Source organism: Bradyrhizobium jicamae (assembly GCF_018130215.1).
Lineage (GTDB): Bacteria > Pseudomonadota > Alphaproteobacteria > Rhizobiales > Xanthobacteraceae > Bradyrhizobium > Bradyrhizobium jicamae_A.
Window position 1 is genome coordinate 115,344 of record NZ_JAFCKQ010000001.1, and the last position, 457,384, is coordinate 572,727.

The following is a 457,384-nucleotide window of genomic DNA, read 5'->3' on the forward strand; positions in this document are numbered from 1 at the left end:
CGTCGCGCAGGTGATGACCGCGGTGCTGAAGAATTGCAACGGCGACTACAGCCGCGACAACATCATCAAGCAGGCTGCCAACCTGAAGGCGCTGGAGCTGCCGATGCTGCTGCCGGGCATCAAGGTCCAGACCGAGCCGGACAATGTGACGCCGATCCGGCAGATCCAGATGGCGCGGTTCGACGGCAAGTCCTGGGCACTGTTCGGCGACGTGCTCAGCGACAAGTAGTCAAACAAGCGCAAACCGGGCCTTCCGGCAGAGCGGAAGGCCCGGTGCGATAGTCGTGGCTCAGCGCAGGCTGGCGTTGATCTTGTCGAGCACTCCAGAGCCGGGGCACAGCGCCACTTCGTCGAGTGTGTTGAGCGGCGTCTCGACGGTGTCGAGATGGGTGTGCAGGTCCTCGGCATCCGGATCGACATAGAGCAGGCCGGTGACGATCTGGCCCTTGGCCGCATGCTTCTGCAGGAAGGTCATGGCGCCCAGGCGGTCATGCGGATCGTAGTCGGCATCGAGCTTGCGCAACGCGAGCTTGGTGCCGTCATGCTGTTCGACCACCTGCACCGTGCCCGGCGCGTAGTCGACGTTGATCGGCTCGCGGCCGACCACCACGTCGAGGCGGTTCACCGCGTCATTGTGCTCGCGGACATAATCGAAGCTCTTGGTTGATCCGGCGTGATTGTTGAAGGCGATGCAGGGGCTGATCACGTCGATGAAGGACGCGCCCTTGTGGCGGATCGCGGCGGCGATCAGCGGTACCAGCTGCGTCTTGTCCCCGGAGAAGCTGCGCGCCACGAAGGTCGCGCCAAGCTGCAGTGCGATCGCGACGAGGTCGATCGCGTTGTCGGTGTTGGTGACGCCCTTCTTCGACTTCGAGCCGCGATCGGCGGTCGCCGAGAACTGCCCCTTGGTCAGGCCGTACACGCCGTTGTTCTCGACGATGTAGGTCATGTTGACGGCCCGCCGGATCGAATGTGCGAATTGGCCGAAGCCGATCGAGGCGGAATCGCCGTCACCAGACACTCCAAGATAGATCAGGTCGCGATTGGCGAGGTTGGCGCCGGTCAGGACCGACGGCATGCGGCCGTGCACCGAGTTGAAGCCGTGCGAATTGCCGAGGAAGTAGTCCGGCGTCTTCGACGAGCAACCGATGCCGGAGATCTTGGCTACCCGGTGCGGCTCTATCGAGAGCTCGTAGCAGGCCTCGATGATCGAGGCGGTGATCGAGTCGTGGCCGCAGCCGGCGCACAGCGTCGAGATCTTGCCCTCGTAATCGCGATGGGTGTAGCCGAGTTCGTTCTTCTTCAGGCCGGGATGATGGAATTTCGGCTTTGCAATGTAGGTCATGACACGGCCTTGCGGAGAGGGGTGACCTTGAGATGGTCCTGATGGTCGCCGATCGCGTTCGCGATGAAGCGGGCGGTGATCGGCGTACCGTCATAGTGCAGGATCGGCACCAGCCGGACCGGATCGATCCCGTTTTCGTTGACGATCAGCTGGCGGAGCTGCGCATCACGGTTCTGCTCGACGACGTAGACGAAGTCGTGATCGGCGATGAAACTCGCGACGCTGGAGTGGAACGGAAAGGCCCGGATCCGCAGGCGGTCGAGCTGATGGCCGCGTGCCTCCAAGAGGCCGATTGCCTCGTCCATCGCCGGCGACGTGGAGCCGAAATAGATTACGCCGTATTTGGTTGGCTTCGCCGCATTGGCCTGCAACGGCCGCGGCACCAAGTCCTGCGCGGTCTCGAACTTGCGCACCAGGCGCTGCATGTTGTCGGCATAGACGGCGCCTTCCTCCGAATACCGCGCGTAGCGGTCGCGCGACGTGCCGCGGGTGAAGTAGGAGCCCTTGGTCGGGTGAGCGCCGGGATAGGTGCGGTAGGGGATGCCGTCGCCGTCGACGTCGAGATAGCGGCCGAAGTCGCGGCCTTCGTCGAGCATCTCTGCGGTCATCACCTTTCCGCGGTCATATTGCCGTGCGTCGTCCCACTTCAGCGGGCGGCACAGCCGGTGGTTCATGCCGATGTCCAGATCGAGCATCAGGAAGATCGTGGTCTGCAGCCGCTCGGCAAGATCGAAGGCGGCCGCGGCGAATTCGAAAGCCTCGGCCGGATCTTCCGGGAACAACAGCACATGCTTGGTGTCGCCGTGCGAGGCATAGGCGCAGGCGATGACGTCGCATTGCTGGGTTCGGGTCGGCATGCCGGTCGAGGGGCCGGCGCGCTGGATGTTCATGATCACGGCAGGGATTTCGGCGAAATAGGACAGGCCGATGAACTCGGTCATCAGCGAGATGCCCGGACCTGACGTCGCGGTGAAGGCGCGCGCGCCGTTCCAGGATGCACCGATCACGATGCCGATCGAGGCTAACTCGTCCTCGCCCTGCACGATGGCATATTTCGCCTTTCCGTTTTCGGGATCGTGGCGATACCTCTTGCAATGGCTGGTGAAGGCTTCCGCCACCGACGATGATGGCGTGATCGGATACCAGGCGCAAACGGTGGCGCCGCCATAGACGGCGCCGAGCGCCGCCGCGCTGTTGCCTTCGAGGAAGATGCGGTCGCCGACCTTGTCGGACTTCCTGACGCGCAGCCCGATCGGGCATTTCAGGTTCTGCAGCGCCCAGTCGCGGCCGAGATGCAGCGCATGGACGTTGGAGGACAGGAGCTTCTCCTTGCCCTTGTATTGCTCGCCGATCAGCAGTTCGACCACCTTGGGGTCGAGGTCCAGCAGCGCGCACAGTGCGCCGAGATAAATGATGTTCTTGAACAGCTGGCGCTGCCGCGGATCTGAATAGGTCGAGTTGGTGATCGCGGTCAGCGGCACGCCGATGACCGTGATGTCCTCGCGGAATTTCGACGTCGGCATCGGCTTGGTCGAATCGTAGAACAGATAGCCGCCGGGCTCGATCGAGGCGACGTCCTTGTCCCAGGTCTGCGGGTTCATCGCGACCATCATGTCGACGCCGCCGCGGGCGCCGAGATGGCCTTGCTCGGTGACGCGCACCTCGTACCAGGTCGGCAGGCCCTGGATGTTGGAGGGGAAGATATTGCGTGGCGAGACCGGAACGCCGTGGCGCAGGATCGAACGCGCGAACAGTTCGTTGGCGGACGCCGAGCCCGAACCGTTGACGTTGGCGAAGCGGACGACGAAGTCGTTTACGCTGCTGAGCGGGCTTTGGACTGACATGTTGAACCTGCGTGAGCCATATCGATGAGGTATTTCTGCATGTCCCAGGCGCCGGTCGGGCAGCGCTCGGCACACAGCCCGCAATGCAGGCAGACGTCTTCGTCCTTCACCATGACGCGGCCGGTCTTCAGGTCGCCGGAGACATAGAGTGCCTGGTCGTGGTGCGGCGAGGGTGCTTTCAGGCGCTGCCGCACGTCATCCTCTTCGCCGTTCTGGGTGAAGGTGATGCAGTCCATCGGACAGATGTCGACGCAGGCGTCGCATTCGATGCAGAGCGGGGCGGAAAATATCGTCTGCACGTCGCAGTTCAGGCAGCGCTGCGCCTCGCCGAGCGCGAGCTTGAGGTCGTAGCCGAGTTCGACCTCGGTACGGATGTCCTTCAGCGCGATCACCTTGTCGCGATGCGGCACCTTGAAGCGCTTGTCGGCGGAGATGTCGTTGTCGTAGCTCCACTCGTGGATGCCCATCTTCTGCGAGGAGACGTGCACCTCGGGCAGTGGACGCTCGGTGATGTCCTCGCCGGACAACATGCGGTGGATCGAGAGCGCGGCGTCATGGCCGTGCGCCACCGCCCAGATGATGTTCTTCGGCCCGAACGCCGCGTCGCCGCCGAAGAACACCTTCGGGTTGGTCGACACGAACGTGCCGGGATCGACCTTCGGCATGTGCCATTTGTCGAATTCGATGCCGCAATCGGCTTCGATCCAGGGGAACGCGTTCTCCTGGCCGACCGCGACCAGCACATCGTCGCAGGGAATGGTCTGATCGGCTTCGCCCGAGGGCACCAGATTGCGGCGGCCTTTCGCGTCGTATTCGGCCTTGACGTGCTGGAAGGTGACGCCAATGAGCTTGCCGCTGACATGCTTGAACGCCACCGGCACCATGTAGTTGAGGATCGGAATATCCTCGTGGAGCGCGTCCTCCTTCTCCCATGGCGAGGCCTTCATCTCCTCGAAGCCGGAGCGGACGATCACCTTGACGCTCTCGCCACCAAGGCGGCGGGCGGTGCGGCAGCAATCCATCGCGGTGTTGCCGCCGCCAAGCACGATGACGCGTTTGCCGATTTTGTCGACATGGCCGAACGACACGTTGGCCAGCCACTCGATGCCGATATGGATGTTGGCGGCGGCTTCCTTGCGGCCGGGAATGTCGAGTTCGCGGCCGCGCGGCGCGCCGCTTCCGATGAAGATCGCGTCATAGTTCTCGCCGAGCAGCTGCTTCAGGCTGTCGACGCGCTGGCCGCCCTTGAACTCGACGCCGAGGTTCAGGATGTAGTCGGTCTCCTCGTCGATCACGCTGTCTGGCAGCCGGAATTTCGGGATCTGGCTGCGCATCATGCCGCCGGCCTTCGGATCGCCGTCGAACACGGTGCAGTGATAGCCGAGCGGGGCGAGATCGCGCGCCACGGCAAGCGACGCCGGGCCGCCGCCGACCAGCGCGATGCGCTTGCCGTTCTTCGGGCCGGGCTTCGGCAGCCGATGCTTGATATCGTCCTTGAAGTCGGCGGCGACGCGCTTGAGGCGGCAGATCGCGACCGGATTGTCCTCGACGCGACCGCGGCGGCACGCCGGCTCGCAGGGACGGTCGCAGGTGCGTCCCAGGATGCCCGGGAACACGTTCGACTTCCAATTGATCATGTAGGCGTCGCTGTAACGCCCCTCAGCGATCAACCGGATGTACTCGGGAACGGGGGTGTGTGCGGGACAAGCCCATTGGCAATCGACTACTTTGTGAAAGTAGTCCGGCGCCGAGATATCAGTCGGTTTCATTCCTACCTTTGACCCGCGCGAAAAATGCCTGACCTTGCGCGGCCTTATCGTTGATGACGAACGCTCACGCGACGTTGTTGTGGTTTTTAAATTGGATCATAGGCTTATCTTATTAGAGCCGTTCCAGTGAAGGCAAAGGCAAATTTGCGCGATCATCCGCTTTCGCGTGTCTGATGTGCGTCTAGCGTTAATCTCGCTGGTTTCCCATGTGGCAGTGCAGCATGCGTGCGCTGCCACATCGTCGCATCAGCGGCGCGGAAGATCGCTCTTCGCCAGATCCCAGAGCAGGCGATAGATGCCGCTCGTGACGATCAGTGGCTTGAATGCGGCGTTGCCGGCGAAGCGCGCCGCCGCGGCGGGAACGGCACCGACATCTGTGGCGTCGATCAGCACGAACCAGTCGCCGGCGCCGGGATCAGCCTTCGCGGCGTCCGAGGTGAGCGGCTTCGACAGCGCCGGATCGTTCTCCAGGAGATGCATCGAGATGACGCCGTCGAGCTTCGACGGATCGAACTGCTCGCGCGTCGCGTCGCGCAACTTGTCAGCGCCGCCGCCGGGCGGACGCAGGCGGATGATGCCGAGCACAGCACCACGTCCGGTGCCGCGGCTGAGCGTGATGCGCGCAACGCCGCGGATCATGTTCTCGAAACGTGCGATGTTGGCCTTCGACCATTCGGTCTGGCTGGCGAGAGCTTTGCGATAGGCCGGGCTGTCGAGCACGTCGAAGGTCTCGGTCGAGTACAGGCTCAGATATTTCGGCTTCCCTTCATGGGCGACGTAGCGGCGCGCTTCCAGGAAGCCGTCGATGGCGACTCGCTCCTCGATATGTTCGCGGTCGTACCAGCGATTGAGTTCAGCTTCGTGTAAGGGATCGACATCCATCGATGTCAGCAGCATGCCTTGTGCGGCGATCGGCATCGTTTGCTCCTGCGTGCCTGTTTTGATTGCCGAATATCGCTGAAGCGGTCGGGCAACGGAAGCCGGTTCCGCGGCTCTGGTCCGGTAACGACCAAGGATTGCCACAATTACTGCAATTCTGTTCAGCACGGGTTCACGCGGGCAGGATTTCGATAGACCGCCAACAGCTAAAGAGGCCGGAAGCCGGCCACATGAGGTCTACCATGGCGCGAATAGTGTGGGCTTTGATCGTCGGTCTCCTGTCGCTGGCGTCGCTACCGGCACAGGCGCAGGACCAGGAGAAACGCCTCGCGCTCGTCATCGGCAACGGGGCCTATCAGGCCGGCGCGCTGCAGACGGCCGCTAATGATGCGGGGCTGATCGCGCAGACCTTGCAGGCGGCCGGCTTCGACGTGATCGGCGCGCGCGACCTCGACGGCGAGACGCTGCGAAAATCCTTCCGCGATTTCATCCAGAAGGTGCAGGACGCCGGCCCCAACACGGTTGCCTTCATCTATCTCGCTGGCTACGGCGTGCAGCTCACCGGCGAGAACTACTTCGTGCCCGTCGACGCCAAAATCGCGCGCGACACCGATGTGCCGGTCGAGGCGATCAGGATATCCGACTACACGCACCAGCTCTCCGCGCTGCAGATAAAGGCCGGTGTGATCGTGCTCGATGCGGCACGCAGCAATTCCTTCGCCAAGGACAGCCAGCCGCTGGCCGGCGGCCTCGCCCTTGTCGATCCGGATCCGAAGATGCTGATCGCCTTCAACTCTGCGCCCGGCACCGTCGCCCCCGATGGCGCGCCGCCCTACGGCCCCTACGCCCAGGCGCTGGCGGAAATGATCCGCACCGGCGGCCTCAGCCTTCCCGATGTGTTCGACCGGGTCCGGCTGCGGGTCAACGAGATGACCAAGGGTGCGCAAATCCCATGGGACGCGCAGAAGATCGATGCGCCCTTCGTGTTCTTCGAGCGCAAGCCGGATGCACCGCCGGTCCAGGCCGATGCCGCATTGCGCAGCAAGCCGATCCGCGACTACTCGGCGCAGGATGCCTATGCCGCTGCGCTGGAGCGCGACACCATGCAGGGCTACGAGGATTACCTGCAGGTCTATCCGAGCGATCCGCTTGCCAAGCGCGTGCGCGCGATCATCGCGGCGCGGCGCGAGGCGATCACATGGCGGCGCTCCTACAATGCCGACACACCGGACGCCTACTGGTCCTATCTCCGCCGCTATCCGCGCGGCCCGCATGCCTATGATGCGCGGCGCCGGCTGGCCTATCTGTCGTCTGCGCTGGAGCCGCCCCCGCAGTTCGCGGCGATCGATTATGACGTGCCGCCGCCGCCGCCGGACGAGGTCGTCTATGTCGATCGCCCGGTGCTGTACTACGGCGACCCGGTGTTCGCCTTTGCGCCGCCGCCCCCGCCGCCGGTGTTCTTCCTGCCGCCGCCGCCCCCGGATTTCGTGGTGCTGGCGCCGCCGCCGCCGCCGATCGGCCTGTTCGTGCTGCCGAGCCCGCTGTTCGTCGCGATGCCGGCCTTCGTTGCCGCGCCGGCCTATGTCGTGCCGCCGCCGAACAACATCGTGTTCAACAACATCCACAACACCACCATCATCAACACGGTCATCAACAACCCCAGTCCGACCCCGGCGCAGCTCGCCGCAGCCGGAGCGAGGCCGGCGCTCCCCGGTGGACCGGTCTCCGTGGCGCCGTCACTGCCACCGGCCGCGTTGCAGCGCGCGAACCTGACTCAGCCCGCGGGTCCGCAGGCCGCGCGGCCCACTGCCGCTCCCATTGCACCGGCACACACCCTGCCGGGTGCCACCAACGGGCCGCCGCTGCCGCAGACCGCGACGGCTCCCGCCGCGCGCCCCGCCGTGGGCGCAACGCCGACAGCGCCTGCAACCGGGCCTGCTGCCGGCCGGCCCGCGACCGCGCTGGCGCCTGCCAACACCCGTCCGCAGACATTGACGGCGAAACCGCCGACGGCCGGCGCCACGACGACCGCGCCTGCGACCGCAGGCAGGCCGCCGGTGACGCCACAGCAGACGCATGCCGCGACGGCACCGACCGCGAATGTGAAGCCGCCAGCGGCGCCTGCGCGGCCAGCGCCGGCAGTGCGATCAGCACCCGCGCGTGCCGCCGTGAGCCCGCCGCCGGCTGCGCGCCCGGCGCCACCGCCGCGTCCTGCCGCCCCGCCGCCGCCCCGTGCGGCAGCCGTCGCGCCGCATCCGGCTCCGGCTCCCCGTGCCGCTCCGCCGCCACCCCCGCGGCCGCAGGTGGTACAGGCTCCCCGACCGGCGGCCCCGCCACCAAGGCCCGCTCCAGCGCGTGCGCCGCCGCCGTGCCCACCGAACAAGTGCAAGCACTGAGGGTGGGGCGCCATGAGCCGCCGCTCAGCATCCATGAGATCAATCCGATCTCAGGGGTTGCGCTCGCTATCGACGCTCGTGATCAGTGCGATCACGGGGCTGGCGTTCAGCCACCAGCCCGCGCGAGCGGCCGAGCTCTCCGCGCAGGACATCGCGCTGCTTGATCGGCTGACCTGGGGCGTCAACGCCTCCAGCCCCGCGCATCTGCGTGACATCGGCACCGAGCGCTGGCTGCAGGAGCATTGCATCCGGCGAACTCGACGCTGCCGGACGCGGCCCGCAGGCAGATCGAGGCGATGCCGGACGTGCATCGCTTCCCGTTCGACATCGCGGCGTCATTCGACCAGCAGGCGAAGTCCGCCAACCAGGTGGCCGACCCGGAGCAGAAGAAGGGTGCGCAGCAGGTCTATCAGCAGGCCATGAACGACCGCGGGCGCTTTCCGCGAATCCAACTGTCACCGTGCTTGCGGAGATAGCCCCTCACCCCAGCCCTCCCCGTAAGAACGGGGCGAGGGGCGCAGTCCCGTCGCGACCGCAACTCGATCAAATCTCAACCGTTCCTCGACGCCAGATCCGCGATCGCCCTCATCACCGCGTTGCGGATGCCGGGGTCGTAGAGGATGTGGCCGGCATCGTCGATGATGCGGACCTCGCTGCCTGGCCAGCGTGCGGCGAGCGCGTGAGAGGTGGCGGGCGGGCAGAGCAGGTCATAGCGGCCCTGCACCATGATGCCGGGAATGCCGGCGAGCAGGCCTGCGTCGTCCAGGATCTGGCTCGGTCGCATGAAGGAGTCGTTGGCGAAGTAGTGCGCTTCCATGAACGGCGTCGAGGGCAGGGTGCGCGAGGATCTGATCGACACCAGATCGAGCCGCGTTTGTTTTGGCGTGTGTTCCGAAAGCGTACGTTCGGTGTCGTGCCAGGCGCGCGCGGCGATGGCATGCACGGCATCGTCGGGATCGAGGATGCGGCGATAATAGGCCGATAGCGGCGAGGCCCGTTCGTCGTCCGGCAGCACGCTCAGAAAATCTTCGTACAGGCCGGGATAGAAGCGCGGCAGCGTGCGCAGGAAGGCGCTTTCCAGCTCCTCGCGCGTACCGAGAAAGGTCGCGCGCAGCGCAAGGCCACTGACGCGCTCGGGATGCGCCTGCGCATACGCCAGCGCCAATGTCGCGCCCCAGGAGCCGCCGACCACCATCCAGCGCGCAAAGCCGAACCGCTCGCGGATCTTCTCCATGTCGGCAATCAGATGCGCCGTCGTGTTGTTGTCGCGACTTCCCTTGGGACGGCTGCGGCCGCAGCCGCGCTGGTCGAACAGCACCGCGTGGAATCTTTCGGGATCGAACAACCGGCGATGATCGGGCTGGCAGCCGCTGCCGGGACCGCCATGCAGGTAGACCGCGGGAATGCCGCCGGCGCGGCCGATGCTTTCGACATAGAGATCATGACCGTCGCCGACATCGAACTGTTCCGAGGTCAGCGGTGCGAACGGGTCGGAACGCTTGGCCGCCTTGCCGGCGTCGGCGTCAGGCGCCATTGCGTTCGTCCTGGCGTTCGTCCGGCTCCAGCGTGCCGCCGGCGAAATTGCGGTAGAGGAAGCGATTCTCGGCGCCTTCGGCTTCGCGCTCCGCCTGCTTGAAGATCTCCTCATGACGCGGCGACAGTGCGCAGGCGGGGTCGGTGTTGCCGGCGTCGCCGGTCAGCGCAAACGCCTGGCAGCGGCAGCCGCCGTAATCGATCTCGCGGAATTCGCAGGACTTGCACGGCTCCGGCATCCAGCCCGTGCCGCGATAGCGGTTGAAGGCCTCCGAATTCTGCCAGATCCAGGCAATCGAATGGTTCGAGCGCACGGACTCGAATTCGAGCCCGGTGATGCTTTCGGCCGCATGGCACGGCAGCACCTTGCCAGCCGGCGAGATGTTGAAGAACTGGCGGCCCCAGCCGCCCATGCACTTCTTCGGGCGCAGGGCGTAGTAATCCGGCACCACATAATCGATCGCGAGCGTGCCCTTCAAGCGTGCTTGTGCCTCCTCGACGATCCGGCTGGTCTCCTCGATCTGCTCGATGGTCGGCATCAGGGCGGCACGGTTCTTCAGCGCCCAGCCGTAATACTGCACATTGGCGACCTCGAGCCGGTCGGCGTCGAGATCGACCGCCATCTGGATGATGTCGGAGAGCTGATGCAGGTTCTGCCGGTGCATCACCGCATTCACGGTGAGCGGCAGCTCCAGCTCGCGCGTCCATTTCGCGACTTCCAGCTTCTTCCTGTGCGCGTCTTTCAGGCCCGCGACGCGGTCGGCGACAACAGGCTCGTTGCCCTGGAAGCTGATCTGCACATGGCTGAGGCCGGCATCCGCCAGCGCTGCGAGTCTTTCCCTGGTCAGCAGCACCGCCGAGGTGATCAGGTTGGAGTAGAGACCGACATCGGTCGCGTGCTGAACCAGCTCGACCAGGTCCTTGCGTGCGGTCGGCTCGCCGCCGGAGAAATGGATCTGCAGCACGCCGAGCTCGGCGAGCTCGCCCAGCACCTTCTTCCATTCGTCGGTCGTGAGCTCGGTGCTGCCGCGGTCAAGCTCGACCGGGTTGGAGCAATAGGGGCATTGCAGCGGGCAGCGATGCGTGACCTCGGCGAGCACTGCGAGCGGGATGCCGTAGGTTTCGGCCGCCGAGCGGCGGCTCTCCAGCACGGTGAGCCCGTCGCTCGGGCCCGCGGTCGCGGTCGTCTTGTTGTCGGCGAGCGTGTCACTCATGGCGTGTTCTCGCGCGCTTCGGTGAGAAAGCCCTTGTCGGCGAGGTCCTGCAACATCGCGATGACGTCGGTCAGGATCGCTTCGCGCGGGGCGGCGTATTTGGCGGCGAGCAGATCCGCCATGTCGGCGACGTTGCGTACGCCGTCGCAGAGCTGCAGCACCTCGACCGCAATCTCGTCGGGCGCCAGCACACGCTCCGGCGCCAGGATCACCCAGACCTGCCGCGTCTCGTCGAACTTCAGCCTGGCATGGCGCGGCAGCTTCGGCCGGCTGGTCTCGCTGACGCTGATGTTGCGGCTGGTCATGATCGAATCCTTACGCCGTCTTCGGCACGAAGGCGCCGGGCGGGATGTGGCCGTCGACATAGGCGTGCGAGAGCGCATCGAGCTGCACCCACAGCACGTTGGTCTTGAAGATCAGCGCGTTGCAGACCGATTCGCGCTCCGCCGGCGTCTTCGCGTGCTGTTTGACGTAATCGAGCGCGAAGTTCGCATCACGCGGCGCCTGCGCCAGGCGCCGGCTGAAATAGCTCATGATGTCAGGGTTGACGAAGTCGTAATGCTTCAGCATCCCCGAGATGCGTTCTTCGTGCAGGTTCGGCGCGAACAATTCGGTGAGCGAGGAAGCGATCGCCTCAAGCGGCGTGCGGTCGCGGCAGAAATGCACGTAGGCCTCCACCGCAAACCGCGTCGCGGGCAGAATCCCTTCGGTGGATTCCACATAGGCCGTATCGAGGCCGAGGCCCTCGGTCAGCTTCAGCCAGCGATCGATGCCGCCTTCGTTGCCGGGATCGCCGTCGTGATCCTCGATGCGGTGGCGCCACTCAATCCGCGTGTTGCGGTCGCGGAAGCGCGAGATGACCATCGCGTCCTTCAGCGGGATCGTGCTTTGATAGTAGTAGCGGTTCAGCGCCCAGGCCTGCACCTGGCCCTTGTTGAGCTTGCCGCCGTGCAGCAGGCGATGGAACGGGTGCAGGCTGTGGTAGCGCGTCGCGCCGATCTGGCGCAACGTCGCCTCCATCTCCTCGGCGCTGTTGAGCGTGATGCCCCTGCCGATCGAGAGCGCGGTCATTCCGTTCGTACGCACGACGTTCACAGCACGATCTCCGTTCCGTCGGAGGGAATCTGCCAGCCCGCCTGTTCGGCCGCCTTGCGCTCGGCCGAGGTCCCGAGCAGCACCGGGTTGGAGTTGTTGATATGCAAAAACACTTTTCGTCCGATGTCGAGACCGGCGAGGCTCTGAATCGCGCCCTGATCGCCCGACATCGCGATATGCCCCATGCCCTGGCCGGTCTTGGTGCCGAGCCCGGCCGCGATCAACTCGTCGTCGCGCCACACCGTGCCGTCGAAGAACACCAGCGGCGCGCCCTTGAGTCGCGACCTCAGATCGTCGGTCACCCGGGCGCAGGCGGCCAGGAAGTAGAAATATTTGCCGCTCGCCTTTTCCGCAATACGCAGGCCGAGCGTGTCGCCGACGCCATCCTTGCCGGCCGGATGCGCCTTGCCCTCGAGATACCAGGCGCCCTTGCCGGGAACCTCGAAGGGCAGCACCTCGAGCCCGGACGGCGCGCCGTCGGGCAGGATTGGCTCGAAGACGCGGTCGACCGCAATGGGCTCACGCCTGACATTCTTTTCGCTCAAGACGTTGAAGATACTGTTGGAGCGCAGGATCGCCAGTACGCGCTCATGCGCGTAGATCGCAAACGGCGAGCCTTCGCGCATCGACAACAGCCCGGCGACGGCATCGATCTCGCCATTGGTGAGGATCACGCCTGATATCGGGCTGTGACGCAGCGCGCCCTGCTTCGGATGCAACTGCGGCGTCGCGATCAGTTGCTGGCGCAGATCAGGGGAGGCGTTGACCAGGAACCAGTGCGCGCCATCGCCGCTGAACGCGATCGAAGCCTGCGTGCTCTGCAATTGCGGATGGTCGCGCCGTGCTGCCTGGCAGACTGGGCATCCGCAGTTCCACTGCGGAACGCCGCCACCCGCTGCGGCGCCCAGGACGACGACGCGAAGCATGATCCGTCCCCTGGAAGATAACTCGACCCAAAAACGTTACGAGGTGGAGTCTGGACCTAGCACGCGCTTCCTGCTCGGGAGCACGCCATGCCCGGACATCCACCTGCGTCAAACGCAAAACGTGTATATGGAACGCTGCCGCTTACTTGCGGGTGGCGCACATATACATGTTGATTTCCATGCCGACCGACACTTCGACGATCTTCGGTGCTTTCCAGGCCATTTGGCTCTCCATTTGCAACCGGACGAACTTCCGCCCTGCCTGATAAGGTACCGTGGATGAAAAAGTTCGCCAGTAAATTTTTCGCAGGATTGCCCTGCCAGGCCATGCTGCGTTGCAGTATTTCGCTCGGTGGCGCTCACGGAGTTGTGCGCGCCTTCCCGTCAAAAGCCCGTGGCGTCAGGTCTTTTTCCTGTTGTTCGCCGTTGGCTGAATGGTGATGTTGGGGGCAGTTGGGGCCGCGCGCCTCCTCCCAAGGTCCTGGTGACGATTTCGCGCCTTGTGGCGCCCAAGCGAGCCGAGTTCAGCCGATGCCACGCTATTTCTTCAACACCCGTATCGGCGACGAGCTGATTTCCGACCCTGACGGCGAGATCCTGCGCGATCCCGATCGTGCCTGGGAGATGGCGCGGGCGATGATTCGCGAGTTGCTCAAGACCGAGGGGGCCGACGGCGCATTGATGAGCGCGGTCATCGAGGTCACCGACGACGAGGGCGAGATCGTGCTGGAATTCCCGTTCACGGAGGCGATCCTCGATCGCCCGGATCGCTCGATCACGAGACATTGACGCGCACTGACAAGGCGTCCGGCGCGTTCTTCCGGGGACGCGAGACGTCGGCGCATGTTTCCGATTGCATTTGTCCGGACAAATCCCCAAGACTAGGACTTCGGCAAAGCCGCCGGCGCCGGCGGATCACACCGGCGCCAAGCAAGACGGCTTCCGTCCAGGGGAGAACACCATGATCCGCGATTCGTTTGCGCCGCGCAGCCTATTGCTGGCGGGGGCTTTCTTCGGCGCCTTCACGCTTCAGGCCGCGGCCCAGCAGCCGGCCAATCCGCCGGCGTCCGGCGCCGCACCGGCTGCCCAGCCGTTACCGCCGGGCTCGCCCATGATCGGACGTCCGGACAATGAGGCGGCCGCCAAGCTCGCGCCCGTGGCGCCGCCGCCGCTGCCGGCCTCGCCCGACAAATTGCCGGTCGCCAAGCTCAAGGTGCCGGCCGGCTTCAATGTCGAGGTCTATGCCGCAGGGATGGCCAATGCGCGCTCGCTGGCCCTTGGCGACAAGGGCACCGTGTTCGTCGGCAGCCGTCTCGTCGACAAGGTGTATGCGATCGTCAACAAGGACGGCAAACGTTCGGTCAAGGTGATCGCCTCCGGCCTCTACCGCCCGAACGGTGTCGCCTTCAAGGATGGAACGCTCTACATCGCCGAGCTGTCGCAGGTCTCCAGGATCGACAAGATCGAGGACCTCCTGGACAACCCGCCGAAGCCGACCGTCATCTACGACAAGCTGCCGAAGGACGAGGCCCATGGCTGGAAGTTCATCGCCATCGGTCCCGACAACAAGCTCTACGTCCCGGTCGGCCAGCCCGGCAACAACGTGCTGCATGACGACGCCCACGGCCAGATCCGCCGCATGAATCTCGATGGCTCCGGCGCCGAGGTCTATGCGCTCGGCGTTCGCAACTCGGTCGGCTTCGACTGGAATCCCGCGACCAGGCAGATGTACTTCACCGACAACGGGCGCGACTGGCTGTCGGAAACCGTGCCGGAAGACGAGCTCAACCGCGTCACCAAGGCTGGCGAGGATTTCGGCGCGCCGTTCTGCTACCAGGGCAACATCATCGACCAGGAACTCGGCTGGGGTAAGTCCTGCAAGGACTACACGCCGCCGGTCGGCCTGATGGGCGCGCACACCGCCTCGCTCGGCATGCGCTTCTACACCGGAAGCATGTTCCCGAAGCGCTACAAGAATGCAATCTTCGTCGCGCGTCACGGCTCCTGGAACAAGACGCAGAAGCAGGGCGGTGACGTCGTCGTCGTCAGGCTGAAAAGGGACGGCACCGTAAAGTCGATAGAGCCGTTCATGACCGGCTTCCTCGAGGACAACAAGTATATCGGCCGGCCGGTCGACGTGATGCTGCTCAAGGACGGCTCGCTGCTGGTCTCCGACGACTGGAACGGCGCGGTCTACCGCGTCAGCTACAGCAAGCCGAAGGTCGCGAACGAGTAAGATGGAGCGGCCTAACCTCCGTCGTCCGAGGAGCCCGCGACAAAATTGCAATGCAATTTTGCGCTGAAGAGACGAAGCAATCCATATCTCCGCAACTGGCGGTATGGACTGCTTCGCTTCCCTCGCAATGACGCTGTGGAGATGAATCGATGCGTTGCATGATCGTTGCGGCTCTGGCGCTTGCGTCAATCGCATTCCCCGCCAGTGCCGAGACCATCCAGGAGCGCGCCGTGCCGTGCTTTGCCTGCCATGGCGAGCACGGCACGTCGGAGACCGAAAACACGCCCTCGCTCGGCGGCCAGCAGGCGCCCTACGCGCTGATCCAGCTCTTCATGTTCCGCGAGAAGCTGCGCACCTTCGAGCCGATGAACGAGATGGCGAAGCCGCTCACCGACGACGATCTGCGCGCGTTTTCCGACTTCATCGCGACATTGCCAAAGCCGGTTCCGCCGGCGGATGCGGGCGATCAGGTGCGGATGGCGAAGGCGCAGGCGCTGGTGCAGCAGAACCGCTGCAACACCTGTCACAACACCGATTTCTCGGGCAAGGAGAACGTCCCGCGCATCGCCAGCCAGCGCGAGGATTACCTCGCCAAGACGCTCGCCGAGTACAAGGACAACAGCCGCCACGGCTATGACGCCACCATGGCCGACGTGATGCAGACGGTCACCAAGGAGCAGATCGCGGACCTTGCCTATTACATCGCTCACGTCCGCTGACAGGTCGGGCAGCGGGCGGCTGGTCTTGCCCTTCATAGGGAGCTAAAAGGCCTCCGTCATACGGAGTGTCTCATGCAGGATCTTTGGCGTCTGTCGGCCACCGAGCTGGCCAGCCTCATCAAATCCAGGAAGGTCTCGGCGAAGGAGGCGGCGGAGGCGGGGCTTGCCCGGCTCGATGCGGTCAATCCGAAGATCAATGCGGTGGTCGATCATCGTCCCGATGATGTGCTGGCGCAGGCCGCAGCGATCGATGCGGCGATCGCCCGCGGCGAGGACATGGGACCGCTCGCCGGCGTGCCGGTCACGATCAAGGTCAATGTCGACCAGGAAGGCTATGCCACCACCAACGGCCTGAAGTTGCAGCGCGACACCATCGCCAGGGTCGATAATCCCGTGGTCGCCAACCTGCGCAAGGCGGGTGCCGTGCTGCTCGGCCGCACCAATTGCCCGGCCTTCTCCTACCGCTGGTTCACCACCAACCTCGTCCACGGCGACACCAAAAATCCGCGCGATCCTTCCATTACCCCCGGCGGCTCCTCGGGCGGCGCAGGCTCAGCGGTCGCGGCCGGCATTGGCCACGTCGCGCACGGCACCGATATCGCGGGCTCGATCCGCTATCCGGCCTATGCCTGCGGCGTGCACGGCCTGCGGCCGAGCATGGGCCGCATCCCGGCCTTCAATGCCGCGCTGCCGGAGCGTCCGATCGGACCGCAAATCAGCGCCGTCTCCGGGCCACTCGCGCGTACGATTGGCGATTTGCGCATCTCGCTGGCGGCGATGTCGGCACCGGACCATCGCGATCCCTGGTACGCGCCGGTGCCGCTGGACGGACCGCCGCGAGAGAAGCGCGTCGCGATGTGCTTCAACCCCGATGGCCTCAATCCGGTGCCCGAAGTGGTCGCCGCGGTCGCCGACGCCGGCAGGCGGTTGCAAAAGGCAGGCTGGATCGTCGAGGAGATCTCCGACACGCCTCCGCTGCGCGAGCCGGCCGAGATCCAGACCTGGCTGTGGCTTGGCGACGGTTACGAGGCCCAGCTCGAGGCCGCTGAACGAGAGGGCGATCCCGGCGCGCTCGCCTGCCTGCGCGGCAACCGCGCGAAGGTGCATCCGTTCGACCTGTCGAAGGCCCTGGCGCGGCGCGCCACGCTGACCCGCGAATGGTTCGCCTTCTTCGACAAATATCCGGTGCTGCTGATGCCGGTGTCCGGCGAGCTGCCGTTCCCGGACCATCTCGACCGCAAGGACGATGCGTCGTTTGCCCGGGTGTGGCATGCACAGCTCCCGCAGATCGCCATTCCCTTCATGGGGCTTCCCGGGCTAACCGTCTCCACCGGCCTCGTCGGGCGGATTCCGGTCGGCGTGCAACTCGTCGCCGGCCGCTACCGCGAGGATTTGTGCCTTGCGGCAGGGGAAGCCGTTGAGGCCGGCGGCACGCCGTCGGCCGCGATCGATCCGGCAAGCTAGCGAGAGGGACAATGCCGACCGTCTACGATTTCTCTGCCAAGTCACTGGCCGGCGACGATGTGCCGATGCAGCGCTTCGAGGGCCAGGTGCTGCTGATCGTCAACACCGCGAGCGCCTGCGGTTTCACGCCACAATACAAGGGCCTGCAACAGCTCTACGCCGATTTGTCGCCGCGCGGCTTCGCCGTGCTCGGCTTCCCATGCAACCAGTTCGGCGCGCAGGAGCCGGGCGATGCGAAACAGATCGCTGACTTCTGCGAGACCAACTATTCCGTGACGTTTCCGATGTTCGCCAAGATCGACGTCAACGGCGCCAACGCGCATCCATTGTATGCGTATCTGAAGCGTGAGAAGTCGAGCCTGCTCGGACCCTCGATCAAATGGAACTTCACCAAGTTCCTGGTCGATCGGAACGGCAAGGTGGTGGGACGGCATGCGCCGACCGCCAGACCCGAAGGATTGAGGAAGGACATCGAGGCGTTGCTATGAGCGAGAATGACACCAACGACCAGTTGCCGGATCGTCTGTCGATCGATCCAAACAGCCCATATTACAACGCGGAGGTTCTCCAGCGCGAAGTCGGCATCCGCTTCAAGGGCGTCGAGAAGACCAATGTCGAAGAATATTGCGTCAGCGAAGGCTGGGTCCGCGTCACCGCGGGCAATGCGAAGGACCGTCACGGCAATCCGCTGACGCTGAAGGTGCACGGCCCGGTCGAGCCGTACTTCCGGGAGAAGCCGAAGGCCTGACCGCGCGCCTCGTTGTCGGCATCCGCGATTTGGATTGCTTCGCTTCGCTCGCAATGACAGTGGACGAACACTGCTGCCACAACCCAGAAAGCATTCCCCATGTCCGTCCGCATCGTCGACGTCCGCGAGGTGACAAAGCCGATCTCCTCGCCGATCCGCAATGCCTATATCGACTTCACCAGGATGACCTCGAGCCTGGTTGCCGTGGTCACCGACGTGGTGCGCGACGGCAAACGGGTGGTCGGCTACGGCTTCAACTCCAACGGCCGTTACGGGCAGGGCGGCCTGATCCGCGAACGCTTTGCGCCGCGGCTGCTCGAGGCTGATCCGAAATCGCTGCTTGATGCCGATGGCAGCAATCTCGATCCCGACAAGGTGTGGTCGACCCTGATGTCGAACGAGAAGCCGGGCGGCCATGGCGAGCGCTCGGTCGCGGTCGGCACCATCGACATGGCGGTGTGGGACGCGGTTGCGAAGATCGCGGGCAAGCCGCTATTCCGCCTCCTCGCCGAGCGCCATGGGCTATCAGCCAATCCGCGTGTCTTCGTCTATGCCGCGGGCGGCTACTACTATCCGGGCAAGGACCTGAGCGCACTGCGCAGGGAGATGCGCAGCTATCTCGACCGCGGCTACAACGTCGTGAAGATGAAGATCGGCGGCGCGCCGATCGCCGAAGACCGCGAGCGCATCGAGGCGGTGCTCGACGAGATCGGCCGCCACGCGCAGCTCGCCGTCGACGCCAACGGCCGCTTCGACCTGGAGACCGCGATCGCCTACGCGAAAATGCTGCGGGAGTATCCGCTGTTCTGGTACGAGGAGGCCGGCGATCCCCTCGACTATTCGCTGCAGGCCGCGCTCGCCGAATTCTATCCGGGGCCGATGGCGACCGGCGAAAACCTGTTCAGCCATCAGGACGCCAGGAACCTGATCCGCTACGGCGGCATGCGCACGGATCGCGACTGGCTGCAATTCGACTGCGCGCTGTCATACGGGTTGTGCGAGTATCAGCGCACGCTGGCGGTGCTGACCACGCATGGCTGGTCGCCCAGCCGCTGCATCCCGCATGGGGGCCATCAGATGTCACTCAATATCGCGGCCGGCCTCGGCCTCGGCGGCAATGAGAGCTATCCCGACCTGTTCCAGCCCTATGGCGGGTTCCCGGACGGTGTGCGCGTCGAGGGCGGCCACATCACGATGCCGGACCTGCCGGGCATCGGATTCGAGGGAAAGTCCGATCTTTATAAGGAAATGAAAGCGCTGGCGGAGTGACGCCGGGGACCGCGCACACAGCCGGAGCAAGTCCGCTTACGGGGTCTTTTGAGCGTCGCTCATATTTTTCTTGAACGTTGCTCATACTTCCGTATACTCATCTGCAATTCCACGACGATGCATGCGCGACACGCGACACGCGACACGCGACAGGGCGTGCGCGGGCGCTCACCTGGCAGCGGAGGATTGCGGCAATGCGGTATTCTGACGATGATCTTCGGACGGCGGCGAATGCCGGCGTGATCAGCGCGACGGATTTGCAACGGCTCGTGGCGTTCCTGTCGGAGCGGGCAGCGGTCAACGATGTCGCGCCAGCGGCGAAGTTCGATGCTGCCCATCTGCTCTGGTACGCCGGCGCCCTGATCGTGATCGGCGCCATGGGCCTGTTCTCGACCGTGGCGTTCTCGCAAATGGGGGGCCGCGCGCTCATGCTCTCCGCGATCGCCTACGCGACCGTCTTCACCGCGGCCGGCCACTACCTTTGGCATCGGAAGAATTTGCGCGTCCCGGGCGGCCTCCTGATCGCGATCGCGGTGTCGATGGCGCCGCTCGCGGTTTTCGGCATTCAGGAGGAACTCGGCTGGTGGGGGAGGTTCGGAAAGCCAGGCACAGTCCAGGACTTCTATGCCTGGATCAAAGGCAGCTGGGTGTTCATGGAGACGGCGACCATCGTCGCCGGTGCGCTTGCGCTGCGCTACTACCGTTTTGCCTTCATCGTCGCGATCATCGCGGTCGCGCTGTGGTTCATGTCGATGGACCTGGCGCCATGGTTCAGCGGCACGGCCTACGCCGATTTCGCGACGCGGCGCCGGGTCTCTGTCTGGTTCGGCCTGCTCGTGCTCGCTCTGGCCTGGATCATCGACTATCGCAGCCGCAACGGCGACTTCGCATTCTGGCTGCATCTGTTCGGGCTGATGGCGTTCTGGGGCGGCATCACCGCGTCCGATAGTGCAACCGAGCTTGGAAGAGCGCTCTATTGCCTGTTCAATGTCGGCCTGCTCGCGCTCGCCGTGATCCTGATGCGACGTGCCTATGCAGTGTTCGGCGCATTCGGCATCTGTCTCTATCTCGGCCATCTCGCCAACATCGTGTTCAAGGACTCGCTGCTGTTCCCCTTCGCCCTGTCGGTGATCGGGATTGCCGTGATCGCAGCCGGGCTGTTCTATCATCGCAGGCAGGATGAAATCGCCGCATCGCTCTCCGCGCACCTGCCCAAGGCCGTGCTGCGGCTGCGGCCTTCGCATTGACCGGAGAGGGATTGTTGCGAACAAGCCGCCCGGAAAAGCGGGCGGCTTGCGATTTCGGATCATGCCTCAAGCACGATGAGATAAGGCCGAATCGTCATCGCGCTTTAGCTCTTTGTTTGAGCATGATCTCCGCGCAAACGCGTTTCGCGTTTGTCGCGAGGGAAAACCGCTGCACACTTTCCGGATCGCGCTCTAGTACTTGCTGATGCCAGTCGCGCCGAAGCGATAGTTGATCCGCGCGGTGACGAGGTCGATGTCCTGGCCGATATCCTCGTTGCGGGTGTTGACGCCGAGATTGGCCGCCGTCACGCCGGTGAAGGCGACGTTGTCGGTGCCCATGAACAGATGGTCGTATTCGAGGGCCACCGACCAGTCCGGCGCAAAGCCGTACTCGAAGCCGACGCCGACGGTTCCGCCCCATCGGGTGTCATTGGCCGAGGAGAGCTCGGCGCCCGTTGGTATCGACCAGCTGGAATATTGATTGCCCGTGACGGCCGCGCCACCCTTCACGTAGAGCAGGACGTTGTTCCAGGCGTAGCCGATCTGGCCGGTGAACAGGCCGAATGAATCGACGTTGCTCTGGTTCGAGATGTTGGGAAACACCAGGCTGGTGCTGGACCCGGACAGGTTGGCCCAGTTGCCTTGCGCTTCCACGCCGAACACCCACGACGCGGACTGCCAGCGATAGCCGATTTGTCCGCCGACCGTGCCGCCCGATCCGGTGCCGCAGCCCTCGGCCGCGCTCGGGATCACCGCAGTGCCGAAGAAGCTGGTGTTGCTCCAGCAGTTGCGATTCCATCCGCCGCCGCCGTTGATACCGACGTAGAAGCCGCTCCAATCATAGGCGGGCGAAACCATCGGCGGCGCCTTGGTCGGCACGTAGCTGCGCGGAGCGAGGTCAGCCGCAAAGGCCGGTGTGCCGATTGCCGCGAGGCCGGCAACGCTGAGCAGAATTCTTTTCATGATGAGTCCCCATGCGGTTTCACTGCCAACCCCGCTGGCAAGCATAGGAAGAATCCCGCCGGTGTATCGTGAAATTGTCGCAAGCTCGATGAATGTCGATTTGGTAATCACGTTTCCGCTTTTGTCTGCGAGAGACAGAAGTTGCGCGTGTGAACCAGGCAAACCCACGAAGCCGCGTCAATCGCCGGTTTTTCGCGATGCCTGCGAAGCGGTTGGCAAATCCGTGAACTGCGGGCCTGCGGATGTCGAATGTATCGCGATCGACACACTTCTGCGCAGCGACGCTTGGGCGGAGACGTCAGTCGAGGCGGAGTCGCGCTAAAACGTTTCTGTGATCGCGGCTCGATTGCCCCGCTCAAGAGCGCTGGCGGCTGCAAGATACCTGTCCGCCATGATCAGCATCGCGGTGCGCAGCTCGGGCATTGTGGACTCTTCTGCCAGTTGTCGGCAGATGCGCTCCAGTCGTCGATAGTCGCCGATCTCCGCACGACGTGACCGCGAACGACCCAACCGCCGGATCAGGCCAATGCGGCACTGCACGGCCTTGAATGATCCGCTCGTCGGCTGCTGGCGGCGTTCGATGTTACAGTTCTGAAGCATTGACATATCTTGTCTTGCCCGCACTGGTCCCGAGCCGACGCGGCACTTTCTTCCTTGTGGTGCGATCGGCAAGTGAACGTTTGGCAACCTGACCGCAGCCGCACGCTTCCCAAAGACGTGAATGCCCGGGACAGGCCCGGGCATCAGCAAGGCAGAGAAGTGGCTCGCTTTACCCGAGCCGCATGTCCAGGAGTCGCCGGCCGTCGCCCTTGAGCAGCTTCTTCACTGCGCTGGAGGCGATAACCTCGCCATTGTTGGCGTAGGCCTCGTGGTTCTTCTCGATGTCGTCGAGGCGGTAGAGATAGTTGACCATGACGCCGGCGGATTCGCGCAGGCCCTTGGGTGAGAGATCGCCGAGCCAGTTGATCCGCTCCAGCCGCGCGCCATTGCCGAGATGGAAGCGCGCGACCGAGTCGATCATGCGTCCCTTGTTCGTGCGCGCCTTCAGGAAATAATACGCCGCGAGCGGCTCGAGCACGGCGCGCAGCTGCGTCGTCAGCTCGGCATCCTCGATCCAGTCCGACTTGTCGAGGTTTCCCAGCAGCGTGCGTTCCTCGTCGGTGGCGGGGACGTCCTTGGCCTCCTTGATCCACTGCATGAAGCCCGGCACCGGCGACAGCGTGACGAAACTGTCGAGCTTCGGCAGCTCGCGGCGCAACTCCTCGACCACCTGCTTGATCAGGAAGCTGCCGAACGAGATGCCGCCGAGCCCGCGCTGGGTGTTGGAGATCGAATAGAAAACGGCCGTGCGCGCGCGCTCGGTCGGCACCACCTGGCGCTCCTCGGCGAGCAGCGGCGCGATCGCGCCGGGGATTGCCTCGGTCAGCGCGACCTCGACGAAGATCAGCGGTTCGTCCGGCAGCGCCGGATGGAAGAAGGCGTAGCAGCGGCGGTCGACCGGATCGATGCGGCGGCGCAGATCGTCCCAGTCGCGGATTTCGTGCACGGCCTCGTAACGGATGATCTTTTCCAGAATATTGGCCGGCGACGACCAGTCTATCCTGCGCAGCACGAGGAATCCCCTGTTGAACCAGGACGAGAGCAGATGCACCACGTCGCGGTCGAGCGCGGCGAGGTCCTTGTTGCCCTTCGTCAATGAAAGCAGATCCGTTCGCATCGACACCAGCTCGCCGGTGCCGCCCGGCGCGCGGTTGAGCCGGCGAATCAACTCCTGTCGCCGCGGCTCGGAGGCGAAGTGCAGATCGCTGGCGTCGTCGCCATTGGTCTGTGCGCGCCAGCTTTCGATCGCCTGCAACAGCTTGCCGCGATCGGGTCCGAAATCGCGGGCCAGCGACTGGAAGAAAGTCAGGCGGCCTGATGCATCAAGGTGGTGGTAGCGGTCAAGCACCTCGCGTGCCATGGCGGTGCCGGACGCCTCGCCGCGGCCCGACAGCAGCGCTTCGCACAATTCCACGAGTTCGGAGGCGTCCTGCCCGTCGTCGGCCGCGCTGGCGCGCCGCAGCAGGGTGCGGCCGCGTTCGGAAATCGTCGAGAGCAGATCGGAAAAGAAGGCGTTGGCCATAGGCAGTTCATGTCCGGTGTTGCCGAACCTTACACGGATTTAAGGTCGGGGGTATCGGAATCAAGCGCATGGATCGTACGGAAATATGTCGCGGCTCGCGGCGGTATAATTCGTCACGGCGTGTCATGCCTTCTCGGCAAATTCCGTCGGCGTCTTGCCGGTGACCTGGCGAAACGCATGCGAGAACGCCGGCACGCTGGCATAGCCGAGGTCGGCGGCGACCTGCTTGACCGAGACATTGGTCCCGGCCGACAGCCGCTCGATCGCAGCCGCGATGCGGGCGCGCTGGCACCAGCTCTTGAAGGAGAGCTGGGTCTCTGCCGAGAACAGCCGCGACAGCGTTCGTGCCGAGGTGCCGACCTGGCCGGCCAGCGTCTCGATCTCATGGTCGCGGGTCGGATCAGCCAGCACGATGTCGGCGGCGCGGCGGCAGCGCGGCTCCTGCGGCAGCGGAATGAAGGTCGCGGAGTCCTCCGCCTGGTGCAACTCCAGCATCACCAGCCTGATCAGGAGCTCGATGCGTTCGTCGCTGCTCGCCGCGTCGAACAGCGCGAGGATCGCCTGGTGCAGCAGCGGCGAAACCCGTACCACGAACTCATTGTCGAGGCTGCCGCTGCGCTCCTCGCGCGCCAGCCAGGCCTGGTCGAAATACAGGGTGCGCATCTCGATGTCGGCGAGCACGTCGATCGCATGGCCGAACAGGGCAGGCACCCAGACTGCGCGGTCCGGGGGCACCAGCCAGCGGCCCTTCGGCGTCGTCACCTGCATGGTGCCCTTGGTGGCGTAGACCAGTTGCGCTTCGCGGTGCATGTGCGGATCGAGCCGGACGCCCCTCGCATAGCTGCGTGCGACCAGGTGCACGCCGTCGCTGGTGACGCGCCGCTGCTCGTAGAGGGCTTTGATTGGCGGATCAGCGATAGTCATTGGCGACATCCCGTCAGGGCTTCTCCCTATAACCTATTTCCCAGCAATTGAAGATTCGAGCGAGAAAAGTGCCCATGAACAGCCCCAGCCGGGTGATCAGCTTCGTCAATTCAGCCCATTTCATCGACCACTATGCGATGCTGATTTTCGCCGCCGCCGTCATCATCATGGGGCCCGCGCTCGGGATGGCCTATTCGGAGCTGCTGCCCTACGCGACCCCGGGCTTCATCGCCTTCGGCGCCGGCTCGCTGATCACGGGCTGGCTCGGCGACCGCTGGAGCCGCCGCCACATGATGTTGATCTTCTTCGTCGGGATCGGCCTTGCCATGATCTCGGTCGGCTTCGTCTCGAGCCCGCTGCAACTCGGGGCGGCCTTGCTGGCGATCGGCATCTTCGCCTCGATCTACCATCCGGTCGGCACCGCGATGATCGTGTCCTATGCCGAGAAGCTCGGCGCCGAGATGGGGATCAACGGGGTCTGGGGCAATCTCGGCGTGGCCTCCTCGGCGCTGGTCACCGGCGTGATCGGCCAGTATCTCGGCTGGCGCTGGGCCTTCATCGTGCCGGGCGTGATCACGGTGCTGATCGGCCTCGCCTTCGCGATGACAGTCGTGCATGAGGACCGCAAGGGCTCGAAGCAGGCGGCCGCCCAGGTCCGCGTCGCCAAGGAGGACATGTGGCGGGTGGTCCTTTCGCTGCTGATCGTGGTGATCGCGATCTCGACCACGTTCAATGCGGTGACGGTGGCGCTGCCGAAACTGTTCGCCGAACGGCTCGCCGATTTGACCAAAAGCCCGGCGCTGCTCGGCCTGATCGCGGCCGGCGTCTACGTGTTCGGCGCGATGACGCAGTACACGATCGGGCGTCTCCTGGACAGGCATTCGCTGAAGTCGGTGGCGCTGCCGCTGTCGTTCATGCTGGCGCCGTTCCTCTACATGGCCGCGACCCTCTCGAACCTGCCGCTCATCGTGGTTTCGATCGGGATCGTGATGGGCGCCTTCGGCCAGGTCACCGTCAACGACGCCATGGTCGGAAAATACACCACTGAGGAATGGCGCTCGCGCGCCTATGCGGTGCGCTACTTCGTCGGCTTCACCGCAGCCGGTGCGTCGGTCGGTCTTGTCGCCTGGCTCTACGACCGGGGTGGCTTCACGATGATGCTGCACGCGTTCGCGGCGCTCTGCCTGCTCGCGATCGCGGCTGCGATCATTCTGCCGCGCGAGATCAAGGCGCCGGCCGCGCGGGCAGGCTAACCCCATCCCGCACGCCACCAGCGTCGCGCTTCTAATCGGAGAAAAAGCCGGCGCCGATCAAGCCGCTCACGCCGTCAGCCTTGAAGCCCTTCACATAGCTCCACTTGTGCGACGGCTGGGTCTGGCCCGGCTTCGGGAACATGTAGTCGACCCAGCCGGCCCCTTTCGTCTGCACCATCTTCAAGAACTCGTCATGGAACATCTTGCCGTTTGCATCCTTCTCGCCGTGCGGATTGGTGCCCTCGCGCTTGGGAAATGCCGGGTTCAGCAAGACGTTGAGATGCTCGTCATATGCAAACAGGTAGGTGTTGCCTGACCACCACTCGCTGTCACGCTTCCTGAATTCGGCAAACGCTGCCTGTCCGCGTTGCTCGACGAGAGCCGCCGCCCGATTGACCAGGTCTTCGATCCGCTTGGCTTGATCGGATGATGGCGGCGTTTCCTGCGAATGTGCAGCGCTTCCCGTCATGAAGCTGGCCAATGTGACGCAGACCAGCAGTGACTTGATCATGGCGATGTTCCTGTCCCTGGGCGTGAGCCACCGTAGCATCGGCCGCGAAACTGCGGAAGGTCGCAGCTCGGCTTGAATTGACACCATTGAGCCCGTGCATAGAGAATGCTCCACCAGGTCGAGTGGGAGCGCCGCAATGCGGACCAGTTTTTGCGAACGTGTCGGTGTCGAACTGCCGATCATCCAGGCTCCGATGGGCGGCGCGGTAGGGCCTGCGCTGGCGGCTGCCGTGAGCAACGCCGGAGGATTGGGGATGCTGGTGCCATGGCGCGCGGACCTCGACAATGTCCGGCAGCAAATTCGCCAGACGCGCGCGCTGACCTCCAAGCCATTTGGCGTAAACCTCAACCTGGAATTCCCCCAGGAGCAACGTCTTGAGATCTGCGTCGAGGAGCGCGTGCCTGTCATATCCTTCTTCTGGCGAGACCCGAGCGCCGTGGTGCAACGCGCGAAGGCCGCCGGGGCGATTGTCTTGCATACCGTCGGTTCGGCCGAAGCTGCCAAACGCGCAGTCGACGCCGGCGTGGATATCGTTGTCGCGCAAGGCTGGGAAGCCGGTGGTCACGTGCGCGGCACCGTCGCGAGCTTGCCGCTCGTCCCGACCGTGGTGGATGCCGTCTCGCCCACGCCGGTGATCGCCGCGGGGGGGATCGCGGACGGCAGGGGTCTTGCGGCCGTGTTGGCGCTTGGAGCGGCAGGAGCGTGGATCGGGACACGCTTTCTTGCGAGCGAGGAAGCGGCGATTCACCCTCGATATCGCGAACTGCTGTTCAAGGCGACGGAAAACGATACCGTTTTCGCGGAAGAGTTGTTCGATATCCGATGGCCAAAAGCGCCGCATCGAGTCTTGCGCAACAAGACTGTGGATGCGTGGGAGGCTGCGGGGAAGCCCGTGTCCGGCAAACGTCCCGGAGAGGGAGAGGTCGTTGCGACGTCGAAGACAGGTGGGCCGATCGTTCGCTACCAGTCCGTCACGGCCGGCCCGGATGCCGAGGGCGACATCGATGCTCTTTCGCTGTGGGCCGGCCAGGGTGTGGGCCTGGTGTCGCGGGTGCAGCCGGCGGCCGAGATCGTGCGCGAGATTGCCGAGGAGGCCAGATTGGTCCTTCGACGCCTTGCCTCCTGACCATTTGGATGTGGCCGCGCCAGTCCGATTTACCCGTGGGAAGCGCGGATCCGCCGCAAGCCGGGTGCCGTTCTTCACTTGTCGCGGCACGATGGTGTGATACGCTTTGCGAGGGTTTCGGGAACTGAGGCGCCGGTTGCGACCTCAGCACTGCCATATTTATTTATTTTTTAGAGCAACCGGAATCATGGGTGAAATCCGCGATTTCAAGTCAGGCAAGCCGGGCAAGCCTGGCGGGCCGCCGTCCGACGACGCGGCGCCGCGTCGCCTTGCGGCGATCGTGGCGGGCGACATCGCCGGCTACAGCCGGCTGATGCAACTCGACGAAGAGGGCACGCATAACCGCGTCAAGCGAATCGTGCGCGAACTCGTCGAGCCAACCATCGCCGAGCACCGCGGGCGGCTGGTGAAGACCACGGGCGACGGCTTTATCGCGATGTTCGACAGTCCGGTCGAGGCGGTCAGGTCCAGCATCGTGATCCAGCAGAACCTGGTCGGCCGCAATGCGGCGGTGCCGAAGGAGTTCTGGATCGAATACCGGATCGGCGTCAATCTCGGGGACGTCATCATCGAGCCCGAGGACATCTATGGTGACGGCGTCAATGTCGCCGCGCGTCTGGAGGGCATCGCCGACCCGGGCGAGGTCTTCGTCTCCGGTGGCATCTACGAGCAGATCAAGCACAAGCTGGTTTGCGGCTACGAGTCGCTCGGCGATCGCAGGGTCAAGAACATCACCGATCCCGTCAGGGTCTATCGCGTGCTGCCGGATGCCGCGGCATACAGCCGGACCCGCCGACGCCGCGAAAGTCTGCTGATCGGCCTGCTCGGTGTCTCGATCACGATCATCGCAGGCGGCGTGCTCTGGTACCTGCTGGCGCAGCCACGCGGCAATCCGCGCGAGGTGGCGCTGGCGCCATCGTCATCTTCCGTTCCGGCACCCAAGCCGGCCGAGCCGTCGCCTGCCGCCGGGCCGGTCGCGCCAAATCAGGTGCAGAGTCCGGTTCCGGCGCCGACCGCGCAGCAGCCGCCAGCCCAGCCACAGCCTGTGCCCTCCGCGAGTTCTGCCGCGGCAGCACAAGGCGCGGCCGCACCCGAGCCCGAAATGGTGTCGTTGACCGGCGGCAGTTTTGCGATGGGCAGCAATGATGATGCTTCTGAGCGGCCGATCCACAGGGTGACCGTCAAGCCCTTTGCCATGGGCAAGTATCCGGTCACCGTGCGTGAATGGAATGCCTGCGCGGCTGCCAAGGGCTGCGGCTTTACGGCAACCGGCAACGACGACGCGCCGGTCACCAATGTGAGCTGGAGCGATGCGAAGCAATATGCCGCCTGGCTCGCGGACAGCACGAAGAAGCCGTACCGGCTTCCCAGCGAGGCCGAATGGGAATACGCGGCTCGCGGCGGCACGCAGACCAAATACTGGTGGGGCGATCAGGTGCAGTCGGGTATGGCGAACTGCAAGGATTGCGGCGGCGACGCCGCAGCCGCGCAGCCGGTCAAGGTCGGCAGCTTCAAGCCCAATCCGTTCGGCCTGTACGACATGGGTGGCGGGGTCGATCAATGGGTCGACGATTGCTGGCACCGGAATTACCAGGGCGCGCCGGCCGATGGTGAGGCGTGGCGCGGGGGCGACTGCTTTGCGCACGTGATTCGCTCCGGCTCCTGGAAGAACGACGCACACTATGTGCGACCGGCCAATCGCGACAATTACGACGCCAACGTTCGCTATCCGACCCATGGCTTCCGGGTCGCACTGTCACCTTGAAGCATGATCCGAACCCCGAACGCCACGACATCGGTGTTCGATGAGATGCTGCCAAGACGCACAATCAGGGAGCCGTCGATGAAAGGTTTGTTTCCCCTCCTGCTCGCGGCGGTCGTGCTATCCGCAAGCCCCGCCTGCGCACAAGGCAAGCCCGCGCCCAAGGACGCGGTGCTGTATTTCGTCTGGCCACGCAATGGGGCGATCGTCAAGGGCGCGTTCTGGTGCCGCTTCGGCCTGCGCAACATGGGCGTCACCCACGCCGGCGACGACTATCCGAACAGCGGCCATCATCACCTCTTTGTCGACGTCAGCGAGCCGCTGAACCCCAACGAGCCGATCCCGTCGGACAAGTCGCATCTGCACTTCGGTGCCGGCCAGACCGAGACCCAGCTCGATTTGCCGCCGGGCAAGCATACGCTGCAACTGGTGCTGGGCGATGCCAAGCATTATCCCTTCAATCCGCCCGTCGTCTCCGAGAAGATCACCATCAGGGTCCGCTAGACACTGCACGAGGTGCGCCAGGGCGACAGGCACCAGGACCTGTTCGCTTACTTCGACCCGCCACGGTTTATCTCGTAGGTCTGCAGATTGCATCGGGCGGCCGTCAGAAGCGGCGCGCTGACGGAGGCTTGCGCCGCCCGTTCGACAAGATCGCCGATGGTATGTTCGCCTTCCGTAGGTCGGCCGTCTTCCATGTCGATGAGCATGGACGGCCCGTATGTCGAGCTCGCTTGTGAAAACAGTCCCGATATTTGAGCAGCAGAATTGAACGCAGGGAGAGGAGGGTGGCCCAACGCAGTCACGACCCGCGTGCATTCGTCGATGACGGCGGAGACGAAGGAGGCCCCCTCGGCAGCCTGCGCGATCGCTCCGGCGCGTGATCGGGTTAGCGAAGCTATTGCTGCGTTGCAGGTGAACCCGAAGAACTTTTCCCACATCAGCACCAGGATGCTTTCCGAGATTTGGACCGGAATGCCACCTGCTTCAAGCGCTGTCTTGATGGCGGTGCAACGGGAGGACAGTCTTCCGTCGAGTTCACCGATCGCGGTGAGGTTGATACGCAGTTGGCTCTGCTGGATCGATCCGTCCGCCATCAGCGCAGCATTGATGATCGTGAGGCAGCCCAGCACGCGCTCCGGACCAAATTTCTCCTTCAGGACGTCGATATGCCGCACGCCGTTCAGCAAGGGGACGATCGCGCTCCCGCTGCTCATGGCCGGGGCGATGGCATCCATGGCCGGGTCGAGATCGTAGGCCTTGCAGCAGAGCAGGACCACGTCGTAGCTGCCGTCCAGCTGGCCTCTCTGAACGACCTTGACCTGAGTGCGCAGTTCGTCGCCGTCCTGTGTTTTTACTATCAGGCCATCGCGTCGAAGCTGAGTCGCACGCGCTGGCCGGACGAGGAACGTAACGTCGGCCCCGCCCCTGATTAGCATGCTGCCAAAGTAACCGCCCAGCGCGCCAGCGCCCAATACGAGATATCGCATCAGCTACCCCGTGTGCTCAAATGCATCAAATATGCCGGGTAGCATTCTGGCTAAGCCCGCCTCGGTCAATACCGGCAAGGCTCCGATTGAGTAAAAAATTCCAGGACCCGGAGACCGGCGCCCGACACTCTGCGAGCACAACGGGATCCTCCGCCAAAAGTTATCTGCGACACCGGAAATTCGGGTATCAACACCGCCGAGGATTGACGACAATGGCCCGCAAGGCCCGTTGATCGATTGAACCAAGCGGAGCAGGCGCGATGTCCAGTCAGCTGTTGGGCCTGGTGGGCCTCGTGTGTGGAGTGATTGTGATGGCCGTGCCAGCCCACGCCGATGCGCTGAAGGATCAGATTGCGCCGACCGGCAAGCTCCGTGTCGCAATCGGGATCAGCCCGGCCGGTGGTGCGTTCTGGTCGACCAGGACCGCGAGCGGCTATGCAGGCGTCCCCGTCGATCTCGGCCGCGAGATGGCGGCGCAACTCGGCGTACCCGTCGAATATGTCGCGTACCAGAATTCCGGCCAGATCACCGACGCCGCGGGCAAGAACAGCTGGGACGTCACTTTCCTGCCGAAGGATCCCGAACGAGAGACCAAAATGACGTTCGGTCCGATCTACGAGGTCGCCGACGCCACCTACATCGTCAGGCCGGGATCGAAGATCACGAATTTCGCCACCCTCGACCAGGACGGCGTCAAGGTCGCCGCCGTCAACAACACCACGACCATGCGCGGCGCGATCGCGCATCTCAAGCACGCCAGGGTCACGGGCTATCAGACCTATGACGAGATCTTCCATCTCCTGGAAAGTGGCGAGGTGGACGCCTTTGCGTTGTCGCGCGACCAGCTGATGGCGATGGCGAAGAAGATCCCGGGCACCCGCGTGCTGGATGAGACCTTCAAGCAGACCGTGACCGCAGTCGCGGTGCCGCTCGACCATCCGCTCGCCGCCGCCTTCGTCACCAGGTTCATGACGGAAGCCCTCGCCAACGGCACCCTGCGCAAGGCCTATGACGATAACGGCCTGAAGGACGCCCCGATCCGGACCCAGACGAAATAGCTCCGATCCCCGCCGGCTCCGGCGAGGCGCCGCCGCAGCGGGGGCCTGCCGTTGTCCGGCTCATTCCGCACTGCGGGGGTGACATCTGGGCAAACTGCCCAAATACGCGGCATCACCGCCAGCGAGGGACCAGAGGGGTGCGCAAAACCCTCGAATTTCAACGTTTTTCGGCGCCGCCTTGGGTGGCGGCCGTTGGCATGTGCATTGCTTTTAATTGTTTCAGTCAATGACGACTGCCGTCCTCCGGACTGCCAAGGCCACCGCCGGCCGAGGCAAAGGGATCAAGGTGACATCCGTCGCCGCGAGCAGCCGTGACCAAAATCTCCGCGAAGGCTTGCGCATCCCTGCCGAGACCGAATGCCCGGCTTTCCTGCCGGGTTGCGGATCGCGGCGCGCGTTCCCGGGCGGACGAGCCTTTCAACCAGCGGCGTCGCGACATCGGCGCTCGAGATTGCTTAGGGGACTTGAAGAATGGCCTACCTCGCTCCTTCCGAATTCGTCACCAAGATGGTCGACGCTGGCGAATCCAAGATCTTCATGTCGACGCGCGACACCGTGATCCGCGCCTACATGGCCGGCGCGATCCTCGCGCTGGCAGCCTGGTTCGCGGTGACGATCAACGTCAACACCGGGCAGCCGATCGTCGGCGCGCTGCTGTTTCCGGTCGGGTTCGTCATGCTTTATCTGCTGGGCTTCGATCTGCTGACCGGCGTGTTCGTGCTCTCGCCGCTCGCGCTGCTCGACAAGCGGCCCGGCGTCACGCTCGGCGGCGTGCTGCGCAATTGGGGCCTCGTGTTCATCGGCAATTTCGGCGGCGCGCTGACAGTGGCGTTCATGATGGCCTTCGTGACGACGTTCGGCTTCACGCAGGATCCCGACAAGGTCGGCATGACCATCGGCAATATCGGCGAGAGCCGGACACTCGGCTACGCGGCCCATGGCGCGGCCGGCATGGCGACGCTGTTCATCCGCGGCATGCTGTGCAACTGGATGGTCTCCACCGGCGTCGTCGGCGCGATGATCTCCACCACGGTCCCCGGCAAGGTGATCGCGATGTGGATGCCGATCCTGGTGTTCTTCTACATGGTGTTCGAGCACTCCGTGGTGAACATGTTCCTGTTCCCGTCCGGCCTGATGCTCCATGCCAAGTTCTCGATCCTGGACTACTTCATCTGGAACGAGATCCCGACCGTGCTCGGCAACCTCGCCGGCGGTCTCGCCTTCACCGGCCTGACGCTCTACACGACGCATGTGAAGACGGCGCCGAGCCGCGATCGCGAGCGTCTCGCGGCTTGATCTCGACACGCATCCGGGTCTCTCCTGCAGGGGAGGGACCCGGAAAGCTCTTGCGAAGCGATGCCGCGCACACTGAAAATCTCGGTCGGGCAGTTTTCTGATAAGGGCCGCAAGGACACCAATCAGGATTTTCATGGAGTGCTGATCCCCGAGGAGCCGTTGCTCGGGCTCAAGGGCATCGCGGTGGTGCTTGCCGACGGCATCTCCTCGAGCACCTTCGGCCGCGTCGCCGCCGAATCCGCGGTCAAGGGATTCCTCACCGACTATTACTGCACATCGGAATCCTGGTCGGTGAAGACCTCGGCGCAGCGGGTGCTGGAGGCGACCAATTCCTGGCTGCATGCGCAGACCAGGCGCAGCCAGAATCCTTACGACAAGGACAAGGGCTATGTCTGCACCCTGAGCGCCATGGTGATCCGGTCGACCACGGCGCATCTGTTCCATGTCGGCGACAGCAGGATCTACCGCGTCTCCGGCAGCAGCCTCGAGCAACTGACCAATGACCACCGCGTCGTGATCTCTTCGGAGCAGAGCTATCTCGGCCGGGCGCTCGGCGTGAACCCGCAGCTTGAGATCGACTACCAGAACTTCCGGCTCGAGCGCGGCGACATCTTCCTGCTGGTCACCGACGGCATCTACGAGCATGTGCCGCCGCGGCAGCTCGCGCGCACGATCCTCGACGCCGCCGCTGATCTCGACAAGGCCGCGAAGTCGATCGTCGCGCAGGCGTTCGAGCACGGCAGCCAGGACAATCTCACCGCGCAGATCATCCGCATCGACGAACTGCCCGACGGCGACGCGCGCGAGGTGTTCGGGCAGGGTACGGAATTGCCGCTGCCGCCGTTGCTCGAGGCACGCATGCGCTTCGACGGCTACCGCGTCGTGCGCGAGCTGCACGGCTCGAGCCGCAGCCACATCTATCTCGCGGTCGACGAGGAGTCCGGCACCACCGTCGCAATCAAGATCCCGTCGATCGACCTGCGCGACGATCCGGCCTACCTGAAGCGTTTCATGATGGAGGAATGGGTCGCCCGGCGCATCGACAGCCCGCATGTGTTGAAGCCCTGGCTGCCGCAGCGCCGGCGCAACTTCCTCTATGTCACCACGGAATATATCGACGGCCAGACGCTCAGGCAGTGGATGATCGACAATCCCGCTCCCGACCTGGAGATCGTGCGCGACATCACCGAGCAGATCGCCAGAGGCCTGCGCGCCTTCCACCGCAAGGAGATGCTGCATCAGGACGTCAGGCCCGACAACATCATGATCGACAGGACCGGAACGGTGAAGATCATCGATTTCGGCTCAACCCGGATATCAGGTGTCACCGATGCGGCGCCGTCCGGCGCCGAGGACATCCTCGGCACCCAGCAATACACCGCGCCGGAATATTTCTGCGACGAGCGCGGCACAGTTCGATCCGACCTGTTCTCGCTCGGCGTCATCACCTATCAAATGCTGACGGGGCGTTTGCCCTACGGCGCCCAGATCGCCCGTGCCCGCACGCGATCTGATTTCAACCGGCTGGTCTACGGCCCCGCCACCCACAGCGGGCGCGACATTCCGACCTGGGTCGACGGCGCGCTGGAGCGCGCCGTGCATCCCAATCCGCTCAAGCGCTACGACAGTTTCTCGGAATTCCTGTTCGACCTGCGCAACCCGAACGCAAAATACCTGACGACGTCGTCGGCCCCGCTGATCGAGCGCAACCCGGTGCTGTTCTGGAAGTCGACGACGTTGCTGCTGGCGCTCGTCATCATTGTTCTGCTCGCCTACGGTGCGCATCATTTTCGGTGAGGATGGACGAAGCCCGTCCCCATCATTGCTTCGTCGCTTCGCTCGCTGGCAATGAAGGTGGGAAGCCGCGCGGGCAACCTAATGCGTTGCGCTCGCCGGGATCGGATCCAGCCCGCTCTTGACCAGCGTGTCATGCGCCTCTGACGAGGCGAAGAAGCTGATCAGCGCCTTGCCGGCCTCCGGCTCCTTCGAGGCGGTGGCAATGCCGGCGGAGAACACCGTGATCTTCTGCAGGCTATCCGGCAGCGGACCCACGATATCGATGCCAGCGACGGGCTTGAGCTCGCTGATCTGCTGGAAGCCGATCTCGGCTTCGCCCTTGGCGACGATCTCGCCGACAGGCGTTGCAGGAATCTGCCGTGCCTTGCCCTTCATCTGGTCGAGGATACCGAGCTTCGAGAACATTTCGGTCGAGACATAGACGCCGCTGGCGCTGTCGGAATAGGCGATCGTTTTCGCCGCCAGCAACGCCTGCTTGACCGACTCTGCCGAAGTGATGTCCGGCTTCGGCGCGCCTGTCTTGACCGCGACGCCGATCGGCGACTTGACGAGGTCGACGCGGCTGGAGGCCTCCACCTTGCCCTGCTTGATGAGGTCGCCGAGCGCGTATCCGACCATGATCAGCACGTCCGCCGGCTCGCCGCGCTCCAGCCGCACCGGAATGGCGTTTGTGGTGGTGCCCATCGATGGCCCGAAGGCGGTGACGACCTTGTGCCCGGTCTTGCGCTCGAACTCCGGCACCAGCGCCTTGTAGGCCGCCGTCAGCCCGCCCGAGATCATGACGTGGACTTCGGCGGCGGAGGCAGCCGAGGTGAGGGCGAGGGCGCTGAGAAAGGCGAGCGCGAAGGTGCGGAAGGCAGGGCGGCGCATGGAGGTTTCTCCCGGGACGATTCTTGGAAGCGAGGGGGTCGTCGTGGCGGGGAGACTATCGTTGGGAAAGGGGCGTGACTAGGCGTTCGGCCTATCCGTCATTTCACATCGTCGGATGCATGGATTGCCGCCGTTTTCGCCAAGGCTTCGGCGGACAAGTCAGGTCGCTCGCAATGACGTCGATAGAGCGATCACAGAACGCGAGATTCCGCAGCCCGGATGGAGCGCAGCGAAATCCGGGGCCTGCTTCTCCGCGGAAACGCTTTCCCGGATTGCGCTTCGCTCCATCCGGGCTACGGAAGAGCGCAAGCCCTCTCACGAATTCACGTGCACGAAATCGCGCAGCAGCGGATAGATCTCGTTGTTCCAGCGTTTTCCGGAGAACACGCCGTAATGACCGACGCCGGCCTGCATGTGGTGCACCTTGCGATAGGTCCGCACCCCCGTGCAGAGGTCCTGGGCTGCGAGCGTCTGGCCGATCGAGCAGATATCGTCCTTCTCGCCCTCGACCGTCATCAGCCCCATGCGCTTGATCGCGGCCGGGTTCACCGGGCGGCCGCGATGCATCAACCGGCCCTGCGGCAGCAGATGCTCCTGGAATACGTCGCGCACGGTCTCGATGTAGAATTCCGCCGGCAGGTCCATGACTGCGAAATATTCGTCGTAGAATGTCCTGATCACCTCGGCCTTGTCGGTCTCGCCCTTGGCAATGTGCCGGGCGAGGTCGATGTGCTGCTTGATGTGCCGCTCGAGGTTCATCGAGACGAAGGCTGTAAGCTGCACGAAGCCGGGATACACCTTGCGGAGCGCGCCGCGACACTGCATCGGCACGTAGTTGATCAGGTTGTGCTCGAACCACTCGATCGGCTTGGCCTTGGCGAATTCATTGACCTTGGTCGGCTGGATCCGGGTGTCGATCGGTCCGGCCATCAGCGTCAGCGAGGCGGGCCGGGCGGGATGGTTATCCTCCGACATCACGGCCGCCGCCGCCAGCGCCGAGACCGAGGGCTGGCAGATCGCCACCATATGCGCGCGGGGGCCGAGCTTGTCGAGGAAGTCGATCAGGTGGTCGGTGTAGTCCTCCAGCCCGAAGCGGCCGGCGTCGCGCGGGATATCGCGCGGATTGTGCCAGTCGGTGATGTAGACGTCGTGGTCCTGCAGCAGCGTTTTCACGGTGCCGCGCAACAGCGTCGCGAAATGCCCGGACATCGGCGCCACCAGCAGCAGCCGCGGCTGCTCCGGCCCGTCCACCTTCCTGAAATGCAGCAGGGAGCCGAACGGCGTCGCGTAGGCGACCTCTTCGGTGACCTGCAATTCCCTGTTGCCGACCACGACGCTGCCGATCGCGTAGTCCGGACGGGTGTAGGTGAGGGTGGAGCGGGAGATCAATTCGAGTGCGGCGGCAAGCCGGCCGAACACCCGGTCGGAGACGCCCTGCGGCACCAGGTTGAGGTATTTCAGCGCCGCTGCGGCCCCGGACCGCCAGGGCGCCGTGAGGTCCATGTGGTTCTGATAGGCTTGGTACATCATTGACATCATACGCCATCCGCCCTTGCCCGGCTGGCCATGCAATATCGACGCCAGAGCGGAGGCAGGCCGCCCGGCAAATTGGCACGTCGCTTGCTGCAAAACCGACCGGTGCCCGGGTCTTCGGCTCGGGTCTGGGCTCAAGTGCCGGGCGTGCAGGCGTGAGGAATGGGCATGGCGACAACGACACTCACCATCAGCAGCAAGAACTACTCGTCCTGGTCCCTGCGCGGCTGGCTGCTGGCGAAGTTCTCCGGCCTCGACTTCGAGGAGGTCGTCACCGCTCCCGATGACGCCTCGGCCCGTGCCGAGCTGTTGCTGCTGTCGTCCTCGATCCTGGTGCCCTGCCTGCGCCATGACGGCGCTACCGTCTGGGACACGCTGGCGATCGCGGAATATCTCAACGAACTCGTGCCGCAGGCCGGCCTGCTGCCGGAGGACCGGGTGCAGCGCGCGCATTGCCGCTCGATCTCGGGTGAAATCCATTCCGGTTTCACGACCCTGCGCGCCTCGCTGCCGGTCAACCTCAAGGGGCACTTTCCCGGCTTCAAGATCTGGTCGCGCGCGCAGGCAGATATCGACCGGGTCTGCACCATCTGGCGCGACTGCCTCGCCGGATCGGGCGGGCCGTTCCTGTTCGGCGAGCGCCGCACCATGGCGGATGCGATGTATGCGCCCGTGGTCACCCGCTTCATGACCTATGATGTGAAACTCGAGCCGCTTCTTGCGGCCTATGCCAAGACCATCATGACGATGCCCGAGATGCTCGAATGGATCGAGGCGGCCAAGGCCGAGCCCGCCGATGTCGAGGAGCTCGAGGTCGAATATTAGGCAGTCCGTTGCCCGACCTCTCCGCAGCGGCGGCTCACGCGCCGGGCAGGCGTTGCTCAGGCGATGTGCCACCAGCGGCGCCTTTCGGCGGCCGCGCGGATCATGCCGTGAAGCCACACGGTATCAGCAGAACGCGAATTCACGCTTTACGGCAAATGCTTCCGCGGATAGGGCCATGGCGCGGGCGCTGGATCGCCGCAGTGCAGCGCGGCTGGCAAGGATTTCGCATGGCAGTCGCGAAGCTGTGACCGCGACGATGCGACGCTGCCGAAAATTTGGACGCCGAGCCGCGCCGCGATCTCGCTGATACGAGAACCGTGGAGGCTCCGATGAACCAACCAGCCGTCGTCAGTAAATTCTCCCACGTCAAACCCGGTGACACCGAGTTCAAGGGCGGGGGTCTGCGCGACTTCTTCCTGTATCGCGATCTCGGGATTGCCGACGCCACCGGCGGGCAGGTGATCTGCCATCTGGTCAAGGCCAATCCCGACCTGCCGCCGGAAGTGGGCACCGGCTGGCACAAGCATCTTTGCGAGTTCCAGATCGTCATCATGACCAAGGGCTGGGCGCGCTTCATGTACGAGGACAAGGAGACGCTGGTCCAGGCCGGCGACGTCGTGCATCAGCGTCCCGGCATCACCCACTACCTGTTCGATTACTCCAAGGACATGGAATACCTCGAAATCGTCAGCCCTGCCGATTTCAAGACCATCGACGTCGATCCGGGCACCGACAAGGTGCCTCCGCCCACGCCCTGGGCGTGAGTGCAATAGGAGCTGCCATGTCGTCAGCGGAAGAATTAACCTTTGTCGTCGGCCGCTGGGTGCGGCCGATCGTCATGCTTCTGTATGTGGTGCGCCGTCTCGGCCTCATGGCCACATCTAGCCGTGAACAACGGAGTACGGCGCTCAATCAGTGATTCGGACGCGGTTCGTTCCAGCCGCGTTCCGATTCTTAAGAAGACAGGTGGTCGCGTCGCGTTTTGAAACAGCGCAGCGGGCTTCAGGCCACGCCCGCTGGCTTCTCGGCCTTGTCGCGCGGCATGCGCCAGGCGATGACATTGGCCTCCAGCGCGCCGCCGGTCGCGTCATTGCGCCACTGGCCGTCGACAAAGCGGCAGGCGAACGGCAGCTGATACGTTCCGCTGTGATCCTCACAAAGCACTTCCACGCGCTGGTTGGGTGAAGGCTCGCCATTGCCATCGAACTGCGCCAGCCGTTTTTCGCGGGTTGCCATGTGATTTGTCTCCGGTGCCCAAGGTCGAGCCAAAAGGGATCGAACCAAATAAGTTCCCAAGCTCCCGTCCCAACACGGGAGTTTCGTCATCCCCAAGCACACCGCTTGAATGCGGTTTCAGTGTGGTATGTCTGCCGTGCTTTCCGCGCCGCATGCACAAAGCTGTGAACGGCGCGCCTGGTTGGGGATGGTGATGATCGCTCGTCTGGTTGTTCGTGTGGCTCCTGCCGTGGGCCTTGCAATGTTGATGCCGCTCGCGCTCGGCGTCGGCGGACGTGCCGGCGCGCAGGATGTTCCCGGTATCGAGATCTGCACCGTCGAGAAAACCATGGAGCGGCGCACCAGCTGCCTGCAAAGCAATGTCGACTTCCTGCAGAAGACGATCAGCAAGCTCACATCGGATCATCAGCAGAAGCTGGATGCGGCTAATCGCCAGATCGAAACTCTGAAGGGCACGGTCGCGAGCTTGCAGAAGCTCGTCGCGGATCTGCAGACCGCGCAGGGCAAGCTCGCCGACGATCTGAAGAAGAAAGCCGACGCATCGCCGGCGAAGGATGCCGTGCCCGCAGCGAAGGAGAGCGCGAAGTAGGTCCCGTCATTGCGAGGAGCCCGCGACAGAATTGCAATGCGTTGACCCGACCAAGCAATCCATCTCTCCTCACTCGTGGACAGGTGGATTGCTTCTGAGGCCCGGAATGCGCTCACGCCACCCGATATTGCTGCATCACATCCCTGTCCGGCTCGTAGCCCAGTCCCGGCCCCTGCGGCACGGCGACGTGGCCGCTCTCGTCGACGTCGATGCGGCCACCCCACAGACAGGCCGGGCGATTCATGAAGAACATTTCGATCAGGCCGGCATCGCGGATCGCCATCAGGTGCAGGGTGGCGAGGAAGCCGGGCCCGAAATAGGGCGAGTGCGGAATGACCTGAACGCCACGCTGGTCGGCGAGCTCGGCCACTGCAAGGAATTCGGTGATGCCACCGACCTTGATCACCGAGGGCTGGGCGTGGCTGACGGCACCGGCCTCGATCATCTGGCGGAATTGATGCACGGTGCAGGCGTTCTCGCCGGCGGCGATGTCGAGCCCGCCCTGCTTGCGCACCTCGGCCAATGTCGCAAAATCCTCAGGCGGCCAGACCGGCTCCTCCAGGAACATGGGTGCGGACGCTCTGCAATCATGGGCGAAGCGGATCGCGGCCGGCCCATCGAGCGGGCAGTTCATGTCGACCATCAGCGGCACGCCGGTGCCGATCGCCTTGCGCGCGGCGGCGACCGCAGGCACCGTGGTTTCGTGCAGCTTGATCGCGGAATAGCCTGACTGGATCGCCTTGCTGCATTCGCCCGCGATCTGCTCCGGCACCCCGATCCGCATCAGGCTCGCATAGGCCGGAATCGTGGTGCGCTTCGCGCCGCCGATCAACCGGTGCAGCGGCACGCCCTTCACCTTGCCGGCGAGATCCCACAGCGCGATGTCGAGCGCCGAGATCGCGAACATCGTGATGCCGTAGCGGCCGAACAGATGCAGATTGCGCTGAACCTGCTCCATCGCGGCGGGAATTGCCGTGGCGTCCGGCACCTCGAGGCCACGTGCCTGCGGTGCGATCATCTCGGTCACCGCCATGCAGCTCGTCTTCGGGCAGACATAGGCGAAGGCATCGCCCCAGCCGGTCAGGCCGCCATCGGTCGAGACCTCGACCACGACCATGTCGAGCGCGGAGATCGCGGAGGCGCCCTGGCGGAAGCTCGCAGGCCCTGCGTCATAGGGGATGCGGATATGGTGGGCGCGGACGTCGGTGATTTTCATCGTTGTTGCCCTCTCTCGCGCAAGTGCCACCGGATCGTCATTGCGAGGATGCGACGAAGCAATCCATTCGTCCTCCTGCGAGCAGGCAACGGATTGCTTCGCGTCGTTCGCAATGACGGCAGACGCCTGGCCGGAGCCCTACGCGCCCTTCTCGCCGCTCATCATCGGGCCGAACAGCTCCCAGCTCTCGCCCTTGAACCGCATCATCTGCAGCTGCTCGATCGGCGCGAAGTCATCGGCGCTGGTCTTGATCTTGGTGCCCGGCAGGAAGATGCCGATCTCGAAGTTCATGCTGGCTGCCTGCTTCATCACGTTGGCGCGGGTCAGGTTGTCACCGCACTGCTTGAGCACGTGCTCGAGACCCTTGGCAACGCCGTAGCCGAACACGGTCGCGGCGTCGTCCTGGTCGCCTTCGGGATACCACTTGGTCATGAAGGCGCGCCATTCGACCATCGCCGGGTCGTTCTTCCAGCCGGGATCCTTGGGATCCTTCAGGTACTGCGTGGACAGCACGCCCTGGCTCGCCTCATACCCGGCCGGCTTCATCACGCCACCGATCGAGGCGGAAACGTTGGTCAGGAACTGCACCGGATGCCAATCGAGCTCCGCGACCTTCTTGATCGCCTGCGCGGCGAATTTGGGCGTCGCGATGTTGATGAAGATGTCCGGATTGGCGCCCTTGATCTGCACGATCTGCGAGTCGACCGTCGGCGACGACGTCTCGTAGGATGATTCGATCACGATCAGCTTCTTGGCTTCGTCGCCGAGCCCTTCCTGCAGGCCGATCAGGTAGTCCTTGCCGAAATCGTCGTTCTGGTAGAGCACGCCGATCGTCTTGCCCGGATAGTTCTTGAGGATGTACTTGGCGTAGATGCGCGCCTCGACCTGGTAGCTGGGTTGCCAGCCCATGGTCCACGGGAAGTCCTTCGGGTCGTTCCACTTGGCGGCGCCGGTCGAGACGAAAAGCTGCGGCACCTTCTTGGCGTTCATGTATTTCTGGATCGCCGAGTTGCCGGGCGTGCCCAGCGGGTTGAAGATCAACAGCACCTCGTCGCTCTCGACCAGCTTGCGCGCCTGCTCGACCATCTTGGGAGGCGAGTAGGCGTCGTCATAGGAGATGAAGCTGATCTTGCGACCATTGATGCCGCCTTCGCTGTTGACCTTCTTGAAATAGGCCGCTTCGGTCTTGCCGATGGTGGCGTAGGCGGAGGCCGGGCCCGAATAGGGCATGATGTTGCCGATCTTGATCTCGGTGTCGGTCGCGCCCGGATCGTAGGCTTTTTGCGCATTGGCTGCGCCTGCGACGCCGATTGCAAGGCATCCCGCAAGCGCAGCGGATCGGGCATAGCTCAAGAGTCGCTGGTGCATCATTGTCCTCCCTGACATGCTGGCCGCGGCTCATGCAGTCTTGATTGTGGGGCAGCTTGGGTGAGCCGTCGGATCGATGCAGCGTCAAGTATGCATGGTTGCGGCCATGTTACCAGCGATGCCTTCGGAGTAGATTTCCGTGGAGCGGAACCGCAAGGACTGTCAAATGCCACGTGCAGCACGCGAGCATGATGTGAGTGCTTCGAAAGAGAGTTGTTGCGGATGAATCCAGCCCAGAAAGCGCTCTGGTATATCGAGAGCCATCTCGGCACGGCGTTGACGCTCGACGAGATTTCGACGATCGCCGGCGTTTCGCGCTTTCATCTTGTCCGCGCATTCGCGGAGGCAACGGGATTTTCGGTCATGCGCTATGTGCGTGCGCGTCGACTCAGCGAGGCGGCGCACCAGCTCGCCGCGGGCGCGCCCGATATCCTGACCCTGGCGCTGGATGCGGATTACGGCTCCCACGAAGCATTCACCCGCGCGTTCCGCGACCATTTCGGTGTCACGCCCGAGACGGTCCGCGCGACGACGTGCCTGAAGAAGCTCAAGCTGCAGGAGCCGATCACCATGATCTCGACAGCCCTCGATCATATCGACCCGCCGCGCGTTGCTCACGGCAAGGCGTTCCTCGTCGCCGGTATCGGCGAGCGCTACAATCATGCGAACGGCTCTACCGCCGGCATCCCGAACCAGTGGCATGAATTCCATATGCAGCACGCCGCGATTCCGCGGCCCGTCGGCAAGATCGCCTATGGCGTCTGTTGCAACGGCGACGATGCCGGCAATTTCGATTACATCGCCGGCCTCGAGGTCGCAGATTTCTCCGACCTGCCGCGCGAATTCGCCCGCGTCCGGATTCCCGAGCAGAAATACCTCGTCTTCACCCATGCGGACCACATCTCGACCATCCGCCGCACCGTCAACACGATCTGGAATCGGTGGCTGCCGCAGTCCGGCATGAAGGTCGCCGATGCGCCGAACTTCGAGCGCTATGACGAGAAATTCGATCCGAGCACCGGCTATGGCGGATTGGAGATCTGGGTGCCGGTGGTCTAGACAATGCGCGGGTGATGACACCGTGCAAGTGCCGGGCAGCGTTGCGCCCGCGATTGCTTGGCAAGGCGGAACGACTTTGCCATAACGGGGCGAAACAACATGTTGCGCGTGCGGGACCCCTGGACTCCGCCGGCAGCCAACGAGCCGGGAGGATGCCATGGCCAATATCCGTGTTCTCGCCACTGATCTCGAGTTTCCTGAAGGTCCGGTCGTCATGCCCGACGGGTCGGTCGTGCTGGTCGAGATCCGAGGCCAGCGTCTGACCCGGGTCTATCCCGACGGCCGCAAGGAAATCGTGGCGAAGGTGCCGGGCGGCCCGAACGGCGCGGCGCTCGGCCCGGACGGCAAGATCTATGTCTGCAACAATGGCGGCTTCTCATGGATCCCGACCGGCAAGATGATCATGCCGGGACCGCAGCCGGGAGATTATCTGGGCGGCTCGATCCAGCGCGTCGACCTGCAATCCGGCAAGGTCGAGTCCGTGGTGACGAAATGCGGCGAGCATGAGCTGCGCGGGCCGAACGATCTGGTGTTCGACCGCCAGGGCGGGCTGTGGTTCTCCGATCTCGGCAAGCGCCGCGCCCGCGACATGGATGTCGGCGCGTTCTATTATCTGAAGCCGGGCATGAGCGAGATCGTCGAGGCCGTGCACGGCGTGCTGCCGGCCAACGGCATCGGGCTGTCGCCGGACGAAAAGACCGTCTACATCGCGGAAACCCCGACCGCGCGGCTTTGGGCCTACGAGCTCTCGGAGCCCGGTGTGGTCAAGCCGCGCGACGTGATCTATCGCGGCGAGCGCGGCAAGCCGATCGCAGGCCTCGGCGGCTATCAGATGTTCGACTCGCTGGCGGTGGAAGCGAGCGGAAATGTCTGCGTCGCGACGCTGGTCTCTGGCTGTATCTCGGTGATCGCGCCCGACGGCGCCCTGGTCGAGCAGGTGCCGACCGGTGACCGTGTCACCACCAACATCGCCTTCGGCGGCCCCGAGCTGAAAACCGCCTACATCACGCTGTCGGGCAAGGGCGAACTGATCGCGATGGACTGGCCGCGGCCCGGATTGCCGCTCAACTTCTTGAACAAATGATGTAACAACGTCATTGCGGGCGAAGCGAGGCAATCCGTGCTTCAACATGTGCGGAGCGATGGATTGCTTCGGTCATCGCTCCTCGCAATGACGGAAAGGACGACAGAATGCCCTGGCTTGAACCGGTGACCCTGCGCGGCGAGCATGCGCGGCTTGAGCCGCTGTCGCACGATCAGATCGAGGGACTGACCGACGCCGCTGAGGACGGCGAGCTGTGGAAGCTCTGGTACACCTCGATTCCGAAGCCGGAGAACATGAAGAAGGAGATCGACCGCCGGCCGGGCTTGCAGGCGGCCGGCTCGATGCTGCCGTTCACGGTGTTCGACGCCGCCGGCCAAATCTCGGGCATGACCACCTACATGAATGTCGACACGCCGAACCGCCGGGTCGAGATCGGCTCGACCTGGTACGCCAGGCGTGTGCAGCGCAGCGCGGTCAATACGCAGTGCAAGCTGCTGCTGCTCACCCATGCGTTCGAAACGCTCGATTGCATCGCGGTGGAATTCCGCACGCACTTCTTCAATCATCAGAGCCGCCGCGCCATCGAGCGCCTCGGCGCCAAGCAGGACGGCATCCTGCGCAGCCACCAGATCTCGCCCAACGGCTCGTTGCGCGACACCGTGGTTTACAGCATCATCGCCAGCGAATGGCCGACAGTGAAGGCCCATCTCGACTATCAGCTCAACGAAAAGGCGCGCTGACCGCGACGTCAGCGCCAGAAACGAGACGATGGAAACGTTCGATTATGTGATCATCGGCGCAGGCTCCGCGGGGAGCGTGCTGACCAACCGCCTGAGTGACGACGCTGCGATGCGCGTCTGCGTGCTGGAGGCGGGGCCGAGCGACTGGCATCCCTACATCCATTTGCCGGCCGGCTTCATCAAGACCTTCCACATGAAGAGCGTGAACTGGGCCTACCAGCAGGAGGTCGGTCCCTACACCGGAGGGCGCAGCATCTATGCGCCGCGCGGCAAGACGCTGGGCGGCTCATCCTCGATCAACGGCCATATCTACAACCGCGGCCAGCGCCAGGATTTCGACACCTGGGCACAGCTCGGCAATCGCGGTTGGGGCTATCCCGACGTGCTGCCCTATTTCCGGCGGATGGAGCGGCGGATAGGCGAGGGCGACGACACCTATCGTGGCCGCGACGGCAATCTCACAGTCACCACCATGGACTGGCAGGACCCGCTCTGCGAAGCCTTCATGAACGGCGCCGTCAGCCTCGGCATTCCGCGCAACCCCGACTACAACGGCCAGATCCAGGAGGGCGTCTCCTATTGCCAGCGCACCATCCAGAATGGATTGCGGGTCAGCGCGGCAACCGCCTATCTGCATCCGGCGCGCAAGCGGCCGAATGTCGACGTGCGCACCCATGCGCACGTCACCGGCATCATCTTCGAGGGCAAGCGCGCGGTCGGCGTTCGCTACAATCGCGGCGGCAAATACGGCGATCCGCTGGAGATCCGCGCCACCAAGGAGGTCATCCTCTCCGGTGGCGCCTACAACTCGCCGCAGCTGTTGCAGCTCTCCGGCGTCGGTTCGCCTGATCTGTTGAGGTCGCACGGCATCGAGGTGCGCCACGCGCTGCCGGGTGTCGGTGAGGGCTTGCAGGACCACTACGCGCCGCGCTCGGTGGCGCGGGTCAAGAATATCAGGACCATCAACGAGCTGCGCCGCGGCCTCAGTCTCTGGGTCGAGGCGCTGAAATGGGCGACGACGCGGCGCGGCTTGCTGTCGCTGTCGCCGACCATGGTCTACTGCTTCTGGCGCTCGGGGGAGACGACCGAGAGCTCGGATTTGCAGCTCACCTTCACGCCGGCGAGCTACAAGGAGGGCGTGCAGGGCCAGCTCGAGGACGAGCCCGGCATGACGGTTGCCTCCTGGCAGCAGCGGCCGGAGAGCCGCGGCTACGTCCGCATCCGCTCGGCCGATCCGTTCCAGCCGCCGATCATCCAGACCAACTATCTCACCGAAGAGCTCGACCGCCGCGTCGTCGTCGCCGGCATGAGGCTGGCGCGGCGGCTGCTCGCCTCCGATCCGCTCAAGCCGTATTTCGCCTACGAGGATTTTCCGGGCCCGAAGGTGCAGAGCGACGACGAATTCCTCGCCGCCGCGACCGAGCGCGGCACCACGACCTTCCATCCCGGCTGCACCTGCCGGATGGGGCCTGCGAATGCGTCCTGGGCCGTGGTCGACGACCAGCTTCGCGTCCACGGCATGGAGGGCCTCCGCGTGATCGACGCCTCGATCATGCCGCGGATGATCTCGGCTAATCTCAATGCGTCGACGCTGATGATCGCCGACAAGGCCTCCGACATGATCCGCGGCAAGACGCCGGAGGCGGCGGCGAAACTGCCGGAATATGCGTGAGGGGTTTCGCTATCGCCCCGCGTGCGGGGAGAGGTCGAAATTCGCGAGACGCGAATTTCGGGTGAGGAGACCGTCCACGCACTGAGTTCGTTGAGGGTCCCCCTCATCCCGACCTTCTCCCCGCAAGCGGGGAGAAGGGCAAGATCAGGAGCTCAGCCGTAGACGAACGCCTTGTCCTTCAGGTCGATCGCCGGGAATTCGTCCTTCTCCGCCCAGTAGTCCTGGTTGTGCTGCCATTCCGGCTTGTCGCCGCGCTTCGGCAGCAGGTGCATGCCGCGCATCATGTATCCGGGGTTGAAATTCTCCGGATCGATCCACGGCAGCAGCGGCATGTTGTGATCCTCGGGCCGCAGCGCCGGCGTTACCTTGTTCGCGCCGGTCTCCTTCATGTGGTTGAGCATGCGGCAGACGAAGTCGGCGACGAGGTCGACGCGCAAAGTCCAGCTGGCGCGGAAATAGCCGAACACCCAGACCAGGTTCGGCACGCCGGTGAACATCATGCCGCGATAGGTCACGGTGTCCTTGAAATCGAGCGGCTTGCCGTCGATCTCGAAGTCGATATCGCCGTTGGCCGAGAGATGAAAGCCGGTCGCGGTGATGATGATGTCGGCCTCGAGTTCCTTGCCGGACTTCAGCAGGATGCCCTTCTCGGTGAAGCGGTCGATCTCGTCGGTGACGACGGACGCCTTACCGCCCTTGATGGCATGGAAGAGGTCGGCATCGGGGACGAAGGCGATGCGCTGTCGCCACGGCCGGTAGCTCGGCGTGAAGTGCGTCGCGATATCGTAGTCCTTGCCGAGAACGGCCTCGACCGCCGCCAGCAGATCCTTCTTGGCGCCCTCGGGGTCGACAAACGTGCGCTTGGTGAAGGCGTCCTGCTCGAACAGGATCTTGCGGCGGGTGATCTCGTGGATCCAGTGCTCGTCGACCTGCAGCCTGCGCAGCTCCTCGGCGATCTCGATCGCGTTGCGGCCGGTGCGGAAATAGGTCGGCGAGCGTTGCAGCATGGTGACGTGGCCGGCATCGTCGGCCATCGCCGGGATCAGCGTCGCGGCGGTGGCGCCGGAGCCGATCACGACCACGCGCTTGCCCTTGTAGTCGAGATCCTCGGGCCATTTCTGCGGATGGATGATCGGGCCCTTGAACTTCGCCATGTCGGTCCATTCGGGGGTGTAGCCCTCGGCATGGCGGTAATAGCCCTGGCACATCCAGAAGAAGTTGGTGGTGAAGCGCAGCCGCTCGCCGGTGTCGATCCTGACAGCATCGATGGTCCAGAGATTGGTCTCGTTCGACCATTTCGCCGCGGTGATGGTGTGGCGATAGCGGATGTGGCGTGCGAGATCGTTCTCCTCGATCACCTCGCCCATGTATTTCAGGATCTCGGCTGCGCTCGCGATCGGCGCGCTGGTCCACGGCTTGAAGCGATAGCCGAACGTGTGCAGGTCACTGTCGGAGCGTATCCCGGGATAGCGGTGGGTGGACCAGGTGCCGCCGAACGTCTTCTGCGTCTCCAGCACCACGAAGCTGGTGCCCGGGCATTGCGTCGTGAGGTGATAGGCGGCGCCGACGCCGGAGATGCCGGCGCCCGCGACCAGGACGTCGAAATGCTCTGTGGTGACGGGCTCGGCGGCCCGGATCTGGGTCTGGACGTTCATCTTCCCTGTCTTCTTGTTGGTTCGGACGTGGACGCAAAACGCCGGAGCGAGGGCCCCGGCGGTTGCCGATCTCGGAACTAGACTTCGCGGCGGCTCAGGAACGCCAGCCGCTCGAACAGATGCACGTCCTGCTCGTTCTTGAGCAGCGCGCCGTGCAGCGGCGGGATCAGCTTGCGCGGATCGCGCTCGCGCAGCATCTCGGGGGTGATGTCCTCGTTCAGGAGCAGCTTGAGCCAGTCGAGCAACTCGGAGGTCGAGGGCTTCTTCTTCAGGCCCGGCACCTCGCGCACCTCGAAGAAGATGCGCAGCGCTTCTTCCACCAGGCGTTTCTTGATGCCGGGGAAGTGCACGTCGACGATCTTGCCCATGGTGTCGGCGTCGGGGAACTTGATGTAGTGGAAGAAGCAGCGGCGCAGGAACGCGTCCGGAAGCTCCTTCTCGTTGTTCGATGTGATCATCACGATAGGGCGAAGCTTCGCCTTGATGTTCTCGCCCGTCTCGTAGACGTGGAACTCCATGCGATCGAGCTCGAGCAGGAGGTCGTTGGGGAATTCGATGTCGGCCTTGTCGATCTCGTCGATCAGGAGCACCGGACGCTTCTCATGGGTGAAGGCGTCCCACAGCTTGCCGCGCTTGATGTAGTTCTTGATGTCCGAGACCCTGGCGTCGCCGAGCTGGCTGTCGCGCAGGCGCGACACCGCGTCATATTCGTAGAGTCCCTGCTGCGCCTTGGTGGTCGACTTGATGTGCCAGGTCAAAAGCGGCGCGTCGATCGCCTTGGCGACTTCCTCGGCCAGCACGGTCTTGCCGGTGCCGGGCTCGCCCTTCACCAGCAGCGGGCGCTCGAGCACGATGGCGGCATTGACGGCGACCTTGAGGTCATCGGTGGCGACGTAGTCCTTGGTTCCCGTGAATTTCATCTATCTGTTTGCCTTGGTTCGTTCGCGGGACGCCTCGGCCTCCACACGAAAAGACCGCTCTCGCAGCGGTCACTTGTCCTGTCCAATGTCTTGTCACATACAATTCTAGTTGAAAAAGCCGGGCGGTCTAGCGCGGATTCCGCAGCGCAGCGGTACCAGGGCGGCGGCCCGTGCATAGTATGTCAGGCGTACTGTTTCCGCCCTGCGGAATGACCGCCGCCCGTGAGCGAGGAGGCAAGCACGGTACGATTGCGTCCCGAGTGCTTGGCCTCGTAAAGGGCGGCATCGGCCTCGCCGAGCAGGGCGGCCTCATCGGCGGTCGTGGCCGTGCGGCTCGCGATGCCGAGACTGATCGAGACCACGCCACAATCCGCGGCCGGGTTGGCGATCGCGAGCGAGCGCACAGCGAGACGCATGACTTCCGCAACCATGAACGCGCCTTGTTCGCCGACGCCGGGCAGGATCACCGCGAACTCCTCGCCGCCATAGCGCGCCGCCAGCGCCGACGTGCTGTCGGTGGCGTCTGCGATCACGCGGGCCACGCGACGCAGGCATTCATCGCCGGCCTGATGGCCGTTGCTGTCGTTGAAGCCCTTGAAGTGGTCGATATCGATCATGATGATGGAGATCTGCTCTCGGTCGCGGAATTCCCGCGGCAGCGCATTGTCGAAGCTGCGCCGGTTGGCGAGCCCGGTCAGGCCATCGGTGGTCGCAAGTTCGGCGAGGCGCACATTCAGGGCGTTGAGTTCGTCCTCCATCTTGCGCCGCTCGGACACGTCGCGCAGTACGCCGACGACCTCGATGGCGCGGTGATCATCCGCCGCGCCGGCAAGCTTGAAGTTGATCTCGACCCAGATCTCGGACCTGTCGGCGCGGAAGGTCCTGAACTGCACGGTCTTGGTCGTGGTCCAGTCCCTCAATTCCGATGTGGCCCGCGTCACGTCGGCGAGGTTGTCGCGATGCACGAACTCGAAGCAGGATTTGCCGATCAGTTCGTCGGCCTTGAGGCCGAGGATGGTCTCGACGGACTGCGACACGAACAGGAAGTAGCCGTTGCGGTCGAGCAGGATCACGACGTCGGCGATGTTGTCGGCAAGCAGCCGGTAGCGCGCCTCGCGCTCGCGCAGCATCCGCGCGACCGTCGCGCGCTTGCCGAATTCCTTCGCAAGCAGGATCGCAAACAGGACGACGCTTCCCATCAGGATCACGGCGACAAGCAGGTCGTTCTTCAAGTCCTCATGCCACGCGGCGAGGACCTGCTCTTCCGGCAGCGCCACGGTGACCACGATCGGGTATTGGGACGCGCGCTCGAAGCCGAGATATTTATCGCGCCCGTCGAACGGCGACGTGGTCTTGGTATAGCCGGCTCGATCCTGCTCGATCGCGGCCCTGAAGTCCGCGGAGACCTCCCTGTTCCATCTGCCTGCCGGCCAGTGCGCGAGAACGACGCCATCGAGGCGAAGCAGGGTGATTCCCGCGTGCGGACCGAATTTGAAGGCCTGGTAGAAGTTGTCGAAGTAGCGGCTCTCGATGGTCGCGAACAACACGCCGCCGAAGCTGCCGTCTTCCCTGGTGATGCGGCGCGAGAGCACGATGGTCGGCTGACCGGTCAGGCGCGATTGCAGCGGCTCGCTGATGTGCAGCGACGGATCGGGCGAATCCCGATGCGCGATGAAGTAGTCGCGGTCCGCATTGTTGTGCGCCGGCAGCTCCGCGGCGGACGAATAGATCCTGACGCCGTCGGGATCGATCACGCCGATTTCCCCGATCTGCGGCAGCGCGTCGGCTGTCTTGCGCAGCGCCGCGTTGAAGCGGTCGACGCGCGGCTTCTGATATTTCAGGAGGTCGACCATGGCGCTCATGGCCACATCGATGGCCTGGATCGAATGCGAGGCCTGCTCGGCCAGCGAATGGGTGAGATTGCGGATGTCGCGTTCACCCTGGGCCAGCGCCATCGTTCGCGCCTCGACCCCCTTCCAGACCAGGAGCCCCAGCACGCAGACGCTCATCGCCGTCACCACGGCCGCGACGATCGCGGTCGGCGAAAACAGTTTCGGCAGCTTGGAGTTAGTGCTGGGCAAGGCGGCCGGGTCCAGGGGCGTCGTGTAGCCTACTTTGATCAACGTTCCATCTTAACGTCACGTTTCAGGGGCGCAGACCGAAGGTCGCGGGGGTGGTTAAGTGAAAGTGAATGGCTGATCCGCGGGCCGGGCCGGGGCCGGAGCCCTTGACGCGACCGGCCCGGCGGGCGATTTAAGTAACCATGTTCCTGCAGTTTTTCACATCGCTGCGCGATGCCCAGGTCCCCGTGACGCTACGGGAATATCTGACGCTGATGGAAGCGCTCGACGCCGATCTCGCCGAACAGACGGTCGAGAACTTCTACTATCTGTCGCGCGCGGCCCTGGTGAAGGACGAGCGCAATCTCGACAAGTTCGACCGCGTGTTCGGCACCGTGTTCAAGGGGCTCGAAAGCCTGCTCGACGCCATGGGCAAGGCCGAGATCCCCGAGGAGTGGCTGAAGAAGCTCGCGGAGAAGTACCTCACCGAGGAAGAGAAGAAGCAGATCGAGGCGATGGGCTGGGACAAGCTCATGGAGACCTTGAAGAAGCGCCTCGAGGAGCAGAAGGGCCGTCACCAGGGCGGCAGCAAGTGGATCGGCACGGCAGGAACCTCGCCGTTCGGCGCCCATGGCTACAATCCCGAGGGCGTGCGTATCGGGCAGGAGAAGAACCGCAACAACCGCGCCGTGAAGGTGTGGGACAAGCGCGAGTTCAAGGATCTCGACGGCAATGTCGAGCTCGGCATCCGCAACATCAAGGTCGCGCTCAGGCGGCTGCGCAAGTTCGCGCGCACCGGGGCGCCCGACGAACTGGACCTCGACACGACGATCAAGGAGACCGCCAACCACGGCTATCTCGACGTGCATATGCGTCCGGAGCGGCGCAACGCGGTCAAGGTGCTGGTCTTCTTCGATATCGGCGGCTCGATGGATTCGCATATCGAGCAGGTCGAGGAGTTGTTCTCGGCCGCCAAGAGCGAATTCAAGCACATGGAATATTTCTACTTCCACAACTGCCTCTATGAGGGCGTCTGGAAGCAGAACAAGCGGCGCTTCACCGATCGCACGCCAACCTGGGACGTGCTGCACAAATATCCCCACGACTACAAGGTGGTGTTCGTCGGCGACGCATCGATGTCGCCTTACGAGATCATGGTTCCCGGCGGCTCGGTCGAGCACGTCAACGAGGAGTCCGGCTCGGTCTGGCTCGACCGCATCATCCGCACCTATCCGCATTCGGTGTGGCTCAATCCGGTGGCGCAGAAGCATTGGGATTATTCGGAATCGACCACCATCATCCGCCGCATCTTCTCCGAGCGCATGTTCCCGATCACGATCGAGGGTCTGGAGAATGCGATGCGGGAGCTGGTGCGGTAAGCGCACAACGCGCGGCGCGTCGGCGGGTGCGCCACCAATATCGAGGGAGAGTCCGATGGCCCAGACCATTCACCGCGGCATCAAGGCGATGATCGACGAGGCCAATGCCGAGATCGAGACCATCAGCGCCAAGGATGCGATCACGCTGATCGGGAAGGACGATGTCGTGATCGTCGATATCCGCGATCCGCGCGAGATCGAGCGCGACGGCAAGATCCCGGGCGCGTTCTCCTGCACGCGCGGCATGCTGGAGTTCTGGATCGATCCGAACAGTCCCTACGCCAAGCCGATCTTCCAGGAAGACAAGAAGTTCATCTTTCATTGCGCCGGCGGCCTGCGCTCGGCACTCGCCGCCAAGACCGCGAAGGACATGGGTCTGAAGCCGGTCGCGCATATGGGCGGCGGTTTCGCCGCCTGGCGCGATGCCGGCGGCCCGATCGAGGCGTGGGAGCCGAAGAAGAAAGGCTGACGGCTGTTGCCATTCCCTTCACCGTCATTCCGGGTTGGCGACTTGGTCGCGCCGTGGAATGACGAAAAGAAAGTGCTTCCATGACCACTGCCGACGATCCGCTTGTTTCGACCGACTGGCTTGCCGCGCATCTCGGTGACGCCGATGTCAAGGTGCTCGACGCGACCTTCAAGCTGCCGGGCGTATTGCCATTGCCGAAGGACGACTACCTCGCCGCGCACCTGCCGGGCGCGGTGTTCTTTGACGTCGACGCCATATCCGATCATTCCAATCCGCTGCCGCACATGTTTCCGAGCGCCGAGCAGTTCGGCCGCGATATCGGTGCGCTCGGCGTCGGCAATTCCGACACCGTCGTCATCTACGACGCCGGCGGCTGGGTCGCCGCGCCGCGGGCCTGGTGGATGTTCCTCTCCTATGGCCATCGCAATGTGCGTATCCTCAATGGGGGCTTGAAGAAGTGGCGCGCCGAGGGCCGGCCGGTCGAGAGCGGCGAGGTGACGGCGAAACCTGCAACCTTCAAGGCGAGCTACGATCCGAAGCGCGTGCGCAGCATCGAGCAGATGATCGCCAATGTCGGAAACCGTGCCGAGCAGGTGATCGATGCGCGTGCCGCCGATCGCTTCGAGGGCCGTGCGGCCGAGCCGCGGCCGGGCATCCGCGCCGGCCACATCCCGGGCGCCCGCAACGTGCCCTATGGCAACCTGTTCGACGCTGCGACTGGGGCAATGAAGCCGCTCGACGAGTTGCGCACGGCGTTCACCGGTGCCGGCGTCAGGCTTGACGCCCCGATCGTGACGAGTTGCGGATCGGGCGTTTCGGCCGGCGTGCTGACGCTTGCGCTCTACCGGCTCGGCGTCACCGACACCGCACTGTATGACGGCTCCTGGTCGGAATGGGGCCAGGCGAGCGGCCCGCCGATCGCGACGGGGCCGGCCTGATCGAGGGTCATTGCCGCTGCGCGGTCGGGACCGGCTGGCCGAATGGATCGATCTGTTGCGCAACCGCCGGCTGCGACACGTGCGCGCGGGCGATCCGCCGCCGTTCCTTGCGATGCGCCGGCTTGTTGCTCGTACTGTGATCCCGCTTCTTCCTCTTCTTGACCTTCGGTGTCGCCGCCGGCTGCGCAATGGTGACTTCGGGGCCGCCGAGCGTGGCGATCCTGCTCTCGGCTGCGATCGCCTCGGGTGATGGCGAGGCCGCGGGTTCAGGCTCGACTGCGGGCGCCGGAGCAACCGGCACGGGCTCGCTGGCCACCGCCGGAGCCTCGGCCACGACGGCAAGCTTGGGTTCAGCCGGGACCGGCGCGACGTCGGTGGAGGGCGGCGAAGGTTGCTGAACCGGGGCCGCATCCGCCTCTGCGTCCACGGGCGATGTCGGAGCGGCAGCCTCGACCGGCTGCGCCGGCGGGGCTGTCTCAGCAGCCTGCGTGTCCGGCTTATCCGCTGCCGGGGAGGGCGGATCATCAGTCTTCACGGCGGCGATCTTGTCGGGCTCGGCGGGCGGGGAGATCTCAGCGGCTGCCGCAGGTTCGGGCGTTGCAATGGCGACCGGCGCCGGGCTCTCGGCTGTCACGTCGTCGGCTGGCGGCGGATCGACGCGCAGCATGGCGAGAACAGGCGGAGCTTCCGGCTGTTGCTGTTGCGCGAATTGCGGCTCTGGCGGAGCCCGGCGCGCCGGAATGCTGGCAAATTCCTCATGAGCGGCGCGGAACAATGCCGCCGCACCCAGCCCGAACACCAGGAGCGAGGTCGCCAGCACGATCGCCACGAACAGGAAACGAAGGCCGGGAAGCATGGGCGCGGGTTCCCTCTTCTACCGGGAGGTTCTGATGGAAGGGAACGCGGTGACCACACGAATGCCGTTGTCGCAGACGCGAATCAGGCTGATTCGAGAATATCGCAAGGTCGGAAGCGTGTTTGTTACAAAATGCGCGCGACTCATGACTTTGGGCACGTGGACAATCTTTGCCAAGTCGTGAGACATCTTTGCCGCAAACGTCACGGCCAATCACAAAGTGCCCGAATTGGGCTGAATTTCGCGGAATTGTCTTGAATGCGCCGCGATCTTCCGTCATCTGGCCGTTAACGGTCCGGTGTGGCTTGGGGACTATACAAATACGATGATGATCAATCGCATTCTGACGATTTGTGCTGCCGCGGCGCTCGGCGTGGCGGCAACCTCGCTTGCGCATGCGCAGGGTTACCCGGCTCCGCAGGCCCCGGTCTATTCGGCCGCGCCCCAGCCCTATTCGCCGGGCAACCTGCCGAATTTCGATTCACTCGACGATGACGATGCGCCGCAACAGGGTGCAGCCGCTCTGCCGCCTCCCGGCCCGGTGATGTCACCGGATGATCCGCGTTACGGCCGCCCGATGAATGCTCCGCCGGTCTACTCCGACCGTGCGCCTCCGGGCCCGGTGATGTCGCCCGATGATCCCCGCTACGGCCGGCCGATGGGGCCGCCGCCGGTGATCTATGCCAACCGTCCGCAGGGCGCTCCGCCGCCGGCCTATCCCGACAACGGTGTTCCGGCGGCAAACGTCGTCTACCCCGCCAATCCGGGCGGCGATGATCGTGGTGCCATGCGTCCGCCCGAAGGCGTCGCCGCCGCGGGCGTCACCGGAACGGTGCCTCCGCAGTCGGCTCCCGTCGACGCCAACGGCAGACCGGTTCAGATCGCGGCGCTGCCGCCGGATGAGCAGCCCGAAGCCGGCCCAGCCGAGTTGGCGCCAAACCTGCGCCGCCAGGAAGTTTCGTTCGTGACCAAGGAGCCCGCGGGCACCATCATCGTCGATACGCCGAACACCTACCTCTATTACGTCCTCGGCAACGGACGGGCGATCCGCTACGGCGTCCGCGTCGGCCGCGATGGCTTCACCTGGACGGGCGTGCAGAAGATCACCCGCAAGGCCGAATGGCCGGATTGGCATCCGCCGCCGGAGATGATCGAGCGCCAGCCTTACCTGCCGCGCTTCATGGCCGGTGGACCCGGCAACCCGCTCGGCGCGCGCGCGATGTATCTCGGCTCGACCGTGTACCGCATCCACGGCACCAACCAGCCGTCGACCATCGGCAAGTTCGTCTCGTCCGGCTGCATCGGCATGCTGAACGAAGACGTCTCGGACCTGTTCGACCGCGTCAAGGTTGGGACCCGCGTTGTGGTCTGGCCGGGCAACCCGTCAGCCGGCACCGCAACGGCTTCTGCTGCGCCCGAAAGCCCGATGGCATCAGCTGCACCGGCCCCGGTCGTGCCGCTGCCGGGCACGCAGCCGACTTCGGTGCAGCCGCTGCCCGCGCCGGTTACTGTCCGATAAGCCAGCTGTAGCTCTCTTGAAAAAGGCGCGCCGACAGCGCGCCTTTTTTGTTGGTCGATCCGGCGCGATCTCAGGCCAGACGCCGCGGCGGCTCGGCGTCCTTGGTGAAGGCATCGATGCACTCGACCATCTGGCCGTAATGGGCCTGCAGGCCTTCGCGTGTCGCGTAGCCGAGATGCGGCGTGATCACGACATTGTCGAGCTTGCGGAACGGATGGTCTGATGGCAGCGGCTCGACCGCGAACACGTCGATGCCGGCGCCGGCGATCCTCTTCTGCTTCAACGCTTCGACCAGTGCGTCCTCGTCGACGAGCGGCCCGCGCGAACTGTTGACCAGGTAAGCCGTCGGCTTCATCCGCGCGAGATCGGCGGCACCGACCAGGCCGCGCGAGCGCGGGCTGAGCACGACATGGATGGTGACGATGTCGGCGGTTGCGAACAACTCCTCCTTGCCGGCATAGCCGACGCCCGCCTCCTTGCATTTCTCCGATGTCAGGTTCGGGCTCCAGGCGATCACGTTCATGCCGAACGCCTTGGCCATGCCGGCCACCTTGCTGCCGAGCTTGCCGAGCCCGACGATGCCGAGCGTCTTGCCCTCGATCTCGGTGCCGGCAAAGGTCTGCCAGGGCTCGCCGGCATGCATCCGCGCGTTCTCGCGGCCGATGCCGCGCGTGAGTTCCAGGATCAGGCCCATGGTGAGCGCGGCTGTGGGATCGCGGCCATATTGCGTGCCGCACAGCACGACCTTGCGATCCCTGGCCGCCTCCATGTCGATCGCGGCGTTGCGCATCCCCGAGGTGACCAGGAGCTTCAGCCGGGGCAGCGCATCGAATAACGCGCGCGGAAACGGCGTGCGCTCGCGCATCGCGCAGATGATCTCGAAACCCTTCAGTTTGGCGGCGGCTTCGGCTTCGCTGGCGAACGGCTTGTCGAACACCGTGACGTCGACGTGGTCCTTGATCCTGGGCCAGTCGGCCACCGAGAGGGCGAGGTCAAAATAATCGTCGAGGATTGCACAGCTGAGCCGCGTCATCGGGAGGTCCATTCGGGGCAAGGATAACGGCGGCAAACGTCGCCGGAGAGCCCGTCATGGTCGCGCGCAAAGGGCGGGCGCGCAAGCGGTCGCGGCTGCAAAAAGGACCGGCTGTTATGCCGACGGAGACGCCTTGCGCGCCTTCGCGCTGCGGATCTCGGCGAGCATCGTGTTCACTGCCGGCGACAATGCCTTGTGCTTGGCGCGCCAGGCCGGGCCCGGGCCGCGCATGTAGTGCAGTTCCGGCCGGTAGGGGCTGAATGCCTTGGTCACGAAAGCGTGCCAGGAGGCACGGAGATCGGCGAACAGCGTCGTCTCGCTTTTCGAGCGCGGGAGAGATGGTGAAGTGATGCTAGCCATGACGCGGCCTCAACTGTTTGGTCGCGGTTTTGCCGCGAAAATTGCCGTTTTTCGGCGTTGAGAACGAGTTTTGGCCTGATTTATTAAAAGATGGTTTCAATTGTCGTGATTCGGCGCACACATGGTGTCGAACCCGTAATCGCCCGTGGTGGACCGACGAAACGTGGTGAACGGACGGAAAACGCCGGGCCCCGCGGTTGCGCTTTCGAGGGCCGGCCGCTACATCGGCGGCAGCAAAATTTCCTTACATCGGATCAATTCCAGGGACCGCGGATGGCTCGCCAGTTCGTCTATTTCATGCAGGGTCTGACCAAGAGCTACCCGACCCGCAAGGTGCTCGATAACATCCATTTGAGCTTCTACCCGGACGCCAAGATCGGCGTGCTCGGCGTCAACGGCTCGGGCAAGTCGACGCTGCTCAAGATCATGGCGGGCCTGGACAAGGAATATACCGGCGAGGCCTGGGTCGCCGAGGGGGCCCGCGTCGGCTATCTCGAGCAGGAACCGCAGCTCGATGCCACGCTTACCGTGCGCGAAAACGTGATGCAGGGCGTCGCCAAGCAGAAGGCGATCCTGGACCGCTACAACGAGCTTGCCGTCAATTATTCGGACGAGACGGCGGATGAGATGACCAAGCTGCAGGACGAGATCGAGGCCCAGGGCCTCTGGGATCTCGACAGCAAGGTCGATCAGGCGATGGACGCGCTGCGCTGCCCGCCCGACGACGCCGATGTGACGAAGCTCTCCGGCGGCGAACGTCGCCGCGTCGCGCTGTGCCGCCTGCTGCTCGACCAGCCCGAGCTCCTGCTGCTCGACGAGCCGACCAACCATCTCGACGCCGAGTCGGTGTCATGGCTGGAAGGTCATCTGCGGCAGTATCCGGGCGCGATCCTGATCGTCACCCACGATCGCTACTTCCTCGACAACGTCACGGGCTGGATCCTCGAGCTCGACCGCGGCCGGGGCATTCCCTACGAGGGCAACTACTCGTCGTGGCTGGTGCAGAAGCAGAAGCGGCTCGAGCAGGAGGGCCGCGAGGACGCCGCCCACCAGAAGACGCTGGCCCGCGAGCAGGAGTGGGTCGCATCCTCGCCGAAGGCCCGGCAGGCCAAGTCGAAGGCGCGCTACCAGCGCTACGAGGAACTGCTCAAGAAGGCGAGCGAGAAGCAGACCCAGACCGCGCAGATCATCATTCCGGTCGCCGAGCGGCTTGGCGCCAACGTCGTCGACTTCGAGGGCCTCAGCAAGGGCTTTGCAGACCGCCTCCTGATCGACGACCTCACCTTCAAGCTGCCGCCCGGCGGCATCGTCGGCGTGATCGGCGCGAACGGCGCCGGCAAGACCACGCTGTTCAAGATGATCACCAGGCAGGAGCAGCCGGACAAGGGCACCATCACGGTCGGCGAGACCGTGCATCTCGGCTATGTCGACCAGTCGCGCGACGCGCTCGAGGGCAACAAGACCGTGTGGGAGGAGATCTCCGGCGGCAACGAGCTGATCCTGCTCGGCAAGAAGGAAGTCAATTCGCGCGGCTACTGCTCGGCCTTCAACTTCAAGGGCGCCGACCAGCAGAAGAAGGTCGGGGCGCTGTCCGGCGGTGAGCGCAACCGCGTGCATCTCGCCAAGATGCTGAAGTCGGGCGCCAACGTGCTGCTGCTCGACGAACCGACCAACGACCTCGACGTCGACACGCTGCGTGCGCTGGAAGAGGCGCTGGAGGATTTCGCCGGCTGCGCCGTCATCATCAGCCACGATCGCTGGTTCCTCGACCGCATCGCGACCCATATCCTGGCCTTCGAAGGCGACAGCCATGTCGAATGGTTCGAAGGCAACTTCCAGGACTATGAGAAGGACAAGATGCGCCGGCTCGGTCAAGACAGCATCATTCCGCACCGCGTGAAGTACAAGAAGCTGACGCGGTGATTGCGTCGCGCGGTCGAAACCGGGTGCCGCGATCGACCGCCGCTTCATTTGCAGGATCGTGACCGCATCGCGGCGCAATCTGCGGCCAGTTGTCACTTTGCACGCGCGCGGGATTGCGTAGATAGAGCGCTCCGCAAATCGAATCCCGCGAGCATTCCAACATGTCCGTCATGTCGGCTGCGCCCGCCCGCGCGAAGCGCCGGTCGCTGCGTCCCGTTCCCATGCTGATCTTCGGATCGCGCTGGCTGCAAGTGCCGCTCTATGTCGGCCTCATCATCGCCCAGGGCATCTATGTCCTGCTGTTCCTGAAGGAGCTGTGGCACCTGTTCGCCCATTCGTTCGATTTCAGCGAACAGCAGATCATGCTGGCGGTGCTCGGCCTGATCGACGTCGTGATGATCTCGAACCTGCTGGTGATGGTGATCGTCGGCGGCTACGAGACCTTCGTGTCGCGGCTCAATCTGCAGGGACATCCCGACGAGCCGGAATGGCTGAGCCATGTCAACGCCAGCGTGCTGAAGATCAAGCTCGCGATGGCGATCATCGGCATCTCCTCGATCCATCTGCTGCGCACCTTCATCGAAGCGGGCGCGCTGATGTCGGGCAGGAGCAACTTCACCGAAACCGGCGTGATGTGGCAGACCATCATCCATTGTGTCTTCATCCTGTCGGCGATCGGCATTGCCATCGTCGACAAGCTCTCGAACGATTCGATCGAGGGAACCAGGCAGCAGGCCGCGCATTGAGCGCTTCCGGCTCCGCGGTTCACAGCAATCCGGTGTCGTGATAAGGCTCACGGCACGAATGGACGGGCATCAGTCAAATGGCGCCCATTGGATCGCTGCGTGAACGGGCTGCCCGATTTGACTTTCCTCCGCGCGCTTGCCTTCGGGCTCCTGCTTGCATTCTTGGCCATCGTCCCGCCCGCGCGCGCGGGCGACGCCGCGTTCGCCCGGTTCATCGCCTCGCTGTGGCCGGAGGCACAGGCCGCCGGCGTTTCGCGCCAGACGTTTGACCGCGAGACGAGCGGGCTCGAGCCTGATTACAAGCTGCCCGACCTGATCCTCCCCGGGCGGCCGAAAACCGGCGCGCCGGCGCAGGCCGAATTCGTGCAGGTGCCGGCCGACTACATCAAGGAAGCCTCGATCGCGCGGCTCGCGACGGAGGGGCAGAAGCTCCTGCAGAAATATCGTCCGGCGCTCGATGCGATCGAGAAGCGCTTTGGCGTACCGGCCCCGATCGTGCTGGCGATATGGGGCCGCGAGACCGACTACGGCCGCTACGCGCTGCCCTACGACACGCTGCGCGTGGTGGCGACCCAGGCCTATGTCGGCCGCCGCAAGGAGCAGTATCGCACCGAGTTCATCCTCGCGCTGAAGATCCTCGGCGAGGGCGTGGTGAAGCGCAGGGAGATGACCTCGTCCTGGGCGGGCGCCACCGGCTACACCCAGTTCCTGCCGTCGGAATACTACAAGCACGGCGTCGACCTCGACGGCGACGGCCGTGTCGATATCTGGCACTCGGTGCCTGACGCGCTTGCCTCCGCCGCGCAGCAGCTCGTCAACAAGGGCTGGCAGCCGGGGGTGCGCTGGGCCTACGAGGTGAAGGCGCCTGCCAATGTCGATTGCACGATGGGCGTGCCCGAGGTGACCAGGCCGATCGGCGAATGGTTGCACGCCGGGTTCGTGCCGGTGCGCGGCGAGAGGCTAAGCGCCGCCGAGCAGGCGCAGCAGGCCTCGTTGTTGCAGCCCGAGGGCATCTATGGACCCGCCTTCCTGGCCACGCCGAATTACTTCGTGATCAAGGAGTATAATTTTTCCGATCTCTACGTCCTGTTCGTCGGTCACCTTGCCGACCGCATGACCAGTCCGCTGCCATTCGCAACCCCATGGTCCGCGTCGACGCAGCTGCGTTCCGCAGACGTCGAGGCGATGCAGCGGCATCTGACGCAGATCGGCCTCTACAAGGACAAGCTCGACGGCAAGGCCGGAATGCAGACCCGCGCCGCGCTCGGCGCCTATCAGAAGCAGGCCGGGTTGAAGGTCGATTGCTGGCCGAGCGAGACGGTGCTGCGCTCGATGAGCGCGGCGCGTTAGCGAGCCGCGACAGGGGGAACCGAGATGCGGGACAGGCTGTTTCTTCTCAGGCCGGGTTTCGAAGATCCCGCGTTTCCCGGCCAGCGCTTCTATTGTTGGCACTGCGCCTTGCTGGAAGGTGTGCTTGCATCATTCCCGGAGCTCGGAGACGCGATCGCGGTCGAGCGGATCGCATGGCCGCAGCCGAGGCGGGAGGTTGTCGATCTCATCGGCGTCGAGAACCAGTCGCTGCCGGTGCTCGTGCTTGCCGATGATGCCGCCGCCGGGCTCGAGACCGGGCGGGCCAATGGCAACAGGTTCGTCGAGGGCAAGGACGCGATCCTGCGGGTGCTTCGCCTCAGGCACGGCATTCCCGAAGCGCACCCTTGACCGAAGAAAACCCGACCGAAGAAAACCCGACCAAAGAAAAACCCGACCAAAGAAAACCCGGCCGAGAGGGCCGGGTTCCGACAGCGGATCGAGACGCTGCGTCGATGGATCAGTCGCAGACCTGGATGCGGCGGAAGCGCCAGGCGTAGCCGTCCCAGAACCGCTCGCGAACCCAGCGGCAGGGGGCTTCTTCGACATAGGTCGGGGCGGGCGCAACGTAGACCGGCGCCGGACGGCTGGCGGCGATCGCGCCGCCGAGCAGGGCACCGCCGATCAGGCCACCGGCAACACCGGCTGCGACCGCGCCGCCGTCTCCGGCCTTGGCGGCCGGAGCAACGACCAGCGAACCGGCGATCGTGGTGACGGCGACAAGGGCGGCTAAAGTCTTCTTCATGTCTCTGGCACTCCTGGAGAGGATGGCGCCGTGGTTCGGCGCCGGGTTTGGGTGACTGGCACGCTGGTTTCGAACTGCTGTCTGGCTAAACAGCGCAAAACAGTCAATTGAAAGTAAACGTCCGTATCATGGTGACGAAAAAAGCGGTTTTTTCGGGCCACCACACGTAGATGTCCCGGAAAACCGTCCGTTTTCCGGGACATCTTGTTCGAATTACTCGAAGTGTACGGTGATTAGCCGCAGACCCTGACGCTGCGAACGCGCCAGCCGTAGCCGTCCCAGAAGCGCTGGCGCTGCCAGTAGCAGCCGGGGGCCGGATAGTAGCCAGGGCCGGCGACATAGGCCGGCGGCGGCGCGTAATAGCCGGGGCCGTAATAGTAGCCGTTCTGCGATGCGATCGCGCCGCCGACGATTGCGCCGCCGATCAATCCGGCAGCCACGCCTGCGGCGACACCGCGTTGTGCATGGGCGGGGGCGGGCACCGCCACAGCCGAAACCGCCAACGTGGCGGCGGCGCAAAGCGCCAGCAATGTCTTCTTCATGACCTCACCTTTCCCGGGTGCTGCGACAGCGAGCAAATCAATCTGTCCAATGAAACGTTCCATATTTCGCTTGAACGATCAATGAACGGACCGACCTCATTTGGTGACCAATGATGGCGAAAGATGGATGTTTTTTTGCTGTGCACAAACCACGAACGCGTGGGTGCGGCGGGAGATCCAGGGCATGACGATCAGCGCAATGGTGGGCTTCCTGGTCGCGGTCGCCGGCACCGCGCTCGTGATCTATGCCCTCATGACGGCGAAGGAGCGCCGCCTCGCGGGGCGGAGCAGCGGCTCCGCGGACGACACAAGCGGCTTCGCCGGTGATTCCAGCGATACGGTCTGGGGTTTCGCCTGGTTGGGTGGCGGCGGTTCCGACGCCGGTCATTCCGGGAACTGCAGCAGCGATGGTGTCAGCAGCGACTTCGGCGGTGCCGGCGGAGACTGTGGCGGTGGTGGCGGCGGTGGCGGAAGCGGCGATTGATGCCGGTCAATACGAAAGCCGCGCATATCGGGAAATGGCACACGCGAATTTAGACCCGTTCCAATGTGAATCCTGCATCAGTTTGGAATTGCTTCAAAAAGCGCTTTTTCCTTTTGCAACCGATCGAGCCGTTCAATAGATCATTTGCAGCATCACCGATGGACCCGCCTTTCTCTGATGATTGTCTGTTCCTGTAACGTCCTGAGCGACCACGATGTCCGCACTGCCGTGAGTGCCGGTGGGCCCGTGACACGCAATGCCAAGCAGGTTTACGGCTGCCTCGGCTGCAGTGCCGAGTGTGGCCGCTGTGCGCGTACGATCAAGGCGATCATCGACGAGGCGCTCGGCCCCTGCGCCAAGGCCTGCTGCGCCGGCTGCCCGCACAGCCATCCCCAGGCCGCCAACGAAGACCACGCCGAGCCCGCTGAATTCGCGCTCGCGGCCTGCTGAACAGTCCAGCTCGCCGGACTTTCCTTTATCCACGCCACGCTTCCGCGGAGGGTTGCCCTATGAGGTAATCTGACTTAGAAGCGTTCTAAACTATATTCTGGCCGATTTGGCCGTGATTAGGTGGAGTGGATCATGCAAGGCGACCCGAAGGTCATCGACTATCTCAACAAGGGGCTGCGCAGCGAACTGACCGCCATCAATCAGTACTGGCTGCACTACCGGATGCTGAACAATTGGGGCCTCCTCGAGATGGCCAAGGTCTGGCGCAAGGAATCCATCGAAGAGATGGAGCACGCCGACAAGTTCGTGGACCGCATCCTGTTTCTCGACGGCTTTCCGAACCTGCAGGTGCTCGATCCGCTGAGGATCGGCCAGGACGTCAAGGAGATCCTCGAGGCGGATCTCGCGGCCGAGATCGGCGCGCGCACGCTGTACCAGGAAGCGGCGACCTATTGCCACGGCGTCAAGGACTATGTCAGCCGCGACCTGTTCGAGCAGCTGATGAAGGACGAGGAGCATCACATCGACTTCCTCGAGACCCAGCTCGACCTGATCAAGCGCATCGGGCTTGAGCTCTACACCCAGAAGCACGTCGGCCATTTGCAGGGCGAAGACTGAGCTCTGACCTGAAGCTGTCTCCGGAATCACGAGAGGCCGTCCTTGCGGACGGCCTCTTTTCGTTGTCGCGCGATGTCGCTTCGACGCAGTCCGGTCAGTAGCAGCGCGTGATGTTGACCGTCTGGTCTCCGCCGCGTCCGGGCACCGTGACGGTCTCGGTGGGGCAGCTCGACACATAGGGATGGTCCGAGGGCGCCACTGCCGGTGGATAGCGATGCGCCCAGTCCCAGGGAACGTCATAGGTGTAGGTATAGCGGACGTCGTTCGAGAGCGGCGGCGCGCCTTCGGCGACGGGCTCGCCGGTCGGACCATAGTAATAACCGCCATCGCCAGGCCAGAAAGTGCCAGGCACGCGGCCGTGATGGCGGAAAGCGGGGAAAGCGGGATGCGGCCCGGCGAACGCGCCGCGCGGCGCCGCTCCTGATCGCGCAAAGGTCTCGGTCGAGGAAGCAAGCATCAGCGCTGCAACGCTGACTGAGGCGACGAGCGCCCCGCTCATTCTATACGCCATGGCACGCACCAACTCTTTGACTACGGAGCCTTGTGCGGACGCTAAGCCGTGCCCCGTGGCGCCCGCAAACACATACTTAATTATTGGTTAAGAAACATGGTTAACAAGGTGCTACGGTATCGCTGCATGCCTTAGAGCTGCGTCTTGTAGCGTTCGTAGACGACCTCCTGGCTCTCCGGCTCACCCAGCGTCGTCTGGTCGTGGATGACCTGGCTGATGCTCGGGAACACCTTGCGCTCGACGCGCGTATCCGCCGACCACAGCTTCGAGCGCATCAGCGCCTTGCCGCAGTGGAAATAGGCCTCCGTGACATCGATGCGCAGCGCCGCGCGCGGCGGCTTGCCGAACTCTATCATCGACGCCAGCAGATCGGGATCGGCCGACACCCGCCCCTTGCCGCCGACCCGCAATGTCTCGTCGATGCCGGGCACGAAGAAGATCAGCTGCAGCCGCCCTGTGCCTTCGACGATGTTGCGGAAACTGTCGATGCGGTTGTTGCCGGCGCGGTCCGGCATCAGGAGCTGGTTCGGGCCGGCCACGGTCACGAAGCCCGGCATGCCGCCGCGCGGCGATGCGTCGACGCTGCCGTCGGAGCCCGAGGTCGCCAGCACGCAGAACGGCGACATTTCGATGAACTTCCGCGCGTGGACATCGATATCCGGCCGCGCCTTGGCGATGACGCGGGCGGTCGGCTGCGGGTAGATCGTGGTCAGGTCGGCGGAAGCAGGATCGGTCACGGCGTGTCTCCGGTCACGTTGCAGGTGAGCCTGAGCGCTTTCGAGCGAAGCCAGTATCGGTTCGCGTGAAGAACGCGTCAAAACGAAAATCCAGGGCTCCGTTCCCGTCGGAACGAAAATAGCTCTAGCATCCTGCGCTGCAGCCGTCATCTCGATGTCATCTAGGCTGCATCCGCCGAACGAAGCACCTGATGATGGTGCTGCCGCGATGATGCACGTGCCACATGACGGCCTCGCTGACCGGATTGTCGTGGCCGCGGACGTCCGCGCGAGATCGTCGATCGAGCGAGCCAAGACGCCCCGCACGCAGGCTTCCAGTATCACGGCGGTCGCGGCGGGATTCGCTTTTGAATTCGCAGAGTCACAAGCGCCGCTGATCGGGAGATATCACGAGATACGATTTTGCGCGCCGACCGGCATGCGGAAAAATGATCGCGAAGTCTCCGGGCGATTCAACCTCGAAACATCGGGCGTTTGAGCATGTTCCGGAAAGGGGGGGAAATGCCGGTTTTTTCGACCATGCGCAAGGCGCATGGCATCGCGCATGGCTGTGGTCGGCAGCCATTCCGATCGCAGTGCGTTGCTTTCTGCCGGCTGATCGCGACGGGGCAGTGGTTGCGCCGCGCCTGGCATGCCTTGTCGATGGTCGTCGCGGTCAGCCTGTTGATGGTTGTCACGGCGACAACTGCTCGTGCTCAGTCCTGCGTGACTGTGACCGGTCCTCCCAATACGCCGAGGAATGAGACCACCATCAATTTCTCTGGCGCGGGGCTGAACTCCGTCGTTACGTTTGACGTTTCCCAGTGTCCAGCCAACATAAGGGCCGGCATGTACAGTGTCCCAGGGTCTGACCCGTTCTTCGGGCTTGACGCGCTTCACGAATCTAACGGCCCCGTGACATTAACGATCAACGGGGGGGCCCAATTCGTCGTCAGGTCGAGCACGCGCGACCGCAATACCGGGTTTATCGATAGATACACCTTCACGTTGACGAAACTGGGCAACCAGTCCAGCGGCGGGTTTTTCTTGTATTTCATATCGAACGTAACAGATCCGAACAAACCTTCCCCACCGAACGCGCCATTCTGGATAGACTTTACTAACCTCCCAGTCGCCGCCCCGCCAGGGCCAACCGCGCCTTCCATTGTCGCCACCTTCAGTCCGACAGTTATCACAATCTCGCAGACATCGACGCTGACACTGACGATCACCAACACGAATGCCTCGACGAGCCTCGCCGGCGTTGCGGTCGCGCCGTCTGCGCTCCCGGCCGACCTGTCCGCGTCGGGCCTCAACGCGACCTACACCAGCGGCGTCAACGGCACGGCCACCTACGATCCCGGAACCCGCCAGATCAGCTACTCCGGCGGCACGCTCGCTGCAGGGACCAGCGCGACCTGCACCATCACCGCGACGATATCGGACAAGACGGACACGTCCTTTAGATACCGGACCGAGTACACGACCGGCGCGGTCTCGTCGTCATCGCCCGCGACCACGGGAACGACGGCTACAGCGGACGTGAGCGTGGCGTCCCCTCCGCCCACAGTGGCCTCGATCTCGCCGGCGTCGGGGCCGCTCGCGGGCGGCACGACCGTGACGATATCAGGCACCGATTTGGCCGATTCGACATTTGTGATGTTCGGCTCTGAACGTGCCGATGCCTACACGGTCAACTCGGCGACTTCGATTACGGCCGTCGCGCCGAAGGGAAGGGGAACGGGAACGGTCGACGTTCTTGTGTTCACCTCGAGTGGCTCGTCAGTCACCTCCGCGGCGGATCAGTTCACCTATGCGGACGCGCCAATCGTGAATTCGATCTCGTCCACGTCTGGGCCGGTGTCGGGTGGAACGTCGGTGACCATCACCGGAGCCAACCTCACTGGCGCGACCGCGGTGAAGTTCGGCGCAACGGCTGCAACCAGCTTCACGGTCAATTCGGCGACCTCGATCACGGCGATCTCACCGGCCGGCACCGGGACCGTCGACATCGCGGTGACGACCGCAGGCGGCAGGTCCGCTGTGTCGGCCGCAGATAAATTCACCTATACGACTGCACCGAGCATCACATCGATCTCGCCGGCAGGAGGTCCAGTTGCGGGCGGCACGTCGGTGACGATTGCCGGCACAAATTTCACCGGCGCGACGGCGGTGAAATTCGGCGCAACGGCTGCAACCAGCTTCACGGTCAATTCGGCGACCTCGATCACGGCGACTTCGCCGGCCGGCACCGGCACCGTCGATGTCACGGTGACCACCGCGGTCAGCACCAGTCCGGCCGCGGCCGCCGACCAGTTCAGTTACGCCGGACTGCCGGCGGTCGCGTCGATCTCGCCCGCGTCAGGACCGACCACGGGCGGAACGTCGGTTACCATCACCGGCGCCAATTTCGCTGGTGTCAGCGCGGTCAAGTTCGGTGCCACCAATGCCACGAGTTTCACGGTCAACTCGGCGACCTCGATCACGGCGGTCTCACCGGCCGGCGCCGGCGCTGTCGATATTGTCGTGACCGCGGCGAACGGCACCAGTGCGGTTTCGGCAAGCGACCGCTTCACGTATAAGGCGATCGCCACCAGCGTGGCGCTGGCATCGTCAGTCAATCCCTCCAGCTTCGGTCGGCCCATCACCTTCAACGCGACCGTCACCGGCTCTGGCGGAACACCCGCCGGCACCGTGACCTTCAAGGATGCCGGCGCAGCCATCGGCACCGCCACATTGTCTGCAGGCATCGCCTCCTTCACCATCACGACGCTCGCGGTCGGAACGCACGCGATCACGGCGAGCTACGGCGGCAGCGCTATTTTCGCGGCAAGCACGTCGCCTGCGCTCAACCAGACCGTCAACATCCCCTCCGACAGCGTCAAGCTGCATCAATTGCAGGTCAGCGTCACCAAGATCGTGGCGCAGAACTCGGGACAGGCGATCTCGAGCGCGATCGACCAGGCGATCGACGAAGGCTTCGCAGACAACTGGATCTTCGCGACCCCGGGTCAAACCGGCGTCCGCTTCAATTTCGCCGCGGATCCTTACGCAGAGAATGCTGACCACGGCGATGCACCATCCACGTCGGCCGGCACGGGCCGGGGCGGCAGCATCCTCGGCATCGGCATCGACAATGCCTACGGTCCCGGCACCGCCTCCGACAGCAACAGCGGTGGACGCACCGTCGGCAACCCCTCGAAGCGGGTCAATGACGCCTTCGCGGCGATCGATCAGGAGATGCCGCGCAAGGCGCCGCCAAAGAAGTATCAGGAGCCGAAGGATTGGCTGTTCTGGGTCGATGTCCGCGGCGCCGGGCTCAATCGTCTGACCTCGGCGCAGACGGCGGCCGGCCTGACGACGAGTGCTGCGCCACTCTTCGGCCTTCAGGTCAATGCGCTGGCTGGATTGACGTACCGGATGCGGCCGAACTTCCTCGTCGGCGTGATCGGCGGCTATGAGAACTTCAACTACACCGAGCAGGACGTCAACGGCAAACTGACCGGCGACGGCTGGACCATCGGCTCCTATATGGGCTGGAAGATCACGCCGTCGCTGCGCTACGACGCGGCCGTGACCTATTCCGGCATCGGCTACAACGGCGTCGCTGGCACCGCGCAGGGCAATTTCAGCGGCGAGCGCTGGATGGTCTCGACCGGCCTGACCGGCACCTACAAGGCCTGGGGCTTGATCTTCGAGCCGTCCGCCAAGGTCTACGCGCTCTGGGAGCATGAAGGCGCCTACGTCGACTCGCTCGGAACGGCGCAAGGCAATCATGATTTCTCGACCGGCCGTGTCTCTGGAGGCCTCAAGGTGGCCTATCCGTTCGCCTGGACCGACAGCATCGAACTGGCGCCCTATGCCGGCATCTACGGCGACTACTATTTCAACCAGGACAATGCCGCCGCGATCGTGCTTGGGGGCGGCGTGCCGCTGGCCTCGACACCGCTGCTCCAGGGCTGGTCGGCACGGGCGACGGCCGGCCTCAACGCCAAACTCGAAAGTGGAGCGATGGTCGGCGTCGGTGCCGAATTCGGCGGCATCGGCTCCGATTTCCAGACCTGGACCGTCAAGGCGAAGGGCCAGCTGCCCTTCAGCGCGCAGTGAGGGTCGAGAGCCACGCATGCACCGCGATATGCGCGAGCCGTCGCATTGCGTTCATCCGCCTGATGCGTGACGCGCGCGACGCCTGGCGCGGGCGAATCCGTCAGGTAAGAACCGCGTGCGGGACGGATGCTCAAACAAGCGAACCGTGCGGAGCTTGATACGCTGTGAAATCAGGATCGCCCGGCGGCGCGAGCCCTTTTGGCCGGCCTTGCCGCGAGGTTGTCCCGGGCCATCGTGAGCGCGCTTCGCAGCGTGGTGGCATCGGCCTTGGCGAGACGGACATTGGTGCTGCCGCTTTTGCCCCAGCCGCCCGGCACCGGCCGGAAGATCTCGGGCTCGGCAGCGACCACGATCGCCTGCTGCTCCGGCGTCAGCTTCACCATGCCCCAGCCGTCGTCGGGGTAGCCGAGGGTCGCGAAGATCCGCGTGCCGACGCGGAAGTCGGCGTGGCCCTGATGTGCGCCTTCCACCGTGTCGGGCAGGCTCAGCGCAATCTTCCGGAAGCGGCTTTGCGACATGGCTCTGCTCCGCACAGCCTCACATCGATCGCTGCGGCGCCGTCTGCAGCAACTCCTGCAATTGCTTCGCGTAGAATTTGGCATTGCCGGTGGTGAGATGGCCGCGCGTTTCGGTGCTGGCCGGTATCAGATAGATCCTGCCATTCTTGATCCGCTTCACGGCGGCCTCGGTGACGCCGGTCTCCGGCGGGTTGCGCTCATCATCGGCGGCATTGATCGCAAGCAGCACAGCTTCGATCTTCTCCAATCCGGCGGATGGATCGTAATCGTGCGACGCATCCCACTGATAGATGTAGTCGTTGGCGTCGGCGGTGACCGGCAGCGCCAGTTGCTCGTCGACCATCTTGTCCGCCTGTGCTGCTGATGGCGCCAGCGTCTGGTAGCCGAGCGTGCCGCCGGCGCTGGCGAAGCGATAGGCCGCGATGGCATATTTCATCATCCGCGGCTGGCTCGTGTAGTTGCCGTTGTTGTAGTCCGGATCGTTGCGGATGGTCTCCAGCATGGTCCGGCGCAGGATCCAGTTGCGCGCCGCCATCGCGGTCGGCTGCGAGGCCATCGGCACCAGCGCATCCATCATTTGCGGATAGCGGATGCCCCAGATCCAGGTGTGCATGCCGCCCATCGAGTTGCCGATCACGAGCCGCAGGTGCTTGATGCCGAGGCCTTCGGTGACCAGCCGGTACTGTGCATCGACCATGTCATCGTAGTCGTACCTCGGAAAGCTCGACCGCATCACATCCGACGGCTTTGCGGATTGGCCGTGACCGATCCCGTCGGGGATGATGATGTAGTATTTCGTGGCGTCGAGCGGCTGGCCGGGGCCGAACAATTCGCCGGCGAAGCCCGGCGTCAGCATGCTGGCGGCCGAGCCGCCGGAGCCGTGCAGTACCAGCACCGGCTGCCCGGTCGCAGCGCCGACCGTGGTGTAGTGCAGGCGCAATTCCGGCATGACCTCGCCGGTGTGGAACTTGAAGTCCCGCGCGATCCACTCGCCGTCCTGCGGCGCGGGATAGTCTGCAGCCATGGCCTTGAGCGGGATCGAGACGAGAGCGATTGCGAGCGCCGCGCACAAACGGATCATGGTGGTTCTCCCCCGGGCGCGCCGCGTTTGTCCGGCCGCCTCGACGCAGCCTATCATGACGGGCCGGATCGTCCGAGAGGCTGCGCGAGGCGGGAGGCGGTGATCCGCTAGCTGCCCCTCAGCACGTTGAGCGCGTACCATCCCCAGTAGACGCGGTGGCGCTGGATCAGGCCGTTCGCGATCTCCATGACCTCGACCAGGTCCATCTGGTCGCCGTCCGGCGACTGCCTCGGATACTCCCAGGTGATGACCCGCCCGTCGCTGAAGAAGCCCTGCTTGAATCGCTTGCGCTGCGGCGGATTGGTGCGGAACACGCGCGTGATGAATTCGCGCAGATTGTCCGTGCCGCTGACGACCCCATGTTTCGTCTGCATCAGGTGCTGGACCAGCGGGCTCTCGATCGAGGCATCGGGCGCATAGAGCGCCAGCGCGGCCTCGAGATCCTTGCTGCCGAGGGCTTCATCCCAGAGCCTGTAGATCCGTTCCGCATCGTTCCTGGTGGCCGTCATGGCGGGTTCCTTGTCTTGATTTAACCTGCGCCTATCTCAGCCAGGGGAGCGGTGCGTTGTTTCAGGAAAATCTGAAATGAGTTCCGTACCGGCTCGATTGCGGGTACGACGTTCCCGGTCGAATTGGAGCGCGTGCGGTGGGATCATCCCAATCAATGCAGACGGGGTTCGCGCGGATCGCCGAGGCGCTCGGCGATCCAGCGCGCGAGGCGATGGTCAGCGCGCTGGCCGACGGCAAGGCGTTGCCTGCCGGCGAGCTGGCCGCCGTTGCCGGAGTTTCACCGCAAGGCGCGAGTGCGCATCTGCAAAAGCTCGTGGACGCGCGTGTGCTGTCGGTCTGGCCGCAGGGCAGGTTCAGGTACTACCGGATCAGGGACGATGACGTCGCCGCGCTGATCGAGAGCCTGGTCGACCTCGCGGCCAGGACGAGTGCCGCGCGCAAGCGTGTGATGCCGGCAGAGCAGCTCAGGCAATCGCGCAGCTGCTATCATCACCTCGCGGGCCAGCTCGGCGTGCTGTTGTCGAATGCGCTGATCCGCCGCCGGCTTGTCGTCGTCGATGGCCGCACCGGTCGCGTGACCGAGCAGGGGTTGGCATGGTGCTGGGCCGAGCAGATCGATTTCGACCCCGCGCGGCAGCCGCACCTGCGTCTCTGCAACGACTGGACCGAGCGCGTGCCGCATCTTGCAGGCCCCTTCGCGAACGCCGTGCTGGCGCGGCTGCTCGCGTCGCGCTGCGTGGCGCCGCATCGCATTCCACGCGCGCTGCGCGTGACAGACAAGGGGCGGGCGTTCTTCGACCGGCTCGGCGTGCAGGTTCCGTTCTGACGATCACCAGCGTGCGGCTAGCGGCCGTCCTCGACCTCGGTCTCCGGGCGATCATCGCCGGCGGCGGTCTCGGTCCGCCATTTGCCGTCCGACGTCTCGTACTGGATCGCCTCGGTGCGCCCGGGCACGCGTTGCTCGGTGGCGGCGCGTCGCGCGGCGGCAAGCGCCACGGCATGGGTCGGAAACGGCTCCGAAAATACCCCGTTGACGGTATAGGCCCAGCCGCCATCGTGCTGGACGACCTTGTAGGTCACGTGGCTCATCGGGAACCTCGCTGCCGTGGACGATCAGCCTGCCAGAATAGACCACGATGTCGTATTTTGCAGCAGCCGATCGTCTTTCAGGGGAATAGCCCCGTCGCCGGGCCAGGGAGACCAACATGTGCCGCAACATCAAGACGCTGTTCAATTTCGAGCCGCCCGCCACTGAAGACGAGATCCTCGCCTCGGCGCTGCAATTCGTGCGGAAATTGTCCGGATTCAACAAGCCGTCGCACTCCAACGAGGCGGCGTTCAACCTAGCCGTTGCCGAGGTCTCGGAGGCTGCGCGAAAACTCCTGATCTCGCTGCAGACCACGGCGCCGGCGCGCGATCGCGAGGTCGAGGCGGAGAAGGCGCGGGAGCGCTCGCGGCTGCGGTTCGGCTGAGGCGGGCGGCCGTCCGTGACCTGGCTCACGGAACTGGAGCACGGCATCAGGCAGGATCGCCGTTCACCCCGGCCCCTGGAGCGCCGCCATGAAGCCTGCCGTCCCGCTTATCTTGTGTTCGATCGCATTCGCCGCGCTGTGGACCGGCGGCATGCTGTGGTCGAGCGGCACGATCGACCGCGCCAACGTCATCATCCTGTCGATCTGCGGGGCGTTCGCGGGCGTTGCCTGGTATTACGCGATGCGCTGGATGTGTCAGCTGATCAGGTCCGGCCCGCCGCGCGATCCCTGAGATCGCCGGCGGTCGAGCTCTGTTCGCGGCGCCAAGGACGGCAGGCGCTATTTCTTGTCCTTCTTGTCCTTGTGACGGTGCTTCTTCTTTTTCCTGTGATCGTCGTCCTCGTCGTCGTCTCCGTCAAAATCGACGGCGTCACCCTCGTAGGCGATCGCTTCGGCCGCCGCACGCTCGACGGCATCACGCTCGGCCTGCTCGGCGGCCTCGCGCTCCCTGGTGCGCTTGTAGTCTTCCCAGGCGTCGAAGATCATGTGCAGCCACGGCATCACCTGGTCGATCGACGGCAATTGTCCTGCGGGCCCGGGCTCTCCGCGCGGGCCAGCCGGTCCCTGGGGACCTTGCGGACCGACGTCTCCGCGTGCGCCTTGTGCGCCGGCCTTGCCCTGCACGCCCGGCTTGCCCTGCGAGCCGACCTTGCCGACCGGTCCCGGCTTGCCCTGCGGCCCCGGCTTGCCGCGCGCCCCTTCCGGCCCCGGCCGTCCGGGGTGGCCCTGCGGACCGGGACGTCCCGGCTCGCCCTGACGGCCCTGCGGTCCCTGCTGTCCCCGTTGCCCCTGGCGGGAAGTTGTGTCGTCAGCCACTGATATGCTCCGTCGAGATGTGAAGCCGCTTGTAACAGAGGTTCGATGACGGCTTCAATTCTGCCGGTCCGCGCTGATGCAAGCGATCAACAGTCATAATTCGATCGATCAATGGCGAAGGAGAGTGCGTTGCGGGTCCTGAAGGGCATCGAGGCTCCGCTCGAGATCGTCGTGACGCGCGACGACATCTCCGACGAAGCGGCCTTTCGCGGCACCGGCGTGCTCGAGCTCTACGCCGAGCTGTTTCCTCCGAACGAGCGCGATGATCCCGACGATCTCGTGCGCTGGGTACTGTCCGACGACGTCGGCGAGCCGCAGCACGTCACCATCGACGGCCGCGAGATGTCGTACCAGCTCGACTCGCGCTGCTTCATCCTGCGCGCCGGCGAACGCGCGGTCGGGCTAGGCTTCTTCACCCATGACCACGCGAGCCGTTTGATCTTCTGCAACCATGTCGGCGTTGCGAAAGCCCGGCGAGACGGCGGTCTCGCGCTCGCATTCTATCGCGGGATGGTCGACATGCTCGACGAACTGTTTCCGCGCAACATCGGCGTAGTGCTCGAGGTCGAGCGCTTCGATCTCGTCATGCTGCGCGGGATCATCGGCCAACGTGAGCGTGCTCCCGAGCAGCGGATCGGCGCGGATGAGGCGACGGAGATCCGGAAATTCCTCCGCGTCGGCTGGTACCACAAGCTCGGCTATCGCTTTCTCTGCGACGCGACCACGCTGCAGCCATTGTCATGCCGCTCGCCCTGCCTCGATCCGTCGTTGCCGTCGTCGCGCTGGGCGGACGGGGAGGAGGACTACTGGCTGATGTGGCAGCCGCGAACCGGCGCGGCTGTGCTCGACGCCGGCGAGCTGTGGCGACGCGCGGTCGAGACGATCCATCTCGAGATCCTCGCGAAGTCGCTCGTCGCTCTCGATCCGGTCGGACGCCGCGGCTACTGGCACTACGCGGCTACGCTGGTGGCGCGGACGCTGCGCGAAAGCGCGATGATGCGGATCCGCCTCGCACGCTATCCCGGCACTGATGACCTATTGTCGCGCTGGCGCCGTCTTGCGATCGATCTGCCGATCTGAACGACCATCCGCCGCGTGCTCGCAACAGGGCACCTCGATGCCGTCGGCCGAGTATTCGCGGATCTTGTTGCGCAGCGTGCGCACCGACAGACCGAGCACGCGCGCCGCGCGGGTGCGATTGCCGTCGCAGCGCGCCAGCGTCTGCAGCACGAGCTCGCGCTCGACCTCGCCGACGGTCGCACCGATCAACAGTGGAACGATTTCATGAGGGGCCAGCGACGGCAGCGCAGCTTCCGGCGACGGCAGGGTGAACGCGTATGACATGACACCTCCCGATCAACGCCCGTCTCGTCGATGAGACGGAAACATCGAGTACCCAACTACCCCAAGCCCGTATTTCCACGGTCGGCCGGTTTGGTTAACAAATCCTTAACGATGCTCTAACCACCTGTGCATCAACGAAAATACCCCGAAATCGCCATGATTGGGTTCCGCGGCTCAAATCGTCCGGTAGCCGCCGTCGACCATCACGATCGATCCCGAGACATAGGCCGAAAGATCCGAGGCGAGGAAGATCGCGGGCCCCACGATGTCCTCCGGCTTGCCCGGACGGCCGAGCGGCGTGTGGTCCATGAACACCTTCACGAGATCGGGATTGGCGGCGCGCACCTTCTCGTTCAGCGGCGTCTCGATGAAGCCCGGACCGATCGCATTGACCCGCACGCCATCCTTGCCGAGCTCGGCGGCGAGCGCCTTGGTGAAGCCGAGCACGCCATGCTTGGAGGCGGTGTAGGCCGGCGAACTCGGCGTGCGAAGATGCACGAAGGACTGGATCGAGCCGATATTGACGATGCGTCCCTTGCTCTTGCGCAGCGGCGGCAGGAAGGCATGCGTCACGTTGAACACGCCGGTGAGGTTGATCGAGATGATGTCCTCCCAATCCTTGATCACGGCCTCGTCAGCGCCGAGCATGCCGTTGCGGCGGGCGATGCCGGCATTGTTGACCAGGATCGAGACGGCTCCGACCTTGTCCGCGACTTGCTTCGCCATCGCGATGCAGGCGGCGCGGTCGGTGACGTCGAGCGCGAAGCTCTCGGCCTTGCCGCCGGCGTCGCGGATCTCCTTCGCCGCCACGGCTGCGGCCTCGCCGTTCATGTCGAGCAGCACGACGCGCGCGCCCTCACGGCCATAGCCGGCCGCGATCGCGCGTCCGATACCGGAGCCTGCGCCGGTGATGACGGCGATGTGATTGTCGAGAAGGGGCATGGCGTTCCTCGTCCGGTTCTTGTTGTCGACAACACTATTCAAAACTGTGCGAAGCGAAACGCCAAGCGGGGTTTGCGCGTTGCTGTCATCCAGATTCGGATGACAGCGGACCCGAACATGGACCCGACAATCAGACAATGGAAACTCGCGATCGAGCGCGCTCGCGCCGCAAGCGACCCCGACTTTCGCGAAATGGCACAGCTGGTCGCCGAGATCGCCGTGACCGACATCGACGAGACGCTGCGGCAGGCGGCCGCGCAGGTGCTGCCGATCCTGCGCCAGGCGACGCAGAAATCCGCCGATCGTCGCACGAAGGAGATGGCGCAGCGCCGGCTCGGCATCATCATCGATGCGCTGCATACGCTTTCGGTGCCGCGCTTCGGGCGCCGCGGGCTGACGCCGAAGCCGCTGACGCAGGAGGAGCAGTATCGCCAGCTGCTCGGCCTGCCGCTCGGCCGCCGGCTTGCCGCGACCGAGATCCATCAGGCCTTCAAGCGCGCCGCCAAGACGGTGCATCCCGACGGCGGCGGCAACGGGCAGGCGTTTCTCGAACTCGCCGCCGCACGCGACGCGCTGATCAGGCACCACTAAAGCGCGATGAGATAAGGCTGAAATCGTCATCGCGCTTTAGCTCTTTGTTTGAGCATGATCTCCGCGCAAACGCGTTCCGCGTTTGCCGCGAGGGAAAACGCTGCACACTTTTCCGGATCATGCTCCAGACGGGCTCACCGCCGCGTGGATTGCGCGGCAATGCCGCACGATGTTGTCGTGGGCGACCACGAACTGCTTCAGCGGCGTGTCGATGTCGTAGAAATAGATATTGGCGATGAAGCCATAGAGCCCGGCATCGACGGCGGTCGGTCGGTTGCCATGCACGTAGCCTTGCTGCGGGATAAGCGTCGCGATCGCGCCGAGATCGGCAAGCCCGCGGGCCATCGCCGCATCGGGATCGAAGCGGCCGATGCCCTGGTAGTAGTAGCGCTGGGCGTTGAACTCCTTCGCCTTCAACAAGCCCTCGTCGGTCAGCGCCGGATGCTCGCGCTTGAGCGCATCGCGGAACAGCGGCCAGTAGCGCTCGTCCTTCCAGCGCGAATACGACATCACCCAGTAGAGATCGTCGAGCATCCGCGTGACCAGCAGATTCTGCGCACGCTGCGCCGGCGTCAGCCCGGCGTCGATCGCCAGCCGATATTTTTGCGTGAGCCAGGCGAGGATGGTCTCGCTGTCGCCGACCGTCTCGGTGCCGTCGACGATGTAGGGAAGCTGGCCGCGCGGCGCCTGCGAGGCGTCGAAGATATGCGCGTGCTGGAACGGCAGGCCGGCGAGCTTCAGGAAGGCGTAGACCTTCAGGCCGTAGCCGTTGTTGTCGGCGACGCCAAACAGCGGTGGATAGGAATAGAGCGTGAGCATGCCGCACCTCACCTGGAACGTTCGAAGGCTGTTCACCAGCATATCGCAGGATGAACGAAGCGCCAGCGCCGGGCCATCGCGCATTCCGACGCATGGGGTGGGCAGCGCGCCGGCAAGCCCCGGAACTGGTTCAAGGCGAAGGCCGCGGAAAAGCAGCACGTCCGCGAACGGCCGTGCCAAATTGCGCCGCAGCGCGCACTTGCTACAGTCGCGCCGATTGCGATTCGTTTCGTGTCGCGACTGGACGCAAATTCTTGGGGAGACCGCATCATGAGAATCTCATCCACCCTTCGTGCCGCGCTGGTCGCGCTGATGGCCTTCGCCGGCCTCGCAGTCTCGACCGCCGCGCGCGCCGACTCCGGCTTCGTGCGACTGACGATCTACAAGGCCGGCTGGATCATCGGCGGCTCCGGCGGCAGCGGCACGCTGACCTTCCGCGGCCGCACCTACCCACTCTCCACCGGCGGCCTCGATTACGGCCTGGTGTTCGGCGGCTCGAAGACCGTGCTGCGCGGCCGCGTCAGCAACATCAACCGTCCGGGCGACGTCGCCGGCGTCTACGGCGCCGCGGGCGCAGGCCTTGCGATCGGCCGCGGCGCCCGCGCGATCGTGCTCACCAACCAGAAGGGCGCCGTGCTCGAATTGACCGGCAACCAGTTCGGCCTGATGGCGAATGCGGATCTGAGCGGGCTTGCGATCACGATGCGGTAGGCCGCTTTGCGTTGCGCGAGCCATCATCCACATCGTCGTCCCGGCGCACGCCGGGACGACACTGAAAATGTTGCAACAGCGAGAGTCATACATTCGCGCTCTCGCGACATGATTTGTCCGAGCTTTGCATTTCGTTCCGCCCTCGATTCTCGCAGAGGGCGCAGGGAAAGCCGGGTGCCGATCGCACCCATGGGCCCCGTGCAGTGTAGAAAGCACGGGGGTAGGACCACAGGTGTAACCGGGAACAACCCGGCTTTCCCCGCGCGATGGGTTACGGCTTATACGTGCTCTCCCCGGCGAGACTGGGCTCTTTTGTCACCGTCGCCAGCGAGAGACATTGCCCTCGCTGATGAGACACCTGCCACCAGGGCGTCAGGCCTGCACGATTTCGCCGTCCGCCGCATGCGCTCTCGTCAGTCACGCACGCAGCGTCCACCGCATCCCACCGCAACGTTCGTGACGATCGCGAGCGCCCCTCAGGCGGATGAGACGGACAAATCTATACATTGATTTGCTGTTACGATAAACCGAATTATTTTTGCGGCGCGCGCTTGACAGGTTTTGCCTGATTTGCCCGTCGGGTTATTTTGTCGCACCGGTCGGATCAAGATCATTGTCGCTGAGACCGTGCAGGAAACTCCTGCCTACGGCTTGACCCAGCGCTCTACGGCTGCCGCTGTATCGGCGGGATTGGTGTTGAAGCAGATGCTTGCATCGGGGGCGAGCCGGTGCACCAGATTGAGGATCCTCTCGAACAGCAGCAGCCGCTCCGGCGGTTCGCGCAGGCCGGCGCCGATCACGATGCAGTCGTAGCGTCTCGCGTTGAGCGCTGCCGCGGTCACCGCTTCGGCGGTTTCGCCGAGATCGGTGAGACAGCTTTCCGCGTCGTAGCCGAGCGTCCGCAGGCCCTCGATCTGCGCGTCGATGTAGCTGCGCACCAGTTCGGGCGTGAATTGTGGAAAGGCGGAGAGATCGACGAAGGCGGGATCGAGGCCGATCGCCAGCACGGACGGTTTCGTCATGATCTCTCCCGGTCCGATGATCCTCAGCCCAGCATGCGACCGGTTTGAGTCGAAATCGCGGACGTGTCAGCGGCTGACGCGATCCCGCGCGGCGCGTTCCGCCATCGCCGCGCGACCCTGCAGCAGGTCGCGCTCCAGCGGCTCGCCGGCCTCGGTCACCGTTCAGCCTCCACGGTTTTCAGTGACCAGCCGAGTTTCTTCAGCTGACGCAAATCCTGGGATGCTTCAGCAAGCAGCCAATCGCGGAAGGTCACGATCTTGGGCAGGCTCGCGGTGGCCTTCGGGCAAACGATCCAATAGGTCTTCGATATGCGGATCGAATCCGGAAAAGGCCGCACCAGCCTCCCGTTGATGAGATCCCAGGCCGCCAGCGTCGTTCGCGCCAGCGCAACGCCCTGCCCGTTGATGGCGGCGTCGATGACCATGCTGGCGCGGTTCAAAACCGGACCGTGCGTGACGTCGGCATCACCGATGCCGACCGCCCGCAACCACTTGGTCCAATCGGTTCGGTTGTCCAGGTGAAGCAGAGGGAATTTGAGAATGTCAGCCGGCTTGCCGAGCCGCCGCCGGCCCGACAGCAGTTTCGGGCTGCAAACCGCGAACAGCCGCTCAGAGCTCAACTGCGCGGCATCAAGCCCCGGCCAGTTGCCGTCGCCATGACGTACCGCCATGTCGACGTCCTCGCGCGCGAAGTCGACATGATGCATCGTCGCCGAAACGCGCAGGTCGATGCCGACATGGGCTTCCGCAAAGTGGCCGAGGCGATGCACGAGCCATTTTGCCGCGAAATCGGGTGACGTGCTGACGGTGAGGACGCCGGCATTTTGCCGCTGCAAAAGGCGTTCGGTACCAACGGCAATCCGGTCCAGCGCATCGCGGACGATCGTGAGGTAGTCCCGGCCGGCCTCAGTAATGATGAGGCGCTGGCGCTCCCGATTGAACAGCTTGATCGCCAGTTCGGCTTCAAGCGCCTTGACCTGCTGGCTCACCGCGCCCTGCGTGACACAGAGTTCTTCAGCGGCGCGGGTAAAGCTCTCATGCCGGGCCGCGGCCTCGAAGGCCTTCAAGGCATTCAACGATGGCAGGCGTGGCCGCATCGCACGACTTCATCAGAAAAACTGGGGCACGCAAGAGAAAGCATGCTTTGCGGGCCGACGCCCGCAGGCGCTACTGAAAGCGTCAGGCCAGCATTTCACGAGTTGTGGAGCCTGTCGATGCCAACCTTGATCATGCGACTTGCACGCCCGGCTCAATTAAACTGGGGAGCGTACCCGGCCGCCGCATGGCGTGCCTTGCGGCGATGGCCCGCCCGGCGTCGACAGCGCACGGCGCTCCGCGACATCGCCAACAACCCGCATTTGCTCAGGGATATCGGCGTGACCCGGCAACAGGCGCTGGGCGAAGCCGACAAGCCTTTCTGGCGGTGAATGACAGCGGCACTTCGCCTTCAAGGACGCCATCGAGCGCGATGCCTCGGCATCCGCAAACAGAGAATCGTCATGAGCAAATCGGCTCTTCTCGTGACAAATCACCAGAGGTTCGGCCAGTTCGGACGAGCGCTTGGCCAGATCGGCAAAGTCCTCCGGATATGGCACCACCGATACGTGATGCGGTGCGAACTGGGCCGGTTGTCCGAGCACGATCTCCACGACATCGGCAGGTCCTGGAGCGATGTCGTCGATGAGGTTGACAAGCCCTTCTGGCGGGAATGATGCGGCGGCGCCTCGACTGATGCGCGCTACGGGTCTCGTCCTGCCGCTTTCGCCGCCATCGCCGCGCGACGCTGCAACAGGTCGCGCTCGCGCGTGTTGCCGGCGAGTGCTGCGGCCGCTTCGAACGCCGCGCGGGCCTCGCCATGGCGGCCGAGCTTGTGCAGGAGGTCGCCGCGCACGCTCGGCAGCAGATGATAGGCCTTCAGCGCCGGCTCGTGCGCCAGGCCGTCGACAATCGCGAGCGCCGCGAGCGGCCCCTCCGCCATGCCGACGGCGACCGCGCGATTGAGCTCGATGACGGGCGAATGCACCAGCGCAGCGAGATCGCCATAGAGCGCGGCGATGCGCGTCCAGTCGGTCGCCGCTGACGTCTCGGCCTCCGCATGGCAGGCGACGATCGCGGCCTGCAGCGCGTAGAAGCCTCCGGCACCGCCGAGTTCGCGGGCGCGCGAGAGCGCCAACTGGCCGCGGCGGATCTGCAGACGGTCCCACAACGCGCGGTTCTGATCCATCAGGAGGATCGGATCGCCGGCCGGGTCGGTGCGTGCCGCCATCCGCGAGGCATTGAGCTCCATCAGCGCGAGCAGCCCGTGCGCCTCCGGCTCCTGCGGCGCGATCGTGGCCAGCACGCGGCCCATGCGCAGCGCCTCGCTGCAGAGCTGCGGCCGCAGCCATTCATCGCCGCGTGACGCGGTATAGCCCTCGTTGAAGATCAGGTAGACCACCTCGAGCACGGAGGCTAGTCGCTCGGACAGCTCCTCGCCGCGCGGCGTCTCATAGGCGAGACCGGACTCCGACAGTGTGCGCTTGGCGCGCACGATGCGCTGGGCGATGGTCGCCTCCGATTGCAGGAAGGCGCGCGCGATCTCCTCGGTGGTCAGGCCGCAGATCATCCGGAGCGCCAGCGCCGCACGGGCCTCGCGCGCGAGCCGCGGATGGCAGGCGGTGAAGATCAGTCGCAGCAATTCGTCGCCGATGTCGTCGTCGAGCGCGGAATCGAGATCGGGCATGGTCTCCTGCTCCCGCGCCAGGTCGTGCGCCAGCATGCCGTGCTTCCGGGTGCGCATGCCGGCATGGCGCAGATGATCGAGCGCCCGCCGCTTGGCGGTCGCCATCAGCCAGGCGCCCGGCTTCTCCGGCACGCCATTCGTCGGCCAGTGCTCCAGCGCCGCGACCAGCGCCTCCTGGGTCAGATCCTCGGCGAGCGGCACGTCGCGCAGCATCCGCGACAGGCTGGTGATCAGCCGCGGCTGCTCGATGCGCCAGACGCCGAGGATGGTGCGATGGATGTCGTCGGTCACGGCGGCCACCGGGATGCGTCGGTCAGGCGCTCATGAATGGGCGAACCTCGCATGACAATTCCCAATCCGGCATGTGGTCGAGATGGAGCTGCATGAACTCGACCGCGCGCGCCACCGCCTCCTCCTTGTCCTTCAACTCGAAGATGGCGTAGCCGCCGACGACTTCCTTCGTCTCCAGGAAGGGGCCGTCAGTAACGGTGAGCTTGCCGTCCTTGATCCGGACCTCGGCCCCCGCCGTGCGTGGCAGCAGCGCGCCGGTGTCGATCATGCGACCGGCCTGCACCTCGCGCTCGGCGAGCTTCCGGATCTCTTCCCTCAACGCGGAATTCGGCAGCATCGGCTTTTCCGCCACCAGCACATACATGAAGCGCATCGCACACCTCCGTTTGTTGTCATGAGCACTCGCCGGCAAAGCCTGCGAAGGCGCGGACCTCGCAGGTGCCTTCCCAGCCGGGCATGTGGTCCTTGTGCAGCTGCATGAACTCGACCGCGAGCGCCACCGCCTCCTCCTTGCTGCGCAGCTCGAAGATCGCGTAGCCGCCGACCACCTCCTTGGCCTCGACGAACGGGCCGTCGACCACGCTGAGCTTGCCGTCGGCAATCCGCACCTGCGCGCCGGTCGCGAGCGGCATCAGGCCGCCGGTATCGACCATGCGGCCGGACTTGATCTCGCGGTCGGCGAGCTTGTGCATGGCCTCGATCAGCTCCGGCGTCGGGCGGGCGTCGGGCTGCGGCGAGGTGACGATCGACATAAAGCGCATGAAAGGCTCCTGTTTGGGGCGAGCGGCGGCAACAACGGGGCAAGATCGGCCCGCTATGGGAGACGACGATCCGGCGGGCGGCGGATCGACAGGGGCTCGGGAATTATTTTCGTCGGATCCGGTCCGGGCATCCGTGGCTTCGTAGCCCGGACGCAGCGAAGCGAAATCCGGGGCTGCACTCTGCGCGGCTCCCGCGTTCCCGGATTACGCTTCGCTGCATCCGGGCTTACGGGAACGCCTTACTGCTCCCGCAGCAGGATCAGCGGATCGGCGCTGTCGGGAACGCGGCGCCATTGGGCGTTGTCGTCGGCCTCGAACTGCCAGGTCTCGCCCTTGGTCGACATCAGGATGATCTGGCCATGCTCGAGCCGCCACGAAGTCGGGTTGAAGGCGGCGACCGCGGGATCGCATTTCGGCTTCAGGAAGACCTGGAAATTGTCGTTGCCGGCATCGGTGTTGGTGAGCGTCAGGCCGCAGATCGCCTGGCCGTTGCCGCGCACCATCGACCAGTCGCCGATCATCTGATCCATCGACTTGGCGAGCGAGCGGGCCGCGGCGAGGTTCTGCAGGATGTAGACTCCCTCGTTGGTGCGCAGCCCCTCGAAGATGCCGGTCTCGACCTCCGTGAAATCGATCACGGCCTCGCCGGCGGCGTCCTGCAGCCGAACGATGTCGCCGAGGCCCTTGATGCTCCAGCCGACGATGTCCTTGGTGAAGGGCAGCGCGGTGGCGCAGGCGGGTTCGAGCTCGAGCCTGAGACCTTGCGGCGTCGTATCGCCCTTCATCGTGACCACGCAGGTCTTGCTGCGGTCGGTGGTGGCGAGCTCCCACTGCCCGATCATGTCCTTCTTCAACGTCGTGACGTCCTGCGCGACGGCCGGAGCAACAAGTCCGGCCAGCAGCAGCACGAGCACGAGGTCGATGCGGGCGGACATCAGCGGCCCTTGACCGGGGTCTCGGTCACCGGCGTCAGCGGCGGCTTGCCGGCGAACCAGTTCTGGATGTTGTCGACCACGAGCTGATCCATCGCGTTGCGCGTGACGACCGATGCCGAGCCGATATGCGGCAGCAGCACGACATTCTGCATCGCCTTCAGCTCATCAGGCACGTTCGGCTCGGCCGCGAACACATCGAGGCCGGCGGCGAGGATGGTGCCCGATTTCAGCGCCGCGACCAGCGCCGGCTCGTCGACGACGGAGCCGCGCGCGACATTGATCAGGACGCCGCGCGGGCCGAGTGCCTTCAGCACGTCGGCATTGATCATCTTGGAGGTCGAAGCGCCGCCCGGCACGATGACGATCAATGTGTCGACCGCCTTCGCCATCTCGATCAGGTCGGGATAATGCTTGTAGGAGACATCCTTGGATGGATTGCGCGAGTGATACGACACCGGCACGCGCGAGGCCTCGAGCCTGCGGCCGATCGCCTGGCCGATCCGGCCCATGCCGACGATGCCGATCTTGCGGTCGCGAAGCGAGCCGGCGCTGAGCGGATAGTTCTGGGTCTGCCACAGGCCGGAGCGCACATAGCGGTCGGCCTTGACGAATTCGCGCAGCGTCGCGATCAGGAGGCCCATCGCGACGTCGGCGACCTCCTCGGTCAGCACGTCGGGCGTGTTGGTGACCACGACATTGTGATCGCGCGCGTGGTGGGAATCGATGTGGTCGTAGCCGACGCCGAAGCTCGCGACGATCTCGAGCCTGGGAAACAGCGCCATCGCGGTTCTGTCGGTCGCCATGGTGTGATAGGTGACGGCGATGCCGCGGATCCTGTCCTTGACCTCCGGCGTCAGGCGCTCGAGGTCGCCGCGGCTTTCGGCCTTGTGCAGCACATATCGATCGGGAAAGCCGTTCTCGAGGATTGGCCGGATCGGTCCGTATATCAGCAGATCGATCTTTTCGGACGAGGTATTGGCCATCAGCTTTCCTTTCCAAGCGCACTTTCGTGCCAGCGCCGCAACAACAGGTGCGAAATTAGCGCCAGCACCCCGTAGATGACAATCCCGGCCACCGACAGCAGCAGAAGCGCAGCGAACATGCGGGGGATGTTCAGCCGGTAGCCGGATTCAGCGATGCGAAACGCGAGCCCCGAGCCGGCGCCGGCGCTGCCGGCCGCGATCTCGGCGACCACGGCGCCGATCAGGGACAGGCCGCCGGCGATGCGCAAGCCCGCGAGGATGTAGGGCAGCGCGGCCGGCAGCTTGAGGAACAGCAGCGTCTGCAGCCGTGACGCGCCATAGAGCTGGAACAGGCCGGCAAGGTTGCGGTCGACCGAGTTCAGCCCGAGAGTCGTGTTCGACAGCACCGGAAAGAACGCGACGATCCAGGCGCAGACGATCACGGCGGTGCCTTGCTGGAGATAGATCAGCAGCAGCGGCGCGATCGCAATCACCGGCGTGACCTGGAGGATCACGGCATAGGGGAACAGCGAATATTCCAGCCATTTCGACTGATTGAACAGCAGCGCCAGCGCGATGCCGCCGAGCGCAGCCGCGATGAAGCCCTCGAGCGTGGTCAGCAGCGTGACGCCGAGCGATTGCGACAGCACCGGCCAGTCGCCGACCAGCGTCTTCAGCACCAGCAGCGGGTCCGGCAGCACATAGGGCTTGATGTCGTTGATACGGACGATCGCTTCCCATAGCAGGATGCCGGCGGCAAAGACTGCGACGGGCGCCAGGAAGCGGACGATGTGCTGCGGAGACTTCATGCGCCAGCCTGCCCCGCATAGGACGGCGCCATCGCATTCGAGACCTCGCGGCAGAAGGCGGCATATTCGGCCGAGGTGCGGAACTCCTCGCCTCGCGGCTCTGCTGCCGTGATGCGAAACTCGGTGCCGATCCGGCCCGGGCGCGCCGTCATCACGATCACGCGCTGCGAGAGGTAGACCGACTCGAACACCGAATGCGTCACGAAGATGACGGTCTTGTGCAGGTTGCGCCACAGCGACAGCAGGTCGTTGTTGAGGCGGAAGCGCGTGATCTCGTCGAGCGCCGCGAACGGCTCGTCCATCAACAGGATATCAGGGTCCGTGACCAGCGCGCGCGCCAGCGACACCCGCATCTTCATGCCGCCGGACAATTCCCGCGGATAGGCGCTGGCGAATTCGACGAGCCCGACCTGGTCGAGCGCCTCGTCGATGCGCGCGTCGGCGTCGTTGCGAGCGGCATGCGCGAGCTTGAACGGCAGGCGGACATTGTCGCGCACGCTCGCCCACGGCATCAGGGTCGGCTCCTGGAATACGAAGCCGATCGGATGGCTGCCGCGCCGCGCGGCGCCGTGGCTGTTGACCTCGACCGTTCCGCTGCTCGGCGCTGACAGCCCGGCGATCAGCCGCAGCGCGGTGGATTTGCCGCAGCCGGACGGCCCGAGCAGGGCGACGAACTCGCCGCGTTTCACGGCGAGGTCGAGCGGCCCGAGCGCCGTCACGCCGGTGTCATAGGTCTTGGTGACGCCGCGCAGCCGCACGGCGAGATCGGCGGCATCGGCTTCGGTTTCGGTCAATGCAGACCCCGCTATCACGCGCGCGAGACCGTCAGTTCTTCGGCCGGAGCTCGACGCCGACCGCCTTGTTGACGAAGCGCAGCGTGAAGCCCTGGCGATAGTCGATGGTGCTCTTGACGACGCCGGCGCGCACCATCTTGTCGAAGAAGCTTGCCATCCGCTCGTCGGTCATGGCGCCGATGCCACCCTTGATCGAATCGCCGGAATCGACGATGCCGTATTCGCGCATCTTGGCGACGCAATAGGCGAGCAGCTCGTCGTTCATCTCCGGATTGAGCTTCTTGATCATCGCATTGCCGGCCGAATTGTCGCCGTAGACATAGTTGTACCAGCCGATGATCGACGCATCGACGAAGCGCTGCACGAGGTCAGGCTTCTTGTCGACGATGTCGCGGCGGGTCTCGATCAGGGTCGAGTAGGAGTTGAAGCCGAAATCGGCGAGCAGCAGCACGTTCGGCTTGAAGCCGGCCGCCTTCTCCACCGCATAGGGCTCCGATGTGACGTAGCCCTGCATCGCGGTGTCCTTGTTCACGATGAAGGGCTGCGAATTGTAGGTGTAGGGCTTCACCTTGCTCTCGCTGAAGCCGTATTCGGATTTCAGCCACTGGAAGTAGCTGGTGATGCCTTCCTTGGAGATCAGAAGCGTCAGCGGCTTGAGATCCTCGATCTTGGAGACCTTGAGCTCGGGATGGGTCAGGAAGACCTGCGGATCCTTCTGGAACATGGCGGCGACCGCGACCAGCGGCACGTTGTTGGTGACGGCGTCGAACGTCTGCAGCGAATTCGCGCTCATGAAGAAGTCGAGCTTGCCCGCGATCAGGAGCATGCGGTTGTTCTCGTTCGGACCGCCGGGCACGATGGTGACGTCGAGGCCGTATTTCCTGTAGGTGCCGTCGGCCAGCGCCTGGAAGAACCCGCCATGCTCGCCCTCGGCGACCCAGTTGGTTCCGAACGAGACCTTGTCGAGCGTCTGCGCGCGCGCCGGGACCATGGCTGCCAGCAGGGACATGGCGCCAGCCAGCAGGCCGGTGGTTAACGCTCGCGGCAAAAAGGTCCGCTTCATGGTTGGACTCCGTCGATCATTCTGGCCCATGATGGAAGCAGGGAGCGGATCACGCCCCCGGGATGGACGGACAAACTACCCTGCAAATCCGTCCAATGAAACGCTTGTCATGAAAAGCCCGGCCTGATGACCTCTCAGCTTCCGCCCCGTGACTGGACCGCAATCCACTGGCCCGACATCGCCAGGGCCGCGGCCGCGCGCTGGATCGCGGTGCTGCCGCTGGCCGCGACCGAGCAGCATGGGCCGCATCTGCCTGTTGGAACCGACGTCATGATCGGCGAGGCGTATCTGGCGCGCGTGCGCGAGCAGCTCGCCGCAACCGCGCCGGTAACGTTCCTGCCGCTCGAGCCGGTCGGCATCTCCACCGAGCACATCGACTTTCCGGGCACGCTGACGCTGCCGACCGAGGTCGCTCTCAGGAGCTGGATGGCGCTCGGTGAGAGCGTGGCGCGGACCGGCGTCAGGAAGCTCGTGATCGTGACCAGCCATGGCGGCAACTCGGCCGCGATGTCGCTGGTGGCGCAGGATCTGCGTGCGCAACACGGCATGCTGGTCGTGACCACGAGCTGGTCGCGCTTTGGCGCGCCCGACGGGCTGTTCGGTGCCGACGAGTTGCGCCACGGCATTCACGGTGGCGCGGTCGAGACCTCGATCATGCTGGCGCGATATCCGCAGCATGTGCGGAAAGAGGCGATCGCGGATTTTCGACCGGCGAGCGTCGAGATCGAGAAGAACAGCCGCTGGCTGTCGACGCAGCGACCGGCACCATTCGCCTGGCAGGCCCAGGACCTGAACCCGAGCGGCGCGATCGGCGATGCGACCAAGGCCTCGGCCGACAAGGGCGAAGCGCTGCTCGACCACGGCGCACGCGCGTTCTGCGAGCTGATAGGAGACCTCGACCGGGTCGATCCCGAAACGTTTCTGGGCCATCGATAGAGCGGCAATTGTCGCCGGTCAGGCGGTCACCACGAAACAATTCACGAAACCATATTTCCTGGCCCTTCTTCGAACCGGAACCGAAGAGCCTCCGTCCAACGGCCATGCGGACCACACCGGCACCGCGCCCAAGACAAGGATGGAGTTTCTCATGTCGATCAAGACCAGGCTTGCCGCAATCGCCCTCGCCGCGCTCGCGGTGACCGGCACCATCGCGTCCACCACCTCGCAGGCCGAGGCAAAGCCGTTCGGCTGGGGCTGGGGCGTTGGCGCAGGGATCGTCGGCGCCGCCGTCATCGGCAGCGCGATCGCAGCGTCTCAGGACGGCTACTATTACGACGGCTATCGCCGCTGCGGCTGGGTGCGCCAGTACGACGCCTACGGCAACTACATCGGCCGCGTGCGCACCTGCTACTGATCGGCTCACGCATCAAGGCTGCGGATCCTGCGTTCGGCACGGGTCCTCATCCACCCCGTGTCGCGCATCGACCCGCCCGGTCGTCCCCCGGGCGGGTCGAGCTTCGTCACTCACAGATATTTCGCGATCAACCTGAAATCCCTGAGCACGGCCCTGCCCTTCGGGCCCGAGGCGCGCAGTGTCGCTTCCAGGCTGTGGCCGATATGGTCGTGGATCAGCGCCTTCTTGGCGCTCTCGATCGCGCTCTCGACGGCCTGCAATTGCTGGGCGATCTGTGCGCATGGCCGGCCCCGCTCGATCATCTCGACGATGCTCTCGAGATGGCCGTTGGCGCGCTTCAGGCGCCGGGCAATGGCGGCGTGCGGGTGGTCGTCGGACATCGGTTTCTCCTATCCTCCGGGGAGGATAGCCATGAACCCCCCAGGGGGATAGCCGAATCGGCTTGACAGCATTCTGCCTCGGGCTTACTTGCCGTCCTGTCGGAGCGTCTCGCTTCCGCAACCGGGGATCCGCCCCGGCCACGAGCCAGCAAAGAAGGCAAATGGGAAGTAGCAACTCTGGCGACTCGAGCCCCGCGATGACGGGTCTCTTGACGCCGCAACACAACAAGACTGATCGCGCCAGCGCCCGCTGCGTGGATCGGCGGCCGCCCCTCGGCTGACCGCCTGCTCCTCACCGGCCTGCCGCGACCAGCGGAAGTGGAGGTGAGCGATGTTCGAAAAGCTCGCAAAATTCCGGCCGTTCGAACCCCGGCGCGTGACGCCGCGGGCGGCCGTCTACTCCAATGACAACCTCCCGGGCTTTCGCCGCCCGGAGCGCCGCCGGCGTCGGGCACCGGCATGTCATTGGATCCTGATCGACGGCCGCCTCGAATGCCGATGGACCGTCGACGATGCCAGTGGTGATCTCGATCATCAGCGACACGCGGGCCGGCGATCCGGCCCGCGTGCAACAACCGGCGGTCCCGCTGTGGTGAAAATCACCGCGAGCGCCATTGCGAAAAGTGGTTTGGCGGCCACAGCGGTCCGGCAATGCGCGGCAGAGGATGAAGCGGGGCGCCGTGTTGCACAGCCGTCATAATGGCGTGCAAATCCAGCAGGTAGCAGGGGGCGCCCTGTTGCTATTGCGAATGACTTGCAATAAGGAGAAAGCGACGGTCAGGACCTGGTCCAGCTTGGTATCAGGGCGGTGCGGACGCGACCGGGGGCGATGGGCGATGACTTCAATTCTCGGGTGGCGCGCGGCTGCCAAATCTGCAGTGATGTCGGGCGATTCCGCCAGCATCCGCGCGCCGAGAGCCGTGCCATGACCTGCGCCCGCCTGTTCCGGGTCCATATCGCCGCAGGCGCGGCGCTCGGCGCGGCCGCGTTCGGCGCGTCCGCCAATGCCGCTGACCTCGCGGTGAAATCACCGGTCGCGAACACCGTCTACAATTGGACCGGATTCTATATCGGCGGCCATTTTGGCTATGGAGACGGCAGCCTCGGTCCCGGCACCAATCTGCTTCCCGCCCAAGGCGTTTTCTTTCCCCGCTCGACGACCGGCGCGCTCGGCGGCTTTCAGGCCGGCTACAACCACCAGTTCTCCAATCGCGTCGTGCTCGGTGTCGAGGCCGACGCGACTTTCCCTGACGCTCTCGACCTGGTCCGCCGTCCGACCACTTCGTTCAACACCTCGCTCGACTATGTCGGGACGGTACGCGGCCGGATCGGCTACGCGTTCGGTTCCTGGATGCCGTATGTCACCGGCGGCTTCGCCTGGGGACACAGCGCGGTCAGGGTCAACGATGCCGCCGGCAACGCGATCTCCGAACCGGGCCTGTACCAGACCGGCTGGACCGCCGGCGCCGGTGCCGAGTTTGCGCTCAGCGGCAATTGGACCGCCAAGCTCGAATATGACTATGTCGACCTGTCGCGACGGACGCTTGACCTCGCCGATTTCGGGATGCCCGGTGTCCCGATCGACCCGCGCCTGCATCTTCTGAAATTCGGCCTGAACTACCAGTTTGGCGACTCGCCATGGTCGGCGACGCCGACGCAAACCAGGTTGCCGGAATCCAGTGACTGGAGCGTGCACGGGCAGACCACGTTCATTGCCCAGGGCTATCCCGCGTTCCGCGCAGCCTATAGCGGCACCAACAGCCTTCCGCCCGGTGGACAGATCCAGCAGACCTGGACCACGACGGCGTTCCTCGGCGTGCGCCTGTGGGAGGGCGGCGAGTTCTACTTCAACCCGGAGACCGCGCAGGGCTTTGGCCTCAACGGCACGCTCGGCCTTGCCGGTTTTTCGAACGGCGAAGCCCAGAAGGCCGGCGCCGAGTACCCGAAGATCCGGCCGCAGCGCTATTACTTCAAGCAGACCTTCGGCCTCGGCGGCGAGCAGGAGGACGTCGAGGAGGGGCCAAACCAGGTGGCCGGCAAACGCGACATCGACCGCGTCACGCTGGTGGTCGGCCGTTTCGCGGTCGGCGATTTCTTCGACGGCAATTCCTACGCCAAGGACCCGCGCGCAGACTTCATGAACTGGGCGATGTGGTCGTCCGCAGCCTACGACTTTCCGGCCGACCTGCCCGGCTACACCCGCGGCGGCTTGGTCGAACTCAACCGCAAGGACTGGGCGATCCGCGCCGGCCTGTTCCAGGTGCCGGATGCGCCGAACAGCGACGTCCTCACCTTCAGCACCAACGGCGGCATGACGGCCGGCGGCGTGGTGGAATTCGAGGACCGCTACGAGATCTTCGCCCAGCCCGGCAAACTGCGCGTCGGCGTGTTCGGCAATCGCGGCAACACCGGCAATTACAGCCAGGCGCTCGCAATCGAGGCCACCGATCCGTTGCAGGACATCAACACCGTGATGGCCAGCATCCGGAAAGACAATCTGAAATACGGCTTCTACATCAATGCCGAGCAGCAGGTTGCGAAAGACGTCGGCGTGTTTGGCCGCCTGAGCTGGAACGACGGACGGAGCGAGATCCTGTCATTCACCGACATCGACCGCAGCCTGTCGGGCGGCGTGTCAATCAAGGGCAGCTTTTGGGGACGGCCGAACGACACGATCGGCGTCGGCGGCGCGATCAACGGGTTATCCGCCTCGCATCGCGACTTCCTCGCGGCCGGCGGCCTTGGCCTGTTGATCGGCGACGGCGCGCTGAACTATCGCAACGAAGGCATCTTCGAGAGCTACTACGCCTATCAGGTCAACAAGAGCCTGACCTTGACCGCGGACTATCAGTTCATCGCCAACCCCGCCTACAACGGCGACCGCGGCCCGGTGCACATCTTCTCCGGCCGCGCGCACGGGGAGTTTTGAACTGAGAAGCCTAGCGCGGATGCAGCTAAGCGCAATCCGGGGGCCCCTCATCCGCGCGCGACAGCTTCCCGGATTTCGCTTCGCTGCATCCGGGCTACGAAGGTAGCGCGGTCCTTGCGAGCGAAGCAATCCATCGCCCCGCAGAGCTGAAGCAATGGATTGCTTCGTCGCTTCGCTCCTCGCAATGACGGTGAAATGGAGAACCCCTCTCCCCACTTAGATATATGTAGACCCCCCGGGCTTGCCGCAAGCCCGGGGTCATCCCGTAGAACGCGCGCCCAATCGAACGAGGGAGTGCGGGATGCGGGAACATTCGGTGGTGATTGCCGGAGGAGGTCCAACCGGGCTGATGCTGGCGGGTGAGCTGGCATTGGCCGGTGTCGATGTCGCGATTGTCGAGCGGCGCGCCAGCCAGGACGTCATCGGCTCGCGCGCGCTTGGCCTGCACATACGCAGCATCGAGGTGTTCGATCAGCGCGGGATCGCCGATCGATTCATATCGCAAGGACAGCGGCATCCCGCCGTGCACTTCCAGATCGCACTTGCCGTCGGCGACCTTCCGACCCGGCACAATTACACGCTCGGGCTGTTGCAGAACCATATCGAGCGCATCCTGTCCGAGTGGGTCGGCGAACTCGGCGTTCCGATCCATCGTGGACGTCAGGTGACCGGCTTCACGCAGAACGAAACCGGCGTCGACATCCTGCTCTCCGATGGTGCATCGCTCCGAGCAGAATATCTGGTCGGCTGCGATGGCGGCCGTAGCCTGGTTCGAAAGCTGGCCGGCATCGCATTTCCCGGCTGCGACCCGACGATGAGCTGGCTGATCGCCGAGGCCGAGATGGCCGAAGAGCCGAAATGGGGCTTTCACGAGAATCAATTTGGCACCCATGCGATTGGCAAGGCGGGAGACGGCAAGTCAGCCCGGATCGTGCTCGCCGAACCGCAGCTCCAGCTCGACACCAACCCCACGCTGCGCGATGTCAGCGAGACGATGGTCGCAGCCTACGGAACCGATTTCGGGATCCACAGCCCGGTCTGGATCTCGCGCTTCACCGATATGACGCGGCAGGCCGAGACCTATCGCGACCGGCGCGTGTTGCTGGCCGGCGACGCGGCGCATGTGCATCCGCCGATGGGCGGACAGGGCCTCAACCTTGGTGTGCAGGATGCGGTGAACCTCGGCTGGAAGCTCGCCCAGGTGATCCAGCTGACATCACCGGACAGCCTGCTCGACACCTATCATGCCGAGCGCCACCCGGTCGCCGCCCGTGTATTGCACAACACCTTGGCGCAGAGCGTGCTTCGTCGCACCGACCCGCGCACCAGGGCGCTGGGCGACATCGTGTCCGAGTTCCTTCGCATGGACGAGCCGCGCAGGCGCGTCGCCGCGATGATGTCGGGGCTCGACATTCATTACGACCTCGGTGACGGACATCCGTTGCTCGGACGCCGCATGCCCGATCTCGGCCTCCTCACTGCAGAGGGCCCACGGCGCGTCTTCAGCCTGCTGCACCAGGCCCGGGCACTGCTGCTCAACTTCGGCGAGCCTGGCGGCGTCGAGATCGCGCCCTGGGCAGACCGGGTTCAATCGATCGACGCCGGGTGCCGCGGCGCGTGGGAGCTTCCGGTGATCGGCAAGGTCGCCGCGCCGACCGCCGCGTTGGTCCGGCCTGATGGGTATGTGGCGTGGGTGGGAGAGGCGGGCGAGCAGCCGGGACTCACCGAGGCGCTGATCAAGTGGTTCGGAGCGCCGGCCGCGACAAGGCAGGCGTAGCCCGGACGTTTGGCGAAGCGCAATAAGGGGACAATGCGTCCGCGCGCGACAGCCCGGATTTCGCGTCGCTGCATCCGGCTACAGGCTACGGATGCGCCGCGCCCCTACCCCGCCGGTTGGAACGTATCGGCGCGCGCCATCGCCCACGCATCGCGGAAGCGGCGGTCCTGGGTGCCTTCGAGCAGTTCGCCCGGCCGCAGCGCCGGGTAGAGCTCGGCGAAGGTGCAGACCTCGGTGGTCGAAACGCGCTGCGAGAAGTGGATCGGCCGCAGGTCCCGTGTGTGCTCGAGGCCGGCGGCGGCGAGCAACTCGGTCAGCGCATGCAAGGTCGAGTGATGGTAATTGTACACGCGCTCGATCTTGCCCGGCACATAGAGCGCGCGGTTGCGGATTGGATCCTGCGAGGTGACGCCGGTCGGGCAACGGTCGGTGTGGCAGCTCAGCGACTGGATGCAGCCGAGCGCGAACATGAAGCCGCGCGCCGAATTGCACCAGTCGGCGCCGATCGCCATCGCGCGCGCCATGTCGAAGGCGGTCGCGATCTTGCCGGAGGCGCCGATCCTGATGCGGTCGCGCGCGTTGATGCCGACCAGCGCGTTGTGCACGAAATTGACACCTTCGCGCATCGGCATGCCCAGATGGTCCATGAATTCCAGCGGCGCAGCACCGGTGCCGCCCTCATTGCCGTCGACCACGATGAAATCGGGGTAGAGCCCGCTTTCCTTCATCGCCTTGCAGATCGCCAGGAACTCCCAGGGATGGCCGATGCACATCTTGAAGCCGGCCGGCTTGCCGCCGGACAGCTTTCGCATGTTGGCGACGAATTCCATCATCTGCAGCGGGGTCGAGAATGCCCGGTGATAGGCCGGCGAGATGCAGTCCTCTCCCATCGGCACACCGCGGATCTTGGAAATCTCCTCGGAGACCTTGGCGGCCGGCAGCACCCCGCCATGGCCGGGCTTGGCGCCCTGGCTGATCTTGAGCTCGACCATCTTGATCTGGTCGTCGCCTGCCACGCGCGCGAACTCATCCGGATTGAAGGTGCCGTCGCGGTTGCGGCAGCCGAAATAGCCCGAGCCTATCTCCCAGATGATGTCGCCGCCCATCTCGCGGTGATAGGGGCTGACGCCGCCCTCGCCGGTGTCGTGCGCAAAGCCGCCCTTCCTGGCACCGGCGTTCAGCGCCCGAACTGCGTTCGGGCTGAGCGCGCCGAAACTCATCGCCGAGATGTTGAAGACCGAGGCCGAATACGGCTTGGTGCAGTCCGGACCGCCGATGGTGATGCGGAATTTCTCGTCGGCACGCGGCTTCGGCGCGACCGAGTGATGCATCCATTCATAGCCCTCGCGGTAGACGTCCTCCTGGGTGCCGAATGGCCGCTTGTCGAGCACCATCTTGGCGCGCTGATAGACCACCGCACGGGTGTCGCGGGAGAACGGCATGCCGTCCTTCTCGCTCTCGAAGAAATACTGCCGCATCTCGGGGCGGATTTCCTCGAGCAGGAAGCGGACATGCGCCGAGATCGGGTAGTTGCGCAGCACCGCGTGGTTCTTCTGCGTGAGGTCGCGGATGCCGAGCAGCGTCAGCGCGCCGAAGATGATCAGCGGGATCATCACCACGCCCCAGATCTTCGGGTTGTGATCGGACATCCCGACCGCCAGCAGCAGCGCAGTGACGACGGCGCAGATCGTCAGCACAATGAAGCGCGGCGAGAACGGAAGCAGTATCGTTTCCATGGAATCCCTCAACCAGTCTGCAAGACCACTTTACGACTGAGCCTAATCCAACTCCCGGAACAAGCGCTACACGGTTATACCGCCGAGCAGTCACAGATGTGACAACCGCCCGAATGGGCGGTGTCGCTGCCAAATTGAGTCGATGCAGCTTTTGCAGTGCAACGAAGGGGGCGGCGGGGCTCTGCTCCCTCGCCCGCTCTTGCGGGGAGAGGGTTGGGGTGAGGGGCAGCCTCCAGGAGTTGTGCACGCGGATCGACCTGTACCCCTCGCCCGCATCGCATCTGACGATGCGATGCGACCTCTCTCCCCGCAAGCGGACGAGGTGATCAGTCCTAATGCTGGTGCGGCTGCAATTCGTGCGGGATGTGTCCTTCCTTGAGACCGTCGCCCGCGAGCCAGGCATCGGTGGCGTCGGTCGCGCGGGCGATGTGATCGGAGGTGCGCGAGAAATCATAGGGCGAGCCGACCAGCGGGCAGAGCGGCGGCACCACGAAATACTCGATGTCGGACCCGATATTCTCGAGCTCGTTGACGAGCTGCCGCGCGATCAGGAGCGTCAGTGCATGCAGCGCATTGGCGAGCGCACCGACCGGCGGCGCCTGGTTGGCGCAGGCATGCCCGGTCGGCAGCACGATCAGGCGCCTGGCGCCCTTCCTCACCGCGACGCGGACCGGCGTGTTGCTGGAGATGGCGCCGTCGGCGAGGAAATGATCCCGATAATGCACCGGGGTGAAGGCGCCCGGGATCGCCGTCGACGCCACGATCGCCTCCGCGGTCGAGCCTTCCGAAAGCACCACGCTGTCGCCGGAGATGATGTCGGTCGTGACGATGTGCAGCGGCAGCCTTGCGTCCTGCAGATTGCCGAACGGGATGTGATCGTCGATCAGCTTGCGGATGCCATCATGCGAGATCAGGAAGTCGCGCCGCCACAGGAAGCTGAGCAGGGTCTTCCAGCTCACCGGGAAGACGTCCTGGCGCTGCAAGCCGCGCCAGATCGCGGCCAGCCGCTCGACCCCCGACAGCGTCGGGTCGCCGGCATAGAACGCGCCGTTCAGCGCGCCGACGCTGGAGCCGACCACCATGTCGGCCGTGACGCCATGCGCCGCGAGCGAGCGCAGCATGCCGACCTGGACCGCACCGAAACTGCCGCCGCCGGCGAACACGAAGGCGGTCTTCGGTGCGTTGGGATCGGTGATCGACAAGGTGCTGCTCCCGCGTCGCCGCGTTCGGGATGCGCGGCGTTGGGAGCGTTATAGCAGCAGGGAATCGGGCAGCGCCACAAACCATCGTCGTCCTGGCGGAAGCCAGGACGACAATCTCAACCCCACGGAGATCAGCGCTCGACGAACGCCTTCTCGATCACGAAATGGCCGGGCGTGTTGCCGCTGCCTTCCTTGAAGCCGCGGGTCTCGAACAGCACCTTGAGGTCCTCCAGCATCGCCGGGCTGCCGCACATCATGATGCGGTCGGTCTCGATGTCGAGCGGGCCCTGGTGCAGATCGCTGAAGAGCTGGTTCGTGGTGATGAGGTCGGTGATGCGGCCGCGGTTGCGGAACGGCTCGCGGGTCACGGTCGGATAGTACGAGAGCTTCTCGGAGAGCATCGGGCCGAACAATTCGTCGTCGCGGAGTTTCGCGACCAGCTCCTCGCCATAGGCAAGCTCGGAGACCTGGCGGCAGCCATGGACCAGCACGATGCTGTCGTAGCGATCATAGACCTCGGGGTCCTTGATCAGGCTCGCGAACGGCGCAAGGCCGGTGCCGGTCGACAGCAGCATCAGCCGCTTGCCGGGGATCAGATTGTCGGTGATCAGCGTGCCGGTGGCCTTGCGCCCGACCAGGATGGTGTCGCCCTCCTGGATCTTCTGCAGCTTGGAGGTGAGCGGTCCGTCCTGCACCTTGATCGAGAAGAACTCGAGCTCTTCCTCGTGATTGGCGCTCGCCATCGAATAGGCGCGCAGCAGCGGGCGGCCATCGACCTCGAGGCCGATCATGGCAAACTGGCCATTCTGGAAGCGGAAACCGGAATCGCGGGTCGCCCGGAAGCTGAAAAGCGTATCGGTCCAGTGCTGAACAGAAAGAACCTTCTCTCGATAGAACGCGCTCATGTGTTTTCGTCTTCTCGATTGACCAGATTTGGAATGGATTGATTTTTCGGGATCGATTTCTCGTCTGCCGCGACAGCGCAAAAGTGCCTGAGATCATTGACGATCTCGCGTGTTCATTGCGCCCGGCTGTTACATAGTCAAGTTCACGTGCGGTGCAATTGCGATCTCAGAATGGCAGTCGATCGATTTCGGAAAGACGCTCGCCACGACATCGTTAACGCGCCGTGACGCGGGTAATTTACTTGCTGGGATCGCAGCCGATCTGGCAAATAATTGCTGCGAAAACCGTGTTGAAGGGAAATTGATCTCGTGGTCCTGATCAGCCAGCGAATCTTCCTGGAAACCATCAAAAAATATTGTCTGGCGCGCCGGATCGCGGTCGAGATCAGGTCCGGCGGCTGGCTGGTCATCATGCAGCGGGACGGCGAACGGCGGCTCGCGATCGGCTACGATGTCGGGCTGAACAGCGCGGTCGCGCACCAGGTCGCGAGCGACAAGGCGGCCTGCGCCGAGGTGCTCGCCACGGCCGGTATCGCCGCCATTCCCCACACGCTGTTTCTCGGCGCCAGGCTCAGCGCGCATATTCCGGGATCGGACTCATCGGACGCGATGGCGCGGCTGCTCGACGCGCATCCGGGCGGCCTCGTCGTCAAGCCCAATGAAGGCACGTCGGGTGACCTCGTGTGCCGCGTGACCACGAAGGCGCAGCTGGAGACGGCGGTCGCGCGCATCCTTGCGGCCTATCCGAGCCTTGCGATCTCGCCCTATGTCGAGATCCAGCATGAGGTTCGCGTGGTGCTGCTCGATGACCGTCCGCTGATCGTCTACGGCAAGACGCGACCGCAAGTGATCGGCGACGGCAGCCGTACCATGCGCGAGCTCGCGCAGACAGCGACCCCGGCCGGGCAGCTCAAGACCATGCTCGAGGGTTTCGATGCGGCCGAGCTCGACGCCATTCCGCCCGCGGGCGAGCGGCGTATTCTCAACTGGCGGCACAATCTCGATTCCGGTGCTGCGCCGGTGTTGCTGCCTGATGGCGAGACGCACGCAACCTGCGTTGCGCTCGCGATCCGCGCCGCGCAGGCCCTGCCCATCCGCTTCGCCTCCGTCGATGTGGTGCAGGCCGGCGGCGTGTGGAGTGTGCTGGAAGTAAATTCCGGAGTGAAGATGGAAGCACTCGGCCAACGGCATCCGGAGCTGGTCGAAGCTGCGTATACGGCAGCGCTGGATGCGGTATTTGCATCACCCCGTCGTCCCGGCGAAGGCCGGGACCCATAACCACAAATGCCGGGCGGGACGAGAGGTGACTGCGACCGCCTCGAATCGAAGGGCTGCGGCGTCCGTGTCCCGGCTTTCGCCGGGACAGCACTGGTGTTCGTGATTCGACCGAGGCTACTGGTTGTCGTCGAGCACCTTGAAGGCTTCTTCGAGTTGCGGCGACAGCGCGACGTTCAGCTTCTCGCCGGTCGGCAGGCGCGCGACGAACCACTTGTTGTAGAGCGGGATGATGTCGTGGTTGGTAGCGAGCTTGCGGAATGCGCGCTCCACCACGGCCTTCATCTCCGGCTCGCCCTTGCGGTACATGATGCCGTAGGGATCGTAGGACAGGTAGTCGCCGGTGACGCGGAACTTGTCCTGCGACTTGTGCCGCGCAATCAGTCCGTAGAGCAGGATGTCGTCGGTCGCGAACGCGTCCGCCTTGCCGTCGACCAGCATCTGGTAGGATTGCTCGTGATCGGGCGAGGTGATGATGTTCAGCCCGAGCGACTGCCTAGCATCGACATTGTGCATCGCCTGCTCGTTGGTGGTTCCCTTGGTGACCACCACCGTCTTGCCCTTGAGATCGCCGACCTGGGTGACACTGGAGCTCTTCGGCACCATCAGCTTGGTGCCGGCCACGAACATCAACGGCGAGAACGCCACCTGCTTGCCGCGCTCGGCGTTAGCCGTGGTCGATCCGCATTCGAGATCGATCTTGTTGCCGACGACGGCGGGAATGCGGTCGTCGGAGGTGACCTTGACATAGTCGATCTTGAGGTCGGCATCGTCGACCTCGGCCCCGATCTCGTCGACGATGGCATCGCACAGCTCGAGGCTGTAGCCGATCGGCCGGTTGGAATGGTCGAGGAACGAGAACGGCGGCGAGCTCTCGCGATAGCCGAGCCGCACGGTGTGGGTGGCCTTGATGTTGGCAAGCGTGGGGCTGAGCCCCTCGCCGCCGGCCGTCTGGGCGACGGCCGGCCCTGCCAGAAGGCACGCCAGCAGGCATGCCGACAGCGTGAGGCCTTCAGCCCGTAGCGGCCTCCAGCGGGCGCGACGCATGCATCCCTCCCGTCAATGCGCCGGCACGGCGTCACCGGCAACGGCATCGGAGGGCACGGCGTCATCCGGCCCGAGCTCGTGCTCGGCCCTCAGCTCGCCCTCCCACTTCGCGACCACCGACGTCGCCAGCGAGTTGCCGATCACGTTGGTGGCGCTGCGACCCATATCGAGGAATGTGTCGATGCCCATGATCATCAGCAGGCCGGCCTCGGGGATGCCGAACTGGGAGAGCGTCGACGCGATCACGACGAGGGAGGCGCGCGGCACGCCGGCGACACCCTTCGAGGTGATCATCAAGGTCGCCAGCATCGCGAGCTGCGTCCCGAGCGACATCTCGATGTGGTAGGTCTGCGCGATGAAGATGCTCGCGAAGGTGCAGTACATCATCGTGCCGTCGAGATTGAACGAGTAGCCGAGCGGCAGCACGAAGGCCGAGATCCGCGAGGAGGCGCCGAACCTGTTCAACCCCTCCAGCGTCTTCGGATAGGCCGCCTCCGAGGAGGCGGTCGAGAACGCGATCATCAGCGGTTCGCGGATCAGCCGCAGCAGATGGCCGTAGCGAGGCCCGATCACGATGAATCCGACGATGACCAGGATGCCCCACAGCAGGAGCAGCGAGACATAGAAGCCGCCCATGAAGACGATCAGCTTCCAGAGCACCGCCAGACCGTTCCTGGCCACGGTTGCCGTGATCGCAGCCCACACCGCGAGCGGGGCGAACAGCATCACATAGCCCGTCACCTTGAGCATGATGTGGGCGAGGTCGTCGATCAACGACATGATCGCCTTCGCGCGCTCCGGCATGGCGCCGAGCGCGACCGCGAAGAACACCGCGAACACCACGATCTGCAGGATCTCGTTCTGCGCCATCGCATCCGCGATCGAGGTCGGGATAAGGTGGGTCAGGAATTTCTCGATCGAGAACGCCGACACCGGCAGGCCCGTCGACTGCGCCTTGTCGGGCAGCGTGCCCGGGAAATTCGCGCCGGGCTGCAGCAGATTGACCATCACGAGGCCGAGCAGCAGCGAGACGAAGGACGCGGAGACGAACCAGCCCATGGTCTTGGCGAAGACGCGCCCGAGCTTGGCACCGGAGCCCATATGGGAGATGCCGCCGACGAGGGTTGCGAACACCAGCGGCGCGATGATCATCTTGATCAGGCGCAGGAACAGCATCGCGATCAGGTTGACGTCGGCTGCGATCTCTGCGCGGCTGTCAGGAAGATAGTTGAAGATGATCGTCCCCATCGCGATGCCAAGCACCATCGCAATCAGGATGAATTGCGTGAACCTGTTCGACATTCTCTAACCCCCGTCAGTTCCCGGTCGAGGCAAGTGTGGCAGATTTACGCACCTATGCAACACGCTTCGCGCCCCGCAGGACTTTGCCGAAACGTTCCCGTTGTGGAATGCCAGCGCGCGGACTAGCGTTCATGCAGCGCACAATCTGTGCAATGAGGCGCCTGCGGCGCAGTCAATTGCAACGAGAACGACCATTCAAGGGAGAGGGACAGCACCATGAACGCAACAGTCAATCGCCAGATCCTGCTTGTTGAAAAGCCGACCGGCAAGCTCGGCCCGGAGCATTTCCGCCTGACCAGGGGTGCGATCCCCGAACCCAAGGACGGCGAGGCCCTGGTGCGGACGCGCTACATCTCGCTCGACGCCGCCAACCGCGCCTGGATGCATGGCGCGACCTACCGCGCCGCGGTCGAGGCCAACACCGTGATGGCCGGCGGCAGCATCGCCGAGGTGGTGGCGTCGAAGGCTTCGGGCCTGAAGGCCGGCGACATCGTGTTCGGTGACACCGGCTGGCAGGACTATGCTGCGGTGCCGGCCAAGCACCTCGCGAAGATGCCGAAGCTCGAGCCGATGACCCATCTGCTCAGCGTCTATGGCATCGCCGGGCTCACCGCCTATTTCGGTCTGCTCCATGTCGGCAAGCCGAAGGAGGGCGAGACCGTGGTGGTGTCGGCGGCCGCCGGCTCGGTCGGCTCGATCGTCGGCCAGATCGCCAAGATCAAGGGCTGCCATGTGGTCGGCATCGCCGGCGGCAAGGACAAGTGCCACTGGCTGACCTCGGAGCTCGGTTTCGATGCCGCGGTCGACTACAAGGACGGCGCGACCTACAAGGCGCTGCGCGCAGCGGCGCCCAAGGGCATCGACGTCTATTTCGACAATGTCGGCGGCGACATCCTGGAAGCCTGCCTGGCCCAGATGAACAACCGCGGCCGCATCGCCTGCTGCGGCGCGATCTCGCAGTATGACGGCGTCCCCTCCGCACACGGCCCGCGCGGCGTACCCGGACTGATCGTCGTGAAGCGGCTGGTCATGCAGGGCTTCATCGTGATGGACTACATGGACCAGCGCGACACGGCACTTGCCGACCTGCAATCCTGGGTCACCTCGGGCAAATTGAAGGTGCAGGAGGACGTGATCGACGGCATCGAGAACACGCCGCAGGCCCTGATCGGACTGCTCGCCGGCGAGAACCGCGGCAAGCGCATGGTGAAGGTGTAGACGCGACACGCGCTCAGCCGGGCATTTTGACACATTGCAACCGGCGAGGCCGCCGGGCTTGACTGCACTGCTCGACGGATCGACGTTGAGGGGCCTCTTCGGATGGGCCCCTCATCTTTCACTGGCCGCTCGTCTCGACGGCCGTCCACCGGTGGCCGGTGCAACCATGACAGAGCGGCAAGCGCGTCCGGCCTTCATGGAAGTCGACCTCCGGTCCGAACAAGGGCTGGCCCTTCTACGCGCCGTTTCGGATCGATTTGGAGAAGGGATCACGCGGGCCGCGAGCCTCGCGCAGCGCATGTTCATGCTCCGATCGCCTTGGGCGCCCGCACTTCGCTTCATGGGAGCGGAGACCGTCCCCCAAGAGATCGGTGAGGATATGGCACCGGCGGTCTACAGTCTCAGCGGATCGGGAGAGCGACTGGAGGATGCGTTCGTAGGCTGCGTCGGAGAGGGAATAGATCGGTTGGCACAAATTGCACGTCCCGGCGATATTCAATCCGTTGGGCCGCTGCCGAAGTTCGCGGACAACGTGCCGCGGACGATTGCGGAAGCCGTCGCGGATGATTTGGCCGCTCAGGGGCTTCCTCCGACGACCGATCTTGCCTGGATGAGCGGCCACCTGCTTGGCCCCACTCGGGAGCCGGCGCGCGGCGTCCTGGTACCTGCGGACTGGACGGTGCGGCGCGCGACCGCCGACCCTCGACTGCGACCACGCACCGAACTCAGCGTGGGCGTCGCCGCGGGCCCAACTTCCGAATGGGCGGTTATGCGCGCCATTCTCGAGCTGATCGAGCGTGATGCTGCAGCCCTGTGGTGGATGGGCGGCCGTCCGGGCAAGCAGCTCCCGCTCGACGGAGCAGCCATGCGCGAAGCCGTGCGGCTGATGGAATTTCTCCGTCAGCAAACCCAATCTCGTGCGTCATGGCTGCTCGACATCACCACCGATCTGGGAATTCCCGTCGTCGCGGCGCTTTCGTGCAACCACCGCGGCCGGCAGCTCGCCTACGGTCTGGCCGCGCGACTGACCCTGAAAGAAGCGGCCCACGCAGCGATCCTCGAGCTGTGCCAGACGGAGCTGGCGATACAGCTTGCAGAGATAAAACGTGCAGAATCCGGCCAGGATTCCCTTGCACCCTCGGACCTTGCCCATCTCGAGAGGGACGCGGCCATCGACGCCAGCCATTGCGACCTCTTGCACCCGCGCGGGATCTCGACGACACGGGATCAGGCCGCAGGAGAGGAACCACTCGATGTCCTTGCAAAGGCGATGAGCATCTCCGGAATCGAGACCAGCTTGATCAACATGACCCGTCCGCAGTTCGGCATTCCGGTCATGCGTGCGATCGCTCCAGGTCTCCAACCTCTGCCTTCGCAAATTGTGACAGAACGGCTGAAACGTGCCCGCAACGACTACGGAGGAGGCGAACGACACACGGGCGGACTTGCATTGATAGGCTGACATGGATCAATGGAACGCACTTCAGTGGTATGATATTTAGCCGACAATCCGTTTTTGTATCGCGGCAATGTCATGGAGCCGCCGGTTGTGATTATCGCGAGCGGAGTAGATAGCGGGATGAAAGGTCCCGAACTTTCGATCAACTTGCTTGGCAAGCTGACCCTGTCCGTTGACGGAAACGAGATCGAATCCCTCAGCCGCAAGACGAAGGCGCTGCTTGGCTATCTTGCTCTCACCGAGTCGCGGGAGGAGAGCCGCGAAAGGCTGATCGGGCTGTTCTGGAGCGAATCCCCCGAAGAGCGTGCCCGCGCCTCCCTGAGGCAGGCCCTTCACGAAATTCGAAATGCATTCGCTCCGTCGGGCTTTGAGGGGCTGCACGCGGACAAGCTCGTTGTGGCGCTGGATAGCGCGCGGACCAACGTGGATCTGGTCGACGTGATGAAGGATGCGTTGCGTGGAGCGCCGCATCCACGACTGCTGGCGCATCAAAACCTGATCGACGACGTCTTTGGCGAGGTCGAAAGCAGCGATCCCGCGTTTCAGACCTGGGTGTTGGCCAAGCGGCAAACCATTCGCGACCAGCTCATTCGACATCTCGAGGCTGCGTTGCGCGACGAAATCCAGATCACCAAGAGAGGGCGGGACATAGCCGCGGCGATCATCAACCTTGACCAGACCCACGAGGAGGCCTGCCGCTACCTCATTCGCGGGCATGTCGCGGACGGCGCGATCGGCAGCGCGCTCAAGCTCTACAAGAACCTCTGGGACCTGCTCGAGGCCGAGTACGACGTCGAGCCGACACAGCAGACCCAGGACCTGATCGCAGAGGTCAAGGCGGCGCTGCCGTTCAGCGGCACGCAGTCGAACCTTGATGCGCCCGCAGCTGGTCCTGGAGCTGCGGCCGCGAAGCAGCCGGGCGCGGGCCCGCCGCCCTCTCCGCCCACCGGACTGAGCGTGGATCAGCAGCTGGCTGCACGTGACGCCAGGCTGATCCTCTCGGTCGGACCGTTCACCTTGTCCGGCAGCGACCTCAAGCGGGACTATCTGGCGCAGGGTTTTCGCCGCGAGTTGATCGCCTGTCTCGTGCGCTTCCGCGAATGGCATATCCGCGACTGGACGATCGCGCTCACGAGCCAGGCCCCGGAGCACCAAGCGGACGAGTTCATCCTCGACGCCAGCGGGTTCGAGAGCCGCAAGGCAGTCCACCTGGTGCTGACCCTGCGCGACGGCGCCAGTGGAAACTACCTCTGGAGCGAAAGTCTCTCGCTGACGCTCGAGAACTGGCACCAGTCCCAGCAAAACCTGGTACGCCGGATTGCATCGACCCTCAACGTCCACATTTCGGCGGAACGCTTGAACCGGGTCATGAGCCGCCAGCTCGCCGATCTGAAGGCCTACGACATCTGGCTGTTTGGACAGGCCACCCTGCTCGGCTTCGATGCCAAACGATGGGACAACGCCGCCGAATTATTCCGGCAGGTCGTGCAATTGATGCCCGACTTCGCTCCCGCCTTCTCGAGCCTCGCGCAACTCAACAATTCCTATCACATCGTCAAGCCGGGCACGCCGCGAGACTCCAATCGGACCTCGCAGGCGCTGGCCTATGCGCAGGAGGCGGCGCGGCTCGACCCGCTCGATTCGCGCAGCCAATTGTGCCTCGGTTGGTCCCATGCGATGGCAAGGCACTACGAGCAGGCGATGATCTACATTCCGCTGGCGCACGAATTGAACGACAACGATCCCTGGACACTGGTCTCAGCTGCAAATTGCTATGCGTTCTGCGGACGCGACGCCCAAGCGGCCGACATTGTCGATTCGATGCTGAAGAGAAAGGCGACCATCGCCCCGAGTGCGCTGCAATGGGCTTATCATGCTGCCGTGCGGTTCATGATCGGTGACTACCAGAGCTGCGTTGCGGCGGCGGATTTCGCAGGGGATCTCAACGCAAACGTTCCGGGATTCAAGACCGCGGCGCTTTTCCATCTGGGCCGCCACGAGGAGGCGCGCGCCGAGCTGGAGCACTTCTTCACCGTCGTCCGCGACCGCTGGTCCTCGACGGAGTCGGCGACCCCGGCTTCGATGACGCGCTGGTTTCTCAATATCTTCCCGATCGCGAGCCCGGAAAGCTGGGCGCGCTTGCGCGACGGCGTCGCCGGCGCCGGCGCACCGGTCGACGGCCTCACGCATCACGGGTGGTAGCCTGCCGCGACGCTTCGCCTCACCCGCAGTTGCGCACCGAATAGTCGCCGATGCGCGCCGCGTGCAGGTCCAGCAGACTGGCCTGGTCCATTGTCGGCACGGGCGCCCCGAAGAAATCCTCGTAGAATTGCGGCATCGGATAGAGCGCACCCGGCGTCCGCAATTCGGTTTCGGTCGCCTCGATCATCGACTTTGGCGGCAGCTTGATGACTGCCGTCTCCCCGCTGTACTGGATGATTTCCAGGCCGACCATCCCGTCCGGAAACGTGATGGTCAGCCCGATCTCCGCGGCCTGCGCCAGCAATTCGTCGAGCGTGCGCGGTATTGGCGGAGCCGGCCTGGTCGACGCAATGTAATTCTTGCCGGTCGCCCATGACTTGACCAGCTTGCCCCACAGGATGTCGTCGCTGATCTCCAGACTCGAACTCATGATCTCCTCCGTCTCGGTTGCGGTTGTCGCTCCTCGGCTGGTCCGGCGACGATCCATTCGAAGCCGGATCGGACCGCGCTTCATCCGCAGTTTCTGACCGAGTAGTCGCCGATACGCGCGGCGTGGAGATTGAAGAGATCGTCCGTCGACATCGCAGGCAGCGGCGTTTCGAAGAATGTCTCGTAGAATGCAGGCATCGGGTAGACTGCGCCCGGCTGGCGCAGCTGCTCTTCCGTCTGCTCCACCATCGCCTTGGGCGGCAGCTTCACAACTGCCGTCTGCGGACTGTATTGGATCACCGCCAACCCGACCATGCCGTCGGGAAAGGTGATGTCGACGCCGACACCGCTGGCCGTGCTGACCAGTTCATCGAGCGTGCGGGGAATTGGAATCGGGTCTGCGGCCGTATCGAAGTAGTTCCGCCCTGTCGCCCATGACTTCACCAACTTGCCCCAGCGGATGTCATCGCTGATCTTCAGAGTCGTGCCCATGTTGATGCTCCTCGCTTATACGACGTTGAATTGGTGGGTTAATGGTCGGCTCACTATCACTGGTTCAAAAGTCCGTTGGCGTTCATGAACACCAGCAGGTCCTCGAAGCTCTCCATTTCCGATATTGTCGAAAGCGCCTTTTCATCCACGCCCAGTTTCTTCAGCTCTCCGGATTGCTCCTTCAGTTGCCGCATCGGATCCAGCACAAACGGACCTCTCCCGAGCGGTGAGTTCACCATCGCGCCGACGATCGCTTCAGCAATGATGATCGAGCCGAGCGGACCGAGACGCAGGCCGTCATGTTTCACGCTCGCCTCGAACAAGACGAAGAACGGCAGTGGCGGGTCGTCGACGATGGCCGGGATGTCGCCTGCTTCGAATTGTTCTGACACGCCGCTGGGGTCCGCGGTTTCGGCCAGCCACGACGTCAGTCTGGCGGCATATTCCCGGGAATATGGCGCCAGGAAGTTGGCAAGTTCGGAATTCCTTGCCCGCAGGGCGTCGATGAGCTTGGGAACGGACCAAAGCCGCGCGTAGATGGCGCTCACGAGGTCCCGATTTGGCAGACCGGGTCCATCGTCATCGGGAAGCAGCGGCGCAAAATAGAACTCGCTGCGCGGGAGCGCGGAGAAGTCGGGACGCAGCCTGCGGCTGAGATTCGCGGGCTGCTTTCCATTAAGTTCGAAGAACCGGTCCCATTTGACGATCCATTCCGTGGTCAGCGGCACGAATTGCGGCGACCGTCGCGAGCTGAACTGCATCGCACGCGTCGCCGGGATCGCCGTGTCGTCGCGAACGCGGTAGCTGTTTCGGATCATGGCGTGCCCGCAGCGAAAGGCGCCATGCGAGAACTCGACAGGAACGCCGGCGGCCGGATCGGAAACGAGTTTCCTGGTGTTGAGGTCCGGCAGGAAGTAGTAGCGATACACCGATGGATCCAGCAGCCGGTACATCACGTCCTTGATGATGATCCGCCGGTACAGAAGCGTCAGAATGAAGCGCGCGCAGATGAAATTGCGATAGGCGCCGGCTGCGTCCGTTGCCGGCGTCGCGCCATCCAGTTGATCGAGAATGAAGTTGTGCATGCGATGGAACAGCAGCGTCATCTGGGCGATCAACGCCTGATCATCGTTGCGTGCATCGGCAACGAGGGCTTCGGTGCGGAGGCACTGCGGATTGCCGGGGATGGAGTCGACTCCGCTGTCCTTGACCTCGACCGGGGTCGCTCGCCCGATATCGGCATACGGCGTTTTGGCGCCCGGATTGACGCGATCCTGCGCACGGCCGCAGCGCATTTTCGTTCGCGGCATCAGGCCGCGCGCGTGCACGCACTGCTCGCTGTATTCGTAGACCTGGGGACTGACGTCCGGGCCGCCACCGTAGATCGTGTCGAGCGTGAGCGGCTGCTGCCTCGCATTCTGGAATCCAAAGCGGCGTCCGCCCGTCGCTGCCAGCGAAATCGACGTGTCGACCATGTCGTGGGCCATGAACTGCAGCAGGTAGGTATATCCCGAAGGGAGGTTTGGATTGTCCTCGCTGCGGCCCTGACGGTCGGAACGAAGCGTCTCGCGACTGATGCGCGCGGCAAGCCGGCGCATCAGTTTCCGCAGCGTCAGAGGGTCCTTGCCGGCTCCGAACATCGAGGCGTCGGTCAGGCCGAGCAGATTTTGCGTACCACCGAGTTCGGAATCGGCGGTCAGAAGCTTCATGCCGTCGACGAGCTCGGGAACGGTTGAGAGGTTGATTCCATGCACGGGCGCATCTCCTGTCTTGCGAACCGCCTATCAATGCAACAGTTGCGTCAATCCAGCGTCAAATCCATCAACTTACTGAATCTGCTAGAACTTTCTCGCCGCGCTCGGCGGCGAACCGGCACTGAAAAACGCGGACCGGGCGGTGCATATTCTTGAAATAGTGAAGGCCCAGATCTTCCAGCGGAAGATCAACGCCGTCACGAACACGATCGGCGACTTCCTCGGTCATGACTATGCCACCTGGCGGAGCCAGCGTCTGCAACCGCGCGGCAACGTTGACGTCGTGGCCATAGATGTCTTCCGGGTCGGCGAGGATCCGGCCGCAACTGACGCCGATGCGGAAGACGATCTGCGTTTCCGCGGCCTCGCCCTGGCATCGCTCGACCATTCCCCGTTGCACATGGACGGCACAACGCGCGGCGTCCAGCGCGGTCTCGAACTCCGCCATGACGCCGTCTCCGGTCGATTTCAGAAATCTCGCACCGAATTCGGCAATCTTGGGATCTATCAGTTCGCGACGGTGAGACTTGTACTGGAGATAGGTCTGCTCTTCATTCTGGCTCGTGAGCCGCGAGTATTCAACGACATCGACGGCAATGATGGCGCCCCATCTCCGGACGGGATACTGGACGCTGGACTCGCTTGCGACGCTATCGACCGGTTGCGGCCCCGCTGCCGCTGTGAAGCGCTCGACAAACATGATCGACCTCACATTGTTTGCACGTCCTCGTTCTGATGGACCGAGCTTGGCAGGCGCGCGTCATTCCAGCGTTATCCGGTCGGATGCGGCAGGGAGTGAAGGGGATTTCGGGCGTGATTGGCAGCCAGGGTGCGCGTTTTTCGCGAGGCGTTCGAAGGACTTCGCCGGCTGTACCGCTGCGAATTGACGATCGCCGCCGGCACGGCGCCGACGGCATTCCGGGCCGCCATCGGGACCCGGAATTGTGAGTTTAACGCACCGATTAACGCTGGATTACCGGATAGCGCTCGGGGTTTGCGCCTGCTCGGCCGGTTGCGGCCCTGCCGCCTTCCCCTTCCCCGCCTTCCGCCAGTTCTCGAAGTTCTGCACCACGACGAAGAACGCCGGCACGAACAGCACGGCGAGGCAGGTCGAGGCGATCATGCCGGAGAAGACCGTGATGCCGATCGACTTGCGGGCGTTGGCGCCGGCGCCGGTCGCGATCACCAGCGGCACCACGCCCAAGATGAAGGCAAAGGACGTCATCAGGATCGGCCGGAACCGCGCGCGCGCCGCGTCGATCGCCGATTCCAGCACCCCCTTGCCGTCGCGCACATGATGCTCGAGCGCGACCTCGACGATCAGGATCGCGTTCTTGGCAGACAGCGCGATCAGCAGGATGATGCCGATCTGGGTGTAGAGATTGTTCTCGATCCGCAACCCCGTGAGCACCAGCATCGGCCCGAGCAGCGACAGCGGCACCGCCAGGATCACCGAGATCGGCGCGTACCAGCTCTCGTATTGTCCGGCGAGCACGAGATAGACGAGGAGCAACGCGAGGCCGAACACGTAGTAGATCTGGCTGCCGACCGCCTTCTCCTGGTACGACATCGCCGTCCAGTCGTAGCTCGAGCCCGGCGGCAGCGTCTTCGTCGCGATCTCCTCCATCAAGGTCATCGACTGGCCGGATGAATAGCCCTGCGCCGGCAGGCCGATGATGGATGCCGAGGGATAGAGGTTGTAGAGGCTGATCAGCGACGGGCCGACCGACGGCGTGATGCTGGCGACCGTGCCGAGCGGGACCATGTCACCGTTGCTGTTGCGCACCGCGAGGTTTTGGATGTCGCGCAGGGTCAGGCGATTTTGCGCATCGGCCTGGGTGTAGACCTGGAACGTGCGGCCGAACTTGGTGAACTGGTTGACATAGCTCGCGCCGAGATAGGAGGACAGCGTCGAGAAGATCTGGTCGGGGGTGACGTGGAGGGTCTGGGTCTTGATGCGGTCGACGTTGACGTCGAACTGCGGCACCATCGAGCGGAACGACGACTGCACCCGCTGCAATGCGCTTTGTGTCTGCGCGTTGCGGACGATCGCGCCGGTCACCGCCTGCAGCTTGGCGTAGTCGGCGTTGCCGTCGCGCAGTTCGACCTGCATGGCAAAGCCCGCGGCATTGCCGATGCCCTGGATCGGCGGTGGCGGAATCACCAGGATGCGCGCCTCGGGGATCACCGCGAGCTTGTCGTTGAGGCCGTAGACCAGCGAGCGCAGATCCTCGCCCGGCCCGCGCGAATTCCAGTCCTTCAGGATCACATAGCCGACGCCGGCATTGGCGAGGCTCGACGAATTGTCGAGCGCGGAGATGCCGGCGATCGAGATCACCTGCTCGACGCCCGGCGTCTTGCGGGCGATCTCGGTGACCTCGTCGAGAACGTGCTGGGTGCGGTCGATCGCGGCCCCGTCGGGCAGTTGCACCGCAGCCAGAAGATAGCCTTGGTCCTCGATCGGAATGAAGCCGGTCGGCACCCGCGACAGGCCGTAGCCGGCTATCCCGATGATGCCAAGCGCGATGATGACCGAGGTCTTGGCGTGACCGGCGATCCCTCCGATCAACCTGGCATAGCCGCGCTCGACGCGGTCATAGACCCCGTTGAAGCCGCGGTAGAAGAAATTGCGCTGCTCCGGCGGCACGGGACGGCGCAGCCACAGCGCGCACTGCGTCGGCTTCAGGGTCGCGGCATTGACCGCGCTGAGCAGCGCGGTCGCGGCGATGACCAGCGCGAACTGCGCGTACATCCGTCCGGTCAGGCCGGGCAGGAACGCCGCCGGCAGGAACACCGAGATCAGCACCAGCGTGATGCCGACGATCGGCGCGAACAATTCGTCCATCGCCTTGATCGCCGCGTCATGGCCGGACAGGCCCCGCTCGATATTGTGCGCGGCGCCCTCGACCACGACGATGGCGTCGTCGACCACGATGCCGATCGCCAGCACGATCGCAAACAGCGTCGACAGATTGATGGTGAAGCCGAGTGCTGCCATCGCCGCGAAGGCGCCGATGATGGTGACCGGCACCGTCGTCGCCGGCACCAGCATTGCGCGCCAGTCCTGCAGGAACACCAGGATCACGACCAGCACCAGCACGCCGGCCTCGATAAGCGTCTTGTAGACCTCCTCGATCGAGGCACTGACGAATTTGGTGGTGTCGAACGGGGTATCGTATTTGATGTCCTGCGGGAACTGTTTGGCGAGCTCGGAGACCTTCTTCTCGACCGCCTTCTCGACCTCGAGCGCGTTGGCGCCGGGCGACAGGAACACGCCGATGCCGGTAGCGGGCTTCTGGTTCAGCGAGAACACCTGGCTGTAGGTCTGCGCACCGAGCTCGACCCGGCCGACGTCACGGACGCGGGTGACGTCGCCGACATTGCCCGACTTGACGATGATGTCCTCGAACTGGGCCGCGTCGTCGAGCCGGCCGTTGACGTTCAGCGTGTACTGGAACGCCTGCCCCGGGGGCGCCGGCGGCGCGCCGACCTGGCCCGCGGTGACCTGCTGGCTCTGCTGCTGGATCGCCTGGATGACGTCCTGCGGCACCAGCCCGAGCGCCTGCAGCTTGTTCGGATCGAGCCAGACCCGCATCGAATATTGCCCGGCGCCGAACACCGTGACGTTGCCGACGCCTGGCAGACGCGACAGCTCGTCGCGGATATTGATGGTGGCATAGTTCGACAGGAACAGGCTGTCATAGGTCTTGTTCGGCGAGGTCAGCGTCACGAACAGGAGAATCGAGGTCGACCGCTTCTGCACGGTGACGCCCTGGTTCTGCACCGCGGTCGGCAGTTGCGACAGCGCGCTGGAGACCCGGTTCTGCACCAGCACCTGCGCGAAGTTCAGGTCGGTCCCGATCTTGAAGGTTACCGTCAGCGTGTAGGTGCCGTCGGCGCCACTGTACGACTGCATGTAGAGCATGTCCTCGACGCCGTTGACCTGCTGCTCGATCGGCAGCGCCACGGTGTCGACAACGGTCTTCGCCGACGCGCCCGGATAGCGCGTCGTCACCTGGACCGTCGGCGGCACCACGTCGGGATATTGCGCGACCGCGAGATTGAACAGCGCCACGCCGCCGATCAGGATCATCAGGATCGCGATGACGTTGGACAGGACCGGCCGCTCGATGAAGAATTTCGAAATCATGGCGCGCGTCCTATTTGGCCGGTGCCGCCGCGGTTTCGCTCTTCAATTGCGGGTCCACCTTCTGGCCGGGGATCGCACGGAGCAGGCCGGCGGTGACGACGCGGTCGTCCGGCTTCAGCCCGCTTTCGATGACGCGCAGGTCGCCCTCTTGCTGGCCGGTCTGCACCTTGCGCTGCTCGACCACATTGTCGCCGTTCACGACCAGGACGTAGCGGCCGGACTGGTCGCTGCCGAGCGCCACGTCGGGGACCAGCAGCGCATCCTGCTGTTTGTCGAACGGCACGCGGACGCGGACGTAGAATCCCGGCAGCAGCACCCGGTCGGGATTGGGCAGCACGCCGCGCACCGCCAGTGTTCCGGTCGACTGGTTGAGCGTCGGCGAGGCGTAGTCCAGCTTGCCCTTGTGCGGGTAGCCGGTTTCGGTCTGCAGTCCGACCTCGACCGGCAATTGCTTGAGATCGTTCGCGGTCATGCCGCGCTTGCGCGCCTCCTCGCGGACGCGCAGCACGTCCTGTTCGTTGACGTTGAAATTGACGTAGATCGGATCGAGCGCCACGATGGTCGCAAGCTGCGTCGGCGAGGTGACGCCGACGAGCTCGCCGACCGACACCAGATGGTTGCTGACGATGCCGTCGAACGGCGCGGCGACGTTGGTGTAGCCGTAATTGACTGCGGCGAGCCTGGTATTGACCTGGGCCTGCTGCAGACCGGACTGTGCGTTGTCGCGCGTCGACGTCGACGTCTCCAGCGTGGCCGCCGACACGGCCTGTTTCTGCACCAGATCCGTTTGCCGCTTGTAGTCGGACTCGGCCTGCTTCAACGTTGCCTGTGAGCCGACTTCGGCAGCCTGGGCCTGCTCAAGCTTCAGCTTGTAGGTCTCCGGCTCGATCGTGAACAGCGTGGTCCCCTCCTTCACGAAGGCGCCGTCCTGATAGTTGATCGATTGCAGGAAGCCCTGCACGCGCGCAACCAGATCGACGCTCTTGATCGGCGCAGTGCTGCCGGTGGCCTCGAGGTAGCGCGTGATGGCGCGCTGCACAGGCGGCGCGACTTCGACCTTGGGCGGCGGTGGCGGCACAAAACTATTTTGCTCGCAGCCACTTAAGCCGACGAAGGCGAACGTGACGAAAGCGACGCGCGTCAGGGACGGAGTTCGCAGCCGCACAATCTGGCTTGCCGTGGAGCTGACCGTGATGCGCGCGTGCCTCATTTCCGGGCCTCGATGTCAAATGCTTGCGAAAAAGGCGATCTATCCTGCGAGAAAGCGATTGAGCCCATGCATAGCAACAATCTGCTTGCAGTGAAACTCGAATGCGAAAATGATGCTGCCCGCCAAGGTTGTTACAGCAAGACATTTTATGAACGTCAATTCGGTTGAGGCGGCGGCTTCCAGCGACAACAAAAGGATAAAGTGAAATGACCAACACGTTGATGCGTGCGGTGACGCCTCTGGCGTTGTTCGCGCTGGCTGCCATTGCGAGCGCAGCGGCCCTGGCGCAGGCGCCGACGCAGGCTCAGCGCGACGCCATCAAGTCGCAATGCCGCAACGACTACATGGCGCATTGCTCCAGCGTTCCACCCGGCGGCGCGGCCTCGCTGCAATGCCTGCAGAAGAACATGGCGAGCCTTGCCCCCGGCTGCGCGAGCGCCGTGCAAGCGGTGGCCGCGCCGGCTGCGGCGAAGCCCGACGCTGCGCCTGCGGCGGCGAAGTCCGAAGCAGCCCCGGCCGCCGAGACCGCCAAGCCGGCTGCGGAAGGCGCGGCTCCCGCGGCGATGGCCAGGAAGCCCAGCACTGCGCAGGTCGCGGCGATCCGCGGCGCCTGTCGGTCCGACTATCCCCAAGTGTGCGCCGGCGTGCCGACCGGCGGCGCCGCAGCGCTGCAATGCCTGGCGAAGAACCAGGCGAAGCTGTCGCCGGCCTGCGCAAAGGCGGTAGCCGCAGCGAGCGGCGGCGGATCGGCAACCGCCGCGACGGAGAGCGCGGCGCCAGCCGCGGCACCGGCGGCTGCGCCGGCCCGGATGATGCTGCGGCCGATGCGGCCGCGCGAAGAGCTGTTCGTGCTGCGCTCGGCCTGCGGCGCCGACGTCCGCTCGATCTGCGGCGGCGTGCAGCCCGGCGGCGGCCGGATCGCGGAGTGCCTTGCGGCGAATGCCGGTTCACTATCGCCGGCCTGCCGCGAGGTGCTGGCGCCGTTTGCGGCGCGGTAGTCCCGATTACCACACCAACCCGATCGAAAAGGAAGCGACAGATGTTGCGTATCATCCTGACTGCCGCGCTGCTCGGCATGTCGACTGCTGCCCTCGCCCAGGATATGACCGCCGCGCAGCGCAACGCATGCATGGGCGACTACCAGAAATATTGCAAAGGCGTTCAGCCCGGCGGCGGCCGCATCATCGCCTGCCTGTCCAAGGAGAGCGACAAGCTGTCGCCGGCCTGCAAGAAGGTGCTGGCGGCCGCGGAGAAGAAGTAATCGCAAGGCGCGATGAAACGACATGTGTCCGGCCGGACGCCGGACACAAATTCGCAGCACCTAACCGGCCACATGTGGAGAGCCCCACCCGCATCGCATCATCGATGCAACGTGGCCGAAACTTCGCTTCGACTTGCTTTGGAGACGGCCGCTGAAGGCGGCATATGCTCCACTGCAACGGGAGAGGTGTCGCGAGTCCGGCGCCGGACCAGTTTCATTTGACCTTGTCGGCTTGCATTTTCCCTCTGGCGTTCCCGCCAGGGGAGGATTAGTCTGGCTGCAATTAGTAAGTACACTGTCAAATTGGGAGGCAGACGTTGCGGATCGCCGTGATCGGCGGGGGCCCTGGCGGGCTATACTTCGCCTATCTCTGGAAGAAGCGTCATCCGGACGCCGAGATCGACCTGTTCGAGCAGAACGCCGCCGGCGCCACCTGGGGCTTTGGCGTGGTGTTCTCCGAGCAGGCGCTGGAGTTCCTGCGCGCCGACGACCCCGACACGGTCGAGGCGATCGCGCCGCAGATGGAGAGCTGGAAGAACATCACGCTGAACCTGCGCGGCGAGAGCGTCGTGATCGACGGCGTCGGCTTCTCCTCGATCGGCCGGCTGAAGCTGCTGACAATCCTGCAGCAGCGCGTACGCAGCGTCGGCGTCATGCCGCGCTTCGACACGGTGATCCAGTCGGTGGATCAGCTCAAAGGTTACGACCTGATCGTCGCCGCCGACGGGCTGAACTCGCTGGTCCGCCGCAGCTTCGAGACCGCGTTCGGCGCCTCGGTGACGCATTCGACCAACAAGTTCGCCTGGTACGGCACCACAAAGCCGTATGCGACGCTGTCGCAGACCTTCGTTGCGACCGAACGCGGCAATTTCAACGCGCATCACTACCGCTACGCGAAGGACATGAGCACCTTCCTGGTCGAATGTGACGCGGCGACCTGGGCGAGTTACGGTTTCGCCGACAAGAGCATCGAAGAATCGCAGGCGATCTGCGAAGACGTGTTCGCGGCAACGCTCGACGGCCACAAGCTGATTTCGAACAAGTCGGTGTGGCGCAATTTCCCGTGGATCTGGAACGAGCGCTGGTCGCATCGCAACATGGTGTTGATCGGCGACGCGCTGCATTCGGCTCACTTCTCGATCGGCTCGGGCACGCGGCTCGCGATCGAGGACGCGATCGCACTCACCAAGGCACTGGAGACCGATGCCGACATTGCCTCGGCCCTTGCGCGCTACGAGAGCGAACGCAAGCCGATCGTGAAGAAGCTGGTGACCGCGGCGCGGACCAGCGCGGACTGGTACGAGCATTTCCCCGCGCACATGGCGCTCGGCCCGCTGGACTTCGCCTACAGCTACATCACCCGCTCCGGCCGGATCGACGATGCGCGGCTGCGCGCGATGTCGCCGGCCTTCATGAACAGCTATGCGGCTGCAAAGGGCAGATCATGACCGAGATCACCGACCAGGTCCCCCAGGACGCCCCTGGCGCGCGCGAGATCGGCTTTGCACTGCCCGGGCGTTACAATGCGAGCCGCATCCTGTTCGACAATCTCGACAATGGAAACGCTGACCGCATCGCGCTGACCGGCCCGGCCGGCACGCAGACCTATCGCGAGCTCTGTGCTGAAGCCGCGCGGTGGGGCCATGGATTCGAGTCGCTCGGGTTGAGGCGCGGCGACCGCATCCTGCTGTTCCTCGACGACACGCCGGCCTATCCGGCGGCGTTTTTCGGCGCGGTGCGGGCCGGCTTCGTGCCGCTCCTGATCAACACGCTGACGCCGCCCGACCTGCTGCAATTCTATCTGTCTGATGCCGGCGCGCAGGTCGCGGTTTGCGATGCGGAGTTCTCCTCGCGCTTCAACGCCGAGGCCTGCCAGGACACGCCGCTGCGCACGCTGATCGTGGTCAACGGCGCGACCGGCGATCACGCGGTCGCCGATGTCCGGATATCAGGCGAATGGCTGGAGGAATTCGCGACCGCGCTCGACGCGGCCGACACCCTTCGCGGCGAGATGGCATTCTGGATGTATTCATCGGGCTCGACCGGCCGCCCCAAGGGCATCGTGCATCTGCAGCACGACATGGCCTATAGCGAGCGCGCGTTCGCCCGTAGCGTGCTGAATCTGACGCCGGACGACATCTGCTTCTCGGTACCGAAGATCTTCTTCGCCTACGGGTTCGGCAATTCGATCACGTTTCCCTTCTCGGTCGGTGCCGCAACGCTGCTGCTGCCGGGCCAGCCGAAGCCGGCGGCGATCTTCGCTACGATCGAGCAGTATCGCCCGACTGTGTTCTTCGGCCTGCCGACGCTTTACACCACGCTGACCAAGGCCGAGGGCGCCGCGCGATGCGATTTCTCCTCGCTGCGGATGGCGCTATCGGCCGCGGAAGTGCTGTCTGCCGACGTCTTCAACGGCTGGAAGCAGCTCACCAAGCTGGAGATCGTCGAGGGCCTCGGTTCGACCGAGGTGCTGCACGTCTATCTCAGCAACCGCACGGATAAGAAGAAGCTCGGCGCCGCGGGCCTGCGTGTCCCCGGCTACGAGATCATGTTGCGCGACAAGGACGGACGCGAGGTCGGCGACGGCGAGGAAGGCATCTTGTGGGTGCGCGGCGATTCCGCGACACCATTGTATTGGAACCGGCCCGACAAGACTGCCGAGACCGTGCGCGAGGACGGCTGGATCTACACCGGCGACCGCTTCGTGCGCGACCGCGACGGCTTCCACTTCTTCCGCGGCCGCGCCGACGATCTGGTCAAGATCTCCGGGCAGTGGGTCTATCCGCTCGAGGTCGAACTCTGCCTTGCCGATCACCCCGACGTCCGCGAATGCGCGGTCTACGCTGCCGAGTTGCCGGACCGCAGGATGACGCTGAAGGCCGTGGTGGTGATGAACTGCGCCGGCTTCGACACTGGCGAGACGACGCGGCGGCTGCAGGATTACGTCAAGGCAAAACTCCTGCCGTACAAATATCCGCGCGAGGTGAAGTTCATCGACGAGCTGCCGAAGACCGGGACGGGGAAGATCGACCGGCAGGCGGTGATGCGGATGTAACTGCGGCGCGGACACGCGTCGATCAGTTCGCCCCGGGCTTGCCCTTCTCCCCAACCCGCGCCCGCAAGGGGCGAGGGAGCCTGACCGGCGTGCTCACCTCACTTGCGGATTTACTGACGACCATTGACGGGTTTGCTCCCCATTTGCGGGTATCAGGGCCGGTTGAGCCTGCGCCGTCACATCGACTTCCCGAGATGTTCGAGCGCGTCCTCGGCGCGCAGCGGCACGCGCGAGGCCTCGTTGTTGAGATCGACGAGCTGGGTGAGCAGCGCCAGCAACGCCTTGCGGTCGGCAGGCTTCAGGGGTTGCAGCATCCGCGCCTGCGCCTTGTCGACCGACGGCACGATGCTCTCGAGCACGGCGGCGCCCGCCCTGGTGAGATAGAGCAGCTTGACGCGCTTGTCCTCGACCGCCGGCTTGCGCTCGATGAAGGCCTTGGCCTCCAGCCGCTCGATCACGCTGCCGAGCGTCGAGCGGTCGAACGCGATCACGGCGGAAAGCCGGGTAGCGTCGATGCCGGGATGGGTCGAGATCGCGATCAGCGCGGCATATTGCACCGGCGTCAGGTCGAACGCCCTGCACTCCTCCATGAACAGCGCGACCGCGATCTGCTGCATGCGGCGGAACAGGTAGCCGGGCGCGGTGTAGACCGCGTCCATGGTGATCGATGATGGCTTGCTATTCGGCATCGGGCTGCTTGTCCGGGGCGGCGTCCGCGAACGCCTTCATAGCTTTCGCCGCGGCTTCCGCGTTGAGCAGGCGCGGGTAGGCCGCCACATCGACGCCGAAGCGGCGCGCGTTGGCGAGCTGCGGCACCAGGCAGAGATCGGCGAGCGTCGGCTGAGCGCCGAAGCAGAACGGTCCGGCCTCTTCGGCAATCAGCGTCTCGCACGCCGACAGGCCTTCGCGGTTGGCCCAGGCCGCCCATTCCGTCACCTTCTCCTCCGGCAAACCAAGCTGGCGCAGGCGCGCCAGCACCTTCAGGTTCTGCACGGGGTGGGTGTCGCAGGCGATCGCCTGGGCGAAGGCCCGCACCTTGGCGCGCCGCAGCAGATCGGCCGGCAGCAACGGCGGATTGGGATGCGTCTCGTCCAACCATTCCATGATCGCAAGCGACTGCGTGAGGATCGCTCCGGCATCGTTCTCCAGCGTCGGCACCAGCCCCTGCGGATTGATGGCGAGGTAGGCGGGCGCGCATTGCTCGCCCTTGCGCAAATGATGCGGCAGGTGCTGAGGCGTCAGGCCCTTCAGATTGAGTGCGATCCGGACCCGGTAGGACGCGCTGCTTCGGAAATAGCCATGCAGCTTCATCGGAACCTCCCTGCGATTTCTGGTTGGTTGTGCGCCGTTGACGCTACCCATATCGTCAGTATACTGTCAATCAGCAACAAGCAAGAACGACGGGAGGCTCGAGCCATGGAAGCCGTGCAGAAGACCCCGGAGCGCGAGGCGTTCTACAGGAAGATCGACGGCGAAAACCTCTCGGCGCTCTGGAACGTGATGAACGATCTGATCACGCCTGAGCCGCGGAGCGCCTGCCGCCCGCATCTCTGGAAGTTCGACCAGATCCGCGACTACATGAACGAGGCCGGCAAGCTGATCACGGCCAAGGAAGCCGAGCGCCGCGTGCTCGTGCTGGAAAATCCCGGCCTGCGCGGCCAATCGAAGATCACGACCTCGCTGTTTGCGGGCGTGCAGATGGTGGTGCCGGGCGACATCGCCCCCGCCCATCGCCACGCCCAGTCGGCGCTGCGCTTCGTGCTCGAAGGCAAGGGCGCCTTTACCGCCGTCGACGGCGAGCGCACCGCGATGTCGCCGGGCGATTTCGTCATCACGCCATCGATGACCTGGCACGACCATTCCAACGAGACCAACGAGCCGATGTTCTGGCTCGACGGGCTCGACATCCCGATGGTGCAGTTCTTCGACTGCTCGTTCGCGGAGGGTTCGAAGGAAGACCAGCAGACGATCTCGAAGCCCGCCGGCGACAGCTTTGCGCGCTACGGCCACAATTTGCTGCCGGTCGACCTGAAGCGGACGTCGAAGACCTCGCCGATCTTCAACTACCCCTATGAATACACCCGCGAGGCGCTGGAGCAGGCCAAGGCGAGCAACGAGTGGGACGCCTGCCACGGCCTCAAGCTGAAATTCTCCAACCCCGAGACCGGCGATTTCGCCATGCCGACCATCGGCACCTTCATCCAGCTGCTGCCGAAGGGATTCACGACCGCGCGCTATCGCGCGACCGACGCCACCGTGTTCGCCGCGATCGAGGGCAAGGGCCGCACGCGGGTGGGCGACCAGACCTTCGAATGGGGCCCGCGCGATCTGTTCGTGGTGCCGAGCTGGCGCTGGGTGACGCACGAGGCCGATGCGGACTCAGTGCTGTTCTCGTTCTCCGACCGCCCTGTGCAGCAGAAGCTCGATCTGTTCAGAGAGGATCGCGGCAACGCATGACACTGTCGTCCCGGCGAAGGCCGGGACGACACCGTTGTTGTGACCGACAGCGCACCTTCACCGCCAGTGCAGCAACCTCGCCTCGAGCAGATTGATCAGTCTCCCGACCGCAAGCCCGAACAGCGACAGGATCACGACGCCGGCGAGCAGCTGATCGGTCTGCATCAGATTTCCGGCCTGCAGCACGAAGGCGCCGATACCGTATTGCGCGCCGATCATCTCGGCGCTGACCACAAGCAATAGCGCCACCGATGCGGTGATGCGGAAACCGGCGAGGATCGAGGGCAGTGCGCCGGGCCAGATCACGCGGCGGACGATCGCGTGGAACGGCACGTTGAAGCTCTGCGCCATCCGGATCAGGTTGCGCGGCACCGCGTCAACCCCGCTATAGACCGAGATCGCGGTCGAGAAGAACACCCCGAGCGCAATGGTCGCGATCTTCGGCTCCTCGCCGATCCCGAGCCAGAGAATCAAGAGCGGCAGCAGCGCGATCTTCGGGATCGGGAACAGCGCCGAGATGAAGGTGATGCCGACGCCGCGCGCGATGGTCGACAGCCCGATCGCAAAGCCAACGATCACGCCACAGACCGTGCCGATGATCCAGCCCGTGCCGATCCGCATGATCGACCACGAGAGGTGCTGCCAGAGCGCGCCCGATGTCGCGAGCTTGTAGATCGCAACTGCGATGGCCGACGGCGCCGGCAGGAACAGCGGATTGACCCAGCCGGCGCTGCCGGCGAGCTGCCAGACCGCGATCACGATCGCCAGCGCGACCCAGCCAGCGTAACGGCTCGCGGTCGGCGTGAAGCCGGCACCGCGGAATTCGACCGGCCGCGGCGCCTCCGTCGCTTGCTCGTTCGTCCCGGACGGCGCGCGTTCAAGCATGCTGGACCTCGCGTTCGGCATCGATCGCCTCTTTGCGGATCAGCGACCACAGGTCGCCCTGCAGCGCGGCCAGTCGACCCCGCGCATCCGCACCGCCACGCTCGGTGCGCGTCATCGGGATCGTGACGATCTCCCTGATGCGGCCGGGACGGCGCGACAGCACCACGATGCGATCGGCGAGCCGCACGGCTTCATCAAGATTGTGCGTGACATAGGCGGCGGCCATCGCTCCGTCGGCGAGCAGGCGGACGAAATCCTCCATGAGCAGCTCGCGAGTCTGCGAATCCAGCGCCGACAGCGGCTCGTCCATCAACAGGATCGCGGGTCGCACCGCCAGCGCTCGCGCGATGCCGACGCGCTGGCGCATGCCGCCGGACAGTTGCTTTGGATAGGCGGCACGGAAATCGGTCAAGCCGGTGCGCCGCAGCGCGTCGTCGATCACGGCGCGACGCTCGGCGGCGCCAAGCGGCGTGTGCAGCAGCGGAAACGCGACGTTCTCCTCGACCGTGCTCCACGGCAGCAGCGCAAAGTCCTGGAACACGAAGGTCAGCGGATTGAGGCTGTCCGCCGGCGGCGCACCGCGCAGCTCGGCCGCACCCTTGCTTGGCCGCAACAGCCCGCCGAGGACCTGCAGCAGCGTGCTCTTGCCGCAGCCGGAGGGCCCGACGATCGCCACCACCTCGCCTGCGCCGACCGTGAACGAGACGTCGTCGAGCACCTCGAGCGCGCCGAAGCGGTGGCTGATATGGTCGGCAATCAGGTCCATGTCGTCCCGAGGTTTGCTGTTACCCCGTCATCCTGAGACGCGCGCAAGTGTGCGCTCCTCAGAATGGCGGGTTGCGTGTGATCTGGGTGGGGTCGCATCAATCCGCCTTCACATAATCCTTGGCGATGATCGCATTCGCATCGAATCCCTTGTCGACAAAGCCTTGCTCCTGCAGCCATTTGATCTGGTTGTCGACGTTTTTCACGTCGAGCTTGCCGTCGGGATCGATATAGGCGCAATTTCCGACCACATGCTCGACCGGCAGGTTGGTGTATTTGGCGATGATCTCGAGCAGCGGCTTCGTCTTGTCGTTGATCGGGACGACGCCGTCCTTGATCGCGGTCAGGATCACGTCGTGATATTCGCGGTCGGCGCGGGTCAGTGCGGTGAGCAGTTTCGTCACCCGTGCCGCATTGGTCAGCGTCTTCGGTGACGCGAAGATCGCGCCGAGCTGCCACGGCGTTTCGTCGCCGACCCAGCCGAGCAATTTCGCGCCGCCCGAATCCATCAGCGTGCGCGCGGTCGAGACCGGCAGCAGCGCCGCATCGACGGTCTCTCCCTTCAGTGCGGCGGCGGCATTCGACAGCGACTGCAGTGGCACGATCCTCACGTCGGACAGCTTGAAGCCATACTTGTCGGCGAGCAGGCCGAGCGAATAGTGAAAGCTGGAGCCGACCTGGGTCACCGCCACGCGCTTGCCGGCGAGATCCTTCGGCGTCCTTAGGCCCGCGGCGTAGGCGTTGTTGCTGGCGAAATAGCCGATCAGGGGATAGCCGGCCTTCTCGCGGCTCATGCCGCCGATCACCTTCAGCGTGCCCTTGCCGGCGAGATTGTAGAGGCCTGCGGTGAATGCGGTGATGCCGAAATCCACGTCGCCGGAAGTGGTGGCAACCGCGATCGGCTGCGCCGCGTCGAAGAACTTGAGTTCGACGTCGAGCCCGGCGTCGCGGAAATAGCCCTTGTCCTGCGCGATGAAGACCGGCGCCGAGGACGACAGCCGCAGCACACCGATCCTGGCCTTCAGCGGATCGTCGGCCCGCGCGACACCGCCAGCTGCCAGCGCCAGCAGACAGGCAACGGCGAGCCTTGCCAACACCTTCATTCCATTCCCTCCACCTCGGCGCCCGATATTTCAGAACGCGCGCGTATCCTAAAGCCCCGCAGGAACCGCCTGATCGCGGCCGATGAAAGCGCCCTGCTGGCGAAGCTGTTGTTGCAACTTTTCGACCGGAATGTCGCGTGGAATCGTATTGCCCGAAAGTGCCAATGCGGCCGCAGTTCCCGCCGCTTCGCCCATCACGAAACAGGCACCCGAAACGCGTGCCGCCGACTGCCCTTCATGGGTCATCGAGGCGCAGCGGCCGGCGATCAGGAGATTATCGACACCTTCGGGCACCAGCATCCGATACGGCAGTTCGTTGTAGCCGCGCGAATCCGGGATCGGCGGAAACTCGAAGACGACATCGCCCGGGACGTGGGACTCCTTCGGCCAGCCATTGACGCCGATCGAATCCTCGAACGAGGCGCAGCCGAGCACGTCCTCGCCTGACAGCATATAGCCGCCGATCACCCGCCGCGTCTCGCGGATGCCGAGCTGCGGCGGCAGGTCGACGATGTAGGAGTTCTCGAAGCCCGGCACCGTGCGCAGGAATGCAAAGGCCTCGACCGCCTGGCGGCGGCCCTCGATCTCGCCGCGCGTCATCTCATCGGGATCGATCCCGGAAATCGCGCCGCCGTCCTTGCGTGTCACCTGGGTGAAATTCACCCGCCATTCGATCTGCGACTTCTGCGGTCGCACGATCGCGGATTTGCGGGGGAATTTGTGCGTGCCGGCGGCCTCGGCCTTCTCCATCAGGGCCGGAATGCTCCGCCACGCATCGCCCGCCTTGGCAGGATCGATGCCGTTGAGGCGGAACATCATCGAGGGATAGAGCATGCCGCCTGCATTGTCGCCGACTTCGAACGGCGCACCGGCCCACACCGCAAGATCACCATCGCCGGAGCAGTCGATGAAGATGCTCGCCGATACCGCCTGACGGCCGGCCTTGGTCTCCACCATCAGGGCACGGATGCGCGCGCCGTCCATCACCACGCCGGCGCCGAGCGCATGAAAGATGATATCGACGTTGTGGTGCGCGAGCAGATCGTCGGCTGCGATCTTGTAGGCCGCGGTGTCGTAGGCCTGCGCCAGGATCTTGCCGAGGATCAGATGCGGCGCGTTCAGGCCGCCGAGCCGATCGATCCGCGCCAGGAGATCGGAGGCGATGCCCTGCACCACGCGATGCATCTCACCGAAGACGTTGGCATGCAGTCCGCAGAAATTGGTCACGCCCGCCGCGGTGCCCATACCGCCGAGGAAGCCGTAGCGCTCGATCAGGAGCGTCCGCCGCCCGGCACGCGCCGCAGCCACCGCCGCCGTGATGCCGGCCGGTCCACCGCCGAGCACGACCACGTCATACTCGCCATAGAGCGGGACCTGCCGCGCTGGTTCTTCGATCGTCTTCGTCGCCATCCGAGATTCCGCCCTGACCAAATTGATTGAGCGGACTATGAATTGATGCGAATTGAAGTACAATCCACCAAATTATGTAATCAGCTTTCTCGAATCGAGAAAAGTAGATGGATACGCTGGTCAACCTCGAGGCCTTCCTCGCCACCGCCGACGCCGGCGGCTTCTCGGCCGCCGCGCGAAAGCTCAATGTCGCGACGTCTGTCGTCGCCAAGCGCGTCACCCAGCTCGAGGATCGGATCGGCACCGCGTTGTTCCACCGCTCGACCCGCCAATTGCGGCTGACCGAGGCCGGGCAGCGATATGTGCATCGTGCCCGCGGCGTGGTTGCCGATGTCGGCGATCTCCTGTCGCGAATGGGCGAGAAGGATCGCGACCTCAGCGATCATCTGCGTATCAAGGCGCCGACATCGCTGACCGTCGCGTGGCTGGCCGACGCCTTCACCACATTCCAGATGCAGAACCCCAGCGTGAGGCTCGAGATCGTGATGATCGATCGCCCGGTCGATCCGGTGACGGAAGGCTTCGATATCGCGATCGGCGCCTTCCCGCACTCCTTCGGCGGTGTCGTTGACGAGCCGCTCTGCCAGCTGCCGCGGCTGCTATGCGCCTCGTCAGGATATTTGCGCAAGCACGGCACACCAAGGCATCCGCGCGACCTGGTCGATCATCGCTGTCTCAGCTTCCTGCCGACCGGACCCGATTGGCCCTTCGAGGGGCCGCGCGGCCGCATCAACATCCAGGTGCGGCCATATCTGAGCTCGAACGAGGGTCGCGTGCTGACGCAAAGCGCGATCGCCGGCAACGGCATCGCGCTGCTCTCGCATTATCTCGTCGCGAACGCGCTGCGCGACGGCGCGTTGAAGCCGGTGCTCGCGGATTTTCCGATTCCTGAGCTATGGGTCAAGGCCGCCGTTCCGGCGCGCCGCATCGATGCGGCCGCGGTCCAGGCGCTGCTCAAGACGCTGAAGGCGTCGCTGTCGCGAGCCCTGTGAGCAGCGGCGCTCTCTAGACTTTCGCGGCTGCCCAACGACCCGCGCGCTTCTCGGCGAAGGACGCGAGGCCTTCCGCGGCCTCCGCGGTCCGCCGCTTGTCCGAATGCAGACGGACAAGGCGCCTGTAGGCGTCATCATCGACGGCCATGCCACCGAACGAGCTTTCCATCGCAAGCCGCTTGGTCTCGGTGAGCGCCGCCGGCGCATTCGCCAGCAACTGCTCCACGACCTTGGCGCCGGCGCCCTCGAGGTCGGCGAGCGGCACCACTTCATGCACAAGCCCGATGCGGCGCGCGTCCTCGGCGCCGAAGCGTTCCCCGGTCAGCGCGTAGCGCCGTACCTGGCGGACGCCGATCGCATCGCACAGCTGCGGGATGATGATCGCTGCCGTGAGGCCCCAGCGCACTTCGGTGATCGAGAACAGCGCGTTGTCGGCCGCGACCACCACGTCGCAGGCCGCGATCACGCCGGTGCCGCCGCCGAAGCAGCCGCCCTGCACCAGTGCGACCGTCGGCACCGGCAGCGTGTTGAGCCGCTGCACCGCCTCGAACGTCGCACGCGACGCCACCTCGTTTTCGTCAGGCGATTGCGGCCGCACGGCGTTGATCCATTTGAGATCCGCACCGGCCTGGAAATGCCTGCCATTGCCCTTGAGCACCACGACGCGCAGCGGCTTCGTCGAGAGTTCGTCGATCGCCGCGAGCACACCCTGGATCAGCGCGCCGTCATAGGCGTTGTTGACCTCGGGACGGTTCAGCGTGACGGTCGCGACCCCGCGCGCATCGAGACTCCACAGGACTGGGCTGGCGGACATGGAGGCTTCTCCCTCGTCGGCATTTGCTGGTATCCGGCACTATGGCCAGAGACGATGGCTTGATCCATCACTTTCCAGCGCGTCGGGCCGCGCCCCGCGCATGACGGGTTGCATCATGGCGCAACCGGGCTGCGCAATGGCGCAATCGGGTTGCGCGAGGTCACGCGTCCGTGGAAACTGGCGCAACTCCATCGATGGACCAGTTTTACAATGCGGATTTGTATTTTCGGTGCAGGCGCCGTCGGCAGCCATTTTGCGGTCCGGCTCGCGCGCGCCGGACACGACGTATCCTGCGTGATGCGGGGACCGCATCTCGACGCCGTCAAGGCCGATGGCCTGACACTCAGGGTCGGCGACACCGACGTGACCGCGCAGGTGAAGGCGTCCGCCGATCCGGCCGAGCTCGGGACCCAGGACGTCGTCATCAGCACGCTGAAGGCCACCGGCATCGGCGCGCTGGCGACCGGGCTCGTGCCGCTGCTCAAGCGCGATACCGCGATCATCTTCGCGCAGAACGGCATTCCCTGGTGGTACGATCTCGGCCTGCCGGATCATCACCCGGCAATCCCCGATCTCGGCTTCCTGGATCCCGGCGGAGCCCTGCGTGCCGTCGTTCCCAAGCCGCGCATCATCGGCGGCGTGATCTTCTCGTCCAACGAGGTGATCGCGCCCGGTGTCGTCGCGAACCTCTCGCCGGAGCGCAATCGCCTGCTGATCGGCGAGTGCGACGACCGTTCGAGCGAGCGCATCGCGCTGATCCGCGCGGCGCTGAACCAGGCGGCAATCGAATCGCCCGAGGTCAGGGAAATCCGCGAGACGATCTGGTCCAAGCTGCTCACCAACATGTCGATTTCGGTGCTGTGTCTCCTGACCGGACTGACCGCACGCGCGGTGCGCGACGATCCGGCGATGCAGGACGCGATCCCGCGCTTGCTCGAGGAGGCGAACACGGTCGCGACACGCTATATTCCCGAGGTCAAGCGCGTGACCCGCTCGGGGCCCGCGCCGGATCACAAGCCGTCGATCCTGCAGGATTACGAGCTCGGCCGCGGCATGGAGATCGACGCGCTGGTGCGGGCGCCTGCCGCCTTCGCGCGCGCCGCCGGCCTCGCCACGCCGATGCTCGACCTGATGGCGGCGCTCGCGATCCAGAAGGCGCGTGACAAGGGGCTGTATCAGGGCTGATGATCCCCGGGCACAAGCAGGATATCGAACCATGCAAGTAAGAGACAAAGTCTGCGTCGTCACCGGAGGCGCCAGCGGCATCGGCGAGGCGGTGGCGCGGGCCTATGCCGAGGCCGGCGCGCGCGGCGTCGTCGTCGCCGACCTCAAGACCTCGCGCGACCGGCTCGCCAGCGTCGCCGGCGATATCGACGGGCTTGCGGTGACCGCCGATGTCGGGCTGGAAGACGACATCAAGGGTTTGATAGCCGCCGCCGAGGACAAATACGGCCCGGTCGACATTTTCTTCTCCAACGCCGGGCTGTCGCGCAAGGGACAGGAGAGCGCATCCGACGCCGACTGGGACGTCAGCTGGCGGGTCCATGTGATGAGCCACGTGTTCGCGGCCCGCGCGCTGGTGCCCGGCATGCTCGCTCGCGGCTCCGGCTACCTCCTCAACACCGCATCCGCCGCAGGGCTGCTGGCGTCGCTGAACTCGATGCCTTACGGCGTGACCAAGAATGCCGCGGTCGCGCTCGCCGAGCATCTCGCCATCCAGTATGGCGACCGCGGCATCCGCGTCTCGGTGCTCTGCCCGCAATCGGTGCAGACCGGCATGACGACGCCGGGTCCGAGCGCCGCCCGCGTCGACGGCGTGCTGCAGGCCGGCGAGGTCGCGCGCATGGTGATCGAGGCGATGGCCGAGGAGCGGTTCATGATCCTCTCGCATCCGCAGGTGCAGGACTACATGCAGCGCAAGGCCGCCAATCGCGATCGCTGGCTGTCCGGAATGCGCCGCCTGCGCGACCGGATCTATGGCGGTGCGGTCTCGTAGCGATTTCAAGCAGCCGCGTACCCCGGTTGGAGCGAAGCGCAATCCGGGCTATGCGACCTTCGTTATCCACGCGGCGAACGCATCCATCACCTCGGCCATCACCTCCGCGTCGTTGCGGCCGGAGCGCTTGAGCACGTGGAAGGAGTGATCGGCCTCCTGCGCGAGCTGCAGTGTCGCGCGCGCACCGAGCCCCTTCACCATCGGCTGCAGCAGATCGAGTTCGGCCAGCGCATCGCGCGTGCCCTGCAGGAACAGCATCGGGATCTTGACGTCCGCAAGGTGTTTGGCCCGCTCGCTTGACGGCTTGCCGGCCGGATGCAGCGGGAAGCCGAAGAACACCAGCCCGCGCACATTGTCGAGCGGCGCCTTCGCCTGCGCTTGCGAGGTCATCCGCCCACCGAAGGATTTGCCGCCCGCGAACAACGGCAGATCGCCGCTACGGCGCGCCATCTCCTTGACGGCAGCCCGCACCGCGGCCTGCGCAATCGCAGGCGGATCGGGCCGCTTGCTGCCCTTCTCCATGTAGGGAAATTGATAGCGCAGCGTCGCAATGCCGCGTTCGGCGAGCCCTTCCGCGATCGCCCCCATCGACGGATGCGTCATCCCGGCACCCGCGCCATGGGCAAGGACATAGGCCGCGCGCGCCTGTGCCGGATGCAGCAGGAGCGCGGACACCGCCTCGCGCTCCGAGACCGTGATGGTGAGTTGTTGCGCGGAGTTGGCGTTCACGCGGGGCCTCGGGAAGCATTGATGGACCGGTTGTAGCTTTCCGTCACGATGCGCGCAAATGCCGCCGCGGGTGTACGGCAAAAGGTGAACTGGCTCACATCAGGCCGGGATATTTCCGTTGTGAGATCACGCGCCGCGACTGTAGGATGGCATGTGGCCCGATACACGCCAGGCGCGAATCGATTTTTGGCGACCTTTAAAACCTGAGTAAGATTTTAATACCTGAACAATATGACGCAGTGACTGCGAAGCGGGGAATGGGGCATGCGTCGCAAGACGATCATTATCATCGGACTGTTGGTCGTCGCCGGCCTGGCCTACTTCAAGGACGATCTCGAAACCGTCGTCAGCGGCTTCAATGTCAAGGCCGTCGACTACCAGCCGCCGACGAAGACCGTTTGGCTGGACCAGAAGGTCAGCGCCGAGCAACTGAGCTGGTTCTACCACGCCGACCAGGGCACCCGAACCTTCCTCATCCCTCATGAATGGTTCATGGCGCTGGAGCAGCCGACGATCCCGTGGCTGCTGTTCACCGCCGAGCCGCCCCTCAGCGACATCAATTACCTCGCCCGCTTCGGCTTCATTCCGGATACGGTGATCCCGGGCAAACCCGATCCGCTTCCGATCGGATTCGCGCATGGCACTGCGATGCTGGATGCGAACGGAGCGCCATGGCGCAACCCGCGCAGCAAGACCGACATGACCGGGATCGGGCTGACCTGCGCGGCCTGCCACACCGGGAGCTTCACCTATCGCGGCACCGAGATCGTGATCGACGGCGGACCGGCCAACACGAATTTGTTCGAATTCCAGAAGGCGGTCGGCGTGTCGCTGTTCCTGACGCGCTTCTGGCCCGGTCGCTTCTCGCGCTTCGCCGACCAGATCCTCGGCAAGGACGCCGGCCTCGACGACCGCATGGCGTTGCGCGGCCAGCTCGATCTGGTGTTGAAGCAATACGCCAATATCAACAATCTGGAGGCCAAGGTCGCCGCCAACAGCGTCGAGGAAGGCTATGCGCGGCTCGACGCGCTGAACCGGATCGGCAACCAGGTGTTCGCGATCGACCTGAACAATCCGAACAACTATGCCTCGCATTCGGCGCCGGTGCATTTCCCGCGGATCTGGAACGCGCCGTGGTTCAGCTGGGTGCAGTATGACGGCTCGATCATGCAGCCGATGGTGCGCAATGCCGGCGAATCGCTTGGCGTGTCCGCCGAGCTCAATTTGCTCGACCCGGCGAGGGGCCTGTTCAAGTCGAGTTCGCGCGTCGACGTGCTGTACGATATGGAGCGGATGATCGCGGGCGATCCGCCCAGCGAGGACACGGGCTTTGGCGGCCTGGCTTCGCCGAAATGGCCGGAGAATATCCTGCCGGCGATCAACATGGATCTCGCGAAGAAGGGCGGCGACCTCTACAAGGCGCACTGCCAGGGGTGCCACGGTCCGGCGATCGACAGCAAGGCGCTGCCGGCAAGCGAGGCCTTCGCACTGTTCAAGGACCATAAGCGGTGGATCAAGAACAGCGCCGGCCAGCCGCTGCTCGACGTCGAGATGGTGCCGATCAGCCATATCGGCACCGACAGCGCGCAGGCCGATGGCCTCGCGAGTCGCACCGTCGAAACGCCACCCAACCTCGGCATCAAGGACACCGGTTTCGGATTTGCGCTGCGTGACCTGGTCGTGAATACCGTCAACTATTGGTACGACCAGAACAACACCGCTGCCGCGGATCGCGAACGGATCAACGGCTACCGGCCGCCCGGCATCCAGGCACCGATCGCCTACAAGGTGCGGCCGCTCAACGGCATCTGGGCGACGCCCCCCTATCTGCACAACGGCTCGGTGCCGAGCATCTATGCGCTGCTGTCGCCGGTGAAGGATCGGCCGGCGCAGTTCTGGCTCGGCAGCCGGGAATACGACGCCAGGGATCTCGGCTACGTCTCGAACGTCAGCATCAAGAACGGCTTCCTGCTCGACACCACCAAGCAGGGCAACAGCAATTCCGGACACGAATTCTCGAACGCGAAGCATCCGGGCGTGATCGGGCCGGAGCTCAAGGAAGACGAGCGGCGCGCGCTGATCGAGTTCATCAAGACGCTCTGAGAGCAGGCGAGCGGCTGCACCTCTCCCGCTTGCGGGAGAGGAACATGGGCCATGCCAACGCCCTCACTCCTTCGGCATGGGACCCTGGCGGCGCGCCGGCCGCGTCATGGCTTCGAGCTCGAGCAGCTGGTTGAGCTGCGTCTCGGTCATGAGTTTCTCCTCCAGCACGAGATCGGCGACCGATCGGTTCTCCTTCAGCGCACGGCGCGCGACGCGCGAGCTCGCTTCATAGCCGAGCGCGGGCGCCAGCGCCGTGATCAGGCCGATCGAGCCCTGCACCAGGCTTCGGCAGCGCTCGCGGTCGGCCTCGATGCCCTCGACACAGCGCTTGGTCAGCGTATCGATCGCCGCGGTCAGCATCCGCAGCGAGCTCAGCACGCAGTAGCCGATGGTCGGCTCGAATGCATTGAGCTGCAACTGGCCGCCCTCGGCGCACATCGTCACCGTGAGATCGTGCCCGATCACGAGGAAGGCGACCTGGTTGACCACTTCCGGGATCACCGGATTGACCTTGCCGGGCATGATCGAGGAGCCCGCCTGCACCGCGGGCAGCCGGATCTCGCCGATGCCGGTGCGCGGCCCCGACGACAGCAGCCGCAGATCGTTGCAGATCTTCGACACCTTGACCGCGACGCGCTTGAGCACGCCGGAGAACAGCACGAAGGCGCCGAGATCCGACGTCGCCTCGATCAGGTTCGAGGCCAGCACCATCGGCTGGCCCGACAGCCGCGACAGTTCCTCGACCGCAAGCGCGGCATAGCGCGGATCGGCATTGATGCCGGTGCCGATCGCGGTCGCGCCGAGATTGACCTCGCGGAACAGGCTCGAGATCTCGTTCAATCGCGCGACGTCCTCCTTCACGGTGACGTGGAAGGCGTCGAATTCCTGCCCGAGCGTCATCGGCACTGCGTCCTGGAGCTGGGTGCGGCCCATCTTCAGGACGTCGGCGAACTCCACCGCCTTGCCCTTGAAAGCATAGGCGAGGTCATCGAGCGCGCGCACCAGGGGCTGGGTGGCGAAAATCACCGCAAGCCGCAGCGCGGTCGGATATGCGTCGTTAGTCGACTGCGCCATGTTGACGTCGTCGTTCGGATGCAGCGCGTGATAGTCGCCGGGCTTGCGGCCCATGATCCGGAGCGCGACGTTGGCGATCACCTCGTTGGCATTCATGTTGGTCGAGGTGCCGGCGCCGCCCTGGATCGCATCGACGACAAAGGATTCGGCATAGACCTTGTCGGTCGCGACCTGCGTGCAGGCCTTGTCGATCGCGTCGGCCTTTTCCGGAGAGAGATAGCCGAGCCGCCTGTTGGCGCGCGCCGCCGCCTGCTTGACCAGCGCCAGTGCGCGGACGAATTCCGGGAAATGGCCGACCGGCACGCCGGTGATCGGGAAGTTCACCACCGCGCGCTTGGTATGGATGCCCCACAGCGCGTTGGCCGGCACCTCGTCCTCGCCGAGCAGGTCGTGCTCGGAGCGAGACTCCGACTGCCCGATCGGCACGGTGCGGACGGTCGCGACCGCAAGCTCGCTGGGAGCACCACTCTCGCCGGATGGCGACGCTGCGCTCGCACTCCGGGTGGTCTCAACCTTCGACTCGGCCATCATTCCCTCCATGCACCTTGCAGAATGTCGTCATCGGCGACGCCGGGCATGATGCGCCGGGCGCGAGTCGAAAGCCAATGCCCGTCCGCAAATTCTTGCACAGGCTCGCCAACGGAATTGCGGCTTCGTGACAGAATTTGGCCGCAGCGCAGCAGTTCTGGAGAATTGGCTTATCCTTCGTGATAACAATGGCTTATCTTTCTCCAAATCCGCGGTCCCGAGGAGCTCGCGACAAAATTGCAAAGCAATTTTGCGCTGAAGCGACGAAGCAATCCACCGGTCCGCATATGCGACGCAATGGATTGCTTCACTTCGCTCGCAATGGCGGCAAACATGCAATCTCGATCGAGCACGATGACCTCCGATCTTCACGTCATACCCAGGCCTTCTATTCGGGAGAAACCGGAGCGAGAATGTCGGCGTTGTCGACCGGATCGGAGGAGCCGCCATGCGAAAGTGCGATGTCGCCGTCATAGGCCTCGGCCTGATGGGAAGCGCGGCCCTCGATGCCTTGCTCGATTCGGGCGTCGATGCGCTGGGTTTTGATCCTGTCGGCCCGGGCTCGAATCGCGGCTCATCGCACGGCTCCTGCCGGATATTTCGCCGCTTCAATTTCGAGAATTCCAACTACACCGCACTGAGCGACGAGGCTCACGCCGGCTGGATGCGACTCCAGAACGACCACGGGAAAACCATCCTCACGCCGACACCGGTGCTCGAGGCCGGCCTCCCCGGCTCCAGGATGGTCGCGGCTTCGCGCGCTGCGACCATCGGCAAGGGCCTTCCGGATCCTGTGTTGACTCCAGCCGAGGCGAACCGGAGATTTCCGGCTTTTGACCTTCCCGATGGCTGGGACGTGGTCGTGCAGGACGGTGGTGCCATCCTGCGGACCGAGGTCGTCATGGAGATCATGCGCGCGCGAGCCGGCGACCGCGTCATCACCGAAGCGGCGCAATTCGAGCCGCGCCAGGACGGCGTGTCGATCAGGACGGCAAACGATGCGTTCTTTGCCGAACGCGCCATCCTGGCTCTCGGTCCATGGCTCGGCCGTGCGCTGCCGAAGCTCGGCTCCCTGCTTCGGATAACGCGCCAGGCGGTCGGCTGGTTCAGGCCCGCCAGGCCCGCATCGGTGGAGCTCGGTCGGTTGCCTATTTTCATCCTCGAGCGCGGCCCCAACGATGTCGTCTACGGCTTTCCGAACTTCGAATCGCGCGGCGTCAAGGCGGCGCCCCACAATCACGGTCCGGCGGTCGGTCCCGACGATTGGGATCCGCCGGCGACTGACCGCGAACTGGGCCCGGTCAGTGAGGCCCTGGCCACCCTGGTGCCGGGCGCAGCCGGACCGATCGTCGATCGCGACATCTGCCTCTATACAAACACACCGGCTGCCGATCGCCGACCGGATCAGGGCGAGGAGTTCATCATCGATCGATGGCCTGACACCCGGCTGGTCGTCTGTTCGGCCTGCTCCGGACATGGTGCGAAATTCGCTCCGGCAATCGGGCAGAGGCTCGCGCGCCTGGCGACCGATCCGACCTTCGAGGCCGAACCCTTTTTTCGCCTGTCACGATATTCGGCCTTCTGACCGCCACGACGCGGGCAGCACTCGCCAGGTCGTCTTGCTGTTCGAAAGAACTAAAATGGCGATGCCGGGAAGACTCGCACTTCCGACCTGCGGTCCAGGAAAACCACCGCGCTCTTGCGCACGGTCCTCGACGCCGTCTGCGTAAACGTCTCTCGCGACGAGACGGGCGCGCGAACCCACGTGGCCTCGAAGATCCGGGAGGCTGCTCGGCAGGGCATGAAATCGCGCGACGGCCTCAGGGAGGACATGGCGATACCTGCCAGCAGCGGACGCGATTGGTCGGACTGCTCGAACCGTCCGGGGGGCGCGCGCTCGGGGCCTGAACATCTTTTCGCAAGGACTATCCAGGTGTCCGGGACGGACAAACGGGATATGATACGGACGCAGTCCAACCCTTCTTGCGAGAGCGCAAAAAATATCGGAAGACGGCAATGCCGAAGATGGATAGCAGGCCAGCCGCCTCGCCGATGCATCCAGAGGAAGCGCGCTTTCAGCGGCGCGCTATTGCGAGGCGCCGCGCTGCTTGGGCTTCCCAGCCCGATCTTTGCTGCATCGCAATCTCTTTGCGAATGCCGTCGCGACGGTCGGAATTTGCGGCCCGATATGCGTGCCAATCGCCGCCCGATATTAAGGGACCGATCCAGTACACGGAGGCCTCGTCCATCCACGTCAAATGCGCGGAAACGCAGAAGCAGGACATCAAGACTTGTCGAACATCAATCTCAAGCTTCTCCATACCTTCCTGCTTGCAGCCGAGCACGAAAGCTTCCGCAAAGCTGCCGAGGAATCGAACCGGTCTCCTTCTGCGGTCAGCATGCAGGTCCGCGACCTGGAGGAGCAGATCGGCGTACTTCTGTTTCGCCGAACACCGCAAAAGGTCATGCTCACGCCCGAGGGCCGAATCCTGTTCGAGCAGGCAAAGCGCGCCCTTCAGGAAGTGCAGTCCGGGCTCGACTTGCTGACTGAATCGGCCCAGTCCCGCAGCCGTCACATTCGAATGGCGTGCGTTCCGACACTTGCGTCCGGATGGCTTCCCAACATCCTTGCCATGTTCAAGGTCCGCTACCCGCGAAGCCAGGTGCAACTCATGGAGATATCCACGGCGCCGATGCTGGAACTGCTGAAGCGGCAGGATGTCGAATTCGGCATTGGTCCGCAGTTGCCGAGCATGGAGGACTTCGAGTTCGAGCCGATCCTCGACGATCCCCTTTATGCCTGCGTACCGCCAGCGTTCGACGGCGGGCAGTCAAGCATCGGCTTCGCTGATCTCGTCGACAAGCCGGCAATCCTGTTGTCAAAGTCGACCGCAGTCAGGGGGCTGATCGACGAGACGCTTGAGACGCTTGCGATCCGCCTCGATGTCCAGTTCGAAGTCCAGGCGGCCACGACGGCGGTCGCCCTGGCGGCCTCCGGCCTCGGCGTTGCAATCGTACCGCGGGTCGCTCTGGTACAGGCTGGCGCGCAGCAGTTTCGTGTGATCCCGATCTCCGATCATGTCAGAGTTCGCCAGATCGGTTTGATCACCGGGCGCGGGCAGATCCGACGCCCGAACACCGAGCAATTGATTGCACTGATCCGGTCGAGCCTCGCTCAGCTTGGCTGAGGCCCGGCGCTCACAACAGCTTCAAGAGAGCATCCACGACCTGCCTCGTCGTTGCGGTGCCGCCGATGTCACGCGTCCTCAGCGCAGCGTCCTCCAGCCCGGCGCGAGCCGCCGCCTCGATCCTGTCGGCACCCAGCCGCAGCCGGCCGTCCTTGTGGCGCTGATCCAGGCGCCGCAGCATCAAAGTGGATGCCAGAATGGTCCCGTAGGGATTGGCGAGCCCCTTTCCTGCAATATCGGGAGCTGAGCCGTGCGAAGCCTGGAACAGACCAACGCCGGCGCCAACTTCCTCCGACGGAGCAACACCCATGCCGCCGATCGTTGCTGCGCCGAGATCCGAGATGATGTCGCCGAACATGTTCTCGGTGACGATGACGTCGAAATGGGACGGCTTGTTGATGAGATGAACCGTCATCGCGTCAACAAGGACGTGTTCGGCTTCGATGTCGGGATATTCCCTGGCGACCTCATCGAAGACCGCACGGAAGAACGCATAGGTCCGCAAGACATTAGCCTTGTCGCAGCACGTCACGCGCCGCCGCCCGTCCTTCGGCGAACCGTTTCTCGTTCTTGCAAGTTCGAACGCAAAGCGGACCACACGCTCGATGCCCTTTCGGGTCTGGACGAGGGTGTCGACGGCGACTTCTTCCCTGAGCAACGCGCCTGCGCCGCGCGCGGCGTAGAGTCCCTCGCTGTTCTCTCTTACGATGACGTAGTCGATCGGACCTGGACGTCCAAGAGGCGACGGGACGCCCTTGTAGAGCTTGATGGGGCGCACATTGGCAAACAGATCCAGCTTGAAACGCAGCTGCAAGGTGAAATCGAGGCCCGCCTCGGTCCCGTCAGGATGAACCACACCTGGAATGCCGGCTGCGCCGTGCAGGACGGCGTCGGCCGCGCGGCAGCCCTCAAAGGAGCTTGCCGGGAACGAATCTCCCGTTTCAAGAAAATGAGTGGCCCCTGCCGGATATTCCTCGAACTGAAGCGTGCCGGCCTGGACACCGGCTTGCAACACTTCGAGCGCCGCACCGGCGACTTCGGGTCCGATGCCGTCTCCGTGCACGACCGCAATCTTATAACTGTCCTTCATGATACTCGCTCGGTGAGTTGAATCTCGGGGTGGTCACGTCATGTCCGTCGCGGCGGCGATTGCGCGCGTCGGCGCACCGCCGGTTGGATCAAACGGTCGATGGGGCACATGTCGTCGCGACTGAGCGCGAACCCGAAACTGTCCGGGTCAGTCCAGCTTGATCCAGACCCCCTTCGTGTTCAGGTATTCGTCGAGCTGTTCGGTGCCGCCTTCGCGACCATATCCGCTCATCTTGTAGCCGCCGAACGGCAAAGCGGGATCGATGGCGTGATAGGTGTTCACCCATACCGACCCCGCGCGGAGACCACGCGAAACGATATGGGCCTTGCTCACGTCGCGCGTGAAAACACCCGCCGCGAGCCCGTATGGCGTTGCGTTGGCTCTTTCCACGGCCTCATCGAGCGTGTCGAAGGGCAGTGCGGAAATGACGGGACCGAAGATTTCATCACGGGCGATCTGCATGTTGTCGGAAACGCCGGCGAAGACGGTCGGCTCGACGAAGTTGCCTTTCGCGAGATTACCTTCCCTTAGTCTCCGGCCTCCGGTCACGATCTTCGCGCCCTCGTCGCGTCCGCTCTTCAGGAAGCCTTCGACCTTGTCGAGCTGTCGCTCCGAAACGAGAGGTCCGATCTCGGTCGAGGGATCGGCACCGTCACCGATTTTCAGCGCCGAAGCAAACTTCCCGAGCCGTTCGACCAACTCGTCGTGGATCGCCCGCTCGACGAACAGGCGGGAGCCGGCGATGCAGATCTGGCCCGAGTTGGCGAACGCTGCCATCGCGGCGATCGGCACCGCTTTGTCGAGATCCGCGTCGGCGCAGACGATGACAGGCGACTTTCCGCCGAGCTCGAGGGACACCCGCTTGAGGTTGCCGGCAGAGGCGCGGATGATTGCCTGGCCGGTGGCAGTGGACCCCGTGAAGACGATCTTGTCGACACCGGGATGTTCGGCCAGAGGCGCACCCGCCTCGGGGCCGGTCCCGGTCACGACGTTGACGACACCGGGCGGCACGCCCGCCTCGTTCATCAGATCCGCGATCAAAAGCGGCGTCAGCGGCGCCTCCTCGGAGGGCTTGAGCACGATGGTGCAGCCGGTCGCAAGCGCCGGTCCGATCTTCCATACCGACGCAGCCGTTGGCGCGTTCCAGGGGATGATCGCACCGACCACGCCGACGGGCTCCTTCCGCGTGAACGAGACGATGTCGCCCGGAAGCGAATTGTCGATTGTCTGCCCGTGAATCGCGGTCGCCATGCCGGCGTAGTATCTGAGCATGCCAAGCACGCGAAGCTTGTTCGCCCGCGTCCTGACGATCGGCATGCCCATGTCGGTGGTGTCGGACTGGCTGATCTCCTCCCAGTGCCTCTCGAACAGATCGGCGATCCGCAGGAGCAGAGCTTGTCGCTCGAACGGCTTGAAGCGACTCCAGGGTCCCACGAAGGCGCGGCGGGCGGCGGTGACGGCGAGACCGATGTCGCCGGCATCCCCACGCGGGACACGACCGATCACTTCGCCGGTCGCGGGGTTGCGCGTCTCGAAGAGTTTCCCCGAGCGGGCCTCGACCCACGCGCCATCGATGAACATCTTGCGAGTTCGGCCGTCTACTGGAAATCGGATAGTCATCTGGCTACTTCCCTGTCTCAACAGTCATTCTCCGCCTGGGCTACCGGCTTTGTCTTGCGAAACAGCCGCGCCAGGTCCGAAATGTAGGCTTGGCCGTGACCGTTTTCGACCACGGCCGCGATCGCGACGCCAACACCGTCGGCGATCGCCCTGGATGCTCCGGCGCTGCCCGCCATCGTCTGGTAGTAGGCGATATCCTTCAGCGCATTGCCGATGAAGAACGGGACCGTGCCGGTGTCACCCATCACGATTGCAGGCGCCATGCGCTGGAGCGCAACGCCAGCTCCGCCTCCCTTGGCGAGGACATCGACGAAAATCGCCGGATCGACGCCTGCATCGGCAGCCTGCGCCGCGGCTTCGCCGAGCAGCGCCATGAAGCCGATCGACACGTAGTTATGCAGCAATTTGAGCCGATGGCCAAAGCCCACCGCGCCGACATGTTCCACGCCTTCGGTGAAAGAGGCAAGGACTGCGCGGACTCTGCGAAGATCGGCGTCGTCGCCGCCGACCAGAAGGTTCAGCGTTCCTTCTTCCGCATGCCTCGCCGTGCGCGTCATCGGCGCATCGAGGAAGCGTCCACCCGCCGCCTGGACGGCGGCGGCCATCCGCAGTGTCGATTCCGGCAATGCCGTCGAACAATCGACAATGACGGTCCCTTTGCGGAGGCGGGACAGAACGCCCACCTCGCCGGTGAGGATCGCTTCGACCTGGGGCGATCCGGTCACGCAAAGGATGATCACATCCGAGGCGTCGGCGACCTCGCCGGGAGTCTTGCAGGCCGTGGCACCGAGGCCGATGAGATCGTCAACGGGCTGATTGCCTGGATGATCGAGAAAGGCCAGAGGAAAGCCACCCCGTGCCAGGACGTTCTTTGCGATTCCATGGCCCATCAGGCCGACACCGACAATTCCGACCCTCATCGCAGCAATCTCATTCATCGTTCGAGCAAGTCCCTAGTGAACGGCAGCGTACATGATCTGCTGCTCGGTCGCATCGCTCGCCTTGATCTCTTCGACGATCTTGCCGCGCTTGGCGACCAGGATGCGGTCCGAGAGTGCCAGCACTTCCGGCAGGTAGGAGGAGATCACGACAACAGCCAAGCCTTGGTCAGCCAGCCCGTTGATGAACTGGTGGATCTCGACGATGGCTCCGACGTCGACGCCGCGGGTCGGCTCGTCGAAGATGACGAGCTTCGGCTTCTGGATCAGCGACCTCGCAATGACGACCTTCTGCTGGTTACCACCGGACAGCTCGATCACTCTAGCCTTTTCGTTGATCGACCGCAGCTGCAGTCGGCTGGCCCATTGCCGGGCCAGTTCCTTCGCCTGCGCCATCGAGATGATCGACAACGGGTTCGAGAAGCGCGAGAGTTCGCCCAACTGGAGGTTCTCGGCCACCGTCATCGTCTCGAAGAAACCGTCGAACTTGCGATCTTCCGTGACGTAGACGATGCCGTCGCGCACCGCCTTGCGCGGCACCCGGTAGCGGACCGATTTTCCGCAATAGTTGATCTCGCCGCCATGGAAAATGTCGCGCTTCAACCCTCCCGCGACCACCCTCATCATTTCGGTGCGGCCGGCGCCGACCAGGCCGAACACACCGGTCACCTGTCCGGCGAAGATCGAGAAGGACGTATTGCGCACCATCGTGCCTGAGGAGAGGTTCTCCACACTGAGCACCCGTTCTCCGTAAGGTCTCGCCGTCCGGCCGTGGTCGCCATGCAGGGTCTCGGTCAGATTGCGACCGACCATCGCCTGAACGATCGTCTCACGCGTGAATGCCGCCTTGACATCCGAAGCGACGAGCCGCCCGTCCCGGAGAATTGTAATGCGGTCGGCGAGCTGAAGCGCCTCTTCAAGCGCGTGCGAAATGAAGATGATCGCAACCCCATCGGCCACCAGGCGCCGGATCAGGTTGAAAAAGTGCCGCTTCTCTTCCGGTGTGAGCGTTGCCGTCGGTTCGTCGAAGATGATCACCTTCGCCTTGTGATGGACCGCGCGCGCGATCTCCACCATCTGCTTTTGAGCTGCGCCCAGCTGCGCGACCTGCGCTGTGGGATCGACCTGAAAGCCCATCCCGGCGAGGAACTGCCGCGCCTGGATGTAGAGCCCCCTCAGCCGATTGAAGGTCTTCTCCTCGCCGAGATAGATGTTTTGAGCAACCGTCATCGACGGAACGAGATTGGTCTCCTGGTAGACCATGACGATGCCGTTTTGCAATCCTTCAGCAGGCGTCGACAGGCGCACCGGCACGCCATTCAGAAGCATCTCTCCGGAGGTGAGCTTGTAGACGCCGGCCAGGACCTTCGTCAGCGTTGATTTGCCGGCACCGTTCTCGCCCAGGATTGCGTGAACCTCTCCGGGCGATACTGCGAAATCGACCTCCTGGAAAGCCGGGATCTTCCCAAAGAGCTTCGATCCGTTGCGGATCTCCAGAATGGGCTGCATTCGATTACTCCGAGAGGACCGCCATTGCATCGCGAATCTCCAGCACTGCGTTCGAACCGCGGCTCGCGACATAGAGGGCGCCGCCGCATTCAACGGCGGCGACCACCCCATGCCGCGTGCCATCCGCGCGAGAGTGGAAGGATCCGATCGGTGTCATGTTCGCGTCACAGCACGCCACCAGCCCGTAGGATCGCGTGACGGAATAGGGTTTCAGGATGCCCATCTGCTTGAGCTGGCTTCCTTGCATCGGCTCCTTGAAGCTGTGCCCGGAACGGAGCGAAGGCGCCATCCAGTGCTCTTCCGGCAGCTCGTTCACCATGCGCGTCCTGTACTCGTCCTCGCGCAGGATGAATTCGACGAGCTGGTTGCGCACCGAATAGAAGCAGAGCCATACGCCGCCCGCCGCCGAACGCGTCAGGCGAGCAGGATAGCCGGGTAGGCCAGCGATGAGCTCAAGGCTCTTGCCGTCCGGAAACGTCACCGCAAGAATGCGGTGCCGCAGACATTCGGAGACAATCACCCGGCCGGCCGTCGCCACCACGCCGGCCGGCCAGCCCAGTCCGGTCGTTAGAATCGAGACCTTGTCCTTCGCGAGGTCGACGAGCACGATCGACCCCGAATTATCGTGCGTCATCAACGCGCGCCGCCAGTCGAACGCGCCCAGGCGCTTCGATCCGTTACACACGGCAAGCGTCGACTCATCCAGCCAGGCGATCGCGGTCGGGCACTGCAAGACATCACCGGGAGGCTTCACCACCTTGCCGTCGAAGCGGCCGTTCCGCACGACGATACCCTCGCGATCCAATCCGATCGCAAGCGCCTCACCCAGTCCGGCCATCGCCGAGATTGGCGCATCGAACCCGGTCACTCTCTCCGGCCCCGAGGAGGCCGGCCGGAGACGAAGCAGCTCGGACCCCCTCGAGGCAAAAAGATCGGCGCCGAGCGCCACGAGATTATCGACCTCGTCGACTTCACAGAGGACCGGAGCCAATTCGAGCTTCTGGTTTGGCAGGAACGGACCGTCGAGCACGGGCACCGTGACGGCTCCCTCGCGACGCCCCAGAAGTTTGTCGATCCATTTCACGAGCGGTGGCCCCAATAGCTGTCAACGCCGCAGAACGAAGGATCTGCGCCCTGCAACCGGTAAGTCCCCATCCGGTTGTTGAAGATCCCGCAGAGATAAAGCACGCCCTTGTGCTCTCGCATCGAGGTGATCATCGGATGCTTCTGGCCACCCTGATCCCAATAGCTTTCGAGGACCTCGCCCTGCTCGTTGAACTTGAGCACGCATCCGGTATTCAGGTTCGGCATCAGCCAGGCGTCCTCGGAACACCGCCGCGACATCCTCTTTCGGAAGCCCGGCATTTCAAGCGACAGGTCGAGCGCGGGCGTGCGCATCCCCATCAAGGCCAGCCAGTAGGTCCCGTCGGACGCGCGATTGATGTTGTCGGGATAGCCGGGCAGGTTCGGGATGACGACCTCCACCCGGCCCTTCTTTGGTCCATCAAAATAGTACCGGCTGATCCGGCACGCCCAGCTCTCCGCGAACAGCAGGGACCGGTCGTCGTAGGACATGCAGATGCCGTTCGGGAACACCAGGTTCTTCAGGACCGTTCGGGTCTTTCTGGTCTTCGGTTCGTAGCGAATGATGCGGCCGTTGCCGCGGCTCTCGAGTGCGTCGGAATACCAGTCGTGCATCTCGAACCGCGTCGTCGCCTCGCTGAAGTATATCGAGCCATCCGGCGCGATATCGAGATCATCCGCGAGCTTCATGTTGGAATCGTCGATGATCGACAGCAGGCTTCGGTTCGTCTCGGCAGTGAGCCGATGCACCGTGCCGTTCATCTCGACCTGATAGAGGCCCATTCCCGCGACGCAGATATTGAGATGCCCGTGGCGGTCGAACGCCATCCCGAGCGGCGAGCCGCCGATATGCGCCAGAACCTCCCAGCGCTGGTAGTCGGGCGGAAACCAGCGCAGGATGTCGCCGTGCCGGCTGCCCGTGTAGAGGTTATCGTCACGATCGAAGATGACGTCCTCGGCGCCCTCCAGAATGCCAAGGCCGATGACGCCGACATCGCGCAGCTTGTCGTTCGGCGCCATGGCGCCGGCTCGCGGGTCCGTCGAAACGGAGTCCGGCATCCGGGCGTAGGCGGGAGAGATGTAGACGCTTCGCAGCACCTTGTGGCGGTTCTTGACCCAGCGCACGTCAAGGAAGACGGCGGCGACAAGGATCAGGCCCAGGACGAGATCCGCACCCGGACCGGAAATCGCGAGCGCGAGGAAGCTGTTCGACAGGAGCAGCACGAACACGGCGCCCATGGTCGCCTTCGAGACCGTGCCTCGCCCTCCGCCAAGCGAGATGCCGCCCAGCACCGTGGCTGTGAGTGCCTGCAATTCGAGCCCCGCGCCGACGTCCGACGCCGCGCTTCCAATGCGGCTCGCAAACAGGAAGCCGGACAGGGCGACGAGGGTGCTGCAGCAGACGTAAGCGCTGAAGATGGTCCAGCGGACGTTGATACCCGCATTGTAGGCGGATCGGCGCGCGCCGCCGACAGCGAGAAGGTGCCAGCCATATCGCGTGCGGGAGAGGACGATGTGAATACCGATGGCAATCACCGCCGTTATCAGGAACGAAACCGGCAGCAGGCCGATCTGTGCGGTGCCGAGATATTCGAAGACCGCGGAATCGGACATGTTGGTCACGATGGCCGTCGAGAATTGCGGAAAGACGATCTCGAACAATGATCGAAAGATGATGAGCGTGACGAGTGTCGTGAGGAACGCCCGCATCCTGATGTAGCCGACAAGAAATCCGTTCAGGGCGCCGCAAAAGGCCCCGACCGCCAGCGCGGCAACGAGACCTGTGCCGGCGCTCCATCCCTCGACGTTCATGCCGATCAGCGACATCAGCACGGAGAGCGCGAACACCGAGCCGACGGACAGATCGATTCCGCCCGAGATCATCACGATCGCAAGTCCGAGAACGATCAGCCCGAACTCGGCAATCTGGCGCGCGAGGTTGCCGAGCGTCGTCCATTCGAAGAAATGCGGGACGAACGGCCCGAGACAAAGGACGAGCAGCGTCAGCGCCAGAAACGGGATCGCGCTGTCGACCCATTTCTTGGTGAGAACCTCCCCGATCACGTGATCGGGGAGAAGCTTGTAGCGCCACCGAACGATGTCAGTCGAAAAGCTCATCTGGCCTGTTCCATGCGCGCAGCGGCTGAAGGCCGTCGCGCGCCTCCTTCTCACTTGAGTTCGTCGAGCGTCCAGCAATTGCGGTCTGTCGCGTTGGTCTTGTCGACGCGCGTGATTGGCCCGAAGAACACGTCCTTGACAGAAGCAGCCTTGCGGTTCGGCTGGAGCAGCTCGGAGATCTGGCCTGCCGCGATCTCACCCTGGATATCGGCGTGGAAGTTGTAGATGACCGTCAAGAGGCCCTTCTTGATGCTGTCGCAGCCGGTCTGGCTGCCCGCACCGTTGGTGACGATCGTGACCTGGCCGCTCTTGCCTGCGGCCGCCACGGCGGCTCCGGCGCCCACCTCGGCGTTGTCCCAGATGCCCATCACGCCGCAGAGGTCGGGATGCTGCTGGAGCACCGTCGCGGTGATCTGGCGCGCCTTGTCGGAATCGTAGTTGGCGGCCTGGTCGGATACGAGTTGCAGGTCCGGATTTGCGGCGAGCACCTCGTTGATGCCTTGGCGCATGTAGATGTTGGCCGCACCGGTCTCGACGCCCGCAAGCCAGACGACCTTGGTGGACGGACCCTTGCCCTTGGCGCACGCCTTGGCGAGCTCGCCCATCTCAAGGCGGCCCATCTCGATCCAGTCGTTGCCGACATAGGAGTCGGTCTGGGTCGCGGACTGCATGTTGACCTGAAGCACCGGAATTCCGGCATCCTGAGCCTGCTTCAACTGACGCGCGTAGGTCTGCACGTCCGGGTTCTGCACGATCAGCAGATCGGGCTTCTCGGCGATTGCTCCCGTCAGGGCACGAATCCCCGCCTCGGTGTTCATGTTCGGATCGCGCACCTCGAGCGTGAAGCCATAGCGTGCGGCATGCCGCTGCCACACCGTCACCCAGGCCTGGTTGAGATCGAAGCCCTGCGAGATCGGAACGAAGATCACCCTCTTGCCCTTGAGGGCTTTGAGATAAGCCTCCCTCCCGACCTGCTGCACGTCCGCCGCGATGCTCGGCGTCGCGGATGCAAGGCCCCCGAGCACGAGGCCCGTCAGCAACAATTTGCGCAGAATAGAAACCATGATCTCCTCCAGATTAGAAGTTCTTGTACGTTTGAGGTTTTTCAGTCGTCCGCCCTAGATGTCGCCGCTCTGCGACGTCTGCTCGTCGCGCGGATTGAGCACGGCATCGATCGCCAATGCAGCCAGCAGGATCACGCCCTTGATGAGGTTCTGGGCCGTGAAGCTGACGTTGAGAATCGTCATGCCGTTGGTGAGGACGCCGACCAGGATCGTGCCGACGATCACGTTGCGGACACCACCCTGCCCGCCGCTCAGGCCGATTCCGCCGAGCACGACGACAAGCAACACGTCGTAGATCAGCGTCGAATTGTACAAGCGGGTATTGATCCCGGAGACCACTGCACACATCAGTATGCCGGATAGAAAGGCGATGAATGCGCTGGCGGCATATTGCGAGATGATGACCGGGCGCGTCGGCAGTCCGATGGTCCGCGCGGCAAACGGATTGTCGCCGGTGGCGTAGATGAACCGTCCAAAACGGGTCTTGCGCAGAAACAACGCGACCAATCCGGCCAGCAACGCCGCTGCGCAGACCGAGACGGGAATGCCGGCAATCGTCCCTGTCCCCAGGAACGTGAACCAGTCATACCCCGTAGGGGCATAGACCACGTCCGATTTGAAGACGATCCGTCCGGCGCCATAGACCACCGATGCAAGGCCCAGGGTCGCGAAGATCGGCGGCACGTCGGCCACGGCGACAAGCGTGCCCGTGCCGATACCGACCATGATGACGAGGAGCCCGCCCACCACAAGCGCCCAACCGAAGGGCAAGCCGTTAGCCGACAGCCAGATGCTGAACGCAACGCCGATCACCATGACCGCGATCATGGTCAGGTCGATGCCGCGTCCCACCACGACCAGCGCCATGCCGACGGCGAGGATGCCGAGCGTGGCGACGTTGTTCAGAAGCGTGAGGATGTTTCCGGCGGTGAGGAACTTCGGCAGGAAGAGCGAGAAGGCCCCGATCAAGACGACCGTGATGCAGAAGATGACCTCCTCCTGCGTCAACCTGAACGACGGAAATCCGGGCATCAGACGCTCCGAGCGGTTCATTGTCCGATCCAGTGTTGCAGGTACGGGCCGCTGCCGGCGTCACCGAATTTGGATGCACGACCGAGCCGAGCTCCCGCGCAGAATTGACCGCTCGCGATCATCGTTTCCTCGCCTGCAACAGGCTTTGCTTTTGGTGGGGCAAGATGAGCGGCGTCGCCCTGCTTCATGCAAGGCGCTTTTTCTGACCCCCTGTTTGGTTTTTCTGATCTACCGGCGTTTCTCGCCTGCATCGGGTGAGCCACGAGGTCGCTTGCGTCACGCACAGGCGCAGCGTCGAGGTTCGCATCGGTCGATCGGCAAGAAGGACAGGCGCCGGGAGCTTTGGTGCGATCGAGCTATGTCGGCATCATCGGCAAGAACACCGCTTTCTGACGAGGCGCACTCTTTCAACTCGAACGCGGGGAGAGGACGTCACCGGGTGGCGCGTTCCTCCTCGCCGCGGACGCATTCGACTAGACCTGCACCGAGGTCAGCTTTTTCAGGCAGCGCAGCGCGAACGATGACCGGCTGTGGCGGATGCCCGGAATGCGGTAGAGCTTTTCGCGAAGAAAGCGTTCGTAGCCGGCGGTACTTTCGACCGCGACCTTGACCAAATAATCGTATTCGCCGGTGGTGAGATAGGCCTCGATCACCTCGGGAAAGTCCGCAAGCAGTTGGCCGAAACGTTCGAGCAACTCCTCGTCGTGACGATCGAGCGTCAGCTCTATGATGACCGTTTCTGGCAGACCGAGCTTGTCCTGATTGAGCAGCGCGACGTAACCATCGATATAGCCCTGCGTCTCGAGACGCTTCAGCCTGTTCCAGCACGGTGTGGTGGAGAGCCCGATCCTGTCGGCGAGTTGCGCCGTCGTCAGGCGCGCATCCTGCTGCAGGGCACGCAGGATCTTGCGATCGATCTCATCGAGCCGAAGCGCGTCCTTGCGCGGAGCCTTGACCGGCCTCGAGCCACGTCCGACCGGCGCCATACCAAGAACTCCATTCCAGTTTCGTTGCCATTATGCAGAAAATATATACTGCGTTTTCACGCTATACCCAGATCAAAAGAACAACAATCCCGATTTTTGCCAGTACAATATACTGACAAAAATGAGATCCATGCGGTGTTTTTTCTCGAACTCCAGACCAGCGATATGCACGCCGCACTCGGCCGCCTGCTCGACCAGACACGCGTCGCCGGGCTTCGGCTCGCTGCCGTCAGCGCTCGGGCGGAGGCGAACGCATTCCGGATCTCGGCTTCCATAGACATCAGTGACCGCGACGCCATCGATCGACTCGCTCGCCGTATCGGCGCATTGTTCTGCATCGATGCGATCGAGGTGAGAGGTGAATGCCAATGTCCGACCCCAACCTCACGCGTGAAACTGTGATCCCGCAGCGCGAGGCAGTTCAATCCGCCGAGTATGCGCCTCTGAAACTGCACGTGCCCGAACCCGCGGTGCGCCCGGGCGGCACGCCCGATTTTTCCAACATCCGGATCCCGCGCGCAGGCCAGGTCGATCGTCCCGCCATCGACGTGGACGCCGAGGCGATACGTGACCTCGCCTTTTCCGTGATCCGCGTGCTCAATCGCGACGGCGAGGCCGTCGGTCCCTGGGCGGGAGCGCTCTCGGACACCGAACTGCTCGAGGGCCTGCGCCACATGATGATTTTGCGCGCATTCGATGCGCGCATGCAGACGGCACAGCGCCAGGGCAAGACATCGTTCTACATGCAGCATATGGGCGAGGAGGCCGTGAGTTGCGCCTTCCGCAAGGCGCTACGTCCGGGCGACATGAATTTTCCGACCTACCGCCAGGCGGGGCTGCTGATTGCCGGAGGCTACTCCCTGGTCGAGATGGCCTGTCAGATCTACTCCAACACGCACGATCCCCTGAAGGGGCGCCAGTTGCCGGTGATGTATTCCTCCAGGGAGCACGGCTTCTTCTCGATCTCCGGCAATCTCGCCACCCAATACATCCAGGCGGTCGGCTGGGCGATGGCGTCTGCGATCAAGAACGACACCAAGATCGCAGTTGGCTGGATCGGCGATGGGGCAACCGCCGAATCCGACTTCCACGCCGCGCTGGTGTTCGCCTCGACCTATCGCGCGCCGGTCGTGCTCAACATCGTCAATAATCAATGGGCCATCTCGACCTTCCAGGGCATCGCGCGCGGCGGCTCCGGCACGTTCGCTGCGCGCGGTCTCGGCTTCGGCATTCCGGCGCTGCGCGTCGACGGCAACGACTACCTCGCAGTCCATGCCGTGGCGAAATGGGCCTGCGAACGCGCACGCCGCAATCTCGGTCCGACCCTGATCGAGCACGTGACCTATCGCGTCGGCGCGCATTCGACCTCGGACGATCCTGCGGGCTATCGGCCGAAGACGGAATCCGAGGCCTGGCCGCTGGGAGATCCTGTGATCAGGCTGAAGAACCACCTGATCGTGCGCGGCGCCTGGTCGGAGGAACGGCACAAGCAGACCGAGGCCGAGATCCTCGACACCGTGATCGCAGCGCAGAAGGAAGCCGAAGGCTACGGCACGCTCCACTCCGAGCAGCGGCCTTCGGCGCGCGATATGTTCGAGGGTGTGTTTGCCGAGATGCCGCCACATCTGCGCCGCCAGCGCCAGGAAGCCGGAGTCTGAACCATGACGCGGCGGACCATGATCGAGGCGATTCGCGACGCGATGGATGTGATGATGTCGCGCGACAGCGATGTCGTCGTGTTCGGCGAGGACGTCGGCTATTTCGGCGGCGTGTTTCGCGCCAGCCAGGGCCTGCAAGCGAAATACGGTAAGAGCCGCTGCTTCGATACCCCGATCAGCGAGCTCGGCATCGTCGGCGTCGCAGTGGGCATGGCGGCCTATGGCCTGAAACCCTGTGTCGAAATCCAGTTCGCCGACTACATGTATCCGGCCTACGACCAGATCGTCTCCGAAGCCGCGCGGCTGCGCTATCGCTCCAACGGCCAGTTCACCTGCCCTCTCGTGGTGCGCATGCCGACCGGCGGCGGGATTTTTGGCGGCCAGACGCACAGCCAGAGCCCGGAAGCGCTGTTCACCCATGTCTGCGGTATCAAGACGGTGGTGCCGTCGAACCCGCGCGACGCCAAGGGTCTCTTGATCTCGGCGATCGAGGATCCTGACCCCGTGATCTTCCTCGAACCGAAGCGGCTCTATAACGGTCCGTTCGACGGTCATCATGACCGGCCGGTGACGCCATGGTCGAAGCACGATCTCGGTGAAGTCGACGATGGACACTATGCGATTCCGCTCGGCAGCGCCGCGATCCGCAGGCAGGGCGAGGCCGTCACCATCCTCGCCTACGGCACGATGGTTCACGTCGCCGAGACCGCCGTGGCCGAAGTCGGCATCGATGCCGAGATCATCGATCTGCGCTCGCTGCTGCCGCTCGACCTCGACACCATCGAAGCTTCGGTCAAGAAGACCGGACGCTGTGTCATCGTGCACGAGGCGACGTTGACCTCCGGATTCGGTGCCGAGCTCTGCGCACTGGTCCAGACGCGATGCTTCTATCATCTGGAAGCACCCATTGCGCGCGTCGCCGGCTGGGACACGCCCTACCCGCACGCGCAGGAATGGGACTACTTTCCGGGCCCTGCGCGAATCGGCCGCGCGCTGATCGAAACACTGGAGGCTTGAAATGGCCGAGCGCGTGGTCAGGCTGCCCGACGTCGGCGAAGGCATCGCGGAAGCCGAGCTCGTGGAATGGCACGTGAAGGTCGGCGATGTCGTGCGCGAAGATGCCGTGCTCGGCGCCGTCATGACAGACAAGGCGACGGTCGAAATTCCCTCGCCCGCCGACGGACGGGTCACGTGGCTCGCTGGCAATGTGGGCGACGTTCTCGCCATCGGCTCGGACTTCGTTCGACTGGAAGTCGACGGCAAGAGCGCGCCGGCGACGGAGGCCGTGAAAGTCGCATCACCCGCGGCAAGCGCTTCGGCCAAAAAGCCTGAACATGCCGCAAGCGCCCCGCGCGTGCCGGCGAGCGAGCCGCCCGACGCACCGAGGGCGCAGCCCTCAGCAGGCCCGCTCCACCACGCCGGCGACCGGCCTCTGGCCGCCCCGGCGGTTCGGCTCCGCGCGCGGGAAGCAGGCGTCGACTTGCGTCGGGTTCGCGGCACGGGCCCCGCCGGGCGCATCACCCACGACGACCTTGATGCCCATCTCGCGCGCGGCGGTACAGCGACGCCCTATCCGACGCAAACCGCGGTAACCGACATCAAGATCGTCGGCTTGCGCCGCAAGATCGCCGAGAAGATGTCGATTGCGAGCTCGCGCATTCCGCACATCACCTATGTCGAAGAGGTCGATGTCACCGCGCTCGAGGATCTGCGCGCGAAGCTCAACAGCCAGAAGCAGCCCGGCAAGCCCAGGCTGACATTGCTGCCGTTCCTGATGCGCGCCATGGTGCGTGCGATCGCCGAGCAGCCGCATCTCAATGCGCATTTCGACGATGAGGCCGGGATCGTTCACCAGCACGCAGGCATTCATATCGGGATCGCCACGCAAACGCCGACCGGCCTGGTGGTCCCCGTTGTCCGGCATGCGGAAGCGCGCGAGCTCTGGAGTTGCGCCGCCGAGGTCACGCGGCTCGCGGAAGCGGCCCGGAACGGCAACGCCACCCGCGACGAGCTCACCGGCTCGACCATTACGATCACATCGCTCGGTGCGCTGGGCGGGCTCGCGACGACACCCATCATCAATCACCCGGAGGTCGCGATCGTCGGCGTCAACCGCATCGCAATCCGTCCGCACTGGGATGGCGCTGCCTTCGTGCCGCGGCAGATGATGAACCTGTCGTCCAGCTTCGATCACCGGGTGATCGATGGGTTCGATGCAGCCCGGTTCGTGCAGCGTATCAAGCAGCTCCTCGAGACACCGGCCATGATCTTCATTGACGCATAGGACGATGACCGAAATCACCTGCAAGCTCCTTGTCATCGGCGCGGGCCCCGGCGGCTACACCTGCGCGATCCGTGCCGGCCAGCTCGGCACCGATACGATCATTGTCGAGGCCGAAAAGCCGGGTGGAACCTGCCTCAATGTCGGCTGCATTCCTTCCAAGGCTTTGATCCATGCAGCCGGTGAGTACGAAACCATTGCGCGCGCCGCGGAGGGCGAGAGTGCGCTCGGTATCTCCACGGCGAAGCCGTCGCTCGACTTCGCCAGGACCATCGCCTGGAAGGACAATATCGTCCGGCGCCTGAACGGCGGCGTGGCCGGTCTTTTGAAGAGGGCCGGAGTCAGGTCCGTGGCCGGGTACGCCCGTTTCCGCGACGGCAAGACCGTCGAGGTCGAAACGCAATCCGGCCGGCAGATGATCCATGCAGAAACGGTGGTGATCGCGACCGGCTCCGAGCCGGTTGCGCTGCCGTTTCTTCCCTTCGGGGGTCGCGTGATCTCCTCGACGGAGGCTTTGGCGCTAACCGAAATCCCCAGGAAGCTCGTCGTGGTCGGCGGCGGTTACATTGGCCTCGAGCTCGGCACGGCGTTCGCGAAAATGGGCGCGGCCGTCACGGTCGTCGAGGCCGCGCCACGCATTCTCCCGCAATACGACTGCGACCTGAGCGACCCCGTCGCAAGGCGCCTGACCGCGCTCGGGGTCACGGTTCTGACGGGCGCGAAAGCGAAAGCGCTCGTCGCGGACGGCACGGCGCTCGCAATCGAGACTGCCAGTGGCGAGCAGACATCACTCGAAGCCGACAAGATCCTTGTTACGGTCGGCCGCAGGCCCGCGACAAGCGGCTTTGGCCTCGAGACTCTTGATCTCGACATGGACGGACCTTTCATCCGGATCGACGACCGATGCCGCACCTCGATGCACGGCATCTCCGCGATCGGAGACGTCACGGGAGAGCCGATGCTGGCACACCGCGCCATAGCGCAGGGCGAGATGGTGGCTGAGATCGTTGCCGGCCGCCGCCGCGCCTGGGACCGGATTTCGATCCCGGCGATCTGCTTCACCGATCCCGAGATCGTCACCGTCGGCCTGTCACCGAGCGAGGCGAGCAGCAAGGGTTTCGACGTCAAGACAGAGCGCTTTCCGTTCAAGGCCAACGGCCGCGCACTGACGCTGGATCGGGAAGACGGCTTTATCCGGACCGTCGTGCGAGCCGACAATCATCTCCTGTTGGGTGTCCAGGGCGTTGGCACCGGCATCGCCGAGCTTTCGGCGGCCTTCAGTCTTGCGCTGGAGATGGGCGCGCGCCTGGAGGATGTCGCCATGACCATCCATGCGCATCCAACCCAAAGCGAAGCCTTTCACGAGGCCGCGCTGAAGTCGCTGGGTCACGCGATTCATATCTAGAGCATGGTCCGGAAAAGTGTGTAGCGGTTTTCCCTCGTGACAAACGCGGAACGCGTTTGCGCGGAGATCATGCTCAAACAATGAATCAATGCGTCATAACGATTCAGCCTTATCTCATCGCCTTTGGATGCGACATCTAAGTCGACAACCATCGGAAACACACAGCCAGTACCCCTCGCGGGCAATCATCGTGTGCGATCAGGTGATCTGCCCTCACGCAGCCGTGCGATCTTCCGGCGCGCTCGACTGATTTGGCTTTTGACAGTGCCAAGAGGAAGGTCGAACGTTTTGGCGAGATGCTCATAAGTGCAGTGTTCGTTCACAAAGGTTGTAAGCAAACGACGCTGCCGAGCCGACACCGCGTCCAGTTCGGCATCGGTAAAGTCCCTCGTAGTGTCAGCAACCCTGGTCATTTGACCACATCCCTCCTCGAAAACGAGCGATAGGCTTAGTGAGGCAGCCTCATCCGACCGGGAGTTGAGGTCGGAGAGACCCGTCGAAGCCAACTCCGCCTACGGCGTCGTCACTCTTGGCGCACTCCGTCCGGCAGGGGACATCCATTCAGGGAGCGGCGCGCCGATCCGGTGCCGACCACCCGCAACTGCAGCAGCCCAGGCGCTCACGGCTCCAAGGAGGGTGGCCGCCGCGATCGAAAACGCCAGGATGATGGTGCTGCGACGCAAATGAGAGATCGCAGCATTCGAACTCGCAATCGCCTGATCGACACGCCGCTCGGCGTCGCTGGCCGAAAGGCCCGTCAACGTCTGGACCTGCTGAGTGAGAAACGTTCGATCATCGCCGTTTACGCCACTGTGGCTCGACGCGGTCATGAGAATCCGGCCCGCCTCGGCACGTTCGGTGCTCAAGTCAGCGTTCGGAGGACGACGTGGCGAACGCAAGAGCCGATCGAGCTCGTAGCTCAGAAGCGGTTCAGCCGAGGTCGACTTTTGCATGACCAGCGATGACGTCGGATGATTGAGTGCGGCAGCGCTCACAATTGCCGTCAGGCCGGCGCCGACGATAACCGCGAGCGCCCAGGCCGTCAGGCCATGAAGGCCATCGCTTGTTTCCGTCTCCGGGTTGCCGGCGACTTCGACATTGCCATGGGCCCGCCCCGCAATGTACCCCCCGATGCCGAAACTGACGATTGCCAGCAGGATCAGATAAAGGCCCGAGAGCAGCGACAACGCGACGGATGCGTCTCGCCACGTCGGCGAGGTCGAGCTGACGCCAAGACCGATGGTGACGCCAAAGCTTATCAAGATGAAGGCAAATGCAGCCGCGGCGAAAGCTCCGGCGACGATTGGCGTCCATCGCAGATATCGGTGTTGATCGGGAAGCGAAAGCGCCTCGTCTGCGACGAGCGTGGGAGATTCGATACTCATGGTCGATTCTCTCAGCGCAAACCAAAGAACGAAAGGATAAACAGTATCACGACGATCAGACCAACGAGATAGATCAGCTGGTTCATTTCGATCCTCCTCCAGTTCCTCCCCGGGCTGATAATCGCAGGTGGTTTGGAAGGTTCCTGTTCGATCCCGATGGTTCTGCGCAGCGTGTAGCCAGAGGTTCCCGTAGCGGGCGACCGAGAACACTGATGTTCGTGCAGGATCTACGGCAGCGCGTGATTGGCGCCGCGCAGCTACTCGCCATGCGATATCAAGGAGCTGTTCGATCAGGTAAAGTCGTTCGCAACCGCAGCGTCGGCAAAGAGATTTCAGCGCCATCGCACGGAGCCATCTGGATCGGCTCGTCGCCCCGTCGCCGCGCCTCCAGGCGTCCAACAGCGCGCGCCCTTGTCCGCGATCCGCCTGGAGCTGATCTTGTTGAACTGGTGTGACCCGACGAGATGGCGATCCCGGGAAGACTCGAACTTCCGACCTACGGTTTAGGAAACCGTCGCTCTATCCGGCTGAGCTACGGGACCGCGAACCCGCTGGCGCGGGCGTGGCATCCCATAGCAGAGACGGTGCCGGATCGCTAGTCCGCGCCGGTCATCGGCAGGCGCCGACCGGCGCTCCGGTTCCTAGGCGACCTGCCTTGCCGGCGCCGGGTCCGCACCGGCGGCCGCGGCTGCTCGCCGCGCCGGTCGATACTCGATCGCCTCGTCCTTCATCGAGCCGAAGCGCAGGCTGACGATGTCGAGCGCGTAGTTCTGGTAGAGCCGCCAGGGCCGGCGCGAACCCTGCTTGGGGAATCTCTCCATCGCGCGCTGCACGTAACCGGAGGAGAAATCGACCCATGGCATTTCGGTGACGGAGGGATCGTTCCGCCGCGGCGTCGCTTGCGCGTAGCCGTTGGCCTTCATGTAGTTGAGCATGCGGCAGACATACTCGCAGGTCAGGTCGCATTTCAGCGTCCACGACGCGTTGGTGTAGCCGAAGGCGGAGGCGAGGTTCGGCACGCCCGAATACATCAGGCCCTTGTAGTTCATGGTCTTCGACAGATCGACATCAGCGCCGTCGACACTGAGCGCGAGCCCGCCAAGCACCTGCAGATCGAGGCCGGTCGCCGTCACCACGACATCGGCGTCGAGTTGATTACCGGATTTCAGTTTGATGCCGGAAGCCGTGAAGGTCTCGATCTGGTCGGTGACGACAGACGACCTGCCGCTCCGGATCGAGTCGAACAGGTCGCCGTTCGGCACCAGGCAGAGCCGCTGGTCCCACGGCTTGTAACGCGGCGTGAAATGAGTGGCGACGTCGTAGTCGGGGCCGAGCGCCTGGCGCACGCCGCCGAGGATCAGGTTCTTCACCCGCTCCGGATCGCGCTTGCAGAGCCGGTAGAAGTACATGCCGAGCAACACGTTCTTCCAGCGGGTGATGCCGTAGGCGAGCTTGGCCGGCAGCCGCGCACGCAGCCAGTCGGCGATCTTGTCCTTGTCGGGACGCGAGACGACATAGGTCGGCGAGCGCTGCAGCATCGTGACATGCGATGCAGCCTTGGCCATCTCCGGCACCAGGGTCACGGCGGTGGCACCGCTGCCGATCACCACGACCTTCTTGCCGGCGTAGTCGATGTCCTCGGTCCATTGCTGCGGATGGACCACGCGGCCGGCGAAATCCGAAACCCCGGGGAAATCGGGCGTGTAGCCGTGCTCGTATTTGTAGTAGCCGCTGCACATGAACAGGAAGTTGCAGGTGAGACGCTCGATCGTCTTCTCGGGCCCGCGCTCGACCTCGACCGTCCATCGCGAGTCGGCCGACGACCAGTCGGCGCTGATGACGCGGTGGTTGAAGCGGATCTTCTTGTCGATGCCGTAGATGCTCGCGGTCTCGCGCACATATTTCAGGATCGACGATCCGTCGGCGATCGCCTTCGGCTCGGTCCACGGCCGGAACGAATAGCCCAGCGTGTACATGTCGGAATCGGAGCGGATTCCGGGATAGCGGAACAGGTCCCAGGTGCCGCCGATGCAATCGCGGCCCTCGAGGATGGCGTAGCTGCGGTCCGGGCAGTTGGTCTGCAAATGATAGCCGGCGCCGATGCCGGATAGGCCCGCACCCACGATCAGCACGTCGAAATGACCGGACATTCGCTTGGCCCTCCCTTGGGCAACCGTTCCTGGCTAACGTTTTGACAATCTATCTTGTCAGATACCTTGACATCTGACAATGCATCATGTCAATACTCTTTTCATGGGAAGCAGCCGCAAAGCCCGCCTCTATGGCGGCATGGACGCCGAGGAACGCCGCGCCGAGCGGCGGCTCAAGCTGATCAACGCGGCGGTCGAGGTCTATGGCGAGGTCGGTTACCGCGGCGCGACCGTGAAGGCGATCTGCGAGGCCGCCGAGCTCACCGAACGCTATTTCTACGAATCCTTCGCCAACAGCGAGGCGCTGCTGATCGCGGCCTACAACCATGTCGTCGGCCATCTGCATGACGAGATGGCGGCGGCTGCGAACGCGGCGGGCCATGATGCCGAGCAGCGGTTGCGCGCCGCGCTGACGCTCTATTTTACGCGGCTGAAGCAGCATCCGAAGCCCGCGCGCGTGTTCCTGCTCGAGATATCGGGCATCAGCGCCGCGGTCGACGCGGTCAAGCTCGACGCCTTGCGCGACTTCAGCGACCTCCTGGTGCCCGCGATCGACGCGAAGCGGGGCGACAGGAACTCGACCGCGGCGCTGCTCTCCAGCGGCATGGTCGGTGCGGTCATCACGATCGCGCTGCGCTGGGTGTCGAAGCAATATCCGCAGACGATCGAGGACGTCGTCGCGATCGCCGCGGGATTCTGCCGCGTCGCGCTGACCGAGGCCGGCAAAAACAGACTGCGTTCAGTGTAGGGGACGGACCATGCGCGCCGCCGTGTTCAGGAACGGAAACATCGTCACCGATACGATTCCCGATCCCGTGCCGGCAGCAGGACAGGTGCTGGTGAAGACGCTGGCCTGCGGCATCTGCGGCTCCGACCTGCATGCGCGCAAGCATGCCGGCCACACCACGAAACTAATGAAGCATTTTCCCGGCCGCAAGCCGATGGACCTGTCGCGCGACATCGTGTTCGGTCACGAATTCTGCTGCGAGGTGCTCGACTACGGACCTGCGACCCAGAAGCGGTTCAAGCCGGGCACCCGCGTCTGCTCGATCCCGGTCCTGCTCGGTGCGGGCGGGCCGCAAGGCATCGGCTATTCCAACGACATCGCCGGCGGCTATGCCGAGCGGATGCTGCTGAGCGAGCCGTTGATGATCGAGGTGCCGAACGGCCTCGCCGCCGAGCACGCCGCGCTGACCGAACCGCTCGCGGTCGGCCTCCACGCGGTGGCGAAGGCGAACGCGCGCGGCGACGAAGTGCCGCTGGTGATCGGTTGCGGACCGGTCGGCCTTGCGGTGATCGCCGCGCTCAAGCTGCGCGGCCTGCATCCGATCGTGGCATCGGACTACTCGCCGGCGCGGCGCGCACTCGCCGCCAGGATGGGCGCCGACGTCGTGGTCAACCCGGCGGAGACGCAGCCGTTCACGGCCTGGGCTCAGCATGCCGAGATGACGCCGGAGCAGAAGGCGGCGCGGCCGCCGTTCCAGGCCTTCCTGCCGCCGCTGAAGCCCGGCCTGATCTTCGAATGCGTCGGTATTCCCGGACTGTTGCAACAGCTGTTCGAGGGCGCGCCGCGCGATGCACGCATCGTCGTGGTCGGCGTCTGCATGGAGAGCGATACCTCCGAGCCGCTGCTCGGCGTGCTCAAGGAATTGTCGCTGCAATACGTCTATGCCTACACGCCCGAGGAGTACGCGCTGGCGCTGCGCCTGATCGCCGAGGGCAAGGTCGATGCATCGGCGATGGTCACGGCGACCACCGGGCTCGACGGCGTGGCGCAGGCCTTTGGCGACCTCGCCAATCCCGAGCGTCACACCAAGATCATCATCCAGCCGGATCGTTGACGCGAGCCAGACCGCGCCAGGCCGACCCGATTACCGAATTTCGGCGGCATTTCCCGTGAATTCCCGGATGTGGCCGTACGCCCCACGGCCGCGTCGTCGATTTTGCTTGCAAGTCGAACGGGCTCCGGCTGTCTTAATCACGCTGACGGGCGCAAGCTGGTGGTGCAGTTTCGCCGGACGAAATAAAGGGTTACTGCATCGGCGGAGTTGGAACTTGGTCGATCTGCGCAAGCTTGACGACGTGACAGCGCGCCTCGGAGACGTCGTGCTCGATCCCGCCGGCTGGCCGTCCTTCATGGACGAGGTGTGCGCTGCCGTCGGTGCGACCGGAGCGGCGATGCTCCAGAGCGACATCCGCACCGAGGACATTCCGCGCACGGAATCGATCACCGACTATTTCAGCAAGACCTATTTCCCCTGCAATCTGCATCTCACCGACGTCCGCGCGGCGCGCGGGGTGCCGCGTCTGCTCGCCGGCGCCGACGTCATCACCGACGCGGACCTGTTCGGATCAGAAGCCGAGATGCTGCGCGATCCGCTCTATGCCAGCCTCGGCGAGTTCGGCCTGAAATGGTTCGCCGCCGTCGGATTTCGCGCGGGCTCGGCGTTGTGGGGGCTGACAATCCAGCGCTCGCCGAAGGAAGGCATGTTCGATACCGACGAGGTGAAGGCGCTGTCGACACTGTCGGCACGGCTCACCGAAGCTGCGACACTGTCGACCATCGTCGGCCGCTCCGCGATATCAGGCATCACCAACGCGCTCGACCTCATCCAGATCGCGGCAATCGCGGTCGGACGCTTCGGCGCGGTCATCGGCATGAACAGCCAGGCTGAAGCCTGCCTCGGCCATGACCTGGTGATCCGCAACAACCGCCTGACGCTGCACGACCGGCAGGCCCATGCCGACCTGAGCAGGCTGATCGATCAACTGCGTCACACCTCTGACCTGCTGACGCTGCCGTCGGCGCCGATCGTGATGCGGCGCATCGACAAGCGGCCGATCGTGATCCAGATGCAGCCGGTGCCGCCTGCGGCGCGTTCGCCGTTCCTCGGCGCGCGTGCCATCCTGTTGATCCGCGATCTCGAGAGCAATGCCACGTTCGACCAGAACCTGCTGGTGGCGACCTTCGAACTGACACCCGCGCAGGCCCGGCTCGCCGCAATCCTTGCACGCGGTGGTTCCGTCGAGGACGCCGCGCAAGCGACTGGAATCTCGACCGCCACCGCTCGCAATCATCTCAAGGCGATCTTCCAGAAAACCGGCACGCACCGGCAGGCGGAACTCGTCGCGCTGCTGCACTTGGTGAAGTGAAGAATTCAACGCGAATTGCTCTCAAATCTGCTGCAATTGCACCAGATTTCTTCAAATATTTCAATGATATCGCGCCGCACCCCATCTGGCACGGCGCGGCGATTACGGCTGTGCAACATCGGAAAATCAGCAGGTTCCGGGGTGACAAGCGCCGCCAAAATGGCGACAATCCGCGCAATCTGCGTCGCTCGAGTCGGTCTCAATGTCCGTGATCTCTTCACGCTCATCGTCGTTGGCTATTGCCATGTTTGCCGTCTGCGTCGTGTTGGCGCCGGTCGGCGCGCATGCGCAATGGTGGCACAGCGGGCCGAGGGACTTCGAGGACTGCGCCGATCTCGCCGAGAAGGCCAAGACGAAGGAAGACAAGACCGCGCAACTCGCCGACTGCAACGCCAAGTTCGCCGGACGCCGCAAGCCGGGTGGCGGCTACACCTATTACGACTTCATGCAGGATCGCAGCTTCGACATCGCCGGCCCCAATCCGACGCCCGAAGAGCAGAAGAAGATCGACCAGGAATATACCGTCTATCTGGGGAAGCAGCGCCGCTCCGACATGCTGGCGGCATACAACGCCCAGCAACTGCAGCGTCAGGAAAAGGAACAGGAGAAGCAGGCGCCACCGCCGCAGGTCCAGCCGGTGACGCCGCGCAGCGAACCCGAGAAGGTGCCGGTTCCGGTCGCAAACCCGTTGAAGCAGGCCGCGCGCATCAAGGCGGCACAATGCGCCAAGAACTCGTTCTCCTGCGACTGGCCGCGGCTGTCGCAGAGTCTCGATGATCTCAAGAAGCTGTTCAGCCCGCCGACGCCGCCGCCGAAGACCGCGAAACGGGGCTGATCGCCCTTCCGGTCAATCCGAAATCACCATCGCCCAGAATTTCCGGTACGGCGACTTCGGATTGTCGACATAGGCGACGCCGACGCGCTTCGCACCCAGCATCAGCAGATTCTCGCGGTGCCCGGCCGAATTCTCCCACTGCTTCAGCATCTCGGCAAAGCTGATGAAGCCGGCGCCGATATTCTCGGCCGCACGCTGCTTCTTCAGCGGCGCGATGCGCGTGAAGAAGCTCGCGCCGGCGGAATGGCTGACCGATCCGGTCGCCGACATCGCCTGAGCCTGTCTCAGCGCCATCGCGTTGAGCTTGGCGTCGAGCTTCGCCGCGGGCATGCCGTGCGCTCGCCGATAAGCGCTGATCGCTCCGGCATAGTCGGCGGCGGTCGCCGCCGTGACCCATCCGAGCACAAGGGACCCCGCCAGCACGGTCAGTCTCATCGCGAATCGTCTCTTTCGATTGACTTCAGGCATCATGCGGTGCGGATCTGCTGCGGCGTCAGCGCAGGCGAGCCCTTGCCGTCGCGTTCGGCCTTGCGGATCAGATCGATGACGCGGCGCGACAGTGGCACGTCGAGGCCGCGGCGGTCGGCGATCTCGGTGATCACCCCTTGCAGATAGTCGATCTCGGTGCGGCGACCGCGTTGCAAATCCTCCCACATCGAGGAGCGCGCCTCCGGATCGATCTTCATGGTGCGGCCGAGCAGGATCTCGAACAGCCCGTCGGGCAGCCGCAGCAAGGGCGGCATCCAGCCCGACGGCAGCGGCGTCGGCGACACGGGCGCAATGCCCTCGGCGCGGACCGCGGCCAGCCCCTCAGCCATCTGGTCGGCGAACAGTCTGCGCCAGTCGCGCTGCGCGAGCTGCCGGCGCAGTGGAATGTTGGAGAGCGCGTTCAGTGCGTTGTTGAGATTGACGATCAGCTTGCCCCACTGGACGCCGTCGATGTTGTCGGTGGCGCGGATGGCAAGGCCGGGCGCCGACAGCTTCGCGGCTGTGCCGGCGTCGTCCTGCGCGATCACGATGTCTCCCGATGTCGAGCGGTGGAAACGGCCCTCGCCGAGCGCGACCACATTGAACGGCACCATGCCGCCGAGCACGATCCGGCCCGGCAGCCGCTCGCGCAGCAGCGGCAGATTGCCGACGCCGTTCTGCAGGCTGATCACGACGGCATCCGCCGGCGCGTGACGCGAGATGAGATCGGCCATCTCGCCTGTGTCGGCGCTCTTCACCGTTACCAGTACGATTTGCGCGTCGGCGAAAATCGACGGGATGTCGGACAGCGTGAGTTGGTCGGCCGGGACCGTCAGCGTGGAGCCGTTGACATCGGTGAGCCGCAGGCCGGAGGCGGCAATCTCCTGGATGACCCGCGGCCGCGCCAGCAGCGCAACTCTGCGGCCGGATGCCGCGAGCATGCCGCCGACGAAGCAGCCGATGCTGCCGGCGCCCGCGATGCCGATCGGCCGGCCCCTGTTCATTTCGCCAAACACAAGTTCATCGAAGCTCGATAGCAGACCCCGTGCTGGTTGCCTATCGAGCATGCTTCGCGCCTCCCGGGCAACGCCTTGTAACCGTCATGGGCGGCAGTTATGTTTCGCCCGCGGGGCATGGTTGCGGCAGGAGACGATCATGGGTTTACTCGACGTACTCAACGGCATGCAGAACGGCCCCCGCGGCCCGAGCGCGCCCAGCACCCAATCCGACAGCGGTGGCGGGATGTCGCCGATGACGATGGCGATCCTGGGACTGCTCGCCTGGAAGGCGTTCAAGCATTTCACCGCCGGCCAGCCGGGAGCCGCGGCCCCCGCGCCAGCGCCGACACAGGCCCCACCGCTCCCAGGCAACGTAACCGCGGGCCTCCCCGGCGGCCTCGGCGGCAGCGGAGGATTGTCCGATGTGCTGAAGGGCGGCCTGGGCGGACTGCTCGCGGGCGGCGCGGCCGGCTCCGTCTTGAGCGGCGGCCTCGGCGACCTGCTCAATCAACTGCAGCAGAAGGGCCACGGCGACGCGGCCAACTCCTGGGTCAGCAACGGTCCGAACAAGCAGATCTCGCCCGGTGACCTCGCCAACGCGCTCGGCGCCGACCAGATCGACTCGCTGGCGTCGCAGAGCGGCATGTCGCGCGACGATCTGCTGCAGGGTCTCAGCCAGTATCTGCCTGATGCGATCAATCATCTGACGCCGGACGGGCGGTTGCCGAGCGGCGAAGAGCTCTCCGGCAGGCTTTGAAGAAAGCGCTTCCTCGATCTCAAAGGACGACAGTCATGGGCGGCATCATCTGGATAATCATCGTCGGCTTCGTCGCGGGGATCATTGCGCGATTCCTGTCACCGGGGCCGAACAACCCGAGCGGGTTCATCCTGACCACCGTGCTCGGGATCGCCGGCGCGTTCCTCGCGACCTTCATCGGCCAGGCGATCGGCCATTACGGTCCCGAGCAAGGCGCGGGATTCATCACCGCCACGATCGGCGCAATCGTGGTGCTGTTCATCTGGAATCGGCTGGTCGCGGCCCGCGTGATTCCGGATCTGGGGAATAAGTGACGGCACGGGCTGTCACTGCCGTCATTGCGAGCGAAGCGAAGCAATCCATAGCGCCACCAGCGCAGAGATGAATTGCTTCGTCGCCCCAGCGCACAATTGCTTTGCAATTCTGTCGCGAGCTCCTCGCAATGACGACGCCAGCTACTCAGTGAATCAAATCGACGCGGGCGTCTGATCCTCACTCTCCGGGCAGCGGCAGGCTCCTCGGCGGGACCGGCGTGCTCTGGATGATGCTGGTGGTGGTCTGGCCATAGACCAGAAACTGGTCGAGCACCTCGTCGAGTTGGTCGATCGAAGGCAGATGGACCTTGAGCACAAAGCAGTCCTCACCGGTCACGCGATGACACTCGACCACCTGCGGCATTGCACGCGCTCGCTCGGCGATCTTCGGAAGCTGGCCCGGCGCCGGTCGGACGCGCACATAGGCTGCGACCGGGTAGCCCAGAGCCGTCGGGTCCAGTTCCAGGCGATAGCCACGGATGACGCCGGCCTCTTCCAGGCGCAGGACGCGCTCGCGCACCGCCGGCGCCGACATGCCGACCCTGCGCGCCAGTTCGGAAATGCCAAGGCGCGGGGAGTCTCGCAGCAGAGCCAGTAGCTCCAGGTTACGACTATCGTGCAGGAGGTCCGAACGCTTAAGGCTCAAATGCGAATCTCCTTTCCGATTTGAAGGGCGATTGGGCTTTCTTCCGTCGTATCGGCATTTATTGGTGGAGATACTACTGCCTATGCTGCTCCATGTCTTCCCGTAGTCCCATCCCAACCGTCACTGCTTCGTCAAGGCTTGCTTCGCCGGGGCTCGCCGACCGCCTGCCGCCGCACGTCTTCTTCTTGATCAGCGCGGTTTTTCATTATCTCGGCCCGTCCTTCGCCGTGCTGCTGTTCGCCCATCTGCCACCCTCCGGCGTCGCCTGGCTCAGGATCGCCAGCGCCGGATTGGTCTTCGGCATCTGGCGCAGGCCCTGGCGGGCTTTCGCTGGCCTGTCCTCACACGACAAGGCGATCATCGTTGCGCTCGGCGCTGTTCTCGCTGCGATGAACACGCTGTTCTACGAGGCGATCGCGCGCTTGCCGCTGGCAACCGTCGGGGCCGTCGAATTCCTCGGCCCCATCGCGCTTGCAGCGCTCGGCATACGCACGCGCCGCAACCTCGTCGCACTGATGCTCGCGGTTGCAGGGGTCTTCGTCCTGACCGACGTGCGCATCGCAGGTGAGCCGCTCGGCTACGCCTTCGCCTTTGCCAACTGCGCGCTCTTCATGGGGTATATCATCCTCGGCCATCGCATCTCGTCCGACGGCGCGAACGGCGTGTCCGGCATCGACAGACTCGGTTGCGCGATGCTGGCGGCGACCGTCGCCGCGCTACCGCTGGGCATCCGCGACGCCCTGCCGGCCTTTTCTGACGCGAGGCTGCTCGCAGCCGCAATAGGGGTTGGCGTCTCGTCCTCCGTCATTCCCTACGTTTGCGACCAGCTTGCCATGGCGCGCCTGTCGCGCGCGAGTTTCGCGTTGCTCCTCTCGCTGCTTCCGGCCAGCGCCGCGGCGATCGGCCTGATCGTGCTGGGGCAGGTGCCGAGCCTGGCGGAACTGACGGGAATCGTGCTCGTGATCGCCGGAGTCGCCCTGCACCGCTCCTCTGACACGTGAAGACGTCCGTCCTCGCTCTCGGACGGCTACGCCGGCCAAGATACGAAGGGCGAGTTCACTGAAGCAGGTGCATGCCGGCATCCATGCGGACGAATTCGCCGGTCATGTTGCTCGACGCCGGGCTTGCCAGGAAGCAGACAAGATTGGCGATATCCTCCGCCGTCGACGCGACCTTCAGCGGCACCCGCGCCACCACCGCATCGCGCACCTGCTTGGCGCCTTCGACCCCGCGGCCCTTGGTGAACCACGGCGTATCGATGTACCCTGGACAAACCGTGTTGACGCGGATCAGCGGCGCCAGCGCGCGCGCCAGCGATTGCGTCATGGTGTTGAGCGCTCCCTTGCTCGCGGCATAGGCAACCGACGAGCCGGCGCCGGAAATGCCCGCGATCGAGGACACGTTGACCACCGCCGACGCCCGGCCCGAGGCCCGCGCGCCGGCCTCGAGCAGCCCGCGCGCGGCGCGCACCATCTGGAACGGACCGATCGTGTTGACGGCGTAGATGCGCTGAAAATCTTCAGCCGTGAGACCATCGAGATCATGATGCGGCACGTGCTTGGTGGTGCCGGCATTGTTGACCAGCACGTCGAGCCGGCCCCAGCCATGGGCGGCCGCAGCGATCTTCCTGCAGTCCTCGTCACGCGAGACGTCGCCCTGCACCACCACCACTTCGGCACCACGCTTGCGGCAAAGCTCGGCGGTCGCTTCCGCTTCGGCCTTGCTGCTGGAATAGTTGATGACGATGCGCGCCCCCTCGGTTGCGAGGATCTGCGCGGTCGCGGCCCCGAGCCCCGATGCAGAGCCGGTCACGATCGCGCACAAACCTTCCTTCGACATCTGCATTTCCTCTTGTTTGTTCTGGCCCAAATGAATTCCAGCGGCGGCATACCATATCGCGCAGGGGTGTCCCTGCAAATCCGCGAAATCCGCAGCGCGGAATTTATTCTTCGCATGGCGAACAGCATGCCGCCATCGCAGGCGGCCCTGCGGGCAACGCTTGTCACGGCTATGGCTTTTCCCCATCATTGAGCGCAAGACGAAACTGCAAAGCGCGCCGGACAGGCCGCGCCCTGTGCCAATCAACACGAGGAACGCCGTGGCGGAGAGTGAGAACATCGTCGCCGAGACCGCGGAGAAGATCTTCGCCGATCTCGCCGATGCCCAGACCATCAATCACGACAACAAGGGCGAATGGAAAGCGCCGCTGTGGCAGGCGCTGACCGAAGCCGGTCTGCCGCTCTCCTGGGTGCCTGATGATCTCGGCGGTTCCGGCGCCAGCCTCGCCGAAGGTTTTGCCGTTCTCAACGTGGCCGGCCGCCACGCGATCGCTGTTCCGCTGGCTGAAACCATGCTTGCCGGCTGGCTTTTGACGCAGGCGAAGATCGCGTCCCCCGAAGGCGAGATGACCGTGGTGCCGGCGAGCCCGAAGGACCGCATCGCGCTTGCCGCCGACGGCAGCCTGTCCGGTCGTGCCCGCGGTGTGCCGTTCGCGAAGGAGGCCAGGCATTTTGCCGTGCTGGCCGGCGGCAATGGCGGCATGACCATCGCACTGGTCGATGCCGCGAAATGCCGGATCGAATCCGGCATCGGCCTCGGTGGCGATCACAGCGATACCGTGACGCTCGACAAGGTGCAGCCGGTCGCGATCAAGCCGGCACCTGACAAGTTCGACCAGACTGCGCTGATGCTGATGGGCGGCGTGGTGCGGAGCCTGCAGATCGCAGGCAGCCTGGAGGCGATGCTGGAGATTTCGGTGCGCTACTCAAACGAGCGCGTCGCCTTCGAGAAGAAGATCTCGAAATTCCAGGCGGTCCAGCACAACCTCGCCCGCCTCGCCGGCGAATCTGCCGCGGCGCTGGCGGCTGCGACCTCGGCCGCCGACACCATCGTGCACGCGACATCGCTGAACAACGACGCCGTGTTCCTGGAGGCGGCCTCGGCAAAGATCCGCTGCTCGGAGGCCGCTGAGAAGGGCGGCGGGATCGCTCATCAGGTGCATGGCGCGATCGGCTTCACCATCGAGCACATCCTGCATCGCTACTCGCTGCGGGCTCTTGCCTGGCGCGACGATTTCGGTTCGGAGAGCCATTGGGCGGTCGAGCTCGGCAAGCTCGTGGCGAACCGTGGCGCCGATGAATTGTGGCCGCTGGTGGCTTCGCGCTGAGATCAGGACAGAGACATCATGACCGCAGCCCTTCGTTTCGATCCGATCCGCCTGCCCGAAAAATGCGAGCAGCTTCGCAAGGAGGTGCGCGCCTTCCTTGCCGAGGAGATCGCTGCCGGCACCTTCGATCCCCACGCGCCCAACCGCGAGGACAATGATGCGCCGGAATTCTCGCGCCGCGTCGGCGCCAAGGGCTGGCTCGGCATGACCTGGCCGAAGAAATATGGCGGCCAGGAGCGCTCGTTCCTCGAGCGCTATGTCGTGACCGAGGAGATGCGGGTAGCGAACGCACCGACCCGACGCTTCTTCGTCGCCGACCGCCAGAGCGGCCCGGTGCTTCTGAAATACGCGCCCGAGCACATCAAGATGGACATCCTGCCGCGCATCTGCCGCGGCGAGGTCTGCTTTGCGATCGGCATGAGCGAGCCGAATTCCGGCTCCGACCTGTTCGCGGCCAAGACGCGCGCCACCAGGACCGACGGCGGCTATCTGATCAACGGCACCAAGATCTGGACCTCGTCGGCGCACATCGCCGACTACATGATCGCCATCTTCCGCACTTCGCCGCCGACCAAGGAGAACCGCCGCCACGGCCTGACCCAGTTCCTGGTCAAGATGAAGCAGCCGGGTATCCAGGTGAATCCGATCGGCCAGATCACCGGCCAGTTCGAGTTCAACGAGGTCGTCTTCACCGACTATTTCGTGCCCGACGACCACGTGCTCGGCGAGATCGACGGCGCCTGGAAGCAGGCCACATCCGAGCTCGCCTATGAGCGGTCGGGGCCCGAGCGCTTCCTCGAAACCTATTACGTGCTGACCGAGCTGGTGCGGGCCGTCGGCAAGAATCCCGATACCCGCAGCGCCGAGGGCATCGGCCGACTGGTCGCGCAGGTCCACACCATGCGCCGCATGTCGGTGTCGGTCGCCGGCATGTTGCAGGCCGGCAAGGAGCCGGTGGTGGAGGCGTCCATCGTCAAGGACATCGGCACGGTGTGGGAGCAGCAGCTGCCGCATCGCGTGCGCGATCTCGCGGCCTTCGTCGAGGAGACCGCGACCAACCGCGAGACGCTGGAGAAGCAGCTCGATTTCGCCATCAAGACCGCGCCCAAGCTGACCATCCAGGGCGGCACCACCGAGGTGCTGCGCGGCATCATCGCCCGCGGATTGGGCCTGCGCTAATTCAACGAGGACAGATCATGACAAAGTACACGGATATCGGCGTCGAGACCCACGGCCATGTCGGCCTGATCGAGATCCGCAAGCCCCCGCTGAATTTCTTCGACGTCTCGCTGATCAACCAGATCGCCGATGCGCTGGAGGAGTTCGACAGCAATATCGAAATCCGCGCCTCGGTGCTCGCGGCCCAGGGCAAGGCGTTCTGCGCCGGCGCCAATTTCGGCGATCCGGCCCGCCAGGAGCAGGAGGAGCGCGCCAAGAGCGATCCCGCCTCGAACCTGCCGATCAACCATCTCTACGTCCAGGCCGTGCGCATCTTCCGCAACAAGAAGCCGATCGTCGCCGCGATCCATGGCGCTGCGATCGGCGGCGGCCTCGGGCTTGCCGTCTCCGCCGACTTCCGCGTCGCCTGCCCGGAAGCGCGGTTCTCGGCGAACTTTACCAAACTCGGCTTCCATCCGGGCTTCGGCCTGACCACGACGCTGCCGGAACTGATCGGCAAGAACAATGCCGAGCTGATGTTCTACACCAGCCGCCGCGTCACCGGCGAAGAGGCCTATCGCTGGGGCCTCGCCAATGTGCTGGTGCCGCAGGACCAGGTTCGCGCCGAGGCGATGAAGCTCGCGCAGGAGATCGCCGAATGCTCGCCGCTCGGCCTGGTCTCGACCCGTGCCACGATGCGCGCCGGCCTCGCCGACCGCGTGCTTGCCGCGACCAACCACGAGCTGGTCGAGCAGACCAAGCTGCGCGCGACCGAAGACTTCAAGGAAGGCGTCAAGGCCACCGCCGAGCGCCGCGTCGCGAACTTCAAGGGGCGGTAAAGCCGGATACTCCGCTCTCTCAACATGGTCGTCCCGGCGGCAGGCCGGGACCCATTGCCGCCGAACGCCGTTGGGGAACCAGAAATAACGCCGCAGCGTATGGGTCCTGGCCTTCGCCGGGGAGATCGCTCGCTAGCTCCGCGGCACCACCAGCGCATCGACGATCGTCGCGCCCTGCCCCTCAGGGTGTACCAGCACCGGATTGACCTCGATCTCGGCGATCTCGTTCGCGCAGCTGGCCGCCAGCACCGAGATATCCGAGACCAGCCGTGACAGCGCCGCAACGTCCGCCTTCGGCGCGCCGCGGAAGCCCTGCAACAGCGGCGCGGCCTTCAGCGCCTCGAGCATCGCGGTCGCCTCGAGCGCGCTGACCGGCGCCGGACGATAGACCACGTCCTTGAACAGCTCGGTGGTGACGCCGCCGAGGCCGACCATCACCATCGGCCCGAAGGTCGGGTCCAACAGCGTGCCGATGATGATCTCGACGCCCTTCTTTGCCATCGGCCCGACCAACACGCCCTGGATCGCGGCTTGCGGGCGGTGCTGCTGCACCCGCTCCAGGATATCGCGATAGGCCGTGAACGCCTCGCCCTTGGCCGTGATGTTGACTTTGACGCCGCCGACCTCGCTCTTGTGCGGAACGTCGCGCGACTGGATCTTCATCACCAGCGGGAAGCCGATCCTCACGATCGCGGCGTCGAGGCCGTCGCGATCAGTAACAAGAACCTCGTCAGGCAGCGCAATGCCGGCGGCACGCAGCAGCGACTTGCTGTCGAACTCGGACAGCGCCTTTGACGTGAGATGCGCGGAGAGGTCTTGCGATTGGGCTGAAATGGTCACCTCTGGCGCGAGCCTGAATTTCGCATACTCGACCAGTCGCCGCATCGCGACGCCGACATGGGTGAGCCCCGACAGCACCACGACGCCCGACTTCGCCAGCTCCTGCCGCGCGAATTGCGACGGCAGCGTGTAGGAGTAGAACACGACAGGCTTGTTCTGCACCGCGATCAACGGTTTCAGCTCGGCCTCCTTGAACTGCATCCGAGTGTCGCTCGACAACGACAGCACGACCAGGGTCGCGTCGACCTCATCGGATGCGTCGAACAGCTCGATGCTCTTCTGCAGGCCGCCCGACGAGACGCCCTGTGCCGTCACGTCGACAGGATTGCCCGCCGCGCCGTAGGACGGCATCCACTGCTTGATCCGGTCCTGGACTGCGGCTGACAGCTCCGGCACGCGCAGGCCCTGCATCGAGACGGTATCGGCGCCCCAGATGCCGGCACCGCCGGAGACGGTCAGCACCGCGACGCGGTCGCCCTTCGGCAGCGGATTGCTCGCCAGCACAGCGGCGATCGTCACGGCCTCATCGAGATCGTTGGAGACGATGAAGCCGTATTTGGCGAACACCGCATCATAGGCCGCCGACCAGCCGGCCATGCTCGCGGTGTGCGAGGCGGCCGCGCGCTGGCCGGCGCCGGAGCGGCCGACCTTGGTCACGATCACGGGCTTCTTCAGCTCCGCCGCGCGCCTGGCTGCGGCAAGGAACTTGTCGACGTCCCTGATGCCCTCGATGAACAGCAGGATCACGTCGGTCGACGAATCCTGCACCATGTAGTCGAGAAATTCGCCGGCGCCGAGATCGCTCTCATTGCCGGCGCTGACGACGTAGCTGATCGCGACGCCGATCGCCTTGGCGCGATGCTTGATGGCAAAGCCGATGCCGCCAGATTGCGCGACAATACCGACCCGCCGTTTGGTTGCGACCAGCGGCACATGCCCGGGCTTGACGTCGACGGTCGGACTGAAGGTGGCAGCGACCTTCTGCACCTCGCTGTAAAATCCTTCCGCGTTCGGGCCGGAGATCCGCATCCCGGTCCGCTTCGCCAGCGCCACGATCGCATCCTGCATCGCCGCACTGTCGCCGCCCTCCTCGGCAAAGCCGGAGGAGATGATGACCGCGTTCCTGACCCCGACGGCAGCACACTGCTCCAGCGCCGGCAGTACCGCTCGCGCGGGAATCACGATGATCGCAAGATCGATCGGCGCGCCGATCCCGGTGATCGACTTGAAGCATTTGAGGCCGTCGATCTCGTCGTAATTCGGATTGATCGGATAGAGTTGTCCCGGATAGCCATTCTTGCGCAGCATGCCGAGCAACCGCCCGGGAATCTTCTCATGATCGCGCGAGGCGCCGATCAGCGCGATGCTTGCGGGAGCGAAGAAGGAATCGAGCGGATGCGGCATGCGGGCGTTCCCTGTTGTTGTTCTTGTAACCCGGATGGAGCGAAGCGCAATCCGGGGCCGATCCATAGTCGGAGAGCGTGGTCCCGGACTTCGCTGCGCTCCATCCGGGCTACGAAGTTACGCCGTCAGGCGGAACGTCACGCCGCACAGGAAGAACGCGTCACCCGACACGGAACACCCGTTCGCCTTCGCCGCATCCAGCACCCTGGCCTTGTCGGCGACCTCGAATGTCAGCCCGCTCATGATCTCGGCCTCGCCCTTGGCGAAGCGGAACGTGGTGTTCGGCAGCTTCACGGTGGCGCCGTCGGCGGCGATGCCGATGATCCTGCCCCAGTGTTCAGCGAGTGCCTGAGGCTCCGGGCTCTGCATCTCGACCTCGGTCAGCGCCAGGGTCGTGTCCTTGCGGATGAACTTCTGCCAGTCCGGCCCCGCGGGCGGATACGGACCCAGGATATCGTCGCTGCCGTCGGTGTGGTTGAACTCGATGAAGGCGGCGCGGCAGTCGCGCGGATGCAGTTGCACGCCGTGATAGGGCGCGTGCGTGATCACGTTCGCGGTACGCACGCCCATCGCGTTGGCCTTTGCGCCGCGTGCATCGGGGTCCTCGCAGCAGAAGATCGCCATGTAGCCGCCGCGGCCGCCAGTCTTCTCGACGAAGCGGCCGGCCGCGGTGCCGGGGCCCGGCTGGAACGGCGCGACCACCTCGAGCAAAATCGTATCGACCGGCAGCAGCGCATTCTCGAGGCCGTATTTCGCGACGTTGCCGTCGCGGTAACAGACATCGAGGCCCATGATCGCGGAGATGTCCGAGATCACGGGCGCAAGCTGCGGCGCCACCAGGCAGATCTGCCGCAGCCGCATGTACCCGGCCATCGACTACTGCCCCTGGAATGACGGCTTGCGCTTCTCGACGAATGCCTTCGCCGCTTCCTTGTGGTCGGTGGTGTCGCCGGCGCGGGTGTGATGGATCGCCTCGCCGTCGAAGCAGGCTTCCAGCGTCATGGTCTCGGCATTGTTGATGTTGCGCTTGATGTAGCCGAGCGCGACCGACGGACCCTGTGCCAGCGAGCGCGCGACCTCCAGCGTCTCCGCCTCGACATCGGCGTCCGGCACCACCTTGGAGACCATGCCGAGATGATAGGCTTCCTGCGCCGACAGCACCGGCGACATCAGATAGAGCTCGCGTGCCCTGGCACTGCCGAGCATCTTGGTGAGGAAATAGGTGCCGCCATAGTCGCCGGAGAATCCGACCTTGGCGAACGCGGTGGTGATCTTGCAGGAGGCGCTGGCGACGCGCAGGTCGCAGGACAGCGCAATCGAGAGGCCGGCGCCGGCCGCCGCGCCGTCGAGCTGCGCCACCACGGGCTTCGGCATCTGGTGCAGGATGCGCGAGACCTCCATGCCGCGGCGCAAATTCGCCAACTTGGTTTCGAACGGCAGCGGCGCGCGGCCCTCCGCCATCGACTTGACGTCGCCGCCGACGCAGAACGTGCCGCCGGCGCCGCGGATCAGCACCGCGCGCACGTCTGGATCATCCTGCGCGCGCCGCGCCGCCTCGACCAGCCCGCGCGTCATGTCGGGGTTGAGCGCATTGCGCCGCTCCGGCCGGTTCATCGTGATGGTGAGCAGGCCGTGCTCGAGGGACTGGAGGACCATCTGATTGTCGCTCATGGCGTTTGCCTTTCGTTGTTATTGGTTTGAACCTGACGCCGTCACTTCTTCACCAGCGGGCAGCGCGAATCTGCCAGCGACTGGAAGGCCTGGTCGCCCGGCACGGTTGCGAGCAGCTTGTAGTCGTCCCAGCGGCCCTTGCTTTCCGACGGCTTCTTGACCTCGAACAGGTACATGTCGTGCACCATGCGGCCGTCCTCGCGGATGCGGCCGTTCCTGGCGAACATGTCGTTGATCGGGGTCTCCTTCATCAGCTTCATCACGGCGGCCGAGTCGGTGGTGCCGGCGGCCTTCACCGCCTGCAGATAATGCAGCACGGAGGAATAGACGCCGGCCTGCGCCGAGGTGGGCACCCGCTTGGTGCGCTCCATGAAGCGCTTCGAGAACGCGCGGGTGTCGTCGTTGAGGTCCCAGTAGAATGCCTCGGCGAGCAACAGGCCCTGCGCGGTCTCGAGTCCGACGCTGTCGATGTCGGTGACGAAGGCGAGCAGCGGCGACAGCTTCTGGCCGCCCTTGGCGATGCCGAATTCCGCGGCCTGCTTGATCGCATTGATGGTGTCGCCGCCGGCATTGGCGAGCCCGATCACCTTGGCCTTGGAGGCCTGCGCCTGCAGCAGGAAGGACGAGAAGTCCGACGTGTTGAGCGGATGCCGCACGCTGCCGAGCACCTTGCCGCCCGACTTCAGCACGACGTTGGTGGTGTCCTTCTCCAGATCCTGCCCGAACGCATAGTCCGCGGTCAGGAAGAACCAGGTGTCGAGACCAGCCTTCACCGCGGCAAGACCGGTCACGTTGGCCTGCGCGTAGGTGTCGAACACGTAGTGCACGGTGTAGGGGCCGCAGGCCTCGTTGGAAAGGCGGATCGAACCCGGGCCGTTGAAGATGACGATCTTGTTGCGCGCCTTGGCGATCTCGCCGGCGGCGAGCGCCGTTGCGGATGCCGCGACGTCGAAGATCATCTCGACGCCCTGGTTGTCGAGCATGTCGCGCGCGATGTTGGCGGCGAGATCGGCCTTGTTGAGATGGTCGCCGACCACGATCTCGATCTTGCGGCCGAGCACTTCGCCGCCGAAATCCTCCGCCGCCATCTTGGCCGCGGTCTCGCTGCCGGAGCCGGTGATATCGGCATAAAGGCTCGACATGTCGAGGATGCCGCCGAGTTTCAGAGGAGGCTTGCTCTGCGCCAGCGCCGCATTCGCCGACATCGCAAGCGCGCAGGCCAATACGCCGGCCAAGACTCGTCTCATCCAGAACCTCCCTGAGAACACGCGCCGCATTCTGCTGCGGCGGTCGGTTTGTTGCGCGCGGGATCATGCCGCATGGGCTGAAGCGCAGCAAGCAGCAGCGACGCAGCACTTGCGTTCGACTTTTTCCATTCAGCGGAATGGCTGGAATGTGCAAGCATGGCAGGATGCGGAATCATCTGGTGATCCTTTGTTGTGCTTTGCTCCTGTCGGTCATCGGCGTGCGCGTCGCCGGTGCGGCAGACGCGGCCGGGTGCGATTTCGACGACCAGGGCACGGGCCGCGTTGCGGCTGTCGTCGATGCGCGCAGCTTCCGGCTGGAGGATGGGCGGGAGGTGAAGCTGGCCGGCATCGAAATGGCGGATCGTGCGAAGGCGGCCACGGCCCTTTCGGCGCTCCTGGTCGGCCATGACGTGACGCTGCGTGGCGCCGACGACACGCCGGACCGCTATGGTCGCCAGGTTGCCTACGCCTTCCTCGCCGGCGCCGGGACACCCGTTCAGAGCGAATTGTTGCGGCAGGGCCTTGCTCTGGTTGCGCCCGATGTCGGCGACCGGAACTGCGCCAGCCTGCTGCTGGCGGCCGAGGCCGAGGCGCGACAGGCCAGATCGGGAACCTGGGCCGCCTCCACCGTCATAAAAAACGCCGAAAGTCCGGGCGATATTTTGGCCGGGATCGGGCGCTTTACGGTGGTCGAGGGCAGGGTTTTGTCCGTGCGGCAGGCAGGGGCAACGACCTACCTGAATTTCGGCCGAAACTGGACACAGGACTTTGCCGCGACTATTTCAAGGCGCATAGTCCCTGCGTTCGAGGCGGCCGGGCTTGGGCCGAAGTCGCTCGAAAATCGAAGGATTCGGGTCCGAGGCTGGGTGGAAGTGCGACGTGGGCCGCGAATCGCATTGCTCCGGGTTGGGCAAATTGAAGTACTCGGCGACGGGAACTAGGGGGGACATACCTCCGACCGGTTCGCTCGACGATTATGGGTTGTGAATTGATTGCACGCGCAGGACGGCGTGAGGAAATGACAGGCCGCCGCCTTTCGGCCGCGCCGGTGCTCCTTTGCGCCGCGCTGACGCTCGGCGCCTGCGGCAATGCCGGCCGGTTCGAGCAGGCCTTGCCCGCCGCGACGTCCGCCGCGCCGGTGGCGAAGCCGAACCGCGTGGTGCAGCAGACGCCAGCGAGCGAACGCGAGCATGAGCGCATCCTGTCCTCCTATGGCGGCGCCTATGACGACCCAAGGCTCGAGGCGCTGATCACCAAAACCGTGGAGCGGCTGGTTGCGGCCTCCGACCGTCCCGACCAGGCCTACAAGGTGACGATCCTCAATTCCGGCGCGGTCAACGCCTTCGCGCTGCCGACCGGCCAGCTCTATGTCACGCGCGGCCTGATCGCGCTCGCCAGCGACACCTCCGAACTGTCCTCGGTGCTCAGCCACGAGATGGCGCATGTGCTGGCCAAGCACGCCGCGATGCGCGAGGACCAGGCGAGGCAGGCGGCGGTGGTGACGCGCGTCGTCACCGACATGAGCAACGACCCCGATCTCACCGCGCTGGCGCTGGCCAAGACCAAGCTGACCATGGCGAGCTTCTCGCGGCAGCAGGAGTTCGAGGCCGACGGCATCGGCGTCGGGATCGCCGCCCGCGCGCATTTCGACCCCTATGGCGCCGCACGCTTCCTGACCGCGATGGAGCGCAACGCCGCGCTCAAGATCGGCAAGAGCGCGCTCGATCCGCGCGTGCAGGACTTCACCTCGTCGCATCCGGCAACGCCGGAGCGCATCGCCAATGCACAGGCGACCGCGCGGCAATACTCATCGCCCGAGAACAACGAGCGCGACCGCGAGACCTATCTCGCCGCGATCGACAACATCGTCTATGGCGAGGATCCCAGCGAAGGCTTCGTGCGCGGCCGCCGCTTCCTGCATCCCAAGCTCGGTTTCACCTTCACGGCGCCCGACACCTTCACTCTCGACAACACCGCGCAGGCGGTGATCGGCGTGCGCGAGGGCGGCAGCCAGGCGATGCGCTTCGACGTGGTGCGGGTGCCGGCCGAGCAGTCGCTCGGTGACTATCTCAATTCCGGCTGGATGGATGGCGTCGACAAGTCGTCGACCGAGGACATCAACATCAATGGCTTCCCGGCGGCCTCCGCTACCGCGCATGGCGACCAGTGGCAGTTCAAGGTCTACGCGCTGCGCTTCGGCAGCGACGTCTACCGCTTCATCTTCGCCACCAAGCAGAAGAGCACCGAGAGCGAGCGCAACGCGCGCGAGACCGTCAACTCGTTCCGCCGCCTGACGCTCGACGAGATCCAGGCCGCGCGCCCGCTCCGCATCAAGGTGATCAACGTGCAGCCCGGCGACACCGTGGAATCGCTGTCGCATCGCATGGCCGGTGTCGATCACCCGGCCGAACGCTTCCGCGTGCTCAACGGCCTCGACGCCCATGCCCAGGTGAAGCCGCGCGACCGCGTCAAGATCGTGGTGGATTAGAGCGCCATCACCGCCGTCGTCCCGGCGGGACGACACGCGGAGGGTGCGGGGCGGCACTCTATTTCGCCTTCTCCTTCAGGAAAGCGATGATATCGGCGCGATCCCTGGGATCGTCGACCTCGTAGAACATCTTGGTCCCGGGAACGAGCTTCTCCGGGCCGGCCAGCCACTTGTCGAGGTTCTCCTCGGTCCACACGATGTTCGAATTCTTCAGTTCGGCAGAGTAGTCGTAGCCCGGCGCCTTGCCGGCGAGGCGACCGAACACGCCCTTATGCGCCGGGCCGGGACCATTTTCCTGGATCGAATGGCAGACGCCGCAGTCGCGGTACAGCGTCGCGCCGCGCGCGGCATCGCCGGCGGCATTCGCCGATGTGACCGCGATCAATGTCGCCGCCGTCGCCACCACGAGGGTCCCGGCCCGCCACAGTGTGACGTTGCGCACGATAGTCAGAATTGTCATCGGATGAACTCCTGTTTGCCACGACAACAGGAGTGGTCTTGTGGCCAACCTATTCCCTCCCCTTGAGCGCCGCCGCAAAGCGGGCAATCTTGCAGCCGGACGGGAATAATCGCCGTTCCGCGCGATCCAGGATGCAGGCGTGGTGTCTGCGCCGTGTCAGCGCGGCGGGTTGGAGCACGGGGCAATTGGGTTCGTACCGGTCGGGCGTGGTTACGCTGATCTGTCACCGTGCGTGGCTAATCGCTGCGTTCGCGGTCGCAACGATGGCCGCCGCGCATGCGGAAGGATGCCCGCAGCCGAGCGATGCGATCGCAACCGACCGGCCCGACGTCACCAATTCCAGCATCGTGGTGCCGGTCGGCAGCTTGCAGAACGAGAACGGCGTCAACCTGACCGGCCGCGACGGCGGCCGCAGCGTCGACGGCACCAACAGCCGCTGGCGGCTCGGCATCGCGCCCTGCCTCGAGGTGCTTGTCGACCTGCCGAATTATTTCGGCAGCGTGAAGTCGCCGGGAGCGTCGGGCTTTTCCGACGTGGCGCCGGCGATCAAGTGGCAGGTCAGCCCGCTGCCCGGAAAGATCGATCTCTCCATCACGGCCGGCGTCGCGCTGCCGACCGGTGCCGTCGGAATCGCGGGGCGCGGCGCGCAGCCCTACATCCAGTTGCCATGGTCATGGGAGCTGCATGACGGCTGGGGCGTCAGCGGCATGTTCACGGAGTTCTTCCGTCCCGCCGAGCTGACGGGCCAGCACATGACAGAGGCCACCTTCGTGCTGGAGCGAAAGCTGACCGAGCGGATCAGCCTGTTCACCGAATATGTCGGCGACTATCCGGACGGGGCGGTGCCGACCCAATTGATCAATTCCGGCGGCATGTATCAGCTGACACCGACGCAGCAGCTCGACTTCCACGTCGCATTCGGGCTCAACCGCAATTCGCCGAGCTACATCGTCGGCGTCGGCTATTCGTTCCGGGTCGACGGGTTGTTCCGGTAGACGTGTCAGCTCTCCGCCTCGCGCAGGCCGCTGAGCCACAGCGCCAGCAGCGTCCACACCGCGCCCGAGAGCAGATAGCCACCGGCCGAGAGCAACCCGAAATGCGTTGCGAGCAGGAGCGCTGCGAGCGGCGCGAAGCCGGCGCCGAACAGCCAGGCGAAGTCGGAGGTCAGCGCCGAGGCCGTGTAACGGTAGGTCTGCGCGAAGCTCGAGGCGATCGCACCCGACGACTGGCCGAAGGAGAGCCCGAGCAGGATGAAGCCCAGCACCATGTAGACGGACTCGCCGATGGGACCGGCGTCGAGCAGCTGGGGCGCGAAACCGCTATAGACCGCGATCGCGATCGCCGAGCCGATCAGGAGCGGCTTGCGCCCGACGCGATCGGCGATCATGCCGGAGGCCACGATCGCGGCGACGCCGACCATGGCCCCGATCATCTCGATGATCAGGAAGCGCACCGGGCTTTCCTTGGTGAACAGGAACACCCAGGACAACGGAAACACCGTGACCATGTGGAACAGCGCAAAGCTCGCCAGCGGGGCGAAGGCGCCGAGCAGGATATGGCGGCCCTCCTCCTTCACGGTCTCGCCGACGCGCGTCGGCTGCAGGTCGCGGCTTTCGAACAGCTCCGAATATTCTTCCGTGGCCACGATGCGCAGCCGCGCGAACAGCGCCACGACGTTGATGGCGAAGGCGACGAAGAACGGGTAGCGCCAGCCCCAGTCGAAGAAGTCGTCGGCCGAGAGGTTGCCGGCGAAGAAGGCGAACAGTGCGCTGGCCACGATCAGCCCGAGCGGGGCGCCGAGCTGCGGCACCATCGCGTACCAGCCGCGATGTCCGGCCGGCGAATTCATCGCGAGCAAGGAGGGAAGGCCGTCCCAGGCACCGCCCCAGGCGATGCCCTGCGCGAGACGGGTCGCCGCCAGCAGCCAGATCGCCGCAACGCCGATCGTGTCGTAGCCGGGCAGGAACGCGATCGCGACCGTGGCGGTGCCGAGCAGGAACAGCGCGATGACGAGCTTGGCGCCCTTGCCGTGGCGGCGGTCGACCGCCATGAAGATGACGGTGCCGAGCGGGCGCGCGGCGAAGGCGAGCGCGAAGATCCCGAAGGAATACAGCGTTCCGGTCAGCTCGTTGACGAACGGGAACACCAGCTTGGGGAACACGATCACCGAGGCGATCGCGTAGACGAAGAAGTCGAAGAATTCCGAGGTGCGCCCGATGATGACGCCGATGGCGATTTCGCCGGGTTTCGCCTGGCCGTGACCTGAAGCCGTCGGGTTGCCGTGAGCCATTGCTGGGGCCTGTGCCATCGCGCCGTCCTTGGAAGCTGAGGCCACGGGCAGACTTTGCCACGTGGTCCACCTTACTGTCTGGTCCTCTATCCCGCACTGCAACATTGGACAAATTGTCCAATGTCAACTTTGCTGCATCGCAGCTACCCCTTGGCAGAACTCATAAAATTCCAGCGGGGTGAGCCGTGCGCGCCTTGAAATTATTGGCCTTATTGCCGTTTGCGGCACTGCTTGCCGGGTGCGACTTCGTCGTCCTGGCTCCCGCAGGCGACGTCGCCGCCCAGCAGCGCGACCTGGTCATCATCTCGACCGCCCTGATGCTGGTGATCGTGCTGCCGGTGATGGCGCTGACGGTGTTCTTCGCCTGGCGCTACCGCCAGTCCAACACGCAGGCACCCTACGAGCCGGAATGGGATCACTCCACCCAGCTCGAGCTCGTGATCTGGTCGGCACCGCTCTTGATCATCATCTGCCTGGGCGCGCTGACCTGGATGGGCACGCATCTGCTCGATCCCTACCGCACGCTCGGCCGAATCGACACCGGCCGGCCGATCGCGGCCAAGGACACCCCGCTCAACGTCGAGGTGGTCGCGCTCGACTGGAAGTGGCTGTTCATCTACCCCGACTACGGCGTCGCCACCGTCAACGAGCTCGCCGCTCCCGTCGATCGCCCGATCCGCTTCCGCACCACGGCATCGTCGGTGATGAACTCCTTCTACATCCCGGCACTGGCCGGCCAGATCTACGCCATGCCCGGCATGGAGACCAAGCTGCACGCGGTCTCCAACCATGAGGGCACCTTCAGGGGCTTCTCGGCCAATTACAGCGGCGCCGGCTTCTCCGGCATGCACTTCGAATTCAAGAGCCTGTCGGCCTCCAACTTCGACAAGTGGATCGCCTCCGCCAAGGCCAGCAGCAACATGCTCGGCCGTACCGACTATCTCCAGCTCGAGCGCCCGAGCGAGAACGTTCCTGTGCGCCTCTACGGCTCGGTCGATCGCGATCTCTACAAGGCGATCCTCAACCTGTGCGTCGAGCCCGGCAAGATGTGCATGAGCGAGATGACCGCGATCGACGCCAAGGGCGGCCTGGGGCGCGAGGGTCTCAACAACACGCTGCCGCTCACCTACGACAAATACGCCCGCCGCGGCGCGCCGCTCGGCAATGAGCCGACCTTCGTCGCCGGCATCTGCTCGATGGACGAGATCAAGGACGCGCCGGCGCGCGAGGTCTTCGCACCGCTGGACATGACGCCGCTGCGCGGCGTCGGCCTGAAGCGCCCGCCATTCTCACCCGTCCACCCGTCATCGACATCCCTGCTGCTCGGCCAGCGTCCGAAATCAGAGTCCTGAGGAGGGCCGCATGTTCGACAATCCTGAACTCGTGAAGATGATCTTCGGCCGCCTCAATCTGGACGCCCTGCCGCTGCACGAGCCGATCCTGGTCGGCACTTTCGCGATGGTCGCCACCGGCGGCCTCGCGCTGTTTGCCATCGTCACCTATTTCCGGCTGTGGACCTATCTGTGGCGCGAGTGGTTCACGTCAGTCGACCACAAGCGCATCGGCATCATGTACATGATCCTCGGCATCGTGATGCTGCTGCGCGGCTTCGCCGACGCCCTGATGATGCGCCTGCAGCAGGCGATCGCATTCGGCGGTTCGGAAGGTTACCTCCCCGCACATCATTACGACCAGGTCTTCACCGCGCACGGCGTGATCATGATCTTCTTCGTGGCGATGCCGCTGGTGACGGGCCTGATGAACTACGTCATGCCGCTGCAGATCGGCGCCCGCGACGTCTCGTTCCCGTTCCTCAACAATTTCAGCTTCTGGATGACGGTCGGCGGCGCTGTCCTGGTGATGATGTCGCTGTTCATCGGCGAGTTCGCGCGCACCGGATGGCTCGCCTATCCGCCGCTTTCGAACATCGGCTACAGTCCCGACGTCGGCGTCGATTATTACATATGGGGCCTGCAGGTCGCCGGCGTCGGCACGACGCTATCGGGCATCAACCTGATCTGCACCATCGTCAAGCTGCGCGCACCGGGCATGACGATGATGAGGATGCCCGTCTTCACCTGGACCGCGCTCTGCACCAACGTCCTGATCGTCGCTTCCTTCCCGGTGCTCACTGCGGTCCTGGTGCTGCTGTCGCTCGACCGCTACGTCGGCACCAACTTCTTCACGAACGACTTCGGCGGCAACCCGATGATGTACGTGAACCTGATCTGGATCTGGGGCCATCCCGAGGTCTACATCCTGGTGCTGCCGGCCTTCGGCATCTTCTCCGAGGTGACCGCGACTTTCTCCGGCAAACGGCTGTTCGGCTACACCTCGATGGTCTACGCGACCGTCGTCATCACCATCCTCTCCTATCTGGTCTGGCTGCACCACTTCTTCACGATGGGCTCCGGCGCCAGCGTGAACTCGTTCTTCGGCATCACCACCATGATCATCTCGATCCCGACGGGCGCGAAGATGTTCAACTGGCTGTTCACGATGTACCGCGGCCGCATCCGCTTCGAGCTGCCGATGATGTGGACGGTGGCGTTCATGCTGACCTTCGTGATCGGCGGCATGACCGGCGTGCTGCTCGCGGTGCCGCCCGCCGACTTCGTGCTGCACAACAGCCTGTTCCTGGTCGCGCATTTCCACAACGTGATCATCGGCGGCGTGCTGTTCGGCCTGTTCGCCGGCATCAACTACTGGTTTCCGAAGGCGTTCGGCTTCAGGCTCGATCCGTTCTGGGGCAAGCTGTCGTTCTGGTTCTGGGTCTCAGGCTTCTACTTCGCCTTCATGCCGCTCTATGTGCTCGGCCTGATGGGCGTCACCCGGCGACTGCGCGTGTTCGACGATCCGTCCTTGCAGATCTGGTTCGTCATCGCCGCCTTTGGCGCGCTGCTGATCTTCCTCGGCATCATCTCGATGCTGGTGCAGTTCGCAGTCAGCATCCTGCGCCGCGAGCAACTCAAGGACGTCACCGGCGATCCCTGGAATGCGCGCACCCTGGAATGGGCGACCTCGTCGCCGCCGCCGGCCTACAATTTCGCCTTCACGCCCGTGGTCTATGACAACGATGCGTGGTGGGACATGAAGCGCCGCGGCTACAGGCGCCCGCTGGCCGGCTTCAGGCCGATCCACATGCCCTCCAACACCGGCACCGGCATCGTCCTCGCCGGACTTGCCACCGCGATGGGATTCGGCCTGATCTGGTACATCTGGTGGCTCGCCGCCGTCAGCTTCATCGCGCTGCTCGCGGTCGCGATCGGTCACACCTTCAACTATCACCGCGACTTCGACATCCCGGCGGACCGGGTCGGCCAGGTCGAAGACGCGCGGACGCGCCTTCTCGCTGCGGGAGCCCAATCATGACCGTCGCAAACGTTTCCACGCAAGGCTCGGAGCCGGTCTTCCACCTGATCGATGAGCACGCCCACCCGGAAGGCGCCAGCACCATGCTGGGCTTCTGGATCTACCTGATGAGCGACTGCCTCATCTTCGCGATGCTGTTCGCGACCTTCGGCGTGCTCGGCGGCAATTACGCTGCCGGTCCGTCGCCGAAGGACCTGTTCGACCTCAAGCTCGTGGCGGTCAACACCACGATGCTGCTGCTCTCCTCGATCACCTATGGCTTCGCGATGCTGACGATGGAGAAATCGCGGGTCGGGGCGACGCAGGCCTGGCTTGCGATCACCGGGCTGTTCGGCCTCGCCTTCATCGGCATCGAGCTCTCCGAGTTCGCGCACATGATCCATGAGGGCGCAACGCCGCAGCGCAGCGCCTTCCTGTCGTCCTTCTTCACCCTGGTCGGCACCCACGGCACGCACGTCACCTTCGGCCTGGTCTGGATGGTCACGCTGATGGTGCAGGTCGCGCGTTACGGCCTGATCGAGGCCAACCGGCGCCGCTTGATGTGCCTCTCGATGTTCTGGCACTTCCTCGACGTCGTCTGGATCGGCGTCTTCACCTTCGTCTATCTCCTGGGAATGCTGCGATGACCTCAGACACTCACGCCCTGCCCGACCACGACGCCCATGGCGGTGCCGCTCATGGTTCGCTGCAAAGCTATCTGATCGGCTTCGGCCTCTCTGTCGTCCTCACCGCGATCCCGTTCTGGCTGGTGATGACGGGCGCGATCGCCGACAAGACGGCCACCGGAATCCTGGTGCTGCTGTTCGCCGCGGTGCAGATCGTCGTGCACATGGTCTACTTCCTGCACATGAACACGCGGTCGGAGAACGGCTGGACCATGATGGCGCTGATCTTCACCGTCGTCATGGTGGTGATCGCGCTGACCGGGTCGCTCTGGGTCATGCATCATCTCAACATCAACATGATGCCGATGCACGATATGAGTCAGATGCCGTGACGACGCGCGGCGACACAGACTCCGCTCCATCTCTCCCGCCTGCGGGGGTGGGAGCGAAGTCCCGACGCGGCCGCAATCTTGCTCTCCGTCGCTACATGCTGCTCACGCTCGGCATGCTGGGTGTGGCGATGCTGACCGGGCTCGGCGTCTGGCAGATCCAGCGCCGGACCTGGAAGCTGGCGCTGATCGAGCGGGTCGAGCAACGCGTCCACGCCGCACCGACGCCACCGCCCGCTCCGTCATCGTGGCCTGCGGTGACGGCCGCCGGCGACGAATACCGGCACGTCACCGTGAGCGGCACGTTCCTGCACACGGACGAGACGCTGGTGCAGGCCGTGACATCTGATGGTCCCGGGTCCTGGATGTTGACCCCGCTGCGCACCGCCGACGGAACCACCATTCTCGTCAATCGCGGCTTCGTTCCATCAGACAGGCGCGATTCCGCGACACGGCGCCAGGGCGATCCGGAGGGGGCGGTAACCGTTACCGGCCTGCTGCGGATGTCGGAGCCGAAGGGCGCCTTTCTGCGCAGCAACGATCCCGCGGCCGGCCGCTGGTACTCGCGCGACGTCGCTGCAATCGCGGCAACACACGGGCTGCCGAAGGTGGCCCCGTTCTTCATCGATGCCGATGCGGCACCCAACGCGGGCGGCATTCCGGTCGGCGGGCTCACGATCGTCCGGTTTCCAAACAACCACCTGATTTACGCGCTGACATGGTTCACGCTGGCCATTATGCTGGCGGCTGCGCTCCTGCGCACCATCAGCGGCAGGGGTCGCGCCTGCGCCTCCGACCCAAGCTTGGACTCAAGGCGCGCCGCCGTGCGCCGCCTGATCGGCGCAGCACGCAACCTGTCTCGCAACCCAGGCCCAGATGCTCGAGCGCACATCGGATCGGCATGACGAACAAACGGCGGCGGACCAGGCCGTGACGCTGACCGCCGGGACCGAGTCTGCCGCCGCGCAACTCGATCTCGCTGCGTTTTCGCCGCCCGACGTCGCCACCAACCGCAAGAACATGGCCCTGCTGATCCAGCTGCGCTGGACGGCGGTGGTCGGGCAGATCGTCACCATCGCCTTCGTCGAGTTCTGGATGGGCATTGCGCTGCCGCTGCTGCCGATGGCGGCGGTGATCTGCGCGCTGGCGGCGCTCAATCTCGTCAGCTTCCTCTGGCTGCGCTACCGCGCCGACGTCAACAACCGCGAGCTCCTGATCGCGCTGACGCTGGACGTGGCGGCGCTGACCACCCTGCTCTATCTCAGCGGCGGCGCGACCAATCCGTTCACCTCGCTCTATTTGCTGCAGGTGACGCTGGGCGCCGTGCTGCTGGACGCGCCGTCGACCTGGTCGCTGGTGGCGCTGGTCTGCATGAGCTACGCCTGGCTGACCGGCTACTACGAGCCGCTGGCGCTGCCGCACGAAGGATTTGGCGATGCGTTCAGCCGGTACATCGCCGGCACCTTCATCGGCCTCGTGCTCGATGCCGTGCTGCTCGTGGTGTTCGTGACCAGGATCAACCTCAATCTGCGCGACCGTGACGCCCGCCTCGCCGCGCTGCGCCAGCAAGCCGCCGAGCAGGATTACATCGTCCGGATGGGCCTGTTGGCCTCGGGTGCGGCGCACGAGCTCGGCACGCCGCTGGCCTCGCTCTCGGTGATCCTGGGCGACTGGCGGCGGATGCCGGCGCTGACGTCGGACGATGAGCTGTCGCAGGATCTCGGCGAGATGGAAACGTCGCTGCAACGCTGCAAGTCGATCGTCACGGGGATCCTGCTGTCGGCCGGCGAGGCGCGCGGCGAAGGCTCCGCGCCGACCACGGTCGACGCCTTCCTGACGGCTCTGGTGGACGAATGGCGGACGACGCGGCCATCGGCCACGCTCTACTTCCGCAACGCCTTCGGCGCCGATCTGCCGATCGTGTCGGACATTGCGCTCAAGCAGGCGATCTTCAACGTGCTGGACAACGCCGCCGAGGTGTCGCGGGACTGGATCGAGCTGACGGCCGAGCGCAACAGCGACACGCTGGTGCTGTCGGTGAGCGACCGCGGCCCGGGTTTTGCGCGCGAGATGCTGTCGCATGTCGGCAAGCCCTACCAATCGACCAAGGGGAGTCCCGGCAGCGGCCTCGGCCTGTTCCTGGTGGTCAATGTCGTGCGCAAGCTCGGCGGCGTGGTGACGGCGCGCAACCGGCCCGATCTCGGCGCCTCGGTCAGGCTCGAGCTGCCGCTGTCGACGCTTGCGATCGGAGACGATCGTCGTGGATGAACGCCAGCTCCTGATCGTCGAGGATGACGCGGGTTTTGCCCGCACGCTGAGGCGCTCGTTCGAGCGCCGCGGCTATGGCGTCATGGTCGCGGCCTCCCTCGACGAGGTCCGCCAGCTCGTGGAGCAGCAATCGCCCGGCTATGCCGTGGTCGACCTCAAGCTCGCCGGCGGCGCCTCGGGCCTCGCCTGCGTCGAAGCGCTGCACGCGCATGATCCCGAGATGCTGATCGTGGTGCTGACGGGGTTTGCCAGCATCGCGACGGCCGTCGAGGCGATCAAACTCGGCGCCTGCCACTACCTGGCCAAGCCGTCGAACACCGACGACATCGAGGCCGCTTTCTCCAAGGCGCAGGGCAACGCCGCCATCGAGGTCGGCGCCCGCCCGACCTCGATCAAGAACCTGGAATGGGAGCGCATCCACCAGACCCTGATCGAAACCGATTTCAACATCTCCGAGACCGCCCGCCGACTCGGCATGCACCGCCGCACGCTGGCGAGAAAGCTCGAGAAGCAGCGGGTGAAGTAGCTGATGCAGCCTGGCCAGGGCACGGTGCAATCCGGGATTATCGGGACTTCGGCGAAGCCCCGATAATCCCGGCCAGATGGAGCTCCATCAGGTCATTGCGAGAACGTCCGCCGCCGTGTCGATGTATTCCTGAAACAGCACCGCCTTTCCGTTGCGGTACTTGAAAACGTGGGCCCATTCGTTCTTTACGATCTTGCCTGTTCTCTTTGCCCGCGCGGTCAGCGTACCCAGCACCACCACGGTATCGCCCTGCTCGATCATCTGATGCGGCGCAAACTCGCTGAACTCCAGATTCTCGCCGACGCGGGCGAAGAAGTTTGCGATCTCCTGCTTTCCCCTGAAGGTGCCGGCCCAGGGCAATTTGTCCGGAGGACCCGGGGTTATCCAGGTGCAGGTGTCATCGATCAGATCGCTCAGAAGGGCAGGAATATCACCACGTTGAAATGCCTCGTAACCCTTTCTGGTTGCTTCAACATTGGACGTCATCGCGATTGCTCCTCGCTGAATGAATGGTACTCCTCATGCGCATTCCAGTAGCAGCAGCGCGCCCAGCATAGCACGCGGCATGCCGGTTGCCGCGGCCATCGGCGGAAAAAGTGCGCCTCACGCAGCCGTCGTGCTGAGGCCGCGAGGCACCGCGAGTGCGCGCCGTGGCAATAGCAGCGGCGTCGCCAGCATCAGGAGGCCGGCGATCGCAATCGCAGGACGCGCACCGGCAACGCCCGCCAGCACGCCCCACAACGCGGTCAGCGCCGCAATCGTTGCGTTGCTGGTGATCGACCAGGCCGACAGCGTGCGCGCCGTGCGGTCCGTCTCGATCTGTCCGAGGCGATAGGCCGCGAACACCGGGTTGAACACGCCGACGCTCGTGACGATGCCGAGTTGGAGGATCATGACGAGCACGATGCCGGCGGCGCCTGCCGGAATGAAGGCAAGACCGAGCGACCAGCAGGCGCGCAGCGTGCCGGCCGCAAGCAGGACGTTGCGCTGGCCGAACCGCGCGACCAGTCCCGGGGCGAGGCGTGCGCCGATCAGGCCGCCGATGCACGGCGCACCGAAGGCGAGCCCGTACTGCCAGGGCGCGAATCCGAGCCGGCCCAGCATCAGCACCGCAAGCAGCGGCGCCGTCGCCATGATCAGGCCGTTGACCAGCACGGTGTTGAAGAACAGCAGTCGCAATACCGGGTGGGCGAGGATGGTGCGCCATCCCGCGAGGAGCTCGGCGGCGCGAAAGCCTCGCGGGTCCCGTCGAACTGGCACCGCCTCGCCGCCGCCGATCGCGCCGATCGCCATTGCCGAAAGAACGAAGCTGAGCGCATTGGCGATCACCGTCGCGACCGGACCGAACAATCCGATCGCCGCGCCGCCCAGCGGCGGCCCTATCGCGGTGGCGGTCCAGGTCGTGGCCTCGAGCCGCCCGTTGGCCGCAACGAGGTCCTCGGGCTGCACCATCGCCTTCAGGCAGGCGCCGCTGGCCGCACGGAAGGCGATATCCGAAGTTGCCACGATGATCGAGACGACAAGAAGCTGCGCGACGGTGAGCCACCCGAAGGCGAATGCGACGGGGATGCTGACGGTCGCGGCGAAGCGCACGAGATCCATCGCGATCATCACGGCGCGCTTGCGGTGGAATTCGACCCACGGCCCGAGCGGCACCGCGACCGCGGTGCCGATGGCCAGGCCCGTGGCCGCGAGCGCCGAGACGCTGGCGGGGCCCGCATGCAGCACCAGGATCGCAATCAGCGGAAACGCGTCGAAGGCGATCCACGTCCCGAACGTCGAGACCGCAAACGCCGTCCAGAGCCAGCCGAATCCACGGCCCGGCGATCGTCCCGCAAACATGCCGAGCCTCCCGCCGGTCCCGCGATTGCCTGTCCGCCAGCGCGGCACAGCAGGTCTGAGTCGCAGCTGTCAGCCAAGCGGTGATTTTGCCAGACCGCATGCATCGGCAAGCCAGGTCGGTGTCGATTGACTAGGCAGCTCTCAATTGCAGTCGAGCGGCGGACGAGGGAACCAGCGCATAAAGCCCGTCACCCAACAGTGCCTGGATCACAAGCATGACCGACCAGACGACGGGGAGTTCCGAGCCGCCCCCGACAAAGAAGAAGCCCTTGCGCACGGCCCAGAATTGCGCCGCTCCGGCCATGAGCGGCAGGGCGTAGAGTGCGACCCAACGTGTCCAGATGCCCGGTATCAGCAGAATGGCGCCGAGAAACTCGGCGGAGATGCAGTACCATGGCGTGAACGCGGGATATCCGTTCGCTGCAAAGCTCGACCACCAGGTGTGTAGACCACCCGGAAGTATGGTGAACTTCCAATATAGATGCGCAATGAAAAGCGAGCCGAGGGTTACGCGCAGCAGGAGCGCCGCCAATGGCGCGGTGCGTTGATCAATCAATTTGTCCTCCTGGAAACAAAGCTCTGTTGTGGCCTGGCATCCTCCGCGATTGAGCAAGCACCAGTCTCATTCACGACAAGCCGAGCCGCAATCGCGACCTTCGGAGTGACCGTCGCGCGGACAATCGGCTGCCGATGCCTCCGCGCCTTTCCCGACTACCTGCCCCGTCGTATCGGTGGACTGCATCCAGATCGACCGCGCAATGCGGGTGAGCTGCACAGGACGGCCAGCGCGTCGTGCAAAAGCAAAAGGCCCGGTCTCTCGACCGGGCCTTTGATCTGAAATCTGGCAGCGCTGCTTACGCAGCTTCGTCCTCGACGGCGTTGTCGTCGCCGTCGCTGTCCATATCCTCACCGTCGGCATCGCCCTCGGCGTCGCCTTCAGCGTTCTCGGCCTTGGCGCCGCGGCGCGGGCTCTTCGCGAGCTGGCCCTCGATCTCCTTGATCGCTTCGGTCTCGGTCGAGTGCTGCACGACGGCGATTTCGCGCGACAGACGGTCGAGCGCAGCTTCATAGAGCTGCCGTTCGCTGTAGGACTGCTCGGGCTGCGATTCCGAGCGGTAGAGATCGCGGACCACCTCGGCGATCGCGACGATATCGCCCGAATTGATCTTCGCTTCGTATTCCTGGGCGCGGCGCGACCACATGGTGCGCTTGACGCGGGCGCGGCCCTTCAGCGTCTCCAGCGCCTTCTTGACCAGCGCCGGGTCCGACAGCTTGCGCATGCCGACATTGGCGACCTTCGCCGTCGGGACACGAAGCGTCATCTTGTCCTTCATGAAATTGATCACGAACAACTCGAGCTTGGCGCCCGCGATCTCCTGCTCCTCGATCGCCAGGATCTGGCCGACGCCGTGGGCGGGATAGACGACGAATTCATTGGCCTTGAAGCCCTGACGCTGGGTCACGACCTTCTTCTCTTCCGGACGCGGCGGAGCGGCGGCCGGCTTCGCGGCAACCTTCGGAGCAGCGGCGGGGGCGGCAGCCTTGTGGGCGGCCGGCTTCGGCGTGGCGGCAGGCTTGGGAGCAACCTTCGCGGCACCGGTCTTCGCGGCTGTCGCTTTCGCGGCAGTCTTGGCAGTCTTGTCTGGCATCAGGCTTCTTTTGTTCTTTGAGGACTTTGCGGCCGCCGCCCTCTTGGCATCCTTCACGGTCGCCTTGGCACGGCCCTTGGTTGCGCTGCGAGCAACGACAGCGGATTTCTTGGTCGTCTTTGAAGCACTCTTTTTACGCGTTTTCTGTGACACAGCCTGCGCGCGGAAACTGCCACGCCCCTGTTCGATGTTGCGGGAACCTCGAAGCCACAGGATACGCGTGGCAGGGGGGTTCTTGGCTTGTAATGTGCCGAATATAGCACATTTTCCGCAAAAATCAATGATTTAGGCCCGATTCCGGACATATCGAGGGACCTTCCGGTCATATGTCCGTCATTAGGGTTAAATCGGCAGGCGAAACAGCGTCGGGAGGGGGCAATGCCCGCTCAATTCAGTCGTCCCGGGACGCCTCGAGGCGCCCTGGAGCGGGATCAGCGAATCAGTCGCCGCTCCCCGGATTCGGAGAAAAATATTTCTCGAACTTGCCTTCCTTGCCTTCCCACTCCTTGGCGTCCTCGGGCGAGTCCTTCTTCTGGGTGATGTTCGGCCAGGTCTTGGCGTAGTCGCGGTTGACCTCGAGCCACTTCTCCAGGCCCGGCTCGGTGTCCGGCTTGATGGCATCCGCCGGGCATTCCGGCTCGCACACGCCGCAATCGATGCATTCGTCAGGGTGGATGACCAGCATGTTCTCGCCCTCGTAGAAGCAATCGACGGGGCACACCTCGACGCAATCGGTGTATTTGCACTTGATGCAGGCTTCAGTGACGACGTAGGTCATCCAAAACTCCGGAAACAGTCAGCTTTTTCTGGGGTTGCCTAGCGCAGGAATACCGCAGCCGCAAGGGACGCGGGCCCCCAAAAAGCGCCAGGCGTCCGGCACAAATCCGAATTGCCGTCCCTAGATAGCTATTCCTTGCCGCCTTGCAAATCGTCGTAGAGGACCCGCGCGGAAGCCGCGTCGCCGCGCCGCTCGGCGAAGCCGATCACTTTCAGCACGCGGACGCTGTTGTCGAGCGCAACGGTGACGACATCGCCGAGCTTCACCGCATGTCCCGGCGATTTCTCCCTGACGCCGTTGATGCGGACGTGGCCTGACGCGACGAGCTCGGCAGCGCTGGTGCGGGCCTTCACCACCCGCGCGTGCCACAGCCATTTGTCGAGGCGCTGTCTGTCCAAGTCTTCGCCGAGTGTCCGGACTAGTCCTTGCGGTTACCCGCGAGCTGCTCTTTCAGCGCGGCGAGCTTGGCGAATGGCGAGTTCGGATCGATCGGCCGGTCGCGCTCGCGCGGCGCGCTCGACGCGTAGGGCCGGTGCGACGGCCCGCCATCGCGCTTGTCGCGACCGCCCTTGTCGCGACCGAAATCACGGCCACCGCGATCCCGCTCGCCGCGATCGCCCTTGCGGTCGCCGCCGAACTTGTTGTCGCGCCGCCGCTCATTGTCACGGTCGCGGCCCTTGCCCTCGAAGCGCTCGCGGCGATCGCCACGCTGCTCGCGGGCCGGCGCGCCGTCAGCGGGTGCCGATGATGCAGCCGCAGCCTCGGCAGGCGCGCCCTCACGCGGCGGTGCACGGAAATCATGGTGACGGCGCGGCCGGCGATGATGCTCGCGCTTCTCGCCCGTTCCGCCTTCGCCGGGCGTGGCGGCTTGCGCGCCGTCGGCGGGCTTGCCCTGATGACGGCCACGATTGCGGTCGCGGCTGCGATCGTGGTGACGCGGGCGATGCTCGTCGGAGCGGCCACCGGGGCGCCAGACCTCGACCAGTTGCGGCTCCGCCGGCACCTCGGCAGCTGCGGCTGGTGCGGCCTCGGTTGTCGCGGCGGGAGCTTCTCCTTCAGCGCTCGCAGCTTCCGCGGGCGCATCGGGAGCGGCCGCAGGGATTTCGCCGGTCGCTTCCGGCGCGGCGTCGTCCACCGGTGCCGCGGCGAGAGCGGCAGGCTCCGGCGCGGCTTCTGCCGCAGGCTCCGGCTGCGTCTCGACGGCGCCAGCCGTCTCGTGGCTCGCGGCAGGCGCGAAGCCGACATCAGGCAGCAGCGCCGCCGACGGCGCGGGATCGCCGGTGACAGGCAGATCGGCGGCCTCCGCCTCCGGCGCGTCAGCGACGGCCTCGTGGCTGGCCTCGACCGCGGCATCCGCGAGGACTTCAATGTTCGCCTCGGCCGGCTGCGCCTCGGCGGCGACGGCCTCCGCGCTCTCGGCGGCCACGCTTTCCGTGGCCTTGGCGGCCTCGACCGGCTTCGGCGGCAATGGCGGGCGGCGGTCCATGCGATAGCCGAGCGCGCGCAGCACCGAGGCGAAATCCTCGCCCGCCGAGCCAGTCAGCGAGGTCATCGCCTGGGTCACGACGAAGCCGCGGCCGTCGAAGGCGCCGGCGGGCTTCTCGCCCGGCGAGGTCTCGCGCCAGGCCAGCGCTGGGCGGATCAGATCGGCGAGCCGCTCCAGGATGTCGACGCGCACCGCGCGCTCGCCGCACTGGCGATAGCCGAGCACGCGATAGGCATCGCGCGCGAGCTGCTTGTCGACCGGGAACGAGGTGCGGCCGCTGGATGCCAGATGCTGCACATTCGACAGCGCGGTCATGTCGACATTGCTCTGCTTCTCGGCCCACAGCAGCGAGGCGAGCGCGCGCGCCGCCGGCTTGAGCAGCTGCGGAAAGTAGATGTGGTAGGCGCCGAAGCGCACGCCGTATTTGCGCAGCGTCGCGCGCGAGGGCTGGTCGAGATCCTTCATCTCGGCCGAGATCTTCGAGCGCTCGAGCACACCGAGCGCCTCGACGAGCTGGAATGCGATGCCGCGCGCGATGCCCTGAAGATCCTCGGCCCTGGACAGCTCGAACAGCGGCCCGAGCAGTTTCTCGATATGCGTCTTGAGCCAAAGGTCGAGCCTCGTCTGCACGGCCTCGCGCGAGGCGCCGGTCAGCCGCTCGTCGGAAATGATGCGCAGGCGCGGATGCAGGGCGTCGTCGGCCGCGACCAGCTTGGCCACCGCGTCGCCGGTCCAGCGGATGGTGCCGTCGGAGGTCAGCACGAACTGGTCGTCGGGAGCGGCGCCCAATTTCTCGGCACGCGCGTCGATCTCGCGCGCCAGCACCTGCTGGGCTGCGGCCTGCAGCGCCTTGGCGTCGCTTCCGGCCTCGGCCGCGTCTGGTGCAAAGGTGAAACCGTCGAGGCGGCCGATCACATGGCCTTCCACGATGACGTCGCCGGTCTTGCCGATTTCCGTATTCAAAACTGAGTTCTCCCGCAGGCGGCGCATCAATACACTGGTCCGCCTGTCAACGAAACGCTCCGTGAGCCGTTCATGCAGCGCATCGGATAATTTATTTTCCAGCTCGCGCGTGATCCCCTGCCAGTGGTCGGGGTCGTACAGCCAGTCCGGCCGGTTGGCCACGAAGGTCCAGGTGCGGATCTGCGCGATCCGGCCCGACAGCGTGTCGATATCGCCGTCGGTGCGATTGGCCTGGTCGACCTGGGTGGCAAACCATGCGTCAGGGATACGCCCCTTTTGCATCAGGAAGCCATACAGCGTGCTCACGAGTTCGGCATGGGCCGCCGGCGACAGTTTCCGGTAGTCCGGAACCTGGCAGGCCTCCCATAGCCGCTCCACGGCGGCTGGGCCATGTGCCATCTCGCGCACCTCGGCGTCGCGCGCGACGTGATCCAGCACGCGCTGATCCTCGGCGATCGGCGCCCGAGTCAGCGCCTCGTGGCTCGGCGGCTGCGCCAGAGACACCTGCAGCGCCCCGAGCGAGGCGAAATCGAGCCTGGCGTTGCGCCATTGCAGCATCTTGACGCTGTCGAAGGTGTGGTTCTGCAGCGCATTCACCAGCTCCGGCTCGAACGGCGCGCAGCGGCCGGTGGTGCCGAACGTGCCGTTGCGGGTGGCGCGGCCGGCGCGCCCTGCGATCTGCGCGAATTCGGCCGGCGTCAGGCGGCGGAACTGATAGCCGTCATACTTGCGGTCGGAGGCGAAGGCGACGTGATCGACGTCGAGATTGAGGCCCATGCCGACGGCGTCAGTGGCGACGAGAAAATCGACGTCGCCGTTCTGGAACATCGCGACCTGCGCATTGCGTGTGCGCGGGCTCAGCGAGCCGAGCACGACCGCTGCGCCGCCATGCTGGCGGCGGATCAATTCGGCGATCGCATAGACTTCGTCCGCGGAGAACGCGACGATCGCCGTTCGTCTCGGCTGCCGCGTGATCTTGCGATCGCCGGCGAATTCGAGCGTCGAGAGCCTCGGTCTCGTGACGATCGATGCGCCCGGCAACAGCCGCTCGATCATCGGCCGCATGGTCGCGGCGCCGAGCAGCAGCGTCTCGTCGCGGCCGCGGCGGTGGAGGATGCGATCGGTGAAGACATGCCCGCGCTCCAGATCGGCGGCGATCTGGATCTCGTCGACGGCGAGGAAGGAGACGTCGAGATCGCGCGGCATCGCTTCCACGGTCGAGACCCAGAAGCGCGGCGCCTTCGGCTTGATCTTCTCCTCGCCGGTGACCAGCGCGACGTTATCGACGCCGGCGCGATCGGCGATCTTGTTGTAGACCTCGCGCGCGAGCAGCCGCAGCGGCAGGCCGATCAGCCCCGACGAATGGCCGAGCATCCGCTCGATCGCGAGATGCGTCTTGCCGGTGTTGGTGGGCCCCAGCACCGCGGTGACACCTGCGCCGGGCGCCCGGTCCGTTCCGAACGAAGTTGAGAAAGCCATATTTTACAGGTGTTTCTTGTTGCCGCGTGTCGCGGATGCGCGCCTAGAAAGTCACCTCGCCCCGCCTGCGGGGAGAGGTCGGCGCAACGCGCCGGGTGAGGAGGACTCTCCGCGGGTCGCACTCGTGGTGAGAGCCCCTCACCCCGACCCGCTCCCCGCAAGAGCGGGGCGAGGGAGAACATGCAGCTCGCTCTTTCAATATCGTTACTCCGACGCGGTCCAACAACACGGCAGGAAATCTGTCTCACTCTGCGACGCTTTTCGCGCCGGAATTAGGATTCGGAACGAGTCTAGAACGAATCGCGGCCGAATCGCTGACTCCCGTTCAGGCCTGAAACGTTCACCGCAACATCTCGGTGCAACCCGAGACGGCGGCACTAGATCAAGTTTGAGCTGTCACCACAAGCCGATGACATGGGGACAAATTCCTTAAACTTCCGGCACGGCCGAGTCGAATCAGAAGCGGACAAGAGTCAACTGGATTCGTGCTTCCCGTGATTTCGGGCGCGAGCCCCGCGAATGGCGGCACTTGCCCTTACTGCGTCTTCGCCACGCGCGGCGGCGCGGCCGTGGTGACGAACGAGGTGGCCTCGAGCATCGCGGGCCCGAGCGGGGTCGGGATCGTCATGCGGAACGGCACCAGGATGCGGGTGCCGGCGATCGGGACGAAGGCGATCTCGATGTTGCGCTGGGCGGCGAGGTACTTGATCACGGGTCTATCCGGGATATAGCCGGAAATCGGCACGAAGTAGATCGCACAGACCAGCGCCGGGCCGTGATACCCATGCTCGGCCTTCACGTTCTCCACCCGCTTGAAATCGAGCTTCAGGTCGTAGCGCATGCGGCCGTCGAACACGCCGGCGCCGGTGCGGCAGGAATCCGGGCTCATCAGGTCTGCGGTGCCCCCGACCCGCAGCATCGAGCCGGTCATCGGGTCGAACACGCCCTTCTTGTGCGCCTCGGTGATGGGCAGCCGGTCGGGATCGACCGGAGGCTCCGGCTCGATCGCGTAATCCTTGATGTTGCCGTTCGCCAGCACCATCCGGATGGTCTCTGATTTCTTCGAGGTGGTGGTGGTCGCGGTGTAGGCGGTCGCGACCAGCGCGCCGTTGACGACCCGGCCCTGCGAGGCCCCGGAGCCGGTGCCGCCGGAAAACGCCTTCAGGAGCCCCGCGGTGCCGCCCTGCGCCGAGGCCGAGAAGGTTTCGTCGCCGATTTCGATGGTCCAGGCGCCCTTGCCGACCGGGATTCCGGCGAGCGTCGCCTCGTACTGGGCGTCGAGCCGACCCTGGGCCTTGGCGCCATCAGATCCGAACAGCAGGAAAGCGCCGGCCAGAAGGCCGAGCAGCCACCCGGACGGGGGCAAAATGGCAATTGGGGTGGTCACTTACCTGACGGTCCTGCTATCGGCGCTGCGTCGTGTCCATTTAGGCAGTCGATCCCGACCGGACAATGCGCACGGCTCGTATGGAACTGACGGTCGCAGCCGAATACGCCCTTTATATGGTTGTCGTATCACAGGTTAAGTGGCTGGAACGGCTCGTGAACCGGCAATTTCCGGGACCGGAATGCCCCGATATAATCTTGACGCTAGGGCCGTCTGCCCCTATACACCCGCGGTTCCTGGAAAATGGACGCGAATTCAAAACCCCCGCGCGGGCCGTGTGATTGCACGCCTGGCAGAGAGGCGGGGATGGAAAAGGATTTTGTAGGATGTCCCGGCGCTGCGAACTGACGGCCAAGGGCCCCCAGGTGGGCCACAAGGTGAGCCACTCGAACATCAAGACCAAGCGGCGCTTCCTGCCGAACCTGGCCAACATCACCTTCATCTCGGAAGCGCTCGGCCGCAACGTGCGCCTGCGCGTCTCGACCAATGCGCTGAAGAGCGTCGACCACAATGGCGGCCTCGACGCCTATCTGCTGAAGGCCAAGGCCGACCTGCTCTCGCCCCGCGCGCTCGATCTCAAGCGCGCGATCGAGAAGAAGGTCGGCAAGCCGGCACCGGTGAAGAAGGCGAGCTGAGCTAGCTGCACGCGGAAATCGCGGAGAGAGTTTTGGACGGCCGGGTCGATGACCCGGCCGTTTTTGTTTTTGCAAGCACGCGTTCTCCCACCAGAATTGCCGTGACGGCCGCGAGCGTCATTAGGCAAATTCACTTCCTCATCTCTCCTCCGTCGGAAGCACCCATCTGTACGGCGTGATCTCCTGCTGTTCCGTGAGCTTGATCATGTGCACCGGCGGTGCGTAACGACCCTTGCGGCAGGAGCGACATTTCAGCGAAGCCTCCAGCTTCCATATCTCGGTATCGCGTGGACGGCGGATCGCCGAGAGCGGCAGGCTTGCGCGGGCCTTGCACCTGTTGCACTCGACCTCGAGGAAATGCAGCCCGCCGTTGATGCATTGGCCGATGGTTGGCGATGGCTGCGCTGGGCCTCCATAGCCCTCCATCCGCATCGACCAAGCTTCAGCTTCCGCGCGGTCTGCAGTGCAGACCGCACGCTTCGCCTCCTCGCGCGCGCTCCGTGCGCGCATATTCGCGCCCATGATGCGCCCGCCCCAGATGACATCGCGCGACCTCGTCCCCATGCCCACACTACAGCCACGCTTGCAGGTCGATGCAATGCCACTAGTATTGGGATGAAAGCGGCGCCCGGCACAGCAGGGCTTGGTCAATGTGCAATCTTTATTCGATCACCACGAATCAGGAAGCGATCCTGCGCCTGTTCCGGGTGGTCAATCGCTACGTCGGCAACCTTGCACCAATGCCTGGCGTGTTTCCGGACTACCCGGCGCCGGTCGTGCGCAACGCAGGCGACGAGCGCGAGATGGTGCTGATGCGCTGGGGCATGCCGCCTCCACCAAGGAATGGCGGTCCGCCGGTCACCAACATCCGCAACACGTCATCGCCGCACTGGCGCGGCTGGTTGAAGCCGGAACACCGTTGCCTGGTGCCGCTCAACAGCTTCGCTGAATATGCGCCTGAGCCGAACCCGACGACGAAGAAGAAAGATGTCGTGTGGTTTGCGCTGTCGGACGATCGGCCGCTTTGTGCGTTCGCCGGCATCTGGACGGAGTTCAAAGGCGATCGCGGCACCAAGTCGAAGCCGATTCCAGGACCGCACCTGGTCTACGGCTTCCTCACGACGGCGCCGAACGCGATCGTCGGGCCGATCCACGAGAAGGCGATGCCGGTGATACTGACGACCGACGAGGAGCGCGATGTCTGGCTGCGCGCTCCATGGGATGAAGCAAAGGCGCTGCAAAGACCACTGCCCGATGATGCGTTGAAAATCGTAATGCGAGGCGAGGACAAGGAAGACAAAGCCGCCGCGTGAGGCGAAGCGCGAATTCAGTTGCAATCGCGGCGAAGCGGGGCGTGCGCCGAAAAATCTAATTTCGCCAGCAATTTCAAAGCGACTCACCCTGTCCAGTCCCGCGCGCGAAAATATTTCGCTTTTTCAGAACCCCAAATCAGATTTACAAAATGCGTATCCCGCCTCCTCTGGGAGGGGCGTATCGCGATCGTCACGGACGTTGGAAGCGGGATGCGGTGGACGGGATGGGCGCGCGCGACGAGCGGGCTCATCGCGGACGAGCGAAATCGTGCAGGCCTGACGCCCTAGTGGCAGGTGTCGAGTCCGTTTCGCGCGCAAGCGCAGACGCGGATGACGGTGACAAAAGAGCCCAGTCTCGCCGGGGAGAGCACGTATAAGCCGTAAACCATCCGCGCGGGGAACGCCGGGACTGCCCGGCCGTACCTGTGGTCCTACCCCGTGCTTTTTGTTGCACGGGCCCATGGGTGCGTGCTGGCACCCGGCGTTCCCCGCGCCCTCTGCGCACAAAAGCGAGGGTCGAGATGCCGCAAGACTCGGGCCGATCAGACCGCGAGAATGCGGACGCCTGCCTCTCGCGCTGTTTGAGAACGTGAATCGACCGGACACCGGGCTGCCGCGCGCCGCTGCGCGTGCGTAGCGCGAAGGAGATTCTCCTCCGCCTCATTGCAGGCGAAGCACAAACATCCATCGCAAGGCACGCGGAGAGACAAGTCTGCTTCGCTACCAATGCGGTGAAACAATGACACCGCCGTCACTGGCAGCAGGCGTCAGACCTCGTCACGCGCGCTGCAGGCGGAGCGCGGTGAAGGAAACCTTAACGGACACGAATTGCTCACGACATTGCGAGCGCATGCGGCGCATGCAAAACGAGGCGATCTCTTATCTCCGCCGATGTGCGAACGACGCCGTCCACCACGCTTGCGATTCGTGTGACGGCGCTCACAGCGGCCGTCACGCAGTTGCAGGAAGATCACGGTCGGCACAACTCGTCGTGAGGCGCATGCGCGCACACTTGGGAAAATGCTGCACCGTACATAGATCGAAACACAAGAAGATCCCAACAAAGGAATTGGTCAATGCAAGTTCGCGCAGCCGATACGCGCGGAAGATTGGTGCCTGCGATCGCAGCCGCCGCTGTGGCGGTGCTGGCGACGGCAGCGCTGCTTCTCATCGAAATCAATCCACCCCGCAACGAGGCTGTGGGCGAGCCCGGCATGATCACCGCAGCTGCCGCCAACCGCGCCGGCGCCACCGTGCGCCCGACAGATCCGATCACGACCGGCAGCGTGCGCTACCGGTAAGGCGCCCTGCTTCCCCATCGTCGTCCCGGCGCAGGCCGGGACCCATTACACCAGCTGCACACGTGGCGCGACGCTGGGGCCGCATGCTTCTCCCTCGCCCCGCTCTTGCGGGGAGAGGGTTGGGGTGATGGGTGAAGCGCAGCTACACTCCCCTGTCCAACAACACCTTGAAATCGGCGCGTGCGCGCTGCGCCTCGGTCCGCGCGGTTTCCGAGGCATCGCCGAGTCCGAAATAGCCGTGGATCAGGCCTTCGCCGGGATGATATGTCACCGGCACGCCGGCCGCCGCGAGCGCTTTCGCGTAAGCCGCGCCCTCGTCGCGCAGCGGATCGAACCAGGCCGTGGTGACGACGGCGGGCGCGACACCGGCAAGGCTCTTCGCGCGCAGCGGCGAGACCCGCCAGTCGAATGCCTGAGCCTTGTCGGAGAGATAATGGCCGGCGAACCATTCCATCACCGCGCGCGACAGGAAGTAGCCTTCGGCGTTCTCGGCGCGCGACGGATATTTTGCGTTCTCATCCCTGTCGGCGTAATTGCCGACGACGTCGGTGACGGGATAGACCAGCAATTGCGCGGCCAGCCTGATGCCGGCGTCGCGGCAGGCAAGCGCAGTGGTCGCGGCGAGATTGCCGCCGGCTGAATCGCCGGCGAGGCCGACACGCGAGAGGTCGCCGCCGAATTCGGCGATGCGCGCGATCACATCGCTGACAGCCGCGAACGCATCTTCGAACGCGCCGGGAAAGCGCGTCTCCGGCGGGCGGCGATAATCGACCGAGATCACGACCGCGCCGGTCTCGATCACGAGGTTGCGCGCCTGGCGATCATGGGTCTCGAGATCGCCGGCCACCCAGCCGCCGCCGTGGAAGAAGATCACGGTTGGCGCTGTGGTGCTGCCATTGCGATAGAGCCGCGCCTTGAGCGGCCCGGTGGCGCCCTGCACCTCGATGTCGCGCGCGGTGTCGACCGGCGGTGGCGGCACCGCGGCGCGCGCATCGGCGAGAGCCCGCAGCGAATCGCGCGCGCTCTGCGGCGTCATGGTGGCGGGATCGCGCAGCGGCAGCAGCGGGATGATCTTCTCAACGAGGGGATCGAGCGGGAGGGGCATCAGGAGTGCTTTCTTCGGGAGCAGTTGCCGGCATCTGACAACATGCTCCCGGAAAGCACAACACTCAGGCGACGTGTTGCTGCAAATGCTCCGGCTCGATCCGCGCCGGCTCATTCTGCGTGGCGGAATCAGACGCTTCGGCCTGCGGCGCAGGCGGCGCCGCGGCGAGTTGCTCCGCAAGTTGCTCCGCAAGTTCCTTGGCCAGCGCAGTGGCGCCGACATAATCGGTCTTGCCGGTCCCGAGCAGCGGCACCTTGTCGACGACGCGGATGTCGGCGGGCACGGCGAGTTCGGAGGCTCCGACGCTCTTGGCCTGGCGCTGCATGGCGGCGCGATCGGCATCCTTTTGCGTCGTGAGCAGCACGATGCGTTCACCCTTGCGCGCGTCGGGGATCGAGACCGCAACGGACATCGCCTGCGGCCACAGCGCGCTCGCCATGGTCTCGACCGCCGAGAGCGAGACCATCTCGCCGGCGATCTTTGCGAAGCGCTTGGCGCGGCCCTTGATGGTGATGAAGCCTTGCGCATCGACCACGACGATATCGCCGGTATCGTGCCAGCCCTCGGGCAACGGCTCGAGCACGCCGGGATTTTCGGCGCGGAGGTAGCCGAGCATCACGTTCGGTCCCTTCACCGACAGCCGTCCGCCCTCCTCGATGCCGGGGACCGGATCGAGGCGGTACTGCATCAGGGGCGAGATGCGGCCGACGGTGCCCTGGCGGTTGGCCATCGGCGTGTTCATCGCCAGCACCGGCGCGGTTTCGGTGACGCCGTAGCCCTCGAGGATGCGGACGCCGTAACGCTCCATGTAGACCTGCCGTGTGCGCTCCTTCACCGCCTCGGCGCCGGCGATGACGAGCCGCAGCGTGCGGAAGTCGTAGGCATGCGCCGAGCGGGCGTAGCCGGTGAGGAAGGTGTCGGTGCCGAACAGGATGGTGGCGCCGGTCTGGTAGATCAGTTCCGGCACGATCCGATAATGCAGCGGCGACGGATACATGAAGATCGGGATGCCGCCGAGCAGCGGCATCATCATGCCGCCGGTGAGGCCAAAGGAATGGAACACCGGCAGCACGTTGAACACCTTGTCGCGCGCATTGGCGTCGACCCGTGCCAGCGCCTGCGCCGCGTTGGCGAGGATGTTGCGATGGGAGAGCACGACACCTTTCGGCGTGCCTTCCGAGCCCGAGGTGAACAGCACGACCGCGGGATCATCAGCCTGACGCGCCACGCGCGGCGCAAGCCCGGCGCGGAAGCCCTGGATCTTGTCGGCGAGGCTGATGCTACCGCGCACGTCCTCGAGATAGACGACGCGGGCCTGTTCCGCGATCGCGGCCATCAGCTTGTCGAGCTTGCCCTTCTCGATGAACGCCTTCGAGGTCAGCACGGTCCTCACCTGCGCGGCCTTCATCGCCGCCAGCACGTTGACCGGGCCGGCGGAGAAGTTGAGCATCGCCGGCACGCGGCCGATGGTCTGCAGCGCCATGAACACGACGGCGACGCCGGCCGAGTTCGGCAGCAGCACGCCGACATTCTCTCCGACCGAGGTGCCCTGCTCGAGCTTGCGGCTCAAGACCTGCGCGCCGAGGACCAGCTTGCGGTAGGTCAGTTTGGTGCCGAGCGCGTCCTCGATGATCGGCTGGCCGGTGTCGCGATCGCGGCAGGCGTGGCCGAGGCCCTCGAACAGCGTCTGGTCGAGCATCGCGTTCTTGACCATGGCGTCGATCATGACGTCCTGAAGCGCGGCGCCGGCGGCGTTGCGGCGGGCCTTGCCTTTCAGCGTCTCGTCGATCGGCAGCTTCACCGGCGGCAGGATCGAGATCGTCACCTTGGGGAACCAGACGCGCTTGATCTCGCCGTTCCTGAGATAGCTGAGATGCGAACGTTGCGCGCCCTCGATGCGGACCGGGACCACGACGGCATCGGCCTTGTCCGCGATCATCGCGGTGCCGTCATAGACCTTCATCAGCGAGCCGGAGACCGTGAGGCGCCCTTCAGGAAAGATCACCACCGGTTCGCCGGCGGCAACCAGCTTGATCAGGTCGCGCGCGGCCAGCGGCTTGGTCGGGTCCATCGTGTAGTGCTTGATCATCTTCAGGAACGGCTTGGCCCACCACGCCTTCGCGATGCCGGTGTCGACCGCGAAGCTGGCGTCGATCGGCAGCATGGCGTGCAGCAGCGGGCCGTCGACCAGGCTGACATGGTTGGGCGCGATCAGCATGCGCGTGCCTGCGGGCGGCAGGTTCTCCATGCCGCGCACCTCGAGGCGGAACAGCGCCCGGAACAGCAGCGCGCCGAAATCGCGCACGCCCTCCTTGCCCCATTTGGTGAGCACGAACCAGACCGTGCCGAAGCTCGCGACCGCAAGCCCGAAGAAGATCCAGGCGATCGCCAGCCCCGCAGATTGCAGCGCAGCGACCAACATGGCGCCGGCGACCATGAAGCCGGCCTGCAGGATGTTGCCGGCGGCGATGATGCGGGCGCGCTCGGACGGCTCGGTCCAGGCCTGCACCGCGGCAAAGGACGGCACCACGAACAGGCCGCCGCCGAAGGCGAACAGGAAGAAGTCGAGGAGCATGCGCAAGCCGCCGAACGAGGTCGCGAATGCGGCCGCGGTGACGTCGGTGCCGAGCGAGGTGTGACCGATCGCCCAGGCGAGGTCGAGGCCGACGACGCCCATCACGATGGATCCGATCGGCACCAGGGCGAGGTTCGGCCTGACATGGCTGAGCTGGGCGGCGAACAGCGAGCCCGCCGCGATGCCGATCGCGAAGATCGCAAGGCACAGCGTGACGACGCCTTCGGTACCGCCGACACCCTCCTTGATCAGCGCGGGCAGCAGCGACAGCACGATGGCACCGACCATCCAGAACCAGGACACGATCACCATGCCGTCCCACAGCCGCGGCTCGGCATAGAGCGACTTCAGAAGGCGCGCCGTCGAGGTCCAGGGATTGGCGGTGATGCGAAGATCGGGTGCCGAGGGCTGCGTCACCGGAATGCGCGAGGCAAAGCCCCAGGACAGCAACGACAGGCCGACCACGGCGGTGCAGATCCAGCCCATATGGCTCGCGCCGGCCACGAACAGGCCGCCGGCGATGGTGCCGATCAGGATCGCCATGAAGGTCGCGCCCTCGACCAGCGCGTTGCCGGTGGCGAGCTCCGACACCGAGAGCTGGTCCGGCAGCATGGCGTATTTGACCGGGCCGAACAGCGCGGCGACGACGCCGAACAGCGCCAGCGCCACGAACAGCAGCGGGATCGAGTGCATGAAGAAACCGGCCGCAGCGAAGCCGGCGGCGAATATCTCGAAGAATTTCAGGCGGCGCGCGACCACCGACTTGACGTAGCGGTCGGCGAGTTCGCCGCCGAGCGCGGATAGCACGAAGAACGGGAAGATGAACACCGCGCCGGCGACCGTGACCAGCATCGGGCCCTGCCCGGTGGTCGCGCCATAGAGCAGCATGATGACCAGCGCATTCTTCAGCACATTGTCGTTCAGCGCCGAGCAGAACTGCGCCCAGAACAGCGGCGCGAAGCGGCGGGACGACATCAGTTCCTTGATCATGACCGTTTCCTTGGCGTTTCCTTGGGTTGGGGCGCGCGGCCTCAACGAGGCGGGGATCGTGGGTGCCGGAGAATGAGCAATGCGAATGGAAGAGGTGCCGCAGCCTTTAGTCTTTTTCGTCACGCATGGGTTCGAACCGGCACCTACCGCTGCGCCGGCGCGCGGCGACCATGCCCGGCGAAGATGTACGAGACCTTGCTTCGGCCAGCGGTTGAGCGAGGTATCGGGCGGTGAACGCGAGCCATGGTGAGTGCTTTGTTGCGGATTCGCGGACAATTGCCGCTCGCATGTTCAACCCCGGCTCAGGTCAGGTCGCTCAAGCCGGCGAAGGGTGACAGAAACCGGTTGTGCCGGCGCGCCGCGCGCTTGTCCGCGCGTCGCTGCTCCAGGACGCCCGCGACGTCACAGGCACGCGCGATGCGCTCGATCGGCGCGGTCGCCAGATGGATGACGACACGGCCAAAGCCCTTCGCGAACTCGAGGGCGTCATCGACGAAGGTGGTCGTCAGCTGAAGTGCGAGGGTCTGCATGTGTGTGGCCTCCTGAGCCAAATTTGAGCAATGCTCAAGATATAGACCAGAAATGAGCGACGCTCAAGATGAATCTGAGGGAGGCCGAAAGATTTTTGCGCCCGGCCGCAGGGAACCATGGTCGCGCTGGGCAAATCAGCCCGTAAACCATTGTAATAAAATCATATTTCGGTGAAGCCGCGCAGCCGTCCCGCGCCAATCACGCGCGAGTGCGCGCAATCGTGCCGGCAACGATCTGCATGGCGACGCCGACCACCCAGCCCGCCATGATCACCGCGGTCCAGGCGACGTCGGGTTCACTGCGCAGAACGATCACGCCGACCGAGAAGAACGCGACCAGTGTCGCGAGGAAGGTGCCGACCGCGCTGAGGAACTCCGCCGCATCGATGCTGCGCGTCGAGCTGCCGGTCTTGGGAAAGGCCAGTTGCGGCGTATCGATGCCGAGATAGAAACCGATCGCACCGAGCAGCATCATGACGAGCAGGAACGCCTGCGAGGTCAGCGCCGAAATGCTCGACCCGACATGAATGGCGACGAAGAGGCCGCTCGCGGCTCCCGCCATCGCAAGACCGAAGCGCTCCAGGATATGGGCAAACTTTCTGACGCGGACCTGCATCGCCCTGCCCTCATCGATCGCCCCTTGCCTCAAGCTAGGCCGATTTGCCGCATCCCGAAAGACGCTGCCCTCTCACATGAGCGCGACCCGCGTCACGGAGTGAAGCGCGAGGGCAGATGAACTCCTGCACCGGTCCCGCGCCTGGCGAGAGCAGCCTACCGCGCCCCGAAGGTGGTCGCGCCGAACAGCGCCTTTTGCGTCGAGGGTTGCGAGCGCCAGTATTGCGGCGGCGCGCTCACCTCGCCGCCGAGCGTGGCGGCGGCGTGCCAGCCCCAGCGCGGGTCGTAGAGCATGCCGCGGGCAAGGGCGATCATGTCTGCCTTGCCGGAGGCGACGATTTCCTCGGCCTGCTTCGCCTCGGTGATCAGGCCGACCGCCATCGTGGTGACGCCGGTCGCCTCCTTCACCGCCTGCGCCGCCGGCACCTGGTAACCCGGGCCGAGCGGTATCTTCTGCAGTGGCGAGACGCCGCCGGAGGAGATGTCCATCCAGTCGACACCGCGCTTCTGCAATTCTCTGCCAAATTCGACGGTCTGCGCGAGGTCCCAAGCGCCCTCGACCCAGTCGGTCGCCGACACGCGGACGCCGATCGGCTTGCGATCCGGGAACGCAGCCCGCACCGCGTCGAACACTTCCAGCGGAAAGCGCATCCTGTTTTCAAGCGACCCGCCGTACTGGTCGGTGCGCTTGTTGGCGATCGGCGACAGGAACTGGTGCAGCAGATAGCCGTGCGCGCCGTGCAGCTCGAGCGCGTCGATGCCGAGCCGCTCTGCGCGCTTCGCCGCCGCGACGAATGCATCGCGGATCCGCTTCAGGCCGGCGTCGTCCAGCGCCGCCGGCGGCGCTTCGCCGTCCTTGTGCGGAGCGGCTGACGGTCCCACGGTCTGCCAGCCCCCGTCGGCGATCGGGATCAATTGCCCGCCCTCCCAGGGGCGCTGGCTCGACGCCTTGCGGCCGGCATGGGCCAGCTGCATGGCAACCGCCGCCTTCGAATGCTTGCGCACCGAAGCCAGGATCGGTTTCAGCGCCGCCTCGTTGGCGTCGCTGTAGAGGCCGAGGCAGCCCGGCGTGATCCGCCCGATATCCTCCACATGGGTGGCCTCGATGCAGAACATCGCGGCGCCCGACAGCGCCAGCATGTTGATGTGCGTGAAGTGCCAGTCGGTGGCGGAGCCGTCGACCGCCAAATACTGGCACATCGGCGAGACCATGATGCGATTGGAGAGTTTAAGGCCACGCAGCTCGATCGGGGAAAACAGGGTGCTCATGCGGGGAATATCCGGACCTGAAAGAAGAGGCGCGGTTAACATAGAGGCGGCAATCGCGATCACCAACCGTCCTGACCGCCGAATGGAGGCCGGCGCAGATCAGCAATGCGGGAACGGCGCCCCCTGCAGCGAGGAGGCGCGGAATCTCATTTCAGCCGGCCAAGGGGTCGCGTGTCTCACGAGTGGAGACGACGCCTGGTGCCCGGTGCAGGCGCGGAGCCATGGGTCTCGCTGAACAGCTCGGCGAGCTTTTCGGTGATGGCGCCGCCGAGTTCCTCGGCGTCGACGATGGTAACGGCACGGCGATAATAGCGCGTGACGTCATGGCCGATGCCGATCGCGATCAGCTCGACCGGCGAGCGGGTCTCGATCTCGTCGATGATGTGGCGCAGGTGCCGCTCGAGATAGTTGCCGGGATTGACCGACAGCGTGGAATCGTCGACCGGCGCGCCGTCGGAGATCATCATCAGGATGCGGCGCTGCTCGGGACGCGCGAGCAGGCGCTTGTGCGCCCAGTCGAGCGCCTCGCCGTCGATGTTCTCCTTCAGGAGACCCTCGCGCATCATCAGGCCGAGATTCTTGCGCGCACGCCGCCATGGCGCGTCGGCCGACTTGTAGATGATGTGGCGGAGATCGTTGAGGCGGCCGGGATTGGCCGGCTTGCCGGCGGCGAGCCACGCCTCGCGCGACTGCCCGCCCTTCCAGGCGCGGGTGGTGAAGCCGAGGATCTCGACCTTGACGCCGCAACGCTCCAGCGTGCGCGCCAGGATGTCGGCGCAGGTGGCGGCAACCGTGATCGGCCGTCCCCGCATCGAGCCCGAATTGTCGAGCAGCAGCGTCACTACGGTATCGCGGAACGTCGCCTCCTTCTCGTGCATGAAGGACAACGGGTGGTAGGGGTCGGTGACCACGCGCGACAGCCGCGCCGGATCGAGGATGCCCTCCTCGAGATCGAACTCCCAGGCGCGGTTCTGCTGTGCCATCAGCCGGCGCTGCAGGCGGTTGGCAAGCCGCGCCACGATGCCCTGCAGATGCGCAAGCTGCTTGTCGAGGTAGGATCGCAGCCGCTCCAGTTCGTCGTGGTCGCAGAGGTCCTCGGCTGCGATCACCTCGTCGAACTTCGGCGCGAAGGCGTGATATTCCGGCCCGCGAGGCTCGTTCTGGCCGCGTGAATTCGGCCGCGTCGCCTCGCCCGGCGTCTCGTCATCGCCGAGTTCGCCATCCTCGAAGGTGTCGCTGGTGGAGGCCTGCGCGCTCTCCATCGCGCTCTCGCTCATCTCCTCCGCGGTCGCCTGGGCCTGGTCGGCGCTCATCTCCTGCGCGGCGTCGGAATCCGGCGAGCCCTCGGCGCCGGACTGATCGCTCTCGCCGTCCTGGTTCTCGTCCTGGTCGTCCTCGTCATTGTCCATGTTGCGGTCGTCGCCGAGATCGAGCGCCGACAGCAGGTCATGCACGAGGTCGCCGAACCTCGCCTGGTCCTCGGTGAAGCGGCTCAGCTTGTCGAGCCGCGAGCCGATCTTGTCCTCCAGCACCGGACGCCAGAGATCGACCATCTTCTTCGCGGCGGCGGGCGGCGCGAGTCCGGTGAGACGTTCGCGCACCAGCATGGCGAGCGCATCCGAGAGCGGCGCGTCGGCGCGGTCGGTGATCTCGTCATACTTGCCGCGATGGAAATGGTCATCGAGCATCGCGGTGAGGTTCTTTGCGACACCCGACATCCGGCGCGAGCCGATCGCCTCGACGCGGGCCTGTTCGACCGCATCGAACACGCCGCGCGCTTGCGGATTTCCCGGCATCAGCTTGCGATGCACCTTGGGATCGTGACAGGCGATCTTCAACGCGATCGAATCGGCGTGTCCGCGCACGATCGCCGCATCGCGCTTGGTCATCTTGCGCGCCGGCTCCGGCAGCCGCGCCTTGCCCGGCGCAAGGCCCGGGCGCTCGGCCGCGAAGGTGATCTCGAGCTCGGGCTTCTTCGCGATCGCCTTCAGGCAGGCGCTGACCGAGCGCTTGAACGGCTCGGTCGGCGCTTCCTTGGATCCGGGACGGAATTTGATATTCGAGGTTGTCATAGCGATTTCGTAAGCCAGTGGCGCGTCACGCCGCCGGGATACCCCTCAATCGAGCCGAACTCTTCATAACCATTGGCGCGGTAAAACCCCGGCGCCTGAAAGCTCATCGTGTCGACATAGGCGCGAACAGCCCCAAAGCGCCGCGCCTCGTCTTCGATCGCCTTGATCAACTTGCCGCCGAAGCCCTTCTTGCGGAACTTCTGCTCGATCCAGAACAGCTGGATGAACAGAACCGCGGTCCAGAGCTCGCCGATGATGCCGCCGACAATCTCGTTGCCGTCCCGGAGAGAGATGGCGAAGCGCTTGTATCGCTGCTTCCCCATCTGCTCATCGTTGTAACGGCCCAGCCCGCCGAGCACCGCCTTCTTGGTCTGGGTCAGTGTGCGCTCGACGGAGATTTTCGGCATGGACTAGCTGAGCGCCACGTTGACCGAGGATTCCGGCAGCTCGACGTTGAAGCAGCGCTGATAGAACTCGGCGACCAGCGGCCGCTCCAGTTCGTCGCACTTGTTGAGGAAGGTGACGCGGAACGCGAAGCCGATATCGCTGAAGATGTCGGCGTTCTCGGCCCAGGTGATCACCGTGCGCGGGCTCATCACCGTCGACAGATCGCCGTTCGCAAAGGCATTGCGGGTGAGATCCGCAAGCCGCACCATCTTGTTGACGATGTCGCGGCCCTCCTGCGTGCGGTAGTGGCGCGCCTTGGCCAGCACGATCTCCACCTCCTCGTCATGGGCGAGGTAGTTCAGCGTCGTGACGATCGACCAGCGGTCCATCTGGCCCTGGTTGATCTGCTGGGTGCCGTGATAGAGGCCCGAAGTGTCGCCGAGGCCGACCGTGTTGGCGGTCGAGAACAGGCGGAACGCCGGGTGCGGCTTGATCACCTTGTTCTGGTCGAGCAGCGTCAGGCGGCCGGACACTTCAAGCACGCGCTGGATCACGAACATCACGTCGGGACGGCCGGCGTCATACTCGTCGAACACCAGCGCGATGTTGTGCTGCAAGGCCCAAGGCAGGATGCCGTCGCGGAATTCCGTGACCTGCTTGCCGTCCTTGACCACGATCGCGTCCTTGCCGACGAGATCGATACGGCTGATGTGGCTGTCGAGGTTGACGCGGACGCAGGGCCAGTTGAGTCGCGCCGCGACCTGCTCGATATGGGTCGACTTGCCGGTGCCGTGATAGCCGGTGACCATCACGCGGCGGTTCTTGGCGAAGCCGGCAAGGATCGCGAGTGTGGTGGCGCGGTCGAAGCGGTAGTCGCTGTCGACTTCCGGCACATGCGGATCGACTTCGGAATAGGCGGGAACTTCCAGGTCGCTATCGATCCCGAAGACCTGCCGGACCGACACCTTCATATCGGGCAAGCCGACGGGCTCTTGGGCTTTGGTCTGGACGGCGGTCGTCATTCATCCTCCGAGGTCCCGGGCATTCCCGAAACCAGATTAATCGTTTGGCTGCGGATTGGGTGCTACGCACAAGCCTAGCAGAGAGCAACGGCGGGCAGAAGCCCGAGGCTCAATCAAAGTTCCGTTGTTCTATCATGAAGATAGGTCCAAGTTTCGGTTTTTGGAAGGCTGCCCTGCAAATCACGCCGTACTTTTGTCCCACCGCCCGGGCCAGTTGTTCCCGGCGGGGCACTTTTCCGCCCGGCAGTGAGTTGTTAGGTCTGCAAACGGCCACTCACTGCCATACGGGATTTCTGTGACATCTTTCCTTGACCCCTTTATCACGTTCGTTTCGACACATGCCTGGCTGGCCTATTTGACGCTGTTCCTGGCCGCCCTGCTGGAGGCGGTCCCGGTCGTCGGCTCGCTGGTGCCCGGATCGACCATCATCCTGGCGCTGAGCGCGCTGGTGCCCGGCGGCGAGTTGAAGCTATGGCCGGTGCTCGCGGCGGCCGCGGCCGGTGCGATGCTCGGCGACGGCACCGCCTTCCTGATCGGCTACCGCAGCCAGCGCGAAATCCTCTCGGCCTGGCCGCTCAACAACTACCCGCGCGTGGTGGCGCAGAGCGAGGCCTTCTTCAACCGCTGGGGCGTGTTTGCCGTGTTCTTCGCCCGCTTCGTGCCGCCGATCCGTGCCTTCGTGCCGATCACGGCAGGGGCGCTGGACATGCCCGCGGCGCGCTTCTTCGCTGTCAATATCCCGGCGATCCTGCTCTGGGCGCCGGCGCACGTGCTGCCTGGCGTGCTTGCCGTTACCGCGCTGCACGAGTATGCCGGCCTGCCGCATCACGAGCATGTCGGCAAGCATCTCTGGATGTTCACGGTCGCGGGCACCGCCGTGATCCTGACGCTCGCGGTCTGGACCATCCGGCGCCGTCATGGCGGCAGCCTGATCGAGCCGGCACGGTCCGCAGAGTAGTCGTTACAGGCTGTTGGTCGTTCCGGCTCGCCCGGGCGCCGGGCCGACATAACGCGCGCGGGGCCGGATCAGCTTGCCGTGCTGGAGCTGCTCGCTGGCATGCGCGATCCAGCCGACGCAGCGCGCCATCGCAAACAGCGCCAGCTCGCTGCCCGCAGGCATTCGCAAGGCATGCACCAGCACCGCCAGCGCATAATCGATGTTGACGAATTCGCCGGTTGCTTCCGCGATCCGCTCCGGCACCTCCCGGGTGAATTTGCGCGGCGCGCCGGCGCGGGTCAGCGCGTCCAGAAGCGAGATCGCGCGCGGATCGCCCTTCTTGTAGACGCCGTGGCCGAAACCGGCGAAGCGTTCGCCGAGCGCGACGCGCTCGCGAATCACGGGCGCGACGTCGTTGTCGATCATGGTCCTGACCAGACGCGAGGCGAGCACGCCGGCACCTCCATGCTTCGGGCCCTTCAGCGCCACGAGACCTGCGATCACCGCGTCGTAGAGATTGAGTTCGGTCGATGCAGCGCATCGCACGGTGAAGGTCGAGGCATTCAGTTCGTGATCGGCCAGCAGCACCAGAGCGCGGCGGATCAGATCCGGCGCGTGGTTGTTGCCTGGCGTCCAGACCCGCGCGACCTGCTGATGCAACGGCACGGCCGATGTCGGCGCATTCAGCATGGTCGCGACCAGAAGGCGGAGGATTCGGGCGCCGACCATGGCGCGGCCGTCGGGCGCCCGCGTGAAGGCGCCGGGATCGGCGCTCGCCGCCAGCGCCATCACAGCGACGGTACGATCGATCGGCGCCGCGCGTCGTGTGACCTCCGCGATCACGCGCATCTCGTCCGAGACCTGCGGACAATTGTCTGACGCGAACGGATCGACGCCGGTGACGTCCCACAGCAAGGTCGCGGTGTGCTCCAGCGTGCCGCGTTCGGCGAGATCGACACAGTTCACCCCGCGGTAGATCGGCCCCTGCTCGGTGATGGTCGCGATCGCCGAATCCAGCACCGGCAGGTCCGCGTCGAAATTGCGCAGGCCGCGCGGCTCCGGCGACGGCACCCGGCGCTCTTTCAAGCCCCTGATGTCCTCGGCGCGGTAGCGGTGGCTGCGCGAATCCGGCGACGGCTCGGAGCGGATCAGCCCGCGGCTGACATAGGCATAGAGGGTCGCCGGCGAGATCGCGAGTTCGGCGGCAGCCTCCCGGGCGGAGAGATACAGCTCGGCGGATTTTTTCATATTGATTAATATAATCAAGATTGATCAACTCGTCGAGAGGCCCGACCTTTCCACCTGTGAAACAGGAGATCGGGCCATGAATATGCTTCTCACCAAGAGCCAGATCGGTCTGGACGGCGTTCCCGCCGCCGAGACCGTGTTGAGCCATGTCGACGGCGAGCGCGGCGAATTAATCATCGCCGGCGAGCACGTCGCCGACCTTGCTGGCAAATCGAGCTTCGAGGGCGTCACCGCACGCCTCTGGAACGGCGCCACCGGCAAGACGCTGAGCGAGGCCAATGTCCGCTCATGCCTCGGCGCCGCCCGCGAACGCGCCTTTGCCCGCCTGCCGGAACTGCTGCCGGCAACGCGCGGCATGTCGATCGTCGACGGCTTCCGTGCCGCGATCGCGGGCCTGCGCGGCGAGAACGGGTTGGAGCATGAGGCGACCATCGTTGGCGCCTTTCCGGTGATCGCGGGCGCACTGGTCCAGCGTGCCCGCGGCGGCGACCCGATCGCGCCGGATCCCAACATCAGCCACGCCGCCGATACGCTGCGCATGCTGCTGGGCCGCAAGGCGCCGCCACGCGAGGTCGCAGCCCTCGACGCTTATCTCGTTACGGTCTGCGATCACGGCATGAACGCATCGACCTTCACCACGCGGGTGATCGCCTCGACCCAGGCCGATCTGTTTGCGGCCATCACCGGCGGCTATTGCGCGCTGACCGGCCCGCTGCATGGCGGCGCACCGGAGCCGGTACTGGAGATGCTGGATGCGATCGGCGCGCGCGAACGCATCCAGCCCTGGGTCGACGACGCGCTGGCGCGCGGCGAACGGCTGATGGGATTTGGGCATCGCGTCTATCGTGTGCGCGACCCGCGCGCCGACGTGCTGAAGGCTGCAATCGAGCGGCTGGAGGCCGACGGCGCCGACCTGCCGTTTGCCGGCGAGGTCGAAGCCTATATCCGCGCAGCATTGCGACGGAAGAATCCAGACCGGCCGCTCGAGACCAATGTCGAGTTCTTCACCGCGATCCTGCTCGACGCGCTGGAAATCCCGCGGCAGGCGTTCACGCCGATCTTCGCCGTGGCCCGCGCGGCCGGCTGGACCGCGCACGCCCTGGAGCAGCGGCGTACCGGCCGGCTGATCCGACCGAGTTCGTCCTATGTCGGGGCGGTACCGAAAGGCTGACGCGAGAGAACCGTAGCCCGGATGGAGCGCAGTGCGCGAGCGCTCAGGCCTCGCGCACCACGGTCTTCAGATAGTTGTAAGCCTTGATGATCTCGATCAGGCGATCCTCGGTGGAGCGGTCGCCGCCATTGGCGTCGGGATGGTGCTGCTTGACCAGCGCCTTGTACTTCGCCTTGACGTCTTCGAGCGTCGCCTCGGCGCCGAGACCCATCACCTGCAGCGCCTTGCGCTCGGCGTTCATCACCTTGCGCGTCTCGGCCTTGGCCTGCGCGCCCGGACCGGGCCGCCAGCGGCCGCGGCCGTTGAGCTCGGAGAACACGTGGAACGGATCGGACGCGGCGTCGAAATCGCCCTCGCCCTTCTTGCTGCCGCTGTTGGCGCCCATCTTCCAGGTCGGGCGATGGCCGGTCAGCGCGTCCTTCTGGTAGCGCGCGACGTCATCCGGATTCATGCCCTGGAAGAAATTGTAGGACTGGTTGTACTCGCGGACGTGATCGAGACAGAAGTGCCAGTACTCGCGCGAATTCTCGCGGCCCTTCGGCGCGCGGTGCGCACCCTTGTTCTGGCAGCCGGCCCACTCGCAGGTCACGGCCTGCTCTCCGGCCTGCGCCTGGCGCTTCGCACTCACCTTGGTCGGCTTGATGCGAATGGAGTCGAAGAATTTGGATGAATCGATCGGCATGCTGTCTTTGACTACGCAATGCGCAATTCTTCAAGTCTTGACATTGCGCAGACCTCGTTTCCCGCTGCACCATTGACGAAAAGCTGTCACGAACGTAATCCGCCGCCATGAGCACCAAAGACGCTATCATAAACAAGTTGCGTGAAGCTTTCTTGCCGGAAAGCCTCGACGTCGTCGATGAGTCACATCTGCATGAGGGCCACGCCGGCCACAGGCCCGGCGGCGAGACGCATTTCCGGGTGTATATTGTGTCTCCGGCCTTCGAAGGGAAGACCCGGATCGAACGTCACCGCATGATAAATGCGGCGCTGGCGCAGGAACTCGCCGGCTCGGTGCATGCGCTGGCGATCCATGCGCATGCAGCCGGGGAAAAAGCCCGCTAGCTCGCGCTTGCCTCAAGACGACGCGGCGGTATTCATCTAGCTTCACAGGATGCCATCGGCGATGGACCCGCTCCCACGGAAGCGGCTGGCTTTCGATCGCATCGCCATTGATTGAAGGGGCCGCCTGATGATCCCTCGCTGGGCACGAATCCGGTCGGTCGCCGCCGCTGCCGGCCTGCTGCTGGTTTGCGCGACCGCGCCGGCCCGGGCGCTGGACCTGCCAAGCGCGTTCGTCCAGGAGGTGCTGATCAAGAGCATCCTGGTGTCGCTCAACGACGCGGTCGCGGCCGACAATTTCACCGTGTTCCACGCCAAGATCTCCAAGCCGTTCCGCGACCAGTTTCCGCCGGACAAGCTGAAGTCGATCTTCAAGGACCTGGTCGACAAGCATGCGGTGTTCGATGCCATCGTCGCCAAGCCGATCATTATGGATGAGGACGCCAAGATCGACGACAAGGGCGTGCTGCGGCTGAAAGGTCATTTCGACACCACGCCCAAGCAGGTGAAGTACCAGCTCGGCTTCATCCCCTCCGACGGCGCGTGGAAGCTCTCGGGCATCACGATCGACATCGAGTGAAACCATGCCGGGCTAGAACGCGGTCCCGGCGCGCTTCGGCTTCTTCTCGTCGAGCTCCGTCCCCTCGCGCGGCACGGCGACGATGCGCAGTGCGGTGATGCGGTTGCGCTCGCGGCGGAGCACGCGGAAACGGAAGCCGTGGAAGGTGAAGCTCTGGCCGCGCTCGGGGATCGAGCGTGCCTCGTGGATCACGAGGCCGGCGACCGTGGTCGCCTCCTCGTCCGGCAGGCTCCAGTCCATCGCGCGGTTGAGATCGCGGATCGGCACCGAGCCGTCGACCACGACCGAACCGTCCGGCTGGGCGCGCACGCCGGCGACCACGACGTCGTGCTCGTCGGAGATGTCGCCGACGATCTCCTCCAGAATGTCCTCCAGCGTCACCATGCCTTCGACCTCGCCATATTCGTCGACGACCAGGGCGAAGTGGGTCTTGCGGCGGCGGAATGCCTTGAGCTGCTCTGACACCGGGCGCATCTCCGGCACGAACCAGGGCGGCAACGCGATCGACGACACGTCGATGCCTGACATGTCGCCTTCATTGGCGCGGATGGCACGCAGCAGATCCTTGGCGTGCAGCACGCCGACGATGTTCTCCGGCTTCTCCCGCCACAGCGGGATGCGGGTGTATTCGCTCGCCAGCACCTCGCGCACCAGTTCCTCCGGCGGCAGGTCGGCATTGACCGTGGTCATCTCGGTGCGATGGACCATCACGTCGGAGACCTGCAGCTCGCGCAGGTCCAGGAGACCGCCGAGCATGTCGCGGTCCTGCTTCTCGACCTTGCCCTCCTTGTGCAGCAGGTCGACCGCGCCGCGCAGGCGCTCGGTCGGCGACAGGATCGCCTGATGCGCGCCGACCTTGATTCCGAGCAGCCTCATCAGCGCCAGCACGATGGCCTCGATGACGGTCAGGAGCGGTCCGAGCAGGAGGATCGTGAGCCGCATCGGCCGCGCGACCAGGAGCGAGATGCGGTCGGGCGCATTGATGGCGATCGTCTTGGGCAGCACTTCCGCGAACACCACGACCAGGACGGTCATGACGGCGGTGGCGTAGAGCACGCCGACGTCACCGAACCAGGCGGTGAAGACCCCGGTCGCCAGCGCCGAGGCGCCGATATTGGCGATATTGTTGCCGAGCAGCAGCGCGCCGATCATGCGCTCGCGCATCTCGATCAGCTTCGAGACGACACTGGCCTCGCCATTGCCCTGCTTCGACAGCCGCAGCATGCTGCCGCGCGAGGCGCCGGTCAGCGCCGTCTCGCTCGCCGCGAAGAAGGCGGAAAGCAGGAGACAGCCCAGGACGATCGAGAAGGTGAACCAGCCCACTGATTTGATCCGTGGTTTAGGCCTTCAGCTTGGCTTGCAGGAAGTCGCGCACCAGCGACGGCTCGACATTGTTTGAAATCACGGCGCGGCCGACGGCCTCCAGCAGGATGAAGGTGAGCCTGCCGCGCTTGACCTTTTTATCCTGGGCCATCAGCGCCAGCAGTGCGTCGGCGTCGGCGAGGCCCTCCTGGGCGAAGCCCGCGATGTCCTGCAGGCGCGTCGGCAAGCCTACCGCGGCAAGATGACGTTCGATCCGCGCCGCATCGTCTGGCGAGATCATGCCAAGCCCGGCGGAGAATTGCGCAGCGAGCACCATTCCGACCGAGACGCCTTCGCCATGGAACAGGCGATCCGAGAAGCCGGTCGCGGCTTCCAGCGCATGGCCGAAGGTGTGGCCGAGATTGAGCAGCGCGCGCTCGCCGGTCTCGCGCTCGTCGCGCGAGACTACGCCTGCCTTGGCGCGGCAGGAGGTCGCGATCGCATGCTCGCGCGCCGCGCCGCCCGCGAAGATGTCGGCATGATTGGTCTCGAGCCAGGCGAAGAAGGCCTCGTCGCCGAGGATGCCGTATTTGGCGACCTCGGCATAACCGGCGCGGAACTGGCGCGGCGACAGCGTGTCGAGCACGGACGTGTCGGCAATGACAAGCACCGGCTGATGGAATGAACCGATCAGGTTCTTGCCCTGCGGCGAGTTGATACCGGTCTTGCCGCCCACGGAGGAATCGACCTGCGCCAGCAGCGAGGTCGGCACCTGCACGAAGTCGACGCCTCGGCGCAGGATCGCAGCGGCAAAGCCCGCGAGATCGCCGACCACGCCGCCGCCAAGCGCGATCACGAGATCATTGCGCTCGATCCTGGCCGCGATCAGCGCTTCGCTGACCTGCGACAGTCCGGCATAGCTCTTGGAGCCCTCGCCTTCCTCGACGACGATCCGCGCCGTCGGCACGCCTGCGGCGGCGAGCGACGCTTCGGTCGGCTCGAGCCAGTGCTTCGCAACCGTGCGGTCGGTGACGATGGCGGTGCGAACGCCGGGCCGCAGCGCCGCGATCCGCGCGCCGAGCGAGGCCAGCACGTCGCGGCCGATGACGATGTCATAGGCACGGTCGCCGAGCGCGACATCGACGGTGACATCAGCGGAATGTTTCAGAGGCGCAGTCATGCGGGTCGCACTCAATCCGTTCTGGTTGGTTCGTCGGCCGGCCGCGCGCCGCACAGATGCGCATGCAAGGCCTCGAGGCATTCTTCGACGATGCGGTCGTGCGGGACGTCGCGCGAGGCGATCGTCAGGTCGGCATTGCGGTAAACCGGCTCGCGCTCGCCGAGCAGGCGGTTGACGGTCGCCTCCGGATCGGCGGTCTGCAGCAACGGGCGATCGGCGCGGCGACGAACCCGGCGCATGATGACGTCGGGGTCGGCCTTGAGCCAGATCGAGACCGCTCGCTCCCGAATCCGGTTGCGGGTCTCCTGTCGCATGAAAGCGCCGCCGCCGGTCGCCAGCACGACCGGCCCGCTGTCGAGGATGCGCGCGATCACCCTCGCCTCGCCGTCGCGGAAATACGCCTCGCCATGGATCTCGAAGATATCGGGGATCGACATGCCGGCCGCCGTCTCGATCTCGGTATCGGCGTCGGTGAAGGGCAGATGCAGGCGCGCCGCCATCCGCCGTCCAATGGTCGACTTGCCGGCGCCCATCATGCCGACCAGCACGATCGACCGCGGCCCCAGCACGGCCGCGATGTCGGCCTCCAGGGTCGGGTGGGTCGGTGCCGGTACGGCGGTCTCGGACATCAAAAAGCTCGGTTATCGGGACGAATTGTCGGAATTCGGGTCACCTATACTACCCCCGGCGATACCGTTACCAGCGACTCTTGCAACGGCGCAGGGAACATGTTGGATGATTTCATTGGTTAATTTGCCCTCTGAGCCCCTCAATGCCCAGCTTGTTCCGCTTCCTGTCGGTCGTCGCCGTGATTTTCGGCATCGGCTACGGCGTCGTCTATGCGCTGGCGAATTTCGTGCACCCGAAGCCGCGGGAAATGACGCTGACCATCCCACCGGATAAGTTCCTCAAGAAATAGCCGCTAGGGTCCTGGCATGAGCACCAAGACCAAAACCAAAACTCCCGCCAAATCCTCCGATGCGGGCCTGATCGCGCTGTTCCTCGACATGCTCGCCGCGGAACAGGGGGCGGGCGTCAACACGCTCGACGCCTACCGGCGCGACCTCACCGACTTCTCCGACTTCCTCAGGCAATCCGGCGCCGACTTCACCGGCGCCGACACCGAGATGCTCCGGGGCTATCTCGCCGACCTCGATACGAGAGGCTTCAAGTCGTCGAGCGTGGCGCGGCGGCTGTCGGCGATGCGGCATCTCTACCGTTTCCTGCTCAACGAGCGAATCCGCAGCGACGACCCGGCCGCGATCCTGTCCGGGCCGAAGCGCGGCCGTGGCCTGCCCAAGGTGCTGTCGATAGCCGACGTCGACCGCATGCTGACCCGCGCCAGGGAGCTGACCGAAACGGAAGTCTCGCCGGGGCAGCGGCTGCGCGCGCTGCGGCTCTACTGCCTGCTCGAAGTGCTCTACGCCACCGGCCTGCGCGTCTCCGAATTGGTGTCGCTGCCAACAGCCGCGGCACGACGCGACGCGCGGATGATCGTGGTGCGCGGCAAAGGCAACAAGGAGCGGCTGGTGCCGCTCAACGACGCCTCGCGCCAGGCGATGGCGGATTATCTCGCCGCAATGGCCGTGATGCAGCCCGAGAAGAAGGCCGCGCCGTCGAAATGGCTGTTTCCCTCCTTCGGCGAGAGCGGCCATCTGACCCGGCAGCATTTTGCCCGCGACCTCAAGGAGCTGGCGGCCGCCTCCGGCCTCGCGCCCCGCCTCGTCTCGCCGCACGTGCTGCGTCACGCCTTTGCCAGCCATCTGCTGCACAATGGTGCCGACCTCAGGATCGTGCAGACCCTGCTCGGCCACACCGATATCTCGACGACGCAGATCTATACCCATGTGGTCGAGGAGCGCCTGAAGAGCCTGGTCCGCGACCTGCATCCGCTGGCGGAAACGTAACGCCCGCCTTGACTTCCGCGGCGTCTCCGCGGAAAGAGCGTCACCTGCTTGCGATCCCGAAGCCTGCATCCGGCCTGAATGCGCGTTAACCATTTGAAGTTGAATAACTTCTCTGTCGTCCGCCAAAACCGCTTCGCCCCTCGCACCGTTCCTCCTTATATTGAGTTGATGCCCGATCCGATGCGCAGCTATCTCGACTTCGAAAAACCCGTCGCCGAGCTTGAATCCAAGATCGACGAGTTGCGTGCGCTTGCCGCGAGCGGAAGCGACATCGGCGACGAGGTCGCGCGGATCGAGGACAAGGCGGCGCAGGCGCTCGCCGAGCTCTATGCGAACCTGACGCCATGGCAGAAGACGCTGGTCGCGCGGCATCCGCAGCGCCCTCACTTCACCGATTTCGTCGGCGCGTTGATCACCGAATTCACGCCGATGGCCGGCGACCGTAAATTCGCCGATGACGAGGCCCTGATCGGCGGCTTCGGCCGTTTCCGCGGTGAAAGCATCTGCGTGGTCGGCCAGGAGAAGGGCGCCACCACCGACAGCCGCATCAAGCACAATTTCGGCATGGCGCGCCCCGAGGGCTATCGCAAGGCGGTACGGCTGATGGAGATGGCCGACCGCTTCGGCATTCCGGTTCTGTCGATCGTCGATTCCGCCGGCGCCTATCCCGGCATCGGCGCCGAGGAGCGCGGCCAGGCCGAGGCGATCGCGCGTTCGACCGACGCCTGCTTGTCGCTTGGTGTACCCAACGTTGCGATCGTTACCGGCGAGGGCATGTCGGGTGGCGCCATTGCCATCACCACGGCCAACCGCGTGCTGATGATGGAGCATGCGATCTACTCCGTGATCTCGCCGGAAGCGGCGTCCTCGATCCTGTGGCGCGACGGCACCAAGGCGCAGGAAGCCGCCAACAGCATGAAGATCACCGCCCAGGACATGCTGCGCTTTGGCGTGATCGACCAGATCCTGAAAGAGCCCGCCGGCGGTGCCCATCGCGATCCGGCGGCCATGATCGCCATCACGGGCGATGCCATCGCCCAGGCCCTCGGCGACCTACGAAATCTTGATCCTGACGCGATTCGCAAACAGCGCCGCCAGAAATTCCTCGATATCGGCCGCAAGCTCGGCTGACGCGCCGAAATCGGCCAAAATTCCTGCCAAATCGACCAATTCGGCCGCAATTCGGCCCCTGGTCGGGTCTTTAACATTCCTTGAACCATGCCTGCTACGTTGCGGTCTGGTCGCCCCTGTTCAGGTTGCGAGCAGGGGGGTCGAAGGCTAATATTTTACGTAATGGCTTCAGGGCTTTTTCGCCGTGTTGGGGTCGCGAAAATCGCCCGGTGGGTGTGGAGCTTGGGACTTGACTGATCGTACGCTCGTACGCGCGCTTTTGACCTCCGCGGGCCTCGCCGCGGCCGTGTTGCTCGCCGGTTGTGACACCGACCAGGTCTCGCTCGCCACCAACGCCAAGGCCAACCAGCCGGTCCCGCCGAAGCTCGTCGCCGCCATGGTCGAGAAGGACATGGACCTGCAGTCGCCGATCCTGGTCCGTCTCTTCAAGGAGGAAGCCGAGCTCGAGGTCTGGAAGCAGACACGCTCCGGCGACTTCGCGCTGCTCAAGACCTATCCGATCTGCCGCTGGTCGGGCGACCTCGGCCCCAAGGTGCGCGAAGGCGACCGCCAGGCGCCCGAGGGTTTCTATTCGATCAACCCCAGCCAGATGAATCCGCAGTCGGCCTACTATCTCTCCTTCAATACCGGCTACCCCAACGCCTTCGACAAGGCACTCGGCCGCACCGGCTCGGAGCTGATGGTGCATGGCGACTGCTCCTCGCGCGGCTGCTACGCGATGACCGACGAGCAGATCGCGGAGATCTATTCGCTGGGGCGCGAGTCCTTCTTCGGTGGCCAGAAGGCATTTCAGTTCCAGGCCTATCCGTTCCACATGACGGCGGCCAACCTGGCCAAGCACCGCAACAACCCGAACATGCCTTTCTGGAAGATGATCAAGGAAGGCAATGATCATTTCGAGGTGACGAAGCGGGAGCCGAAGGTCGACTTCTGCGAGAAGAAATACGTGTTCGACGCGGCGAAGCCGCCGGACGCGACGCGTGATCCGGTGTTCAATGCGTCCGCCAAGTGCCCGGCCTATGTGATTCCCGACGAGATCCAGAGCGCAGTGCGCGAGAAGGAGCAGCGGGACAATGCCGAGTTCGCAAAGCTGGTCTCGAAGGGCACGCCGATGGCACGCCTCAATACCGGCATCGACGGCGGCATGAATGCGATCTTCGCCTCGAAGATTCCGGAGGGAAACACCGGTCTGTCCGACGGCGGCGACAGCCAGGCGCTGGCATCGATGTCGCTGGCGCGCGCTCCCGGCACGATCCCCGGAACGGTCAATCCGCCGCGGCCGAATCTGGAGCGGCAGCAGGCCGAGCCGGCGGTGGCAACGACCGCGACCACGGCACCGGCGACACGCGTGGCAACCGCGGCGCCGGCCGGCCAGTCCGAAAGCTTCTTCTCCAGCTTCGCCCGCAAGGTCGGCATCAGCAGCACCGCCGACGCCAGCCAGGCGACCGCGGCGCACCCGTCGGCCGCTCCGGTCCCGGCCAGGCCGAAGGTCGCCGAGGCCAAGCCGCAATCCGTGGTCCGTGTCGCGCCGAAGGCCGAGAGCAAGCAGGCCGCCAAGCCGGCGCTGAAGCCCTCGGTCACCGACACCGCCGCCGCCGCTCCTCAGCCTGCGTCCACCACCAGCTCGCAGCTCGCGGGCTCCGCACCGGTCGTGCAGTCGAGCTCGTTCGACAACCGTTTCTCGGCAGTGAAATAGACGCACGCTTGCCTCGTCCCGACGAAGGCCGGGCCCACGCCGCGGCAGATGTGTGGGTGGGACTCGTCGTTCGAGCGACGCAAAATGATCAGCATTCGTGGTTATGGGTCGCTGCCTTCGCAGGGACGACATTGAATTTGTGCCGCGATCTCCCCCGTCATTGCGAGGAGTTCGCGACAGAAAAAGCAATCTTGCGCTGAAGCGACGAAGCAATCCATTGATCCGCTTATGCGGACCGATGATCGCGTCGCGGAGCCTGTCATCGGACGCGCATTCGCGCGACCCGTCGGCTCGCAATGACGCAGACAAGGAGCATCCTTCTCGCGACATGATTTGCCCGAGCTTTGCATCTCGTTTCGCCCTCTCTTGATCGGAGGGCGCAGGGAAAGCCGGGTGCCGATCGCACCCATGGGCCCCGTGCAGTGTAGAAAGCACGGGGGTAGGACCACAGGTGTAACCGGAGCAATCCGGCTTTCCCTGCGCGATGGGTTACGGCTTATACGTGCTCGCCCCGGCGAGACTGGGCTGTTTTGTCACCGTCTCGCGAAGATGCTTTCGCATCTCGCGGGAGACACCTGCCACTAGGGCGTCAGGCCTGCACGATTTCGCCGTCCGCTTCATGCGCTCTCGTCAGTCACGCATGCAACGTCCACCGCATCCCACCGCGCGTTCGTGACGATCGCGAGCGCCCCTCGATCGGGTGAGACGGAAAATCTATACACTGATTTGCCATTACGATAAACCGAAATATTTTTGAACGACGGGCTTGCGCCGTCGGGCAAATCAATGCCAGGAGCTCGCGCAGTCACATGCGAGACGGGACGGCAGCGGCAGCCATCGATGCGGCACGCGTCGGCGATCTCATGCGTCTCGCCCTCATGCGTCTCGCCCTCATGCGTCTCGCCCTGAAGTTTCGCGCATGCATCGTTCGCGGAGCTTACCGCGAATTTAACAACCTATCCCTCGAATTAATCCGCCAGACAGGACGCCGTAATGCGGCGGCAATAAGTTCGTCTCAGCGACATAACGCTACCATTTGGGAGAGACATCATGCCAAACGACAACAATAACTCACGCGATCGCACATCTCGCAGGCCCCTGTCGGCGCGACGACTGACACTGCTCGGCTCCGTTGCGGTGATCGGCGCCGCAGTAGTCGCGGGGGGACCGATCGGATACGGCCGATTTGGCGGCCAGGCTTTCGCCGCGACGACCTCGACATCACAGACGCAAGGTCCCGCGGGCTTCGCCGACCTCGTCGCGAAGGTCAAGCCGGCGGTCATTTCAGTCCGCGTGAAGCTGGACGAAGGGAGCGACGCGGCCGGGCCGAATGCGGAGAACATGCCTCCGTCCATGCAAGGCACCCCCTTCGAGAAATTCTTCCGCCAGTTTGGTCAGGACGGTGTTCCCGGCGGCAAGCTGCAGCGCCATGAGATCATCACCGGCGTCGGCTCCGGCTTCTTCATTTCCGCGGACGGCTATGCCGTGACCAACAACCACGTCGTCGATCACGCCAAGTCCGTGCAGGTCACGACGGACGACGGCACCATCTATACCGCGAAGGTGATCGGCACCGATCCGAAGACGGATCTTGCGCTCATCAAGGTCGAGGGCAAGTCCGACTTCACCTACGTCAATCTCGAAAGCAAGGCCCCTCGCGTCGGCGATTGGGTCGTGGCGGTCGGCAACCCCTATGGCCTCGGCGGCACGGTGACCGCCGGCATCATCTCGGCAGAGGGACGCGATATCGGCGCGGGCCCCTATGACAACTACATCCAGATCGATGCGCCCATCAACAAGGGCAACTCCGGCGGACCAACCTTCGACGCCAATGGCAACGTGATCGGCGTCAACACCGCGATCTACTCGCCGTCCGGCGGCTCGGTCGGCATCGGGTTCGACGTGCCGGCTCCGACCGTCAAGATGATCGTCGCCCAGCTCAAGGAGCACGGCACGGTGACGCGCGGCTACATCGGCGTGCAGGTGCAGCCGGTCACCGCTGGTATCGCCGAGAGCCTCGGCTTGAAGCAGGCCCAGGGTGCGCTGGTCGACGAGGCCCAGCCGAATACGCCGGCGGCACAGGCCGGTATCCGGCCGGGTGACGTGATCACGAAGGTCAACGGCAACGCGGTCAAGGATTCGCGAACACTCGCGCGCGAGATTTCGGGTATGGCTCCCGGAACCTCGGCGAAGCTCGACATCCTGCGCAAGGGCGAGGCGCAGACCGTCGACGTGACCCTCGCCAAGATGCCGAACGAGACCCAGAAGGTTGCCCGCGCCGACGAATCCGAGCAGGGCTCGACGAAGGACGTTCCCCATCTCGGTCTATCGGTTGCCCCGGCGGGCGACGTCGGAGGCGCCGGCGACAAGGGCGTCGTCGTGACGGCGGTCGAGCCGGACGGCCCGGCGGCCGAGCACGGCTTCAAGTCCGGCGATGTCATCCTGGCCGTCGGCGGCAAGGATGTCAGCACCGCGGCCGACCTGCGCGGCGCGCTCTCGGAAGCGAAGTCCAACGGCAAGCATGATGTCCTGATGCGCGTCAAGACATCGGACAATACCCACTTCGTCGCCATGCCGATCGGCTAGGCAGGCGGCGGACCTGCCGTCGCGTGTGCTCCTAGGCGCGACGGCGGGGGCCTCCGGATCACGATGCGATGACATGGAACCGCATCGTGATCTCATCTGTTTGATTGGTGTGATCCTTTCGGTCCCAACCCGTCAGGATCATGCTCAGTCAGCCATGCCGCCGCGGCTTGCGCGGCGCGCTCGCGTCTTGAGCACATCCACCGGACGGGTAAGCAATGAAGACATCCCATTTACGCATAATCGCAATCGCCTGCGTGGCCTCGGCCTCCATCGCGGGCTTCGCTCTCGCATCCGACGTCGCCGCCGGTCCATCGCGGACCGATCTCGGACTTCTTGCCGGCGTGATGCAGCTCGTGCAGCAGGACTACGTGCATCCGGTCGGATCGAGCGAGCTTACCGACGCCGCGTTGAAAGGGATGCTGTCGCGTCTCGATCCGCACTCCGCCTACATGACCGAGCCGGAATTTCGCGAATCCACGGAAGACATCAGCGGAAAATTCGGCGGCATCGGCCTCAAGATCATGGATCACAACGGGTTGCCCACCGTGCTCTCGCCGATCGACGACACGCCGGCCGCGCGCGCTGGCGTGCAGCCTGGCGATGCGATCGTGTCGGTCGACGGCCAAAGCACGCATGGCGCCGATTTGATGGAGGTGATCCGGAAGATTCGCGGACAACCGGGAACGACCGTGAAACTGACGATCCAGCGCGGCAACGAGTCACCCTTCGACGTGGCCCTCACCCGGCAGGTCATCGAGATTCACAGCGTCAAGTCGCGGCTGGAACCGAATGATGTGGCTTATCTGCGGATCAGCGAGTTCGGCCAGGAGACGCCGACCGAACTCCAGCACGCCATCTCGACGCTGCAGCACGAGGCCAATGGCAGGCTTTCGGGGGTCGTTCTCGACCTGCGAAACGATCCTGGCGGACTGCTCGCCTCCGCGGTCGACGTCTCCGGCGATTTCCTCAATGGCGGGACGGTCGTCTCGATCCGCGGACGCAATGGGAACGACGATCAATCGTTCGCGGCGCCCGCAACGGGTGCGTTGCTGCCTGACGCCCCCATGGTGGTTCTCGTCAACGGCGCCTCGGCGTCGGCATCCGAGATCGTTGCCGGAGCGCTGCAGGATCGCCATCGCGCGACGGTGATGGGAACGCAGAGTTTCGGCAAGGGATCGGTTCAGACCATCATCCCGATCAAGGACCACGGCGCCCTGCGGCTGACGACCGCCCTCTACTACACCGCGTCGGGCCGCTCGATCCAGGGCAACGGGATCACACCCGACGTCGTCGTGCAGGCGGCCAAGGACGAGCAGGTCGCGAATTCGATGGTCTGGCGCGAAGCCCAGCTCCACGGGTCGTTCGCCAATCCCGGCACGCTGTCGAAATCCGACGCAGCGCCGGAGGCGAAGGGCGCGCCGGCGGAAACGACTTCGCCGCCGATCAAGGAGGAGTTGATCGGAACCGATCGGGACACGCAGCTCAAGGCCGCGCTGAAGTATCTCGAACGCCTGCCGGCGCAGAATCCGGCGATCATCCGCACCAGCGTCCCGGGATGATGCCCGGATGTGCGTGCATGCTTCTGGATCGGTCACACGCAAATGACCAGAGAGCAGCAGACCAGCCGATCCGGGCCAGGGAAGGTGACGATGGCGGACAGATTGTCCGCCCTGGTCCGGGAGTCCTGGCTCACCCTGGCCGGTTGGGCTTGCCTGATCGGCGTATCATTGATCGGATTCCTGCTCACCGAAGGCGCGCCCTATCATCACCTCGCAGCCGGCGTTCTGCTGACCGCGTCGACGCTGCTCATCCTCCTGGCGTTGTTTGAAGGTTTTTGGCGCATGTTCGTCGATCATGGTGCCTGAGTTGCACGACCAGACATCTTGAAGAGCGCTAAATCGCGCTCAGGCCCAGCCATCCCGTGTAGAGCCCGACGACGACGATCAGCGCCGCCGAAGCGTATGGCGCCTGGCGCGCGAAGCGGCTGAAGCCGGTCCAGCGCCGCTCGATATGGCGCATGCTCAGGGCCGCCAGCACGCCGGTCGAGACCATCGTGATCGCAAGCCCGATGCCGAAACAGAGCACCAAAGTGAAGCCGAGGCTGAACTGCTTGAGCTGGATGCAGAGCAGCAGCACGGTAATCGCCGCCGGACACGGGATCAGGCCACCGCCCAGCCCGAACAGCACGATCTGCCACGTCGTGACGGTCCGCCCAGCAAAGCGCTTGCGGATGTCGGCGGCGTGCGCGCGGGCGTGCGCGTCATCCTCTTCGCCGAGATTCAAGTGGCTGTGGTCGTGGTCATGCTCATCGAACGCGGTCTCGAACACATCGGCGCGCCCGCGCAGCGACAATCTAGCCCTGAAGGCGTGAGGCTCCGGAATCTCGTCGACGCTTTCAAGGAAGCCGTCGCGGCCGACGAGCGCGAACGACTGCCGCGCACCGTCGGGCCGCAGCGTTTCCAGCATGATCGCATCAGGCGCCGGCAGCGTGCCGTGTTCGGCGCGAATACGCCAGCGCGGCGGCACGCCGTCCTCGAAGATCTCGAGCGTCAGCACGCCGCCGGCGATCGCGATCCGGACCACCTCGTCATGGTGATGATGGTGGTCGTGATCATGATCCCCGGCGTGCTGCTCGCGCCAGGTCCGCCACGCCATCCAGACGGCGATGCCGATGATCAGGACCGCTGAGCCGATCTGGAACCAGGCCTCGCTCTCCTCGCCGCTCCATTGCCGGCCAAAATACAATCCTCCGAGCGCCACCGCCCACACGATTGCCGTATGAGAGAGCGCGGCCGACAGGCCGAGCAGCGCTGCCTGCAGCACGGTGCCGCGCACCGCGATGATGAAGGCCGCCATCATGGTCTTGGAGTGGCCCGGCTCCATGCCATGCAGCGCGCCGAGCAGGATCGCGCTCGGCACGAACAGCCAGGCATGGGCGGAGCCCTGCTGCAGCAATTGGGCGAGATCGGTCATCGCGTCACTTGAGATATGTGCGGACGACGTCGATCAGATCAGAGGCACCCTGCGCCTTCTCCGGATCCTTCTCACGCGCGGGATCGACGACGTGATGGCGGATGTGGTCTTCGAGCAGCTCGGCGGTGAGCCCGTTCACGGCCCCGCGCACCGAAGCGACGAGCATCAGCACATCGGCGCAGCCGAGCTCGGATTCGAGCGCACGCTCGACCGCCTCGATCTGCCCCTTGATGCGCCTGACCCGGCCCATGAGCCTGGATTTGTGCTTGATGGTATGTGACATGGCCCCATAATATAGGGGGGTACCCTATCCGACAAGTAGCCCGTTCGAGCGGGGCGGGTTCCGAGCGACACACGACTGGCGCGATCAGCAAATAGCTTCCCACGTTCGGGACGCTGGATCGGCCTCCGTTGAAACCGCATGTGGGAGCTCGAAAATGCACGATCAAACTATTCGGTTGGCGCTGCAGCGCCATTGGGATGCGTCTGATGCGAGCGACTTCGAGACCGAGCACGACATCTATCATGACGATGCCGTGCTCGATTATCCGCAATCGGGCGAGCGGATCCGCGGCCGTCGAAACATCCAGCAGAGCCGGACCCTCCAGCCCAACAAGAAGCGCTTTACCGTGCGACGGATGATCGGGTCCGGCGATCTCTGGGTCACCGAATTCGTGCTGACCTATGACGGCATCCCGTCCTACACGGTGAGCATCATGGAGTTCCGCGACGGACTGGTGGCCCACGAAACCCAGTATTTCGCCGACCGGTTCGACCCTGCGCCCTCGCGGGCGCATCTTGTCGAGAGGACATGAGCGGAAGCCGCATTCGCCTCACGGCGCCAGGTACCGCAGCAACTCCGGATCGCTCCGCACCTCGCCCGCCGCGCCCTGCAGCGCGACGCGGCCGCGGTCGAGCACATAGGCGTAGTCGGCGACACGCAGCGCGAGGTCGAGATGCTGCTCGACGATCACGAGCGAGATGTCCTTGGCAAGCTCGATCAGCCGCTCGGTGATCTCCTCGATGACGCCGATCCAGACGCCTTCGGTCGGCTCGTCCAGCAGGAGCAGCTTCGGATTGCCGAGCATGGCGCGGCCGATCGCCAGCATCTTGCGCTCGCCGCCCGAGAGCGTGCCGGCCGGCTGGTCGAGGCGCTGGCCGAGCTTCGGGAAGATGGTCAGGACGCGGTCGACGGCGCTCGACTCCCGATTGAGCAGCGAGCCGACGGCGAGGTTGTCGCGCACCGAGAGCCGGGCGAACACCGAATGCTCCTGCGGCACGTAGCCGATGCCGGAGCGCACCCGCTGCTCGGTGCGGCTGCGCGTGATGTCGCGGCCGTCGAAGAACAACTGGCCCTGCGAGCTCGCGAGTTCGCCGACGATGGTCTTCATCAGCGTGGTCTTGCCGGCACCGTTGCGGCCGAGCACGGCGACGCCGCCGCGCCAGGGGATGTCGATGCTGACATCGAACAGCACCTGGCTGCGGCCATAGCCGGCATCGAGATGCCTGATATCGAGGAAGGTTGGGTCAGGCACGGCGAAGATAGATCTCCTGGACGCTCTTGTTGCTCTGGATCTCCGCGACGGTACCCGACGCCAGCACGCGGCCCTGGTCGAGCACCGTGAGGCGGTCGCAGATGTCGCGGATGAAGTCGAGGTCGTGTTCGACGATGACGAGCGAGCAATGCTGCTTGATCGGCTGCAACAGCTCGCCGGTGACGCGGCGCTCCTCGAGGCTCATGCCGCCGGTCGGCTCGTCGAGCAGCAGCAGGCGCGGCCGGCCGGCCAGCGCCATCGCGATCTCGAGCCATTGCTGCTGACCGTGCGACAGGGTCGCGGCGGCATCATGGGCGCGATCGGCGAGGCGGAACTGCGCGAGCATCATCATCACCTGATCGTGCAGAGTCTTGCGCGTGCGCGAGAACACCAGGTCGAACAGGGATGAATGCGCCTGCAACGCCAGCAGGATGTTGTCGTACAGCGTCAGTGTCGGCAGCACCGAGGTGATCTGGAATTTCAGGCTCATGCCGGCGCGGGCGCGCTCGGTCGGCGTGAACGTGGTGATATCGGTGTTGATGAAGCTGACCTTGCCCGTGGTCGGCACCTCGGCGCCGGCGACGCATTTCATCAGCGTACTCTTGCCCGAGCCGTTCGGGCCGATCAGGCCGTGGAACTCGTTCTCGCCGACCGTCAGGCCGGCGCCATCAAGCGCGGTGAGCTTGCCGAACACCTTGCTGATCCCTGCGGCCTCAAGGAGCGGCATCGCGCTTCTCCCTTGGCCTGATGCCGAAGCTGCCGACCCGCTCGCGCTCGCCGAGCACGAAGGAGATCAGTCCGAGCGGGCGGAACATGATCACGAGCAGCAGCAGCACGCCGAGGATGATCGGCCAGACGTCGCGGTAATTGTCCGACAGCCAGAAGCTGACGCCCTCGATGATGACTGTGCCGATCACGGCGCCGATCAGCGTGCCGGAGCCGCCGAACAGAACGTAAAGCACGACCTGGGTCGAGAACACGACGCCGAGCATGTTCGGCCAGACGAAGCCTTCGTGGAAGGCGTAGAGGCTGCCGGCGAGGCCCGCGATGGTGCCGCCGATCGCGAAGATGATCGCCTTGAGGTGCTGCGCCTTGTAGCCGAAGAAGGCGATGCGCTGCTCGTTCTCGCGCAGGCCGGCGAGCGCCAGCCCGAACTGCGAGCGCACCAGGAAGCGGCACAGCAGGTAGACCACGACCAGGATGCCGAGCGCGAGATAGTAGAAGGTCGTCCCTTCCTCGAAGTCATAGCTGCCGAGCGACATCGACGGAATCGACGGGATGCCGTTCTGGCCGCCGAGATAATACCAGCCGCGCGCGAGCCGATCGGCGGCGTAGGAGCCGGTCAGCGTGCCGAGCGAGACGAAGATCACGCTCGACGGATAGCGCCCGAGCAGCAGGAATCCGCCGAGCAGCAGTGACGCGGTGAGCCCGATCAGCGTCCCCGCGGGCAGGATCAGGAAGATCGAGGTGACGTTGAGGTCGCGCGCCAGCAGCGCCACGCCGTAGCCGGCGGCGCCGAAGAACAGCGCCTGGCCGAAGCTCATGATGCCGGCATAGCCCCACACCAGGTCGAACGAGATCGCGAACAGCGCGAGGATGATCACGCGGGTGGCGAACACCGTCAGATAATCCTGCAGGACCAGCGGCAGGACCAGTGCGATGAGCAGCACCAGCGCTTCGACGATCGGCAGGACCCTTCGTCCTGCCGATGCCTGTCCCGCCGGCGCGCTTTCCGCCGATACGCCTTCACCCGTCACGACAACCGGTCCCTCGCTGAGGCGAGCGACGGCCTGCTCTGCTGCACCCATCGCTCGCTCAGCATTCCTTGGGATCGACGAGACCGTTGCTGCGCGCCACGATCTCGTAGGTCCCGCCCTTGGCCACCGCAGTATACATCTTCATCTTGCAGTGGCGCTTGCCCGGAACCATCTCGGCGGGCCCACCCGGCCCCTCGGCGATCTTGGCGTGATCGAGGGCGGCCGAAACCGACTCGCGGTCGACCTTGCCGGCTTCCTTGACCGCGGCCTCCCACAGTTTCAGCCCGCGATAGGTTCCGGTGGCGGCGCTGCCGGCGGCGAACAGGATGTTGCCCGGGAACTCCTTGTCATAGGCGGCCTGGATCTTGGCGCTGACCGGGTCCTCCTTGGTCAGCACCTTGAAATAGTCGAGGCAGCTCGCGAGGCCCTCGATCTCGTTGGCCTGGTTGATGTTGAGCGTGTTCTCGTCATAGTAGACGCAGGCGAGCCGCCCGCCATTCTTCAGGAAGCCCGCTTCGTAGAGCTGCTTGAAGAACGGACCGACGCCCGGCGGGATCACGGTGTTGAAGACCACATCGACCTTGTTGGAGATGATGCGGTTGACGGTCGCGGAGAAGTCGACCTGGTCGAGCGGGTAGTATTCCTCGAACACCACCTCGCCGCCGTTGGATTCGATCACCTTGCGGGCGTAGACGTTGAGCGTGTGCGGCCAGACGTAGTTGGCGCTCGGCAGCGCGAACTTCTTGCCGCCGTTCTTGATCAGCCAGGGGATGAACTCGTCGCACTGCTGCGCCGGCGTCGGCCCGGTGCAGAACAGATACGGCGTGCACTCCTTGCCTTCGTAGAGCTGCGGATAGATGTAGAGCGTCTTGCCGCGCGCCACGATCGGGTCCTTGATCGCGTTGCGCATCGAGGAGGTGATGCCGCCCAGCACCATGTCGACCTTGTCGCGCTGGATCAGCTTGCGGACGTTGCCGACCGCGATCGATTCGTTGGAGGCGGTATCCTCGATATAGAGCTCGAGCGGACGGCCGAGCAGGCCGCCGCCATCATTGATCTGCTTGATCACCATCTTGGCGACGTTGGCGTCGGCGTTGCCGGCATAGGCGATCGGGCCGGTCAGGTCGGTCGCGATGCCGACCTTGATCGGGGCTTCGGCGGCGTTGGCCCAGTCGGGCCTGACCACCCAGCTGCCGAGGCCGGTGGCGATCGCGCCCGACGCGAAGGCGAAGTTGCTCATGAAGCGGCGGCGTGTGAGATGCATGCGATCTGAGGACATCTGACTAAACCCCTTTCCCCGAAATGAGGCCCTGCGGCCGGAATTTGATGAAGGCGATGGCGAGCACGAAGACGAGCACGTCGGCGACGACCGGCGACATGACCCATGGCAATGCGGCGCTGAGCGTGCCGATCACGCCGGCGCCCGCGACCGGCCCGATGAAGGACCCGACCCCGCCGACCATGACCGCGACGAAGCCCTGGATCAGGAAGCGGATGCCGAGATCGGCGAACAGGCTGAATACCGGCACGATCAGCGCGCCGGCAAGTCCCGCCAGCGCCGCGCCGAAGGCGAATGTCGTGCCGTAGATCAGCGGCGTCGAGATTCCCGAGGCGCGGGCCAGCGAAGGATTCTCCAGCGTGGCGCGGACGCGCAGGCCGAACGAGGTGCGCGACAGCAGCAGGTAGCAGGCGCCCATCACCAGGAGCGTGATCACGATGATGGTGAAGCGCCAGGCCGAGATGTGGATGGAGCCGAGGTCGATCGAGCCGCCGATCGGCTCCGGCACCGTGAGATAGAAGCCGCCGATCAGCCCGCGCACGCTCTCGCGGATGATCAGGCCGAGCGCATAGGTGCCGAGCATCGCCACGATCGGCGCGGCGTAGAACCGCCTGATGATCAGCGCCTCCAGCACGAAGCCGAGCGCGCCGACCACGAAGGGCGCCGCCACCATGCCTACCCAGATCGGCAGCCCGCCGCTATACGCCAGATAGGTGACGTAGGCCCCGAGCAGGACGAACTCGCCCTGCGCGAAGTTGAAGATGCCCATCATGCTGGCGATGATGCCGAGCCCCAGCACGACCAGAACGATGATCGCACCGAAGCTGACGATCTCGAACGCCGCGGCGAAGATGCTAGCCATGGCGATCGACCCTTGCGACGATCCTTTCGGCGGGTGGCTGCGACAAGCGGCGCCTCACATCTTCTTCCAGTCGCCGGCCTGCTCGAACGCATGCGCGGCGCGGTAGATGGTGGATTCCTCGAACATCCGCCCCACCAGCATCAGCCCGACCGGCAGGCCGTCGACCATGCCGCAGGGCAGCGACATCGCGGGATGATGGGTGATGTCGAACGGCGCGGTGTTCGAGATCATCTCGAGCGCGCGCATCACATACTCCTCGCGGCTGGCATTGGGCCCCGGCAGCGGCGTCGCCTTCATCGGCGTGGTCGGCATCAGCAACAGGTCGTAGTCCTTGAAGGCCTTGTCATAGGCCGCGGTCAGCCGCCTCGAGATGTTGAGCGCCTTGCCGTAGAAGCGCGGGCCGAAATTGTTGTTGATGTAGGTGCCGAGCATCATGAACAGCTTGGTGGTCTCGGACAACGAGTCCGCCTGGCGGCGCCAGCCGCGATGGAAATCCATCAGCGAGGTCGAATAGAGGTCGCCTCGGCTGAGGCCGTAGCCGTCGCCGAACATCATGGTCTGGGTCAGGCCTTCGGTGCCGATCGGGGTCCAGATCGCCCCGCCGGCCAGGTGCATCGGGATCGACACGGTCTCGATCGAGGCGCCGAGATCCTTGAAGCGCTTGGCCGCCTCGCGCACGCTTTCGTTGACGGCAGCTTCCGCATTCGGCTGCTCGAAACCTTCCTTGACGATGCCGATCTTCATGCCTTTGGCGCCGGCCCCCAGCGCCTTGGTGTAGTCCTCGACCTTCGGCGCCTTGATGCGCGGATCGTAGCCGTCGTCGCCGGCGAGCACTTCGAGCAGCAGCGCGTTGTCTTCCACCGTCGCGGTCATCGGGCCGGTGTGATCGACGTAGATCTCGATCGGCATGATGCCGGTATAGGGCACGAGCCCCCAGGTCGGCTTCATGCCATAGGTGCCGCAGAACGAGGACGGCATGCGGATCGAGCCGCCCTGGTCGCCGCCGATCGCCATGTCGACCTCGCCGAGCGCGACGACGACGCCCGAGCCGGACGACGAGCCGCCGGCCGAGTAGCCCATCTTGTGCGGATTGTGCACCGGCCCGAACGAGCCGGTGTGGCTGCCGCCGGACAGGCAGAAATGCTCGCAATGCACCTTGCCGACGATCTCGGCGCCGGCATCCAGCATCCGGGTGACGATGGTGGCGTCGAAGTCGGGCACATAGCCTTCCAGCGTCGACGAGCCGTTGGTCATCGGCACGCCCGCCAGCATGATGTTGTCCTTCAGCGCGACGGTCTTGCCCTTGAGCTTGCCGGAGGCTGCGCCCTTCACGGTCGATTTGCGGTACCAGGCGTTGTGCTTGTTATCCTCAGGCGCGGGGCGATAACCCGGCGTGCGCGGATACTTCACCTCCGGCAGTTCGTCGGGCATCGCGGCGATCAGGTTGTAGGCGTCGATCGAGCCCTGCATCAGGCCGCGGAACGAGGCCACGTCCTCATCGGTGAGCGACAGGCCGCACTGTTCGGCGACGGCACGAAGTTGCGTTGGCGTGGGAAGGACGACTGTCACGGCGCTCTCCTGGCGTTTTTGATCCTTGCTAGTCCTTTTGCGGGGACGCGATACCGGCTCGCGGGCGCAAGCCCCGGATCCCCGCCGCACTATTCAAAACGGAAATATTTTCCTTTTCAAGCATTATTTCACAAGACCGGCACGCCGAAGCGGGCGCGCCTCAGATCGGCTTGATCAGCCGAAAGTCGAGACCATCGGCCTCGGCGAGATGCATCGACATCCTGGCACGGCCGTCGCGCACGATGACCGGCCCGCGCGCGCCGCTGTAGACGATGTTGCGCGCCGCTGCGAGCAACGGACGCATCGCCAATGTGCCGGCCTTGGCGGCGGCGGCCTCGAGCAGGCACAGCCCCTCATAGCTGGACTGACCGAGCGAGCCGATCGGCGGAGCGTTCGGACCGAACATCGTGAAATAGCGGCTCTGGAAGTCGTCATTGGCGCGTGAGGCGATGCCGGGGAAATAGCCGGAGGCGCAGAACATGTTCTCGGAATTGTCGGCGCCGATGCCGAGCAGCACGGTCTCGTCCATCGCACCGGCGAGCCGCAGCGTGGTGGCGGCAAGACCGCATTCGCCGAAGGCGCGGTTGAAGGTGATGCTGTCGGTGCCGATCAGCGAGATCAGCACGACATCGGGCTTTGCGGCGCGGATGCGCGCCAGATGCGGCTCGTGATTGTCCTCGCCGAGCGGAACGAACTCCTCGCCGACGACGTATCCGCCGGTTTCGGCGATGTAGCGCTTGACCGCGCGATGCGATTGCCACGGCCAGACATAGTCGCTGCCGATCAGATACCACCGCGTGGCACGCTTGGCCTCGGCCAGCCAGTGAATCGACGGCCGGCTCTGCCAGCGCGGCGTCTCGCCGATCGCCACCACGCCGGGCGTCTGCTCGCCACCCTCGTAGACCGGCGTGTAGATATAGGGGATGCCCTCGCGGGTGATGACCTTGCGCAAGGCGACACGGACCGCGCTGGTGTGCAGTCCGATGACGAGATCGAGATCGTCGAACGCAAGGGCCTGCTCGGCGCGATCGACGACCTCCTCGGTCGAGCCGCCGGCGTCATAGATCGACAGTTCGATCTCGCGTCCGAGGATCCCGCCGCGCTTGTTGATTTCGGCGACGGCAAGTTGCGCGCTCGAGGTGGCGCAGGGTCCCCAGACCCCGGGCGAACCGGAGCAGCAGATGAAGCCGCCGATCCGGAGCTTGCTGCGCGCGCGGCCGCGCCCGAGGGCCCGATCGTCCGGCGACAACGCAAAATCGGCCGCCGACGACGTCAGATTCCTCAGCAGCAGGGACGGCGGAAACGCAGGCTCGCCACGAGCCGGGAAGTTGACCGTCGAGCGCACACCAACTCCTGTCAGGCACAGACCCCAAAAGCACGTTTCGCGGGCGGCCGCCGCCTTCCGCCCGATTGTTGGGCAATAATCCTATTTTGAAAATATTGAATATTCAACAATTGAAGTGCATATAGATGCAGCAACGATTGCCAGTCATTCGCTCATTTGGACCAATACGAAGTCTCACGCCCGTGGCTAAACCGTCGAAAGAAAACTCCCCCATCACCGAACACCTCGCCTACCTGCTCGCGCAAGCCAACCGGGAGATCAACCGGCAGTTGGAGACGCGGCTGAGCAAGGAGGGCGTGCCGGTGGAGCAGTGGCGCATCCTCAAAGTGCTGTCTGACGGCAACGGGCATTCGATGGGCGAGCTTGCCGATGCGGTGCTGCTCAACCACCCGACGCTGACCAAGATGATCGACCGCATGGTGTCGGACGCGCTGGTCTATCGCGTGCAGGATCCCAAGGACCGCCGCAAGGTCCTGATGTTCGTCTCCGACCACGGCAAGGCGCTGTCACGGCGGCTGAACTCGCTGGCGGTGAGCCAGGAGGAACACATCGTCGAGAGCTATGGCGACAAATCGACCAACGAGCTCAAGCGCCTGCTGGAAAGCCTGATCGGCACCGCGAACTGACCGGCCGCGCCGGCTTCCCGGCCGCGGGCAAGCCACCTGTCGAAAAAAGTCTGCCGCCGAATTGTCGGATGCGCGCTGCTTGGCGCGTCCTAGGGGTACACCCGCCCCCGACGAGGACCCTGCCCCATGACTTCGATCACCCCGTTCCTCTGGCTCGACAACAACGTCCGCGAGGCCGTCGACTTCTACAAATCGGTGTTTCCCAACGCCAAGGTCGAGGCCGTCAGCGACTTCATGGCGAGCTTCGAGCTCGAGGGCCAGCGGTTCAACGCACTCAATGGCGGCCCGAAATTCAGGTTCAACGAGGCGGTGTCGTTCTTCATCAGCGTCGAGACCCAGGAGCAGGTGGATTATTTCTGGAAGCGCCTGACGGCCGACGGCGGCGAGGAAGGCAATTGCGGCTGGCTCAAGGACAAATTCGGCCTGTCCTGGCAGGTCGTGCCGACGGCACTCGGCCGCTATCTCGGCACCCCCGATCGCAAGGCGGCCGACCGCGCCATGCAGGCGATGATGAAGATGAAGAAGATCGTCATCGCCGATCTCGACAGAGCGTTTGCGGGGTGAGGTTCCGGGGTCGCCTCATCCACGACTAGGGGTGACCGATGCGGACGCCGGATGCATCATCCAGGCGATCTTTCATTTGCTTGATCCGCAAATGATAGGCGGCCTCCAGACAGTCACCGTCGTCGGCGCACGCGCGGCGCCACTCCAGCCATGTCCGCTGCTCCGACTCCAGCTTCGATCTGGCCGAGTTGCCGCCCTTCCCAATTGCCTCGCCATAGTAGCGGGTCAGAAGCACGTCATAGAGCGATAGCTTGCCGCTGGCGCAGATCGCCTCCTCATCCTTTGACCTTGTCGTTCGGGCGGCACACCAGGCAGGTCCCTGAACGGTGGCGAGGCTGCGGGGATCGATGGGCTTGCCCGCCGCTGCCGGCAAATCCTTCAGCGGCGTCTTTGGATCGAGGACTCCGAAATCCGGCAGAGAGATCAACTTTGGACCGTAGCGATCCCTGATCCATGTTCTGGTGACGCTTTCATCCAGTTCGACATTTGCCCGCACGGTGATGTCACCGTTCAGACTTGCGAGGTCGTCGGCGAAATTGAATTCCAGCTCGCATGCGATTCCCTTGATGCCGGAAACGACGACTTCCGCGACAAGCGTCCTGGAGCCCGAATCGTAGTGCGCGAGATACTCCTCGTGGGACGAGGCCGACAGGAAGCCATCGTCCCAGAATTGATCCGCCAGGGCCGATGCCGTGATGCAGGCCCGCACCACATCCGCCTTTGTCCGCGGCACGAGCCCCTTGTAGCCCGTCACCCGGATCGACCAGCGAATTGCCGAGCCGGTCGTATTGACCAGAAGCTTGTCCTTGCCAACCTTGACCAGGGCTTCCGCGAGAAGCGTCGGGGGTACGAGCGGCTGTGATACATCCAGCGTCGCGTACTTCTGTGCCAAAGCGAGGAGATCGCGTCCGATTTCACCGACGGCCTGATTGTACGCCTGAATCGACGCCTTCAAGTCGAGCGATCCTGACGTGGTCGGAGTGGCAGCGGCAGTCGCCGCCTTGTCAGGGTCGATGTAGGGGGCATGGAACGATAGCGTCGCCCGCGCATCCATTGTGCGGCTCAACTCGGTCCCCGCCCTGTTGCGGCTTAAACCGGCAAGGAAGATCCAGCCACAGGCCGACTCGCAGGCATTTCCTGCAGCGATCGAGGTCGATATCCCGCCGGAAACGAACCTGGCGATGTTCAGCCCTTCGACGAAATCGCCGCCCGGTGAATTCAGGCACAGCGTCGGCCCCATTTCAATCGGCGGATAATCCCTGGGAAGCTTCTTCCTGAACTTGTCGAAGTCACCCGCAACGATCTCACCATCCATCCGCAACTGGCAGTCGGCCCTCTTCAAATCGACAGTGAAGTCGGCCGCCCTGCCGCTCGGAGAAAGGCCGAGGGCGGTGAGCACCGCGATCGCGACCAGCCGGCCAAAGGCAAGGACTGCATGTCGCATCGTCTACCTCGAGCGAAATCCGCTCCCTTCCCGCATGACAGCCTCATAGGGACCGATCGACCATCTGGCCGCCTGAGCATCCCAATAGAGGACGTATTGAGTCCCTGGTGCCAGCTGGATGGATTGAATCTTGGCGCCGTCATGATAGGCAACCGACACTGCGCCGCCGCTGTTCGGCAGCGTCACGGACTGACCGGGTGAGATCTGGATCTCCTTCCAGTCCCCGTCGAGATAGGAGACTTTGAGTGGAGCATTCGCGACGCTCCGCAGGATGACGGCGTTTGCGAGCGCGGCTTTCGGGATCTGATTGGAGCTGCGAAGCTCATCCGCATGCGAGGCACAGCCGAGCCAGGAAAGGCAAGCGCACAGCACGACGGCCAGTCTGCCTGCCCGCATCATGACCTCGGGTCATCCTTCTCCGTCGATGGTGTTTCCTTCGTTGGCGGGTGCGGCTGGCTCATTCGGCCGAGCATGTAACCGATGATGGTGCCGAACAAACCGAAAGCGGGTGCGATCTGTTCGTTCGAATATCCCCCGATGATGAGCAGCAGGGCCCCGGTGATCACCGTGACGACGATCATGGCACGGGACACGTCTTCCGGACGCTTGTCGCGGATGTGGCGGACCGCATAGATGTACAGGCAGATGACGATCAGCCCGAACGCAACGATCAGGCAGGTCATCCACAACTCGTAGGCGGTCTTGCTGACAAGTGCGCCCGGCAGATTGCCGGCCCCGGCAACCGGATTTGGCGACACATTGGAAGGCAACTGTTGCGCGGATAGCGGCAGGGGAACCGTACATGCCGCAGCCGACGCGACCACTCGCAATGTCGCCAATACCTTATGCATTTGAATCAACTATCTTAGATTGAAAATAGTGATCCTACGCCTCCTTGCGGGCAAGGCAAGACGGAACCCGCTGCGACGCGAGCGCCGCCCCAAAGCGCGATGAGATGAGGTTGAGTCGTCATCGCGCTTCGGAGCGGTAATAGCTCGAGGCGCGGCCCGCCAAGGATCTGGAGGTCAATGTGCCTGAAAGCGTGACCGGGTCGGGATCGCAAGCTGCGGCATCCGGAGGGCACTCGCTCCGCACCTCCGACAGTCCCGGCCTCGGCCAAGAGCAGCCCGACGTTCCGCTCCGATCCGCTTGATGAACCCGGACCGCAGCAATCACCCAGGCTTACGCGTACCTTCCGTGGCAGTGCTTGTACTTCTTGCCGCTTCCGCAGGGGCAGTCCTCGTTGCGGCCGACCTTGCCCCAGCTTGAGGGGTTGTTCGGATCGCGGTCGGCAGGCGGGGTATTCGGCACCAGCGAGGCCTGGGCGAAATTGGCCTTGGCGTGGGCGAACTCGTCCTCGCCGGTATCCGGATCGAACTTGTGCGCCTCCATCACCGGCAGCGGCTCCGGCGGCTGCTCGGGCGGCACGATCTCGACCCGCATCAGCTGCGCGGTGACCGCCTCGCGCAGATGCGCGATCATGGTCTCGAACAGGTTGAAGGCTTCCGACTTGTACTCCTGCAACGGATCGCGCTGGCCATAGCCGCGCAGCCCGATCACCTGGCGCAGATGGTCGAGCATGATCAGGTGCTCGCGCCAGAGGTGATCCAGCGTCTGCAGCAGGATGGTCTTCTCGACGTAGCGCATCACGTCGGGGCCCCATTGCGCGACCTTGGCCGCCATGCGCTCGTCGACATGCTTCTCGATGCGCGACAGCAGCTCCTCGTCGGCGATGCCCTCTTCCTTGGCCCATTCGTCGACCGGCAGGTCGACATCGAGCACGCGCGTCAGCTCTTCCTTGAGGCCGGCCGTATCCCACTGCTCGGCATAGGCGTGCTCGGGGATATGCTTCGTCACCACGTCCTCGACGAAGGCGTGGCGCATGTCGGTCACCGTCTCGGCGACGCTGTCGTCCTTCATCAGGTCGACGCGCTGGTCGAAGATCACCTTGCGCTGGTCGTTCTGGACGTTGTCGAATTTGAGCAGGTTCTTGCGGATGTCGAAGTTGCGCGCCTCGACCTTCTGCTGCGCCTTCTCCAGGGCCTTGTTGATCCAGGGATGGATGATGGCCTCGCCTTCCTGCAGTCCGAGCCGCTGCAACATGCTGTCGAGCCGGTCGGAGCCGAAGATGCGCATCAGATCGTCTTCCAGCGACAGGAAGAACTTCGAGCGGCCGGGGTCGCCCTGGCGGCCGGAACGGCCGCGCAGCTGGTTGTCGATGCGGCGGGATTCGTGACGCTCGGAGCCGATGATGTAGAGGCCGCCGGGCTTCTTCACGGTCTTGGCGGCCTTCGACCCCTTGGCGGGCTCGACCTCGACGTCTTCTTCCGCCTTCAGCACGATCTCGCGGAAGCGTTCGATGTCGGCCTTGATCTGCTCGATCTTCTTCGCCTTCTCGGCCTCGTCGGTGATGGTGGCGGTCTCCTGCTGGATCCGCATGTCGAGCGAGCCGCCGAGCTTGATGTCGGTACCGCGGCCGGCCATGTTGGTCGCGATCGTGATCGCGCCGGGCACGCCGGCTTCCGCGACGATATAGGCTTCCTGCTCATGGAAGCGCGCGTTCAGCACCGCGAACATCTTTGCCGGCTTGCCGGCCCGAGCGGCGGCATAAAGCTTCTCCATGCCGGATTCGGAGCCGAAGTCGATCTGCTTGTAGCCGTGCTTCTTCAGGTATTCGGCCAGCACTTCCGACTTCTCGATCGATGCGGTACCGACCAGGACGGGCTGAAGCCGCTTGTTGGCGCGCTCGATCTCGGCGAGGATCGCGGCGTATTTCTCACCCTGCGTGCGGTAGACCTCGTCGTCCTCGTCGAGTCGCGCCACCGGCAGGTTGGTCGGGATCTCGACGACCTCGAGCTTGTAGATGTCGAACAATTCGTCGGCTTCGGTCGCCGCAGTGCCGGTCATGCCCGACAGCTTCTCGTACATCCGGAAATAGTTCTGGAAGGTGATCGAGGCGAGCGTCTGGTTCTCCGGCTGCACCGGCTGGTGCTCTTTGGCCTCCAGCGCCTGGTGCAGGCCTTCCGAATAACGGCGGCCCGGCATCATGCGTCCCGTGAACTCGTCGATGATCACGACCTCGCCGTCGCGGACGATGTAGTCCTTGTCGCGGGTGAACAGCGTGTGCGCGCGCAGCGCCTGGTTGATGTGGTGCACAACCGAGACGTTCTCGACGTCGTAGAGCGAATCGCCCTTGAGCTGGCCGGCGTCGCGCAGCAACGTCTCGATCTTCTCCATGCCGCCTTCGGTCAGGGTGACCGTGCGCTGCTTCTCGTCGACCTCGTAGTCGGTCTTGTCGAGCTTGGGGAAGAAGGTGTCGATGGTGTTGTAGAACTCTGAGCGGTCGTCGAGCGGGCCGGAGATGATCAGCGGGGTGCGCGCCTCGTCGATCAGGATGGAGTCCACTTCGTCGACGATCGCATAGAAGTGCCCACGCTGGACCATGTCCTCCAGGCGGTACTTCATGTTGTCGCGCAGATAGTCGAAGCCGTATTCGTTGTTGGTGCCGTAGGTGATGTCGCAGGCATAGGCGGCCTTGCGCTCGGCATCGTCGAGGCCGTGCACGATCACGCCGGTGGTCAGGCCGAGGAACGCGTAGATCTGGCCCATCCATCCGGAGTCGCGGCGGGCGAGGTAGTCGTTGACCGTGACGACGTGGACGCCCTTGCCGGCGAGCGCATTGAGATAGACCGCAAGGGTTGCGACCAGCGTCTTGCCTTCACCGGTCTTCATCTCGGCGATGTCGCCCTCGTGCAGCACCATGCCGCCGATCAGCTGGACGTCGAAATGGCGCTGGCCGAGCGTGCGCTTGGCCGCCTCGCGCACGGTGGCGAAGGCCGGGACCAGGATGTCGTCCAGTGTCTTGCCGTCCGCAACCTGCTGCCTGAATTCGGCGGTGCGGGCCTTGAGCTCGTCATCGGTCAACTTGACCAGCTCCGGCTCGAGCGCGTTGATGGCGGTGACGCGGGACTGATAGCCCTTGACCCGACGGTCGTTGGCAGAGCCGAAAAACTTGCGGGCGAGCGCGCCGATCATGCGAAATTCCTGTTCTTCGGTCTCTGGGGTTTCGGTCTCGAGTTACAGCCTGAAATGGTCCACCGGATCGCCTATCAACTCACCGTGACGCGCTAACGGCTCAAGCCCCGACCCGGGGGCTTCTCCGCCAATTGAGTGGGAAACGGGCCATCCAAGGTTCAACGGGCAAAAACGCAACAAAATAAGCGCCATCGCCGTCGACACGATGGGCCAGAGATATGGCCGGGTCGGGGGGATGTCAACTTCGGCAGGATGTCAAGGAATTCATCATTTTGACAGACTTTTCGCGTTGCCAAGGCGGCGCGATTGGGCGAGTGTCCGCCCCGCTCGAACCTCCCCCCTTTGAGACAAGGATTTTGCATGACCACCTCGCTCGCGGAAAAGAAAACCGGCCTGCGCCTCGGCCTGGCCACCATGGCCGTGGCGGGCTGTGTTGCGGCGCTCCTGACCACCGGCCTGCCGGTCCGCGCCGCCGATTCCGATCCCGTGCTGGCGAAGGTCAACGGTTCCGAGATTCACGCCAGCGACGTGGCGCTTGCCGAGGAGGAACTGGGCCCGAGCCTCCAGCAGATGGACCCGGCGACCCGCAAGGAGAACGTGCTGTCGTTCCTGATCGACATGAAGATCGTGTCCAAGGCCGCCGAGGACAAGAAGGTCGAGAACTCCGACGAATTCAAGAAGCGAATGGCGTTCGCCCGCAACCGCCTCTTGATGGACAGCCTGCTCGCCACCGAGGGCAAGGCTGCGACCACCGACGACGCGATGAAGAAGGTCTATGACGAGGCCGCCAAGCAGATCACCGGCGAGCAGGAGGTGCGCGCCCGCCACATCCTGGTCGAGACCGAGGACGAGGCCAAGGCGATCAAGGCCGAGCTCGACAAGGGCGCCGATTTCGCCGAGCTCGCCAAGAAGAAGTCGAAGGATCCAGGCGCCTCCGACGGCGGCGACCTCGGCTTCTTCACCAAGGAGCAGATGGTGCCGGAATTCTCCGCGGTCGCCTTCTCGCTCGAGCCGGGCAAGATCTCGGATCCCGTGAAGTCGCAGTTCGGCTGGCACATCATCAAGGTCGAGGAAAAGCGCAACCGCAAGGCGCCCGACTTCGAGCAGGTCAAGGGCCAGATCGAGACCTATGTGACCCGAAAGGCGCAGGCCGACTATGTCGCCAAGCTGCGCGAGGCCGCCAAGATCGAGCGCACCGACGCGGCACCGGCCGCTGCCGACGCCGCCGCCAAGCCGGCCGATGCAGCCAAGGACGCGCCCGCCGACAACAAGATGGCGCCGCCGAAGAAGTGAGCGTCACGACGCGAAGCTATTGAGATTGCGATGGCCGGGCATGTCCCGGCCATTTGCGCTTTCGAGCCGTCCTCGCAGCCCGGAAGGAGCGCAGCGAAATCCGGGCTACGGGTTCTTTGAATAATTGATGACACCCCGCATTCGTGGTGAGCCCTCTCCCGCTTCGCCCAATGAGATGGTAAGCAGCGCTTCCCTCCTCGCAGCCGGAAGCCTCACAATGTCCACCGCCGTTTCCCCCCTCGCCCCGACCGATGTTCCCGATATGCCCGTGATCGCGGGCGTGAGGCTGGCGACCGCGGCCGCGGGCATCCGCTACAAGGGGCGCACCGATGTGCTGCTGGCGCTGTTCGACAAGGGCACCACGGTCGCCGGCGTGTTCACCAAATCGAAATGCCCGTCGGCGCCGGTCGAATGGTGCCGCGCCAAGCTGAAGGGCGGCAGCGCCCGCGCATTGGTGGTCAATTCCGGCAATGCCAACGCGTTCACCGGCAAGACCGGCAAGGCATCCACGGCGCTGACCGCGCAGATCGCCTCGAAGGCCGCCGGCTGCGCCACGTCAGAGGTGTTCCTCGCCTCCACCGGAGTGATCGGCGAGCCGCTCGACGCCACCAAATTCGATGGCGTGCTGGCGAAGCTTTCCGAGAGCGCGACGCCCGATCTCTGGATGGACGCCGCGAAGGCCATCATGACCACCGACACCTTCCCGAAGGTGGCGACCACGACCGTGAAGCTCGGCAGGGCCACGGTGACCATCAACGGCATGGCCAAGGGCGCCGGCATGATCATGCCCGACATGGCGACCATGCTGTCCTTCGTCTTCACCGATGCACCGCTGTCGTCAGCCGTGCTGCAATCCCTGCTCAAGACCGGCGTCGAGGACACCTTCAATGCGGTGACGATCGATGGCGACACCTCGACGTCGGACACCCTGCTGGCGTTCGCGACCGGCGCCGCCGCCGCGCAGGGCGCGCCGAAGATCAGCCGCGCCAGTGATCCGCGGCTGAAGGCGTTCGCCAAGGGGTTCCAGCGCGTGCTCGCCAACCTCTCCGAGCAAGTGGCGCGCGACGGCGAAGGCGCGCGCAAGCTGGTCGAGGTCGTAGTCGAGGGCGCCACCACCAAGCCGTCGGCGCGCAGGATCGCAATGTCGATCGCCAATTCGCCGCTGGTGAAGACCGCGATCGCCGGCGAGGACGCCAATTGGGGCCGCGTGGTGATGGCGGTCGGCAAGGCCGGCGAGCCCGCCAACCGCGACAAGCTGTCGATCTCCTTCAACGGCATCCGCGTCGCCAGGAGCGGCGCGCGCGATCCGTCCTACGACGAGGCGGAGGTGTCGGAGGCGATGAAGGCGCCGAAGGTCCAGATCAAGGTCGCGCTCGGCCTCGGCAAGGGCCGCGATCGCGTGCTGACCTGCGACCTCACCAAGGAATATGTCGCGATCAACGGCGACTACAGGTCGTAGACACAATCGTCATTGCGAGGAGCCCGCAAACCCGCATGGCCGCACTCAAGCTGACCCTCGTCGTCGCCTGCGCGCTCGTCGATGCCGACAAGCGCGTGCTGCTGGCGCAGCGTCCGGAAGGCAAGACGCTGGCGGGCCTCTGGGAATTCCCGGGCGGCAAGATCGAGCCGGGAGAGCGACCGGAGCAGACGCTGATCCGCGAGCTGCACGAGGAGATCGGCATCACCGTCGCCGAGCCTTGCCTCGCGCCGCTGACCTTCGCCAGCCATGCCTACGAGACCTTCCATCTCCTGATGCCGCTCTACATCTGCCGCCGCTGGGAGGGCATGGTGGTGGCACGCGAGGGCCAGAATCTGGCCTGGGTGCGTGCCAGCAAGCTGCGCGACTATCCGATGCCGCCGGCGGACATCCCGCTGCTGCCGCATCTGATCGATCTGTTGCTGTGATCGAGCCTGATCGCTCCTGCGTCATTCGAACGAAGCGAAGCAATCCACGTCGCCACTCGGGGACAGAATGGATTTCGTCGCCGCTGCGCGCCTCGCAATAACGGTTCTCGCCCCGGACCGGATCATTCGCGCTTCGCCCGCTTCACCGCCGCCTCCAGGCTCGCCTTCGCCGAGCCCGGCCTGAGCGGCTGCTGCTGGCTCTCGTGTGGCGCCCAGCCGGAGAGCCAGATGATGTCGAAGGTGGCGCGGATGCGGCCGTCGGGATCGGCAAAACGCTCGCGATAGAGCTCGGCCATGCGCAGCATGGTGGCGCGGCGGGTCGGGGATCGGCGGCGCTCGCGCAAGGCATTGGTCGCGCCCATCCGCCTGAGATCGGCCATCAGCGCAAACGCGCTGTCGTATCGCACCACGACACGATCGACATCGGTCACCGGCAGCGCAAAACCCGCGCGCTGCAACAATGCGCCGATGTCGCGCAAATCGGCAAACGGCGCGACGCGCGGCGACACCCCGCCCTCGCATTCGGCTTCCGCCGCGGCAAAGCTCTGCCGAAGCTCGGTCAGCGTGTCGCCGCCGAGCATCGCCGCCAGCAACAGCCCATCCGGCTTGAGCACGCGTCGGATCTGCGCCAGCACGCCGGGCAGATCGTTGACGAATTGCAGCGCCAGCGCCGAGACGACGAGATCGAGGGTGCCGGCCGGCAGCGCGAGCGCCTCGGACGGATCGAACGCGACGCGCTCGATCGAAGCGGCGCGGCCGCGCACCGCCTCGCCAAGCCCGGCCCCCGGCGTCCAGAGATCGGTCGCCGCCGCAAAGCGGCGTGACACGGCGAGCAAGCGGTCCGCCAGATCCTCCGCGGCACGATCCAGCAGGAACGTCACCGCGCCCTCGCGCGCGGCGCGTGCCAGCCGCGCGCCGAGCAGCACGCGGTCGAACAGGACAGGGGCTGCGGCCGGGTTCGATGCCATGCCGGTTGGTTACGCCGGCCGGCCGCCACAGGCAATGCGCCTTGAGCGTGCCGCCGCGCGACGCTAGCGTTGCGGCATGGACGCCGGGGCATCACCTCCACGAACCACTGCAAGCCGGCTGCGCCGCGCATTCGGCGCGGTCGGCGGTGCGTGGTTGCAGACCACGCGCCTCGTGCTCGACATCGCGCTGCCGACGCTCTGCGTCGCCTGCCGCGAACCGGTCGATGGCGAGGGGGTCTGCGCTGAATGCTGGGCCAAGCTGTCGTTCATCGCGCCGCCCTATTGCCCAAGGCTCGGCATCCCCTTCGTCTACGACCCCGGCCCCGAATTGCTGTCGATGGAGGCGATCGCCCATCCGCCGGCCTACCAGCGCGCCCGCGCAGCGGTACGCTATGACGACGTCGCGCGCACGCTGGTGCACGCATTGAAATACCAGGATCGGACCGATCTGGCACCGGCAATGGGCCGCTGGATGGCCCGGGCGGGCAAGGAGTTGCTTGATGGAGCCGACCTGCTGGTTCCGGTTCCCCTGCATTGGCGGCGCGGCTGGAGCCGGCGCTACAACCAGTCCGGGGCGCTCGCCAAGGTGATCTCGCGCCGCAGCGGCGTCAGGATGGCCTCAGAGACGCTCCGGCGTGTCCGTGCCACCGAGCAGCAGATCGGGCTGTCGCGGCCGCAGCGCGCCAGCAACGTCCAGGGCGCGTTCAGGATCGCCGATGAGCGCAAATCGGACGTCGAAGGCCGCCGGATCATCCTGGTCGACGACGTCCTGACCTCCGGCGCCACCGTGGATGGCTGCGCGCGGGCGCTGTTGCGCGCCGGGGCGGCGCAGGTCGACGTGCTGGTGTTTGCCCGGGTTGTCGATCACCACCGTGCTCCCATATAATCCGGTATTCTGGTTCAACCGAGCACACCATGACCGCTGCCATTGAAATCTATACCCGCCCGGGCTGCGGTTACTGCAGCGCGGCCAAATCGCTGTTGACGCGCAAGAACGCAGCCTTCACCGAGCTCAGCGTCGCCAGCAACCCGTCCTATCGCGACGAGATGTATGGCCGCGCCGGCGCCGGCTCCACATTCCCGCAGATCTTCATCGGCAAGACCCATGTCGGCGGCTGCGACGAGCTCTATGCGCTCGACCGCGAGGGCAAGCTCGATGGCCTGCTTGCCAATGGAGGCGGCGCCTGATGAGCACGGACACGACCTTCACCGCCGCGATGGTGCAGATGCGCACCGGATTGCTGCCCGGGCCGAGCCTGGAGCAGGGCACGCGGCTGATCCGCGAGGCGGCGGCGCAGGGCGCCGACTATGTGCTGACGCCCGAAGTCAGCAACATGATGCAGCTGAACCGCAAGGCGCTGTTCGAGCATCTTGCGAGCGAGGAGGACGACAGGTCGCTGAAGGCGTATCGCGCGCTCGCGGCTGAATTGAAGATCCATCTCCATGTCGGGTCGCTGGCGCTGCGCTTCTCGCCGGAGAAGGCGGTGAACCGCTCGTTCCTGATCGGGCCCGACGGCAATCTGCTGGCGAGCTACGACAAGATCCACATGTTCGACATCGATTTGCCGGGCGGCGAGAGCTATCGCGAATCCGCCAACTACCAGCCGGGCGAGACCGCCGTGATCTCGGATCTGCCCTGGGGCCGTATCGGGCTGACCATCTGCTACGACGTCCGCTTTCCCGCGCTGTACCGGGCGCTGGCCGAGGCCGGTGCGTCGTTCCTCACCGTGCCTTCCGCGTTCACCCGCAAGACCGGCGAGGCGCACTGGCACACGCTGCTGCGCGCGCGCGCGATCGAGACCGGCTGCTTCGTGTTCGCCGCCGCTCAGGCCGGCCTGCACGAGAACAAGCGCGAGACCTTCGGCCATTCGCTGATCGTCGACCCCTGGGGCGAGATCCTCGCCGAGGGAGGCGTCGAGCCCGGCGTGTTCCTGGCCAAGATCGATCCCGCCAAGGTCGAGACCGCACGCAAGACGATCCCCTCCCTGCAGCACGGACGCCGCTTCGGCATCGCCGATCCGAAGGCCGGTCCGGAGCATCTGCACCTCGTCCGGGGCTCGGCATGATCCGCTACACCTTGCGCTGCGAGGCCGGCCACGAGTTCGAGAGCTGGTTCCAGAGCTCGTCGGCCTATGAACAGCAGGAGCGGCGCCACTTGATCAACTGCCCGAACTGCGGCTCGGCCAAGGTCGAACGCGCGATCATGGCACCGCGGATCGTCAGCAGGAAGGGCCGCGAGGTTCCGCAGCCGGCGCCCGCAGCTCCGGTCGAACCGGCCATGACCGAACCGACCGCCGGTGAATCGACGTCGCTGATGATGGCGCAGGAGCGCGAGCTGCGCGCCAAGCTCAAGGAATTGCGCGATCATATCGTCAGGAACGCCGACAATGTCGGCGACCGCTTCCCCAACGAGGCGCGCAAGATGCATTACGGCGACATCGAGCATCGGCCGATCTACGGCGAAGCGTCACCGGAAGAGGCGCGCGCGCTGATCGACGAGGGTGTCGAGGTCTCGCCGCTGCCGACCCTGCCGGAAGACAGGAATTGACATTCACCTGGCAGGTCTGGGCCTTCCTTTCGGCGATCTTCGCCGCGCTGACCGCGATCTTCGCCAAGGTCGGCGTCGAGGGCATCAACTCCGACCTTGCCACCCTGATCCGCACCGTGATCGTCCTGATCACGCTGTCGGCGATCCTGTTCGCGACCGGGCAATTCACGCAATCAGGACCGATCGCGGCCAGGAGCTGGCTGTTCCTGCTGCTGTCGGGCCTCGGCACCGGCGCATCCTGGATCTGCTATTTCCGGGCGCTGAAGCTCGGCCCCGCCACGCTGGTCGCGCCGATCGACAAATTGAGCGTGGTGCTGGTGGCGCTGTTCGGCGTCGTCTTCCTCGGCGAGCGCCCGTCGTTCTATGGCTGGATCGGGATCGCGCTGATCTCGGCCGGAGCCGTGCTGATCGCAGCCAAGGGCTGACTACGCGGCAATCAGCAGCGCAACGCCGATCACGATCAGGACGATGCCGAAGAGCTCGCGCAGCGAGAACGGCTGCTTGAGCGAGACATAGGCCACGCCCTGCGCGAACAGTACCTCGATCAGCGCCAGCGTGCGCACATTCGCCGCCGCGGTCAGCGCGAACGCCAGGAACCAGAATTGCGACGAGAACGCCCCCATGAAGCCGGCGAACATCGACGGACGCCACAGGCCGAGAATTTTGCCGAGCACGTCGGGCGCGCGCAGCAACAGATAAACCGACAGGATCAGCGTCTGGACGAACAGGCTCCACATCAGCGTACAGGATGCCGCAGTCACGAACGAGACACCCGATACGGTGATGATGGCGCCGCGAAAGCTCACCGCCGACAGCGCGAACACGGCGGCGGCGCCGAGGCCGAGCACGGTCGGGCGCAGATCCGCAAAGCTCTTTTGTCCGCCGGGCCGCAGCGCGGTGATGACGACGCCGATGGTTGCGATCACGATCGCCGTCACCTTGGCCATCGTGAGATGATCGCCGAGGAAGACGAAGCCGAAGATCGCGGTCTGGATCGCCTCGGTCTTCATATAGGCCGTCGTCACCACGAAGGAGCGGTCGTTCATGGCGAGCAGCATGAAGCCGGTGCCGACGATCTGGCTCAGCGCGCCGGCTATCAGCCACGGCCAGAACGATGGCATCGGCCATGGCACGCGATCGCCGGTCGCGATGACGGCAGTTGCGAAGAACGCAATCGAAAACGGCAGGCCGAACAGGAAGCGGATATTGGTCGCGCCCCAGGTCCCGAGGGGCCCCGTCAGATGCCGCTGCATCGCATTGCGCGCCACCTGCCCGAACGCGGCAATGATGGTGAAGGGAATCCACAGCGAGGAGATCGTGAACATGTGCGAAGCGAAGTGCGCCGGGCAGGAGTATGCGGGCAGGGTGCCGGGCGCGGGCGACGCGGTCAATCGAGACAGCGCATGACTGGATTGCCTGTATCCGGGGCCGTCCCAGCCGCGGATGGACCGGTCCCGGATTACGCTGCGCTCCGGGCTACGGGCTCCGCCCGCAATCTCACACCTCCTCCGCCACCACCATGTAGTTCACGTCCATGTCGGACGAGATGGTCCATTTGTCGGCGAGCGGATTGTAGACGACGCCGGCCTGCTCGGTCATGGTGAGGCGGAGATCGGCGAGGTAGCGCTCCAGCTCGGCAGGGGTGACGAACTTGCTCCAGTCGTGGGTGCCACGGGGCAGCCAGCGCAGCACATATTCGGCGCCGACGATCGCCAGGGCAAAGCTCTTCCAGTTGCGGTTCAGGGTCGAGACCACCATCAGCCCGCCGGGCTTGAGCATCGCCGCGCAGCGCTTGATGAAGGCGCCGACGTCGTTGACATGCTCGACCACCTCCATCGCCAGCACGATGTCGAAGCGCTCGCGCGCGTCCATATCCTCGACCGTGGTGCAGCGGTAGTCGATCGACAGATGGCCCTTGTCGGCGTGCAGCCTCGCCGCCGCGATGTTGGTGGCGGACGGATCGATGCCGATCACCTGGGCCCCGAGCCGCGTGAACGGCTCGCAGAGCAGCCCGGCGCCGCAGCCGATGTCGAGCATGCGCAGGCCCGACAGGCAGCTCAGGCTCTTGGCGTTGCGCTCGAACTTGCGACAGGCGGCGTCGCGGATATAGGTCAGTCGCAGCGGATTGATCTTGTGCAGCGGCGCCATCTTGCCGCGCGGATCCCACCATTCGTCCGACAGTTTCGAGAACTTTGCGACCTCGGCCGGATCGACCGAGCTGGCGGTGGAATTCAAAGGACTTGTCTGCATGGCCATGGTGAGCGCGCGCCCCTATCGCGCGGTGATCGAACTGCGGAATGCGAGCGGCGAGGCGATGGTCCTGATCGTCTCGAAGCCCTCGCCGACGCCACGGATGGTGACGTCGCCATAATTGAAGATGCGCCCCAGAATGCTCTGGTTGACGTCGACGCTCTCGACCTTGTCGAGGCTCATCTCGAAGGTGCGGCGCTTGATGAAGCCGGTCTTGTGCACGACGCGCAGATTGGTGACGTCGGTTTCCGTGGTCCAGCGATGGAACCAGGCCTTGATGGACCAGTACAGCGCCGCCACGATCGCCACGGCCGCTGCAGCCAGACAGGCCAGCACGGCGCCATCCACCGTCGCCATGCGCGACAGGATCAGCAACACCAGCGCCACGATCCAGGCGCAGATTGCCGGCCAGTAGAAGATCCAGTGCGCGTTGGTCGTATACAGCACCCTTTCGCCCGGCTGCAGGATTTCGTCGATGTAACGCCCCATACCATCTGCCTCGAGTTACCCTGCACCACAGCCCGCGCGCATCCGACCGGAAGCCCGGAGGAACCGGGCAGGAACCGGCGTGATGAACCGGCTTGCCCCCGGGCGCGGCGGTATGTATACGCGCGTTTCGGTCCCCGCGCTTGCGGTTTTAGGCGCAGGTGACCCTACTTATCCTCTTGCAGGGAATAGACGCGTCGTCATGGGCCGCCTCGTGATGAAATTCGGCGGTACGTCCGTCGCCAATATCGACCGAATCCGCAACGTCGCGCAGCACGTCAAGCGCGAGGTCGACGCCGGTCACGAGGTCGCCGTCGTGGTGTCGGCGATGTCCGGCAAGACCAACGAGCTGGTCGCCTGGTGCACCGACGCCTCGCCGATGCACGACGCCCGCGAATATGACGCGGTGGTCGCATCCGGCGAACAGGTGACCTCCGGGCTGCTCGCGATCGTGCTGCAGGGCCTCGGTATCCAGGCCCGCTCCTGGCAGGGATGGCAGATCCCGATCAAGACCTCGGACGCCCACGCCTCGGCGCGCATCCTCGAGATCGACGGCACCGAGATCATGAACCGTTTCAAGGACCGCAAGGAAGTCGCCGTGATCGCCGGCTTCCAGGGCATCAACCCGCAGACCGGCCGGATCACGACGCTCGGCCGCGGCGGCTCCGACACCTCGGCGGTTGCGATCGCGGCCGCGCTGCACGCCGACCGCTGCGACATCTATACCGACGTCGACGGCGTCTACACCACCGATCCCAGGGTGGTGCCGAAGGCGCGCCGGCTCGACCGGATCGCGTTCGAGGACATGCTGGAGCTGGCCTCGCAGGGCGCCAAGGTACTGCAGGTCCGCTCGGTCGAACTCGGCATGGTGCACAACATGCCGATCTTCGTCCGCTCCAGCTTCGACAAGCCTGAGGATATCGACCCGCATGCCAACCAGCCGCCGGGCACGCTGATCTGCAGCGAGGAGGAAATCATGGAAAGCCACGTCGTCACCGGCATCGCCTTCTCGAAGGACGAAGCCCAGATTTCCGTGCGCCAGATCGAGGACAAGCCGGGCGTTGCCGCCTCGATCTTCGGGCCGCTCGCGGATGCCAATATCAATGTCGACATGATCGTCCAGAACGTGTCCGAGGACGGCAAGACCACCGACCTTACCTTCACCGTTCCGGCCACCGACTACAACCGCGCCAAGGATACGATTGCCTCCGCCAAGGCGAAGATCGGCTATGCGCGGCTCGACTCCGCGACCGACGTCGCCAAGGTCTCGGTGATCGGCAGCGGCATGCGCAGCCATGCCGGCGTTGCCTCAAAAGCGTTCAAGGCGCTCTCCGAGCGCAATATCAACATCCGCGCCATCACCACGTCCGAGATCAAGTTCTCGGTGCTGATCGACGCCGCCTATACCGAGCTCGCGGTCCGCACCCTGCACACGCTGTACGGGCTCGACCAGGCGTAGCGGTCCTTTCCTCCTTCGTCATTCCGGCGCAACCCGCAGGGCTGAACCCGGGATGACGAACGGGGAGCGTGCGCACCGCGATCGGCACGGTCGCGCCGTCCCTGCCCCGCCGCGGAGTTGGAATTTCTCTTAGCGGGCGCAGCATTGCGCTGACGCAGACGTTATTTGCTACTGGCAGGCGTTTTGCTTGGCAAAGCAAGCCTCGATTGGCTATACGGCCAGTCAGGTGGGCTGCCGGAAACTGTGCAACAGTTTTGGCAATCCTGATTCGGCAAAATGGGCGCTTGCGGCAGCGCCGGATGACTGAATTTGTCTGCTATTGACGTGTTTTGCGCCAGCGGCCCGCCGGGTGCGCTGGCCAGGCGGGGGAGGGTTTAGAGGCATGCGGAGCACGTCGGGAGGCCCCCGCGTCCTGTTGAGACGGCTCCGCGAAACCATGGCGGAGCAAGTCTCTGCGCAGGAACGCCTCGACAAGATCGTGGTGCTGATCGCCGCCAACATGGTGGCCGAGGTGTGCTCGACCTATGTGCTGCGGGTCGACAACACGCTCGAGCTCTATGCCACCGAAGGTCTGAACCGCGACGCAGTGCATCGCACCGTGCTGAGCGCGCATGAGGGCCTCGTCGGTCTCGTCGCCAGCGAAGCGACGCCGCTGAACCTCTCCGACGCGCAGAGCCACCCCGCCTTCTCCTACCGCCCGGAGACCGGCGAAGAGATCTACCACTCGTTCCTCGGCGTGCCGATCCTGCGCGCCGGCAACACGCTCGGCGTGCTTGTGGTGCAGAACCGCGCCAAGCGCACCTATGTCGAGGAAGAGGTCGAGGCGCTGCAGACAACCGCCATGGTGGTGGCGGAGATGATCGCCTCCGGCGAGCTCGCGGCGCTGGCGCAGCCCGGCGCGGAGCCGGCGGCGCGGCACTCGATGCACAAGACCGGCGCGATCCTCTCCGATGGCATCGCGCTCGGCCATGTCGTGCTGCACGAGCCGCGCGTCGTCATCACCAACTACATCGCCGAGGACCTGCCGAAGGAGATCAAGCGGCTCGACGCGGCGCTCGCGAGTCTGCGCGCCGACCTCGACCGCATGCTGGAGCGCGGCGACGTCGCCGACGGCGGCGAGCACCGCGAGGTGCTGGAAGCCTACCGCATGTTCGCCAACGATCAGGGCTGGTCGCACAAGCTGCACGAAGCCGTCGCAACCGGCCTGACCGCGGAAGCCGCCGTCGAGCGCGTGCAGTCCGACACCCGCGCGCGCATGCTGCGCTCCACCGATCCCTATCTGCGCGACCGCCTGCACGACCTCGAGGACCTCGGCCATCGGCTGATGCGACAGCTGGTCGGCCAGGACCACGCGCCATCGCGCGAGCAATTGCCCGACAATGCCATCCTGATCGCGCGGGCGATGGGGCCCGCGGCACTGCTCGACTATGACCGCAAGCGGCTGCGCGGCCTCGTGCTCGAGGAAGGTACCGCGAACTCGCACGTCTCGATCGTGGCGCGCGCGCTCGGCATCCCCGCCGTCGGCGAGGTGCCGAACGCGCCGGGCATCGCCGATCCCGGCGACGCCATCATCGTCGACGGCATCTCGGGCGAGATCTATGTCCGCCCGTCCGCCGAGATCGAGTCCGCCTACGCCGAACGGGTGCGCTTCCGCGCCCGGCGCCAGGCGCAATATTCGGCGCTGCGCGACAAGCCCTGCGTCACCAAGGACGGCCAGTCGATCGAGCTCCTGATCAATGCCGGCCTGACCATCGACCTGCCGCATATCGACGACACCGGCAGCGCCGGCATCGGCCTGTTCCGAACCGAATTGCAGTTCATGGTGAGCCCGAGCCTGCCGCGCTCCAGCGACCAGCTCGCGCTCTACCGCACCGTGCTCGATGCCGCGGGATCGAAGCCCGTCACGTTCCGCACGCTCGACATCGGCGGCGACAAGGCGCTGCCCTATATGGAGACCGTGACCGAGGAGAATCCCGCGCTCGGCTGGCGTGCGATCCGGCTCGGCCTCGACCGTCCCGGCCTGCTGCGCGGCCAGATCCGCGCGCTGCTCCGCGCCGGCGGCGGGCGCGCGCTGAAGATCATGTTCCCGATGATCTCGGACGTCGCCGAATTCGATCAGGCCAGGGCGATCGTCGAGCGCGAGCTGACCTATCTGCGCCAGCATGGCCACTCGCTGCCCGAGCGCATCGACGTCGGCACCATGGTCGAGGTGCCGGCGCTGCTCTACCAGCTCGACGAGCTCCTGAAGAAGGTCGACTTCGTCTCGGTCGGCTCCAATGACCTGTTCCAGTTCCTGTTCGCGGTCGATCGCGGCAACGCCAAGGTCTCGGAACGCTTCGACACCATGTCTGCGCCGATCCTGCGCGCGCTGCGCGACATCGTGCGCAAGGCGCAGCAGGCGAAGAAGGTCGCCTCGCTGTGCGGCGAGATGGCATCGAAGCCGATCGGCGCGCTGGCGCTGATCGCCCTCGGCTATCGTTCGCTGTCATTGTCGGCGACTGCTCACGGCCCGGTGAAGGCGATGATCCTCGACCTCGACGCCAGGAAGGCCGCGGCGATGATCGATCCGCTGCTGGACGCGCCGTCCGGCAGCGTGTCGATCCGCGAGCAGCTGACGAAATTTGCCGAAGCCGAGGGACTGGCCTTGTAGCGACGCTCCCGTCGCCTCCGCCGCCTTCCGTGATCCGCAGTTTCCGAGAATCGCCATGCTACCCGAAGCCAAACTCGACATCCTGCTCGCCCACCACGCTTCGCTCGAGGCCGAGTTGCTGGGCCAGGTGAATTCCGACCGCTACGTTGCGATCACCCGCGAGCTTGCCGAGCTCAATCCGCTGATCGACGCGGTAAAGACCTATCGTTCCGCGCGCAGCGAGCTTGCCGACACCGAGGCGATGCTGGCGGACGCCGCGACCGATCCCGAGATGCGCAGCATGGCGGAGGCCGAGCTCGACACCTTGCAGGCACGCATCGGCGAGCTCGAACAGAAGATCCGCATCGCGCTGCTGCCCAAGGACGCGATGGACGATCGCAACGTGATGCTGGAAATCCGCGCCGGCACCGGCGGCGACGAGGCCTCGCTGTTCGCCGGCGACCTGTTCCGGATGTATGAGCGCTTCGCCAGCTTGCAGGGCTGGAAGGTCGAGGTGATCTCGGCGAGCGAGGGCACCGTCGGCGGCTACAAGGAAATCATCGCCGAGGTGCAGGGCCGCGGCGCGTTCGCCAGGCTGAAGTTCGAGTCCGGCGTGCACCGCGTGCAGCGCGTGCCCGACACCGAGACGCAGGGCCGCATCCACACCTCGGCCGCGACGGTCGCGGTGCTTCCGGAGGTCGAGGACGTCGACGTCGATATCAAGAACGAGGATCTGCGGATAGAGACCATGCGCGCGGGCGGCGCCGGCGGCCAGCACGTCAACAAGACCGAATCGGCGATTCGCATCACCCACATCCCGACGGGCATCGTGGTGATGATGCAGGACAGCCGTTCGCAGCACAAGAACCGGGCGTCGGCGATGAACATCCTGCGCTCGCGCATCTATGATGCCGAGCGTCAGCGCGTCGAGGCCGCGCGCTCGGCGGACCGCAAGGAGAAGGTCGGCTCCGGCGACCGCTCCGAGCGCATCCGCACCTATAATTTCCCGCAGGGGCGCGTCACCGACCACCGCATCAACCTGACGCTCTACAAGCTGCCGCAGGTGATCGCGGGTGAATCGCTCGGCGAATTGATCGATGCGCTGACCACCGAGCACCAGGCCGCGCAGCTCGCGGCGCAAGGCGCGGCGGCGTGACGGCGCGCCGCTAGCCCGGCTCCGGGGATGACTTCAAAAGGCGACGCAGCGCCGGACTGGCGGCTCGACGCAACTCCTCGATGTTCTTCCTCGAAATCGCCTGGAGTTTCTGCTCGCCCTTCCTGGTCAGCTTGAGCTGCACCCGCCGGCCGTCTTCGGGATCGGTCATCCGGATGATCAGCCCGAGCTTCACCATGCGGTTGATCAGCTCGACGGCGGAGTGATGCCGGACCAGCAGAAATCGCGCGACGTCGCCGACAGTCGCAGGCCGCGGATGGACGAAGCCCTTGATGCCGAGCAGCGCCTGGTGCTGTTGCGGCGTCAGTCCGGCCTGCCGCGCCCCCTGCTCGCTGAACGCGAGAAACGTCCGCAACTGGTAGCGAAAACGCGCCAGCGCCTCGTAGTCGACCGCTCCACTCGGCTTTGTGGCCTTGCCCGGCGCCATTCGCTGTTTCGGTTGAGGCATTCCGCCGTCCCTGGCCTTGCTCCGTCCGCCGCATGGCGGACGTCGGCTGACGGTATCAAGCCCGGGCACGACCGGCCATCCCGGCGGGGATCCCCGGCCGTGTTGTCAACGGTTTGGCCGGGCCGCGTGCCGCGGTGGCGTCACGGCGACGGCCACTGATCGTAGCTCGAGCTGAGCAGCTTCAGGAGCACGATCTGGAATGCGACCGGGATGCGGGCGCTCTTGCGGCGGATGGATTTCTCGAGCGCCTCGGTGATCTCGCCCTTGGTGAGCTTGCCGGTGGAAGCGCGCTCGATCAGGTCGCGCCAGATCTGCGACAGCGATTTGCCGGCGTGGTGCGGAGGCTCGATCAACACTCCGTGCGAGCGCGCCCACTCGATGATCTCGACCATCGTCTGCGGCCCGCAATTGCGCGCGGTGGCGAGGTGCCGGGCGGTCAGCTTGCGCAGCAGACGCTCCGGCGGCACCCACCCGACCTTCGGCGGTGTATCGCCGATGAGCTCGACCGCAAGTTCCTTGAGCACGTTCATCGCCCGCACGCTCAAGCCGGACGACGGCTCCGCGCCACCTTCAGCACTTTCCGCGTGACCTGCCGTTTCCTCGATCATGTCTCTTTATGACAGGACCGGCACACGAGCGCAAACCTCGATCACGTTATATCGTGAAGCGATATAATTCGACGAAAGTGACATTGACTAAACCCGCGGCTGGGCAATTGTTAGCGGTGGAGAGGCTGCGCAACAGCAGCCGCGCACCTGCCGCCGGTCACCCCGATCCGGCGACCACTGGTGATGCGCGCCAAAATCAATCCATTTGGAGGATACCGAGCGATGAGCACCAAGGAGTTTCGGCCGGGCAGGCAACTGAACGTTTCGCGTCGCACCTTGCTGCAGGCCGGTGCAGGCTTGATCGGCGGTGCGGTGCTTCCCGCCTCCGGCGCGCTTGCCGAGGATCATCCGGCGATCGGGACCTATCCCGCCGGCTCGTCCGGCTCCTCGGTCTTCATCGGGATCTCGGTGCCGCGCACCGGCACCTATGCCGTTCAGGGCGAGGATGAGCTCAAGGGCTATCAGCTCGCGATCGAACACATCAACAGCGGACACGACCTGATCAAGAAGATCTCGCCGAAGACCACCAAGGGCGTGCTCGGCAAGGAGCTGAAGTTCGGCGTTGCGGATTCCGCGGCGAAGCCGAACGAGGCCGTCCAGGCGCAGCAGCGCTTCATCACCGAGAACAAGGCGGTGATGATCACCGGTGGCACCTCCAGCGCGGTCGCGGTCGCGCTCAACAAGCTGGCGCAGCGCGAGAAGGTGATCTTCGTCTGCGGCATTTCCGGCTCCAACGATACCACCGGCAAGGATTGCGTGCGCTACGGCTTCCGCCAGGATTTCTTCGGCCAGACCGCGGCGGCGGCAATCGCGCCGGTGCTGATCAAGCAGTTCGGCAAGAACAAGAAGGCAGCCTACCTGACCCCGGACTACACCTATGGCCACACCGTCACCAAGTCGATGCAGGACTTCCTCGCCACGGCCGGCTGGACCACCACCACCGACCAGGTCTCGCCACTCGGCGCGCCGGACTATTCGTCCTACCTGCTCAACGTCGCCAACTCCGGCGCAGACGTTCTGATCAACGTCAACTGGGGACACGACGCCGTGCTGTCGACGCAGCAGGCCAAGCAGTTCGGCGTGCTCGACAAGATGAAGCTGGTGGTGCCCTACCAGGTCCCGTTCATCGCCCGCGAGACCGGCGGCCTGATGCAGGGCGTCTATGCGGCCACCGATTACTGGTGGACGATCGAGGACAAATATCCGCTGGCCAAGATGTTCAACGACGCCTTCGACAAGAAGTACGGCTACAAGCCGGAATGGGGCGCCGAGAACGCCTATGTCAGCTTCGCCCACTGGGCCCGCATGGTCGAGGAGGCCGGCAGCTTCTATCCGCCCGACGTCATCAAGGCCTACGAGAAGGGCGAGACCATCCCCTCGCTGGTCGGCGACGTCCACTATCGCGCCGAGGACCATCAGTGCGTGCGTCCCGTCATCATCGTCCGCGGCAAGATGGAAAAGGACATGAAGAACAAGGAGGACTATTACGACATCGTCGAGATCGTGCCCGGCGAAGGGCTGATGCAGAAACCGGACGCATTCGGCTGCCATCTCGGCGATTACACCTGATCGATCGTGGGAACCTTGGCGCCGTGGGCGGAGTTCAACGCCCGCGGCGTCGTTTTGTGCCGGAACTCCAGCGGCGACATGCTTTCATTGACGGGGCCATCTGAGTTCGCGCCATGATCAACTGGCCAAATTTCGTCTCCCAGCTGTTTAACGGACTGGCGCTCGGCGCCTTGCTGGCGCTGATCAGCTCCGGACTGACGATCATCTACGGCACGCTCGGCGTGCTCAATCTCGCCCATGGCGCCATGTTCATGATCGGCGGCTATGCCGGATATGTGGCCTACAGCTACACCGGCTCCTTCGTCGTCGCGGTCGTGGCGGGCTCGCTGTTCGTGATGGCGCTCGGAGTGGTGATGGAGCGGGTCGTGATCCGCCACTTCTATCATCGTCCGCATGAGGACCAGCTGCTGGTCACGTTCGGGCTCGGCATCTGCTTCGTCGAGATCGTGCGGCTGATCTTCACCAGCCAGTCCCAGGTGGTACCGCCGCCACCGATGCTGCAGGGCATCACCTCGCTCGGCTTCCTGTTCTACCCGACCTATCGCCTCGCGGTGGTCGGCATCGTCGCAGTCGCGCTCGGCGGGCTGTTCCTGGTGCTCTACCGCACGCGATTGGGAATGATCGTGCGCGCCGGCATCGAGGATTCGGTGATGGTGGATTCGCTCGGCATCAACGTCTACCGCGTCTTCATGATCGTGTTCGGCATCGGCGCGATGGCCGCGGGCTTCGCCGGCATCATCAATGCGCCGGTGGTGTCGCTCACGCCCGGCGTCGGCGACGACATCCTGGTCGAGACCTTCGTCGTCGTGGTGATCGGCGGCGTCGGCTCGTTTCCCGGCGCCATCCTCGGCGGCCTGATCGCAGGCGAGATCATCAGCATCACCTCCATGTTCAACCCCGGTTACGCCTACGTCATGCTGTTCGCGGCAATGACGCTCGTGCTCGTGATCAGACCGCACGGCCTGCTCGGCACGCAGGGCCGCGAATGACGACGGATATGCAATGCTGAAGCAGCGCCCATACCTGATCGAGACCCTGACCGCCATCGGCCTGATCGCCGCGCCCTTCGTGCTGCCCCTGCTCGGCTTCGCGCCGAACACGGTCAACCGGATCCTGGTGTGGGGCCTGTTCGGCCTCGGCTTCGACATCCTGTTCGGCTTCACCGGCCTGTTGTCGTTCGGCCAATCCGCGTTCTACGGCACCGGCGGCTTCGTTGCGGCCTACCTGCTGACCCAGGCCGGATTTCCCAACGTCCTGCTCGCGCTCGTCATCGGCATGATCGCGGCGGCCGCCGCCGGCTACCTGATCGGCCTGATCGCGTTGCGCCGGACCGGCATCTATTTCGCGATGATCACGGTCGCGATCGCCGAAGTGTTCTTCTTCGTCGAGTTCAATCCGCTGTCGGACTGGACCGGCGGCGAGAACGGGCTGCCTGGCGTGCCGACCCCGAGCTTCAATCTCGGCTTCACCACGCTGCATTTCGACAGCGGCTGGTCGCTCTATCAATTCCTCGCGCTGTGCTATTTCGTCGGCATCGTCATCGCGCTGCGTATCGTGCGCTCGCCGGTCGGCGCGATCTTCAGCGCGATCAGGGACAATCCGCTGCGCGCGACCGCGGTCGGCCACAACATCCACGCCTACAAGCTGACCGCGTTCGTGATCGCCGCCGCCTATGCCGGCTTCGCGGGCGGCCTGCTCGGCGTGCTGCAGGCTTTCATGCCGCCGGACGCATTCACCTTCGACACCTCGGGGCAACTCGTGATGCAGACGGCGATCGGCGGCCGCGGCACGTTGTTCGGACCGCTGGTCGGCGCGGCCGTCTGGCTGTCGCTGCAGGATTTTCTGCAGGCGACGCTCAATCTGGGCGCGGCCTGGAAGCTGGTGTTGGGCATCGTCTTCGTGCTGCTGGTGTGCTTCCTGCGCCGCGGCATCGTCGGCGGCCTCGTTGATCTCTATGGGCTGCTGACCGGCAAGCGCGGCGCTGAAGCCGACACAACCGAGGCAGGTGTTTCCGCGCAGGACGAGCAGCGCGCCGCGGAAGCCGCCACCGCCCACGAGCCGGCCGCGGTCCCGATCTCGTCGCGACCGCACCTCCCCGGCGCGCCGTCCGGCCCCATCCTGCAGGCGCGAGGCCTGACCAAGCGCTATGGCGGCCTGCTCGCCAACAGCGACATCGACTTCACGGTCAACCATGGTGAGCTGCGCGGCATCATCGGGCCCAACGGGGCGGGCAAATCGACCTTCTTCAAGATGCTGACCTGCGAGGTCCACCCGACGTCGGGCAGCATCGTGTTCGAAGGCCGCGACATCACCGGGCTCAGCGTCACCGATGTCTGCCAGCTCGGCCTGACCAAGAGCTATCAGGTCAACCAGCTGTTCGCAGGACTGACCGTGCGCGAGAACCTGGTGATCGCGGCGCTGTCCGGACTGCGCGGCAGGTTTCGGCTGGATCTGTTCCGCAGCATCGACGGCATTCCCGGCCTCACCGAGCGCGTCGAGCACACGCTCGAGCTGGTCAATCTGACGGCCCGGCCGGACACGCCGGTGTCCGAGCTCGCCTATGGCGAGAAGCGCCGGCTGGAGATCGGCCTCGCGCTTGCGACCTCCCCGAGCCTGCTGCTGCTCGACGAGCCGCTCGCCGGCATGAGCCCGCGCGAGCGGGTCGAGACGGTGAGGCTCCTGAAGTCGATCAGCCAGGGCCGTACGATGATCATCATCGATCACGACATGGATGCGCTGTTCGAGCTCGCCGAGCGCGTGACCGTGCTGCAGGAGGGCCGCGTGCTGGTCGAGGGAACGCCCGACGAGATCAAGAACAATTCGACCGTCCAGGAGGCCTATCTTGGCGGCGTGCATGGAGTGCTCGCCGCATGAGCCTGCTCGAGGTCAACGGACTGAACAGCTATTACGGCGATTCGCACATCCTGTTCGACGTCTCGCTGCGCGTCGAGCGCAACGAGGTGGTGGCGCTGCTCGGCCGCAACGGCGCCGGCAAGAGCACGACGCTGAAGAGCCTGATGGGCGTGGTGACCCCGCGCGCCGGCTCGGTGATGTTCGACGGCATCGAGATATCGGGCCGCAAGAGCCACAAGATCGCGCAGGCCGGCATGCAGTTGGTCCATGAGGAGCGCCGCATCTTCGGCAGCCTGAGCGTCGAGGAGAATCTCGTCATCGCCGGGCTGACGGCCTCGCAGCGCTGGCCACTGGAGCGCATCTACGAGATGTTCCCGCGCCTGCGTGAACGCCGCGGCAATCGCGGCACCGACCTGTCGGGCGGCGAGCAGCAGATGCTGGCGATCGCGCGCGCGCTGGTGCGCGATCCCAAGATCATCCTGCTCGACGAGCCGTTCGAGGGGCTGGCGCCGGTGATCGTGCGCGACCTGATGAAGGCCTGCCGCGATCTCGCCGAGGCCGGGCAAACCATCGTGCTGGTGGAGCAGAATCTCGCCGCGACGCTCGCGCTCGCCCAGCGCATCTACATCATCAACAACGGACACATCGTCCACGAAGGCCCGGCGCAGGAGATCAAGGCCCAGCCCGACGTCCTGCAGCGCTATCTCGGGGTCTAGGCTTGCATGACTGGCTAGCCGACGGGCCTTCCGACGCGCGCGCATTCGTCGCGATTGCCCGGCGTTCAAATTGGCCCGGGATTGTGCACAACGATCCTCAGGTTGGCGATCACGATCCCGCCTTTGTCGACAATGACCAGATTCGTGGTACCGGGGCCCAGCGCCTTGAGGAGCAGCGAGCGCTTGCCCAGCGCCTGAAAATCGATCACGCGGGGATCTCCGATCAGCACGAGGCCAAACGGCCTATCGATCTCGAGCGTGGTCCTGCCGCCGGGCTCGAGATTGACGCTGGCGTGCCCACCTTTGATCTCCGTCTGCGCTCGCGCGCGTGATATCGCGGGCCCCATCGCAAATTGGGCTGCAAGGAGGGCGACAATCAATGAATGACGCGTTTGCATCCTCTGCGCTTCCAGATGTCGTACATGGTCAAGTGACGCGCTCCAAGGCGACTCCGACCCTTCAAGGCATCCTGGCCGGTGAGGAGAATGGCTTGGTGGCATCGGCAAGGAACATGACAAGCGCACTCAGATCGCTGGTTCCGCTACTGAACACCTCCATGGGCATGCCGGGCCCATGTCCGGGCATGACCTGTCCGGCTGCCGCATGGCCAACGCCATGTGGCGTCTTTTGGCCCAGCTCTCCCGTCAGCACATAGAAGCTTTCAGATCCGGGATGCGTGTGCACGGGCGTTCTAGCTCCCGGCGATCCGGCCGCGCTATTGATGCGCAACAGATACTGGGGCGCGGGGAAGGACGGCACCGGGCCCACTTCCGCAACCATGGTGCCGCCAGGCGACGATCCACCCTTCGCGCCGAGGGTGAACAACCACGCCTTGCCGGCGGCTTCGGCGGCGAGTGCAGTCGGACCAGCCGCCGCTTGCGCCTGGGCCAGCGTCGGGAAATTGTCGATGCGCCAGAACAATTGACCGATAGGCAGTTGCGGAATTTTCCTCTCCGCTATCGGCTTGATTTCAAATTGTTGAGCCGGGGCGGTCGATGATGTCAACGCCATGCCTGCAATGGCCCCCGATACCAAAGCAGCATGTCGAGAAATGAGCCAACCGCCCGGCATCGATGAGTCTCCAGGAAAAATTCGCGGTATCGGGAAGATTGCGGTGAATCGCGGCAACCGGGCTATTCAGTTTGCGCGCCGATATTCAAAAATCGCCGAAAACGCAGTAGCATGCGCGTGCGACTGGCCCTGCCGGCGAATAGCCGTGATATCGGCAGACGATCACATGAGTGGCGTTGATCCCGACGGCGGAATCCTGGACGGGCAGGCATTCTCCAATGTCCTGCCCGCAGATCTCGTGCGCGCTCTGGGCTGGCTCCGCGGTCACCTTTCCGAACCGGTGCAACTCGATCTGCTTGCCCAGGCCGCTGACGTTCGTCCTCGGACCCTTGAGAAACACTTCAAGATGTTTCTTGGCACGACGCCGCTTGGCTGGGTGCGTCACATGCGGCTGGCACGGGCGCGCCAGGAATTCGTCCGTCTTGGACCGAACGCTACGGTCACGACGGTTGCACTCAACAACGGCTTCAGTCAGCTCGGGCGATTTGCAGCCGAATATCGCAAGGCGTTTGGCGAACTGCCTTCAGCGACCATCCGCCGTGCAAAAGGCGCGTCCACGACGACTTCCGACTGCGATCTTGATGAGGCCATGCGACTGACATCGGACGCCCTGCCATTTGCGTTCGCGGTTGAGCGCGCGCAATGCAACATTGCCCTTGAAAAGCTGAGCCGTCCGCAAGAGCTGGCGCCCGGCTATGGATTGGCCAAGGCGGTCGCCGGTTGGTGTTGGGCGCAGCGTGCGGCGCATGATTTCGCTGCAACTCCTGCGGCAGATCGCAATCATGCATCTCGGCTTGCCGCGGAAGCCTATGAGCTCGCCCCTGACGATGCCCTGACGTTGACGCTGAGCAGCGGCGCGCTCGTGCTGCTCCATCAGCTTGAAGCAGCGGATCAGCGGCTGGAACGTGCATTGGCGCTTGATCCCTGGTTGGCATATGGCTGGATTCGTCGCGGTTGGATGTCCGCTTATGTTGGAGACAGCGATGGAGCACTCCGCGAACTCAGGATCGCGCTTCATCTGATGCCGTTCGAGCCACTGCGGCACATCACGTGCATCGGCATTGGCTGCGCGCACTTTGCAGCCGAACGCTACGATCGCGCGGCGGCATGGGTCAGGAGCGGCGTGGAGGCCTATCCGCAATCTCATTGGGCACAACGAGTAGCCGTTGCTGCCGTCGCCTTGACGGGTGCCCGCGCGGAAGCACGTCGCATGGGTCGGGAGCTGCTGCGGAAGGAGCCGAATTTGACGGCCTCGCTGGCGCGGCGGGCATGGCCGTTTACTCCGAGATTCATGTCGTGCCTCGGAGATGGGCTCGAGATTGCAGGATTGCCCGCCGCCTAGCAGACCGCGCGCATTTGCTGGACGACCGCCTGCGGGCCAGGGTCCGTGGCGCATCATATCGACGCCGCGTCGGCCATCGGCTAACAAGCCGCGATGAGCCAACCCGCCGAACGTGGCAGTCCGACCGTCGACAGCGCCCGCCGCGCGCTCGCCGCACGCCTGAAGACGGCCGGCAACGACTCGGCGGAAGCAGATGCGCGGCTTCTGACCGGCGCAGCGCTCGGACTCGATCTCACCGGCCTGATCAAGGCGGCGAGCCGGCTCCTGAGCACGTCCGAATCGGGTCAGCTCGAATCGCTGGCGCGGCGTCGCCTGGCCGGTGAGCCGGTCGCGCGCATCCTCGGGATGAAGGAATTCTGGGGGCTGCCCCTGAAACTCTCCGCCGCGACGCTGGTGCCACGCCCCGACACCGAGACGGTGGTCGAGCGCGCGCTGGAGCTGTTGCGGGCCGACGGCGCGCTCGACCGCCCCCTGCGGCTGGCCGATCTCGGCACCGGTTCGGGCGCGATCCTGCTCGCACTGTTGTCCGAGCTGCCCCATGCGCAGGGCTTCGGCACAGACATTTCGGAGCAAGCCCTGGAGACCGCGCGCGACAACGCTGCGCGGCTTGGCCTCGCTGGTCGCGCGATCTTCATCCGCTGCGATTTTGCGAGTGGCCTGGACGGCGCGTTCGACCTGATCGTGTCGAACCCGCCCTATATCCGCTCCGCCGATATCGCCGAACTCGCGACCGAGGTGCGCGACCACGACCCCCCCGCGGCGCTCGATGGCGGCGCCGACGGGCTGGATGCCTATCGCGCCCTGATCTCGCACTCTGCGGGTCTTTTGGTCTCGAACGGCTTTCTGGTTGTGGAGGCCGGCGCGGGTCAGAGCGAGGACATTGAAGCTTTGATGACCGCCGCAGGGTTAACCACAGCCGGGCCGCCCAAGGCCGATCTGGGGGGCGTCCCGCGGGCGGTTTCCGGCCGCCGGTTGCCCCGATAAAGTCCTATTGGAACGCAAAAAAAGCTCTTGGAATATCCCCCGGGAACGACTACGTTCCGGGCACAACATCGGTACTGGCCCCGTAGCCAACGGGTGATGACCAGGGTTCTCGACGAGAGCCCGCCGATCGAAGGGTTCCAAAACGCAGGTCACATTGAGCGCAAAAGCCGAAGCTGTGCTGCTCTCGACCGCCAAGCGAACGAAAGCCTGTTATTGCGCTTGAAGACTTACGCAAGAGAAGTGGGCCTGTCTCGACGGGCGGAATGATTTGGTCGCTGGCGAGGCCCGTCAGCGGTTGGGGAACGCGTCTTTGTTGAACGCGACATTGCTGAACGAGATGGTCGGCGACATCGAAGCCAATTCGGACGGTACTGCGATTCCGTGCGCGTAACTGCGTGCCGAATCGATCGAAGCTATGGACTGCGAAAACATCAGGGCTGGAATAAAAGGCGACATATGAGAAACGGTCAGAACAACAAGCGGATGCGCAACCGGAATAACAACAACAATAACAACAACAACAACAACCGGCGCGGCCAGAATCCACTGACACGGGTGTACGAATCGAACGGTCCCGACATCAAGATCCGCGGCACGGCCTCCCATGTGGCCGAGAAATACGTCCAGCTCGCCCGCGATGCACGCTCCTCCGGCGATCCGGTCGCAGCCGAGAACTACTACCAGCACGCCGAGCATTATTACCGGATCATCGCTGCCGCGCAGGAGCAATTCCGGCAGAACCAGCAGCAGCCGCGACCTGATGCCGAGGTGGCGCCGTCCGACGACAGCGACGACGACAGTGACGGCTATTCGAGCTTCGGCCAGGAGCCGGGCTTCGTGCCCCAGCCGCAGCCCTATATGCGCGACAACAACCAGCAGCCCTATCAGCGCGACCAGCAGCAGCCGCGCGAGCACCGGGAGCACCGCGAGCGGGAGCATCGTCCGCAGCCGCAGCAGTATCAGCCGCAGCCGGCGAACCAGCCACAGCCCGCGATGGCCGATGCCGGCGGCGTCGATCGCCTGCCCTCCTTCATCACCGGCGGCCCGCAGCCGCAGGTCAATGGCGGCTTTGAGGGCAATGGCGGCGGAGAGCGTGGCGAGCGTGCCGAACGCTTCCCGCGCCGGCGCCGCCGTCCGCACGGTCCGCGTCCCGAGATGGCGCAGCCCGCGCCGAGCGACGACTTCAATCCGGGCAACGAGTAAGGCACCGGATCATTTCTGAAGATTGAGGGCGGGCACGCGCAGGCGGTCCGCCTTCTACTTTTCAAGCCTCTCGATCTGGCGCCTTTCCTCGAAGCGCTATCCCCGGGCTCCCGTCGACGACGGCACCAGCACCGGCTGTAACGACGGGATGAGCCGCGTGCGCCCACGGTGCGCGGGAATCGCGCGATAGACCTGCTTGCTCGCCTCGACGATATGCACACCGGCAAATGGCAGCGACAGCGCCGCGCCGACGCGCTCCCACGCCATCGCCGAGCGCAAGAACCAGCCGCCCTGGACCGGCGGCATGAACAGCGCCTCGCCCCATGCCGTCGGCGTGAACCAGGTCTGCCGCAAGAGTTGCGTGATCTGTGCGCGCGAATAGGGCCTGCCGTGGCCGAACGGCGTGTTGTCGGTGCGCGTCCATACGCCACGCCGGTTCGGGATCACCGCGATCACCCGTCCCGATGGCGCCAGCACGCGCCAGACCTCGCGCAGCAGCCGCTCCGGGTCGTCGGACATTTCCAGTGCATGCACCAGGAGCACGCGGTCAACCGCGGCATCCGGCAGCGGCATCGAAAATTCGTCGATCAGGGTCGCCAGCGCCGGCCGGCCGGTCGGCCATTTCAGGACGCCCTGCGCCGCCGGCATGAAGGCGATGCAGCGCTCGCAGCTGTCGCGGAACAGGCCGAGATAGGGCGTCGGATAGCCGAGCCCGAGCACCCGCTGACCCTCCGCATTGGACCAGCGTTCGCGGATACCGCGGTTGATGAGCTGGCGCGCCACGATGCCGAGGCGCTGGGAGTAGAAATCCCGGAGGTCGATGACGTCCATGGCTCAACCTAACACGCCGCCAAAGGCCGCGGCGCGCGGAAATTTGCGTTGCCGCATGAGGGTTAACGCCATATTTCACCCCTATATAGGGCGCGTTGAACACCCGTCCGTTTTGTTCGTGGAGATACCATGGCCGCCGAGATTCGCCTGTTCCCCTGTCTGACCGATAATTTCGGTTATCTGATCCACGACCCCGAGACCAAGGCGACCGCGTCGATCGACGCGCCGGAGGCCGGGCCGATCATCGAGGCGCTGGAACGTGAGGGCTGGACGCTGACCGACATCCTCCTCACCCATCACCACGGCGACCATGTCGGCGGCGTCGCCGAGCTGAAGCAGAAATATGGTTGCCGCGTGGTCGCCCCGCACGACAAGTCGGCGAAGATCGCCAATGTCGATCTGCGCGCCGCCAATGCAGACGTGATCAAGGTCGGCAGCCTGCTGGCGCGCGTCGTCGAGACGCCCGGCCACACGCTCGACCACATCTCCTACGTATTCGACGGCGAGAAGGCGGTGTTCGCCGCCGACACGCTGTTCTCGATCGGCTGCGGCCGGGTGTTCGAGGGCAACTATCCGATGATGTGGGATTCGCTGCTGAAGCTGCGCGCGCTGCCCGACGACTTCCGGCTCTATTGCGGCCATGAGTACACGGCATCGAACGTCAAGTTCGCGCTCACAGTCGAATCCGACAATCCGGACTTGCAGGCGCGTGCGGCGGAAGTCGCAAAACTGCGCGCCGAGAACAAGCCGACGATCCCGACCCTGCTCGGCGAGGAGAAGAAGGCCAATGTGTTCCTGCGCGCCGACGAGCCGTCGGTTGCGGCCAAGCTGCACATGAAGGGCGCCGAGCCTGCCGCGGTGTTCGGCGAGCTTCGCGAGCGCAAGAACAAGTCCTGATGCCGCTGCCCACGGCTGCCGAGATCATCGCGCGGCTCGAGTTGAAGCCGCATCCCGAAGGCGGGCACTATCGCGAGACGTTTCGCGACAAGCGCTGCGCCGCCAACGGCCGCGCCCGCTCGACCGCGATCTATTTCCTGCTGGCGCGCGGCGAGCGCTCGCATTGGCATCGCATCGATGCGGTCGAGGTCTGGCACTACTATGCGGGCGCGCCGCTGCTGCTGCAGATCGCGCATGAGGGCTGCACCCGCCACACGGTGAAGCTTGGCCCCGACGTCGCGGCCGGCGAGCGGCCGCAGGCGATCGTGCCGGCGGACGCCTGGCAGGCCGCCGAGAGCAGCGGCGACTGGACGCTGGTCGGCTGTACAGTGGCGCCGGGATTCGAGTTTGCCAGCTTCGAGCTGGCGCCGAAGGGTTGGGAGCCCTGTTCGTAGAAGCCCCTCTTGTCCGATCGCTACGTTCTCTTCCTCAGCACCATGTCTTTCGCCGCGATCAGGCCGCCGCCGGCAATCAGGATCGCGGCGATGGCGATGTTGGCGCTGGGTTTTGCGAATCCGGCGAGGATCAGGAAGGCGGTCGATAGCAGCGGCGTGGCGTAGGACGCCGCCCCCAGCACGCGGATGTCGCCGTGCTTCATGCCGACGTCCCAGGCAAAGAACGCGGCGCCGACCGGGCCGATGCCGAGGCCGATGACCGCAAGCCATTGCAGCGATGTCTCGGGCCAGACGGTCGTCTCCACCATCATGTGCACCGACGCCGCCAGCACGGCGGTCGCGAGGCAAAAGCCCGCCACCGCATCGGTCGGCACCGCCTTGAGCCGGCGCGACATCACCGAATAGGACGCCCAGACGAAGGCGGCGACGAAGGCCGCCGCGAATCCCGGAATCTGGCTTTGCGCAAAACTGCCGGTGTTGCCGGCGAACAGCAGCACCGTGCCCACGAGACCGAGCACGGCGCCTGCGATGTGATGCGCGGCGAGCCGCTCGCCGGGCAGCAGCGAGGAGAACAGCACGATCAGGAGCGGCCAGAGATAATTGAGCAGGCCCGCCTCGGCCGGAGGCGCGTAGCGCAGCGCCAGGAAGTACAGCGCGTGATAGCCGAACAGCCCGCCGACACCGACCACCCAGGCGACCGGCGGCTGCTTCAAGGCGCCGAACGCCGAGGGGCGAAACAGGAAGCTGGCGAAGGCGACCGCTGCAGCAATCGCGAACGCCATCGCGGCGAGCTGGAAGGCCGGAATCTTGCCGGTCGCCACCGTCATCACCGACAGCAGCGACCACATCAGGATAGCGGTCAGTCCAACGAGGGTAGCGGTCCGATTTGTCATTTTCTCGTCATTGCAGGCGACGCGAAGCAATCCATTCGCCGTCAATAGCGGAAATGGATTGCTTCGTCGCTAGCGCTCCTCGCAATGACGAGAGCCATCAGGCGTGATACTGACCGCCATTGATGGTCAGCGTCGAGCCGGTGATGAAGCCGGCGTCGTCGGCGGCGAGGAAGACCACCGCGCGCGCAATCTCCTCGGGCTCGCCGAGGCGGTTGACCGGGATTTGCGGGATCACGTTCTTCTCCAGCACGTCCTTGGGCACGGCCTGCACCATCTCGGTATTGATGTAGCCGGGCGCGATCACATTGACCGTGATGCCGCCCTTGGCATTCTCCAGCGCGAGCGCCTTGGTGAAGCCGATATCGCCGGCCTTCGCCGCCGAATAGTTGACCTGGCCGAACTGGCCCTTCTGCCCGTTGATCGAGGAGATCGAGATGATGCGGCCGAACTTGCGCGCGCGCATGCCTTCGATCACCTGGCGCGTCATGTTGAACAGCGAGCCGAGATTGGTGCTGATCACGGCATTCCACTGCTCGAGCGTCATCTTGTGGAAGGCGGTGTCGCGGGTGATGCCGGCGTTGTTGACCAGCACGTCGACCGGGCCGAGGTCGGCCTCGACCTTCTTCACGCCGGCCGCGCACTCGTCGAACGAGGCGACGTCCCACTTGTAGACGGGGATGCCGGTCTCCGCCTTGAACTTCTCCGCGGCGGCATCATTGCCGGCATAGCTTGCCGCCACCTTGTAGCCGGCCGCCTTCAGTCCCTTGCTGATCGAAGCTCCGATGCCCCGCGTTCCGCCAGTCACCAATGCAACACGTGCCATGTCCGTCTCCTCCTTGGCCGTCTTTTATGACCGGATAGCTCCAGTCTTTGCACTCACTCACACAAACAAAAATGCCCGGCGCGTGGCCGGGCATCTTATTTATCAGCTCGCGCCGCGGTTGACAGATGATCTTTTCATCACCTAACCCGCTCCGCTGCCTTTTGTTCAGTCGCGTGCAACGCACATGGCGATGCCCATGCCGCCGCCGATGCACAGCGTGGCGAGACCCTTCTTGGCGTCGCGCTTCTGCATCTCGTGCAGCAGCGTCACCAGCACGCGCGCGCCCGAGGCACCGATCGGATGCCCGATCGCGATGGCACCGCCGTTGACGTTGACCTTGGCCGGATCCCAGCCGAGGTCCTTGTTGACCGCACAGGCCTGCGCCGCGAACGCCTCGTTGGCCTCGATCAGATCGAGGTCGGCGATGTTCCAGCCGGCCTTCTTCAATGCGGTGCGGGAGGCGGGGATCGGACCGGTGCCCATGATCTTGGGATCGACGCCGGCCTGGCCCCACGAGACGATGCGGGCCAGCGGCTTCTTGCCCTGCTTGGCCGCTTCCTTGGCGGTCATCAGCACGAGCGCGGCGGCGCCGTCATTGATGCCCGAGGCGTTGCCGGCCGTGACGGTGCCGTCCTTCTCGAAGGCCGCGCGGAGCTTGCCCATCGCATCCAGCGTGGCGCCATGGCGGGGATACTCGTCGGCATCGACCACGACGTCGCCCTTGCGCGACTTGATGGTGACCGGGACGATCTCGTCCTTGAACTTGCCGGCCTTCTGCGCGGCCTCGGCCTTGTTCTGCGATGCGACGGCGAACTCGTCCTGCTGCGCACGGGTGATCTGGTACTGCTTGGCGACGTTCTCGGCGGTGTTGCCCATGTGGTAGCCGTTGAAGGCGTCCCACAGGCCGTCCTTGATCATGGTGTCGACCAGTTCGAGGCCGCCCATCTTGACGCCGGCGCGCAGATATTGCGCGTGCGGGGCCATGCTCATCGATTCCTGGCCGCCGGCGACGACGACCGAAGAGTCGCCGTTGACCAGGGCCTGGTAGCCGAGCGCGACCGAGCGCAGGCCCGAGCCGCAGAGCTGGTTGACGCCCCAGGCGGGGCTCTCCACCGGAATGCCGGCCTTGATCGAAGCCTGGCGCGCGGGGTTCTGGCCCTGCGCCGCGATCAGGATCTGGCCCATGATGACTTCGGAGACTTGCCCCGGGTCGACGCCCGCGCGCTCCAGAGCCGCCTTGATGGCGATCGCGCCGAGATCATGGGCGGGCGTGGTAGCGAATGCGCCGTTGAAGCTGCCGACCGGGGTGCGGGCGGCGCTGACGATGACGACATCGTCTGACATGGACATCTCCTGTTGGTTGTAGTTGGGTTTCTCGACGGCGGGCGGCCGGTTGGCGGGCCTGTCTCTTAATCCGTATCCTGTAAACCTCGTTGAGGCATGTCAATCGAACAGTGGCCGAATTCGCGTCGCGCCGCATTCAAAATGACGCACTTGGCCGTTTCCTGAGCAATCCCTATGCTTTGAGATTAACCGTGCCGCACAAAACGGTAGCCGAAGCGCTTTGAAAATGCTTACCTTTGCTGCGATGCGTTGTATTTAACCCTGCGGCGATGCTGCCGGGTTCCAGGTTCTTCGGTGTTGAAGTGAGAGCCCATGGCAAAATCTGAACAACCGACTACGATCAAGAAATACGCGAACCGGCGGCTCTATAATACCGGTACGAGCACTTACGTGACGCTCGAGGATCTCGCGGCGATGGTGAAGGAGGGCGAGGATTTCCTCGTCTATGATGCCAAGACCGGCGACGACATCACCCGCTCAGTGCTTGCGCAGATCATTTTCGAGCAGGAGAACAAGGCCGGCCAGAACCTGCTGCCGACCACGTTCCTTCGGCAGTTGATTCGCTTCTATGGCGACAGCATGCAGATGGTGGTGCCGAAATATCTCGAGCAATCGCTCGAGACACTGACGCGGGAGCAGGAGAAATTCCGCAAGCAGATCGCTGGCGCGTTGAGCGGAACGCCGTTTGCGCCGCTCGAAGAGCAGGTCCGCCGCAACATGGAGCTGTTCCAGCAGACCTTCTCGATGTTCAAGCCATTCGTGCCGCAACGCGGCAACGCCGAGCCGGACAAGGTCGCCGATCCCGCGCCCGACGACAGCAAGATCGATGATCTGCGCCGCCAGATGAAGGACATGCAGGATCGCCTCGAGCGCATGTCGCAGCCGAAGAAGGACGAGTAGGTTCTCGTTCTTCGCCGCGCTGCCGGCACGCAAATCACGACACTCACGACTGTCATCGCCCGGCTCGGCCGGGCGATCCAGTATTCCAGGGATGCCAGAGTTCGAACCGCTGCAGCCGGCGTGCTGGACGGCACGGCGTACCCCGCCTTCGCGGGATATGTGATCGCTTCACCCCGCCGCCGGCAGTGCCTTCTCCGCGTCCGCGCTCCACGGCCGCTCCGGTGACGCCAATCCGATCAGGCGGCCCTGGATGAAGTCGCAGCCCCACTCGCGCAGCATCGCGGCGGCCTCCTCGTCCTGCACCCATTCGGCGACCGTCTTGATCTGCAGGCGCCGCGCCAGATCGATCAGCGTCTGCACGAAGGCGCGGTCATCCGAAGAGCGCGCAATATTCTGCACGAAGGCGCCGTCAATCTTCACGATGTCGACGCCGAGCTTGCGCAGATTGCGGAACGAGGTGTAGCCGGCGCCGAAATCGTCGATCGCGATCCGGCTCCCGAAGCTTTTGAGCCGCGTGATGAAGCCTCTGATATCGTCGATATCCTGGATCGCGACCGTCTCGGTGATTTCGACGATCAGCCTCTCGCCGACGCCGGGATGCGCGTGCATCAGGGCTTCGATCGTGGTCCACCAGTCCGGATCCATCGTGGTATCCGGCGAGATGTTGAGGCTGAGCTGCACCCCGGGCGCCGCCGCAAGCTCCGCGACGGCGAGTTCGAGGACCCGGTGATCGACCAGCCGGATCAGGCCGAGCCGCTCGGCGACCGGCACGATATCTGGCGCAAGCAGCGCCTGTCCGTCGTCCTGCTCCATCCGGACCAGGCACTCGTAGAACGCCGGCTGCCGCGAGCGCGCGTCGACCACGGGCTCGAACCCGACCACGATCCGCCGTTCGTTGAGCGCAGTGACGATCTCGTCGGTGACGCGGATGTTGACGCGGCGCTGGGCGTCGCGCTCGACATTCGGCTTCCATAGCGCGAACGATCCGGCGCGCCGGCTCTTGGCGGCGTCCAGCGTCTCCTGGGCGCGGTTGACCGCCTCCTCCGCCGAGCGCGCGTGGCGCGGGATGGTGACCGCGCCGATCGAGGCCGTGACCGACACCGGACCGGATTTGGTCGGCACCACATCGTCGCGTACCGCGGCGAGGAAACGCTCGGCCGCGCTATTGGTATCGTCAACGGTGCAGTTGCGCAGGATCAGGCCGAACTTGTTGCCGGAGAAGCGGCCCAGCACGTCGCCGCTGCGCAGCCGCGCGCGGATCCGCTTGGCGATCTCGGCAATGACGGCATCGGCGACGTCGAAGCCGAAGGCGTCATTGATCCGCGCCAGATGATCGATGCCGATCAGCATGAAGGCGCAGGAGGAGCGGAAGCGCGCGCACTCCTCGATGGTCTCGGCCAGCGAGGCGATCAGGTGGGTGCGATTGAGCTCGTTGGTCAGCGGATCGCGTTGCGACAGCTTCAGGAGCTGCTCGTCGCGGGCATGGCGCTCGTTATTGACGCGAACGATGCCCTGCACGCGGGCCGGTTTGCCGTCGGGGCCGGCGAACCGGCAGCCGGTTTCCTCGATCCAGATCACCGGCGCCGACATCATCGCGCGCACGCCATATTCGATCCGGTACGGCACCGCCTCGCCGCTTCCTGCCGCGGGCTGGGCGAGCACGTCGGTCCGAACCGCGCGCGGCGGCTCGATCAGCCGGGCGAGTTCGGCGCCGCTCGATATCTGCTCCAGCGGGATGCCGGGAAAGACCACCGAGACATTGTCGCTCCAGACGATCGCATCGCTCGCCAGATCCCAGGCGAACGTCGCCTGGCCGAGCGAGGCGAGGATGCTGGAAGCGGGCGGGACAGCAGGCATCGAACTGGCCTCGATTTGAGACACCATCGGGTGATTCTGTGTCTCAAAGATAATGGTTCCGACGAATCCGACGCTAGGTGAAGTTGATAAATAATCTGGAAACCACGTTTGAAGCAGCCGCGGAACGGATCGGGCCCGGCCGGCATAGCCTTTGCCATGAGTAGGTCATGGAGGGGCATAGCGTCCCAAAACGTGACAATTCAACCGGACCTTCACCATGCTGGACATCGATCAGTCGGAAGTTCTGGACGACGAGATCAACGATCGCGCGACCACCTGCACCGATCTCGTGCCGCTGGCCACGACCACGCATTGGGCGCCCAAGATCCCGCTGCCCCACGCAGATCCGTCCTTCGTCACCCAATTGATCGCGACCGCGGAACGCGAACCGCAGACCCGCGGACTGCGGCGGGGATCGCTCGCCGATGCGCAGAGCGCCTACGGCCCGCATCCCTGTGAGCGCCGCAGCGTAGCGCGGCGCACCCGACAGATCGTCTAGGAGTGCTTTCAGGAGCGCGGCGGCGCGTCCGACGACGGCTGATGGCCCGGCTGCAGATCGGGCGCCGCGACGGCGGGCTGCGTCGGCTTCGGCGCCCCCTGGTCCAGCAGCACCGATTCAGCGACCGACGCTGCGGCCGGCACCTGTGAAGCTGCCGGAGGAATGACGGGCGCCGGTGCGCGCGAAGGCACCGGCGTGATGACTTCGGGCGCAGGCGCGGGTGGCGCCGCCTCCGCCGTGGGCTCGGCCTTGCTGGCGCGCACCGAAGGTGGAGTGGTAACGGCCACCGCACGGCGGCGCGTGCGCAGCGCAATGCCGGAGATGAAGTCGACCAGGGCCAGCAGTGTCAGCAGGCAATAGGTCGAGTTGCCGAATTTCGGCCAGAGCAGGAATTCGGCGGCCGCCGCGCCGAACACGATCAGCGACAGCAGATGATCGGTCAGATATTTCGCGCCGGGCCGCGCGCCCTTGATCACTTCGAGCAGCAGCAGCAGCACGCCGGCTGCCAGCAGCATGTCGTTCAGCGCGACCGGCCATTGCTCGCCCGACATCAATGTCACCCTGAGCAGCGGGTCCGTGAAGGACAGGCCGGGCATCAGGAAGACGATGATGTTGTAGACCGCGAGCGGAATCAGGAGCAGCGGAAATCCGACCATCGGGGCTTGCGCCTTATCTCAGGAAGAACCGGGCAAAGCGGCGATGCTGTCGGCCCCGCCGCGGACGCGCCCCTCTTGACCGCACTCGTTGGCCGAATTCAGGCGCGGCGCCGCCGGATCGCAGCGCCCGGGCCGAGCGTCCGATCAGGACTCTTTCTTGGCCTTCAGGACCTGGCGGCCCTTGTACATGCCGGTCTTCAGGTCGAGATGGTGCGGACGGCGCAGTTCGCCGGAGTCCTTGTCCTCGACATAGGTCGGGGTCTTGAGCGCGTCAGCCGAGCGGCGCATGCCACGGCGCGACGGCGAGGTTTTTCTTCTGGGAACGGCCATAGCGGTGTCCTCTAGGGTGTTGCGGAGGCATCGTCCGAAATGCGGACGCGCGCATAGCGCTTCAGGGCGCAAGCTGCGATGCCGGTAAGGCCGCGCTTATAGAGGAAGGGGCTGGGTAAATCTAGGGTGCGATACAGCAAAAAGCGTACGAAATCGGCTCAAGAGCCGCGATTTTCGCTCCAGCAACGCCGCACTTTGTTGGCCCTGGCCATGTAGGTTCCGGACAGGCGGCGGACGCCGGGACCCGGGTTCCGGGCGCTCCTTTTGACCGGATTCGGCAGGATCGCCGCCAAAAGTGCCGCATCGCGCGGCGACAATGCCGCGGCGGAACGGCCGAAGGCATATTGGGACCCCGCCTCGGCACCAAACTGCCCGGACGGCCCCATTTCGGCGATGTTGAGGTAGATTTCCAGAATCCGTTGCTTCGGCAGCATGAAATCGATCCAGAGCGCCAATGGCAGTTCCAGGCCCTTGCGGATCATGCTGCGGCCTGGCCACAGGAACAGATTCTTGGCGACCTGCTGGGTGATGGTCGAGCCGCCGCGTGCCACCTCACCGTCCTCGGCGTCATCGATTACCTCGCGCAGCGCTCCCCAATCGACGCCCTTGTGCTTGCAGAAATGGGCGTCCTCCGAACCAACCACGGAGCGCGGCAGATAGGGCGAAATCTCGCCGAAATCGACCCAATGGCGCGTCACGGGGGCGCCTGTCAGGGTCCGCCAGGCCATCAGCACCGAGACCGGATGGCCGGTGCGGTAGAACGGCGTCACCAGATAGGGCAGCAACAACAGGACCAGCAAGAGCAGCAATAAAATTCGGACGATGCGCAAAACGGCCCTTTCCGGCTCGGACACGGTCCGCGTCAGCCCCGAAAATGGCCGGCGCCACTTGATGTCTGCTGATAATTCACGGTTTTTCCAGCACTTTTAAGGCGCGTTCCCTCGCGGGGTGGAATTGACGAAGCCGGTGCCATCAACGATTGTCCGGCCGAAAATCGATCTGGAGCAATTCTTGATGACGACCGGTACTACAGAGTTTTCCAAGCGTCTGGACCAGACCGCTGACGATACCGAGGCCCTGCTTGCGAAATTGCTGTCCGATGCGACCGTTTCGGACGAGATCGTGCGGCCGAAGCGACTGATCGAGGCGATGCGCTATTCCAGCCTCGGCGGTGGCAAGCGGCTGCGGCCGTTCCTTGTGGTCGAAAGCGCCGCGGTGTTCGGGGTTCCGCGGCAGGCGGCGCTGATGGCGGGGGCCGCGCTCGAATGCATCCATTGCTATTCGCTGATCCACGACGATCTGCCGGCGATGGACAATTCCGACCTGCGCCGCGGCCGCCCCACCCTGCACAAGGCCTATGACGACGCCACCGCGATTCTCGCCGGTGACGCGCTGCTGACGATCGCCTTCGACATCATCACCCGCGACGAGATTCACAAGGACGCCAATGTCCGCCTGCTGCTGACCCGTGCGCTGGCGCGCGCCTCCGGCATCGGCGGCATGGCTGGCGGCCAGATCCTCGACCTCGCCGGCGAAGGCCGGTTCGGTGACCGCGAGCCGGTCGATGTCGCCCGCCTGCAGCAGATGAAGACCGGCGCGCTGCTGCGCTTCGGCTGCATTGCCGGTGCGATCCTCGGTCAGTCTTCCGAGAGGGAGTACCAGGCGCTCGACGATTACGGCAAGGCACTCGGCGAAGCGTTCCAGATCGCCGACGACCTGCTCGATGTCGAGGGCGATGCGGCCGCACTCGGCAAGCCGGCCGGTGCGGATGCGGCGCTCGGCAAGACCACCTTTGTCACGCAACTCGGCATCGAGGGCGCCAAGCAGCGCGTGCGCGACCTGCTGGCGCGCGCCGACGCCGCGCTGTCCGTGTTCGGCGCGCGGGGCGACGTACTGCGCGCGGCGGCGCGTTTCGTCGCCGAACGCAAGAACTAGCCGCGGACGCCGGCAGCCGATGGACAAGGACTTCAACGACCGCCTTGTTCGTTTCAGGAAACTGCCGATGCCCCTGCGCGTGGTCGTGGGGCGGCCGCGGACCTTCGTCTCGGTCGCCGTCGGCATTGTGTTCGCGCTGCTGGTCCCGGATTCGCACCGCTTGGTCACGCGTCTGCTGACCGGCTGGGACGCGTTCGCCGCGCTCTATCTCGTGCTCGCCTACGCGATGATGCTGCGCTGCGATGCCGGCCATATCAAGCGCCGCGCGATCGTGCAGGATGACGGGCGCTTCCTGATCCTGCTGCTGACCGCGCTCGGCGCGTTCGCGAGTCTCGCGGCCATCGTGTCCGAGCTCGGCGCGTCGAAGGGCAATCCGATGGCGCTCACCATCGCAGTCGTCACCATCGCGCTGTCATGGAGCGCAGTCCACACCGCCTTCGCGCTGCATTACGCCCACGATTTCTACCGCGGCAAGAAGCCCGGCGGCCTGCAATTCCCGAGCGGCGACGAGCATGCCGATGCCGACTACTGGGACTTCGTCTATTTCTCGTTCGTGATCGGCATGACCGCGCAGGTCTCCGACGTCGGCATCACCGACAAGATCATCCGCCGCACCGCGACGGTGCACGGCATCGTCTCGTTCGTGTTCAACACGGCGCTGCTGGCGCTGATGGTGAACATCGCGGCGAGCGCGATCTAATTGCAGACCTGCACATTGCCGACGCCGGCATAGGTCGGGACGCCGCCGCCGCCGCGATACTCGATATGACAGCCGTGCAGGAGCGGCTTGCAGCCGGTGTTGTCGCAGACGATCTTGCCGCGGTCCCGGTCAGCCTCGCTCCTTGCGCTCGCGCTCGCCTGCGGGCGCGGCATTGCCGCTGACGGCGCCGGCGGCTCTCGCTCCGGACGCAAGGCGCGCTCGCGCCGCGGCGCACGGTCGTCGGTGTCGCGCTTAGCAGCCGGCTTCTTCTCGCGCCGCTTCTCGCACTCATTGTCGTCGTTGAGGAACGAGCCTTCAGCACAGACGATCCTGCTGCAACGGTCGCCATCGGCCCGGTATCCGTGCTCGCAGACCAGCGGACAGACACGGGACTGCTTCAGCTTCACGGCGTCGAGCGTGTCGAGGCTTGCGGTCCTGGCATCAAGCCTGGTGCCGGCATAGCGGTTGAACTGGGCCAGCGATCGCTGCGAGGCAGCGTTCCAGTCACCATCGGCGGCCGTGGTCAGGCAGCCGACGCGGCGCAATTCGGTCTGCACGGACTTGACGATGTCGGCTTGCGGCGACCCGGCCGTCAGTGCCGCGACGGTCGTCGTCTTGTCGGCGGGCGCAGGCGGCGGCACAGCTGCCGCGGCCTGACCGGCGGCAGCCTTGTCGGCGGCGAGTCGTTTCTGCTCGGCGGCCGCGGCCTGATCCTGGGCGGCCTGCTTGGCCTGCTCGGCGGCAAGCCGCGCCTGCTCCGCAGCCTTCGCGTCCGCCTCGGCCTTGGCCTGCTGGGTTTTCTGCGCGCCCTCGGCAACCAGCCGCGCCCGCTCCTGCTCGGCGATCCGCGCCTTCTCGGTGGCCGTGACGCGCGCGTCCTCCGCGGCGAACTTCTCGAGTTGCAGCCTGGCAAGGCTTGCGTAGTAGCCGCTCGGGTACTGCGCCAGGAAGGCGTTCATCGCGCTCTTGTTGCCGATCTGCAGCGCGAGCTCGTAGTCGCGGCGGGCCTCCGACTGCGGCGTGGGCGCCGCCGCGGCCGGCGCAGCGGCAACGGGCGCGGGCTTGGCGGGCGCGGGAACCAGCGACACGTCTTCGCCGCCGAGCGAGCCATAGACAAACGGCTCCTGCCGGTTGTTGGTGGTCTTCAGCACATCGTCGCGCACATAGCCGAAGGCACGGCGGACATCGAGGCCCGGCGTCGGCAGGTATTTCGACAGTGCCAGCGTGAACGGGCTGTTCTTGCCGTCGCCATCGGCCGCGGTGGAACCGGCCTTCGCGGAGTAGGCGATCAGGACGTTCGGGCTGGTCGGCTCGACCTTGGCGAGGCCCTGCCCGATCGCACGCGTCGCCAGCGTCCGCTTCATGCTCTTGGCGAAAGGGTTGTCGCGGCAGGCATCGAGGATCACCAGCCGCAATTTCCGGGCCGGCTCGATCGCCACCAGGAGGCGGTCGAGCGACAGCGCCTCGTCGTAGACGTCGGTATCGCGCTCCAGCCTGGCATCCACCGGGACCAGGTAGTTAGCGCCGTCCACCTCGATGCCGTGACCGGCGTAATAGACCACGGCGATATCGGCATCGCGGGCGTGGTCGCCGAATTCACGCAGGGCGCGGCGGGTCTCGACGGCCGAGAGATCGCGGCGGAAGTCGACAAAATCGAAGCCGGCGGCCTTCAGCGTCGACGCCATGACGGACGCGTCGTTGACCGGGTTCGGCAGCGCCGCGACGTTCTGATAGGCGGAATTGCCCATCACCAGCGCGACGCGCTTTTCGGCGAAGGCCGGCTGGCATGCGAGAAGCAGCACGGCCGCGACGGCAACAACAAATCGATGCAATCCAGAGCCTTTAGGCCTATCCATGGCTGCGCTTCCAGAATTCGCCATCCCTGGCACACTGACTTGACTATCAGAAACGGGCGCCGGTCATTGTGAGGCGCCTCACGATCCGCGGCGGCAGACCATACCACCTGATCATTAGTCGGCGAATTCGGCGGCTGGTTCGCGCCGCCATGGCGCAAATGGAGCAGCCTGGGAGCACGAACTGGCCCGACGCGGATTTATTCCGCCGGCCGCGTCACATGCTCCTGAAATTGCGGCAGGTCGTCCGTGATCGAATACCACGGCGCCTTGGAGCCGACGAAGATATGCGCGCTCGGCCGGATCGATGGCTGATCGCACAGCGTGCCCATCGTGACATGGACGAAGGCGCCGTCACGCACGACCGAATAGAGCAGCGAGCCGCAATGGCGGCAATGCGCGTCGTGGGCATCCACCTCACCGTAGATCATCAGGTTATCGGCGCCGCTGGCGACGGCAAGCCCCTCGCGCGCGATCCCCGCGAACGGCTTGAACGCGGAACCCGTGGTGCGCCGGCAGTTCGAACAGTGACAATTGAGCGCATAGGCAAATGCGTCTGCGACCTGATAGCGCACGGCGCGGCAGTAGCATTCACCGGCAAGCATGCGGACGTTCGGATTGGCAGATTGATTCACGGCGCGCTCCTCACGCGGAATTTTGCCGCCGCCCATGGCGCGGTCAGGCGCTTCATGGCTTAATCCTAGCAGAGCATGATCCTGCCGGGAGGACCCAGCCCATGAGCAACGAACGATCCAGCGTCGAAAGCGTCGTACAGACCTATTTCGATGGCCTTTACGAGGGCGACGCCGACAAGCTTGGCGCGGCCTTCCATCCCAGCGCCGACCTGCGCTGGGTGGAGAAGGGCGAGTTGAAGGTCCTGACGGTGCCGGACTGGCTCGCCTGGGTGCGCAAACGGCCTTCGGCGAAGGCCGAGGGCAAGCCACGCGAGGATTTCATCGTCACCATCGACCGCTCCGACGACAACACCGCCTTCATCAAGGTGCGCTGCCAGCTGCCGCCGCGCTACTTCACCGACTATCTGGTGGCGATGAAGCTCGCCGACGGCTGGCAGATCGTCTCGAAGTCCTATCGCTACGACCTGCGCGATTGATTGCAATCGCCTGGACCACGGCCCTGTGCCATGACCGGAACGGCCGGCGGCCGCCGGCTGCATTGACTGGCGGGGATTTCCGGGCGAATTGAGCCGGTCATGGAAGCCAGGTTTCAGATCTTTCTCATCCTGCTGGGCGTGCTGGCGGGAACCGCCCTGCTGGCGCGCCGGGTCAATGTCGCGCCGGCGATCCTGCTGCTGCTGGTCGGCATCGCGCTGGCCTTCGTCCCGGGCATTCCCTCGCTGGAGCTGCCGCCGGAACTCGTGCTGCTGGTCGTGCTGCCGCCGCTGATCTATTCGGCCAGCGTCGCGATGAGCTGGCGCGAATTCAAGGCCAACCTGCGGCCGATCATCCTGCTCTCGGTCGGCTGCGTGATCTTCACCGCCTTCATGGTCGCGGCTGCGACGCACTATCTGATCGGCCTGCCCTGGAACGTCGGCTTCCTGCTCGGCGCCATTGTCGCGCCGCCGGACGTGGTCGCGCCGCTGGCGATCGCGCGCAAGCTCGGAATGCCGCGCCGGATCCTGGTGGTGCTCGAGGGCGAGGGCCTCGCCAACGACGCGACCGCGCTGATCCTCTACCGCTTCGCGGTGGCGGCGATCTCGACAGGGCTGTTCTCGCTGCCGCAGGCCACCGGCACCTTCTTCGTCATCGTCATCAGCGAGGTGCTGTTCGGCGCAGGCGTCGGCTGGCTCAGCCTGCGCGCCCGCCGGCGCGCCCACGATCCGCAGGTCGAGATCACGCTGTCCCTGATCACGCCCTATCTCGCCTACTGGATTCCCGAGCATTTCGGCGGCAGCGGCGTGATCGCAACCGTCGCCTGCGGGCTCTATATGAGCTGGAACGGGCCGCTGCTGATCTCGGCTGCGACCCGCCTGCAGGGGATATTCTTCTGGGACCTGATCATCTACTTGATCGAGGGCCTGCTGTTCCTGCTGACCGGCTTCCAGATGCGATCGCTGTTCGAGAAATCGAAGGCGTTCCCGCTCGACGACATCCTCGCCGCCACCGCGCTGGTCGCCGTCATCGTGATCGTCGCGCGCTTCCTCTGGGTGTTTCCGGGCACCTATCTGCCGCGCTGGATCAGTTCCCGCGTGCGCGAGCGCGATCCGCTGCCGTCCTGGCGCGCGGTGTTCGTGGTGGCCTTCACCGGCGTGCGCGGCGCGGTTTCGCTCGCCGCCGCGCTCGCCCTGCCGCTGACACTGCCGAATGACGATCCGTTCCCGTACCGCGACCTGATCCTGTTCGTCGCCTTCGGCGTGATCTTCGTCACCCTGGTCGGGCTCGGCCTCGGGCTGCCGCCGGTGGTGCGCTGGCTCGGCCTTGCCAGCGACGGACGCAGCGAGGATATCGCCGAGCATGAGCAGGAGATCGCCGCGCGGCGCGAGGCGCTGGCGGCCGCGCTGAAATCGCTCGACGCCATCACCGACGACCGCGAACTGTCCGACGAGGTGGTGAAGCTCCTGCGTTCCCGGCACGAGATCCGCATCAACCAGCTGCCCGACACGCTCGATCCCGACAGGCACGACGTCTCCGCGACCGGCACCGAGCTGACACGCGAGTTGATCGCCTCGGAACGCAGGTTCATCCATGCCTTGCTGCGCGACGGCAAGATCACCGACGAGTCGCGCCGCCGTATCGAGCGCGATCTCGACCTCGAGGAGGCGAGCCTCGCCAACCGCGAGTACCGGCGGATTCCGCTGTAGCCCCGACAGTGGTGATCATTCCGCGGCGGCATTCTGCCCCGGACCACCGACGAACCCCGCGGGATCACCGAAACGCTCGATCATGACCGCGGCGAGGTCCTTGGTCTTGGTGGTCACGCAGGCGCCGGAGCGCACGGTGTAGCGATCCTGTCGACCGGCGTGCGGCGGGGCTTCGCCCTTCTGAAGCGCGCGTGCGGCATCCATCACCAGCTTGCGGAAGTGCAGGATGCCGAGATCGGTCGGGCCGAGATGCTCGCGGGTGCGGTCGGCGATCGGGCCCTGGCTGTCCTGCACCGCGGCGTCCTGCTCGGAGACGCCCTTGATGCCGGTATAGCTCCTGGTCCGCTGCAGCTTGCGGTCGATCAGATAGTCGTTTCCCTTGTTGCGCAGCGGCACGTAATTCGCGTCGACGACGGCCATCACGCCGTTGCCATTGGCATATCCCTCGCGCTCGGCCTCGGTCAGCGGACGGTCGGGATTCCACGCATAGGTGTAGATCCAGCAATTGGTGTCGGTCACGGGCACGAAGGTCTGGCCGAACATGTTCTCGCCCGGCATCGAGCTCGGCGCATATGAATGGAACGGCATCAGGAACTGGGCGATGCGCCAGTAGATGTTGTCGGAGCCGGTGAGCCGGCCGCCCGCGACCGTCAGCCCGGCGTCATGCGGATTGATCTTGATCACCGGCCGCGGATCCTCGGCGATCCAGCGCATGTGATCGGTCGCGACCCGGGTCAGCGGGTTGATGAAGTGCTTCTTGATGTCGAGGATCTCGTTCTCCTCCTTCTCGAAGGAGAGATGCGCGAAGGTGAAATGCGCGGTGTCGATGGAGCCTTCCACCGCCTGCACCCAGTTGCAGTCCTGCCACTTCTTGGTGACGAAGCGGTGTGATGCGGGCAGCAACGCCATCTCCAGCGCCGGCAATTCCGGCATCAGCTCGACGGGGCCCATATACGCCCAGATCATCTCACCCCATTCGCGCACCGGATAGGACTTGATGCGGATCAGGTCCTTGGCGTTGAGGTCGGGATACGAGGTCGGCATGTCGACGCAGCGGCCGTCGGTGTCGAACTTCCAGCCGTGATAGACGCAGCGGATGCCGCATTCCTCGTTGCGGCCGAGCCAGAGATTGGCGCCGCGATGCGGGCAGTATTGGTCGATCACGCCGACCACCCCGCGCGAGTCGCGGAAGGCAAGCAGCTCCTCGCCCATGACCACGATCTTCTTCGGATCGCTGTCCGGCTCCGGCAGCTCTTCGGAGAGCAGCACCGGGATCCAGAACCGGCGCAGCAGCTCGCCCATGCCTGTCCCTTCACCTGACTCGGTGAGGAACTTGTTGTCTTCTGCGCGAAGCATGGACGACCTCCCGATATTGTTCTTGTCTCAGTTCGTAGTGCCGCAATCCGTCACACCGGCCGCTCTCCCTTCACGGTCACGCGCGTGCCCGAGCGGGTGTGCGGCCAGTAGTCCCACATCGCGCGGTGCTGGGCGCAGCGGTTGTCCCAGAATGCGATCGCATTCTCGGTCCAGCGGAAGCGGCACTGGAACAGCGGGTTCTCGGCGTGCTGGTAGAGATAGGCGAGAACGGCGTCGCTCTCGTCGCGGGGAATGCCCAGGATGAAGCGGGTGAAGCCGCGGTTGACGTAGAGCGCCTTCTTGCCGGTGACCGGATGAGTGCGGATCACGGGATGCTCGGCGCGCGGATAGCTCTGCTTGTCCGCGACGCCGTAATTGGCATAGAGCCCGCGATAGGTCTGCTCGCCGTCATGCAGCGCCGTGAGACCATCCAGATAGGCCTTCATGCGATCCGACAGCGCCTCATAGGCCGCATACATGTTGGCGAACAGCGTGTCGCCGCCGCGTGGAGGGCACTGCCTGATGTAGAGGATCGAGCCCATCGGCGGCTCGAGGTCGCAGGACACGTCGCTATGCCAGCCCTCGCCATTGGCACGCGGGGAATCCTTGTCGGCGTGGATCCTCATCAGCGCCGGATCGCCCTCGTTCGGCGCGGCCGGATGCACATGCAGCTCGCCGAACTTGCGGCCGAAGGCGAGATGCTGCTGCGGGGTGATGTGCTGGTCGCGGAAGAAGATGACCAGGTTTTCGGCGAGCGCGCGGTGGATCTCGTCCATCTGGCGGTTGGAGCGCGTCTCGTCATCGACGAGCCTGCCGATATCGACGCCCGAGATTTCCGCGCCGATGATCGGCGTCAGCTTTTCGACGCCGATGGTCTCGAAGGGCTCGGTGGAGTCGGCAGCGTGCCGATAGCGCGGGCCCTGCTTGCCGGACAAAGAGCTCATGGGCGGTCTCCCGATGGTTCTTGTTTTGACCATCGTAGCCCGGATGGAGCGAAGCGCAATCCGGGATCAGCCCATGCATGGCGGCAGTGTCCCCGGATTTCGCTTCGCTCCATCCGGGCTACGATCACTGCGCCGCTTACTCCGCCGCCCCCGCGCTCTCCGGCAGCTTGGCGCCGCTGCCGTACTTCTGGTCGATATAGTCGATCACCAGAGCCTTGAAGTCGGCGGCGATGCCGGGGCCACGCAGGGTGCGGAACTTCTTGCCGTCGACGAAGACGGGCGCGGCCGGCGCTTCGCCGGTGCCAGGCAGCGAGATGCCGATATTGGCATGCTTGGATTCGCCGGGACCGTTGACGATGCAGCCCATCACGGCGACGTTGAGCTGCTCGACTCCGGGATATTTGGTCTTCCAGGCCGGCATCTCGTCGCGGATGAAATCCTGAATCGAGCGCGCCAGCTCCTGGAACGTGGTCGAAGTGGTGCGGCCGCAGCCCGGGCACGCAGCAACCAGCGGCACGAAGGTGCGGAAGCCCATGGTCTGCAGCAATTCCTGCGCGACCTGAACCTCGAGCGTGCGATCGCCGCCGGGCTCCGGCGTCAGCGAGATGCGGATGGTGTCGCCGATGCCCTGCTGCAGCAGGATGCCGAGCGCGGCCGAGGAGGCGACGATGCCCTTCGAGCCCATGCCGGCTTCGGTCAAGCCAAGATGGATCGCGTAATCCGAGCGGCGCACGACTTCCTGATAGACCGCGATCAGGTCCTGCACGGCGGACACTTTTGCCGACAGGATGATCTTGTTCTTGGGCATGCCGAGCTCTTGGGCGCGCGCCGCCGACAGCAGCGCCGACTGCACCATGGCCTCGCGCGTCACGGCGCGGGCATCCAGCGGATTCGGCGAAGCGGTGTTCTCGTCCATCAGCTTGGTGAGCAGCTCCTGGTCGAGCGAGCCCCAATTGGCGCCGATGCGCACCGGCTTCTTGTTCTTGTTCGCGATCTCGATGATGTCGGCGAATTGCGTGTCGCGCTTGTTCTTGAAGCCGACATTGCCCGGATTGATGCGATACTTGTCGAGCGCCTCGGCGCAATCGGGATACTCGGCGAGCAGCTTGTGGCCGATATAGTGGAAATCGCCGATCAGGGGCGTCGTGATGTCCATCTTGCGCAGGCCGTCGCGGATGTGCGGCACGGCGGCGGCCGCCTCCTCGCGGTCGACGGTGATGCGCACCATCTCGGAGCCGGCGCGGCTGAGCGCCGCGACCTGGGCGATGGTGCCCTGGACGTCGGCGGTGTCGGTGTTGGTCATCGACTGCACGACGATCGGCGCACCGCCGCCGACGGCGACGTTGCCGACCATCACTTGCGTGGTTTGGTGCCGGGCCTTCGGGCCTGCGATGTCGTCCTGCGGCAAAATCTCGGGCTTGTTCATGGCGTCTCGAATATCAGGTTTTGGTGACATTCACCAAGGGGGACGGGGGCCTGCGCGACTGCTGGCCAAGGGGGCAGGTTTCCGGAGTGAATTCAAAAGCTTATGCCGCCGATTGGGCCGCAACGCAAGCCATGCAACGGCGTCCTGCATGACCAGCTATATTGGACCGGATTTCGATGATTCAAAGGGCAAAGTCGCGGCTTTTCATGTGCGCCGGGGCATCTTAGCATTGGTTTAAGAAAACTCGTCGGAGGGGTCCAATGGCAGACCATCGCGAGCTGATCACCACGGCGGAACTCGCCGAGATCCTGACCCGGCCGGATCTTCGGCTGTTCGACTGCACAACCTATCTGGAGCCGGCGCCCGAAGGCAGCGGCGTTCCGTACATCGTCGTTTCCGGCCGCCAGACATTCGAGGCCGTGCATATTCCGGGCGCCAATTTCCTCGATCTGCAGGCCGAATTCTCGGATCCCCGCACCGAGCTGCGCTTCATGATGCCCCCGGTCGGCCAGCTCGAGGCGGCGTTCGGCCGCCACGGCATTTCGGCGCATCACCGCGTGGTGCTGTATTCGATCGGAACCGCGATGTGGGCGACCCGGTTCTGGTGGATGCTGCGCGCGCTGGGTTTCGACGGCGCCTCGGTGCTCGATGGCGGCATCGACAAATGGACCGCCGAGGGCCGTGACATCGAGACCGGCCTTGCCGGCGGCTATCCGCAGGCAACCTTCACGGCGCGGCCGCGGCCCGGCATGTTCGTCGACAAGCACGACGTGCTCGCGGCAACCGCGGACAGCAACACCGTCATCGTCAATGCGCTCGGCCCGCAATTCTTCAAGGGACTGGAGCCGAGCCGCTACGGCCGGCCGGGCCGCGTCCCCGGCAGCGTCAGCGTGCCGGCCGCTACCCTGATCGATCCCAAGCGCAAGACCTTTGCTTCGGCAGCGGATGCCGAAGCGGCTTTTGCGGCACAGGGCATCACGAAAGACAAGCGCGTCATCGCCTATTGCGGCGGCGGCATCTCCGCGACCATCGATCTGCTGCAGCTGCATCGGCTCGGCTACGACAACCTCACGCTCTACGACGGCTCGATGGGCGAATGGGCCAAGGACGCGTCGCTGCCGATCGAGACGGGGTAGCGGAGGCGCGCAGGCTCTCTCCATCTGTCGTCCCGGCGAAGGCCGCGACGACATCGAATGTGTTGCGCGGCTTGTGAGTCATAAGCCCGCATTCTCGCGACATGAACCGTCCGAGTTTTTGCATTCATTCGCCCTCTCCTTGAATAGAGGGCGCAGGGAAAGCCGGGTGCCGATCGCACCCATGGGCCCGGTGCAAAAAAGGTAGCACCGGGGTAGGACCACAGGTGTAACCGGAGCAATCCGGCTTTCCCTGCGCGATGGGTTACGGCTTATACGTGCTCTCCCCGGCGAGACTGGGCTTGCTTGTCACCGTCGCCAGCGAGAGACATTGCCCTCGCTGATGAGACACCTGCCACCAGGGCGTCAGGCCTGCACGATTTCGCCGTCCGCTGCATTCGCTCTCGTCAGTCACGCATGCAACGTCCACCGCATCCCACCGCGCGTTCGTGACGTGCGCTCGCCCCTCATCCGGGTGAGACGGATGAATCCATACACTGATTTGCCATTACGATAAACCGAAATATTTTTGCAATGGGGGCTTGCCCCGTCGGGCAAATCAGTGATTGGCACGTCAGGAAGGCACCGGCGGATACCTGACTAGCGTGCTCGCCTCACCATCGTTCCGACACGCGCGCCAGGCTGACAACAAGAGTTCACGCCGGCACGTTCGGGTCCGGCGTCACCTTGGGGTCGGGCTTGTTGACCAGATAAAGACCGGCGATCACCAGCAGGGCGGCGACGCCGAACACCGGGGTCAGGGTGTCGTGCATGACGAGATAGGCTGCGACCACGCCGAACAGCGGCGTGATGAAGGTGAAGGCCGACAGCTTGCTCGGCGAATAGGTCTTCACCATCGCAAACCAGATCACGAAGGTGCAGCCGACCACCCAGATCGACTGGTAGGCCAGCAGCGAGAGCGACAGCGCGCCTGGCATATGCGTGATGCGCTCGCCCGCGATCCAGGACGCAAGCCCGAGGATCGGGATCGAGACCGCGACCTGGTAGCCGAGCGCCTTTTCCGGCGCGGCCTTGCGCAGGGCGGTGCCCTTGGCGACCAGCGTGGTCGCCGCCCACAGCGCGCCGCCGCCGACCACCATGAGGTCGCCGAGCAGTACCTTTGCATCGACATTCGGCTGCGGCACGCCGATCGCGAGGGCAACGCCCGCAAAGCTCAGCGCCAGCCCGCTCCACTGCGTCTTGCTCAGGCGCTCGCCGAGGAACTGGTGCGAGCCGAGCGCGACGAAGAACGGCGCGGTGTAGAGGAAGACGGCTGCGCGCGAGGCCGAGGTGAAGACGAGCCCGAAGAAGATCAGAACGAATTCGAGGCCGAACATCAGCCCGGCGGCGAGGCCGGGTTGCAGCGTGCCGTCGCGCTCGAAGAACTTCACGCCGCGCAGCCGGCCGACCAGCAGCATCACCGGCAGCGCGCAAGCGGAACGGATCATCGCCTGCAGCATCGGCGGCACGTCGGGCAGCGCAAGCTTGACCGCGACCTGGTTGAAGCCCCAACTCACGCACAGCATCAACATCACTGCAATCGCGCCGGGCGGCAGCCCGTGGCCGACGCTGACGGGGCGGGTTGGGTTGGCTGAGATCACTTGGGTCGACATGGTTCCTCGCGGCCGGCTTGGCGCCGTGTTGTTGTCAGTTGGTTAGGCTCCCTCGCCCCGCTCTTGCGGGGAGAGGGTTGGGGTGAGGGGCCGTCTCCGCAAATTCGAGAGAGAGTGTGCGGAGAGCCCCCCACCCGAAATTCGCTGGCGCGAATTTCGACCTCTCCCCGCAGGCGGGGCGAGGTGACTCGAAAGCGGCGCCGGTTAGCCGAACCCATCCCGCATCACTTCTGGCAATGCGCGCACGTGCCGGCGATCTCGACGACGGAGAGCTTTGGGATGAACCCCGACGCCCGCGCCGCCGCGGTCAGGCTTTGCGCGACGGGAGCGGCCGGAATCTCGCCGACCGAGCCGCAATGGTCGCAGATCAGGAACGCCACCATCGAGGTTTCGTCGTGGTCATGCGCGCAGGCGAGGAAGGCGTTGCGACTCTCGATGCGGTGGACGAGGCCGTTCTGCATCAGGAAGTCGAGCGCGCGGTAGACGGTAATCGGTGCCGGGCGCGGCATCGACTTGGCCAATTCGTCGATCACCTCATAGGCGCCGAGCGGGCGGTGGCTGGACGACAGCGCCTGCAGCACCTGGCGGCGGATCGGGGTGAATTTCTGGCCCCGGCGGGCGCAAACCTGCTCGGCATGGGTCATCGCATCAGCGGCACAGCGGCCGTGATCATGATCGGGGGCAGGAAACGTCGGCTTCGCGAGGCTCATTTGCCCGGAATGTAGCATTTTTGGGCCCGTTCCCAAAGCCCGCCGGGCACGCTTGTTCGCCCAAAGCCGCCCAAGCCATGTGCGCGGTGCGGGGCAGCCTCCCGTTAACCCGCCATGAAGAAACCATAAGCAAGCTTATAATATCGCAAGCTTATGGAGGCAGGATTTCCCATGCGCGGTTCCGTGGACGCGAACTTTCTGTTTACGCTTGGCGAGGTGTTCCGCCTGATCCGCGTCTACGCCGACAAGGAGGCTGCGCGTTACGGCATCACCCGCGCGCAGTGGGGCGTGCTGGCCAAGGTCGAGCGCAACGAGGGCATGAAGCAGACCGAGCTCGCCGAGCAGCTCGAGGTGCAGCCGATCACCCTGACGCGATTGATCGACAAGCTCTGCGACAGTGGCTGGATCGAGCGCCGCAGCGACGAGAACGACCGCCGCGTCAACCGCCTCTACCTGAAGAAGGCTGCGCGCCCCTTGCTCGGCAAGCTGGCCGGCCTCCGCTCCGAACTCACGGCGACTGCGCTCGAGGGCATCAGCCCGGCGGACGCGCATCGCCTGCTCAACCAACTGGACCAGATCAAGGACAACGTTCGCAATGCCATCCAAAGCCCAGCCAGCGAGCCCTCGCGAAAGGAACAGCGCTATGGCTGAACCCATCCTCAAACTCGCGCCTGAGCAGAAGAGCAATCCGGGAGAGCACACTCCCCCGGTTAAGGCCGGCCGCGCGCCGCGCCGTCGCCTGATGGCCGGCCTGCGTCGCTATCGCCGCGTGCTGCTGCTCGTCGTTCTGCCTGTTATCGCTGCGATCGGCGGCCTCGTGTTCTATCTCAATGGCGGCCGCTATGTCGGCACCGACGACGCCTATGTCGGTGCGCAGAAGGTGCTGATCACGCCCGAGATCTCTGGCAAGATCGACAAGATCGTCGTCAAGGAAGGCCAACACGTCAGGAAAGGCGACGAGCTGTTCGAGATCGACCCGGTGCCTTACCGCCTCGCCGTCGACCAGGCCAAGGCGGCGCTCGACCAGACCCGGACGAGCTATGACAATCTGGTCGACAACATCAAGATCAACACCAGGATGCTCCAGTTCGCCGAGCAGAGCATCGAGCTGAAGAAACGCGACGTCGAGCGCAAGTCGACGCTCGCCAAGCAGAATTTCGGCTCGCAGCTCGATCTCGACAACGCCGCCAACGCGCAGGTCACCGCCGAGAGCCTGGCGCAATACATCCGCCAGCAGATCTCCAACGCCAAGACGCAGCTGCTCGGCAATGTCGATCTGCCGGTCGAAAAGTTCCCGCCCTATGCCCAGGCCAAGGCCAAGCTCGACGACGCAGAGCGCAACCTCGACCACACCGTGCTGCGCGCGCCGATGGACGGCGTCGCGACCCAGGTCGACCAGATCCAGCTCGGCCGTTTCGTCGCCGCGGGCTCGCCGGTGTTCTCCGTGATCGACGTCGAACATCCCTGGGTCGACGCCAATCCGAAGGAAAGCGATTTCACCTATGTCGCGGTCGGCCAGCCGGTCGAGCTCGACGTCGACGCCTTCCCCAACCACCTGTTCAAGGGCACGGTCGGCTCGCTTTCGCCGGGTACCGGCGCGCAATTCGCGATCCTGCCGCCGCAAAACGCCACCGGCAATTTCGTCAAGGTGGTGCAGCGCGTTCCGGTCCGCATCTACCTCGACAAGGACGACCCGTTCGTCCGGAAGCTGAAGGCGGGCATGAGCGTCTATGCCACCATCGACACCAACCATCGCCGCTCGCTGGCCGGCCTGCTCGGCCTCGCGCCGGCGGCTGCGCATCAGGATCACGACCAGGAATAGGATGGGATCCGGTCGCATCAGCGGCCGCGAAGACTGTGTGCTCCCACTCCCGCTTGCGCGGGAGGTGATTCCCGACATGTTCGACAAGACGAAGCGAGACCGAACTGAATGACCGCACCGTCACCATCCGCCGTCCCCGGCCTGCGCCGGAACATGGTGACGATCTGCGCCATGACGGCGACGATCATGCAGGCGCTCGACACCACGATCGCCAACGTGGCGCTGCCCTACATGCAGGGCTCGTTGTCGGCCTCGCAGGACCAGATCAACTGGGTGCTGACCTCTTACATCGTTGCGGCCGCGATCATGACCGCGCCGGTGGGGTGGATCGCCAACCGTTACGGCCGGAAGCGCATCTTCATCATCTGCTCCGCCGGCTTCACGATTGCGTCCGTGCTGTGCGGCCTCGCGCAGGACATCAACCAGATGGTGCTGTTCCGCCTGCTTCAGGGCGTGTTCGGCGCCGCGCTGGTGCCGCTGTCGCAGGCCGTGATGCTGGACTCCTACGCGCTGCATGAACGCGCCAAGGCAATGTCGATCTGGGGCATGGGCGTGATGATGGGCCCGATCATGGGCCCCTCGCTGGGCGCCTGGCTGACCGAGACCTATTCCTGGCACTGGGTATTCTTCGTCAACCTGCCGTTCGGCGCGTTCACCGTGCTCGGCCTTGCCGTCTTCATGGACGAGACCAAACAGAACCTCGATCTGAAGTTCGACTGGTTCGGCTTCTCGGCGCTGGCGCTCGCGATCGGCTCGCTGCAGCTCGCGCTCGACCGCGGCGAGCAGCTCGGCTGGCTGGAATCCAACGAGATCATGATCGAGTTCATCGTCGCAGGCATCGGCTTCTACTTCTTCCTCGCGCACTCGCTGACGACGGAGCGGCCGTTCATCCAGTTCGCGCTGTTCAGGGACAAGAACTTCCTCGGCGGCTGCGTGTTCATGACCGTGATGGGCCTCGTGCTGTACTCGACCATGGCGCTGTCCTCGCCCTACCTGCAGAACGTGATCGGCTATCCGATCATCACCGCGGGCCTGTTGTTGGCGAGCCGCGGCTTCGGCACCTTCGTGGCGATGATGCTGGTCGGCCGCCTGATGCGCTATATCGAGGCGCGCACGCTGATCATCTCCGGCCTCAGCCTGACCGCGGCCTCGCTGTTCCGGATGACCGGCTGGACCGACATGACCCAGGCGCCCGAGATCATCGTCGTCAGTATCTTCCAGGGCTTCGGCTTCGGCCTCGTGTTCGTGCCGCTGTCGACGGTGTCGTTCATGACCCTGCCGGGCCAGCTGCGCACCGACGGCACCTCGATGCTGACGCTGTTGCGCAACGTCGCAAGCTCGGCCGGCATCTCGATCGTGATCGCGCAGCTCACCGAGGGCGGGCGGCGGATCTACGCAAAACTGTCGGAGCAGATCAATCCGTTCAACCACGCGCTGCAGATGCCTGATGTCGCCAGCATGATGAACCTCAACACCGACGCCGGCCGCGCAATGGCCGACAAGATGGTGGCGGCGCAGTCGCAGATCATCGCCTTCTCGCACGACTACATGCTGGTGATGCTGTTCATCCTGGTCTCGATCCCGCTCGCGATCATGATCGGCTCGACCAAGGCGGCGCTCCGCCAGCAGACCGCCGCCGCCTCGGATCATGCCGCGGTGATGGAGTAGGACCAAGCCTTCGCCGGGACGACGCTGAATCAGGCACGCCTCCCCCTACCAAGAGGCGAGACGCAATCGCGTTGACTTTCCGCCGCGCGCTCCCAATACTCCCGGAAAACCAGCAAAAAAACGTCATAAATGACGATAGCAATGGGGAGGACGCGATGCCGACGTCACGAAGGACGCTGCTCAAGACTTCCGCGGCTGCCGCCGCCGCATTCAGCTTCGATTGGACACGGGCGCAGGCGCAGGCCGAAACGGTGCGCATCGGCACCGTCTACGACATGACGGGCCCGTTCGCCGCCGGCGGCTCGGTCGCCTCCTCGATCGGCAACGACATCGCGATCGAGATGTGCAACGAGAAGGGCGGCATCGGCGGCAAGTACAAGATCGCCACCGTCAAGGTCGATTCCCAGAGCAAGGCCGACGTCGCGATCAACGAGGTCGAGCGGCTGATCAACCAGGAGAAGCTCGACATCATCGAGGGCGTGTTCTCCAGCGCGCATGCAGTGCCGCTGGCCGCCAAGGTCGAGCAGCACAAGAAGATCCTCTGGATCACCACCGCGGTGTCGACCGCGGTGTTCAAGGACCGCAACCTGCAATACGTGTTCCGCGCGCAGATCCATTCCGACCAGTATGGCCAGGCGTTCGGCGGCTTCCTCGCCGAGCACGCCAAGGCCAAGCTCGGCATGGATCCCAAGGACGTCAAGGTCGCGCTGATCCACGAGGACGGTCCCTACGGCGTCGGCGTCGCCGCGGCCGACGAGATGTTCGCGAAGGAAGCCGGACTCCAGGTCGTGCTCAAGGAGGGCTATTCGGCATCGGCCCCCGACCTCTCGGTGCTGGTCACCAAGCTGAAGCGCGCCAAGGCCGACGTCATCTCGCATGCCGGCTACAACCCCGACATCACACTGTTCCTGCGCCAGGCGCGCGAGAGCGGGCTGAAGTTCAAGATGCTGTTCGGCGCCGGCGCCGGCTACAGCCAGCTCGACAAGCTGCGCGCGACGTTCGCCGCCGACATCGACAATTTCTGCAACATCGATCCGGTGCCCGCGCAACTGCTCGATCCCGCCAAGCTGGCGCCGGGGATCGGCGACCTCACCAAGGCCATGGTGACGCGCTTCCGCGAAAAGACCAAAGCGACCGAGGTGCCGCCGCACTGCTCGATGGGCTTCAACCAGACCTGGATCCTGCTCAACAACGTGCTGCCGGTCGCCAAGGAGAAGTATGGCAGCTTCGAGCCCGAGGCGATCCGCAAGGCCGCGCTCGACGTCGACATTCCCCCGGGCGGCACCATCCAGGGCTACGGCGTCAAATTTTATCCGCCGGGCACGCCGATGGCCGGCCAGAACGAGCGCTCGACGCCGGTCGTGATGCAGAACGCCGGCGAGCACATCTCGGTGGTGTGGCCGACCAACATCAGGACACAGGACCCGGTGTTCCCGCTGCCGAAGAGCTCGATCTACGCGGCGTAGGGTTTTCCCTGCCTCGTCCCGCCCCTTGCCCCAACCCTCTCCCCGCAAGAGCGGGGCGAGCGAGCGCAGCGCCGATGCGGCGACCTCACAACGTCACCCGCCGCCCCTCGTCCGCGGACCAATAGCCGGCGTAATTCACCCTCGTCGTCTCGAACGCGAGCGCGAGGCCGGCGAGCGGTTGCCGCCCGGTCGCGACGCATTCCATGAAGTCCTGGATCTCCTGCAGATAGCCGCGGGTCCATTCCTCCTCGAGGCAGACATATTGCCAGCCGGTTTTGCGGTCGACCTTTTCGGTGATGTAGACGGAAGCGAGCTTCTCCTCGCTGGTCTGGTAGCTCGTGAGATGCGTGTTCGGCGTGATGTTGGCGAACAGCGCGCCGCCGCTCGTGTAGGTCTCGATCAGATTGCGCACGCCGCCCATGATCATGTCGCCCGAGAACACCGTGGCCTTGGTGCCGTCGGAGAAGGTCAGGGTCAACGCACCCCAATCCTCGACGTCGACCGGATTGGACTTGATGTAGGTGCGCTCCTCCGGCTTGAGACCCGCGGTGACATTGCCGACGTCGCAGGTGACGCTGGCGACATGGATCGTCTCGCCGCGCGCGCGGGCCTCGACCTGCTTGAGATGGAGCACCGCCGACAGCGGATGGCAGCCCATCCGGACCAGCGAGCCGCCGCCCGTCATCGCCCATTCCGCGGCATGCGCCGCGTGCGAGCCGGAATGGCTCTCCTCGCCCTTCATGAACAGGATCTTGTCGCCTGTCGCGCGGATGATCTCCGCGGTCTTGGTCACCGCAGGGGCGTAGATCCAGTCCTCGGCATACATGAAGAGCCTGCCGGTCCGCTCGATGGCGGCGCGGGTCCCTTCCATCTCCTCCATCACGCGCTGGTACATCAGCGCCTTCGGCACGTGCCGGCCGATCGGCCGCCTGTCGCCCTCGCGACCGAAATAGCCGCTGAACGGCTTCTCGCAGATCACGTGCTTGCCGCTCTGCATCGCCTCGACGATCATCGCGGCGTGCAGACTGGGCGGCGTGCAGATGTCGATGACATCGAGCTCGCGGTCGGCGACCAGCTCGGCGAAACTGCGATAGGCGTTCGGGATCCGGTGCCTGCGGGCGAAGTCGACGACGTGATCACCGCGCGCCGCAACCGCCCTCACCTCCACATCGACGCCGTAGACGCGCCGATAGGCAACCATATGCAGCTCCGACACGAAGCCGCAGCCGGCCAGACCGATCCTGATCGTTGTCATCGGGGACGCTTCCGTGTTGCACGCCGGCGCAGCCTAGCGCACGGCCGTCACGGCGTCGAATGCATCCCCGCCGGGACATGCGCGGGACTTCAGTCCGGCGCCTTGAAATCGTAGGAGATGCGTCCGGCCGGCAGATAGAACAGGGCGATCACCGCGCCGCCCCTGACTTCGGGATAGTGCCGGCTGCCGGGATCGGGCGCCGTCCAGCCCGGTCCCTGCCACCCCTGCAGTCCCTTCAACTGGGCGCCCTTGTCGAGGGGAACGACGAGGTTGAGTTCGCCATAGGGGTGACCGTGATACTCCCCGCGCAACACGTCGTGATCGTCCTCGTCCTTGAATCGACGCGGATCGGCGCTGTTCATGTAGACCGCGGTGATGCTGAACTGGAACGTTTCAGGGATCGGCTCGAGAATGCGGCTGCGCCGATAGTTCGGCCCCTCAACTTCCTGGTTCGCCGCCCAGCCTTCCTCGACGCCGATCCTGATCAGGCGCGCGAGGTCCTGATAGAGCGCGCTCGCTTCTCCATAGGTCTCGTTGAGCCATCGTTCCATCGCCGCTCCCGGCGTCATGTCCCTGACCTCGCGCAGAAATGGAATACTGCGCTCGATAAGCTGCTCCCGGCTTCCCATGACCATCTCCTTGTCCTGATAAGTGTCTAGTTCTCGAAACCCCTGAAGGAGGCGAATTCGTTCACCGCTGCGCGCGGCATCAATCGTCGCGTCGCCGCGTTGTTCGCGTGACCGATCGAGATGCCGCAGACCACCATCTGCTCCGCCGGGATCGACAGGAGCGAACGCAGAATCCGGTGGTACTTTGCGAATGTCTCCTGGGGGCAGGACTGCAGTCCGCAGCCTGCTGCCGCCAGCATCACGTTCTGGATGAACATCCCGAGATCGAGCCAGCTTCCGATTTCGAGCCGGCGGTCGATGGTGACGATCAGCCCGACCGGCGCGCCGAAGAAGGCATAATTCCTTGCCGTCTGCCGGCCGCGCGCCTCGGTATCGGTCTGAGCTATTCCGAGCGAGCCGTAGAACAGCCGTCCGAACTGCTGCCGACGATCGAGATAGGGCTGGGGCAAGTCGCTGGCGTAGTATCTGTACTCGGATACGTGTTGGTCCCGTGCTTCCTCGTGCGCGCGCAGGAGCGCAGCCGATACCTCGTCCCTCGCAGTGCCGGCGAGGACATGGACGTGCCAGGGCTGAATGTTCGCACCGCTCGGAGCGAACCGCGCCACGCCGAGAATCTGCTCGATGATGTGTCGCGGAACCGGCGCATCGGAGAACGCGCGGCATGCGAAGCGACCCGCGATGATCTCGTCGATGGTGCCCCGCGTGAATCCAGGCGCGGTGCCCTCGCCGATGACGGCTTCGTTCGTTCGACCCGGTCCATCTTGGCCCGACCTTACCCAGGCGTTCATCGCTGCTCTCCTCCCAACCCGGCGGCCGCCATCTTGACCAGAACGCGCGGCTACGGAAGTGAAAGTCTTGCAGCTTGATCCTGAACCGCCTTCAGATCGCGGACCGCACCGGTACGCGATCCGACGTTCGTTCGGTTGCATCCAGCGTGCGGCTGGCCTTAACTGCGTTCGATCGCAGTAATTTCTCGATCCGCGCTCACGGGACTCTCATCGTGTCCGTTTCGTTCAAGACATTGGACCTGAACCTGCTCAAGGTCTTCGACGCCGTGATGGAAGAGCGCAGCGTGCTGCGGGCCAGTCAGAAGGTCGCACTGAGCCAGTCGGCCGTCAGCCATTCGCTCGCGCGACTGCGCGAGATGCTGGGCGACGATCTGTTCGTCCGTACCGCAACCGGCATGCAGCCGACGGCGCGGGCGCTGACGATGGCGCCGCAGGTTCGTCAGGCCCTGCAATCGCTCGAAGCCGCCGTTGAGTTGCCGACCTTCGTTCCGGCCGCTTCCACCAGGCAGTTCACGCTGGCCGCCAACGACTTCACCACGATGGCGCTGGCGTCCCCGCTGCTGAAGATACTCGGCCGGGAAGCTCCGGGAATCGACCTGACGATCCGGCCGGTGACCCGGATCGACCTTGCCGAGCAGATCGACCTTGGCCGCATCGATGTCGCCATCGGGGTTTTCTCGACGCCGCCGAGCCGCTTCCGCACCGCACTGCTGTTCGAATATGACGATGTCCTGGTGGTTGGCCGAAAGCGCAAGCTCGGCCGGCTCGACAAGGCCAGGCTCGCAAGCCTGCCGCTGGTTGTCGTCTCCTTCGGCGGCGAACAGGAGGGAGCGATCGGCGGCTTCATCTCCGAGCGTGGTCTCGCGCGAAGGTCTGAGATGTACGACCGCACCGCGCTCGAACGGGCACTATCCGACAGCGACCGGCCAGCGCGGATCGCGGTGACGTTGCCGCATTTCCTTGCGGTTCCCGCCTTGCTGGCGGATTCCGAACTCGCGGCCATCGTTCCGCGCCCGTTGGCACGCGCGCTCGGGCAAACGCATGCCATCGCGACCTACGAGTTGCCATACGCCACGACGCCGGTGGAAGTCCGGCTGCTGTGGCACGAGCGCGTCGAGGGCGAACCATCGCACGAGTGGCTTCATGACCTGCTCCGGCGCGCGACCGAGGAGCTGCGCCACGGACGCTAGACGTCGAAGAACACCGTCTCCTGGTCGCCCTGGAGATGGACGTCGAGCGTGTAGACATTGCCCGATCCCGCCTTCCGCGCGATCAACGTGGCGCGGCGATCGGCCGGCACCAGCGCGAGCACGGGATCGCCGGCGTTGCCTGCTTCGTCGTCGAAATAGATCCGCGTGTACAGGTGCAGCAGCATGCCGCGCGCGAACACCGCGAGCAGGATATGCGGCGCCTGCGGCTTGCCGTCGGGATCCGGCACCACGCCCGGCTTGATGGTATCGAATGCGTAGGCGCCATTCCTGTCAGTGCCGACCCGGCCGAAGCCCTTGAAGCTTGAGTTCGGCAGCGCACGCTTGTCCTGGGGGTCGGAGAAGCGGCCCTGCGCGTCGGCCTGCCAGATCTCCAGCATGCAATCCGGGATCACGGCGCCGTCGCCGTCATAGACCTTGCCCTCGACGCGGATGCGCTCGCCCGACGTATCGGCCGTCACCAGATTGCTGGTGAATGCGTCGTTCCATTCATACTCGCCATTCGGCGTCAGGCCGTACTTGAAATAGGGGCCGACGGTTTGCGAGGGCGTGATCCCATCAGGGCGCTGGTTCGGCACTTACTTGGTCTCCATCGGCGTGGCGTTGCGTCCGCGCAGCACGATATCGAAGCGGTAGCACAGCGCCCATTCGGGCTTGGTGTTGTCGAGGTCGAACGAGGAGATCATCCGCGCGCGCGCCTTCTCGTCGGTCACCGAGTTGAAGATCGGATCGAACGGGAATAGCGGATCGCCGGGGAAATACATTTGCGTCACGAGGCGCGAGATGAAGGAGTGGCCGAACACCGAGAAGTGGATATGCGCGGGCCGCCAGGCATTGTGATGATTGCCCCAGGGATAGGCGCCGGGTTTGATGGTGACGAATTTGTAGTAGCCCGCCGCATCCGACTGCGTGCGGCCCGCGCCGGTGAAATTCGGATCGAGCGGCGCCGGGTGCTGGTCGACGACATGGATGTAGCGGCCGCAGGCATTGGCCTGCCACAGCTCGACCAGCACGTTCGGCACGCCGCGGCCGTCCTCGTCGCGGACATGACCGTGCACGATGATGCGCTCGCCGAGTGGCTCGCCCTTCGCCTGGATGGTGAGGTCGCTGTCGTGCTCGCGCACGGTCTCATGACCATAGACCGGCCCGGTGAGTTCCGAGAGCGTGTGGCGCATCGGGATCAAGGGCTTCTGCGGCGAACGCTTGACGGTGGAGCGATAGGCCGGCGAAAGCCGCGCCGGATGCGCCGCGAGCGACTGCAGCGGATATTGCAAGGTCATGGCGAGTTCCTCCGCGGGTTCGCGCGACGGCGAGCCGTGCGCAGATCATTATCGAACATAACCAATTTGGGAAAGGGCTGTTTTTGCATCTTTCAAGCCGCTGATTTGGTTCGGTTTTCGATCGCGCCTCGACGCCATGGCCGACGTCGGCGCGCATAGTTGCCAAGGCAAGCTTCTGGTCCGCGATTGATGCTCTGCACGGCGATCAGCGCCCGCCCGGCCGGTCTCGCTTGCACGCAATGGCACGCGACATTCCCGGGTCATAACGAAAGCAAATCCGGACCGATCCACAAAGACGATTTCCATTTTCACGTCGCCTTCATGATGGTCTCTTTGCACCAAAGAGATTCGGCATGGCCAGGCGGATCTCGAGCGGGTGATCGAAGCGAGACCCTGTTCGTGCGGTTGTGCGCGCAAATATTCAATCTAAAGATGCAATATATGATGTTATTTCTATTAGGTTGACTCTCTGCAAATCAACTTGTAGACGGCTGCTCTGTGACATCTCGGCGGGATCTAATGAAAAACGGAACCATTAGCGACGCACGTCTGAAGTCCCTCCGCAAGCAGTGGCAACAACCGGAATGGCCTCGCGCGAACTGTTTTAACTGCGTGAGCAGCGTGGACAATCGCATGCAAGCGATTTTCTGACCGTTGGCGGGATGGGGCATGCGTCAAGCATCGCTTGGAGTGCGATCGCATTTGGCGTTTCCGCGATTGCCTTGTTCTTCAACTAGGCAAGCTCGAGAGGCGTGTTGGGGATGAATGCAGGGCTATGGTCTGTCGAAGGCTCCCGAATCGATGGAAAGAGAGTTTTCGGTCCCCGGATTCTGAACATCTCCAATCCCTTCAACGGCGAAACCGTGGGGGCTGTAAGCATGATCTCGACGGACGATGTCTCACGTGCGCTCAGGATCGCATGGACATATCGATCGACCCTGACGCGGGCCGAGCGCGGCGAGGTACTGTTCAGGGCTGCTTCGGAACTGTCCAATAATCTCGAAGAGGCCTCCCTGCTGATATCCCTCGAGTCAGGCCTGAGCAAACGCGATACAAGGCACGAGGTCTCCAGGGTCATAGACGTCCTTACAATGGCGGCCAGCGAGGTCCTCCAGGATGACGGGACGTGTCAGGCCGGTGACGTCGGCCGCAGCCCCAAGCGACGAAGAACGATCACACAACGAGAACCGCTACTCGGGGTCATTGCGGCGATCACGCCCTTCAATCATCCGATGAATCAGGTCGCCCACAAGGTGATTCCGGCCATCGCGACGAACAATCGGATCGTGTTGAAGCCGTCGGAGAAGGCGCCGCTGTCCGCGCTTTACTTTGCAGACCTTCTGTATCGAGCCGGCCTGCCTCCCGCCATGTTCCAGGTCGTCGTCGGCAATCCGCGAGCCATCGTCGCGCAATTTGCCGATAGTCAGTTCGTCAGTCTCCTGACGTTCACGGGTAGCGTCGGTGTCGGAAAACAGATTGCCGGTCTCGCCATCTACAAGCGACTTATCCTGGAATTGGGAGGCAATGACCCGCTCATCGTGATGGACGATGCCGATGTTGACCGGGCCGCCGCGCTCGCCGCTCACGGCGCTTACGCGAATTCGGGGCAACGTTGTACCGCAGTCAAGCGGATCATGGTGCATCGATCGCTTGCGAGCAGATTCACCGACGCCCTGGCCGCGAACACGAGGCGATGGGTCTGTGGGAACCCGCTCGCTGACGACACGGACGTGGGCACGGTCATCGACACCGCCGCTGCCGAGAGAATCGAACTCGCGGTCAATGATGCAGTAGGGCGCGGCGCAAGGGTGGTTCTCGGGCACCGAAGAGAGGGTGCACTTTACAGTCCAACCATTCTGGCGAATGTGTGCTCGACGATGCCACTCGTTACGGAAGAGACCTTTGGACCAGTCGCACCCGTCATCACCTTCAATTGCATAGAAGAAGCCATCGCGATCGCGAATGGCACGCCGTTTGGCCTGTCGTCGGGGATCTGTTCCAATCGTCTGGATTACATCGACCGCTTCATGCACGAGCTTCAGGTCGGCAGCATCAACGTCTGGGACGTTCCGGGCTATCGAACGGAGAGAACGCCCTTTGGAGGCATCAAGGATTCCGGACTCGGTCACAAGGAGGGCGTACTGGAAGCGATGAAGGCCTACACCAACATCAAGACCTTGTCGCTCCCGTGGGGTGTCAGCTGACGGGGTCGAGCTAACCCTCGACATTGCGCGCGGCCGAACAGCTGCGCGCCGGAAGCCTCGTCGAATCCTGGACGGCCCGATCCTCCAGGAACTTCGGTTCCGATTCGATCAGAACCGAAGTCGTCCTAGTTCAGCTTTTCGATCGCGACCGCGACGCCCTGGCCGACGCCGACGCACATGGTTGCCAGGGCGAGCTTTCCGCCCCGCTTCTCCATGCCGTGCACGGCGGTCAAGACCAGCCGGGAGCCGCTCATTCCGAGCGGGTGGCCGAGCGCAATCGCGCCGCCATGCGGATTGACGAAATCGGCGTCCTCCTTGACGCCGAGCTGGCGCAGACAGGCGATCCCCTGCGAGGCGAAGGCTTCATTGAGCTCGATCAGATCGAAATCCGACACCTTGATGCCGAGACGCGCGACGAGTTTCTGGGTCGCCGGCACCGGGCCGATACCCATGATGCGCGGCGGCACGCCGGCCGACGCAAGCCCGAGGATTCTTGCACGTGGCGTCAGGCCGTGCTTTTTCACCGCGGCTTCAGAGGCGAGGATCATCGCGGCGGCGCCGTCATTCACGCCCGACGCATTACCGGCGGTCACCGTGCCCGGATTGCGCACGATCGGCTTCAGTTTTGCCAATCCTTCGAGCGTGGTCTCGGGACGCGGATGCTCGTCCTTGTCGACGGTGATGGGGCCGGCCTTGCCGCCGGGCACCTGGATCGGCGTGATCTCCTCGGCGAAATAGCCCGATGCGATCGCAGCACCGGCGCGCTGCTGCGAGCGGATCGCCATGGCGTCCTGATCGGCGCGCGAAATCTGGAATTCCTCCGCGACGTTCTCGCCGGTCTCCGGCATCGCGTCGACGCCATATTGCGCCTTCATCAGGGGATTGATGAAGCGCCAGCCGATCGTGGTGTCGTAGATGTCGGCCGAGCGCGAGAACGCTTCCGCCGCCTTGCCCATCACGAAGGGCGCGCGCGTCATCGATTCGACGCCGCCGGCAATCGCAAGATCGATCTCGCCGGCGCGGATGGCGCGGCCCGCGGCACCGACCGCGTCGAGGCCGGAGGCGCAGAGGCGATTAAGGGTCTGGCCGGGAACCGAGTCCGGCAATCCGGCGAGCAGCAGCGCCATGCGCGCGACGTTGCGGTTGTCCTCGCCGGCCTGGTTGGCGCAGCCGAAATAGACCTCGTCGACCGCCGTCCAGTCGAGCGTCGGGTGCTTGGCCATCAGCGCCTTGATCGGGGCCGCGGCGAGATCATCGGCGCGCACCTTGGCGAGCGAGCCGCCAAAACGGCCGATCGGGGTCCGCACGGCATCGCAAATGAATACATCACGCATTGAATCTCTCCCTGGATGCCGCGGTTTAGGGGCCGGATGACTGGAACCTGGCCAGAGTTTTAGGAGCGTGCCCGCGGCAGGTCAATCGACCGGAACGCGCGTCAAGCGCGCATTGCCGTGATGCCTCGTCATATCCCGAGGCCGTGGAGAGGGTGGAAAACCCTCACCCCTCGGATATGACCGCGCCGCGAAATTCTGTAGTTTCCGGCCCCTCATGACCATTCAACAGCCGATCCCCGCTCCGCCCGACGCTGCGTCCGCCGCCGAGGCGCCGTCGCGCGTCACGCCGATGATGGAACAGTATCTGGAGATCAAGGCGACCCACCCCGGCCTGTTGCTGTTCTACCGGATGGGCGATTTCTACGAGCTGTTCTTCGAGGATGCCGAGATCGCTTCCAGAGCGCTCGGCATCGTGCTCACCAAGCGCGGCAAGCATCAGGGCATGGACATCCCGATGTGCGGCGTTCCGGTCGAGCGCTCCGAAGACTATCTGCATCGCCTGATCGGTGCCGGACATCGCGTCGCGGTGTGCGAGCAGACCGAGAACCCCGCGGAGGCAAAGGCCCGCGGCAACAAGAGCGTGGTGCGCCGCGGCGTGGTGCGGCTGGTGACGCCGGGGACGTTAACCGAAGACACGCTGCTCGATGCGCGCACCAACAATTACCTGATCGCGATCGCGCGCGCCCGCGGCTCGGCCGGTGCGGACCGGCTCGGCCTCGCCTGGATCGACATCTCGACCTCGGAATTCATGGTGACGGAATGTGCGACCGCGGAGCTTGCGGCGACGCTGGCGCGCATCAATCCGAACGAGGCTGTCGTCACCGATGCGCTCTATGGCGACACCGAGCTTGCGCCCACGCTGCGTGAACTGCCGTCGGTGACGCCGCTGACCCGCGACGTCTTCGACAGCGCCACCGCAGAGCGGCGGCTGTGCGACTATTTCGCGGTCGCGACCATGGACGGCCTGTCGGCAATGTCGCGGCTGGAAGCGACCGCCGCGGCCGCCGCCGTCACCTATATCGACCGCACCCAGGTCGGAAGGCGTCCGCCGCTGTCGCCGCCGGCGCGCGAGGCCGCGGGCACCACGATGGCGATCGACCCGGCAACCCGGGCCAATCTCGAGCTGACGCGGACGCTGGCCGGCGAACGCCGCGGCTCGCTGCTCGATGCGATCGACTGCACCGTGACCGCAGCCGGGTCGCGGCTGCTGGCGCAGCGGCTTGCCGCGCCGCTCACCGATGTTGCCGTGATCTCACGACGGCTCGATGCGGTCTCGGCCTTCGTCGCCGACAGCGCGGCGCGAGAGGACATCCGCACGGTGCTGCGCTCGGCACCCGACATGTCACGCGCGCTGGCGCGGCTATCAGTCGGCCGCGGCGGTCCACGCGACCTCGCAAGCCTGCGCGACGGCATCCTCGCCGCCGACCAGGCGCTCGAACTGCTCGTGCTGACCGACGCTCCGCCGGCAGAAATAGCGGCGGTGATGGCGGCGCTGCGCCGCCCCTCCCGGGATCTCGCGCAGGAATTCTCCCGCGCGCTGTCCGAGCATCTGCCGCTGATCAGGCGCGACGGCGGCTTCGTCCGCGAGGGCTATGAAGCCGCGCTCGACGAGAGTCGGAACCTGCGCGATGCCTCGCGCCTCGTCGTCGCCGCGATGCAGGCGCGCTATGCCGAGGACACCGGCATCAAGACCTTGAAGATCCGGCACAACAATGTGCTCGGCTATTTCGTCGAAGTCACCGCGCAGCACGGCGACCGGCTGCTGGCGCCGCCGCTGAACGCGACCTTCATCCATCGCCAGACCCTCGCGGGCCAGATCCGCTTCACCACGGCGGAGCTCGGCGAGACCGAGGCCAAGATCGCCAATGCCGGCGAGCGCGCGCTCAACCTCGAGCTCGAGATCTTCGAGCGGCTGAGCGCAATGGCGCTCGCCGCCAGCGACGACTTGCGCAACGCCGCCCACGCCTTTGCGATGCTCGACGTCGCCACCGCGCTGGCGAAGCTCGCGATCGACGACAACTACGTGCGGCCCGAGGTCGACGGCTCGCTCGGCTTTGCCATCGAGGGCGGCCGGCATCCGGTGGTCGAGCAGGCCCTGAAGCGCGACGGCCAGCCCTTCATCGCCAATGCCTGCGATCTGTCGCCTGCGCCCGGACAAAAATCCGGTCAACTCTGGCTCATCACCGGTCCGAACATGGCCGGCAAATCGACCTTCCTGCGCCAGAACGCACTGATCGCGCTGCTGGCGCAGGTCGGCTCTTTCGTGCCGGCGTCGCGGGCGCGGCTCGGCATCGTCGACCGCCTGTTCTCGCGCGTCGGTGCCGCCGACGACCTGGCGCGCGGGCGCTCCACCTTCATGGTCGAGATGGTCGAGACCGCCGTCATCCTCAACCAGGCGAGCGAGCGGTCGCTGGTGATCCTCGACGAGATCGGTCGCGGCACCGCGACCTTCGACGGGCTTTCGATCGCCTGGGCCGCGATCGAGCACCTGCATGAGAGCAACCGCTGCCGCACGCTGTTCGCGACGCATTATCACGAGCTGACCGCGCTCTCGGCCAGGCTGCCGCGGATGTTCAACGCCACCGTGCGGGTCAAGGAATGGCAGGGCGACGTGGTGTTCCTGCACGAGGTGCTGCCCGGCTCGGCCGACCGCTCCTACGGCATCCAGGTCGCCAAGCTCGCAGGCCTGCCGCCCGCCGTGATCGCGCGTGCCAAATCGGTGCTGGCGAAGCTCGAAGCACAGGACCGCGGCCAGACGGCGCGAGCGCTGGTCGATGACCTCCCGCTGTTCGCCGTCCCCTCGCGCGCCGCCGCCGAGGACGCACCGCCCAGCGAGGCGGATCTGCTGGTGCAGGCAGTGAAGGCGCTGCATCCGGACGAGATGTCGCCGCGCGAGGCGCTGGATGCGCTCTATGCGCTGAGGGCGAAGCTGCCGAAGGGGTAAGCCTGTAGCGCGGATGCAACGAAGCGAAATCCGGGACCGCGCTCACCCGTTGCGCGACTGATCCCGGATTACGCTGCGCTCCATCCGGGCTACGGCCCCCTCAACCATCATTGCGGACTCCACGCAATGACGGGGTCAGGTTCGCGCCTTCTTCCTCCGTCCGTTCCACCACAGCGTCAGGTTCCACAGAATGCAGGTGGCGAGCGCGCAGCACAGCCCGATCGCCGAGCCGAATTGCAGCACGGCGACATGCACCATCGCGACGCCGAGGCCGAAGCCGAGCAGGCCCCAGGCGCTGTTGGCGAGCACGGCGGCGGTGGCGGGGCCGCCGATGCGCGGATGCAGGATCAGCATCATCGAGGAGAACACGATCGGAAACAGCGCCATCACGCCGGTGACGCGCGGCCCGACCCATCCCGAGGTCGTGACCACGGTTCCGACCAGGCTTGCGACCAGCGCTGCGCGCAGCGGGATATCGTACCAGCGCCGCGCGATCAGCGGCATCTTCGCGACGTGGCGATAGGGTTTCAGCAGCGGGATGCAGACCGCGAAAGTGATGGCATTGATGATCAGCCCGCCGGCCAGCGTCCACTCGAACTGGCGGATGATGGTGGCGAGCACCAGCCACACCGCAATTGCACTGCCTGCGCTGATCCACATGCCGCGGCGCTGCGCCAGCACGGCGTAGACGAGGCCCATCAGGATCGTCGCCGCATTGACCGGCAGGCTCGACAGCGCGCCCTCGGCGATGAAGGCGGCGTCATGATCGAGCGCGAGGAAGGTGTAGGACGGCCCGGCCGAGATCGGCAATGTCGCGATCAACGCGCCGATCACCGGCCCCGAACGCTCGGTGATGATGGAGGCGCTGACCACGAACGCGGCCGCAACGGCCATGCGCAGGATGGTCAGGAGGAGGAATTGCAGTTCGGGGGACATTATCCTGCGTCGTCCCGGCGAAGGCCGGGACCCAAAACCACGAAAATTCGCGAGGAACGAAAGCCGTCGAGCGGCGCGGCTGGAGTCGAAAGAACACGGCGTATGGGCCCCGGCCTTCGCCGGGGCGACGAGACATCACACCCGCTGCATCGACACCGTGACCTTCGGTCCGTTCCTGATGGTCTGGTAGACCACGCAATAGCGCTCGGTGAGCTTGAGCAGGAGGTCGAGCTTGTCCTGCGGCGCGTCGGTGCCGACGTCAAAGCGCAGGCGGATTTCGCGGAAGCCGACCGGGGCCTCCTTGTCGATGCCCAGCGTGCCGCGGAAATCGAGGTCGCCTTCGGCGAAGACGTTGCCGCTCCTGAGCGGTACCTCGACCGCCGTGGCCACCGATTTCAGCGTGACCCCGGCACAGGCGACCAGCGCCTCCAGCAGCATGTCGCCGGAACAGAGCTCGAGCCCCGACCCCCCGGTGGCGGGATGGAGACCTGCGACCGCGAGCGCCCGGCCGGTCTCGACCTTGCAGGAAAGGCTCTCATTGTCGATCGAGCCCCTGGCCTTCAGCGTGATCATTGCGGTCGAGGGATCGGCCTTGTAGCGCTCCTTGATCGGGGCCTGCATTGCGCGGAGTTCGGCGGAGTCCATGGTTCTGCTCCCGGCTGTTCTTGTTGTCTGCCGGTGTAAGGCCTTACTGCGCGGATGTCACCCACCACATCGCCTCGCCTGGCTTCGAAGCCGGGTCGTGCGCGTTGAAGAAATCCTTTTAAGTTCAGATGGTTCGGCTTGCGATCCACGCGAAAATCCATACCTTCGCTAAGCTGCGCGAGAACCGTCTAGCGGCTGCAACAGCCTGGAGCTGCCGCCGTTATACTTTGGTCAGTGACAGCAAAGGCCGCGTCCGTTATCGGAATGAGCATGGACAGTATTGTAGCCGAGGGCCGCGCGGACGCGGATGATCGTTTCGAGACCGCCCGAGTCACCACCGCGATCAACGCCCTCGCCGAACAGCATTCCGGCCGGGAGGACCAGTTCCGCGCTGCGATGGCGCAACTGCTCAAGGCCGAGCTGATCGCGGCGCGCGCGAAGGCGCAGGCGCTGCTGCTCAAGGACCGTCACGGCCGCCGCTGCGCCGAACGACTCTGCTTCGTGCAGGACGAGATCATCCGCATCCTCTACGCCGCGGCCACCCGGCATCTCTATCACTCGCCGATCCCGTCAGGCGCCGAGCGCATGGCGGTGGTGGCGACCGGCGGCTATGGCCGCGGCCTGATGGCGCCGGAGTCCGATATCGATCTGCTCTTCATCCTGCCCTACAAGCAGACTGCCTGGGGCGAGCAGGTCGCGGAAGCGATCCTCTATTGCCTCTGGGACATGGGGCTGAAGGTCGGCCACGCCACCCGCTCGGTCGACGAATCGATCCGCCAGGCACGCGGCGACATGACGATCCGCACCGCGATCCTGGAGACGCGGTACCTCGCCGGCGACCAGCCGCTCTACAACGAGCTGGTCGAGCGGTTCGACAGGGAGGTGGTGCAGGGCTCCGCATCCGAGTTCGTCACCGCCAAGCTCGCCGAGCGCGAGGAACGGCACCGCCGTGGCGGCCAGTCGCGCTATCTGGTCGAGCCGAATGTCAAGGATGGCAAGGGCGGCCTGCGCGACCTGCACACGCTGTTCTGGATCGCCAAATACGTCTACCGCGTGCGCGAAACCGACGAGCTGCTGGAGCGCGGCGTGTTCGACGCCCAGGAGTATCGCACCTTCCGCCGCTGCGCCGATTTCCTCTGGTCGGTACGCTGCAATCTGCATTTCTTCGCAGGCCGCGCCGAAGAGCGGCTGTCGTTCGACATGCAGCGCGAGATCGCGGTCCGCCTCGGCTATACTTCGCATCCCGGCATGCAGGACGTCGAGCGCTTCATGAAGCACTACTTCCTGGTTGCGAAGGACGTCGGCGACCTCACCGCCATCCTGTGCGCCAAGCTCGAGGAAGAGCAGAAGAAGCCGGCACCGGTGCTGAGCCGGATGGTGGCGCGCTTCCGGCCTTCGACCAAGCGACGGCGCGTGCCCGAGAGCGACGACTTCATCGTCGACAACAACCGGATCAACCTCGCGGCGCCCGACGTCTTCAAGCAGGATCCGGTCAATCTGATCCGGATCTTCCGCCTCGCGCAGAAGAACAACCTCGCCTTCCATCCCGACGCGATGCGAACGGTGACGCGCTCGCTGAGGCTGGTGAACACGGAGCTGCGCGATCATCCCGAAGCCAACCGCCTGTTCATGGAGATCCTGACCTCCGACAATGCGGAGACCGTGCTGCGGCGTATGAACGAGACCGGAGTACTCGGCCATTTCATCCGCGCTTTCGGCAAGATCGTGTCGATGATGCAGTTCAACATGTACCACCACTACACGGTGGACGAGCATCTGATCCGCTGCATCGGCTTCCTGCAGGACATCGAGCGCGGCGGCAATGACGAGTTCGTGGTCGCCAGCGACCTGTTCCGCAAGATCCGTCCCGAGCACCGCGCCGTGCTGTACATCGCGACCCTGCTGCACGACGTCGCCAAGGGCCGTCCCGAGGATCACTCGATCGCCGGCGCCAAGGTGGCACGGCGGCTGTGCCCGCGGCTCGGCTTCTCGCCCGCCGACACCGAGCTGGTGGCCTGGCTCATCGAGGAACACCTCACGATGTCGACGGTGGCGCAATCGCGCGATTTGTCGGACCGCAAGACCATCGAGAACTTCGCCGCCGTGGTGCAGTCGGTCGAGCAGATGAAGCTGCTGACGATCCTGACCACCGCCGATATCCGGGGCGTCGGCCCGGGCGTCTGGAACGGCTGGAAGGCGCAGCTTCTGCGCACGCTCTATTACGAGACCGAGCCGGTCCTGACCGGCGGCTTCTCGGAAGTGAACCGCGCCCAGCGCATCGCGGTGGCGCAATCCGAATTCCGCGCCGCCTTCACCGAATGGCCGGAAACCGAGCTCAACGCCTATATCGGCCGGCACTATCCGGCCTACTGGCTCAAGGTCGAGCTGCCGCGCAAGATCCGCCAGGCGCGCTTCATCCGCTCGAGCGAGCAGGCCGGGCACAAGCTCGCGATCAATGTCGGCTTCGACGAGATCCGCGCCGTCACCGAGCTGACGCTGCTGGCAACCGACCATCCGTGGCTGCTGTCGATCATCGCCGGTGCCTGCGCCTCGGCCGGCGCCAACATCGTCGATGCCCAGATCTATACGACCACCGACGGCCGCGCGCTCGACACCATCTCGATCTCGCGCGAATACGACCGCGACGAGGACGAGGGAAGGCGCGCAACGCGGATCGGCGAGATGATCGAGGACGTGCTGGAGGGCAAGCTCAGACTGCCCGAGGCCGTGGCGCGGCGCTCCGTGCGCAACAAGACGCGGCCGTTCATCGTCGAGCCGGAGGTCACCATCAACAACCAGTGGTCCGACCGCTACACCGTGATCGAGGTCTCCGGCCTCGACCGGCCGGGCCTGCTGTACCAGCTCACCACCGCGATCTCGAAGCTCAACCTCAACATCGCCTCGGCGCATGTCGCGACCTTCGGCGAACGCGCCCGCGACGTGTTCTACGTCACCGATCTGCTCGGCGCCCAGATCACCGCGCCGACCCGCCAGGCCGCGATCAAGAGCGCGCTGTTGCATCTGTTGTCCAGCGAGGACAACGCGGCGGCGATGCCGGCGGCCTGATGACGATTCAACCTGATCCCATCGCGCTCTAGCCGAACAGCCGCATCAGCAAAGCCTTGCCGACCGGGGCGGCGCGCACACCGCTAAAGGCGCGGACATATTCGCCCGCATAGAATGCGCGCACGACATTGACCCGCGTTCCGATCGCATCCTCGAAACGAACCCCGAAGCCGTCGCCGGTGCGGCGCACCACGGTCGCGACAACGCTCTGGCCATAGACATTGCAATTGATCCGGGTTCCCGCCGCTGGCGGGGCCGGATCGATGAAGCGGGCGCCGGTGATCGAGATGTCGGCCATCCGGACCAGTCGCGGCGCCGCCCCTTCATGGATCAGCACCGGCTCGTCGCGCTCGAAGCGTTCGGCCTTGCGGCGCCGCGGCTGCTCGATACAGATGAAGCAGACGATCGCGAGCACCACGCTATTATACAGGCTCCAGGCCAGCGCGAGCCCGCCATAGGCGATGCTCTCACCCCGCAAATGCAGGATGAACGCATAGGCGATCGCCGACAAGGTGATCAGCAGGGCGGCGCCATAGATCCGCAGCAGCGGCCACTCGACGAAGCGGCGATTGCGATCGCCGCCCTTGGCCGTCACCTTGAACTTGTGCCCCTGCGGCCGGGCAAGGCCCGTCACGACGGCCTTCAGCACCGCCGGCGCCGCAATGTATTGCGAAACGTCGGTCATGATCGCGAGCGAGCGGCCGCGCGAGATCCAGGCCATCGTGAAGGCGTGCCAGACATAGAACGGCATGAAGTATTTCAGCAGCTCGAACAGGTCGGCGTGCACCGCCTTGATCCCGAACAGCAGATAGAGCCAGGGCACGACGAGGCCGAGCACCTTGGTGCCGTAGACCGCAGCCCAGCTCATGAAGGCATCGACCAGCGACAGCCGGTCGATGAAAGCGAGCTCGGATTGCCGCGAGAACGGGCCGCTGCGTCCTCGAACGATCTGCATGAAGCCGAGGCACCAGCGCCCGCGCTGCGTGATGTATTCCTTCAGCCCTTCGGGTGCGAGGCCGAGCGTCAGGCGTTCGTTCAGATACACTGTACGCAGGCCACGCTCCTTCAGTCGCAGCGTGACGAGGTAATCCTCGGTCACCGAGTCTGTCGGGAAGCCGCCGATCTGCGTCAGTCCGGAATAACGGATGAGCGACGACGTTCCGCAACAGAACGCCGTGCCCCAGGCATCCTTGGCCGGCATCAGGATGTCGAAGAAGAACCGCTGCTCGTCCGGCCACACATCGGTGGCAGCGAGATTGGACTGGATCGGGTCGGGGTTGATGAAGTGTTGTGGCGTCTGCACGACGCCCACGCTCTTGTCCTGCATCAGGCTCATCGCCCGGGTCAGGAAATCCGGCATCGGGACAAAATCCGCGTCGAGGATCGAGATGAACTCCGGCTTGTCAGGCAGGCCCGCGACGTGCCGGAGCGCGTGGTTGATGTTGCCGGCCTTGGCGTGGCGGTTGTCGGGACGCGTCAGGTAGTTGCAGCCGAGCTCCTGGGCCAGACGCCGCAGCCAGAGCCGCCGCCCGTCGTCGAGCACCCAGACGCGATAATTGGGGTAGCCGATCCCGGTTGCCCCGATGATCGTGCGCTCCAGGATCGCCTTCTCCTCATTGTAGGTGCAGATGAAGACGTCGACGAGCGGCGCGTCAGCAGAGGCCCTGGAATTGCGCAGGACGGCATTGACCTCCGGCGAACGATCGATGGTGCGGCTGAGGAACACCAGCGACAGGGAGACCGCGATCAACGAGGCGGCCTCCGCCAGCAGGAACGGATAGCCGACAATGGCGTCGGCCGTGAGCGCTAGTGGCGGGAGGGTCGCCGTCACGCGCCACACGAAGTAGTGGACCAGCAGGAGGAACGAGATGCCGGTCATCACGACACGGGACGAGGTCTTCTGGCGCTGAAGCAATGGCAGCAGGGCAAGACAGGCACCAAACGCGACGAGCCCGGGCGACAGCGCCGCGATCATGGCTTCGCCGCGTCCTCGTTGAACACCACCCGACCGGTGCGGCCGACGGCGCAATCCTTGCCTGACGTGTCGATCGACGGCATCGAGACCGTCACCCGATAGGGCTCCTTGTTCAGTGCATCGGGATTGATCGCGAGGTTGGCGGGCGCGCCCGACGCGCCGGTGAGGTTGACGATCTCACCCTTGATCTCGGGATTGCCGTCGTTCGGCTCGAAGCTTGCCTGTTCGCCGAGCTTGAGCCGGTTGTAGACCCCCTCGGTGACGTTCGCGGTGACCACCGCGCCGGTGCAATCGAGCAGCTTGAGCAGCGGCTGTCCGGCCCGGACATCCTCTCCGGGCGACGTCATCATCTCCCAGATGCGTCCGGTGACAGGAGCCTTGATGTCGGCTTCCGACCGATTGACATAATGCAGCTGCTCTGCCGCGATCTCGTGGGTCAGCCAGTCGATCTCGGCGTCGGCATGCGCCACATCGGCACGCAAATCGATTGCGCGCTGGCGCATCTCCTCTTCACGCTGCACCGAGCTCGGCCGGTCATTGTAGCTGTCACCGAGATAGGTGCCGTTCTTGGCTGCGGTCAGCTCGACCTTCGCGGCGTCAAGCCGGCGCTGGGCACCGACTTCGGTCTGCTGGGCAATCGCCTGCTCGCGCGTCAGCCGGGCCAATTCCACGGTCGACACGCTGCCCGACTTGATCAATGACGATGCCCGCTCGACGGCCGCCGTTGCCTCCTCCCGCCGCGCCGCGGCGGCCTCGATCGCCGACTGGATCTCGGCTATGCGCGCCTCGAGCTGGAGGATGCGGCCGTCGCGGAACTGACCGGCCTGCCTTGCGAGATCCTGCTGCGCGGTCTCCGCCGCCGCGAGCTTGGCGGCGAGGCTCGGACGCTCATTTTCCAGCCGCGACATCTGCCGCCTGAGATCGTCGAGCCGCGTGCGGTCGCCCCGCGCGTTCACCACATGCAGGATGAGGTCGCCCTCGCCGACCGCACTGAGTTGCCTGGAATGTTGCGGCTTCGCGCTGACAGTGCCATCGATCGGCGACCGCAATGTCACGATCCTGGCGTTGACCACCGCCTCGACGCTCGAGGTCTGCAGCACCGCCTTCAGCGGCAGCCAGCCGAATATGGCGACGATGGCCAGACCGATGGCGACCTTGAGCAGGCGGCGAACCGTTCGACCCGACCGTGCGGGGGCTTCGGGATGCGATGCAACATCAGCGACCGGCTCGTCCGCGGCCGGCTGCAACCGGTCATGCAGATCGCGCTGCAATCCCCTGGCTCCGCCATCGGGATCGAATGAAGGGGCTCCCTCCTCGTCCCTTGTGTCGGAAGCTTGTCCACGGGCGAATGACTTTTGCTGTGCGTGATCCATGGCGACCGGCCCCTGATTGGTCAGTGGTCGAACCAACGCACCGCTCTCCCGAGCGATGCCGGTGCCAGACAAGCAGGATATCGAAGTGCTTCAGAACCAGCTAAGAAGGATCAGGCATCTTTCGAAAAATTGCTGCGATTTACCATAATCCGCGACCATGCATGACGGCATCGATGCCTGCGACGGCCTGCCGCGGCACAACGATCAGACTCTCTCTACCGCCGGGTCTCTTCGACACGGTCGGCCCGAACCCTTGCTTCGGGCTCGAGCGCCGCCAGGCTCGCCTCCAGGAGGGTAAAATAGCTGACCTGGGAAACCAGCAGCCCCAGATTGAACAGTTCGAGCAGGTCTGACCAGGGGGCGTCGTCGACCACAGCGTCAGTCGCGCCCTTGCCTCCGTCGATCACGGAAGGCCGGAAGCCGCTGCTGCGGCGCATCACGTCGGGTTCGTCGTCATCAGTGCAAAGGATCACATGCAGGCGTGCTTTCGACATTTCGATACCTGGATTTGTGATTGGCGATGGCTGAGCTTCAGATGCCTCTACCGGCATCGAATTACCCAAAAAGCGTAGTCGACGCGCTGCTAGGGACCATTGAACGGAGGTTGATCTACCCATTACATTCGGTGGGGAGGATCATACCAAGGTTTAGGTCCCAACCTGTGCCTGAACGCGCGCGGAAATTTCGCCTCCTGGCGAGATGGCTACGAGCGGTAGGATCGCGGAGGCCGCCGCGCGAGGCCGTCTGAACGTTGAAAAAGCTGTTAATGTGCTCCCTGTTGGAAGGGCGACGTTGTCGCCGCTGATGATGGCAGTCACCTAGCGACGCGGCGCGGCCCGTGAAGGCCCAGTGCGTGGTGCCGCCTATGACGCGCAAGCCGACACCGGATTCCTGGTCGGTCGAGCAGTGGCTGCTCGGCGGCATGGTGCTGGCGCTGGGCGCGGCCGTGTGCATCTGGCTGGTGCCTGGACCTCAGCCTGCGGCCCCCGCCAATCTGGTTGCCGGCGCGCTGCTCGTCGCCTCGCTCGCCGCTGCATTGATGATGATGCGCCTCGTGGGCAAGACCCGAGAGCGCATGGAGACCGTACTGCACGGCCGCGCCGAAGCCGAAGAGCGCGCGATAGATGCGCTGCGCAGCAGCGAGGCGCAATGGAGGGAGGTGTTCGAGCACAACCCCGTCATGTACTTCATGGTCGATGCAGCGGGCACCGTCCTGTCCGTCAACACGTTCGGCGCGGCGCAACTCGGCTACTCCGTTGACGAATTGCTGGGGCAATCCGTGCTGAAGGTCTTTGCCCCCGAGGACCGCGCAGGAGTCCAGCGCAATGTTGCGGCGTGCCTCGACAACATCGGCCGAACCCACAGCTGGGAAATCAGCAAGGTCCGCAAGGACGGCTCACGGCTTTGGGTTCGTGAAAATGCCAAGGCGGTGCGGCGGCTGGACGATCAATTGATCGTCCTGGTCGCATGCGAGGATATCACGGAGCGCAGGCAGGCCGAAAATGCACTGCAGCAGAGTGAGATGTACCTGGCCGAAGCGCAGCGTCTGAGCCACACCGGCAGCTTTGGCTGGCACGTCGCCAGCGGCGAAATCATCTGGTCGGAGGAAACCTTCAGGATCTTCGGATTCGACAAGGTGCCTTCCATCAGGCATGACACGGTTCTCCAACACGTCCATCCGGATGACCGCACGCGCGTGCAGCGAACCATCGACCGTGCCTCCCTCGACCACAACGACTTCGAGCACGGATACCGATTGCTGTTGCCCGATGGGGCGGTCAAATATGTTCACGCAAGGGCGCATGCAGTGACGGATGCTTCGGGCGACACCGAATTCATCGGAGCGGTGACCGATGTCACGGCCCGCAGACGAGCCGAGGCGGAATTGCATGCAGCTCAGGTCAACCTCGCGCATGTTACGCGCGTGACGGCGCTCGGGGAACTCGCCGCATCGATCGCCCATGAAGTGAACCAGCCGCTCGCCGGCGTCGTCACCAACGCCGCAGCCTGCCTGCGCTGGCTCGACCGGTCGACGCCCGATCTGAACGAAGCGCGCGGGGCGGTGAGATTGATCATCAACGACGGCAACCGGGCCGGCGAGATCATCCGGCGCGTTCGCGCGCTGGTGAACAAGACGACGGATCAGAAGGCGCCACTCGACATCAACCAGGCGATCAACGAGGTGATCAGCCTGGTGCAGCATGAACTGCTGAGCCACCGCGTGTCGCTGCGGCTTGAGCTCACTCGCGATCTCCCGCTGGTGCTCGCCGACCGTGTCCAGCTGCAGCAGGTCATGTTGAACCTGATCATCAACGGCATCGAGGCGATGCAGCCGATCACGGACCGGCCGCGCGAACTCGTGATCCGGTCCCGACAGGACGATGCCCGGCAAATCCTGGTCTCGGTCAGCGACTGCGGCGTCGGGATCGCCTCCGAAAATACCGGGCGACTGTTCGATGCCTTCTTCACCACCAAGTCCGGCGGGATGGGAATGGGCCTGTCGATCTGCCGCTCGATCGTCGAGGCTCATCACGGCCGCCTCACCGTGGCCGGCAATGCCGGCCACGGTGCGACTTTCCAGTTCACGCTGCCATTGCATCAAGAGGACAATGCATGGTGACCGGACGCGCGACATCGCGTTCCACTTCCGCAGGCGCCGAGGAGCCAATCGTCTTCGTCGTCGATGACGACGCGTCGGTGCGCGGCGCGCTGAGCAATCTTTTCCGGTCGGTCGACTTGCGGACCGAGGTGTTCGCGTCGGCGCACGAATTTCTGCAGCGCAAGCTGCCGAATGTCCCGAGCTGCCTGATCCTCGACATCAGGCTGCCCCGGCTGAGCGGCCTGGACTTTCAGGCCGAGCTGGCGAAGGCCGGGATTCACATTCCGATCATCTTCATGACGGGCCATGGCGATATCCCGATGACGGTCAGGGCGATGAAGGCCGGCGCCGTCGACTTCCTGACCAAGCCATTTCGCGATCAGGACATGCTCGATGCCGTGACGACAGCGATCGAACGCGACAGAAATCGTCGCGACGAGGCCAGGGTCCTTGCGAACCTTCGCGCAGCGCTCGATACCCTGACGGCTCGTGAGCGTCAGATTATGGCTCTCGTCACGGCGGGACTGATGAACAAGCAGGTCGCCGCCGAAATCGGCGTGGCCGAGATCACCGTGAAGATCCACCGCGGGCAAATCATGCGGAAGATGGGCGCTAAGTCGTTGCCCGATCTGGTGAGAATGGCACAGCTCCTCGGCATCGGGCCGCAAACCTAAGTATGATTCTCCGATCCCGATTTGCGATGCACTCTGCCGGGATGATTGCTTAGACAGACATCCTCCGGTAGTCCCCGAGAAGGCCCTCCTTGTCCAGCCCGCCAGTCATATCGATCATCGACGATGATGGGTCGGTTCGTACCGCGACCGATAATCTCGTCAGATCGCTTGGCTACGTGGTCCATACGTTTGCGTCGGCCGAGGAGTTCCTGTGCTCGTCGCACCGGAACGACACATCATGCGTGATAACGGATGTCAGAATGCCGGCCATGAGCGGCCTCGAATTGCAGGACCACCTGGTCAATAGCGGGCAGAGATTGCCGTTCATTTTCATCACGGCGTTCTCCGTCGAAAGCGATCGCGCGCGAGCCCTGAAGGCGGGAGCGATCTGCTTCCTGATCAAGCCGTTCGACGGTGAGGCCCTGATCAAATGTCTCGATGCCGCCCTGGCGCAACACGTCGTGGCGACCGACGAATAGGCGCAACCGGCCCCGGGGGACGCTGTCTATACCCAAGGATAATCCCGCCAAACGTCTGGACGGTTGAAGTCGGGCGGTGACCAGGCGAGATTTCGCATCGTCGTCCTTCCGGAAGGGCAAGGACCACATCAGCCATCTTGATCGGCAATGGCAATTCCTCGGGAGGGAGGTCGCCATGCGTACGGAATCGCGCTGCTCCGAGTGCGAGAGCGAAGAAGCCAAGATCATTTCTTTGCGAAACCCGACGGTCGTCCGGTTCTGCGGACGCCTCTGCTTCTACAAGGGTCAGCAGAAGCTGTTTCGCTGGCTTCCGCCAGTCGATACGGAAGCCGTATCATGACGAACCGATGCGGCAATCCGGAGTGCGGGCGTCCCTTCGGACTGATCCGGCGCAGCTGGCAGTTCGAGCAGTTCTGCTCGCGCAGGTGCTGCGAGACCTACCAGCGGCAGCTCCAGCGCAACAGGGCCTATTGGAAATGGCTCTGTTACTGCCCCGCCCCGGCGGCCCATCGAAAGAATCTGGTCCAGCGACTGGGGTAGGAGCTGCCATGACGACGGTGGAAGCGATGCTGGTGGGAGCAATACTGGCCTGGGCGCCTTCGATGATTGTCCTTCTGTATATTGTGCGCAACCTGCGCAATATGCCCGACGAGGACCTCGATTGATCGTCTGGCGGCGGCACGCGGCTAGACTTCCACGCCCTCGTGCCTTAGCAGCCAGCGTTTCCTTTCCAGTCCGCCGCCATATTTCACCAGCGAGCCGTTGGCGCCGATCAGGCGGTGACAGGGCAGCACGACGCTGATCGGGTTGGAGCCGTTGGCGTGGCCAACCGCGCGCATCGCGTTCGGCGCCTTCAGTTTCGCCGCCAGCGCGCCGTAGCTCATGGTGGTGCCGGGCGGAATCTTCGGCAACGCGTGCCAGACCCTCTGCTGGAATGACGTGCCGGCGACACGCCATTTGATGTCGGCGAGCCGATCGAGATCGCCCTTGAAATAGCCGCTCAGCGCGCGCAGGAGATCACGCGGCGCGCGGCCGTCGCGCAGCGTCACCGTGCCGTTCTGCAACCGCAGCAGCTCGAGCATCCGCTGCTCATAATCATCCCAGTCGAGCGCGCGCAGCGCGCCGTCATCATCGGTCACCAGCAACGCCACGCCGATCGGCGTCGCGAGGCGATCGAGCTTGAAGGTTTGCGTTGCCTTGCGATCGGGCATCGTCGTCTCACCTTGTTGTATCAATCCGCAACGATCTTCGCCTGCCCTGCGCGCCGGCGTCCACCCGAATTCCGCCACGCGACATCGGCTCGGGCAGCATCGCCTTGCAATGCAGGGACCCTTCCTCCATCATCCCGGCAACGATGGCATCCGCCGGCGGAAAGCGCTCGCGGACAAGATCATCGGCAACATGGGAGGTCACGACATGAGAAGCGTGCAATTGCTCGCTGCAAGTGCGGTTGCGATCGCGTTGTCCGTTACATCCGCCGCCGCGCAGAAGAAATACGACATCGGGGCGACCGACACCGAGATCAAGATCGGCCAGACCGTGCCGTTCTCCGGCCCCGCATCGGCCTATGCCGGCATCGGCAAGACCCAGGCCGCCTATCTCAAGATGATCAACGATCAGGGCGGCGTGAACGGCCGCAAGCTGAATCTGATCCAGTATGACGACGCCTATTCGCCGCCGAAGGCAGTCGAGCAGGTGCGCAAGCTGGTCGAAGGCGACGAGGTGCTGTTCACTTTCCAGATCATCGGCACACCCTCAAATGCCGCCGTGCAGAAATATCTGAATGCCAGGAAGGTGCCGCAGCTGCTGGCCTCGACCGGCGCGTCGCGCTTCTCCGATCCCGCCAATGCGCCCTGGACCATCGCGTTCAATCCGAACTACCAGTCGGAGGGACGCATTTACGCCAAATACATCCTCGCCAATCATCCCAATGCCAAGATCGGCATCTTCTTCCAGAACGACGATCTCGGCCGCGACTACATCGCCGGTCTAAAGAGCGGACTCGGCGACAAGGCGGCGAGCATGATCGTCGCGGAAGTGTCCTACGAGCTGACCGACCCGACCGTCGATTCCCAGATCGTCAAGCTGAAGGCTGCCGGGGTCGACCTGCTGTACGACGCTTCGACGCCGAAATTCGCGGCGCAGGCGATCCGCAAGGTCGCCGACCTCGACTGGCACCCGGTCCACATCCTCGACATCAATGCGAGCCCGGTGTCGGCGACCCTCAAGCCCGCCGGCCTCGACATCTCCAAGGGCATCATCTCGACCAATTACGGCAAGGATCCCGCCGACCCGCAGTGGAAGGACGACCCGGGCGTAAAGGCCTATTTCGACTTCATGGACAAGTACTATCCCGACGGTGACAAGCTCAATACCGTCAACACGTACGGCTATTCGACCGCCGAGCTCTTGATCCAGGTGCTCAAGCAGTGCGGCGACAACCTCACCCGCGAGAACCTGATGAAGCAGGTGACCAGCCTGAACCATTTCGTGCCGTCGCTCGCGCTGCCGGGCATGTCGATCACGACGGGCCCGAACGACTATCGCATCAACAAGCAGATGCAGATGATGCGCTTCAATGGCGAGCGCTGGGAGCTGTTCGGCCCGATCATCGAGGACACCGGGCCGGCGGGCTAGCGGCGGCCGCCATAGTCCACGAGCCATATGATGGAGAGAGCCCCCACCCGGATTGCATCTCAGATGCAATCCGGCCTCCCCCGCAAGCGGGAGAGGCAAGGGAAACGCCGCCTTCCTTTTTGCGGTGCCCCCTACTTTCGTTGACTGAAATCGCTCGCCTTTTCGGCATTGCTCGTCTTGCGTTGCAGCAAGCCTTCCTCCAGTATCCCGGCCCAGCGATGGCAGCCGTGGGAATTTGGGCCTGCGGACGAGATCATCGGCGAACCATCAATCACGTGAGGAAAGCAGCATTATGAGGAACGGGATTTTCCATTTGGTCACGGCAACGGCGCTCGCGATCGCGCTGTCTGCAACCTCCGCCTCCGCGCAGAAGAAATACGATTCCGGCGCGAGCGACACCGAGATCAAGATCGGCCAGACCGTCCCCTTCTCCGGACCGGCATCCGCCTATGCCTCGATCGGCAAGACCCAGGCGGCCTATTTCAAGATGATCAACGACCAGGGCGGCGTGAACGGCCGCAAGATCAACCTGATCCAGTATGACGATGCCTATTCGCCGCCCAAGGCCGTCGAGCAGGTGCGCAAGCTGGTCGAGAGCGACGAGGTGCTCTTGACGTTCCAGATCGTCGGCACGCCGTCGAACGCCGCCGTGCAGAAATATCTCAATGCCAAGAAGGTGCCGCAGCTGTTCGCCGCCACCGGCGCCTCAAAATTCACCGACCCGAAGAATTTTCCGTGGACGCTCGGCTTCAACCCGAACTACTTCACGGAAGGCCGCATCTACGGCCAGTACATCCTGAAGGAGCACCCGAACGCCAAGATCGGCGTGCTCTACCAGAACGACGACCTCGGCAAGGACTATCTGAACGGCATCAAGGCCGGTCTCGGCGACAAGGCTGCCAAGATGATCGTGGCCGAAGCCTCCTACGAGGTCTCCGACCCGACCATCGATTCCCAGGTAATCAAGATCAAGGATGCCGGTGCCGATCTGTTCTTCTCGGCCTCGACGCCGAAGCAGGCCGCGCAGGCGATCAAGAAGATCTACGAAATGGGCTGGCATCCGATCCAGATCGTCGACATCAACGCCACCTCGGTCGGCGCCGTGCTGCAGCCGGCGGGCCTCGAAGCCTCCAAGGGCCTGATCAGCACCAACTACGGCAAGGATCCGGCCGATCCGCAGTGGAAGGACGATCCGGGCATGAAGCGTTATTTCGACTTCATGGCCAAGTATTATCCCGAAGGCGACAAGAACTCGAACTTCAACACCTACGGCTACTCGACCGCTCAGCTGATGGTCCATGTGCTCAAGCAGTGCGGCGACGACCTGACGCGCGAGAACGTGCTGAAGCAGGCGACCAACCTGAAGAACGTCGAGCTCGACATGGCGCTGCCGGGCATCAAGGGCAACACCACGCCGAACGACTATCGCGTCAACAAGCAGCTGCAGATGATGAAGTTCAACGGCGAGCGCTGGGAGCTGTTCGGCCCGATCCTCGAGGACGCCGGTCCGGCGGGCTAGCACTCTCGGAAGTCCGACAGACGATCGGCGGCCTCAGGGCCGCCGATTTGCTTTTGGGATCGTCACCTCGGAATCTCCCCGAATGTCTTGCCGACCGGCAGCACCGCATGCCGGATCAGCCGAGAATCCTCCACCGCGGCCTGGCGGTGCTTCACGGCCTCGCGGTAGACGGGATCGCGTATCATCTCGACGAAGGCGCCGACGCTCGGATATTCCGCGATAAAGCAATGATCCCAGCGCTCGTCCTGCGGGCCGATCAGCATCAGCTCGAACCGGCCCTGCCAGACGATGCGGCCGCCGAGCCGTTCGAACACCGGGCCGCTCTCGCGGCCATAGGCGGCGTAGGCTTCCGCACCGCTGGCCTTGCGCCCGTCGGGATAGGCAGCCCATTCACGCAATCGGACCAGGTTGAGCATATGGATCGGTCCCGGCCGGTCGCTGTCCCGGAATTGCGCGAAGACTTCCTTGGTCGGATCGATATGGCCCATGCGGCGCTCCCTTGTTGTTCCCGGAAGCGCGATCATTTGATCGCGCTCCATCCTTCCGTTTGAGCACGATCTGCTCGCAAAACCGGCCCCACTTTTCCGGATCATGCTCCCAACATAAGCACCCGCCGCCTCACCTCCTAATCCCGCGTTAAGCTTTGTGTAACCGCGCCTTAAACCGGGAACGCTAGCGTGCGCCACGTAGGGGTGTGAGCGTTGCGTATGGCGTGGGGACGGAAAAAGAGCGGTGGACGCAAGGAGCCGCTATTCGGGCTTCCAGCCGCGCTTGCCGATCTGCGGTTGACGGCCGACGACCGCGTTCCCGGCGGCGGCGACGACAAGCCGGCCAAATCCAAGAAGAGCAGCGATTCCGGAGGCGAGAAGCCACGCCCGTCTCGCGGCGGCTCCAAGCGCCGCGGCAAGTCGCGCGATTTCGGCATCGGCCGCCTGTTCTATTGGACCGCGGTGCTCGGACTGTGGGCCTTCATCGCGGTGATCGGGGTCGTGGTGTGGGTCGGCGCGCATCTGCCGCCGATCCAGTCGCTGGAAATCCCGAAGCGCCCGCCGACGATCCAGATCGTGGGCCTCGACGGCAGCGTGCTGGCACAGCGCGGCGAGATGGCCGGCGCCAATGTCGCGCTGAAGGATTTGCCGCCCTACCTGCCGAAAGCCTTCATCGCGATCGAGGACCGCCGCTTCTATTCGCACTTCGGCGTCGATCCGCTCGGCATCATGCGCGCGGCCGTGACCAACCTGTTGCATCACGGGGTCTCCCAGGGCGGTTCGACCTTGACGCAGCAGCTGGCCAAGAACCTGTTCCTGACCCAGGAGCGCACCATGCAGCGCAAGCTGCAGGAGGCCGAACTCGCTCTGTGGCTGGAACGCAAGCACTCCAAGGACGAAATCCTCGAGCTTTATCTCAACCGCGTTTATTTCGGTTCCGGCGCCTACGGCGTCGAGGCCGCGGCGCAACGCTATTTCGGCAAGTCGGCGAAGAACGTCACCATCGGCGAAGCCGCGATGCTCGCCGGCCTCGTCAAGTCGCCGTCGCGCCTGGCGCCGAACCGCAACCCTGAGGGCGCCGAGCAGCGTGCGCAGGTGGTGCTGGCGGCGATGGCGGATGCCAAGTTCATCACCGAAGCCCAGGCGAAGGTCTCCAGCGTTCAGGCCGCGATCAGCGTGAAGCCGGCCGGCGCCGGCACGGTGAACTATGTCGCCGACTGGATCGGCGAGGTGCTCGATGATCTCGTCGGCCAGATCGACCAGGACATCGTGGTTCAGACCACGATCGATCCGAAGCTGCAGAACCTCGCGGAAGCCGCCGTTATTGATGAGCTTGCCGCCAAGAGCGTGAAGTTCAATGTCAGCCAGGGCGCACTGGTGGCGATGACGCCCGACGGCGCGGTGCGCGCCATGGTCGGCGGCCGGAATTACGCCGAGAGCCAGTACAACCGCGCGGTGACCGCAAAGCGCCAGCCAGGGTCATCCTTCAAGCCGTTCGTCTATCTCACCGCGGTCGAGGCCGGGTTGACGCCGGACACGATCCGGCAAGACGCGCCGCTCGACATCAAGGGCTGGAAGCCGGAGAACTACACCCACGAATATTTCGGCTCGGTGACGCTGACCCAGGCGCTGGCGATGTCGCTGAACACGGTCGCGGTGCGGCTCGGAATGGAGGTCGGACCGAAAAACGTCGTGCGCACCGCGCACCGGCTTGGGATCTCCTCCAAGCTCGAGCCAAACGTCTCGATCGCGCTCGGCACCTCCGAAGTGTCCGTGCTGGAGCTGGTCGGCGCCTATGCACCGTTCGCCAATGGCGGATACGCGGTCTCGCCGCATGTGGTGACCAGGATCAAGACCAGTTCCGGCAAGGTGCTCTATGACCGCCCGGCCGACCCGCCGAACCAGGTGATAGAGCCCCGTTACGATGCAATGATGAACAGCATGATGCGCGAGACGCTGATCTCGGGCACTGCACGCAAGGCCGAAATCCCTGGCTGGACAGCGGCCGGCAAGACCGGCACCAGCCAGGATTATCGCGATGCCTGGTTCATCGGCTACACCGCCAATCTCGTCACCGGCGTGTGGCTCGGCAATGACGACAATTCGCCGACCAGGAAGGCCACCGGCGGCGGCCTGCCGGTGGAAGTCTGGAGCCGCTTCATGAAAGCTGCGCATCAGGGCGTACCGGTCGCGGCGATCCCGAATTCGCAGGGAAATTGGGGACCGGCGAACCTCATTCAGATCTCTTCGCAGATTACCCCGCCATCGGCGCCGATGGGCCAGACGCAGCCTCCACCGGCGCCATCGGATGGCGGCGGCTACTATCGCGCCCCGCCGATGCGCGCCTCGGCGCATCCGAACCCGAACGCGCGGCCCGAGGCCGCGGCAGGATTGGATGGGTGGCTGGTGGATCGGCTGTTCGGTGGCAGATAGGGCTCGGCTCGCGCCTGTTGCCTACGGCTGCTAGCCGCGGCTAATCCTCGATCCCGTAGCGGTGCAGGTCGTTGCCGTGGGTGTCGAGCCAGGTCTTGGCGCGATCGACCGACGAGCAAACCTTGTCGACCACCCTCCAGAATCGCGGCGAGTGGTTCATCTCGACGAGATGGGCGACCTCATGCGCGGCGAGGTAGTCGAGCACGAAGGGCGGCGCAAGGATCAGCCGCCACGAGAACGACAGCGAGCCGGCCGAAGTGCAGGAGCCCCAGCGGCTGGACTGATCGCGGATCGAGATCCGTCGTACCCGCACACCGAGTTCCGCGGCGTGGAGCTGCGCCGCCTTCTGCAAATCCTTGCGTGCCTCGCGCTTGAGGAAATCGTGCACGCGACGGTCCATGTGCTCGACGCCGCCGGCGACACAGAGAATCCTGTCGCCGCTGTCGCGGGTTTCGGTCCAGACCGTGCCGCGTTCGCCGGCGCGGTGTACCAGGCGATGCGGGACACCGCGCAGCGGCACCGTGGTCCCGGGCTGGAACGGCGCGGCCTTCGGCAGACGGCCGAGACGTGCGGCGATCCAGCCGCCATGAAGGTGCGCGAACTCCTTGGCCTCCGCGATCGTGCCGCGCGGCGGCATGGTCAGGATCGCTTCACGGTCGGTCGGATGGATTCTCAGCGTGTAACGCCGCGCGCGTCGGTGCCGGCGCAACCGGATGGTGAAGAATTGGGAGCCGTGCCTGACCACAAGGGTAGCGGGTTCGGCAGGCCGCCGATAAAGGAGCGCACGCGTGGCCATGTCTGAGAGTCCGGGGAGAAGAAGTTCACCCGAACTCTGCCATATCCGCCGCCAGGGAAATCGCTCGGCGCAAAAACAAATCATTTGCCCAATATACAGGGGCTGGCCAGTTCTTGACCTCTACAGGCAGGGGCTGGGACCGCAATTTTTTGGATGAATCGCGGTTAGCGAACAACGCTCAAGAAGTGATGCCATATTCACCCCTTGAGCCTGTCCGGATTCGATATTCCTTTAGTCAATTCAGGGCCTTATCCACCCGCCGGAATTGCGCCGGCAAAACCACCTATTCGGCCGCAGCAACCAGCGACAGCCGCGTATTGGCCGCCGAGACCATGAAATCGGAGATTCGGGGCACGATTTCCGAGCGGAAGCGCGAGCCGTTGAACACGCCGTAATGGCCGACGCCCTTCTGGACGTAATGAACGCGGCGATGACTGGGAATCGCGGTGCAGAGTGCGTGGGTCGCCTCGGTCTGACCAAGACCGGAGATGTCGTCCTTCTCGCCTTCAACCGTCATCAGCGCGACGCGGCGGATTTTCGCCGGGTTAACCGGCTTGCCGCGGTGGGTCATCTCGCCCTTGGGCAGCGCATGCTTGACGAACACGAGGTCGACGGTCTGCAGATAGTATTCCGCGGTGAGGTCCATCACCGCCAGGTACTCGTCGTAGAACTCACGGTGCTTGTCGACCAGATCGCCGTCGCCCTTCACCAGATTGGCGAACAGCGACTTGTGCGCGTCCATGTGCCGGTCGAAGTTCATGCTGATGAAGCCGTTGAGCTGCAGGAACCCCGGATAGACGTCGCGCATCACGCCGGGATGCGGGAACGGCACCTTGGTGATGACGTTGTTGCGGAACCATTCGATGCCACGCTCTTCGGCGAGGTTGTTGACCGCGGTCGGATTGCGCCGCGTATCGATCGGGCCGCCCATCAGCGTCATCGACAGCGGCACGAACGGATCATTGTTGGCTTCCATCACCGACACGGCGGCAACGACCGGCACCGAGGGCTGGCATACCGCGATGATGTGAATGTTGCCGCCGAGCGTGTGCAGCATCTCGATCACATAGTCGACGTAGTCATCGAGGTCGAAACGGCCGGCCGCGAGCGGCACCATGCGTGCATCCGCCCAGTCGGTGATGTAGACCTCGTGTGTCGGCAGGAACGCCTCGACGGTCCCGCGCAGCAGCGTGGCATAGTGACCCGACATCGGCGCCACGATCAGCACGCGCGGCTGCGGCGCGCGCAGCGGACGGATCAGCTTGCGATCGAAATGCAGCAGGCGGCAGAACGGCTTTTCCCAGATCGAACGCACTTCGACCTCGGTGCGGACGCCGTTGACCTCGGTGGTCGGCAGGTTCCACTCGGGCTTGCCGTAGCGGCGGGTGGTGCGCTCGAACAATTCGCAGGCGGCGGCGACCGACTTGCCAAACTCGGTATGCGTCCAGGGATTGAGCGGATTCTGAAACAGGATCTTGGTGGCATCGGTGACCGCACGCGCCGGATTGAGCGACGCTTGCGCCATCTCGTACATCCAGTAGAGCGGCGTCGTAAGTCCCGCACTGCCTTCCACCAGTGGCGGTGCACCGCCAAATTCACCAATCGGCATAGTCGTTCAGGCCCCTTTTCTGCGCCGCAGCATCCTGACGAATGCATCATAATGCGTCAATGCGCCGCTGGCGGAATTTCGGGGTACTGACCAGCTAAAACATCGGAATTCCACGGGAAAGTGACATTTATTCACCACCCGAGAGCAGCGACCCGTGGTGCTTGGCGCTGCGTAAAAGGGCAAGGAAGGTCGCAAAAGAAGCAGTGAACAGGATCGCGTTGATGGCTAGCGCCGACAGCATCAGCTCGGTGCGGAAGACGTGATCGATCAGCAGCGACCGCATGCCCTCGAACACATAGGTCGCCGGCAGGGTCCAGGCGACATATTGCAGCCAGACCGGCAGCACCGCGACCGGATAGTAGATGCAGGCAAGCGGCATCACCGCGAACATCAAGGTCCAGACGATGCTTTCGGCGCCGAGCCCGTTGCGCAGCACCAGCGCCGATGCGAACACGCCGACCGACCAGCTCATGAAGATCAGATTGCAGAAGAAGGCGATCAACGGCAGCCCGATGGCGTAGAAATTGAAGCCGAAGAAGAACAGCGCCAGCAGCGTCATCGGGATCACGCCGATAGCAAGCCGGATCAGGCTCATGATCATCAGCGACAGCAGGAACTCGATCGGCTTCAGCGGGCTCATCATCAGGTTGCCGAGATTGCGCGCCCACATTTCTTCGAGGAACGAGATCGAGAAGCCGAGCTGGCCGCGGAACAGGATGTCCCAAAGGATGACGGCACCGACCAGCGTGCCGCCGGCCCTGGCGAAAAAGCCTGATGTTTGCGCGATGTAGGTTTGCAGGAAGCCCCAGGTGATGACCTGCAGCGCCGGCCAGTACACCAGCTCCAGGAGCCGCGGCCACGACGACATCAGCAGGTACCAATAGCGCAGCACCATCGCATTGATGCGATGCAGTGAAATTCCGCTGGACGCACGGCTGACGGTCTCGCTCATGATGCGCCCTCGCGCGCCCGGCCGCGCGCGACGTCGAGGAACACCTCCTCCAGCGTATCGCGGTTGTAGCGCGCCATGATCCGATCGGGGCTGTCATCGTCCTGGATCTTGCCGCGCTTCATGATGATGACGCGGTCGCAGAGACGCTCGACCTCCAGCATGTTGTGCGATGCGAGCAGGATGGTCGCGTTACGGGCCTTGCGATAGCTCTCGAGGTGCTGCCGTACCCAGTCGGCGGTGTCAGGGTCGAGCGAGGCCGTCGGCTCGTCGAGCAGCAGCAGGTCCGGCTCGTTGATCAGCGCTTTCGCCAGCGCCACGCGGGTCTTCTGCCCGGCCGACAGCTTGCCGTTGGCGCGATCGAGGAAATCCTTGAGGTCGAGATCGGCGGCAAGCTGGTCGATCCGCTCGCGCAAACGCCTCACGGCGTAGAGCCGCCCGAAGATGGTGAGATTCTGCCGCACGGTGAGCCGCATCGGCATGTCGACATAGGGGCTTTCGAAATTCATCCGGCCGAGAACGTCATAGCTCTGCTCGGGAATCTTGGCGCCAAGCACATGGACGCTGCCCGAGGTCGGCAGCACCAGGCCCATGATCATTGCGATCGTCGTGGTCTTGCCCGCGCCATTGCCGCCGAGCAGCCCGGTGATGCTGCCGCGCGCGATGCGGAAGGAGATGTCATCGACCGCACGGGTGGTCTTGTAGTCCTTGACCAGATGCGCGACATCGATCGCGGCCGGTCGATCCGGATCGGCGGCGGGCGGTTGCCCCTCTCTGGTCTGGCCGTGTTGCATATGGCCGTTCAATTGGGCCATTGCGACAATAAGCGCAAGGCTTGCGCCGCCGCCTTGGGCTAAGTCGCAAATAGATCGCGAATTTGTGCGCTGCCCACAGCATAGCTAAAGTCTTGATATGACCGACGTCGCCGCTTCCGATTTCCGCCAACCACGCCGTTATGTCCGCCTGGATACGATCCTGCGGCTGCGCTGGCTCGCCGCACTCGGCCAGCTCGTCGCGATCTTCATTGTCGCCCAGGGGCTGGAATTCGAGCTCCCGATCGTTCCCTGCGTCAGCATCGTGGCGTTCTCGGCGATGCTCAATCTGGCACTGCAGATCGCGTTCAACCCGATGCAGCGGCTGGAGCCGCTCTATGCCGCAGGCCTGCTCGCCCTCAACATCGTCGAACTCGCCGCGCTGCTCTACTTCACCGGCGGATTGCAGAACCCGTTCTCGTTCCTGTTCCTGGTCCCGGTGCTGATCTCGGCCACCGTGCTGCCGCTCCGGCTGACCATTCTGCTCGGCTGTCTCGCGGTCGCCTGCGCCTCGGCGCTGTTCTACCTCCATTTGCCGCTGCCATGGGATCCTGACGATCCGCTGGTGCTGCCACCGATCTATCTGCTCGCGGTCTGGCTCTCGATCCTGCTCTCGATCGGCGTCACCAGCCTCTATGCCTTTCAAGTCACTGAGGAAGCGCGCCAGCTCTCCGACGCGCTGGCCGCGACCGAGCTGGTGCTGGCGCGCGAGCAGCATCTGACCCAGCTCGACGGGCTTGCCGCTGCGGCCGCCCATGAGCTCGGCACGCCGCTGTCGACGATCTTCCTGATCTCGCGCGAGCTCGAGAAGACGGTGCATGACCCGAGCCTCTCCGGCGACCTCAAGACCGTGCGCGAGCAGGCGCAGCGTTGTCGCGACATCCTCGGCAAGATCGCCCAATTGTCCTCGAGCGGCGCACCGTTCGACAACATGAAGCTGTCGACACTGATCGAGGAGGCGGTGGCGCCGCATCGCGACTTCGGCGTCGACATCAAGGTGCGGCTTGCTGTCGCAGCCACATCGGAGCCGGTCGGCGCGCGCAACCCGGCGATCCTCTATGGCGTCGGAAATATTCTGGAAAATGCTGTCGATTTCGCGCACCGGACCGTCGAGGTGAATGCGTGGTGGAATGCAGAGACCGTCGAGGTCGTCATCTCCGACGACGGTCCCGGCATTGCCCCCGACATGCTGAAACGGATTGGGGAACCCTATCTGTCGCGTCGCAGAGGCGCAGATGAGGCCCAAAACGAGCGTGGAGGCCTTGGTCTCGGCGTCTTCATCGCGCGGACGCTGCTCGAACGCACCGGCGCCAAGGTGTCATTCACCAACCGCACCTTCCCCGATCACGGCGCTGTCGTTCAGATCGTCTGGCCGCGCGATCGCTTCGAGGCATCGGCGCCTGAAGCTGAGATTGCTTCCTAGAACAGTTCTACTCGGTCCGCTGGCATTAAGGATGCAGCCGCCTCGACTTTCGTTGCCTTGGCAGTGCCGCAACTGAATCCCATATAATGGCGGTCTGCCACAGGGAATATGAACAGTGACCGCCATCGCCGAACTGAATGATCACACCGACCGATCGCTCCTCATCGTCGAGGACGACAAGCCGTTCCTGGAGCGCCTCTCGCGCGCCATGGAGACGCGCGGGTTCTCGGTGAAGTCATGCGATACCGTATCCGATGGTCTTGCCGAGATCGGCCGCGCCGCGCCGGCCTTCGCAGTCGTCGACCTCCGGCTTGGCGACGGCAATGGCCTCGACGTCGTTTCGGCGCTGAAGCAGAAGCGTCCCGACGCGCGCGCGATCGTCCTCACCGGCTATGGCAACATCGCCACCGCCGTGACCGCGGTGAAGATGGGCGCCGTCGACTATCTCTCGAAGCCAGCCGACGCCGATGACGTCGTCGCGGCGCTGCTCGCGACCGGCACCGAGAAGTCCGAACTGCCGACCAACCCGATGTCGGCCGACCGCGTGCGCTGGGAGCACATCCAGCGCATCTACGAGATGTGCAACCGCAACGTCTCGGAGACTGCACGCCGGCTCAACATGCACCGCCGCACGCTGCAGCGCATCTTGGCAAAGCGCGCGCCGCGGTAAGCGGCGCTTTGGTTTCTCTTCGTCATGGCCGGGCATCGTCCCGGTCATTTGCGTGTTGGGAGTCCAGTACCCCCAACGCACCTGCCGATCTCTAGAACTCGTGCCCCTGCGGATCGGCCAGCCGGTTGATCCGCTGCGCGGCAGCCATCGCAAAGCGCACTGTCATAGCCTTGCGCGTTGCCGCCGGCAGGCGGTGCTCCGGGGCCTCGCAATGCAGATGCGCGCCATAGGCGTCCGCGATGATCAACCCGGTGTCGGCAGGGAAGATCTCGCAGGGCAGATCCTGCGTGAAGGCAAAGAACAACCGGTCGCAATGCAGGCGGTAGTCCTGCCATTTCTGGTCGGCGCGCAAATCCTCCACTGACGATTTGATCTCGACGATCCAAATCTCGCCGCGCTCGTTCAGCGCCACCAGGTCGGCTCTGCGGCCGGACGGCAGCGGCAATTCGCTGATGCAGGAAAACCCCAGCGATCTCAGAAGCCTCGCGGTGCCGCGCGCGACCGCAAGCGCAGTCTCGGACTGGCGTCGGTCGGGCGCGGGGACAAGCGCGATCTGGCGGGCGGGCGATTCCATCCAGGCGAGACTAGCCGATTCCGCGGCGCGCGCCCAACGGCCGATAGCGCCTGAATCGGCCGCACGGGCGACAGCCGGAACCCGCGGCGCCGTTACCGCTTATCTCACGTCTGCGGCCATGGACGGACTGATGAGAGCTGCCTCGTGATCGACGACCTCTGGTACAAGAACGGGGTAATTTACTGCCTCTCGGTTGGCACCTACATGGACGCCAATGGTGACGGTGTCGGCGACTTCAGGGGCCTGTTGCGGCGCCTGGACTATCTGCACGGCCTGGGCATCACCACGATCTGGCTGATGCCGTTTCAACCTTCGCCCGGCAAGGACGACGGCTACGACATATCGGACTATTACGGCGTCGATCCGCGCTACGGGACGCTGGGCGACTTCGTCGAGTTCACCCATGGCTGCCAGCAGCGCGGCATCCGCGTGATCATCGATCTCGTCGTCAACCACACCTCCGACCAGCACGCCTGGTTTCAATCCGCGCGCCGTTCGAAGGATTCGCCTCATCGCGACTGGTATGTCTGGGCGGACAAGCGGCCGGCCAATGCCAACACCGGCATGGTGTTTCCCGGCGTGCAGAAATCGACCTGGACCCGCGATAAGCAGGCCGGCGCCTGGTACTTCCATCGCTTCTACGACTTCCAGCCCGACCTCAACACGTCGAACCCGCTTGTGCAGGCCGAGATCCTCAAGATCATGGGGTTCTGGATCCAGCTCGGCGTCTCCGGCTTCCGCATGGACGCGGTGCCGTTCGTGATCGCGACCAAGGGCGCCAAGGTGCGCAAGCCGGTCGAGCAATACGACATGCTGCGGATGTTCCGCGAATTCCTGCAATGGCGGCAGGGCAACGCGATCATCCTCGCCGAAGCGAACGTGATCCCCGAAACGGACATGGAGTATTTCGGACGCGACGGCGACCGGATGCAGATGATGTTCAACTTCCATGTCAACCAGCACCTGTTCTACGCGATGGCAGCCGCCGACTCGCGGCCGCTGGCAAAGGCGCTCGCGGCGACCAGGCCACGGCCCGCGACGGCGCAATGGGGCCTGTTCCTGCGCAACCATGACGAACTCGACCTCGGCCGCCTCTCCAAGGCGCAGCGCGAGACAGTGTTCAAGGCATTCGGTCCGGACAAGACCATGCAACTCTACGACCGCGGCATCCGGCGGCGCCTGGCCCCGATGCTGGGCGGCGACCGACGGCGCCTCGAGCTCGCATACAGTCTAATGTGCACGCTTCCCGGCACCCCCGTGATCCGGTACGGCGATGAACTCGGCATGGGCGACAATCTCGACCTGCCCGAGCGCAATTGCACGCGCACGCCGATGCAATGGTCGACCGAACCGAACGCCGGCTTTACCGAGAGTGACCGGCCCTGCATGCCGCCGATCGACAAGGGGCCGTATGGCTACGAGCACATCAATGCTGCGAGCCAGCGTCGCGACCCGAATTCGCTGCTGAACTGGACCGAGCGCATCATCCGCATGCGCAAGGAGGTGCCCGAGGTCGGTTGGGGCGATTTCAAGGTGATCGCGACACGCGATCCCGCCGTGTTGATCATCCGCTATGACTGGCGGAACAACTCGGTGCTGTTCATGCACAATCTCGCGGAGCAGCCGCGCGAGGTCTCGTTCGCCGTCGAACTCCCTGATGATGCCGGCAGGCTATTGGTCAACCTTTTGACCGAGGATCACAGCCGTGCCGGTGACCGGGGCCGTCACACGCTGCTGATCGAAGGTTACGGCTACCGCTGGTACCGGGTCGGCGGCCTCGATTACCTGCTCAAGCGCAGCGATATCGACAGCAAGATATCGCGGACGTCGCGTCAGACATCCTGATACGGCCCCAGGATCACGCCCTCGTTGGAGCGCAGCTCGAGCATGCCTTCGAGCTTCTCGCCCTGGCGGTCCATGAATGTCGAGAGCAGGATCTCGCAGTTGAAGCCGATCGCGCTCGAAGTCGTCGCGGCGGGCTCAGCGCCGAAATTCAGTGCGATCACAACGAGGCCGTCGGTGCCGCGGCGCCGGTAGAGCAGGATGTCGCCTTGCGCCGCCACCGGCTCGTAGCTGCCGCTGACGAGCTGCGGCAGCTTGCGCCGCAGGGCGATCATCGCCTTGTAGAAATTGAGGATCGATGCCTGGTCTGCCTCAAGGCTCGCGACATTCTCGCTGATGAAATCATGCGCCAGCGGCAGCCACGGCGTCGCGGTCGAGAAGCCGGCATTGCGATCGGCGCTCCACTGCATCGGTGTGCGGCAGCCGTCGCGGCCGACGCCGATATCGGGCACATTCTTCTCGAAGGGATCGCGCACCTGGTCCGGCGCAATGGTGAGCTGGCGGAGGCCGATCTCGTCGCCGTAATAGAGCGTCGGCGTGCCGCGCAGGGTCAGCAGCAGCATCGCCGCGACGCCCGCCTGCGCCGGCCCGACCCGGCTCGCGACCCGCGGCCGGTCGTGATTGCCGAGCACCCAGTTCGGCCACGCGCCTGGTGGCAGCGCCCTTTCGTAATCGGCGATAATGGCTTCGACCGAGTGCGCGCTCCACAGCGTCGAGAGCAGCGCGAAGTTGAACGGCATCTGCGCGCCGCGCAGATCGTTGCCGTAGTAGGCGACGAGGCGGTTCAGCGGCAGATAGATCTCGCCGATCAGGACGCGATTGTCGAACTCCTCGGTGACGCGGCGCATTTCGCTGATGACGGCATGCACCTCGGGCTGATCCGTCGAATATTGCGTCAGGATTGTCTCGTGCGGCGGGCGGCCCTCGCGATAATGCGGGTTCGGCGGGTTGTCGCGGAATTCGGCGTCCTTGATCAGGTGCCAGATCACGTCGACGCGGAAACCGTCGACGCCCTTGCCGAGCCAGAACCGCATGACATCGTAGATCGCTTCCCTCACCTCGCGATTGCGCCAGTTGAGATCAGGCTGCTGTGCGAGGAAGGCGTGATAATAGTATTGGCCCGACGCCTCATCAAAGGTCCACGCACTGCCGCCGAACTCCGACCGCCAGTTGTTGGGCGGACCGCCGTCCGCCGCGGGGTCGCGCCAGATGTACCAATTGCGCCTCGGATTATCGCGCGAGCTCTTCGCTTCGATGAACCAGGGATGCTGGTCCGAGGTGTGGTTCGGCACCAGATCGAGGATCAGCCTGAGGCCCGCCTCATGCGCAGCGGCCACCAGTTCGTCGAAATCCTCCATCGTGCCGAACAGCGGATCGATGCCCGTATAGTCGGAGATGTCGTAGCCGAAATCGGCCATCGGCGACGGGAAGATCGGCGACAGCCAGACCGCATCGACACCTAGCCGGGTCAGATAGGGCAGGCGCTCGATGATTCCCCTGATGTCGCCGACGCCGTCGCCATTCGTGTCCTGAAACGAGCGCGGATAGACCTGATAGAAAATCCCGTGTCGCCACCAGTCCCTGTCACCCTGATCCATCCCGCACCCCGATGTCGTAATCCGGCCCGCGCGAGGTAAAACCCCCGTCGGTTGGTTCAGGGATGACGCACAATTCGGGACGGAAAATGGCCGCGCCTTGGCTTCGCGAGGCGCATGTAGCCCGAAGCAGCTTCAGTGCCGGCCCATCGCGATCTGATAGATCGAGATCAGGACCTCGAACAGGATCAGGAAGATGATGATCAGCTCCAGCCGCATCGAGCGGCTGGTGTCGATGATGTCGGTCAGGACCTGGGCGCTCTCGGCGATCACTGCGAGCTTGCGGTTCAAGGATTCTGCCCGCTCCTTCAGCTCGTACTCATCCTCGAGCCGGGAATAGAGCCGCTCGAGCTGCGGCTTGTCCCAGAGGATGTCGGGCTTCTCGGCGATCTCCACCGGACCGGCGACGCGGTGCCGCAGCGAGAGCGCGTTGCCGATGTGCTTGAGGATGGCGATGCGGCCGCCGCCGATCTGCCCGTTCTTGGCGAGCCCACGCGCGAACGGTTCGGTGGTGTCGAACACCGCGGCGACCTCGCGCTCGTGCCGCGCCAGCACCACGCTCTTGGCGAGCGCCTCGCCGACCAGGATCAACCGTTCCGGCGACAGGCTTTGCAGATAGATCGGACCGCCCGGCGGTATCTGGTCGTCCTTCTCCGACGCGAGCTCGATGATCGCGATCTCCTCCTCCCGCCGTGTGAACGGCCCGGTCATGCGCGACTGCAGGCTGCGCAGGAATTCATCCTCCTCCAGTGCATTCAGCCCGATCAGGACCACGACACCGTAACGGAACAGGATCGCCACGCCATTGTCATTGACACGGAACGCCAGCGGCGTGGTCGCCAGCACATCGCCACGCTCCAGGCCGGACGTGGTGATGCGGTCCGCGACGAAGAACGCGCGGGCCGTGGTACGAGCCCCGCCGAGCGGCGATTTGGAAGCCTGGGTCATGGAATTCCGAGCTGAAGGACCAATAGGTTCTGGCATCACGAGCTTATCACGGTCTGTTTTGGGATCACACGCCGGGAACTGCAGGTTTGTCCGTGTTGACGGCCAATCCTGGAAGCCTATGGTGACGCCATGGATGACAAGACCGAGACCAAACCGAAGGCTGGCGCGATTATCGTGCCGGTCACGCTGTTCGAGCAGAACTGCACCATCATCTGGCACGAGCCGACCAAGAAGGCCGTGGTGATCGACCCCGGCGGGGACGTCCCGAAGATCCAGGCCGCGATCAAGCAGACCGGCGTGACGGTCGAGAAGATCTGGTTGACGCATGGTCATATCGACCATGTCGGCGGCGCCGCCGAGCTGCGCGACGCGCTGCAGGTCAAGATCGAGGGCCCGCATATCGCCGACAAATACCTGCTCGACAATGTGGTCTCGAGCGGCGAGCGCTTCGGCATGACCGGCGTGCGCAACTTCGGTCCCGACCGTTGGCTCGACGAGGGCGATCAGGTCTCGATCGGCGACCTCACCTTCGACATCCTGCATTGCCCCGGCCACTCGCCAGGCAGCGTGGTGTTCTTCAACAAGGAGCTGCGCTTCGCCCATGTCGGCGATGTGTTGTTCGCCGGCTCGGTCGGGCGGACCGACCTGCCCGGCGGCAGCCATCCGACGTTGATCCAGTCGATCAAGGAGAAGCTGCTGCCGCTCGGCGACGATGTCGGCTTCATCTGCGGCCATGGCGCCGGATCGAGCATCGGACAGGAGCGGATGACGAATCCGTTCCTGACCGGCGAGATCTAGGCGCGCCTAAAGCGCGATGTGATCCGGTCTCGTCATCGCGCATTAACCCTTCGTTTGAGCATGATCTCCGCGCAACGCTTCGCGTTTGCCGGAAAACCGCTGCGCGCATTTCCGGATCATGCCCTCTAGGGCTTCGGCTGCTCCTTCATCAAGCCTGCGGCGGTCAGCGCACGGGCGATGACGCGGCCGACATTGACGCCGTTGCTCCGCGACTTGCGCACTCGGGTGGTGCGGCGGCCGGACACGGCTACGGGCACCGACTCCGGTGGCGGCACCGGAATCGTCATGGAAACCGTGTCGGCATTCTCGCGGGGCACCCCCGTCGGCGCGATCCGCGGCTGGCGAACCTGATCTGTCAGGCCGAAGAATTCAGCGATGTGGTAGGACGACGAGATTCCGGCCTCGATCAGGAACGCGCCCTCGACGCCGTAACGCTCGTCATTGCCGGCAAGTCCGAGCGGCGTGCCGTGCGCCATGTCGGTGATCGAGTAGGATTCGACCAGCGTCTCGCCGTCGGCGTTCCACCACACCTCGCGCGGATGGCCATCGACATCGGCCTTCGACATTGCCGTCAGCGGCAGGCCGTGAAGGTCGAGCCACTGCTTGACGATCGCATCGCCATTGCCCGGATGCACGGTGCGGTCGGCGCTGCCGTGCCACACCGAGATCTTCGGCCAATCGTGCTCGTGTTTCGACGCCTTGCGCACGAGGTTGCCGAGCTCCGGCGCCGACAACGCGCTGCCGTGCATCATGACATGCAGCGCCTCGCGCACGTTGCCGGCGACGCCAAACGGCAGGCCAGCGATCACGGCGCCGGCCGCAAACACATCCGGATAGGTCGCAAGCATGACGGTCGCCATCGCGCCACCGGCAGACAGCCCCGTCACAAAGACCCGGCGCGGATCGATCTTGTGCGCGCCGGCGATGTGTCCGACCATCTGCCTGATCGACTGGGCTTCGCCATGGCCGCGCGCGATGTCTTCCGGATTGAACCAGTTGAAGCAGGTGTTGCCGTTGTTGATGGGTTGCTGCTCTGGCATCAGGAGCGCGAATCCATAGTGCTTCGCCAGCGTCGACCATCCGGCTCCGAGATCGTAGGAGGCGGCGGTCTGGCCGCATCCGTGCAGCACGACGACCAGCGCAGGCGACCGCGCCAGTTGCGCAGGCACGAACGAGAACATCCTCAGTGCGCCGGGATTGGTGCCGAACTCCGTCGTCTCGACGAGCGGCGTCGGCACGGCGGACGCAAGTGCGCCGAGGCCGCTGAACGCGTTCATCTTCGGCAGATGACGCAGAAATTCGACGTTGTTGACGAGTGACAACAGCAACTCCTGGAGTGATTTGCTCTGATGTTTACGACACCAGATAGTTGCTGCACTGCAAAATAAAAAGACCGTGCGCGGTCAGTCCACCGGAAATGTGAGAATCGGCGTTAATGCGTGATCCGTTCGCTGTTTGAGCATGTTCGCTGCGGAAAACCGCTGCACATCCTTTCAGATTACGCGCCGGCCCGGCGCATCCATGACAGAAATACGGCTGAAATCGAGATCGACAGCACAAACAATGCGCATGACGCAAACAGCGCCACGCGTGCCGACATCATGGTCTCAACGGCGAAGAAGACCGCACCAACCGCGGCGACGCCCGCCGCGTTACCGATCTGCGTCGTCGTGCCGTACATGCCGGAGCCTGCACCGGCACTCGCAGGTTTCACGGTCGACAGCACCGCGCTCGACAATGGCGCCATCACCAGCCCCTGGCCGTAGCCGAAGATCATCAGCAGCAGCGCCAGCGTCGGCACTGACGGCGCCGCGACGGCTTCGACCGTTATGACCAGCGCCGCGAGCGCGACGATCTGCAGGCCGCAGCCCTCGATCAGCACCAGCGTGCCGCGATGCTTCGCCCTGATGCCGCTGTGGCGCGAAGCCACGACGAAGGTCAGCGCCAGCGGCACGAAGACAAGCCCCGCCTCGAGCGGCGGGATTTGCAAGCCTTTCTGCATGAACATGGTCATGACGAGATAGAAGGACAGGTTGGCGAAGAAGAAGAAGAACACGGCGACCAGCCCGCGCATGAAGGCCTGATCCGACAGCAGCGAGAGATCGATCAGCGGCATGCCGCCGCGGCGCGCCACCGAGCGCTCCAGCCGCACGAAGGCGGCGATGATCGCGGCGCCCGCCGCCATCACCAGCCAGACCCACGGCGTCCAGTCGAGATCATGGCCGAACAGCAGCGGCCCGATCAGGCACAACAGACCGGCGAACAGCACCGCCGCGCCCGATATGTCGAGCCGCGTGCCGACGCGGCGTGGCACCGTCGGCATGATCTTCAACGCGGCAATGACGATGATGGCGCCGCAGGGCACGTTGACGAAGAACACGGCGCGCCAGCCGAGGCCGGCGAGATCGAGCGTCACCAGCACGCCGCCGAGCATGAAGCCCGCTGCCCCCGCAAGCCCCAGCACGATGCCGTAGATCCCGAATGCCCGCGTCCGCGCACCGTCGGCGAACAACAGATGCAGCGTCGCCAGCACCTGCGGCACCATCAGCGCCGCAGTCGCGCCCTGTGCCAGCCTTGCTGTGATCAGCTCCGGGCCGGATTGCGCCAGGCCGCACCACAGCGAGGTCACCGAGAAGCCTGCAACGCCGGCAATGAATACGTTCCTGGTGCCGTAGATGTCACCGAGCCGACCGCCGGTGACCACCAGCGTGGCATAGGCGATCAAATAGATCGCGATCACCGCGTCGATCTGTGCCGACGTGGCGTGCAGTTCGGTTGCGATCGTCGGGATTGCGACATTGACGATGAAGGCATCGACGCCGAACATGAACTGCGCGGCGACGACGGTCGCAAGCACCCACCAACGGCGGGATGAATCCACCGGGTTAGAGACGATCTGATGCATCGGCTGCAGTCCTGCCCGAATTCACGTTGCAGCCGACATCAGCAGATTCCGGTCATCCCCTCGATTACCTCCGACGTAAGCGATTGATCACGGGTCTGTCAGCCCGGCGCTCGTGAGCGCATCGCCCGGGTCGGCTGCAACTTGCGTTGACGCGCTGGAAAACATTCCGGGCAGCGGCAAGTGGCGTCGATTTGCGCAACAACCATGCGAGCGCTGCAGCCCCGGAGCATTGCCTTGCCTCGGCCCACCCCGTAGGTTTGCAACAAGCCCCCCAATAACAAAAAGCCGGAGAGAACGACACATGGCGCGCCTCAAGTTCGGAGCCTTCCTCGCCCCGCATCACCCGATCGGCGAGCATCCGATGCTGCAATTCCGCCGCGACCTCGATTTCGTCGAGCAGCTCGATGCGCTCGGCTATGATGAATTCTGGTGCGGTGAGCACCATTCCTCGGGCTGGGAGACCATCGCCTCACCGGAAATGTTCCTGGCTGCCGCCGGCGAGCGCACCAAGCGGATCAAGCTCGGCACCGGCGTGATCTCGCTGCCCTATCACCACCCCTTCAACGTCGCCCAGCGCATGGTGCAACTCGACCACATGACAGGCGGCCGCGCGATCTTCGGCTCCGGCCCCGGCGCGCTCGCCTCCGATGCCCACACGCTCGGCATCGACCCGATGACCCAGCGCGACCGCCAGGACGAGGCGATCGCGGTAATCCGCCGCCTGTTCAATGGCGAGCGCGTCACGGCCAAGACCGGCTGGTTCGAGATGCATGACGCCGCGCTGCAGATCCTGCCGCTGCAGGAGGAGATGCCCTTCGTGGTGGCCTCGCAGATCTCGCCGTCAGGCATGACGCTCGCCGGCAAATACGGCATCGGCATCATCTCGCTCGGCTCGATGTCGACCCAGGGCCTGATGGCGCTGCCGCAGCAATGGCAATTCGCCGAGGACGCCGCCAGCAAGGCCGGCACCACGGTGAGCCGCTCCAACTGGCGCGTGCTGCTGTCCTGGCACATCGCCGAGACCCGCGAGCAGGCACGGCGCGAGGCCGGCGCCGGCCTGATGCGCTGGCACAACGAATATAATGTCGGCACGCTGATGCGGCCGGGCCTGACCGCGTTCGGATCGCCGGACGAGGCCGTCGACAAGACCGCTTTCGTCGAGGGCGCGGCCTCCACGATCGGCACACCTGATGACCTCGTGAAGATGATCAAGAACCTGGTGCAGGTATCCGGCGGCGTCGGCACTATCGTCGGCTTCGCGCACGACTGGGCCAATCCGGAAAACACCCGCCGCAGCTGGGACATGGTCGCGCGCTACGTGATCCCGGAGATCAACGGCTATATCGACGGCCTGCGCAAGTCACGCCAGTTCGTGATCGACAACCGCGCCGTGTTCGAGCGAGCCGGCCAGGCCGTGATGGCCAAGATCATGGAAAACGACAAGGCCGCCGCCGCCCTTCAGCAGACCGGACCCGGCCGCGTCGCGATTCCCGCCGTGAATGCGCCGGACTTGCAGAAGGCGGCCGCGAAGCAGAAGGCGTGAGGCGTTGCCGCAGGGCCGCAAGCCGGACCGGCTGATGTGGCCGATCCCGAAGCCGCGCGACGGGCTCGGGGTGATGGCGGAACCGGCGTAGCGCCGGTCACGCCGCCGCCCCGATTCCCACCACCTCGATGCCGTCGACGCGACCGCGTATCGGCAACGTTCCTAGATCCTCCAAGGGAAACGGCGGCGGCGCGGCAAAGCGCGCCGTCGACGCCCGCGAGGCGAGGAAGCCGCCGTGGACCTTGCGGCTCAATTCTTCGAGCCGCGCTGCGGTGTTCATGACGTCACCGTTGAACACGATCGCACGCTTGACGTCACCGATCTCTCCGACGATGACCGGTCCGAAATGCAGGCTGCCGCGAATTTGCGGCACCACGCCGAACTCGCGTTCGAATTGCGACGCGGCCTTCTGCAGTGCCCGGCGCATCGCCGCGAAACATCGCAGCGGCCGGCAGTCGATCGCGCCGTGCCCCTCCGGCCAGGTCACGATGATCTCGTCGCCGACATAGTTGAGCACCTCGCCGCGATAGTCGACCACGGACTGCGTCAGCAGGCGGAAGGTGCGGTCGAGGAAGCGATGAATGCCGATACCGCCGAGCCGTTCGGCAAGCCCGGTCGATCCGGCGATGTCGACGAACAGCACGAAGCGGTTTTCCTCGACCGGTTGGTGATAACGCCCGGTGACAAAGTTCATGAAGGCGCGCGGACCGATCAGATTGGCGATGCTGAAGCCCAGATTCACCAGCATCGAAACGCCAGCCGAATAGGCGAAGCTCGACCAGAAATCCTCGTACGCCCCCTTCAGCGGCAACCCGATGACACGCTCGCCCGGTTGAAGCAGCTGGATGACGATGATGATGGCGGCATAGATGGCGCTGCGCACCGCCAGATTGACGACAAAGGACAGGCGATTGAGCCAGTCCCAATCCTCGAGCATGAACAGTTCGACCGCACCGATGATGCCGGCGAGCAGGAAGCCGTAGGTTGCGCCGGCGACCAGCGACGGCCCGCTACCGCTCCGGCCGAAACCGACCACGATTCCGGACAGGATCCCGACGACGATGACCGCCGTGAGATATCGCAGCTTTCGTGCGACCCGGGGGTTCATGCGCGGCGGAGGTCGTGACAAATCGTCCATCGATCTGGTCGTTGCGGACATGGCCGCGTTCTCCTTCCGCCCCATCGCGAGCCGCGCAAGCGACGAAGCAATCCGGTCCCCTCGTTGCCGCGCCTGAATCGTGTCGCTGCGCCATGATGACGGTGCTTCGACCTATCCCCCGATCGAGCGCTCGCTGTCGCCGATAATCCCCACCCGTCCCGGACAACGCAAGCGCAGGCGTTGACGGCCTTCGGCATCCGCGGGTCCGGCTGTGGCTGGAAGGACACAACTGCGGGTTTTCAGTCGCAGCGGCCTTATTTTGGTTCGGCTGATCACGTGAAGTAACGATCGATGACGAAGCTGTTCGAGGAGTTCAAGCAGGGTTGGCAGGGGGTTTCGCAGCCCTCGACGCTGTTTGCGACCGGTTTCGCGCTGTTCTGTCTCGTTTTGGCCACGGCCACGCGCTTCGGGCTTGCCCAGATCAGGCCGGATGTGTTCTTCACGCCGTACTTTCCGGCCGTGTTCTTCGCCACCGCCTTTGGCGGCTTCCGGACCGGGATCGCCACAGCGATCGCGAGCGGGGCGCTCGGCGTCCTCGTCAATTTCAGCGGCGCAGAGGTCGATCCTGCCCGTTTCGCCTTGCTGATGATCTTCTGGACGGTCTGCGGCATCGTGATCTGGGGCGTCGCGCACTACCGCGCGCTGGTCGCGCAGCAGCGCGAGGTCTCCAAGCGGCTGATCGAGGAGGAGCAATACCGCAGGCTGGTGGTCGACGAGTTGCAGCACCGGCTGAAGAACAAGTCCTCGACCATTCATGCCGTGCTCCACCAGGCGCTGCAGGACCGGCCCGAAGTGTGGGACCGCATCGACCACCGCATCCGCGCGCTGTCGGCGACCGATGATCTGATCGCGCGGGTCGACGGCTATGGTTGCGATATCAGGGACATGCTGCGCTCTGAGCTCGGGCCCTACGGCCATGTGCGGTTCAACCTCAATGGCGAGCAGTTGTTTCTGCCTGCCAAGCTCGCGGTTTCGCTGGCGCTGATCTTCCACGAACTCGCCACCAACGCCGGCAAGTACGGCGCCTTCTCCTCGCCGCGCGGGTTCCTCCAGGTGTCGTGGACCGTCGATGACGGTCGCCTCAACGTGACCTGGGACGAAACCGAGGTGCCGGCGATCGAGGCGATCGGCGAAGCCGGATTCGGTACCAAGCTGCTGAAGTCGGCGCTGCGGCCGTTCGACGGCAAGACCGAGATCAGCTACCTGAAGACCGGCATCCACTGCACCATGCAGTGCCAGGTTCCGCCGGGCTGACAGTCACTCCCGAAACGACGCAGCATCTGGCAACCGCGCGAGCCGCAAGTGCTTTCGCAAGGCGCGACACCGGCGCATTGACACTCTGTTAATGACGATGTGCCGATGGCTTGCGAAGCCTGCCATTGGTTCACTCTGTCGCCGCTTTTCGCGGTTCCGCTTAACCAAACCTACAACGGAGTTTGCCAAGCTCCGCGCATGCATGGTTTCACCAAACACGATTTTCAGTCCGGAGCGCCAATGCCTGGAAATGAAAGCAATTCCAGCAATGAATTGCTTATTTTGCGCGACCTTCTCCGCCTGCTGCCCTCGGGGTTGACCGTCCAGGACGAGCACGGCGAGTTCATCTTCGTGAACGACGCTGCGGCAGTCCAACTACGGCTTGCCGCCAATGCGACCCAGCCGACGCAAGTCGATGACCGCCACGAAACCTGCCTTGAATTGCTGCGAAGCGGCCGCGAGGTGGTGCTCGAGGAAGCCTTGACCTATGGCCCGGCCAAGCGAGTGTTCCTGACCTCGCACCGGCCGGTACAGATCGCCGGGCGCAGCCTCCTGATCTCCTCGTCCGCCGACATCACCGAGCAGAAGGCGTTCGAAGACCAGTTGTTCCGCTCCGCCTACTACGACGAGCTGACCGGCCTGCCGACGCGCCGGGTGATCGAGCATCGCGTCAACAGCCTGATCGGCCGCGACGGGCCGGAGCGACATTTCGCCCTCGCCTTCCTCGACGTCGACAACTTCAAGCACATCAACGACTATTACGGGCATGCGATCGGCGATGCACTGCTGGTCGAGCTGTCCAAGCGGCTCGGTCTCGCGTTGCGCGAGACCGACATCCTGTCGCGCATCTCCGGCGACGAATTCCTGCTGCTGCTCAATCCGATCAGCGGCGACCATGAGGTCGCCGAGTTCATCCACGTGATGCAGGAGCGGCTGAAGGCGCCGTTCTTCATCGAGCAGTCCGAGATCTTCGCCTCGACCTCGATCGGCGTCAGCCTGTATCCGCAGCACGGCCGCAGCTACGAGGCGCTGCGGCAGAATGCCGACATCGCGATGTACCGCGTCAAGAACAACGGCAAGGGCTCGACCGCGTTCTTCGACGCCAGCATGGAGCGCGAGGCGCTGGCACGGATGAAGATCGAGCAGTCGCTGCGGCTGGCAATCCTGGAGAAGCGGTTCTGCTGCGCGTTCCAGGCCAAGGTCGACATCCGCACCCAGGAGGTCAAGGGCATCGAGGCCCTCGTGCGGCTGCGCGACGACGAGGGCGTGATCCAGGCGCCGGGCACCTTCATCAACCTCGCCGTCGAGCTCGGGCTGATCGACGAACTGACGCGCCTGGTGCTGACGGAGATCGTCAAGTCGATCGACCTGATCAACGACACGTTCGGAGCGGACGCGACGATCAGCATCAACGTCGCCGCCAAGCAGGCCGCCAATCCGGAGTTCATGCGCCCGTTCGCGCGCGCGCTGGAGGACACCGGCTTTCCGAAGCGCTTCATGATCGAGGTGACCGAAGACGCCTTCATCACAAAATCGCAGTTCCAGGACGAGATCCTGCCGATCCTGCGCAAGATAGGCGTCGGCATCTCGATCGACGATTTCGGCATCGGCTATTCGTCGCTGTCGGCGCTCGCCGACATCACCGCCGACGAGATCAAGATCGACCGCTCCTTCATCACCGACATCCATAAAAGGCCACGCAGCCAGGGCATCCTGCGCGCGATCGAATCCCTGAGCGAGGCGCTCGGCATGACCGTTATCGCCGAGGGAATCGAGTCGTTTGAGGAGCTTGCCTATTTGCAGGCAGCGACCAAGATCCGCTATGCGCAGGGCTTTTATTTCGCCAAGCCGATCTTCCTCGAGGACCTGAGGCCCGCAATCCCGCTCGCCAGCGAAGCGCGCGCCAGCATCGCGGCCCGCCCGGCGCTGGAATCGCGCACGGCGTATTCCCGCGGCGACGGCTATCGGCGCTGACACCTTCTCCCCGATGCTCTCCTCGCAAGAACGGGGAGAGGGAGTGAGAGCGTCACTTCTCCAGCGCCGGAAGCGGCCTCACGCTGTCGTTCTGCGCACCGGCCTGCATCGTGATCAGCGTCATCGAGACCAGGTCGTAGTAGCCCATGATGCCGATGATATCCATGATGCCGCGCTCACCGAACTTCGCCAGCGCCGCCTTGTAGACCTCGTCGCTGACCTTCCTGTCGTGGTAGAGCGCCATGCCGAGATCATAGAGCGCGGCCTCGTCGTCCTTCATGGTGTCGGGGCGTCTGCCGTCCGCGATCGCATCCGCGATCTTTGCATCGAGACCGCCTTTCAGCGCCAGCGGATAATGTGCCGACCATTCATATTGAGCGGTCCAGTGCCGTGCGGTGATCAGGATCGCCATTTCGCTGAGCCGTGGCGGCAGCGACGTGTTCCAGCGCAGATAGTCCGACAGGTTGGACAGCCTTGGCGCCAGATCGGGATTGCGGATATAGGCGCGGTAGGGCGGCGCGGTGAATTTGGCGTTGCGCGGCGGCACCGCGATCAGGTCGGCCCAAGCCCTTTGCGCCGGCGACAGGTCCTCCGCCCTGAGCGGCGTGAAGCGGGTGATCTCCTCGCTGGCGCCGGGCCGCGGAGTGAGCGCCAGGACCGCCGCCAGAATGCCTGCTCCGAGCCATTGCCGCATTGTCGATCTCCCCTTTTGATGCGGTCGTTGCGCCGCCTTGCTGCAGTCAAGCTTAATGCCGGTCGCCGGCGATGCAACGGGATGCCGCCAACGGCGATCCTGCCGTCCGCGACCGGCACCTCCAGAGCCGGAACGGACCGATTAAGCGTTGAGTAACCGGTTTTGCTAACGCGTTGTGCGAACTCTGCAGCGTAATCATTCCAGCGGGGGAAAGGCATGCGTGGATCGATGCAGGGGCAGGCGGGCGTCCCATCCGGACAGATTGCAGGCAAGCGGCCGCTCGCGACGGCCGTGCGCGGACCGGTACTGTGGTTGACGCTCTGCGGCGCGCTGCTGGTTGTCGCCATCATCATCGGGACCAGCATGATGATCGGCGAATTCCGCGAGCGCGCCCTGGTCAACAGCGAGCGCGAGCTGGAGAACACGGTCCTGCTGCTCTCGCGGCACTTTGATCAGCAGTTCGAGGACTCCGATATCATCGCCTCTGACATCCTCGACAAGCTCGATATCTCTGCCATCTCCTCGCCGGAGCAGTTCAAGGCGAAGATGTCCACGCCGGACACGCATCAGATCCTGAAGGCGAAGGGCGTTTCGTTCCTCGGCATGATCACGCTGTTCGACGCCGACGGCAAGGTCATCACCTGGTCGGGCGACTTGCCGCCGCCGGCCAGGCTGGACATCTCCGGGCGCGACTATTTCAAGAGTTTCAAGTTCGATGCAAACCCTGCGCCGGTGCGCGCCGAGACGCTGCGCAGCCTGATCATCGGAGGCTTGAGCACCGTCATCGCGCACCGCCTGAGCGCGCCGGACGGCACATTTCTCGGCGTCCTGACCCGGCGGATCGATCCCTTGAACTACGAGGCGTTCTTCGCCTCCGTCGCACCGGGAACGGGTGCGGCGATCGCGATGTTCCACACCGACGGGACCCTGCTGGCGCGCTATCCGCATGTCGACGAGATGATCGGCAGAAACTTCGCCGGTGCGCCGCTGGTCGATCTCGTCGTGCGCAATGGCGGCCAGCGGACGATGCGCATGATCAGCCCGGTCGACGGCACCGCGCGGCTCGGCTCGGCTGCGAAGCTCACCCATTTCCCCGCGGTCGTCGTCGCCACCAACACGGTGGAGGCTGCGCTCGCCGACTGGCGGACGCAGACCCGTTTCCTGATCAGCGCCGCGGCGCTCGCAACGGCCATCGTCGCGCTGGTGCTGTTCGTCCTGATCAGGCAGATCCGGAGGCAGAGCCGCGACGCCCAGCGGCGGCTGGAATCGGAGCGGCAGCGGCTCGACACCGCCCTCAACAACATGAATCAGGGGCTCGTGCTGTTCGACGAGACAGCGCATATGGTGGTTTGCAACCAGCGCTATCTCGACATGTGCGGGCTGTCGCCCGAATTCGTCAAGCCCGGCCGCAGCCTCGAGGAGCTGGTACAGCATCGCAAGCAGACCGGCTCATTCGCCGGCGACATCGATGAATTCTGCAGCGTGGTCCGGACCCACGTGGCTGCCGGCAAGGTGATGGAGATCATCACCTCCTCGGCCGACGGGCGCTGCTTCCTGATCGTCAACCGGCCGCTGGCCCATGGCGGCTGGGTCGCCACCGTCGAGGACATCACTGCGCGGCGCAAGCTGGAGCAGGAGCGCGACCGCAACTACACCTTCCTGCGCGAGATCATCGATCATATCCCGTCGCAGATCACGGTGAAGGACGCCCGCACGCGGGAATACCTCCTCGTCAACCGGATTGCCGAGAACGTGTTCGCGGAATCGGGCAAGACGATCGTCGGCAAGACCGCCTTTGACATTCTCCCGGCCTCGGACGCCGAAATCGTCACCCGCGACGACGACTGCCTGCTAAGATCTCCCGACGAGCGGTTCGTGGCCGAGCAGGCCTGGCAAACGCCGACGGGCGGTCACCGCTATGTCATCTCGAAGCGCATCGGCATCCGAGATGACGCCGGCGAGCCTCGTTACGTCATCAATGTCATCGACGACATCACCGAGCAGCGCCGCGCCAACGAGCGGATCGCGCATCTCGCCCATTACGACGCGCTGACCGACCTGCCGAACCGGGTGCTGTTCCGCGAGCAGATCGAGCGCGAGCTGAAAAAGGCCAGGCAAGGCGAGCCGTTCGCTTTGCTCTATATCGACATCGACGAGTTCAAGAGCATCAACGATTCGCTCGGCCACCATGTCGGCGACGAGCTGCTGAAGACCATCGCCGGGCGCATCAAGGCCTGTCTCGGCGAGAACGACCTGATTGCGCGGCTCGGCGGCGACGAGTTCGCGGTGATCCAGACCGCGATTGCCGGTGCCGACGACGTCGAGAATTTCGTCGCCAGCGTGCATCGCGCGATCCGGCAGCCCTGCGACTGCCTCGGACACCATCTGTCGACCGATGCCAGCATCGGCGTCGCGCTGGCGCCGCAGGACGGCACCGAGCTCGACCAGCTGATCCGCAACGCCGACATCGCGATGTACGGCGCCAAGGCAGAGGGCCGCCGTACCCACCGCTTCTTCGAGCCGGCGATGGGCGCCAACGCCCGCGCCCGCCTGATGATGGAGCAGGATCTCCGGCAGGCAATGAACGATGGCGGCTTCGAGATCCACTATCAGCCGCTGCTCGGCCTCGCGAGCGGCGAGGTGACCGGCTGCGAGGCGCTGTTGCGCTGGCGCCATGCCGAGCGCGGCATGGTCTCTCCAGCCGAATTCATCCCCGTCGCCGAGGATACCGGGCTGATCGGCGAGCTCGGCGAGTGGGTGCTGCGGACGGCCTGCAAGGAGGCAGCGACATGGCCGGATCATGTCCGCCTCGCCGTCAACGTGTCGCCTATCCAGTTCAAGAATTTGAGCCTGGCGCTGAAGGTTGCAAGCGCGCTCGCCGCCTCCGGTTTGAAGCCAGACAGGCTCGAGCTCGAGATAACGGAAGCGGTGCTGATCGGCGACGACGAGATCGCGCTCGCGATCCTGCACCAGCTCCGCGCCATCGGGGTCAGAATCGCGCTCGATGATTTCGGCACCGGCTATTCATCGCTGAGCTACCTGAAGCGCTTCCCGTTCGACAAGATCAAGATCGATCGCAGTTTCGTCAGCGACATCGCCGTGGACGGTTCATCGACGATCGTGCAGGCGGTAGTGAACATCGCCGCCTCGCGTAACATGACGACGACGGCGGAAGGCGTGGAAACCGAGCAGCAGCGCGACCTGCTGCGCTCGCTCGGCTGCACCGAGATGCAGGGTTATCTGTTCAGCGCACCGAAGCCACCCACCGAGCTCAAGCCCCTGCTCGTCGGCAGCGACAGGGTGCTCGCCCTCGCATAGCCGCACCTATCACAGCCGCGAGCGCTGGCTTATATAGAGGCCGGTGTCACGCGGCGCGAAGGTGTAAAGCCATGCAGCCTGTCTCTATCCTTCTGAACATCCTCTGGATTCTGATCGGCGGCGCATGGATGGCGTTCGGCTGGCTGGTCGCGGCGGTGATCATGGCCATTACCATCATCGGCCTGCCCTGGGCCCGCGCCGCCTTCAACATTGCCGTCTATACATTGCTGCCGTTCGGTTCCCGCGCGGTGCGCCGCGACGAATTGACCGGGCAGAGCGACGTCGGCACCGGACCGCTCGGCCTGATCGGCAACCTGATCTGGTTCATCCTGGCCGGCTGGTGGCTGGCGATCGGGCACCTGGTCACCGCGATCCTGCTCGCGGTGACCATCATCGGCATCCCCTTCGCCTGGGCGCATCTCAAGCTTGCCGGCATCGCGCTTTGGCCGATCGGCAAGGTAATCGTGCCGGCTTGACTGCGCGGGATCAGCGCGCCGCTGCGCAACCGGGGATATCGAAGACCGCGGTCAGCCCGCAGGGCGAGGTCAGCATCTTGCCGCCCTCGTGGCCGACTCCCGGGACGTCCCACTGGCTGTGGTTCGGCGTGCCGTCGTCGCGCGACTTCATGGTCGCGACGTAGGCGTGCCCGCGCGCGTAACGGTACGGCCCTTCGGCTTCGGCCATGCAGGATTTATCCAGCGCGGGGTGGTTGGGATCGGTGTCGAGCGTCCCCAGAAGATAGATCACGCGCCTCGCGACATAGGCCTGCTCCAGCGCGGCCGGCGCAGGCTCCGCGAGATAGGTCGGGCGTTCGTCCATCCCGAATTTCCAGTTGTTGTAGCCCGCGCAGCTCGCGGCGATCGCGGGCTCCGGCCGGTCCTTGCTGAAGTAGGCGTAGGAGGAGGGGTTGGCGACCACGTAGCGCACGCCGATGCCTTCGTTCAGCAGCCCCCGGTCACCCTTCACCGCGATCGCATAGCGTTGCACGACCTGTCCGCCGCCGGAATGCCCGAACACCACCACCTGCTTCAGGTTAGGAAACAGCTTGCGGTCGCCAAGCTTCGCCAGGATGGCGTCCAGCGCCTCGAACGAGCTGACCGGCTCCGGCGCGAGCGCGGGGTCGCCGCCCTCCCAACCGACCAGACTCCAGCGCAACGTCTCCGCCGGCAGCTTGAACGCATCGGCGTCGGCCTGGGTGAGGAACTGCGGCGCGATCATCAGCGTGCTCTTGCCGATATCGCCGGCGGCGGCCTGAGCCTCCAGGGCCGAGCGGAAATAATCGTCGGCATTGCGCAGCACGCCATGCAGGACGAGAACGGCACGCGTGACGTTCGGCAACGGATTGGACCAGTCCGCCGACAAATAGAGCGGGAACGTCGCCGTGCCGACTGCGATGCGCGTGCCGGCGACCTCCTTGACCGGCTTCTCATGACGCTCGGTCTCCGTCCTCGGCGCGGCGGTTGCGCGAGCCACCATCGCCAGGAGCAGGGCCAAGGTCGCAAGCCGGGCTCGGTGATGCATGGGTGGTGCTCCGTCAATGCTGCGCCATCGGGCAAGATGCGATCGGACCGCATCATCGCGCATCGGGCGCTAACCCACCCGTGAAATCTTGGAAAGGCGATACACGCTGCCGGAATCGTCGCTCAGGCGGCCAGCCGCCCACGATTATTGGCGGCGAGGATCGGACGGATCAGCCGGCCGAAGCGCTCGGCCTCCTCGTCATGCAGATAGCCGGACAGGCAGAAGGAGTGGCAGCCGGCATCGATGAACTGCTGCAGCGTGGCGGCGCATTGCCCGGGATTGCCGACCACGGCGATGCCGGCGCCGGGTCGCACTTTTGTGATCCCGGTCCACAGATGCGGCATCAGGAGATCACCGTAGTCGCGCGCGAGCTGCTGCACCCGCTGGTTGGCCTCGGAGCGGTTGTAGAGCGTCTTCATCTCCTGCTTCTGCCGCTCGGTGGCGTGGCGCACCAATCGATCCGCCGCCTCCCACGCATCCGCCTCGTTCTCGCGGCAGATCACCTGCAGCCGCATGCCGAAACCGACGGCTTCCTCGCGGTCGTGGGCACGCGCCATCTGCCTGATCTCGGCGATATTCTCGGCAATGCGCTCCGGCAGGTCACCCCAGAACAAATGCACGTCGGAATGTTTCGCCGACAATTCCCAGGCCTGTCGGGAGCCGCCGCCGAGATAGAATCTTGGAAACGGCTGCTGCAGCGGCCGCGGCCGGATATGCGCGCCTGTGATCGTGTGAAATTTACCTTCGAAATGCACCGGGCCACGGGTGGTCCACAGCGCCTTGAGGATCGAAACCTCCTCCTCCATCAGTGCGTAGCGCTCTTCCTTGGCAAAGCGAACGCCCTCCGCCTCGACCTCGCTCTCGTTCTGGCCGGCGATCAGGTTGATGCAGATGCGGCCACCCGACATCTGGTCGAAGGTCGAGATCATCTTGGCCAGCAGCACCGGATTGATGTAGCCGGGCCGTGCCGCGATCAACGGCTTGATCCGCTCCGACCGCGCCGCCATGAACGCACCGGCGATCCAGGCCTCCCAGCACACCGAGCCGACCGGGATCAGGAGATAGTCGAACGAGGCAGCCTCGGCCGCCCTGACCACGCGCTCGCAGAGTTCCGGCGAGCCCGCGACCTGGGCTTCCATCAATCCATAAGCCGTGGTGTCGCCATGCGTGGGAAGATACCAGCCGAATTCCAGCGGACGCATGACGATCTCCTTCGAAGCGCGCCCTTTTTTGCTTCGCTCGGGCGTGTTGGGAGGCAGTTTACAGGCTGCGGGCAGCCGGACAACGCCGTTGCCGACGCAGGGCCAATCAGCTAAACGAACCCCTGCACGCACCCGTAGCTCAGCTGGATAGAGCGTTGCCCTCCGAAGGCAAAGGTCACACGTTCGAATCGTGTCGGGTGCGCCAGTTTCCATCAACAACCACAGATCCGATCGATGCGAGCGGGCTGGCACCCGGCGATCCGGCGGCGTTCGATCCGGCAAGGCCGTCGCGAACGTCCTCGACGCACACCGGCCCGATCGTTCGACAGCGGCGACAGTGGGCTCACGTTGCGAAATCGCCGGCGCCGCCAGCGATGTCCAATAGCTGATGTCGAGCGTTCGGACGGAGTGGGCCGATAACACAACGCCGTCCGCTTGAAATACGTGCGGACGGCGCTTCGCTCTAGCCCCAGGAAGGTCGTGGCAAAATCCTGACCCGTATAGGTCTGCACGAAGCACCGCAAAGGTTCATGACTTGCGGCCCCGTATGAATACGGGGCCGCAACTCCACCCAAGCCGGAACCACTTCTTGGACGCCGGTGGAAAGGAATCCGGCCAGTTCGGGTGTGCGTCTGTGCGTTGCAGCGGTCGAATTCGCTTTCCATCGGCAAATCGCATGGCTACGGTTTCGCCTGGCGCTCAGGATATTGCCACCGGGGAGCGCCCAAATTGGTTAGAGATTTTAGCTCAACCATCGCCCCCGTTCGCGCTAGCCCCCGGACGGGGGCCTGATTTTGTCGGCCGGCTTGATCGGCGCATCGCGATCCTGGCACTCGGCATCGTACGCGAGCGAACGCCAAGCCTATTCCCGGGTTTTCGTGAAGTACCGGATTGCGCTTTCCATCGCCTCGCGCAGATACGGAGACAACGCGAAGAAGAGCCCTATGCCTATCGAGGCGACAATACGCCGAAGGGAAGCAGGCGGGTCATCGTCCTCGAACGGGCCATCGGGTTGTCGAGCGTTGCTGACTGGCGCTGGTTGGAGACGACCTCTTCCGGATGATGTCCGATCTGACTTTCTCGGCCTGTGCGGGGGCATCGTGATCACGACAAACAGGACGTTCAGGAGCAGCCAGACCGCGAGCAGAGTGAAAACAGTATGCATGATCGAAATCCACACGAGAGCGCGGGTCATCAACGAGAATGCGAATACGCGAGGACAAAAGCTACGAAGGCTCGCCGATCATTGCGATGCCAGTGACCGGTCGACGGGCTTGTGTTGCCGGCTCGTCCGGCCCCACGGCAATTCCTGATAGGTCTCGCTTCAGTGCACGTCCGGAAACGGGCCCGCCCTCAGCGATTCGGCCGCCTTCGGCCCGGTGAGGTTGTCGCGAACGTCCTCAATTCACGCTGGTCCGGTCGTTCGGCAGCGGAGGCCGTGAAGTCATGCTGCGAAATCGCGAGTGCCGCGAGCGATGTTCGATTGCTGATGTCGAGCTTTTGGAAAATGTGGTGAAGATGTACCTTGATCGTCCCGTCGGTCACGCTGAGGAGACGACCGATTTCCTTGTTCGACAATCCCTCCGAGACCAGGTGCACGATCTGACGCTCGCGCTCGGTCAGCACCACGAGGCTCTTTCCGGTCATCATCTCTCTGGCGCAGGAGATGGCCTCCTCGGATGAGGGTAGCGGCAACAGCCTCTCGCCAGCTGCGACCTCCCGCAACGTTTGAACCAATATCTCGGGCTCCTGATCCCTGAGCACCACGCCGTAGGCTCCGGCGGCAGCCAGAATGCTGAGCTCGCGATCCTCGATGGATGCCGCAAAGAAGACCGGCCGGGTTGGAATTTTTTCCGATCTCGCGACCGCGAGAATGTCCGCTCCGGACATGTCGGGCATGGTGATGTCCAGAACGGCAATATCCGGCACGAAGTGTCGAATTGCCTCAACGCAACTCGCACCATCACCACAACGCGCGACGACTTTGAAGTCGCGCTGCGCGCCAATCACATTGCTCAAACCCTGCAGAACCACCGGGTGCCGGTCCGCAATGACTACGCTTACGCTACGCATGTACGCCTCAGCCTCAGCCCGCCGCCTTTGGCTTGAACAATCAGCACAATTTACATAAATTTAGGGTACTTTAAAGCACTTCTTGCGCAGCGTTTTGTTGCAGCGCAGCATATAGGCCCCTACCCGGGCGGGCATTACAATGCGCGGCGGGCTGTCTGGCTCGCCCGGAATAGCGGAACCCTCGCTGCGGAGGGCATCGCACGGATGTATTCCCCGATATCGGATGTTCGCAATGACTGGCAACATTCATTCGCGAGATTCATAAAATCACCTATACCGAAAGATATATATGGATATCGGGAATTAGAATCTAAGATTCATCTAATTTTAGAGAGTAGCGCCTGCCCGGACCCCGATCGGACCTCCAAACACGAATTTCACCCAACCACATTGCTCCACGCCGGAAGGGCAGGGAACCAAACGCAAGGAACCAAACGCAAGGAACCAAACGCCGGACGTCGGAGATTTTGGCCCGTTGTCAACCATCCCCTCGAGAGCCGGAACTCAACCGTCCCGCTAATTAGTTTGCTGTCTTTTTTAGTAAGTTGGAGGATTTCATGCGGCGGCGATATTCTTTCGCGAGTGTTATTGTCGGAAAAAATGGATTACGGAAAGAAGGGCTTGTCGGGATTCTACGCTCGGCAAATTTCCACATCTTGGCTTCGGTTTCCAGCGCGGATGATCTGATCGCCTGTAAGATCCAGCCCGGTCCGTTGCTGTTCCTTGTCGTTCAAAGCGCCGATGAGCTCGACAACGGTGTCGACCGTATCGCTCTCCTGAAGCAACGCCATCCGGCTGCGCGCATCGTGATCGTGGCCGATCACTATCGGCCCGACGAGGTCGTTGCTTCGTTCCGGGCGGGCGTCAACGGTTTCTTCGTCGACGGGATGGGGTGCGATGCATTCATCAAGTCGCTGGAACTGGTGATGATGGGTGAAACGGTCTTCCCGCCGGCCTTTCTGACCTACGTCTTCGATGCCGAAAGCGGCCATGCCCGCGAGGTCGGTATGCGGCAGGACAACGAGGCAACTCTTGCCCCGACACAGGAGGCAACCGCGCCGCAGCTTTCCCCGCGAGAACAATCGATCCTGCGCTGCCTTATCGAGGGCGACTCCAACAAGTGCATCGCGCGGAAAATCGATATCGCGGAGGCCACCGTAAAGGTGCACGTCAAGGCGATTCTTCGCAAGATTCGCGTTCAGAACCGGACCCAGGCTGCGATCTGGGGGATGAACCACCGGTCAATGGCGGCACCCGCGAACGGCAGGCTCGCCTATCTGAACCGCGAAGAAACTGACGAGCGTCGTCCGGTATCTGCGGCAGAAAGCGGTGAAATCAAGCAGATTCAACCGCAACTGCGGCTGGGCGTAATCAGTTACGAGACCAATGCCCATGCCGCTCGCGATCATCGCCTTGGCCGCAGCGGGGTGGAGACCGGAGGCCTGATCCGGCTTCGCAAGTGACGGACCGCCAGGCGTCCGGATCGCCCGGGCGCCAGGGGAGCGTCGTCAGGGCCGCGGTCACCGCGGCACTATCGAACCGCCGTTGTCAGCGTTCGATCCGAACGGTCATGCCCGGCTCGAGTCCGGCCCGGTCTCCCAGCGGATCGAGGCGCATGCGGAGCGTATTGCGGTCATGATCGCCGATCACCCGCTCGGCTTGCCAGGTGGCGAAGGTCCCGAGCGGCTGCAACTGCGTGACGACCGTTTTCGTCGCAATATCAGTGCCGTTCCGTAGGACGCCCACCGTCTTGCCGATTGCGAGGCCTCCAAGACGATCTTCGCGCACGTTGAAGGAGAGCCACTGCCCGCCCGTGGCCTCAATCACCAGGATCGGCTGCCCCGCGCGAACATTCTCGCCCACCTCTGCGGCGATGACGCTGACCACACCGTCGGCCGGAGCACGCAGGATGGTTTTTTCGAGATGCCGCTCAAGCACCGCGACCGCGGCAGAAGCGGCTTGCACCTCGGCATCGGCGATCGCGCGCTCCTCCCGGGTGGGACCGGCGACCGCCGCATCGTAGTTGGCCTGAGCCTCGGCCAGATCGGCTGCCGCGCTCGCAGCGTCGTTTTCGGCCTGGTCGAGGTTCTGCTTGGACTCAAAGTTCTGGCCTGCCAGCGTGCTGGTCCGCTTGAGCTGGGTTTGCACATACTCGACGCGAGCGTCGGCCTTGGCGATCCCCGCCTTCAGCGTGTCGACCTGCTCGCGGCGGACGCCGGCATAGACGTTGTTGCGATTGGCCGTCACCGAGGCGAGCGCGGCGCGCGCCTGATCCAGCTGTGCCGTCAGCTCGATCGCCGACAGCTTCGCGATAACATCGCCGGCGTGCACATGGGCACCTTTCTCCACTGCAATCGATGCGAGCTGACCGGTCACCTCCGGCTCCAGCCTGACCTCGGTCGCTCGGACAACGCCGATGATCGCCGGCTCCGAGCCCGCCTGCCGCCGGGAAAGGATCAGAACGCCCGCGACGACCGCGAGTGCAACGGCAGCGATGGCGACACCTTTAACCTTGGACATGTTGCCGCCCCCTGTGGACCGCATACGCCGACGATGATGGCAGGCGCGCGCTTCGCAGAATGCGCGGGCGTTTCCTGCCCGGGCTTGTCCACCTCTGACACGGTTTGATTTTCCTCGCTCGGTGGCATGTCCATCACCGCCTCCACCTGACCCATCATCGTGAGGTGTTGATGACTGTGCCTTGGTTGCAAAGTCGCGTCCATTTTCGGCGGGTTGATCCGGTCGGGTCAATCCCTCGCACGCCGCAGAGCGCGCGGCGATATCGGACCGCGTTGGGATAACTTCGTCCGCCCACCACGATTTGTCCTGCTCGGCAGCTCATCTGTCCGGTTCAGCTACGCAGGCCATCAATGGCTTGTGAAAACAGCGCAATCACACGCGCGCGCCGGCGGCGCTTCAGAGAGGATTCGCAGGAGTGAGGAGATGCAGCAGCGCCTCTATCGGCCGGGCCGCGATCGGCATGCGTCTAAGACAGCAAGCTCGGTATAGTCCAAAACAGCAAGCTCGGTACAAGTCCAAACAGCAAGTGAAGCCTGACCGGAGAATCCGGTCCGGCTCACTTGCCCATGCGCAGGCCCTTGGTGGTGAAGCGCTGCGTCCTGCCGCCGGGCCGCACCGGCCTCCGCGTGCCGGCGGCCTTGCCGGTGCCGGGGGGCTGGTGGGCGGGCACGAGCTGGTCGGGGCGCGGGCCGACCAGATCGGCGCGGCCCATTTGCTTGAGTGTCTCGCGCAGCAATGGCCAGTTGTCGGGATCGTGATAGCGCAGGAATGCCTTGTGCAGCCGGCGCTGCCGCAACCCCTTGATCGCCTCGACCTTGTCGCTGCCGCCGCGCCGCACGCCGCGCAGCGGATTGACGCCGGTGTGGTACATCGCGGTCGCGGTCGCCATCGGCGAGGGCAGGAAGGTCTGCACCTGGTCGGCGCGGTAGCGGTTCTTCTTGAGCCAGAGCGCGAGGTTCATCATGTCCTCGTCGGTCGTCCCCGGATGCGCCGCAATGAAATACGGGATCAGGTAATATTTCTTGCCGGCCTGTTGCGCGGCGGCGTCGAACATCTGCTTGAAGCGGTTGTAGGCGCCGATGCCCGGCTTCATCATCTTGTCGAGCGGGCCGCGCTCGGTATGTTCGGGCGCGATCTTCAGGTAGCCGCCGACGTGATGGGTCACGAGCTCCTTGATGTATTGCGGGCTCTCCACCGCCAGGTCGTAGCGCACGCCCGAGGCGACCATCACCTTCTTGACGCCCTTCACCTCGCGCACCTTGCGATAGAGCCGGATCAGTTCGTCATGCGAAGTGTTCAGGTTGGGGCAGATCTCCGGGAAGACGCAGGACGGCCGGCGGCACAGGGCCTCGACCTTCGGATCCTTGCACGCCATCCGGTACATGTTGGCAGTCGGCCCGCCGATATCCGAGATCACGCCGGTGAAGCCCGGCGTCTTGTCCCTGATGCGCTCGATCTCGCGCAGGATCGAGCCCTCCGATCGGTTCTGGATGATGCGACCCTCGTGCTCGGTGATCGAGCAGAAGGTGCAGCCGCCGAAGCAGCCGCGCATGATCGTCACCGAGAACTTGATCATGTCCCAGGCGGGGATCTTGGCATCGCCATAGGACGGATGCGGCCCGCGGGCATAGGGCAGATCGTAAACCGAATCCATCTCCTCCGAGGTCAGCGGGATCGGCGGCGGGTTGAGCCAGAGGTCGCGATCGCCATGGCGCTGCACCAGGGGCCGCGCGTTGCCGGGATTGCTCTCCCGGTGCAGCACGCGGGAGGCGCGCGCGTAGGCCTCGCGGTCCTGCTCGACCTGCTCGCACGCCGGCAATCGGATCACGACGTCGCCGGGATGGCGCGCCGCGCCCTCATCGGCGGTGTCGAGATCGTCGGCATGCAGTTCGGCGCAACCGTCCGGCACGCGGCGAAACAGCGCGGTCCCCCGGATCGAGGCGAGATCGCGCGGGGCTTCGCCGCTCGCAAGCCGGTGCGCCACCTCGACGACGGCACGCTCGGCGTTGCCGTAAAGCAGGATATCCGCCTTGGCGTCGGCCAGCACCGACCGGCGCACCTTGTCGGACCAGTAGTCGTAATGCGCGATCCGCCGCAGCGAGGCCTCGATGCCGCCCAGCACGATCGGCACATCCTTGAACGCCTCGCGGCAGCGCTGCGCGTAAACGATGGTGCAGCGGTCCGGCCGCCGGCCGCCCTCGCCATTCGGCGTGTAGGCATCGTCATGGCGAAGCCTTCGGTCCGCGGTGTAGCGGTTGACCATCGAGTCCATGTTGCCGCCGGTGACGCCAAAGAACAGGCGCGGCTTTCCCAGCGCCTTGAACGGCTCGGCCGACTGCCAGTCGGGCTGTGCGATGATGCCGACCCGAAAGCCCTGGGCCTCGAGCAACCGGCCGATGATCGCCATGCCGAAGCTGGGATGGTCGACATAGGCGTCGCCGGTCACCAGCACGATGTCGCAAGCGTCCCAGCCGAGCTTCGTCATCTCGGCGCGGCTCATCGGCAGGAACGGCGCCGGCCTGTCGGGGTGCGACCGGTGCGGTGACCAGGAGCTCAAGGGCTTTGCGGCGAGGCTGAGTGTTTCCATGGCGCCACGCATAGGACTCCGGGACCGGGAATTCAACCGCCGGCAAGTCACGCAACGCGAAAGCGAGGCGACCCCGCGGCCGCCCCGCTGGCAATTCGTTCTGGAAATCAATTCCTTATGGGTGCGGGACCTCCGCTAATGTCCCGCAGCTCCCGGCCCCCTGCCCCTGCCGCCAAAGCGGTTCCTGACGCCCTCGCGCCAACGCTGGAAGGTGACGTAGAGCATCGGCACGAGGAAGATGCCGATCGAGCTGGCGGCCAGCATGCCGCCGAACACCGCGGTGCCGACGGCCCGCCGGCTGATCTCGGCGGCGCCGGTCGCGACCACCAGCGGCACCAGACCGAGAATGAAGGCGATCGAGGTCATCATCACCGCGCGGAATCGCATTTGCGATCCCATGATCGCGGCATCGGTGATCGGCATGCCGGCCTCGCGCTGCTCCTTGGCGAACTCGACGATCAAGATACCGTTCTTGGCGGCAAGCGCAATCAGCACCACGAGGCCGATCTGGCCGTAGAGATCGAGATTGAGGCCCGCGAGCTTGATGGCGAGATAGGAGCCGAACACGCCGATCGTGACCGCCAGCAGCACGGGGATCGGGATCGTCCAGCTTTCGTAGAGTGCCACGAGGAACAGATAGGCGAACAGCACTGCGAGCCCGAGGATGATGCCGGTCTGGCCGGAGGCCGCCTGCTCCTGGTAGGCAGTACCGGTCCATTCGTAGGAATAGCCTGATGGCAATGTCGACCTGGAGATTTCGGCCATCGCTGCGATCGCGGTGCCCGACGACACGCCCGCCGCCGGGCCGCCATTGACGGTGACCGACCGATAATTGTTATAGCGGGTGATCACCTGCGGCCCGGTGACGATCCGCAAGGATGCGATCGAGCGGATCGGCACCATCTCGCCGCCGCTGTTGCGCACATAGATCTGCCAGATGTCGGAGATGTCGCCGCGGTTGGCCGCCTCGCCTTGCACGTTGACCTGCCAGGTACGGCCGAACAGGTTGAAGTTGTTGACGTAGATGCCGCCGAGCGTCGCCTGCAGCGCCGTGAAGACATCGCTCATGTTGAGGCCGAGCGCCTGCGCCTTGGCGCGATCGATGTCGAGATAAATAGACGGATTGGTCGCGGTGAAGGTCGAGAACACGCGGGTCAGCCGCGGGTCGCGGTTGGCGGCGGCAATCAGCCCGCCCATCACGCTGCCAAGCGCAGCGGGATCCTGTCCCTCCAGCGCGTCGAGCTGATATTCGAAGCCGCCGGAGGTGGACAGCCCGATGATCGGCGGCAGGTTGAACGGCAGGACGGCGGCCTGGCGGATCTGCGATCCGCCGATAAAGGTCTGCCGGATCGCTGATTGCACCGAATCGGTGACGGCCTTGCGATCGGCGAACGGCTTCATGCGCGACACCATGAACGCCGAATTGGGTTCGCTGGCGCCGTCGAGCAGCGAGAAACCGATGATCGACAGCACGTGGTCGACGGCCGGGTTCTTCTTCAGCAGCGCCTCGACCTGCTTGGTTACCTCGCTGGTGCGTGCCACCGAGGCGCCGTCCGGAAGCTGCACGGCGATGAAGAACGCGCCCTGGTCCTCCTCGGGCAGAAAGCCGGTCGGCGTGACCTTCGAGACGCCGAACACGGCGCCGGCGAACACCAGGACCGCGACGAGCGACAGCACCGCCACGCGCACCAGCCGCCCTACGATCCCGGCGTAGCGGTCGCGCACCCAGTCGATTCCCGCCAGCACCCGACCCATGGGGCCGCGGCGCGGACCGCTGTGACGCAGGAACACGGCACAGAGCGCCGGCGACAGCGTCAAGGCATTCAACGCCGAGATCACCATCGCCGCGCTGATCGTCACGGCGAACTGGCGGAACAGCGTGCCGGAGATGCCGGGAATGAAGGCAATCGGCACGAACACCGAGAGCAGGACCAGCGAGATCGCGATGATCGGTGCGGTGATCTGCATCATCGCCTTCTTGGTGGCGTCCGCCGGCGACAGCTCCGGCTCCTCCTCCATGACACGCTCGACGTTCTCGACGACGACAATGGCGTCGTCGACCACGATGCCGATCGCGAGCACCATCGCCAGCAGCGAGACCGTGTTGGCGGAATAGCCCATCGCCAGCAGCACCGCGAAGGCACCGATCAGGCTGACCGGAACCGCCACCGCCGGGATCAGCGTCGCGCGCAGATTGCCGAGGAACAGGAACACCACGATCACGACCAGCACGAAGGCCTCGCCGAGGGTCTTCAGCACTTCCTTGATGGTATCGGAGACAAAGGTCGTGGAATCATACTGTACAAGATAGGTCAGGCCCGGCGGGAATCGCTCCGACAGTTTCGCGAGCGTGGCCTGGACAGCCCTGGCCGTCGTCACGGCGTTGGCGCCGGGAGCAAGATAGATGCCGATCGGCACCCCGGGATTGCCGTCGATCCGCGACTCCGAGTCCATGTTCTGCGCGCCGATCTCGACACGCGCGACATCCTTGATCCGCAGCACCGATCCGTCCGGATTGGCGCGCAGCACGATGTTGCCGAACTGTGCCGCCGTCGTCAGGCGGCCCTGCGTCTGCACGTTGAACTGGAACTGCTGGTCGTTGCTGATCGGGCGCGCGCCGATCCGGCCGACCGGCGCCTGCACGCTCTGCGCGCGGATCGCGGCGACCACGTCCGACGGCGCCAGATTGAGGCTGGTGAGGCGTTGCGTGTCGAACCAGATCCGCATCGAATAGTTCAGCTTCGCGAACAGCGATGCCTGTCCGACGCCGGGCGTGCGCGAGATCGCGTCCAGCACGTTGATGATGGCGTAGTTGGTGATGAACAGCGGATCCTGCTGGCCGTTGTTGCTGTACAGCACGATGAACTGCAGCACGGCCGAGGATTTCTTCTGCACGGTCAGGCCTTGTGCCTGCACCTCGGTCGGCAATTGAGCGAGCGCGCTCTGCACGCGGTTGTTGACGTTCACCGTGTTGATGTCGGGATTGGTGCCCAGCGCGAACGACACCGTCAGCGTATAGCTGCCGTCATTGCCGCTGGTCGACTTCATGTAGAGCATCTTGTCGACGCCGACGACCTGCGCCTCGAGCGGCTGGGCCACGCTCGATTCCACCACGTCGGCGGACGCACCGGGAAACACCGCTGAAACCGTCACCTGCGGCGGCACGATGTCGGGAAACTGCGCGACCGGGATCTGCAACAGCGCCAGCGCCCCTGCGATCGTGATGACGAACGCGATGACGATCGCGAGCCGCGGACGATCGACGAAGACTGCGGAAATCATGGATTGGTGCCTGCCGGTTTCGAGCCGCCGTCCGCGGCACCGCCGGCTTCCGCCGAGGCCTTCATGCTGGACTGGATCAGCGCGCTGGCAGGTCCCGGCGCGACGGCCTGGCCCGCCCTGACCTTCTGCAGCCCTTCGACGATCACCTTGTCACCAAGCGAGAGCCCGGTCGTGACCGCTGCGATCGTGGACGTCGATTGCCCGAGCTTGATCCGTTTTTGCTCGGCCTTGTTGTCGGCACCGACGACATAGACGTACTCGCCCGCCTGGTCCGAGAGCACCGCCGAGCGCGGGATCGCCAGCACCTCGACGGGTTTTACGCCTTCGAGCAGAACGGTGACAAACTCATTGTCGGTGAGTTCGCGGACCGCGCTCCCCGTCGCGGGCGATCGATACATCGACGGATTGGGAATCGTGCCGCGCAGCGAGATCGTGTCGGTATTCTGCGCGATGGTGTTGTTGACGAAATTCAGCTCACCGACCTGGTCATAGAGCCTGCCGTCCGGCAGCTGGACCCGGATCACGACTGCCTTGAAACCACCGTGCGCCGCATAGCGCGCGCGCAGCGCCAGCGCCTCGCGCACCGAGACCGGGAATGTCACGTACATCGGATCCTGGCTGACGATCGTCGTCAACGTCCCCGAGCTTGGCGTGACGACGTTGCCTTCGGTGACGGCAGTGCGCCCGATCTTGCCATCGATCGGCGAATGGATCTCGGTATAATCGAGATTGATCTGGGACAGATCGACCTGCGCTTTCGCGGCCTGCACCTGGGCCTCCAGGCTCTCCTGGTTGGCAGTCGCGGAATCAACGTTCGATTGCTGGCCTGCCGGCCCGGCGAGCAGGGCCTTGGCACGATCGAGCGTCAGCTTGGCGTTGACCAGCGTCGCCTGTAATTGCGCAACCTGCGCTTTTTTCGACGCAAGATCAGCTTCGAACGGGCCACGCTCGAGCTGATAGAGCAGGTCACCGGTCTTGACCTCGGCACCTTCCACGAAGTTCCGCTTCTCCAGGAAGGCGGTGACGCGCGCGACGACGTTGACGCGGTTGGGAGCCTCGATCCGCCCGAGGAACTCGTTGGATTCGGTGACCGGCCGCTTGACCGCCTCGATCACGCCGACGGCCGGAGGTCCCGGCGGAGCCATCTGCGCATCGGCCGCCGCAACGCCCGCAAGCACAAGTCCGGTTGAAGCGAGAAAAACTGCCGTTCGGCGAAGCGTTCCTGTCATGCCCTTCCTACTCTCCAGCCCCTTCGGCCCCGGAATTGCTACATGGCGGATGTGACGTCGAGTTTCCTTACAGGTGCGAAAAGGCGAAGCTGGGCAGCAGTCCTGCAATCGATCATAACGCACAATCCGCCTCCGACAATCCTGTCGCCGCCGTTTCGCATCCGAGTGTCCGGCATGTTGCAAACGAGGCAGTCGCCGCCGACGCCGGAATCCTGCGCGGAACCGGAGGCGAACGTCAACCGGGACGATGAGCAGGAGAGGGACAGGATCAGCCAGGGGACGCAGGAATCGTCACGGCGCCGCGACAGCGATCGTGGCGCTCAGAGGACGAACGCGTTCTTCAGGCGGGAGGTCATCTGATAGGTCGGCGAGGCCAATCGCTCCTGCAGCCACGGTCGTGACGTCTTGCCGCCGACTTCGTGCCTGCCTTCGAAGATCGTCATGCCGATCAAGTCAGCATGACCTGCGTCCGCATATACGGACTGCATCTCCGCGAACTTCCTGTCCCTTCCATATTCGGCCGAATTGGCCTGGTCGTGGCTACCGAGCTCGATCAGGAGCGGACAAGGGTAGATCAGGCTGGCCAGCCGACGGTCTGTATATTTGCAGCGGCCGTTGCTGAAATGGAGGTAAGAGGCGAGTTCGATGCCGAGGTTCCTGCTGATGATCGGCGACATCAGAAACTTCTTCTCGTCACGCATGTAGCCAGACGCAACGGTTGGTCTCATGCGCCCGATCGCCGCCTCGAGATGAAGCACGAGGAGCGCGCCCCACGACACGCCGTACACGCCGACGTTCAGACCGGACGCACCGATCAGCTTCCTGCAAACGAATTCGCCCGCCTCGATCGAGGCGCAGGATACGTTGTGGGCGGAGACACCATGCGAGGCCAGCATTGCGGCTACATTGTTCTGGCTTTCCTGGTTTCCGATCTGGACGATGTATGGGCACCAGACGACATAACCGTCCTCGCACAATCGCTTGCCGATGGCGTTCATGTAGTCGGGATCACCATCGTCGAAGCATCGCTCCGGCGTGCTGGCCATGCCATGGGCGAGCAGGATCAGTCCCCTGATCTCTCCGGCGGGAACTCCGAGACATCCGCGCACCGGGAGCCCGCATTCCAGATCGAACTCGATCTTGGTGACCGAGAACGTGTCCTCCGTTCTCCTCCAGAGGAGCTTGATCTCATCGGTGGACGGCCGATAGAGCCGTCGCTGCCGGAACACTGGCCGCATCTCGCTGCGGATCTCCGGCCCGGTTGCGGCGCCGCGCAGCTTGCCGTCCGCGGCAATGTCGAAGAAAGACCGGCAGAACGCGTCGTAGCCAAGGCCGGGTAAATCGACATTGGCGCATGAGCCGTTGCAATGGCTGAGCCCCAGCACATCGCTGCCGGCAACAGTGGCCGGCCCGACGAGGGTCATCAGCATTCCTGAAAGCGCTCTGCGGCTGATCATCGATGCTCCCCAGCCCAGCTGGCGCCACAACGTGCCGGGACGCAAATTAAAGGATGGTCATGATCATTCGAAAAGCACCGGCGTTGCTGACGCGCAACGTTTTGCCGGAGCGTTTCCACCAGTTGCATTTCAGGACGTTTCTGATGATGTCGATTCGCCGCGAAGGCGGTCGAGGCGAATACACTCGCTGCAGCCCGGTCTTCGGCCTGGCGTCGGCGACCTTGTCGGCAGCCGCCATTCTGATCATCATCGGGGAGGATATGATCCGCGAGCCCTGCGCATGGTTGCCAGCGACAGCTTTGCCGAATTCCTGCGCGAGCAGCTCGCATCGCTCGGTCGCATCACGATGCGGCGCATGTTCGGCAAGACCGGCGTGTTCTGCGACGGCGTGATGCTCGGCATGGTGACGGACAACACCTTTTATGTGCGGGTCGACGAGCAGAACCGCGAGATCTTCAAGGAAGCCGCGTCGAGTCCTCCGCTCAACTACGCCAAGCAGGGCCACACCATCGATCTGGCATTCTGGCGCATGCCGGAACGGCTGTACGACGAACCCGACGAATTTGCCGCCTGGGCGCAAGCGGCGCTGGCGGCCGCGCATCGGGTCGCCGCCAGCCGGGGCCGGCCGCCGGCGCACAAACGACGATCGCGGGCGACGTCGACGTAAGGCGGGAAGGCAGCGCTTCCCTGCCAACTCATGCGAGGCGAGCACGCTCGTCAGCGCTCCCTCTCCTCTTGCGGTCCCGCAAGAGGGTGGAAACGTTGCCGACGGCACCCTCCTTACGGGCCAATCACTGATTTGCCCGACGGCGCAAGCCCCTCGTGCAAAAATATTTCGGTTTATCGTAATGGCAAATCAGTGTATAGAGTTCCCATCTCATCCGATTGAGGGGCGCTCGCGATCGTCACGAACGTTGTGGTGGGATGCGGTGGACGCCGTATGCGTGACTGACGAGAGCGCATGAGGCGGACGGCGAAATCGTGCAGGCCTGACGCCCTGGTGGCAGGTGTCCTGTCAGCAAGAGACCAAGGTCTCTTGCTGACGGCGGTGACAAAAAAGCCCAGTCTCACCGGGGAGAGCACGTATAAGCCGTAACCCATCGCGCAGGGAGAGCCGGATTGCTCCGGTTACACCTGTGGTCCTACCCCCGTGCTTTCTACACTGCACGGGGCCCATGGGTGCGATCGGCACCCGGCTTTCCCTGCGCCCTCGGCACTCAGAGTGGCGAAGATTGCAGCAGACCTCGGACGCATCGCGCCGCGAGAATGCGGATGTGTGATCACTGGCCGTGCAACAACGCGGCCGATGACACCGAATGCCGTTTGACAGGTTGAACCGGAATGAACGCGCGCAGGCGACTGGCTCAACCCGCGTTCAATCGCTCCCTGAAGAAGCGCGACACGCGGCCGACCGCGTCTGCCGTCGCGGGGTCATTGTCCACGAAGTCGAAGCCATGAGCCTTGCCCGGATAGGTGACGATCTCAGCCGGCGCACCGACCTTCTTGCCCAGCCTGATCAGTTCCTCGCCACGCGCGAGCGGCACGTTGCGATCGGCCTCGCCGTGCAGTTCGATCATGGGCGGCAGATGCTTCACCCCGGCCACGATCCTGTCGGGCATGCCTCCGTAGAGCACGGCCAGCGCGGACACGCGCGCGTCGCGAGCCGCCGTGGCAGCGGCAACGTAACCGCCCAGCGAGAAGCCGAGCAGGCCGGCGCGGCCGGAGCTGTCCGCGCGTGCCAGCACCGCGGCCAGAACCGACGACACGCGCGCGGCCCACGCGTCGAAACGTTCGGTCTCATAGGCCTCGCGGCGCTCACGTTCGTGCATCGTCATCGCGCGCTCATCCGCCGCCGTGTAGTAACGGACGAAATAGGCATCGATGCCGCCTGCCGTGAGCGCATTGGCATGACGCTCATAGGCCTGCGTCCTGAGATCGAAGCCGCGCGAGCCGTGCAAAAGCAGCACGGCGGGACGCTTGCCGTAGCGCTCCGCGGCATAACGATTCAGCATCACCCGGCCGTCACTGGCCTCGACAGCTATGGTCTCGACGGCCATCGCCAGCGACGGGCGGGTCGCCGCGACAAGGCCGAGACCGGCGAGAACGTGTCTTCGGCTGATCTCGAACATTGGAGCTTCCCTCGGCCATGCTTACGCCGCATCACGGGCGCGGTAGAGCGCGCGTTCGAACGCCCGATAGGCGGCGAGCGCGCGTGCGTCCGCAAACGGCAATATCTGCATCATGACGACTGCGGCAAGGCCGGATGCCTGGTCGATCCAGTAATAGGTGTTGTAGAGGCCAGCCCAGGTCAGGCTGCCGGCCTTGCGGCCGCCCTCTACCGGATCGAGGTTGATCATGTGGCCAAGCCCCCAGCGCAGCCGCACGCCCGGAAAGAAATCAACGTCGTTGGAGATCGCCGGATTTGTCGTCCGCATCACACCGGCATCGAGATTGCCGATTGCATTGTCGGCCATCAGTCCCACCGTGCGCGGATGCAGGATCGATGTTCCACCGAGGCTGCCGCCGTTCAACAGCGCCTGCAGCAGCGTGAGATAGTCAGGGGCGGTCGAATAGATACCACCGCCACCCGAGAATTTCCTTGGCGCGGTGTGCTTCTCCAGCGGCTGCGGCTCCAGCGTGCCGTCACTCCGGCGGACGTGCAGATGCGCTTCACGGGCACGCTGCTGCTCGGTGATGGTGAAGCCGGTGTCGTTCATGCCAAGCGGATGCAGGATGTGATCGCGAAAATAGCGATCGAGCGTCACGCCGCTGACGATTTCCACCAGCCGGCCGACGCGATCGAGGCTGCCACCATAGGACCACCGGCTGCCGGGATCGAACATCAGCACGCTGTGCGGCAACGCGGGATCGGATCGAGCTGCGCGCAGATAGCGCACGACGTCAGCGTCCCACAGCGGGTAGCTGAAGCCCGACGTGTGCGACAGCAGGCTGCGGAGCGTGACGGCCTTTCGCGGCGGCCGCAATTGCGGGACGCCCCTGGCGTCGAAGCCGGCGAGCACCTGCAGGTCGGCCAGCGCGGGATCGATACCGGCCGCAGGCTCGTCCAGCTTCAGCCGGCCCTGCTCGACCAGCTGCAGCGCCGCGACCGTGGTCAGCAGCTTGACCATCGAGGCGATGCGGAACACCGTGTCGACGGTCATCTTCGCCGTTGCGCCCTGCGCGCGGAGGCCGAACGCGCCCTGATAGAGCGTATCCTGCGCGTTCGTCGCCATGGCCACGATGCCGGGCACATCGCCGGCATCGACACGGGCCTGCAGCGCGGCGTCGACGTCGCCACTCTGCCGCAAGGTGCGGAGCGGAGCCGAAACGGCAAGCCGGGCGCTGGCCATCGCGGCCGCGGCGGCCACCGCTGCGTGCAGCATCACTTCGCGCCGACTGAACCGCCCCATCATCCGCGGGCCGCTCCCCTCTGGGCCTCGCCGGGTTATGCCGGAGTGCGCGGCCCGGCACAATCGCGGACGGCATGGTCAAACCGCGCAGGGCGCGCTAGTGATGGTTCCCTCTCCCTGTGCGCCCATCCGGCGCACGTCATCCAGTCCATGAGTGCATCTGAATGGCCGAAGCCGACCTCGACGCCGTGATCCGGCAGACCGCAAGAGCGCAGACCAAGGCCCTGATGGCGGCTGCCAGGAAACGCCAATCCGTTTGGGCCGCGCGCGCCGCCAAGGCCAAGGACAAGGACAGCAAGGCGCGCTTCCGCTTCCTCGCCAGGAGCACCATGCTGAACGCGACCGCGACCGCCAGGCGGTTGCAGACCTCGGCGGAGAACGCCGCCGACGCCTATGCTCGCGCCATGAAGAAGGCGATGGAAGAGCCGATGCCAACAAAGAAGCCTGCGAAGGCGAAGGACGAAACCTAGACCAGGAGCCTGCCATGCTCACCGTCCATCATCTCGGCAAATCGCAATCGGAGCGAATCGTATGGCTCTGCGAGGAGCTGGAGATCCCCTATGAACTGAAGCGTTACGCCCGCGATCCCGTCACCATGCTGGCGCAGCCGGACTACAAGGCGCTGCATCCGATCGGCGCCGCGCCTGTCATCACCGACGGCGAACTGGTGCTGGCCGAATCCGCGGCCGTGGTCGACTACATCATCGCCAGATACGGCAATGGACGGCTGGCACTGAAGCCCGATCATCCCGACTTCGCACAATTCCTGTACTGGTTTCATTTCGCCAACGGCACGCTGCAGCCGCAGATGGGCCGCAACATGATCCTGAATCGGCTCAACCTCGCCGCCGACAATCCGATGCTGGTCATGATGCGGGCGCGGCTCGACCGCTCCTTCGACCTGGTCGATGCACGCGTGCGCGACGCAAAATATCTCGGCGGGGACACGTTCACGTCGGCCGACATCATGATCGGCTTCTCGCTGACCACCATGCGCTACTTCATGCCCTACGATCTCGGCCGCTGCCCCAACATCAGGGATTATCTCGGCCGCATTGCCGAGCGCCCTGCCTATCGGCGCGCGATGGAGAAGGGCGATCCCGGCATGGCGCTGCTGCTGAGCTGAGGCGCCGATGCCCCGCTATGTCGCCCTGTTGCGCGCCGCTACACGCTTTTCCGGATCATGCTCTAGGTTTCCCTCACCGCGAACCCCTCGCCGCCGAGCCTGGCCAATACCTGTTCCAGATGCGCGCGGTCGCGGGTCTCGATGACGAGTTCCAGCAAGGTCGCCTTCGCCGGCAGGTCGGAGAAGGTACGCTGGTGCGAGACCTCGATGATGTTGGCGCCCGCCGATGCGAGCAGATTGCAGACCGCGGCGAGTTGTCCGGGCCGGTCGACGATGTCGAGCGCAAGCTGGGTCAGCCGGCCCTCGCGCGCGAGCTCGCGGGTCAGGACCGAGGCGATCAGCCGCGTGTCGATGTTGCCGCCGGTCAGCACGAGGCCGACATTGCGGCCGGCAAAGCCGTCCGGCGCGGCCAGCACGGCCGCGAGGCCCGCCGCCCCCGCGCCTTCCACCACCGTCTTCTCGATCGAAATCAGCGTTGCGACCGCACGCTCGATCTGGTCCTCGCTGACCAGCATGATGTCGTCGACGAGGTCGCGGACGATCCTTGTGGTGATCTGCCCGGGCGCCTTGACCGCGATGCCTTCGGCGAGCGTATCGCCACGCATCGGCAGCTGCGCGCCTTTGACCGCATTGTACATCGACGGGTAGAGCTGCGCCTGCACGCCGATGACGCGCAGCGACGGCTTCAGCGCCTTCGCGGCCGTCGCGATGCCGGAGATCAGCCCGCCGCCGCCGATCGGCACAACCAGCACGTCCAGCTCCGGCACTGCATCGAGCATTTCGAGCCCGATCGTGCCCTGGCCGGCGATGATCAGGGGATCGTCATAGGGATGGATCTGGGTCAGGCGGTGCTCGGCGGCATGCGCCTTGACGAAGGCCGCCGCCTCTTCCAGCGTCTGCCCGGTGATAATGACCTCGGCGCCGTGACGCCTTGTGTTCTCGATCTTCACCATCGGCGTGCCGATCGGCATCACGATGGTGGCGGGGATGCCGAGCCGCCTGGCGTGGTATGCGACACCCTGTGCGTGGTTGCCGGCCGACATCGCGATGACGCCGCGCTTGCGCTCCTCCGGCAACAGTGCCTGCAACCGGTTCAGTGCCCCGCGCTCCTTGAAGGTCGCGGTGAACTGCAGGTTCTCGAACTTGAGGAACAGGCGGCAGCCGCAGATTTCACCGAGCGTGCGGCTCTCGTTGCAGGCCGTGACCATGACCGAATCGCGGATGACGGCCGCGGCCCGACGGACATCGGCGAGCGTTACGGTTTGGGCGGAACCGGAAAGGTGCTGCATCGGGCTTTCGCTTCTGAGTAGCTTCGGAACGCGCAGCCTATAAGGTTTCGCTCAGCAAGACGACAGCGCTATCGCTCGGTCAGCGCCTCTTCCTCGGACTTGACCGGTTCGGCCGGCCCGGCCCGCTCGACCTCGTCGCACGCAAGGCATACCAGCGCGGTGCGAAAATGCCTGTCGAGCACAATGGTTCGCGTCCTGCCGCACTGGCAGCGCATCGGCTTATCCATGGAGATCGGCCCGGGTTCGAAATGATTAGCAAGCGTGCGCTTAGCTACCTTGGACCGGTTAACCTAATATGACTTGCAGCCGAAAACGCGCGCTAGAAGAAACCCCAGCTCAGATCGAGACCATAGCTCGCGCGGAGCAGCGCGACGAACAAACCGGCCAGCGCGAGCAACAGCAGATGCCGGACAAGATTGATTTGAAGCGAATTGGCAGGAAACGCGCGTGCAATCGACTGGGCCAAAATAGTCATTTGCGACCTCTAATATCATACCCCGAAATTAGGTCGCACGCGGCGTTGCAAGGTTCAAAGCAACTCGGAGAGCGGCAGAACTCCGGGTACGGTGCCAAGTTACGCCGCCTTCGATGCGCCGACGCGGCGCTCGGGCCGCGACGACGACATCGATTGTTCCTCCGCATCCTGCGGTGCGCCCCAGAACTCCTGCACGGTCGGTCCATGCTTCAATCTCTTGTCGCGCAAGAAGCCGAAGATCTCGTGCGGCCAGACCCGGCGTCCCATCTGCGTGTACCAGCGCATGGCATGGCGCAGCCCGGCGTCGCGATGGAACAGCACGCGCAGCAACGCCTTCGGGCGGCATTGCAGCACCATCTCGGTGAACTTGAACCACAGCAGCACGCGCCATGGCGCCATGTGCCGCGTCGCCAGCACCTGATGCTTGTAGTCCCAGCGGCGGCGATCGGTCTGGATCACGCGCCGTCCGGCCGCGAGACGGAAATACGGCGTCCAGCGATGCGGCGTGACGTAGAGCATCTGGATCTGGTCGGGATCGTAGGACAGCAGCTGGCGCAGGCCGCGCCAATGATCGCGATCGGTCTCCTCCTCGAAGCCGACGACCCAGGTCGCCATCGACAGGATACCGTGCTGCCGCATCAGACGGATCGCCTCGCGATCGGTGGTCGTGGTGGCGCCCTTTCGAATCAGTTCCAGCGTCCTTTCGTCGGTGTTCTCCATGCCGAGCAGGAAGCGCTGCCAGCCGGCCTTCTTGTAGAGGTGCAGGATATCGGCGTCGCGGACGATGTCGTCGGCGCGGGTCGAGCCGACCAGGATCAGGTCCACCTTCTCGGCGATCAAGGCCTCGAGAAAGCTCCGCCAGGCCTTCTTCGAGACGGTCGGGTTCTCGTCGGCGAAGTTGATGACCTTGACGCCGTGCTCGCGATTGAGCCGCGCCAGTTCCCGGGCGAAGCGCACGGGATCGCGGTGCCGCCATCGCGTCCAGAACCCGCGCTGGCCGCAATAATTGCACAGATGCGGGCAGCCGCGCGAGAACTGCACGACGACCGCGCGCAAGCCGCCCCAGTAGCTGTAACGCGCGTGATCGATCAATTCCCAGCCGACCCGATAGGCGTCGAGGTCGCGGATGACGGGCGCGGGCTGCGTGGCGCGCGGGCCGTGCAGGTCGCGAAACGCAATACCTGCGATGGCGCCTAGGTCGCCGCCAAATTCTAGCGCGCGCATCAATCGCCGCGCGGTCTCCTCTCCCTCGCCGCGTACGATCGCGGTGACATAGGGCTCCTCGCGCAGGATTTCACGCCAGTGATAGGTCGGGAACACGCCGCCGTAGACGATCAGCACGCTTGGCAAGGCTGCGACGATCACCTGGGCCACCTCGGCGATCACGGGGTGGCCCGATGTCGAGCCGGAATGGCCGAACAGCACGGCATCAGGAGCAAATCGCGACGCCTCCGCGACGATGGCCTCGATCGCCATCGGCCCGAACTCGGCATCGAGGAGGCGCACGACATGCCCGTCGTCGAGCAATGGCCCGCCGATCGACAACAGGCCCAGGGGCGGCAAATGATCGTCGGGTATTCGGCTGCCGATCGATGGATGAGGTACGTTGATCAGAAGAATGCGCATGGCCGACCGCTCCCGCTTTGGTTGGCGTGATCGTTCGTCCCCGCATCTTGTGAAGAGAGCCCAACCCCCCGGCCGGGCTTTTGGATGGTCTATGGAGGCATCCGTTGCTGGACGCGCTAGAGGTTCGGCACCGCCTCCGGCGCAATTGCCGCCAGGCCGCCGAAGCGGCGTTCGCGGCGATGGAAGGAGGAAAGCGCATCGGCAAGATCGTCGGCGTCGAATTCAGGCCACATCCGCTCGGTGAAGTGCAGTTCGGCGTAAGCACCTTCCCAAAGCAGGAAGTCCGAGAGCCGCTTCTCGCCCGAGGTGCGGATGATGAGATCGACGTCGCGCAGGCCGGTCTCGCCGGTGATGAGATCTGCGAAGGTCTCGCGGCTGAGTTTGCCGACGCTGGCCGCCCGTGCAGCCGCGTTCAGGATCGCGTCGCGCGCGGAATAGTCGATTGCGATGCGTAAATGGAGCGTGGTGCCGTCTGCGGTCGCAGCTTCCGCCCGCGCGATGGCGCTGGCGATACCGTCAGGCAGGCGATCGCGGCGGCCGATCACGGTGAGGCGGACGCCGTTCTTCACCAGCGCCTCGATCTCGTTGGCGAGATAGAACCGCAGCAGCGTCATCAGCGCCGCAACTTCCGCCTTCGGCCGCCGCCAATTATCGCTCGAGAACGCATAGAGGGTCAGCGTGCCGACACCTTGGTCCGGCGCCGCCTCGACCGCGCGGCGAATCGCCTCCACGCCGGCCTCGTGTCCGCGCAGCCGCGACAGGCCCCGCCGGGTCGCCCAGCGGCCGTTGCCGTCCATGATGATGCCGACATGCAGCCGGACGGCGTCTTCCGGGTCGAGCGCAACGTTACTTTGCATTACAAAGTCTCCAGACAAAAAAATGGACGATGATCAGGCCGGCAGGATGCCGAGGCGGTTCGCCGCGGCCTCGCCCTTGCCGGCAGCCCTGGCGGCGTCGCGCACCAATTGTTCGAGCACGGCGAGATAGTCGAGGAAACGACGACGGCCGGTCTTGGTCAGGCGGCAGGTGGTGTGCGGGCGGTTGCCTTCATAGCCCTTGATGACGTCGACCAGGCCGGCCTCCTGCAGCACCTGAAGATGCCGGCTGAGATTGCCGTCGGTCAGACCGCAGAGTTGCTTCAGATCGGCGAAGGCGAGCCCCTTCGGATGCGCCATCAGCGAGGTCAGCAATCCGAGCCGCGCCTTCTCATGGATGACTCGATCGAGGCCGTCATAGGCGAATGGCGCGCTGGTCGCGTCAGTCTTCGGCATCATTTTCTCCAGAGGCAAAGTAAAGCAGGGCTGCAAGCAACAATTGGCCGATCGCGAACGGCAGTCCCATGGTCCAGGGCGATAGCGCGTGGCTCTGGCTCGCGATCAGCAGCACCGTGAAGCCGGACAGGAAATACCATGCGCCGCCGAGTGCAATCGTGCGCGGCAGCAGCCGGACCGATGCGAACACGCCGAGGCTGACCAGAACCTGCCAGAGGCCGGGCAGCATCCACAGCGTCTCGGGCGCGAACTTCCATTGCAGGATCGCCAGCAGCACGCCGGCGATTGCCGCAGGAACAAACTGCTCGATCGCCTGCCGGACCATCGCATCGGCAAGGCCCGAGTGATGCCGCTGCGAACGCGCCTGCATCTCGGTCCAGATCAGCACCGCCGACAGCAGGGCCGCGGCCGCCCAGCCGGCGAGAAACACGATCGGATGGGAAGTAGGATCGTCGAGCCACAGATGCTGCGCGAGCGCAGTGATGAGCGCGATGCCGCTGGTGGCGGCAACCGTTGCCGACCCATAGCCGCGGAACGCGGTTCCTGCCGCGATCTGGCTGCGGATCGCGAGAATATCGGCCAACGCCTTGTCGAGGTCGCGCATCTGACCACCCGAACTTTGTATCGCAAAGTATACGGGGTCGCCAAGCAAACGCAAGCGGCGCCGCATCTCGCGGCAATCAAGATGTTTAACGGCCAGTTACTGCACGAATACTGCACAAATGCGGCGGGAGCAGCGCCGTCTGTCGAAATTCTCGGGGCGCGCAATTGCACGCCGTGGTTCTCGCTTCGCGCGCACCGCGGCTCAACTATGGCAGCAGGATGCCTGAACCGGCGACGGCTGGTACTGATCGCGAAGCCGCACCCAATCCATCGGATAGGGCAGCCCCTCCTCGTGACGCCCGAGGGGCGTCAGGTCAAGATAGTGGTAGGCGGCGTTCATCATGTCGAGGCCGCGTGCGAAGGTGGAATAGGTGTGGAACACGTCGCCCGCGTCGTCGCGATAGAACACGCTAATGCCCGGCAACTCGTCGCCATAGGGCGGCGTGGTTCCGAAATTGTAGCGGGCTTCACCCTTCTGCATTTGCTCAGGGGTGAAGGAGACGCCGTAGTCGTAGTTGAAATCGTTGGTCCCTGACGAGACCCAATCGAAGGTCCAGCCCATCCGCTTCTTGAATGCCTCGAGCTTTTGCGGCGGCGCCCGCGAGATTGCGATCATGGTGGTGTCGCGCGCTGCAAGATGCGGCACCATGCGCTCGAAGCCGTCGACCCAGAACGAGCAGCTCTTGCAGGCTGCATCCCATTCAGGCGCGAACATCACGTGCTGCACCACGAGCTGCGGCCTGCCCTTGAACAGGTCGCCGAGTGTGACCTTGCCGCCCGGCCCGTCGAACACATAATTCTTGTCGACCCTGACCCAGGGAAGTTCGCGGCGCTGGCGGCTCAGCGCTTCGCGGGCCTGGGTCAGTTCCTTCTCGCCGGCCATCAGGGACTTGCGAGCTGCGATCCATTCCTCGCGTGAGACGATCTTGTGCGTTTGCATCGGTTGCTCCTGGTCAAGGGCTCAAGCGTCGACGAAAGTTTCCAGATTGCCGAGGAACTCGGTCCAGCCGCGCTGATGATTGTCGCGAGCCGTCTCGTCGGCGAATTGCGCGTGGTGGAAGGTGAGCAGCGTGCCGCCGGCGTCGGGCTTGATCGACACCGTCACCAGCGACTCGCGTTCCGGGGTCGAATGCCAGGCCCAGCTGAACACCAGCCGCCGGTTCGGCGCCACCTCGCGATAGACACCGCCGACCTCGTGATATTCGCCGTTCGAACCGGTGAAGCTGATGCGGTAGCGCCCGCCGACGCGAACGTCGAGATTCGCACGTGCCGTGCCGGGCTTGACCTGTCCGGGCCCGAACCACTGCACTAGGTTTTCCGCGTCGGTCCACGCGGCGTAGACTTTTTCCGGCCGCGCGCGGAGGCGGCGCGTGAGGGTGAGGCTTGGGCGCGCGGCGAGGCCGGCGTCGGCTGCGGTGCTGTTGGCCATGGGTTATCCTCCACAAAGGCAGCGAGGCGATCGAGGTTGTCGGACCAGAATTGCGCATACCGGTTGAGCCAGTTCATCGCCTGCTCCATCGGCCGGGCGGTGAGCCGGCACGCCACCGTGCGGCCAGTCTTTTCGCGCGCGATCAGGCCGGCATCCGAGAGAACCTCGAGATGCTTCATGATCGCGGGCAGTGACATCGCGAACGGCTGGGCCAGTTCGCTCACCGACAAACCGTTCCGCTCGCCGAGCCGCGCCAGAAGGGCCCGGCGGGTGGGATCGGCGAGCGCCGCAAAGGTGCGGTCCAGCGTCTGGTCCTGATACTTAACCATGTGGTTTAGTATAATCGCAGACCGTTTGCCGTCAAGGGTCCGGCTTCACGATCGCGTCAATGCGCGGGATGGCTAATCGTGGTCGATGCGTCGGTATCGCCGCTGCGGCTGCCGCGGCTGCGCCTGCTCGCGGAACAGGAACCGCGGGTTCTCCCCGCAAGCGAGATACTGGCCGGATATGCTCGCCTGGCAGTGCGCATAGGTTTGGTACATGCATTGGCCGGGATAGCCGAAACTCGGTCCCTGCGCGCACCACGGGTAATCATAGGGATCGGCCGAAGCAGGCGCGATGCTAGCAAGGCAGGCGAGCGCCACCGCGGCCAATACGGGCACGGTCGACTGCAATCGACGCATGATCAGAACTCCCGCTCTCACGCTGCCCTATTCGACCTTCAGGCCGGCGAATTCGACGACCTTCTTCCACTTGTCGGTCTCGGCCCTGATGTCATTGCCAAAGGCTTCCGGCGTCTGGATCAGCGGTTCGCCCCCGAGTTCGACGAGGCGCTTCCTCATCTCGGGCTCGGCGAGAACGGCGTTGATCTCGGCGTTGAGCCTGCCGACGCGTTCCTTCGGCGTGTTCTTCGGCGCGCCCATGCCGAACAGCGCGCTTGCCTCATAGCCCGTCACGGTTTCGGCGATCGCCGGCACGTCGGGCAGTTGCGAGGAGCGCTCCGCCGTCGTCACGCCGAGCGCGCGCAGCGAGCCGGCTCGGATGTGCTGGATGATGGAGGGCATGTTGTCGAAGATCACCTGCACCTGGCCTCCGAGCATGTCGGTGATCGCGGGCGCCGCGCCGCGATACGGCACGTGCTGCATCTTGCAGCCGGTCATCGCCATGAACATCTCGCCGGACAGATGCACCGAGGTGCCGTTGCCGGAGGACGCCATGTTCACCTTGCCGGGGTTGGCCTTCACATAGGCCACGAATTCGGCGACGGTCCTGGCCGGGACATCCTTGTTGACCGTCATCACGTTCGGCACGCGATTGAACGAGGCAATCGGCACGATGTCGCGCACGAAATTGAACTTCAGATTGGCATAGAGCGAGGCGTTGATGTAGTTCGCCGGGTTGACCAGCAGCACCGTGTAGCCGTCGGGCTCGGCGTTGATCGCCGCCTCCGTGCCGATATTGTTGCCGGCACCCGGCTTGTTCTCGATCACGAATTGCTGGCCGAGCTTCTCGGACAGCCGCTGCCCGATCAGGCGCGCGATGATGTCGGTGGCCCCGCCCGGCGGATAGCCGACGATCCAGCGCACCGGCCGCGCCGGATAGTCGGCGGCGGACGCACGGCCGATCGCGAACGTAGAAATCCCCGAGCCGATCAGGCCCAGCGCGGCGCGGCGTGAAATCATGACGGTTGCCCCCCGGTGCGGCAGGTTTTCGTTCCTGCCTGTTGCTGTTGAATTGCGTACGCCGGCGTTCTAACAAACAACGCCTGCAGCGGCCAGTGCGACACTGCCGCAGGCGACCGCGACAAGGGGCCAGGCTTCGGCTCTGATTGCACTTGCGCCGAAAGGATCGACATGGCTGTCAAGGTGAATGCGCTCGACCATCTCGTGATCAATGTCGCCGATGTCGCGCGTTCGGCAGCCTGGTACAGCAGGATCCTCGGCATGGACGTGAAGGTGTTCGATCCGGGCGAGGGCAAGACGCCGCGGACATCCCTGGTGTTCGGCAACCAGAAGATCAATGTGCGGCCGCGCGATGCCGACAAGGTCGATTGGTTCACTGCCGATCACGAGGCGGCCGGCAGTGACGATCTCTGCTTCCTCACCGCCAGCACACCCGACGAGGTGGTCGCGCATCTCAGGGCCAATGGCGTTGCGATCGAAGAGGGCCCGGTCGCCAGGCAGGGCGCCCGCGGCACGCTGCGCTCGGTCTATTGCCGCGATCCCGACGGCAGCCTGATCGAGATCTCGTCGTATGAGGACGGCACGAAATAGCGCTCCCGTTCATTGCGAGAAGCGACGGCAACGACGCAATGACGGGCAGGCCCTGCCGAGACTGCATTTGCAGCTGACCTTGTCCAGTGGCACAAAGACTCCCGACAACAAGCAAGCAGCTACTGAAGCTGCGCGGGAGGACAAATGACCAGTTCCAGGGCAGCGCCAGGCATCGTCGGACCGTTCGCCGGGCTCGACGTGCCGTGGCTGCTGAAGATGCGCGCCGAGGTGCGCCGCGATCATCCATCCCTGATCTGGGCACCGTTCGATGCGCCGGCGCGGCGCTGGACCTATGGCGAATTCCACGAGCGGGTCGGCGCGCTGGCGGCGGGCCTCGCCCGGCGCGGCATCCGGCAGGGTGACCATGTCCTGATCCATCTCGACAATTGCATCGAGGCGGTCATGTCGTGGTTCGCGTGTGTCGAACTCGGCGCCATCGCGGTCACCACCAATACCCGCTCGGCTGCCGCCGAGATCGAGTATTTCGCGGGACATTGCGGCGCGGTGGCCGCGATCACCCAGCCGGCCTATGCCGAGCTGATATCGGCCAACTGCAGGGACATGCGCTGGATCGCGGTGATCGCGCACGACGCGGGACAAACATCGGCGCATTCGCCCTCGCGCGGCGACAGCTTCGAGACGCTGTTCGCGGACAGCGCCGATCGCCCGCACCGGCCGACCGATCCGCTCGCGGCGTGCAGCGTGCAATATACTTCCGGTACGACGTCGCGCCCGAAGGCGGTGCTTTGGACGCATGCCAATGCGCTATGGGGCGCCAAGATCAATGCAGCGCATCAGGACCTGCATGCATCCGACGTGCACCAGACCTACCTGCCGCTGTTCCACACCAACGCGCTGGCCTATTCGATGCTGGCGAGCCTGTGGGTCGGGGCGACTTGCGTGATCCAGCCGCGCTTCTCCGCGAGCCGCTTCTGGCCGGTGGCGCTCGAGCATGGCTGCACCTGGACCTCGACGATCCCGTTCTGCATGAAGGCGCTGTTGGAGCACGATATCCCGAAGCAGCACAAATTCCGGCTCTGGGGCACCGCGGTGAACGAGCCGCCCCCGTTTGCCGCGTTCGGCGTCAAGATCATCGGCTGGTGGGGCATGACCGAGACCATCACCCACGGCATCATCGGCGAGGTCGACCAGCCCAACACGCCGATGTCGATCGGCCGCGCCGCGCCCGAATACGAGATCCGCATCACAAACGACGACGGCACGCCGACCGGCGTCGGCGAGACCGGCAATCTCCTGATCAAGGGCATTCCCGGGCTGTCGCTGTTCGCCGAGTACCTGCACAATGAGAAGGCCACGCGCGACAGTTTCGACGAGCACGGCTATTTCATCACCGGCGACCGCGTCACGATGCTCGAGCGCGGCTACCTCAGGTTCGGCGATCGCGCCAAGGACATGCTGAAGGTCGGCGGCGAGAATGTCGCGGCGTCCGAGATCGAGCAGGTCATCGCCATGGTGCCGGGCGTGCGCGAAGCCGCGGTCGTAGCGAAGAAGCACCCGATGCTGGACGAGGTGCCCGTCGTGTTCATCATCCCGCAGACCGGTGTCGCGGCATTGCCTGTCGATCTGCATGACAATGTCATCGCGGCGTGTCGTTCAGGACTTGCCGACTTCAAGGTGCCCCGGGAAATCCGCTTCGTCGACGAGATGCCGCGCTCTACACTGGAGAAGGTCGCGAAGGCGGAGCTGCGGAAGATGCTGGAGTAAGGTCTCGACGCGTCATGCATCCGCGCGCCCTGTCGGCTCCTCGAAAGGTCAATTCACCTCGAACCGGATCGGCAGCTTCTTCGGCCCATTGACGAAATAGGCCTGCGTCATCTTTACCTCGCCGTCGAGCGCGAGCGATTTCAGCCGCGGCAGCAATTCCTCGAACAGGATGCGCATCTCGAGCTTCGCCAGATACTGGCCGAGGCAGAGATGTGCGCCATAGCCGAACGCGACGTGGCGATTCGGCTTGCGGTCGCTGCGGAAGCGGTCGGGTTCCTCGAACACCTCCTCGTCGCGATTGCCCGAGGCGTAGCACAGCATCAGCCAATCGCCCTTCGCGATGCTGCGGCCGCCGAGCTCGGTGTCCGCGGTGGCGGTGCGCATGAAATGCTTGACCGGGGTCATCCAGCGGATCGCCTCATCGACGAGGCCCGGGATCAGCTCGGGATTGGCCTTCACCTTGGCAAATTCTGCGGGGTCTTCGGCCAGCGCCCAGATCGCGCCGGCGGTCGAGGATGACGTGGTGTCATGGCCCGCGGTCGCGACGATCATGTAATAGCTGGTCGCGTCGTGCTCCGGCATGTAATCGCCGCCGATCTTCGCGTTGGCTATGACGGTCGCAAGATCATCGCGAGGATGCTGCCTGCGATCCTCGGTGATACCCCGGAAATAGGCGGAGAAATCCGCGACCACCGCCTGCATCATCATCGAGAACGCTTCCGCGCTGAGCGCCTCGCGGCTGCGCGCCACGTCCGGATCCTGCGGGCCGAACAGCTCCTGCGTCAGCTTGAGCATTCGCGGCTCGTCCGCTTCCGGAACGCCGAGGATCTCCATGATGACATGCAGCGGGTAACCGAGCGCGACGTCCTCGACGAAATCGCAGGCGCCACCCCTGTCGAGCATGCGCTCGACGGTCGCGCGCGCGATCTCGCGGACCCGACCCTCGAACTTGCCGAGATTGGCCGGCATGAACCAGCCCTGGGTCAGCGCGCGATATTTCGGATGGTCGGGCGCGTCCATCTGCACCAGCGAGCGCACCAGATTGGGGCCGCCGGTGATCTTGCGGACGCGCGCCTCGACCGCCTGATTGGTCAGAGTGGTCGGCCGGTCGGCATTGTGGAACAGCTCGTTCTGCCGGCTGATCGCCTGGATATGCGCATGCTTCGTCACCACCCAGAACGGATCAAAGCCTTGCGGCCGGGCGACGCCGAGCGGGTTGTTGGCGCGCAGCCAGCGATAGCTGCCATGAATGCGATGATCCGCATAGGCGACCGGATCGACCAGGGTGGCCGCGATGTCGGCGGGGATGTCGAGATTTTCGGTTGCTGTCGCGTCCATGGATCATCCTCCTGCCCGTCATCGGAGAAGCCGATGATCGTCGGAATCTAGGCAGGGGCATGGACCGAGACTTGCGTTGATTGGCTAATGCTCCCGCCATGCGCGCCATTGCGAGGAGCGATGCGGGGCGGCTCGGCTCAATAATGCCCGAACGCCACCGGGCGGAACGCCTGCAGCAATTGCTGGTCGAGCTTGCCGGCCATGTCCTCCATCATGGAGAACGCCTTGGCGTGGGTAAACTGCAGCCGGTAGGCGCGCTTCTCCACCAGAGCGGAATAGACGTCGACGATGGTGGTGACGCGGACGATGTCGCTGATCTCGTTGCCGGTTAGACCATTGGGATAGCCGGTGCCGTCGAGGAATTCGTGATGGTGCAGGATGACGTCGAGCATTTCCGGCGGGAAACCGCCCTGCGCCGACAGCGCCTCGTAACCGCGGCGTGGATGCTCGCGCATCTCGGCCATTTCCTGCATCGTCAGCTCGCCGGGCTTGTCGAGCAGCGTCACGGGAATGAAAGCCTTGCCGACATCGTGCAGCAGGGCGGCGCGGGCGAGCCGGCGCTGGTCGTCCTCGCGCATGCCGAGATGCTGCGCGAACGCCACCGCAAAGCCGGTCACGAACAGGCAATGGCGGTAGGTCTCCTGATGATGGCAGCCGACCGTGGTAAGCCATTCCCGCAGCGAGTTGTGCTTGATCGCTTTCAGGATCTTGTTTTCCGCGGCGACGATGTCCTCGAACTTCAGCGACTCGCCGGTTCGCATGCGCTCGAACATCTTGACCATCACCGCATGCGCGGCCTCGACGCCGCGATTGAGCGCCTTGCCGCGATCGGTCTCGTCAAAACCGCTGTCGTCGGGGAACGCGGCGCGGATACGCTGCAGGATGCCGCGCGCATCGAACGGCCGCGAGATCGTGTCGGTCGCGCCGAGCGCCCAGGCCTGCATCGTCCCGTGGTGGAGCGCATCCGCCAGCACGAACAGCCGCGGCATCTCCCGGTAGGCCTCGGCCTGCAGCTTGGCGCGGACGAGTTGCACGCTTTCGGGGGAACGCAGGTTGATGTCGACCACGATGCCGGAGAGATCGCGGGCCGGCTGCTCGGGAATTTGCGAGGTCGGGACGGTATCGACCTCTCCGACCGATCTCAGGATGCTGGCGAGTTCGTTGCTCTGGTCGCTTCGGTCCGACGCCAGCAGGAGCCGGCGCTTCGAAGTCTTGTTGGCTAAGGCACTCATGAGATCCCCGTCGCGGTAACCACGGACACATGGACGCTACCTGACGATGAGTTCCTGCTCGCTTAAGAGGGATGCTGAACGGCCGTTGAGCGGAATGCTTACAATTTGAGGAACCGCGGAATTGGGCAGCAGAATCATGATCACTCCCGAAAAAAAGTCCGCCGGGGAAGCCCCCGGCGGACCATCATTTTCGGGATGACGAAGGGTGCTTATGCCTTCATCGCCGCCTTCACTGCCTCGGCCGTGATCGGCAGCCCGCGGACACGGGCACCGACCGCGTTGAAGACGGCGTTGCCGATCGCCGGCGCCACCACCGTCACCGCAGGCTCGCCGACGCCGGTCGCCTTCTCGCCATTGGCGATGACGTTGACCGCGACCTCGGGCAGCTGGCTCATCCGAAGCGGCGTGTAGCTGTCGAAGTTGGTCTGCTCGATGCCGCCATCCTTCAACGTCGCCTTCTCGAACAGCGCCAGCGACATGCCCCACAGCGCCGCGCCCTCGACCTGGGCCCGGATGCCGTCGGGATTCACCTGCGTGCCGACGTCGGTGGCCACGGTCAGCTTCTTGACCTTGACCTCGCCACTCGGCGCCACAGCGACATGTGCAACGCAAGCGGTCCAGCTTGCCGTCGCGCGTTCCTGCGACGACACGCAGGCGACGCCCATGCCTTCGCCCTTCGGCAGCTTCAGGGTACCGTAGCCGGCCAACCCCATCGCTGCGAGCAGGGTGTTGCGGAGGCGCTGCGCGCCGCCGTCGTTCTTGCCCTTGCCGTCGAGCAGCTCGACGCGGAACAGGGCGGGGTCCTTGCCGGTCGCATGCGCGATCTCGTCGATCATGCTTTCGATCGCCCAGAAGGTCCAACCCGGTGCCACCGAGCGCAGCTGACCCGACGGGGTGGCGTTGTGCGCCATCTCGTTCTTGATCGCCCGCACGTAGTGGTTGGGCACGGTGTAGAAGAAGTCCGCGCCATTGACCGTGAAGGCGTCGAGCGGCCCTTTCTTGTCGACCGAGGGCGACAGGAAGTCGGGAATTCCCCAGCGCTGAGTCGGCCAGGCCGAGACCACGTCATGGCTCAGCGCGACGAGCTTGCCGTCGCCGTCCATGCCGGCCTTGACCTTTTGGTAGGTGAGCGGACGCGAGAAATCCATCGTCATGTCGTTCTCGCGCGAGTAGATCACCTTGACCGGCTTGCCGACGGACTTGGCCGCCTGCACCGCGGGCACCGTCATGTCGGCGTCGAGACGCCGGCCGAAACCGCCGCCCAGCCACATCTGGTGCATGACGACATACTTCGGATCGATCCCGGCCGCGCCCGCCGCGATCGCCCCGGAGCGCGTCGCGAACTGGTTGCCGGTATGGATATGCAGGATGTCGCCCTTGAACTCGGCCGTCGCGTTCATCGGCTCCATCGGCGCATGGATGTTGATGTTGGTGGTGTACTCCGCCTCCAACACCTTCGCCGCCGTGCCGAAGGCAGCATTCGGATCGCCGTCCTTGACGAAGAACTGTCCGGAATCGCTCAGGCCTTGAAGCCGCTTGGCCTCGGTCAGCAGCGACTCGCTCGACAGCTTCGCATTCGGACCGCCGTCATACTCGATCTTCAGTGCGTCCGCAGCCTTGCGGGCGTTGGCATAGGTGTTCGCCACCGCAACCACCCAGCCGGTCGTGGTGCCGGTCTTGTCGTCCAGCGTCACGGCCTTGATGAAGCCGGGCACCTTCTTGGCGGCGGAATCGTCGACCGATTTCACGGTGGCGCCGTAGCGTACCGGCGGGGTCACGACCTTGCCGTAGACCATGCCCGGCAGCATCACGTCGATGCCGTACTTCGCCGTGCCGTTGGTCTTGGACGGGATATCGAGCTGCGGCACCGAGACGCCGATCATCGTGTACTGCTCGGGCGACTTCAGCTTGATCGCCTTGAGCTCATCCGGGGTGAAGGTCTTGGTCGCCTTGCCGCTCTTGACCACTTCGGCAAACGACATCGATTTCTTCGACTTCGAATGGCTGATCACGGAATTGCCGACCACCAGTTCGCCCGCCGGCACACCCATCGTGGCGGCTGCCGCTTCGGTCAATGCCATGCGGCCGGCGGCACCGGCGCGGCTCATTGCATCGAAGTTCATCATGGTCGACCAGCTGCCGCCGGTGATCTGCGCCCCCAGCACGGGGTCGTTGAACTTCGGATCGTTGGATGCGAGCTGGACCCGCATGTCCTTCCAGCTCGCGCCGAGTTCTTCGGCCACGATCTGCGCCATGGTCGAGGCAACGTGCTGGCCCATGTCGGCCTTGCCGCAGGTCACGGTGACGAGACCGTCGGGGGCGATCGAATACCAGACGCTCGGCTCGAAATGCGCGGGCGCAGCGGCCAGGGCGTGATCGATGCCGGGAACGCCGGCATAGCCGAGCACGAGGCCCGTTGCCGCGGTGCCGACCAGGAAGGAACGACGGCTGAGATCAGTCGTCTCGGGGGTGACGTTCTTCACGTGCTCGTTCATGTGGCCCTCCGCTCGTTGCCGGTGGCCGACGCCGTGCGCATTTCGGTCGCCGCACGCATGATCGCCTTCTGGATCCGCGAATAGGTCATACAACGGCAGAGGTTGCCGTCCATATGCGCGACGACTTCGTCCTTGGTCGGGTTGGAATTCTTCGACAGCAGGGCCGCCGCCTGCATGATCTGGCCGGACTGGCAGTATCCGCACTGCGGGACCTGCTCGGCGATCCAGGCCTTCTGCAAGGGGTGATCGCCCTTGGCGGAAAGTCCTTCGATGGTGGTGATCTTCTTGCCGACGGCGTCGGCGACCGAGGTCTGGCAGGACCGTACTGCTTCGCCATTGAGGTGGACCGTGCAGGCGCCACAGAGCCCCGCGCCGCAACCGAATTTGGTGCCGGTCATCTGCAATTGCTCGCGGATGACCCAAAGCAGCGGCGTATCATTGGCCGCTTCGACGGACATATTCCGCCCGTTGATATTGAGATTTGGCATCTCTCTCCCCTTCCGGTGTATGAAGCCGCTTACGGCGGCATCTCACTGTTGGGTCATGGCTGTCGACCACCGGGTAAGCGACAGTTGCCGAGACAATGATCCGGTTCCGGGACAGAGGCAATTTATTTTGGAAATGTTCGAAGGAAATAAATTGACAACTTGCCGGTTGTGCGTTGCGGCAAATGCATGAAGCTTTTGAAATGCCAGTGTTGATGTCTTATCGATAGCTCCTACCAAGGTCGGTAGCGTCGCCGGACAAGGACATCGACAAGGAAAAGACAAGGAGCCCGCGAATGGCCAAGCTCAACCGCAACGGCGTCGACATCCACTACGAGGTCCACGGCAGCGGCCCGGCGCTGATCCTCACCCACGGCTACTCTTCGACCTCGGCAATGTGGCAAGGCCAGATCGAGGCGCTGTCGAGGCGTCACAAGCTCATCTTGTGGGACATGCGCGGCCACGGCCTGTCGGACTATCCCGACGATCCCGATGCCTACAGCGAGGCCGCGACGGTCGGCGACATTGCCGCCCTGCTCGATGCCGTTGGCGCCGAACAGGCGATCGTCGGCGGCCTGTCACTTGGCGGATATATGTCGCTTGCCTTCCATCGCGCCCACCCGGAACGGGTCCGCGCGCTGTTGATCATCGACACCGGGCCTGGCTTCAAGAAGGACGACGCCCGCGAGGCCTGGAACAAGCGTGCCCGCGACACCGGCGACCGGTTCGATCGCGACGGGCTGGACGTGCTGAAGTCGCTCAGCGCCGAGCGCGCGTCGGTCACGCACCGCAATGCCAGGGGTCTCGCGCTCGCCGCACGCGGCATGCTGGCGCAGCGCGACGCAAGGGTAATCGAATCGCTGCCCGACATCCGGGTGCCGTCGCTGGTCGTGGTCGGCGCCGACGATACCCCCTTCCTGGCCGCCTCCGACTACATGGCGGCGAAGATTCCCGGGGCGCGGAAGGTGGTGATCCCGAATGCCGGCCACGCCGTCAACATCGATCAGCCGCAGGCGTTCATCGCGGCGGTCCTGCCGTTCCTGGACGGTCTTGAATCCGGCGCGCCGGGAAGGGTTGCCTGATGAAGGCGATCGGCATTGCTCTGCTGCTGGCTGCGGGGGTCGTGACCGCGGCAAGCGCCCAAAAACCGGCACCGTTCAGCACTGCGCCCAATTCCTTCACCGCGACGCTGTCGAACAACACGCCGCTGGCGTTCGGCATGGGCGTCGACGAGGCACAGCACGCGCTCGGCACGCCCCTCACCTATGTCGGCGGCCGGCCTGGCGACGAGATTTTCCTGACCTTCCGCGACCTCGGCGGCAGCGGACTGTTCGCGCACCATGACCGGCTCTATCTGCAATTCCGCAAGGGCCGGCTGGCCGGCTGGAAGGGCGACTGGGGCGAGAACTGGATGTGGAAATAGGCAGTTCGCGCGCGTCTCGAAACTGCAACCCCAAACGTGATGAGGATGACCCGTGGGACACGATATCAGGCTCAAGGCTTCGGACGGTTTTGAACTCGGCGCCTATCGCGCAGAACCTGCCGGCGCGCCCAAAGGCGCCGTCGTCGTGATCCAGGAGATTTTCGGCGTCAATCACCACATCCGCTCGGTCTGCGACCGGCTGGCGAGCGAGGGCTATGTCGCCGTCGCACCGTCGATCTTCGACCGCATCACGCCGAACTTCCAGAGCGGCTATTCGCCTGACGAGATCGCCAATGCGCGGAAATTCGTCGCCAACCCGGACTGGGCCGCGATGTTGCGCGACACCCAGGCGGCGATCGACGCGGTGACATCGGCCGGGCCGGTCGGCATCATCGGCTTCTGCCTCGGCGGCAGTGTCGCCTATGCTGCCGCCACCAAGCTCGACGGGCTCACGGCTGCGGTCGGCTATTACGGCGGCGCCATCGCGCGCTTCGCCGACGACAAGCCGCGCGTAGCGACCCAGCTGCATTTCGGCGAGAAGGACGCCGGCATCCCCTTGAGCGATGTCGAAATCATCAAGACGAAGCGGCCCGAGGTCGAGGTCTTCGTCTATCCCGGCGCGCAGCATGGCTTCCACTGCGATGAGCGCGCGAGCTACGACAAGGCCAGCGCCGACATCGCCTGGCCGAGGAGCCTCGCATTCTTCGCGAAGCATCTGACGCGATAGGGCACAAACCCTCTCCGCGCGTCATTCCGGGCGCGAATGAAATGAGCGAAACCGGAATCTCGGGATTTCGATGCCAACGCCTCGCCCCGGAACGACGAAGGACGTTGTCCTTCGTCAGAACCAGCGCTCGCCGACGAACACCGTATCGCCCGGGCTCATCGGCGTGCCCAGCGGCACCACGAAGCGGCCGGCGCCGCCCGCATCCGTATGCGTCAGCGTGACACTGTCGCGCCGGGCGCGCGGCGAGAAGCCGCCGGCGATCGCAATCGCGCTTTCGACGGTCATGTTCGGCACATAGGGATACTGGCCGGGGGCTGCGACTTCACCAAGGATGAAGAACGGGCGGTAGGCCTCGATCTCGACCGCCACCGACGGCTCGCGGATGAAGCCGTTGCGCAGCCGTGCCGTGATCTCGCCGGCGAGCCCGGCGGGCGTGCGGCCGCGGGCCGGGACCGATCCGATCAGCGGCATGGTGATCGAGCCGGCGGCATCGATCGCGTAGGTGTTGGTGAGGCCCTCCTGGCCATAGACCACGACGCGCAGCCGGTCACCGGCGTCGAGATGATAGGCGCTGTCGTAGCCGGCATGCGAAACCGGCGCTGCCGTCCCGGCATACATAACTGTAGCGGCGGCGGGCGTTGCGTAGTAGCCGGGCGGGGAACCTGCAAAGGCCGAGCGCAACGCGCTGATCGCGCCGCCGCCGCTGGCATCGGCCACCGGGGCCGGCGCGTAGGTCTGGCCATAAGCCATGGAATCGAGATCGCCTTGCGGGGCGACGGCGACCGGACCGGTCGTGCTCATGCAGCCGGTGAGCCCGAGCGCAAGCATGACGGCGATGATCGGCAATCGTAACGCGCGCACAACCGGCACGGGAGCCATCCCTCAAAGCGAGACAGCCCTAGTCTTGCACCGGTTATGGTTAACAAATGGTGTTTTGAGATCGCTCGGGCAGCCGGGAACCTCGTCACTGCTAGAGCATGAGCCGGAAAGTGTGTAGCGGTTTCCCCTCGCGACAAACGCGGAACGCGTTTGCGCGGAGATCGTGCTCAAACAAGGAGCTAAGGTGCGACGACGATGCAGCCTCATCGCGCTTTAGGGGCGAAGCGACGAAGCAATCCATTCCATCCCGAAGGAATATGGATTGCTTCGCTGAGCATGTCATCGGCGCTCGTTCGCGCGACCCGTCGGCTCGCAATGACAGTCAGGCGGTGACGCCGACACCGATCGGGCAGGACACGCCGGTGCCGCCGAGCCCGCAATAGCCGGCCGGATTCTTGGCGAGGTACTGCTGGTGATAGTCCTCGGCAAAGTAGAACGCGCCTGATGGTACGATCTCGGTGGTGATCGCGCCGAGGCCCTTCGCAGCGAGTGCCTTCTGATAGCCGGCCTTCGACGCGTCGGCCGCGTTGCGCTGCGCATCGCTGAACGTGTAGATCGCCGAGCGATACTGCGTTCCGATATCGTTGCCCTGGCGCATGCCTTGCGTCGGGTTGTGGTTCTCCCAGAAGGTCTTCAGCAGCTTGTCGTAGGAGATCTTCTTCGGATCGAACACCACCAGCACCACTTCGGTGTGACCGGTGCGTCCCGAGCAGACCTCTTCATATGTCGGGTTCGGCGTGTGGCCGCCGGCGTAGCCGACTGCGGTGGTGTAGATGCCGTCGCCGAGCTCCCAGAATTTGCGCTCCGCGCCCCAGAAGCAGCCGAGCCCGAACACCGCCTGCTCGAGGCCTTGGGGATATGGCGGCTGCAATTTGCTGCCGTTGACGAAATGCGTGGTCGCGGTCGGGATCGGCGTCGCGCGGCCGGGCAGCGCCTCGGCGGCGCTCGGCAACGCGGTGGTCTTGCGCATGAACAACATGGATTACCTCCAGGCGGGACATCGGCCGACGCGGCAACTGCCTGCGGGCCGGCTGTCACCTATATAGGTCTTTACGCGAATGATGGCAGCCCCGTTACGCTGCGGCGCCGGGTCAGTCGCGCGTATAGCCGATCAAGCGCTTGCGGGGCCGGAACAGGATCATCAGCAGGATGCCGGCGATGCCGAGCACAGCGAACACCGGCTGGTCGAGGATGATCCGGATCACGTCGTTCCAGAGCCACGGCGCGTGGCCCTCGACCCAGGTCCGGAATGCCTGCTGGCTGGACTGGTGAATGTCGTTCCAGAACTGGCCGAACCGGGTGAAGCGCAGGGACTGGTCGGCGACGTAGCGGGCGCCGTCATAGACCATGAAGATGAATCCGCCGGCCAGCAGCAGAAGCCCGATCAGACGGAAAAAGCCGCGGATCATGCGTCACCCAAAGTCCCTGTCGCGCCCCGAACTACGTCAGGCCTTACCGGGCGCCCCCGGGAAATTCAACCACTTCAGCACCTTATCCGGGCCCCGCAGGCCCGATTTCGGCCGCTTTTTGGGTCCGGAAAGCGTTGACGCTGCAAGCTGCGCCATCTATAAGACCGGCCAATGGCGGCGGGCGCAATCCTGCCGCCGCTGTTCTTTGGGTCGCTGTTCGTGGACAGGGCCGCCGCATGTGGGGGCTCTCTTTTCGCTCCCTGGCATGGCCGACTCAAGAACACCCTTGAAGACACCCTTGGACAATACACAAGAGTAGAGATTTGAACCGGCCGGTGCGCGCGAGCCCGACCACCGAGCGATCACCGCCGAAGGACAGTTGAGACCATGGCCAATACCACTTCCGCCAAGAAGGCGACCCGCAAGATTGCCCGCCGCACCATCATCAACAAGTCGCGCCGCACGCAGATGCGTGGCGCGGTGCGCACCGTCGAAGAGGCGATCAAGCGCGGCGATCGCGAGGCGGCGCTGACGGCAATGAAGCGCGCCGAACCCGAACTGATGAAGGCAGCGCAGCGCAATATCGTTCACAAGAACAACGCGAGCCGCAAAGTGTCGCGCCTGTCGCATCAGATCGCGAAGCTCGCGAAGTAAGCTGACGGAAGAAAACGATCGTCACGGAGCCCGGCGCGAGCCGGGCTTTTTTTGTTTTTTGCGGTGGATGAGTTTCGTCGTGCGAGACGACGCGCGTTGCCGCGGGAGATGCCACATGTCATGTTTCGTGGTGTCCGTAGTTCTACCGGATACGTTTTGCTTCAGCCGACGGTTGGCGACCGCGCGCTAAGTAACGCAGATGGAATAGCGCGGCGCTCTCGCATCGGGAATCCTGGGCGGGGAGTTACCCTGCAAAAGTAATCGTGAAAAATGACGCTTCGCGAGTTACTTATGCACATAGCGCGGAACAGCGATTGGAAAATCGTCCGCTGCAGAAGCAAATGTAAATTTTCTATGAAAATTTTTTGGTATTGGACCGTGGTTTGTGACACCAGCGAATCTATGCGCGGATTCAAAAACTTGCTTTCGCGGCGTCCGAATTGCAGCAACGCAACAGTCGCGAAGAGTCTCGAACTCCGTCGAATCCACGGATTGTCAGAAAATTAGCTTGGTGTATTTGTTTCTTGTCCGCGACGCCCACGGCTCTCCAGATCAGCGCGGTTTGAGACCCAGGGGCGGACGCGCAAATCGGCGGCGGTGTGCGCGTGGCGACGCTCTCTAAGCGAAGCTGGATCGACAACTCATAGCAATATGAGGACGGTTGGCCTGTGTCTGAATTTCTCCGGCGTTGCGCCCGGTTCTCCGGGAGCCTCGAACAAGAGAGACCAGGAATGATCGTTTCGGTCCGGCAGGGGGGAACGCGAAGCGAGTGGACGGGTTGACGAGAACGCGGCGGCGCAGCGCCGGACATTTTAGTGGTCGGTTGCGGCAACACTGAACTAAGATACTAGCGAGTTGACAACTCGCCGCGATACGTCGCGGCGAGAGGGGGGAAGAATTATGCCTTACGGGATCATCACTGCAATCGACACCAACACGGCCGAACTGCAGATTTCCAGTGGTACCGTAACGAGCCCTTCGGACCTCATCTCCTGCGCGCAGAGACCATCGAGTACGCGCTGACCTCGCGGGACGCTTCTTCTCCAAACGACTGATCTGGCCAACGGCGCGTTGTCGCCGCACGGGAGATCTTTGTCCGGAGCAGGATTGCGCCCGCTTGAGGTCGCCGTCGTGGCAGGAAACATGCGCGGCGGTTTGCACCAACCATCTCTCTCAGTTTTGGAAAAGTACGAAAGCAATGACGAACACGGAACAGGATCGCTGGTCGCGGGTGAAGGGTCGGTTGCGGACAACCGTTGGCGAGGATGTCTATTCGAGCTGGTTTGCGCGGATGGATCTGGAAAGCGTGCACGATGAGAGCGTGCACCTGTCGGTTCCGACCCGGTTCCTGAAGAGCTGGATCCAGGCGCACTACGCCGACCGCGTGCTCACCTGCTGGCAGGCCGAAATGCCCGAAGTGCATCGCATCGACCTTACCGTGCGCTCCGCGATCCGCGCGGCAGCCCCGGTGAAGGAAGCGCCCCCGCCGGTCGAGGTGCGTCGTGTCGAGCGCACCGACGGCCGTCCCGCCCCCGAGCTGCGATCGGTTGCGACCGCGCCGGTGTCCGCAAGTCACGACGCACTCGGCGGCTCGCCGCTCGATCCGCGCCTGACCTTTGCAAGCTTCGTCGTCGGCCGCTCCAACACGCTGGCGCACGCCGCCGCGCGCCAGGTCGCGGAAGGACGCCGCGGCGATCCCGTGATGTTCAACCCGCTTTACATCCATGCCGGTGTCGGCCTCGGCAAGACCCACCTGCTGCAGGCGGTGACCTGGGCCGGCAACTCGGGAAGCGAGCGCAAGGTGCTGTACCTCACCGCCGAGAAGTTCATGTATGGCTTCGTCGCCGCGCTGAAGACGCAGACGGCGCTGGCCTTCAAGGAGGCACTGCGCGGCATCGACGTGCTCGTGATCGACGACCTGCAATTCCTGCAGGGCAAGTCGACCCAGGCCGAGTTCTGCCACACCCTGAATGCGCTGATCGATGCAGGCCGCCAGGTCGTGATCGCGGCCGACCGTCCGCCATCCGACCTGGAGAGCCTCGACGACCGCGTGCGCTCGCGGCTCGCCGGCGGGCTCGTGGTCGAGATGGGCTCGCTCGGCGAGGACCTGCGCCTTGGCATCCTCAAGTCGCGCGTCGCCGCAGCCCGCGTGCATCATGCGAGCTTCGACGTTCCCGAGGAGGTGCTGGACTATCTTGCGCACACCATCACCCATAATGGCCGCGATCTCGAAGGCGCGATCAACCGCCTGCTGGCGCATTCCAAGCTCAACAACCAGCCGGTGACGCTGGAGATGGCCGAGCGGGAGGTGCGCGACCTGATCCGTCCGCAGGAGCCGAAGCGGATCAAGATCGAGGACATCCAGCGCGTGGTCGCCCGGCAGTACAATGTCAGCCGCTCCGACCTGCTGTCGTCGCGTCGCACCGCCAATGTGGTGCGGCCGCGCCAGGTCGCGATGTATCTGGCGAAGACGCTGACCCTGCGCTCGCTCCCCGAGATCGGACGGCGCTTCGGCGGCCGCGACCACACCACGGTGCTGCACGCCGTGCGCAAGATTGAGGCACTGGTCGCCAAGGATACGGCGCTCTCCGAAGAGGTCGAATCGCTCAAGCGCCAGTTGCAGGAATAAGACCGGCTTGCAAGGCTGACAGTGCCCGTCGCCCGCTCCTTTTCGCAAGGGGGCGGGCGAATGCATTTTCGAGCCCAAAACGTGGGGAACGGGCGCCGTTTCCCTTGCGCCCGCCCGCCATCCGCGCCACCTTGCGGTCCCCCCGTGGGTTTGATCAAATCCGACATTGATCCGGCTTTTCGGGTTTCCAACGCCGCGGCGCTGCCGTGAACGGCCGCGCGGCTTTTCCATCTGAGGGATCTGGCGGGTATTGCAATGAAGGTCACCGTCGAGCGCGCGCAACTCCTGAAATCGCTGGGCCACGTCCACCGCGTGGTCGAGCGCCGCAACACCATCCCGATCCTCGGCAACGTGTTGATACGCGCCGAGGGCGCCAAGCTGTCGCTGAAGGCGACCGACCTCGACCTCGAGGTGACGGAAACGCTGGCGGCCGAGACCGGAACCGCCGGCTCGACCACCGTGCCGGCGCACATGTTCTACGACATCGTCCGCAAGCTGCCCGACGGCTCGCAGATCGTGCTGGAAGCCGACGGCGATCGTTCCGTGCTCGCGGTGCGCGCCGGCCGCTCGCGCTTCACCCTGCAGACGCTCCCGGAGAGCGACTTCCCGGATCTCGCCGCCGGCGAGATGACGCATTCGTTCGCGCTGCCGGCCTCCGACATCAAGCGCCTGATCGACCGCACCCAGTTTGCGATCTCGACCGAGGAGACCCGCTACTACCTCAACGGCATCTATCTGCACTCGGCCGGCAGCGCCAAGGCCGCGACGCTTCGCGGCGTCGCCACCGACGGCCACCGCCTGGCGCAGATCGATCTCGTGCTGCCCAAGGGCGCGGCCGGCATGCCCGGCGTGATCGTGCCGCGCAAGACGGTCGGCGAGGTGCAGAGGCTGATCGAGGACGGCGAGGCGGAGATCGCGATCGAGCTGTCGCAGGGCAAGATTCGCTTCTCGCTCGGCAATGTGGTGCTGACCTCGAAACTGATCGACGGCACCTTTCCGGATTATGGGCGCGTCATTCCGCAGAACAACGACAAGGAACTCGTCGTCGACAAGAAGGATTTCGAGGCCGCGGTCGATCGCGTCTCGACCATCTCCAGCGAGCGCGGCCGCGCCGTGAAGCTCGCGCTGTCCGCCGGCAAACTGGTGCTCTCGGTCACCAATCCCGACTCCGGCAGCGCCACCGAGGAGCTCGAGGTCGAATACGCCTCAGACGCCCTCGATATCGGCTTCAACTCGCGCTATCTGCTCGATATTGCCGCCCAGATCGAGGGCGAGGTCGCGGTGCTCAAGCTCGCCGACCCCGGCTCGCCGACACTGGTCCAGGACAAGGACAACAAGGGCGCGCTCTACGTGCTGATGCCGATGCGGGTGTGACGCACTTTCCTTCGCGCGTCCCATCACTAGATTGCGTCGTGGCCAGGCACGAATGCCCGGCAATGACGAGTTGAGATGACCCCGTCCCGTATTCATCGCCTGTCGCTGACGCATTTCCGCAATTACCGGGCGGCGACGCTGTCGGCACAGGGCGACATGGTGGTGCTGGTCGGGCCGAACGGCGCCGGCAAGACCAATTGTTTGGAGGCGATCTCGTTCCTGTCGCCGGGCCGCGGCCTGCGCCGCGCGACACTGGAGGACATTGCCGACAACCAGGGCGACGGCTCCTGGGCGGTGTCGGCCGAGGTCGAGGGCGCACTGGGCCTTGCAACGCTGGGCACCGGCATCGATGCCCCGAGCGGCGAAGCCAATGGCACGAGCCGGCGCTGCCGGATCGACCGCGAGCCGGTCGGCTCGGCGGCGGCGTTCGGCGATCATCTGCGCATCGTCTGGCTGACACCGGCGATGGACGGGCTGTTCATGGGCGCAGCATCCGAACGACGGCGCTTCTTCGACCGCCTGGTGCTGGCGATCGATTCCGACCATTCCAGCCGCGTCTCGGCGCTGGAGCGGTCGCTACGCTCGCGCAACCGGCTGCTCGAGGTCCGCAATTACGACGACCATTGGTGTGACGCGATCGAGCGCGAAACCGCAGAGCTTGCGGTCGCGGTCGCGGCGTCGCGCGGCCAGACGGCCGCGAGGCTCGCCACGATGCTGCGCGAGCGCGGCGCGGCCTCGGCGTTTCCCTCCGCCGAGATCGCACTGGACGGCTGGATGGAGAATGCGCTGCTGCATGAACCCGCCACCGCAGTCGAGGACCGCTACCGCGAGATCCTGCGCGCGAACCGTCCGCGCGACGCCGCGGCCGGACGCACGCTCGACGGTCCGCACCTGACCGACCTGCAGGTGGTCTACGCGCCGAAGAACATGCCGGCGCGCGATGCCTCGACCGGCGAGCAGAAGGCGCTGCTGATCGGACTGGTGCTGGCCCACGCCACGATGGTCGCCGAGATGACCGGCATCGTGCCGCTGCTGCTGCTCGATGAGGTCGTGGCGCATCTCGATCCCAACAGGCGCAAGGCGCTGTTCGCGGAACTCGGCAAGCTCGGCGCGCAGGTCTGGATGACCGGCGCCGATCCTGCTGCGTTCGTCGATCTCGGCCCGAGAGGCGAGATCTTCGACGTCGAGTCCGGCCGGGCGACGCGGCGCGGCTGAGGGCAGGAATCACGCTTGGGCGAAGCGCCGAATTTGCCCGCGAATCGGGCTTTTCGAGAGCCTTGGAATCGGCCTCTGGCGACCTTGAAAGAGCGCCAAAAAATCCTATCTATTCAATACTTTGTGGACTGAGAGATTGCGCTATGCGCAACTCTTCTTTCATGGCACAAATAGCATAATCAGCGCCTCATATTGCGCAGCTGATTCGGGACACTCCTCGAAGGCCTCACATGACAGAACCTGCCCGGCAGACCCCTGCCGAAACCGAGCATCCCATTCCGGCCGAATACGGCGCGGAATCGATCCGGGTGCTGAAGGGCCTCGATGCCGTGCGCAAGCGGCCCGGCATGTATATCGGCGACACCGATGACGGTTCCGGCCTGCATCACATGGTGTATGAGGTCGTTGACAACGCGATCGACGAGGCGCTGGCGGGCTTTGCGAGCCGCGTCCTGGTCACCCTCAACGCCGACAGTTCCGTCACCGTGTACGACGACGGTCGCGGCATCCCGGTCGACATTCACAAGGGCGAAGGCGTCTCGGCGGCCGAGGTCATCATGACCCAGCTCCATGCCGGCGGCAAATTCGACCAGAACTCCTACAAGGTGTCCGGCGGTCTGCACGGCGTCGGCGTTTCCGTCGTCAACGCGCTGTCCAGCAAGCTCGAGCTGCGGATCTGGCGTGACGGCAAGGAGCACTATATCGAGTTCGCGCACGGCGACTCCGTCGCGCCGCTCAGGGTGGTCGGCGAGGCACCCGGCAAGCGCGGCACCGAGGTCACCTTTCACGCCTCGGTCGAGACCTTCAAGAACATCGAGTATGATTTCGCGACGCTCGAGCATCGCCTGCGCGAACTCGCCTTCCTCAATTCCGGCGTCAACATCGTGCTCTCGGACATGCGCCATGCGGTCGAGAAGCGCGAGGAGATGCATTATTCCGGCGGCGTCGAGGAGTTCGTCAAATATCTCGACCGCAACAAGAAGGCGATCGTGCCTGCTCCGATCATGGTGCGTTCGGAGGCCAACGGCATCGGCGTCGAGGCCGCGCTGTGGTGGAACGACAGCTACCATGAGAACGTGCTGTGCTTCACCAACAACATCCCGCAGCGTGACGGCGGCACCCATCTGGCCGGCTTCCGCGGCGCGCTGACACGCCAGGTCAACGGCTATGCCGAGGCCAACGCGAAGAAGGAAAAGATCGCGCTGACCGGCGACGACTGCCGCGAAGGCCTCACCGCGGTGCTGTCGGTGAAGGTGCCGGACCCGAAATTCTCGTCGCAGACCAAGGACAAGCTGGTGTCCTCGGAAGTGCGCCCGGTGGTCGAGAACGTCCTGAACGAGGCTCTCGCGGCCTGGTTCGAGGAGCACCCGAGCGAAGCCAAGGTGATCGTCGGCAAGGTGATCCAGGCCGCCGCGGCGCGAGAAGCCGCGCGCAAGGCCCGCGAGTTGACCCGCAAGAATCCGCTCAGCGTCTCCTCGCTGCCCGGCAAGCTCGCCGACTGCCAGGAGAAGGATCCGGCCAAATCCGAATTGTTCATCGTCGAGGGTGACTCGGCCGGCGGAAGCGCCAAGCAGGGCCGCAACCGCGAATTCCAGGCGGTGCTGCCGCTGCGCGGCAAGATCCTCAATGTCGAGCGCGTGCGTCCCGACAAGATGCTGTCCTCCGAACAGATCGGCACGCTCATCACTGCGCTCGGCACCGGCATCAGCGACGATTTCGCGGTCGACAAGCTGCGTTATCACAAGATCATCGTGATGACCGACGCCGACGTCGACGGTGCCCATATCCGCACGCTGCTCCTGACCTTCTTCTATCGTCAGATGCGCGCAATCATCGATGGCGGCTTTCTCTACATCGCCCAGCCGCCGCTCTACAAGGTTTCGCGCGGCAAGTCCGAGCAGTATCTCAAGGACGAGCGCGCGCTCGAGGATTATCTGATCTCGACCGGGCTCGATGAATGCGTGTTCAAGCCGGCGGCCGGCGACGACCGCTCCGGCCGTGACCTGCTGACGCTGGTGGAAGACGCGCGCATCATCCGCTCCGTGCTGCGCAACCTGCACAGCCGGTATAACCGGAAGGTCATTGAGCAGGCCGCGGTCGCAGGCATGTTCGGCCGCGACATCTACACTGATCCCGCAAACGCCGGCGCGGCGGCGGAGTACATGGCGCACCGGCTCGATGCCCAGGCCGACGAAGTGGAGCGCGGCTGGACCGGAAAGTTTGTCGAAGGCCAGGGCTTCGTGTTCGAGCGCACCGTTCGCGGCGTGAAAGATGTCGCGATCATCGACGACGCCTTCCTCGGCTCGGCCGACGCACGCAAGCTGCACGAGTACCGGCAGAGGCTGCAGGACGTCTACGCGCGACCCGGCAAGCTCCGCCGCAAGGACACGGAAACGGTCATCTATGGCCCGGTCGGCCTGTTCGAAGCCGTGACCGACGCCGCCCGCAAGGGCGTCACCTTGCAGCGCTACAAGGGTCTCGGCGAGATGAACCCCGAGCAACTCTGGGAGACGACGCTGGATACCGAGGCTCGTTCGCTGCTCCAGGTGAAGGTCAAGGAGGTGGACGAGGCCGACGATATCTTCACCAAACTGATGGGCGACGTGGTAGAACCGCGCCGCGACTTCATTCAGGAAAACTCGCTCAGCGCCACCATCGATACCTAAGGGGCTTCTTTCCGCGTGCCGCCTATCCAGTACATCGTCGAAGGCGGCCGCCGGCTCTCCGGCACCATCGAGCCGTCCGGCAACAAGAATTCCGCGCTGCCGATCATCGCCGCGGCGCTTTTGACCGAACACCCGGTCGTGCTGACCAACGTGCCGCGCATCCGCGACACGGAAACGCTGGTCGAGCTGTGCCGCTCGGTCGGCGCCTCGGCCGAATGGACCGGGCGCAACACGCTCCAGATTCACGCCAAGGAAATCCGCGCCGCCGATCTCGATCCCGAGCTGTGCGCGCGGATCCGCGCGTCGATCCTGCTCGCGGGGCCGCTGCTTGCCCGATGCGGCGAGGTGGCGCTGCCGCCGCCCGGCGGCGACGTGATCGGCCGCCGTCGCCTCGACACTCACTTTTTGGCCTTCGAGCAGCTCGGCGCCACCGTCACCGCGACCCACCGCCTCGAATTCCGCGCCTCGCGGCTGAAGGGCGCGGACGTCTTCCTCGACGAGCCCAGCGTCACCGCGACCGAAAATGCCCTGGTGGCCGCCGTGGCCGCGCGCGGCACCACCTACTTGCGCAATGCGGCATCCGAGCCGCATGTGCAGGACCTTGCGAATTTCCTCGTCGCGCTCGGCGCCAAGATCGAAGGCATCGGCACCAACACCATCATCGTGCACGGGCCGGCGACGCTGGGCAGCGCGAGCTACGCGATCCAGCCCGACCACATCGAGGTCGGCTCCTTGATCGGTCTTGCCGCGGTGACGCGATCGCCGCTGCGCATCGCGCGTGCCGGCGTCGAGCATCTGCGCTCGATCCGGATGGGCTTTGAGCGGCTCGGCATCGTCTGCGGCGTCGAGGGCGACGATCTCGTCGTGCCGTCGAACCAGACCATGAAGATCCACGATGATTTCGGCGGCCACGTGCCAAAGCTCGAGGACCAGCCCTGGCCGGCTTTCCCGGCGGACCTGATGTCGATTGCGATCGTTACCGCGACACAGTGCGACGGCGTCATCCTGATGTTCGAGAAGATGTTCGAATCGCGGATGTTCTTCGTCGACAAGCTGATCGCAATGGGCGGACGCATCGTGCTTTGCGACCCGCATCGCGCGATCGTCGCAGGCCCGAGCCGGCTGCGCGGCGCGCCGATGACCTCGCCCGATATCCGCGCCGGCATGGCGATGCTGCTTGCCGCGGTGTGTGCCGAGGGCACCTCCACGATCAACAATGCCGACCAGATCGAGCGCGGCTATGAGCGGATCGAGGAGCGGTTGAACGCGCTCGGCGCCAGGATCAAGCGGATTCCGGCGCGATCCTGACCGATCGCGGCAGCTTGGCCATGCTTTTGGCCTGCTTGCCGTGCTAAGCTTGCGCTTATGGCCTTCATCGAGAAAAGCGAACCGGCCGCGCCGCGCGCGGCCGAAGCCGTCTCTGGCAATCAGCTTGCGGCCGAGCTTGCGGAAACGCTCAAGCTCGCGGTGCCGCTTGCGCTGACCCAGCTCGGCCAGATCGCGATGATGACGACCGACATCGCCTTCATAGGCCGGCTGGGCAGCGATACCGTGGCTGCAGCCGCGCTGGCGCATACGGTGTTCTTCGTCAGCTTCACCTTCGGCATGGGGCTGGTCTCGGCGGTCTCCCCCCTGGCCGCGCAGGCGTTCGGGGCCCGCGACCCCCGCATGATGCGGCGCGCGCTGCGCGTCGGCTTGTGGGCGGCCCTGTTCATGGCGCTGCCGCTGATGGCCCTGCCGTTCCACGGCGAGGCGATCCTGCTCGCGCTCGGCCAGGCGCCGGCGGCCGCCCATCTCGCCCAGCAATATCTGTTCGGTCTGGTCTGGGGCATCCTGCCGGCGCTATGGTTCATTGCGCTGCGCGGCTTCATGAGCGCAGTGAACCGGCCCGAGCCGGTGCTATGGATCACGCTCGCGGCGATCCCGGCCAATGCCCTGCTGGTCTACCTGCTGCTCTATGGAAAATGGGGTGCGCCCGAGTTCGGCCTGTTCGGTGCAGGGCTTGCGACCACCCTCGTCAATCTCGGCACCTTCGTCGCCGGCGTCTGGTTCACCGCGCGGCGCCAGCCGTTCCGGAAATACCACGTGTTCAGCCGCGTCTGGCGGATCGACTGGCCGCTGATGGGCAAGCTCGTGGCAGTGGGCGCACCGATCTCGCTGGCGTTCCTGCTGGAATACGGCATGTTCGGCGCCGCAGGTCTCCTGATGGGCCTGATCAGCACCACTGCGCTCGCCGCACACCAGATCGCGCTGCAGATCGCGGCGATCCTGTTCATGGTGCCGTTCGGCGTCGGCATGGCAGCAACCGTGCGGGTCGGCCACGCGGTTGGACGATGTGATCCGGCCGGGCTGCGCCGCGCGGGCTACGTCGCGGTCGCGCTGAGCGGCGCCTTCATGAGCATCATGACGCTCGCGGTTATCATGGCGCGGTTCGAAATCGCGGCGATATTCCTCGGCGAAGCCACCGACACCACCGCCAGGCTCACCGCGACGCTGCTCCTGATCGGCGCCACCTTCTTCATCGCCGACGGCGTCCAGACCACCACGGCGGGCGCGCTGCGCGGCATGAACGACACTCAGCTGCCGCTGCTGTTCGCCACCATCAGCTACTGGCTGGTCGGGTTCGTGTCGGCCTATGCGCTTGCCTTCCGGGCGGGATACGGCGCCGCGGGTGTCTGGATCGGGCTGTCGCTCGGGACCGCGGTCTATGCCACCCTCCTGATCTTGCGCTTCCGCCTGCTGGCGCGCACACTGCTGCCATGAAAGTCGACGAGGTCACGCCAGACGTTGATTCCGGCGCGCTGCTTGCGGGCGCGCAGTTCATCGACGCGTTCCGGATCGAGACCGCGCAAGCCGGTCTCGACGCACGGCACGCGACGGAGGCGATGATCACGCGGCAGCCGCGCTGGATCGAGTTGCTGATCGCGCTGCGCAACATCCTGGTCGCACCATTCGGCCTGAAAAAGTCGGGTGCCGGGACGGGGCGCGACATGATCGGGATTTTTCCGGTCGTCAGCGAAACGCCGGAGCGGCTGGTCGCGGGCTTCAACGACAAGCATCTCGACTTCCGGCTGGTCGTCGACGTCGCGACGGCGGGACCTCGCCGCAATGTCACGGCCACCACGCTGGTGCTGACCCACAATCGGTTCGGCCGCGCCTATCTTGCCGTCATCCTGCCGTTCCACCGCCTGATCGTGCCGGCGATGCTGCGCAAGGTCGCCGACTAGATCATGACGCTCTCGGTCGATCTCTTCTTCTCGTTCCGCAGCCCTTACAGCTACCTGGCGCTGCCGAGGACGCTGACGATGGTCGCCGACTACGATGTCGCGGTGAACCTGCGGCCGGTCTATCCGCTCGCGGTGCGCGTACCCGGCTTCTTCAAGAAGACCGATCCGCGTTTCGCCCGTTATGTCGTGCTTGATTCCAGCCGCGTCGCGAAGCACGAGAACATCCCGTTCCGCTTTCCGCGCCCGGATCCGATCGTGCAGGACATGGCGACACTCGATGTCGCCGCACACCAGCCCTACATCCACCGCCTGACCCGGCTCGGCGCCGCCGCGCAGCTCGAGGGACGCTCGCTCGACTTCACCCATGCGATCAGCCGCGTGCTGTGGGACGGCACGGTGAAGGGCTGGAACGAGGGCGACCATCTCACCAGAGCAGCCGGCGCCGCGGGCTTCGATCTCGCCGCGATGGATGCGGCCGTCGCTGCCGATCCCGATCGCTTCGAACTGGTGATCAAGGCCAATGAAGACGCCCATGCCGCGTCCGGCCATTGGGGCGTACCGACCTTCGTGTTCGAGAACGAGCCGTTCTTCGGTCAGGACCGTATCGACCTCCTGATCTGGCGTATGGAGGGCAAGGGCCTGACCCGTCGCAAGGTGTAGCCCGGCATCATTTCGAGCTCCCTTTCGGATCGTCCTCGTCCGTGCACCAATTGCCATGGCAGCGCTTGAGGTCGGTCAGGTTCTGGCGCATCTGCTCCAGCGAAAATCCGAGCGCGTAGAAGCGCTCGGCGGCGTCGACCGGCAGGCCGCGGATCAAACCGTCACGACGGATCGCGGCGACCTCGTCGCTGTAGGCGTGCAGCGCCGCATCGACCGGGGCCAGATCCGCTGAGCCGCTGCCGGCGCGCAAGGAGGATGCGACCGACTTCATGTAGGTGACGATCGCCTTGCTGACGTCGGACAGCGGCCCCGCCAGCCGCGCCTGGATGTCGGCGGGCAGCGGCACGACGCAGGCGCGTCCGATCATCACGACGTCATGCCGCAGCCGCTGGATCGTGCGCAGCAGCGGTCCGGTCTCAGGGCCTGACGACAGATGCATGAAACGCTCGCGCTCGGCCTCCGTGCCCGTCGCGTGCAGGTTGGTCACCGCGGTGCCGATGCCGTCCTGGATACGGTGCAGCGCGTCGTTGTCGAGGCCACGCGTCAGGCCGGCCAGCAGCTCGGCGAACGCCGCTGCGAGCAGATCGAGCAATTTCGACGCATTGACCCGGATCTGACTGACCGCGCGAGACGGCAGCACCAGGAACGAGATCACGAGCCCGGTGAGCGCCCCGACGGTGACCTCGAGGACGCGGTCGATCGCGGAGTCCAGCGGATTGGACTGATGCATCGTCGGCAGCAGCAGCACGATCACCGCCGTCACCGTCGCGGAATTGAGGCTCGGATTGAGCGAGGCGATGAAGGCGACCGGCACGATCGCGAGCACCAGCAGCGCGAGCAGGCTGCCCTCGCCGGAATGCGGAATCAGCACCGCGATCGCGCCGCCATAGACGGCGCCGCCGATCGTCCCGAGCATGTAGTCGCGGGTCGCCTTCAGCGAGCGGCCGACGCTCATTTGCGTCACGATCAGCGAGGTCAGCACCGCCCACAGCGGCAGCAGCAGGTGGAACGCGACCGCAATGGCATAGGCGGCCACCCCCGAAGCCGCGATCCGGACCGCCAGCGCCATTTGCGTCTTGCGGCTCCAGAGCTGGCGAAACATGCGTTTTGCGAAGGCCTTCATGCACCCCGATCCGGAATCGACAGAAAAGTCCGTGTTATCTGAACTAGGGCATGGCAGTTGCCCGCGGCGGCAAGTCGGCTTGAAAGGCAACCGCTTGAAAGGCAAGTCAGCCCCGCCTACCCTGCGCCGCAAAATTGAGGAAACACGATGGCCCACGAAACCGCAACGCTCGCCGCCTATGTCGCCGATCTGAAATTTCAGGACATCCCGCCGGAGGTTTTGCAGCGCGCCAAGGTCCTTACGCTGGATTTCCTCGGCAGCACCATCCGCGCCCGCCGCGACGCGGAATCGACCCCCTCGCTGATGAAGATGCTGGAGGCGTTGGCGCTGGACGGCAAGGGCGAAGCCACCGTGTTCGGCGACACCAAGACCTGGACCCCGGCCGTCGCCGCGCTGCTGAACGGCGCGCTCGGCCATTCCCTCGACTTCGACGACACCCACGCCGATTCCTCGCTGCATCCGAGCGCACCGGTGGTCCCCGCCGCGTTCGCGGTCGGCGAGATGGTGGGTGCGTCCGGACGCGACGTGCTGACCGCGATCGTAGCCGGCTATGAAGTGTGCTGCCGGCTCGGCAACGCGCTCGACCCGACCTCGCATTACGCTCGCGGCTTCCACCCGACGGCGACCGCCGGCACCTATGGCGCCGCGGCGGCGGCCGCGAAGCTGTTCGGCCTGTCGAAGGAGCAGATCGCTTCCGCATTCGGCGTCTCCGGCAGCCAGGCCGCCGGCTCGTTGCAATTCCTGGTCAACGGCGCCTGGAACAAGCGCTATCAGGTCGGCGCCGCCGCGATGAACGGCGTGATCGCAGCGACCCTGGCGCGCAATGATTTCGTCGGATCGAGCGAATCGGTCGAGGGCAAGCACGGCCTGTTGGTCGGCTACAGCGACGACGCGCATCCCGACAAGGCGGTGGCCGGCCTCGGCCGCACCTATGAGACCATGAAGATCGGCGTAAAGCCCTATCCGAGCTGCCGCTACACCCATGCGGCGATCGACGCGCTGATCGCGATGCGCCGCGAGCACAATCTGACGCCGGACCAGATCCGGAAGGTCGAGATCGGCCTGCACCGCAACGGCATCACGCTGACCGGCGATGCCGCCACCAAGCGGCATCCAACCTCTGTTGTCGGCGGCCAGTTCTCGATGTTTTTCACCGGTGCAATCGCGCTCGACCAGGGCCGCTTCGGCTGGGACGATTACGATCGTCTCGGCGATGCGGCCATCGACGCGCTCGCCGACAAGTTCGATGTGGTGCAGGACGATCGCCTCGAGATCGGCCGCACCCACCCGTTCGGCGCCCGCGTCTCCATCACAACCGACGACGGCACCCATGAGCGCCTCTACGCCGATCCGTCTGGCGAGCCAACCTCGTTCCCCGACGCGCAGGCGATGCAGCAGAAGTTCCTGACGCTGGCGCGGCCCGTGCTTGACAAGCGTGCCGACCAGCTCGCCGACGCGATCCTGACGCTGGAACGGTTCGATCGCGTGGAGACGGCGACGCAGCTGGGGCGACAGTAGGCGCGGGTATCTCCCTCGCTGTCGTCCCTGGCGAAAGCCAGGAATCTGATTGCAGATTGGATGGTGGCCCCAGCCCGGCAATCCGTTTCCTCGCAACTCGATTTGTCCGAGCTTTGCAGCTCCGCTTCGCACGCAAGGTCCTTTGATCTAGGTCAAATCACCCGCCGCTCGTCATGATCGATCGTAGGAGCTCGTGCTCGGGTGGAGACCACCAATATGCGAATCCTTAGAATCATGTGCTGGGTATGCGCCTTCCTTGGATGGCTGAACGTCAGTTCGCCCTTGCAAGCCCAGACAACCGATCAGCCAGTTCAAACACCCAGCACCGCTCCCTCGCCTGTTCCCGAGCCACCGGCGCTCAAGCCCGCCGAACTCGATGCGCTGGTCGCGCCGGTTGCGTTGTATCCCGACACGCTGTTGTCGAACGTGCTCATGGCATCGACCTATCCGCTCGAAGTGGTGCGCGCGGAACGCTGGATGAATCAGAACAAGGGTCTGAAGGGAGACGCCCTAAAGACGGCTGCGGAGAAGCAGGGCTGGGACGCAAGCGTCAAGGCGTTGGTCGCGACGCCGTCGGTTCTCCAGATGATGAACGAGCATCTCGACTGGACCCAGAAGCTGGGCGAAGCATTTCTGGCTCAGCAGCAGGACGTGATGGATGCTGTGCAGCGGCTCCGCTCGAAAGCCTATGACAGGAAGAAGCTGGTCACCACGAAAGAGCAGAAGGTGACGACAAAGTCGGAGCAGAACCGGCAAGTCATCTACATTGAACCTGCCTCGGAAGACAGCATCTACGTTCCGTATTACGAGCCGAACGTGGTTTATGGCGATTGGCCCTACTCGGACTATCCTGCCTATCCCTACGACTGGGGCTATCCCAGCTACATCGGAGCCGGCGTTATCGCGGCCGGCGTGGCATTCGGCACGGCCTATGCACTGGGGCGATGGGCCACCGGCGGCTACTGGGGTGGCGGCGGTTGGTGGGGCGGCAGTCGGGTCAACTGGGGCGGTGGAGCTATCGACGTCAATCGCGGTGCTCGCGTCGAGCATTGGCAACATGATGCAAGCCATCGACAGGGGGCGCGTTATAACAACGCGAACCTGCAACAGAAGTTTGGCAACGCCAATCGACGGCCAGCTGGAGACCGGCAAGGATTAGGAACCGGCAACAATCGTCCGAACGCGGGCGACCGAGGCCGAGCGACAAACAGGCAGGCCGGTGCTGGCAGAACGGCCGGCAATCGCCAAGCGGGTAACCGCTCGACGGCGGCAAGGAACGCAAGGTCTGGTGGTCGCGCGGCGCACCGTGGAGCGTCCAGAACCGGACATTTCAGGCCATCGGCGGGCCGTGGCGGCGGCGGGGCGCGGTTTGCTGGCGGCGGACATCGGGCTGCGGCGTTCCGTGGCGGCGGCGGCGGCTTCCGTGGCGGCGGTGGCGGTTTCCGCGGCGGCGGTGGCGGTTTCCGTGGTGGTGGTGGTGGTGGTCGTGGCGGTGGTGGACGCCGATCCGACATCCAGCTCAAACACGACGTGGTGTTCCTTGGACGACTCGACAACGGCCTCGGTTACTATCGCTTCTCATACAACGGCAGCGACAAGACTTATGTTGGCGTAATAGCGCAGGAAGTGCAGGCGGTGAGACCCGACGCCGTCACTCGTGCCAGCGACGGTTACCTCCGCGTCTATTACGAGCGGCTCGGCCTGAAGTTCCGCTCGTATGACGATTGGGCCGCTTCGGGAGGTCAGTTGCCGAAGACAATAGGGGCGACGCGCTGACGATGGTGGGCGCGGCCTGCAGGCGCTGCTGCAGTTCGCGTCGCCTTCGGCGTCGACACCGTCAGCGCCAACGGCTCCCCGCGCAAGGGCTTCGGCTTTGCGCGGGATGACGAGGGACAAGATTGAGGTCGTACCGTTCAATTGCCGCCCGCAAGCTTCGTCTTGCCTGACGTCGCGGCCACGACATCGCGCACCAGACCGAACACGCCGTCCGCATCCGGCGGCGAATTGGGCGAGCGGCCGAGACGGGCGATGACGAGCCGCTCCGACGGCACGATGATCACGTATTGGCCGATCGTGCCCTTGGCAAAATAGGCATCGCGCGGCCAGCCATGCGCGATGCGATAGTTGGCGCCAAAGCTGTCACCGAGATTGGTCCAGAAGCCGGCGCCGTAGCCGACCCAGGCATTCGGCGTGGCCGAAGCCGAATAGGCCGCCCAGCCCTCGGGCAGGATGCGCCTGCCGCCGGCCATGCCGTCATTGAGATAGAGCAGGCCGAGGCGCGCCCAGTCGCGCGCGCTCGCCATCATCTGGCTCGATCCTTCCGGCGTTCCTGATGCGTCGAATTGCATCACGACATTGCGCATGCCGAGCGGGCCGAACAGCTCCTGGCGCGCGAAGCGCAGCACATCCGCTGCATGCCCGCCGGCGGCGTTGCGGATCAGATGCGAGAGGACGAGGTAGTTGCCGTCATGATAATTCCAGACCCGGCCGGGCGCGCTTTCCAGCGGAAAGCTCTCGGCGAAGGCGGCCATATCCCGCTCCATGAACTTCATCCGATTGACCGGCTCGAGCGCGGAGGCAAGCGAGGCCTGCAGCGAACTGCCGAGCGCAAGTCCCGCGGTGTGGCGCAGCAGCTGGTCGACCGTGATCGCATGGCGCGGATCGTCCTGACGTTGCCAGGCCGCGATCGGGACCGGCTGGTCGCGTGTCAATTTGCCTTCGCGGACCAGGATTCCGATCAGCGCCGAGATCACCGATTTGGTCGCGGAGAAGCCGAGCAGCGGGGTATCGATGCCGATGCCGTCGGCGTAACGCTCGGCGACGACGCGGCCATCCTTGATCACGACAACAGCGCGGGTGCGGCGGAACGGCGGCTCTGCCGGCTCGGCAAAGGCGCGGTCGAGCGCCATCGCAAGCTGCGGGCTCTGCGGCGCGACGATGGCGGAACCGGCGATCTCGGGCAGCGATGCGGCTTGCGGTTTTTCCGGCGGGAGCGCGGCGTCGGCCAGCGTCTCGCCATGGTCGAGCGTGCAGCCCAACCCCTCGCGATAGACCGCATGGCTGCGGCCGACGCCGAACAGCGTCACTGTGACGTCCTTCCGGGTGCGGTCGACCTGGTAGTCCATCGCCCAGGTGATCAGGCCGGTGCCCGGCATCGCCTCGGTGGTCTCGGAGAAGACCCGCGCCGGCGAAAGACCTGACACGAAGGTCTCCGAGCAGATGACATTTGCGACGAAGCCGGTCGCGACCCTCGGCACGTCCCGGGCCCGGGCGGCGGAGAAGGCGATCCCGCTGAGCGCGGTGGTAGCGACGAGGGTGAGAATGAGCTTTTTGCGGGTCATAGGGTCCTCCGGCAAGGCGCTGCTGATGCGTGGCAGGAGGAAGCCGGATGCGACGCGCGGGTGCTCGCCGGATTTGGAAATCGGGTTGGCTGAAGCTTGAAAAGACCTCGCCGATTCTGAAATTGTGCAGCGATTTTAAGCACTAATGCCGCAGGCTTCTGAGGCGAGCACCCGGTCGGAAGCTACGCTCAGAGTCCCTACAAGTTACGCCGCACTGGCCTTCAGCCGCCGGTACTCCGTCGGCGTCACGCCGGTGGTCGCCTTGAAGGCCCGGTTGAAGGGACCGAGCGACTGGAAGCCGGCGTCCATGGCGATGGTGATGACGGGGACTTCGGCCTGGGTCGGATCGGCGAGCGCGGCCTTGGCCTCCTCGATCCGGTGGTTGTTGAGGAAGACGTTGAAATTGCGGTAGCCGAGCCGCTGGTTGATCAGCCGCCGCAGCCGGTATTCGGGGATCTTCAGCCGCGTCGCCAGCATGCCGATCGTGACGTTGTCCTGGCGGTAGATGCGCTCGTCCGCCATCAACCGCATCAGGGCATCGACCAGCCTCTGGTCCGCTGCCTCCTCGGCCGCGGCCGGCTTTACCAGCACGACGGCTTCGGCCGGCACGGTGAACAGGTCGGCGCCGTCGACGCGCATCATCGCCCAGGCGATCGCGGCTACGATGCCGGCAAGCATCGCGGCGTTGAGCGTATTGGCCCATTCCGCTCTCCCGGCGCTGCCGGCGAACGCGATCTGCAGCAGCGCATTCAACCCGCCATACAGCGCTGACGCCGCGACGATGAAGACGCGGACGCGGCGGCGGCGCTCGACGAGGTCCACGGACCACGAGGTGATGGTCTGCACCACTGCAAGCGCGATGAAGACGAGCACGAGCACGTTGACCATGGTGATCGCGATCCGCGCGTTGCCGCCCGGCGCGATCCACATGCAGTTGACGAAGCTGAAGGCCACGACGGCCGCCCAGGTCAGGAGGTGCCACCGGCGCAAGCGGAAGGCGTCATCGAACAGCGCGCGGGTGAACAGCCAGAATACCACGATGTTGCCGGTCGAGAGCGCGATCAGCGGCGCATGCCAGGCCGCGACCGGCGCCGCGCCGATCGATGCGGTCACCGCATGCGCGGCCGAGCCGAGCGCGAAGCCGGTCGCGAGTCGGCCCGCGAGCACCTTGCGGAAATCCGCGAACATCGAAGCCGCAAGCACCAGCAGCAGCGCCACGGTGGCGGCGCGCAGGCACAGTTCGGTTGCAGCGAGGGTCATCGATGGGTTTGCTTCAAGTGAGAGGCAGCAGCGGCCCGAACATCGGCCGCCACGGCGATTTTTTCAAGAAGCATCGCGCCGCCAGCGGCTGCGCTGCGTCACCCAGATATCAATGGTGTCGCCCTCGAGCGTGCCGGGGCCCTCGTTCTCGGCGCCAAGCCGCCGCGCCACGGCCTGCGAAGCCACGTTGGCCGGATCGATGCAATGGATGATGCGGTCGACCGTGAAGTTTGCGAACACGAAGTCGATCGCGGCGCGCGCGGCCTCCACCGCATAGCCCTTGCCGCGATGCTCCTTGGCGATGCCCCAGCCCACCTCGAATCCAGGCCACTCCGGCGGATAATACGGGCCGACACGACCGATGTAGCGGGATGAGGATTTTTCTTCGACCGCGAACATGCCGAATCCATGCAGCGCCCAGTGGCCGGCGATGACTGCCGCATTGCGCCAGCCCTTCAGCTCCGATGTGACCGGCTGGTGATCCGGCGTGATGAAACGCGCGGTACCGGGATCGGACAGCATAGCGGTGTTGCCGGCGATGTCGGATGCACGCCACGGCCGCAGGATCAGCCGCGCGGTCTCGATCACGGGACCATCGACCTGCAGCAGTCTGGCGCCGGGCTTGATCGGGGAAACCATCGCATCCTCCTGTTTCCGGAATTATGCTGCCGTCATCGGAGCTGCGCCAGAGCCACAAGCATTCGCGCGGCCCGTTTGCTTGGCCGGGACGACGGATAGAGAGTATGATTGCCGCAAACTGCAAAGGAGTATTGCGATGAGCTGGCAGCCCTCGACTGATCCCGAACTCGGCGACCCCAGGACCTGTGACGCGCTGGAGCTGATCATCGTGCCGCGCACCCGCGATCTCGGCGACGGCTTTGCGGTGCGCCGCGCCCTGCCGCATGGCAAGCGGCAGATGGTCGGGCCATTCATCTTCTTCGATCATTTCGGCCCGGTACAATACCTCGCCGGCAAGGGCATGGACGTGCGGCCGCATCCACATATCGGGCTTGCCACCGTCACCTATCTGTTCGACGGCAGCATCATGCATCGCGACAGCGAGGGCAATGTCCAGGAGATCCAGCCCGGCGCGATGAACCTGATGACGGCGGGCCGCGGCATCGCGCATTCCGAGCGCACGCCCGACGTGCAGCGCCGCGACGGCCAGAAGATGCTGGGCCTGCAGAGCTGGATCGCGCTGCCCGCCGGAAAGGAGGAGATCGCGCCCTCATTCCAGCACTATGCGGCCGGTGATCTGCCGATGATCTCGGAGCGTGACTTCACGGCTCGGGTGATCGCCGGCTCCGCGTTCGGCATCACCTCGCCGGTCTCCATGGTCTCGCCCTGGTTCTACACCGAGGTCACGGCGAAGGCCGGCACCTCGGTGCCGCTCGACCCCGATCATGAAGAACGCGCGATCTACCTCGTCGACGGCGAGGTCGAGATCGCCAACGAGCGCTATGAGGGGCCGCGGCTGCTGATCTTCCGGCCCGGCGATCGCATCACCATCAAGACAGTGCGGCCGACGCGGATGATGTTGCTCGGCGGCGATGCACTGGAGGGGCCGCGCCACATCTGGTGGAATTTCGTCTCCTCCTCGAAGGAGCGGATCGAGCAGGCCAAACAGGACTGGAAAACCGGGCGTTTCGCGCCGGTTCCGCAGGAACACGAGTTCATTCCGCTGCCGGAGTGAGCTATCTGCTGTGCTAGTTGTTGAGCATGATCTTGTCGGAAAGCTGCGTCACACTTTTCCGGATCATGCTCCAGTCCCTGGCCGCCCGCGTGACGTCGCGCGGGCGCACCGCTTTCGAAAGACCACGCTCATGACCGCGATGCTCTCAAGCGATTTGCCCCTGCCCCGGATCGGCCGCGGCAAGGTGCGCGATATCTATGCCGTCGGCGAGGATCGCGTGCTGCTGCTCACGACCGACCGCATCTCGGCGTTCGACGTTGTCATGGCGGAGACCATTCCGATGAAGGGCGCGGTGCTGACCCAGATCAGCGCCTGGTGGTTCCGGCAGCTCGAAGGCACCGTGCCGCACCACATGATCAGCGCCGATGCCGACGAGATCATCCGCGAGGTGCCCGCGCTCAGGGATCATCGGGCCGACATCCTGGGACGCGCGATGCTGTGCAGACGCACCACCGTATTCCCGATCGAATGCGTGATCCGCGGCTACATCTCGGGCTCCGCCTGGAAGGAATACGCGGCCGACGGCACGCTCGCCGGCGAGAAGCTGCGCGCTGGGCTGGTCGAAAGCCAGAAGCTCGAGCCCGCGATCTTCAGTCCGGCGACCAAGGCGGAAGCCGGCCACGACGAGAACATCACGGTGTCTCGGGTGCGCGAGATCCTGGGCAGCGAGGTTGCTTCAACGCTCGAGACAATGGCGCGCGATGTCTATGGCTATGGCGAGAAGACCAGCCGCGCGCGCGGCATCATCATCGCCGATACAAAATTCGAGTTCGGCCGAGACAAGGATGGCCGCATCATCCTGATCGACGAGGTGATGACGCCGGATTCGTCCCGTTTCTGGGCGGTCGACGCCTACAAGCCCGGCCAGCCGCAACCGAGCTTCGACAAGCAGCCGCTGCGCGACTATCTCGACGCCGAGCGCCGCGCCGGCCGCTGGAACGGCGATGCCCCCGCGCCGCCGCTGCCGGACAGTGTGGTTGACGCCACCAGCCGGCGCTATCTCGAAGCGTTCCGCCGCGTGACGGGAAGCGAGTTGAAGGTCTAAGCATCGTCATTGCGAGCGAAGCGAAGCAATCCATCACCCCACGCATCCGGATGCATGGATTGCTTCGCTGAGCCTGTCATCGGGCGCGCATCCGTGCGGCCCGTCGGCTCGCGATGACGCAAGGATACAGGTTGCCCAATCGGCGCTCCGGATGCCACTCTCGAAGTGCAACAGGAATTCTCAGGGAGCGCCCCATGACCGAAGCCGACAGCGTGCTCGTCGAGCGCGATGGTCCGATCACCATCATCTCCATCAATCGTCCGCACTGCCGCAACGCCGTCGACGGCGCAACCGCGCGCAAGCTGTATGATGCATTCCTCGCATTCGATGCGGATGACAGCGCTTCGGTCGCCGTGTTCACCGGCACCGGCGGCTATTTCTGCGCAGGCGCGGACCTGAAGGCGGTGGCTTCAGGCGATCCCAACAAGAAGCGCGAGATCGGCGGACACAACACCATCGCGCCGATGGGACCGAGCCGGCTGCGGCTCTCGAAACCCGTGATCGCTGCGATCGAGGGCTTTGCGGTCGCCGGCGGCATGGAGCTCGCATTGTGGGCCGACATGCGCGTCGTCGCCGAGGATGCGACCTTCGGCATCTTCTGTCGCCGCTTCGGCGTGCCGCTGATCGATCTCGGCACCATCCGCCTGCCGCGGCTGATCGGCCATTCGCAGGCGATCGACCTGATCCTCACCGGGCGCCCGGTCGGCGGGCCTGAGGCCCATCGCATCGGGCTTGCGAACCGGCTGGTGCCGAAGGGCGAGACGCGCGCGCATGCGATCGCGCTCGCCAGGGACATCGCGCGGTTCCCGCAAAACTGCATGCGCGCCGATCGGCTCTCCGCACTTCGGCAATGGGACCTCGCAGAAGAAGACGCGATCGAGAACGAGATGCGCGGCGGGCTCGAGGTGATCGCCTCGGGCGAGACGCTCTCCGGCGCGACGCGCTTCGCTTCCGGCGTCGGCCGTCACGGCGCGTTCGGCAGCGAAGGCGGCAACGGGTGACTTCACGGCGCCGGCCTTTGCGTTCCGGTTGCGGACGTGCTGTGCTGGTGGCGCACCCATTCGGAAGGAAGAGATGTCCGCACAATCGCCTGCGACCGAGCTGAAAAGCTTCACCACGTCCGATGTCCGGCTGCAGAACGGCAGCGTGCTGCCGGAGGTCACGATTGCCTATCGCACCGTCGGCACGCTGGCTCCCAGACGCGACAATGTCGTGCTGATCACCCACGGCAACACCAGCGGGCCGCAGATGATCGATCCCGGTGGATCGACCGGTGAGGGCAGCTGGTGCGAGATCGTCGGCCCCGGCAAGGCTGTCGACACCAACAGCTACTTCGCGATCTGCCCCAACATGCTGGGCTCGTCCTACGGCTCGACCAATGCGGCGAGCTTCGATCCGCGAACGGGCCGGCGTTACGGGCCGCGCTTTCCTGACATCACCGTCAGCGACATCGTCGCCACCCAGCGCGCGTTGCTCGATGATCTCGGCGTTGAGAAGCTCGTTGCAATCGTCGGCCCGTCCTATGGCGGATTCCAGGCGCTGCAATGGGCGGTGAACTATCCGGACGCCATGCGTGGCATCGCCGCAATCGTCACCGCACCGCTGGTGCCGCGGGAGCGCGCCGAGGGCAATGTCGCGCGCCTGATGGCAACGCTGTCGCAGGATCCGAACTGGAACGGCGGTGACTATTACGATCACGGCGGCGTGATCGAGAGCATGATCCGGATCCGCACCGCGACGCTGAAGACTTACGGCATCGAAACCCGGCTGCGCGACACGCTGAGCGATCCCGCAGAGATCGAGGCCGCGATCCGCGCCGAGGCGACGGAATGGGCCAGGGGTTTCGACGCCAATTCGCTGCTGACGCTTGCCAGGGCGCTGCGCGGCTTCGACGTTACCGGGCAGTTCGCGCGGATCAAGGCCAAGGTGCTGTATGTGCTGTCGCGGACCGACAAGCTGTTCCCGCCCGAGCTCGCGCCGCAGGTGATGCCGGCGCTTGAGGCCGCCGGTGTCGACGCCGACTATTTCCTGCTCGACAGCGACTACGGTCACTCCGCGTCGGGTCGCGACGCGCACAAATGGGCGCCGCGGCTGCGCACGTTCATGGACAGCCTCGGTTAGAGCCAGGCAATCCGCAACCGCCGGCTACAGCAGCCCGCGGCTCGCGGTTGCCTGCAGCCCGTCCATCAGCGCCTTGTCCTCGTAGCGCGCGAGCGAGAGGCTGCGAGCGAAGGCAGGCACTGGCGCGCCGACGACGGCGCGGGCGCAGAGATCGCCGGCGGCGCAGGCGCCCATGGTGCCGTAACCGGACAGCGCAGTCGCCAGGAACACGCCCGGCGTCCGCGCCGCGCCAAGCAGCGGCCAGTTTTCCTTCGTCATCGGGTAGTAGCCGCCGTAATGCACGCGGTCGCGCGGCAGGGCGCCGAGATATCGCGCGAGCGCGGGTTGCAGCCGGCTCGCCGCGCGCAGCACGACTTCCGGGAAGTAAGGGTTCAGCTCCGGCTCGCGCACCGGCTCGGTCGTCGTCTCGGCGTTGAAGGCCCAGCCGAGCTTGATCCATTCGCCGTGATCGCCGCCGTCAGGACGGCAATGAATGCTGCCGGGCATCGGCGCCAGCAATTGTGCAAACTCGGGAGCCGCCGCCAACGCCTCGCGCTCGTCGTCGGACCAGGCGAGCGTCTGGCCGTCGAGATCGATCGTGAACGGCATGCGGCGGTCGACCGCGCGATTGCGGTCGGCGAAGGCGATCTTCTGCTGCAGCACGTTGACGATCGGCAGCTCTTCGCCGTGCATCGCCGCCACCTGCGCGGCAAAGGGGCCTGCAGCATTGACGATGATGTCGGCCTTGATGGTCTGCCTCGCACCATCGGCGAGCACATCGACATCGAACCGCTCGGCCTTTGCGATGCCGAGAACCCTGGCTTGCTGAAACTGCGCGCCGGAGAGCCGCATCGTCTCGAGCATGTATTGGCCGAGCTGCTGGCCGCTGATGTCGCCGGCCCTGCGGATATGCAGCCCGGTCGCAACCTCCTTGTCGAACGCCGGGTAGTATTTCTGGATCAGGTCGCGGCAGAGCAACACGTCGACGCCATCGGGCGCGGCTTGCCAGTCCGCCGACAGCGGCGGCGCATAGTCGCTCGTGATGCCTTCATGCAGGCGGATCTGCGCCGCGGCCTGGTCGCCATAGCCGGCGAACAATTGCTGCAACAGCTCCTCCGGCCGCTCCTCGCGCGTGGCAAGGAAGTAGCCGCGCCGCGTCATGTGGATGCGATTGTCGCTGCGCCGCGCGATGTCCTCCATCAGGTCGGTGCTGTGGTTGGTGAAGTCGGCCATTGTCGGATGCGGCCACCAGTTGCGGTAGTTCTCGCCCGATTGCGCCGAAGTCAGCGCCATCGGTTGACTCTCGTCGACGATCAGGAGGCGCGAGCGCTTGTGCTGTACGGCGAGATAATAGGCGGTGGCGATGCCGACGATGCCCGCACCGATCACCAGGATGTCGACGTCATTCGCTTTCACACGCACTCTCCCGTGCCCGGTGGACACCTGCGATGGTCAGTCTTGAAACGGCAAAGTCGATCAGCTCTCGGGGCCCGTATCGCGCAGCGCCTGGCGCTGCGCCGATCGCAGCATCTTCTGCGTTTCCTCGATATGGTCGCGCAGCAGGCGGACCGCCTTCTTGGCCTCGCCGTCGCGGCACAGTTCGACCATCCGGTAGTGCTCGCGCTGCGGGCGCTCCTTGCCGGTCGCCTGCGACACCAGCGCCCGCGTGAAGCGGCTGACATGGCCGTAATTCGCCTCGATCATCGCAAGCAGGCGCGGACGATTGCACGGCGCGTAGAGCGTCGAGTGGAATTTCCAGTTGAAGGCGCCCCATTGCGCCGGATCGGGTTCCGCGTCGTAGGCACGGAGGATCTTCGTCGCCGCTTCGAGATCGAGCTCGCCCATCGCAGGGATCGCCAGCCGGAGCGCGTGGCACTCGAGCGCGATGCGGATCTCGAGCAGCTCGATCACCTCGTCGATCGACAGGTCGGAGACGACTGCGCCGCGGTTCGGCAGGAAGGTCACGAAGCCCTCGGCTTCGAGCTGTCGCAGCGCCTCGCGCACCGGGATGCGGCTGGTTCCGAACCGCTCCGCCAGCTCGTCCTGCCGCAACTGCAGTCCCGGCACGAGTTCGCCGGAGCTGATCGCGCGCCGGAGCGCCTCGCGCACGGCGTCCGGGGTCGACCCGTGAACGCCCGCCGCTCGATTGCCTGAAGCGGTTGCAGGTCCCATGCGGCTTCCCTCTCGTGGCGTGACGCGAAATCATAATATCGGGTCATGATTGTATAAAATCAATTCTTCGATTATGCAATATCGCGTATAAAATCTACTGAAATCGTATCCAACCATCGCCAGCTTTCGGGAACCCACGATGAATCCTCTCCTTAAGATAATGATTTCCCTACTCTTTCTTGCGACATGGACGCTCGTGCCCGCGTGCGCCCAGTCGCCTGGTGGCACGCTGGCCAAGATCAGGGACAGCGGCCAGATCACGCTCGGGCACCGCGACGTGTCGGTGCCGTTCTCCTATCTCGACGACAATCAGAAGCCGGTCGGGTTCGCGATGGACCTCTGCGGGGGCATCGTCGAGGCGGTGAAGGCAGAGCTCACGCTGCCGTCGCTCCAGACCAGGCTGCAGCCGATCCAGCTTTCGACCCAGATCCCGTTGATCGAGAACGGGACCATCGACATCGTCTGCGGTCCGGCAACCAACACGCTGGAGCGGCAGAAGGTCGTCGCCTTCAGCGACACCATCTTCGTGTCGAGCATCCGCGCCGTGGTGCGCAAGGATTCGCCGATCAGGACATTCGAGGATCTGGGCGGCCGCGCCGTCTCGCTGACCTCGGGCTCAACCTCGATCGGGCTGCTTGCCGCGCGCGGCCAGGAGAAGAATTTCCAGACCAGGAACATCCTGGCTCCGGATCATGCCGCCTCGTTTCTCGCGCTGACCACGGGACGCAGCGAGGCCTTCATCATGGACGACATTTTGCTCGCCAGTTTGATCGCGGGAAGTGCCAATCCGTCCGACTGGCGCATCATCGACGACAGCCTGCGCACCGAGCCGTACGGGCTGATCATCCGCAAGGGCGATCCGGAGTTCAAGGCCCTGGTTGACAGGACGCTGACCACGATGATGAAGACGGGCGAGTTCGACGCGCTCTACGCGAAATGGTTCATGCGCCCGATTCCGCCCAGGAGCGTGAACCTGAACTTTCCGATGACCGCGCCGCTGAAGGACGCGGTCGCAAGCCCGAACGACAAGGGCGTGTGAAACGGCTGGATATCGTCGATATCAAGGTCGGGCCGCCGCCCGCGCGCCAGCATCATCTCGAACAGCCGGTTCGCCAGTCCGTGGCGACGCCCCCGGACAACGCACGAGCTTGAGACGATGGAGCATATTTTCGAGCCTTTGTGATATTCAATGCCTCATGACGGGATCCTATTGTCACTCCGCAATCGTTCATGACCCCAACCAAGGAGTGCCGTCATGTCCCGTCTCTCAACCCCCAATCTCGAAGCAGATACCGGTCCGTCGGGCCAGGTCTATGCACAGATCAAGAAGGCTGTCGGGGTCGTCCCGAACGCCTACGCGGCGCTCGCTGCCCATGGTCCGGCCGCGCTCAAGGCGATGGTCGCCGCGGACGCGGTGCTCGCCTCCGGCAGCCTGCCGAGGCGCGACCAGGAAATCATCAAGCTCGTCGTCAGCGCAGTCGGCGGCTGTGATTATTGTGTCGCCGCGCACACGCATTTCGCCCAGCGGGCAGGCCTGAAGCCGGACGTACTGAAGCAGATCCGTAACGGCCAGCCGACCGGCGACGCCAGGTACGATGCGCTGGTCCGTTTCGTCCGCAGGCTCGCACGAACCAGCGGCACGGTCAGCGATGAAGAGTTCGCCGCGATCAAGGCCGCGGGCTATACCGACGCGCAACTGGTCGAGATCAGCCTGGCGTTCTCGGTCATCGTGTTCACCAACATCTTCAATCGCATCAACGACACCGACGTCGACTTCCCCGCGGTCGCCTGAGGCGGCCGCGCGAGTCACGCGTTTGAAAGGATCACGACAATGACCACGCTCACGACAGTTCGAAATCCGCTGGTCCGCGCGCTCTACAGGTCCGGCCTGCTTGCCGAAGACCTCGACTACCACATCGTCCGGGCCTCGATGGTGATCATGTTCCTGTTCTTCGGTTACCAGAAATGGTTTCCGTATGAGTTCGAACGACTGGTCCCGTTCATCAGCAACGGGCCGCTGATCTGGTGGCTGTACCCGGTGTTCGGCCACGCCGGTGCCAGCTTTTTCCTGGGCGCTTCGGAATGGACGTTCGGGTCCCTGCTGCTGGCCGGCTTCTGGGACAAGCGGCTCGGCGTTCTCGGCGCGCTCGGCTCGACCGGCACCTTCATCGCAACCGTCACCATCATTCCGTTCATGCCTGACGGCTGGGATGTCGCGGCGGGAGGTTTCCCGGCGATGACGGGTAACGTGCCCTTCCTGATGAAGGATGTCGTGCTGCTCGCCGTCTCGCTCTACCTCCTGAAGCAGGACGCTATGCGCCTGGCGCGAGCGTAACGCGAGCCGACATACTGCCGACCGCCATGCATCGCCGGCGAGCAACCCGCTCGCCGGCGATGGCGCATTGGGATTACTCCTTCAGGTGCCGGCCTTCCTCTTCGCGCTGCAACGTGTTCCTCGACTGGCCTGGTGAACGGACTCGTTCGGCACAACTTGCACATCGTGGTTGGCCCGCCGAGCAACATGCTCTGCCAATCTGCCACTTGTCGGAGTTTCAATCCGTTGTATGTTGGAACATGCGGCACTCGCATGGCTGCTGCCCGAAACGGGCCGGCGTCACCATAAGCAGGGGCGAACCAACGCACCGGTTTTTGGGATCGAAAGCGATATGGCCGGCAGCGGACCGTTTGATACGTTCCCCAAATTGCTTCTGCGAAACTGCGCGCAGTTCGGCACGCGTCCGGCGTTTCGGCACAAGGATCTCGGCATCTGGCAGACCTGGACCTGGGCCCAAGTTGCCGAGATCGTGCGAGCCTATGCCGCAGGCTTGCATCGACTTGGATTGCAGTCAGGCGACACACTCGCCGTAGTCGGCTCCAATCGGCCGAAGCTCTACTGGACCATCATGGCAGCGCAGGCGCTGCACGCGATTCCGGTCCCGGTTTACTCGGACGCGGTTGCCGACGAGTTGGCGTTTGTTCTCGCCCACGCCGAGGTGAAGTTTGTCGCAGCACAAGACCAGGAGCAGGTCGACAAGATCCTGTCTGTGGCCGACCGACTGCCGCAACTCGGCAAGATCGTCTATGACGAGCCGCGTGGACTTGACGGCTACGACCACGGCCGATTGATCGCCATCGGCGATGTCATCGCGGACGGCCGCGCCTCGCTTGCGGCCGACGCGGCGCTTGGTGAACGGATTGATGAATACGTGGAGGCGGGCACCGGTTCGGATGTCGCGATCATCCTCTACACCTCGGGCACGACCGGCGCTCCGAAGGGCGTCATGCTGTCGATGCGAGGCTCCATCGATGCCGCAATCGATACCACGCGGTTCGACAAGCTGACCGACAAGGACGTGGTGCTCGCGTATCTGCCACTGGCTTGGGCGGGCGATCATTATGTCAGCTATGTCCAGGGCCTCGTCGCGGGATTCTGCATGGCCTGCCCCGAGAGCCGCGACACCATCGAGCAGGATCGGCATGAGATCGGACCGACCTACTATTTGGCCCCGCCACGCGGTTTTGAGGTCATGTTGACGCGGCTGATGGTCCGCATGGAGGACGCCGCGCCTATCAAGCGGCGGATGTTCAAATACTTTCTCGATGTTGCGCACCGGCACGGCGAGGCGATCCTGACCGGACATCCCGTGCCGCTGGCGGGCCGGTTGCTGTATGCGCTCGGGCGCTTGCTGATCTATGAGCCTCTCAAGAACGTTCTGGGCCTGTCGCGGGTGCGCGTGGCTTATACCGGAGGCGAGGCCATCGGTCCGGATCTGTTCACATTCTTCCGCTCGATCGGACTGAATCTGAAGCAGCTCTACGGTCAGACCGAAGCGTTCCTTTATGTGACGTGCCAGCCTGATGGCGAGATCTACTCCGACACGGTTGGTCCGGCGGCGCCGAACGTCGACATCCGTATCGCGGAATCAGGCGAAGTGCAGTTTCGCTCGCCCGGCATGTTCGTCGGATATTTCAAGGATCCGGCAAAGACCGCGGAAACCCTGACGTCCGACGGGTACATCAAGACCGGCGATGCCGGCTTTTTCGACGAGAAGACCGGGCATCTCAAGATCATCGATCGTGCGAAGGATGTCGGCCGGCTGGCCGACGGTACGATGTTTGCGCCGAAATATCTCGAGAACAAGCTGAAGTTCTACCCCAATATCAAGGAGGCGATCACGTTCGGCGACTCGAGGGAGTTCGTTTGTGCGATGCTCAACATCGACCCGGTCGCCGTCGCGAACTGGGCGGAACGCAACAACGTCGCCTACGGATCCTATCAGGAACTTGCCGGCCATCCGCTGGTCTACGACATGGTCGCGAAGGACGTTGCCGCGGCGAACCGTTCTCTCGTCAAGGAAAAGGTGCTTGCGGGCGCTCAGATTCGTCGCTTCCTCATTTTGCACAAGGAACTCGACGCGGACGATGGCGAACTGACCCGAACGCAGAAGATACGCCGCCGGTTCATTGCCGAACGCTATGCGCCGCTGCTCACCGCGATCTACAACGGCTCGCATGAGGCCGACATTTCCACCGAAGTCACGTTCGAGGATGGCCGCAAAGGCACGATCGCAGCCCGGCTCGTGATCCACGACATGCAGACGGCGGACTCGGCGGAGTCCCTGGGGAAGGCCGCATGAGGGCGCCGGACACCAGCGAAATCCTGCTTCAGGTCGAGGGCGTTTCACTGGCCTTCGGCGGCGTCAAGGCGCTGCGAGAGGTTTCGTTCAACATCAAGAAGGGCGAAATACGCGCCATCATCGGCCCCAACGGCGCCGGCAAAACCTCGATGCTCAACGTCATCAACGGTTTCTATCATCCCAATCATGGCGCAATCACCTTCAAGGGCCGCACCCGGGCCAGGATGCAGCCCTTCGAGGCCGCCCGCGGCGGCATCGCGCGCACCTTCCAGAATGTCGCGCTGTTCAAGGGAATGAGCGCGCTCGACAACATCATGACCGGCCGCGTCCTGAAGGTCCGCCGGGGCGTGTTGTGGCAGATGCTGCGTTACGGCCCGGCGCTGAAAGAGGAGATCGAGCATCGGCACCGGGTCGAGGAGATTATCGATTTCCTTGAGATCGAGGCGATCCGCAAGGTGCCGGTGGCTCGTTTGCCGTACGGCTTGCAGAAGCGCGTCGAACTCGGCCGCGCCCTCGCGATGGAGCCTGACCTTCTCCTCCTCGACGAGCCGATGGCAGGCATGAATCTCGAAGAGAAGGAGGACATGTCGCGGTTCATCATCGATGTGAACAATCATTACGGTACGACGATCGCGCTGATCGAACACGACATGGCCGTGGTCATGGATCTCTCGGATCGCGTGGCAGTGCTTGATCACGGCGTAAAGATCGCCGACGGCACGCCTGACGAGGTGAAGAGCAACCAGACCGTCATCGACGCCTATCTCGGCGTCGCACACTGAGGAGCTTCCGTGATCGCATTGGGGCAGTTTCTGGAAGTCCTGATCGGCGGATTGATGTCCGGCGTGCTCTACTCGCTGGTCGCGCTCGGCTTCGTACTGATCTTCAAGGCATCCGGCGTCTTCAATTTTGCCCAGGGCGCCATGGTATTGCTTGCAGGGCTGGCGCTGGTTCGCGCCCTCGATCTCCTGGTCGCCCACGGCGTTCCGTTTTGGGCCGCGATCGTCCTCGGCATCGGTTTTGGCGCCGCGATCATGGCGGCAACGGCTTGGCTGATCGAGCGGTTCGTGATCGGACCTCTTGTCAACCAGGACGGCCTCACCCTGTTCATGTCCACAATCGGCGTGACGTTCGTCCTCGAGGGTGCGGCGGAGATGATCTTCGGCTCGGATGTTTATCCGTTGCGACTATTCCCGACAGACGCCTGGTTTGTGTTTGAGGATCTCTTTCCCGGTGGAATTCTGGTCAACAAGCTCGACGTCTGGGGCGCCTTGATCGCAGGCATTCTGGTCGCCGGCCTCGCGATCTTCTTTCAGCGCACCAAGACCGGCCGCGCACTCAGGGCTGTGGCCGATGACCATTTGGCTGCCCACTCGGTCGGGATTCCGATCAGTTGGATCTGGTTCGTGGTCTGGCTTGTCGCCGGTCTCGTCGCACTGGTCGCGGCAACCGTGTGGGGGACCAAACTGGGCGTACAGTTCTCCATCACGTTCCTGGCGTTGAAGGCGCTGCCGGTTCTGATTATCGGCGGCCTCACCTCGATTCCGGGGGCCATCGTCGGCGGGCTCGTGGTAGGGGCGGGCGAGAAGATCGCCGAAGTGTACCTGGGGCCGTCGATTGGCGGCGGTATCGAATATTGGTTCCCCTACGTGCTGGCGTTGGCGGTGCTGCTCGTGCGACCGCAAGGCCTGTTCGGCGAGCGGATCATCGAGCGTATCTGAGGAGTTCGTTGTGCTCTATCGCGAGACTGGCCAGTTCAAGTCGAACTACGCGGAGGACATGGCGATCTTCCCGATCCGCCAGGACGGTATCGCGCTCGGCGTCTTGCTCGCCGTCGCGTTCATCGGCGTGCCGCTGCTCGCCACTCTCCATGTTTGGCCGTTCGGCACCGATTACCTGCTGTGGGCGATTCTGCTGCCATTCCTGATCCTCGCCCTCGCCGCTATCGGCACGAACATTCTCGTCGGCTATTGCGGCCAAATCTCGCTCGGCAGCGGCGCGTTCATGGCGATCGGTGCCTATTCCGCGTACAAGCTGGCGACCGGCGTTCATATCCCACTTGCCTGGCTGGGCATTGCGATCACGATCCCGCCGTTGCCCGTCCTGGCTTCCATTCTGCTCGGAGGGCTCGCGGCTGCGGGCTTCGGAATTGCCTTCGGGATTCCCAGCCTGCGGATCAAGGGCCTCTATCTGGCGGTTGCAACGCTCGCGGCACAGTTCTTCTTCGACTGGGTCTTCCTGCGGGTCCCGTGGTTCACCAATTACGCGCCGTCGGGCTCGGTCAATGCGCCGGAGCTGAATTTCTTCGGCGTGATCGTTCAAACGCCGATCCAGCGCTATCTGCTATGCCTGACATTCGTCACGGTGATCGCGATCATGGCCAAGAACCTTGTGCGCGGCAATCTCGGCAGGCAGTGGATGGCAATCCGCGACATGGACATCGCTGCCGAACTGATCGGCATCCGCCCCCTCTACGCAAAGCTCACCGCTTTCGCGGTTTCTTCCTTTATCGTCGGCGTGGCGGGAGCTCTCTGGGCATTCGTCTACCTGGGCTCTTGGGAGCCGCTCGCGTTCTCGATCGACCGTTCTCTGGACCTTCTGTTCATGGTCATCATCGGCGGGCTTGGATCGATCATGGGTTCGTTCGTCGGGGCGGCCTTTGTCCTCATTGTGCCGGTCATGCTGAACCTGATTCCAGCCGAGCTCGGCGTACCGCTGTCGACGCAAACGATCACTCACCTGCAATTCATCATCTTCGGATCGTTGATCTGCTATCTGCTCATCAAGGAACCCCGTGGGTTCGCCCGGCTGATTTCGATCGGGAAGGAGAAGCTCAGACTGTGGCCGTTTCCGTATTGAGGGAGCGATCGGACCTCGATCGCAACGCGGACGGCGGCCGTCGGAAGGAGGAATGAAGCAAATCCCCCGCACTGAAAAAGAGGGATTCAAGGAGGAGGATATCAGGATGACAAATGTTGCACGCAAGCTACTGATACTGGCGGCGGCCGTCCTGTCGGGCGCCGCGTTCACCACACCTGCCGCAGCCCAAAACGAGCAATTCATCCCCATCCTGTCCTACCGGACAGGTCCGTATGCCGTGAATGGCGCACCATTCGCAAACGGCATGGCCGACTACTACAACCTGGTCAACGAGCGCGACGGCGGCATCAATGGCGTCAAGCTCCTGGTCGAGGAATGCGAGACCGCTTACGCGACCGACAAGGGCGTCGAGTGTTACGAACGTCTCAAGAGCAAGGGACCAACCGGCGCGGCCTTCTTCAATCCGCTGTCGACCGGCATCACCTTCGCTCTCACCGAGAAGACCGCGGCGGACAAAATCCCGATCGTCACGATGGGGTACGGCCGAGCCGATTCCAAGAATGGCGCAGTATTCCCGTACAATTTTCCGCTGCTCGGGACCTACTGGTCGGCGGCCGACATCGCAATCCAGCATGTAGCCAAGGAACTTGGTGGATTCGACAAGCTCAAAGGCAGGAAGATTTCGCTGCTGTATCACGACAGCCCATACGGGAAGGAGCCGATCCCGATGCTGCAGGTGCTGGCGCAGAAATACGGCTTTGAGTTTACGCCGATACCCGTCACGCACCCGGGAGTCGAGCAGAAGTCGCAGTGGCTGGCGATCCGCCAGAACCGGCCGGATTATGTCCTGGTCTGGGGCTGGGGGGTCATGAACAGCACGGCGATCAAGGAAGCCGCCTCGGTTGCCTATCCGCGCGACAAGATGCTCGGTGTCTGGTGGTCAGGCGCTGAGCCGGATGTGACGCCGGCAGGTGATCAGGCTGCTGGCTACAAAGCGCTGATGCTTCAGCACGGCGCCGGCAGGTTTCCCGTGCATGCCGACATAGAGAAGTACGTCTATGCAAAGGGCAAAGGCTTATCGGAACCGGGCAAGATCGGCGAAGTCCTCTACAACCGCGGCATGGTGAATGCCATGCTCGGCGTAGAGGCGATCCGCAAGGCGCAGGAAAAGTTCGGCAAGAAGCCGCTGACGGGCGAGCAGATCCGTTGGGGGCTGGAGAACCTTATCCTCACCGATGCACGTATCAAGGAACTCGGCTTTGAGGGGATGATGAAGCCGGTCAGCATTTCCTGCGCCGACCACGAGGGTGCGCGCTACGGGCGCGTCCAGCAGTGGGATGGCAAGGGTTGGAAAGTGATCTCCGACTGGTACACGGCCGACGAATCGCTCATCGAACCGCTCGTCGCCGACGTGTCTGCCAAATATGCCGCGGAAAAAAAGATCAAGCCGCGCGACTGCGCGAAGGAAACCTGATCCCGTGCGAACGATCCGGGAGGCAGGTTCGCCTGCTCCCGGATCCCGGAAGCTCCAACCGTCTGGAGGGCTGCGCGTGTCAACTCCCAAGACCGCCACGGCGGCGCTGATACTGTCGGTCAACAATGTCGAGGTCGTCTACGATCATGTCATCCTTGTGCTGAAGGGCGTGTCGCTGGATGTACCGAGCGGCGGCATCGTTGCGCTTCTTGGCGCCAATGGTGCCGGCAAGACGACGACCCTGAAGGCGGTTTCCAATCTGCTGCACGCAGAGCGCGGCGAAGTCACCAAAGGCTCGATCCTGTTCGATGGCGTCGAGGTGCAATCCTTGACGCCGAACGAAGTGGTGCGCCGCGGCTGCATTCAGGTGATGGAGGGGCGGCGAGCCTTCGCTCATCTCACGCTCGAAGAGAATCTTTTGACCGGCGCCTTTACGCGCAAGGATGGCAAGTCGGCGATTGCACAGGATCTTGAGCGGGTCTACGCCTATTTTCCGCGGCTCAAGGAGCGGCGCGCCTCAACGGCGGGCTACACGTCGGGCGGCGAACAACAGATGTGTGTCATCGGACGCGCACTGATGGCGCGCCCGAAGATGATCCTGCTCGATGAGCCTTCGATGGGACTCGCGCCGCAGATCGTCGAGGAGATTTTCGAAATCGTGAAGAACCTCAACGCCAGGGAAGGCGTCTCGTTTCTTCTCGCCGAGCAAAACACCAACATGGCGCTCCGATACGCCAGCCACGGCTTCATCCTCGAAAATGGCCGCGTGGTAATGGACGGAGAGGCGCGGGCACTCGCGGCCAACGAGGACGTCAAGGAATTCTACCTTGGCGTCGCGGGTGACAAGCGAAAATCATTTCGCGATGTGAAGCACTACAAGCGGCGCAAGCGTTGGCTTGCTTAGCCGATGAGTGGCGTCACAGGCCGGCTACACGCCGGCCATCATCACGTATTTGATCTCGACATATTCATCCATGCCGTGACGCGAGCCTTCGCGGCCGAGGCCGCTTTCCTTGACGCCACCGAACGGCGCGACCTCGGTCGTGATCAGGCCGGAGTTGACACCGACCATGCCCGACTCCAGGGCTTCGGCAACGCGCCAGACCCGGCCGATGTCACGCGAGTAGAAGTAGGAGGCGAGGCCGAACGGCGAATTGTTGCACATCGCGATCACCTCGGCTTCGTCCTTGAAGCGGAACACGGGCGCGAGCGGACCGAACGTCTCCTCGTGCGCGACCAGCGCGTCCGGCTTCACGTTGGCGAGCACGGTCGGCTCGAAGAACGAGCCGCCGAGCGCGTGGCGCTTGCCCCCGGTAATGATCCTTGCGCCACCCTTCACGGCATCGTCGATGTGCTTTTCGACCTTCAGGACGGCGTCCAGATTGATCAGCGGGCCCTGCACCACGCCCTGCTCCGTGCCGTCGCCAACCTTCATCGCGGCGACCTTCTTCGACAACTTGTCGACGAACTCGTCGTAGATCTTGTCCTGGGCGTAGAGACGGTTGGCGCAGACGCAGGTCTGGCCCATGTTGCGATATTTGGAGACGATCGCGCCCTCGACCGCGGCGTCGATGTCGGCATCGTCGAACACCACGAACGGCGCGTTGCCGCCAAGCTCGAGCCCGAGCTTCTTCACGCCGACCGCCGCCTGCTCGTAGAGGATCTTGCCGACTTCCGTCGAGCCGGTGAAGCCGACGAAGCGCACCGCAGGATGCTCGCACAGCACCTTGCCGATCGCCGACGAATTGCCGGTGAGGATGTTGAACACGCCCTTCGGCACGCCGGCCTTCTCGGCAAGCGCGACCAGAGCGAGCGCGGTGAGCGGGGTTTCATTGGCGGGCTTCAGCACCACGGTGCAGCCCGCGGCCAACGCTGGCGATACCTTGCGGGTGATCATCGAGCACGGGAAGTTCCATGGCGTGATCGCGCCACAGACGCCGATCGGCTGCCGGATCGCGAGCAAGCGCGCATCCGGGCGTTGCGTCGGGATGGTCTCGCCATAAACCCGGCGCGCTTCCTCGGCATAGAATTCGACGTAGGCGCCGCCGATATCGACCTCGCCGAGCGCCTCGGCGAGGGGCTTGCCTTGCTCGGAGGTCAGGATCAGCGCGAGGTCCTCGCGATTGGCGGCGATCAGGTCGAACCATTTGCGCAGGATGTTGGACCGCTGCTTCGCGGTCAGCTTGGCCCAGGCCGGGAACGCGCGCTCGGCGGCTTCGACGGCCTGTGTCGTCTCCGCCGTGCTCATGACCGGGATTTTGGCAAGCTCCACGCCGTTGACCGGATTGGTCACGGGACGCGACGGCGTCCCGACCCAGGCGCCGTCGATATAGCAGCGGTCGCGCAGCAGCGACGGATCCTTCAGCCGGTCGTGGAGAGATATGGCGGATTGCGCAGCACGTGCGGCAACGGGTGGGGTCATGGCGGGACTCCTCTATTTTGGGAGGGGATATTTTTGGCTTGTATAGGCCGAAATGCGCGACAATGCATTGCCCTGGAACGCTACCCTGCTTGCCCGCAAACGCGGCCGTGCGTCGCGCGACGTCGCCTGTCATCGACCTGTCATTTCCGCACATCCAGATGACGAAGCCGGAACGACGTGCGCGGGAAGATCAGGCCGCGCCGTTCATATACGTCTCGCGGCGGCCGATCATGCGATGGGCGGCTGCCTTGGCATCGGCCTTGGTCGAGGTCGCGCAGGTGCGGTATTCGAGGTCCGCCTGTGCTGACGTGTCGCGGCGGCCGAACCAGGATTTCGAGCCGGTCTGCAGCAAGGCGAGCGCCTGCGCGACATTGTCGACCGCCTCGAACGAGTGCAGCGCGCCGGTACCCGCGTAGCGGACTTCATAAATACCCGGGCTGATCGGCGCCTCGATATTCTCGCCGCGGCCCGGTCGCGGATAGCGCTTCCACTCACTCCAGGTCGAAATCATCACGTCCCCGCAATCCCGAAAATAACGAACAGTTTCGTCAAATCATCGACACTTGCCGCACGGTTTGTGCAGCGATCTGAATGCGTTAATGCAAAAATTCACGTACGGAAATCGGCCTCGCCATCACGTTAACGTGGGCGCTCCCTTAGGTCACCAGGATTGAGGCAAAGTCCCCCGCAAAATCCGCGCACGTGGTGAAAATCGGTTGCGCGCAGGCCTTGTGCAAGGCCGCTCTCGCCTTCGACCATCACGAGATCGCGACATCATCACCTTGCACCGTCCTTGCGGGACCCGAAAAGCGGGAGGATGATCCGCGCGCTCCAAAACAATAACCCACCGGAGGAAACCCCCAATGCAGAGCAAGGCTCAGATCGATCAGGTTTTGCGTCAGAAGAGCGAGGCGAAGGAGATTCCCGGCGTTGTCGCAGTCGCGGCAACGGGCAAGGACGTGATCTACCAGGGCGCGTTCGGCAAGCGCGACCTCTCCAAGGACGATGCCATGACCGCGGACAGCGTGTTCTGGATCGCTTCGATGACCAAGGCCGTGACATCGGCGGGCGCTATGCAGTTGGTCGAGCAGGGCAAGCTGTCGCTCGATGAGCCGATCGGCAAGCTGCTTCCCGACCTCGCCGCGCCACAGGTGCTCGAAGGCTTCGACGCCAAGGGCGAGCCGAAGCTGCGCCCGGCGAAGAAGCCGATCACGCTGCGCCTGCTCCTGACCCACACCGCCGGCTTCTGCTACGACGTGTGGAACGGGGAATTCGCGCAATATTTGCAGAAGACCGGAAATCCGAACATCTTCAGCTGCCTGAACGCCGCGCTGAAGGCACCGATCATGTCCGATCCGGGCACGCGCTGGGAATACGGCATCAACATCGATTTCGTCGGCAAGGCCGTGGAAGCTGCCAGCGGCAAGCGGCTCGACGCCTACCTGCGTGACCAGATGTTCGCGCCGCTCGGCATGAGCGACACCGGATTCAAGATCACCGACGACATGCGCAAGCGGCTGGTCGGCGTGCATGCGCGCGGCGAGGATGGGACGCTGGCTCCGATCCCGTTCGAGCTCGAGCAGAATCCGGAATTTCATATGGGCGGCGGCGGCCTCTACGGCACCGCGGGCGATTACATCAAGTTCTGCCAGATGATCCTGAACAAGGGCCGCGGCAACGGCAATCAGGTGCTCAAGCCGGAGACGGTCGCATTGATGAGCCAGAACCACATCGGCGATCTCGCCATGGGCAAGATGAAGACGACCGCGCCCGTGTACACCAACGATGTCGATCTCTATCCCGACATCGTCAAGAAGTGGGGCCTCTCCTTCATGATCAATACCGCCAAGACAGCGGAGGGCCGCAGTGCGGGCAGCCTGGCCTGGGCCGGCCTTGCCAACACCTATTTCTGGATCGACCCGGCGCGCGATGTCGCTGGCGTGATCCTGATGCAGCTGTTGCCGTTCGTCGACAGCAAATGCCTTGAAGCCTTCGCGGGCTTCGAGCGCGGCGTCTATGCCGGCCTCGATGCCGGCAGCGGACAGAGGGCGGCCTGAGCCGCAACCGGGCAAACACGACAGGACCAAGCTCCCTCTCCCCGTTCCTACGGGGAGAGGTGAAGCGAAACCTGCGGTTCAATTAGGTTGAAATCCCTCCCCCTCGGCCGGGGAGGGATTTTTTCGTACCCTTCTTATGTCGGGCCTGTCCCCCGCGCGCCAAGCGACTAAGATCGCGTCCAAAACGACGCGGCACGCGCCCAGGATGGAGGGAACGACCTTGGCAACAAAGGCTGACAGTTACGTTTGCGGCATTTCCGACACGCCGCTGCTCGGGGAAACCATCGGGCGCAGCCTCGACCGCGCGCGCGAGCGCTGGGGCAGCCGCGAGGCTCTGGTCTCCCCCAGCCACGATGTGCGCTGGACCTGGAACGAATTCGCCGAACGTGTCGAGGCGCTGGCGGCGGGCTTCATCGCTCTCGGCCTGGAACGCGGCGAGCGGATCGGCATCTGGTCGCTGAACCGGCCGGAATGGACACTGACGCAATTCGCTGCGGCAAAAGCGGGACTGATCCTCGTCACCATCAACCCGGCCTATCGCCTGAGCGAGCTCGAATTCGCGCTCGGCAAGGTGGGCTGCGCGGCAATCGTGACAGCGACCGCGTTCAAGACTTCGGCCTATATGGAGATGCTGAACACGCTGCTGCCCGAGCTCGCCGGCTCCGCGCCCGGCCGCCTGCAATCGGCGCGGCTGCCGCAATTGCGCGCCGTGATCCAGATCGGTGGCCCGGCCGCGCCGGGCACCATTCCGTTCGAGCAGGTCGCGCAGATGGGCGAACCGCGGCATCGCGAGCAGCTTCTCGCGCTGGCCGAGAGCCTGCAATTCGACGATCCCGTCAACATCCAGTTCACCAGCGGCACCACGGGCTCGCCCAAGGGCGTGACGCTGACCCATCACAACATCCTCAACAACGGCTACTTCACCGGCCTGGCGATGCGGCTGACCGAGCACGATCGCATCTGCATCCCGGTGCCGCTCTATCACTGCTTCGGCATGGTGATGGGCAACCTCGCCTCCGTCACGCTGGGCACCACCATGGTCTATCCGGGCGAGGGCTTCGATCCGCTGGCGACGCTGACGACGGTCGCGCAGGAGAAGTGCACGACGCTCTATGGCGTGCCGACGATGTTCATCGCCGAGCTCGATCATCCGGAGTTCAAGCGCTTCGACCTGTCCTCGCTGCGCACCGGCATCATGGCCGGCGCGCCCTGCCCGATCGAGGTGATGAAGCGCGTCAACACCGAGATGAACATGCGCGAGGTGACGATCGCCTACGGCATGACCGAAACCAGCCCGGTGAGTTTCCAGAGCGCGACCGACGATCCGCTGGAGCGCCGTGTCTCCACCGTCGGGCGCATCCATCCGCATGTCGAGGTCAAGGTGGTCGATCTCGACGGCAAGGTGGTGCCGCGCGGCGGACGCGGCGAGCTCTGCACCCGCGGCTACAGCATCATGCTGGGCTATTGGGACGAGAAGGAGAAAACCGCTGACGTGCTCGACGCCAATGGCTGGATGCATACCGGCGACCTCGCCGTGATCGACGACGAGGGCTATTGCAACATCGTCGGCCGCATCAAGGACATGGTCATCAGGGGCGGCGAGAATCTTTATCCGCGCGAGATCGAGGAATTCCTCTACCGCCATCCGAAGATCCAGGACGTGCAGATCTTCGGCGTCGCCGACGACCGCTATGGCGAGGAGCTGTGCGCATGGGTCAGAGTACGCTCGGGCGAGACGCTCACCGCGGACGAAGTCCGCTCGTTCTGCCAGGGCCAGATCGCCCACAACAAGATCCCGCGCTATGTCGAGTTCGTCGAGGAATTCCCGATGACGGTGACCGGCAAGATCCAGAAGTTCGTGATGCGCGATGCGGTCGAGCAGCGGCTCGGTCTGAAGGCCGCGAAGACGGCATGAGGCGCTTTCTTTCCTCTCGCCCCGCCCTTGCGGGGAGAGGGTTGGGGTGAGGGGCCGCCTCCGCGAATTCTATTCGGATGAGTACGCGAAAACTCCCCCTCACCCGCTAGCGGGGCGAGGTGGGAGACGCCCTAGACCAGCAATCCCTGCTTCGTCGCCAGCTCCTTCAGCGACACCTTCGGCCGTGCGCCGATGTGCTGGATCACTTCGGCCGCGGCGAGTGCGCCGAGGCGGCCGGCATTCTCATAGCCCGCGTTGCGCACGAGGCCGACCAGGAAGCCGGCCGCGAACAGGTCGCCGGCACCGGTGGTGTCGACCAGCCTGTCGATCGGGAAAGCAGGCGCTGACGTGACGCCGTCCTTCGAGACCACGACGCAGCCCTTCTCGCTGCGGGTGACGACGCCGAGCTTCGTGTCCTTGCCGAACTGCTTCAGCGCGGTGTCGAAATCCGAGGTCTGGTACAGCGAGTGCAGCTCGGACTCGTTGGAGAACACCACGTCGACCGTGCCCTTACGCATCAGGTCGAGGAATTCGTCACGGTAGCGATCGACGCAGAACGAATCCGACAGCGTCAGCGCGACCTGGCGGCAGGCGCCATGCGCGACCGTCGCCGCCTTGACGAAGGCGTCCTTGGCGTTCTTCGGATCCCAGAGGTAGCCCTCGAGATAGATGATGCCGGCGGCTTCGATCTGGGCCGGATCGATGTCGTCGGGCGTCAGATCCTGCGCGGCGCCGAGATAGGTGTTCATGGTGCGCTCGCCGTCCGGCGTCACCAGGATGTAGGAGCAGCCGGTGGCGGGTCCGGCAGTCGCCGGTTTGGTGTCGAAGGCCACGCCGACCGCGCGGATGTCATGAACATAGAGGCGGCCGATCTGATCGTCCTTGACCTTGCCGACATAGGCTGCGCGAGCACCCAGGCTGCCGACCCCGACGATGGTGTTCGCGGCCGATCCGCCCGACATCTCGGTCGCCACGCCCATGTCACGATAGATCGCGCCGGCGCGAGCCTCGTCGATCAGCGACATGCTTCCCTTTGTCATGCCATGCCGGGCCAGAAATGCCTCGTCGGTCTGCACCAGCACGTCGAAGATCGCGTTGCCGATCCCGAGAACGTCATATTTTGCGTCAGCCATTGACCTGCCCTTGTTAAGGCCATCCACGAAAGGCTGCGGCCTATCACGTTACACCTAGCGCCAGCAAGGGAAGCGGCTGCTATAGAGACGCGATGATCCGCTCCTTCCTCACGGTTTCCACGGGAACACTGTCTTCGCGGCTGCTCGGCTTCGTGCGCGATTCCGTGATCGCGGCGCTGCTCGGCGCGGGGCCGGTCGCGGATGCATTCCTGGCGGCGTTTCAGCTTATGAACGTGGTGCGGCGGCTGCTCTCCGAGGGCGGGCTGAACGCCGCGCTTGTGCCGGCCTGGCTCAAGGTCCGCGACAGCGACGGCGAGGCAGCAGCACGGGCCTTTGCCGGCCGCGTGCTCGGCACCGTCAGCGCTGCGGTGATCGCGGCGGCGCTGGTGCTCGGCGTGCTGATGCCGTTCGTGATCGCGGCGATCGCGCCCGGCTTCGTCGGCCGCGAGACGCTGCAATTCGCAGTCGACGACGCCCGCCTGATGCTGCCTTATCTCGCCTTCGCCGGCCCCGTCACGGTGATGATGGGGCTGCTCAATGCGCAGGGCCGCTTCGCGCTGACCGCATTCTCGCCACTGCTGTTCAACATCGCGCTGATCGCAGTCATGATCGTGCTGCTGGCGCGGCAGCACGATCCTGCGCAGGCCGCACGGGTGGTGGCGGCGACGATCGGCATTGCCGGTTTCCTGCAACTCTCGATGCTCGTCTTGCGCGGCGGCATGGTGGCCTCGCCGCTGCGCGTCTCGTTCGACGAGGAGATGCGCGGCTTCCTCAGCCGCGCGGTCCCTGGCATGGTCGCCAGCAGCGCGCCGCAATGGCTGATGGTCGCGGGCGCGGTGATCGCATCCGGCGCGCCGTCGGCGGTGTCCTGGCTCTATTTCGCCAACCGCCTGCTGGAACTGCCGCTCGGCATCGTCGGCGTCACGATGGGCACCGTGCTGGTCCCCGAAATGACGCGCGCGGTGCGCGGCGGCGATCGCGTCGCGATCGCACATGCCGAATCCCGCGGGCTGGAGCTCGCGGTCGGGCTGGCGTTTCCGGCAACGCTCGGCCTGATCGTGCTGAGCGAGCCGATCGTGCGCCTGTTGTTCGAGCATGGCGCCTTCACGGCAGAGGATACCGCTGCGACGGCGCGCGTTCTGATCTGGCTGATCCTGGCTTTGCCCGCGCATGTGCTGGTGAAAGCGCTGTCGCCGGCGTTCTTCGCGCGCGAGGACACCATGACGCCGCTGCTGGCTACGCTGAAGGCCGTCGTGGTCGCGATCGCGGGCGCCTTCCTGCTTGGCCGCCTCTTCGGGGCAGACGGGATTGCCGCCGGGATCGCACTCGGCGCCTGGAGCAATGCGCTGTCACTGCTCCGCAACGGCGCGGCGAGCTTCGGCTTCTCGATCGACGCCGACGGCCGACGCCGGCTGCCGCGCATCCTCGCGGCCGCGCTCGCGATGGGCGCCGTGCTGTGGCTCGCGGCCCGCGCCCTGCCGGCCGGCGCGCACGGACTTGTGCAGGCCATTGCGCTGCTGGCGCTGATCGCGGCCGGCATCGCCACTTACGGCCTGTTTTTGCAGCTTTTCGGCGTCACCGGCTGGCGCGCGGCGGTTAACGCGATCCGGCAAAAGCGCGCGGCCTGACTTGCGCGCGCGGGGCTTAAGTGGCAAACGACGCGGCAAAGGCAGGGACTTAGACCATGGCGTTCGTTGAACGGGTTTTCTCAGGCGTCCAGCCGACGGGCAATCTGCACCTCGGCAACTATCTCGGCGCCATCGTCAACTTCGTGAAGATGCAGCAGACCCATAACTGCATCTATTGCGTCGTCGACATGCACGCGATCACCCAGGGCGTCGACGTCTGGGGTGGCCCGGCCGAGCTCGCGCGCAACACCCGCGAGGTGACCGCGGCGTTCATTGCGGCGGGCATCGACCCCAAGAGGCACATCGTCTTCAACCAGAGCCAGGTGACCGGCCATGCCGAGCTGACCTGGATCTTCAACTGCGTCGCGCGGGTCGGCTGGCTCAGCCGCATGACCCAGTTCAAGGAGAAAGCCGGCAAGGACCGCGAGAACGCCTCGGTCGGTCTCTACGACTATCCCGTCCTCATGGCGGCCGACATCCTGCTGTACCGCGCGACCCATGTCCCGGTCGGCGAGGACCAGAAGCAGCATCTCGAACTGTCCCGCGACATCGCGCAGAAGTTCAACAACGACTTCGGCGATTCGATCCGCGGCCTGGGCTTCAATGAGGGGCTGTACTTCCCGCAGCCCGAGCCGCTCATTACGGGACCGGCAACGCGGGTGATGAGCCTGCGCGACGGCACCAAGAAGATGTCGAAGTCGGATCCGTCGGACAATTCGCGCATCAACCTGACCGACGACGCCGACACCATCGCGCAGAAGATCCGCAAGGCGAAGACCGATCCGGAGCCGCTGCCGTCCGAGGAGAAAGGCCTCGAGCCGCGTCCCGAGGCCGACAACCTCGTCGGCATATACGCGGCGCTCGCCGACGTCACCAAGCAGGAGGTGCTGAACCAGTTCGGCGGCGGCCAGTTCTCCAGCTTCAAGAACGCGCTGGTGGAGGTTTGCGTTGCAAAACTGGCGCCGATCGCATCCGAGATGAAGCGGCTGGTGGCCGATCCCGGCCATGTCGATTCCATCCTGATCGACGGCGCCAACCGCGCCCGCGTGATCGCCGACGAAACGATGCGCACCACCAAGGACATCGTCGGCTTCATCCGTCCGCGCTGATCCCGCCAAACAAGAACGGCCACGCTGCCTCTCCCAATCGGAGAGGGAGTGTGGCAGCATGGGCTTTGTCTGAGCATGATCTGTTTCGGAAACCCGCTTCACGCTTTTCGCTGACGCGGCCCTCCGGGTCCGGATAGTGCTCGTGGCCAGCACCGGGACATGCATGACCACCACACGACGAAGCTACGAGACGGGCCACAAGCCGAAATGCCTCGTCATCGTTGACGACACCGCGGAATGGGACCGCGCCGTCTATTACGCCAGCCGTTGGGCGATGCGGGTCGGCGGCGGCGTGGTGATGCTGCGGGTGATCGAGACCGAGGACCAGAACCAGCAATGGCTCGGTGTCGCCGACATCATGCGCGCGGAGGCCGAGGAAGCCGCCAATGAGGCGCTCGACCGTGCGTCCGGACGCGCCAACGGGATCGCCGCGATCACGCCGGAACGGGTGATCCGCGAGGGCGACCCGACCGAGCAGATCCTCGACGTGATCGACAAGGACGTCGATATCGCCCGGCTGGTGCTGGCGGCCAATCCCGGTGCCGAGGGGCCCGGGCCGATCATCACCACCATGGCCAAGACCATGGGCGCGTTCCCGATTCCGGTGACCATCGTGCCGGGGGGCCTGACCGATGCCGAGATCGACGCCCTGTCCTGAGCTAAGCCATTGACGCAGGCCGGGAACCGCAGTTCTGCGTCTTGATCGGTCCATTTCGGGTCGCCATCTGACTCCTTGATTTGACGCGTTTTCTCGCCGCGAGGCGGTACCACTTCGCTCGAAAACGCTATAAAGGAACCCCAACGCGCCGGCCTTGAACCGGCGACGCCGGAGACAGCAAATGTTCATTCAGACCGAAGCCACGCCCAACCCCGCGACCCTGAAGTTCATCCCGGGCCGCATGGTGCTCGACAGCGGCACCATGGAATTCTCAAGCCCGGAATCCGCCGCGCGCTCGCCGCTTGCCGAACGGCTGTTCGCCGTGCAGGGCGTCACCGGCGTGTTCTACGGCGCCGACTTCGTCACCGTGACCAAGGCGGACGGCGACTGGCAGCACCTCAAGCCCGCGATCCTCGGGGCAATCATGGAGCACTACATGTCCGGCGCGCCGCTGCTCGCCGACGGCAGTGCGGCCAGTGACGACGCGAGGGACGAGGAAGGCGAGTTCTTCGATGAAGCGGACGCCGAGACCGTCGAGCAGATCAAGGACCTGATCGAGACCCGCGTGCGTCCCGCGGTCGCCAATGACGGTGGCGACATCACTTTCCGCGGCTTCAAGGACGGCATCGTCTATCTCAACATGAAGGGCTCCTGCGCCGGCTGCCCGTCATCCACGGCGACGCTCCAGCATGGCATCCAGAACCTGCTCCGGCACTTCGTGCCCGATGTGCAGGAAGTCCGGCCGATGTAAGGAAAAGGCGAATGGTGAGTAGCGAATGGCGAATAGCGATCCACGCTGATACTCTGTTCCCTATTCCCTATTCGCTATTCGCCTCATGCTGATCCTCGCCATCGACACCGCTCTCGACGCCTGCTCCGCGGCGGTTCTCGACACATCGACGGGCAAGACCATTGCGCTCGAATCACAGGCGATGCAGCGCGGCCACGCGGAGGCGCTGATGCCGCTGATCGGGCGCGTGATGAAAGACAGCGGTATCGCCTTTGGCGCGCTCGACCGCATTGCCGTCACCACGGGTCCCGGCAGCTTCACCGGCCTGCGCGTCGGCCTCTCGGCGGCGCGCGGCATCGCGCTATCGGCGGAGAAGCCGGTGGTTGGATTGACGACGCTCGCCGCCTATGCCGCGCCCGTCGTCGCCGAAAATGGCGAGCATCCGATCCTCTCCGCCATCGATGCCAGGCATGATCACGTCTATTTCCAGGTCGTCGGTGGGGACGGCAGCCCTCTGATTAAACCGAAGGTGGCGCCGATCGCGGAGGCGCTCGAGGCCGCGCAACACAGCGCGCTGCATCTGGTCGGCAACGCGGCCAAGCTCCTCGCCGGGCGCTGGCCCGCGGACGCAGTGCCGGCGCTCAGCGTCGATGCCCAGCCCGCGCCTGACATCATTTGGGTTGGCTGGGTCGGCGCAGCGGTGGATCCGGAAACCGCGCCGCCGCGTCCTTTCTACCTGCGCGCCCCGGATGCGAAGCCGCCCAAGGATCAGCTCCAGGTCAGCGCACAGCCCGCGGCAACATGATCGGCTGGCTTTCAAGATGGTGGGGCGGCGGCACGCCTGCAGTCGAGCCCGCATCGCTGCGCGACGCAGGCCGGCTCGCGCAACTGCACGGCGCCTCGTTTCACCGCGGCTGGGGAGAAAGCGAGTTCGAGACGATGCTGACCGAGCGCAACACGCTGGTGCATCGCCTCAGGCTCGGGCGCCGGATCATCGGTTTCGCCGTCTCGCGGATGGCAGCCGACGAAGCGGAAATCCTGTCGATTGCGCTCGATTCAACCGAGCGCGGGCGTGGCCTGTCGCGCGATCTGCTGCTGACCCATCTCGGGCACCTGGCCGGCCGCGGCATCCGCACCATCTTCCTCGAGGTGGAGGAGAATAATCAGCCGGCGCGACGCCTCTACGAATGGGCCGGATTCGGTGTGATCGGCCGCCGCGAGCGTTATTACAAGCAGCCCGGCGGGGAACATTTGAACGCGCTTCTGATGCGGCGCGACTTGCCGTAACATCCGCGCGATGGCAGAACAGCCCTGCTCTGCCACCCAAGGCCCAAGAAATATGACCACGGTCAAATCCCCGCCTGCGCAAAGGAACACCGGTATCGAGGCGCGCTGCGCCGCGACCGGCATGCGCATGACCGAGCAGCGCCGCGTCATTGCGCGCGTGCTGGCGGAGGCCATGGATCACCCCGACGTCGAGGAACTGTACCGGCGCTGCGTGGCTGTCGACGACAAGATTTCGATCTCGACGGTGTACCGCACGGTGAAGCTGTTCGAGGACGCCGGCATCATCGAGCGTCACGACTTCCGCGAGGGGCGTGCGCGCTACGAGCAGATGCCCGAGAGCCATCACGACCACCTGATCAATCTGCGCGACGGCAAGGTGATCGAATTCACCTCCGAAGAGATCGAGAAGCTGCAGGCCGAGATCGCGCGCAAGCTCGGCTACAAGCTGGTCGATCACCGCCTCGAGCTTTATTGCGTCCCGCTCGACGAAGAGAGCAAGGCGTAGACTTCCAGCGCCCCGTCATTCCGGGGCGATGCGTCGGCATGGGACCTCAGATGCGCAATTGCGCATCGGGGATTCGGGGTTCGCTTCCTTTGGTCGCGCCCCGGAATGACCGCCTTGATCACTGGATTTTCGCTTCTATAGGCTATATTTGAGCCTTGGCGCCCGGATGGCGCCATTTCCACTCCGTTCCAGGGTTCCATGACGACGCCGCGCAAGCTGCACATCAAGTCCTATGGCTGCCAGATGAACGTCTACGATGCGCAACGCATGGTGGACACGCTGGCCGGCGAGGGCTTTGTCGAGACGGCAAGTGCCGATGATGCGGATCTCGTGATCCTCAACACCTGCCATATCAGGGAGAAGGCGTCGGAAAAGGTCTATTCCGAGCTCGGCCGGCTGCGCGTCGCCAAGGATGAGGCGGCACGCCAGGGCCGCGACATGAAGATCGCGGTCGCCGGCTGCGTGGCGCAGGCGGAAGGTGCTGAGATCATCCATCGCGCACCGACCGTCGACATCGTGGTCGGGCCGCAGAGCTATCACCATCTGCCGCAACTGTTGAAACGGGCCATGGAGAACGGGCGCGCGCTGGAAACCGAATTTCCGGTCGAGGACAAGTTCGGCTTCTTGCCGCAGCCCCGGCCCGACGCGATCCGCTCGCGCGGCATCTCGGCTTTCGTCACGGTGCAGGAAGGTTGCGACAAGTTCTGCACCTTCTGCGTGGTGCCGTATACGCGCGGCGCGGAAGTGTCGCGCCCGGTGGCTGACATCGTCAACGACGTCACGCAGCTCACCGACAACGGCGTGCGCGAGATCACGCTGATCGGACAGAACGTCAACGCCTATCACGGCGAAGGTCCCGACGGCCGCGCCTGGTCGCTCGGCAGATTGTTGCAGCGGCTCGCCGCACTTCCCGGCGTGGCACGGCTGCGCTATTCGACCAGCCACCCGCGCGACGTCGATGACGAGCTGATCGCGGCGCATCGCGATCTGGCCGAATTGATGCCATTCGTGCACCTGCCGGTGCAATCGGGCGCGGACCGCATCCTTGCAGCCATGAACCGCAAACATACCGCCGATGATTACCGGCGTGTCATCGACCGGTTGCGGACCGCACGCCAAGACATTGCTTTTTCATCGGATTTTATCGTCGGCTTCCCCGGGGAGACCAGGGAAGAATTTTCCGCCACCCTCGCGCTTGTCACGCAAATCGGGTACGCTGCGGCGTATTCATTCAAATATTCGCCGCGGCCAGGCACGCCGGCAGCGGAGATGCGGGAGACGGTGTCAGCGGAAGAGATGGACGAGCGCTTGGGGCGGCTTCAGGAATTGATCGACAGCCAGCAGTCGGCCTTCAATCGGGCCGCGATCGGCACAACGGTCGACGTGCTGTTCGAGCGCACCGCGCGCAATCCCGGCCAGATTGTCGGCCGTACCGCCTATCTGCAGCCCGCCCATGTGATGGCCTCGCCCGATATCATCGGCAGGGTTCTCCCGGTCAGGATCGATAGCCTCGAGCGTTACAGCCTGATCGGCGAGATTGCGGCGCAATCGCCCAATTTGCAGACGACCATTGGAGCCTGAAATCCTTGCCCAAAAGCGCATCGGATTCGTCCTCGCTTGCTCCCAGCCGCAAACCTGATCGCGACATGCAGATTCCACCCGAGACCCAGGTCGTCATCGATTTCGACGACAACCGTTCCGCCTCCGCACTGGTCGGCCCTTACGGACAGAACCTGGCCCTGATCGAGCGCCGGCTGGGGGTCGTCGTCGATTCCCGCGGCAACCATGTCACCATCGCCGGCTCGCGCGACGGCTGCGACGCGGCACGGCGAGTGCTCGAGACGCTGTACGCACAGGCCATCGAGGGCCATGATCTCGATCAGGGTGAGGTCGAGGGCGCGATTCGCGCGGTGATCGCGCAGGGATCGCTGTTCGAGTTCGACAACAAGACGGCCAAGCCGACCTTCGAGACGATCAATTTGCGCAAGCGCCCGGTGCGCGCCCGCACCGCGGCGCAGGATTCCTACATCCGCGCGCTGAAGCGGCACGAGCTGGTGTTCGGCATCGGCCCGGCCGGTACCGGAAAGACCTGGCTTGCGGTCGCGCACGCTGCGCAGCTGTTCGAGCGCAAGGAGGTCGACCGCATCATTCTGACGCGTCCTGCGGTCGAGGCCGGCGAGCGGCTCGGCTTCCTGCCCGGCGACCTCAAGGAGAAGGTCGATCCGTATCTGCGCCCGATCTATGACGCGCTGTACGACCTGATGGATGCGCGCGTTGTGGAGCGTGCATTGCAGGGCAACGAGATCGAGATCGCACCGCTGGCGTTCATGCGCGGCCGCACGCTGACCAATGCCGCGATCATCCTCGACGAAGCGCAGAATACCACGTCGATGCAGATGAAGATGTTCCTGACGCGCCTCGGCGAGAACAGCCGGATGATCGTCACCGGCGATCCCTCGCAGATCGACCTCCCGCACGGGCAGACCTCGGGGCTTGCCGAGGCGGTGAAGCTGCTCGACGGCGTCGAGGGCATCGCGCAGGTGCAATTCACCGCCGGCGACGTCATCCGCCATGAACTGGTGGCGCGCATCGTCGCCGCCTATGAGGGATTGCCGCAGCGACCGGCAAACGCCAGACCTTGAAACCATCAGCATCGGCCGCGCACCCGCGCGATGCGGGGGCCGGCCCCAACACAGATTTTGGAACCATCGTGTCCTCCATTCCCGCAACCGAGGTTCTCGTCACGGCCGCATGCTGGCAGACCGAGCCGGATGCCGAGACGGTGATCCATCGCGCCATCGAGGCGGCCGCCGGGATTGCAGACGCCGACGTCGGGGACGCCGAGCTTGCGATCATGCTGACCGATGACGCCGGAATTCGCACCCTCAACAACAACTGGCGCAACATCGACAAGCCGACCAACGTACTGTCGTTTCCGGCGCTGCAGCCGACCGGCGACAGCGGAGACGACGATGCCCCGCGCATGCTCGGCGACATCGCGATAGCTTATGAGACGACGCGGCGGGAAGCCGATGAGGAAGGCAAACCATTCGACCATCATTTGAGCCATCTTGCGGTGCATGGCTTCCTGCACCTGATCGGCTACGACCACGAGAACGATGACGATGCCGAGGACATGGAGGGTCTCGAACGCGAGATTCTCGGGCTTCTCGGCATTCCCGACCCCTATGCGGATCGGAACGACTGACATGCCGGATTCCGAACCGACCCACGACAATCCGCGCAACGTGGGCAACCTGCCCGCCGTGGTGCACGATGGCGAGGTGCAGCGGCCCGCCGCCGAGGGTTGGCTGGTGCGGGCGATCCGCACCCTGTTCGGCTGGAAGGCCGGATCGGTGCGCGACGACTTGCAGGTCGTGCTCGACGCCTCGACGCCCGACGATGTCGGCTTCTCGGCGATCGAACGCACCATGCTGCGCAACATCCTGTCGCTCAACGAGCGGCGGATCGCCGACGTCATGGTGCACCGTGCCGACATCGTCGCGGTCAAGCGCGACATTCCGCTCGGCGAGCTGATGAGCCTGTTCGAGAGCGCGGCACATTCGCGGCTGGTCGTCTACAACGAGACCCTCGACGACCCCGAGGGCATGGTACACATCCGCGACCTGCTCGCCTTCATGACGGCGAAGGCGCGCGTCAGCGACTTGACCAAGACGCGGCGCAAGAAACCGTTCCCGGCCGGCCTCGACCTCCGCTCGGTCGATCTCGCGCTGCCGCTGTCCGAAGCGCACATCATCCGCAAGCTGCTCTATATTCCGCCGTCGATGCGGGCGATCGACCTTCTGGCGCAGATGCAAGCCTCGCGCGTCCATCTCGCGCTCGTAGTGGACGAATATGGCGGCACCGACGGGCTGGTGACGATGGAGGACATCGTCGAGCAGATCGTCGGCGAGATCGACGACGAGCACGATTCCGACGAGCCGCCGGCGATCGTCCGCCAGGCCGACAACTCCTTCATTGCGGATGCGCGCGCCAGCCTCGACGATGTGCGCTCGGTGATCGGCGAGGACTTCGTCACCGGCGAGGCCGGCGAGGAGGTGGAGACGCTGGGCGGCTATCTCGTCTCCTTTGTCGGCCGCCTGCCGGTGCGGGGCGAGGTGATTTCCGGGCCCGGCAATTTCGAGGTCGAGGTGCTCGACGCCGATCCACGGCGGGTGAAGCGGCTGCGCATCACCACCCGCAAGGAGCGGCCCGCCCCGCGCAAGGAGCGCGAGCGCCGGCGCGAGCAGGCACCCGACTCCGGCACGCCGCAAGCCAATGACAACACACCGCCCGCGTCAGGCGACGGAGCGGGCCAGACGTGAGGTTCTCCGACAAACTCCGCGCCGCCGTCCTTGCGATCATCCTGACCTGGGGCTGGAAGCGCGCGGCCCTCGCGATCCTCGCAGGCGCGCTCTCGGCGCTGGCGATGGCGCCGTTCAATGCCTGGCCGGTGCTGTTTCTGACCTTTTCGGTCGCGGTCTGGCTGATCGACGGCGCGGCGGCCGGACGCTGGAACGGCGTGCCGGCGGCGGCGCTGTCCGGCTTCTGGTTCGGCCTCGGCTATTTCGTGCCGGGATTGTACTGGGTCGGCTACGCTTTCTTCGTCGACGCGCAGACCTTCGCCTGGCTGACGCCCTTCGCGGTGCTCGGCCTGCCGAGCTATCTTGCGCTGTTCACCGCCTTCGGTTTCGCGCTGGCGCGGCTGATCTGGCCACGCGACGCCTCACGCGTGCTCGCACTGGCGGCCAGCCTGACGATCGCGGAATGGCTGCGCGGCCATGTCCTGACCGGATTTCCATGGAATGCGTTCGGCTACGCGCTGAGCGAGCCGTTGGCGCTGGCACAAACTGCATCCCTGATCGGGCTATGGGGCATGACGTTTCTGGCCGTTGCGATCTTCGCGAGCCCGGCCGTGCTGATCGACGGCTCCTCGCGCGGTCGCAAGCCCTGGCGCACACCGGTAGCAGCCCTCGCGGTGCTGGCGGCGATGCTGGTGTTCGGGACGATCCGCCTGTCGCGCGAACCGACCAGGATGGTCGCCAATACCAAGCTGCGCATCATGCAGCCCGATCTGCAGCAGGACGCCAAGTTCAACTACTCCGCCAAGGCGGAGGTGATGCAGAGGTACCTTACATTGTCGGACAGGGCGTCCGGCCCGCAATCGACCGGCGTGCGCGATGCGAACATCCTGATCTGGCCGGAATCCGCGTTTCCATTCTTCCTGACGCGGGAAGCGGATGCGATGGCGCAGATCGCCGATCTGCTACCCAAGGGAACCGTACTGATCACCGGCTCGGTGCGGGCGCCCGACCTGCCGCCCGGTGTCCGCATCACACGTGCCTACAATTCGATCTATGTGATCGACCATGACGGCAGCGTGCTCTCGATCTACGACAAGTTGCACCTGGTGCCGTTCGGCGAGTTTCTGCCGTTCCAGGAGTGGATGGAGAAGCTCGGCTTCGTGCAGCTCACCAAGGTGACGGGCGGCTTCATCCCGGGCACGATCCGGCGAACGCTCGACGTCCCGGGTGCGCCGCGCGCATTGCCCCTGATCTGCTACGAGGCGATCTTCCCCGGCAGCATCGTCAGCCGCGACGACCGTCCCGGCTGGATCATCAACGTCACCAATGACGGCTGGTTCGGACTCTCGACCGGCCCCTACCAGCACCTGCAACAGGCCCGGATGCGCTCGATCGAGGAAGGCCTTCCCATGGTGCGCGCCGCCAATACGGGCATATCAGCGGTAATCGATCCCGTCGGGCGGATTGTGGCGCATCTCGGACTCGGCATCGAAGGTGTGCTCGACGCCGGCCTGCCGTCGGCCATCGCGCCGACGATCTATGCGCGCATCGGGAATATTCCGGCCGCTGTGATTGTAATCGTTGCCCTGGCAATCGTGCTGCGGCGACGTTTCCTCAGGCGGAAAGCCTGACGACTGCATATTGACGGTTGTCGTCAGACGCCGGAAAAGGGGTCGAAATTCGCCTCTTCGCGATTCCACCAGTTGACAGATTGACCGTACACTTCGCATTGTACGGTCCCGAGCAAAATCAGAAGTCCAGTCAGCAATTTGCGCAAATTGTCCGCATTTCGTCCCGATCCTCCTCGCAGGATTTGACGGCACCGGCGCCTGAGGCATACTCCGCTTCCAACCCGCGGGCGCGCAAATCCCTAGGAGAGTTGGAGATGTCGACCAAAGCGCCCAACCCTGTTGACAAATATGTCGGCAGCCGCGTCCGCATGCGACGCATCATGCTGGGCATGAGTCAGGAGAAACTGGGCGAGGCGCTCGGCCTGACCTTCCAGCAGGTTCAAAAATACGAAAAGGGCACCAATCGTGTCGGTGCCAGCCGGCTGCAACAAATCTCCGAGATCCTTCAGGTGCCGGTCTCGTTCCTGTTCGACGGCGGCCCGAGCGGGGTCCGGACCGCCGACGGTTTCAGCGAGGGCTCCTCGCCGGCCTATGTCTCCGATTTTCTTGCCACCGCCGAGGGCCTGGCGCTGACCCGCGCCTTCACCCGAATCACCGACGCCAAGCTCCGCCGCAGCATCGTCGAGCTGGTCGAGCAGATCGCCGCGCGCGAGGCAGCGGACCGGCCCTGAGCTCGATCATATCGGTTTGAGGGATCGCCAAATCTGGACTATGTCATCCGGCGCGCCCGAGCATGCTCCGGAAAAATGCAAGCCGGTTTTCCGACGAGATCGTGCTCGAAAGCAAATGCGATCGTGCGCATGCGCGCAATGACAATCACATCCGCGAGGCGTCAGTGGTGGCCATGTCCAGCAATCCGTTTGAAGCAACAGCGATCCTCGACGGCATCCGCCGCTGGGTCGAGATCGAGTCTCCGACGGAGCGGCCCGATCAGGTCAACAAGCTCGCCGATCTCGTCGCTTCCGGCTATCGCGACCTGCCGGCGGATGTCGAGCGTGTTGCAGGACGCGACGGCTGCGGCGATCATCTGGCGGCGCGCTCGTCATGGGGCCAGGACGCGCCGGGCATCCTGGTGCTGAGCCATATCGATACCGTTCACCCGATGGGGTTCATCCAGCGCCTGCCGTTCAAGGTCGAGGGCGACAGCGCGTTCGGCCCCGGCATCTACGACATGAAAGGCGGCGCCTATCTCGCCTATCATGCCTTCCGGCAAATCTGCACCGACGCGGCTCGCGCGCCGCTCGGCATCACGCAGCTCTACGTTTCGGACGAGGAGATTGGCAGTCCGACCTCGCGGGCGCTGATCGAGGCCGAGGGCCGCAAGGCAAAGTATGTGCTGGTCACCGAGCCGGCGCGCGACGGCGGCAGGATCGTCACCGGACGCAAGGGTGTGGCGCGCTTCGACGTGGTCATCAAGGGCGTGCCGGCGCACGCCGGCGCACGCCCGGAGGACGGCCGCAGCGCGATCCACGAGCTCGGCAATGTGATCCAGGCGCTGGCGGCGATGAACGACCTCAAGCGCGGCATCACCGTCAATGTTGGCGTCGTCAAGGGTGGAACCAAGCCGAATGTGATCGCGGAAGAGGCCATCGCGGAAGTCGATCTGCGAGTACCGAGCATCGCCGCCGCCGAGGAGCTGGTGCCGAGAATCCTCGGGCTGACATCACGCACCGAGGGCGTCAGCGTGACGGTGACGGGTGAATTGAACCGTCCGCCCTATGAGAAGAGCAACGCCGGCGCCGCACTCTTCGAGCACGCCAGGGGACTCGCCGCCGAGATCGGCTTCGATCTCGTCGACGTCTTCACCGGCGGCGGCTCCGACGGCAATTTCACCGCGCCACACACCGCGACCCTCGATGGCCTCGGAGTCGACGGCAAGGGCGCGCATACCCATTACGAGCAGCTCTACGTCTCGTCGATCGAGCCGCGGGCGCGGCTGCTGTATCGCCTCTACCAGACCTTGCGATGATCTCAGCACCGCGCGATGCCGGCGATCACGAGGCGCCACCGGATGACGGCGCGGTCGCGCATTCGCGCGGCGCGTTTTTTGGCCGGCGCAAGGGCCACAAACTACGCTCGCACCAGGCCGACCTGGTCGACAATCTCCTGCCGCACCTCGCGGTCGATATCAACGCGCCAGCACCGGACAGGCTCACCGAACTGTTCGATGACGGCATCGAGCATGTCAGGCTCGAGATCGGGTTCGGCGGCGGCGAACATCTGATCGCCGAGGCACAGGCGTTTCCGAACGTCGGCTTCATCGGCTGCGAGCCCTATGTCAACGGCATGGCCAAGATCCTGACCCAGATCGAGGCCCGGAATGTCGGCAATGTCAGGCTGTTCGCGGGCGATGCCGCCGAGTTGCTGGCGTGGGCGCCGGCGCGCTCGCTCGCCCGGATCGACCTGATCCATCCTGACCCCTGGCCGAAGCGGCGGCACTGGAAGCGGCGCTTCGTGCAGGATGCAACGGTCGCGGCGATGGCGCGCATCATCAAATTCGGCGGCGAGTTCCGTTTCGTCAGCGACATCGACGACTACTGCGCCTGGACGCTGGCGCACCTGATGCGTGCACCGGAGTTTGCGTGGCTCGCCGAGCGCGCGATCGACTGGCAGTCGCCGTGGCCGGACTACACCATGACGCGCTACGGCGCGAAGGCCGAGCGCGAGGGACGGAAGGCGGCGTATCTGCGGTTTCGAAGACTCTGACGTCTCGCCATGCCCGGCTAGGACGCCGGCTATTGGTTGGCCAACCGCGCCTTCTTGGCATCGGTTGCTTCCCACACCATGCGCTTGCCGCGCTCGCGGCCCAGGAGCTCGATCGGATCGCGGTTGTCGATGTGGCCGAACTGGCCCTTGTAGACGCTGTAGCCGCACAGCTCCTGCAAACGGCGCGGAAAGCGGCTTGCGACCTCGCGGGGAATGCCGAGCTGCAAATTCTCCTGCTGGCGCATCCAGCCCCAGCAATAGGCGCAGGAGAAGGCAAAGCGCCTGTCAGCGCTGGTGTTGGCGCCGCCGCCGTGCCACAGCGCGCTGTCGAACAGCATCACGCTGCCCACCGGCATGGTCGCGGTGACGGCGTCGTAATCCTTGCCGTAGTCCGGCGACGAATCGAATTTATGGCTGCCCGGGATGATCCGCGTCGCACCATTGTCGTCGCGGAAGTCCGACACCGCCCAGATCGCGTTGATCGTGATCGGAATATGCGGCCGCGGCAGCGGGATCAGCTGGGTGTCCTCGTGGATCGGCTGCGCTTCCTGTCCTGGACCCAGCACCAGCGAACAGAACGACGAGAGCAGGCATTCCCTGTCCAGCACGCGCTCGACCACCGGCAGCACATTCTCGTGCAGCGGCACCTCCCAGAACAGGTCATCATAGGTCAGGAGGTTGTTGATGCGCAGCGTCTTGAACCCCTCGAACGAGGTCCGGGCAAGTCCGAGCTCGTGCTCGCGCTCGATCCGCAGCACCGCCTGCTTCAATCCCTCGACCAGTTCGGGCGAGGCGGCGCGCTCGATCACGCTGTATCCGTCCTCGCGGATCCGTTCGGCGTGCGATTGAATGTCGGCGTCCGTCAGCATGTCGTTCTCCCAAATGGCGCTGTGTCGCGCCTTGCGCGGGAGCATAGTGGGCGATGCGGAGCCTTGAAAAGTCCTTTGATGACGGAGCTCAGTGCGACTTCCAGAAATCCACGACGCGCTGGGCGGTCGACGGCATCAGGCGGGCGAAATTCAGCCGCGCGCCTTCGATGTCGGCGGGTGATACGGTCCGGTTCGGCCCGAGCCGCATCAGGATCAGCGCGCGCACCGTCGGCCATTCCAGGCCGATCGTCTTGGCCGCGAGCAGGATCGGATCATAGCGATCGCCGCTGATCAGGCGGTCGAGGGTCGTGACCTTCACGCCGGTCATCGTGGCGAGCGCCGCGACCGCTTCTTCGTACTTGAACGCCCTGGCGAAGTTGAGCAACGCGCTTTCCGACAATCGACCGGCACGATGCAACGCCATCACGGTGCGTTGTGCCAGCGTAAAATCGCGGCGGCTTTCGGGCTGCTCGGTCGCGCCGGTGATTTCGTGCATCGCCTTGTTGATCGCGACCTGCCGGTCGGGCCTCGCCACGGTGAACAGGCGGCGGCGGACAACATCGATCGATCCCTCGAGCAGGCTCTTGAGATGTTCGGGCGGAAGATCATCGCGCTGGCCGATCCTCAGCGTCAGCACGCCATCCATGTGGGCGCGCTTGACCAACGTCGAAAAGCCGACGTTCGAAAACGCTGCGCCGGCGTTGCTGGCGGCGCGGCGGATCACGTCGCGATCGCCGCGCTCGACCAGGACGTCGGTCAGCGCGGTCGAGAGCCTCGGGCGCTCGGCCATCGCGAGCAGATGGCCCTGTCCCTTGGCCCTGGCGATCTCGACCAGCACCTTGTCGTCGATGACTGGCGACCGGCGCAGCAGCGGGCCCGCGATCGCAATCTCGTCCTCATGCGCGAGCTGGCCGACGAGATGCAGGGGCGCATTGGCAAGCAGCGAGAGCCGTTCGGCCAGATCGATCCGCGCCGCCAGCTCGGCATGCGGAACCAGGCTGGTCAGCACGCCATCGAACAGAGCGACATGGTCGGGACGGAAGTTCGCCGCGCCTTGCAGGAACAGCTCGCTGAGCCGCCGCGCGGCATCGGCACGGCGTTTGGGGTCGCCGCGGCGGACGATCTCGTCGAGTTCCGGGATCAGCGCAAGGGCTGTCGTCATAAGCCTATCCAAACCAGCGGCTTGGGCCGGTTTGGGAGGCAATCTAGGTCCCGTTCGTAAACGGAGGGTTAGACCGGATCGCACCCCGGGTGAGCGGCAAAATCGGGCGCCTCCGTGTCCGAAGGCCTTGCCGGGCCCGGGCAAAAGCGCTATATCAGCGGCAACTTATGGTATCTCATACGATCGCGTATCGAGAGTGGGCCCCCCGGGACCCGCTCTTTTTTGTTACCTGAAGGGACCCGGCGGGACTGGGCCTCGTTTGGGTAGCGTTAGCGGCCCCTTAAGGCCGATCGAGCAACACGACAGACCTCAAGCTGCCTTTGACACTGCATATGACCGATCCGACCGCCACGTCCGTGGACGCCGAACTGCTCAGCGAGCCGCGGCTCGTCATCGAGCCGGGAGTGGCGGCGCGCGTGGCCGCGGTCGCCGCGCCCGTGCTGCAAGGCATGGGCTATCGCCTGGTCCGCATCAAGGTGTCGGGCGACGCCGGCTGCACCGTGCAGATCATGGCGGAGCGGCCCGATGGCTCGATGCAGCTCGAGGATTGCGAGGCGATCTCGCGCGCATTGTCGCCGGTGCTCGACGTCGCCGATCCGATCGAGCGCGCCTACCGGCTCGAGATCTCGTCGCCGGGTATCGACCGTCCGCTTGTGCGGCGTTCCGATTTCGAGCGCTATACCGGGCATCTCGTGAAGATCGAGATGGCGGTGGCGCATCAGGGCCGCAAGCGGTTCCGCGGCCTGCTCGCCGGCGTCGATGGCAATGCAGTGCGCGTCAAGCGCGACGATCCGCGTGCCGATGAGGACGCCGAGCTCCTTCTGGTGATGGAGGACATCTCGGATGCGCGGCTCGTGCTGACCGACGAGCTGATCGAGGAATCGATGCGCCGCGGCAAGGCCGCCGAGCGCGAATTGCGCCGCGAGCTTGGCCTCGCGCGGCCGCAGCCGGCGCATGCGAGGAACAGCGATCCCGCGAAGAGCCAGAAGCCGAAACCGAAGCCCGGCAAGAAGCCGGCCCCGACCAACACCAAGAAACATCGCCTGGCCGCCGGACGCGCGCGCCGCGGCGAGACCGATCCATCCGAAGGAGACTAGCCATGGCCGTCAGCGCCAACAAACTCGAACTGCTGCAGATCGCAGACGCAGTTGCGCGCGAAAAGTCGATCGACCGCTCCATCGTGATCGCGGCGATGGAGGATGCCATCGCCAAGGCGGCGCGCGCCCGCTACGGCAGCGAGACCGACGTTCATGCCGAGATCGACGCCAAGAAGGGCGAGCTTCGCCTGTCGCGTCACATGCTGGTGGTCGACGTGGTCGAGAATTCTTCGAACCAGATTTCTCTGGTCGACGCCCAGCGCATGAACCCCGGCGCCCAGGTCGGCGACACCATCGCCGACACGCTGCCGCCGCTTGAATATGGCCGCATCGCCGCCCAATCCGCCAAGCAGGTGATCGTGCAGAAGGTGCGCGAGGCCGAACGCGACCGGCAGTACCAGGAATTCAAGGACCGCATCGGCGACATCGTCAACGGCGTCGTCAAGCGCGTCGAATATGGCAGCGTGATCGTCGACCTCGGCCGCGGCGAAGCCATCGTGCGCCGCGACGAGATGCTGCCCCGCGAGGTGTTCCGCAACGGCGACCGCGTCCGCGCCTATATCTTCGACGTCCGTCGCGAGACCCGCGGACCGCAGATCTTCCTGTCCCGCACCCATCCGCAGTTCATGGCGAAGCTGTTCGCGCAGGAGGTGCCCGAGATCTATGACGGCATCGTCGAGATCAAGGCGGTGGCCCGCGACCCCGGCTCGCGCGCCAAGATCGGCGTGATCTCGCGCGATTCCTCGGTCGACCCGGTCGGCGCCTGCGTCGGCATGCGCGGCTCGCGCGTGCAGGCCGTGGTGAACGAGCTGCAGGGCGAGAAGATCGACATCATTCCGTGGTCGCCCGACATCGCGACCTTCGTCGTCAACGCGCTGGCGCCGGCCGAAGTCGCCAAGGTCGTGATCGATGAGGATCGCGAGCGGATCGAGGTCGTGGTTCCCGACACCAACAACCAGCTTTCGCTGGCGATCGGCCGCCGCGGCCAGAACGTGCGCCTCGCCTCGCAGCTCACCGGATGGGACATCGACATCCTGACCGAGCAGGAAGAATCCGAGCGCCGCCAGGCCGACTTCGAGAATTCGACCCGCGTGTTCATGGAAGCGCTCAATGTCGACGAGGTGGTCGGCCAGTTGCTGGCGTCCGAAGGCTTCACCTCGGTCGAGGAACTCGCGCTGGTCGACGTCAAGGAACTCGCCGGCATCGAGGGTTTCGACGAGGAGACCGCAACCGAGCTGCAGAACCGGGCCCGCGAATATCTCGAGCAGCTCGAGGCCGAGCTGGAGGCCAAGCGCAAGGAACTCGGCGTCGAGGATGCCATGAAGGACGTGCCCGGCGTGACCTCGAAGATGCTGGTGAAGCTCGGCGAGAACGACGTGAAGACCGTCGAAG

The 457,384-nt window shown here is 64.7% G+C and carries 425 protein-coding genes, 2 tRNA genes and 1 pseudogene (2 of these 428 only partly in view); 210 read left to right on the forward strand and 218 right to left on the reverse strand.

Translation table 11 applies throughout. The features are described 5' to 3' along the window. A protein-coding gene (locus JQ586_RS00475; protein WP_212392508.1) for an ABC transporter substrate-binding protein crosses the window boundary here: on the forward strand, positions 1-229 show its 3' portion. 962 nt of this gene lie to the left of the window's left edge; only the last 229 of its 1,191 coding nucleotides appear in the window; its start codon lies off the left edge, out of view; it ends in the stop codon at positions 227-229. 60 nt (positions 230-289) lie between these two features. Here the strand turns inward: JQ586_RS00475 and JQ586_RS00480 are convergent, their stop codons facing one another. From JQ586_RS00480 to JQ586_RS00495, 4 genes are all read right to left on the reverse strand, one after another. After that, positions 290-1,345 (reverse strand): 2-oxoacid:ferredoxin oxidoreductase subunit beta, encoded by a 1,056-nt coding sequence (locus JQ586_RS00480; RefSeq protein ID WP_212392509.1) that lies wholly within the window; start codon positions 1,343-1,345, stop codon positions 290-292. Next, a complete protein-coding gene (locus tag JQ586_RS00485; RefSeq protein ID WP_212392510.1) occupies positions 1,342-3,189 on the reverse strand; it encodes a 2-oxoacid:acceptor oxidoreductase subunit alpha in 1,848 nt (615 codons plus the stop codon). Before JQ586_RS00485 ends, JQ586_RS00480 begins: the two co-directional genes overlap by 4 nt. Further along, a complete protein-coding gene (locus JQ586_RS00490) occupies positions 3,159-4,958 on the reverse strand; it encodes an FAD-dependent oxidoreductase (protein ID WP_212392511.1) in 1,800 nt (599 codons plus the stop codon). The genes JQ586_RS00485 and JQ586_RS00490 overlap by 31 nt, the downstream gene beginning before the upstream one ends. Positions 4,959-5,204: 246 nt before the next feature. Continuing rightward, entirely contained in the window at positions 5,205-5,876 is a 672-nt protein-coding gene (locus JQ586_RS00495) for a DUF4286 family protein (protein ID WP_212392512.1), read from the reverse strand. Between the two features lie 203 nt (positions 5,877-6,079). Here JQ586_RS00495 and JQ586_RS00500 point away from each other — a divergent pair, with 203 nt between their 5' ends. Together JQ586_RS00500 and JQ586_RS00505 are read left to right on the forward strand one after the other, a co-directional pair. Next, the gene (locus JQ586_RS00500; protein WP_249147170.1) at positions 6,080-8,233 is read left to right on the forward strand and encodes a caspase domain-containing protein; all 2,154 of its coding nucleotides are present in this window, start codon (positions 6,080-6,082) and stop codon (positions 8,231-8,233) included. 242 nt (positions 8,234-8,475) lie between these two features. Next, the gene (locus JQ586_RS00505) at positions 8,476-8,709 is read left to right on the forward strand and encodes a hypothetical protein (protein WP_212392514.1); all 234 of its coding nucleotides are present in this window, start codon (positions 8,476-8,478) and stop codon (positions 8,707-8,709) included. Between the two features lie 74 nt (positions 8,710-8,783). On the opposite strand, the gene pip is transcribed toward JQ586_RS00505, so the two are convergent. From pip to pqqA, 6 genes are all read right to left on the reverse strand, one after another. Then, entirely contained in the window at positions 8,784-9,767 is a 984-nt protein-coding gene (gene pip, locus JQ586_RS00510) for a prolyl aminopeptidase (protein WP_212392515.1), read from the reverse strand. Further along, a complete protein-coding gene (gene pqqE, locus JQ586_RS00515) occupies positions 9,757-10,980 on the reverse strand; it encodes a pyrroloquinoline quinone biosynthesis protein PqqE (protein WP_212392516.1) in 1,224 nt (407 codons plus the stop codon). The genes pip and pqqE overlap by 11 nt, the downstream gene beginning before the upstream one ends. Then, positions 10,977-11,285 carry a pyrroloquinoline quinone biosynthesis peptide chaperone PqqD gene (gene pqqD, locus JQ586_RS00520; protein WP_212392517.1) on the reverse strand — a complete coding sequence of 103 codons (309 nt, stop codon included), beginning with the start codon at positions 11,283-11,285 and terminating at the stop codon, positions 10,977-10,979. The genes pqqE and pqqD overlap by 4 nt, the downstream gene beginning before the upstream one ends. Before the next feature lie 10 nt (positions 11,286-11,295). Further along, complete coding sequence (gene pqqC, locus JQ586_RS00525) at positions 11,296-12,051, reverse strand: pyrroloquinoline-quinone synthase PqqC (protein WP_212392982.1); 756 nt, start codon at positions 12,049-12,051, stop codon at positions 11,296-11,298. 20 nt (positions 12,052-12,071) lie between these two features. Continuing rightward, on the reverse strand, positions 12,072-13,001 hold the full coding sequence (gene pqqB, locus JQ586_RS00530) for a pyrroloquinoline quinone biosynthesis protein PqqB (protein WP_212392518.1): 930 nt from the start codon (positions 12,999-13,001) through the stop codon (positions 12,072-12,074). Positions 13,002-13,143: 142 nt separating this feature from the next. Next, the gene (gene pqqA / locus JQ586_RS00535) at positions 13,144-13,224 is read right to left on the reverse strand and encodes a pyrroloquinoline quinone precursor peptide PqqA (RefSeq protein ID WP_035635412.1); all 81 of its coding nucleotides are present in this window, start codon (positions 13,222-13,224) and stop codon (positions 13,144-13,146) included. A gap of 308 nt (positions 13,225-13,532) precedes the next feature. Between pqqA and JQ586_RS00540 the strand changes: the two genes are divergently transcribed. The 8 genes from JQ586_RS00540 to JQ586_RS00575 all read left to right on the forward strand — a co-directional run bounded on the left by JQ586_RS00540 (position 13,533) and on the right by JQ586_RS00575 (position 20,684). Next, the gene (locus tag JQ586_RS00540; RefSeq protein WP_212392519.1) at positions 13,533-13,790 is read left to right on the forward strand and encodes a DUF6894 family protein; all 258 of its coding nucleotides are present in this window, start codon (positions 13,533-13,535) and stop codon (positions 13,788-13,790) included. A gap of 172 nt (positions 13,791-13,962) precedes the next feature. Then, positions 13,963-15,237 (forward strand): sorbosone dehydrogenase family protein, encoded by a 1,275-nt coding sequence (locus JQ586_RS00545; protein WP_212392520.1) that lies wholly within the window; start codon positions 13,963-13,965, stop codon positions 15,235-15,237. Between the two features lie 149 nt (positions 15,238-15,386). Continuing rightward, a complete protein-coding gene (locus JQ586_RS00550) occupies positions 15,387-15,956 on the forward strand; it encodes a c-type cytochrome (protein ID WP_212392521.1) in 570 nt (189 codons plus the stop codon). 72 nt (positions 15,957-16,028) lie between these two features. Further along, the gene (locus JQ586_RS00555; RefSeq protein ID WP_212392522.1) at positions 16,029-17,420 is read left to right on the forward strand and encodes an amidase family protein; all 1,392 of its coding nucleotides are present in this window, start codon (positions 16,029-16,031) and stop codon (positions 17,418-17,420) included. 11 nt (positions 17,421-17,431) lie between these two features. Further along, the gene (locus JQ586_RS00560) at positions 17,432-17,908 is read left to right on the forward strand and encodes a glutathione peroxidase (RefSeq protein ID WP_212392523.1); all 477 of its coding nucleotides are present in this window, start codon (positions 17,432-17,434) and stop codon (positions 17,906-17,908) included. After that, on the forward strand, positions 17,905-18,168 hold the full coding sequence (locus JQ586_RS00565; protein WP_212392524.1) for a DUF3297 family protein: 264 nt from the start codon (positions 17,905-17,907) through the stop codon (positions 18,166-18,168). Before JQ586_RS00560 ends, JQ586_RS00565 begins: the two co-directional genes overlap by 4 nt. Positions 18,169-18,267: 99 nt before the next feature. Beyond that, a complete protein-coding gene (locus JQ586_RS00570; protein ID WP_212392525.1) occupies positions 18,268-19,437 on the forward strand; it encodes a mandelate racemase/muconate lactonizing enzyme family protein in 1,170 nt (389 codons plus the stop codon). A gap of 194 nt (positions 19,438-19,631) precedes the next feature. Beyond that, entirely contained in the window at positions 19,632-20,684 is a 1,053-nt protein-coding gene (locus tag JQ586_RS00575; RefSeq protein ID WP_212392526.1) for a hypothetical protein, read from the forward strand. Between the two features lie 192 nt (positions 20,685-20,876). Here the strand turns inward: JQ586_RS00575 and JQ586_RS00580 are convergent, their stop codons facing one another. From JQ586_RS00580 to JQ586_RS00595, 4 genes are all read right to left on the reverse strand, one after another. After that, a complete protein-coding gene (locus tag JQ586_RS00580) occupies positions 20,877-21,647 on the reverse strand; it encodes an outer membrane protein (protein ID WP_212392527.1) in 771 nt (256 codons plus the stop codon). A 318-nt stretch (positions 21,648-21,965) separates the two neighbouring features. Beyond that, on the reverse strand, positions 21,966-22,253 hold the full coding sequence (locus JQ586_RS00585; RefSeq protein ID WP_212392528.1) for a hypothetical protein: 288 nt from the start codon (positions 22,251-22,253) through the stop codon (positions 21,966-21,968). 163 nt (positions 22,254-22,416) lie between these two features. Then, positions 22,417-23,769, reverse strand: a complete 1,353-nt coding sequence (locus JQ586_RS00590) for a malonyl-CoA decarboxylase (protein ID WP_212392529.1) — start codon at positions 23,767-23,769, stop codon at positions 22,417-22,419. 123 nt (positions 23,770-23,892) lie between these two features. After that, positions 23,893-24,693 (reverse strand): helix-turn-helix domain-containing protein, encoded by an 801-nt coding sequence (locus tag JQ586_RS00595; RefSeq protein ID WP_249147172.1) that lies wholly within the window; start codon positions 24,691-24,693, stop codon positions 23,893-23,895. 74 nt (positions 24,694-24,767) lie between these two features. Between JQ586_RS00595 and JQ586_RS00600 the strand changes: the two genes are divergently transcribed. Continuing rightward, positions 24,768-25,946: an MFS transporter gene (locus JQ586_RS00600; RefSeq protein ID WP_212392531.1), complete on the forward strand. Its 1,179-nt coding sequence runs from the start codon at positions 24,768-24,770 to the stop codon at positions 25,944-25,946. Positions 25,947-25,977: 31 nt separating this feature from the next. On the opposite strand, the gene JQ586_RS00605 is transcribed toward JQ586_RS00600, so the two are convergent. Beyond that, positions 25,978-26,457 carry a cache domain-containing protein gene (locus tag JQ586_RS00605; RefSeq protein WP_212392532.1) on the reverse strand — a complete coding sequence of 160 codons (480 nt, stop codon included), beginning with the start codon at positions 26,455-26,457 and terminating at the stop codon, positions 25,978-25,980. Between the two features lie 94 nt (positions 26,458-26,551). Between JQ586_RS00605 and JQ586_RS00610 the strand changes: the two genes are divergently transcribed. From JQ586_RS00610 to JQ586_RS00620, 3 genes are all read left to right on the forward strand, one after another. After that, a complete protein-coding gene (locus tag JQ586_RS00610) occupies positions 26,552-27,583 on the forward strand; it encodes a nitronate monooxygenase (protein ID WP_312016914.1) in 1,032 nt (343 codons plus the stop codon). Positions 27,584-27,770: 187 nt separating this feature from the next. After that, positions 27,771-29,348 (forward strand): SUMF1/EgtB/PvdO family nonheme iron enzyme, encoded by a 1,578-nt coding sequence (locus JQ586_RS00615; RefSeq protein WP_212392534.1) that lies wholly within the window; start codon positions 27,771-27,773, stop codon positions 29,346-29,348. 78 nt (positions 29,349-29,426) lie between these two features. Beyond that, a complete protein-coding gene (locus tag JQ586_RS00620; protein ID WP_212392535.1) occupies positions 29,427-29,849 on the forward strand; it encodes a DUF4399 domain-containing protein in 423 nt (140 codons plus the stop codon). A 47-nt stretch (positions 29,850-29,896) separates the two neighbouring features. Here the strand turns inward: JQ586_RS00620 and JQ586_RS00625 are convergent, their stop codons facing one another. Continuing rightward, positions 29,897-30,835: a ketopantoate reductase family protein gene (locus JQ586_RS00625; protein WP_212392536.1), complete on the reverse strand. Its 939-nt coding sequence runs from the start codon at positions 30,833-30,835 to the stop codon at positions 29,897-29,899. A gap of 311 nt (positions 30,836-31,146) precedes the next feature. On the opposite strand from JQ586_RS00625, the gene JQ586_RS00630 reads away from it, so the two are divergent. The 3 genes from JQ586_RS00630 (at position 31,147) to JQ586_RS00640 (ending at position 34,986) form a co-directional block, all read left to right on the forward strand. Continuing rightward, complete coding sequence (locus tag JQ586_RS00630) at positions 31,147-31,893, forward strand: transporter substrate-binding domain-containing protein (RefSeq protein ID WP_212392537.1); 747 nt, start codon at positions 31,147-31,149, stop codon at positions 31,891-31,893. A 471-nt stretch (positions 31,894-32,364) separates the two neighbouring features. Then, the gene (locus JQ586_RS00635; RefSeq protein ID WP_212392538.1) at positions 32,365-33,189 is read left to right on the forward strand and encodes a formate/nitrite transporter family protein; all 825 of its coding nucleotides are present in this window, start codon (positions 32,365-32,367) and stop codon (positions 33,187-33,189) included. Positions 33,190-33,249: 60 nt separating this feature from the next. Then, positions 33,250-34,986, forward strand: coding sequence for a bifunctional protein-serine/threonine kinase/phosphatase (locus JQ586_RS00640; protein ID WP_212392539.1), 1,737 nt, complete (start codon positions 33,250-33,252; stop codon positions 34,984-34,986). Positions 34,987-35,064: 78 nt separating this feature from the next. Here the strand turns inward: JQ586_RS00640 and JQ586_RS00645 are convergent, their stop codons facing one another. Next, complete coding sequence (locus tag JQ586_RS00645; RefSeq protein ID WP_212392540.1) at positions 35,065-35,856, reverse strand: extracellular solute-binding protein; 792 nt, start codon at positions 35,854-35,856, stop codon at positions 35,065-35,067. 315 nt (positions 35,857-36,171) lie between these two features. Further along, a complete protein-coding gene (locus JQ586_RS00650) occupies positions 36,172-37,395 on the reverse strand; it encodes a polyhydroxyalkanoate depolymerase (protein WP_212392541.1) in 1,224 nt (407 codons plus the stop codon). A gap of 162 nt (positions 37,396-37,557) precedes the next feature. Between JQ586_RS00650 and JQ586_RS00655 the strand changes: the two genes are divergently transcribed. From JQ586_RS00655 to JQ586_RS00665, 3 genes are all read left to right on the forward strand, one after another. Further along, positions 37,558-38,214 (forward strand): glutathione S-transferase family protein, encoded by a 657-nt coding sequence (locus JQ586_RS00655; protein WP_212392542.1) that lies wholly within the window; start codon positions 37,558-37,560, stop codon positions 38,212-38,214. Between the two features lie 329 nt (positions 38,215-38,543). Beyond that, positions 38,544-38,978: a cupin domain-containing protein gene (locus JQ586_RS00660; RefSeq protein WP_212392543.1), complete on the forward strand. Its 435-nt coding sequence runs from the start codon at positions 38,544-38,546 to the stop codon at positions 38,976-38,978. 17 nt (positions 38,979-38,995) lie between these two features. Continuing rightward, positions 38,996-39,133, forward strand: a complete 138-nt coding sequence (locus JQ586_RS00665) for a hypothetical protein (protein ID WP_212392544.1) — start codon at positions 38,996-38,998, stop codon at positions 39,131-39,133. 83 nt (positions 39,134-39,216) lie between these two features. Here JQ586_RS00665 and JQ586_RS00670 read toward each other — a convergent pair whose 3' ends face one another. Continuing rightward, the gene (locus JQ586_RS00670; RefSeq protein ID WP_212392545.1) at positions 39,217-39,450 is read right to left on the reverse strand and encodes a hypothetical protein; all 234 of its coding nucleotides are present in this window, start codon (positions 39,448-39,450) and stop codon (positions 39,217-39,219) included. 241 nt (positions 39,451-39,691) lie between these two features. Between JQ586_RS00670 and JQ586_RS00675 the strand changes: the two genes are divergently transcribed. Further along, positions 39,692-40,039, forward strand: a complete 348-nt coding sequence (locus tag JQ586_RS00675) for a hypothetical protein (protein ID WP_212392983.1) — start codon at positions 39,692-39,694, stop codon at positions 40,037-40,039. Between the two features lie 112 nt (positions 40,040-40,151). On the opposite strand, the gene JQ586_RS00680 is transcribed toward JQ586_RS00675, so the two are convergent. Beyond that, on the reverse strand, positions 40,152-41,255 hold the full coding sequence (locus JQ586_RS00680) for a mandelate racemase/muconate lactonizing enzyme family protein (RefSeq protein WP_212392546.1): 1,104 nt from the start codon (positions 41,253-41,255) through the stop codon (positions 40,152-40,154). A gap of 138 nt (positions 41,256-41,393) precedes the next feature. Next, positions 41,394-42,626, reverse strand: a complete 1,233-nt coding sequence (locus tag JQ586_RS00685) for an ABC transporter substrate-binding protein (RefSeq protein WP_212392547.1) — start codon at positions 42,624-42,626, stop codon at positions 41,394-41,396. Positions 42,627-42,845: 219 nt separating this feature from the next. Here JQ586_RS00685 and JQ586_RS00690 point away from each other — a divergent pair, with 219 nt between their 5' ends. The 4 genes from JQ586_RS00690 to JQ586_RS00705 all read left to right on the forward strand — a co-directional run bounded on the left by JQ586_RS00690 (position 42,846) and on the right by JQ586_RS00705 (position 47,139). Beyond that, complete coding sequence (locus JQ586_RS00690) at positions 42,846-43,682, forward strand: AraC family transcriptional regulator (protein ID WP_212392548.1); 837 nt, start codon at positions 42,846-42,848, stop codon at positions 43,680-43,682. Between the two features lie 157 nt (positions 43,683-43,839). Continuing rightward, positions 43,840-44,766 carry an SMP-30/gluconolactonase/LRE family protein gene (locus JQ586_RS00695; protein ID WP_212392549.1) on the forward strand — a complete coding sequence of 309 codons (927 nt, stop codon included), beginning with the start codon at positions 43,840-43,842 and terminating at the stop codon, positions 44,764-44,766. Positions 44,767-44,873: 107 nt separating this feature from the next. After that, positions 44,874-45,467 carry a GNAT family N-acetyltransferase gene (locus JQ586_RS00700; RefSeq protein ID WP_212392550.1) on the forward strand — a complete coding sequence of 198 codons (594 nt, stop codon included), beginning with the start codon at positions 44,874-44,876 and terminating at the stop codon, positions 45,465-45,467. Between the two features lie 28 nt (positions 45,468-45,495). Next, complete coding sequence (locus JQ586_RS00705; protein WP_212392551.1) at positions 45,496-47,139, forward strand: GMC family oxidoreductase; 1,644 nt, start codon at positions 45,496-45,498, stop codon at positions 47,137-47,139. A 152-nt stretch (positions 47,140-47,291) separates the two neighbouring features. Here the strand turns inward: JQ586_RS00705 and JQ586_RS00710 are convergent, their stop codons facing one another. From JQ586_RS00710 to JQ586_RS00720, 3 genes are all read right to left on the reverse strand, one after another. Then, complete coding sequence (locus tag JQ586_RS00710; RefSeq protein WP_212392552.1) at positions 47,292-48,794, reverse strand: NAD(P)/FAD-dependent oxidoreductase; 1,503 nt, start codon at positions 48,792-48,794, stop codon at positions 47,292-47,294. 77 nt (positions 48,795-48,871) lie between these two features. Beyond that, positions 48,872-49,714, reverse strand: a complete 843-nt coding sequence (locus JQ586_RS00715) for a MoxR family ATPase (RefSeq protein WP_212392553.1) — start codon at positions 49,712-49,714, stop codon at positions 48,872-48,874. Between the two features lie 182 nt (positions 49,715-49,896). Beyond that, positions 49,897-51,795 (reverse strand): diguanylate cyclase, encoded by a 1,899-nt coding sequence (locus JQ586_RS00720; protein WP_249147173.1) that lies wholly within the window; start codon positions 51,793-51,795, stop codon positions 49,897-49,899. 182 nt (positions 51,796-51,977) lie between these two features. Here JQ586_RS00720 and JQ586_RS00725 point away from each other — a divergent pair, with 182 nt between their 5' ends. The 3 genes from JQ586_RS00725 to sseA all read left to right on the forward strand — a co-directional run bounded on the left by JQ586_RS00725 (position 51,978) and on the right by sseA (position 54,560). Continuing rightward, on the forward strand, positions 51,978-53,153 hold the full coding sequence (locus JQ586_RS00725; protein ID WP_212392554.1) for a VWA domain-containing protein: 1,176 nt from the start codon (positions 51,978-51,980) through the stop codon (positions 53,151-53,153). A gap of 55 nt (positions 53,154-53,208) precedes the next feature. Further along, a complete protein-coding gene (locus JQ586_RS00730; RefSeq protein WP_212392555.1) occupies positions 53,209-53,622 on the forward strand; it encodes a rhodanese-like domain-containing protein in 414 nt (137 codons plus the stop codon). An 80-nt stretch (positions 53,623-53,702) separates the two neighbouring features. Then, positions 53,703-54,560: a 3-mercaptopyruvate sulfurtransferase gene (gene sseA / locus JQ586_RS00735; protein ID WP_212392556.1), complete on the forward strand. Its 858-nt coding sequence runs from the start codon at positions 53,703-53,705 to the stop codon at positions 54,558-54,560. A gap of 7 nt (positions 54,561-54,567) precedes the next feature. Here sseA and JQ586_RS00740 read toward each other — a convergent pair whose 3' ends face one another. Then, a complete protein-coding gene (locus tag JQ586_RS00740) occupies positions 54,568-55,416 on the reverse strand; it encodes a hypothetical protein (protein ID WP_212392557.1) in 849 nt (282 codons plus the stop codon). A gap of 325 nt (positions 55,417-55,741) precedes the next feature. Here JQ586_RS00740 and JQ586_RS00745 point away from each other — a divergent pair, with 325 nt between their 5' ends. Beyond that, a complete protein-coding gene (locus JQ586_RS00745; RefSeq protein WP_212392558.1) occupies positions 55,742-56,935 on the forward strand; it encodes a L,D-transpeptidase in 1,194 nt (397 codons plus the stop codon). Between the two features lie 70 nt (positions 56,936-57,005). Here the strand turns inward: JQ586_RS00745 and JQ586_RS00750 are convergent, their stop codons facing one another. Next, positions 57,006-57,968, reverse strand: coding sequence for a D-2-hydroxyacid dehydrogenase family protein (locus JQ586_RS00750; protein WP_212392559.1), 963 nt, complete (start codon positions 57,966-57,968; stop codon positions 57,006-57,008). Positions 57,969-58,082: 114 nt separating this feature from the next. Beyond that, the gene (locus JQ586_RS00755) at positions 58,083-58,328 is read right to left on the reverse strand and encodes a hypothetical protein (RefSeq protein WP_212392560.1); all 246 of its coding nucleotides are present in this window, start codon (positions 58,326-58,328) and stop codon (positions 58,083-58,085) included. 273 nt (positions 58,329-58,601) lie between these two features. On the opposite strand from JQ586_RS00755, the gene ettA reads away from it, so the two are divergent. From ettA to JQ586_RS00775, 4 genes are all read left to right on the forward strand, one after another. After that, on the forward strand, positions 58,602-60,251 hold the full coding sequence (gene ettA / locus JQ586_RS00760) for an energy-dependent translational throttle protein EttA (protein ID WP_212392561.1): 1,650 nt from the start codon (positions 58,602-58,604) through the stop codon (positions 60,249-60,251). 161 nt (positions 60,252-60,412) lie between these two features. Beyond that, positions 60,413-60,997: a TIGR00645 family protein gene (locus JQ586_RS00765; protein ID WP_212392562.1), complete on the forward strand. Its 585-nt coding sequence runs from the start codon at positions 60,413-60,415 to the stop codon at positions 60,995-60,997. A 168-nt stretch (positions 60,998-61,165) separates the two neighbouring features. Beyond that, positions 61,166-62,347, forward strand: a complete 1,182-nt coding sequence (locus tag JQ586_RS00770) for a lytic murein transglycosylase (protein WP_212392985.1) — start codon at positions 61,166-61,168, stop codon at positions 62,345-62,347. Between the two features lie 24 nt (positions 62,348-62,371). Next, on the forward strand, positions 62,372-62,716 hold the full coding sequence (locus JQ586_RS00775) for a DUF3088 domain-containing protein (protein WP_212392563.1): 345 nt from the start codon (positions 62,372-62,374) through the stop codon (positions 62,714-62,716). A 109-nt stretch (positions 62,717-62,825) separates the two neighbouring features. Here JQ586_RS00775 and JQ586_RS00780 read toward each other — a convergent pair whose 3' ends face one another. Together JQ586_RS00780 and JQ586_RS00785 are read right to left on the reverse strand one after the other, a co-directional pair. Beyond that, complete coding sequence (locus tag JQ586_RS00780) at positions 62,826-63,110, reverse strand: hypothetical protein (protein ID WP_212392564.1); 285 nt, start codon at positions 63,108-63,110, stop codon at positions 62,826-62,828. A 233-nt stretch (positions 63,111-63,343) separates the two neighbouring features. After that, positions 63,344-63,652: a hypothetical protein gene (locus tag JQ586_RS00785; protein ID WP_212392565.1), complete on the reverse strand. Its 309-nt coding sequence runs from the start codon at positions 63,650-63,652 to the stop codon at positions 63,344-63,346. Between the two features lie 184 nt (positions 63,653-63,836). On the opposite strand from JQ586_RS00785, the gene JQ586_RS00790 reads away from it, so the two are divergent. From JQ586_RS00790 to bfr, 3 genes are all read left to right on the forward strand, one after another. Then, positions 63,837-64,136 (forward strand): hypothetical protein, encoded by a 300-nt coding sequence (locus JQ586_RS00790; RefSeq protein ID WP_212392566.1) that lies wholly within the window; start codon positions 63,837-63,839, stop codon positions 64,134-64,136. 177 nt (positions 64,137-64,313) lie between these two features. Then, a complete protein-coding gene (locus JQ586_RS00795) occupies positions 64,314-64,586 on the forward strand; it encodes a bacterioferritin-associated ferredoxin (protein WP_212392567.1) in 273 nt (90 codons plus the stop codon). A 132-nt stretch (positions 64,587-64,718) separates the two neighbouring features. Next, the gene (gene bfr, locus JQ586_RS00800) at positions 64,719-65,204 is read left to right on the forward strand and encodes a bacterioferritin (RefSeq protein ID WP_212392568.1); all 486 of its coding nucleotides are present in this window, start codon (positions 64,719-64,721) and stop codon (positions 65,202-65,204) included. A gap of 94 nt (positions 65,205-65,298) precedes the next feature. Here the strand turns inward: bfr and JQ586_RS00805 are convergent, their stop codons facing one another. Together JQ586_RS00805 and JQ586_RS00810 are read right to left on the reverse strand one after the other, a co-directional pair. After that, entirely contained in the window at positions 65,299-65,715 is a 417-nt protein-coding gene (locus JQ586_RS00805) for a hypothetical protein (RefSeq protein WP_212392569.1), read from the reverse strand. A gap of 131 nt (positions 65,716-65,846) precedes the next feature. Continuing rightward, positions 65,847-66,452, reverse strand: coding sequence for a pyridoxamine 5'-phosphate oxidase family protein (locus JQ586_RS00810; RefSeq protein WP_212392570.1), 606 nt, complete (start codon positions 66,450-66,452; stop codon positions 65,847-65,849). 1,026 nt (positions 66,453-67,478) lie between these two features. Here JQ586_RS00810 and JQ586_RS00815 point away from each other — a divergent pair. After that, positions 67,479-70,538, forward strand: coding sequence for an IPT/TIG domain-containing protein (locus tag JQ586_RS00815; RefSeq protein WP_249147174.1), 3,060 nt, complete (start codon positions 67,479-67,481; stop codon positions 70,536-70,538). Positions 70,539-70,708: 170 nt separating this feature from the next. Here the strand turns inward: JQ586_RS00815 and JQ586_RS00820 are convergent, their stop codons facing one another. The 3 genes from JQ586_RS00820 to JQ586_RS00830 form a co-directional block, all read right to left on the reverse strand. Continuing rightward, complete coding sequence (locus JQ586_RS00820) at positions 70,709-71,056, reverse strand: MmcQ/YjbR family DNA-binding protein (protein ID WP_212392572.1); 348 nt, start codon at positions 71,054-71,056, stop codon at positions 70,709-70,711. 19 nt (positions 71,057-71,075) lie between these two features. Next, positions 71,076-72,137, reverse strand: a complete 1,062-nt coding sequence (locus tag JQ586_RS00825; protein ID WP_212392573.1) for an alpha/beta fold hydrolase — start codon at positions 72,135-72,137, stop codon at positions 71,076-71,078. A 107-nt stretch (positions 72,138-72,244) separates the two neighbouring features. Further along, complete coding sequence (locus tag JQ586_RS00830) at positions 72,245-72,646, reverse strand: nuclear transport factor 2 family protein (protein ID WP_212392574.1); 402 nt, start codon at positions 72,644-72,646, stop codon at positions 72,245-72,247. Between the two features lie 155 nt (positions 72,647-72,801). Here JQ586_RS00830 and JQ586_RS00835 point away from each other — a divergent pair, with 155 nt between their 5' ends. Further along, positions 72,802-73,473 carry a helix-turn-helix transcriptional regulator gene (locus JQ586_RS00835; protein WP_212392575.1) on the forward strand — a complete coding sequence of 224 codons (672 nt, stop codon included), beginning with the start codon at positions 72,802-72,804 and terminating at the stop codon, positions 73,471-73,473. Between the two features lie 17 nt (positions 73,474-73,490). Here the strand turns inward: JQ586_RS00835 and JQ586_RS00840 are convergent, their stop codons facing one another. Beyond that, positions 73,491-73,736 carry a DUF2188 domain-containing protein gene (locus tag JQ586_RS00840; protein ID WP_212392576.1) on the reverse strand — a complete coding sequence of 82 codons (246 nt, stop codon included), beginning with the start codon at positions 73,734-73,736 and terminating at the stop codon, positions 73,491-73,493. A gap of 116 nt (positions 73,737-73,852) precedes the next feature. On the opposite strand from JQ586_RS00840, the gene JQ586_RS00845 reads away from it, so the two are divergent. Then, a complete protein-coding gene (locus tag JQ586_RS00845) occupies positions 73,853-74,119 on the forward strand; it encodes a DUF2277 domain-containing protein (RefSeq protein WP_212392577.1) in 267 nt (88 codons plus the stop codon). Between the two features lie 88 nt (positions 74,120-74,207). Next, complete coding sequence (locus tag JQ586_RS00850; protein WP_212392578.1) at positions 74,208-74,411, forward strand: hypothetical protein; 204 nt, start codon at positions 74,208-74,210, stop codon at positions 74,409-74,411. 47 nt (positions 74,412-74,458) lie between these two features. On the opposite strand, the gene JQ586_RS00855 is transcribed toward JQ586_RS00850, so the two are convergent. Beyond that, a complete protein-coding gene (locus tag JQ586_RS00855) occupies positions 74,459-74,995 on the reverse strand; it encodes a collagen-like protein (protein ID WP_212392579.1) in 537 nt (178 codons plus the stop codon). 111 nt (positions 74,996-75,106) lie between these two features. Here JQ586_RS00855 and JQ586_RS00860 point away from each other — a divergent pair, with 111 nt between their 5' ends. Next, positions 75,107-76,075 carry a hypothetical protein gene (locus JQ586_RS00860; RefSeq protein ID WP_212392580.1) on the forward strand — a complete coding sequence of 323 codons (969 nt, stop codon included), beginning with the start codon at positions 75,107-75,109 and terminating at the stop codon, positions 76,073-76,075. Here JQ586_RS00860 and JQ586_RS00865 read toward each other — a convergent pair. Further along, the gene (locus tag JQ586_RS00865; protein WP_212392581.1) at positions 76,031-76,339 is read right to left on the reverse strand and encodes a helix-turn-helix domain-containing protein; all 309 of its coding nucleotides are present in this window, start codon (positions 76,337-76,339) and stop codon (positions 76,031-76,033) included. The genes JQ586_RS00860 and JQ586_RS00865 overlap by 45 nt on opposite strands. A gap of 174 nt (positions 76,340-76,513) precedes the next feature. Beyond that, on the reverse strand, positions 76,514-77,281 hold the full coding sequence (locus tag JQ586_RS00870; protein WP_212392582.1) for an SDR family NAD(P)-dependent oxidoreductase: 768 nt from the start codon (positions 77,279-77,281) through the stop codon (positions 76,514-76,516). 117 nt (positions 77,282-77,398) lie between these two features. On the opposite strand from JQ586_RS00870, the gene JQ586_RS00875 reads away from it, so the two are divergent. Further along, complete coding sequence (locus tag JQ586_RS00875; RefSeq protein ID WP_212392583.1) at positions 77,399-77,872, forward strand: hypothetical protein; 474 nt, start codon at positions 77,399-77,401, stop codon at positions 77,870-77,872. A gap of 117 nt (positions 77,873-77,989) precedes the next feature. Here the strand turns inward: JQ586_RS00875 and JQ586_RS00880 are convergent, their stop codons facing one another. Further along, a complete protein-coding gene (locus JQ586_RS00880; protein WP_212392584.1) occupies positions 77,990-78,691 on the reverse strand; it encodes a glutathione S-transferase family protein in 702 nt (233 codons plus the stop codon). 270 nt (positions 78,692-78,961) lie between these two features. Between JQ586_RS00880 and JQ586_RS00885 the strand changes: the two genes are divergently transcribed. Further along, entirely contained in the window at positions 78,962-79,402 is a 441-nt protein-coding gene (locus JQ586_RS00885; protein ID WP_212392585.1) for a hypothetical protein, read from the forward strand. A gap of 644 nt (positions 79,403-80,046) precedes the next feature. Here the strand turns inward: JQ586_RS00885 and JQ586_RS00890 are convergent. The 3 genes from JQ586_RS00890 to JQ586_RS41445 form a co-directional block, all read right to left on the reverse strand. After that, positions 80,047-80,424, reverse strand: coding sequence for a hypothetical protein (locus JQ586_RS00890; protein ID WP_212392586.1), 378 nt, complete (start codon positions 80,422-80,424; stop codon positions 80,047-80,049). A gap of 155 nt (positions 80,425-80,579) precedes the next feature. After that, positions 80,580-81,521 (reverse strand): transcriptional regulator GcvA, encoded by a 942-nt coding sequence (locus JQ586_RS00895; RefSeq protein ID WP_212392587.1) that lies wholly within the window; start codon positions 81,519-81,521, stop codon positions 80,580-80,582. 156 nt (positions 81,522-81,677) lie between these two features. Beyond that, positions 81,678-82,073, reverse strand: a complete 396-nt coding sequence (locus tag JQ586_RS41445) for a hypothetical protein (RefSeq protein WP_409410952.1) — start codon at positions 82,071-82,073, stop codon at positions 81,678-81,680. Here JQ586_RS41445 and JQ586_RS00905 point away from each other — a divergent pair. Next, positions 82,032-82,136, forward strand: coding sequence for a DUF1127 domain-containing protein (locus JQ586_RS00905; protein ID WP_409334516.1), 105 nt, complete (start codon positions 82,032-82,034; stop codon positions 82,134-82,136). The two genes, JQ586_RS41445 and JQ586_RS00905, sit on opposite strands and share 42 nt — an antisense overlap. A 26-nt stretch (positions 82,137-82,162) precedes the next feature. On the opposite strand, the gene JQ586_RS00910 is transcribed toward JQ586_RS00905, so the two are convergent. From JQ586_RS00910 to JQ586_RS00945, 8 genes are all read right to left on the reverse strand, one after another. Then, positions 82,163-83,437: an RNA polymerase sigma factor gene (locus JQ586_RS00910; protein ID WP_212392590.1), complete on the reverse strand. Its 1,275-nt coding sequence runs from the start codon at positions 83,435-83,437 to the stop codon at positions 82,163-82,165. A 22-nt stretch (positions 83,438-83,459) separates the two neighbouring features. Then, on the reverse strand, positions 83,460-83,810 hold the full coding sequence (locus JQ586_RS00915; protein WP_212392591.1) for a YciI family protein: 351 nt from the start codon (positions 83,808-83,810) through the stop codon (positions 83,460-83,462). A 19-nt stretch (positions 83,811-83,829) separates the two neighbouring features. After that, positions 83,830-84,198 carry a YciI family protein gene (locus JQ586_RS00920; RefSeq protein WP_212392592.1) on the reverse strand — a complete coding sequence of 123 codons (369 nt, stop codon included), beginning with the start codon at positions 84,196-84,198 and terminating at the stop codon, positions 83,830-83,832. A 239-nt stretch (positions 84,199-84,437) separates the two neighbouring features. After that, positions 84,438-85,133, reverse strand: a complete 696-nt coding sequence (locus JQ586_RS00925; RefSeq protein ID WP_212392593.1) for an AprI/Inh family metalloprotease inhibitor — start codon at positions 85,131-85,133, stop codon at positions 84,438-84,440. Then, positions 85,133-86,116, reverse strand: coding sequence for a 2-hydroxyacid dehydrogenase (locus JQ586_RS00930; RefSeq protein ID WP_212392594.1), 984 nt, complete (start codon positions 86,114-86,116; stop codon positions 85,133-85,135). Before JQ586_RS00930 ends, JQ586_RS00925 begins: the two co-directional genes overlap by 1 nt. Beyond that, positions 86,116-86,904, reverse strand: coding sequence for an ABC transporter permease (locus tag JQ586_RS00935; protein ID WP_212392595.1), 789 nt, complete (start codon positions 86,902-86,904; stop codon positions 86,116-86,118). Before JQ586_RS00935 ends, JQ586_RS00930 begins: the two co-directional genes overlap by 1 nt. Beyond that, complete coding sequence (locus tag JQ586_RS00940) at positions 86,901-87,698, reverse strand: ABC transporter ATP-binding protein (RefSeq protein WP_249147175.1); 798 nt, start codon at positions 87,696-87,698, stop codon at positions 86,901-86,903. Before JQ586_RS00940 ends, JQ586_RS00935 begins: the two co-directional genes overlap by 4 nt. Before the next feature lie 31 nt (positions 87,699-87,729). After that, a complete protein-coding gene (locus tag JQ586_RS00945; RefSeq protein ID WP_409410950.1) occupies positions 87,730-88,707 on the reverse strand; it encodes an ABC transporter substrate-binding protein in 978 nt (325 codons plus the stop codon). Positions 88,708-88,887: 180 nt separating this feature from the next. Between JQ586_RS00945 and JQ586_RS00950 the strand changes: the two genes are divergently transcribed. After that, complete coding sequence (locus JQ586_RS00950; protein WP_212392598.1) at positions 88,888-89,697, forward strand: creatininase family protein; 810 nt, start codon at positions 88,888-88,890, stop codon at positions 89,695-89,697. 151 nt (positions 89,698-89,848) lie between these two features. Further along, positions 89,849-90,115 carry a hypothetical protein gene (locus JQ586_RS00955; protein WP_212392599.1) on the forward strand — a complete coding sequence of 89 codons (267 nt, stop codon included), beginning with the start codon at positions 89,849-89,851 and terminating at the stop codon, positions 90,113-90,115. A 110-nt stretch (positions 90,116-90,225) separates the two neighbouring features. Here JQ586_RS00955 and JQ586_RS00960 read toward each other — a convergent pair whose 3' ends face one another. Then, on the reverse strand, positions 90,226-90,495 hold the full coding sequence (locus JQ586_RS00960; RefSeq protein WP_212392600.1) for a metal-sensing transcriptional repressor: 270 nt from the start codon (positions 90,493-90,495) through the stop codon (positions 90,226-90,228). Between the two features lie 331 nt (positions 90,496-90,826). Here JQ586_RS00960 and JQ586_RS00965 point away from each other — a divergent pair, with 331 nt between their 5' ends. From JQ586_RS00965 to JQ586_RS00975, 3 genes are all read left to right on the forward strand, one after another. Further along, a complete protein-coding gene (locus tag JQ586_RS00965; protein ID WP_212392601.1) occupies positions 90,827-91,195 on the forward strand; it encodes a hypothetical protein in 369 nt (122 codons plus the stop codon). Positions 91,196-91,420: 225 nt separating this feature from the next. After that, on the forward strand, positions 91,421-93,424 hold the full coding sequence (locus JQ586_RS00970; RefSeq protein ID WP_212392602.1) for a carbohydrate porin: 2,004 nt from the start codon (positions 91,421-91,423) through the stop codon (positions 93,422-93,424). A 301-nt stretch (positions 93,425-93,725) separates the two neighbouring features. Continuing rightward, positions 93,726-95,201: an FAD-dependent monooxygenase gene (locus JQ586_RS00975; RefSeq protein WP_212392603.1), complete on the forward strand. Its 1,476-nt coding sequence runs from the start codon at positions 93,726-93,728 to the stop codon at positions 95,199-95,201. 104 nt (positions 95,202-95,305) lie between these two features. Here the strand turns inward: JQ586_RS00975 and JQ586_RS00980 are convergent, their stop codons facing one another. The 3 genes from JQ586_RS00980 to JQ586_RS00990 all read right to left on the reverse strand — a co-directional run bounded on the left by JQ586_RS00980 (position 95,306) and on the right by JQ586_RS00990 (position 99,044). Beyond that, positions 95,306-96,937: an FMN-binding glutamate synthase family protein gene (locus tag JQ586_RS00980; protein ID WP_212392604.1), complete on the reverse strand. Its 1,632-nt coding sequence runs from the start codon at positions 96,935-96,937 to the stop codon at positions 95,306-95,308. 332 nt (positions 96,938-97,269) lie between these two features. Further along, the gene (locus JQ586_RS00985; RefSeq protein WP_212392605.1) at positions 97,270-98,139 is read right to left on the reverse strand and encodes a patatin-like phospholipase family protein; all 870 of its coding nucleotides are present in this window, start codon (positions 98,137-98,139) and stop codon (positions 97,270-97,272) included. 131 nt (positions 98,140-98,270) lie between these two features. Next, a complete protein-coding gene (locus JQ586_RS00990; protein WP_212392606.1) occupies positions 98,271-99,044 on the reverse strand; it encodes a ferredoxin--NADP reductase in 774 nt (257 codons plus the stop codon). A 309-nt stretch (positions 99,045-99,353) separates the two neighbouring features. On the opposite strand from JQ586_RS00990, the gene JQ586_RS00995 reads away from it, so the two are divergent. Further along, complete coding sequence (locus JQ586_RS00995; protein WP_212392607.1) at positions 99,354-100,322, forward strand: RimK family alpha-L-glutamate ligase; 969 nt, start codon at positions 99,354-99,356, stop codon at positions 100,320-100,322. A 114-nt stretch (positions 100,323-100,436) separates the two neighbouring features. On the opposite strand, the gene JQ586_RS01000 is transcribed toward JQ586_RS00995, so the two are convergent. Then, positions 100,437-101,366 (reverse strand): amino acid ABC transporter substrate-binding protein, encoded by a 930-nt coding sequence (locus JQ586_RS01000; RefSeq protein ID WP_212392608.1) that lies wholly within the window; start codon positions 101,364-101,366, stop codon positions 100,437-100,439. 12 nt (positions 101,367-101,378) lie between these two features. After that, positions 101,379-102,668, reverse strand: a complete 1,290-nt coding sequence (locus tag JQ586_RS01005; protein WP_212392609.1) for a dicarboxylate/amino acid:cation symporter — start codon at positions 102,666-102,668, stop codon at positions 101,379-101,381. 216 nt (positions 102,669-102,884) lie between these two features. Here JQ586_RS01005 and JQ586_RS01010 point away from each other — a divergent pair, with 216 nt between their 5' ends. The 3 genes from JQ586_RS01010 (at position 102,885) to JQ586_RS01020 (ending at position 107,547) form a co-directional block, all read left to right on the forward strand. Continuing rightward, positions 102,885-103,886, forward strand: a complete 1,002-nt coding sequence (locus tag JQ586_RS01010; protein ID WP_212392610.1) for an NADP-dependent oxidoreductase — start codon at positions 102,885-102,887, stop codon at positions 103,884-103,886. Between the two features lie 58 nt (positions 103,887-103,944). Further along, entirely contained in the window at positions 103,945-105,348 is a 1,404-nt protein-coding gene (locus JQ586_RS01015) for a YcaO-like family protein (RefSeq protein WP_212392611.1), read from the forward strand. A 117-nt stretch (positions 105,349-105,465) separates the two neighbouring features. Next, the gene (locus JQ586_RS01020) at positions 105,466-107,547 is read left to right on the forward strand and encodes a BTAD domain-containing putative transcriptional regulator (protein ID WP_212392612.1); all 2,082 of its coding nucleotides are present in this window, start codon (positions 105,466-105,468) and stop codon (positions 107,545-107,547) included. A 19-nt stretch (positions 107,548-107,566) separates the two neighbouring features. Here the strand turns inward: JQ586_RS01020 and JQ586_RS01025 are convergent, their stop codons facing one another. The 6 genes from JQ586_RS01025 to JQ586_RS01050 all read right to left on the reverse strand — a co-directional run bounded on the left by JQ586_RS01025 (position 107,567) and on the right by JQ586_RS01050 (position 115,582). After that, positions 107,567-107,977 carry a hypothetical protein gene (locus tag JQ586_RS01025; protein WP_212392613.1) on the reverse strand — a complete coding sequence of 137 codons (411 nt, stop codon included), beginning with the start codon at positions 107,975-107,977 and terminating at the stop codon, positions 107,567-107,569. An 80-nt stretch (positions 107,978-108,057) separates the two neighbouring features. Then, on the reverse strand, positions 108,058-108,468 hold the full coding sequence (locus JQ586_RS01030) for a hypothetical protein (protein ID WP_212392614.1): 411 nt from the start codon (positions 108,466-108,468) through the stop codon (positions 108,058-108,060). Positions 108,469-108,524: 56 nt separating this feature from the next. Further along, a complete protein-coding gene (locus tag JQ586_RS40355; RefSeq protein WP_212392615.1) occupies positions 108,525-110,222 on the reverse strand; it encodes a peroxidase family protein in 1,698 nt (565 codons plus the stop codon). A 67-nt stretch (positions 110,223-110,289) separates the two neighbouring features. Further along, positions 110,290-110,922: an adenylate/guanylate cyclase domain-containing protein gene (locus tag JQ586_RS01040; protein WP_212392616.1), complete on the reverse strand. Its 633-nt coding sequence runs from the start codon at positions 110,920-110,922 to the stop codon at positions 110,290-110,292. Positions 110,923-111,195: 273 nt separating this feature from the next. Continuing rightward, complete coding sequence (locus tag JQ586_RS01045; protein WP_212392617.1) at positions 111,196-114,372, reverse strand: efflux RND transporter permease subunit; 3,177 nt, start codon at positions 114,370-114,372, stop codon at positions 111,196-111,198. Positions 114,373-114,382: 10 nt separating this feature from the next. Then, positions 114,383-115,582, reverse strand: a complete 1,200-nt coding sequence (locus JQ586_RS01050) for an efflux RND transporter periplasmic adaptor subunit (protein WP_212392618.1) — start codon at positions 115,580-115,582, stop codon at positions 114,383-114,385. Between the two features lie 206 nt (positions 115,583-115,788). Between JQ586_RS01050 and JQ586_RS01055 the strand changes: the two genes are divergently transcribed. The 4 genes from JQ586_RS01055 (at position 115,789) to JQ586_RS01070 (ending at position 119,898) form a co-directional block, all read left to right on the forward strand. Continuing rightward, complete coding sequence (locus JQ586_RS01055) at positions 115,789-116,580, forward strand: hypothetical protein (RefSeq protein WP_212392619.1); 792 nt, start codon at positions 115,789-115,791, stop codon at positions 116,578-116,580. Positions 116,581-116,621: 41 nt separating this feature from the next. Beyond that, complete coding sequence (locus tag JQ586_RS01060; RefSeq protein ID WP_212392620.1) at positions 116,622-116,843, forward strand: cysteine rich repeat-containing protein; 222 nt, start codon at positions 116,622-116,624, stop codon at positions 116,841-116,843. A 317-nt stretch (positions 116,844-117,160) separates the two neighbouring features. Continuing rightward, the gene (locus JQ586_RS01065) at positions 117,161-118,291 is read left to right on the forward strand and encodes an FAD-dependent monooxygenase (protein ID WP_212392621.1); all 1,131 of its coding nucleotides are present in this window, start codon (positions 117,161-117,163) and stop codon (positions 118,289-118,291) included. After that, a complete protein-coding gene (locus JQ586_RS01070; RefSeq protein ID WP_212392986.1) occupies positions 118,285-119,898 on the forward strand; it encodes a benzoate-CoA ligase family protein in 1,614 nt (537 codons plus the stop codon). The genes JQ586_RS01065 and JQ586_RS01070 overlap by 7 nt, the downstream gene beginning before the upstream one ends. Positions 119,899-120,074: 176 nt before the next feature. Here JQ586_RS01070 and JQ586_RS01075 read toward each other — a convergent pair whose 3' ends face one another. Next, positions 120,075-120,587 (reverse strand): MarR family winged helix-turn-helix transcriptional regulator, encoded by a 513-nt coding sequence (locus tag JQ586_RS01075; protein ID WP_212392622.1) that lies wholly within the window; start codon positions 120,585-120,587, stop codon positions 120,075-120,077. Further along, positions 120,577-121,209: a maleylacetoacetate isomerase gene (gene maiA, locus JQ586_RS01080; RefSeq protein WP_212392623.1), complete on the reverse strand. Its 633-nt coding sequence runs from the start codon at positions 121,207-121,209 to the stop codon at positions 120,577-120,579. The genes JQ586_RS01075 and maiA overlap by 11 nt, the downstream gene beginning before the upstream one ends. Before the next feature lie 105 nt (positions 121,210-121,314). Here maiA and gtdA point away from each other — a divergent pair, with 105 nt between their 5' ends. Next, complete coding sequence (gtdA, locus tag JQ586_RS01085) at positions 121,315-122,355, forward strand: gentisate 1,2-dioxygenase (protein WP_212392624.1); 1,041 nt, start codon at positions 121,315-121,317, stop codon at positions 122,353-122,355. A gap of 57 nt (positions 122,356-122,412) precedes the next feature. On the opposite strand, the gene JQ586_RS01090 is transcribed toward gtdA, so the two are convergent. The 4 genes from JQ586_RS01090 to JQ586_RS01105 all read right to left on the reverse strand — a co-directional run bounded on the left by JQ586_RS01090 (position 122,413) and on the right by JQ586_RS01105 (position 126,518). Then, positions 122,413-123,240, reverse strand: a complete 828-nt coding sequence (locus JQ586_RS01090) for an ABC transporter permease (RefSeq protein WP_212392625.1) — start codon at positions 123,238-123,240, stop codon at positions 122,413-122,415. After that, positions 123,233-124,006, reverse strand: coding sequence for an ABC transporter ATP-binding protein (locus tag JQ586_RS01095; RefSeq protein WP_212392626.1), 774 nt, complete (start codon positions 124,004-124,006; stop codon positions 123,233-123,235). The genes JQ586_RS01090 and JQ586_RS01095 overlap by 8 nt, the downstream gene beginning before the upstream one ends. A gap of 97 nt (positions 124,007-124,103) precedes the next feature. Continuing rightward, positions 124,104-125,108: an ABC transporter substrate-binding protein gene (locus JQ586_RS01100; RefSeq protein WP_212392627.1), complete on the reverse strand. Its 1,005-nt coding sequence runs from the start codon at positions 125,106-125,108 to the stop codon at positions 124,104-124,106. A gap of 48 nt (positions 125,109-125,156) precedes the next feature. Next, on the reverse strand, positions 125,157-126,518 hold the full coding sequence (locus JQ586_RS01105; RefSeq protein ID WP_212392628.1) for an FAD-dependent oxidoreductase: 1,362 nt from the start codon (positions 126,516-126,518) through the stop codon (positions 125,157-125,159). Positions 126,519-126,625: 107 nt separating this feature from the next. Between JQ586_RS01105 and JQ586_RS01110 the strand changes: the two genes are divergently transcribed. Then, positions 126,626-127,510 carry a LysR family transcriptional regulator gene (locus JQ586_RS01110; RefSeq protein ID WP_212392629.1) on the forward strand — a complete coding sequence of 295 codons (885 nt, stop codon included), beginning with the start codon at positions 126,626-126,628 and terminating at the stop codon, positions 127,508-127,510. Positions 127,511-127,523: 13 nt separating this feature from the next. Here the strand turns inward: JQ586_RS01110 and JQ586_RS01115 are convergent, their stop codons facing one another. Beyond that, the gene (locus tag JQ586_RS01115) at positions 127,524-128,324 is read right to left on the reverse strand and encodes an enoyl-CoA hydratase-related protein (protein ID WP_212392630.1); all 801 of its coding nucleotides are present in this window, start codon (positions 128,322-128,324) and stop codon (positions 127,524-127,526) included. Positions 128,325-128,534: 210 nt separating this feature from the next. On the opposite strand from JQ586_RS01115, the gene JQ586_RS01120 reads away from it, so the two are divergent. Next, positions 128,535-129,509, forward strand: a complete 975-nt coding sequence (locus JQ586_RS01120) for a 2-dehydropantoate 2-reductase (RefSeq protein WP_212392631.1) — start codon at positions 128,535-128,537, stop codon at positions 129,507-129,509. Between the two features lie 31 nt (positions 129,510-129,540). Next, complete coding sequence (locus JQ586_RS01125) at positions 129,541-130,320, forward strand: SDR family oxidoreductase (protein ID WP_212392632.1); 780 nt, start codon at positions 129,541-129,543, stop codon at positions 130,318-130,320. Positions 130,321-130,368: 48 nt separating this feature from the next. Here the strand turns inward: JQ586_RS01125 and JQ586_RS01130 are convergent, their stop codons facing one another. Next, positions 130,369-131,049, reverse strand: coding sequence for an alpha/beta family hydrolase (locus JQ586_RS01130; RefSeq protein WP_212392633.1), 681 nt, complete (start codon positions 131,047-131,049; stop codon positions 130,369-130,371). Between the two features lie 264 nt (positions 131,050-131,313). Between JQ586_RS01130 and JQ586_RS01135 the strand changes: the two genes are divergently transcribed. After that, entirely contained in the window at positions 131,314-133,152 is a 1,839-nt protein-coding gene (locus JQ586_RS01135; RefSeq protein ID WP_212392634.1) for a cytochrome c, read from the forward strand. A gap of 63 nt (positions 133,153-133,215) precedes the next feature. Here JQ586_RS01135 and JQ586_RS01140 read toward each other — a convergent pair whose 3' ends face one another. Then, positions 133,216-134,754, reverse strand: coding sequence for an aspartate ammonia-lyase (locus JQ586_RS01140; protein WP_212392635.1), 1,539 nt, complete (start codon positions 134,752-134,754; stop codon positions 133,216-133,218). Positions 134,755-135,202: 448 nt separating this feature from the next. Between JQ586_RS01140 and JQ586_RS01145 the strand changes: the two genes are divergently transcribed. Next, positions 135,203-136,339 (forward strand): FAD-dependent oxidoreductase, encoded by a 1,137-nt coding sequence (locus JQ586_RS01145; RefSeq protein WP_212392636.1) that lies wholly within the window; start codon positions 135,203-135,205, stop codon positions 136,337-136,339. 706 nt (positions 136,340-137,045) lie between these two features. Further along, on the forward strand, positions 137,046-137,942 hold the full coding sequence (locus JQ586_RS01150; RefSeq protein ID WP_212392637.1) for a LysR family transcriptional regulator: 897 nt from the start codon (positions 137,046-137,048) through the stop codon (positions 137,940-137,942). Between the two features lie 10 nt (positions 137,943-137,952). Here JQ586_RS01150 and JQ586_RS01155 read toward each other — a convergent pair whose 3' ends face one another. The 10 genes from JQ586_RS01155 to JQ586_RS01200 form a co-directional block, all read right to left on the reverse strand. Then, complete coding sequence (locus JQ586_RS01155; RefSeq protein ID WP_212392638.1) at positions 137,953-139,032, reverse strand: isocitrate/isopropylmalate dehydrogenase family protein; 1,080 nt, start codon at positions 139,030-139,032, stop codon at positions 137,953-137,955. A gap of 147 nt (positions 139,033-139,179) precedes the next feature. Next, complete coding sequence (locus JQ586_RS01160; RefSeq protein WP_283815406.1) at positions 139,180-140,613, reverse strand: aldehyde dehydrogenase; 1,434 nt, start codon at positions 140,611-140,613, stop codon at positions 139,180-139,182. A gap of 56 nt (positions 140,614-140,669) precedes the next feature. Beyond that, entirely contained in the window at positions 140,670-141,590 is a 921-nt protein-coding gene (locus JQ586_RS01165) for an NAD(P)-dependent oxidoreductase (RefSeq protein ID WP_212392640.1), read from the reverse strand. A gap of 15 nt (positions 141,591-141,605) precedes the next feature. Further along, complete coding sequence (locus JQ586_RS01170; protein WP_212392641.1) at positions 141,606-143,099, reverse strand: sugar ABC transporter ATP-binding protein; 1,494 nt, start codon at positions 143,097-143,099, stop codon at positions 141,606-141,608. A gap of 4 nt (positions 143,100-143,103) precedes the next feature. Next, a complete protein-coding gene (locus JQ586_RS01175) occupies positions 143,104-144,183 on the reverse strand; it encodes a strictosidine synthase (protein WP_212392642.1) in 1,080 nt (359 codons plus the stop codon). Beyond that, positions 144,180-146,300: an ABC transporter permease subunit gene (locus tag JQ586_RS01180; protein WP_212392643.1), complete on the reverse strand. Its 2,121-nt coding sequence runs from the start codon at positions 146,298-146,300 to the stop codon at positions 144,180-144,182. Before JQ586_RS01180 ends, JQ586_RS01175 begins: the two co-directional genes overlap by 4 nt. 50 nt (positions 146,301-146,350) lie before the next feature. Then, entirely contained in the window at positions 146,351-147,364 is a 1,014-nt protein-coding gene (locus JQ586_RS01185; RefSeq protein WP_212392644.1) for a sugar ABC transporter substrate-binding protein, read from the reverse strand. A gap of 54 nt (positions 147,365-147,418) precedes the next feature. After that, positions 147,419-148,396, reverse strand: a complete 978-nt coding sequence (locus JQ586_RS01190; RefSeq protein WP_249147178.1) for an ABC transporter permease — start codon at positions 148,394-148,396, stop codon at positions 147,419-147,421. A 473-nt stretch (positions 148,397-148,869) separates the two neighbouring features. Continuing rightward, on the reverse strand, positions 148,870-149,382 hold the full coding sequence (locus JQ586_RS01195; RefSeq protein WP_212392646.1) for an Lrp/AsnC family transcriptional regulator: 513 nt from the start codon (positions 149,380-149,382) through the stop codon (positions 148,870-148,872). A gap of 72 nt (positions 149,383-149,454) precedes the next feature. After that, complete coding sequence (locus tag JQ586_RS01200) at positions 149,455-149,751, reverse strand: hypothetical protein (protein ID WP_212392647.1); 297 nt, start codon at positions 149,749-149,751, stop codon at positions 149,455-149,457. On the opposite strand from JQ586_RS01200, the gene JQ586_RS01205 reads away from it, so the two are divergent. Genes JQ586_RS01205 through lpdA form a run of 4 tightly spaced genes read left to right on the forward strand, consistent with a single transcriptional unit; the run spans position 149,751 to position 154,726 of the window. Continuing rightward, complete coding sequence (locus tag JQ586_RS01205; RefSeq protein WP_249147179.1) at positions 149,751-151,040, forward strand: 3-methyl-2-oxobutanoate dehydrogenase (2-methylpropanoyl-transferring) subunit alpha; 1,290 nt, start codon at positions 149,751-149,753, stop codon at positions 151,038-151,040. The two genes, JQ586_RS01200 and JQ586_RS01205, sit on opposite strands and share 1 nt — an antisense overlap. Before the next feature lie 3 nt (positions 151,041-151,043). Continuing rightward, the gene (locus JQ586_RS01210) at positions 151,044-152,057 is read left to right on the forward strand and encodes an alpha-ketoacid dehydrogenase subunit beta (RefSeq protein ID WP_212392648.1); all 1,014 of its coding nucleotides are present in this window, start codon (positions 151,044-151,046) and stop codon (positions 152,055-152,057) included. A gap of 1 nt (position 152,058) precedes the next feature. Further along, the gene (locus JQ586_RS01215) at positions 152,059-153,324 is read left to right on the forward strand and encodes a dihydrolipoamide acetyltransferase family protein (protein ID WP_212392649.1); all 1,266 of its coding nucleotides are present in this window, start codon (positions 152,059-152,061) and stop codon (positions 153,322-153,324) included. A gap of 4 nt (positions 153,325-153,328) precedes the next feature. Then, complete coding sequence (gene lpdA / locus JQ586_RS01220) at positions 153,329-154,726, forward strand: dihydrolipoyl dehydrogenase (protein ID WP_212392650.1); 1,398 nt, start codon at positions 153,329-153,331, stop codon at positions 154,724-154,726. Positions 154,727-154,911: 185 nt separating this feature from the next. On the opposite strand, the gene JQ586_RS41450 is transcribed toward lpdA, so the two are convergent. Beyond that, on the reverse strand, positions 154,912-155,139 hold the full coding sequence (locus tag JQ586_RS41450; protein WP_212392651.1) for a sigma factor-like helix-turn-helix DNA-binding protein: 228 nt from the start codon (positions 155,137-155,139) through the stop codon (positions 154,912-154,914). A gap of 99 nt (positions 155,140-155,238) precedes the next feature. Beyond that, positions 155,239-156,111: a hypothetical protein gene (locus JQ586_RS01230; RefSeq protein WP_212392988.1), complete on the reverse strand. Its 873-nt coding sequence runs from the start codon at positions 156,109-156,111 to the stop codon at positions 155,239-155,241. 212 nt (positions 156,112-156,323) lie between these two features. Between JQ586_RS01230 and JQ586_RS01235 the strand changes: the two genes are divergently transcribed. After that, positions 156,324-156,566 carry a hypothetical protein gene (locus JQ586_RS01235; RefSeq protein WP_212392652.1) on the forward strand — a complete coding sequence of 81 codons (243 nt, stop codon included), beginning with the start codon at positions 156,324-156,326 and terminating at the stop codon, positions 156,564-156,566. A gap of 10 nt (positions 156,567-156,576) precedes the next feature. Here the strand turns inward: JQ586_RS01235 and JQ586_RS01240 are convergent. Further along, positions 156,577-156,653, reverse strand: a tRNA-Arg gene (locus JQ586_RS01240). 99 nt (positions 156,654-156,752) lie between these two features. Continuing rightward, positions 156,753-158,261: an NAD(P)/FAD-dependent oxidoreductase gene (locus JQ586_RS01245; RefSeq protein ID WP_212392653.1), complete on the reverse strand. Its 1,509-nt coding sequence runs from the start codon at positions 158,259-158,261 to the stop codon at positions 156,753-156,755. Between the two features lie 103 nt (positions 158,262-158,364). Between JQ586_RS01245 and JQ586_RS01250 the strand changes: the two genes are divergently transcribed. From JQ586_RS01250 to JQ586_RS01265, 4 genes are all read left to right on the forward strand, one after another. After that, positions 158,365-159,009: a TetR/AcrR family transcriptional regulator gene (locus tag JQ586_RS01250; RefSeq protein WP_212392654.1), complete on the forward strand. Its 645-nt coding sequence runs from the start codon at positions 158,365-158,367 to the stop codon at positions 159,007-159,009. Positions 159,010-159,019: 10 nt separating this feature from the next. Next, on the forward strand, positions 159,020-160,102 hold the full coding sequence (locus tag JQ586_RS01255) for a zinc-binding dehydrogenase (protein ID WP_212392655.1): 1,083 nt from the start codon (positions 159,020-159,022) through the stop codon (positions 160,100-160,102). A gap of 214 nt (positions 160,103-160,316) precedes the next feature. Next, the gene (locus JQ586_RS01260) at positions 160,317-161,414 is read left to right on the forward strand and encodes a helix-turn-helix transcriptional regulator (protein ID WP_212392656.1); all 1,098 of its coding nucleotides are present in this window, start codon (positions 160,317-160,319) and stop codon (positions 161,412-161,414) included. A gap of 244 nt (positions 161,415-161,658) precedes the next feature. Then, positions 161,659-162,249, forward strand: coding sequence for a hypothetical protein (locus tag JQ586_RS01265; RefSeq protein WP_249147181.1), 591 nt, complete (start codon positions 161,659-161,661; stop codon positions 162,247-162,249). Between the two features lie 12 nt (positions 162,250-162,261). On the opposite strand, the gene JQ586_RS01270 is transcribed toward JQ586_RS01265, so the two are convergent. Both JQ586_RS01270 and JQ586_RS01275 read right to left on the reverse strand, forming a co-directional pair. Continuing rightward, complete coding sequence (locus JQ586_RS01270; RefSeq protein WP_212392658.1) at positions 162,262-162,684, reverse strand: CAP domain-containing protein; 423 nt, start codon at positions 162,682-162,684, stop codon at positions 162,262-162,264. 32 nt (positions 162,685-162,716) lie between these two features. Further along, complete coding sequence (locus JQ586_RS01275; protein WP_212392989.1) at positions 162,717-163,721, reverse strand: 2-dehydropantoate 2-reductase; 1,005 nt, start codon at positions 163,719-163,721, stop codon at positions 162,717-162,719. 151 nt (positions 163,722-163,872) lie between these two features. Here JQ586_RS01275 and JQ586_RS01280 point away from each other — a divergent pair, with 151 nt between their 5' ends. Together JQ586_RS01280 and JQ586_RS01285 are read left to right on the forward strand one after the other, a co-directional pair. Further along, positions 163,873-164,472: a YidB family protein gene (locus tag JQ586_RS01280; RefSeq protein WP_212392659.1), complete on the forward strand. Its 600-nt coding sequence runs from the start codon at positions 163,873-163,875 to the stop codon at positions 164,470-164,472. A 35-nt stretch (positions 164,473-164,507) separates the two neighbouring features. Then, entirely contained in the window at positions 164,508-164,786 is a 279-nt protein-coding gene (locus tag JQ586_RS01285) for a GlsB/YeaQ/YmgE family stress response membrane protein (protein ID WP_212392660.1), read from the forward strand. A gap of 178 nt (positions 164,787-164,964) precedes the next feature. On the opposite strand, the gene JQ586_RS01290 is transcribed toward JQ586_RS01285, so the two are convergent. Further along, complete coding sequence (locus JQ586_RS01290; RefSeq protein ID WP_249147182.1) at positions 164,965-165,432, reverse strand: Lrp/AsnC family transcriptional regulator; 468 nt, start codon at positions 165,430-165,432, stop codon at positions 164,965-164,967. Positions 165,433-165,524: 92 nt separating this feature from the next. On the opposite strand from JQ586_RS01290, the gene JQ586_RS01295 reads away from it, so the two are divergent. Further along, positions 165,525-166,433, forward strand: coding sequence for a DMT family transporter (locus tag JQ586_RS01295; RefSeq protein ID WP_212392661.1), 909 nt, complete (start codon positions 165,525-165,527; stop codon positions 166,431-166,433). A gap of 55 nt (positions 166,434-166,488) precedes the next feature. Here JQ586_RS01295 and JQ586_RS01300 read toward each other — a convergent pair whose 3' ends face one another. Continuing rightward, the gene (locus tag JQ586_RS01300) at positions 166,489-167,271 is read right to left on the reverse strand and encodes an SDR family NAD(P)-dependent oxidoreductase (RefSeq protein WP_212392662.1); all 783 of its coding nucleotides are present in this window, start codon (positions 167,269-167,271) and stop codon (positions 166,489-166,491) included. A gap of 259 nt (positions 167,272-167,530) precedes the next feature. Between JQ586_RS01300 and JQ586_RS01305 the strand changes: the two genes are divergently transcribed. From JQ586_RS01305 to JQ586_RS01315, 3 genes are read left to right on the forward strand one after another with little or no spacing between them, the layout of a single operon-like run. Then, positions 167,531-168,598 (forward strand): acyl-CoA dehydrogenase family protein, encoded by a 1,068-nt coding sequence (locus JQ586_RS01305; protein ID WP_212392663.1) that lies wholly within the window; start codon positions 167,531-167,533, stop codon positions 168,596-168,598. Between the two features lie 18 nt (positions 168,599-168,616). Continuing rightward, on the forward strand, positions 168,617-169,777 hold the full coding sequence (locus tag JQ586_RS01310; RefSeq protein WP_212392664.1) for an acyl-CoA dehydrogenase family protein: 1,161 nt from the start codon (positions 168,617-168,619) through the stop codon (positions 169,775-169,777). A 17-nt stretch (positions 169,778-169,794) separates the two neighbouring features. Then, a complete protein-coding gene (locus JQ586_RS01315) occupies positions 169,795-170,595 on the forward strand; it encodes an enoyl-CoA hydratase/isomerase family protein (RefSeq protein WP_212392665.1) in 801 nt (266 codons plus the stop codon). A gap of 132 nt (positions 170,596-170,727) precedes the next feature. Here the strand turns inward: JQ586_RS01315 and JQ586_RS01320 are convergent, their stop codons facing one another. The 4 genes from JQ586_RS01320 to JQ586_RS01335 all read right to left on the reverse strand — a co-directional run bounded on the left by JQ586_RS01320 (position 170,728) and on the right by JQ586_RS01335 (position 175,757). Continuing rightward, positions 170,728-172,839 (reverse strand): acetate--CoA ligase family protein, encoded by a 2,112-nt coding sequence (locus JQ586_RS01320; RefSeq protein ID WP_212392666.1) that lies wholly within the window; start codon positions 172,837-172,839, stop codon positions 170,728-170,730. 117 nt (positions 172,840-172,956) lie between these two features. Beyond that, a complete protein-coding gene (locus tag JQ586_RS01325) occupies positions 172,957-173,712 on the reverse strand; it encodes a hypothetical protein (protein WP_212392667.1) in 756 nt (251 codons plus the stop codon). Between the two features lie 3 nt (positions 173,713-173,715). Continuing rightward, complete coding sequence (locus tag JQ586_RS01330) at positions 173,716-174,510, reverse strand: enoyl-CoA hydratase (RefSeq protein WP_212392668.1); 795 nt, start codon at positions 174,508-174,510, stop codon at positions 173,716-173,718. A gap of 41 nt (positions 174,511-174,551) precedes the next feature. Next, positions 174,552-175,757 (reverse strand): ABC transporter substrate-binding protein, encoded by a 1,206-nt coding sequence (locus tag JQ586_RS01335; RefSeq protein ID WP_212392670.1) that lies wholly within the window; start codon positions 175,755-175,757, stop codon positions 174,552-174,554. 164 nt (positions 175,758-175,921) lie between these two features. Here JQ586_RS01335 and JQ586_RS01340 point away from each other — a divergent pair, with 164 nt between their 5' ends. Then, positions 175,922-176,698 (forward strand): thermonuclease family protein, encoded by a 777-nt coding sequence (locus JQ586_RS01340; RefSeq protein ID WP_212392671.1) that lies wholly within the window; start codon positions 175,922-175,924, stop codon positions 176,696-176,698. A gap of 77 nt (positions 176,699-176,775) precedes the next feature. After that, positions 176,776-178,245 (forward strand): M48 family metalloprotease, encoded by a 1,470-nt coding sequence (locus JQ586_RS01345; protein WP_212392673.1) that lies wholly within the window; start codon positions 176,776-176,778, stop codon positions 178,243-178,245. Between the two features lie 58 nt (positions 178,246-178,303). On the opposite strand, the gene JQ586_RS01350 is transcribed toward JQ586_RS01345, so the two are convergent. Continuing rightward, positions 178,304-178,705 (reverse strand): cytochrome c family protein, encoded by a 402-nt coding sequence (locus JQ586_RS01350; protein WP_212392674.1) that lies wholly within the window; start codon positions 178,703-178,705, stop codon positions 178,304-178,306. 185 nt (positions 178,706-178,890) lie between these two features. Here JQ586_RS01350 and JQ586_RS01355 point away from each other — a divergent pair, with 185 nt between their 5' ends. Further along, a complete protein-coding gene (locus JQ586_RS01355) occupies positions 178,891-179,700 on the forward strand; it encodes a transporter (RefSeq protein WP_249147183.1) in 810 nt (269 codons plus the stop codon). Positions 179,701-179,705: 5 nt separating this feature from the next. On the opposite strand, the gene JQ586_RS01360 is transcribed toward JQ586_RS01355, so the two are convergent. Next, entirely contained in the window at positions 179,706-181,013 is a 1,308-nt protein-coding gene (locus JQ586_RS01360; protein ID WP_409334531.1) for an MFS transporter, read from the reverse strand. A 167-nt stretch (positions 181,014-181,180) separates the two neighbouring features. Here JQ586_RS01360 and cyoA point away from each other — a divergent pair, with 167 nt between their 5' ends. The 7 genes from cyoA to JQ586_RS01395 all read left to right on the forward strand — a co-directional run bounded on the left by cyoA (position 181,181) and on the right by JQ586_RS01395 (position 188,155). After that, a complete protein-coding gene (gene cyoA / locus JQ586_RS01365; RefSeq protein WP_212392678.1) occupies positions 181,181-182,347 on the forward strand; it encodes a ubiquinol oxidase subunit II in 1,167 nt (388 codons plus the stop codon). Between the two features lie 10 nt (positions 182,348-182,357). Beyond that, positions 182,358-184,367: a cytochrome o ubiquinol oxidase subunit I gene (cyoB, locus tag JQ586_RS01370; protein ID WP_212392679.1), complete on the forward strand. Its 2,010-nt coding sequence runs from the start codon at positions 182,358-182,360 to the stop codon at positions 184,365-184,367. Beyond that, the gene (cyoC, locus tag JQ586_RS01375) at positions 184,364-184,993 is read left to right on the forward strand and encodes a cytochrome o ubiquinol oxidase subunit III (protein WP_212392680.1); all 630 of its coding nucleotides are present in this window, start codon (positions 184,364-184,366) and stop codon (positions 184,991-184,993) included. The genes cyoB and cyoC overlap by 4 nt, the downstream gene beginning before the upstream one ends. Further along, positions 184,990-185,364, forward strand: a complete 375-nt coding sequence (gene cyoD / locus JQ586_RS01380; RefSeq protein WP_212392681.1) for a cytochrome o ubiquinol oxidase subunit IV — start codon at positions 184,990-184,992, stop codon at positions 185,362-185,364. Before cyoC ends, cyoD begins: the two co-directional genes overlap by 4 nt. A gap of 95 nt (positions 185,365-185,459) precedes the next feature. Beyond that, on the forward strand, positions 185,460-186,266 hold the full coding sequence (locus tag JQ586_RS01385) for an SURF1 family protein (RefSeq protein WP_212392682.1): 807 nt from the start codon (positions 185,460-185,462) through the stop codon (positions 186,264-186,266). Continuing rightward, positions 186,238-187,629: an ATP-binding protein gene (locus JQ586_RS01390; protein WP_212392683.1), complete on the forward strand. Its 1,392-nt coding sequence runs from the start codon at positions 186,238-186,240 to the stop codon at positions 187,627-187,629. Before JQ586_RS01385 ends, JQ586_RS01390 begins: the two co-directional genes overlap by 29 nt. Further along, the gene (locus JQ586_RS01395; RefSeq protein ID WP_409410947.1) at positions 187,622-188,155 is read left to right on the forward strand and encodes a response regulator transcription factor; all 534 of its coding nucleotides are present in this window, start codon (positions 187,622-187,624) and stop codon (positions 188,153-188,155) included. Before JQ586_RS01390 ends, JQ586_RS01395 begins: the two co-directional genes overlap by 8 nt. An 87-nt stretch (positions 188,156-188,242) precedes the next feature. Here JQ586_RS01395 and JQ586_RS01400 read toward each other — a convergent pair whose 3' ends face one another. From JQ586_RS01400 to JQ586_RS01435, 8 genes are all read right to left on the reverse strand, one after another. Then, on the reverse strand, positions 188,243-188,641 hold the full coding sequence (locus JQ586_RS01400; protein ID WP_212392685.1) for a nuclear transport factor 2 family protein: 399 nt from the start codon (positions 188,639-188,641) through the stop codon (positions 188,243-188,245). 117 nt (positions 188,642-188,758) lie between these two features. Next, the gene (locus tag JQ586_RS01405; protein WP_212392686.1) at positions 188,759-189,997 is read right to left on the reverse strand and encodes an MFS transporter; all 1,239 of its coding nucleotides are present in this window, start codon (positions 189,995-189,997) and stop codon (positions 188,759-188,761) included. A 130-nt stretch (positions 189,998-190,127) separates the two neighbouring features. After that, positions 190,128-190,553 (reverse strand): DoxX family protein, encoded by a 426-nt coding sequence (locus JQ586_RS01410; protein ID WP_212392687.1) that lies wholly within the window; start codon positions 190,551-190,553, stop codon positions 190,128-190,130. 298 nt (positions 190,554-190,851) lie between these two features. Further along, entirely contained in the window at positions 190,852-191,646 is a 795-nt protein-coding gene (locus JQ586_RS01415; protein WP_212392688.1) for a CarD family transcriptional regulator, read from the reverse strand. 439 nt (positions 191,647-192,085) lie between these two features. After that, positions 192,086-192,424, reverse strand: coding sequence for a ferredoxin FdxA (fdxA, locus tag JQ586_RS01420; RefSeq protein WP_212392689.1), 339 nt, complete (start codon positions 192,422-192,424; stop codon positions 192,086-192,088). A 128-nt stretch (positions 192,425-192,552) separates the two neighbouring features. Next, the gene (locus tag JQ586_RS01425; protein ID WP_212392690.1) at positions 192,553-192,822 is read right to left on the reverse strand and encodes an RNA-binding S4 domain-containing protein; all 270 of its coding nucleotides are present in this window, start codon (positions 192,820-192,822) and stop codon (positions 192,553-192,555) included. Between the two features lie 20 nt (positions 192,823-192,842). Continuing rightward, complete coding sequence (locus JQ586_RS01430; protein ID WP_212392691.1) at positions 192,843-196,352, reverse strand: helicase-related protein; 3,510 nt, start codon at positions 196,350-196,352, stop codon at positions 192,843-192,845. A gap of 535 nt (positions 196,353-196,887) precedes the next feature. Further along, a complete protein-coding gene (locus JQ586_RS01435; protein WP_212392991.1) occupies positions 196,888-197,718 on the reverse strand; it encodes a DUF3108 domain-containing protein in 831 nt (276 codons plus the stop codon). Between the two features lie 347 nt (positions 197,719-198,065). On the opposite strand from JQ586_RS01435, the gene rpmB reads away from it, so the two are divergent. Continuing rightward, positions 198,066-198,374 (forward strand): 50S ribosomal protein L28, encoded by a 309-nt coding sequence (rpmB, locus tag JQ586_RS01440; RefSeq protein ID WP_212392692.1) that lies wholly within the window; start codon positions 198,066-198,068, stop codon positions 198,372-198,374. Between the two features lie 138 nt (positions 198,375-198,512). Here the strand turns inward: rpmB and JQ586_RS01445 are convergent, their stop codons facing one another. Continuing rightward, positions 198,513-198,896, reverse strand: coding sequence for a hypothetical protein (locus tag JQ586_RS01445; protein ID WP_249147184.1), 384 nt, complete (start codon positions 198,894-198,896; stop codon positions 198,513-198,515). A gap of 128 nt (positions 198,897-199,024) precedes the next feature. Between JQ586_RS01445 and JQ586_RS01450 the strand changes: the two genes are divergently transcribed. Together JQ586_RS01450 and JQ586_RS01455 are read left to right on the forward strand one after the other, a co-directional pair. Next, positions 199,025-199,687, forward strand: coding sequence for an SOS response-associated peptidase (locus JQ586_RS01450; RefSeq protein ID WP_212392694.1), 663 nt, complete (start codon positions 199,025-199,027; stop codon positions 199,685-199,687). Positions 199,688-200,763: 1,076 nt separating this feature from the next. Further along, positions 200,764-200,988 carry a hypothetical protein gene (locus tag JQ586_RS01455; RefSeq protein WP_212392695.1) on the forward strand — a complete coding sequence of 75 codons (225 nt, stop codon included), beginning with the start codon at positions 200,764-200,766 and terminating at the stop codon, positions 200,986-200,988. Between the two features lie 142 nt (positions 200,989-201,130). Here the strand turns inward: JQ586_RS01455 and JQ586_RS01460 are convergent, their stop codons facing one another. The 8 genes from JQ586_RS01460 to cobS form a co-directional block, all read right to left on the reverse strand. Next, a complete protein-coding gene (locus tag JQ586_RS01460; protein WP_212392696.1) occupies positions 201,131-202,093 on the reverse strand; it encodes an alpha/beta hydrolase in 963 nt (320 codons plus the stop codon). Positions 202,094-202,157: 64 nt separating this feature from the next. Continuing rightward, on the reverse strand, positions 202,158-205,658 hold the full coding sequence (locus JQ586_RS01465; protein ID WP_212392697.1) for an acyl-[ACP]--phospholipid O-acyltransferase: 3,501 nt from the start codon (positions 205,656-205,658) through the stop codon (positions 202,158-202,160). Positions 205,659-205,960: 302 nt separating this feature from the next. Further along, positions 205,961-206,188 carry a hypothetical protein gene (locus JQ586_RS01470; protein ID WP_212392698.1) on the reverse strand — a complete coding sequence of 76 codons (228 nt, stop codon included), beginning with the start codon at positions 206,186-206,188 and terminating at the stop codon, positions 205,961-205,963. Between the two features lie 199 nt (positions 206,189-206,387). Beyond that, on the reverse strand, positions 206,388-206,804 hold the full coding sequence (locus JQ586_RS01475) for a hypothetical protein (RefSeq protein ID WP_212392699.1): 417 nt from the start codon (positions 206,802-206,804) through the stop codon (positions 206,388-206,390). Positions 206,805-206,959: 155 nt separating this feature from the next. Beyond that, positions 206,960-208,072 carry an NADH:flavin oxidoreductase/NADH oxidase gene (locus JQ586_RS01480; RefSeq protein WP_212392700.1) on the reverse strand — a complete coding sequence of 371 codons (1,113 nt, stop codon included), beginning with the start codon at positions 208,070-208,072 and terminating at the stop codon, positions 206,960-206,962. A 176-nt stretch (positions 208,073-208,248) separates the two neighbouring features. Beyond that, a complete protein-coding gene (gene cobT / locus JQ586_RS01485) occupies positions 208,249-210,144 on the reverse strand; it encodes a cobaltochelatase subunit CobT (RefSeq protein WP_212392701.1) in 1,896 nt (631 codons plus the stop codon). Then, positions 210,141-210,551 (reverse strand): GNAT family N-acetyltransferase, encoded by a 411-nt coding sequence (locus tag JQ586_RS01490; RefSeq protein ID WP_212392702.1) that lies wholly within the window; start codon positions 210,549-210,551, stop codon positions 210,141-210,143. The genes cobT and JQ586_RS01490 overlap by 4 nt, the downstream gene beginning before the upstream one ends. A gap of 3 nt (positions 210,552-210,554) precedes the next feature. Then, entirely contained in the window at positions 210,555-211,553 is a 999-nt protein-coding gene (gene cobS / locus JQ586_RS01495; RefSeq protein ID WP_212392703.1) for a cobaltochelatase subunit CobS, read from the reverse strand. Positions 211,554-211,848: 295 nt separating this feature from the next. On the opposite strand from cobS, the gene JQ586_RS01500 reads away from it, so the two are divergent. Then, complete coding sequence (locus tag JQ586_RS01500; protein ID WP_212392704.1) at positions 211,849-212,511, forward strand: DedA family protein; 663 nt, start codon at positions 211,849-211,851, stop codon at positions 212,509-212,511. 3 nt (positions 212,512-212,514) lie between these two features. On the opposite strand, the gene JQ586_RS01505 is transcribed toward JQ586_RS01500, so the two are convergent. Beyond that, a complete protein-coding gene (locus JQ586_RS01505) occupies positions 212,515-213,738 on the reverse strand; it encodes a citrate synthase family protein (RefSeq protein WP_212392705.1) in 1,224 nt (407 codons plus the stop codon). 76 nt (positions 213,739-213,814) lie between these two features. Here JQ586_RS01505 and JQ586_RS01510 point away from each other — a divergent pair, with 76 nt between their 5' ends. Then, positions 213,815-214,909, forward strand: coding sequence for a citrate synthase/methylcitrate synthase (locus JQ586_RS01510; protein ID WP_212392706.1), 1,095 nt, complete (start codon positions 213,815-213,817; stop codon positions 214,907-214,909). A gap of 43 nt (positions 214,910-214,952) precedes the next feature. Here JQ586_RS01510 and JQ586_RS01515 read toward each other — a convergent pair whose 3' ends face one another. Continuing rightward, positions 214,953-215,591 (reverse strand): J domain-containing protein, encoded by a 639-nt coding sequence (locus JQ586_RS01515; RefSeq protein ID WP_212392707.1) that lies wholly within the window; start codon positions 215,589-215,591, stop codon positions 214,953-214,955. A gap of 107 nt (positions 215,592-215,698) precedes the next feature. Here JQ586_RS01515 and JQ586_RS01520 point away from each other — a divergent pair, with 107 nt between their 5' ends. Together JQ586_RS01520 and JQ586_RS01525 are read left to right on the forward strand one after the other, a co-directional pair. After that, positions 215,699-215,974: a BolA family transcriptional regulator gene (locus JQ586_RS01520; protein WP_212392708.1), complete on the forward strand. Its 276-nt coding sequence runs from the start codon at positions 215,699-215,701 to the stop codon at positions 215,972-215,974. Between the two features lie 127 nt (positions 215,975-216,101). Then, a complete protein-coding gene (locus JQ586_RS01525) occupies positions 216,102-216,551 on the forward strand; it encodes a hypothetical protein (RefSeq protein ID WP_212392709.1) in 450 nt (149 codons plus the stop codon). 12 nt (positions 216,552-216,563) lie between these two features. Here the strand turns inward: JQ586_RS01525 and JQ586_RS01530 are convergent, their stop codons facing one another. Genes JQ586_RS01530 through JQ586_RS01540 form a run of 3 tightly spaced genes read right to left on the reverse strand, consistent with a single transcriptional unit; the run spans position 216,564 to position 219,662 of the window. Then, positions 216,564-217,874 carry an HlyC/CorC family transporter gene (locus JQ586_RS01530; RefSeq protein WP_212392710.1) on the reverse strand — a complete coding sequence of 437 codons (1,311 nt, stop codon included), beginning with the start codon at positions 217,872-217,874 and terminating at the stop codon, positions 216,564-216,566. Positions 217,875-217,890: 16 nt separating this feature from the next. After that, positions 217,891-219,033, reverse strand: a complete 1,143-nt coding sequence (aroB, locus tag JQ586_RS01535; RefSeq protein WP_212392711.1) for a 3-dehydroquinate synthase — start codon at positions 219,031-219,033, stop codon at positions 217,891-217,893. Between the two features lie 11 nt (positions 219,034-219,044). Continuing rightward, positions 219,045-219,662, reverse strand: a complete 618-nt coding sequence (locus JQ586_RS01540; protein WP_212392712.1) for a shikimate kinase — start codon at positions 219,660-219,662, stop codon at positions 219,045-219,047. Positions 219,663-219,805: 143 nt separating this feature from the next. Here JQ586_RS01540 and JQ586_RS01545 point away from each other — a divergent pair, with 143 nt between their 5' ends. The 7 genes from JQ586_RS01545 to JQ586_RS01575 all read left to right on the forward strand — a co-directional run bounded on the left by JQ586_RS01545 (position 219,806) and on the right by JQ586_RS01575 (position 228,218). After that, complete coding sequence (locus JQ586_RS01545; RefSeq protein ID WP_212392713.1) at positions 219,806-219,952, forward strand: histidine kinase; 147 nt, start codon at positions 219,806-219,808, stop codon at positions 219,950-219,952. A gap of 16 nt (positions 219,953-219,968) precedes the next feature. Further along, positions 219,969-220,940 (forward strand): site-specific tyrosine recombinase XerD, encoded by a 972-nt coding sequence (gene xerD / locus JQ586_RS01550; RefSeq protein ID WP_212392714.1) that lies wholly within the window; start codon positions 219,969-219,971, stop codon positions 220,938-220,940. A gap of 168 nt (positions 220,941-221,108) precedes the next feature. After that, positions 221,109-222,071, forward strand: coding sequence for an acetyl-CoA carboxylase carboxyltransferase subunit alpha (locus tag JQ586_RS01555; RefSeq protein WP_212392715.1), 963 nt, complete (start codon positions 221,109-221,111; stop codon positions 222,069-222,071). 229 nt (positions 222,072-222,300) lie between these two features. Beyond that, entirely contained in the window at positions 222,301-223,767 is a 1,467-nt protein-coding gene (locus JQ586_RS01560) for a murein L,D-transpeptidase family protein (protein WP_212392716.1), read from the forward strand. A 1,050-nt stretch (positions 223,768-224,817) separates the two neighbouring features. Then, a complete protein-coding gene (locus JQ586_RS01565; protein ID WP_212392717.1) occupies positions 224,818-226,353 on the forward strand; it encodes a Do family serine endopeptidase in 1,536 nt (511 codons plus the stop codon). Positions 226,354-226,568: 215 nt separating this feature from the next. Continuing rightward, the gene (locus JQ586_RS01570) at positions 226,569-227,912 is read left to right on the forward strand and encodes a S41 family peptidase (protein ID WP_212392718.1); all 1,344 of its coding nucleotides are present in this window, start codon (positions 226,569-226,571) and stop codon (positions 227,910-227,912) included. A gap of 90 nt (positions 227,913-228,002) precedes the next feature. Next, positions 228,003-228,218, forward strand: a complete 216-nt coding sequence (locus JQ586_RS01575; protein WP_212392719.1) for a hypothetical protein — start codon at positions 228,003-228,005, stop codon at positions 228,216-228,218. 28 nt (positions 228,219-228,246) lie between these two features. Here JQ586_RS01575 and JQ586_RS01580 read toward each other — a convergent pair whose 3' ends face one another. Together JQ586_RS01580 and JQ586_RS01585 are read right to left on the reverse strand one after the other, a co-directional pair. Then, positions 228,247-229,326 (reverse strand): nickel/cobalt efflux transporter, encoded by a 1,080-nt coding sequence (locus tag JQ586_RS01580; RefSeq protein WP_212392720.1) that lies wholly within the window; start codon positions 229,324-229,326, stop codon positions 228,247-228,249. Positions 229,327-229,330: 4 nt separating this feature from the next. After that, positions 229,331-229,609, reverse strand: coding sequence for a metal/formaldehyde-sensitive transcriptional repressor (locus JQ586_RS01585; protein ID WP_212392721.1), 279 nt, complete (start codon positions 229,607-229,609; stop codon positions 229,331-229,333). A 154-nt stretch (positions 229,610-229,763) separates the two neighbouring features. Between JQ586_RS01585 and JQ586_RS01590 the strand changes: the two genes are divergently transcribed. Next, positions 229,764-230,141: a nuclear transport factor 2 family protein gene (locus tag JQ586_RS01590; protein WP_212392722.1), complete on the forward strand. Its 378-nt coding sequence runs from the start codon at positions 229,764-229,766 to the stop codon at positions 230,139-230,141. An 18-nt stretch (positions 230,142-230,159) separates the two neighbouring features. Here the strand turns inward: JQ586_RS01590 and JQ586_RS01595 are convergent, their stop codons facing one another. The 7 genes from JQ586_RS01595 to JQ586_RS01625 form a co-directional block, all read right to left on the reverse strand. Continuing rightward, positions 230,160-230,861, reverse strand: coding sequence for an ABC transporter ATP-binding protein (locus JQ586_RS01595; RefSeq protein WP_212392723.1), 702 nt, complete (start codon positions 230,859-230,861; stop codon positions 230,160-230,162). Then, positions 230,854-231,588 (reverse strand): ABC transporter ATP-binding protein, encoded by a 735-nt coding sequence (locus JQ586_RS01600; RefSeq protein WP_212392724.1) that lies wholly within the window; start codon positions 231,586-231,588, stop codon positions 230,854-230,856. The genes JQ586_RS01595 and JQ586_RS01600 overlap by 8 nt, the downstream gene beginning before the upstream one ends. Next, the gene (locus tag JQ586_RS01605) at positions 231,575-232,669 is read right to left on the reverse strand and encodes a branched-chain amino acid ABC transporter permease (protein ID WP_249147185.1); all 1,095 of its coding nucleotides are present in this window, start codon (positions 232,667-232,669) and stop codon (positions 231,575-231,577) included. The genes JQ586_RS01600 and JQ586_RS01605 overlap by 14 nt, the downstream gene beginning before the upstream one ends. Positions 232,670-232,676: 7 nt before the next feature. Next, entirely contained in the window at positions 232,677-233,897 is a 1,221-nt protein-coding gene (locus JQ586_RS01610) for a substrate-binding protein (RefSeq protein WP_212392725.1), read from the reverse strand. A 4-nt stretch (positions 233,898-233,901) separates the two neighbouring features. Then, positions 233,902-234,759, reverse strand: a complete 858-nt coding sequence (locus tag JQ586_RS01615) for a branched-chain amino acid ABC transporter permease (protein WP_212392726.1) — start codon at positions 234,757-234,759, stop codon at positions 233,902-233,904. A 54-nt stretch (positions 234,760-234,813) separates the two neighbouring features. Next, on the reverse strand, positions 234,814-236,328 hold the full coding sequence (locus JQ586_RS01620; protein ID WP_212392727.1) for an amidase: 1,515 nt from the start codon (positions 236,326-236,328) through the stop codon (positions 234,814-234,816). A gap of 160 nt (positions 236,329-236,488) precedes the next feature. Next, on the reverse strand, positions 236,489-237,673 hold the full coding sequence (locus JQ586_RS01625; protein ID WP_212392728.1) for a substrate-binding domain-containing protein: 1,185 nt from the start codon (positions 237,671-237,673) through the stop codon (positions 236,489-236,491). 182 nt (positions 237,674-237,855) lie between these two features. On the opposite strand from JQ586_RS01625, the gene JQ586_RS01630 reads away from it, so the two are divergent. Continuing rightward, positions 237,856-238,299 carry a MarR family transcriptional regulator gene (locus JQ586_RS01630; protein ID WP_212392729.1) on the forward strand — a complete coding sequence of 148 codons (444 nt, stop codon included), beginning with the start codon at positions 237,856-237,858 and terminating at the stop codon, positions 238,297-238,299. Between the two features lie 126 nt (positions 238,300-238,425). Beyond that, positions 238,426-238,863, forward strand: a complete 438-nt coding sequence (locus JQ586_RS01635; RefSeq protein ID WP_212392730.1) for a VOC family protein — start codon at positions 238,426-238,428, stop codon at positions 238,861-238,863. A gap of 25 nt (positions 238,864-238,888) precedes the next feature. Here JQ586_RS01635 and JQ586_RS01640 read toward each other — a convergent pair whose 3' ends face one another. The 4 genes from JQ586_RS01640 to secA all read right to left on the reverse strand — a co-directional run bounded on the left by JQ586_RS01640 (position 238,889) and on the right by secA (position 244,342). Further along, entirely contained in the window at positions 238,889-240,262 is a 1,374-nt protein-coding gene (locus JQ586_RS01640; RefSeq protein ID WP_212392731.1) for a lysozyme inhibitor LprI family protein, read from the reverse strand. A 48-nt stretch (positions 240,263-240,310) separates the two neighbouring features. Continuing rightward, complete coding sequence (locus JQ586_RS01645; RefSeq protein ID WP_212392732.1) at positions 240,311-240,706, reverse strand: hypothetical protein; 396 nt, start codon at positions 240,704-240,706, stop codon at positions 240,311-240,313. Continuing rightward, positions 240,703-241,131 carry a hypothetical protein gene (locus tag JQ586_RS01650; RefSeq protein ID WP_212392733.1) on the reverse strand — a complete coding sequence of 143 codons (429 nt, stop codon included), beginning with the start codon at positions 241,129-241,131 and terminating at the stop codon, positions 240,703-240,705. Before JQ586_RS01650 ends, JQ586_RS01645 begins: the two co-directional genes overlap by 4 nt. A 358-nt stretch (positions 241,132-241,489) precedes the next feature. Next, complete coding sequence (gene secA, locus JQ586_RS01655) at positions 241,490-244,342, reverse strand: preprotein translocase subunit SecA (RefSeq protein ID WP_212392734.1); 2,853 nt, start codon at positions 244,340-244,342, stop codon at positions 241,490-241,492. Between the two features lie 360 nt (positions 244,343-244,702). Between secA and JQ586_RS01660 the strand changes: the two genes are divergently transcribed. From JQ586_RS01660 to JQ586_RS01670, 3 genes are all read left to right on the forward strand, one after another. Then, positions 244,703-245,635, forward strand: a complete 933-nt coding sequence (locus tag JQ586_RS01660; protein WP_212392735.1) for a peptidylprolyl isomerase — start codon at positions 244,703-244,705, stop codon at positions 245,633-245,635. A 217-nt stretch (positions 245,636-245,852) separates the two neighbouring features. Further along, positions 245,853-247,094: a bifunctional glutamate N-acetyltransferase/amino-acid acetyltransferase ArgJ gene (gene argJ / locus JQ586_RS01665; RefSeq protein WP_212392736.1), complete on the forward strand. Its 1,242-nt coding sequence runs from the start codon at positions 245,853-245,855 to the stop codon at positions 247,092-247,094. Positions 247,095-247,129: 35 nt separating this feature from the next. Further along, on the forward strand, positions 247,130-247,540 hold the full coding sequence (locus JQ586_RS01670; protein WP_212392737.1) for a (deoxy)nucleoside triphosphate pyrophosphohydrolase: 411 nt from the start codon (positions 247,130-247,132) through the stop codon (positions 247,538-247,540). A 122-nt stretch (positions 247,541-247,662) separates the two neighbouring features. On the opposite strand, the gene JQ586_RS01675 is transcribed toward JQ586_RS01670, so the two are convergent. After that, positions 247,663-248,508: a methyltransferase domain-containing protein gene (locus JQ586_RS01675; protein WP_212392738.1), complete on the reverse strand. Its 846-nt coding sequence runs from the start codon at positions 248,506-248,508 to the stop codon at positions 247,663-247,665. A 76-nt stretch (positions 248,509-248,584) separates the two neighbouring features. Here JQ586_RS01675 and JQ586_RS01680 point away from each other — a divergent pair, with 76 nt between their 5' ends. Genes JQ586_RS01680 through JQ586_RS01700 form a run of 5 tightly spaced genes read left to right on the forward strand, consistent with a single transcriptional unit; the run spans position 248,585 to position 251,481 of the window. After that, the gene (locus JQ586_RS01680) at positions 248,585-249,394 is read left to right on the forward strand and encodes a ComF family protein (RefSeq protein ID WP_212392739.1); all 810 of its coding nucleotides are present in this window, start codon (positions 248,585-248,587) and stop codon (positions 249,392-249,394) included. Positions 249,395-249,423: 29 nt separating this feature from the next. After that, positions 249,424-249,696: a glutaredoxin 3 gene (grxC, locus tag JQ586_RS01685; RefSeq protein WP_212392740.1), complete on the forward strand. Its 273-nt coding sequence runs from the start codon at positions 249,424-249,426 to the stop codon at positions 249,694-249,696. Further along, complete coding sequence (locus tag JQ586_RS01690; protein WP_212392741.1) at positions 249,696-250,574, forward strand: carbon-nitrogen hydrolase family protein; 879 nt, start codon at positions 249,696-249,698, stop codon at positions 250,572-250,574. The genes grxC and JQ586_RS01690 overlap by 1 nt, the downstream gene beginning before the upstream one ends. Next, positions 250,571-251,056, forward strand: coding sequence for a DUF1178 family protein (locus tag JQ586_RS01695; RefSeq protein WP_212392742.1), 486 nt, complete (start codon positions 250,571-250,573; stop codon positions 251,054-251,056). Before JQ586_RS01690 ends, JQ586_RS01695 begins: the two co-directional genes overlap by 4 nt. Continuing rightward, entirely contained in the window at positions 251,053-251,481 is a 429-nt protein-coding gene (locus JQ586_RS01700; protein WP_212392743.1) for an EamA family transporter, read from the forward strand. The genes JQ586_RS01695 and JQ586_RS01700 overlap by 4 nt, the downstream gene beginning before the upstream one ends. On the opposite strand, the gene JQ586_RS01705 is transcribed toward JQ586_RS01700, so the two are convergent. The 3 genes from JQ586_RS01705 to JQ586_RS01715 form a co-directional block, all read right to left on the reverse strand. Continuing rightward, positions 251,482-252,381: a DMT family transporter gene (locus JQ586_RS01705; RefSeq protein WP_212392744.1), complete on the reverse strand. Its 900-nt coding sequence runs from the start codon at positions 252,379-252,381 to the stop codon at positions 251,482-251,484. Positions 252,382-252,553: 172 nt separating this feature from the next. Then, complete coding sequence (gene ubiG, locus JQ586_RS01710) at positions 252,554-253,312, reverse strand: bifunctional 2-polyprenyl-6-hydroxyphenol methylase/3-demethylubiquinol 3-O-methyltransferase UbiG (protein ID WP_212392745.1); 759 nt, start codon at positions 253,310-253,312, stop codon at positions 252,554-252,556. 15 nt (positions 253,313-253,327) lie between these two features. Continuing rightward, positions 253,328-253,795, reverse strand: coding sequence for a PH domain-containing protein (locus tag JQ586_RS01715; protein ID WP_212392746.1), 468 nt, complete (start codon positions 253,793-253,795; stop codon positions 253,328-253,330). 199 nt (positions 253,796-253,994) lie between these two features. Between JQ586_RS01715 and JQ586_RS01720 the strand changes: the two genes are divergently transcribed. The 3 genes from JQ586_RS01720 (at position 253,995) to prfA (ending at position 259,036) form a co-directional block, all read left to right on the forward strand. Beyond that, a complete protein-coding gene (locus JQ586_RS01720; protein WP_212392747.1) occupies positions 253,995-255,251 on the forward strand; it encodes an aspartate kinase in 1,257 nt (418 codons plus the stop codon). A 382-nt stretch (positions 255,252-255,633) separates the two neighbouring features. Next, on the forward strand, positions 255,634-257,901 hold the full coding sequence (gene ptsP / locus JQ586_RS01725) for a phosphoenolpyruvate--protein phosphotransferase (protein WP_212392748.1): 2,268 nt from the start codon (positions 255,634-255,636) through the stop codon (positions 257,899-257,901). Positions 257,902-257,950: 49 nt separating this feature from the next. After that, positions 257,951-259,036 (forward strand): peptide chain release factor 1, encoded by a 1,086-nt coding sequence (prfA, locus tag JQ586_RS01730; protein ID WP_212392993.1) that lies wholly within the window; start codon positions 257,951-257,953, stop codon positions 259,034-259,036. A 10-nt stretch (positions 259,037-259,046) separates the two neighbouring features. Here the strand turns inward: prfA and JQ586_RS01735 are convergent, their stop codons facing one another. Continuing rightward, positions 259,047-259,502 carry a MarR family winged helix-turn-helix transcriptional regulator gene (locus tag JQ586_RS01735; protein ID WP_212392749.1) on the reverse strand — a complete coding sequence of 152 codons (456 nt, stop codon included), beginning with the start codon at positions 259,500-259,502 and terminating at the stop codon, positions 259,047-259,049. 140 nt (positions 259,503-259,642) lie between these two features. After that, complete coding sequence (locus JQ586_RS01740) at positions 259,643-260,110, reverse strand: hypothetical protein (protein WP_212392750.1); 468 nt, start codon at positions 260,108-260,110, stop codon at positions 259,643-259,645. Positions 260,111-260,332: 222 nt separating this feature from the next. Here JQ586_RS01740 and JQ586_RS01745 point away from each other — a divergent pair, with 222 nt between their 5' ends. From JQ586_RS01745 to JQ586_RS01760, 4 genes are all read left to right on the forward strand, one after another. Then, positions 260,333-261,679, forward strand: a complete 1,347-nt coding sequence (locus JQ586_RS01745; RefSeq protein ID WP_212392751.1) for a substrate-binding protein — start codon at positions 260,333-260,335, stop codon at positions 261,677-261,679. Positions 261,680-261,792: 113 nt separating this feature from the next. Then, positions 261,793-262,668, forward strand: coding sequence for a branched-chain amino acid ABC transporter permease (locus JQ586_RS01750; RefSeq protein ID WP_212392752.1), 876 nt, complete (start codon positions 261,793-261,795; stop codon positions 262,666-262,668). A gap of 13 nt (positions 262,669-262,681) precedes the next feature. After that, entirely contained in the window at positions 262,682-264,553 is a 1,872-nt protein-coding gene (locus JQ586_RS01755) for an ABC transporter permease subunit (RefSeq protein ID WP_212392753.1), read from the forward strand. Then, positions 264,550-265,248, forward strand: coding sequence for an ABC transporter ATP-binding protein (locus JQ586_RS01760; protein ID WP_212392754.1), 699 nt, complete (start codon positions 264,550-264,552; stop codon positions 265,246-265,248). Before JQ586_RS01755 ends, JQ586_RS01760 begins: the two co-directional genes overlap by 4 nt. 65 nt (positions 265,249-265,313) lie before the next feature. Here JQ586_RS01760 and JQ586_RS41285 read toward each other — a convergent pair whose 3' ends face one another. Beyond that, positions 265,314-265,748, reverse strand: coding sequence for a pilus assembly protein N-terminal domain-containing protein (locus tag JQ586_RS41285; RefSeq protein WP_312016915.1), 435 nt, complete (start codon positions 265,746-265,748; stop codon positions 265,314-265,316). After that, entirely contained in the window at positions 265,708-266,319 is a 612-nt protein-coding gene (locus JQ586_RS01770; protein WP_212392756.1) for a cupin domain-containing protein, read from the reverse strand. The genes JQ586_RS41285 and JQ586_RS01770 overlap by 41 nt, the downstream gene beginning before the upstream one ends. Here JQ586_RS01770 and JQ586_RS01775 point away from each other — a divergent pair. The 3 genes from JQ586_RS01775 to JQ586_RS01785 all read left to right on the forward strand — a co-directional run bounded on the left by JQ586_RS01775 (position 266,300) and on the right by JQ586_RS01785 (position 269,848). Then, positions 266,300-267,661, forward strand: a complete 1,362-nt coding sequence (locus JQ586_RS01775) for a helix-turn-helix domain-containing protein (RefSeq protein ID WP_212392757.1) — start codon at positions 266,300-266,302, stop codon at positions 267,659-267,661. The two genes, JQ586_RS01770 and JQ586_RS01775, sit on opposite strands and share 20 nt — an antisense overlap. Positions 267,662-267,754: 93 nt before the next feature. Beyond that, entirely contained in the window at positions 267,755-268,645 is an 891-nt protein-coding gene (gene prmC, locus JQ586_RS01780) for a peptide chain release factor N(5)-glutamine methyltransferase (protein ID WP_212392758.1), read from the forward strand. A 456-nt stretch (positions 268,646-269,101) separates the two neighbouring features. Then, positions 269,102-269,848 (forward strand): DUF4167 domain-containing protein, encoded by a 747-nt coding sequence (locus tag JQ586_RS01785; RefSeq protein ID WP_212392759.1) that lies wholly within the window; start codon positions 269,102-269,104, stop codon positions 269,846-269,848. A 96-nt stretch (positions 269,849-269,944) separates the two neighbouring features. On the opposite strand, the gene JQ586_RS01790 is transcribed toward JQ586_RS01785, so the two are convergent. After that, positions 269,945-270,679, reverse strand: a complete 735-nt coding sequence (locus JQ586_RS01790) for a methyltransferase domain-containing protein (protein ID WP_212392760.1) — start codon at positions 270,677-270,679, stop codon at positions 269,945-269,947. 129 nt (positions 270,680-270,808) lie between these two features. On the opposite strand from JQ586_RS01790, the gene gloB reads away from it, so the two are divergent. Then, positions 270,809-271,576, forward strand: coding sequence for a hydroxyacylglutathione hydrolase (gloB, locus tag JQ586_RS01795; protein WP_212392761.1), 768 nt, complete (start codon positions 270,809-270,811; stop codon positions 271,574-271,576). A 5-nt stretch (positions 271,577-271,581) separates the two neighbouring features. Beyond that, a complete protein-coding gene (locus JQ586_RS01800; protein ID WP_212392994.1) occupies positions 271,582-272,010 on the forward strand; it encodes a cupin domain-containing protein in 429 nt (142 codons plus the stop codon). 20 nt (positions 272,011-272,030) lie between these two features. Here JQ586_RS01800 and JQ586_RS01805 read toward each other — a convergent pair whose 3' ends face one another. The 3 genes from JQ586_RS01805 to JQ586_RS01815 all read right to left on the reverse strand — a co-directional run bounded on the left by JQ586_RS01805 (position 272,031) and on the right by JQ586_RS01815 (position 275,070). Then, positions 272,031-272,903 (reverse strand): DMT family transporter, encoded by an 873-nt coding sequence (locus JQ586_RS01805; protein ID WP_212392762.1) that lies wholly within the window; start codon positions 272,901-272,903, stop codon positions 272,031-272,033. Positions 272,904-273,000: 97 nt separating this feature from the next. Then, positions 273,001-273,726, reverse strand: a complete 726-nt coding sequence (gene phbB / locus JQ586_RS01810; protein WP_212392763.1) for an acetoacetyl-CoA reductase — start codon at positions 273,724-273,726, stop codon at positions 273,001-273,003. A 165-nt stretch (positions 273,727-273,891) separates the two neighbouring features. Then, complete coding sequence (locus JQ586_RS01815; protein WP_212392764.1) at positions 273,892-275,070, reverse strand: acetyl-CoA C-acetyltransferase; 1,179 nt, start codon at positions 275,068-275,070, stop codon at positions 273,892-273,894. A gap of 312 nt (positions 275,071-275,382) precedes the next feature. On the opposite strand from JQ586_RS01815, the gene phaR reads away from it, so the two are divergent. Next, positions 275,383-275,970, forward strand: a complete 588-nt coding sequence (gene phaR / locus JQ586_RS01820; RefSeq protein WP_212392765.1) for a polyhydroxyalkanoate synthesis repressor PhaR — start codon at positions 275,383-275,385, stop codon at positions 275,968-275,970. Positions 275,971-276,138: 168 nt separating this feature from the next. Here the strand turns inward: phaR and JQ586_RS01825 are convergent, their stop codons facing one another. After that, entirely contained in the window at positions 276,139-277,827 is a 1,689-nt protein-coding gene (locus JQ586_RS01825; protein WP_212392766.1) for a bifunctional diguanylate cyclase/phosphodiesterase, read from the reverse strand. 217 nt (positions 277,828-278,044) lie between these two features. Here JQ586_RS01825 and JQ586_RS01830 point away from each other — a divergent pair, with 217 nt between their 5' ends. Next, positions 278,045-278,326 (forward strand): hypothetical protein, encoded by a 282-nt coding sequence (locus tag JQ586_RS01830; RefSeq protein ID WP_212392767.1) that lies wholly within the window; start codon positions 278,045-278,047, stop codon positions 278,324-278,326. 8 nt (positions 278,327-278,334) lie between these two features. Here the strand turns inward: JQ586_RS01830 and JQ586_RS01835 are convergent, their stop codons facing one another. From JQ586_RS01835 to mtgA, 3 genes are all read right to left on the reverse strand, one after another. Then, a complete protein-coding gene (locus JQ586_RS01835; protein ID WP_212392768.1) occupies positions 278,335-278,982 on the reverse strand; it encodes a hypothetical protein in 648 nt (215 codons plus the stop codon). Between the two features lie 144 nt (positions 278,983-279,126). Beyond that, entirely contained in the window at positions 279,127-279,312 is a 186-nt protein-coding gene (gene rpmF, locus JQ586_RS01840) for a 50S ribosomal protein L32 (protein WP_044536294.1), read from the reverse strand. Positions 279,313-279,470: 158 nt separating this feature from the next. Beyond that, the gene (mtgA, locus tag JQ586_RS01845) at positions 279,471-280,142 is read right to left on the reverse strand and encodes a monofunctional biosynthetic peptidoglycan transglycosylase (protein WP_212392769.1); all 672 of its coding nucleotides are present in this window, start codon (positions 280,140-280,142) and stop codon (positions 279,471-279,473) included. A gap of 184 nt (positions 280,143-280,326) precedes the next feature. Here mtgA and JQ586_RS01850 point away from each other — a divergent pair, with 184 nt between their 5' ends. Together JQ586_RS01850 and JQ586_RS01855 are read left to right on the forward strand one after the other, a co-directional pair. After that, the gene (locus JQ586_RS01850) at positions 280,327-281,247 is read left to right on the forward strand and encodes a polyprenyl synthetase family protein (protein ID WP_212392770.1); all 921 of its coding nucleotides are present in this window, start codon (positions 280,327-280,329) and stop codon (positions 281,245-281,247) included. A 19-nt stretch (positions 281,248-281,266) separates the two neighbouring features. Beyond that, positions 281,267-281,947, forward strand: a complete 681-nt coding sequence (locus tag JQ586_RS01855; protein WP_212392771.1) for a DUF1345 domain-containing protein — start codon at positions 281,267-281,269, stop codon at positions 281,945-281,947. On the opposite strand, the gene JQ586_RS01860 is transcribed toward JQ586_RS01855, so the two are convergent. Together JQ586_RS01860 and JQ586_RS01865 are read right to left on the reverse strand one after the other, a co-directional pair. Further along, the gene (locus tag JQ586_RS01860; RefSeq protein ID WP_212392772.1) at positions 281,944-283,803 is read right to left on the reverse strand and encodes a caspase family protein; all 1,860 of its coding nucleotides are present in this window, start codon (positions 283,801-283,803) and stop codon (positions 281,944-281,946) included. The two genes, JQ586_RS01855 and JQ586_RS01860, sit on opposite strands and share 4 nt — an antisense overlap. A 197-nt stretch (positions 283,804-284,000) precedes the next feature. Beyond that, a complete protein-coding gene (locus tag JQ586_RS01865) occupies positions 284,001-284,435 on the reverse strand; it encodes a GFA family protein (protein ID WP_409410948.1) in 435 nt (144 codons plus the stop codon). Between the two features lie 101 nt (positions 284,436-284,536). On the opposite strand from JQ586_RS01865, the gene JQ586_RS01870 reads away from it, so the two are divergent. Both JQ586_RS01870 and JQ586_RS01875 read left to right on the forward strand, forming a co-directional pair. Continuing rightward, a complete protein-coding gene (locus JQ586_RS01870) occupies positions 284,537-284,911 on the forward strand; it encodes a nuclear transport factor 2 family protein (protein ID WP_212392774.1) in 375 nt (124 codons plus the stop codon). 99 nt (positions 284,912-285,010) lie between these two features. Next, the gene (locus JQ586_RS01875) at positions 285,011-286,618 is read left to right on the forward strand and encodes a Na+/H+ antiporter (RefSeq protein WP_212392775.1); all 1,608 of its coding nucleotides are present in this window, start codon (positions 285,011-285,013) and stop codon (positions 286,616-286,618) included. Positions 286,619-286,633: 15 nt separating this feature from the next. Here the strand turns inward: JQ586_RS01875 and JQ586_RS01880 are convergent, their stop codons facing one another. From JQ586_RS01880 to ispG, 3 genes are all read right to left on the reverse strand, one after another. Beyond that, positions 286,634-287,974 (reverse strand): Rieske 2Fe-2S domain-containing protein, encoded by a 1,341-nt coding sequence (locus JQ586_RS01880; protein WP_212392776.1) that lies wholly within the window; start codon positions 287,972-287,974, stop codon positions 286,634-286,636. Positions 287,975-288,024: 50 nt separating this feature from the next. Further along, positions 288,025-288,918 (reverse strand): TauD/TfdA family dioxygenase, encoded by an 894-nt coding sequence (locus JQ586_RS01885; RefSeq protein WP_212392777.1) that lies wholly within the window; start codon positions 288,916-288,918, stop codon positions 288,025-288,027. 136 nt (positions 288,919-289,054) lie between these two features. Continuing rightward, positions 289,055-290,344: a flavodoxin-dependent (E)-4-hydroxy-3-methylbut-2-enyl-diphosphate synthase gene (ispG, locus tag JQ586_RS01890; protein ID WP_212392778.1), complete on the reverse strand. Its 1,290-nt coding sequence runs from the start codon at positions 290,342-290,344 to the stop codon at positions 289,055-289,057. 260 nt (positions 290,345-290,604) lie between these two features. On the opposite strand from ispG, the gene JQ586_RS01895 reads away from it, so the two are divergent. After that, on the forward strand, positions 290,605-291,480 hold the full coding sequence (locus tag JQ586_RS01895) for a sulfurtransferase (protein WP_212392779.1): 876 nt from the start codon (positions 290,605-290,607) through the stop codon (positions 291,478-291,480). A 653-nt stretch (positions 291,481-292,133) separates the two neighbouring features. Here the strand turns inward: JQ586_RS01895 and JQ586_RS01900 are convergent. Both JQ586_RS01900 and JQ586_RS01905 read right to left on the reverse strand, forming a co-directional pair. Continuing rightward, the gene (locus JQ586_RS01900; protein WP_409334456.1) at positions 292,134-293,090 is read right to left on the reverse strand and encodes a DMT family transporter; all 957 of its coding nucleotides are present in this window, start codon (positions 293,088-293,090) and stop codon (positions 292,134-292,136) included. Between the two features lie 224 nt (positions 293,091-293,314). Further along, positions 293,315-293,800: a Fur family transcriptional regulator gene (locus tag JQ586_RS01905; RefSeq protein ID WP_212392780.1), complete on the reverse strand. Its 486-nt coding sequence runs from the start codon at positions 293,798-293,800 to the stop codon at positions 293,315-293,317. Between the two features lie 171 nt (positions 293,801-293,971). Between JQ586_RS01905 and JQ586_RS01910 the strand changes: the two genes are divergently transcribed. The 4 genes from JQ586_RS01910 (at position 293,972) to JQ586_RS01925 (ending at position 298,756) form a co-directional block, all read left to right on the forward strand. Next, positions 293,972-294,451 carry a MarR family winged helix-turn-helix transcriptional regulator gene (locus JQ586_RS01910; RefSeq protein ID WP_249147191.1) on the forward strand — a complete coding sequence of 160 codons (480 nt, stop codon included), beginning with the start codon at positions 293,972-293,974 and terminating at the stop codon, positions 294,449-294,451. Next, positions 294,444-295,622 (forward strand): HlyD family secretion protein, encoded by a 1,179-nt coding sequence (locus JQ586_RS01915; RefSeq protein WP_212392782.1) that lies wholly within the window; start codon positions 294,444-294,446, stop codon positions 295,620-295,622. Before JQ586_RS01910 ends, JQ586_RS01915 begins: the two co-directional genes overlap by 8 nt. A 108-nt stretch (positions 295,623-295,730) precedes the next feature. After that, entirely contained in the window at positions 295,731-297,290 is a 1,560-nt protein-coding gene (locus JQ586_RS01920; RefSeq protein WP_212392783.1) for an MDR family MFS transporter, read from the forward strand. Between the two features lie 155 nt (positions 297,291-297,445). Continuing rightward, a complete protein-coding gene (locus tag JQ586_RS01925; RefSeq protein ID WP_212392784.1) occupies positions 297,446-298,756 on the forward strand; it encodes an ABC transporter substrate-binding protein in 1,311 nt (436 codons plus the stop codon). An 85-nt stretch (positions 298,757-298,841) separates the two neighbouring features. Here the strand turns inward: JQ586_RS01925 and JQ586_RS01930 are convergent, their stop codons facing one another. The 3 genes from JQ586_RS01930 to JQ586_RS01940 all read right to left on the reverse strand — a co-directional run bounded on the left by JQ586_RS01930 (position 298,842) and on the right by JQ586_RS01940 (position 301,428). Beyond that, on the reverse strand, positions 298,842-300,011 hold the full coding sequence (locus JQ586_RS01930) for a Gfo/Idh/MocA family protein (RefSeq protein ID WP_212392785.1): 1,170 nt from the start codon (positions 300,009-300,011) through the stop codon (positions 298,842-298,844). Between the two features lie 89 nt (positions 300,012-300,100). After that, positions 300,101-300,640, reverse strand: coding sequence for a DUF4863 family protein (locus tag JQ586_RS01935; RefSeq protein WP_212392786.1), 540 nt, complete (start codon positions 300,638-300,640; stop codon positions 300,101-300,103). A gap of 26 nt (positions 300,641-300,666) precedes the next feature. Further along, the gene (locus tag JQ586_RS01940; protein ID WP_212392787.1) at positions 300,667-301,428 is read right to left on the reverse strand and encodes a nitroreductase; all 762 of its coding nucleotides are present in this window, start codon (positions 301,426-301,428) and stop codon (positions 300,667-300,669) included. A gap of 212 nt (positions 301,429-301,640) precedes the next feature. Here JQ586_RS01940 and JQ586_RS01945 point away from each other — a divergent pair, with 212 nt between their 5' ends. Beyond that, the gene (locus JQ586_RS01945) at positions 301,641-302,618 is read left to right on the forward strand and encodes a LysR family transcriptional regulator (protein ID WP_212392788.1); all 978 of its coding nucleotides are present in this window, start codon (positions 301,641-301,643) and stop codon (positions 302,616-302,618) included. Here JQ586_RS01945 and pcaG read toward each other — a convergent pair. Both pcaG and pcaH read right to left on the reverse strand, forming a co-directional pair. Further along, entirely contained in the window at positions 302,615-303,214 is a 600-nt protein-coding gene (gene pcaG, locus JQ586_RS01950) for a protocatechuate 3,4-dioxygenase subunit alpha (protein ID WP_212392789.1), read from the reverse strand. The genes JQ586_RS01945 and pcaG overlap by 4 nt on opposite strands. Continuing rightward, positions 303,215-303,916 carry a protocatechuate 3,4-dioxygenase subunit beta gene (gene pcaH, locus JQ586_RS01955; protein WP_212392790.1) on the reverse strand — a complete coding sequence of 234 codons (702 nt, stop codon included), beginning with the start codon at positions 303,914-303,916 and terminating at the stop codon, positions 303,215-303,217. 761 nt (positions 303,917-304,677) lie between these two features. Between pcaH and phnY the strand changes: the two genes are divergently transcribed. Further along, the gene (gene phnY, locus JQ586_RS01960) at positions 304,678-306,120 is read left to right on the forward strand and encodes a phosphonoacetaldehyde dehydrogenase (RefSeq protein WP_212392791.1); all 1,443 of its coding nucleotides are present in this window, start codon (positions 304,678-304,680) and stop codon (positions 306,118-306,120) included. Positions 306,121-306,245: 125 nt separating this feature from the next. On the opposite strand, the gene pcaF is transcribed toward phnY, so the two are convergent. Then, positions 306,246-307,454 carry a 3-oxoadipyl-CoA thiolase gene (pcaF, locus tag JQ586_RS01965; protein WP_212392792.1) on the reverse strand — a complete coding sequence of 403 codons (1,209 nt, stop codon included), beginning with the start codon at positions 307,452-307,454 and terminating at the stop codon, positions 306,246-306,248. Between the two features lie 214 nt (positions 307,455-307,668). Between pcaF and mutS the strand changes: the two genes are divergently transcribed. Beyond that, on the forward strand, positions 307,669-310,398 hold the full coding sequence (gene mutS, locus JQ586_RS01970; protein ID WP_212392793.1) for a DNA mismatch repair protein MutS: 2,730 nt from the start codon (positions 307,669-307,671) through the stop codon (positions 310,396-310,398). Positions 310,399-310,533: 135 nt separating this feature from the next. On the opposite strand, the gene JQ586_RS01975 is transcribed toward mutS, so the two are convergent. Next, positions 310,534-311,334, reverse strand: coding sequence for a hypothetical protein (locus JQ586_RS01975; protein ID WP_212392794.1), 801 nt, complete (start codon positions 311,332-311,334; stop codon positions 310,534-310,536). A gap of 135 nt (positions 311,335-311,469) precedes the next feature. Continuing rightward, a complete protein-coding gene (locus JQ586_RS01980; protein ID WP_212392795.1) occupies positions 311,470-311,979 on the reverse strand; it encodes an OsmC family protein in 510 nt (169 codons plus the stop codon). A 270-nt stretch (positions 311,980-312,249) separates the two neighbouring features. On the opposite strand from JQ586_RS01980, the gene JQ586_RS01985 reads away from it, so the two are divergent. Further along, positions 312,250-315,045, forward strand: a complete 2,796-nt coding sequence (locus JQ586_RS01985) for a [protein-PII] uridylyltransferase (RefSeq protein WP_212392796.1) — start codon at positions 312,250-312,252, stop codon at positions 315,043-315,045. Positions 315,046-315,073: 28 nt separating this feature from the next. Here the strand turns inward: JQ586_RS01985 and JQ586_RS01990 are convergent, their stop codons facing one another. From JQ586_RS01990 to JQ586_RS02000, 3 genes are all read right to left on the reverse strand, one after another. After that, positions 315,074-317,020, reverse strand: coding sequence for a glycosyltransferase (locus JQ586_RS01990; RefSeq protein WP_212392797.1), 1,947 nt, complete (start codon positions 317,018-317,020; stop codon positions 315,074-315,076). Further along, positions 317,017-318,393, reverse strand: a complete 1,377-nt coding sequence (locus JQ586_RS01995; protein ID WP_249147235.1) for an HlyD family secretion protein — start codon at positions 318,391-318,393, stop codon at positions 317,017-317,019. The genes JQ586_RS01990 and JQ586_RS01995 overlap by 4 nt, the downstream gene beginning before the upstream one ends. Before the next feature lie 215 nt (positions 318,394-318,608). Beyond that, positions 318,609-318,887: a hypothetical protein gene (locus tag JQ586_RS02000; RefSeq protein ID WP_212392799.1), complete on the reverse strand. Its 279-nt coding sequence runs from the start codon at positions 318,885-318,887 to the stop codon at positions 318,609-318,611. Positions 318,888-319,315: 428 nt separating this feature from the next. Between JQ586_RS02000 and JQ586_RS02005 the strand changes: the two genes are divergently transcribed. The 3 genes from JQ586_RS02005 to JQ586_RS02015 all read left to right on the forward strand — a co-directional run bounded on the left by JQ586_RS02005 (position 319,316) and on the right by JQ586_RS02015 (position 322,145). Next, positions 319,316-321,013 carry a PAS domain S-box protein gene (locus tag JQ586_RS02005; protein WP_249147192.1) on the forward strand — a complete coding sequence of 566 codons (1,698 nt, stop codon included), beginning with the start codon at positions 319,316-319,318 and terminating at the stop codon, positions 321,011-321,013. Then, positions 321,007-321,666, forward strand: a complete 660-nt coding sequence (locus JQ586_RS02010) for a response regulator transcription factor (protein ID WP_212392800.1) — start codon at positions 321,007-321,009, stop codon at positions 321,664-321,666. Before JQ586_RS02005 ends, JQ586_RS02010 begins: the two co-directional genes overlap by 7 nt. Positions 321,667-321,755: 89 nt before the next feature. Next, positions 321,756-322,145: a response regulator transcription factor gene (locus tag JQ586_RS02015; RefSeq protein ID WP_212392801.1), complete on the forward strand. Its 390-nt coding sequence runs from the start codon at positions 321,756-321,758 to the stop codon at positions 322,143-322,145. Between the two features lie 686 nt (positions 322,146-322,831). On the opposite strand, the gene JQ586_RS02020 is transcribed toward JQ586_RS02015, so the two are convergent. Beyond that, positions 322,832-323,356 carry a methylated-DNA--[protein]-cysteine S-methyltransferase gene (locus tag JQ586_RS02020; RefSeq protein WP_212392802.1) on the reverse strand — a complete coding sequence of 175 codons (525 nt, stop codon included), beginning with the start codon at positions 323,354-323,356 and terminating at the stop codon, positions 322,832-322,834. A 205-nt stretch (positions 323,357-323,561) separates the two neighbouring features. Between JQ586_RS02020 and JQ586_RS02025 the strand changes: the two genes are divergently transcribed. Further along, positions 323,562-324,782 carry an ABC transporter substrate-binding protein gene (locus JQ586_RS02025; RefSeq protein ID WP_212392996.1) on the forward strand — a complete coding sequence of 407 codons (1,221 nt, stop codon included), beginning with the start codon at positions 323,562-323,564 and terminating at the stop codon, positions 324,780-324,782. A gap of 292 nt (positions 324,783-325,074) precedes the next feature. Beyond that, positions 325,075-326,301 carry an ABC transporter substrate-binding protein gene (locus JQ586_RS02030; RefSeq protein ID WP_212392803.1) on the forward strand — a complete coding sequence of 409 codons (1,227 nt, stop codon included), beginning with the start codon at positions 325,075-325,077 and terminating at the stop codon, positions 326,299-326,301. 62 nt (positions 326,302-326,363) lie between these two features. Here the strand turns inward: JQ586_RS02030 and JQ586_RS02035 are convergent, their stop codons facing one another. After that, the gene (locus JQ586_RS02035) at positions 326,364-326,789 is read right to left on the reverse strand and encodes a DUF1330 domain-containing protein (RefSeq protein ID WP_212392997.1); all 426 of its coding nucleotides are present in this window, start codon (positions 326,787-326,789) and stop codon (positions 326,364-326,366) included. Between the two features lie 219 nt (positions 326,790-327,008). On the opposite strand from JQ586_RS02035, the gene JQ586_RS02040 reads away from it, so the two are divergent. After that, positions 327,009-329,222: a transglycosylase domain-containing protein gene (locus JQ586_RS02040; protein ID WP_212392804.1), complete on the forward strand. Its 2,214-nt coding sequence runs from the start codon at positions 327,009-327,011 to the stop codon at positions 329,220-329,222. A 40-nt stretch (positions 329,223-329,262) separates the two neighbouring features. Here the strand turns inward: JQ586_RS02040 and JQ586_RS02045 are convergent, their stop codons facing one another. From JQ586_RS02045 to JQ586_RS02060, 4 genes are all read right to left on the reverse strand, one after another. Continuing rightward, a complete protein-coding gene (locus JQ586_RS02045) occupies positions 329,263-330,102 on the reverse strand; it encodes a M48 family metallopeptidase (protein WP_212392805.1) in 840 nt (279 codons plus the stop codon). 199 nt (positions 330,103-330,301) lie between these two features. Further along, complete coding sequence (locus JQ586_RS02050) at positions 330,302-331,627, reverse strand: polyhydroxyalkanoate depolymerase (RefSeq protein WP_212392806.1); 1,326 nt, start codon at positions 331,625-331,627, stop codon at positions 330,302-330,304. Positions 331,628-331,754: 127 nt separating this feature from the next. After that, positions 331,755-332,579 carry an ABC transporter permease gene (locus JQ586_RS02055; protein ID WP_212392807.1) on the reverse strand — a complete coding sequence of 275 codons (825 nt, stop codon included), beginning with the start codon at positions 332,577-332,579 and terminating at the stop codon, positions 331,755-331,757. Then, on the reverse strand, positions 332,576-333,370 hold the full coding sequence (locus JQ586_RS02060; RefSeq protein ID WP_249147193.1) for an ABC transporter ATP-binding protein: 795 nt from the start codon (positions 333,368-333,370) through the stop codon (positions 332,576-332,578). Before JQ586_RS02060 ends, JQ586_RS02055 begins: the two co-directional genes overlap by 4 nt. A gap of 118 nt (positions 333,371-333,488) precedes the next feature. On the opposite strand from JQ586_RS02060, the gene JQ586_RS02065 reads away from it, so the two are divergent. Then, the gene (locus tag JQ586_RS02065) at positions 333,489-334,811 is read left to right on the forward strand and encodes an ActS/PrrB/RegB family redox-sensitive histidine kinase (protein WP_212392809.1); all 1,323 of its coding nucleotides are present in this window, start codon (positions 333,489-333,491) and stop codon (positions 334,809-334,811) included. 115 nt (positions 334,812-334,926) lie between these two features. Beyond that, the gene (locus tag JQ586_RS02070) at positions 334,927-335,481 is read left to right on the forward strand and encodes an ActR/PrrA/RegA family redox response regulator transcription factor (protein ID WP_212392810.1); all 555 of its coding nucleotides are present in this window, start codon (positions 334,927-334,929) and stop codon (positions 335,479-335,481) included. 91 nt (positions 335,482-335,572) lie between these two features. Here JQ586_RS02070 and JQ586_RS02075 read toward each other — a convergent pair whose 3' ends face one another. Further along, the gene (locus JQ586_RS02075) at positions 335,573-336,055 is read right to left on the reverse strand and encodes an MmcB family DNA repair protein (protein ID WP_212392811.1); all 483 of its coding nucleotides are present in this window, start codon (positions 336,053-336,055) and stop codon (positions 335,573-335,575) included. A gap of 144 nt (positions 336,056-336,199) precedes the next feature. Here JQ586_RS02075 and JQ586_RS02080 point away from each other — a divergent pair, with 144 nt between their 5' ends. Next, positions 336,200-337,900, forward strand: coding sequence for an alpha-amylase family protein (locus JQ586_RS02080; RefSeq protein ID WP_212392812.1), 1,701 nt, complete (start codon positions 336,200-336,202; stop codon positions 337,898-337,900). Here JQ586_RS02080 and JQ586_RS02085 read toward each other — a convergent pair. Both JQ586_RS02085 and JQ586_RS02090 read right to left on the reverse strand, forming a co-directional pair. Next, positions 337,888-339,495: an alpha-amylase family glycosyl hydrolase gene (locus tag JQ586_RS02085; RefSeq protein ID WP_212392813.1), complete on the reverse strand. Its 1,608-nt coding sequence runs from the start codon at positions 339,493-339,495 to the stop codon at positions 337,888-337,890. The two genes, JQ586_RS02080 and JQ586_RS02085, sit on opposite strands and share 13 nt — an antisense overlap. A gap of 132 nt (positions 339,496-339,627) precedes the next feature. Continuing rightward, positions 339,628-340,440: an RMD1 family protein gene (locus tag JQ586_RS02090; RefSeq protein WP_212392814.1), complete on the reverse strand. Its 813-nt coding sequence runs from the start codon at positions 340,438-340,440 to the stop codon at positions 339,628-339,630. Between the two features lie 129 nt (positions 340,441-340,569). Here JQ586_RS02090 and JQ586_RS02095 point away from each other — a divergent pair, with 129 nt between their 5' ends. After that, positions 340,570-341,238 (forward strand): MBL fold metallo-hydrolase, encoded by a 669-nt coding sequence (locus tag JQ586_RS02095; protein WP_212392815.1) that lies wholly within the window; start codon positions 340,570-340,572, stop codon positions 341,236-341,238. Positions 341,239-341,363: 125 nt separating this feature from the next. Here JQ586_RS02095 and JQ586_RS02100 read toward each other — a convergent pair whose 3' ends face one another. Both JQ586_RS02100 and JQ586_RS02105 read right to left on the reverse strand, forming a co-directional pair. Continuing rightward, entirely contained in the window at positions 341,364-342,560 is a 1,197-nt protein-coding gene (locus JQ586_RS02100) for a PHB depolymerase family esterase (RefSeq protein WP_212392816.1), read from the reverse strand. 176 nt (positions 342,561-342,736) lie between these two features. Next, on the reverse strand, positions 342,737-344,143 hold the full coding sequence (locus JQ586_RS02105; RefSeq protein WP_212392817.1) for an MFS transporter: 1,407 nt from the start codon (positions 344,141-344,143) through the stop codon (positions 342,737-342,739). Positions 344,144-344,444: 301 nt separating this feature from the next. On the opposite strand from JQ586_RS02105, the gene JQ586_RS02110 reads away from it, so the two are divergent. After that, on the forward strand, positions 344,445-345,686 hold the full coding sequence (locus JQ586_RS02110; RefSeq protein ID WP_212392818.1) for an LLM class flavin-dependent oxidoreductase: 1,242 nt from the start codon (positions 344,445-344,447) through the stop codon (positions 345,684-345,686). 97 nt (positions 345,687-345,783) lie between these two features. Here JQ586_RS02110 and JQ586_RS02115 read toward each other — a convergent pair whose 3' ends face one another. Next, on the reverse strand, positions 345,784-346,845 hold the full coding sequence (locus tag JQ586_RS02115) for an adenylate/guanylate cyclase domain-containing protein (protein WP_249147194.1): 1,062 nt from the start codon (positions 346,843-346,845) through the stop codon (positions 345,784-345,786). Positions 346,846-347,136: 291 nt separating this feature from the next. On the opposite strand from JQ586_RS02115, the gene JQ586_RS02120 reads away from it, so the two are divergent. Continuing rightward, the gene (locus JQ586_RS02120; protein ID WP_212392819.1) at positions 347,137-348,099 is read left to right on the forward strand and encodes a sensor histidine kinase; all 963 of its coding nucleotides are present in this window, start codon (positions 347,137-347,139) and stop codon (positions 348,097-348,099) included. 240 nt (positions 348,100-348,339) lie between these two features. Continuing rightward, complete coding sequence (locus JQ586_RS02125) at positions 348,340-350,073, forward strand: bifunctional diguanylate cyclase/phosphodiesterase (protein WP_249147195.1); 1,734 nt, start codon at positions 348,340-348,342, stop codon at positions 350,071-350,073. Between the two features lie 52 nt (positions 350,074-350,125). Here the strand turns inward: JQ586_RS02125 and JQ586_RS02130 are convergent, their stop codons facing one another. Then, positions 350,126-350,767: a carboxymuconolactone decarboxylase family protein gene (locus JQ586_RS02130; RefSeq protein WP_212392821.1), complete on the reverse strand. Its 642-nt coding sequence runs from the start codon at positions 350,765-350,767 to the stop codon at positions 350,126-350,128. A gap of 216 nt (positions 350,768-350,983) precedes the next feature. Between JQ586_RS02130 and JQ586_RS02135 the strand changes: the two genes are divergently transcribed. Continuing rightward, positions 350,984-354,085, forward strand: coding sequence for an EAL domain-containing protein (locus tag JQ586_RS02135; protein ID WP_249147196.1), 3,102 nt, complete (start codon positions 350,984-350,986; stop codon positions 354,083-354,085). 71 nt (positions 354,086-354,156) lie between these two features. Then, complete coding sequence (locus tag JQ586_RS02140) at positions 354,157-354,561, forward strand: YccF domain-containing protein (RefSeq protein WP_212392822.1); 405 nt, start codon at positions 354,157-354,159, stop codon at positions 354,559-354,561. A 10-nt stretch (positions 354,562-354,571) separates the two neighbouring features. Here the strand turns inward: JQ586_RS02140 and JQ586_RS02145 are convergent, their stop codons facing one another. Further along, positions 354,572-355,606, reverse strand: a complete 1,035-nt coding sequence (locus JQ586_RS02145; protein WP_212392823.1) for an alpha/beta fold hydrolase — start codon at positions 355,604-355,606, stop codon at positions 354,572-354,574. Positions 355,607-355,728: 122 nt separating this feature from the next. Continuing rightward, positions 355,729-356,808, reverse strand: coding sequence for an LLM class flavin-dependent oxidoreductase (locus tag JQ586_RS02150; protein WP_212392824.1), 1,080 nt, complete (start codon positions 356,806-356,808; stop codon positions 355,729-355,731). 128 nt (positions 356,809-356,936) lie between these two features. On the opposite strand from JQ586_RS02150, the gene JQ586_RS02155 reads away from it, so the two are divergent. After that, positions 356,937-357,013: transfer RNA gene (locus JQ586_RS02155), tRNA-Arg, on the forward strand. Positions 357,014-358,161: 1,148 nt separating this feature from the next. Here the strand turns inward: JQ586_RS02155 and JQ586_RS02160 are convergent. Beyond that, complete coding sequence (locus JQ586_RS02160; protein WP_212392825.1) at positions 358,162-358,881, reverse strand: response regulator transcription factor; 720 nt, start codon at positions 358,879-358,881, stop codon at positions 358,162-358,164. A 557-nt stretch (positions 358,882-359,438) separates the two neighbouring features. On the opposite strand from JQ586_RS02160, the gene JQ586_RS02165 reads away from it, so the two are divergent. After that, positions 359,439-360,344, forward strand: coding sequence for a response regulator transcription factor (locus JQ586_RS02165; protein WP_212392826.1), 906 nt, complete (start codon positions 359,439-359,441; stop codon positions 360,342-360,344). An 85-nt stretch (positions 360,345-360,429) separates the two neighbouring features. On the opposite strand, the gene JQ586_RS02170 is transcribed toward JQ586_RS02165, so the two are convergent. The 6 genes from JQ586_RS02170 to JQ586_RS02195 all read right to left on the reverse strand — a co-directional run bounded on the left by JQ586_RS02170 (position 360,430) and on the right by JQ586_RS02195 (position 370,194). Further along, positions 360,430-361,425, reverse strand: coding sequence for a biotin/lipoyl-binding protein (locus tag JQ586_RS02170; RefSeq protein WP_312016920.1), 996 nt, complete (start codon positions 361,423-361,425; stop codon positions 360,430-360,432). Positions 361,426-361,957: 532 nt separating this feature from the next. Further along, a complete protein-coding gene (locus JQ586_RS02175) occupies positions 361,958-363,988 on the reverse strand; it encodes a YgiQ family radical SAM protein (protein WP_212392827.1) in 2,031 nt (676 codons plus the stop codon). Positions 363,989-364,123: 135 nt separating this feature from the next. Beyond that, on the reverse strand, positions 364,124-367,270 hold the full coding sequence (locus JQ586_RS02180; protein WP_212392828.1) for an efflux RND transporter permease subunit: 3,147 nt from the start codon (positions 367,268-367,270) through the stop codon (positions 364,124-364,126). Then, complete coding sequence (locus tag JQ586_RS02185; protein ID WP_212392829.1) at positions 367,267-368,499, reverse strand: efflux RND transporter periplasmic adaptor subunit; 1,233 nt, start codon at positions 368,497-368,499, stop codon at positions 367,267-367,269. Before JQ586_RS02185 ends, JQ586_RS02180 begins: the two co-directional genes overlap by 4 nt. Positions 368,500-368,819: 320 nt before the next feature. Further along, positions 368,820-369,956 (reverse strand): hypothetical protein, encoded by a 1,137-nt coding sequence (locus JQ586_RS02190; protein WP_212392830.1) that lies wholly within the window; start codon positions 369,954-369,956, stop codon positions 368,820-368,822. Between the two features lie 46 nt (positions 369,957-370,002). Then, positions 370,003-370,194 carry a hypothetical protein gene (locus JQ586_RS02195; protein ID WP_212392831.1) on the reverse strand — a complete coding sequence of 64 codons (192 nt, stop codon included), beginning with the start codon at positions 370,192-370,194 and terminating at the stop codon, positions 370,003-370,005. Positions 370,195-370,236: 42 nt separating this feature from the next. Here JQ586_RS02195 and JQ586_RS02200 point away from each other — a divergent pair, with 42 nt between their 5' ends. Further along, complete coding sequence (locus JQ586_RS02200; protein ID WP_212392832.1) at positions 370,237-370,623, forward strand: TfoX/Sxy family protein; 387 nt, start codon at positions 370,237-370,239, stop codon at positions 370,621-370,623. A gap of 697 nt (positions 370,624-371,320) precedes the next feature. On the opposite strand, the gene JQ586_RS02205 is transcribed toward JQ586_RS02200, so the two are convergent. Together JQ586_RS02205 and JQ586_RS02210 are read right to left on the reverse strand one after the other, a co-directional pair. Continuing rightward, on the reverse strand, positions 371,321-372,085 hold the full coding sequence (locus JQ586_RS02205) for a dienelactone hydrolase family protein (protein WP_212392833.1): 765 nt from the start codon (positions 372,083-372,085) through the stop codon (positions 371,321-371,323). Positions 372,086-372,106: 21 nt separating this feature from the next. After that, positions 372,107-373,369, reverse strand: coding sequence for a serine hydrolase (locus JQ586_RS02210; protein WP_249147197.1), 1,263 nt, complete (start codon positions 373,367-373,369; stop codon positions 372,107-372,109). Positions 373,370-373,530: 161 nt separating this feature from the next. Between JQ586_RS02210 and JQ586_RS02215 the strand changes: the two genes are divergently transcribed. Together JQ586_RS02215 and JQ586_RS02220 are read left to right on the forward strand one after the other, a co-directional pair. After that, complete coding sequence (locus JQ586_RS02215) at positions 373,531-373,836, forward strand: hypothetical protein (protein ID WP_212392834.1); 306 nt, start codon at positions 373,531-373,533, stop codon at positions 373,834-373,836. Positions 373,837-373,850: 14 nt separating this feature from the next. After that, positions 373,851-374,492 carry a glutathione S-transferase family protein gene (locus JQ586_RS02220; protein WP_212392835.1) on the forward strand — a complete coding sequence of 214 codons (642 nt, stop codon included), beginning with the start codon at positions 373,851-373,853 and terminating at the stop codon, positions 374,490-374,492. A gap of 62 nt (positions 374,493-374,554) precedes the next feature. Here the strand turns inward: JQ586_RS02220 and JQ586_RS02225 are convergent, their stop codons facing one another. The 12 genes and pseudogenes from JQ586_RS02225 to JQ586_RS02275 form a co-directional block, all read right to left on the reverse strand. Beyond that, positions 374,555-375,781: a threonine ammonia-lyase gene (locus JQ586_RS02225; RefSeq protein ID WP_212392836.1), complete on the reverse strand. Its 1,227-nt coding sequence runs from the start codon at positions 375,779-375,781 to the stop codon at positions 374,555-374,557. Between the two features lie 68 nt (positions 375,782-375,849). After that, entirely contained in the window at positions 375,850-376,008 is a 159-nt protein-coding gene (locus JQ586_RS02230; RefSeq protein ID WP_212392837.1) for a hypothetical protein, read from the reverse strand. A 92-nt stretch (positions 376,009-376,100) separates the two neighbouring features. Then, positions 376,101-376,256: a response regulator gene (locus JQ586_RS02235; protein ID WP_212392838.1), complete on the reverse strand. Its 156-nt coding sequence runs from the start codon at positions 376,254-376,256 to the stop codon at positions 376,101-376,103. Positions 376,257-376,355: 99 nt separating this feature from the next. Further along, on the reverse strand, positions 376,356-377,882 hold the full coding sequence (gene bchE, locus JQ586_RS02240; protein WP_212392839.1) for a magnesium-protoporphyrin IX monomethyl ester anaerobic oxidative cyclase: 1,527 nt from the start codon (positions 377,880-377,882) through the stop codon (positions 376,356-376,358). 116 nt (positions 377,883-377,998) lie between these two features. Then, positions 377,999-378,739, reverse strand: coding sequence for a di-trans,poly-cis-decaprenylcistransferase (locus tag JQ586_RS02245; protein WP_212392840.1), 741 nt, complete (start codon positions 378,737-378,739; stop codon positions 377,999-378,001). A 33-nt stretch (positions 378,740-378,772) separates the two neighbouring features. Further along, positions 378,773-379,153, reverse strand: a complete 381-nt coding sequence (locus tag JQ586_RS02250) for a transcriptional regulator (RefSeq protein WP_212392841.1) — start codon at positions 379,151-379,153, stop codon at positions 378,773-378,775. Then, on the reverse strand, positions 379,140-379,757 hold the full coding sequence (locus JQ586_RS02255; protein ID WP_212392842.1) for a hypothetical protein: 618 nt from the start codon (positions 379,755-379,757) through the stop codon (positions 379,140-379,142). Before JQ586_RS02255 ends, JQ586_RS02250 begins: the two co-directional genes overlap by 14 nt. Before the next feature lie 201 nt (positions 379,758-379,958). Next, entirely contained in the window at positions 379,959-380,696 is a 738-nt protein-coding gene (locus JQ586_RS02260) for a thioredoxin family protein (protein ID WP_212392843.1), read from the reverse strand. Positions 380,697-380,717: 21 nt separating this feature from the next. Beyond that, positions 380,718-381,080 (reverse strand): annotated as a pseudogene (locus tag JQ586_RS02265) (SRPBCC domain-containing protein); the annotation flags it as partial. Continuing rightward, positions 381,065-381,514: a helix-turn-helix transcriptional regulator gene (locus JQ586_RS40360; protein WP_249147198.1), complete on the reverse strand. Its 450-nt coding sequence runs from the start codon at positions 381,512-381,514 to the stop codon at positions 381,065-381,067. The pseudogene JQ586_RS02265 and the gene JQ586_RS40360, both read right to left, overlap by 16 nt. Before the next feature lie 72 nt (positions 381,515-381,586). After that, positions 381,587-381,868, reverse strand: a complete 282-nt coding sequence (locus JQ586_RS02270; RefSeq protein ID WP_212392845.1) for a DUF3551 domain-containing protein — start codon at positions 381,866-381,868, stop codon at positions 381,587-381,589. Between the two features lie 27 nt (positions 381,869-381,895). After that, on the reverse strand, positions 381,896-382,867 hold the full coding sequence (locus JQ586_RS02275; protein WP_212392846.1) for a tripartite tricarboxylate transporter substrate binding protein: 972 nt from the start codon (positions 382,865-382,867) through the stop codon (positions 381,896-381,898). A gap of 171 nt (positions 382,868-383,038) precedes the next feature. On the opposite strand from JQ586_RS02275, the gene JQ586_RS02280 reads away from it, so the two are divergent. Both JQ586_RS02280 and JQ586_RS02285 read left to right on the forward strand, forming a co-directional pair. Next, positions 383,039-383,458, forward strand: a complete 420-nt coding sequence (locus tag JQ586_RS02280) for a VOC family protein (protein WP_212392847.1) — start codon at positions 383,039-383,041, stop codon at positions 383,456-383,458. A 144-nt stretch (positions 383,459-383,602) separates the two neighbouring features. Continuing rightward, positions 383,603-385,183 (forward strand): AMP-binding protein, encoded by a 1,581-nt coding sequence (locus JQ586_RS02285; RefSeq protein ID WP_212392848.1) that lies wholly within the window; start codon positions 383,603-383,605, stop codon positions 385,181-385,183. Positions 385,184-385,231: 48 nt separating this feature from the next. On the opposite strand, the gene JQ586_RS02290 is transcribed toward JQ586_RS02285, so the two are convergent. From JQ586_RS02290 to JQ586_RS02305, 4 genes are all read right to left on the reverse strand, one after another. Then, on the reverse strand, positions 385,232-386,521 hold the full coding sequence (locus JQ586_RS02290; RefSeq protein ID WP_212392849.1) for a cytochrome P450: 1,290 nt from the start codon (positions 386,519-386,521) through the stop codon (positions 385,232-385,234). Positions 386,522-386,658: 137 nt separating this feature from the next. Further along, complete coding sequence (locus tag JQ586_RS02295) at positions 386,659-387,753, reverse strand: HD-GYP domain-containing protein (protein ID WP_212392850.1); 1,095 nt, start codon at positions 387,751-387,753, stop codon at positions 386,659-386,661. A gap of 209 nt (positions 387,754-387,962) precedes the next feature. Next, positions 387,963-390,248, reverse strand: coding sequence for a molybdopterin cofactor-binding domain-containing protein (locus JQ586_RS02300; RefSeq protein WP_212392851.1), 2,286 nt, complete (start codon positions 390,246-390,248; stop codon positions 387,963-387,965). Beyond that, positions 390,245-390,736: a (2Fe-2S)-binding protein gene (locus JQ586_RS02305; protein WP_212392852.1), complete on the reverse strand. Its 492-nt coding sequence runs from the start codon at positions 390,734-390,736 to the stop codon at positions 390,245-390,247. The genes JQ586_RS02300 and JQ586_RS02305 overlap by 4 nt, the downstream gene beginning before the upstream one ends. Positions 390,737-391,029: 293 nt before the next feature. Here JQ586_RS02305 and JQ586_RS02310 point away from each other — a divergent pair, with 293 nt between their 5' ends. The 3 genes from JQ586_RS02310 to JQ586_RS02320 are packed head-to-tail and all read left to right on the forward strand — an operon-like array spanning position 391,030 to position 392,883. Then, positions 391,030-391,815, forward strand: a complete 786-nt coding sequence (locus JQ586_RS02310; protein ID WP_212392853.1) for an alpha/beta fold hydrolase — start codon at positions 391,030-391,032, stop codon at positions 391,813-391,815. Beyond that, on the forward strand, positions 391,815-392,156 hold the full coding sequence (locus JQ586_RS02315; protein ID WP_212392854.1) for a hypothetical protein: 342 nt from the start codon (positions 391,815-391,817) through the stop codon (positions 392,154-392,156). Before JQ586_RS02310 ends, JQ586_RS02315 begins: the two co-directional genes overlap by 1 nt. 52 nt (positions 392,157-392,208) lie before the next feature. Further along, on the forward strand, positions 392,209-392,883 hold the full coding sequence (locus JQ586_RS02320) for a dienelactone hydrolase family protein (RefSeq protein WP_212392855.1): 675 nt from the start codon (positions 392,209-392,211) through the stop codon (positions 392,881-392,883). 114 nt (positions 392,884-392,997) lie between these two features. Here JQ586_RS02320 and JQ586_RS02325 read toward each other — a convergent pair whose 3' ends face one another. The 3 genes from JQ586_RS02325 to JQ586_RS02335 all read right to left on the reverse strand — a co-directional run bounded on the left by JQ586_RS02325 (position 392,998) and on the right by JQ586_RS02335 (position 395,171). Next, entirely contained in the window at positions 392,998-393,753 is a 756-nt protein-coding gene (locus JQ586_RS02325) for a polysaccharide biosynthesis/export family protein (protein WP_409410949.1), read from the reverse strand. 331 nt (positions 393,754-394,084) lie between these two features. Beyond that, the gene (msrA, locus tag JQ586_RS02330; RefSeq protein ID WP_212392856.1) at positions 394,085-394,741 is read right to left on the reverse strand and encodes a peptide-methionine (S)-S-oxide reductase MsrA; all 657 of its coding nucleotides are present in this window, start codon (positions 394,739-394,741) and stop codon (positions 394,085-394,087) included. Positions 394,742-394,853: 112 nt separating this feature from the next. After that, positions 394,854-395,171, reverse strand: coding sequence for a hypothetical protein (locus JQ586_RS02335; RefSeq protein WP_212392857.1), 318 nt, complete (start codon positions 395,169-395,171; stop codon positions 394,854-394,856). A 387-nt stretch (positions 395,172-395,558) separates the two neighbouring features. On the opposite strand from JQ586_RS02335, the gene rpsT reads away from it, so the two are divergent. From rpsT to JQ586_RS02380, 9 genes are all read left to right on the forward strand, one after another. Beyond that, positions 395,559-395,825: a 30S ribosomal protein S20 gene (gene rpsT, locus JQ586_RS02340; RefSeq protein ID WP_212392858.1), complete on the forward strand. Its 267-nt coding sequence runs from the start codon at positions 395,559-395,561 to the stop codon at positions 395,823-395,825. A 1,198-nt stretch (positions 395,826-397,023) separates the two neighbouring features. Next, positions 397,024-398,454: a chromosomal replication initiator protein DnaA gene (gene dnaA, locus JQ586_RS02345; RefSeq protein WP_212392859.1), complete on the forward strand. Its 1,431-nt coding sequence runs from the start codon at positions 397,024-397,026 to the stop codon at positions 398,452-398,454. Positions 398,455-398,709: 255 nt separating this feature from the next. Then, complete coding sequence (gene dnaN, locus JQ586_RS02350; protein ID WP_212392860.1) at positions 398,710-399,828, forward strand: DNA polymerase III subunit beta; 1,119 nt, start codon at positions 398,710-398,712, stop codon at positions 399,826-399,828. Between the two features lie 75 nt (positions 399,829-399,903). Continuing rightward, on the forward strand, positions 399,904-401,043 hold the full coding sequence (gene recF, locus JQ586_RS02355) for a DNA replication/repair protein RecF (protein WP_212392861.1): 1,140 nt from the start codon (positions 399,904-399,906) through the stop codon (positions 401,041-401,043). Between the two features lie 230 nt (positions 401,044-401,273). Then, positions 401,274-403,709, forward strand: coding sequence for a DNA topoisomerase (ATP-hydrolyzing) subunit B (gyrB, locus tag JQ586_RS02360; RefSeq protein ID WP_212392862.1), 2,436 nt, complete (start codon positions 401,274-401,276; stop codon positions 403,707-403,709). Positions 403,710-403,724: 15 nt separating this feature from the next. After that, positions 403,725-405,017 carry a UDP-N-acetylglucosamine 1-carboxyvinyltransferase gene (murA, locus tag JQ586_RS02365; RefSeq protein WP_212392863.1) on the forward strand — a complete coding sequence of 431 codons (1,293 nt, stop codon included), beginning with the start codon at positions 403,725-403,727 and terminating at the stop codon, positions 405,015-405,017. A gap of 57 nt (positions 405,018-405,074) precedes the next feature. Further along, on the forward strand, positions 405,075-406,472 hold the full coding sequence (locus JQ586_RS02370) for an MATE family efflux transporter (protein ID WP_212392864.1): 1,398 nt from the start codon (positions 405,075-405,077) through the stop codon (positions 406,470-406,472). Beyond that, entirely contained in the window at positions 406,469-406,936 is a 468-nt protein-coding gene (locus JQ586_RS02375) for a DUF2867 domain-containing protein (RefSeq protein ID WP_212392865.1), read from the forward strand. Before JQ586_RS02370 ends, JQ586_RS02375 begins: the two co-directional genes overlap by 4 nt. Before the next feature lie 3 nt (positions 406,937-406,939). Then, positions 406,940-407,596, forward strand: a complete 657-nt coding sequence (locus JQ586_RS02380; protein WP_212392866.1) for a 2-hydroxychromene-2-carboxylate isomerase — start codon at positions 406,940-406,942, stop codon at positions 407,594-407,596. Between the two features lie 7 nt (positions 407,597-407,603). Here JQ586_RS02380 and JQ586_RS02385 read toward each other — a convergent pair whose 3' ends face one another. After that, positions 407,604-408,719: an aromatic acid exporter family protein gene (locus tag JQ586_RS02385; protein WP_212392867.1), complete on the reverse strand. Its 1,116-nt coding sequence runs from the start codon at positions 408,717-408,719 to the stop codon at positions 407,604-407,606. Positions 408,720-408,866: 147 nt separating this feature from the next. Here JQ586_RS02385 and JQ586_RS02390 point away from each other — a divergent pair, with 147 nt between their 5' ends. Continuing rightward, positions 408,867-410,237: an MmgE/PrpD family protein gene (locus tag JQ586_RS02390; protein ID WP_212392868.1), complete on the forward strand. Its 1,371-nt coding sequence runs from the start codon at positions 408,867-408,869 to the stop codon at positions 410,235-410,237. Between the two features lie 234 nt (positions 410,238-410,471). Beyond that, complete coding sequence (locus JQ586_RS02395) at positions 410,472-412,013, forward strand: DUF3300 domain-containing protein (RefSeq protein ID WP_409410951.1); 1,542 nt, start codon at positions 410,472-410,474, stop codon at positions 412,011-412,013. Between the two features lie 137 nt (positions 412,014-412,150). On the opposite strand, the gene JQ586_RS02400 is transcribed toward JQ586_RS02395, so the two are convergent. From JQ586_RS02400 to JQ586_RS02410, 3 genes are all read right to left on the reverse strand, one after another. Further along, complete coding sequence (locus tag JQ586_RS02400; RefSeq protein ID WP_212392869.1) at positions 412,151-413,578, reverse strand: serine hydrolase; 1,428 nt, start codon at positions 413,576-413,578, stop codon at positions 412,151-412,153. A 204-nt stretch (positions 413,579-413,782) separates the two neighbouring features. Beyond that, on the reverse strand, positions 413,783-414,838 hold the full coding sequence (locus JQ586_RS02405; protein ID WP_212392870.1) for a helix-turn-helix domain-containing protein: 1,056 nt from the start codon (positions 414,836-414,838) through the stop codon (positions 413,783-413,785). Positions 414,839-414,901: 63 nt separating this feature from the next. Then, entirely contained in the window at positions 414,902-415,477 is a 576-nt protein-coding gene (locus JQ586_RS02410; protein WP_212392871.1) for a GNAT family N-acetyltransferase, read from the reverse strand. Positions 415,478-415,613: 136 nt separating this feature from the next. On the opposite strand from JQ586_RS02410, the gene JQ586_RS02415 reads away from it, so the two are divergent. From JQ586_RS02415 to JQ586_RS02430, 4 genes are all read left to right on the forward strand, one after another. Further along, a complete protein-coding gene (locus JQ586_RS02415; protein ID WP_212392872.1) occupies positions 415,614-416,531 on the forward strand; it encodes a pirin family protein in 918 nt (305 codons plus the stop codon). A gap of 130 nt (positions 416,532-416,661) precedes the next feature. Further along, positions 416,662-417,576 carry a phosphoribosylaminoimidazolesuccinocarboxamide synthase gene (locus tag JQ586_RS02420; protein WP_212392873.1) on the forward strand — a complete coding sequence of 305 codons (915 nt, stop codon included), beginning with the start codon at positions 416,662-416,664 and terminating at the stop codon, positions 417,574-417,576. Between the two features lie 194 nt (positions 417,577-417,770). Beyond that, positions 417,771-418,577: a crotonase/enoyl-CoA hydratase family protein gene (locus tag JQ586_RS02425; protein WP_212392874.1), complete on the forward strand. Its 807-nt coding sequence runs from the start codon at positions 417,771-417,773 to the stop codon at positions 418,575-418,577. A gap of 73 nt (positions 418,578-418,650) precedes the next feature. Next, positions 418,651-419,697 carry an alpha/beta fold hydrolase gene (locus JQ586_RS02430; protein WP_212392875.1) on the forward strand — a complete coding sequence of 349 codons (1,047 nt, stop codon included), beginning with the start codon at positions 418,651-418,653 and terminating at the stop codon, positions 419,695-419,697. A 24-nt stretch (positions 419,698-419,721) separates the two neighbouring features. On the opposite strand, the gene JQ586_RS02435 is transcribed toward JQ586_RS02430, so the two are convergent. Both JQ586_RS02435 and JQ586_RS02440 read right to left on the reverse strand, forming a co-directional pair. Continuing rightward, a complete protein-coding gene (locus JQ586_RS02435; protein WP_212392876.1) occupies positions 419,722-421,092 on the reverse strand; it encodes an FAD-binding oxidoreductase in 1,371 nt (456 codons plus the stop codon). Between the two features lie 60 nt (positions 421,093-421,152). Then, positions 421,153-421,848: a GntR family transcriptional regulator gene (locus tag JQ586_RS02440; RefSeq protein WP_212392877.1), complete on the reverse strand. Its 696-nt coding sequence runs from the start codon at positions 421,846-421,848 to the stop codon at positions 421,153-421,155. A 139-nt stretch (positions 421,849-421,987) separates the two neighbouring features. Here JQ586_RS02440 and JQ586_RS02445 point away from each other — a divergent pair, with 139 nt between their 5' ends. The 9 genes from JQ586_RS02445 to JQ586_RS02485 all read left to right on the forward strand — a co-directional run bounded on the left by JQ586_RS02445 (position 421,988) and on the right by JQ586_RS02485 (position 431,683). Beyond that, positions 421,988-422,887: a transporter substrate-binding domain-containing protein gene (locus tag JQ586_RS02445; RefSeq protein ID WP_212392878.1), complete on the forward strand. Its 900-nt coding sequence runs from the start codon at positions 421,988-421,990 to the stop codon at positions 422,885-422,887. Between the two features lie 216 nt (positions 422,888-423,103). Continuing rightward, on the forward strand, positions 423,104-423,640 hold the full coding sequence (locus JQ586_RS02450) for a carboxymuconolactone decarboxylase family protein (protein ID WP_212392879.1): 537 nt from the start codon (positions 423,104-423,106) through the stop codon (positions 423,638-423,640). A 39-nt stretch (positions 423,641-423,679) separates the two neighbouring features. Then, entirely contained in the window at positions 423,680-424,183 is a 504-nt protein-coding gene (locus tag JQ586_RS02455) for a YkgB family protein (RefSeq protein ID WP_212392880.1), read from the forward strand. Between the two features lie 331 nt (positions 424,184-424,514). Then, the gene (locus JQ586_RS02460; protein WP_212392881.1) at positions 424,515-426,485 is read left to right on the forward strand and encodes an AMP-binding protein; all 1,971 of its coding nucleotides are present in this window, start codon (positions 424,515-424,517) and stop codon (positions 426,483-426,485) included. After that, positions 426,482-427,267 (forward strand): ABC transporter ATP-binding protein, encoded by a 786-nt coding sequence (locus JQ586_RS02465; RefSeq protein ID WP_212392882.1) that lies wholly within the window; start codon positions 426,482-426,484, stop codon positions 427,265-427,267. Before JQ586_RS02460 ends, JQ586_RS02465 begins: the two co-directional genes overlap by 4 nt. Before the next feature lie 54 nt (positions 427,268-427,321). Further along, a complete protein-coding gene (locus JQ586_RS02470) occupies positions 427,322-428,206 on the forward strand; it encodes a branched-chain amino acid ABC transporter permease (RefSeq protein ID WP_212393004.1) in 885 nt (294 codons plus the stop codon). 10 nt (positions 428,207-428,216) lie between these two features. Continuing rightward, positions 428,217-429,344 (forward strand): branched-chain amino acid ABC transporter permease, encoded by a 1,128-nt coding sequence (locus JQ586_RS02475; RefSeq protein ID WP_212393005.1) that lies wholly within the window; start codon positions 428,217-428,219, stop codon positions 429,342-429,344. A 106-nt stretch (positions 429,345-429,450) separates the two neighbouring features. Further along, positions 429,451-430,779 (forward strand): ABC transporter substrate-binding protein, encoded by a 1,329-nt coding sequence (locus tag JQ586_RS02480; protein WP_212393006.1) that lies wholly within the window; start codon positions 429,451-429,453, stop codon positions 430,777-430,779. A 70-nt stretch (positions 430,780-430,849) separates the two neighbouring features. After that, on the forward strand, positions 430,850-431,683 hold the full coding sequence (locus JQ586_RS02485) for an ABC transporter ATP-binding protein (RefSeq protein WP_212393007.1): 834 nt from the start codon (positions 430,850-430,852) through the stop codon (positions 431,681-431,683). Between the two features lie 24 nt (positions 431,684-431,707). Here the strand turns inward: JQ586_RS02485 and JQ586_RS02490 are convergent, their stop codons facing one another. Together JQ586_RS02490 and JQ586_RS02495 are read right to left on the reverse strand one after the other, a co-directional pair. Next, on the reverse strand, positions 431,708-433,201 hold the full coding sequence (locus tag JQ586_RS02490) for an NAD-dependent succinate-semialdehyde dehydrogenase (protein ID WP_212392883.1): 1,494 nt from the start codon (positions 433,199-433,201) through the stop codon (positions 431,708-431,710). A 190-nt stretch (positions 433,202-433,391) separates the two neighbouring features. Beyond that, entirely contained in the window at positions 433,392-433,712 is a 321-nt protein-coding gene (locus JQ586_RS02495) for a hypothetical protein (RefSeq protein ID WP_212393008.1), read from the reverse strand. A gap of 352 nt (positions 433,713-434,064) precedes the next feature. Between JQ586_RS02495 and JQ586_RS02500 the strand changes: the two genes are divergently transcribed. Beyond that, a complete protein-coding gene (locus JQ586_RS02500) occupies positions 434,065-435,258 on the forward strand; it encodes a serine hydrolase (RefSeq protein ID WP_212392884.1) in 1,194 nt (397 codons plus the stop codon). 205 nt (positions 435,259-435,463) lie between these two features. After that, on the forward strand, positions 435,464-437,173 hold the full coding sequence (locus JQ586_RS02505) for an AMP-binding protein (RefSeq protein ID WP_212392885.1): 1,710 nt from the start codon (positions 435,464-435,466) through the stop codon (positions 437,171-437,173). A 131-nt stretch (positions 437,174-437,304) separates the two neighbouring features. On the opposite strand, the gene JQ586_RS02510 is transcribed toward JQ586_RS02505, so the two are convergent. Then, positions 437,305-438,306 carry an adenosine kinase gene (locus JQ586_RS02510; protein ID WP_212392886.1) on the reverse strand — a complete coding sequence of 334 codons (1,002 nt, stop codon included), beginning with the start codon at positions 438,304-438,306 and terminating at the stop codon, positions 437,305-437,307. A gap of 92 nt (positions 438,307-438,398) precedes the next feature. Here JQ586_RS02510 and murJ point away from each other — a divergent pair, with 92 nt between their 5' ends. The 15 genes from murJ to JQ586_RS02585 all read left to right on the forward strand — a co-directional run bounded on the left by murJ (position 438,399) and on the right by JQ586_RS02585 (position 452,864). Then, positions 438,399-439,934 carry a murein biosynthesis integral membrane protein MurJ gene (murJ, locus tag JQ586_RS02515; RefSeq protein WP_212392887.1) on the forward strand — a complete coding sequence of 512 codons (1,536 nt, stop codon included), beginning with the start codon at positions 438,399-438,401 and terminating at the stop codon, positions 439,932-439,934. Positions 439,935-439,990: 56 nt separating this feature from the next. Next, a complete protein-coding gene (trpS, locus tag JQ586_RS02520) occupies positions 439,991-441,043 on the forward strand; it encodes a tryptophan--tRNA ligase (protein ID WP_212392888.1) in 1,053 nt (350 codons plus the stop codon). Between the two features lie 163 nt (positions 441,044-441,206). After that, the gene (locus JQ586_RS02525) at positions 441,207-441,701 is read left to right on the forward strand and encodes a universal stress protein (protein WP_212392889.1); all 495 of its coding nucleotides are present in this window, start codon (positions 441,207-441,209) and stop codon (positions 441,699-441,701) included. Between the two features lie 181 nt (positions 441,702-441,882). Further along, positions 441,883-442,452 carry a NifU family protein gene (locus JQ586_RS02530; protein ID WP_212392890.1) on the forward strand — a complete coding sequence of 190 codons (570 nt, stop codon included), beginning with the start codon at positions 441,883-441,885 and terminating at the stop codon, positions 442,450-442,452. A gap of 85 nt (positions 442,453-442,537) precedes the next feature. After that, the gene (tsaB, locus tag JQ586_RS02535; protein ID WP_212392891.1) at positions 442,538-443,236 is read left to right on the forward strand and encodes a tRNA (adenosine(37)-N6)-threonylcarbamoyltransferase complex dimerization subunit type 1 TsaB; all 699 of its coding nucleotides are present in this window, start codon (positions 442,538-442,540) and stop codon (positions 443,234-443,236) included. Next, the gene (gene rimI / locus JQ586_RS02540; protein WP_212392892.1) at positions 443,233-443,718 is read left to right on the forward strand and encodes a ribosomal protein S18-alanine N-acetyltransferase; all 486 of its coding nucleotides are present in this window, start codon (positions 443,233-443,235) and stop codon (positions 443,716-443,718) included. Before tsaB ends, rimI begins: the two co-directional genes overlap by 4 nt. A 52-nt stretch (positions 443,719-443,770) precedes the next feature. Continuing rightward, positions 443,771-444,223, forward strand: a complete 453-nt coding sequence (locus JQ586_RS02545) for a Fur family transcriptional regulator (protein WP_212392893.1) — start codon at positions 443,771-443,773, stop codon at positions 444,221-444,223. Positions 444,224-444,421: 198 nt separating this feature from the next. Continuing rightward, positions 444,422-445,804 carry a tRNA (N6-isopentenyl adenosine(37)-C2)-methylthiotransferase MiaB gene (gene miaB, locus JQ586_RS02550; protein WP_212392894.1) on the forward strand — a complete coding sequence of 461 codons (1,383 nt, stop codon included), beginning with the start codon at positions 444,422-444,424 and terminating at the stop codon, positions 445,802-445,804. Positions 445,805-445,809: 5 nt separating this feature from the next. Then, entirely contained in the window at positions 445,810-446,865 is a 1,056-nt protein-coding gene (locus JQ586_RS02555; RefSeq protein ID WP_212392895.1) for a PhoH family protein, read from the forward strand. A gap of 68 nt (positions 446,866-446,933) precedes the next feature. Beyond that, on the forward strand, positions 446,934-447,431 hold the full coding sequence (gene ybeY / locus JQ586_RS02560) for an rRNA maturation RNase YbeY (protein WP_212392896.1): 498 nt from the start codon (positions 446,934-446,936) through the stop codon (positions 447,429-447,431). Between the two features lies 1 nt (position 447,432). Next, positions 447,433-448,548 (forward strand): hemolysin family protein, encoded by a 1,116-nt coding sequence (locus tag JQ586_RS02565; RefSeq protein WP_212392897.1) that lies wholly within the window; start codon positions 447,433-447,435, stop codon positions 448,546-448,548. Beyond that, positions 448,545-450,158: an apolipoprotein N-acyltransferase gene (gene lnt, locus JQ586_RS02570; protein ID WP_212392898.1), complete on the forward strand. Its 1,614-nt coding sequence runs from the start codon at positions 448,545-448,547 to the stop codon at positions 450,156-450,158. Before JQ586_RS02565 ends, lnt begins: the two co-directional genes overlap by 4 nt. 254 nt (positions 450,159-450,412) lie before the next feature. Continuing rightward, positions 450,413-450,829: a helix-turn-helix domain-containing protein gene (locus JQ586_RS02575; protein WP_212392899.1), complete on the forward strand. Its 417-nt coding sequence runs from the start codon at positions 450,413-450,415 to the stop codon at positions 450,827-450,829. Positions 450,830-451,002: 173 nt separating this feature from the next. Further along, positions 451,003-452,127, forward strand: coding sequence for a M20 family metallopeptidase (locus tag JQ586_RS02580; RefSeq protein ID WP_212393009.1), 1,125 nt, complete (start codon positions 451,003-451,005; stop codon positions 452,125-452,127). Continuing rightward, a complete protein-coding gene (locus JQ586_RS02585; RefSeq protein ID WP_212392900.1) occupies positions 452,124-452,864 on the forward strand; it encodes a tRNA (guanine(46)-N(7))-methyltransferase TrmB in 741 nt (246 codons plus the stop codon). The genes JQ586_RS02580 and JQ586_RS02585 overlap by 4 nt, the downstream gene beginning before the upstream one ends. A 29-nt stretch (positions 452,865-452,893) precedes the next feature. Here JQ586_RS02585 and JQ586_RS02590 read toward each other — a convergent pair whose 3' ends face one another. Next, on the reverse strand, positions 452,894-453,733 hold the full coding sequence (locus JQ586_RS02590) for a phytanoyl-CoA dioxygenase family protein (RefSeq protein WP_212392901.1): 840 nt from the start codon (positions 453,731-453,733) through the stop codon (positions 452,894-452,896). Between the two features lie 88 nt (positions 453,734-453,821). Next, positions 453,822-454,895: a DUF2336 domain-containing protein gene (locus JQ586_RS02595; RefSeq protein ID WP_212392902.1), complete on the reverse strand. Its 1,074-nt coding sequence runs from the start codon at positions 454,893-454,895 to the stop codon at positions 453,822-453,824. Between the two features lie 332 nt (positions 454,896-455,227). On the opposite strand from JQ586_RS02595, the gene rimP reads away from it, so the two are divergent. Together rimP and nusA are read left to right on the forward strand one after the other, a co-directional pair. Further along, positions 455,228-455,992, forward strand: coding sequence for a ribosome maturation factor RimP (rimP, locus tag JQ586_RS02600; protein WP_212392903.1), 765 nt, complete (start codon positions 455,228-455,230; stop codon positions 455,990-455,992). Between the two features lie 2 nt (positions 455,993-455,994). Beyond that, positions 455,995-457,384, forward strand: the 5' portion of a protein-coding gene (nusA, locus tag JQ586_RS02605) for a transcription termination factor NusA (protein ID WP_212392904.1). 221 nt of this gene lie beyond the right edge of the window; only the first 1,390 of its 1,611 coding nucleotides appear in the window; the start codon lies at positions 455,995-455,997; its stop codon lies beyond the right edge, outside the window.

Bases quoted from the DNA above. Each gene is read 5' to 3' on its own strand.
- maiA (WP_212392623.1), bottom strand. From the start codon at position 121,209: ATGAAGCTGCATGGCTATTTCCGAAGCAGCGCGTCCTACCGGGTCCGG.
- JQ586_RS01055 (WP_212392619.1), top strand. From the start codon at position 115,789: ATGACCAACACGTTGATGCGTGCGGTGACGCCTCTGGCGTTGTTCGCG.
- argJ (WP_212392736.1), top strand. From the start codon at position 245,853: ATGTCCACCGCCGTTTCCCCCCTCGCCCCGACCGATGTTCCCGATATG.
- JQ586_RS02480 (WP_212393006.1), top strand. From the start codon at position 429,451: ATGACAAATGTTGCACGCAAGCTACTGATACTGGCGGCGGCCGTCCTG.
- JQ586_RS01000 (WP_212392608.1), bottom strand. From the start codon at position 101,366: ATGCGTCGCGCCCGCTGGAGGCCGCTACGGGCTGAAGGCCTCACGCTG.
- rpmB (WP_212392692.1), top strand. From the start codon at position 198,066: ATGTCCCGGCGCTGCGAACTGACGGCCAAGGGCCCCCAGGTGGGCCAC.
- JQ586_RS02110 (WP_212392818.1), top strand. From the start codon at position 344,445: ATGGCGCGCCTCAAGTTCGGAGCCTTCCTCGCCCCGCATCACCCGATC.
- JQ586_RS02190 (WP_212392830.1), bottom strand. From the start codon at position 369,956: ATGATCAGCCGCAGAGCGCTTTCAGGAATGCTGATGACCCTCGTCGGG.
- JQ586_RS01995 (WP_249147235.1), bottom strand. From the start codon at position 318,393: ATGGATCACGCACAGCAAAAGTCATTCGCCCGTGGACAAGCTTCCGAC.
- JQ586_RS00685 (WP_212392547.1), bottom strand. From the start codon at position 42,626: ATGATGCACCAGCGACTCTTGAGCTATGCCCGATCCGCTGCGCTTGCG.
- JQ586_RS02175 (WP_212392827.1), bottom strand. From the start codon at position 363,988: ATGGAAACACTCAGCCTCGCCGCAAAGCCCTTGAGCTCCTGGTCACCG.
- JQ586_RS02315 (WP_212392854.1), top strand. From the start codon at position 391,815: ATGAAGGCGATCGGCATTGCTCTGCTGCTGGCTGCGGGGGTCGTGACC.
- JQ586_RS02440 (WP_212392877.1), bottom strand. From the start codon at position 421,848: ATGGGACCTGCAACCGCTTCAGGCAATCGAGCGGCGGGCGTTCACGGG.
- JQ586_RS01145 (WP_212392636.1), top strand. From the start codon at position 135,203: ATGCGAAAGTGCGATGTCGCCGTCATAGGCCTCGGCCTGATGGGAAGC.
- JQ586_RS01545 (WP_212392713.1), top strand. From the start codon at position 219,806: ATGCCCAGCTTGTTCCGCTTCCTGTCGGTCGTCGCCGTGATTTTCGGC.
- JQ586_RS02410 (WP_212392871.1), bottom strand. From the start codon at position 415,477: ATGGTTTCCCCGATCAAGCCCGGCGCCAGACTGCTGCAGGTCGATGGT.
- JQ586_RS02255 (WP_212392842.1), bottom strand. From the start codon at position 379,757: ATGCGCGACCTCGACAAGGCGTTGGCCGATATTCTCGCGATCCGCAGC.
- JQ586_RS00790 (WP_212392566.1), top strand. From the start codon at position 63,837: ATGACGATCAGCGCAATGGTGGGCTTCCTGGTCGCGGTCGCCGGCACC.
- JQ586_RS01460 (WP_212392696.1), bottom strand. From the start codon at position 202,093: ATGCCCCTCCCGCTCGATCCCCTCGTTGAGAAGATCATCCCGCTGCTG.
- JQ586_RS00615 (WP_212392534.1), top strand. From the start codon at position 27,771: ATGGGTGAAATCCGCGATTTCAAGTCAGGCAAGCCGGGCAAGCCTGGC.
- JQ586_RS00690 (WP_212392548.1), top strand. From the start codon at position 42,846: ATGAATCCAGCCCAGAAAGCGCTCTGGTATATCGAGAGCCATCTCGGC.
- JQ586_RS00585 (WP_212392528.1), bottom strand. From the start codon at position 22,253: ATGTCAATGCTTCAGAACTGTAACATCGAACGCCGCCAGCAGCCGACG.
- JQ586_RS00915 (WP_212392591.1), bottom strand. From the start codon at position 83,810: ATGCGCTTCATGTATGTGCTGGTGGCGGAAAAGCCGATGCTGCCGAAT.
- JQ586_RS00570 (WP_212392525.1), top strand. From the start codon at position 18,268: ATGTCCGTCCGCATCGTCGACGTCCGCGAGGTGACAAAGCCGATCTCC.
- JQ586_RS00785 (WP_212392565.1), bottom strand. From the start codon at position 63,652: ATGAAGAAGACATTGCTGGCGCTTTGCGCCGCCGCCACGTTGGCGGTT.
- JQ586_RS01025 (WP_212392613.1), bottom strand. From the start codon at position 107,977: ATGAGTTCGAGTCTGGAGATCAGCGACGACATCCTGTGGGGCAAGCTG.
- aroB (WP_212392711.1), bottom strand. From the start codon at position 219,033: ATGACTGCGCCTCTGAAACATTCCGCTGATGTCACCGTCGATGTCGCG.
- JQ586_RS01215 (WP_212392649.1), top strand. From the start codon at position 152,059: ATGGCCGAGCGCGTGGTCAGGCTGCCCGACGTCGGCGAAGGCATCGCG.
- JQ586_RS01695 (WP_212392742.1), top strand. From the start codon at position 250,571: ATGATCCGCTACACCTTGCGCTGCGAGGCCGGCCACGAGTTCGAGAGC.
- JQ586_RS02275 (WP_212392846.1), bottom strand. From the start codon at position 382,867: ATGATTTCACGCCGCGCCGCGCTGGGCCTGATCGGCTCGGGGATTTCT.
- gtdA (WP_212392624.1), top strand. From the start codon at position 121,315: ATGGAAGCCGTGCAGAAGACCCCGGAGCGCGAGGCGTTCTACAGGAAG.
- JQ586_RS01040 (WP_212392616.1), bottom strand. From the start codon at position 110,922: ATGTTTGTCGAGCGCTTCACAGCGGCAGCGGGGCCGCAACCGGTCGAT.
- JQ586_RS02035 (WP_212392997.1), bottom strand. From the start codon at position 326,789: ATGGGCCATATCGATCCGACCAAGGAAGTCTTCGCGCAATTCCGGGAC.
- JQ586_RS02415 (WP_212392872.1), top strand. From the start codon at position 415,614: ATGAGCTGGCAGCCCTCGACTGATCCCGAACTCGGCGACCCCAGGACC.
- JQ586_RS01005 (WP_212392609.1), bottom strand. From the start codon at position 102,668: ATGTCGAACAGGTTCACGCAATTCATCCTGATTGCGATGGTGCTTGGC.
- rpmF (WP_044536294.1), bottom strand. From the start codon at position 279,312: ATGGCCGTTCCCAGAAGAAAAACCTCGCCGTCGCGCCGTGGCATGCGC.
- recF (WP_212392861.1), top strand. From the start codon at position 399,904: ATGACCCCGTCCCGTATTCATCGCCTGTCGCTGACGCATTTCCGCAAT.
- JQ586_RS01755 (WP_212392753.1), top strand. From the start codon at position 262,682: ATGCTGAAGCAGCGCCCATACCTGATCGAGACCCTGACCGCCATCGGC.
- JQ586_RS01555 (WP_212392715.1), top strand. From the start codon at position 221,109: ATGCCCGATCCGATGCGCAGCTATCTCGACTTCGAAAAACCCGTCGCC.
- JQ586_RS02505 (WP_212392885.1), top strand. From the start codon at position 435,464: ATGGAGGGAACGACCTTGGCAACAAAGGCTGACAGTTACGTTTGCGGC.
- JQ586_RS41450 (WP_212392651.1), bottom strand. From the start codon at position 155,139: ATGACCAGGGTTGCTGACACTACGAGGGACTTTACCGATGCCGAACTG.
- JQ586_RS01010 (WP_212392610.1), top strand. From the start codon at position 102,885: ATGAACGCAACAGTCAATCGCCAGATCCTGCTTGTTGAAAAGCCGACC.
- JQ586_RS02395 (WP_409410951.1), top strand. From the start codon at position 410,472: ATGTGCTGGGTATGCGCCTTCCTTGGATGGCTGAACGTCAGTTCGCCC.
- JQ586_RS02580 (WP_212393009.1), top strand. From the start codon at position 451,003: ATGTCCAGCAATCCGTTTGAAGCAACAGCGATCCTCGACGGCATCCGC.
- JQ586_RS02095 (WP_212392815.1), top strand. From the start codon at position 340,570: ATGGATGACAAGACCGAGACCAAACCGAAGGCTGGCGCGATTATCGTG.
- JQ586_RS01920 (WP_212392783.1), top strand. From the start codon at position 295,731: ATGACCGCACCGTCACCATCCGCCGTCCCCGGCCTGCGCCGGAACATG.
- JQ586_RS00670 (WP_212392545.1), bottom strand. From the start codon at position 39,450: ATGGCAACCCGCGAAAAACGGCTGGCGCAGTTCGATGGCAATGGCGAG.
- JQ586_RS02370 (WP_212392864.1), top strand. From the start codon at position 405,075: ATGGCCTTCATCGAGAAAAGCGAACCGGCCGCGCCGCGCGCGGCCGAA.
- JQ586_RS01245 (WP_212392653.1), bottom strand. From the start codon at position 158,261: ATGTCCGGTCATTTCGACGTGCTGATCGTGGGTGCGGGCCTATCCGGC.
- JQ586_RS00645 (WP_212392540.1), bottom strand. From the start codon at position 35,856: ATGCGCCGCCCTGCCTTCCGCACCTTCGCGCTCGCCTTTCTCAGCGCC.
- JQ586_RS02310 (WP_212392853.1), top strand. From the start codon at position 391,030: ATGGCCAAGCTCAACCGCAACGGCGTCGACATCCACTACGAGGTCCAC.
- JQ586_RS02025 (WP_212392996.1), top strand. From the start codon at position 323,562: ATGAGAAGCGTGCAATTGCTCGCTGCAAGTGCGGTTGCGATCGCGTTG.
- JQ586_RS00755 (WP_212392560.1), bottom strand. From the start codon at position 58,328: ATGGCTAGCATCACTTCACCATCTCTCCCGCGCTCGAAAAGCGAGACG.
- JQ586_RS00765 (WP_212392562.1), top strand. From the start codon at position 60,413: ATGTCCGTCATGTCGGCTGCGCCCGCCCGCGCGAAGCGCCGGTCGCTG.
- bfr (WP_212392568.1), top strand. From the start codon at position 64,719: ATGCAAGGCGACCCGAAGGTCATCGACTATCTCAACAAGGGGCTGCGC.
- JQ586_RS01775 (WP_212392757.1), top strand. From the start codon at position 266,300: ATGAGCCAACCGCCCGGCATCGATGAGTCTCCAGGAAAAATTCGCGGT.
- JQ586_RS02150 (WP_212392824.1), bottom strand. From the start codon at position 356,808: ATGCGTCCGCTGGAATTCGGCTGGTATCTTCCCACGCATGGCGACACC.
- JQ586_RS00745 (WP_212392558.1), top strand. From the start codon at position 55,742: ATGATGATCAATCGCATTCTGACGATTTGTGCTGCCGCGGCGCTCGGC.
- JQ586_RS01165 (WP_212392640.1), bottom strand. From the start codon at position 141,590: ATGAATGAGATTGCTGCGATGAGGGTCGGAATTGTCGGTGTCGGCCTG.
- JQ586_RS02375 (WP_212392865.1), top strand. From the start codon at position 406,469: ATGAAAGTCGACGAGGTCACGCCAGACGTTGATTCCGGCGCGCTGCTT.
- JQ586_RS01515 (WP_212392707.1), bottom strand. From the start codon at position 215,591: ATGCCGATCGATTCATCCAAATTCTTCGACTCCATTCGCATCAAGCCG.
- JQ586_RS01340 (WP_212392671.1), top strand. From the start codon at position 175,922: ATGCGGAATCATCTGGTGATCCTTTGTTGTGCTTTGCTCCTGTCGGTC.
- JQ586_RS02020 (WP_212392802.1), bottom strand. From the start codon at position 323,356: ATGCCCGATCGCAAGGCAACGCAAACCTTCAAGCTCGATCGCCTCGCG.
- JQ586_RS01770 (WP_212392756.1), bottom strand. From the start codon at position 266,319: ATGCCGGGCGGTTGGCTCATTTCTCGACATGCTGCTTTGGTATCGGGG.
- JQ586_RS01930 (WP_212392785.1), bottom strand. From the start codon at position 300,011: ATGACAACGATCAGGATCGGTCTGGCCGGCTGCGGCTTCGTGTCGGAG.
- JQ586_RS02040 (WP_212392804.1), top strand. From the start codon at position 327,009: ATGGCGTGGGGACGGAAAAAGAGCGGTGGACGCAAGGAGCCGCTATTC.
- JQ586_RS01900 (WP_409334456.1), bottom strand. From the start codon at position 293,090: ATGTCGACCCAAGTGATCTCAGCCAACCCAACCCGCCCCGTCAGCGTC.
- JQ586_RS00845 (WP_212392577.1), top strand. From the start codon at position 73,853: ATGTGCCGCAACATCAAGACGCTGTTCAATTTCGAGCCGCCCGCCACT.
- JQ586_RS01230 (WP_212392988.1), bottom strand. From the start codon at position 156,111: ATGAGTATCGAATCTCCCACGCTCGTCGCAGACGAGGCGCTTTCGCTT.
- JQ586_RS41285 (WP_312016915.1), bottom strand. From the start codon at position 265,748: ATGCCACCAAGCCATTCTCCTCACCGGCCAGGATGCCTTGAAGGGTCG.
- JQ586_RS00655 (WP_212392542.1), top strand. From the start codon at position 37,558: ATGGCGACAACGACACTCACCATCAGCAGCAAGAACTACTCGTCCTGG.
- JQ586_RS02000 (WP_212392799.1), bottom strand. From the start codon at position 318,887: ATGTCGAAAGCACGCCTGCATGTGATCCTTTGCACTGATGACGACGAA.
- prmC (WP_212392758.1), top strand. From the start codon at position 267,755: ATGAGCCAACCCGCCGAACGTGGCAGTCCGACCGTCGACAGCGCCCGC.
- JQ586_RS00635 (WP_212392538.1), top strand. From the start codon at position 32,365: ATGGCCTACCTCGCTCCTTCCGAATTCGTCACCAAGATGGTCGACGCT.
- JQ586_RS01785 (WP_212392759.1), top strand. From the start codon at position 269,102: ATGAGAAACGGTCAGAACAACAAGCGGATGCGCAACCGGAATAACAAC.
- JQ586_RS01360 (WP_409334531.1), bottom strand. From the start codon at position 181,013: ATGGCACAGGCCCCAGCAATGGCTCACGGCAACCCGACGGCTTCAGGT.
- JQ586_RS01160 (WP_283815406.1), bottom strand. From the start codon at position 140,613: ATGTTCATCGATGGCGCGTGGGTCGAGGCCCGCTCGGGGAAACTCTTC.
- xerD (WP_212392714.1), top strand. From the start codon at position 219,969: ATGAGCACCAAGACCAAAACCAAAACTCCCGCCAAATCCTCCGATGCG.
- JQ586_RS01320 (WP_212392666.1), bottom strand. From the start codon at position 172,839: ATGCCGCATCCGCTCGATTCCTTCTTCGCTCCCGCAAGCATCGCGCTG.
- ptsP (WP_212392748.1), top strand. From the start codon at position 255,634: ATGCGGAGCACGTCGGGAGGCCCCCGCGTCCTGTTGAGACGGCTCCGC.
- mutS (WP_212392793.1), top strand. From the start codon at position 307,669: ATGACCATTCAACAGCCGATCCCCGCTCCGCCCGACGCTGCGTCCGCC.
- JQ586_RS02185 (WP_212392829.1), bottom strand. From the start codon at position 368,499: ATGACAGGAACGCTTCGCCGAACGGCAGTTTTTCTCGCTTCAACCGGA.
- JQ586_RS02065 (WP_212392809.1), top strand. From the start codon at position 333,489: ATGACCGACGTCGCCGCTTCCGATTTCCGCCAACCACGCCGTTATGTC.
- JQ586_RS00740 (WP_212392557.1), bottom strand. From the start codon at position 55,416: ATGCTTCCCGGCCTTCGTTTCCTGTTCGTGGCGATCGTGCTGGCGACC.
- JQ586_RS01510 (WP_212392706.1), top strand. From the start codon at position 213,815: ATGAATATGCTTCTCACCAAGAGCCAGATCGGTCTGGACGGCGTTCCC.
- JQ586_RS01600 (WP_212392724.1), bottom strand. From the start codon at position 231,588: ATGCCGCTCCTTGAGGCCGCAGGGATCAGCAAGGTGTTCGGCAAGCTC.
- JQ586_RS01705 (WP_212392744.1), bottom strand. From the start codon at position 252,381: ATGTTCACGATCTCCTCGCTGTGGATTCCCTTCACCATCATTGCCGCG.
- JQ586_RS01120 (WP_212392631.1), top strand. From the start codon at position 128,535: ATGCGGATTTGTATTTTCGGTGCAGGCGCCGTCGGCAGCCATTTTGCG.
- JQ586_RS02125 (WP_249147195.1), top strand. From the start codon at position 348,340: ATGCCTGGAAATGAAAGCAATTCCAGCAATGAATTGCTTATTTTGCGC.
- sseA (WP_212392556.1), top strand. From the start codon at position 53,703: ATGACCACTGCCGACGATCCGCTTGTTTCGACCGACTGGCTTGCCGCG.
- JQ586_RS00895 (WP_212392587.1), bottom strand. From the start codon at position 81,521: ATGCGGCCACGCCTGCCATCGTTGAATGCCTTGAAGGCCTTCGAGGCC.
- JQ586_RS02280 (WP_212392847.1), top strand. From the start codon at position 383,039: ATGGCTGTCAAGGTGAATGCGCTCGACCATCTCGTGATCAATGTCGCC.
- JQ586_RS01895 (WP_212392779.1), top strand. From the start codon at position 290,605: ATGGCAGACCATCGCGAGCTGATCACCACGGCGGAACTCGCCGAGATC.
- JQ586_RS01195 (WP_212392646.1), bottom strand. From the start codon at position 149,382: ATGGCGCCGGTCGGACGTGGCTCGAGGCCGGTCAAGGCTCCGCGCAAG.
- ispG (WP_212392778.1), bottom strand. From the start codon at position 290,344: ATGAACAAGCCCGAGATTTTGCCGCAGGACGACATCGCAGGCCCGAAG.
- JQ586_RS02005 (WP_249147192.1), top strand. From the start codon at position 319,316: ATGGTGCTGGCGCTGGGCGCGGCCGTGTGCATCTGGCTGGTGCCTGGA.
- JQ586_RS02245 (WP_212392840.1), bottom strand. From the start codon at position 378,739: ATGCAAAGTAACGTTGCGCTCGACCCGGAAGACGCCGTCCGGCTGCAT.
- JQ586_RS01505 (WP_212392705.1), bottom strand. From the start codon at position 213,738: ATGAAAAAATCCGCCGAGCTGTATCTCTCCGCCCGGGAGGCTGCCGCC.
- JQ586_RS02115 (WP_249147194.1), bottom strand. From the start codon at position 346,845: ATGTCCGCAACGACCAGATCGATGGACGATTTGTCACGACCTCCGCCG.
- JQ586_RS01760 (WP_212392754.1), top strand. From the start codon at position 264,550: ATGAGCCTGCTCGAGGTCAACGGACTGAACAGCTATTACGGCGATTCG.
- JQ586_RS02455 (WP_212392880.1), top strand. From the start codon at position 423,680: ATGACCACGCTCACGACAGTTCGAAATCCGCTGGTCCGCGCGCTCTAC.
- trpS (WP_212392888.1), top strand. From the start codon at position 439,991: ATGGCGTTCGTTGAACGGGTTTTCTCAGGCGTCCAGCCGACGGGCAAT.
- JQ586_RS01745 (WP_212392751.1), top strand. From the start codon at position 260,333: ATGAGCACCAAGGAGTTTCGGCCGGGCAGGCAACTGAACGTTTCGCGT.
- JQ586_RS02390 (WP_212392868.1), top strand. From the start codon at position 408,867: ATGGCCCACGAAACCGCAACGCTCGCCGCCTATGTCGCCGATCTGAAA.
- rimI (WP_212392892.1), top strand. From the start codon at position 443,233: ATGATCGGCTGGCTTTCAAGATGGTGGGGCGGCGGCACGCCTGCAGTC.
- JQ586_RS00730 (WP_212392555.1), top strand. From the start codon at position 53,209: ATGGCCCAGACCATTCACCGCGGCATCAAGGCGATGATCGACGAGGCC.
- JQ586_RS02120 (WP_212392819.1), top strand. From the start codon at position 347,137: ATGACGAAGCTGTTCGAGGAGTTCAAGCAGGGTTGGCAGGGGGTTTCG.
- JQ586_RS02530 (WP_212392890.1), top strand. From the start codon at position 441,883: ATGTTCATTCAGACCGAAGCCACGCCCAACCCCGCGACCCTGAAGTTC.
- JQ586_RS00565 (WP_212392524.1), top strand. From the start codon at position 17,905: ATGAGCGAGAATGACACCAACGACCAGTTGCCGGATCGTCTGTCGATC.
- JQ586_RS00850 (WP_212392578.1), top strand. From the start codon at position 74,208: ATGAAGCCTGCCGTCCCGCTTATCTTGTGTTCGATCGCATTCGCCGCG.
- JQ586_RS00590 (WP_212392529.1), bottom strand. From the start codon at position 23,769: ATGGCCAACGCCTTCTTTTCCGATCTGCTCTCGACGATTTCCGAACGC.
- JQ586_RS02225 (WP_212392836.1), bottom strand. From the start codon at position 375,781: ATGCAGCACCTTTCCGGTTCCGCCCAAACCGTAACGCTCGCCGATGTC.
- JQ586_RS00725 (WP_212392554.1), top strand. From the start codon at position 51,978: ATGTTCCTGCAGTTTTTCACATCGCTGCGCGATGCCCAGGTCCCCGTG.
- grxC (WP_212392740.1), top strand. From the start codon at position 249,424: ATGACCGCTGCCATTGAAATCTATACCCGCCCGGGCTGCGGTTACTGC.
- JQ586_RS01925 (WP_212392784.1), top strand. From the start codon at position 297,446: ATGCCGACGTCACGAAGGACGCTGCTCAAGACTTCCGCGGCTGCCGCC.
- JQ586_RS02525 (WP_212392889.1), top strand. From the start codon at position 441,207: ATGACCACCACACGACGAAGCTACGAGACGGGCCACAAGCCGAAATGC.
- JQ586_RS02055 (WP_212392807.1), bottom strand. From the start codon at position 332,579: ATGAGCGAGACCGTCAGCCGTGCGTCCAGCGGAATTTCACTGCATCGC.
- JQ586_RS02210 (WP_249147197.1), bottom strand. From the start codon at position 373,369: ATGATGGGGCGGTTCAGTCGGCGCGAAGTGATGCTGCACGCAGCGGTG.
- JQ586_RS02425 (WP_212392874.1), top strand. From the start codon at position 417,771: ATGACCGAAGCCGACAGCGTGCTCGTCGAGCGCGATGGTCCGATCACC.
- JQ586_RS01880 (WP_212392776.1), bottom strand. From the start codon at position 287,974: ATGCTTCGCGCAGAAGACAACAAGTTCCTCACCGAGTCAGGTGAAGGG.
- JQ586_RS01875 (WP_212392775.1), top strand. From the start codon at position 285,011: ATGGAAGCCAGGTTTCAGATCTTTCTCATCCTGCTGGGCGTGCTGGCG.
- JQ586_RS01870 (WP_212392774.1), top strand. From the start codon at position 284,537: ATGAGCAACGAACGATCCAGCGTCGAAAGCGTCGTACAGACCTATTTC.
- JQ586_RS00990 (WP_212392606.1), bottom strand. From the start codon at position 99,044: ATGAGCGCGTTCTATCGAGAGAAGGTTCTTTCTGTTCAGCACTGGACC.
- JQ586_RS02260 (WP_212392843.1), bottom strand. From the start codon at position 380,696: ATGCAAACGCACAAGATCGTCTCACGCGAGGAATGGATCGCAGCTCGC.
- JQ586_RS01480 (WP_212392700.1), bottom strand. From the start codon at position 208,072: ATGAGCACCCTGTTTTCCCCGATCGAGCTGCGTGGCCTTAAACTCTCC.
- JQ586_RS00650 (WP_212392541.1), bottom strand. From the start codon at position 37,395: ATGATGTCAATGATGTACCAAGCCTATCAGAACCACATGGACCTCACG.
- JQ586_RS01400 (WP_212392685.1), bottom strand. From the start codon at position 188,641: ATGACGTCCAATGTTGAAGCAACCAGAAAGGGTTACGAGGCATTTCAA.
- murJ (WP_212392887.1), top strand. From the start codon at position 438,399: ATGATCCGCTCCTTCCTCACGGTTTCCACGGGAACACTGTCTTCGCGG.
- JQ586_RS00865 (WP_212392581.1), bottom strand. From the start codon at position 76,339: ATGTCATACGCGTTCACCCTGCCGTCGCCGGAAGCTGCGCTGCCGTCG.
- JQ586_RS02495 (WP_212393008.1), bottom strand. From the start codon at position 433,712: ATGATTTCGACCTGGAGTGAGTGGAAGCGCTATCCGCGACCGGGCCGC.
- cyoB (WP_212392679.1), top strand. From the start codon at position 182,358: ATGTTCGACAATCCTGAACTCGTGAAGATGATCTTCGGCCGCCTCAAT.
- JQ586_RS01690 (WP_212392741.1), top strand. From the start codon at position 249,696: ATGAGCACGGACACGACCTTCACCGCCGCGATGGTGCAGATGCGCACC.
- JQ586_RS01325 (WP_212392667.1), bottom strand. From the start codon at position 173,712: ATGGCCGGGTACATGCGGCTGCGGCAGATCTGCCTGGTGGCGCCGCAG.
- JQ586_RS01980 (WP_212392795.1), bottom strand. From the start codon at position 311,979: ATGGACTCCGCCGAACTCCGCGCAATGCAGGCCCCGATCAAGGAGCGC.
- pqqA (WP_035635412.1), bottom strand. From the start codon at position 13,224: ATGGCCTGGAAAGCACCGAAGATCGTCGAAGTGTCGGTCGGCATGGAA.
- JQ586_RS00950 (WP_212392598.1), top strand. From the start codon at position 88,888: ATGACCTCTCAGCTTCCGCCCCGTGACTGGACCGCAATCCACTGGCCC.
- JQ586_RS01280 (WP_212392659.1), top strand. From the start codon at position 163,873: ATGGGTTTACTCGACGTACTCAACGGCATGCAGAACGGCCCCCGCGGC.
- pqqB (WP_212392518.1), bottom strand. From the start codon at position 13,001: ATGCTTCGCGTCGTCGTCCTGGGCGCCGCAGCGGGTGGCGGCGTTCCG.
- JQ586_RS01045 (WP_212392617.1), bottom strand. From the start codon at position 114,372: ATGATTTCGAAATTCTTCATCGAGCGGCCGGTCCTGTCCAACGTCATC.
- JQ586_RS02050 (WP_212392806.1), bottom strand. From the start codon at position 331,627: ATGCCGATTGGTGAATTTGGCGGTGCACCGCCACTGGTGGAAGGCAGT.
- JQ586_RS01450 (WP_212392694.1), top strand. From the start codon at position 199,025: ATGTGCAATCTTTATTCGATCACCACGAATCAGGAAGCGATCCTGCGC.
- JQ586_RS02575 (WP_212392899.1), top strand. From the start codon at position 450,413: ATGTCGACCAAAGCGCCCAACCCTGTTGACAAATATGTCGGCAGCCGC.
- JQ586_RS02195 (WP_212392831.1), bottom strand. From the start codon at position 370,194: ATGGCGGCTGCCGACAAGGTCGCCGACGCCAGGCCGAAGACCGGGCTG.
- JQ586_RS00980 (WP_212392604.1), bottom strand. From the start codon at position 96,937: ATGGAAACGATACTGCTTCCGTTCTCGCCGCGCTTCATTGTGCTGACG.
- JQ586_RS00780 (WP_212392564.1), bottom strand. From the start codon at position 63,110: ATGAAGAAGACTTTAGCCGCCCTTGTCGCCGTCACCACGATCGCCGGT.
- JQ586_RS02430 (WP_212392875.1), top strand. From the start codon at position 418,651: ATGTCCGCACAATCGCCTGCGACCGAGCTGAAAAGCTTCACCACGTCC.
- JQ586_RS02180 (WP_212392828.1), bottom strand. From the start codon at position 367,270: ATGATTTCCGCAGTCTTCGTCGATCGTCCGCGGCTCGCGATCGTCATC.
- JQ586_RS01285 (WP_212392660.1), top strand. From the start codon at position 164,508: ATGGGCGGCATCATCTGGATAATCATCGTCGGCTTCGTCGCGGGGATC.
- JQ586_RS00875 (WP_212392583.1), top strand. From the start codon at position 77,399: ATGGACCCGACAATCAGACAATGGAAACTCGCGATCGAGCGCGCTCGC.
- JQ586_RS02220 (WP_212392835.1), top strand. From the start codon at position 373,851: ATGCTCACCGTCCATCATCTCGGCAAATCGCAATCGGAGCGAATCGTA.
- ettA (WP_212392561.1), top strand. From the start codon at position 58,602: ATGGCTCGCCAGTTCGTCTATTTCATGCAGGGTCTGACCAAGAGCTAC.
- JQ586_RS00490 (WP_212392511.1), bottom strand. From the start codon at position 4,958: ATGAAACCGACTGATATCTCGGCGCCGGACTACTTTCACAAAGTAGTC.
- JQ586_RS01580 (WP_212392720.1), bottom strand. From the start codon at position 229,326: ATGACCGATCTCGCCCAATTGCTGCAGCAGGGCTCCGCCCATGCCTGG.
- pcaF (WP_212392792.1), bottom strand. From the start codon at position 307,454: ATGCGTGATGTATTCATTTGCGATGCCGTGCGGACCCCGATCGGCCGT.
- cyoD (WP_212392681.1), top strand. From the start codon at position 184,990: ATGACCTCAGACACTCACGCCCTGCCCGACCACGACGCCCATGGCGGT.
- JQ586_RS00500 (WP_249147170.1), top strand. From the start codon at position 6,080: ATGGCGCGAATAGTGTGGGCTTTGATCGTCGGTCTCCTGTCGCTGGCG.
- JQ586_RS00560 (WP_212392523.1), top strand. From the start codon at position 17,432: ATGCCGACCGTCTACGATTTCTCTGCCAAGTCACTGGCCGGCGACGAT.
- JQ586_RS01610 (WP_212392725.1), bottom strand. From the start codon at position 233,897: ATGTCCTCAGATCGCATGCATCTCACACGCCGCCGCTTCATGAGCAAC.
- JQ586_RS01105 (WP_212392628.1), bottom strand. From the start codon at position 126,518: ATGGCGACGAAGACGATCGAAGAACCAGCGCGGCAGGTCCCGCTCTAT.
- JQ586_RS01935 (WP_212392786.1), bottom strand. From the start codon at position 300,640: ATGGGAAGCCGGGAGCAGCTTATCGAGCGCAGTATTCCATTTCTGCGC.
- JQ586_RS00495 (WP_212392512.1), bottom strand. From the start codon at position 5,876: ATGCCGATCGCCGCACAAGGCATGCTGCTGACATCGATGGATGTCGAT.
- JQ586_RS01525 (WP_212392709.1), top strand. From the start codon at position 216,102: ATGATCCCTCGCTGGGCACGAATCCGGTCGGTCGCCGCCGCTGCCGGC.
- JQ586_RS00975 (WP_212392603.1), top strand. From the start codon at position 93,726: ATGCGGGAACATTCGGTGGTGATTGCCGGAGGAGGTCCAACCGGGCTG.
- JQ586_RS01860 (WP_212392772.1), bottom strand. From the start codon at position 283,803: ATGGATAGGCCTAAAGGCTCTGGATTGCATCGATTTGTTGTTGCCGTC.
- JQ586_RS00920 (WP_212392592.1), bottom strand. From the start codon at position 84,198: ATGCGCTTTATGTCGATCGTCACCTCGCCGCAGCCCGACGCCCGCCCG.
- JQ586_RS00545 (WP_212392520.1), top strand. From the start codon at position 13,963: ATGATCCGCGATTCGTTTGCGCCGCGCAGCCTATTGCTGGCGGGGGCT.
- JQ586_RS00960 (WP_212392600.1), bottom strand. From the start codon at position 90,495: ATGTCCGACGACCACCCGCACGCCGCCATTGCCCGGCGCCTGAAGCGC.
- JQ586_RS00705 (WP_212392551.1), top strand. From the start codon at position 45,496: ATGGAAACGTTCGATTATGTGATCATCGGCGCAGGCTCCGCGGGGAGC.
- JQ586_RS02400 (WP_212392869.1), bottom strand. From the start codon at position 413,578: ATGACCCGCAAAAAGCTCATTCTCACCCTCGTCGCTACCACCGCGCTC.
- fdxA (WP_212392689.1), bottom strand. From the start codon at position 192,424: ATGACCTACGTCGTCACTGAAGCCTGCATCAAGTGCAAATACACCGAT.
- JQ586_RS00955 (WP_212392599.1), top strand. From the start codon at position 89,849: ATGTCGATCAAGACCAGGCTTGCCGCAATCGCCCTCGCCGCGCTCGCG.
- JQ586_RS01095 (WP_212392626.1), bottom strand. From the start codon at position 124,006: ATGGACCTGATTGCCGACCATATCAGCCACCGCTTCGGCGCGCTCGAG.
- JQ586_RS01345 (WP_212392673.1), top strand. From the start codon at position 176,776: ATGACAGGCCGCCGCCTTTCGGCCGCGCCGGTGCTCCTTTGCGCCGCG.
- JQ586_RS01835 (WP_212392768.1), bottom strand. From the start codon at position 278,982: ATGGTCGGATTTCCGCTGCTCCTGATTCCGCTCGCGGTCTACAACATC.
- JQ586_RS01905 (WP_212392780.1), bottom strand. From the start codon at position 293,800: ATGAGCCTCGCGAAGCCGACGTTTCCTGCCCCCGATCATGATCACGGC.
- JQ586_RS02045 (WP_212392805.1), bottom strand. From the start codon at position 330,102: ATGATTTGTTTTTGCGCCGAGCGATTTCCCTGGCGGCGGATATGGCAG.
- JQ586_RS01805 (WP_212392762.1), bottom strand. From the start codon at position 272,903: ATGACAAATCGGACCGCTACCCTCGTTGGACTGACCGCTATCCTGATG.
- JQ586_RS01475 (WP_212392699.1), bottom strand. From the start codon at position 206,804: ATGCAGGTCCGCGTCAGAAAGTTTGCCCATATCCTGGAGCGCTTCGGT.
- JQ586_RS02215 (WP_212392834.1), top strand. From the start codon at position 373,531: ATGGCCGAAGCCGACCTCGACGCCGTGATCCGGCAGACCGCAAGAGCG.
- JQ586_RS02470 (WP_212393004.1), top strand. From the start codon at position 427,322: ATGTCCGGCGTGCTCTACTCGCTGGTCGCGCTCGGCTTCGTACTGATC.
- JQ586_RS02140 (WP_212392822.1), top strand. From the start codon at position 354,157: ATGCAGCCTGTCTCTATCCTTCTGAACATCCTCTGGATTCTGATCGGC.
- JQ586_RS01670 (WP_212392737.1), top strand. From the start codon at position 247,130: ATGGCCGCACTCAAGCTGACCCTCGTCGTCGCCTGCGCGCTCGTCGAT.
- msrA (WP_212392856.1), bottom strand. From the start codon at position 394,741: ATGTTGTTCATGCGCAAGACCACCGCGTTGCCGAGCGCCGCCGAGGCG.
- JQ586_RS01790 (WP_212392760.1), bottom strand. From the start codon at position 270,679: ATGGACGTCATCGACCTCCGGGATTTCTACTCCCAGCGCCTCGGCATC.
- JQ586_RS01300 (WP_212392662.1), bottom strand. From the start codon at position 167,271: ATGTCGAAGGAAGGTTTGTGCGCGATCGTGACCGGCTCTGCATCGGGG.
- JQ586_RS01830 (WP_212392767.1), top strand. From the start codon at position 278,045: ATGCTGGACATCGATCAGTCGGAAGTTCTGGACGACGAGATCAACGAT.
- JQ586_RS02595 (WP_212392902.1), bottom strand. From the start codon at position 454,895: ATGACGACAGCCCTTGCGCTGATCCCGGAACTCGACGAGATCGTCCGC.
- JQ586_RS02200 (WP_212392832.1), top strand. From the start codon at position 370,237: ATGGTTGCCAGCGACAGCTTTGCCGAATTCCTGCGCGAGCAGCTCGCA.
- JQ586_RS00860 (WP_212392580.1), top strand. From the start codon at position 75,107: ATGGCGAAGGAGAGTGCGTTGCGGGTCCTGAAGGGCATCGAGGCTCCG.
- JQ586_RS00620 (WP_212392535.1), top strand. From the start codon at position 29,427: ATGAAAGGTTTGTTTCCCCTCCTGCTCGCGGCGGTCGTGCTATCCGCA.
- JQ586_RS00945 (WP_409410950.1), bottom strand. From the start codon at position 88,707: ATGTCCCTGCTGGCAGCCATGGTCCCGGCGCGCGCGCAGACGCTCGAC.
- JQ586_RS00580 (WP_212392527.1), bottom strand. From the start codon at position 21,647: ATGAAAAGAATTCTGCTCAGCGTTGCCGGCCTCGCGGCAATCGGCACA.
- JQ586_RS01590 (WP_212392722.1), top strand. From the start codon at position 229,764: ATGCACGATCAAACTATTCGGTTGGCGCTGCAGCGCCATTGGGATGCG.
- JQ586_RS02230 (WP_212392837.1), bottom strand. From the start codon at position 376,008: ATGGATAAGCCGATGCGCTGCCAGTGCGGCAGGACGCGAACCATTGTG.
- JQ586_RS00870 (WP_212392582.1), bottom strand. From the start codon at position 77,281: ATGCCCCTTCTCGACAATCACATCGCCGTCATCACCGGCGCAGGCTCC.
- JQ586_RS02030 (WP_212392803.1), top strand. From the start codon at position 325,075: ATGAGGAACGGGATTTTCCATTTGGTCACGGCAACGGCGCTCGCGATC.
- JQ586_RS00970 (WP_212392602.1), top strand. From the start codon at position 91,421: ATGACCTGCGCCCGCCTGTTCCGGGTCCATATCGCCGCAGGCGCGGCG.
- pcaH (WP_212392790.1), bottom strand. From the start codon at position 303,916: ATGACCTTGCAATATCCGCTGCAGTCGCTCGCGGCGCATCCGGCGCGG.
- JQ586_RS01465 (WP_212392697.1), bottom strand. From the start codon at position 205,658: ATGATCAAGGAACTGATGTCGTCCCGCCGCTTCGCGCCGCTGTTCTGG.
- JQ586_RS01680 (WP_212392739.1), top strand. From the start codon at position 248,585: ATGGACGCCGGGGCATCACCTCCACGAACCACTGCAAGCCGGCTGCGC.
- JQ586_RS01415 (WP_212392688.1), bottom strand. From the start codon at position 191,646: ATGCCAGACAAGACTGCCAAGACTGCCGCGAAAGCGACAGCCGCGAAG.
- JQ586_RS01615 (WP_212392726.1), bottom strand. From the start codon at position 234,759: ATGGCTAGCATCTTCGCCGCGGCGTTCGAGATCGTCAGCTTCGGTGCG.
- JQ586_RS02335 (WP_212392857.1), bottom strand. From the start codon at position 395,171: ATGATCCGCGGCTTTTTCCGTCTGATCGGGCTTCTGCTGCTGGCCGGC.
- JQ586_RS01940 (WP_212392787.1), bottom strand. From the start codon at position 301,428: ATGAACGCCTGGGTAAGGTCGGGCCAAGATGGACCGGGTCGAACGAAC.
- ubiG (WP_212392745.1), bottom strand. From the start codon at position 253,312: ATGGCCATGCAGACAAGTCCTTTGAATTCCACCGCCAGCTCGGTCGAT.
- JQ586_RS01090 (WP_212392625.1), bottom strand. From the start codon at position 123,240: ATGCTTGAACGCGCGCCGTCCGGGACGAACGAGCAAGCGACGGAGGCG.
- JQ586_RS01335 (WP_212392670.1), bottom strand. From the start codon at position 175,757: ATGAGACGAGTCTTGGCCGGCGTATTGGCCTGCGCGCTTGCGATGTCG.
- JQ586_RS00695 (WP_212392549.1), top strand. From the start codon at position 43,840: ATGGCCAATATCCGTGTTCTCGCCACTGATCTCGAGTTTCCTGAAGGT.
- cobT (WP_212392701.1), bottom strand. From the start codon at position 210,144: ATGACAACCTCGAATATCAAATTCCGTCCCGGATCCAAGGAAGCGCCG.
- JQ586_RS02445 (WP_212392878.1), top strand. From the start codon at position 421,988: ATGAATCCTCTCCTTAAGATAATGATTTCCCTACTCTTTCTTGCGACA.
- JQ586_RS01190 (WP_249147178.1), bottom strand. From the start codon at position 148,396: ATGCCCGGATTTCCGTCGTTCAGGTTGACGCAGGAGGAGGTCATCTTC.
- JQ586_RS00930 (WP_212392594.1), bottom strand. From the start codon at position 86,116: ATGGCCAATACCTCGTCCGAAAAGATCGATCTGCTGATATACGGACCG.
- JQ586_RS00665 (WP_212392544.1), top strand. From the start codon at position 38,996: ATGTCGTCAGCGGAAGAATTAACCTTTGTCGTCGGCCGCTGGGTGCGG.
- JQ586_RS01295 (WP_212392661.1), top strand. From the start codon at position 165,525: ATGTCTTCCCGTAGTCCCATCCCAACCGTCACTGCTTCGTCAAGGCTT.
- JQ586_RS00675 (WP_212392983.1), top strand. From the start codon at position 39,692: ATGTTGATGCCGCTCGCGCTCGGCGTCGGCGGACGTGCCGGCGCGCAG.
- JQ586_RS01540 (WP_212392712.1), bottom strand. From the start codon at position 219,662: ATGTCCGAGACCGCCGTACCGGCACCGACCCACCCGACCCTGGAGGCC.
- rpsT (WP_212392858.1), top strand. From the start codon at position 395,559: ATGGCCAATACCACTTCCGCCAAGAAGGCGACCCGCAAGATTGCCCGC.
- JQ586_RS00825 (WP_212392573.1), bottom strand. From the start codon at position 72,137: ATGATCCGTTTGTGCGCGGCGCTCGCAATCGCTCTCGTCTCGATCCCG.
- JQ586_RS02235 (WP_212392838.1), bottom strand. From the start codon at position 376,256: ATGACTATTTTGGCCCAGTCGATTGCACGCGCGTTTCCTGCCAATTCG.
- JQ586_RS00485 (WP_212392510.1), bottom strand. From the start codon at position 3,189: ATGTCAGTCCAAAGCCCGCTCAGCAGCGTAAACGACTTCGTCGTCCGC.
- JQ586_RS00835 (WP_212392575.1), top strand. From the start codon at position 72,802: ATGCAGACGGGGTTCGCGCGGATCGCCGAGGCGCTCGGCGATCCAGCG.
- JQ586_RS01020 (WP_212392612.1), top strand. From the start codon at position 105,466: ATGAAAGGTCCCGAACTTTCGATCAACTTGCTTGGCAAGCTGACCCTG.
- JQ586_RS01575 (WP_212392719.1), top strand. From the start codon at position 228,003: ATGGCGGACAGATTGTCCGCCCTGGTCCGGGAGTCCTGGCTCACCCTG.
- JQ586_RS00965 (WP_212392601.1), top strand. From the start codon at position 90,827: ATGTTCGAAAAGCTCGCAAAATTCCGGCCGTTCGAACCCCGGCGCGTG.
- JQ586_RS00750 (WP_212392559.1), bottom strand. From the start codon at position 57,968: ATGACGCGGCTCAGCTGTGCAATCCTCGACGATTATTTTGACCTCGCC.
- JQ586_RS01155 (WP_212392638.1), bottom strand. From the start codon at position 139,032: ATGAAGGACAGTTATAAGATTGCGGTCGTGCACGGAGACGGCATCGGA.
- JQ586_RS00480 (WP_212392509.1), bottom strand. From the start codon at position 1,345: ATGACCTACATTGCAAAGCCGAAATTCCATCATCCCGGCCTGAAGAAG.
- JQ586_RS00840 (WP_212392576.1), bottom strand. From the start codon at position 73,736: ATGAGCCACGTGACCTACAAGGTCGTCCAGCACGATGGCGGCTGGGCC.
- JQ586_RS01075 (WP_212392622.1), bottom strand. From the start codon at position 120,587: ATGCCGAATAGCAAGCCATCATCGATCACCATGGACGCGGTCTACACC.
- JQ586_RS01350 (WP_212392674.1), bottom strand. From the start codon at position 178,705: ATGACAATTCTGACTATCGTGCGCAACGTCACACTGTGGCGGGCCGGG.
- JQ586_RS00830 (WP_212392574.1), bottom strand. From the start codon at position 72,646: ATGACGGCCACCAGGAACGATGCGGAACGGATCTACAGGCTCTGGGAT.
- JQ586_RS01520 (WP_212392708.1), top strand. From the start codon at position 215,699: ATGAGCACCAAAGACGCTATCATAAACAAGTTGCGTGAAGCTTTCTTG.
- JQ586_RS02405 (WP_212392870.1), bottom strand. From the start codon at position 414,838: ATGACCCTCGCTGCAACCGAACTGTGCCTGCGCGCCGCCACCGTGGCG.
- JQ586_RS01885 (WP_212392777.1), bottom strand. From the start codon at position 288,918: ATGAGCTCTTTGTCCGGCAAGCAGGGCCCGCGCTATCGGCACGCTGCC.
- JQ586_RS02165 (WP_212392826.1), top strand. From the start codon at position 359,439: ATGCGGCGGCGATATTCTTTCGCGAGTGTTATTGTCGGAAAAAATGGA.
- pip (WP_212392515.1), bottom strand. From the start codon at position 9,767: ATGGCGCCTGACGCCGACGCCGGCAAGGCGGCCAAGCGTTCCGACCCG.
- JQ586_RS02270 (WP_212392845.1), bottom strand. From the start codon at position 381,868: ATGCGTCGATTGCAGTCGACCGTGCCCGTATTGGCCGCGGTGGCGCTC.
- JQ586_RS00885 (WP_212392585.1), top strand. From the start codon at position 78,962: ATGAGAATCTCATCCACCCTTCGTGCCGCGCTGGTCGCGCTGATGGCC.
- JQ586_RS01235 (WP_212392652.1), top strand. From the start codon at position 156,324: ATGTTCGTGCAGGATCTACGGCAGCGCGTGATTGGCGCCGCGCAGCTA.
- JQ586_RS01115 (WP_212392630.1), bottom strand. From the start codon at position 128,324: ATGTCCGCCAGCCCAGTCCTGTGGAGTCTCGATGCGCGCGGGGTCGCG.
- JQ586_RS00775 (WP_212392563.1), top strand. From the start codon at position 62,372: ATGCGGGACAGGCTGTTTCTTCTCAGGCCGGGTTTCGAAGATCCCGCG.
- JQ586_RS01330 (WP_212392668.1), bottom strand. From the start codon at position 174,510: ATGAGCGACAATCAGATGGTCCTCCAGTCCCTCGAGCACGGCCTGCTC.
- JQ586_RS01585 (WP_212392721.1), bottom strand. From the start codon at position 229,609: ATGTCACATACCATCAAGCACAAATCCAGGCTCATGGGCCGGGTCAGG.
- JQ586_RS02500 (WP_212392884.1), top strand. From the start codon at position 434,065: ATGCAGAGCAAGGCTCAGATCGATCAGGTTTTGCGTCAGAAGAGCGAG.
- JQ586_RS01185 (WP_212392644.1), bottom strand. From the start codon at position 147,364: ATGGTTTCTATTCTGCGCAAATTGTTGCTGACGGGCCTCGTGCTCGGG.
- JQ586_RS02160 (WP_212392825.1), bottom strand. From the start codon at position 358,881: ATGCGTAGCGTAAGCGTAGTCATTGCGGACCGGCACCCGGTGGTTCTG.
- JQ586_RS00640 (WP_212392539.1), top strand. From the start codon at position 33,250: ATGCCGCGCACACTGAAAATCTCGGTCGGGCAGTTTTCTGATAAGGGC.
- JQ586_RS01975 (WP_212392794.1), bottom strand. From the start codon at position 311,334: ATGTCCCCCGAACTGCAATTCCTCCTCCTGACCATCCTGCGCATGGCC.
- pqqC (WP_212392982.1), bottom strand. From the start codon at position 12,051: ATGACCGCGCTCTCGATCGGCAGGGGCATCACGCTCAACAGCGCCGAG.
- JQ586_RS02585 (WP_212392900.1), top strand. From the start codon at position 452,124: ATGATCTCAGCACCGCGCGATGCCGGCGATCACGAGGCGCCACCGGAT.
- JQ586_RS01050 (WP_212392618.1), bottom strand. From the start codon at position 115,582: ATGAGGCACGCGCGCATCACGGTCAGCTCCACGGCAAGCCAGATTGTG.
- JQ586_RS00820 (WP_212392572.1), bottom strand. From the start codon at position 71,056: ATGTCGCAAAGCCGCTTCCGGAAGATTGCGCTGAGCCTGCCCGACACG.
- JQ586_RS01275 (WP_212392989.1), bottom strand. From the start codon at position 163,721: ATGAACAGGGGCCGGCCGATCGGCATCGCGGGCGCCGGCAGCATCGGC.
- JQ586_RS01430 (WP_212392691.1), bottom strand. From the start codon at position 196,352: ATGGCTTTCTCAACTTCGTTCGGAACGGACCGGGCGCCCGGCGCAGGT.
- phaR (WP_212392765.1), top strand. From the start codon at position 275,383: ATGGCAAAATCTGAACAACCGACTACGATCAAGAAATACGCGAACCGG.
- JQ586_RS00710 (WP_212392552.1), bottom strand. From the start codon at position 48,794: ATGAACGTCCAGACCCAGATCCGGGCCGCCGAGCCCGTCACCACAGAG.
- JQ586_RS00630 (WP_212392537.1), top strand. From the start codon at position 31,147: ATGGCCGTGCCAGCCCACGCCGATGCGCTGAAGGATCAGATTGCGCCG.
- JQ586_RS00925 (WP_212392593.1), bottom strand. From the start codon at position 85,133: ATGTCCGCCCGCATCGACCTCGTGCTCGTGCTGCTGCTGGCCGGACTT.
- JQ586_RS02135 (WP_249147196.1), top strand. From the start codon at position 350,984: ATGCGTGGATCGATGCAGGGGCAGGCGGGCGTCCCATCCGGACAGATT.
- JQ586_RS01315 (WP_212392665.1), top strand. From the start codon at position 169,795: ATGACAAAGTACACGGATATCGGCGTCGAGACCCACGGCCATGTCGGC.
- JQ586_RS02090 (WP_212392814.1), bottom strand. From the start codon at position 340,440: ATGACCCAGGCTTCCAAATCGCCGCTCGGCGGGGCTCGTACCACGGCC.
- phbB (WP_212392763.1), bottom strand. From the start codon at position 273,726: ATGGCACGTGTTGCATTGGTGACTGGCGGAACGCGGGGCATCGGAGCT.
- JQ586_RS01855 (WP_212392771.1), top strand. From the start codon at position 281,267: ATGGACAAGGACTTCAACGACCGCCTTGTTCGTTTCAGGAAACTGCCG.
- JQ586_RS01405 (WP_212392686.1), bottom strand. From the start codon at position 189,997: ATGTTTGCGGGACGATCGCCGGGCCGTGGATTCGGCTGGCTCTGGACG.
- JQ586_RS01135 (WP_212392634.1), top strand. From the start codon at position 131,314: ATGCGTCGCAAGACGATCATTATCATCGGACTGTTGGTCGTCGCCGGC.
- JQ586_RS00935 (WP_212392595.1), bottom strand. From the start codon at position 86,904: ATGAAGTCTCCGCAGCACATCGTCCGCTTCCTGGCGCCCGTCGCAGTC.
- JQ586_RS01715 (WP_212392746.1), bottom strand. From the start codon at position 253,795: ATGGGGCGTTACATCGACGAAATCCTGCAGCCGGGCGAAAGGGTGCTG.
- JQ586_RS01060 (WP_212392620.1), top strand. From the start codon at position 116,622: ATGTTGCGTATCATCCTGACTGCCGCGCTGCTCGGCATGTCGACTGCT.
- JQ586_RS00555 (WP_212392522.1), top strand. From the start codon at position 16,029: ATGCAGGATCTTTGGCGTCTGTCGGCCACCGAGCTGGCCAGCCTCATC.
- JQ586_RS01385 (WP_212392682.1), top strand. From the start codon at position 185,460: ATGCTGCTCACGCTCGGCATGCTGGGTGTGGCGATGCTGACCGGGCTC.
- JQ586_RS02170 (WP_312016920.1), bottom strand. From the start codon at position 361,425: ATGCGGTCCACAGGGGGCGGCAACATGTCCAAGGTTAAAGGTGTCGCC.
- JQ586_RS02295 (WP_212392850.1), bottom strand. From the start codon at position 387,753: ATGAGTGCCTTAGCCAACAAGACTTCGAAGCGCCGGCTCCTGCTGGCG.
- JQ586_RS01100 (WP_212392627.1), bottom strand. From the start codon at position 125,108: ATGAAGGTGTTGGCAAGGCTCGCCGTTGCCTGTCTGCTGGCGCTGGCA.
- JQ586_RS02250 (WP_212392841.1), bottom strand. From the start codon at position 379,153: ATGCCGAAGACTGACGCGACCAGCGCGCCATTCGCCTATGACGGCCTC.
- JQ586_RS01470 (WP_212392698.1), bottom strand. From the start codon at position 206,188: ATGCAGACCCTCGCACTTCAGCTGACGACCACCTTCGTCGATGACGCC.
- JQ586_RS00795 (WP_212392567.1), top strand. From the start codon at position 64,314: ATGATTGTCTGTTCCTGTAACGTCCTGAGCGACCACGATGTCCGCACT.
- JQ586_RS00905 (WP_409334516.1), top strand. From the start codon at position 82,032: ATGCGGTGCGAACTGGGCCGGTTGTCCGAGCACGATCTCCACGACATC.
- JQ586_RS01735 (WP_212392749.1), bottom strand. From the start codon at position 259,502: ATGCCTCAACCGAAACAGCGAATGGCGCCGGGCAAGGCCACAAAGCCG.
- JQ586_RS00540 (WP_212392519.1), top strand. From the start codon at position 13,533: ATGCCACGCTATTTCTTCAACACCCGTATCGGCGACGAGCTGATTTCC.
- rimP (WP_212392903.1), top strand. From the start codon at position 455,228: ATGACCGATCCGACCGCCACGTCCGTGGACGCCGAACTGCTCAGCGAG.
- bchE (WP_212392839.1), bottom strand. From the start codon at position 377,882: ATGCGCATTCTTCTGATCAACGTACCTCATCCATCGATCGGCAGCCGA.
- JQ586_RS00880 (WP_212392584.1), bottom strand. From the start codon at position 78,691: ATGCTCACGCTCTATTCCTATCCACCGCTGTTTGGCGTCGCCGACAAC.
- JQ586_RS02075 (WP_212392811.1), bottom strand. From the start codon at position 336,055: ATGGAATCGCCCGCCCGCCAGATCGCGCTTGTCCCCGCGCCCGACCGA.
- JQ586_RS01455 (WP_212392695.1), top strand. From the start codon at position 200,764: ATGCAAGTTCGCGCAGCCGATACGCGCGGAAGATTGGTGCCTGCGATC.
- JQ586_RS00890 (WP_212392586.1), bottom strand. From the start codon at position 80,424: ATGACGAAACCGTCCGTGCTGGCGATCGGCCTCGATCCCGCCTTCGTC.
- JQ586_RS00700 (WP_212392550.1), top strand. From the start codon at position 44,874: ATGCCCTGGCTTGAACCGGTGACCCTGCGCGGCGAGCATGCGCGGCTT.
- JQ586_RS02010 (WP_212392800.1), top strand. From the start codon at position 321,007: ATGGTGACCGGACGCGCGACATCGCGTTCCACTTCCGCAGGCGCCGAG.
- JQ586_RS01645 (WP_212392732.1), bottom strand. From the start codon at position 240,706: ATGATGCGGGCAGGCAGACTGGCCGTCGTGCTGTGCGCTTGCCTTTCC.
- JQ586_RS02290 (WP_212392849.1), bottom strand. From the start codon at position 386,521: ATGGACGCGACAGCAACCGAAAATCTCGACATCCCCGCCGACATCGCG.
- JQ586_RS01210 (WP_212392648.1), top strand. From the start codon at position 151,044: ATGACGCGGCGGACCATGATCGAGGCGATTCGCGACGCGATGGATGTG.
- JQ586_RS02510 (WP_212392886.1), bottom strand. From the start codon at position 438,306: ATGGCTGACGCAAAATATGACGTTCTCGGGATCGGCAACGCGATCTTC.
- JQ586_RS01605 (WP_249147185.1), bottom strand. From the start codon at position 232,669: ATGGGTGCAGCAGAGCAGGCCGTCGCTCGCCTCAGCGAGGGACCGGTT.
- gloB (WP_212392761.1), top strand. From the start codon at position 270,809: ATGGCCGCCGAGATTCGCCTGTTCCCCTGTCTGACCGATAATTTCGGT.
- miaB (WP_212392894.1), top strand. From the start codon at position 444,422: ATGACGACGCCGCGCAAGCTGCACATCAAGTCCTATGGCTGCCAGATG.
- JQ586_RS01565 (WP_212392717.1), top strand. From the start codon at position 224,818: ATGCCAAACGACAACAATAACTCACGCGATCGCACATCTCGCAGGCCC.
- tsaB (WP_212392891.1), top strand. From the start codon at position 442,538: ATGCTGATCCTCGCCATCGACACCGCTCTCGACGCCTGCTCCGCGGCG.
- JQ586_RS02545 (WP_212392893.1), top strand. From the start codon at position 443,771: ATGACCACGGTCAAATCCCCGCCTGCGCAAAGGAACACCGGTATCGAG.
- JQ586_RS02465 (WP_212392882.1), top strand. From the start codon at position 426,482: ATGAGGGCGCCGGACACCAGCGAAATCCTGCTTCAGGTCGAGGGCGTT.
- JQ586_RS01660 (WP_212392735.1), top strand. From the start codon at position 244,703: ATGACCACCTCGCTCGCGGAAAAGAAAACCGGCCTGCGCCTCGGCCTG.
- JQ586_RS00715 (WP_212392553.1), bottom strand. From the start codon at position 49,714: ATGAAATTCACGGGAACCAAGGACTACGTCGCCACCGATGACCTCAAG.
- JQ586_RS01850 (WP_212392770.1), top strand. From the start codon at position 280,327: ATGACGACCGGTACTACAGAGTTTTCCAAGCGTCTGGACCAGACCGCT.
- JQ586_RS02420 (WP_212392873.1), top strand. From the start codon at position 416,662: ATGACCGCGATGCTCTCAAGCGATTTGCCCCTGCCCCGGATCGGCCGC.
- JQ586_RS00605 (WP_212392532.1), bottom strand. From the start codon at position 26,457: ATGATCAAGTCACTGCTGGTCTGCGTCACATTGGCCAGCTTCATGACG.
- pqqD (WP_212392517.1), bottom strand. From the start codon at position 11,285: ATGACCAGCCGCAACATCAGCGTCAGCGAGACCAGCCGGCCGAAGCTG.
- JQ586_RS02460 (WP_212392881.1), top strand. From the start codon at position 424,515: ATGGCCGGCAGCGGACCGTTTGATACGTTCCCCAAATTGCTTCTGCGA.
- JQ586_RS02105 (WP_212392817.1), bottom strand. From the start codon at position 344,143: ATGCATCAGATCGTCTCTAACCCGGTGGATTCATCCCGCCGTTGGTGG.
- JQ586_RS01140 (WP_212392635.1), bottom strand. From the start codon at position 134,754: ATGGCCGAGTCGAAGGTTGAGACCACCCGGAGTGCGAGCGCAGCGTCG.
- JQ586_RS01445 (WP_249147184.1), bottom strand. From the start codon at position 198,896: ATGGGCGCGAATATGCGCGCACGGAGCGCGCGCGAGGAGGCGAAGCGT.
- JQ586_RS01205 (WP_249147179.1), top strand. From the start codon at position 149,751: ATGTCCGACCCCAACCTCACGCGTGAAACTGTGATCCCGCAGCGCGAG.
- pqqE (WP_212392516.1), bottom strand. From the start codon at position 10,980: ATGAGTGACACGCTCGCCGACAACAAGACGACCGCGACCGCGGGCCCG.
- JQ586_RS01910 (WP_249147191.1), top strand. From the start codon at position 293,972: ATGCGCGGTTCCGTGGACGCGAACTTTCTGTTTACGCTTGGCGAGGTG.
- JQ586_RS01825 (WP_212392766.1), bottom strand. From the start codon at position 277,827: ATGCCTGCTGTCCCGCCCGCTTCCAGCATCCTCGCCTCGCTCGGCCAG.
- JQ586_RS01180 (WP_212392643.1), bottom strand. From the start codon at position 146,300: ATGAGCTTTTCGACTGACATCGTTCGGTGGCGCTACAAGCTTCTCCCC.
- JQ586_RS00805 (WP_212392569.1), bottom strand. From the start codon at position 65,715: ATGGCGTATAGAATGAGCGGGGCGCTCGTCGCCTCAGTCAGCGTTGCA.
- dnaA (WP_212392859.1), top strand. From the start codon at position 397,024: ATGACGAACACGGAACAGGATCGCTGGTCGCGGGTGAAGGGTCGGTTG.
- phnY (WP_212392791.1), top strand. From the start codon at position 304,678: ATGAATGCAGGGCTATGGTCTGTCGAAGGCTCCCGAATCGATGGAAAG.
- secA (WP_212392734.1), bottom strand. From the start codon at position 244,342: ATGATCGGCGCGCTCGCCCGCAAGTTTTTCGGCTCTGCCAACGACCGT.
- JQ586_RS02085 (WP_212392813.1), bottom strand. From the start codon at position 339,495: ATGGATCAGGGTGACAGGGACTGGTGGCGACACGGGATTTTCTATCAG.
- JQ586_RS01030 (WP_212392614.1), bottom strand. From the start codon at position 108,468: ATGGGCACGACTCTGAAGATCAGCGATGACATCCGCTGGGGCAAGTTG.
- JQ586_RS40360 (WP_249147198.1), bottom strand. From the start codon at position 381,514: ATGGTTAAGTATCAGGACCAGACGCTGGACCGCACCTTTGCGGCGCTC.
- JQ586_RS01110 (WP_212392629.1), top strand. From the start codon at position 126,626: ATGGATACGCTGGTCAACCTCGAGGCCTTCCTCGCCACCGCCGACGCC.
- JQ586_RS01570 (WP_212392718.1), top strand. From the start codon at position 226,569: ATGAAGACATCCCATTTACGCATAATCGCAATCGCCTGCGTGGCCTCG.
- JQ586_RS02305 (WP_212392852.1), bottom strand. From the start codon at position 390,736: ATGCCAAATCTCAATATCAACGGGCGGAATATGTCCGTCGAAGCGGCC.
- JQ586_RS01675 (WP_212392738.1), bottom strand. From the start codon at position 248,508: ATGGCATCGAACCCGGCCGCAGCCCCTGTCCTGTTCGACCGCGTGCTG.
- JQ586_RS02590 (WP_212392901.1), bottom strand. From the start codon at position 453,733: ATGCTGACGGACGCCGACATTCAATCGCACGCCGAACGGATCCGCGAG.
- JQ586_RS00625 (WP_212392536.1), bottom strand. From the start codon at position 30,835: ATGCGATATCTCGTATTGGGCGCTGGCGCGCTGGGCGGTTACTTTGGC.
- JQ586_RS02490 (WP_212392883.1), bottom strand. From the start codon at position 433,201: ATGACCCCACCCGTTGCCGCACGTGCTGCGCAATCCGCCATATCTCTC.
- JQ586_RS02145 (WP_212392823.1), bottom strand. From the start codon at position 355,606: ATGCATCACCGAGCCCGGCTTGCGACCTTGGCCCTGCTCCTGGCGATG.
- JQ586_RS01740 (WP_212392750.1), bottom strand. From the start codon at position 260,110: ATGATCGAGGAAACGGCAGGTCACGCGGAAAGTGCTGAAGGTGGCGCG.
- JQ586_RS01170 (WP_212392641.1), bottom strand. From the start codon at position 143,099: ATGCAGCCCATTCTGGAGATCCGCAACGGATCGAAGCTCTTTGGGAAG.
- cyoC (WP_212392680.1), top strand. From the start codon at position 184,364: ATGACCGTCGCAAACGTTTCCACGCAAGGCTCGGAGCCGGTCTTCCAC.
- lpdA (WP_212392650.1), top strand. From the start codon at position 153,329: ATGACCGAAATCACCTGCAAGCTCCTTGTCATCGGCGCGGGCCCCGGC.
- JQ586_RS00575 (WP_212392526.1), top strand. From the start codon at position 19,632: ATGCGGTATTCTGACGATGATCTTCGGACGGCGGCGAATGCCGGCGTG.
- JQ586_RS01250 (WP_212392654.1), top strand. From the start codon at position 158,365: ATGGGAAGCAGCCGCAAAGCCCGCCTCTATGGCGGCATGGACGCCGAG.
- JQ586_RS02450 (WP_212392879.1), top strand. From the start codon at position 423,104: ATGTCCCGTCTCTCAACCCCCAATCTCGAAGCAGATACCGGTCCGTCG.
- JQ586_RS00600 (WP_212392531.1), top strand. From the start codon at position 24,768: ATGAACAGCCCCAGCCGGGTGATCAGCTTCGTCAATTCAGCCCATTTC.
- dnaN (WP_212392860.1), top strand. From the start codon at position 398,710: ATGAAGGTCACCGTCGAGCGCGCGCAACTCCTGAAATCGCTGGGCCAC.
- JQ586_RS02285 (WP_212392848.1), top strand. From the start codon at position 383,603: ATGACCAGTTCCAGGGCAGCGCCAGGCATCGTCGGACCGTTCGCCGGG.
- JQ586_RS02205 (WP_212392833.1), bottom strand. From the start codon at position 372,085: ATGTTCGAGATCAGCCGAAGACACGTTCTCGCCGGTCTCGGCCTTGTC.
- JQ586_RS00595 (WP_249147172.1), bottom strand. From the start codon at position 24,693: ATGACTATCGCTGATCCGCCAATCAAAGCCCTCTACGAGCAGCGGCGC.
- JQ586_RS01310 (WP_212392664.1), top strand. From the start codon at position 168,617: ATGACCGCAGCCCTTCGTTTCGATCCGATCCGCCTGCCCGAAAAATGC.
- JQ586_RS00550 (WP_212392521.1), top strand. From the start codon at position 15,387: ATGCGTTGCATGATCGTTGCGGCTCTGGCGCTTGCGTCAATCGCATTC.
- JQ586_RS01720 (WP_212392747.1), top strand. From the start codon at position 253,995: ATGGGCCGCCTCGTGATGAAATTCGGCGGTACGTCCGTCGCCAATATC.
- JQ586_RS01990 (WP_212392797.1), bottom strand. From the start codon at position 317,020: ATGATCGCGGCGCTGTCGCCCGGGCTCGTCGCGTTTGGTGCCTGTCTT.
- JQ586_RS01635 (WP_212392730.1), top strand. From the start codon at position 238,426: ATGACTTCGATCACCCCGTTCCTCTGGCTCGACAACAACGTCCGCGAG.
- JQ586_RS00660 (WP_212392543.1), top strand. From the start codon at position 38,544: ATGAACCAACCAGCCGTCGTCAGTAAATTCTCCCACGTCAAACCCGGT.
- JQ586_RS01265 (WP_249147181.1), top strand. From the start codon at position 161,659: ATGTTTGCCGTCTGCGTCGTGTTGGCGCCGGTCGGCGCGCATGCGCAA.
- JQ586_RS01815 (WP_212392764.1), bottom strand. From the start codon at position 275,070: ATGTCAGACGATGTCGTCATCGTCAGCGCCGCCCGCACCCCGGTCGGC.
- JQ586_RS02300 (WP_212392851.1), bottom strand. From the start codon at position 390,248: ATGAACGAGCACGTGAAGAACGTCACCCCCGAGACGACTGATCTCAGC.
- JQ586_RS01270 (WP_212392658.1), bottom strand. From the start codon at position 162,684: ATGAGACTGACCGTGCTGGCGGGGTCCCTTGTGCTCGGATGGGTCACG.
- JQ586_RS01125 (WP_212392632.1), top strand. From the start codon at position 129,541: ATGCAAGTAAGAGACAAAGTCTGCGTCGTCACCGGAGGCGCCAGCGGC.
- gyrB (WP_212392862.1), top strand. From the start codon at position 401,274: ATGACAGAACCTGCCCGGCAGACCCCTGCCGAAACCGAGCATCCCATT.
- JQ586_RS02380 (WP_212392866.1), top strand. From the start codon at position 406,940: ATGACGCTCTCGGTCGATCTCTTCTTCTCGTTCCGCAGCCCTTACAGC.
- JQ586_RS01985 (WP_212392796.1), top strand. From the start codon at position 312,250: ATGGACAGTATTGTAGCCGAGGGCCGCGCGGACGCGGATGATCGTTTC.
- JQ586_RS00680 (WP_212392546.1), bottom strand. From the start codon at position 41,255: ATGAAAATCACCGACGTCCGCGCCCACCATATCCGCATCCCCTATGAC.
- JQ586_RS01915 (WP_212392782.1), top strand. From the start codon at position 294,444: ATGGCTGAACCCATCCTCAAACTCGCGCCTGAGCAGAAGAGCAATCCG.
- JQ586_RS02565 (WP_212392897.1), top strand. From the start codon at position 447,433: ATGCCGGATTCCGAACCGACCCACGACAATCCGCGCAACGTGGGCAAC.
- JQ586_RS02130 (WP_212392821.1), bottom strand. From the start codon at position 350,767: ATGCGGCAATGGCTCGGAGCAGGCATTCTGGCGGCGGTCCTGGCGCTC.
- JQ586_RS02385 (WP_212392867.1), bottom strand. From the start codon at position 408,719: ATGAAGGCCTTCGCAAAACGCATGTTTCGCCAGCTCTGGAGCCGCAAG.
- JQ586_RS01255 (WP_212392655.1), top strand. From the start codon at position 159,020: ATGCGCGCCGCCGTGTTCAGGAACGGAAACATCGTCACCGATACGATT.
- JQ586_RS01750 (WP_212392752.1), top strand. From the start codon at position 261,793: ATGATCAACTGGCCAAATTTCGTCTCCCAGCTGTTTAACGGACTGGCG.
- JQ586_RS01390 (WP_212392683.1), top strand. From the start codon at position 186,238: ATGCTCGAGCGCACATCGGATCGGCATGACGAACAAACGGCGGCGGAC.
- cobS (WP_212392703.1), bottom strand. From the start codon at position 211,553: ATGACGACCGCCGTCCAGACCAAAGCCCAAGAGCCCGTCGGCTTGCCC.
- JQ586_RS02060 (WP_249147193.1), bottom strand. From the start codon at position 333,370: ATGCAACACGGCCAGACCAGAGAGGGGCAACCGCCCGCCGCCGATCCG.
- JQ586_RS01490 (WP_212392702.1), bottom strand. From the start codon at position 210,551: ATGCCGAAAATCTCCGTCGAGCGCACACTGACCCAGACCAAGAAGGCG.